The sequence below is a fragment of the Treponema maltophilum ATCC 51939 genome (genome assembly GCF_000413055.1).
GTDB classification, from domain to species: Bacteria; Spirochaetota; Spirochaetia; order Treponematales; family Treponemataceae; genus Treponema_C; species Treponema_C maltophilum.
This window is the reverse complement of record NZ_KE332518.1, coordinates 905612-1366984: the sequence shown is the minus strand read 5'-3', so window position 1 is coordinate 1366984 and position 461373 is coordinate 905612. Positions and strand designations below refer to the sequence as shown.

Sequence of the window (461373 nt, the reverse complement as noted above, 5' to 3'; positions counted from 1 at the left end):
AAAGATTGGGATGAAAAGACTCCATGATTACGGTCTTGAAGTCGTTACTACTGAAAATGCCTTAAAAGGAATGACGTATTTGTCCGAGCACCCTGAATCAAGGGCTGAAGATTTGTTAACTACTTTGAATGATAAATCCGTAGATATGATTTTATGTGCGATAGGAGGAGATGATACATACCGCCTTTTACCTTATCTTTTTGAAAATAATGAGCTTAAAAACGCTGTCAAAGATAATAAAAAAATATTTTTAGGCTATTCGGATACGACCGTAAATCATTTTATGCTGCATAAAGCGGGCTTACATACTTTTTACGGTCAGGCCTTTCTTCCCGATATTTGTGAGCTTGATAATGAGATGCTTCCGTATACGCGTAAGTATTTTGAAGAATTGATTCGTGCCGGAACGATAAGGGAAATACGGCCGAGTGAATATTGGTATGAAGAAAGAAAATCATTTGATGAATCTCAAATCGGTGTTCCCAAAGACAAACATAAAAATTCAGGTTTTGAACTTTTACAAGGCAGTGCTGCATTTAACGGGCAAATTTTAGGCGGCTGCATAGAATCCGTTTATGATATGCTTGATAATTCCCGTTATTCCGACACAGTTGATTTGTGTACAAAATATAATTTATTTCCGGCACCGGACGATTGGACGGATAAAATTCTCCTTCTTGAATCGAGTGAAGAGAAAGCTCCTCCCGAGCTGTATAAAAAAATGCTGATAAAATTGAAAGAAACAGGTATCTTTTCCGTAATAAAGGGAATTATCGTCGGCAAACCTATGGATGAAGTTTATTATAACGATTATAAAAAGATTTTAATTGAAACAGTAGAAGATTCAAATCTGCCGATCGTTTATAATGTAAACATAGGACATTCGTCTCCCAAATGTATTATTCCTTTTGGAGTAACGGCTTACGTCGATACACGAGAGCAGGTAATCAGATTTGAGAGCAGCACATAACACCCGCTTCAGCGCCGACAACAGGGACAAGTCTGGTTGCGGTTTAAAATAGGGTTAGGCGGATGCACCGCCGACGTGGTTAGGGAAAAAAAGATGAAAAGGATAAAAGTTTTTATAATATTATTATTTACTTCATTTTTACTGTATGCAAAAACACCTTTCAAAGTAGGAGACAAGTTTTCAAAAGTTGAAGAGAATTCCGTTCTCTTGCATTCAGGTCAATTGAATGCAATACCGGAATCGAATATGAAATTATTGGCTCCAAAAGAAAATCTTGAATTTGAAGATATAATTTTAGTAAAAATAAATGAAGAAAATGTTGGAATTCTTGAATTTATAAATGGCTCAGAGCTGTATATATTTGATTTTGATAAGGACGGTATTTTGGATTTAGAAATGCCTTTTCCTCTGATGCCAATCTACATAATGACAGAATCTGAAAATGTAAAAAAAGATAAGAATGATAATATTAAGGGATACCTTGATGCATTGATTCTCTTATTTAATGGAGATGAGAATCCGTTTGTGACAAAATCTATAAACAAAGTTGTAGATCAAATAAAATGGGATATAGGAGATCCGAGAGTTACAAATAGAGATATTTTGTATGGAATATGGTTGTATTATGGGGTCGCACAACAATTCTCGTCGGAATTGGATTTTATGATCCTTACAGAAATCGAAAAAATTTATAAGGAAAGGTTTAATCAGAAAGTAATTCCTAATTTACTTTTATTACATGAAATAGAAACAGTAATAAATCAAGGTAAACCGGCCGAAGCAAGAAAACTGATAAAAGAGGCTGAAAAATTATTTCCAGAATGTATTCCGATAAAAGTTTATTCTTGGCAACAGGAAGAAGACTTGAAAACAAAAGAGAAAAAATATAGTGAACTAAAAGAAAAATATCCTACTCATTGGATAGTAAAACAAATATAAAATGACAACGCCTTTAAAGCAGGCGGCGGTTCAAACCTGCCGCCGTTTAAGACACTTGTTAAGTGCATGCACCGGGACGTTTAGGAGGAAATCAAAAATGAAGCGATTTTTTTCAATATGTTTATTGGAAATCGATAGAAACGGTCAAAAAGCAATAGTGTAAGTATATCCAAGTAAATTCCCAAAGCAAAAATCATACTGTTTCGTTTGGTCTGATGATATTGCAGACTTTCAATATTCTGATCCCGTTGGAACTTTTAAATGGAATCCCAAAACGAATGAAATTAGACATATTACCGATATGGGGTATGATTGCGAATCGGCATGGTGTATTATTTCCGATGATGAAAAATACTTGTTCCAAGATTACGGCACAAGTCCGGGTGTTAGAGCCTTTGCCGTTTATGATGTAAAAACAAATAAGGGTTTGTACAGCGGTTCATATTTGAGAGATTTGGAATATGACGGAAAAACTGTCATCATTGTTGAAAAATGTGATTGGTGGAATATTAGCAAAAATAGAGTAACGGATGAATCTTTAAAAAGAAGTGAAGAATATAAAAAAACTTTAACCCCACAGGATTTGGAATCTAAAAGTATTGTCGTACGATATAAATTACACTTGGATAATTTTAAAAGAGAATATTTAGATTGTACAACAGTATATGAACAATAATTTCGTATAACATGAGGTTCGTAGCGGCAACACGGTTAAGTCGGTTTGCGGCTTAAATACAAGTTATACGGACACCCGCACCGGGACAAGCTAGGAGGTAAAAATGAAAAGAATAATTTTACTATCGATTTCAATAATTCCGTTATTCGGATGCGCGACAAAAAATAATATTCCGGCTGAGGCAGTAAATAGAACTTCATATTCGGGAACAAAAACAACAAACCGGCGTGAATACTCATTATCAGCAAACAGTTATTACTTAAACGAGGATCCTGAATTTATGGGAAAAGCCATGCATTTTGCTTATCAGGAATATTCCGGCCTTACGGCTCCCGTTATAATGTATCCGACGTACGGGTACATACGAAAAGATGCCGGCAATTCGCTGAGTTTTATAAATATAACCTCAAAGCGGATTATGAAAGCAAAAATTTTTTTTAGGGGAACAGGGAGCTCCGAAGATAAAGATTTATCGGTATCATTTGATACTTTCGATGTTATGTCAGGAAGTAACTGCACGGTTAAATTGCATGATTCTTTTCTTCAAGATAATGTGTACACAATCGACAAAATTGTTTTCTATTACAATGATTTATCTGAGCAAACGGTCCAAGCCGACAAATTATACTCTGAAAGAGCACTTGCTCCGCTGGATTTGACCGGTTCAGGCATTTTTTTTATCGATGATCCGAATACCGGTTCTTATAATTTTATTGTAAAAACTTATTCTTCCGATTCGGAAAGTACCGGAACGTATAAAATAACCGCTACCAAAGCAGACGGCAAAGAGATAAATGTAGAAGGCGGTATTCCGTATCTCATCGAGGGAGATATTTTCTTAACCGATTTGTGGAGTAAGATAGCAATCGAAGAATTATGTAATTTGAAAAAATTGGAAATTGAGTTTAGTTCTACGAATGATACTGTTTTGAGAGAAGAAGTTACCGATTCCGTTCAGTTGGATAAAATTACTATGTGGGTATCGGCATTTAATTACTACGGATATAAATAATATTATAACCGTTAATGCATACAGTTACACACCGCACATAAGCAAAATAATCATTCGTATTGCACTTTCTTTTATCACAGAGTATACTATTTAAATGTCGACGACAAAAAATCCGCAACAGTACGGCGAGCCGCAATCCGGTATCAAAACGGCGGATCTGAACTTGCCCGAAACGGAACGTCTCAAACTTATCCGGCTTGCGGGCATTATCGCTCTTGCGGGAAATCTTATACTTTGCACGCTTAAAATCGTTGCGGGGCTTGCGGCCGGAAGCCTTGCCGTTTTGGCCGACGGTTTGGATTCGACCGGCGATGTCGCGATCGCGTGCATGACCTTACTCATCAGCGTTATCATATCGCGTCCGTCGGACAAAGAACACCCGTGGGGGCACGGAAGGGCCGAAACGACCGGAACGCTGATTCTTTCGTTTATGATTTTTTTTGCCGGCGCTCAGCTGAGTATTTCCGCGGTAAAAACTCTCATTGCGATCCTCAAATACGGCATGCAAAAACCGCTGCCGGCCGTTTCAGCAATAATCGTAACCTGCATTTCGATTGCGGGAAAAATCGCTTTGGCGTATTCGCAGCGCATCATCGGCAAAAAAGCGAACAGTTCCATAATATCGGCAAACGCTCAAAACATGTTTTCCGATATCGTCATTTCGGCTTCGGTTTTATTCGGCATTGTGTGCGCCGTTATTTTCAAACTTTCCGTTTTGGATCCGCTTGTTGCCTTTTTTGTCGGCTTGTGGATTATAAAAAACGCGGTATTTTTATTCGGTGAAATTAACAACGAATTGATGGACGGCAACACGAACCAAGCTTTGTACTGTACGCTTTTCGATGCGATAAAATCGGTTGAAGGCGTTACGAATCCGCACCGCGCGCGAATCAGAAAAATCGCTTCGCGCTGGGATGTCGATTTGGATATTGAAGTGCCGCCCGACATGAGCGTGCGCGATGCCCACAAAAAGGCCGAAGCGGTGTCGGCCGCCGTGCGAAAAAGCATTCCCGACGTGTACGATATCGTCATTCATGTGGAGCCGGCGGGATTGGATCATAAAAAATACAAAGAAGGCTTCGGCTGGTGCGAAGACGACGTGCGTGAAATCCGCATGAAAAGGAGGCGCCGCACATAAAAAAATCGGGAAAATAGGCGCACGCGGAATTTTTTGCGCGCGTGCCGGCTGTTTTATGCCGATAATAAGTCTGTAGCTGTAATGCAGGTTGAAAATTTAAAAAGAAAGAAATACAATATCTATGGAGTGTCTATGAAAATGCGCATGCGGGCGGCTTTACTGCTGCCTTTGTATCTGTCGTTTTTTGCCGTTCTTTCCTCGGCGAACGCACAGAATTTTACGGTCAAAAACGGGCAAATCGATTTAACAAGGTGGAATCCTTCTTCCGATGCAACCCTCGAATTAAAAGGCGAGTGGGGCTTTTTTTGGGAAGAGCTTTTGCAAACTTCAAAACCCGCGCCCGATTTTGTAACTGTGCCCGACGTTTGGACGGCAAAAAGCAAAAACGGAAAAAACTATCCGTCTTTCGGGTATGCGACATACACGCTTAAAGTGCTTTTGCCCAAGGATGCGTCGAATCTTGCACTGCATATAAAACAGCCCATGACCGCCGTAAAAGTTTTTGCAAACGGCAAAGAACTCGGAGAAATCGGCAAAGTCGGCAAAACGAAAAAATCCTATACGCCGGCTGCAAAAACGCGGAATTTTCCCCTGCCGTACGACAGCTCCGAACTTGATATCGTTATTCAGGTTGCGAATTTCGATTACACGAGGTCCGGTTTGTACAATACGGTGCAAATCGGTAAAAATCAGGCGCTTACAGCATCCGTTTTGAATTCGGCCGTTTTCGATGCGATTTTATTCGGCTTTGCTTTCGCGCTCGGCATCTACCATTTGATTTTATTTTTATTCCGCAGAAAAGAAACCAGTTTATTTGCGTTTTCTCTTTTCGTTTTTACCGTTGCGCTGCGCATGCTCGCAACCAATTCGTTAATCGGAAGCGAAGTGTTCGGCTTTTCGTGGTACGCGAATATCAGAATTGAATACTTTACCTTTGCGGTCGTGATTGTGCCCGTTTTGTTCTATCTGCGCGTTTTGTACAAAGATGAAGTCAATAAAACCGTCTTACTTATTTGTACGGCCGAATGCGCTGTGTACGCGCTGATTACGCTCTTTACGCCTGCGTCCTTTTTTACGTCGCTGCTTTTGTACCATCAAATAGTTTCGCTTATCGAAGCGGTGTATGTGATTGGAATCATCGTTCTTTTGATAAAACGAAAAAGAAACGGGTACGCTTTTATTCTTGCGGGCTTTTTTGCCCTGATTGTTTCGAGCGTTTTGGATTTGCTTTCCGGCATGATGATCATCCGCTTTCCGACGATGCTGCCTATCGGTTTGACCGTATTTTTAATCGTGCAATCGATCGCGCTCGCGTGGAAATCGCATATTGAACAGCGGAACAGCGAACAAACGAGCGCCAAACTCGCCGATTATTCGGAAAAATTAAAACTGCTGTTCGGCGAAATAAAGAATGCCGCATCCGATTTAACCAAGGGCGATGCCGTGCTCAGTTCGTCCATGCAAAAAGCGAATGAATCGTTCGATAAAATATCGGACTATGTGGATTCGGTTTTGAACGAGATTTCGGTGCAGCAGGAAACGCTCGGCGAAAGCGAAAAAACGACCGGACAGCTGAACGAATTTTTGGACGGCTTGAATGTGCAGATTGCCGAACAAAGTTCGAAGTCGAAAAATGCGGTAAATAATTTGTCCGAATTGGTACAAAATACCAAGGTTCTGACCGAAAAATTCCAACTGATCGAAGAGAATTTTAAAAACATTTCGGATGCAAGCGAAAAGGGTAAAACGAATTTGAGCAAGATGGCGCAAATTATCGACGAAATAACGACCGGCTCGTCTTTGCTGCTTGAAACGAACGCGCTGATAACGCAGATAGCCGAACAAACGAACCTTTTGGCGATGAACGCGGCCATCGAAGCCGCTCACGCGGGCGAAGCGGGAAAAGGTTTTGCCGTCGTCGCCGAAGAGATTCGCAGTTTAGCGGAAAAATCTTCCGAAGAAGCCGATTCTACGGGCAAAATCATCAAAAAAATTACCGAAGCGATCGACGATTCCGCGTCGGCCGCCGGTGTTTTGGAAGAAAGCTTTGCGAACATAACCGAAAAGGTCAACGGTTTTAAAACCGTGCTTGCCGAAATATCGAATTTTTTCGTTCAGACAAATTCGCAAAGCGCAAGTATGGAAGGCTCGCTTAAAACCGTTTTGGCCGAAATGGATGCGCTGCAAAACGAAAACGATACGCTGATCGATACCCGTCAAAGATCGGCACGGGGCTTTAACCGCTTGACCGAAGCGACGGAAAAGGTAAACTCCGAAATCGATTCGATGATTAAAAGCATAACCGAACTTATCGATACGTTTGAGCAAACAAAAACCGCTCAGCAGGGAACGCGGGAAACGGTTTTGCGCTTAAAGAATTTAATGTCGGATAACGAAGCCATACAAAAAGAATCGGAAACACCGGCTGTATAAACTTCCTTAAAATGCGGCGTCCGAGAGAATATCAATTCTCGAAGGACGTTGCATTCGTGCGCACTATTTTTTTCTTCCCGTATTTTTGCTTTTTTCGTGTTGCCCGCTTTTGGCGTTCAATAAATCGCCGATGGCGGGCATGTTCGATTGCACCGATTTTATGAACAATTTGAGAATGTCGAAAATCCGTTCCTTTGTTTTTGAATCGGTATCGTGGAGTTTTTTTAATGCGGCGGCCGATGTTTGCACCCAGCGGTTTTTTAAATCCGTGAGTGTCAGCGCTCCGGCGGCTCCGGCCGCATCGAAGAGGGTGTTTATAAATTCTTTGCGCGCTTTTTTATCGAGCCCTTCGAGCCAGGTTTTTACGGTGTTTTCGGCAAACATACTGTCGTCGCCCCGCTTTGACAGCGTCGCAAATTCTTTACCGTGAAACTGCCACGAAAAAGCATCGTGCTGAAGTACTCCGTTTGCCGCATCGCTTTGCACGATCGTGTGCTTTTTCGGATACTCCAACAATATGCCGACTACCGACGACTGCGGAACAAAACACTGCGCCTTTGCAAAGGCCCTTGCCGTATCGCCGCGCCGGCATGTATCTTTGTTAAACCCCGGGCCGTCAAAGCAAAAGATTGTTTCTATGCGTTTGAATATTTTATCCGAGCAAAATGCCGGCGCGTACAGGGCGAGGTTGCCGCCTTTTGAGTGTCCGGCGGTATACAGTTTGCCGCGGCAGTGTGTGCAGGCTTTTTCCAAATAGTCCAAAGCCGCCTGCTGCGACGGAACCGGATCGTCTGCGGCCATATTGAAGTCTTCTTTCCAGCCGATGAGCGTATCGTCGGTTCCGCGGTAGACGACGCAGCTTTTTTTCGGCGAAAGAACCGCCGTTACAGCGGAAAATTGTTTTTCGGCCTTTAAATCGATTTCGTTTACAAAACCCTTGAGTACAATGCCCGAAAAACGCACCGAATTGCCGGCCGCTTTCAAAAGCTGCGCGGATCGGGGATTTATAAAAACGCCGAAGTTTTCCGGATCTTTTTTCGGGTAGCGCCGCGCATATTTTTGCGCCGCTTCTTTTATCGTTATGCCGGATTTGAAATTTTCGCTTATAATGCCGTCAAAATCGATGTAAGACAGCTGGCACAAAATAAGCGCGTCCGCTTCGTTAAAATCGGAAACCGCAAAGGGAATGTCGCCGCGCCATAAAATGTAGTCTTCAATATTGGCCATGATTTTACTATAACTTGAACCGCTCTTTTTGTAAATCGCCCCAGGGCTTCAGCATGAAAAGTTTGGTATAGCGTAAGACAAAAGGATAGAACCTTTTGAGTCTGAATTGCGTGGATTTTGAATGAGAAATTCTTTTTTCCCTTATAAAGAGGACAGGGCTTCGGTATGGCCAAAGGCCGTAAAAAAAACAGGTTTATGAAAAATGTGTGAAAAAAACGGAATGATAAAAAGCAGTTTCTAAAATAATGCCTGTACTTTTTATCTCGAGTTTGCACCGCAAACTCGGTAAGTGAGAGCAGCGAACGGCGGGAGGTGAAGCCGAGCGACATGAGCGAAGCGAATTGCCTGAGCGCTCTCTTTTTTTACGTGTAATATTTGTGAACAATTTGTTTTTTTTGCCGATTTTTCTTATGCCGAATTCTTATCCTCTCCCGCACTTGACTTTTTGTGCGTAAATCCGTATCTTTAGTGCGACTGGGGATGCACCGGTTTCGACGGGTGTGTTAGAGATCTCGAGCTGCAGGTGAGGACGTCTTTCCTCCGAACAGACAAAACCTATAATTGCCGATTTCGACAATTCTTACGACTACGCCTTAGCTGCGTAATCGCGGGATACGGATTGTGCCGCTCTGAACGGTCCGATATCCTGACGCTGATCAGGGCTTGCTTTGCAGGGTGTCCGGTACCTGCACGGGACTTTTACCGGAATACGGAGACGACGCTTGCGGCGCTGCTACCGTTTCCCGACAAATACCTCGCGCCGCTAAACCTGTAGATGTTCCCGGTCCTCTCATTCGGACGGGGGTTCAATTCCCCCCATCTCCAACTGTTGCATTGTACCGATTTTTTTTGCTATAATACGCCCATCTAAAGGAACCTTCGGCTTTCGGCGATTGCCGTTCTACAAGGTCCGGAGCGGGGCGGTTATGGCTGATACGTACACGGCGGCGCTTGAGCGCAGCAAAAATCTTGAAAAAGACATTCAAATCAATCCGAAAAAATACCGGGTGCTGACGGGCGACCGTCCTACCGGCAGGCTGCACATCGGGCACTATTTCGGCTCTTTGCAAAACCGGGTGCGCCTTGCGCAGTTGGGAATTCCGACCTACATTGTGATTGCCGACTATCAAGTGCTCACCGATCACGATGCTTTCGGCGAAATCGCGCAAAACACAAAGCAGCTGACAATCGATTATCTTGCGGCGGGCATTCGGCCTTCCGACGATGTGTTTATTTTCCCGCACAGCTATGTTCCCGAAGCGAACCAGCTGATGCTGCCGTTTTTAACGCTGGTCAGCAATGCGGAATTGAGCCGCAATCCGACGGTAAAAGAAGAAATCAATTCGGCGGGCTTAAAAAGCGTAAATGCCGGCATGTATACGTATCCGGTGCACCAAGCCTGCGATATTTTGTTTTGCAAGGCGACCGTCGTTCCGGTGGGAAAGGATCAGCTTCCGCATTTGGAAATGACGCGCACGATTGCACGCCGTTTTAACGAAAAATTCTGCAGCGGAAAAAGCGTTTTTCCCGAACCGGAAGCGCTTTTAAGCAAAACGCCGTCGATTTTGGGGTTGGACGGAAGTCAAAAAATGAGCAAAAGCCGCGGAAATGCGGTTATGCTTTCGGCAAGCGAAGACGAAACCGCTTCGCTCATCAAAAAAGCGAAAACCGATTCCGAGCGGCTCATTACCTATGATCCGGAAAAACGTCCCGAAGTCGCCAATTTGCTTATGCTTATATCGCTGTGCACGGGCGAAGAACCCGCCTCGATTGCGGGACGGATAGGCGAGGGCGGCGGCGGAAAATTAAAGGCCCTGCTGACCGAAGCCTTAAATGAAACGCTTCGTCCTTTGCGCGCCGAGCGAAAGCGACTTGAAGCCGATCCGGCATACATCCGCAGCGTGCTTTCGGACGGTGCGCAAAAAGCGCGTGCGATCGCCGCCGCCACATTGGAAGAAGTCCGCTCGGTTATGAACATGAAAATATAGGGCGCGGGGTGCGGAGTATGGGGGTGCCGGGTATGAACGATAAAAATAATAAAAGCGATATGAACGGTATACATACGGATTGCGCCGATACGGGTTGTGTCGCGGTTAAATGTATCGTGTCCGAGGGAGCATCATTGCCGAGCTACGAAAGTTCGGAGGCTGCCGGCGCCGACGTGCGCGCATGCCTGAAAGAGCCGCTGTGCATTCCTTCCGGTTCGTGGGCGGCCGTTCCTACGGGACTTTTTTTTGAAATTCCTTCGGGCTTCGAAATTCAAGTAAGGCCGCGTTCAGGTCTTGCGGCAAAACACGGCATCTCCCTTTTAAATGCGCCGGGCACAATCGATTCGGATTACCGCGGCGAAGTAAAAATTCTTTTGATAAATCACGGCAAAACCGACTTTACGATCCGAAACGGCGACCGGATTGCCCAGCTCGTTGTCGCGAGTGTCGTACAGGCGAAGTTTTGCGCCGCCGAAAGTCTTTCCGAAACGGTGCGCGGTTCCGGCGGGTTCGGAAGCACGGGAGTATGAGATTGCGGCCTTGGCGCATGAAAGCGGTACTGCTTCGCTATCTGTTCCGCGAATTGATTGTCTATTTTGTCGTCGCTTTTTTGTTTTTCTTTTTAATTTTTTTCGTCAATCACATACTTTTAAATGCGGCCGACATACTTGAAAAGCGCGTTCCCGTGGATAAGGTTGCCCTGTTTATTTTTTACGCGCTACCCTTTGTGATTGCGCAGTCGGCTCCTTTTGCGACCCTGGTCGGCTTTTTGATGTGTATCGGGCGCATTGTTAGCGACAAAGAGTTTTTGATCATGCGCTCGTGCGGCTGTTCGCCCTTCTTTTTTTTGCTGCCCGTTGCCGTAGGCGGCTTGTTGATTTCGATCTTTTCGTTTTTGGTCAACGATTATTTGCTGCCGCTGGGTACGATTTCATACAACAAGCTGTATCTGTCCATCGTCGTGTCGAATCCGGCCGTGGAATTGGAACCGCACTCGATAAAGCGTACGCAAAATTCAACTCTTGTTATCGGAGACGTGTCCGGCAAGCACGTATCGGATTTGCTGCTGTTCGATACGGACTCTCAGGGGCAGCAGCGCGTCGTCGTCTGTTCGGGTGCGGATATTTCGCCGCATAAAGACGAAGCGGTTATTATGCAGTTGGATATGCAAAACGCCCTTGTCGTTTTTTTTAACGGCACGCAGCGCAATTCCTACGATTACCTTCATTCGAGCCATGCGGTTTTAAATATCTTTTCGTCTTCGTTTTTGCCCAGCTTCGGTATGATAAATCCGCAGGAAATGACTTCCCACGATTTAAAGCTTAAATTAAAAGAGATGGATTCTTCGGCTTCCGGCGTAAGCGCATCGACCCGCAATTCGTACAGAATAGAATATTACCGCAAATTCGCGCTGCCGTTCGGTTCGCTGTTTTTTGCATTTTTGGCTTTTCCGCTGGCGGCGCTCTTTGCCCGGCGCAACGGGCAAACGGTCGGTCTTATTATCGGCGTCATTATAGCCGTTCTCTATTGGGCGCTTATGATTTTGGGGCAGCAATTCGGCTTCCGCAACGGATTAAACGGATTTTGGGCAATGTGGCTTCCGAATATATTGGTTGCAGCCTTTGCGCTCGTGTTTTTTGTGCGATTGGTTCGCGAATGAGGATGCGGGAATGATTTTAGTGCGGTATGTGATGAAAAGATTTATTCCCGTGTTTGCAGGCGCTTTGGCGTTTTTTTGCTTTGTTCTGCTGCTCGTCGATTTGCTTGCCAATTTGTGGCAGTATTTGCTTGAAGGCGCATCCTTGGGCCTTATCGTGCGCATTTCGCTTTTGTATATTCCGAAAGCCGTTTCGTTTTCCATCCCGCTTGCAGTGCTGTTCGGTGCGGCCTTTACGCTCAGCTCGCTGTATGCGTCGAACGAACTGACCGTCATCTTTGCTTCAGGCGTTTCGCTTTTGCGCTTTACGCTGCCGCTTTTGATTTTTTCGCTTTTGCTCAGCGCCGCGTTTTTCTTTTTTGAAGACGCCGTCGTCGTTCCCTTTTACCGGCAAAAAGGCGACTTGCAAAAAAAAGCGCTTAACCGGCCCGTTTCCTACGACAACGACCGCATTGTCGCCTTCGGCGAAGGCGGTTCGCTTGTATACCGCGCCGATTATTACGACGACGAACAAAAGCGCTTGTACAACCTTATGATTTTTGTTCGCAAGGAAGACAAAACGCTCGACCGTATTATATCGGCCGAAAGCGCGCTTTGGAACGGCGAACAATGGATTTTTTCCGGCGCGGCAACCTATGTGAACATCGACGGCGCAATCGTTTTTTCCGAAGGCAGCGATTTTACGTGCCGCGAACTTCCCGACACCTTCCGCAATATTTCGATTTCGGTTGAAGAAGTGAGCGTTGCCCAAGCGCGTGAATACATCGCCAAACTGCAGCGCACCGGACTTCCCCATGCGAAGGAAAGTTCGCTGTACCATAAAAAATTCGCCTTTCCGCTCATTACGTTTATAGCCGTGTTTTTATCGGTCGGTTTGGCGGGAAAATCGCGCAAAAACGTACTGCTTATCAGCCTCGTTTCGTGCGTGAGCGCGGCGGTTGCTTTTTACGTTACGCAGATGATTACGATGCTGTGCGCCGAATTCGGCTATATATCGCCCTTTGCCGGCGCGTGGATTCCCGTGTTTTTGTTTACGGGAATCAGCGTTGCATTGCTGCGGTTCGCGCGCACCTAGCACCGGAACCGCACATAAAAGATATTGCAAAAGGATATTGCATGAAAGAGATTTTTACCTGCACTCATAACGACGAACATTCGCGGGCCCGGTGCGGCTTTTTGGAACTTCCGCACGGAACGGTACAAACGCCCGTGTTTATGCCCGTCGGCACGAATGCATCGGTAAAAGGCGTTACCAAAGAGGATTTGGAAGAAATCGGTTTTGAAATCATATTGGCGAACACTTACCACTTGTATTTGCGGCCCGGCGCCGACATCTTGGAACAGGCCGGCGGCTTGCACGGATTTTCAGGCTGGGAAAAAAACTTTTTAACCGATTCGGGCGGCTTTCAAGTGTTTTCGCTTGCGCCCTTCCGCAAAATCACCGCCGAGGGCGTGCGTTTTCAAAGCCACATAGACGGCTCAAAGCATTTTTTAACGCCCGAAATCGTCGTCGACATTCAAGCGCGCTTTGCAAGCGATATTCAAATGCAGCTTGATGTGTGCACGGGCTACGGCATAAGCGAAAAAAAGGCGCTTGAAGCCCTGCGTATTACCGAAGATTGGGCAAAACGCGCTTTTAAACAGAGCGAACGGTGGCGCGATACGGGCTATAAGGGCAGTCTTTTTCCCATTGTGCAGGGCAATTTTTTCAAAGACTTGCGCGCTCAAAGCGCCGAATTTGTTGCCTCCCTTAATTCCGCCGGCATTGCGATAGGCGGCCTTTCGGTCGGAGAACCCTTCGACGTGTACGAAGAATTTTTAAGCTATACGGCTTCTCTTTTGCCGCGCGAAAAACCCCGCTACGTTATGGGAATCGGTACGCCCGAATACATATTGGCGGCGGTTGCAAACGGCATAGATATGTTCGACTGCGTGCTTCCGACCCGCAACGGCCGCAACGGCTCGTTTTTTACGAAAGACGGCCTCATAGCGATTAAAAAAGCCCAATATGCCGCCGACTTTTCGCCCATAGATCCGGAATGCACGTGCAAAATCTGCAAAAATTATTCGCGCGCCTATCTTCATCACTTGTATAAAAACGGCGAAATCGCTTCTTCGATGTTCGGCAGCTATCATAATCTTGCATTTTTGTATAATATGATGGTCGAAGTCCGTGCGGCAATCAACGAAAACCGCTTTGCCGATTACCGCCGCACATTTTTACAGCGTTACGGAGGAAACCGATGAACGTCCGCCGCCTTATTTTGTGCGCCCTGTGCGCCGCCTTGTGCGTGCATCTTTTTTCGGCCGAGACGAAGGCCGAAAAGGCGAAGAATCGGGAAAGCGAAGCCCCTGCGGTCGAAGTTCCCGACGAAAAAAGCCAAAGCGAAAAACGCAAAGATATTTTGCGTTACGGGCTTGATAACGAAGTGGTCGGCCTTATCGAAACGCTCATAAAAGAAAAAGACGGCGAGTTTTTGCCCTTGCTTGCCGACATGTTCGCTTCGGCAAAAAGCACGGCGCTCAAAGATAAGATAATCGACTGCTGTGCCGAATTCGAATACGGCGGATTAAAGGACGCCGCCCTTGCCGTGCTCGAAGACCCTTACGACGAAAAAAAATCGACGGTAAGCGCGTTTATCCGCTATGCCGAAAAAATCAAACTGAGCGAAGCGGCGCCCTTTTTGCGCTCGATTATCGAAAAGGACGATACCGACTTTTTTAACGGTGCGGTAAGCGCTCTCGGAAGCATCGGTTCGGAAGAAGATGCGTCCTTCCTTGCCGACCGCTTCGAAAGCGAAGATTTAACCGTCGCCCAAAAGCAAAACATCGTTAAAGCGCTCGGAAAGCTGAAAGCCGACCGCACCTTCGACGCTTTGGCCGCAATGGCCCGTAACGAAGATGAAAACGCCTTTGTGCGCATGTATGCGGCCGAAGCCATCGGCACTATCCGCAGCGACGAAGCCGCCGATATCTTAATCGATCTGTTCGATTCGACCGACCCGAACTTGCGCCAATACGTCGTTAAAGGTCTTGCGCGCAACACCTCCGAAAAAGCGCGCGCGGTTCTTTTGGCCGCGTTAAAAGACAATCACTATAAGGTGCGTTTGGAAGCCGTCGATGCCGTGCGCGATCAGCGCCTTGCAGCGGCTTGTCCCTCGCTTTTGTACCGCGCGCAAAACGATGCCGAAGCGGTTGTAAAATACGCGTGCTTTGACGCCTTGGCGTCCCTTAACGATAAGGCGGGCGTCGATTATATGATTTCGCTTTTGGAAGATTCCCGAAAGGGCGATACGCTTAAAGTGAAGGTCGCTTCGTCATTACTCAAATACGATATCGATTCGGGCGTTCGCTCCGTCATCGCGCTGGCCGAAAAGACGCTTGCCGACGACAAAAAAAAGCAACTGCGCTACGCGCTCGGCAAAGAATTCGCTTTGCACGAAAACGCAGGTTTCGAATCGATTTGCGAAGCCTATCTGAAAAGCGCCGATGTCGCAACGCGCGGTACCGGTTTGGATATATACAAAAAGAACCGCTTTGCAAACCTTACTTCTTTAGTGCGCAGCATTGCCGAAGAGGACAAGGCCGCATCCCTTAAAGCAAAGGCAAAAGCCCTCATCGCGGATTAGCTGCACGGACAAAAAACACCTTGTACAATCACCGTATTGCAAGTATACTGAATTGTAAAAAAAAGCTATTTAAATATTTCGGAGGCACAGTATGATTGATTCGAGCGAAGTTCACGGTATTGTTTTGTATGAAGACGATGAGCACAAGTTTATTTGGCTCGGTTCGGAAAGCAAATACCGCGAAGGCGCGGTACAAACGATGCAGTACCTTATTATCGACCGGGGCAGGGGCGTTCTGCTCGATCCGGGCGGCGTGCATCTTTTTTCGCGCGTCGTAACCGCGGTCAGCCGTTTTATATCGGTGGACAAAATCGATACCATCTTTTTTTCGCATCAGGATCCGGATGTGTCTTCAGGTATTGCGTTGTGGCTCGGCATTACCAAGGCAAAGGTATATATTTCCGATTTGTGGGTGCGCTTTTTGCCTCACTTCGGCATAGTCGATACCGCCCGTGTGGTCGGTATTCCCGATAAGGGAATGGATATTGCCCTTCCGTCCGGTTCGCGTATGATGTGCGTGCCTTCGCATTTTATGCATTCGCCCGGACAATTCGGCTTATTCGACGAACGCTCCGGTATTTTGTTTACGGGAGATATCGGAGCCGCGGTCTTCGACGAATCGAACGAAACGGCCTTTGTCGGCAACTTTAACGACCACATTCCGCTCATTAAGGGTTTTCACGCGCGCTATATGGCGGCAAACAAAATCGTGCGCCGCTGGGCCGAACAGGTTCGCCGCTTAAATCCGCGCATGCTTGCCCCTCAGCACGGCGCCATTTACAAGGACGAAAACGTACACAATTTTCTAAACTGGCTGAGCGAACTGCAGTGCGGCATAGACCTTATCGATACTCTTTTTTGATGAGGTATGCCATGAACGAAAATACCGAAAATCAAATTATCGAAAACTTTACCGAGATTGTAGACAAAACGGTTGTCCGCTACAATAAAAGCGTCGTATTGGATTTTGTAACGACGCATTCGTTCGACATTATAGATCAGGCGATGGTCGAGCTGCAAAAGGGCTTCGATACGATTGTCGCCGCCTTCGAACAAATACAGGCGAGCGGCAACGCGTCTTCTTCAAATACCGGCCGCGTCAACTCGATGATGGGCGATATTTTGGAGAGCAATAAAAAGCTGCAATCCGAAATAAACGAGCGCGTCAGCGAAATAGACGAAGCCTCCGTTAACGCAAAAAGCGCCGCCGCAAGTTTTGAACTGTTGAAAGAAAAAACGGCCGATGTCGCCGACATGCTTGCGGGTATTCAGGACGTTTCGGTAAAAACGGGTATTCTTGCAATCAACGCGTCGATCGAAGCGGCCCGCGCCGGCAAGGTCGGAAGCGGCTTTAGGATTATTGCGAACGAAGTGCGCTCTTTGGCGACGCAAACCGGCGATTTTACGAAAAAGATCGAAGCGAAGCTCGCCGAGTTTCGCGAAACGGTCGATGAAATCAATAAAAGCATGACGTTGTTTATCGATTTATTCTTACGCTTTCAACAATCGTTTACCGGCGTTTTGAACAACTTCAACCAAAATGCCGTAACCCTCGACGAAGCCGGCAATTCTTTAACCGAAATCGCGGCCGCGGTAAAAGAGCAGGCCATTGCAATGAAAGACGGCTTGCGTTCGCTTGAAAAGGTGAACGGCTCGCTGCACGATACGCACGCCATTCTCGACGTTATTCAAACAAGCTATTCGTTTTTGGATACGCTTTTGGAGCAAAAACAAAGTTCATAAAAGCTTTTTTATTGCCGATATTAAAAAAAGTATGAAAACCTGTGTATTTTTGTATGCCGTGCAAAAGGGCGATTTTGCCGATCAGGCTTGGTTTAACGGCTCAAGCGCCCGCGAAAAAAGCGCGTCATGGGCAAAAAAGGTCGATTCGTGTAAAGCAATCGACGTTATTGAAACGGAGATGTCCCTCTGCGCTCTTTTGCGCCGTATGGAACGCGTTTTAACCGAAAACGGTGCGGATTTTGCCGTCTACGCGCGGGCGGACTGTCCCTTTCTCAACAGCCGTCTTACTTCGGAATTGATTGCCCTGCATACAAGGTACAAGGCCGAATACACGTTTGCCGACGGCTATCCCTACGGCTTGGCGCCCGAACTTATCGATGCGGGAACCGTGCGCATATTGGCGCAGCTTGCTTCTTCCAAAGGCGAATTTTCCGACGAAGCGCTCAAGCGCGACAGTCTGTTTTCGCTTATAAAAACGGATATCAATTCGTTCGAAATCGAAACCTTTATCGCGCCCGAAGACTATCGGTATTTGCGCCTCGATTTAAGCTGTTCGTCCGTGCGCTCAAGCATGGCATGCCGCAGGCTCGGCACCCTGTGTGCCGATACGGAAGATGCCGACCTCTTGTGCGAAACGGCGCGAAAGTCGGCCGAAGTACAGCGAACGCTGCCGACCTTTTACAATGTGCACATACATTCGGACGGAAAAGCCGAAAGCATATATGAACCTTCCGTGCCGGCCGCCGCAATGGAATTGGCGAACTTTAAAAAGCTTTTGGATGAAGCCGCTTCTTTTTCGCCGGATGCGGTTGTCGGATTGTCCTTTTTGGGAGAGCCTTCGCGCCACGCCGATTTTATCCTTTTTGCCGAAGAAGTGCTCAAGCGGCCGGAGTTTTCGCTTTTAATCGAAACCGACGCGCAGTCTTTAAGTCCGCAGGCTATCGAGCGCATCCGTACGGCTGCCGGAAAAAATCCGCTGCGTGGAACGGGCTATAAGGCGGTAAACTGGATTGTCAAGCTCGACGCCTGCGATGAGGCGACGTATAAAAGCATCCGCAGTTCGGGAACGCTTGCCGCGGCCGAACAGGCGGTTCACGTTTTAAAGCCGCTTTTCCCGAACGCCGTGTATCCGCAAATGCTGCGCATGAAGTGCAATGAAGATCAGCTTGAACGTTTTTATCGAAAGTGGAAAGCGGACGGTACGGGCGAACTGATTATTCAAAAATACGATCCGATAAGCGGCTTTTTGGAAGACCGCCGTCCCGCCGATTTGTCGCCTGCGGTACGCATTCCGTGCTGGCACATAAAACGCGACCTGTGCATACTGGCCGACGGGCGGGTACCGCGCTGCAAAGCCGCCGTTTTTTGTTCGCACGATTTTTACGGGAACGCGTTTACCGACGGCCTTGAAAGCGTGTGGAACAAGGGAAATGCCGAATTGCAAAAACAGTTGAACGGCGTGTATGCGGGAGACTGCGGAAAAAGCGATGAATACTATACCTTTAATTTTTAACGAGCGCCGGATAAAAAGAACCGTTTTGGGCGGCACCGTTGCACCGAACGCGGATTTTTCGTCGTCGGCCGCGGTTATTTTGCTCAACCGCGGCGGCAACCATTATTGTGCGCAAAATATCGAAAACCTCCTGCTCTGCGCTTTTTCCGAAATCGTCGTTGTCGAAAATTCAAGCAAAAGCTACAGTTTGGAAGAATATTCGCGCCGCTGGCCGCAGGTAAAGTTCATCGTGCCGCTCGAAGACGTAACGGCGGGCGATATGATTAATATCGGCATGGCCGAAATTTCATCCGAATACGCGCTTGTGCTGTGGGACGATGTAAAAATCAAGCCGCCGATTTTAAACGAGCCTTTGGTGCGTTCCGTCGTCGAAAGCGAAAGACTGTGCACGGCGCCTATTTTGCAGTCGGCTCAGCTTCAATATCTGCCCGTCAGAATGAACCCCGAAATACGGAAAAATACGTTTTTTGCCGTTCCTTCTCCCGCCCTCGGCGGGAAAAAAACCGTCTATCCCTTCGATTTTATCGGCATATATAATAAGCAAAAATTCATGCAGTTGGGCGGCTACGATTACACGATCGCTTCTCCTTATTGGCAAAATGTCGACTTTGCCCTGCGCGGCTGGCTCTGGGGAGAAACGATAGAGCTTAACTCGTTTTTCCGCTTGATGTACGATGCCGAAACCCCGTTTGAAGACACGACGGCCGATTATTCGCAGTTGAGATTTTTTTTGAAAAACTGCGCGCCCGTTTTCCGTTCCGATTATGCATACATTCCGAAAATGCGCTACTTCGATTTTTGCAGGCGCTGTCCGCTCGGACCCCTGCGCGCTTATTCGCTTTTTGCCGACGCCCGCTCGTGGACGCGCAAAAACCGTTTCAGATTTAAAACCGATATTGTTGCGTTTACGCAAAACTGGGATTTTAAAGAATGACCGCCGTTATCGTTCAGTGCCGCCTTTCTTCGACGCGCCTTCCGTCCAAGGCGCTGCTTCCGCTCGGCTCGCGCGCCGAAGCGCTTGTCGTGTGGACGATGCGCGCAATGAAAAAGGTCAGCGCCGACTCATATTGGCTTGCCTGCGATGAAGCGTCATTCAGCGCTTTGAGTCCGCTTGCCGAACAAAACGGCTGGAATTGTTTTGTAGGCCCCGCCGAAGACGTCCTAAAGCGTTTTTGCCTTGCCGCACAAAAAGCGAAAGCCGACATTATCGTGCGTGCAACGGCGGACAATCCTTTTTTGTTTTATGAAGCGGCCCAAGCATCGGTTGAAGAATTCGTTCGGCAAAACTGCGATTATTTTACGTATACCGGACTTCCGCACGGAAGCGGGGTTGAAGTTATTTCCGCACAAGCGCTTTTGCGTGCCGATTCGCAGACACCGGCTCTCGGCGGCGATGACGCGGACGCCGCCTTTGAACGCGAACACGTCGGTCCCGCGCTGTATAAGCATCCCGAGCGCTTCCGCTGCCTTATGCAAAGCGCTCCGGCGGAATGGAATCATCCCGGCCTCCGTACGACGGTCGACACAGCGGCCGACTACCGAAAGGCGTGCCGCTTGTGCCGTCTGTTGGAGCGGGTTGCGGCCGAAAATCCCGCCGCGGTAATTCGGCCTCCGTACGGCTCGCGCGACATTGTAAACGCTTTGCAAACCGAAGCGCTGCGCCGGCCCGTACTTTTGGTACCGGCGGTAAAAGAAGGGCGCGGTACGGGGCATTTCCGCCGCTGTCTTTCTTTAGCGTCGGACACAAAGCTCGTTTGCGATATTTTGGTGCGCTCCGAGCCTTCATCTGCGGTGCGGACGCTGCTTGACGATGCGCTCAATCGTAAAACCGTCGCTCCCGAACAAATACGTTCGTCCCTGCCGGAAAAAGGCGAGTACGCCCTTGTCGTCGCCGACAGCTTTTATCTTGAAGAAAACGAAATTGCGGAACTTCGCACGCTTGCGCCCCTTGCCGCCTTGGATGAAGGTTCTCCGTATACCGACGGAATCGATTTTCTTGCCGACCTTATTCCGCCGCTCGATTCGAAGCGGCGCGTGAACGCCTTTGCGCCGTATTTGCTGCCGCTCCCCGAAAAACGTCCTCCGCGCGATTCGGTGCGGCGCATCCTCGTCTGCCTCGGCGGGGAAGATCCTGCAAACTTGAGCCTTCGCGCGGCGATCGCCTTTGCGGATGCGGCAAAGACGATCGGCGCAGGGGTGAGCGCCGTTCTTCCCGATGAGCGCGACGCGCGTGCCGCCGAACGTAAAGGCGTTGAAGTTTTGCCGCGCATAGACAATCTGCAAGCGGAAATCGGTTCGTATGACCTTGTCGTTACGCATTACGGCTTTACCGCTTTTGAGGCGGCGCTTTCGGGCTGCGCTTTGGTACTGCTTGCGACAAGTCCGCTGCATGCAAAACTTTCGAAAAAGTACGGCTGCGTGTGCCTGAGTGCACAGGCTCTTAAGGCTTCGAAGATAAAAAAACTGCTCGCACAATCTTCGCGTTTGACTCCCGAAAAACTGCGCGCGGTGCTTTCGTCCGGCCCTTCAGGCGGAGGGGAAGCCGGCGCGGCCGCCGCGGGAACCGAGGGTAGACCGGCCGAAGCTTCAGGCGATTTGGCTTCGTTTATTTTGCGCCTTGCCGGCGGAAAAAACTACGCCTGTCCGATATGCGGCACAAACAGTGCGTGCGGCACGTGTGAAAAAACGGGTACAAGCGAACGGAACCTTAAAGCCGGGCGGCTTTCCGTAAATCCCGTTATTGCGCGCGACGGGGTAAAGACGATTCGCACGTGTAAAAACTGCGGCATGTTTTATATCGCAAGTCTTTTTGCCGAAAAAAAAGAATACGGGCAATCGTATTTTTTCGATGAATATAAAGCGCAGTACGGCAAAACCTATCTTGAAGATTTCGAATCGATAAAAAAACAGGGATTGCGGCGCATGAGGTACATACGATCGCTTGTAACCGCTGCAATACCGAATGTGTTGGATATCGGCTGCGCGTACGGAGCTTTTTTATCGGCCGCATCCGACTGCGGCTTTCGGCCCTTCGGCATCGATATTTGTGAAAGCGCGGTTGCGTATGTGCGGGAGCGTTTGGGCTTTCCGGCCCTGTATGCGGCTTTTCCCGATTTTACTCCCGACTTCGGTTCGGAATTTTCAATTCACGCACGGGACGGATTCGACGCGGTAACGATGTGGTACGTCATCGAGCATTTTGCCGACCTTCATTCAGTCCTTTTAAAAGTATCCGAGCTTGTAAAAAAAGGCGGCGTTTTCGCTTTTTCGACTCCCTGCGCGTCGGGAATTTCAGCACGATTTTCAAAAAAATCGTTCTTTAAAAACAGTCCTTCCGATCATTTTACCCTGTGGCGCATACGGAATTGCCGTTCCGTATTGAAAAAATACGGATTTAAAGTGCGGAAAATCGTTTCAACCGGTCACCATCCCGAACGCTTTCCGTATATCAAACTGAAGCAAAACAACCGCTTAGCCTCGGCGCTGAGCAGACTGTTCCGCTTGGGCGATACCTTTGAAGTGTATTGTACGAAAATCCGTTAATAAGGTGGGATTAAAGGCAGATTATATGAAAAAACACATATTGATTTTGGGCGGCGCCCTTATGCAAAAACCGGCGGTGCTGGCGGCCCGCAGCTTGGGGTGCAAAATTACGATTGCGGACGCAAACCCCGGTGTTTTATGCCGACCGCTGTGCGACCGCTTCGAACATGCGGACTTAAAAGATACCGAAAAGATTATCGGCCTTGCCCGCCGCCTGAGCGCGGAAGAAGGCTTGGATGCCGTATTTACGGCGGGAACCGATTTTTCCTATGCGGTTTCGCGCGCCGCCGAAGCCTGCGGTCTTCCCGCACACAGTCCGGGCGCGGCGAAAAATGCGAGCGATAAACCGCTTATGCGTTCGTGTTTTAAAAAGGCCTGCGTTCCATCGCCGCGCTTTATTGAAATCGGCGGGCAATACGGCGTGTCGGAAGATGCGGCGGACGATAAAAGCCTGAAGGATTTTTTGCATGCCGCGGGGCTTTCGTTCCCGCTTGTGGTTAAGCCCTGCGACAATATGGGCGCGCGCGGCTGCCGTCTTGTACGTTCGCGGGAAGAATTCGCAGCGGCTTTAAAAGATGCCGTGCGCTATTCGAGAACGGGCAGGGCGATCGTCGAAGAATATATGGAAGGACCCGAATTTTCGATAGACGCTTTTGTGTTCGACGGAGAACTTACCGTTACCGGCTTTGCCGACCGTCATATATTTTTTCCGCCGTATTTTATAGAAATGGGACACACCATTCCGTCGTGTGCCGACGACAAAAGCCGCCTTGCCCTTTTTAAAACCTTTGCCGACGGCGTGCGTTCGCTCGGTTTAAGCTACGGTCAGGCAAAGGCCGACATAAAGCTGACGCCGTCCGGCCCCATGATCGGCGAAATCGCGGCGCGTCTTTCGGGCGGTTATATGTCCGGCTGGACCTATCCCTATGCGTCGGATATCGATTTGACGCGCGAAGCCGTACGCTTGGCGCTCGGCAAAAAACCTTCGGCCCTGCTCGATGCGCGCGTAAAAGTCTGCGCGTCTTCGGACGGCTCCATGCCCGTTTTCGAAGTTCCGTGCAAGCGTACCTGCGCCGAGCGCGCGTGGATTTCGATTCCCGGTACCGTAAGCGAAGTCCTGTATGCCGAAAAAGCGCGTGCAGTATCCGGCGTAAAAGATTTTTTCCCGCGCGCGGAAAAAAATACCGATGTCGTTTTTCCGACGAACAATGTCGAAAAAGCCGGAAACGTTATCGCCGTCGCGCCGGATTACAAAAGCGCTTCTTTGTACGCGGCCGAGGCGGTACAAACGGTTTTTTTGCGCCTGCAAAGCGGAAAGGGCGCAACAAAGGAATTTTTACGCATGAAGCTCGACACGCCGTTTCCGCCTTCGGCCTTTTCGCTTCCGGCTGAAATTATCGAAAAACTGAATGCGCTTCCCCAAAAAACCGATCCCGCCGCATCCTGCGCAAAGCTCGAACTCTTGGACTTTTTGCACGATTATGCCGGCGCGACCGATTGGAACGGACGTACCCTTACGGAAACGGTCGAACTTTACAACGAACTGTGTCCGCCATCGCAAACGGGCCGGCACCTGAATCTTAAAGACTTTTGGCACTGTCTTATCCGCGGCGGTCTGCAGGGAGCCGTCTTTTATTCCGATAGTAATGATGGGGAACTTTTATGTCAGTGAAAAAACCGGAAGTTAAGATCCGCTTTCTTTTATGCATTTTTTTTGCCGCGGTACATATCGCTTTTGCCTCCGCTGCGGACATTCCGCAAGGCTTGGTATCTTTTGCGCACATAGCAAAACAAACCGATTCGGTTTTATACTGGGACAGTATGAGCTCAAGCGGCGTGTTCGAAAAAAACGGGCACAGCCTCGCTTTTTCCGCGCATAACGATTTTGTGCTTTTGGATTACGCCGAAGTGTCGGCATGTCCGGCGCCGGTTAATTACAACGGCACCTTTTATGCACCGGCTGCCTTTTCCGACACGGTAAAACAAATCCTTGAAAATCTTCCGCCGGAAGTACACTTCCGCATCGGTGCCATTTTAATCGATCCGGGGCACGGAGGAATCGATCCGGGCGCGGTGGCCGACCATAAAATAAACGGCAAAAAGCAAACCCTGCGCGAAAAAGACATCGTGCTTTTTACCGCTCGGGATTTATACGAACGGCTCAAACAAACCTATCCCGATAAAAAAATCATGCTGACGCGCAATACCGACACGTTTTTAACGCTGAACCAGCGCACGGATATCGCGAATACCGTAAAGCTCGACGAACATGAAGCGATCATCTACGTGTCGATCCATGCGAACTCGGCGTTTTACGGCAAGGCGAAAGGTTTCGAGGTATGGTATTTGAGTCCCGGCTACCGGCGCACGCTGATTAAAAATACGAATAACGATAAAGACAAAGAAGTGCTGCCCATTCTCAATTCGATGATGGAAGAAGAATTTACGACCGAAAGCATCCTCATCGCAAAATATATTCAGGACGGCATGAAGGCGCAAGTCGGCTCGCTGAGCGTCGACCGCGGCATAAAAGAAGAAGAATGGTTTGTCGTACGCAATGCGAATATGCCGAGCGTTTTGGTCGAACTCGGCTTTGTAACGAACGAAGAAGAAGCCAAGCTGCTTTTCGACAAAAACTACTTGCGCAAATTGTCGCTTGGGATATATAATGGATTAACCGCATTCGTTACGCATTTTGAAAGATCAAGAGGTTTTACCGGCGCAAAATGATTGACATTACTCATGCCGTAAACAATCGAATTCAATTTTTCTCCAAACTGCAGCGCGCGCTTTTGCTTGCGCTTATCTTTTCATTCGTGCTGTCGCTTATTTTATACCTGGCATTTTATCCGGGAACGCGCAAACTTTTTTTGTTCGAGTCGCTCGATAAAAAAGGCACGTTCGCCGAAAGCCGCTTTATTCCGCGCGACCATCCGTATACACAAGCGCACTGGTTTACGGAAGATTTGCTGCTCGGACCTCAAACCGACCGCTATCGGCCCTTGTTTCCGATCGGGACAAAGCTTGTGTCCTTTTTTAAAGGAAACGACGGTACCGTTTATGTCGATTTGAGCGAAGAGGCCGCTTTACAAAAACGTACTTCGTCTCAAACGGCGGCGGCCTGTAAACTGCTTGAACAAAATCTGCGAAAAAACTATAATATGCATAAAATATCAATTTCAATAGCGGGGCATAAAGTATATGAATATACCGATTAAAATACCCGTTTTTGAAAAAAAACCGTTGACAAAAGCTGTTATAAAGTATATTTTATATATACAAGGCTACATCATACTGTAAAAAAGGAGCTTTGAATGAAGAGGTCTTTCGTTTTAGTGGCAATGGCATTCCTGTTGGTAGGAAGCCTTGCTTTTGGTGAAAAAGCAATTCTTATTGATTTTTCAAGTCTTGACGCGGATATCGTTGCCGATGAAAACGGCAAGCCGACCGTCAATAAACGGACTGTGATGGATTTTTCAAAGGTTTCGTCAATTTCCTTTGATGATACGCAAAAAGCGTTGATGCGCACTTCGCTGGCTTTAACCGACTGGGAAGTTCAGTTGAACTCTTCGGCAAGAATTGTAGCCAACATGCAGCATTCAATCGTAAAATCGGCGCCCGTCATCAGCGGTCCGTTCCAGGGAAAGAACGTTATGGGTATTCGTGTCGTATTCCCCACCGCGCCCGTAAACGCGAATGCACGCATCATGCCCGCTTTTGACATTCCCGCTTTCGAACCGATGGCCGACATCGATGAAAACGGTCAGGTTGTCGAAGGTTCGCAAAAACCGAATGCATACCGCTTCAGAAAGAACGGCGACGATCAAAGCGCTTTCGGCGTTTTGGACAACGTGGGAACGCTTAAATCCGTTTCGTTGACGACCTACGGATACAACTATCCCCATGCCGTTTACGTTCTGCTTAAAGACAACGACAATGTGGAGCGCCGCTACTATATGGGAACGCTCAACTTTGACGGCTGGAAAAACCTGATTTGGAACAATCCCGATTATGTTACCGATATCCGCAACCGCGAAATAAAGGTATATCCTTTGTATCCGCGCGGACTTCCGTATGCGAAGTTGTCGGGCATTTATATTACCCGCGATGCCGCTCATGACGGCGGTGACTTCGTTGCTTACTTTAAGCAAATCGATGTTATTTACGACAAAGCCGTTGCTCAAACCGAGCGCGACATTGCCGACGAAGATTTGTGGGGCATCGTAACCGCAAAAGAACGGATTCGCCAAACTAATGAAATGAGACGTTTCGGTTCGCAGCAGGTTAACCGCTTTATCGAAAAGAGCAACCTCGCGAAAGAAGAAGATTTTACTTCTACCGTAACGGGTACAAATCAACAGCAATAAGCGCCGTATGATTTGAAGAAAGAGTGTCCGGAAACTGTGATTTTCGGGCACTTTTTTTTTGCGGATTTGTTATGAGAATATTATGAAAGCTGCCGAAAGCCCCGTATTTTATTCAAAAGAAGAACTTAAACGTTCATACGGCGAATGTGAACCGTCTTTTACGCTCGTGCTCGAATCGCTGCAAAGCGAATTGAAAAAAATCGTTTCATGCGTTTCGACGCCCGCATTTAAATACCGCGTTAAAACTTTCAGAAGTTACTATCGAAAACTCGTCAAATTGCACCCGCCGCGCTCGCCCTTTATGCCGCTTTTAACCGATATTTTAGGTATCAGGGTTATCTGTTCCTTTCTCGAAGATATCCGCATTGTCGAAAAACAAATACTGGATAATTTTACCGTGTTTGAAGTCGAGCGCAAGGGGGCTGACCGCACGTTCAGCGAATTCGGCTACGAATCGGTTCACATGCTCGTGCACATTCCGCCTGCGATATACGATGCGTGCATAAGTGCCGAATTGCGCAAAAAATTCCGCGAGCCGCTTTTGTGCGAAATACAGATACGCACGATTTTGCAGGACGCATGGGCCGAAGTCGAACATGAGCTTGTGTATAAATCCGAGTTTTCGCCCTTTGATCTTCCGCTCAGGCGAAAACTTGCGTCCATGAACGCAATGCTCAGCCTTGCCGACATTGTGTTTCAGGAAATCAGGGATTATCAAAATAAACTGAATTCGGAAATCGACTTACGGCGTACGGCCTTTTATGAACAAGCCGATATTTTATCCGGCGGCAAACTCGATGCCGGCGGCGAAATAAACAAATCGTCGGCGCTTTTAAAAGCGATGGGCAACGCTTCTCCCTATGTGCAAGGGACGGTCGACGATATGCTTTTGGAAGCCATTCACGCGCATAACGTCGGCGATTTGAATAAGGCTATCGATATTTATACGCGCATATTGAACGCACAAGCCGCCGCGAATCCGGTTGCGCTTTCGGTTATATACAAGCACCGCGGTATGGCTTATTTTGCGCAAAATAAATATGAAGAAGCGAAGCGCGATTTTTTAACCAGCGTCGAAAAAGACGTAAACAATTACATGGCGCTGTATTATGTCGGCATTGTCTACAGCGTGCTGAACGAAGAAAAAGAAGCGCTCGTCTATTTCGACCGTTCGCTGCGCATCAATACGTACCAATCGCACGTATATTACCGAAAGGCTTTGGCGCTTTTCAGTTTAGGCCGGTTTGAAGAATCGCTTGAAAACCTGAATACGGCGTCTTCTCTGGGTTTGCGCGACGGCGAATGTGAGCATTTGCGCAGCCTGCTGAATGAAAAGCTGAGTGCGCAAGGGGGGCGGAAAGAAATGCTTCAGGAAAACGGGGATTCAGCATGAACAAAAATCGGTAAAAGAAACTATCTGCTTCCGAATAGACGCGTGAAAAAAAGAGACCGTTCAGGCAATTCACTACTTTTCATGCTGAAGCCCTGTTCAGGAAAAGCCGCCCTCTTGACATAAAATTCCCGTTTTGATATTATATGCAAGTTGCTTAAAAGCATGTCTCCTTCGTCTAGTGGTTAGGACATCGGGTTTTCATCCCGACAACAGGGGTTCAATTCCCCTAGGAGATGGCAGGCCGGTTCTTTCGAATCGGCCTTTTTTATTCGTGCCGAACCGCAAAGCATCCGTTTATGCAAGGAAGTTTCATGGAAAGCATGGAAGACGATGCGCGCCCGATTGAACTTTTAGATCCCGTTGTATGTTCCGAATGGATTTGTGCGGGCGGCCCGCTTGAAAAACTTTTTCCCGGATTTGAAGAACGTCCCGGTCAAATAGCGCTGCTCAAGCGGATTTGTGCGGCGTTTAACGAAGACAAAATTGCCGCCTTTGAAGCGGGAACCGGTGTGGGAAAGTCCTTTGCCTATTTGATTCCGGCCGCTCTGTGGGCGGTAAAAAATAAAGAGCGGGTGGTCGTTTCGACGGGTACCATCAACTTGCAGCAGCAGCTGTACGAAAAAGATATTCCCGCCGCAAAATCTTTGCTGAATATCGATTTTAACGCCGTTCTCATGAAAGGACGGCAAAACTACCTTTGTTTGCGCCGCTTATACGACAGTCTCGACGAGGTCGATTTGTTCGACGAAGAAAAAGAGGAACTGCAGACAATCTTCAAATGGGCGCTTTCTTCCGAAACGGGCAGCAATTCGGATCTGTCTTTTATGCCGTCATCTTCGTTGTGGCAGCGTGTCAATTCGGAAAGCGATGCATGCATGGGAAGCCGCTGCCGTTTTTACGAGCGCTGCTTTGTGATGAAGATGCGCAAAAGGGCGGCCGAAGCTTCGGTTTTGGTCGTAAACCATCACTTGCTTTTTGCGGACATAGAAATGCGCGCGAGCGGTACGGGAGCCGGCTTTGAAGAGACGGCCGTTTTGCCGCCGTACAAAAGGCTTATATTGGACGAAGCGCACGGCATCGAAAACGCCGCCACCGGCTTTTTTTCGGAATCGGTGAACCGCTTTTCGTTTTTAAAGCAGCTGCATAAGCTGCACCGCGTGCGCAAAAGCGCGGCCGCAGGTTTGCTGTATACGATTGAAGCGCTCTCGACATCTTCGGACGGCTTATCCGAAGCGGTCAATTCAATTCAGCTTGTGCAGGCGCATATACGCGATATGGAAGAGGCGGCTTTGCCGCTGTTTGAACATAATTCATGGTCGGTGAGGCTGTGCGAAGCGAGCGAATGCCGTTTTTCCGCTTTTATAAACGCGATGAACGTTTTGTCGGGCGATGTCGTTACACTGTGCGATGCCGTGCGCGGCATTATCGATTGTATAGACGAGGATGCGCAAGCGGATGCGGCGGTGTGGGAAACAAAACAGATTTTGCGCCGGCTCGAAGCGATGGGCTTGGTGTGTAAAAACTTCGGCGAATGGAGTGATCGGACCGATACGGTATTTTGGCTTGAAAAACATGCTTTGGAAAAAGGCGGATGGTATCCCGTTTGTTATCAAACGCCGCTGAACACCGCTTCGATGATTCATGCAAACGTTTTCGAGCCGCTTTCGACCGTTGTCTGTACATCGGCAACCCTTACCGCCGGCGGCAGTTTCGGCTATTGGCTCGGCAGAACCGGCACGGCCTTTGTCGAAAAAGAGCGCTTGCTTTGCGATTGTTTTCCTTCGCCGTTTAATTATAAAAAAAATCTTTTATTTTCGATTCCCTCCGATATGGCAGAGCCTGTAAGCCCCGGCTTTCAGCAAGCGCTTGAGCACAATCTCGTTAAGCTCATACGTGCATCTTCCGGCCGCGCCCTTGTGCTGTTCACGTCGTACGAATCGCTGCATTCGGCTTGTTCCTATGTGCGCAGCATGCTCGCGCCCGATAATATTACCGTGTATAAGCAGGGTGACGACGACCGCTTCCGTTTATTGGAACGGTTTAAACAAGATTCCTCGAGCGTGCTTTTTGCGACCGATTCGTTTTGGGAGGGTGTCGATGTTCCCGGCGAAAGCCTTTCGCACGTTATTATCGTAAAGTTGCCGTTTACCGTTCCGACCGATCCGGTGTTTCAAGCGCGGTGCGAAGATCTCGAAAAAAAGGGGATTTCATCGTTTATGCAGTTAAGTCTTCCCGAAGCGGTTATTCATTTTCGGCAAGGTTTCGGGCGACTTATCAGGCATTCGTCGGACCGCGGTGCGGTAACCGTTTTGGACAAAAGGCTTATCGAAAAACGCTACGGCGCGTTGTTTTTAAACAGTATTCCGGAAATCAAACGGCTTTTTGAACCTATAGATACCGTATGTTCCGCTATACGGCGTTTTTTGGATTCGTAGCGCAGGCATAAAAAAAGACCGGCCGCACGGTTTACAATTAACCGCGGGTCAGTCTTTTTTGTATTTTCCGGGCGCGGAAGATCCGCTTTATTTAAAGTCTTTCGGTCTGCGCTCGGTGCGTTTGCACTTGGTGCATTCCGCAACGTTTTTTACTCTTCCGTTTTCACACAGAGTTTTCATGATAACTTCACCGCCGCAGCTGCAAAAGAATTTATGGGTAGCCACTGTCGTACGGGAGTTCTTACTGGCTGCTCCTGCCATAATTGCCTCCACACTATAAGAGTAGATTAAATATACTGCTTTTTTTGATCTTAGTCAATCGGGTTAGAATTGCACTTCCTTGTGCAATTGTATAGATGTCAAACATTTGTTACAAAAATATATTAAAAAAAATGTTTCTTTCCTAATGTATCTTTAACCTACTGATTTTGCTTGTACTCTTTTAACACTTCATTTGGACTCTTAAAGCCTAGTACTTTTCTTGATATGTTGTTGTATCTTGTATTGTATTTCCTTATTGCCCTTAACAGTTCTTCCTTGCTTTTAAATTTCTTGTCTGCATAGTACTTGCTGTCAAGCCTGTGGCTTCTTTCCACTTTTCCATTCTCCCATGGCGAATATGGACGGGTTGTCACGTACTCTATCCCCTTCTCCTCCAGTTTCAGCTCAAACAGTGTTTTCTTATCACTTTCAGAATTTGTGAACTCTTTCCCATTGTCTGTCTGAACTTTCTTTATGTCAAATCCCTGCTCCCTTTCCAAGTTCTCTAGAAACTTTGCGGTCTGATAGGTGCTTTTTTCATCTGCTATCCTTAACACTCTTTTTCTTGTATATTCATCTAATGCCGTTATTTGATAATACTTCTGGTCACGTGTACCAAACTGTATGCATTCTTCCGGAACATATTTTATGTCTATCTGTACTCTTTCCCCAGGGTACTTCGCCTGTTCAACCTTTTTTTTTCTTTTATGCAGCTTTTTAGGCTTTTCTTTGGCATTGCCCTTCATTTTCCTTATTATCTTGCACATTGAATCGTATGTACGGCTATAGCCTTCCTTTCTCGCTTTGACATAAACTTCTGCCAGCCCTTCATAGCCAAATTTCCTGTACTTTTTCATAACCATCCCTACTTCTTCTTGCGTGTGCTGGTTTGGGTGGCTTTTAGGTCTTCTGCTTTTTGGCAGGAGAGACTGGACTGTGCCGTCGTATCTGTCTCTCCAACGTTTTATCTGCTGACGTGATGTCTTATACTTCACTGCTGCCTTTGAATTATTATTATGTTTTATTGCATACTCAATTGCCCGTTGACGAACACGGTATATTTCTGATATACTACTCATATGAAAGGTTTCTCCTTAATGTGGTTTGGTAGATTTACATTATATCAGAAACCTTTCTTTCTTCTAAATCGGTTAAATTTACACTCATAGACGCATCAACTGTATTTACTGACTTGAATTCATCTATTGATAGAATATTTTTTCTTCTCCTATCTTCAGTTAAACGGAGTATTCTGGCAATACTAGTAGGAGATACACAGTGTTCTCTTGCAATTAGGTCCATTGACTTAGTCTCACATAGGTTTAAAACTATAGACCTCTTAACATCATTCGATATGAAGCACCCCTTATCTACGATAGGTGTTTTAGCCATAAATGTTGACTCGCAATGCTTACAGAAAAATCTCTGCTTTTAACCATCAATATCAAAGGGGTTGTATTAACCCTATTAAAAAGTATTTTTACAGTCTGACTCCCATTTCTAATAATGTCATAATTTTCATTGACTATACCACACTTAGGGCAGCAAGCTGGCCTATATGAAAGCTTTCCCCTTAAGACTGTATATTTTATCTCCTTAATATTTTCTTTTTCGTTACCTAAAATTACTAAATTCTTATCGTTAATTCCTAAGATTTCTGTTATACTAGCATTAGAACACATATCATTTCTCCTTGTTTTTTATTTTGTGCGATTTAAATTATACACGAGATTTGATGTGTGTTCCTATTTTTTTGTAAAAATTTAGCGTTGGGAGAGGATTTTTTCTCTCACCAACGCTAAATATTATACAACCACTTTTCCTTAAAATAAATGTATGAATCTATCTATCTTATCTACTCAAATAACTAATGTATGCATATTGCTACTACAAGAGGACCTAAGACTGTAAGTAAAATATTTCCCATTGCATATCCTGGTGTATATGCTATAGCAAAAATACTTGAATCATATTCCTCCACAACTCCGTTAAGTGCTGCTGTACACGTTCCAGCACCACATAGAGCACCAATGATATCTACAGCATCCAACTTTAACACAAATCTTCCAAAGTAAACGGAAGCAATATGAGGCAAAATGGTTACCAAAATACCAATTAATAGTACCTCTAAGCCCATAGATTGCAATGCAGATATGAAGGAAGCTCCAGACATAAGTCCCACAATGGCTATAAAGAGATTTAATCCAACACTTTTACAAAACCATCGGGTTGCTTTCGGCATCAGTCCATAGTTAGAATGTCTATCTTGATAATATCCGAACAGAAGTCCTCCAATTAAAGCTCCTCCACCAGATCCAAGTGTAATCGGAATTTTGGATACAACGAAGCTGATTGCACCTATTAATAGACCAACTACAAGCCCGATGCTGATAAAAGATATATCTGTCTCAGTTCCTGTATCCTTCACATACCCAAGTTTCTTTACAGCCTTAGAAATAGCAGCTTTTGGTCCCACCAATATCAAGTGATCAAGAGCCTTTAACTCCTCCTCTTCAGGGAGAATATTGTTATCTCTCATCCTTTCTGAAATGACGATTCCATTTTCTGAAAGATTCTTTATAACATCTAGAGAGAAATTGTTAGTTAAAACTATTTCTTGCTTTACCACATCTAGCCTAAGAGCTTCTGAATCATTAGTTTCCTCCATGCCAGAAGCTTCAAAATTTAATACTGCATCAAGAAGTCCTATAATCATAACTGTATCCTTCTCAAGCAGCTGCACATCCGGTGCAAGATTCACCTGTTTACCATCTCGAAGAATCTGAATTATTGTAAGAGAATCATCGTACTGTTCTTCAATGGAACCGATTGTTTTGCCAATAAGTTCTGCACCTTTTTCTAAGCAAAATGCACGTGCTTTAATATTTCCAACCACAGTGTTTTCCGAAGAAGACTCATGGAAATTTGTTTGCTCAATTTTCTTCTGAACTGTATCTGTTAAATTTGTACCAATTAACTTCGATGCACCATTTCTCAAAAACACAACTACCCCAATCGTTCCAAAAACATAGGTAAGTGCATATGCAACTGCCATTTGACTTTCAGCCGTTTTCAGTTCTGTTCCTGAAAGCATAGCCTTCATAGTAGAATCCGCTGTTCCTAAGATTGCTGACTGTGTAAGACTACCTGCCAAAATTCCGCCAGCTTCTCCAGCTCCAATACCAAAAGTCTTAAACAAAACAATCGAAACTGCAAAAGCTACCACGGCGAAGAATATGGATAGGACAATAATTTTAAGGCCAGATCTTTTTAAACTTGCGAAGAATGAAGGTCCAACCTCATATCCGATAGTAAAAATAAATAGTGAGAAAAAGATTGTCTTCACCGTTCCGTCAATTTCGTAAGTTCCTGCCCCCTTCAATATTAGGGAAATGAGAAGTCCTACCAGCAAAGTTCCTACAGTGGCACCTACCGTAAAGGATTTTATCTTTACCTTTCCAATAAAATATCCAAGTGCAAGACATATAAAGATAGAAATGACTGGATTAGCAATCAAATAATGGGCTATATCAGAGAAACCTGTTACCGTAATACGTTGTGCTGTTTCCAACACTTCATGTGAGATTAAACCTATATTCATTTTAAATTCCTCCCCATACTATAGCTTTTTTTTCTCTTTTGTATACTTTTCGTAATATTCTTTCAAAAGGGATATAATACGGTTTGCTATTTCCTTATAATCATTGTCCTCTAGGTTTGCTTCTGAAATTCTAACTGTACCAGGAGTTGCTCCAAAACCAACTCCTTCCATCAACACAACACCATCTTCCTTTGCTAGATGTAAAAGAAAATCTATTTCCTCAAATTCATTTCTAAGCCATGTTGCGAAGTTCTTATCATAATTTGTCTCTGCAAGTTGATATATGTCAATCAGTGTATAATATTTAGCATTGGAATCACTGTTATCCTCAGGTAAGCCTAATGTAGACATTAAATTGTGGTAACGAATCGCTATAATTTCTTTACAAGCTTCAATGTATTGATCCTTTTCATTTTCAAGAACCAAATGAGTCATAGAGAAAAGAACCATCATAATCTGCTGTGGTGTAGATAGCCCGCTTGTATGATACAATCCAATAGATCTGCTGTCTGCACATATCCTTTCAACAAAGCCCATTTCCGAAGGATTAAATGTAACGATAGAATAATCGCTTTCTAGTTCTTTTTTCTTCTTCTCAGGAAGCTTCTTAATCAGTTCATCAAGAACATTATCTTCATTAATTGCTATAACTCCGAGTCTCCATCCTGTAACACCATAAAGCTTTGAATACGAATAAACCAAAATAGTGTTTCTTGGGCAAACGGAATAAACAGTGCGGAATCCATTTACAAAAGTACCGTATACATCATCTGTTATAATAATAAGATCCGGACGCTTTACAACTACCTTTCTTAACTGTTCCAAAGTCTCATCTGTAAGACTACGAGAACCCGGATTTGATGGATTCACTAAGAAAAATGCCTTGACAGAAGGGTCCAAAAGCTTTTCAAATTCAGAATCTGGAATATGCCACTGATTTTCTTCCCTTGCTTGAAGATCGACCTCTGCTAAATCAAAATTTGATAGTCTCGGAATCTGAATATAAGGAGTAAATACCGGTGTGTTGATTGCAATGCGGTCTCCATCATTAAGTAGTCCATTATGCTTTAAGGAATCAAATATATAAACAATTGCAGCCGTACCGCCTTCTACTGGAAATACCTTAGTATTTTTTCTTAAATTAGCCTTCCCATATAGAATGCTTTGAAGAAATGCATTGATGATGTGCTCCGTATTCTCCAAACAACGGCTAGGAACCGGATAATTATTTCCTATAATGCCATTTGTAAGCTCCAAAATAAGGCTTTTCTTATCTAAATATAGATGGTCTACGCTATACTCCACGATCTTTTTAAGAAATACATCCACCTCATCGTCACGATTTAAAAAAGCATTGTACCTCTCCTCAATTCCATTGGAGTCAACATATCCAGCTAAATCTCCTTTATCTAGAGTTCTTTTGCATTCTGACACGCCAAATTCCATCAGTCTTGCAAAAGCTAATCTTCCCAAGGTATTAATCCAATTAGGATTTCCTCTTCCTGCATTCAAAAATTTCAAATGTTTCTCATTCTTTTCTGATAATTTCAACATATCAAAGCTAATTTCAAATGCACCAAGTTTTTCTAATTTTCTTTCGAAGCTCTTTGTAATCATCTTTAATTCTCCTTTCCTTCTAACTGCATAAGTTTTTCTAACCACAATACAAAAAAACCATCAACATCTTTTATATTTAAATTATATCATTTAATTATATCATTCGCAAGCCATTTTGTATATTCTTGTCACATATGTATTATCTCACAACAGTTGGAATTGCTCTTCCTTGTACAATTCTACCCGATTGTTCTCTGCATTGCATACCGTTTTTTTACATTCAATTACATTTTTTGCAGTAATTGACAGGGAATTTCTCATATGATATAATATACGGCGAAAACGTAATTTTAAACTTAAGCAGGGTGGGGAATTCGAAACGCCCCCGACCGAATAGGAGTTCCGATGTCAGGACACAGTAAATGGGCGACAATTAAACACGCCAAAGGCGCTGCCGATGCAAAACGGGGGCAGTTGTTTACCAAATTCATTAAAGAAATTTCCATATCAGCACGGATGGGCGGCGGTGATCCCGCTTCCAATCCCCGGCTCCGTACCGCGATTTTAAAAGCGCGCGCGGCAAACATGCCTAAAGACAATATCGAGCGGGCTATAAAAAAGGGAACGGGCGAGTTGGGCGGTTCCGTATATGAAGAAAAAATCTACGAAGGCTACGGACCGGGCGGCATTGCCGTTTTGGTTGAAGTGCTTACCGACAACAACAACCGCGCCGCTGCGAACGTCCGCAATATTTTTTCGAAAACCGGCGGAAACCTCGGCGCAACCGGTTCCGTTTCGTATATGTTCAAACGCAAGGGCGTTATCGAATACGATGCCGAAAAGGTAAACGAAGACGAACTGATGGAAGCTGGTCTTGAAGCCGGAGCGGAAGATATCGCTTCGGACGACGGTATTATTACCGTTACGACCGATCCTGCCGACTTTGAAAAGGTTCTCGAGTTTTTGCAAAACAAAGGATACGAATCGGTTTCGGCGGGAATTTCCATGGTTCCCGATACCTATTCGACGTTGGATGTCGATACAACCCGTAAAGTTTTAAAATTGATAGATCGTTTGGAAGAAGACGACGACGTACAAAACGTGTACTCGAATATCGACATTCCGGACGGTTTTGAAGAAGAATAGAGGTTTGCCTTTTTCTTCGATGCCGGGAACCGAAAAAGGCGTTTCCGGCCGTACTCCCTTTTCAAAAGCGACGGCGTTTAAGCGCATATTGGGCATAGACCCCGGCCTTGCTTCTACCGGTTGGGCAGTCGTCGATTATGCCGATTCGCGCTACCGTTGCGCCGGATGGGGAGTTATAGAGACTGTGAAAGATAAAAAGAGGGGAGAGCGCCTTTTGCTGATTTACGATGCGCTCCAAAGTATTTTGGATACATACTCCCCCGATGAAGCCGGCATGGAAACTTTGTACTTTGCAAAAAACGTCACGAGCGCCCTCTTCGTTGCCGAAGCACGCGGCGCCGTAACGCTATGCCTTACCCGAAATGATGTTCCTCTTTTTGAATACTCGCCTAACTGCATAAAAAAATCCGTTTCCGGAACGGCAAAAGCGGACAAAAGCCTTGTTCAGCAATACGTAAAGCTTTTGCTCGGATTGTCCGAAATTCCGCAGCCCGATCATGCCGCCGACGCTCTTGCCGCCGCGATCACGCATATTCACAGTGCGCTCTGAATTATCGATCTATGCATAACGGATGTAAACATGCAAAATGAAAATGCCGAATATCTTTCCGATCAGTTGATTACGTATTTGGGAAACAAGCGTCGGCTTTTAAACTTTATAGGCGAGGCGGTCGATTCCGTCAAAAAAAAACTTAATAAAGAAAAATTGAGAATTTTTGACGTTTTTTCCGGTTCGGGAATCGTGTCGCGCTATTTAAAGCAAAGCGCCTCGTATTTAGCCGCGAACGATTTGGAACTGTACAGTTATCTTATAAACACCTGCTATCTTTCAAACAGCAGCGAGCGCGACATGGTTCAGCTGCGCGGTTTTTTTTGCGATTTAAAAGAAAAGCTTGACGAATGCGAATTTACCGGAGAATGGAAACGCGGCGTTATAAGCGAATTGTATGCGCCCGAAGATGATTCAAATATAAAAAAGGGCGAGCGGGTTTTTTATACAAAGCGCAACGCCGCTTACATAGACACCGCGCGTTCTTTTATCGATTCGTATCCCGAACGCTTGCGCGTTTTTTTTATTGCGCCGCTTTTGGCTGCGGCATCCGTTCATGCGAATACGGGCGGCGTCTTTAAGGGTTTTTACAAAAATCGCGAAACCGGCATCGGAGAATTCGGCGGTAAAAACCGCGATGCGCTGAGCCGCATTACCGGCGACATCGACCTTGAATTCCCCGTATTCAGTACATACGACTGCCAAGTCGACATATACCGGCGCGATGCGAACGAGCTTGTTCTTTCAACTGCGGAAGTCGATCTTGCCTATCTTGATCCGCCCTACAATCAACATCCGTACGGTTCCAACTATTTTATGCTGAATGTGATTGCCGAAAATAAACGGCCGCATAATCCGAGTTCGGTGTCGGGAATCCCGTCGGATTGGAACCGCTCGGCGTACAACACGGCAAAGGGGGCGCAAAAGGCGCTTGGCGAACTTATCGAAAACGTGCGCGCAAAATACGTTTTGCTGTCGTTCAATTCCGAAGGGTTTACGACAAAAGACGAACTGACGTGCATGATGGGCAGCATGGGGAAGCTGAATGTGTTTGAATCGCCTTACAATGCCTTCCGCGCGAGCAGAAATCTTAAAAACAGAAACGCGCACGTAACCGAATATCTTTTTTTGCTCGAAAAATAAACTCAATCCCGTTCGATTTTGAGCCTCTCTTGTTTTTTTGACCGAATAAGATTATAGTAATACAATGTTTAACAGCATAACCGGCATTATCACTTATAAGTTTTCGCAAACGCTTTGCATACAAAATCACGGTTTGGAGTGGGAATTAACCGTTCCGCTGACGACGCTCGATGCGCTGCCTCCTGCGGGCGAAGAGGCTAAAGTATATACGTGGCTGTACCATCGCGAAGATTCGATGAAACTGTTCGGTTTTGCGACGGTGAACGAACGCGCGGTTTTTCTCGATTTAATGAAGGTTGAAGGCGTCGGCGCAAAGGCCGCCGTGCGCATTTTGTCGTCGATAAGCGCATCGGAACTTGCGGCGGTATTGGATTCCGAAGACATGGCCCGGCTCGAAAAAATTCCCGGCGTGGGCAAAAAAACGGCGCAAAAGATGATGCTCACTTTAAAAGGTAAACTTAATCTTGAAGAAAGCTCCGCCGATACGAAAAGCCGCGTGCGTGATGCCGCATATTCGCCCTGGGCGGATGTTATTTCGGCGCTGGTCAATATGGGCTACGAAAAAGCCGAGTGCGAGCGGACGGTCGAAAAACTGCTCGAGTCTTTTTCTTCCGATGCCGATTTTGCCGCAAAAAACAAAGCCGCTCGCGAAGAGCTTTTGTTCCGCCGCGCGATTGTAGAACTTGCATAACGGAGAAATTATGGCTGAAGATATTTTGCGGGCGGCCGTCCCGATGGAAGAAGATCAGGACTTGAGTTTGCGCCCGAAATTCTTAAGCGATTTTTTAGGCCAAACGAAAATAAAAGACAATTTAAGCGTTTTTATAAAAGCGGCGCGCGAACGCTCGGAAAGCTTGGACCATTTGTTTTTAATCGGGCCGCCCGGTTTGGGGAAAACGACTCTTGCGCAAATTACCGCGCGGGAGTTGGGCGCCGACTTTAAAGTAACCAGCGCACCCGCCCTCGACAAGCCTAAAGACCTTGCGGGTATTTTATCCACGATAACCGAACGCACGGTTTTTTTTATCGACGAAATCCATCGGCTTAAACCCGCCATAGAAGAAATGCTGTACATCGCCATGGAGGATTACGAACTCGACTGGGTCATAGGGCAGGGGGCGGCCGCCCGGACGGTGCGCATTCCCATTCCGTCTTTTACCCTCGTCGGAGCGACGACAAAGGCAGGCATGGTTTCAAGTCCGCTTATAAGCCGTTTCGGAATCGTCCAGCGCTTCGGCTTTTACGAACGGAGCGAACTTGCCGCCATTATCAAACGCTCGGCCGAGATTTTACACATAGGAATCGACGAGGACGCCGCCTCCCTTATTGCCGACTGCTCGCGCGGAACGCCCCGCGTTGCAAACCGTATTTTGCGCCGTATGAGGGATTTTGCGCAGATTTTGGGAAACGGCCGCGTTACGAAGGCCGTCGCCGCAGCCGGTTTGGACAAACTCGAAATAGACGCTTTAGGCTTGGAACATTACGACCGCGCTATTTTGCGCTCGATTATAGAAAACTTCGGCGGAGGGCCGGTCGGCGCGGAAACCCTTGCGATTTCAATCGGCGAATCGGTAGACACGCTGGAAGATTATTACGAGCCGTATTTGATACAATCGGGATTGCTGCAGCGCACGCCGCGCGGGCGTACCGTTACCGACAAAGCATACGCTCATTTAGGGCTTCAAGGACACCCTTCTCATGCTGACGAAAGACTTTTATTTTGACCTTCCCGAACAGCTGATTGCCCAGCACCCGTCGGCAGTGCGCGGCGAAGACCGGCTTATGGTTTTGAACAAAGCCGACGGAAAAACGGCCGATTATATGATTGAAGATTTGCCCGATTTAATCGAAGAAGGCAGCCTTATGGTATTTAACAATTCGAAGGTGCGCCCGTCGCGTTGCTTTGCCCGAAAAATCGATTCGCTTTCGGTAAAGCCGGTTGAATTTTTATTGATCGAAAAAATAGGCGGCCGTTCCGTACAAACACATGCGGAACCGTCAAAATACCGTCTCAACGACGAACCGAAAGAACTGTGGCGCGCTATGGTAAAAAATGCAAAAAAACAGCGCACGGGGAACCGCTACCGCTTTTCCGACGGCACAATCGGCATCATCGTCGAAAGCGCCGAAGACGAAGGAACGGAATTCCGCGTTCTTGAGTTTTCGCGGCCCGAATTGGACGAAGCGTGGTTCGAACGCAACGGTCATATGCCCTTGCCGCCGTATATAAAAAGAGCCGACACGAGCGAAGACGCCGAGCGCTATCAAAATGTGTATGCGGCGGTTTCCGGTTCCATCGCGTGCCCGACCGCCGGCCTTCATTTTACCGAAAAGATTTTGCAGCGCTTAAAGGAAAAGGGCGTGCACATGTGCAGCTTGACGCTCCACGTCGGCTTGGGAACCTTTTTGCCCGTGCGTACCGAACGCATCGAAGACCACGCCATGCACGGTGAAAATTACACCGTCTCCGAACAAACCGCAGCGGCGGTCAATTCCGCAAAAAAAGAGGGAAGACCGGTGATTGCGGTCGGAACGACGTCCGTGCGCACGCTTGAATCGGCATGGAAAGACGGCCTGCTCAAAAGCGGGAGCGGCTCCACGCATATTTTTTTGTATCCGGGCTGCACCTTTAACGTTGTCGACCGCCTTATAACGAATTTTCATACGCCCGAATCGACGCTTTTAATGCTTGTAAGCGCCTTTGCCGGAAAAGAACGCATATTGAACGCTTATGCGCAGGCGGTCGAAAAACGCTACCGTTTTTTTTCCTACGGAGACGCCATGTACATCCGCTGAAAATCCTTTGTCCGAAATTACATAAGCATTTTAAGCGAATAGTGCAAGAGATTGGTATATTGATCTTTTAAAATCGGCGGGCACTGTTTTCCCTGTTTTGCCGCTTCTTCGTCGTACAAACGTTCGGCGGCTTGAAGCACGGTTTCGATGTCGTGCTCGTTTAAAGGCAGGCGTGAGCCGATGATGGAGTTTTCCAACTCGCGGCTGCGGATCGATACGGGACCGCAAAACGCCGATCGCATATCGCCTAAAATTCCTTTTGCCGTATCCGCCAAAAAGGTAAAAGACACCGAATGCGAATTTATCGTGTGTGCGGGCCCCAAACGGTGAAAGCGCGCCGCCGACCAATCCTGAACCGGTATGAGAATTTTCGAAAGCAAAAAACCTTGGGGCACGCTTTCGAATTTGGATACGGGAATTTGCAGCGTTTCGGCGGCGCTTTTAAATTCGAGCAGGGCGTCGAGCGCCAAAAGCGGCGCGTACAAAGTCATGTTATGCTTTATTCCGCAGATGTTGCCGCCGATTGTCGCCAAATTCCGGATATTGTAGGATGCGATCGAGAGAACGGCATCGTACAAAAAAGACGGAATGTACTTTTGCCCCAACTCCAAAATACGGTTTAAACTGACCGCGGAGCCGATGCCGATAAAGCGTTCTTTGCGGTCAATCGTTTGCAGTTCGGGTATGTGCTTTATAAAAAGCACCGAAGACGGAAGTTTTATTTTGGTGCCGCCGAGCGTCTGCTCACAGGAGGTACAGCCGGCAAGAACGCTCAGCGACGGAATGTTTTTAAGCTGCTGCAGCGCTTCATTCAGATTCGAAACGAAAAAAGTATCGCTTTTAACGTAGGCCATATCTGTTCCCCAATCTTTTTCTGCGTATGTCGGCTGCGGCGATAATACCCTTTACCAGCGATTCGTCTTCGGTGCAGGGGCACGAAAAAGTCCGCAAAAGTTCGGTGATCATTTTTTTATCGGGGCGCTGATTCAATTCGATGATTTCTTTTGCGGCAAAGATTCTTCCCGCATCGCAAAAGCCGCACAGTTTTATACCGTTTTTTTCGAAGGCTTGCGCGATGTCGGCGTACGAATCGCTTTGCATAAAATATTCGAGGGTTACGATGCTGCGGTCTTTTACGGCCGAAACGGGAATGAGGCAGGACGGAACCGGTTTGTCATCGAGGAGGACGGTGCTTGAACCGCAAAAGCCGTCGGTACAGCCGTCTTTTACCGAAAACAGCTTTAAACCGCGCAGCACCGACGCGAGGGTGCTGTCCGGTTCGCAGTCGACCGTCACCGATTTATGATTGATTTTCAGCGGTATGCGCACGATCTTCCTCCTTTTCCGTTTCTTTTACGGCATCGTATATCGTATTCGGGTTGATGGGAAAATCGGTCAGCCGTTTTTGCAGCGCTTGAGATACGGCGCTGCAGATTGCCGCAGGCAGCACGTCGAAGACCAGCTCGCCGATTTGTTTCGGTTCGGTTCCGCCCGGTACAAAGTTTACAAAGACGGCAGGTACCGGATTGGTTTGAAATTCTTCGGAACACGAAAAAAGGGCTTTAACGCATCGGTTGACGACGTGCTCCGCTTTGGAGTCGTATAAGATGGTTCCGCCGTCTATGCTGATCCAAACAGTGCGTACGCCGTAGGTATACGTTTTCGGGTTCAGTTCGATTTCGGCGGCTGCGGCGGCCCACGAAGCGGTGTAAAAGGGCGTACCGCCGAAAGACTCGTTGTCCCACACGTTTTTTTTGCCCGGCACAAAACTGCGTTTTACGCGTATCGGAAGGGGCTGGCGGAAACGGAGTTTTTGAATTGCGACGCAGCATTTTTTTACGAGCTGGGTCATAACGCTTATGTTGCTAACCATGGTTTCCGGCAGTTCGCTTTCTTCAGTCCGGGGGCTTGCGTCGATTGTAACCGATTTTACGGGAATCGATAAAAGTTCGGCGGCTATGTTTTTCCAAATGCTCGAAACGGTTGCCGACGGCGCGTTCGCGTAGATAACGGCGCTTCCGTCCTTTTCCATTGAAACTTCCAAACTTTGTTTTAACGAATCGATTTCGGTGCCCAAAAAACCGCTTCCTTCGTATGCGCATGCAAAACCGATGCCGCGTACCGGCACGGATGAAAATAAAGATTCGGCCTTATATGTGTTCAATTTATAGGCGGCGTGTTTGCGGTAAAAATCGCTTTTTTGCACAACGTCGTTTATAACGTTGCATGCAGGTGTCGTTTCGAATCGGAGCGGAAAATCTTTTTGCAGATCTTTTCCGGCGTTTATATTGCGTAAGCGCACGTCTACCGAATTTAAATTCGCAAGGCGGGCCAATTCCTGTATCTGCGATTCCATCGCGTAAAATCCGTGGTAATCGGCCCAGCTCAATGACGGGGAGCCGCCGCTCGTGTGCGAGCGGTAGGCAAGGGCTTCGACGCTGAGGTTTTGTATTTTGTACATATTCGTACACGAAACGGCGAGCCTGTCTACAAGCGGCGCGATGAACGGATTAAAGGCGCCCGCGTCGATTTCAATGCGCATAGATGCGGCGGTTATGACGCCTTCGCTGTCTATTGCCGTTTTATGCCGGATCTTTACCGGAAGCGGCTTTTCGATATACAAAAGCTGTTCGCTGCGCGAAAGCCGTAGTAAAACGTTTTGCTTGGAAAGGAGAGCGGCGATGGCGCATTGAACGCTTAAAGCGGTATTGTGCCAGGGCGAATTTTTATGCGAAAAGGGAACGTTCGTTTTATACAGCTGAATGTGTGACTTGTCGAGGTTCAAAGCCGACGACATGTTCCGATACAGATGACTTGTCCAGCACGTCGGCGTATACAGGCTCAGCGTTTTTCCCTGCACGCGGCAAAAAGCGCCGTCCGTTTCCGCGCAGGAGGGAAGCTGCAGGTTGAGGCAATACGTTTTATCCGCTTTTAGTTTCGCGTTTTTCCACGCGCGTTCAAAATTGCCGAATCCGTATTTCCGGGAAGCCAAAACTTCTTTTTCTTTTTCGTCGGGAATGGCGCGCGTGTATGTAATGTTCAGCTCGGACAAAAGGCGTAACAGAACGCCGTAATCGGGCCCGACAAGAATTCCGACGGGCTCTCCTTCGTACGAAATATTTTCGGAAGCAAAGACGGGAAATTCCGCTTCGAATGTGTGCACGGCGTTTTCGCCGGGAATGTCTTTTGCCGTAAACAGGCTGTAGCCTTCGGGCAAGGAGGCGTGCTCTATCGAACGTATTGTTCCGTCCGGAACCGGACTTCTTACCAAAACGGCGCTCAGAAAAAAGTCTTCCGGCCTGTCGCCGTAAAACGAATTCGAATCGTATATTTTTACCGATTTGTCAGAGTCAAACTTCATAATTGTTTTTACCGATTTCCGTAACCGTTTTTATTACCCGGTCGACCGCTTCTTCACTCATGCCGGGCCACAGGGGTAAAGTTATCGTCGATTCGTATTGTTTTTGCGCGTGGGGAAAATTGGCGGCGTTCAGTCTGTAGCGCTTTTTGAAAAAAGTAAAATAAAAATGCGGAATAAAATGTACCGAAATGTTGATTCCCTTTTGCTGCAAAAGGCGACAGAATTCGTCCCGATTGATCGACAGTTTTTGTGCCCGTATGCGCAGCAAGTACAAGTGCCACGCATTGCCTTCGCCGTCGGGCGGACATTCCAAAAAATCGCAGTTTTTAAAAGCGGCTGTATAGCGGGCTGCGATTTTTTTGCGTTCTTCAAAGAGCGTTCGGGCTTTTTTAAGCTGTTCGCGCCCTATGGCGGCTAAAATGTCGGGCATATTGCATTTAAAACCCGATTCGACGACGTCGTACAACCACGACGCGTTATTCGACGTGTAGCGGTCCCATACGTTGCGGTCGATGCCGTGCATGCGCAAAGTGCGTACCGTATCGGCTATTTTTTTATCGTTTGTGCAAAGCATTCCGCCTTCGCCGGTTGTAATCGTTTTTGTCGCATAAAACGAAAAAACGCCCGCATCGCCCAAGGTGCCCGCATAGCCTTCGGCCGTTTCCGACGGAAAAGAGTGCGCCGCATCTTCTATGATTTTTACGCCGTAGGAATCGGCAAGCTTTTTTATCTCTTTCATATTACACAAATTGCCGGCGATATGGATCGGCACGATCGCGCGGATGGAGCGGTCTTTTTTGAGCTTTTGTTCTATTTGTTCGGGATCTATGCCGTAGCCGTTTTTTTCAATATCGGCGTATACGATACCGCCGCCCAAATGCAGGGCCGAGGTCGCCGTGGATACAAAGGTGTAGGGGCTGGTAAGAATCTTCGTTCCTTCGCGAATACCGCAGGATGCCATTGCAAGCATGAGACCCGAAGTTGCGCTGTTGACCGCCAAAGCATAGGTACAGCCGACATAGTCGGCAAATTCTTTTTCAAAGGCGAGGGTTTCTTTGCCGGTCGTAAGCCAGCCGGAACGCATAACGCGCAAAACGGCCTGTTCTTCTTCCTGCCCGATTGAAGGCAAAAAAAACGGAACGGATTCGGCATTTTCAGAGTTTATCATGGTACGCATCCTTAAAAGAGGGAATCGCTTCAGTCAGAATTTCCAAAAGTTTACTGCGGCTGCGATAAACGTCTTTCGGTCCTTCTACGCATATAGGATACAGCTTTTTTAATAACTTGTCTAAGGGAAAAGAGCCTTGTGAACAGTTTAATTTAAGAATTTTCGGATGTTCCGTCGGCTCGGGATTTTCTTCTTTTGTCCACAGCGGCTCTTCGAGTCGCTCGCCGGGACGTAAACCGATATAGCGGATGGCGACATCGGTTTCCGGCTCCAAGCCCGAAAAACGGATAAACTGGCGCGCTATGTCTTCTATTTTTATCGGATCTCCCATATCCAAAAGGTAGGAAGCCGCGTTTATGCCGACACCGCCCGTTTTTAAAACAAGGGAACAGGCTTCGGGGATCGTCATAAAAAAACGCTTCATGTTCGGATCGGTTACGGTAAGCGGGCCGCCCGTTTTCAGCTGTTCGGCGAACAGGGGCAAAATGGAGCCGCGCGAGCCGAGCACGTTGCCGAAGCGGACGAACATATAGGCGCCCGGAATCTGTATGTTTCGGGCGGTTTCGAGCACCAGTTTTTCACACAGCATTTTCGATACGCCGTATACGGAAACCGGCTCTACGGCCTTGTCGGTCGATATGAGCACAAAGCGTTCGACGCCGTTTTCGGCCGCCGCATCCAAAAGGTTTTTGGTACCGAACACGTTGTTTTCCATAACGGCGACCGGATTTTCTTCCATAAGCGGCACGTGTTTATACGCCGCGCAGTGAAAAATAACGGATGCCTGTAATTTTGAAAGAATATAGCGCATGTATTCGCGGTTTTTCAAATCGCCTATAACAGGAACAACAACGGCTTTTTCGCCGATTCCTTCTTTTTGCAAAATATGCAATTCTTTGTCGATTTGGTAAATCGAATTTTCACCGTGCCCGAAAAGATACAGACGCTGTGCGCCGCCGGAAAGCAGTTGGCGCGCAAGTTCCGAGCCGATTGAGCCGCCGGCTCCCGTTATGAGGACGCGCTTGCCGCGCAGGTACGCCAAGCTTTCTTTGAGCGAAACGGTAACGGGCGTGCGTCCCAAAACGTCGAGCGGGTCTATTTCACGCGCTTGAACCAAGTGGGCGCTTCCGTCGATAATTTGCGACAAAGCCGGAAGTATTTTAATGCGGCTGAAGCCGGCTTTGGTAAGCGTTTCGTATACTTTTTTTATGCGCTCTTTTGAAGCCGACGGCATCGCAATAATAGCTTCGTCGCGGTCGGTATGCCGCAAAAACGAAATGAATTGGTCGATGGGGCCGAGTACGGGAATGTTGTCGACGGTTTTTCCGATGAGGTCCGGATCGTCGTCTATAAAGGCGGCGATTTTCCCGAAGATTTTTTTTCGGTTGATTTCCGCGGCGATCATTTGTCCGGCAAAACCTGCGCCGATGATGTAGATATATTTACCGCTGTAATTCATTCGGGTTTTCCTCCAAAACATCAAAGGCAAGATCGATCAAAAAAGTTTCTTTTGCAAAATCGAGCGATATTTTCGCCCGGCGCTTACGCTTGTCCACTTTTACGATAAAACCTTCCAAACCCTGCATCGGGCCGGATTTAACGACAATGCGGTCGTCTTTATCGAAGCTTACGACGGACGTATCGGCTACGGCGCCGAAACTTAAAAAATGCTGCAAAACCGACAAATCGTGTCCCGTTATCGGCGTAATTTCTTTATTATTTTTTAAAAACCGCGTAAAATCGCGCGTACTGCGCATAACGGCAAAAAGTTCCGGATCGATTGTTTCGGCGGCGACGAAAATATAACCGGGAAAAATCGGGCGTATTTCGTCCGTCGTTTTTCCCATGCGCCGTATACTCAATCTTCGTTTGGGAAACATAAAGTCCTGTTTGTCGGCGCGGAAGCTCAAATAATCGTTCAGCCTTTGTATGTAAGCATCTTCTTTTAAAGTCCGCACTTGCACCGCAAAATATTTCATACGCCGTTATGATACTACAAAAGTTCTCTTTCTTCAATCGCACTTTTTTTGCTAATCCCGGCCTAAAAAAAACCGACAATAAAATAAGGGGAATAATGTGAGAGCGGGAACGCGTTTTTTTATTTGCATGATTTTTTTATTGACTGCATCATCCTTTTCGTTCGCATCTTCGGTGAGCGTTTTTATGTGCCAAAAAGACGGCGGAACCGAATCGCTGCGCGCGGCAACCGTTGAAATCGAAAACGGCGTACTCGACACCTTATTCGACAGGGGATATATCGTTTCGAGCGTTGCAGCCGCAAAAACCGGCTCCGATTTTGACGAAGCGGCCTCCAAAGCGCTGCAAAACAGCGCCGAAGGATTTTTCGATTTTATGGTGCAAATTACGGTTCGGTATACCGATTCCGTTCCCGAAAATCCGTCAAAAATCGTTTTCTCCGACATACAAAGCATAGAATGGCGCATCGTGCGCATAAAAAATAACGCGTGCATAGCGGAAAAAATGCAGATGCTTGAAGATAAGTACGAAGGCGAAACCGACCTGCGCGCGGTAAAGCGTGTCGCTTCGGAACTCGGTTCATCCATTGTAAAAGCGCTGCGGACGGCACGCTGAGAGGTTCATATGATACAAAAGACGATTACGAAAATAGCCGCTTCGGTTTTGTTTTTTTTGCTTTTTGTTTCCGCTTCCAAGCCCTCGCTTGACGGCAGGGCGGTGGTCGCGCCGCAGGGAGAATTGCCGCCCGGTTTGTACGTAAAATCAGCCGCGTTTTTGCCCGGCGATACGGTGTTGATTACGAATCCCGCCGCAAAGGTAAGCATCGAGGCTTTGGTTTTTGCAAGCTTCAGCGCATCCGACGGTATTGCGGTCGTTTTGTCGCCCGAAGCGGCAAAGCTGCTCTTTATCGAACGCGGCTCGAACAGTATCGTTCAGGTTACGAAAAACGGCGGCGATATGGAGCTTTCCGTTTTATCCAAAGCCTATGACGCGCTGCCCTTGAACGAAGAACCCGCGGTGGAAGCGGTCGGCGCAATCGAAGACGCTCAGCCGGAGCTGCCGGTTGCAGTTGCCGAAGCTCAAGCTGCCGAAACGGAAGATACGGGCGTTTTTACGCCCTTTGCCGAACAAGGCAGTGAAGAAGTTGAACAGCCCCAGATTGCCGAATCGGATGAAGTTTTGCCCGAGCCGGACGAAGCTCCCGCGGAAGTTGCCGCCGCCCCCGCTGCCGAAGAAGAAAGCGCCGAGACTGAAATTCCTGCCGACATCGAAGACAAAAACGAAGAAACGGCGCTTGCCGAAGTTCAACCGGCCGAGGCGGAAGAAGCACCTGCCGAGGAAGTTCCTGCGGAAATCGCCGCGGCTGATGAAGTGCCGGCTGAAAGCGAAGAAGTTACGGAGGATATCGTAGAAGTTGCCGCTGCTCCCGCTGCCGAAGAAGAAAGCGCCGAGCCTGAAATTCCTGCCGACATCGAAGACAAAAGCGAAAAATCGGCGCTTGTCGAAGCCCAACCGGCCGAAACGGAGGATGTGCCTGCCGAGGAAGTTCCTGCGGAAATCGCCGAGGCGGAAGAAGTTTTACCCGAGCCCGACGAAGCTCCCGTGGAAATCGCCGCAGCCGATGAAGCGCCGGCTGAAAGCGAAGAAGTTACACACGAGGCCGAAGAACCCGTAAACGAGCCGAATGTTTTAATTGCCGCCGAGGACAATCCGCCCGAGAATACCGAAAGCGTATTCGACGAACCGATTGTCGAAACTGCCGTTGCGAACGATACCGACAATACGGAAACGCTGCCGGATTATTTTGCGCATGTTCAGGAAGTCCCTCAGGAAGTGTCTGCGGAGCCCGTGCCTGTGGAAACGCCGCATACAAAGGCAATCGATTCAAACGCTTTTGCGGCGCGGAACGAAAATCTTGAGCGCTACATTATTCAAAACGTGCGGGAATTCGGCAAAGGCACCTATTGCATTCAGCTTGCGACGTACAAAGACCCTGCGAACATTGCCGGTTTTATCGAAAAATATGCCGACAAATATCCGGTCCGCCTTGCTTCTTCGGAAAAAATCGGCGGCGCATACCAAGTGCTTATAGGCCCGCTCAATAAAGACGAGTATCCGGTTGTGTTAAAGCGCTTTGTTGCGTGGGGCTTTAAAGACGCCTTTTTGCGCGAAATACGCTGAAATAAGTCTGAAAAGCAAGTTTATAAATACGAAAGAACGCTTATACGTTAAGGCGCGCCCGCATGCGTCGTGGTTGAGCTTTTAGGGTAAAATCACGTTTCAAAACCGTACCTCCTGTACGGTTTTGAACTCGGGTTTTAGGCACAAGCCTAAAACTCGCACACATACAACTTGTCCGGTGTTCTGCCGGAACCAAAGCACCGCATATCTCGTCTCGGAAGAATTGTGCCGACATGGATGTCGGAGAAGCTTTAAATATGCGAGTTTATGCGGCGTATAAACTCGGAGTAAGAATTGTACAGGACGTATAATTCTTACTCGCCTCGCGGTCGTGCCTTATCCTATGACTGTACATTCTGAATAACGTCAAAACCTTGCCGTTTCAGCCTAATAACCTGTTTTATATAACGGTGTTGTCGGGGATGACGGCGTTTTTCTTTATGACAATAATGCCGTCCGACACCAAATACTGAGGCGTTTCGCCGTCCGCGACGGGGCCCCGGCAGCCGATGCTGCAGTTATCGCCGATACGCGCGTTTTTATCGATAATCGCCCGTTTTATGTGCGTATTGCAGCCGATTCCTATGTCGGGGATGCCTTTTGCGCGGTTTTCCTGCTTTTGAGAAACCGTTTCGTAAAAGTCCGCGCCCATGCACACGACGCCTTCCAAAGTCGAATTCCGCTCGATAATGCTGCGAATCCCGATAACCGAATCTATAATGGACGCTTCGGTTATAACGCAGCCTTCGCTTGCAATACAGCGGGTCATATGGGCGTAATTCGCTTTTGACGGGGGGAGGTTGCGCGGTTCGGTAAAAATGGGATTGTTTTCATCGTAAAAGTTGAACCGCGGCGTAACCGCCGCAAGGTCGAGCGTCGCATCGTAAAAACTGCGGATCGTACCGATATCTTCCCAATAGCCGTCGTAAATATATGAAAACACTTTGTACCGTTTTAAAGCTTCGGGAATCACTTCGCGGCCGAAATCGGTATAGTCGTTGTCCAATGATTTTTCGAGCACATCGGCATTGAAAATATAGATTCCCATCGAGGCAAGATAATCTTTGCCCTGTACGGCGCCCGGCGTTCTGCTTTCATCGGGAATTATCCAATCGCTTATGTCCGCGTCGGGGGCGGGTTTTTCCATAAATTCGGTTATGTTGCGGTCTTTGTTTATTTTCATAATGCCGAAGCCCGAAGCGTCGGCGCGGTTTACGGCGGTCGTCGCAATCGTTATTTCCGCCTTGTTTTCCAAATGATATTGCAGATACGCGTTCAAATCCATTTGATATAATTGATCGCCGGAAAGAATGATGTAGTGGGTGGGCTTGCGCGTTTTAAAATGGACAAAGTTTTTGCGCACCGCGTCGGCGGTTCCTTCGTACCAGCCGGAATGTTCGAGCGTTTGTTCCGCGGCAAGAATTTCGACAAAGCCTTGCGAAAAGCGGTCGAAGTTGTAGGCCGCCGTAATATGCATATGAAGCGAAGCCGAATTGAATTGGGTAAGCAAATATATTTGTTTAAAATTCGAATTGATGCAGTTTGAAATCGGAATATCGACAATCCGGTGATTGCCTCCGAAGGGAACGGCCGGCTTTGAACGTTCTTTTGTAAGCGGATACAATCTGCTTCCTTTTCCGCCGCCGAGAATAATTGATAATACTTTAGGCACTCTAAACTCCTTGCCCGCAGGGCACACTATTTGTACTGGTTTCATTATACAATCAGTTCAAAAAAAATACAAATTCTTTTTTTTTATAAACGCTCATTACAAAACCGAAATATCCGTAAGTACTGCTTTAATTCCTCTGCCGTAATTTTCGCAGTATAAAATAACACAGGCCGCAGATAAAGTATAAAACGGCGGCGGTAAAAAAAACGCCGGGTACGTTTATAAAAACCGAACACATACCTCCGGCCGTAAAACATAAGATGCTTAAAAGATAAAATAAACTCTTTTTTAAATCGCTTTTCTTTTTGTCGCCTTCCGCTTTGCCGCGAAATACGCTTCCCAAACACAGGGCCGCGTCCGTCAAATAACCGGTAAAGTGGGCGGTACGGATTAAAATTCCCTTGTAGAAAATAAACATACCGTTTTGTATTCCCAAAACAAGGCATATAAAAAGGGTACTCGGCATGGCGGCGGTATTAAAGACTCCGAGATACATAAATACGAGGGAAAAACTCATCAGAAGGATCCCGTAGCGTTTTGAAAATTCAAAGTTTTTTTCATGAAAAAGCAAACCCGAAATAAAGGCACCCGTAAAAAACGAAGCGGGCAAGGTCAATATATGCAAGGCGGAATGAATATTCAATCGCGACAATTCGACGGCCGCGCGGGTGAGGTTGCCCGTATGATGGCTTAAAGCGCTTGCATACGCTAAAACGCCCGTTCCGTTTAAAAGCCCCGAAACAAAGGTAAGTGCGGCTATCCATATTAAAATAAAAACACTGTTTGTTTTCATGCAACGATACTAATACGATATTACGATAAAAACAAGCCGTTGCTTGATAAGATATAGCGCTATATGATATGCTGTCTTTTATGGAAGTAACGTCGTATGATTTTGCCTTTTCGCGCCGTAAGGTGCTGAAACAAAAGATTTTTCTTATCGCGTGCATTTTTATACTGGTGCTGATCGGTTTGCAGCTTTTATTCCGTTTTATTATTTGTCCGGTGTCGGTATCGTCGTCTTCCATGGCGCCCGGCATCGAAAAAAACTCGGCTTTATTTATAATCCCGCTCGGCACGGGCCGTCCCGACTTTTTTAACGTAAAAAGCGTAAAACGGGGCGAAATCGTCCGCATCGCATCGGCTTTTCCGTCCGAAAAAAACTTTTTTCAAAAGTCCGCCGGTTTTATCGTGTCGATGCTGACTTTCCGCCGCATCCGTCCCTTTTACCGCAGCGAATCGGGTGCCGAAGAAGGCTTGTTCCGCCTCATCGGGCTTCCGGGCGATACGCTGTATATGGACGATTATATCGCGTATATAAAAGAGCGCGGAAGCACGCATTTTTTAACCGAATTCGAACTTTCATCTTCCGACTACAACGTTAAAACCGATATTTTGCCCGAAGCGTGGGATACTTCGATGGGCGCCCAAGGCAAAACGGACGAGCTTGTGCTTAAAGCGGGCGAATACTTTGTGCTGTGCGACAACCGCGTTTCGGCCTTCGATTCCCGCTTGGCGGGACCCGTTTCCGAACGGAGAATAACCGGCAAAGCGATTGTGTGCTATTATCCGTTCGGAAACATAAAAAGATTGTTCTGATGTATCTTTATGTGCACATTCCGTTTTGCAGATCGAAGTGTTCGTACTGCGATTTCTTTTCGCTTCCGATCGGAAGCGGCGCAGTTCCCGATTCGTATATCGATGCCCTGCTTGCCGAAGCCGCGTATAAGAAAAAACTGCACCGGATAAAAAACTGGACGACCGTGTACATAGGCGGCGGCACACCGAGTTTGCTGTCGGCTTTTCAGCTGAAAAAACTGTGTGCCGGTTTGTTTGCCCTGTGCCCGCCCGTAAGCGGAGCCGAAATAACGCTTGAAGTAAACTGCGCCGACATCGCCGAAAAAAATGCGCGCGGTTTTTCCGATTATCTTGAAAGCGCTTCGGCCGCGGGAATCAACCGTATTTCAGCCGGCATTCAAAGCCTCGACGCTTCGGTTTTGCGCTGTATAGGCCGGCGTTCTTCCGCATCGGAAACCGTGAGCGCTTTGGAAAACTTGCGCCTTTGGCGCGCAGCCGGAAAAGGCCGGCGCTGTTCATGCGATCTTATCGCGGGACTTCCGCTGCTCGGCACTCAAAAATTCAAAGAAGGGCTTTCGCAGGTACTTTTTTATGCGCCCGACCACCTGTCGTTGTATTCCCTTATGATCGAAAAAGGAACCGAACTTGAGCGCACAATTTCTTCCGGCGCTCTCGCCTGGGACGCCGATTGTGCCGACGAACAGTGGCTCGAAGGAAAAAAGTTGCTTGAAGATTCGGGCTATGTTCAGTACGAAGTGTCGAATTTTGCAAAAAAAGGGTTTGAAAGCCGCCACAACTGCGCGTACTGGCGCATGGAAGATTACGAAGGAATCGGTTCGGGTGCCGTCGGCACAGTAAAGGACTTTCGCTATGCAAACACAAAAGATATTGCGTCGTACACCGCGTTTTGGACGGACGAAAAAAAAATCTTCCGCTCCGAAATTTCCCGTTCCGAAATCCCGCAAAGCATATGCGCCTCCGAACATTTAAGCGAAAAAGACCGTATCCTCGAGTTTTTAATGATGGGCCTTCGCATGCGCGAAGGGATAAGTTCGCGCGAATTTTCCCGCAGGTTTTCGCTCCCGCTCGAAGACGTTATCGGAACGGTGTTTGCGTGCTGGGCGGGCAGGGGGCTTGCCGAAAAGTGCGGTGAAAGATACCGTTTGACCGGCGAAGGACTTCTTTTTTTAAACGATTTTCTTACCGAGCTGGCATAAACCGCCCTTACCTTATTCGTATAAACCGTTCAGCTTTCTGTACAGCGCATTGAGCCGTTCTTTTTGTTCGGCGCTCAAAGAATCCGATGTTTCGTCGATAAGTACTTCCAAACTCGAAAGGCTCGCGTCCAGGGCGCCGATAAAGTTTTTGGTAATCTTAAACCAATAGGTGCCGCGGCCGTCGGTTTGCAGGGCGGCAAAGCCCAAGTCTTTGCCGTTTTTTTTGAGCGGCAAAGTACGCAAAATAAGGGGCAGCGATTCGAAAAGCAGGGAAAGCTGCGTTTCAACGCGGATATTGTCCTTTTTGAATCGATCGTCTTTGAGCGGCGCAAGATCCAATTCTTTAACGGCTTTTAAAGCAATGCCCAGCCGCTCGCCCGACAGCAGGCTGTACGGGCCGCAGCTTACTTTTACGCGCAGTTTTCCCGCCTGCGCAAGGCGTCCCGGATTTTCGGGCGCGGCGGCGGCTTTTTGCAAAAGTTCCAATGGGGCGATAAGATATTTTTTGCCTTTGATTTTTTGAATTTCGAACGCGGTGCCGCCTATCGTAACGCTTTCGCCCGCTTGGTCGGCTTTATCGGCCCGGTCTTTCCGATCGGTTTGCGGCGTCGCAAGATGCGCGCTTGCAGTCCTCGCCGAACCGCGTTTTCCGGCCGTGCGCGAAAGCCGTTCTCTTATCGTATCGCTTAAGCGCGACAAAATCGAAACGGTCAGCGGCGATACGGACATTGCGAACATGCGCGACGTTTTAACGATTTCGCCTGCAACAATGTACAAAGGATCCGCGCGGAACATACACGAGCCGGGATGAATTTGGATGTGCTCGGCCGTTAAGCTTTTATAGTTTTCTCTTTTTTCGCGGATACACACAAACTGAATCATGCCGGATGCAATGCAGGTTAAATAGTCGTCCGGATCGCCGCCCGAGAGTATGGGCAGCCCCAAGCCGGAAACGATTTGCTCAAGCTGCTCTTTTATGTTTGCGATTTCGGCCATAACGCGTTCGTCAAGATAGCCGTTTTCGCAAAAACGGCTTTTGTTTTTTGCAGCCGAATACGCGTTGAATATTTTTACGTACGACATAAAATCACCGCGCATATCGCGGAATGCGTGATGGGCTTTACGCGCATCGCTTTCTTCTCCCGGAGGAAGCACAAAGGGCGATTGCGCCGACAAAAAAGCTGCGGCGATCAGCACTTCGTGCATAACGTCCGGATACTTCAAAACGGCTTCCACGATGATACGGCTTTGGCGCGGCATAAGCGGGAAGGCCGCCATCAGGGTGCCGATTTTGGAAAGGCTGTTGTCGCTTTCCAAGGCGCCGAGCATGTTGAGCGTTTCGATGCCGCCGATAAGGCCTTCGCGGCCGGGCGCCGAAATAAATTCAAAACGTTCAAAATCGCGGATTCCCAATTCGGCCATGCGCAAAACGACTTCGCACAAATCGGTGCGGTAAATTTCTTCCATCGTGTAAAGACTGCGGCTTTCGTAATCTTTTTTCGAGTACAGGCGGTAACATACGCCGCTTTGCGTTCGTCCGGCGCGCCCCTTGCGTTGGTTACACGACGCCTTCGATACGAGCGTTTCGTTTAAGCTTGACGTAAAGGTGCGCGGATTGTAAAAATTCAGCTTTGCCAAGCCGCTGTCGATAACGGCCGTAATGCCGGGAATCGTTAAGCTCGTTTCGGCTATATTCGTCGACACGATAACCTTTTTGCGGCCGAAAGGAGGATTCATAAAAACCCGCTCCTGTTCTTCTTTTGCAAGCCTGCCGTACAGGGGAATCAAAAAAATGCGGCGCGAAAAGGGCGCTTTGCTTAATCGGTGAATGCAGTCTTTAATGATTTTTTCACCGGGCAAAAAACACAAAACGCTCCCGTCGTACTTACTGTCCAAAATCCGGCCGATCGTTTCTTCGATTTTTGCAAGCAAAGCGTCGGTCGAACTTAACGTTGCCGTGCTTGCGGGAATCGCCGGCGGATCGTAGACAATCGTTACCGGGTAGGTGAGCGTATCGATCGTTACAACCGGACAATCGTCAAAATAAGACGAAAAGGCTTCGGCATTCATTGTCGCCGACGATATGATGACTTTAAGTTCCGGCCGCTGTTTGAGAACGCGCTTTAAAAGACCGAGCACAAAGTCGATGTTTAAACTGCGTTCGTGCGCTTCGTCCACCATGATAACCGAATAGCGCGACAGCATGGGATCGAGCTTCATTTCCTGCAGCAAAATGCCGTCGGTCATGATTTTTATGCACGTGGAAGAATCGGTTTTGTCTTCAAAGCGCATTTTGTAGCCGACGACTCCCGGATACGTGCAGTTGAGCTGCTTTGCGATAAATTCGCTTACCGAAAGAGCGGCAATGCGGCGCGGCTGCGTAACGGCGATCGCTCCTTTGTCGGCATAGCCCGCTTCGTATAAAATAACCGGAAGCTGCGTGGTTTTTCCCGAACCGGTCGGACTTTGCACGACAACCGCTCGGTGCGTTTGCAGAGCTTTGAGTATAAGCTCCTTGTGTTCATAGACGGGCAGGGTGCGGTAATCTAAGGCCATGTTATTTCTCCTATTTGCCGCATAAGAGAAAGACGCTTTGCGTAATAGGCGGCCAGTTTTTTATTTTGACGGCCGATAAAATCTTCGGTCAGCCTTTTTATAACGTAGTTCGACTTTTCGTCGGCGTGTGTCACGATAATTTCGGTTTGTATGTTTTCGATTGAAAGTGTGCTCGCTGCAGCGCTTGCGTGCGCGTCCGTGTTTGTGCTTGCGTGCGCTTGTTTTAATTCCATGCTGAAAATAACGCCCGTTCCCGTGTATTCGTACGGATGCGCGGGATCCGCAAAATTGATGGGAATGTTTTGTCCGGAAATCGTATTACCTGCACCGTACATGATGAATTTGACGGTTTTGCCGTTCGCATCGACGATGCGTTCCCACGGCTTTGTTACGTGCGAGTGGTTTGCCCAAATGATGTCGACTCCCGTATTTAAAAGTTCGTAAAAATAATCGCGCCGCGCTTTTGTTACGCCGAGTACGTATTCCGGATCGCTTACGTGAATACTGAGTATAAACGCATCGCATTCGTGTGCGCGGCGTAATTCGGTAAGGCTTTTTTTTAACGCGGCCTTTCCCTTCGGCGAATCGGGATAAAAATCGAACAAAGCGGTTTGAATGTTCGAATTGACGATTTCGGTAACGGCGGCAAAAAGAATTTTCCATCCCTGCACGTCGATCAGCGCATAGCTGAGTTCGTTCGAATTGCCGTGTTTTAAACCCGCACTGTATACGTTTTGCTTTTGCAGCTCTTTAAAACAGGCGGCCGTACCTTCGATTCCTTCTTTTCCCTGATCGTTTGTATGATTGTTCGCCAACGAAAATACGTTAAATCCGGCGTTTACGGCCGCTTCGACATATTCGGTATGCACATTAAAACAGGGATAGGTTTGATACGGGCGCTTGTCGCACACGGGCGTTTCCAAGTTGGCAAAGGCCAAATCGCGCGAACTTAAAAGCGGCACGATGTCTTCGTAGATAAGATTGTAGTCTTTCATGCGGTAATTGACCGAATGCGCCATAATATCTCCGGCAAAGGCAAGATACAACGGCTGCTGCTTTATCGGCGGTTCGAGCAGAGCCGCTGCGTTTTTTGCGCCGGGCTCGGCGGCCCCGTCCGTGCGTACGCTTTGCGCATCGGTCTGAAATGATTTGCACGAAAATGCGTCGAAAAAAGCGATGACGGTACAGAGGAGAGCCGCGCACAGGTACAAAATCTTTTTCATATGCGTTAAGTATACATTGACAGCTGTTTTTTTTCAATGTACAATATAAAGATATTTCTAAGAAGGAGAAAACATTTTCATGACAAAGAAAAAGTTTGTCTATTTTTTCGGCGCCGGAAAAGCCGAAGGCTCCGCGTCCATGAAAGACGGACTCGGCGGTAAGGGCGCTAACTTAGCTGAAATGACGAATTTGGGTATTCCCGTTCCCCCGGGATTTACCATTTCAACCGAAGTTTGCAAGTTATATTACGAAAACGGAAAAAAATACCCCGATTCGCTTGAAGGGGAAGTCGCCGAACACCTCGGCCGGCTTGAAAAACTGATGGGGAAAAAACTCGGCGATGCCGACGATCCGCTTTTGGTATCGGTGCGCTCGGGTGCGGCTCAGTCCATGCCGGGCATGATGGATACGATTTTGAACCTCGGTATGAACGATAAAGCGGTTGAAGGTTTGTCGAAAAAGACGGACAATCCCCGTTTTGCATGGGACGCGTACCGGCGCTTTATTCAAATGTTCGGCGATGTGGCCATGGGCGTTCCTGCCGAAAGTTTTGAAAACGCGCTGGACGACATAAAGGTGTCCAAGGGGGTAAAACTCGATACCGAACTCAACGCCGACGACTTAAAAAAACTTGTCAGCCGCTATAAAGAAATCTATAAAAAGAACACGGGAAAAGATTTTCCGCAAAATCCCGTCGAACAAATGTGGGGCGCGATAAACGCGGTATTCGGTTCGTGGATGAACGAACGCGCAATAAAATACCGCGCACTCAACAGCATCCGCGGTCTTGCCGGAACGGCCGTCAATATTCAGTCCATGGTTTTCGGTAACTTCGGCGACGATTCGGGTACGGGCGTATGCTTCAGCCGCGACCCGTCCACCGGCGAAAATAAATTCTACGGCGAATATTTGATGAACGCTCAGGGTGAAGACGTCGTTGCCGGCATCCGCACTCCCGAAACCATCGAAAAACTTGCCGGCGAAAATAAAGAAGTGTATGCCGAGTTGGTGCGCATCCGCGACCGCCTCGAAAAACACTACCGCGATATGCAGGATATGGAATTCACCGTTCAGCAGGGCAAACTCTTTATTTTGCAGACGCGAAGCGGAAAAAGAACCGGGCAGGCCGCGGTACGCTGCGCCGTCGATATGGTTGAAGAAAAACTTATCGATAAAAAAACGGCCGTTACGCGCGTTTCTCCCGACCAACTTGACCAGCTTTTGCATCCGAGGATCGATCCTGCCGCAATCAAAAACACCAAGCCTCTTACGAAAGGTTTGAACGCTTCTCCGGGAGCCGCTTGCGGCCAGATTGTATACACCGCCGACGAAGCCGATTCGTGGGTACAAAAAGGCCATAAGGTTATCTTGGTGCGCAAAGACACGAGCCCCGAAGATATTACCGGCATGGTCGTTTCCGAAGGTATTTTAACCGCAACCGGCGGTATGACAAGCCATGCGGCCGTTGTTGCGCGCGGCATGGGAACTCCCTGCGTATGCGGCGCTTCCGAAGTGCTGTTTTCGAACGGCGAAGTATTCATCAACGGAAAAGCCTTTGAACGCGGCGATTTTATCACGATCGACGGTTCCACCGGCTGCGTGTATGAAGGCCAGCTTCCGCTTATCGATTCGGAAATTTCGGACCGCTTGAACACGTTCTTAACGTGGTGCGACGAAATCCGTACCGCTTCCGTGCGTACGAACACGGGCGGCAAAGCCATTAAAGGCTTCAGCGTCCGCGCAAACGCCGATCAGCCTTCCGATGCGAAGCACGCGTTCGATTTCGGCGCCGAAGGCATCGGCTTGTGCCGCACCGAACACATGTTCTTCGACCGCGATAAACTGATTCATTTCCGCGCGATGATCGCATCCGATACGCAGGAGCAGCGCCGCGAAGCTTTGGCGAATATTTTGCCGCTGCAAAAAAAAGACTTTATCGGTATTTTCGAAGCGATGAACGGCCGGCCCGTAACCATACGGCTTTTGGATCCGCCGCTGCACGAATTTATTCCGCACACGCAAACCGAACGCGAAGAGCTTGCGCAGATTATGCATATCGATTTGGAAAAACTGAATGCAAAGCTGGACGCCCTGCACGAAATGAACCCGATGCTCGGCCACCGCGGCTGCCGTTTGGCGATCACCTATCCGGAAATTTACGAAATGCAGGTTGAAGCCATCGCGCTTGCCGCCGCCGATTGTATGAAGCGCAAAATCGCCGTACAGCCGGAAATTATGATTCCGATTGTCTGCGACAATGACGAATTGGAAATTATCCGCGGACAAGCCGAAGCGGTCATTCAAAAGGTATTCGATCAGGAAAAAGTAAAGTTCGACGTAAAAATCGGTTCGATGATAGAAGTGCCCAGAGCGGCGCTCCTTGCCGATAAGCTCGCCGAATACGCGGACTTTTTCAGCTTCGGTACGAACGACTTAACGCAGATGACCTTTGCGTTCAGCCGCGACGACGCCGGAAAATTTCTTACTTCGTATTTGGTAAAAGACGTCCTGATGGCCGATCCGTTTAAAACGCTCGACGAAGAAGGCGTCGGAGAACTCATAAATATTGCCCGCACCAAATCGCGGGCACGAAAGCCCGACTTAAAGCTCGGCATTTGCGGCGAGCACGGCGGAGATCCGGATACCATCGATTTTTGCTACCGCGCCGGATTAAACTATGTTTCCTGCTCACCTTACCGCGTACCCGTCGCCCGTTTAGCCGCCGCCCAAGCGGTTATCCGCAACGGCTGATAGCGCCCTTAACGGTACTGACGGTTAAGATGAGGCTGTCCGAAAACCGAAGTTTTCGGGCGGTTTTCTTAAAATAACAAGGACTGCTTTCAATCCGAAGGCAGTCCTTTTTTTTGCGGGAATCCTATAAAATCAATACAAAGGTTCCGGCCGTTATGAGTAAACCGCCGATGAGGGTTTTTGCGTTTATCTGTTCGTGCAGGACGATAAACGAAAGAAAAATAGTCAATACGACGCTGAATTTATCGATGGGGACGACTTTAGAAACGGGACCGCGCTGAATCGCAGCAAAATAAAAAAGCCACGATAAACCCGTTGCGAGGCCGGAAAGGGCTAAAAAAAGCCAATTTTGTCCCGTCAGCGTTTTTATGCCGCGGAAGGTGCCCGTTGTCAGTACAATCGTCCATGCAAGGAAAAGCGCGACCAATGTTCGAAGCGCCGTAGCGAGATTCGAGTCGACGCCCTTCATGCCGATTTTTGCCAAAATCGACATTGCCGCGGCGCACACTGCCGAAAGAAGGGCAAACAGCTTCCACATAGCCGCGCTTTTCCCGGCTTACCTGCCGCAGCAGTGTTTGTATTTTTTGCCCGAACCGCAGGGGCACGGATCGTTTCTGCCGACTTTGGGGACGGTACGCACGACCGTTACGTTTTCGCCCTGCCGTTTTGACGCAAAGGGAGAGGCTGCGGCAGCCGACCGTGCGGCTCCGGCGTCGAAGGCACCCATCGCGTTGTGTTGGGCGTTCATCGTAAGAGAGCGGCCCTTGCGCTGTACGTCTTCGCCCTGAGCGTTCGTTATTTTGACTTTAAAAACGCGCGATGCGATTTCGTTGCGGATGCTGTCGAGCATTTCGTCGAAGATGTTAAAGCCGTCGATTTTATATTCGGTTAACGGATTTTTTGAACCGTAGGAGCGGAGGTATACCGCTTCGCGCAGACTTTCAAGCGTTTCCAAATGGTCGAGCCATTTGCGATCGATTGCCTGAACGTACTGCCAGCGAATAAACATATTCAGATTTTCTTTGCCCGTCAGCGCTTCTTTTTCGTTCAAATCGTCCTCAAGCAGGCTCATAAGATATTCGGCAAGCGGATTGTGCTTTGCATCGTGTTTTTGCGCCTGCACTGCTTCGACGGCGTCCTGCGGCAGCTGCAGGGCAAAGTTTTGCTTGAGCTTTGCCGAAAGATCGGCAAAGGCCGCTTCCGCATTTTTGCGCGACGCGGCATTGTACTCATCGGCGAGGTCTTCGACCGTTTCGCGCGCGGTGGTTAAAATACGCTCTTTAAGATTGTCGTCGACGAGAATGGCGTCGCGCTGATCGTACATAAAGCGGCGCTGTTCGTTTAAAACGTCGTCGTATTCGAGTAAGTGCTTTCTTATTTCGAAGTTTCGCTCTTCAACCTTTTTTTGCGCGCGCTCTATTCCTTTTGTGAGCCACGGATGGTAAATCGGTTCTCCCGGTTCCATGCCGATACGGCTCATCATCGCCTTCATTTTTTCGCCGCCGAAAAGACGCATAAGATCGTCGTCCATCGAAATGTAAAATTTGCTGCGGCCGGGGTCTCCCTGACGTCCCGAACGTCCGCGCAGCTGGTTATCGATGCGCCGGCTTTCGTGGCGTTCCGTGCCGATAACGTACAAACCGCCGGCTTGTTTTACTTCTTCGTAATCGCCGAGCCATTTTTCTTTTTCGGTTTTATACGCCGCCGCGTATTGTTGTTCGTCGGCTTCGGTTCCGGCGCGTTTGCGCGCTCTGAATTCGGGGTTCCCTCCGAGCTTGATGTCGGTTCCGCGTCCTGCCATATTGGTCGCGATTGTAACGGCTCCCTTGGCGCCGGCTTCGGCGATAATCAGCGCTTCGCGCGCGTGATTCTTTGCGTTCAATACTTCGTGCCGTATGCCGCGCCTCGTTAAAAGCGAGCTTAAATGTTCCGACTTTTCAATCGAAACGGTGCCGACCAAAACGGGCTGGCCTTTTTTATGCGCTTCGGCGATTTCGTTGCAAATGGCTTCCCACTTGTCGTGTTCATTCAAATACACTTCATCGTTTTCGTCTATGCGGATAACGGGCTTGTTTGTCGGAATAACGACAACGTCCAAATTGTATATCTTGCTGAATTCGACCGCTTCGGTATCGGCCGTTCCGGTCATACCGGCAAGCTTTTTATACATACGGAAAAAATTCTGAAAGGTGATTGTCGCGAGCGTCCGGTTGCGTTGGGCAATGTGGATGTGCTCTTTGGCTTCGATGGCTTGGTGCAGCCCGTCGCCGTAGCGCCTGCCTTCCAAAATACGGCCGGTAAATTCATCTACGATTTGTACTTGCTTGTCTTTGACGACATAGTCCACGTCGATTTTATACAATGTGTGCGCGCGGATCGCCTGCGTAAAGTAATGAATATACTCGAAGTTTTCTTCATCGAATACCGAGCCGCGTATTAAATTATGTTTTTTTAAGATGTCTTCGATTTTAAGCATGCCCGCATCGGTAAAAGAAACGCGGCGGCTTTTTTCGTCGAGCGTATAATCGCCGATAACCTGTTCGCCCTGAACTTCATCCGGATACAAACCCGTTTCGGGATTTTTTTGCACTTCTTCAAACTGATTGACGTATTTGTCGACTTCAAAAAATTTAACCGTATCGTCTTCGCCCTGTCCCGAAATAATGAGCGGCGTGCGCGCTTCGTCGATTAAAATCGAGTCGATTTCGTCCACGATGCCGAAGGCAAAACCGCGCTGCACCTTTTGTTCGGGAACAAGCTGCATATTGTCGCGCAGGTAATCGAAACCCAGTTCGTTGTTTGTGCCGTAGGTAATATCGCAGTTATAAGCGGCTTTGCGCGCATCGTTGTCCATATTCGATATGATGGAACCGACGGTTACGCCTAAGTACGCATACACGGGGCGCATCCAGTCGGCATCGCGCTGCGCAAGGTAATCGTTTACCGTTACGACGTGGACGCCTTTTCCCGTTAAGCTGTTCAAATAAGCCGCGGCGACGCACATAAGGGTTTTTCCTTCGCCGGTTTTCATTTCGACAATGCGCCCCGAATGCAAAACGATTGAGCCCATAACCTGAACGTCATAGGCGCGCTCGCCGAGCACCCGCTTTGCCGCTTCGCGGGCGAGCGCAAAAGCTTCGGGTAAAATATCGTCGAGCGTTTCGCCGTTTGCGAGCCGCTCTTTAAAGGCTGCCGTTTGTTTTAAAAATCCGTCCGCATCCAAAGCGGCGGCCCAACTTTCTTTTTCGTTTACCTTTTGCACAATCGGCAAAAGGTTTTTTACATCGCGTTCGTGCTTTGAACCGAACAGGAATGTCATTATCGCGTCAATCATACCTTATAATGTACCGCTTATTGACATATTTGGGCAAGCACTTTATGCTGTGTTCATGTTCCGAATGCCGAATTTTTTCCGTGCCGCGAGTTTACGCTTTGTGCGCGTGTCGCTTTTTTCTCTGGTATTTTTATTCGTAAGTTCGTGCGGAAGCGGCAAACCGGTGGCCGCCTTCGAAAAAGAAGAACTGTTCGACTTGCATTACGGCAGCTTTGAAAACGAACTGAGCCTGTTCGATTTGCGCGTTCCCGGCGAAATTCGGACAAGCTTGGTTATGAACGAAGGCTTTTTTTATATCGCAAACGCCGAAGCCGCAAAGATAATGGAACTGACTTCTTACGGCGACTTAATCGGTATTTTGTACAATGCGGACAAAAATCCCGTTCCGTCATTCGTGACGCTGAGCGGCAGCAAAACGGTTTCGGCCTTGGATTCTTCGGGCGCCGTTTCGACGCAGCATGCGGTGGCCTATCCGTTCAACAGTTTAAGCGCTTTGGCCGTCGATTCGGGAAAACGCTTATACGCCGCCGACATTTTGCCGCGCGAGCGCTTTGTGTTCGACGAAAAAACAAAAACCGTACTGCGTTCAGCCGTTTTGCGTTTTGAAAACGACGGTTCGTTCATCGACTATTTGGGACAGGAAGGGCCGGGCGGCACGCCGTTCCCGTACATAAAAAACATCTATACGACAAAGCAAAACGAATTGGTCGTCGTGTGTTTGATCGAAAGCGGCTATTCGATATTTTGGTTTTCGCGCGACGGCTATTTAAAATACAAGGTTCCCGTTCAGCCTTCTTCGTTTCCGCCCTACGAAGCGGATAACGGCGAAAGCGTGTTTGCGTCTTTGGAGCAGGTGATTCCCGATTATACGCAGCCCGTGCTGTATTTGAAAATCGATTATTATCCGGCCGAAATAGACGCTTCGACGAGAGTACAGTCGGGCATGAAATTCGACAAAACGCTTTTATATCCTTTGAATTTGGAAACCGGTTTGTACGGCGAGCCTATCGCGGTGCCCGATTTTGAGCAAACGGTAACGTACGGATACACAAAAGAAGTTTTTTCGATGTCCTACGATTTTTTGGGCGTTACCGAAATGCAGTGGTTTTTCTTTATTACGACCGACGAAAGCGGATTTTCGATTTTAATGCTCAAAGAAAACGGTCAAAAAATTATCCGCCGTCATTTGGATATGGATATGGGATCCGTCGTATACCACAATTTTTCACTTTCGCCTTCGGGGATTATTTCCGCCCTTATTGCGCGGGAAGATAAAGCGTCGGTTATGTGGTGGAGAACCGACACGCTTATAGCGGCGATTATAAAATGAACGGAAACGAACACAAACCGGCTTCCGGTATCGAAAAAAACGCCGGAACGGACAACGAAAATATCGGTAAAAAAACTCCCAAAGCGGTTCCCGAAGAAGAACTCGTTTTTTATTACAACCGCGCCGAGCGGCTCGAAAGGGCGGGGGAAAATGTCCGCCGCTATTATGACGGAACGGCTCCCAAGCCGCCCAAAGGTTTATTTAAAGCTTTGGTGCATACCAAACAGTCGCGCGTTATGCTCTTTGCCGTCGTCCTTTCCGCTTTAGTCGTACTTGCCGTTACGTTTTTAACGGGAAAAACCGATTCGCAAAGCGCAAACGGCGTGCGGTTCAGTTTATCGGCTTTTTCGTTCGAAGATTCGGTGTATGTGAGCGTTAAATTCTCGCCTGAAAAAAATGCGGCTTCGGACGGCACGGTTTTTAAAAATATCGTTTTTTCCGCTTTGGATAACGATAAAAAAACGCTTATTTCCCAAAAAATCTGGCTTATTTACGGCGGAAACGAAACTTATTGCAGGACAATTTTTGCCGATTATGATATAGTATATGTGCAGGCCGACATTGAAGCGGAGGATAAAAAATTGACGCTGCTTACAAAAGTTGTGCAAAAATAAATGCTTTGGCGGCCGCTGTGTAGGGGGATATATGATACAGTTTTATTTGCTGTCGGTTGTGCTGAACGCCGCTTCGGGACTGTTGCTTGTGTTTTCCAAACAAGTGCCCGAGGACGCGGCCGAAGCGAGCGCTGCGGGTTTAAGCTTTTTTGAAACGAAGAATTTCCGGCTTGTGCTGGGACTTTTGACGGCTCTTACCGGTATCATGAAATTTTTAAGCGTCGTTCAAGGCGATATTCCCGTTATAGGCGATTTGATTCCCGCGGTTGCCGGCATAAGCGCCGGGGTGTGCCTGCTGTACGAATACTATAAAGCATCGGCTTCGGTATCTTTTTCGCTGCCGCCGTTTTTTGAAAAGCTTTTTGTAACCGGGCGCAAATATATGGGAATCTTTTGCATTTTGGCCGCAACGCTGCATTTTATTTTTCCCCGCGTACTTTTTTTATAGAACGGTTGAATCGTGAAAACGAAAAATCTCCGCGCGGCATGCATTTTTATAGCATTGCCGGCTTTTCTTTTTATTTTCGCCTCCTGTACGCGCGATAAAGACGCATATACAATCGATATGCGGAATACCGACCGCATTGTACTCGGCGAGCGCTGGGCGCTTATTACCGAAGCCTATGCTTCTTACCGCATAAAGCCTTCGTATAACGCATCGGTTGCCGCGCACGGCAGACAGGGCGACATTATTAAAGTCGGCGGAACCTATATCGACGATTCTTCCGGTGCACAAAAGAGAACCGTATGGTACCGTTTTCAGGCGGGCTGGCTTCCCGAAAATGCGGTAAACGTGTATGCGAATAAATTACAGGCGGAAGGCGCGGCAGGAAAAATCAAATGAAAGATGTTTTGGTTATCGGCTCGACGGTTGCCGATGTCGTCATTCACATAGAAGAACTCCCTCAAGAATCGCAGGCCGTACACATTTCGAGCCAAACGATTCAGCTCGGCGGCTGCGCTTACAATGTTTCGGCAGCCCTTGCGCGTGCAGGCGTTCCGTACACGCTGTGTTCTCCCGTCGGCACGGGCATATACGGCGATTTTGTACGCAAATCACTTAAAGAAAAAAATATTCCGATTTTCGCCGACATAAAAGACTTTGATAACGGCTGCTGCTATTGTCTTATCGATAAAACGGGCGAAAGGACTTTTATGTCGCGGCACGGTGCCGAATATGTGTTTTATTCTGAACGGATGAATGATGTCGACCTTGCCCGCGCGGACAGCGTTTATGTGTGCGGCCTTGAAATTGAAGAACCGTCCGGAGAAGATTTGGTACGCTGGCTTGAAAATACGTTTGAACCGGGAAGCGTCGGCCGTCATGCCGTAAAAAAGCGGCTGTATTTTGCACCGAGTCCGCGCATATGCCGCATTCCTTTGGAACGCATGGAACGCGTTTTTGCGCTCAATCCGATTTTACACCTGAATAAAGAAGAAGCCCTGTCGTTTACGGGCGAAGCCGATGCCGAGCTTGCCGCAAAAAGCCTTTTTAACGCGACGAAAAACGCCGTCGTCATTACGCTCGGGAAAGACGGCGCTTTGTGCCGCGAAAGCGAAGACCTGTGTTATACGGTTCCCGTTCCGTTATTGCAAACGCGCTCGGAAAACACGAACGGCGCGGGAGACGCTCACATGGGCGCCCTTATCGCGGCAATCAAAAAAGGAAAACCGCTGAACGAAGCCGTAAAAGACGCGAACGAAGCGGCCTGCGCCCTCGTGTGCGCGAACTGAACGTGCGGTTGTTTTACCCTCGATTGTTAAAATAAATCGCTATTTTTAATTGTCTTGTGCCGATTTTATGTTCCGCAATGAGCTTTTATCTTTGCCGCGGCTTCGTGTACCGTAAGGCTTTCGTACTGTTCGCGCGTCGCAAGATTTTTAAGCGTAAGAAGATTTTTTTGCGCCTGCGCCGTGTCGGCAAAAATACCGAAGGGAACGCATTTTTTTTCTGCCGCCGCATACTGCTGATTCATTTTTTTCGCTTCGGGGAATACTTCCGCCGATACGTTTGAAGAACGCAAAATACGCGCGATTTTTTGGTAATAGGCGATAAGGCTTTCGTCGGTACAAAAAATTTCGGCATCCAAAAAGCCCTTTTGCTTTTGCGCATCTCCCGTTTCGTCGAGGGCGGCAATTAAGCGGTCCAAGCCGATCGATGCGCCGACCCCGCTTATTTTATCCTTCATGTATAAGCCTGCCAAATTATCGTAGCGGCCGCCCGAACACACCGAACCGATGGACGGCAGGCTGTCTAAAAATGTTTCATATACCAAGCCCGTGTAATAGTCAAGCCCGCGCGTAATCGACGGATCGAGCACGATACGTTTTTCCATGCCGGCTTCTTTTATATACGTGTAAATCTCTCTCATGCGCTTTGCATCGCTTTCGGCTTCTTTACCTGCAAGGCTTTCCATAAGGGAAAGCGTGCTTTCAAAATCGGAGGAACCGGAAATATAGGCAAAAACCGCTTCGGCGTTTTCCGTGCTTCCCGTTATGCCGGCAAGCTGCGAAAAGGTTTCGTCTTTGCCGATTTTGCTTAACTTATCGACCGTACGCAAAATCGCTTCGCTTTGAGCGCTCAGCTGCCGCTTTGCCAAAAACGCGTTGAACATGCCGCGGTGACTTATGCGGATTTTTATGTTTTCCACGCCGATGCATGCAAGCGCATACTGCATGAGCGAAAGGATTTCAAAATCGGCACATGCCGAATCGGAACCGACAATGTCGAAGTCGCACTGAACGAATTCGCGGTAACGGCCGGCTTGCGGTTTTTCTCCGCGCCATACCTTTGCAATATGGTAGCGCTTAAACGGAAAATACAATTCGTCTTTATGTTCGGCAATAAAGCGGGCGAAGGGAACGGTTAAATCGAATCTGAGCGCGACGTCGCGCCCGCCGTTATCGGTAAAGCGGAAAACCTGCTTTTCGGTTTCGCCGTCGCTTTTTCGGAGCAAAATCTCGGAATATTCCAAAGCCGGCGTATCGATCGGTACAAAGCCGTATGAACGGAAGGCGGCGGTAAGCTTTTCGATTAATAAAGCGCGCTTGATTTCCGCATCCGGCAAAAAATCTCTAAAGCCTTTTAATATTTTCGGTTGTATAAGTGTAGCCATATCGGCTATAATATCCGCAAGCGGAGAAAATTGCAATTGCTTTTGGTTTTTGATATCGGAAATACAAACATCGTTGCAGCCGTTTTCGACGGCGAACGTATCGCCTATCAGTGGCGTCTTTACAGCGACACCAAGCGCACGGCAGACGAATATACGTCCGTTATGCGCTCATTTTTCCGCGATGCGAAGGTTCCCGAAAGCGAAATCGATTCGGCGGTTCTCAGTTCCGTCGTGCCTTTACTGACCGGTCCCTTTATCAGCGTTGCCGTCAATTTAATCGGTAAAAAACCGCTCATAGTTGCGCCGCCCCTTTTCGACAAACTGCCGGTAAAAATTCCCGAAAGCGCCGTACATCAAATCGGAAGCGACATTGTATGCAACGCGGTCGAAGCGTATTGCCGTTTCCGCGGCCCCTGCATCGTCGTCGATTTCGGAACGGCGCTGACTTTTACGGCGATCGATGCTCAAGGCGCCATACAGGGAGTTGCAATCGCTCCCGGATTGGGAACGGCTTTGCGCTCGCTTTTTAACAATACCGCCCAGCTTCCGTCCGTTCCGCTCGAATCTCCGCCCGATGCCTTGGGAACAAATACGATTCATTCGATTCAGGCGGGAATCGTGCTGGGCTACAAGGGCTTAACCGAATCGTTAACCGCGCGGATAAAATCGGATTTGTGCAAAAAGACCGGCTGCAATTCCGCCTCTATCAGGGTTATCGCCACAGGCGGCCTCAACAGTGTTATAAAACCCATAACCGATACCCTCGAAAGCGTCGATAAAGCGCTTACGCTTAAAGGCTTGCGCCGCATTGCCGCCGTCTGTAAGCTTGCTTAACCTAACTGCGTTCCGACGTGCTCCCGTTGCAAGCCTTCGCCCGAGCGCGCATCCTTTGTCAAAGTCATACCGATAAGTTTTTCGTAATATTCGGGCGAGATTCCGACAGAAAGTTCTTTTTCCGTGCGCAAAACGGCAATGTCGCGCGCTCCGATGACGCTTCCTTTTTTCATGTCGTGCATAAAGTGGATCGAGCGGTTCGTTCTGCCGTAATTTGCTTTTTCCGACGGCGCGAGTTCTTTTTTCCCGTTTCCGATAACCCGTTCGACAAGTTTCCGCCCGAATTCTTCGTTTGCAAGCTTTAAAGCCGATTGAAAATCGAGCTTTTCGAAGCGGCGCACGCTTTCGGTCATAAGGGCAAAACGGTCGGGCGGCAGTGCAACCGGATCGTCAAGCCCGCTTCCGCTGCGTTCAAGCGTAATGTGCTTTTCGATAAATTGCGCGCCGCACATAACCGCTATAACCGGCACGATTTTCGGATCGAGCGAATGGTCGCTTACGCCGGAGGGAATGCCGAAACGGCGTCGGTAATAGGGAATAAGCGAAAGGTTGTATTCTTCAGGCGGTGCCGGATAACTGGTAATGCAGTGCAAAAGCGACAGGGGCTCAAACCCTTCCGGTACGTTTTGTTTGAGCGGTTTCAAAAGCTCGAGGGCTTTTACGATATCCTTCATTTTCGAAACGCCGCTTGAAAGAACGACCGGGATCCGCTTTTCTGCCGGAAGCATTTGCTCAAGTTCCGTGAGCAATTTGAGCAAGGGGTAGTGATTCAATTCGGGAGAAGCGATTTTTATATAATCGGGGCGCAACGCGAACAGCTCGTGCATCGATTTTTCGCCGAAGGGCGAACACATAAACGTTTTTTTGAGCGAACGCACGTAATCGCGCATTTTTTCAAAAAAAGCGGAATCGGTTTCGAGTTCGGTAAAGCGGTCGTACAGCCGCGTTTTGCCGCCGGGAAGATTTACAAAGCCTGTGTCGGGGTGCAGAATTTCGCTTGCATAGACCCATTGGAATTTTATACAGTCGGCGCCGGCTTCGGCAGCGGCGTCGGCCAAACGTTTTGCCTTATCCAAAGAGCCGCCGTGCGAAGTTCCTATTTCCGCGATGACAATCGTATGTCTGTTGCCGCCCGTTTCACTCATGCGTTTTATAGTTGTACCTTGCGCCGAAACTGATATTGATTAAATCAAGTCCGCCGGGAACAACGGAAAAAGAAAGGTCGAAATTGTCGTTCAATTTGACGTTCGTTTCGATTTCTCCGCCGTATAAAATAAAACGGTACTGCCAATCGTCGTTTTTTCCGCCCCTATAAAAGGTAAACGAATCGTTGTAGCCGGGAAGTTTATACCAGCTTCTGCGGTATAAAAATGTGGGGCCGATTCCCGCATTTACCGAAACGCGCCCGATTTTAAATAAACGCACCCGAAAACCGATGTGCGAAAAACCGGCGAACTGCATGGCGCAGTCCGAATACAAAGCCTGAACCGCTTTTACCGATACGATGTCTTCCCATACATAATACTCGAAATTCAACGTTACGCCCGGGTGCAGTACGAAAATCCCGCGCGGATCCCATTTATACGGAATAAGCGGCGCGTTTACCGCTCCTTTCGGATGAAGGCTCAAGCCGAAGAATTTGACTCCCGCGCTGAATGTGTGTGAAAAAGCCTGCACGGAAGTGAAAAAAACTAAGCTAAAAATTAAGGCAAATAGCCGGTGCGTTTTTTGCATACGTAAATTAGTATCATAAATACCGAATAATGGCAATGCGTGCTCGTAAAGAGTTTCGGCATGATTGAGAATCGGCAAAAAAACGATGAGTATAGCAAGACCTCTGCCCGCATACGGCGCGGTTACGCTTTTAGAGTAAAATTACGTTTCAAAACCGAACCTCCTATTCGGTTTTGAACTCGAGTTTTAGGCACAAGCCTAAAACTCGCACACATACAACTTGTCCGGCGTCCTGCCGGAACTAAAGCACTGCATATCTTGTCTCGGAAGAATTGTGCCGACATGGATGTCGGAGAAGCTTTAAATATGCGAGTTTATGCGGTGTATAAACTCGGAGTAAGAATTGTACAGGACGTATAATTCTTACTCGCCTCGCGGTCAGGTTCTTGCTGATACGCAGCTTCTCTTTATTTCACATCATGCTGAACCTCTTCCCTGATCGGGGGATAGATGTAGCGTAAAGCATTCAAACTCTGCACAATTGCGACTCATAATCTTTCGTTTTTTTTGCCCCCTGCTTATACTTTTTACGCGGGCGATTGACAGGAGCTTGCGGGCGGGCTACAATAAAGCATGCGAAAGTTCGTATGCTTATATTTAAATACCGGCGGCGGCCACCGATCGTCCGCAAATGTGCTGAAACAGGTTATGGAAAGCACGCATCCCGATGTTTCCGTCGAATTGCTGAACGGGTTCGATTCAAAAAATTACCTTGCGCGCTTTTTTTTCGAAAAATGCTATCAGCTTGCCTGCAATTATTTTCCGGGTGCGTGGTACATAACCTATGAAATGGGCATGCACTTTTGGATTCAACGCTTATTGAATAAGATTCTCGCACCGCGTACCGCATGGCATTTAAAGCGGATTATAAAAAAAGCGCAGGCGACCGACGTTGTGAGCTTCCATTTTGCGATGACGCCCGCGTGTGTTACTGCTTTACGCCGGCTGGGCAATAAGATTCCGCTTACCGTAATCGTTACCGATCCTTTTACCGCGCCGAACGCATGGTTTTATGAAAAAAACGTACAGTACTTTGTATTTTCGGATGCCGTAAAAAAACAGGCGGTTGAACAATGCGGCGTTCCCGAAAAAAACGTTCGCGTGGTTCCTTTCCTATTAAACCCCAAATTCCTTGTACCGCTTTCTGTGCGGGAAGAAAGCGCCCTGCGCGAAAAGCACGGGATTCCTGTCGATAAAAAAGTCGTACTGCTGGCAGGCGGCGGGGAAGGGCTTCCGAACGCGGTTCGCATCGTACAGCATTTTGTTCGCCGCAAGGTTCCGTTTACGATTTTGGTCGTTTGCGGTAAAGACGAACCGACGCAAAAAATCCTTGAGCTTACGGCGCAGCTTTATTCGGCAATCGATTTGCGCCCGATGGGCTTTATTTCAAATATGGACGAAATGATAAAACTCTGCGATTGCGCCGTTATAAAAGCCGGGCCGGCGACGCTTATGGAAGTGCTGGTTTCAAAAAAGCCGGTTATCATATCTTCGTACATACATGGCCAGGAATTGGGAAACATGCACTTTGCCGTTCGCAGCGGGGCGGGCTGGTTTATACGCGACCCCGAAGAAATTTGCGATAAGGTGTGCTCGCTGCTGTCCGACGATGCCTATTTACGCTCGGTAAAACGGCGTGTGGGCGCTTTGCCGCTTTCTACGGACGTAAAACAGGTTGCCGATTTGCTCTATAGCCGCAGTCGTGCGTGACTGAATTGCGTATTCCGTCCTTGTGTTTTAGCCGTTTATGTGCTAGAGTGGTTTAATGAGAATAGCGATTGTTACCGAATGTTATGTTCCCGAAGTAAACGGCATTGTCTACCATATCGAAACGCTGCGAAAGGGATTGCTGGAAGCGGGACACCAAGTCTTAATTGTAAAGCCCGATTTTAAGGTCAAACGCCATTGTCTTGAAAACGACATTCTTTATACTCCGGCGGTAAAACTTAAAAACATGTATGATTATTCCGTTTCCTATCCGTACAGTCAAACGCGGTTGAAACTTTTAAAGGAATGGAATCCCGACATTATTCACATTCACACAGAATTCAGCGAAGGCATATTCGCTTTGTATGCGGGCAAAAAACTGCATATACCGATAGTGTATACGATTCATACCATGTATTACGATTATCTTCACTATTTGGGAATTTTACAGAATTTGCCGGTGGTAAAAAAGGCCGTTAATTGGGGAGTTTTAAAATATACGAATGCGTCAAAAGCCGTTATCTGCGCTTCGACAAAAATGGAAGATTTTCTAAAACAGTGTAATGTAACGGCGCCCATCTATAAAATCCCGAATGCCTGCGTCGCCGGCGATTTTGCCGAATCGACGCTTGATGAAAGGGTGATGCAAAAATTAAAAACCGATTACGGTACCGAACCCGAAGATTTAAACGTATGCTTTTGCGGCCGTATCGCCGAAGAAAAAAATCTTTCGTTTATGCTGGATTATTGGAAAAAAATTATAGAAGAAATTCCGAATGCCCGATTGTTTATAATCGGCGACGGACCTTCCAAAGCCGACTTGGAAGAAAAGGCGAAAGAAATCGGAATAGCCGAATCGGTCGTTTTTACGGGAAAAATAGCGCATGAACTGATAAAATATTATTACCATTTATGCGATGCCTATCTTATGACTTCTTTGTCGGAAAACCACTCGGTGTCCGCTCTTGAAGCCGTTGCCTGCGGGCTCCCGATTGTCCATATTTACGACAAAATAAACGAAGAACAATATGTTCAGGGTGTAACCGGATTCGTGTTCAACGAAATCGATGAACTTATTAAAATATTAAAAGATATTTATGATAAAAACCGTAAACCGAAAGGCAATCGCTTAAAAGATAAAATTGCCTCTTTTGCGGCACGGGACGATTACAAAGCCATGACCGCAAAAATTATCGATATTTATGAAAAAGCCGTAACGGATGCCGCGGCGGATGCACGATAATAAGCGGCTGTTATTTTTATACCTCGATACGGGAAATGGTCATGCGCAGCCGGCACGGGAATTGGCACGGCAGTGCGCCGGAAAAAGCGGCATTGAAATTTTTTTGCGGCACGGATTTGCGCCGTCAAATAAATTCCAGCGTTTTTTTTACGAATCGCTTTACAGCCTCAGTATGCGCTATCTTCGTCCCGCTTATTCGCTTTTTTATGAGGCGACAAAGCCGCGGGTCGTTTTGCGCGTATTGGCCTTTTTGCTTGCGCGGCGAAACCGTGCATATATGGAAGAGCTCATACGGTCTTTAGACATTACCGAAATCGTGTGTTTTCATTTTGCCGTTACGCCGATAATCGTTGCCGCGCTCAAATCGCTGCATAAAAAACTTCCGCTTACGGTAATCGTAACCGACCCCTTTACCGCGCACCCTGCGTGGTTTTTGTACGGCGAATACGATTTTGTGGACGTGCGCTATGTTGTGTTTTCCGAACAAATGAAACTACAGGCGCACAAAACATACGGGATCCGTTCATGCCGCGTTTTTCCCTTTATTACGGCACCGGACTTTTTTGCCCGCCGCGCCGTTCCGGCCGACGCCCCGGCTTACGATCGCGCCTGCACAGGCGGAGGCGGCAATGCCGCCGTCGATGCGGCCGCCGGTATTGCGGAAGCAACCGGTATTGCGGATTCGGCCGATGCGCACGCTTTTAAAGTATTGATTTCAGGCGGCGGAGAAGGACTCTCTTGTGCCGAAAAGCTGGTGCGCCTTTTTATCCGCGATTTTATGCGCGGCACAAGGGACGGAAGCGTTCGCGTCGAAAAAAGCGGCGTCCGTGCCGGGCGTGTCGAACTTTCCGTTGTCTGCGGCCGCAACCGCCCGCAAAAACGCAGACTCGACGCACTGCATGCAAAATATCTAGATTTTCCGCTCCGCATTTACGGCTTTGTAGACAATATGAGCGAATTGCTCCTTGAGGCCGACTGTCATATTTCAAAAGCGGGTGCGTCGACGGTATTTGAAGCGCAGGCGGCCGCCAAACCTCTTATTCTCACCGATTATGTGCACGGTCAAGAACTCGGGAACGTCCGCTATGTCGTGCAAACGGGGCGCGGCCGCTTTATCCGAAAAAGTTCCGACGTATTGGCGGCGGTTTACGATCTTGCGCGAACATCTCAAACGGACATTCCGGCAGCGGATCGCACAAGCGGCCGAAAGTCCCTTGCCGGCGGCATAAGGGGCAGGATCGACGATACTGTCGGCACGCGTATTGAAGCGGTCGGCGGTGGGGCGGCGGACCAAAGCCGACCGTCCCTTGCCGATTTTATTTTACATACGGCATGTAGTCGCCGTAGCCTTCTTTTTCCATATCCGCATACGGAATAAATTTAAGTGAGGCGCCGTTTATGCAGTAGCGCAAGCCGCCTTTTTGCCTCGGGCCGTCGTTGAATACGTGCCCCAAGTGGGCGCCGCCCGTTTTTGAAAGCACTTCGGTTCGTGTCAGCCCGGCGCTCGGATCTTCCCGGTAATCGACGGCAAAGGTCGTTATGGGTTTTGTAAAACTCGGCCAGCCGCATCCCGCGTCATATTTATCGCTGGAAGAAAAAAGCGGCTTTCCCGTTACAACATCGACGTAAATTCCTTTTTCAAAAAATTGATCATATTCGCTTGTATACGGAGCTTCTGTCGCCTTATGTTGTGTTACGTCATATTGAATTTGCGTGAGTTTTTTCTTTAAAGCGTCTTTACGCGGGACGGAAAAACGGCTTTCGTCGTAAAGCGGTTTTTCGGCAAGGCTTAAATCGATGTGGCAATAGCCTCCCGGATTTTTATTCAGATAATCCTGATGATATTCTTCGGCGCGCACAAAATTCTTTAACGGCAGAATTTCAACGGCAAACGGCTGTGCGTATTTTTTTTGCATAAAGTCTAAAAAAGCGTGCACGGACTTTTCGGATGCCGGATCGGTATAGTAAATGCCCGTTCGGTACTGGCGTCCCGTATCGTTTCCCTGTTTATTGACGGAAAAAGGATCGATGATTTTAAAATAACGGGCGAGCAGTTCTTCCAGATTGACTGTCGCCGGATCGTAAATAATCCGTACGGTTTCGGCGTGATCCGTTTTTGCCAATTCGTGATACGTCGTTTGGGCGGTTTTGCCGTTTGCGTAGCCGGTTTCCGTTATTTGCACGCCGGGAATACGTTTAAAATATGCTTCAACGCCCCAAAAGCAGCCTCCCGCAAAATAGATTTCTTTTACCGAATCCTTCATACTTCCTCCGGACTGTGCGGTTTGCCGTTTAGAAGCGCTTTGCGCGTGCGGTTTTACACACGAAATACATATAATAGCAACGGATAAAAAAATCAATAGCCTTTTATTTGTTTGTAATTTTTTCATATTTGTAATATAACCTATTTTTATAAAAACGGCAAGTGAGTGTTTGCGGTCTCTAGTATTTTTTTCGATTTTATGCCATACTGTCTACCGTAAGTTCATACTTTTGAGAGGTTCCATTTTGTATAAAGAGGTTGATCCCAAAGTCGATTTTTCAAAACAGGAAGAAGAAATCCTTGCATTTTGGGAAAAAAATGATGTATTTAAAAAGTCGGTAAAACAACGCGACGGCTGCGAAGAATATGTTTTTTACGACGGACCTCCTTTTGCAACCGGGCTGCCGCACTTCGGCCATTTTATTCCCGGCACGATAAAAGATATTATTCCCCGTTATCAAACGATGAAGGGCAAAAAAGTCGAGCGCCGCTTCGGCTGGGACTGTCACGGTTTGCCCGTAGAAAATCTTATCGAAAAAGAATTAAACCTGAGCGGCAAGGCTGATATAGAAAAATACGGCATTGCGAAATTCAACGAAGCGTGTCGCGCGAGCGTTTTGCGCTACGTTAAAGAGTGGAAGCAGACGGTAACCCGTTTGGGCCGTTGGGTCGATTTCGACAACGACTATAAAACGATGGAACCCGAATATATGGAATCCATTTGGTGGGTTATGAAAAGCCTGTGGGACAAAAATCTTTTGTACGAGGGCCACTACATTTTGCCGTATTGTCCGCGCTGCGCCACCGTGCTTTCGAATCACGAATTGAATTTGGGCGGTTATAAAGACGTTCACGATCCGGCCGTTACGATACGTTTTAAAGTAAACGGCATACCCGATGGTTTTGACGACAAGGATGTGTTGAACGGAAATACTTACTTTTTGGCATGGACGACGACTCCGTGGACGCTGCCTTCAAACTTGGGCCTTACCGCCGGTCCCGACATCGATTACGTAAAAGTAAAAGACGGCGACGAATGCTATATTTTAGCCGAATCGCGTTTGGGCGCCTATTATAAAAGCGAAAGCGAGTATACGATCGTATGGAAAAAAAAGGGCGCCGAACTAAAAGATATGCGCTACGAACCGCTCTTTCCGTACTTTGCCTCTTTAGCCGAACCGACCGACGGTTCCGACGGAAATCCCGCGTCGATCGGCGCATTCCGCGTGTTTACCGGCGACTTTGTAACGACCGAAGACGGAACCGGTCTTGTGCATACCGCACCCGGCTTTGGCGAAGACGACAATAAAGTCTTTAAAGGAACGGGAATTCCCGTCGTATGTCCGATAGACGGCGAGTGCAAGTTTACCGCCGAAGTTCCCGATTACGAAGGCCGCTTTGTTAAAGACTGCGATAAAGATATTCTCGAACGCTTAAAAAACGAAAAAAAACTCGTAAAACGCGAGCAGATTTTGCACGCCTATCCTCACTGCTGGCGCTGTTCAAGCCCCCTTATTTACCGCGCAATCGGCAGTTGGTTTGTAAAAGTCGAATCGATAAGACCTGCGCTTTTAAAGGCGAACAATCAAATCACGTGGCAGCCCGCCCACATAAAAACGGGAAGGTTCGGCAAGTGGCTTGAGGGGGCGCGCGATTGGGCGATCAGCCGCAACCGTTATTGGGGCAATCCGCTTCCCATTTGGAAGTGCCCCGACTGCGGAAAAACACTTTGCGTAGGCAGCCGCGAAGAACTTAAAACATTGTCGGGCGTGTACCCCGAAGATCTGCACAAACAGTTTATAGATAAAATCACGATTCCCTGTTCGTGCGGCGGCACCATGAGCCGCATTCCGGAAGTACTCGATTGCTGGTTTGAATCCGGTTCGATGCCCTATGCGCAAAACCATTATCCGTTCGAAAATAAAGAGTATTTTGAAAGCCATTTTCCCGCCGATTTTATTTCCGAAGGTTTGGATCAAACGCGCGGATGGTTTTATACGCTGACGATTTTGGCGGCCGCTTTATTCGATAAGCCCGCTTTTAAAAACTGTATCGTAAACGGCCTTATCCTCGCTTCGGACGGCAAAAAAATGTCGAAAAGTTTGCGCAATTACACGGATCCCGCCGTCGTTATCGAACGTTTCGGCGCCGATGCGGTGCGCCTCTTTTTAATGCATTCGCCGGCCGTAAAAGCCGACGATTTAAAATATTCGGACGAAGGTGTGCGCGATGTTTTGAAAGGTATTTTAATACCCCTGTGGAACTCGTACGGCTTTTTTGTTACGTATGCGAACATCGATAAGGTGCGCGTAACGGGAAAAGCCTTTGAACACAAGGCGCCGGTTAATCCGCTCGACCGCTGGATTTTGTCCGTTACGCAAAAGCTCGTAAAAGACGTTACCGAAGCGATGGATTCATACGACTTGTCGGCCGCAATCGATCCTATTGTCGGTTTTATCGACCAGCTGAACAACTGGTACATCCGCCGCAGCCGCCGCCGCTTTTGGAAAAGCGAAAACGACGACGACAAACTTGAAGCCTACGAAAGCCTGTATACCGCGCTTAAAGCGCTTACGCTTACCGCCGCTCCCTTTATTCCGTTTATTACCGAAGCAATGTGGCAAAATCTGCGCATTGCGGAAGCCGGTTCCGACGGCGCAGGCGGCGACGCGGCCGCTTGTACCGACCCGCTATCCGTCCATTTGGCCGACTATCCCGTTTACGACGAGCGATACCGCGACGACGAATTGGAATTTAAAATGGCGACCGTACAAAAAGCCGTTTCGATGGGACGGGCGCTGCGTTATCAGTACAACCTCAAAATACGCCAGCCTTTAAAAAGCGTCGAATTCGTTACGCGCAATGCCGACGAAAAAACCGTGCTTTTGTCGATGGAAGAATCGATTCGCGAAGAGCTGAACGTAAAAAAAGTGGTTTTCCACGAGCGCGAAGACGAATTGGTCGAATACAAAGCGAAGGCGAATTTCCGCACACTGGGAAAAGAACTGGGCCCGCTTATGAAAGAAGCGTCGGCTGTGATTGCCGGCCTCGACCAGCGCTCCATTCAGTCCGTTCTCGACGGTGCGGTGTTGAGCATCGAAATCGGCGGAAAACCGATAGAGCTTACTCAGGACAAAATAATCGTTGAACGCTTTGAAAAATCGACGCTGAAGGTTATCAACGAGGGAACGCTTACGGTCGCTTTGGATTCCGAAATCACCGAAGAACTGCGCCTCGAAGGCTATGCACGCGATTTGGTGCGCGGCGTTCAAAACCTGCGCAAAGAAAGGGGCTTGAACGTTACCGACCGTATAAAGCTTTCGGTCGGCGCCGACAAAGACAAAGACGGCGAACTCAAAAAAGCATTTGAAATGTTTTCCGATTATATCTCATCGGAAACTCTCGCATCCGAAGAGCGGTGGAATGACCGCATCTCCGGCGCCGCTTTAATTGAAACCGGCGAACTTACATGGAAGGCTGAAATTGAAAAAGCGTGAATTAAAATCGGCTGCCGGCTTACTGTTTTCGCTGTGCGCTTTCGTCTGTCTTTTTTTTGCGGGTTGTAAAACGCTTTCGCTGCAAAACAAACAAATCGATCTTTTTACCTTGTTTGACGACGGGGCTGACGTCTATCTTCACATTCCCGTAAACGAAGCGAATAAAAGTTTTGTACGCAACCTCGTCAATTCGTGGACCGACGATGTAAACGAAAGCGACCTCAACAACATGCTGAACCGGACGGAAGAAATCGCCGCGGCTTTTTTTATCGAATGGGGTGCGAACTTAAAAAGCACGGTAAAATTTCAGCTTGCTTCGCGCGGAAAATATCCGTCGCTTTTAATCAATGCCGGCTTAACGAAAAAAAACGGCTGGACCGATGTGAGCGAAAAAGCCGCCGATATGATACTCAACCGCAAAAGACATTCAAACAATATCGAACTTGCAAGTCCCGACAACAACCATATTTTTATCTCGAATAAAGACGTGCTTTCGATGCAAAAAAAATATTTTTTGTCTCTTATCTCGCCCGTTTCCGTACTCGATTGGCCGTCGCTCCCCGGCGAAAACACTGCGTTGCCGGTGCGTACGCTTATGGATGATGCCGAACTGGTATCGGTGTATATGCCGACCGCCGGCTCGCTTTTACCGAAGATGGTCGGTTCGCCGATCGAGCTCGGTATTAAATATGCGGCCGGAACTTTAAAGTCGTATAAAGAAGATCATGCGATTGTAACATTAAAACTGCAAATGAGCGATGAGCGTTCTTTAAAAATCGCCGAAAAACTGTTCCGTTTTGCGGTATTGGGTACGAATATTATCGTAAAGCAGGACAGGGGCACTGTTCTTATTCTTGACAATTTTGTCGTGTGGCCAGCCGCCTTGACCGGTTTGCTGCAAAAAAAACGATGAGGGGGCGGACATGAGTTCGAAAATAATTCTTAAAGCCGAAGCGCTGGACGGCTATTTGACGGAAAAAGATCAGGAATACCTTGCGCAAATGGATGTACTGTATAAACGCGCAATGGAATCGTTCAGCTTGCTTTCGGCGGGCGGGTTCAGTTCGTCCATTGCAAACGAAGAAAAAAAAGTTATAGACGTTTTTAACGAAATGGGACACTTAATGCAGAAAATCTGCGAAGAAGTTCCGGCGCTGAAAGTGTTTTCGTTTGCAACGGAACCTTCCGCCCATGCCGAAGCGTCACGCGTTATTGCAAAACTGCGCGATATCCGCACCGGGCACAACGAGTTTGTGTACTATTGCCAAAGGGCATATGAAATGCTGTTTCGCATGGCTTTTGCCGGAAATCAAACCGACAACAAAAATTATTTGGTCGTTAAAACGCCGGTAAATATTCCCGTGCAAAACTATTCCGTACATAAAATTCCCGATATCGACTTTAAAATCGAAAACACGGTTATGTGCGTTATGCTCCGCGGTGCGCTTTTGCCGTCGATGATTATATCGAAAGAGGTTGAAGAATATTCTTCGCACGGCTACGTAACACCTTTTGCGCTGTTTAAAATCAAGCGCGACGACACGAAAAGCGAAGCCGATATGGAATACATTCTCGACTTGGATAAGTCCTTTTTTAACTTGAGCGAAATGGACGGCAAAGACCTTATTTTTGCCGATCCGATGAACGCAACCGGCGGCTCCTTGGTTACGATTGTCAAATATCTTTTGGAACAGGGCGTAAAGCCGCGCTCCATATTGTTTTTTAACGTTATTGCGGCGCTCAAAGGCAGTTTGCGCGTTGTGCGCGCTTTGGATAACTGCACCTGCTACACGCTGTGGATGGATCCGGTGCTGAATGATGCCGCCTATATTATGCCCGGCTTGGGAGACGCCGGCGACCGGCTCAACGGAGTCGATGCCGAAAGTTCTCCGCGCAATATCATTCAGCTTATAGCGGATTACGGTTCGAATATTGCCGGCTTGTACCGGTCGCAGCTGCGCAAAATCGAGCAAACGGTTTTGGGCCATTGAACCGTATGTGTCGTTTTCGGCTCGTTGTTGTTTTGTGCGCGCTTATGTTGACGTCCTGCGCCGCCACGATGCGCAATTTTCGCTCGGCGCAGTTGCTTGAAAATTTGGGCAACGAGTATTACCTTTTGGCGTCCCTCTACGAAGAATCGGGAAAATACGATAAGGCGCTGGAACTGTACCGAAAAGCCCGCACTGCCGGAAGCGATAAAACCGAACGCGAATTGACGTTTAAAATAGCACGGAACGCGGCACTCGCAAAAGATTGGGATGCGGCCTTAAAAGAATACGAAAGCCTTTTAAAAACCGATTCCGGCAACCTCCTCGTACAAAAGTCCGTCGCGTGGATTTACGGTCAAAAAGGCAATTTCGATAAAGCCGAACAAGCTTATGCCGCGCTGTACGAATCCCATCCGTACGATAAAGACGTTTGTACCAATTATATTTTGGTGTTGCACGCGCTTCAAAAAACCGAAAAGGCGCGCGAAGTATTTTCATCTTATATCGAGTTGTACCCGGATGCCGCGAATAAAGCGGATTTGGAAAAACTGTTTGATACGGGCGAAAAAAATACCGAAAAAGCCGATTGACTGCAGCCGGCCGAACTTTAAGTCCCGTCGGGGCTATTCAAAGACTGCAAGCCTGTCATGCGACGGACTAAACTCTTTGCGTCGCGTCGGCTACAAATTGGCGGTATTTATCGGGATTTACTCTGAAAGCGACTATCGGCAAGCCCGTTTCGTCGAAGGCTTTTTCGAGCGCTTGATTCGCTTCGGTTATGAGGCGGCTGCCCTGCAACAGGCGCAGGCTCCGCGTCGAAATTCCTATCGCAAGTTGCCCGCGGATATTTTCCGATTTGAGCAGATCTGTCAGCTGTGTGTGCATTGCTTCGGCCAGCACCATCGCCTGATCGAGGTTGATATTTAAAAGAATCCCGGCAAAACCGTCTTTTTTATATTCAAACACAAAGTCGCGAAATTTAAAAAAATCGAGGAGAACGGCGGCGATCCGCTTCATCATAAGCGTATTGTTTTCAAGTCCCTTTATCCGCAAAAGCACGAGGGCCAAATCCTGCTCGGAAGAAGCCGCGCGCACGAGTTCCGAATCGAGGCGTGTTTCCATGTACGATTCCCACCCGACGCCCGTCGTCGGCGAAAACAAGCCGGTCGGATCGCTTATGCGGTCTTGTGCCGGCAAATCTTCGGCAGCGTCGACTGCCGCAAGATCGGCACTCGCCGTTTCCGGCAGTGTCTGCCGCGCAGGGGAGGCGGACGGCTGAGCGTATTCGGGCGGCTCAAAATCCGAAGCGATTTCAGGCTCGGCGTTTTCGGGAACGGGGATGTATGAAGCGGTTTGCGGCTGAAAAGTCGGCATGTGTACGGCAGGCACCGGTTCCCGTTCGGGATTCGAAAAAAACTCCGTTTGAGCGGCCGTTTTTTCCGCTTCGGAGCCGTCGCTTTGACCGAAAACCGAAAGATAGATAAGAACGGCAAATACCGAAAGCGTGCAGGCCAATATGACCAAAAACGAAAGGCGCGCCGGATTGTAAATGTCGGACGGATGCAGCGTGTAAACGGCCGCCGTGAGCACCGTATTTTCTTTTGACGAAGCGGAAACGGTCGTACTGAATACTTTAATAAAAGGCGACGAACTTTTTAAGGAAGGCATGCCGAGCGAATCGGGTACAATCAAATGCGACGACGACGGATAGGCAAATACGATGTCGCGGCCCGAGCGGACAAGCAGGGCGGCAAGATATTTGTCGCCGACCGTTTTGTTTTGAAAGTCGCGAAGGCGTTCCGCATTCAAATCGAAAAAAAGAACCGAATTAACGTCTTGGCTTATTCGCGTAAAATCCCGTTCCGCGCGGGCGGGACCGTTCTTTAAACTGATCGTTACGGAAACCGCGAAATACGCGGTCGTTACCGCAAACAAAGATAAGATGATTCCTGCGAATACGTATATCCCTTTTTTAGCTACACCCATGCAAATGATTATATCAAGATAGCGTCGTATTGTACAGATATTTTTTTTGAATATGGCATATTTCTTCGGCGATTTTATGCAAGTCGAGGCGTTTGTCGTAATGAAGAGCATACCATGCGGCATAGGGGAGTATGCTTTTTTGTAGGGCATCGCCGGTTGCGCGTATGCCGCCGTGCGCGTTGTGTGTTTTGTTGTGCAGTTGCAGGCTTTGCAGCTCGTTTTCGTACCGGAGCAAAAAATTCTTATAGTCTTTGAGCGTAAAGCGCCGCCTGTCCGGTGCAGAGGATGCAAGCTTTACCGCACCGGTATCGGTACCGGCAAAAGAAGAATCGCCGTGCAGGTCGCTTTGTTGTGTATGCGGCGGTACCCGTTTTATTTTTGTCGGAACTTCGCTTGCATGTATGAATTCGACGGTACCGGCATGTAAAGCGCAAAAACGGTCGAAGGCTTCTTTGTATTGTTTTAAAAGGGGAGTCGTAAACGCTTTTTGTCCGCCGGCGGCACAACATACACTTTCAAGTTCGTTTCCGTACATAAGCGCGCAAAACTTTTGCTCCGCGGGCGCGAGGCGCGAACTTTGCGTGCCGAACAGTTGATCGAAATACGAACCTTTTACGTACGTTTTGCCGTCCGTATAGCAAAAATCGGCGCCGCCCGTCACTATGCGTTTAAAGCCCGCTTTAACGGCAAAATCAAGCGCGGTAAGCATTACCGTTCCGCTTGAACAATCAAAAAACGGAAAAAGCGGTTCGGCGTTTTTTTCGGGAGCATGCAAAAGTTCGATAAGGGAACACAAGGGATGGGCGCTTTTAAAAAACAAGATGTGCGCCCCGTTTTGCAGCACTCTTTGCACGACGGCGGGACAGCAGCACAGGTCGCAGATAAAAAGCGTTTTCGCATCGATCGGCGCATAAAAGTGATCTATCGAAAGCAGCTGCGGATCTATCGTTACGACCGCGTCGGACGCAATACCCTGCGCACTGAGCGCGGCAAAAGCCGTATCCGTTGCGACGATATAATAAGAATCCCGGTGCCGTTTTAAATCGTCAAAACCGTTTTCGAGACCCGGACCCGCTCCGGCAATAAAAGCAGTTTTTTCGGTCGGAAATGCCGTGCGCGTAAAGTCGGTAAGCAGATGTGCGCTCACGCTCGCATACAAAAACAAATTGCGCATAATATTGGCGTGCCACAGTTTTCCGAAACGCGCTTGCGTGGAAACGTCGGCACCGATATCGCTCAGCGCTTTATCCGCGCTTTCTTTTATGCGCTCAAAAACGGGCGGATTTGCCTGTGCCCAGGATCGAAGCGGAAATAAGCAAAAGTTCCCGTCCGCCGGCGGAAAATATCGCTCGAGTAAAAAATCGTAGAGGCCGTCGGCCGTACATACGGCAATGCGGTCATCGAGCTTTACGCGCGGATCGCTTAAAACAAAACGCAGCGACTCTTCGTTTGCTTCGACGGCCGCAATGCGGGCATCGGGACGGCGTTTTGCCAGTTCATTTAAATGAAGCGCCGCGCCGATGCCGGCTACGAGGATAAAACCCGCTTGACTGAATACGTCAAGCGCGGCAAAAGAGGAGGCTTCTTTTTCGGGATTGTATATCGACGCTGAAGGTTTACCGTCTTTATAGCAGGGCAAAAAAGTACCTGTTTTCGACTGCACCCATGTCGCATAGCACGACGTATCCGCTTTGCTCATTTACAACAGCTTAAACAGTTCGTCGAATGTGTGCAATAGCGAATCGCGGCATTTGTGCATAAATTTTTCGTTTTTCGGGTATTTCAGCGCCGACAAATAATCGATGAGTGCGCAGTTTTCGTACCACAGATTTTCGTTCGCCCTGCGCTCCATTTGTTCGGTTAAAAATGAAAAAACCGCCTTTTTGTTTTCGCCCTTATCCCTTTGCGGTAAACAGCGCACCGCGCCTTTTTTTGCGTTTTTTCCGTTTTCGATAAGGGCTTCATCGAGTTCCGTCCACAAAATATCGCGGATTGAACCGAGCGGCGCTTTATACGGTTTATCCGACAGACGGAAGACGCGGCCGGAAAATTTTTTACCTTGAGCCGAAAACCAGCGGCGGTATATGCCGAGCGGCGAATGTGAAGATGCATATAAGCGCGATGAAAGCGGTTTTAGGCGGTTGTCGGACCGGCTGTCGTTTTGTTCAAGGACATTCGGCTGCGCATGCTGAAAGCCCCTTGAAGGCGCAAGATCCAAACCGCAAAAAAATACCGGCGATGAACTTATGGAAAGGGCAAAGTCCGCCGCGGTACCGCTTACGCTGCCGTTGCGTACGGCGCGGGCTGCTTTAATGCCGCAAAAATCGAAGAGCAGGCTTTCGATTCCGTCGCCGTAACGAAGCGGCAAAACGGGGAGGTTTTCGAGTAAAAAAGGATCGATATTGCTTTCGGCCGGTGCGGCAATCGGGATGTCGATTCCGCGATCGTGCAGTTTTTTTAAAATACGCACATGGTACCGCGCATAAAAACCGCCGTCGGTCGTTATAAGCATATCGGGATATATTTCGTTGTGAACGAGGACATTCAGCGCCGAAGATACGGCGATCACAAAAAAGGACGCGCGGTGTTTTTGTATAAAGGGAAGGGAGGGGGCAAGCGACGGTCCCGATGCGGCGACCAAAATGGGTTGATTTCCGGCTTCAATCGTACACGGACGGCACAGATAGGCGCAGAATTTTACGCTGTTTTTAAGCCATCGGCGCGAAAAAAAACTGTGCGTTGCCAGTACATCCCTGCTTTTTTGCAGCAAAAGTTTTACCGCTTCCCATGCAAGGCGGCTTTTGTTTTCAAAAACCTGCTCGGCGGGCTTCCATGCGATAAAAAAAGCGCCGAAAACCTGCCGGTCGCCCAAGGCGGAAAAAAGCGTTTCGGACAAAACGCCGCTTTCGTTTCCGCAAAAAAAAACGCCGTCCCACGAGGATTTTTCACACGCAGTTTGCATTGCGTTTGTAAAATCGGCGGAAAAATCGGGCAAAAAACATTCGTCGTATTGAATCGCGTAGAGGGGAATTGCCGGAAAGCGCGCGCGCAAAAAAGGAAGGCAATACGAAAGACAGGGACCTAAAACGACAAGACAAAAAGGATTAAAATCGCATGTAAGGGAAGATACAAACTGCTGCGCTTCGCGCCTCGGATTATATGCGGAGTGCAGATAGCGCCCGCCGGCTGTGCAGGTAAACGTAAACGCGTCGTGCGCCGGTTCAAGATGCACCATAATCTTTTGCGCTCGCCTTTTCGATCGGCACAAGGGACGCGCACCGGGGGCTGAGCAGTTTTTGTATGACGGTTTCTATGTGCGCGAAAGCAGCTTCATCGCTTTTTTCGGTACTTCCCGAATATAAAACGGTATGATCTTCGGCGGCGCCGTTTGCCCCCGGCTTTGCGGTTGCAGCCGGGAGTGCAAGACAAAGACAGGTGCAAATAAAATCGAGATCCGACGGATACAGGCTTGCGGAAAGATATTCAAAAACTTTATTCAGTCGTATAGCATATGCCGCCGCTTGTTCGGCACGTGCCGCGGTATTTTCAAAGGGTGCATTGCTTGCCGCAGCACATTTTCGGGAAAGGGCAGACAATATAGCGTACAAATCGTTTACAAAAGCAAGAATTCGCGGGATTTTTTTTTCAAAAAATTGTTCATCCGGAACGCCGGTCGCAACGAAAATAAAGGGACATTCGTTTTGCAGCGATTTTTGTATGCACAGCTTTTCGAACGTGCAGTCCCGGCGGGAAAACAATTGATACAGCCCGCTTAAAGACTCTCCTTGCAGAATGTGCCGGCCGTCGCTTGCAAGCGTTCCGTTCCAAAAGTCGCGCGTGGAAATCGATTTGCGCACCGTTTCGGCGTCAAAGCCGTGATTTAAAACTATTTGAAAATTGCCGTCTACTTCGGCAAAGATTGCAAAATGTACGGCGATCCCTTCGGCAAAACGGTGAAAGTTTGTCAACAACACATCGAGAAAAGGTGCCGCCGATTCGTTTTTTCCGCCGGCGGCATATTTGCTTGCTAAGCCGTATAAACCCATTAAGACAATCCGAGTTCGTTAAACAGTTTTTTGTATACGGGGAAATGTTCCGATTGCGCGAACTCGACGATTTTTTCTTCGGGAAGGTTTTCCAAAAGCTGATCCATATACGCTAAAACCGATTTTATTTCATCGCGCATATTTTGCGGAATGTTTGCCGGCTGTTCCGTTTTGTGCGCCGAACCGCCGTCGGTATCTATGTTTTTGCCGAATACCGTTTCGGTCGTTTTTTCTTCAGCGGGTTCGGAAACTTCGGCCGGCGCCTCTTCTTCGAGAGAAAGATCCGTTTCGCCTTCGCTTTGCCACTGCCTGCTGTTAAAAACCTGGTTGGTGGGAGAATACTGATCCGTTTCTTCTTTTTCGTCCTCCGCTTCCGGTTTTGCCGCAGGTTCCTCTGCAACTTCGGCTGCATGTTCCGCTTCCGCGGGATTTTCGGCTAAAAAGCGCACGTCCGTTTCATCGATTTCTTTAGGCGTATCGTCTTCGTCAAAAAAATCTTCGGCCGAAGAATCCACGACAAGATCTTCGACAACCGGAATTTCTATTTCGCTCGGAAGCTCTTCTTCGACGGTTTCGTTTTCGCTTAAGTCGAAATCTATATCGTCAAGCTGCGGTTCATGAAGTTCGTTTTCTTCAATATTCAACTCCGGCATAGGGGATGCTTCTTCGGTATTTTCGGCTTCAGCCTCGGCTTCGTCAATCATAAGTTCTTCGGGAAGTTCGATTTCCGGAAAAGCTTCTTCTTTTATTTCGGCAGGCGCCTCGGCTGACGGTTCCGCAGCAGACGCGTTTTCTTTTTCGTTTTCGGCTTCATCCGTAAAATCGGCGCTGGTTAAAATATTATTCAACTCGTCGCCCGAAAGCGCGATCGTATCGTCGCCGCCGTCGTCGGCAAAAAAACCGCCGCCTTCTTTTTCGTCGGCTTTAGAGGTATCGCCGGCGGACGGAGCAGGGGCGGTTTTTAATGTGGTAAAGTCTTCTTTTAATTCGTTAATGTCGTGGCGTAAAAGCGAGAGTTCGCCCATAATTTTTTCAAGGAGAGAAGAGCTCATTGTTTGAACATCCGCCGTTTTTGCCTGCTCGTGCGGTTTTTCGTCTTGTTCCGAATCGCCGGTTTCGTCGTCGGCTTTTACGGCAATGTCGTATATTTGATCCGTTTGAGATTTTTCATTCGATGCCGCGGTTGAAGGAACTCCGGTGCTCTCCGTATCGAAGGCCGATATATCGACGCTTTCCATAGCGGGCGGTTCATCGGCTACGGTTTCAGTATTGTCAGGATTTTCAAAGGCTTCGAGCGGAACGCTTTCCGTCTGCACGTTTTCGTCCGCAACCGGTACCGCGGCGGCTTCAAGGTCTATGCTTTCCGGCACGGAGGGTTCAAGCGGCTCGTCCGAATCGAACATGCTCGCATCGATTTCCTCAAATTCGCCGCCGGCAGCCGAATCGGTTTTGTCTGCAAACTTGACTTCGGCGGTTTCTTCGCTTTCTTTCGGAAAGTCGGGCATGATTTGCTCAAAATTGTCATCGAACGACAGGTCGATATCGAGAGGCTGTTCGTCGGCGCCGGTTTTGTTTTTTTCTTCTGTGTGCGGCACGTATTCTTCTATATTAAAATCGTCGATTTCAAAAGTTTCTTCCGCCGGGGCGGGAACTTCCGTCTCGGCTTCTTCAATCGGCGTAAGCTCTTCTGCCGAATTCTCGGGAGCCGCCGTAGCCGCCGATTCCAGAGCTTCGTCGATTTTCGCGTTTAAGTTGTCGTTTACGGCTTTGGGAATTGTGTCTATATCGGGCACGTCGGCAAAATCAAAATCATCGATAAAAAACGCCGAAGAATCGTTTCCGTCTTCTTTTTTCTTCGCTTCTTCTTCCGAGGGCTTTTTTACCCATACGCCGTATTGTTCGAGATCTTTTTCATCTTTATTCTGCAAAATATTATCGAAGTTTTCATGCTCTATAGACATAACTGCTCCATGCAAACAAAATATACGTATATCTTATATATCGGTAATTCAGGCGGTTTTATTAACCCGTTTTGCCGATTCTTTCGAATATTATAGCATACTTTTTATATTCAGTAAAAGGGGAAAACAACCGAAAATTGAAAATATGAACCGGTTTCATTTTATGTTTTCGATAATCGCCGCCGTTTTTGTATATGTATGTCTGTCGGTTATATTCGGGCAGGAAGGAATATGGGCGTACAATCAGCTGCAAAAACAAAAGATTGCGCTTACCGTAGGCGTCGAGCGTTTACAGGATTTGAACAGCCGACTTTTAACGGAAAGCACCGCTCTGCAAAAAGACCGCGATGTTATCGCATCCTATGCGAAAAAAATGGGCTTTATTTATCCGGGCGAACACTTGGTAAAGATAAACGGAATTCCCGAACCGCCGCCTGCCGTCTACGATCCGGGTACAAAACTTTTACGGCCCGACATCGTTTTTATTCCCGAATGGCTTGCAAAAAGCATCGCCTTTTTAGCCTTTGTTTTTTACAATCTTGTCTTTTCGATTTTAAGCGTGATCCGGTATCATGATCCTGCAAAAGTCTGATGCGGATTGTCTTTCCTCGGTTTCCGAAGCGCTGCTTGAGGGAAAAGTCGTCATTATTCCGACCGATACGGTCTACGGTTTTTCGGGCATCGTTCCTTTAAGCGAGGGCGCGATACGTCGCATTAAGGGGCGCGATGAAGGAAAGCCCTTTATACAACTCATCGCCGACCCGGAAGACATTGCCCGGTATTCGCCGACAATTGTGCCGGATAAAATCCGCTCGCATATGCCGGGCGCTTTAACCGTCATCGTTCCCACACAAAATGCTTCCGGCGGACACACGACAACCGCTTTCCGCTGCCCGGACGATGAATGGTTGCGTTCTCTTATACGCGCGTGCAAAACGCCGCTTTATTCGACAAGCGTCAACCGCAGCGGTGCGCCCGTTATCGCCGACGTAAAAATAATGGAAAAAGAATTCGGCTCGGAAGTGTTTTGCATTGTAGACGGAGGGGCGCAAAAGCAAAGCCTTCCGTCCACGATAGTCGACATTACCGGGGGCGAAATAAAAATTCTGCGTCAAGGCATCGTACACATAGAAAGCGGCGATTAGTGCCGCAAAAATATCAGCGGTGCCAGCGCACGGGAATGCGTCCCTCTTTTACCGAAAGAACTCCCGAATTGTCGTATTCGGCGACAAGGCTTATTTTAACGCCCTTCATTGCCGATTCGCTTTCGACGGTCAGTTCCCAGCGGACGGGTTTGGCTTCCGGCGCATTTACGAGGGCGACTTCGCGCGGAAGTTCGGGAAAAAACGATGCGTTCGGTTTGCCCTGCTGTACGGCGGACAAAAGGTTGCCGCTTACGCTTACGGAAACATTCATCGATGCGCCGTTTTTAAAAATCACAAAACCTCTTCCGCCGCGTAAAATGATAATTTTATCGATATAGTCTTCGCCGTACCATGTACCCGACAGTTTTTCGACGGTTACGGAAGAAGTGCCCTGTTTTTCGGTTTTTTGCGCCTCGCCTGCGTTGAATTGCTTTATAAGAGAAGTCAGCGAATTTTTGGCTTCGGTCAGAATTTTATAGTAGCCGTCATAATTATTTTGCAGCACCGTTTCTTTGCCCGTTGCACCGTCGATTAAATGCAGCTTTAAAAACCATTGACCGTCTTTTTCATATATCTGCGTATAAAAAAACAGGGAATCGGCGCTTCCGTAGCGCGTAAGCTCGGCGGACGAATATTCGGTTGAACGCATATCGTGCACGGTAAAAAGATCCGACGAGGCCAACTGCGAAAAAAACAAATCCTCTGTCATTTTAATTACGGCCGAATCGCCCGAAGACGATGAGCTTGCATAAACGTACAGTGCCCGCTTTGCCTGCGCGCTTAAAAAAGCGGCCGGAAGGCACAGCATAAAAAGCAACAGGGAATGTCTCAGTCGGGATTGTACGTTATTCAACATCCGTTCAATCCTTTACGGAAGTCCCGCTGCATATCGCGCTGAATGTCGCGTTCGCGTATATCCGAACGCTTATCGTATTGTTTTTTGCCGCGGCACAATCCCAAGTTGACTTTTACTCTTCCGTTTTTCAGATAAAAATCAAGCGGAATAAGCGTTACGCCTTTTTCTTCGACCTTGCGGTTCAGCCGTTTTATTTCGTCGCGGTGTAAAAGCAATTTTTTCGGCCGGTCCGGATCGTGATTGAATACGGAAGAAAACGCATATTCGGAAATATGCAATTGCTTCAGCCAAACTTCTCCGTTCGAGATTTCGGCAAAGGCGTCGGGAAAAGAGATGTTCCCCGCTTTTACCGATTTTACTTCCGTACCTTTCAGTTCTATGCCGCATTCGAGCGATTCGGTTACGGTGTAGTTAAAGCGGGCTTTTTTGTTTTGCGCAATCATCTTTGTGCCGGCCATACTCATACCGACAGTATACGCTATGTGCAAAAAACGCTCAAGGGGGCGGGCAAATTCGGCGGAACAACCATCGCAAGAACGCCCGCGGCAAAAATTCCCCGTTGACTCTTTTGCGCTTTTTCGCTAAGATAATCATGTTTACCGTATCTTTGCGGCAAATAACGGGCAATAGCGCAGTTGGTTAGCGTACAAGTCTGGGGGACTTGGGGTCCCCGGTTCAAATCCGGGTTGCCCGATTAAAAACGGCATTTGAATACTATTATTTTATCGTATTTTATCGATCCCGTTTCGGGAAAAAAGATTCAAAAGGTATGTAAAAATTGTAAAACGCAGGCAGAATCGCTTGCCTACCTGTCATCGTTACCCCCGCTGTTTTGTGACGAAACACAACAAAAAAAAGATATTCTTACGGGTTGCGATTGGGAGAGGCTATCGGCGTACGGGTAAAACAGTTTTTGTTTGAGCAAAACATGTTCGTCGTAGACGGATTTTATCGCTATACGGAGCGAGAACGAACCGACTTTAATAAGTGCGGCTCTCAGGCTGACAGAAAGCTTCGAGTCGTTCCTTTAAGCGATACGCTTAAAGCTCTAATACCGTACTATTCGAATGAAGGTGCTTTTAGCGTATAGATTTGACATTCCGTTCGTATTGAGGTATACTATATAAGTTCCCATTAGGGGAACCTGTTGTAAGGTGTAATTGCTATGCGAATAATTGCACGAAAAACGCTTGTTGACTATTGGATAAAACACTCGACGGCAAAGGCTCCGTTAGAAGCTTGGTTTAGAGAAGTAAAAACGGCACAATGGCAAAGTCCTGATGATATAAAGCGGCGTTATCCTTCGGCAAGTTTCTTAGCGGACAACAGGGTTTGTTTTAATATTGCAGGGAATAATTATAGGCTTATTGTAAAAATAAACTATAATTTTTCTATAGTTTATATTAGATTTATCGGAACTCATGCAGCGTATAATAAAATAAATGCGGAGGCAGTATAAATATGGCTGTACAATTAATTAAAACCAAAAAAGCGTATCACGATGCGTTGAAGATGATAGATGAATTGTTTGATGCAAAACCGCATACGAAAGAAGCGGATGATTTGGAATTGCTTAGTGCTTTGGTTGAGTTATATGAAGAGCGCACTTTCCCTATAGAATCTCCGTCTCCTCTTGAGGCGATAAGATTCAGAATGGAACAAATGAATCTTGCGCAAAAAGATTTAATTCCGTATATCGGCAATAAATCAAAAGTTTCCGAAGTCCTGTCGGGAAAACGGTCGTTAAGCCTTACTATGATTCGAAAACTTTCCGTCGGGTTGGATATTCCCGCCGATGTTCTTATTCAGCCATATGAGATCCCGGCGTGAGGCGTATGAATATTTCACCCTATAGCCGTCTTTATTGTATGCTCCGTGCCAGCCTTTTTTTTTCTACCGTGTCATTCGGATCGTAGCCTTTAGTCCAATTAAAACCCGATATATCTTTGAGCGCGTTAAAGGTAAAGCGGGCTTTTTTTTATCGTAGTGCTCGCTTACCGTGCCGTCCCATAAGACTTTTGGTAGCAGTAGGCTTTGACTATTTCTTTTATAAAACGGTTTAGGTTTTCTTGATTGACTCTATCAGTCATTCGCTCCTTCTACCAGCCCCCTCGCTTACGCTGTTGCTCGTCTACTTCCCGCGGTTCTACGGTATAGTTTAATACCAGACGTTTTTCAGGCTCATCATCAAAGTGATATAAGAATTCCAACCGGAAAGTAAACGGTTCTGCAGCATACAACTTGTCCTCAAAGATGAACTCAAAATCATAATCTCTAGGCCAACGTTTACTCCAATGCCATTCATCTTTAGCTTCCGCAAAAAAGCCGTTCAGCCAGTAGTATTCCCCGTCCGATCTCCATCCTATCTCGTTATGTCCTACATGGTAGTACACTTCTTCCGGCAATTTCATCTCAGCTTTCATCATCACCAGATAATACATATCATTGTACGCAAGATTTATCTCTCTTATGTATAACTTTTTATATTTCTTTTTTGTGTAAATAACCGGAATAAAATCTTTTTTATTCGACCTGTTGGTAAATAAAAACACAAGCTCCTGTTCGTATTCGCCCTTTGTTGCAAGCCGTTCTTCCGCGCCGAACGGAGGCATATTATCCTGCGTTATAATAAACAATCTTTTCTTCCCGCTTGCCGTTACTGCCATACTGCACACTCCTAACATAAGTACTGCATAAAAGATTCTCTTGTTCATGGTTGTTGGCTCTCCTTAATAAAGAAATCTATGTAACTTTGCGGATACATTTTTCCGCTGCCCTTAAATCCGTTTTTCTTAATGACTGCATATGCAGAATTTTTTCTTACTTTTTCATTCATAAAACTCATAATTTTTTCAATTTCATAAATTACGTAATTCTACGGCCTTTTTGTCACACCATTTTTTCATCTCTTTTAGAAATTCCTTGATATCCTCATTTGATAAATAATATTCTTTTTCAAACATTGCTGAGGAACCGCACAAGACATAAAAAATATATTTATCATTATCTTTCACCATTCTATAATTCCAATCATCCATAAAAACTATTTCCATAATTCAGTTTCCTTATAATTTCCTATTATTATTCTATCATACAATATTGTCTATTTGTAATAAACCTAGTTCTAAAAGAAATTGTACAGGTAATGGAATTTCACTAAAACTCAAGATTTAAATGCTCTTAATCTTTTCAATACATTTCGGTATGCATCTTCCGCATTTTGAAAATTTCGTATTTTCCCAAATACTGAAGTACGTTCATCTGTTGTATAAACAACAAATCCATCATTTTGTCTCAGAAAATATACCGTATCGCTTAATAAATTCTTTTCATTAAAACTAATATTATTTAAGTTTTCCTTTTCTAAAATTTCCATAAATTCATTATAATCCATAAAAATAATCCTCCTTATAATTTACCAAATCATCGAGCCCTAGATCAAAGCTGCGCTTAACGCAATACCCGCAGCTGCCATTGCACCCCCAAGTTCTGCTGCTATGCTTGCTCCGCCTGTTGCTATCGCAAGTCCTACCGTTATTATCCCTGTTATAACTAACTGTATTGGGTTGCCCAGTGCCTCAACAAATCCACTTGGAAGATAATGCAGGAATGTCTCCTAATTTTAATTACGAACGAAAATTAAGGATTTGCATAACTTGTTCAATAACAGTCCTAGTAAAATTGCTTTGGAAATTATTTTTGTCATGTATTATTTTCAAAACATTCGGATTATTTTTGATTATATTTTCAAACTTAGGGATGCAATATAATTTTAGGGAATCAATACATATTTCAGTTAATTCATCATTATTAATTTTTAATAATTCCAATAGGATATCTAATTCATCGATGATTATTTTATTACTAATTGAATATGCCAATTTTTTTTGCCATTCCAAATCCTTATTTAATATATTGTTTTTCAGCATATTCCAATCATTTTGTGAAAAATCATTAAGAATGGAACGGGCAATTAAAAAACCATCATCATACCATGCATCGATTGTTGTATTTTGTTCTAACAACTCATCTAATTCTGTATACATATAAACCTCTTTATTTTAAAATCCTGAAGGATAAGGTGCATGGCGCAGAGCATATGATATTTCTTTACTTAGTTCTGTATAATTCATTTTTCTTCATTCCTAATCAATTCATCAACGATAACTTTCATCCATTCTCCAAAACTATTATATTCACTTCGTTGTTCATACCCTTCTGAAGCAAAATCATGTATAATCTGAATCCTTTGTCCTTTGCCTACTTCAAAACAAGCAATATCATCGTTATCGTCGCGTCTCGCAAATGGTATCAATTTCCTTTTTGGGTATCTTTTTATTAAGCCATTGATTCGTATCATAACTTGTTCTGGCGACATAAAATACCAAAAATCAAAATCAACTAAATTCAATTCCAATGCTTTTATAAACAATTTCGGATACCGAAAATCATTATATATAGTGCCAATATTAAAACATTCCATAATTACCCCCAATTAATGTATAGCCATCATATCAATAGAACCAAACAAATTATCAGTTCTGAATGATGATTTTTGTTTTCCGATTCTCAATTCTACAGCATCTTTCCATGTTTTAGGAACCCCTTTTTTAGTTGTAAATTCTCGCCTGACGCGTTGCACAACACGGTTGATACGGCGGTTGAAAAAGCTTGCGAAAAGTGATAGTTTATAAGGAGTAACTGTAAACTCAGGTTGGTGTATGCAAAATCCCGATACGATAAATCGGCGTAATTTAATTGCTTTTTTCGCTTCGCTGTGTCTTTTTTTGTCCGCCGTGGAATATGTAATTCCCAAGCCCCTTCCTTTTATGCGTTTGGGACTTGCGAATATGCCGCTCGTGCTGGCTTTGTATGTATTCGGCGCAAAAGAGATTTTGCTTTTGGTGCTGCTTAAAATACTGGGGCAGGGCTTTATTACGGGAACTCTTTTTTCATATATTTTTTTGTTTTCGGCGGCCGGTTCGTTCGCTTCGGCTGCGGCGATGCTTGTGTTGCAGCGAAGCGCAAAACGGCAGGTAAGCTGTGTCGGCGTCAGTTTGGCCGGAGCGTTTGCAAATACCGCGGCGCAAATCGCGCTGTCGAACTTTTTACTTTTCGGAAAAGCCGTGCTGTACATTGCGCCGGTGCTGTTAATTTCGGGTTTTGTAACGGGATTGTGTTTGGGCCTTATAACGGGCATTTTTGCCGCGCGCTCGCGCTGGTTTGCGCTATTGCCGAAAAACGCCTCGGCCGGAAGTTTGTATCTATGAAACATGGTATAAAAGATTTTTTTAAAACGCTTAATCCGTCGACTTTGTTTTTTTGCGCCGTTTTGTGTTTGCCCGGCATTTTATTTCAGCGTTCCCTTGCGTATTTGTGGGCGGATATTGCGCTTTTTATTGCGCTGAACCTGCTTAAAAAGGGCGGAATCCGTATTCTTCCGCCGCTTATTATCTGTATTTCGGTTATCTTTTTTAATTTGTTTACACCCGAAGGTTTGGTGCTTTTTTCGCTCGGTAAGTTTAAAGTAACCTTGGGCGCCGTGCAAAACGGTTTGCATAAAAGCGGCGTGCTGTTGGCTATGGTTTTTGTATCCCAATACGCCGTAAGCCGCGACTTGAACCTTCCCGGAAAAGCCGGCGGTTTTTTAAGCCGCGTGTTTTATTATTTTGACGCGTTAAGCGAAAAGGCGCCGCAGCAACCGCTTCATGCGGATTCGGACGCGGACGGGGAACAAACGAATGCGGGACAAGCGTCGGCGGAGCGGTCGGCAGCGGCAATGAAACGGGCGAGTGTAAAGGCAAAGTCCTTTTTTTCGTTTTTTATAAAGCTTAAAACTTCCGCCTCGTCCCTCATCGACAAAACCGATGAACGCTTGCTGCAAGTGTTTTTGTCCTCGCCGGACGCAACGGAAGCTGCGGCGCCTTACGCAAAAGTTCCGGCACAAAAGAAAGGTTCTTTTATGCATTCTTTTGCCCGCGCCCTTGTCAGCGCTCTGCCTCTTTTTCCGGTATATCTTCTTTGGCTGTTCGCTCTGGCCGGCTTCTATCCGGTATAATCACCGCGGCGACAATATACGCGATAAGGCCGCTTCCGACTCCGGCAAACATAAAAAATACGGTTAACAGTCGCACGAGCGTAGGATCGATATTAAAATATTCGGCGATTCCCGCGCACACTCCGCACACCATTTTATTGTCGCTTTTGTACAGTTTCTTTGTCATAAAATCTCCTCCGGCTTATGCCGATTACATTATACGGTTTATGTGATTTATTCGATCGATATATCGACGCTGCCGACGGCACAGGATATATCGATATGATTTTTTTCTTTGGCGGCCGAACGTTGTCGGGAATTGCCCGAAACGGAATTGTCGTTTATTTTAACCGATCCCAATGCGGCATCCGTATCCCACGAATACGCTTCGTCCGCACCGTCGATTTTCAGCACAACCTGTCCTGCGGTACAGTCGATGTCTGTCCGGCCGCGTAAAGCACCTTCAACGATGATTGAACCGGCATTGCAGTCTATGTCGGTACCGAAGCAGAGAAATTGTTCCGGCTTTTTTATCTGTATAACACCGGCGTTCAGTTCCGCGGAAAATTCCTGCACCGTAAGCGAAATACGGTCGGCATAAAAAGCTGCGGCATTTATTTGAAGATCCAGCTCGTCCAAAACCGTATCGGCGGGAATGCTTATACGGACGATGGCTTTATAGTTTTTCAGCCCCTTGTATCTTTTAGCGCTCGCATGTGCTTCGTCGATTTTAAGCTTTCCGTTCGATTCGAGTCTGCTCGTTATGTTACGTTTTTTACCGCTGAAAATCTTAACCGAAAAATTCTCTCCCCGTTCCATAAAAATTCTTGCGGCTCCTACGTCGATATCCAATGACGTGATGTTGTCGCTCGGCGTGTATTCATAATTCCGTTTTATCGGATATTTTTTATTGAATTCGGCATCGTTCAGTGAGAATTCTTTGTCAAAAAATTCGTTCAAATCGTCATCATCATAATCGTCCCAATCATCGTCATCATAATCTCCGTCGGTTAACGCTTCTATTCCGTTCGCAAGATTTTTTACAATGCGCCTGCCGCCGATGCACCTTCCTCCGTTCGAATCGTAGGTATCGTGCAAAAGATTGCCGAGCTTTTTAAAGTTTGTTCCGCCTGCAAAAGAAGCGAGCACAAGAATAAGTCCCACACACATAAGTACGACCGCAATCGTTACAAGTACTTTAATCAAATTTTTCATAATGTCCTCTCTGAATTTCGGATTTGTTTTGCCGCTTTACGCGCTTCGTCTTCTAAACGGCAGGCTGCACAGACGTACAATGCCTCGTATGATAAAGGGCAGAACTTTTACCCCAAGCCATACAAAGAATATGCCGGCAAGCAGGGCGGCTCCCGTTAAAAATAAACCGGCGCCCAAACCCAATAAGCCGCCGAAGGGTACGCTGAAAAGAAGCCCGATTCCCGCCGCGGCAAGCACAATGCCCGCCACAAAAATGCCTGCGGCTGCAAGGGCTCCGGCAAAGGTCAGCGCAACGGCGGCGACAATAATGCCGAATACGGCGCCCAAGATTCCCAAAACGACCGGCCCCCATACGGGAAAGCTTATCGTTAAAAGTAAAATAAGCAGCAGCATGTTGATGCCGCTTGAATTGCGGCCGTCGTTGGTACCGCCGCTTTTTTTGCGCTTATGTATTTTTTCGCCGGGAACGCAGGTAAAATTGGAACGTATGTAAGCGCCCATTTTTTCCGGCGGCCCCAGCTCGTCGATTACATCGGCGGTTTTTTCGTCGCCGGCATCTTCAAAATAGCTGCGGTAATAATTCATCGCTTCGGTTTGTTCGTCATGCGGCAGCGCTTGCAATTCATACTGCAGCCTTTTTAGGTATTCTTCTTTTGTCATATCAGTTTTCTCCAAAAAGAACGTGTTCTATGTTTTTCCGATACAGTTTCCATTCGCGTCTGTACCCGTCGAGCCGGATCATTCCGTTGGGCGTAATTTTATAATAGCGGCGGTTTCTTCCGGCAAATTCCATATCGTAGGTTTCAAGGCAGCTGTCTTTTTGAAGCCGCCGCAAAACCGGATAGAGCGTACTTTCGGATACTTCCACAATGCTGCGGACGTCCTGCGTAATTTTATAACCGTATGTTCCTTCTTTCGAAACGACGGCTAAAACTACGGCATCCAAAAGGGCGGCTCCCGTGTTAAATGTCACTCATCTTCCTCCCGTTATAATAATATAATTTATATCATATTATATTCAGTATAATATGATTATGTCAATAGTATGTGAAAAAAATAAGCAAAAAATGAAAAATACATTTAAAATGCCGGCGGCTTTCGCTTAGTGAGCCGCGGTCTTTGTTTAGTTCGCTGCGGTCTTTGCTTGGTGTATCGCACGTTTGCCGCTGCGAAGCAGTAAGATAAGTTTTTTTGCCGCCGTATCGATAATCTTTTTGAACCGGGAAGATTTTTCAACGCTGCGGTCGGCGATCAGGGGAATCTCTTTTATGCGCATATTGCCGACGCTGTAAACCGCTTTTCCGATTTTGTCGCCTGTCTTAACGGGCGCGTAGATGAAATCGGGAAGTTCGAAGGTACGCCGTATCTGCGAAGCGGAGGCGGGGACGGTTGCCGTGCAGGGAACCGTTTCGCGGGCAAAAAGGCTTGCGGTTTTTCCGCCGATAATGCCGACGGGAATCTGTGCGCTGTCGGGTATGCTTGCCGTTTTAAAATTATTGTAGGCATAGTCGGTTAAGCTTTGCGCGTCTTTAAGGCGGTAGGCATTGCCCTGAACGGTACCTTGCCCCGGTCCGCCGAGCGTAACCGATAGAATACTCAAATTATCGCGTTCAACCGTAAGAGAAAGGTTATAACCCGATTCGGGAATAAAGCCGGTTTTTAAGCCGTCGGCGCCCGGTATAACGCCGAGTGCGGGATTTGTGTTTTTTTGCACAACGGAAGGGGACGGATTTTCACGCGGACTGTTGTGACTCTGCGGGTAGCGCAGCGTTTGTACCGAATGGAATTCTTTGAGCGCTTCGGGGTAGAGGTGTAAATACGTGCGGGCAAAGGACGCAAACTCGCGTGCCGTCGTTGCATTCAATTCGCTGTATCCGGAAGCGTCCGCAAAACGCGTGTAGCGCAAGCCGAGCTTTTTCATTTCGGTATTCATGCGCTCGACAAAAGCGCTTTGGGAGCCGGACACAAAGTCGGCTATGGCCGCCGCAGCGTCATTGCCCGAAGCGACGGCAAGGCCCAAAAGCAGCTCTCTGACGCTTACCCTTTGTCCTTCCGCCAAAAACATAAGCGAAGAACCTTCGGGCGCGTTTACGGCCCACGATTCCGCTTTTAGCGGAACGACGTCGTCCAGCGAAAATTTGTGTGCGGCCGCATCCTGAAAAACGATGTACATGGCGATCAGTTTGGTCATGGAAGCGGGCGGGATAAGAATGTCCGCATTTTTTTCATATAAAATGCTGCCCGTTTTTAAATCGGCGAGCAGGGCCGAAGCGGCGTATACGGAAGGATTTTCGGTAATTCCCGCTTCGTCTTTGTTCCAAAAAAGGGGCGTAAGCGGCAAAAAAGGATAGAGTTCTTCGGCCGTTTTTAAAAAGAGCCGCTCTTTTTCCGCATCGAGGGAATCGGGCCTCGGGTATTGCAGTTTGTATGCGGAAAAAAGGACTGCGCAAAGCAGGATAAAACAGGCGGCCGCTGCAGTGCATATCGATGCTTTAAATACGGCCCGCTTTTTTTTATTCACGGTTGTGCTCCTCCGGCCGTTCCGACAATCGGCGGTACGCGGGCGCTTTTATTGCGCAAATACATGTCGGCAAGGCATATGGCCGCCATAGCTTCTATAACCGGTATTATGCGCGGGCACAAACACACATCGTGGCGGCCTTCGATAAGCAGTTCCGCGTCTTCGAAGTTCGGCGCCCGCCCGTCGGCACCGCGCGCGCATTGTACGGTTTGTTGCTTTATAAAGATGCTCGGGACGGGTTTTACGGCCGCCCGAAATACGATTGTATTTCCGTTCGATATGCCGCCTAAAATGCCGCCGGCGTTATTCGTTTTAAAGCGTATTTCGCCGTTTTGCGTTCTCATGGCATCGTTCCACTGTGAACCGGTAAGGGCGCAGCCTGCAAAACCCGCGCCGAATTCGATTCCTTTTACCGCGCCTATCGACAAAACGGCTTTTGCAAGCTCGGCGTCCAATTTGTCGAATACGGGTTCTCCCCAGCCTGCGGGAACGCCGCTTATTATGCACTCGACAATACCGCCGCAGCTGTCGCCGCGTGCGCGAAGTTCCGCGATGCGTTCTTCCATTCTTTGAGCGGCATCCAAGTCGGCCGTTTTAAGCGCCGTTTGCTCTATAATGCGCTTGTCGGGCATACAGGCGGGGCAGGAAATGCCGGCGGCTTCCTTTGTATACGCGGTAATGTCGATGTTTCCCGCCGTTTTTAAAACCGCGCGGGCGACCGCACCGGCTGCAACACGGGCCGCCGTTTCTCTTCCCGAAGCGCGGCCTCCGCCGCGGTAATCGCGTATGCCGTATTTTTGCAGCCAGGTAAGATCCGCATGGCCCGGCCGGAACCTGTCCGCCGTTTTTTCATAATCGGCCGAATGCGCATCCGTGTTTTCGATTTCCATTGCGATCGGCGTTCCGAGCGAAAGTCCGTTAAAAACGCCGCTTAATATGCGGACTTTGTCTTCTTCGTTTCTTGCCGTAACGGCGGGATTGGGGCGCTTCTCATCTTTATGTGAGGCACTGCCGTCCCTGTCCGCACTGTCGGCCTTATGCCGTGCGCCGGGTCTCCGCCTGTTCAGTTCGGCTTGAATATCGTCTATATGTATCGGAATGCCTGCCGGACAGCCGTCGATAAGCACGCCGATTGCTTTTCCGTGGCTTTCGCCGAATGTGCCGACACGGAATATTGTTCCGAATATGTTCCCTGACATAGGGCAACTGTAGCACACTTTACCCGTTTTGTTAAGGTGCTGAAGCTTGTGTGCGGCAAGCTTGACTTTTTTGTTATAAAGTTTTATAAATACTTAAATACTTAAATTTTATTTAATTTTATATTCGGGAATAATTATGGGAAAAACAATAGCCGAAAAAATTTTTGCCGCGCACGCGGTCGATTCTCCTTTCGACAACATGTACGTGTTAAAGCTCGACCGCGTGTTTTGTCATGAAATTACGACGCCGATTGCGATTATGGATCTTGCCGAAAACGGAAAAGATTTTGTATTCGACCCTTCGAAAATAAAAGCCGTTATCGATCACGTAACGCCGGCAAAAGATTCGAAAACCGCCGAACAGGGAAAAATCCTGCGCGATTGGGCGAAGCGGAACAAAATTCGCGATTTTTTCGATGTCGGATCAAACGGCGTGTGCCATGCGATTTTTCCGGAAAAAGGATTCGTGCGCCCGGGCTACACAATAATCATGGGCGACAGCCATACCTGTACCCACGGCGCGTTCGGCGCCTTTGCCGCGGGAGTCGGGACGACCGATCTTGAAGTTGCCATTTTAAAAGGCGTATGCGCTTTTTACGAGCCGAAAACCGTCAAAATCGAACTTGACGGCGCGCTCAAAAAAAACGTATATGCCAAAGATATTATTTTATACGTTATCGGCCAGATAGGCGTGAACGGCGCAACCGATTGCATTATGGAATTCCGCGGAAGCGCCGTAGACGCGATGACGATGGAAGAGCGCATGACAATCTGCAATATGGCTGTTGAAGCCGGAGCCACGTCGGGGATTTGTATGCCCGATGCGGTAACGGTCGATTATTTATGGCCCTTCATTAAAGACGAATTCGTATCCAAAGAAGAGGCCGTAAAGGAATACGGAAAATGGGCTTCCGATCCGGACGCATCCTATGTTAAAACCTACCGCTTTGACGTTTCCGCTTTGGAGCCGATGACGACTTTCGGCTATAAGCCGGATCAGGTAAAAACGCTGCGGGAAATGGAAGGAACGAAGATAGACCAAGTGTATATCGGTTCGTGTACGAACGGGCGCATAAGCGATCTGCGCATAGCCGCGGACATATTGCGGAAAGCCCTCGATAAGGGCAAAACCGTTCACAGCGGCGTCAGGGGCATCGTATCTCCGGCAACGCCCGCAATATACCGCCAAGCGCTTGCGGAAGGAATTATAGACACGTTTATGGAAGCCGGCTTTTGTGTTACCAATCCGACATGCGGCGCTTGTTTGGGTATGAGCAACGGTGTTTTGGCCGAAGGCGAAGTGTGCGCCTCTACTACGAACCGGAATTTTAACGGACGAATGGGGAAGGGCGGCATGGTACATTTGATGAGTCCCGCTTCCGCTGCGGCCGCAGCGATCGCCGGTGCGATAACCGCCGATTTTCAATAAGGTATTTACCGAAAGGACATACGATGAAAAAAATTGAAGGCAAAGTTTTGTTTCTCGACAGATCCGATATCAATACCGACGAAATTATTCCGGCAAGATATTTGACGGAAATATCAAAGCAGGCTTTAAAGCCGTATTTACTCGAAGATTTAAAGCTCGGCGGCTTTAACCCCAAAACCGATATCGACGGAAAAAGCGTCGTTATCAGCCGCAGGAATTTCGGCTGCGGCTCTTCGCGCGAACACGCTCCGTGGGCTTTTGAAGTAAACGGAATTCGTGCGATTATTGCGGTTAATTTTGCGCGCATTTTCAGGCAAAATATGTTCAACAGGGGAATGCTTGCCGTAGAACTCGACGAAAAGGTTATTGACGAAATATTTGCCGATTTTGCCGGGCGCGACTGCGACTGTTCGATTGCCGCAGACACGGAAAACGGCGGAACGATAAGGCTCCGTTCGGGCGGAACCGGCGGTTTAACCAAAACCTATCCGTTTGTGTTAAACGGTTTCCGGCGCGCGCTTGTCGAAAGCGGCGGCTGGCTCGGTTACGCCGAACAAAACTATTAGTACGAATTCAGCCTAAAACGTCGAAGCCGCACGAACTTATTGCATCGCGTATCGTTTTTTCTATATCTGCGGTATTTTCGTCGTAATCCACAAACACCTGTGCTTTTTCAAAATTAACGACGCATCTTTTTACGCCCGCTACCGCGGAAACGGCAGCCGCCGTTTTTTGTTCATCCTCGCTGCCGGTCATTCCCGCAACATAAATCTTTTGTTCCATTTTTAACTCCCGTAAAAAATTCCGAAGTGTCCTTTACTACTCCCAGCTGCCCGCAGGCACCGGCTATACTTGTACCGCGTTTTGTACGTACGGTAACATTTAATCCCGCTTCCTGCAAACGCCGGCAAAACAATGCCACTTCACCGGCATCGGGCGTTTCGTACGGCATTCCGTCAATCGGGTTCCACGGAATCAAATTGATATGCACCGGAAGGCCGCGTGCAAACCGTATAAAATTCCGTGCGCTTTGTTCTCCCGTATTTACGCCTTTAAGCAAAACGGCTTCCAGCGTGCAGCGGTAACCGCTTTTGTCGCTGTAATGGCGGACGGCTTGGCCGAGTTTTTCGAGCGGCTGCGATTTTGCAATAGGCATAAGTTCTTCACGCAGATCGGGATCGGCCGTCGTCAGCGAAAGGGCCAAACGCACCGCAGGTCCCCTGTCGGCCAAATCGTAAATGCCGTCGATAATACCGCAGGTGGAAACGGTTACCCGCCTCAGCGACAAAGCGCGCCCGTCCTTATGTGTGAGTACGGCCAAGGCTTCGCGTATTGCCGATAAATTGTGCATCGGTTCTCCCATGCCCATAAATACGATATTTTGCAATTTTCCGTATTTCCGTTCAAGATACAAAAACTGCTCGACGATCTCCGCTGCGGTTAGGTTGCGGGCAAAACCCAGAGAGCCGGTTTTGCAAAACGTACAGCCCATGGCGCAGCCGGCTTGGCAGGAAAGACAAGCCGTTTTCCTTCCTTCATTGTCCAATAGCAGTACGGTTTCGACCGTTAAACCGTCGCCTAAATCCATTTGCAGTTTTGCCGTTCCGTCTTCGTCTTCCAAAACCTTGCGGATTGATGTCGAAAACAGTTTCGTTTTTTCGGCAAGAAGGCTGCGCACGCCCAGCGGCACATTCGTCATGCCGTCGAAAGATTGAACGCCGTCGGCAATCCATTTAAAAATCTGCCTGCTTCTGAATGCCGGCTCGGGGGCGATGAGTTCGGCGATGCGCTCCGGCAAAAGGCCGGACAATACTTCAGCCACAATGCACAACCTTTCGCATCAGGTAAGCTTTTCGAGCATTTCGCTGATCGCCTGGCTGCGGAGCCCCTGAGTTTGGAAACTTTGCAAAACTTCCACCGCCTGCGCTTTTCGATTCGTTTTCAGATAACAATCGGCAAGATCCGTATACAAGCGGTAATTTTTCGGATCGGTTTGTATGAGCCGGCTTAAGCTGATAATTGCTTCTTCATAGCGGCCTTCGCCCTTGCTTATAAGGGCAAGACCCAGCACGGCGTATAAATCGTATTCGATATTTAAAGCACGGTTATAATAATCGGCGGCCGTTTTATAATCACCCATATTGCGGTATGCATCTCCGGTTCTTGTCAGGATCACCTTGTTTTTCGGATCCAGCTGCAAAATCATATTCCAGTGTTCTATGGAACGGAACTGTTGGTTCATGCCGCGATAACAATCCGCCAAGCCGAAAAGCGCATAGAAATTTTTCGGGTCTATTTTGAGTGCGCGCTCGAAATAGTATACGCCTTTGTCGAACGTTTTTAACTTGCGGTGGCAATTGCCGATCGAAGTCAATACGCGGATATCAACGGCGTTTTCGTTTACTTCGAGCATCTTCGTCCAATAATACAGAGCGTCTTTGTATTCTTTAAAGTCGTAGTGAAGGTGCCCCAAACCGATGAGCGCATATGCGTTCTCGGCTTCCATATCGAGGACGCGCAGGTACAGCTGCTTGGATTTTTTCAAATCGCGGATTTTTCGGTATGCATCGGCAACGCGGGTTAAAACGGTTATATTTTTATCGTCGTGTATGAGATACTGTTCCCATATTTCGATTGCTTTGTGATATTGATTCATAGCCTTATAGCAGTCGGCAAGACCGAATAATGCGTAATTGTTGCCGGGGTGCACGGAAAGACATTTCGAATAGTATGCGGCGGCTTCGTTAAAACGGTTTTCTTTGCGTTCCGCATCTCCCAAGCCTACAAGGGCATAGTTATTGTTTTCGTCCAGCGCTAAGATGCTTTTAAACGCTTCCTTTGCTTCCCGGATCCTGTTTTCTTTTATGAGCGCATAGCCTTTTTTTGAAATTTCGGCTATTTTGTTTTCTTCGCCGTTTTCCTGTACCGAAGGACTCATGGCGTCGTTTGTAACATTTTCCATAATAATTAATCCTTTTGTTTTAAATAAAATGATACGGTATCCGCTATTTTTTTATACATTTGTTCCGTCTTCGCCTTGTTGTGGGCAAGAAGATAAAACCGCAGCGCCGATAAAATATCGCCTTCTTTTTGGTATACATCGCCGACCCTCGTAAGCCCGTCGGAATATCCGGTCGTTATAAAAAGACGTTTTGCGTTTTGTATATCGCCCTCGTTAAAAAGCATATTTCCCTTGCGGTTTAAAATCACTTTTTGTTCCGGAGTGAGCGACGCTATGGGCGAATCGGCGGTTTTTATAAAACCGTCGGGAGTTTTATTTTTATCGAAAACTTTTTTTAAATCAGAGGGCATAGCGGTTCCTTAACTGATTATACGCGTACAATCATATACGATAATGCAAAATTAGTCAAAACCCCTTACGAAAAATCGGCTTTATAAAAGTCGATAATCGACCTTCCGTATACGCGCCGGTCGCTTTTAAAAAATCGGCCGATTTTTTCAGGCATGTCGACTTCGGCCGGGCGGTGGATGAGTACGGTTCCGCCGGCTTTAAGCAATCCGTCTGGTTCTTCGCTTCGCTCGGAGATGCTTTCTATGAGTTTTACGTGGAATTTATACGGAAAAGGCGGGTCGCAAAAAATGATGTCGAACGATTCTTTTGCGCGCTTTATAAAAAGCTCTACGGGCATAAAGCGGCAGTCGATTTTTATGCCGAGTTCTTTTTCGCTCAAATTGACGTTTGCAAGCAGCGTTTTGATTTTCAGCTTATCTTTTTCGCAGAGTACCGCATGCTTCGCACCGCGCGAAACCGCTTCGAGCGCGATAATACCGCTTCCTGAAAACAAATCCAAAAAAGATTTTCCGTCCAGAGGTCCCAATATCGAAAAAAAAGATTCGCGCATTCTGTCCATTGCCGGCCGTATGATGCCGTCGGGGCACTTGATTGTGCGTCCCTTTAATATTCCGCCGGTTATACGCATGCTTCCTCCGTTGAATCATAATAATATAAATTATGTTTTTTGCAAAGGAGAAGGTAAATATATTCTGCCCGCATGCGGGCAGACGACTTGCTGTGCACATCGTTTTTGTGCGGATTTTCGTTTATGCCGAATTCCGGTAAACACTTGCACTTCTTTGCAATCTTTGATAAAATATATAAAAATCCCCTTGGAGCGCGCCGTCGGTACGCTTCCAAAGACCGTAAGGAGTATGCATGAGAAAGTATGAATTGATGACAATCTTTCCTCTGGAAGAAGATTTGTCGAAAAACGGCATTGAAGCCGTACGCGAAACGCTCGCGTCGTTCGGTGCGGAAATTCAAAGCGAAGAACCGTTCGGAGACCGCGATCTTACTTATGAAGTGAAAAAGCGCAATAAAGGGCGTTTTGTTTTACTGAACATTAAAGTAAATCCGGCTAAAATTCTTGAAATCGACCGCCAGTTTAAATTAAACACCAATTTGCTGAAGTTTATGTTTGTACGGGCCGACGAGTAAGAGGCGTTTATGACTGATCTTAATCACGTTACGCTGATCGGCCGTCTTACGCGCGATGCCGAATTAAAGTACACGCCGAACGGTTTTGCCATATCGAATTTTTCGATTGCGGTAAACCGCCGCCGCAAAAACGGCGAGCAGTGGGTCGAAGAAGCGAACTTTTTTGATATAACTTTATACGGAAAATCAGCGGAAAGTCTTAAGCAGTATTTGATAAAGGGAAAGCAAGTCGCCGTCGACGGTGAATTGCGCCAAGACCGCTGGGAACAGGACGGACAACCGCGCAGCAGGGTCGTAATCGCCGCAAACAACATTCAGCTTTTGGGCGGCGGAGGAAGTTCCGGCCAAAGCTCGTACAATGCCGCCGGCAACAGACCTTCTTCGTACGATAAAGGTTCGTACGCTGCCGATTATCCGGCAAAAAACGAGACGCAAAACTTCGATGCGCCGAATTCCTACGGCGGCGGCAACGATGCCGATTTTCCCGAAGATATCCCATTTTAATTGACAGAGGAGATTGTTATGTCTGATGAAGTAATAAATACGAATGAAGAAGTTATCGAACAAACCGGTTCCAAAGAAGAAGCTCTTGCCGCCGAAGAACAGCTTGGTGCCGCTACGCGCGATGACGGCAGGGAAGGCGAAGAGCGCGGCGGCAGAGGCAAGGGAAAGCAGTTTTTCCGCAAAAAAGTGTGCCGCTTTTGCGCCAATAAAAGCAAGATCGACTATAAAGACCCCGATGCGTTGCGCCGCTTTACGACGGAACGCGGAAAGATTTTGCCGCGCCGCATAACCGGCACTTGTGCAAAACATCAGCGCCGCCTTGCTTTGGAAATAAAGCGCGCACGCGCCATTTGCCTTTTGCCCTTTGTGGCCGACTGACGCATAAACCGGAAAAATTTTTAATAAAACGACGGAGCGATCCCACTCCTGGTAACGCGTCCGTATATTCTATAGGAGCTTGAAAATGAAAGTAATTTTAAATGACGATGTTAAACATCTCGGTGAAATGGGAGACGTAAAGACCGTCGCGAACGGTTATGCGCGCAACTATCTTTTCCCGCGCTCACTTGCGCTTCCCTATAACGACGTAACCGTCGCGTGGTTTGAAGGCCGCAAAGAAGAAATCGAAGCGCGCAAACAGGCAAAACGCGACGCTTCGGCGAGCATAAAAGAAAAGCTTTCCGCCCATACGATTACGATTGTGATGGCCGCGGGCCAAAACGGAAAGCTGTACGGCGCGGTTACTTCGCAAACGGTTGCCGACGCCTTGGCTAAGGACGGATTCGAAATCGAGCGCAAACGCATCGATATCCCCGGCGTAACCGTAAAGAGCGTCGGAAAATATACCGTTACCGTACGCCTGTACGAATCCGAAACTGCCGAATTTCCGCTTATCGTAGAGGCTCAAAAAGAAGCCGACACGGGCGCGGCAAAAGCCTCAGCGGGTAAAGCGAAAAAAGATCGCCGCAACGCCGAGGCAACCGAGACGGAACAAGCCGGAGCGGATGAAAGCGCTGACGAGCAAGAGCCGGCGGAACAAGCGGAAACCGAAGAAGCGGTTGAGCAGCCTGTTCCCGAAAGTACCGAAAACACCGATGAAGCTGCCGGCAGCGAAAACGCCGCCGAATAAGTGTAAAAGCCATGGCGTCTCTCAAGGACAAGGTTCCGCCTCACAATTTGGATGCGGAACAGGCGGCTTTAGGAGCATTGCTTCTTGATTGGGATGCCGTAGGAAATGCGATTCGGTTTTTACGGCCGGAACGCTTTTATTCTCTTCAAAATCAAAAAATATTCGCCGCGATACTCAAGCTTTACAACGAGGGTATACGCGGCGATCTTATTACCCTTATCGAAAAACTGCGCTCCGAAGGCGAATTGGATGCGGCCGGCGGGCCGGCGTATATAACATCGCTGACCGATACGGTTGCGACCAGCGCGAATATTGAATATTACGCGCAGATTGTTTTCGACCAGGCGGTCAGACGTGATTTGATTAAAATCTCCGCCGAAATAGTCGCGCATTCTCACGACGAAACCGTCGACAGCCGCGCCGTGCTTGAAGACGCGCAAAAAAAAATATTCGAACTTACCGATTTGAATACCGTCCATTCTTCGGTATCGGCGGGCGAATTGGTCAACGAAGCGATCGGCAGAATCGAAAAATTGTTTAACGACAAAAAAGCTTATACGGGAATCGCGTCTGGTTTGGCCGACTTGGATAAATTAACCAGCGGTTTTCAGGCTTCCGAGTTCATCATTATCGGTGCGCGCCCGTCAATCGGAAAAACGGCGCTTGCGCTTTCGATGATTCAGCATATTGCGGTTGAAAAAAAAATATCTTCGGCCTTTTTTTCGCTTGAAATGTCGAATATGCAGATTATGATGCGCCTTTTGGCACAGGAATCGCAGATTCCGTCGGAGCGCATACGTACCGGCTATTTACGGACGGAAGATTTTGCAAAGCTGCAGCAGGCTGCCGGGCGCATTTATGAAGCGCCGCTGTACATTGTCGACAGTCCGAATATGAAGCTTTTGGATTTGCGCGCTTTGGCGCGCAGGCTCAGGGCGCAAAAAAAAGTTGAAATTATTTTTATTGATTATATTACGCTTATTCAAAGCGAAAACACGCTCATCCCTCGCCACGAACAAATAGCCGAAATTTCGCGCTCATTGAAAAGCCTTGCGCGTGAACTGGGCATACCGGTCGTCGTTTTGTCGCAAGTACGCCGCGATGCCGAAAACAAACAGCCGAGCCTTGCCGACTTGCGTGAATCGGGTTCGATCGAGCAGGACGCCGACGTGGTTATGTTTATTCACCGCGAAAGAACCGATACCAAAGAATCGAAGTCGGGCGAAACCGATTATTCAAAAGGCATCGAAACCGAATTGATCCTCGCAAAGCAGCGAAACGGGCCGACCGGTTTGGTAAAAGTGTTGTTTATGCCGATGTACACCAAATTCGTTAACGGCGACTTTTCGCATTAGACCGATATTCGGCGGCCTAGTATTCGAGCCATTCGCCCGCGAGCGTTATATACCAATTTTTAATAAGCGCCTTTGTTTCGCCGTCGTACCACGATATGCTGCCGTCCTTATTCAATACGGCCAGCACCGAATCGGTTCCGGTAATTTTTTGCGGTAAAGAGGCAGTCCGCTCCAAAAGCATATCTTTGCGCGATGTTATATTGTACGCATGGATTTGCGTTTTGCCGACATTCGTAAAAAGCGTTCCGTTTTTAACCCATGTAAAGGCCGAATTATCTTCGTCGGCCCACTTAAAAACGGGACTGTATTGTTTTGTTTCGGGGAAAAAAGCGAATATGTCCGTGCGGCTTCCTTCTTCCTGCGAGGATGAAAGGGCAACACCGTAAAAACGGCCGTCCTCTGCCGAATCCTGCGAAAGCGAAAAGCTTATGTCGGCTTCCGATTGGATTGCCGCGGCGGTTTCCCGTGTCGAAGGATTTATTTGTATGAGGGCGGACTTGGGATTGCCCGCGGCGCTTTTTGCGGCATACAGCCTGTCGTTTGTATACAGCAATACGTCCTGAATGCCGGTTCCGGTATACGGCTGCGTTGTGATTCCGGTTTGCAAATCGTACAACTTGACCCGAGTATTTCCTTCAACCGCGGCCAGCTTATCGAGCCGTGCGTGCAGCGCTTGCAGCGGCTGAGCCGGCGTAAACAGTATTTTTGCCGTTCCGTTTTCTGAAACGAGTTGAACGTTTTTGCGCGTATTTTTCGACCACAACACAAGGTCTCCGTTATACGGTTCCATATTCGTTTGATTGGGATTCGCAAAAAGCGAATAAACCGTGCTTTCTTCGTATGAAGCCTTGTATGCCGTTTTCCCCGTTAGAAAATAGAAAAAGCCGTTTTGCTCGGCAATATCGTATACCGTGTCGTACACGCTTTCCGAAACCGCTTCGGCGGCCGCAATGCGCGAATCGGCTCCGGCGGCAGCCGTATACAGCTGGCCCGATTTTGTGCCGATGTACAGCGTGCTTCCCGTTTTGAATGCGAGGACGGGAGTTTCCTTAATCGGCAGCGAAAGCGTTTTTACGATGAGCGGTGTCGTTTTGAGCCGGCCGTTGTCCGTTTCAAGCATTTTTAAAACCGCGTTTTTGCCGCTTATATCAAGGTAGTATAAATTCGAGTCGGATGCGGCCGTACACAAAAGTACTTTTTTTTCGGGTATGAATACGGAACGTTTTCCCGTATCGGATTGAAAAACATAGATGCCGCCGCTTTTTACGCCGGCAAACAATACGTTGTTGTAAAATAAACAGCTTTGGCTTAAATTCTGCTCGACGGAAAATTGCGCTTTTTGCGTTCCGCTGCGTAAATCGGTGTAGGTAAGAGAGCCGAGCGGAGAATACATAATGCAGGTATTTTCGCTCGGACTTGTTGCGGCAAAGGAAATCGAAGATCGGTTTTCTTTTATTTTATTTGTAAGCACGGAGCCGCTTTGGGGATCCAGGCAGATAAGGCCGTCCATATTCGACATGCCGACGAGAAGGTATTTTCCCCTTGCCGAATAGGAAAGGGAAGACGGGGCCGCGTTCAGCCGTTTGACGAATTTTCTGCTTTGCGACGGCCAGTTCCACACCGATAATCGGTTCAGAGAAAATCCGTCCGTTTCGAAAACGGCGATGTCTTCTCCGTTCGGGTGCACGGCCATCAGTTTTATCTGATTGTCCGAAAACTGAAAATGCTCGCCGCTTCCGTTTACCGTCCACTTGATTACAAAGCCGTCGTCGCCGGCGGTATACAGCGGAAACGCCGTTTGCTCTTGAGCGGCGCCTTGCGCGAGAAAGGCGGGACAGGCTGCCGTTACGGAACCCTTGTGCGGCTGCGACGATACATGCACTTGCATAAAGGCGGCAAAGCACATAGTTTGAAACACAATCAGCGCAAAAGCGTAGCGCTTAAAAAAAACATTAAAAAATTTATTCATAGTTTTACATCCTGGAAACGCTGTATAATACGGTTTATGTCGGCAAACATGCCCAGCAAAAAAATCAATACGATAAAGCAGACGCCGGCAATTTGAATCGCATAAAGCGTTTTCGGCTTTATGCTTTTGCGCCGTACCAGTTCTATAAACGCGACGAGTATTAAGCCGCCGTCGAGTACGGGCACGGGCAAAAGATTCATTAAAAAAAGTGATATACTTATGACGGCTAAAAAGTTGCATACCGTTACGACGCCGACGGAAAAACCGGCGGAAAAGCCTTCTTTTGCCGTTTCGCCGAGCAGGACGGTAATGCCGATGGGACCGGAAACGGCTTGCTTTAAGTCGATCCCTTTAAAAAGAAGCGCAATGCTTTGCGCCGTTACCGACACCATTTTAAGCGTTTCTTTTGTGCCTTGAATAAGGGCGGGAAAAAACGGGTAGGTTTTCGTATGTACTTTAATCGCCTGCCAGCTTATGCCCGAAACGAGGTTTTCGTTGCCGGAATTTTTCCGTTCGGCCGATTTTTGCGCCGATTGTCCGTCCTGCGGAGCGAGCGACAAATGCGCGTGAAAGACACGGCCGCCGCGTTCGACCGAAATGTCCGCTTCGTGCAGATTTTTCAAAATCTCGTATAAATCAACCGTGTTGCGCACGGTCTTGCCGTCCGCTTTAATTATGCGGTCGCCGTTTTGCAAACCGGCATTAAAAGCGGGGCTGTTTTCAGCGGCGCTTTCGATGACCGGGTCAAGCCAGCTTAAAACGCCGATTTTTCCCGCTCCGGTGGATGTATCCAATTCGGGAACGAGGGTAAAAGTCATTGCCGTTCCGTTTCTGTCCGCTTCAATATGCAGCGTTTTACGGGCCGAAAGCGATACCGTTTCGACAATGTCGGAAAAATATTCGATGCGCTTGCCGTTTATCGCGGTTATGCGATCTCCCGTTTGCAAACCGGCTTCGGCGGCGCTGGAGGGGCTGTCCGGATAAAACTCGGGAGCCAAGATTATTTTATTCGGCGAGGTGTAATAATCATAGCCGATCATTGCGACAATTGACAGGGCCGCAACTGCAAGAATGACGTTTGCAAAAGGCCCTGCAAAGGCAATCGCTATGCGTTTTAAAGGATGTACGCCGTAAAACGAGTCTTTTTCGGCGGGAATGCGGTCGAGTTTGTTTTCCATTGCCGTTTGAAAATCTTTTTCTCCTTTCATGCCGCAATAGCCGCCGAAGGGAACGAGCGAAAGCCGGTAATCGGTTCCTTTAACGGTTTTATGAAGCAGCACCGGCCCCATACCGATCGAAAAACTTTCAACGTGTACGCCGAAAAATCGCGCAATAAAAAAGTGCCCGAGTTCGTGAATGAAAATGATGACGCTTAATCCTAAAAGTCCGTATAGTACTGTCATATGATTCCCGTATTTTAACCCCTGCCGGAAAAATCGGTTACAAAAGCGAGGGCCGCTTTGCGCGCTTTTGTATCAAGGGCGAATACCGCTTCAAAGTTTTCCGGTTCCTGCGACCAATCTTTATCGAGGACGGCTGTAACCGTATTTTGTATTGCGGTAAATCCGATTTTCCGCTGCAAAAAGAATTCTACGGCAACTTCATTTGCCGCATTGTATGCGATTGTGTATGCGCCGCCCGCTTTTTGCGCCTCATATGCGCAGCCGAGCAGCGGAAAGTCTTTAAAGCGCGGCGGAAAAAAATTCATGCATATGCCCTCATCGCCGACAGCGGAAGTCAAATCGAGCTTTTTAAGATCGTTTTCGATTACCTCCGGCCACGTAAGCGCGCTTAAAATCGGGCGCCTCATGTCGGGTTCGGATATTTGCGCGTATAAATCGCCGTCGACGGTTTGTATAAGCGAATGTACGAGGCTTTGCGGATGGACGGCGACCTTTACCTTTTCCGGCGGCATATCGAACAGTCTGCACGCTTCTATAACTTCAAGTCCCTTGTTGGCAAGGGTCGCGCTGTCTATGCTGATTTTTTTGCCCATATTCCACGTCGGGTGCTTTAATGCGTCTTCAAGCGTAACGGATGCGAGCTTGTCCGCGCTTAATGTGCGGAAAGGGCCGCCGGACGCCGTTAAAATAAGCGATGAAACGCGTTCTTTTCCGAAGCGTTCGATGAGGAAAAACAAAGCCGAATGCTCGGAGTCGACCGGAATTACCGAACGGCCTTTTGCACTTGCAAGTTCTTTGATAAGCGGGCCGGCCATGACGACGGTTTCTTTATTTGCAAGCGCAAGGTTTATATTGTTTTGCAAGCACCATACCGAAGGCATAAGACCCGCCGAACCGGCGATCCCGTTTACGGCGATATCGGCATTTGATTTTTCGATAACGCATCGGATTTCATCGGGCGAATCTTCGGTCACGGCAGTTGCAGCGTTTGTACACGAAAATTCCCTGCACAGTTTTTCAAGTTCCGTTTTGCGCGTATGTGCCGTAAGGCCGCACACGCTGAAAAGATCGGGGAAGCGGCGCACAATGTCGAGCGCGCTCGAACCTATCGATCCGGTACAGCCTAACACAAGAATTTTCTTTTTCATCGTATTTCCATAATTCAACCGATTATACAAAAAAGAAACATATGACGATGTAATACACGGGCGCGGCGAATAAAATCGAATCGATCGAATCCAAAAAACCGCCTCTGCCGGGAATTACAATGCCGGAATCTTTGCATTCCGCCGAACGCTTGATAAGCGATTCGACCAAATCGCCCGCAATCGCGGCAATTGAAACGCACAGCGCCGTAATAATGACTTGAACCGGTTTAAAGCCGAATACTGCAGGATAAAAAAAATAAACCGCGTACCCCGCCGCCGCCGAAAGCACAATACCGCCTATAAAACCGGCAATGCTTTTGTTCGGGCTTGCCGCGATAAGGCCGCGGCTGCCTTTTCCGAACAGCATACCGAACAGCCATGCAAAAGAATCGCATGCGAATACAAGCAAAAAAAACAAGGCGATAAATATCGGCGAATCGGGCATTACGGTCAACAGCGAAATGTACGTAAGCAAAAAGCCTATATACACGGTTATAAAAGTTGAAGAACACAAACGCAAAATCGCATCCGTAAAGGATTTTTTATTGTCCGGCGAAAAGATTTCGTAAGTGAAATTTGCCAAAAGAGAAACTATGAGTGCAAGGGAAATCCACGATGCCGAACGCCCGCCTATGCAGACAATCGAGGCGATAAAAGGTATAAATGCCGCCGATAACATAACCATAAATTGGGGTTGGCAGGGAAGTTTGTGCTTTAAAATACCGTGCAGTTCCCATGAGGCGATAAGAGCGGCGGCGACAATGGCGCAGTGCAAAACAATGTGGTGGGCGAAAGTAATGACGGCCATCGAAACGACAAGCGGCACGCCGATAAAAAATGTCAATAATCTTTGCACTGTTTTATTCATTCTTTCCTCAGTTTGCCGCGCCGAAACGCCGGTGTCGTTTTTGAAAATCCGCAATCGCGCGGTAAAATTCTTCGTCGGTATAATCGGGCCACAGCGTATCCGTAAAATCGAATTCGGCATAGGCGGCCTGCCACAGCAAAAAATTGCTTAAACGCTTTTCACCGCCGGTTCTGATTATAAGGTCGGCGTCGGGCAAAAGCGGAATGTCGAAAAAGCGGGGAAGATCGCCCGCTTCTATAGTCGGCGCGGCCGAATTTTCTCTTTGTGTACGCGACTGTTCTTCGAGCATTTTTTTTACCGCACGCGTTATTTCGTCGCGTGCGCCGTAATTTATCGCGAGCACAAGGTTCATGCCGGTAAAGCCCGCACTTTCTTTTTCGACGGTTTCTATTTCGCGCCGCACATCGGTGCTCAGAGCGCTTTTGTCGCCCAAATGAAGTACGCGCACTTGTTCTTTTTTATAAAATTCGAATTCGGCGCGTAAGTGGGCTTTTAAAAGTCCCATTAAAAAAGACACTTCTTCGGCCGTCCGTTTCCAGTTTTCGGTCGAAAAAGTGTAGAGGGTCAACCAGCGCACGCCTGCACGCGCGGCCGCTTTAATAATTTCGCGTGCGGTATTAACCCCTTCTTTGTGGCCGGCTGTCCGCGGAGAACCGCGTTTTTGCGCCCAGCGGCCGTTCCCGTCCATAATAATTCCTACATGAACGGGAACGCGGCTCTTATCAATTGTTTCGAAAACCGACGACATCAGCCTTCCATTATTTCCTTTTCTTTGGTTTCAAGAATCTTGTTGATGCCGGCAATAAATTTGTCGGTCGATTTTTGCAAAGCATCTTCGGCCGATTTCAATTCGTCCTCGGTGAGCTTCGAATCTTTTTGCTGCTTTTTCAAATCGTCGTTGCCGTCGCGGCGGATATTGCGTATCGCAACCCGGCTCGTTTCGGCCGCAGCTTTCGCCTGCTTTACCAATTCTTTGCGCCGTTCGGCCGTCAAAGGCGGAATCGCAATGCGGATGATTTTGCCGTCGTTCGACGGGTGCAGTCCCAACTCCGATTTTTGGATCGCTTTTTCGATTTCGCCGATCAGCGTTTTATCGAAGGGCTGAATAACCACCGAACGGGCTTCGGGCACTGAAACGGTCGCCACTTGATTAAGCGGCGTCGGCTGTCCGTAATAGTCGACGCGCACCTTATCGAAAAGCGCGGCCGAGGCGCGGCCGGTTCGAATCGCGTTGAATTCGTCTTTTAAGGCCGCGATGCTTTTTTCCATTCTTTGGATACTTGCTTCATTCATAAAGAATTCCTCAAAGGCGGTTTATGCGCCCAATTGAAAATTGACAACCTTTAAAAGCGTCAATTTGGTACCGGCTTCTTTTCCGACCTGTTCCATTTTTTTTGCGACGGAAACTTTGTCGTCTTTTACGAACATTTGGTCCATAAAGCAAATATCGGCCAAGTGTTTGTTCAGTTTTCCCTGAACGATACCGGCCTTTACATTATCCGGCTTGTTCAGTTCGGCCGTTTGCGCCGTAAAAATTTCTTTTTGTTCGGCAATGTATGCGGCATCGACGTCGTCGCGTTTTAAATAGCGCGGCGCAAAAGCGGCAATGTGCAGACAGCAATCGAACGCAAACTGCTTAACTTCGGGCGAGTTTGTTGCGGGATCACAGCCTAAAACCGTTATAACGCCGGTTTTTCCGTCGCTGTGGACATAGTGTGCCGCAACTGCGCCTACGGGAACGTCGACCAGCTCTATGCGCCGCACGCTCATGTTTTCGCGGATTTTCGTCGCCAAATCAAGAAGCATGTTCGACAGCGCTTCGTTTACTGCAGTATAGCCTTTTGCCAACACTTCGCCGACGATCGTTTCTCCGACCTTTAAAAAGTCGGCGTTTTTTGCGACAAAGTCGGTTTCGCAGGTAAGTTCGGCAATCGCAATTTTCGAGCCCTGTTCTTTAATAAAAATACGCCCTTCGCTCGTCGATCTTCCGGCGCGCTTTTCAACCGCGGCAAGTCCTTTTTCTTTTAAAAGTTTTGTTGCGGCGGCGGCATCGCCCTTGCATTCCACGAGGGCGTTTTTACATTCCATCATTCCGGCGCCCGTCGCATCGCGCAGGGCTTTTACATCGGCAGCTTTAATTTCCATGTAATTCTCCTAACCCTCAATTTATTCGTATAATTTATCTTCGTCTACCAACGAACTGTCGCCTTCATCTTCCGAATCCCTGTCTTCGTCTTTAGGTTCGGTCGGCGTATAATTGCTGTAATCGATAATTTCTTCATCGTCGGTGCGGGTCGATGCCGTGTCGGTAAGATCTTCGTCTTCATCCTGAAGGTTTTCAATGATTTTAAGACCGGTTTCGTTATCCGCTTCGATAACGGCATTGGCAATAACCTGCGTGAACAGCGTTATGGCGCGGATGGCGTCGTCGTTCCCGGGGATGGGGTAGTCTATGCCTTCGGGATTGCAGTTCGTGTCGACGACGGCGACGATGGGAATGCCCATGCGGCAGGCTTCGGCAACGGCAATTTGTTCTTTATGCGTGTCGATGATAAACAAAATGCCGGGCAACTCTTTCATTTCTTTAATGCCGCCGAGGTTTTTTTCAAGTTTGGCTTTTTCTTTTTGAATCGCGGCTATTTCTTTTTTTGTCAGATTTTCGAACGTACCGTCGATTTCCATTTTTTCAAGTTTTTTAAGCCGTAAAAGGGATTTTTTAATGGTGGTAAAGTTGGTCAGCATGCCGCCGAGCCAGCGGTTGTTTACATAGAACATACCGCATCTTTCCGCTTCTTTTGCGATGGCTTGCTGCGCCTGTTTTTTCGTACCGACGAACAGGACCGATTTTCCCGCCGACGTTACTTTGCGGACTGCTTCGTAGGCTTCTTTTATCGAAGCCATGGTTTTTTGCAGATCGATAATGTGGATCCCGTTTCTTTCCGCGAAGATATATTTCTTCATGCGCGGATCCCAACGCTTGACTTGGTGGCCGAAATGCACACCGGATTCAAGCAAACTCTTCATGGTTACTACTGCCACGAAATGCTCCTTCATCGGAAAAGAGATTTTCTTTTCCCCAAACTCTGTTTCTCGACACCGATAATTCGGTGCGGATATTTCATGATTGACTGCTTTCAACGGAAGCGAATCGATCAAGGCGGGTATGTTTAAAAAAAACCGAAAGTTCGGTGCTTTTTACCGGCCTTTAAAAACGGTAACCCGACTTTTTAAGTATCTCATAAAATTCAAAAATAGGCAAGCCCACGATCGAACTGTACGAACCTTCGATGCGGCATATAAAGCATTGGGCGCCGCCCTGAATTTTATAGGCGCCTGCGGCATCGCGCCATTCACCGCGCGTAAGATAGCGCCGTATTTCCTCATCGGAAAGGGGGGCAAAACTTACGCGGCTTATACACGTGCGCGAAAGAGTACGCTCCGTTTCGCGGCTGTAAACGGCGATTCCCGAATATACCGAATGCGTTTTGCCCGAAAAAGTCTTTAAAAACGAAAAAGCTTCTTTTTCGTTTTGCGGCTTTCCGAAGATTGTCCCTTCATGCATGATAAGCGTGTCCGCCGCGACGATAAAACGCGCGTCTTCGTAGCGCTTTTTGCGTGATGCGCTTAGCGCTTGAAGTGCATGCGCCGTTTTTTGCGCCTTTTGCACGGCACAATATTCCGCCGCGTTTTCAAGTGCCGTTCCTTCGGGGAGCACTTCGTCGAACGGCGGCGCGAACGCATAAAAGGGAATGCCGAGACTTTTCAGTATTTGTTTGCGCCGCGGCGACACCGACGCAAGAATGATCTTTTCCATATCGTTTTTTCCGTCGTTTTTTTTCGGCAGGCGATTATTTTAAGCGCTTTTTCAGCTGTTCTTTTATATGCTGAATCGAAAACGGATGAGCGGCATTTTGCAGCGACGGGAACTTTTTAATAAAGCGCTCGACCGATGGCTTGCGCGCCGAAAGCGAATCGATCTTTTGCAGCAAGCGTTCCGATATTTCACCCTTTTTTAACTGCGCGTGACGTTTAACCGCGGCAAACATTTCGCTTATGGACTGCGAAGCAAACCACGGTTCCTTTTCGTAGCGCTCTTTTAACGATTCGGCAAAATCCTGTAAAGCGGTAACGTATTCGGTAAAATTGACAAGCTTTTTAAGCGTTGCGGCAAGGTCGACGATAAAAAGACACAAAATACCGAAAGCCGCATATTGCCGACTGTGCGCGGGAATGCGGTCGAGAATCCGCAAAAAAAACGGATGCACGAACATAACCGCAAGCGTTCCGCCCAGAGCGAACAAAAGCAAATTACCCAAACACACGCGCCCTTTTATGTTGAATTTCCGGTCGGAATAATCCCACCATTTGGTATTGAACAGCGTTTCCAAAAGCCAGCCGGTTGCGTATTCGACCAAGCCGGTAATCACAAGGGCTGCGGGGTAGAGTATGTATACATGCGTTTTAAAAGGAGTCAATAAGCCGATAATGAACAGCGCACCGAAGCCGTACACGGGGCACCACGGGCCGTGCAAAAAGCCGCGGTTTATAAACTTTTTCGCCGAAATGCCGCAGTACACGACCTCGCACATCCAGCCGATTATGCTGTAAGTAATGAATAAAATAAAGACGTATGAAAAAGAAAGCGTAAACATACGAGTGATACAGGATTCGAACCTGCCACCTTCGCCTCCGGAGGGCGACGCTCTATCCAAATGAGCTAATCACTCAAAAAAAGTAAAAAGAATTCAGGCAGCCGAAAAAGCCGCCTGAAGTTTTTAAACGTTATTTTCTCAGCGAAAAAAGCAATTCTTTTGCTTTTTGGCGCACGGGAATTATATAGTTGTAATTCGTCGCAATGGAGGCGATCGTTTCGGCCAACGCATTTGAATTTTTTACCGTCGGAGCGAGCTTTTTAAACGCATCGAGAACGGAGTAGGCGAGGCTGTCGGTCGGATTCAAAATGGAAAAGCGCTTGTGGATCATCGAGATTTGGTCGATGACTTCGTCGTTTTCGTTAATACCGATATTGCCCAGCGCGTAAATCGCGGCGGATAAAACCATCGGCTCGCCCTCGTCTTTTATGAGCCGCATCAGCGTATTTTTGCGCTGAGTAAGCTGTTCTTTTGAAAGGCCGTCGATTTGTCCGAGCATGATGCACGCTTGGCGGCGTACTTCCGGATAATTATTCGTTAAACGGCGCCCGGTGCGCGATACGTTAAAAACCCCTTCGCCTGCCATACTCTGCAAAGCCGCTTCTATGGCGGGGGACGAGCGTCCTTCGTCGAGGGCGGTTTTTATATACTGCAACATCAAAAGTTTCGTTTCATAATCGTCCACTTGGCTCATTTCGCTTATGATTAAATCTTCGTTTGAGCCGAAATATTCTTCTTCAACGGTAACTTCTGAACGGGCATTTTCCTGCGCCGCGGCATTCAACGCAATAAGGCATAAAGCGGCTGCACACAACGCGACTTTGGATAGTTTCATTCGGATCCTCCTCATTTGTTCCCCACCTTCAATTTGTTTACCAGTATATAGGTATTCGGGAAAAAAATCAATATTTTCTTCCCTTATAGTGTCGGCAGTTTTACGAGCCAACGGTTGTCGATTTTTTCGAATTCGTAGTAAATAATATCTTTATTGTCCTGTACTTCTACCGCCTTTACTTCGGTGCGCGAAATATAGCGGATTTCGTTGACGTTCCGTCCCATGCGCGAGGGAATAAAAACGTTCGTAAAATAATCGCCGAGTGTGCGCAGCATGACGCCCTTTTTCGGCAGCTTTGTCGCGATAACCTGCAAATTAAGTTTATTGCTCCAATACGAAATCGAACCGGGCGTAAGATAACTGCGCCACAGCGTGTAATCGCGATTTTTCATGCTTTTATCCAAATCGGCGATGACGGCAAGAATATCCGTTTTGTCGCGCTGAAAATCGTCAAAGCTTATCGTCGTATCGCCCAAGGCGCTCACCGAGCGGCTGTATTCGGCGTTTTCGGCCGATTTTGCCGCGGACGCTCCACTTTGCGCGCGGGATGTTTTGCTTCCGGTTTGAAGGGATGCATTGTCGGCAGCCGGTTCGGTTGTTTTGCAGGACAGTATAAACAGCGCCGTAAAAACAAAAGCGGCGGCAGTTATCGTGTGCAGTATTTTTGCGTTTTTCATAAAGCTCATAATAACGGTATTGTTCCGAAATGTCAAATATGCTATAGTGTGCGCGTGGTAAAAGCATTGTTTCCCGGATCCTTTGATCCGCCCACGTACGGCCATTTAAACATTCTCGAACGCGCGCGAAATATTTTCGGCGAAATCGATGTCGTTATCGCCGACAATAAGTCCAAAAAATATTTGTTTTCCGAAGAAGAGCGCCTCGACCTTATGCGCGATCTTACTTCCGGCTGGGACAATGTGAGTGTCCACGTGTGCCGCACGCTCATTGTCGATTACGCGCAAAAAACGGGGGCAAAGGTGCTGATCAGGGGCATCCGCAATACGGCCGATTTTTCATACGAATTCGATCTGTCGCTTTTAAACAAGGCGCTGAACGCACAGGTCGAAACGCTGTTTTTTCCCACCGATTCGCGCTTTTTCCTTTTGAAGTCGAGCGCGATAAAAGAGCTCGCATCTTTCGGCGGCGACGTTTCGGGCATGGTTCCCCCTCGAGTTGAAAAAGCGCTCAAGCTGAAATTTTAAAGTATCGCGTTTTCAAGTATACCCGTATCGAGTTTTATATGTATGTCGTTTTTTTTACCGCTTGCATCCGGATGAAGCTGAGCAAATAATTCAGGCTTTACATCTCTTAACGGGCGAAAAGCGGCAAGTTCTTTTTTTGTAGACTTGGGACAATCCGGATCATAATCGGTATCGGCTGTACGGGCTTTTGCAGCTGCAGCGCGTATAATTCGGATTTCATTTTCGGTCAGCGGTTTTTCCCGCAATTCATCAAGTGTCATAGTTACTAAAGTACTCATTTATTTCCTCCGTTTGCGCTGGCCGCGCGGAAATAATTCGAATAGTATCATTCCCGCGTTCTGTAAAAACGACAAACAATATATCACCGGCCATACCTATTGCTTTCCAGCGCTCTTCACTGATCGTAGAGTGCTTTGCATCATATTTTATGAGCACATGAGGGTCGAAGAAAACTTGTGCCGCCATTTTAAATGTGATTCCGTTGTGTTTTTCAATGTTGGATTTTTCTTTTTCGGAATCCCATTCAAAGGTCAGCATTTTCGTGCTCCTTTAACAAGTCTACAACATACAACAAATACGGTCAAGTTTTTTATGCCCGCATATGCGCGTATATGCGGGGACAAATCTAACCGGCTGGGCATTCGTTTGTTTGTTGATTGTTTGATTTAACGGTTGACAAAAAATCGAAAAGTGTTATAATGTTTTTTCGTTATGGACTTGCCATAAGATAGTATTTCGGATATAATCTTTCATATTTTTAGAGAGGTTATATAATGGCAGTACCCAGAGCGAAAACGTCAAAAGCGCGCACAAGAAGACGCCGGGCAATTAATATGCACTTAAACGCCCCGCACCTGATCGAATGCGCCAATTGCGGAAATTTAATCATGCTGCACCGCGTATGTCCCAAATGCGGATTTTACCGCGGCAGGCAGGTAATTACGCCGGAGAGCAACGGCTGACAGGAGTTTAACAATGGAAGATGAATTGTTCAAAAAGATGCAAAAACTGATTGCCGACAAGTTGGAAATTGAAGAATCGAAAGTTACGATGGATGCTTCGTTCCGCCAGGACCTCGGCGCCGACAGTCTCGATACGTATGAATTGGTATACGCTATCGAAGAAGAACTGGGCGTAAGCGTCCCCGATGATAAGGCAAGCGAATTCGAAACGGTCCGCGACGCCTACGAATTTTTAAAAACCCAGCAAGCATAAGACGACGCGGGTTTTCCCGTGCCGCTTTTATAAGGAACGGAGCCGTCAAAAAACATTTGTTTGAGCCGGCTCCGATTTTTTTATTAAAAAGTGCGTTCTTTTTTTAAAACAAACCGAACTCTATCTTCGCGGCGGAAAGCCTTATTAACCGATTTTCAAAAGCGGATCGGCGTTAAGTTTAAAGACCTGCATCTTTTGGATACGGCGTTTTATCACCGTTCTTTTGCAAACGAAACGGCCGGCACAGCCGAGAACAACGAGCGTCTTGAATTTTTGGGGGACGCCGTTTTGGGAATGACCGCCGCTTCTTATTTATACGAAACGCTGCACGACGCGCCTGAAGGCGAATTGACCAAAATAAAATCCTTTGTCGTCTCCGAAACATCGCTTTCCGAAATTGCCCTCGGTATCGGCATAGAGCAGTGCCTGTGCTTGGGTAAGGGCGAAGAGCATTCCGGCGGCAGGAGCAAAAAGGCGATTTTGGCGGATACGACCGAAGCCGTTTTCGGCGCCTTGTACCTCGATTCGGGATTTAAAACGGCCGAAAAACTTATATTGAGCTTATTGGTACCGCAAATACGCAAGGTGCTCGAAAACCGTCACCAAAAAGATTATAAAACGCTCTTGCAGGAATTGTACCAAAAAAAATACAAGCAATGCCCGCACTACGAATTGATTAAAAAAACGGGCCCCGACCACGATCAGGTATTTTGGATAAGCGTGTTTTTGGGCCAAACCGAATACGGCCCCATGCAGGGAAAAAGCAAAAAAGAAGCAGAACAAGCCGCCGCCCGATGCGCATGGGAGTACTTAAGCGGGGAAGAACATCGATAAAATTGAATAAATATATTATTTTTGTATATTTTTGTTTATATTTATTGATATTTGTTTGATATTGTGATATACTGTATTGCATGAAAAAGATACTGCGGAAAGGGTTGCTTGCCCTTGGTTTAACCTTTATAAGTTTTTTACCGCTTTCAGCGTTTGAAACCGGCCCTCTTTTATATTTGCGTGCCGATTTCGGCGGCGGATTGAGTCTTCCGAGCATTTCTCTTTCGAGTTTAAAACAATTCAATGCAACTGCAAACAAAATGAGCGGCATGATGAGCAATTTGCTTATGGGCGGAGAACTTGAAGGCGGCTATGTGTTCGGCTCCGATACCCTTTTCGGCTTGCGCAAAAATCACCCGTTCAGCGCAGTGGGTACTTTCGCCTATGTAGGCGTAGGACAGGGCAATACATCTCAAAAAGTTTCAGCGCTTATTTCAGGTAACCCGTTTGATATATTTATGATTGTTGATTTTATGCCCGTAGTCAATTTCGGATTAAGCGCAAAGGCATATTTTTTTAAAAATCGTTTTGCTGCCGGCATGGGCATAGGCGGCCGTCTTATTGCCGATATGAGCCCCGACTATCTGGTTTATTCAACGCATCCCGCCGTTATTCCTACCGAAGTCGGCCAAATTATCGTTACCGAAGATATGATGAAAAAGATGAATCCTCTCATGTTTTCGGCAAAGGTAATGCTCGAATACAATATTCCTATTTTGGATACTACCGATATTGTAATGGGCTGGTATACGCGCTACAATATCTACCGTCCGAAATATTTGACTGCGCCAAAAAAGTTGGCGGATATGGCTGCAGATGGCGGCGGTGATATAACACAACCTTTCCCCGATTATTGGCTTAATTCGCTCGATTTCGGCGTGAATATCGGCTTTGCATTTAAATTGTAATATCGGAGAAGTCTGTTGGAGAAAACTATGCATATAAAATCTTTTAACATATGGAAATTAAGTACGGTGCTCATACTCGTGAGTTTACTTATTGTCGCATGTCCGTCGCCTCTTATCAATTCATATTACGTGCAGCAGCAAAACAGTGGGGCAGAAAACGGAAACCATAACGGCGGAAATAATGGAAACAACGAAGAGCCCGGCGGCGGAGATGTTCCCGTAACGCCTGAAGAGCCGGCGGAACCGGGGAAAATAAGCATGTTTTCGGTTATTTTATCTAATGGTAAAATAGCTGAACCTAAACACGATACGGCTGTTTATGACCAATTGGCTAAAAAACTGGATGCTTCATACGGTTTTCCGTTCGGAATGTTTGATTCGACTAAGCTTGATTTTACCACGGCAAAATTTGAAATCGATAAGATTGATAACTATGTTACCGCTATGAAGTATAACGGGAGCATCGAATGGAAAAATGAGATCATAAAAGATAAAGAAAACGGTATTTATGAGCAACAAATAGGAGGAAAGGATTTTAAGGTAAAAATTCCTGCTTTGACTACTACTGCTAAAAATATTGTTTTTTATCGGCTATCCGGAAAGCATCCATTTGGTCTATATCAAAATGAAGAATATGAGGTATACGGAGAAGACGGCAATCCGACCGGTACAAAAGAACTGCTTATGAAGCGCTTTGTATTTTATTATTTTACAGGAAAAAACACTGGACAGGACTTGCAAAATTGTCTTGTTGCCGTCGATATGTATTCAAAATTGATATTTTCATTTGCAAAGCCTATCAAATTTAAAAGCGTATTCGGCAATCAGGTACCGACAAAATGGGCATCTGTAGATACACATTCGGTCGGTCCGGGCGGCAAAAGATACCGTTTTTATCAATATGATCCTATCGGTTATGTAACCGAAGACGGCACTTTTCACCTGACTGATACGTATAAAGAAAATATGGCGAAAAATGAATACGACCCTGTTTACACCGGAAAGTCTCCGTACTTGGGCTATGCGGACGGGACTCAGGAAGAAGAACAAGAACCGCCCTTAAACGGCACATTAACCGTAAAGGCAAAATACTTAAAAAATATAAATGTAACGGATGGGTGGTTTTCTGGCGATCCGGAATTTTCATGGGATATACGGTCGCGCTTATCTACTTCAACTACTTCAGACAAAAACTGGTTTTCTCTTGCAAGTCAACTTACTAATAATAAATACGAAATACCCAAAGGAAGATTAGTTCCGTTTACGGGAAACAGTAAATCATATACATTTTCCGGTACAAAAGGTAATACGATTGAGCTTGACAGCCAAATAATTGAACTTGATGCACAGAGTTCAATGAAACCCGAAGATAATGAACCGGTAACAGAATATGAAAAACCGATTATCTACTTTAAATACGATAAGGAAAGTAAAGCATGGAAGCCGAACGGCACAAATGAAAAATTTGTAAACGGTGCTGTTTCATTTGATGCAGACTTTATGCTTACGGATGGAGAGACAAAAGAATTCGTCATCACTTTACCTGCAAGAAGTAATCAAAAAATGCAACTCTGCTACGAGCTTTCGTGGAAGGCGGAGTAAGCGTTTTTTGCTGAAGTTTTAATTCGTTACGATTACAAAAAGCCCGCACGTGCTGCGGGCTTTTTGTATAGACGGCGCGAAGCGCCGCCGTGCGTTAGCGGCTTGCATAAACCTTGCGCCGATGTCCCACTTCAACAACAATAATTACAAGTTCCTTATCCTGTATCCGACAAATTAATCTGTAATCGCCTACTCGATATCGCCAAAAACCAAGCAGGTTTCCGACCAGCATTTTTCCTGTCTCTCGCGGATTTTTTGTTTGCTCAAGTCTTTTTACGAATTTCTGTATTTGCTTTTGAATGGGATGGTCAAGTTTTAGAAATTGTTTTTCGGCTTTTTCCGAAAAAACAATTTTCATAACCCGGCCTTTTCGAAAACTTCATCTGCCGAGTAAGACTTAAAACCGTTTTTTTCGTATTCGGTCCAAGCTTCAACCGCAGTTTCATAATCCGCTTTATCTTCAAGACATTCGGCCAAAAACATTTCCGCAGCTTTGTTTATAAACCAACTGCGGGAACATCCACGTTCAGCACAGTAGGAATTAATCCGCGTAAATATCTCTGGCTGAAAACTGACGCTCATGTTTTTAACCCTCGGTTTTATCGTCTGCATAAATACCTCCCATGTGCTGTAACAATCTTAACATTTTTGTTATAAAGCGTCAATTTTAAACACTTTTGATGGAAGCCGTAGCTTGCCGCAAGTGTTCTTTCGGCAGGGCGGATTCGACGATTTTTTGAATGCGAGCGGGAAGGGCGGCCTGCTCCTCTTTGGTAAGGCCGGCGGCGGGAATGCTTTTGTGAATGGTGAGCGTCAAGTGTGCACTGCGGATGCGCTTGTGTTCTTCCCATATGTGCCATGTACCGTCAATCGTAAACGGAACAATCGCTGCGTCGGAACGGTATGCGAGCTTAAAGCTGCCCGGTTTAAACTCGGCAACGGGACCGCCGCGGCTTCTGGTACCTTCGGGGAAAATGACGAGCGGGTAGCCGCGCTTGACGTTTTCGACTGCTTGAGCCATGGCTTCCACCGACTGGCGCCTGTCTTTGCGGTCGATGAACACGCACTGCATGTATTTCATCCAATCGGACAGGATCGGCGCTTTTAAAATTTCGATTTTGGAGATGAATGCGATGCTTTTGGGAACATAGCCTAAAAGCAGGGGAATGTCCAAATAGCCTTGGTGATTGCCGACCATAACGAACGCGCCGGTTTGCGGGATGTTTTCGGCGCCTTTCACTTCGACGGTACTTCCGGTAAGCTTAATTACAAGCTTGGTCCATTCGGCAACCTGTTCTTTTACGAGAGCGTCACGCTCGGCGATTTCTCCTTCCGCATCGAGTTTTTTTACGATTTTTAAGTATTTTTTCGAGCCTATCAGGTAGGCGGCAAAGCGTATAAACGCGATTATTGAATGCAACATATAATCAGTATATACGCTTTTTGCCGAAAAGTATAGCGTCAGGCGAGATTATTATCTGAAAGCACCGCTTTGTATGATTTTAAATCAGTGTACACATCCTGCGTAATCGGGTTGCGCTTTGTTTTTGCAATGTGCGCGATTTCGTATGCAAAGACTGCAAGGTTTGAACCGATCGACAGCACGCTGATAACGAGCAGCGCCGACGGCTTGTAGCTCGACGTTATGGAAAACAGCGGCGATTTTGCATAGCTCGAAAAAGTAATGGAAAACATTGCCCACAAAGCCAGCGTTTGGGCACGGTGCTGAAGCCATGCGCCTTTTTTAAGAACAAATTCGCTGATCGTGCACGACAAAAGCAGGATAAGGCCGGCGTACATCGAGCGCGTCGAAATGCAGTTATAGCAATAGGACAGGTTCCACAAATCATAGGCGATAATCCAAAACCATAACTGGTCGGGCCAAATCATATCTTTTGACTTTGTCTTCGCAATTTTTATGCCGAATACGCCGGTCAGCGTTAAAATAAGCACAATGCCGGCAATCGCATTCAAAACGTTCCAAATGCCGCCCTGCATAAATAAACCGTCTACATTGTTTATAACGGCTTGACCGCGGTAGGCGAAATAGACTTCAAAATCGCGGTACACCGCTTCGGCAATATTAATCGACAAAATCAAACAGGGAAAAAACAACAGCCATTTTTTTGTGTCCGCGCCTTTGATGTAGCGGATCGCCATAAAGCCGATAACGCCTGCAAGCGCCGAGTACGTTTTAACGACGGGAAACCAATCGCCGTTGCCGCGCACCGCCGTTTTGGGCCATACGGTAAAGGTCAGTACGAGCGGCAGCACAATGTATACGGCTATGGAAAGCCATTTGCTGCGCCGCGTAAGGTCATTTACCAAAATAAGGCCTGCAAGAACGACCAAGCCGATTAAAATATTTTGCCACGTATAATTCGTAAAAAAGAACATAATTATCTCCTATTAAAAAGACAGCCGAACATCCGATATCGGATAGGCTTTGCACGAATGAATATAGCCGAACTTTTCGTCCGCATAGCGCAGCAGGGCACCGCGCGGCATAAAAACCTTTCCGCTTTCAAGCTTAACGCGGCACAAACTGCATTCTCCGCTTCGGCAGCACACGTTTACCCGCACGCCGGCTCTTTCGAGGCTCGTAAGCAGCGATTCGCTCGACTTTCCTTCGAATGTTTTACCGCCGACCGAAATTTTAAAGTTTTCTTTACCGCTTAAATTTTCCGGCCAAAACGGTTCGTTTTGAATGTCTTGGCGGCTTCCGAACATTTCGCGCCGGATATTTTTGGGCTTAACGTGCAGTTCTTCAAGCGCCTTGGTGCAAAAGTCGGTCATAATATGCGGGCCGCACAGGTAAAAGGTCGCATCGTCCGTTTGTTTAACAAAACTTTTTATGCATTTTGCATCGATGAACCCTTTTTTGCCCTTGTATGCTTTATCGTCGGAAATAACAAGCCGGTAGTGAAAGTTCGGGTACGTTTTGGCAAAGGCGCTCAATTCTTCGTGGTACGAAGATAACTTTTCCGTGCGGTTGCCGTAAATCAAAAAGATTTCTCTGTCTTCGCCGCTTTCGAGCACTTCGCGCGTCATACTCATAAACGGAGTAATACCGCTTCCGCCGGCTAAAAACACGGATTTTTTTGAATGGAACACCGGGTTGTAGTGGAAACGTCCGGACGGGGAAGTAACGGTAAAGCTGTCGCCCTTTTTTACTTTTTTTAAAAAGTAGGCGGACACAAAGCCCTTGGGAACGGCCGCAACCGTAATTTCGTAGTACGAGCGCTGTTTGGGCGAGGAGGAAATGCTGTAAGGTCTTGACGTGCATACGCCGTCTATTTCGATGAATACGTTGATATATTGTCCGGCTTCAAAGGGCGGAAGGTAGCCGTCTTTTGACACAAAGCGGAACACTTTGGCGTCCTGCGCCGCAGGATAGATATCCGAAACTTCCAGCTCCAGTTTGCCCGGGTGCAGTTTGGCAAGGCAGGTTTTTACCGCTTCTTTTTGAATCAAAATATCTTTGCCGCTTTTGCGCGCACATTGAATTTCTTCCAAAACCTCTGTGCCGTTTTCCATTGTGCCGATAAGAATTTCTTTAATTGAACGCATATGTTATTACCATTCCTTTAAAATCTTTTTTGCGACGTCGTGGCCGTACAGGTAGTTCGGGCCGAAACCGCACGTGTTTACCCAACCGCTTGCAAAATCGAGGTTCGGTATAAAAGTGTCGCGCGGATAAAAGAACACGGACGACTTTAAATCCTGTTCGTAGCCGTAAATGGCGCCTCCCGGATGGTTCAAATAGCGCATGTGCGTAAGCGGCGTTGCAACTTCCAATTCTTCGATATGGCTTCTGAAGCCCGGATAGCGTTTTTCGAGCCGGTCGATAATCGTATTCGCCGCATCGTATTTCGCTTTATAGTACTGTTCGGGCGAAAGTTTTTCCCACGCTTCGCCGTATTTGAGTGTACCGGCCGTAACGATGCTTGTGCCTTCGGGAGAAACTTTCGGATCGTCAACCGTATAGCAGGTGGAAACGATCGGGTCTATCGCCGTATCCAATTCATACGAATTCATAAAATCGCGGTTTGCATCCAAGCTGTCGTAGGTTAAATTGAACGAATCGGTAAAGCCGACTTCTTCGGGCGGGCAGTCCAAACCGATAAAGCAGGTGAGCGCAGAAATGCCGACCGTGTACGCTTTTAAATATTCGCGCGCTTTTTTCGGAATGTCTTTTTCGTCGAGCAGGTTCGCATAGGTTGCAGTCGGCGAAATATTGGAAATAACTTTTTCGCAGCGGTATTTTTCGCCGTTTTCGTCGATAACGCCTGCGGCCTTGCCGCCTTCCAACACGATTTTTTGTATGCCCGTGTTAAAGAATACCGAACCGCCGGCTTTTTTTATCGCTTCGGTTAAAGCCTGCGAGATAACTTGCGAGCCGCCGCGAAGATAAAAGGGCTTATCTTCGGTGTAAATATAGGTACAGCGGGCGAGAATCGTAAACGGAAAGCGTTCCGGCGGCATTCCCATAAAGCACCAGTACGCCGAAAGGCACAGCTGTAATTCTTTGCTTTTGAAGAATTCGTTCAGCACATCGTCGGTGCTTTTGACGGCATATTTTGCAAGCGTCGGATACAGTTTGGGAAAAAGCGCTTTCATAATCAGCTTTTTCGGCGCGGGCGGTTCGCCGGATTTTTTACCTTTGCGCGAACTTTCGGCGCTCTTTTTGGTAAACGCGATAATTTCTCTGTTGAATTCCCATACCGTTTCGTAGTATTTATGTATGGCTTCTTTTTCTTCGGGAAAGGCCTTTACAAGGGTTTGTTCGGCTTTTTCTCTGTCTGCCGGAAGGGCAACTCCTTTTCCGCCGGGCAAATTGATTTTGTACAACGATTCTATTTGTATCCAATCGATTTTATCGGTTATGCCGTATTCGTCGAAAAGCTTGCGCAAATCTCCGGGCTGTTCCGGCGTTCCCATTGAACTTAATTGGTGCAGGGCAACTTCGAATTCGAACCGGCCGCGGCAAAAGCTTGTTCCGCATCCGCCGGGAATATTGTGTTTTTCGAACACGGCGACTTTTTTCCCGGCACGCGCCAAGGTAAGAGCCGCCGAAAGGCCGCCGTTTCCCGCGCCTATAATGATTGCGTCATATTGTGGCATGGTTTTCCTCTAGTTTAATTTATGCATAATCGCAAACGCACAGGGAACGGCGAGTAAAGCCAAGTTGATAATCATCAAAACCGCCTGTACGCCGGTTTTTTGGCTTGCTTTGACAAAGGCCGTCATCTTTTCGTTTTTTAATTTTTCTTCAAAAATTTGTTTGCACGAAATTTGCAAAATGCCGCCGCAGGTAAGCGAGTTGGCGCGGAACACAAGCCACAATCCGGGGTTGCGCGTAATGATGCAGCCTAAAAGCGGCATACCGAGAATGGCGAAGTGCAAATACGCGATAGCGGGACTGAATTCGTCGGTTACGAAAATCCAATTCCAAATCGTGTATGCGATAATCCAGCATACGGTTCCCCAAAATGCATACTGTGCCGTCGGCGCGCTGTTGTTCGCTTCGTAAATATATGAAAAAGCAAAACTTTTACCCGAAAGGTTTACCCATGAGGGAGCCAAGGCCAAAACGGAAGCGGCAAGAACAAGGCCGGTTACAAAGTTAAAATATTTTTTATATTTTAAATCGGTAAAGGTTGCTTCGAGAATGTTGATGCTCAAAAACGCCAAGACGACATACACAAACCACAAACCGCCGATATTTGCAAAATAGTCCATAAATACCGCAACGACGATAACCGTGCGCAGTACGATAAGCGTGGACAGTTTTAATTTTTCGAAAAATACCGTTTTCAAATAAATCAAAACCAAAAAGGGAAGCACGACATTAACGGGAATATTCGCCCAAACGGGAAAATACGACGTTAAAAACGAGACAATCGTGATAATGATTGCCGAGCACAGCCATAGCGCAAAATGCGGAATTTTTACCGCTGCCATGCGATCCTGAAAACTGTTCATAGATACCTCTTGTGAATAAAATAAGTATTTTATATGGATATAGTATTATATATATAAAAAGTAATAAATACAAGAGGCTTTGTTACTTTTTATGGATTTTTTTGCGATTTTCCGCGCGGCTTCAATGACGTTAAAAATCCGAAAAGACCTTTTTTCGGTTTTGCCTCTCCGTCGTCGGAATCGTTTTCGCTTTTATCCTGCCCGATAATATTTTCGTATATTTGCTTTACGGTTTCGCTTCCGGCCGACATAATCGTATTTTTTTCGACGCCGACAAATAAACCGCTCACTTCGTTTTTGCGCTCGCTTATCGGGAAAAAGTGAAACGTATATTTTTCGCCTTTTTCGGTACGTTCCGAGCGGCTCTGCGATATTTCGGTAAAAATATCGTCATAGTGTATGTCCGGATACAAGTCGGAAAATTGGGCGCCTGCGATGTTTTTTCTTGCAGCTGCGGAATTTTTTTCCGTGCCGATTTTTTCGAATCCCTTGGATTCGAATCCCTTGGAAACGTATTTTATAAAACCGGAATCGTTGACGATGAGAAAGGGCTCCGATGAAGCGCTGCAAGCCAAACGCAGCGCACGGTCGAGAAACACGATTCTGCTTGCGCGCTTTTCGCTTATATCCAAAATGTTTTCAAAAAAACTTTGAAAGAATTTTCCCAGTTTGCCGAATTCGCCGAAGCGCTTGAGGGCCGCGCCGCTGTTTACGCGCACGAGCTTGTTTATGCGCTGCAGTGCGCTCCGTTTTTGCCGCGAATAAAAAACGATGCTCAAAAAGCAAATGCACAGGACAAGCGCGGCGCACAAAAAAACAAACAAAAGCATTTCCGCAGTTGCTTTGTTTTCGGTTATGAAGGTGCGATAGGCAAAAACACCCGCACCGATCGTTATTCCCGTTGAGGATAAAACGACAAAAATAAACAGCGGCAAGGATATAAACAGCATGATATTTTCCTCTTTTATAAAATCTTTTTAAACTCTTCGATGTCGCTCAGGCGTCCGGCTGCCATTAAAATATCCGAAGCTTCAAATATAAAATTTCCGTCGGGGAATATAATCGCTTCTTCGCTGGTCGGGTTGCCCAAATCGTCGATGTCGGTTTTTACGCGTTTTACCATGCACAAATGCAGGCCGAATTTTTCCTTCAGTTCGGTGTCTTTTAATTTTTTGCCGATAAAGGGTTCCGGCGCGTAAAGTTCGGCAAAGCTGTACTCGCTCGAAATCGGAATCGTTTCGAGAACTTCCGGCGCGAGTAAGCGTTGGGCGAGGGCTTTTCCGCCGCTTTTTTGCAGATTGATAACTTCGTTGGCTCCGACTTGCTTTAAAATCTTTTCGTGAATGTCGGAAATCGCCCTGCTTATAATATACGGAATGCCGCGCTGCTTTAATAAAACCGTTGTGATAATACTCGCTTCAATGTTGTCGCCGACCGTTACGATCCCGACGTCAACATCGTCGAGCGGCGCTTTTTCAAGCGCTTTTTGGTCGGTCGAATCGATGTGCAAAACGGTCGTAACCTTGTTTTTAAAAGACTCGACCAAAGCCGGATCGTTGTCCGCGGCAATAACATCGCCGCCTTTTTCGATTAACGATTCGGCGACCGTTTGCCCGAAAATTCCCAGTCCGAAAACCGCGAAAACTTTTTGCTTAATTCGTGCCATAATTCCTCCTGCATTATCCGGCGCTTTCAGCCGATTGCAATATCCGCTTGCGGCAAATTGATGTTTACCTTATCTTTATTGAAAACGGCGGCCGCCATTATCGTTAAAGCGCCCAGTCGTCCGAAAAACATTAAAAGAATGATTATCGCCTTTCCTGCGACGGAAAGAGAAGTCGTTATACCTGCGGTAAGACCGGTCGCCGTAATTGCCGAAACGACTTCAAACAAAAGCCGGCTCAACCGCGCCGACTTTTCGCTTATCGACAGCAAAAAAACGGCTGCGCATACGACGATGATTCCCGCAACGAAAATAACCGCCGAACTTTTGATTTTGTTTTCGGACACTTGAAAGCGGCCGAGCGTTACCTTGTCTTCGCCCCTGAAAAAGGCGCGGGCCGTCGCGTACAAAACGCTTAAGGTGCCGACTTTTATGCCGCCTGCCGTTCCTCCCGAATTCCCGCCGATGAACATAAGAACGCACATAAATAAATATGTGGGCAGTACGAAATTCGTAAACGGCACCGACGTAAAGCCGGCAGTGCGCAATGTCGCCGATTGAAAAAACGCCGACAAATACTGCTCGGCAAGTCCGTAGGATGCCATCGTGTTGGCGTGTTCAAAAAAATAAAAAAGCAGCGTACCGGCAAGAAGGAGGGCGGCGGTTAAAATCAATACGATGCGCGTGTTTAAACTGAGGCTGCGCTTGTACGGCGTTTTTTGTTTGCGGAAAACGGAAGCGATCCGCTCCGTAAAAAACAGGCGCAGGTCTTTAAGAACGGCAAAGCCGATGCCGCCGAAAATAATCAAAAAAGCGATGGTTAAAAGCACGAGCGGATTCAATCTGAAGCTTTCGAGGCTGTCGTCGTAGAGTGCAAAACCCGCGTTGCAAAAAGCCGACACGGAATGAAAAATCGAATAATAGACGTTTTTTAAACTGAAGCCGAGCGTCGGCATAAAACCGATGAACAGCAATACCGCGCCGATCCCTTCGAATAGAAAGGTGGCGGCGACTATTTCCAATACGGTTGAGCGCAAACTCGACGAATCGTCTTCGCTGAGCATATAGCTTAAAAGCATTTTGTCCTGAAGCGATATTCTTTTTCCGAAAAGAAAAACCATAAAAAACGATAAAAGCATAATGCCCAAGCCGCCGACTTGCATAAGCAAAATCAATATCGTTTTACCCCAGAGCGTAAAATCGCCCACGGTCGATTTTACAATTAAGCCGTTTACGCATGCGGCCGACGTCGCCGTAAAAAGCGCATCTATAAACGAAATGCCTTTTTCGCCGACGGTACTGATTTTTACCATAAGCAAAAGCGTTCCTCCCAAAATAAGGAACACAAAGCTGAGCAAAATATTGCGCGCGGGATTTGCCGTAAACCGTTCGAAATAATTCGACAGTTTTTTCATGCGCGTATAGGCTTTAAAAATCGTAAACAGATTTCTGAAAAATAAAATAAAAACAGCCCAATTACTCGTTATTATTTTTGAATGCGAAAACTTGCTGAACGCGAACAGAATAATCGTAATCAGCGTAAAAATAAGCGAAAAACGGTTCGACGCTATATACATTCCCTTATATTTGGTCTTCGCAAAGGGAACGATCGTTTCGACGCACAAAATAAGTATAAGCAAGGCATCGACGGCGTTTGTGCATATTTTCAGTAAAAGATTTTTATCGGGAAGCTGCTCCAAAAACAGCGAAACGATACTTAAAATGACGAGTATAAAAATAAAGCGCTGATAGTTTTTCATAATTTTGTATCCGGATTTATGTCCCTATCGGGATGGGCGGTGAAGATTTTAACTTCCCGCTCTTGAACCGCTTTTTCTATAAGCGGGCCGCATTCAAGGTTTTCGTATAATTCGTGCGCTTCTTTAATGTGCGCGCGCAGTACCGGGTGTTGCGGAGCGAACAGCACACAGCAGTCTTCATACGGCAAAATAGAAGTTTCGTATGTGCCGATTTTAATCGCCGTTTCGATTATCTCTTCTTTGTCCATGCCGATAAGCGGCCGTAAAAGTGGAAAGCTGCCGGCACTTTCGGTAACACGTAAGTTTTCGATCGTTTGGCTTGCAACCTGTCCGAGGCTTTCGCCGCTTATAAGGCAGGCCGCCCGCGTTTCTTTTGCGATCATGCTTGCGGCCTTCATCATGCACATGCGTAAAAGCATAGTCGACCAGTTTTCCGGCCCCTTTTGTTTTATGCGCATTTGAACCTCGGTAAACGAAACAATGTGCATAACAAGGCGCATGCCGTATTGCGCAAGGATCGCGGCCAAATCTTCAACTTTTTTTTTCGCTTCGTCCGATGTGTACGGATACGCGTGAAAATACACGCAGTCCACGCTCATACCGCGCCTCATCATGCGGTAGCCGGCAACCGGCGAATCTATGCCGCCGGAAAGCAAAAGCAGGGCTTTGCCGCCCGTTCCGACGGGAAGGCCGCGGTTTGCTTTGTGCGGGTTCGCATACACAAAACAGCGGTCGCGCACTTCGATATAAATGGTTGCATCCGGGTTATGAACATCGACTTTCAGTAAGTTTTCGTCGTATACGTCTGACGCGCCTTCGCGGCAAATTTCGTACGAATTGAGCGGAAACTGCTTGTCGCTTCTTCTTGCTTCCAGCTTAAAACTTGCGGCGCCGTTTTGTTTTGCTTCGAGCGCTTTTTTATATACGGCTTTTTTTATCGATTCAATATTTTTTTCGCAAATATCAGCCTTTGCCCAGCCGGCTATGCCGATTACGTGTTTAAGCGCGTATTCGATTTGTGCGGAAAAAGATTCGGGAGCTTCTATGTACATTCGGTTCGCATAGAGCGAAACCTTCGCTTCGGTTTTCGTCAAATATGATTTAACGTTTACTCGAAGCGCCTTTTCAAAAAGGCGGATGTTCGCTCCTTTTAAAGTCAGCTCGCCGAGTTTTACCAGATAAACGCACGTATTCATACGACATCCATTCTACCGTTTTTTACCTTTATCGTCTATGAATTACGTGTTTTTTCCTGTATACTTTAGCTATGCAGATGAACGTCGATAACAGTTTGCCGGTCAATCTGCCCCTGCTGTTTAAGCTTCGCGCAAAAACCTGTCCGGCCGTAATCGCTCAAGCCGCAAAGAACAAAAGGGGGATTTTCAAATATTACGATTTTAAAACGGTGTACGAAAAAATCCTTTTATTCGCTCTTGCGCTTAAGGAGCTCGGCATAACGAAGGGAACTCATACGGCGCTCATTTCCGATAACCGGCGCGAATGGCTCATTGCCGATTTTGCCCTGTTGTCGCTGGGAGCGGTGGACGTACCGCGCGGCTGCGATTCGACCGCAACCGAACTGCATTATATTATATCCTTTGCGGATTGCACTTTCGGTATTTTCGAAAACATGATTCAGCTGAATAAGCTTTTGGAGAAACCGGTACCGCCTGCGTTAAAAACGGTTATCCTGTTCGAGGACGCAACCGAAGCGGACAAAAACCGTGCGCTTTCTTACGGGCTTAGACTCTACGATTTTCGCAGTCTTATGAAGCGCGGAAAAGAAATCGGTCTTTCCCGCCGTTTTGAAATCGAAAAAACGATGGAAGAAATCGCCGGCTCCGACACCGCGACCATCATATTTACGTCGGGCACGACGAATACTCCTAAAGGCGTTGTTCTTACGCACCGCAATTATATGGCCCAGCTTGAAGTCGTTCACAATGTGCTGACGGTAAAAGAAGGCGACATGTGGCTGAGCGTGCTTCCCGTATGGCACAGCTTTGAACGGATAATGCAGTATATCGCCGTTACGTTAAAAAGCGGCATTGCGTATTCAAAGCCGGCAGCACGCATTATGCTTGCCGATATGGCGCTTATTCGGCCGCAATGGATGTGCGGCGTGCCCCGTTTGTGGGAAGCCTTGGCGCAGGGCATATACCGCTCCGTGCGCAAAGATGGCCGAATGTCTTTTGCCGTTTTTTCATTTTTTATCGAAGCCGGAAAACTCTTTGCGTGGGCAAAAGACCGTATAAGCGGCCGCGTGTGCCGGTATAAAAACTATCCGCGCTTTTTGGATTTTTTTATCGGCATTGTGCCCTATATACTTTTACTGCCCTTGTATGCGGCCGGCGAATTGCTTGTGTACCGGCGCGTGCGTAAACTCTTCGGCGCTCGCATAACGGCCGCCATTTCCGGCGGAGGGGCGCTTCCTTCCGATGTGGACGCTTTTTACCGCGCAATCGGTTTTAAACTTCTTGAAGGCTACGGCATAACCGAAGCCGGCCCCGTATTGTCCGTGCGCGACTGCATTAAACCGCGCTCAAACTGTGTCGGCATTGTATATCCTTCCGCGCAGATAAAAATCGTAAGCGAAAAAAACGGTGCCGTGCTCAGCCGCGAACCGCTCGGCTTCGGTAAAAAAGGACTTGTTTTTGCGCGCGGCGATCAAATAATGAAGGGTTATTACAAGCGCGACGATTTAACGTCTACCGTTATAGACGGCGAACTCTGGCTCAATACGGGCGATTTGGGCATCCTCAGTTTTGATAACGAAATCAAAATTATCGGGCGCGCAAAGGACGCCATCGTGCTTTTGGGCGGAGAAAACGTCGAACCGGCCGCCGTCGAAAAAGCCCTGTGCATGAGCCGGTTTATAGAAACCGCCTATGTAACCGGTCAGGATCAAAAGCATTTGAGCGCGCTGATTGTCCCCGACAGGGAAGCCCTTTATGATTTTGCGCTTCGCTGCGGCCTTTTGTACTGCGATTATGCCGACTTATTGCATCAGCCCGACGTACACGCGCTTATCCGCGCCGAAATCGACAAGACGGTAAACGCCGATACGGGATTCCGCCCCTGCGAGCTCATCCATCGATTTTGTCTTTTGCCCGACAGCTTTTCCGTCGGGCGCGAGCTTTCGGCAAAGCGGGAATTTATGCGCTATAAAATCGATAAAATATACGCCAAAGAGATACGTTCTCTTTTTTAAGCGCCTTTTTGCCGATATTTAAATGTATGAGTTTTTTGCGCCGGCCCGCCATCGTATATTTGTTTGCGTTTCTCTTTGCGCTGATTGCATTGCTCTGCATCGCTCAAACGGCCGATGCGGATTCGACTTTGTCCAAGGCTGCCGATGCGGTACAACCGCGTTCCGACATGGAGCGGTCTTCGCTTGGCGGCATTTGGGAAAATCCCGAGCGCATTATACTTTTCCGCGAGAATGATAACGGCGACAACGATAATAACGACGGTACCGGCAAAACCGGCACTGACAATACCGGCGGCTCCAAGGGCGCGTTTTCGGCGCACATCGTGCTTAAACCGTTTTACCGCTATTACTATGACGGCATCTATGAGCCGCATTCCGATACGGACGGTATGCCGCTGGCCATATTTGACGACGGTTTGTATCTGCGGTTTTGGTCCGCCGTACCGGCTGACGACGGAACCGGCGTGTTTTGGCGTCCGGAAACAAACAGAAACGAGTTTACAATCGACAGTATTCCCGTTCAAACGGAACTAAAAGCCTATTATACCGACGACTCGGATGTATACGAAATACGCTATTGGCGCACCAAAGCCGATTACGCCGACGAAAAAGCCGAATTGGAAACGGACGATAAAATCATTTCGGTAGACAAATATATCGCAATAGGAGATACGGTTTACACATGCGCCGTCGGACGAAGAATTCGCATACGCAATCCGCAAAAACTCACGTCGCTGCCGAACGGTTTCCGCATAAGCGCCGACGGCAAACTGCTTGTGTTCGGTAAACCGTATATGACGCGCTCAACTATCGAAAACCTCGAAGACGAAATTAAAACGCATAATTCCATAATATATCCGCCGCACGACGGGCGTGCGCACTTTGTCGAACCGTCCATCTATAAAAAATTGGAAAACATGAGCATTGAAGATTTGAGCTTGAACCGGCAAAAGGGCAGGGTACGGTAAAAGCGGATGATGGGAGTCGAACCCACGTCTTCAGCTTGGAAGGCTGAGATAATAGCCGTTATATGACATCCGCAAAACGCCGCATTTTCAGCGACTTACACAGGATACCGAAAACGAGAGCGCGTGTCAAGCATCGTTTTGAGGCAAGTTTTTGTGAAGCCACGAACTGAATTCCCCGTAGTCGTTTTTCATAGGGACGGAATTATCCGGCAAATTAAGGATTTTTTCCAAGCGGTCGGGCATGGGCGGTTCTCTGCCGATTGCCCGCTTAACTGTTTCGCCGAATTTTGCGGGGTGTGCCGTTTCAAGTAAAATTCCTACAGCCTTATTGTCGATTACCGCTTGAGCCCACGAAGGAAGATTCGGCGTCAAACCCGGATTTTCCGGATTGTTCGGAAAGCCCGACATAAGCTTGAGCATGCCGTCTTTTCTGATATCGTACCACGCTTTCCATCCTACGGCGCCGTGCGGGTCCATAATGTAACCCGTGCGTTCATGGCAGCTCGCTATTCCCTGCAGCGTTCCTTCGTCGTCGGTCCAATAGGTGGCAAGCAGCTTTTTTATTTCGTCCAGCGTATACATGGCGGTTATACGCTCGTGATTGCTCGGCGCGCCGACGTCCATTGCGTTTGAAAGGGTTAAAACCGAAGGTCGCGGTTCGTAACGGCCGGTTGCCATCCAATCCGGAACCGTTTTATTCGAATTCGTTGCGGCAATAAAACCGGTAATCGGTGCGCCCATTTCTTTTGCAATAAAGCCCGACGTTAAATTGCCGAAATTGCCCGACGGAACGACGGCAATAATTGCCGGATTTTCTATTTTGTTGTCGTGCATGCTTCGGCACGAAACCGACAAAGCGGCGTACATGTAGTAAAAACTTTGCGGCAAAAGCCGTGCAATGTTTATGGAATTCGCCGACGAAAGCCGGAATGCTTTGCGCAGTTTTTGATCGATAAAAGCCGTTTTTACGAGGCGCTGGCAGTCGTCGAAGGTACCTTCGACGGCAAGGGAGCGCACGTTGCCCGTAAAGGTCGAAAGCTGCTTTTCCTGCAGCCGGCTTATTTTGCCCTTCGGATATAAAATCGTTACGCTTATACCGTCTATTCCCTGAAAAGCGCTTCCGACTGCGCTTCCCGTATCGCCTGAAGTTGCGACCAAAATGTGCAGGTTTTCTTTTTCGCCGCGGTTAAAATACGCCATTAAGCGCGCCATAAAGCGCGCGCCGAAATCTTTAAAAGCGCATGTCGGCCCGTGAAAAAGCTCGAGTACATACGTAACCGGATCCACCGGCACTACCGGCGCATTAAACGGGTAACAATCGGCGATAATTGCCTGCAAATCGTTTTCGGGAATTTCGCCGGCGCAATAGAGTTTTGCAATTTCAAAAGCTATGTCGCGAAACGACGGCGAAAAACCGCGTTCGAGCAGGGAAGGACTCAATTTGGGAATTCGAACCGGAATGTATAGGCCGCCGGTAGCCGGATTCATGCCGCTTAAAACGGCTTCTTTCAGATTTGTCCGTATCGAATTATCTCTTGTATCGGTATATTCCATAACTGTTTCCCCGGCTTTTAATTAAAAATGATAATAGATATAATCGACCAGAGCCGGAGCCATCAGCGTATTGCGGATGCGGTCCATAAGCAGCCATTCGTTTTTTTCTTTGGCGGTAAAGCTTTGCGTCGTTTGCAGTATGATTTCCGAATTTGCCATATTCATAATGCGGATATCGGCGCGCAGCGTCGTTTCGTACAGTCCGTCTTCGCCCTTGGTAACCGGCGTTTCGTGCTTTACGGTACCGAATATCAAATAATTGATGCTGCCGCCGAACAAAGCCGAAGCGTGCCGGTACAGCGATTGTACATTGCCGTTGTGTACATCGTCGACAAAATCGGAATTGCCGGCGCTGCGGAAGCCTTTCCTGTACAGCGCTTTCAGTATTGCCGAAGACGAAAGACTGTTTGTCGTAATCGGTTTTCCCGCTTGCGTATAATCGAGTATCGAAAGCGACAAGGATTTATTCGTTTTATCCGTGCGGACACGGTAGGGGATTTTTACGGCGTGTTCTTCGGCGTATTGCAAAACGCGTTCGTCCTGTACGCTTGCAGCCGGGTAAAACGAAACATCGGCAATGCACGAAAATTCGGGAATCGGACAGGTAAAATGTACGGTTCCGTTTTCATCGCTTTGAATGTCTTCCGTTGCAAACAGAATTCTGTTTTCGATGCGGTTCGAAGGATACTTTACCGTAACGACAACTCCCGGCGCCTTATTGCCCTGCGCGTCGGTTACCGAAACGGAAAAGTCCGATGTAAAAGCGCTGCCGCTTTTCGTTTCCGCCGGAGCGTTTTGCACTTTTAAACGGAGATTTTCGGACAGCGCTTTATATTCTTCAAGCGGATCGGGAGCTGCGCTTTCTTCGGGGACTTCTTCGATTTGAGGCTGAACCACCGTCAGTTTTTTTGCTCCGGTGTTTTCCTGTGCCGGCTTCGCATTTTTTTCAGGTGTCTGAACTCCGACTTCTTCGGCAGGCGGTTCGGAAACCGCGGGTTTCGGCGAAGATACGCACGAAAAGAAAAGTACTGCAAAACAGCACCCCGAAAGACAAAGTATATGTTTTAAACATACGCGCATATAAAACTCCAAAATAAAATATATCTATAATTGTAACCGCGAACCGTATGAATTTCAATATCAAAATCGCTGTTTTTTGTTTTTTTACTTGATAAGAAAATATTGACAGAAGAATTATGAAGTGCTATAGTCTGCATCTTAGTTAAGACTAACTAAAATATCTTAGATGTTTTTTATAAAGAATTATAAAAGGAGTATATTCTATGAAAAAAGAACGGTTACTATTATTAGCTGTAACTTCCGTTATTATTTGTCTTAGTGCGTGCGGCAAGTCACGGCAAGAAGTAAGTAAGCAAGATTTAACAGTTCCGGAGCGCTTGATTAACAAAGAAGAAGTGCGTATAGCAATACCGACGGCTAAATTTGAAGGCGGATTTGACCCGTGCAGCGGTTGGGGAACTTTCGGCGGAGATCCGATTTTCCAATCTACATTGACGCGGGTAGATGCAAATAATAATCTTGGTTACGACATTGCTACGGAATACAAAGTTTCCGAAGACAAAAAAATATGGGAATTTACCATTCGAGATGATGTAATGTGTCATGACGGACAAAAACTCACAGCGAAAGACGTAGCTTTTACTTATAATAAAGCCAAAGAGTTAGGCTTGGCGATGGATTTTTCTTTTCTTGTGAAAGCGGAAGCAACGGATGAAACACATGTACAATTTGAGTTAAATACGCCGAATTCTTCATTTTTATACTACACATCGGTTTTAGGGATTGTTCCGGAGCATGCTTACGGAAAAGGCTATGCGGAAAATCCCATTGGAAGCGGACCGTATAAATTTATTTTTGAAGATAACGGCAGTCAATTGATTATGGAAAAAAACGAGCAATACTATAAACCTTTTGACGGATTTAAAAGAGTAGTTCTTCTTTCGATGAAAAAAGATCAAGCTTATGCCGCAGTACAAGCCGGAGAGGTCGATGTTGCCAATGTAGAGAATAATCTTGCTAAAGAAAATATTCCGGGGTACCGCTTGGAAAGGCTTGCTTCTTTTGATTTTAGAAATATCAGTATGCCCCAAGTAAAACCTCGTACTCTTGCGGACGGGAGAAAAGTAGGAAATGAGATTACGTCGGAATTAACCATTCGAAAAGCCATTGCGGTGGGTATCAGCCGCGAAGAGATTGTAAAGAATGCACTTTACGGCTATGGAGAAGTCGCCTTTGATATGTTTGATAGACTACCGTGGGGTATTAAAAAAGAATTCAAAGATTTCAAAGACGGTAATGTTGAAAAAGCAATAAAAATTCTTGAAGATGACGGGTGGGTGTTAAACGGCGATGTTCGAGAAAAAGACGGAAAGAAGGCGGAGTTTACATTGATGTATCCTACGGGAAGTCTTCACCAATTGATTGCAAATGCTTTTGCCGAAGAAGTTAAAAAATTAGGAATCCGTGTCACTCCGGAAGGATTAAGCTGGACGGACATTGCTCCCCGCATTCGAAAAGATCCCTGTGTTTTTGAAGGCGGATTTTATAATCCGGACAGAATACAGGGAGCTTATCAAAGTAAATATGCTTTTAGCAATTCATGGGATAACGTGAGCGCATATCAAAATCCCGTGGTAGATAAGCACATTGAAGCCGCTTTAACGGAAAAGGATCCGGATAAATCAATAGAAGAATGGAAAAAGGCTCTTTGGGACGGTAAAACAGGAGGAAGCATTCTTGGCGATTGCGGCTATATCACGATTTGTTATTTGGAGCATCTGTATTTTGTACGTGACGGTGTAGATATAGGCAATCAACGTGTTCATCCGCATGATCACGGAATTCCCATTACCGCAAATATTGACGAATGGACTTATAAAAAATGAAATATTCCGGGAAAATACTGATACGATTTATTTCCCTTATATTAGCTGTCTTATTATTGACTTTCGGCCTTATGGAGGTTTCTCCGATGGATCCGGTTGAAACTTATATAGGGAGCATTAAGCGTATCAGTACGGAACAAAGACAAACGGTTCGTGAACGTTGGGGCGTGGATAAACCGCTTTCTACGAAGATTTTAAATTGGACAAAAAATGCAATCAAAGGTGATTTTGGATATTCCGTTACTTTTGAAAAAGATGTTTCCGAAATTATACGGCAGGCGCTTTCAAATTCTTTGCTTTTAATTTTAACCGCTTGGATTTTGAGTTTTGTATTTGGAGTCCTTTTGGGCGTATGGGCGGCAATTCGCCAAAATCGTTTGGCAGATCGTGTAATTAAAACGATAGCATATCTTTTCAGCTCCATTCCCTCTTTTTGGTTCGGAATATTGCTTTTACTTATATTCAGTGTAAAGTTAAAATGGTTTCCGATAGGATATTCTTCTCCGATAGGAAAGGCGGAGCAGGTTCTATTTTCCGAAAAATTATACCATATGATACTCCCCGCACTAACTTTAAGCATAATGGAAATTTCTACGATTTGCCTTTATGCACGGGAAAAGTTGATTGAAGTATTGGACAGTGATTACGCTCTGTATGAATACGCTCGAGGAAAATCCGTCATAGAAGTCATCAAAGAACATGGAATCCGAAATATTCTTTTGCCTGTTGTAACATTACAATTCGGTTCGATCAATGAAATCATAGGCGGTACTCTTTTAATTGAATCGATTTTCAGCTATAACGGAATCGGACGAATTACAATTAAAGCGGGGTTAAGAGGAGACCTTCCTCTTATCCTTGCCATCACAATTGTTACGGCAACCATTGTATTTGTCGGAAATTTAATTGCCAACATGCTTTATCCTCTTATTGATCCGCGGATTAAGGAAGAGGTGGCGAATTGAAAAATTTACGTATTCGTACATTATTTATGATATGCTTTGCGGCAATATTACTGTCGGTAATATACATATGGGGATCTGTTTTACCGAAAGAACTATACGATGTCAATTTTAATATGCGGGATGCAGCTCCGTCATGGAATCACATTTTCGGCTGTGATTGGATGGGGCGTGACATGTTTTATCGTACATTAAACGGAATGACCATTTCCATACGTATAGGTCTTTTTGCCTCCGTCATTTCTTGTATTATTGCGATTATATTTGGTATTGGCGCAGCGACATTGGGAGAAAAAGTTGATCAGTTTATTTTGTGGTTGATTGATCTTTTTCAGGGAATGCCGCATATGATTTTCCTGATTTTTATTTCGATTTTATTGGGGAAAGGAGTGCGTGGTATTCTTATAGGTGTAGCGTTGATTCACTGGCCGCGATTAGCGCGGGTTGTACGCGCGGAGATTTTTTCCATAAAGAAACGACCTTATATTTTAATCAGTGAGAAACTCGGAAAAGGGAAAATGTACATTGCTACACATCACATTTTTCGACATATTATTCCGCAGTTCATCATCGAGTTGATTTTGCTGTTTCCACATGCTATTTTACATGAATCTGCAATTACTTTTTTGGGATTCGGTATACCTCCCGACCGCCCCGCAATCGGAGTTATTCTTTCGGAATCAATGAGATATCTTACGCAGGGTAGTTGGTGGCTTTCCGTGTTCCCCGGGCTTATGCTTTTGAGTATAGTGCTTTTGTTTGATACCATCGGAAATAATCTTTCAAAGCTTATTCAGGCAAAAAGTGCTCAGCTGTAGCAAGGGGGGATATATGTCCATACTTAAAGTAGAACATCTTAAAGTTCAATTTCAAATGTATATCGGAAGATTGTCTCAAATACAACAACAAACTATTCATGATGTTTCTATTGAATTGGAGAAAGGAGAAATTCATGCGGTTATCGGAGAATCGGGAGGAGGAAAATCTCTTCTTGCGCATGCCATCCTTGGGATTTTGCCGATAAATGCTGAAACGGAAGGAAAAATTTATTATAAGGGAAATCTTTTAGAGTCGAAAAACATGGTTGATTTTTGCCGCGCCCATATCGGGTTTATTCCTCAGTCAATCAGTTTTCTCGATCCGTTAAAAAAAACGAGATACTACATGCAGGAAGGTAAAAAGAAATCCGAATATGCAAAAAAATATGGATTATTCGGCTTAAATGAAGAGGATTTACAAAAATACACATTTCAGCTTTCAGGAGGGATGGCTCGCAGGGTATTGGTTTATAGCGGGATTATGAATGATAAAGAGATTATTATTGCAGATGAACCGACACCGGGACTGAATAATGCACTGGCAAAAGAGATCTTAAATGTTTTACGCGATATGGCGAATGACGGAAAATCAGTGCTTCTTATTACACATGATATCGATGTTGTTATGGATGTTGCGGATCGGATTTCCGTTTTTTACGGCGGCCGAATTTTGGAAACCGTAAGCGTTGAGCGTTTTAAATCCGGTCAATTGGAACATCCTTATACTCGTGCAATATATGAAAGTCTTCCTCAAAACGGTTTTAAAAATATAGAATTTGATGAAATCAAAAAAGAATGTGAACAGATGGGCCTTCCCTTTGAAAGGAGCGTCATATTGTGTTAGAGTTGAAAAATATTACCTTCCGCTATTTGAAAGATAAACCGATATTTGAAGATTTTAATTTAAAACTGGATACGGATAAAATTATCGGGCTTTGCGGACCGAGCGGATTTGGGAAATCTACATTGGCAAAGCTTATTGCAGGATATATTAAACCTTTAAAAGGTGAAATTCTATATAACGGGAAATCTTTTGAAAAAGGGTATCAAAAGATTCAATTGATATATCAACATCCGGAATTGGCAATTGATCCGTTATGGCATATGCATGAAGTTCTTTCCGAAGGAAATGAGATTTCTCAAAGAGTGCTTAAAAACATGGGAATAAAAGAAGAATGGAGAGAGCGTTTCCCTAAGGAATTAAGCGGAGGAGAATTACAGAGGCATTCAATTGCCAGAGCATTGGGAAAAGGTACTGAGTATATTATTTGTGATGAAATAACAACGATGTTGGATCCTATTTCTCAAGCATCTTTATGGCACGGTTTGATTAAAGAAATAAAAAAAAGAAACATCGGGTTGTTGGTTATTACACATAATTTATATTTAGCGGAAAAAATTTGCGATTCAATTATAAAATTGGATAAACCGTGTTAATAAATTTTTCCGAAATCTATAAAAAACATCCTTCCGGCAGCTTATGCCGTCCTTTATGCTGATTGACAAACAGGAAACGAAATGAAATAATAAAACTATACGCATAAGGAAACTATTCTGCATGAGAGGAACACAGGCGCGCATTCACCTTGCCAATTTGGAACACAATATCCGTCAAATTAAAAAAAATTGCAAAGCAAAGCTGTGCATTTCGGTAAAGGCGAATGCATACGGACACGGATCCGTATGCGTTGCGCGAAAGGTATTGGAGTGCGGTGTGGATTATCTTGCCGTTGCATCCGTCGACGAAGGGCGTTTGCTGCGCGAAGAGGGAATTACGGCTCCGATTTTGTTGTTCAGCCTTACCGTTCCCGAAGAAATTCCCGATATAATCCGCCTGAAGCTGACGCCCTTTGTGTTCGATGAAGAATGTATCGATTTATTGGACAATGCGGCGGGAAAATCTTTTGCCGGCGCGCAATATCCCGTTCATTTAAAAATCGATACCGGCATGGCACGCATAGGCTGCAAAAGCGAAGACGCGCCTTCTTTGGCGCGCCGCATATGCGCTTCAAAACATTTGCGTTTGGAAGGCATGTGCACGCACTTTGCCGTTTCGGATTCGCTGAAGCCGGACGATATCGCGTACACGAAAAATCAAATTGCGGTTTTTAAGCAAAGCGCCGATGCGGTTCAAAGAGCGGGCATCGATCCGGGAATCAAACACTGCGCGGCCTCCGGCGGTATTCTCATGTATCCCGAAGCGCATTTCGATATGGTGCGCGCGGGTATTATCGCCTACGGATATTTTCCGTCGGAAGAACTTAAAACGCTGCCTTCAAAGCCCGATCTTAAGCCGGTTATGGAACTCGTCGCGCCGGTCGTGAGCATTAAGGAGCTTAAGGCGGGACAGTCCGTTTCGTACGGCCGTACGTGGACCGCGAAAAAAGATACGCGCATCGCAACAATGCCCATAGGTTACGGCGACGGGCTTTTGCGGAATTTGTCGCCGGGCTTCAGCGTTGCGATACACGGCGAGCGCTATCCGATTGTCGGACGCATTTGCATGGATCAATGTATGGTCGATATAGGCGGATCTTCGCGCGTTAAGAGGTGGGATGAAGCCGTTATTTTCGGGATAAAACCGAATGAACCGACGGCGGAAGACGCCGCAAAATTGCTGCACACGATACACTATGAAATTCTTACCGGAATTTCGGCTCGGGTGCCGCGCGTCGTCTGTTAAAAAGCCCTTCGGCAAAAATCCGCCGAAAGCGCTAACCGCGACTTGAAAAAGCGCGGTACGGTTACCGGATTAAAAATCGATAAAGTATTGCGAGTACCGCTCCCAAAAGTACGAAGGTTGCAATGTAAATCCAAGCGGGCAGCGGATCGTCGCTCCTTTTACGCCGATTTTTATCTTTTGCGGTATCCGCGCCGCCGCGACCGTAACCGGTCATTGCATAGCCGCAGCGCGGGCAGCCTTTGGCAAAGTCCGAATGCTCTCCCGTTTGGCCGCATGCGGGGCAGCGCACGGAAGCAAAAAAACGCCCGCATTTGGGACAGAATTTCGCATCGAGCGGCACTTCCGTATTGCATGATTCGCAAAAGAATTTCGGACGGTGTTTTGCGTTCATAAAAAAAGCATAACGTACTTGGTAAAAAAAATCCAGAGGAAAATCAGTAAAAAATCGTTTTTTATGCCCGGAACAAGACTTGAACTTGCACACCCGTGAAGGCTCTAGTACCTGAAACTAGCGTGTCTACCAATTCCACCATCCGGGCAAATCGTTTAATAACGGTAAAATAATAGTAAAAAATACCTTTCGTGTCAAGTCATCGGTTACGTGATGTAGGGCTTCAGCATGGCTAAAGAACTTGGAAGAAATCGTGCTTAGCAAAAACTTGTGAAAGGAGGCCGTGAATGGCTTATGAGCGAAGCGAATTGCCTGAACGTCCTCCTTTCACGAGTCTATTCGGGAATAGTCCGTTTCTTTACCGGTTTTCATTTATTATGCTGAAGCCCTACTTTAAAAGACATAATTCAATGTTGTCGTTTTCAAAACCCTGTATTTGCACCGAAACGTCGGATGCAAGTCCTTTGTCGTTTATAACGCCCGAAGATTTTTGACCGAAGCGCAGTGTGTGCAGCACGGAAGAATCGTCGGGCTTAAAGTAGAGCAGGGGAGGCTTAAAAGAAACCGTACTTCCGTATATTGCGGTTTTTGTGCGCGGATGAAAAAACGTAAACGAAAAAACTTCATTGTCGCCTGAAGCGGCTTCCGGTTCGTTTTCACCGTTCCGCTCGTCAAGCGAGGCGGCTTCGGATTTTTCTTCCTGCACTGCCGGTTTTTCAAACTGTTCAACAGGCTCCGCCGATTGTTCAGGCAGCGGCTGTACGGCTTTAAAGAACGGTTCGTTGTCGATAGGTTCGGGCTCTTCAAATACAGTCTCCGCAGAACCCGGTGTCTTAATCGATTCTGCAAACTCCGCCGGAACTTCCGGCTCAGCCGTCGCGGCGAAAAACGGCAGTGCTTCGGCTGCGCAAGTGTCCTGTCCATCCGTTTCAGGTGGCGGAGCAAAACTTTCCGGCTCCGCAATTTCCGCCGGTTCAGTCGCCGCTATGAGTTCGGCCGATTGTTCCGCCGGTTCAACCTCAGGCTGTACAGGTGCAGCTTCACACTCGGCAAGTTCTTCCGCACGTGCCGAAACGGGTTCGCCATCGTTCAAAGAGGGTGCCGTCGTCGGCTCCGGATTTGCCGACTCTTCTTCCGACGGTTCCGCGAACTCTACAGGTTCGGCCGTCTGAATGCGGTCGGCAGCCGGCACTTCCGGTTCTTCAATCTCTTCGACAGGCTCGGCGGTTGCTTCGGGTTCTTGTTCCGGATGCAGCAGCGAAAGGATGTTGCGGCGCGTTTGTTCGTCTTCAATTGAACCGCGTATACAGTGAACGTCCAAACAGTCGGCTTTTTTCGTTTCTTCATCCGAGAGATCTGCGGCAAGAAGCACGAGGGGCGCGTTTTTAAAACTTGTTTTAATGTACTGTGCAAGCGTTTTCCAGTGCCGCGGATAACCGAATCCGTCGATAAAGACAACCCGGGGCTCTATTTCTTCCAGATTGTCCATCGCTTTTAAAAGCCAGCGGTAGCATACCGTATCATAGCCGGCTTTTTTAAAAAAAGCCGCGTATGAATTGAGTATCTCGTCGGATTCCGAAATCAACAGCGCTTTCATTCAGTCCCCAAATTATCGACCGTATAATCGTATATGTGCCATATGCCGTCGCGTTTGCGCACATAATAGGTGTAGCGCTTTTTTTCTTTAAAAGTCGGATACTTGAAAACCTCGATAACGCTGACCGTTCCTTCATTTTTGGTATAGGCGGTTTTTTCGATCGTAAAAGTTTCCGGAATGGCGGCTATATCGGAATCGATGTTGGCCGATGCGAGCATTCGTTTAAAATTCGAAAGCATCGTAATGCGTTCCTGCTCGGAAGATGCCGTATATTTGCGCTTATTCGCTTCGTTTTTCAGGTAGACGGACTCCACATCCATATACAAAAAGAATTGGTCCCATAAGCTTTTTTGCCGCGCGATAATCGTATACTCGATTACCTTATCCGGCGGAATTGCTTCCGGTTTTAGAATTTCGGCAGTCGCATAATCGACCGGCAGTACCGTTGAAGACGCAATTCCCGGATTGGGATTGACTTCAATGCTCAATCTGTTTGAAACGATCGCGGAATTTTTCGATTTATATAAGTCGGGGTAGAATGTCAATTCAAAATAATAGACCGACGGTTTTTCGATAACAAGATAATCTTTTAAATCGACGATAAAAGCGTATTCTTCTTCCGGTTCGATTGCCAGTTCGCGGAAATAAACGGTTTGACTGGTCGTGCGCTTGCGTATGAGGCTGTCTTTTTGTACGAGCTTTGTACTGCGTGCGTCGAAGGCCGTAAAATCAATGCTGAACGCGCGGTCGTCGGCAAGTTTAAAACGCAGCGTATTTTGTCCCTTGTTTACGATGCTGACGTGAACGTATACGGGATTGTTTTGTGCGCTGTCGGGATAGTAGATGGTTCTATCGTACAGTTTTATGGATACTTGCGCCGTTTGATCGGCGGCCGTTCGCTGCGCACACAGGCTCTGGGCAAAAAAAATAAAAACGGCTATAATGCATATAAGAATACGTTTCACAACTTGTTCTCCGTACATTTAATATCGGACATTATACATGAATTCGTTAAATCATATCATACATTCGTCAAAAAATATACAGCAAATTATGCAAAATTTTGCAAAAGGCGCCGCTTTGTTTCCGCGTGAAATTGACGGCATGCAAAAGGGTTTGTACGCTTTTTTTGTAGCCGAATATTTTTTGCGCGATTGTACGACCGCCGTGCTTGTCGTTCCCGAAGAGCAGGATGCAAAGGATTTGATTGCCGATTTGCAAACCGTTTTTGCCGACGGTCAGGGCGGACTTTCGGCTGATATCTATTATCTTCCGTGGTGGGGAACGCTGCCGTACCGGCCGGCGGCAAAGGGTGCGCGCATATTCGGCGAGCGCGCCTGCGTGCTTGCAAAATTCCTTAAAACGAATCCGGCTTTCAGCGGATTATTTCCGGAGCCGCACAAGAACGCGGCGCGCGAAGATTTTCCAAAACGGGCGGCAGTTTTTGTCGCAACACAGCGTTCTTTTTTAACGCCGGTTCCGCCGCCCGAATATACGGCGTCCTTGCTTTTTTACGTGCATGTCGGTCTTGTCTTCGATCCTGCCGCCTTGGCCGACCGTTTGGTTTCGCAGGGCTATACGCGCGTACCGCGCGTAACGGTGCGCGGCGAGTTTACCCTGCGCGGCGAAGTGCTCGACATCTTTATGCCCGGCGAAGATTATGCCCAGCGCATTGTATTCGATTTTGACCGCATAGAAAGTATACGTTCTTTTGACTGCGAAACGCAAACCTCGCTCGGAAAAACCGACGGCTTGCTTATTTATCCGATGAAAGAAACCGTATGGACCGACGAGTTAATCCTGAAACTGCAAAGTAAACTTGCAAAAAACGAAGATTCGTGCGCTTCACTTATCGAAGATTTATTGACCGCGAGAGAAGCCGAAGGCGAAGAATTTTTTTATCCGGTAGTTCACGCGGCGGACGGGCTGAACACGGCCGCTGCGCAAAAAAACTCGTACCCGTGCATGCTCGATTATGCGGGAGAAGACGCGGTCGTTATGTTTTTGGATTACGACCGGCAAGTGAACGCGCAGGACAATTTGGACAAAGAGTACGCAGGCTTGTACAAAAAAGCCCTCGCTTCGCGCTATGTGCCGCCGCCTGAAACGCAGCTTTTGCGCTTTGCCGATTCGGTGCAAAAACACGGCAAGCGGATTTTATTCCGTACAATCAAAACCGAAGATACGCAAGAGTATTCCCGCCTGCATGTCGACTGCGATCCTGCACACAGTTTTTTCGGCAATATCAATTATTTAAAAGAAAGCATCGAAGGCCTGCAAAAAGATTTTTGGCGTATTTTTATCTGCGCCGGAAGCGAAAATCAGGCATTGCGCATAGACGAACTTTTAAAAGATTTTACGCGCGTGCAGAAGATCGCACCGCAAAAGGGCACGCCGCAGACGGCATTTCCGAAGCCGTCCGCAAAATCGGAATCGGTAAAAATCGAACCGGTGCGTGTGGAACCGTTTTCGATAAGCGCGGGTTTCGCGCTCGCCGATGTAAAGCTTTTGGTAATTCAGGAAAACGAAATTTTCGGCCGGCGCAAACATACGCCCAAATCCGTAAAGCAGGCTAAAAGCGCCGTCCTTGACACCTTTATCGAGCTTAACCCCGGCGATTACGTCGTGCATGTCAATTACGGCATCGGTCTTTTTAAAGGAATCGAGCGCATAAAAGCTCTGGGGCACGAGCGCGATTACGTTAAACTCGAATACGCCGACGAAGAAACCGTTTTTATTCCCATCGAGCAGGTAAACCTTGTGCAGCGCTATATCGGAAACGAAGGGGAAGCGCCGCGCTTGGACAGACTCGGTTCCAAAAGCTGGGAAAACCGAAAAAACCGCGTAAAGCAGTCGGTCGAAGATATTGCAAATAAATTGATCGATTTGTATTCGCGGCGTAAAGCGGCGCGCGGTTTTGCCTTTCCGAAAGACAGCGAATTTATGACGGCCTTTGAAGCGGCTTTTCCGTATGTCGAAACGGACGACCAGCTTAGCGTTGCCGCCGAAATAAAAGCCGATATGGAAAAGCCCGTGCCGATGGACCGCCTCATTTGCGGCGATGTCGGTTACGGAAAAACGGAGCTTGCGATGAGGGCGGCTTTTAAAGCCGTTATGGGCGGCAAGCAGGTTGCGTTTTTGGCACCGACGACCATATTGGCCGAACAGCACTACGAAACCTGCGTCGAACGCTTTGAAAATTTTCCCGTACGCATCGCTCATATGTCGCGCTTTGTGTCGAAGGGCGAACAAACGAAGATTCTGCGTTCGCTTGAAAAAGGCGAAATCGATATTTTAATCGGAACGCACCGCATTATTCAAAAAGACGTGCGATTCAAAGATTTGGGACTTATGATTATCGACGAAGAGCAGCGTTTCGGCGTAAAGGACAAAGAGCGGCTCAAGCAGCTCCGCACAAACGTCGACGCGCTGGCAATGAGCGCAACGCCCATTCCGCGCACGCTGCATATGAGCCTTTTGAAAATCCGCGATATGAGCTTGCTTAAGACGCCGCCGCAAAACAGACGCGCGATCGAAACCGTTATCGAAGCGTACAGCGACGAGCGCGTTGCCGAAGCGATCAGGCACGAAGCCGAGCGGGGCGGGCAGGTGTTTTACCTTCACAACCGCGTCGAAAGCCTTGAAGAAATCAGAATTAAATTGCAGCAGCTTGTCCCCGAAATGTCGATAGACACCGCCCACGGGCAAATGAGCGCGAGCGAACTCGACGATATTTTCCGCCGATTCAAAATGGGCGGTTTTCACGTATTGATTGCAACGACAATTATAGAAAACGGTATCGATATTCCGAACGTCAATACAATCATTATCGACCGCGCCGACATGTACGGCGTGTCCCAGCTGTACCAGCTGCGCGGACGGGTAGGGCGCAGCGACCGAAAAGCCTATGCCTATCTTTTGTATCCTGAAAACCGCTCTTTAAGCGAAGTTGCGATGAAGCGCTTGCAGGTTATAAGCGACTTTACCGAGTTGGGAAGCGGCTTTAAAATCGCGATGAAAGATATGGAAATCCGCGGGGCCGGCAACCTTTTGGGGCGCGACCAATCCGGCGATGTGTACTCGGTCGGTTTCGATATGTATTTACGCCTTTTGGAAGAAGCCGTGCAGCGCCTGAGCGACGAAAATTACCGCGAAGAACAAGAGCCGCTTTTGGAACTCGAATACACCGGTTTTATTCCCGATACCTATATTTCCAATGCGCAGACAAAAATGGAAGTATACAAAAAGATCGCCGCCGCCGGCTCGAGCGAAGACGAAGCCGCCCGCATTTACGCCGAACTGGACGACCGTTTCGGCCCGATTCCGCCGGAAGTATCGAGCCTTTTAGCATTGGTTGAAATCAAAATCATCGCGAAAAAACTGTCCATCTCGGCCCTTAAAGAACGAAACGGTGTCGTTACCGTCGAGTTTTCGCGCGTATCCGACATTGCGGTGGAAAAAGTGCTCCGCCTTATAAAAGAAAATGCCGGCCGAATTACACTCGATGCCCGAAGGCCGAACGTTCTTGTCTTGCAAACGGGCAAAATCGGCTTACAGGAAAAAAGCCAATTCATACGCGAAAAACTCGAAACCTTATTAACATGAACACTTTTTTGCATAGAATTAATATCAAGATGTCTGTAAAAGTAGACTGTTTATGGGTTTACTTTTATTATTTTCATCGTTTTTTTTATCCGCCATTCTTTTTGGTGATTCCGTTTTTTTCGCTTTACAAAATTAACATTTGGAGTCATCATATCTATAGACAGACTTGCCGTACTTCCTTGCGGCACCGCTGTCGTCTTGCCGTTTTAAGAAAAAAAATAAATTTTTTTTCTTAAAAACTCTGTTTTTTTGCTCGTCGCGACTGATAATAATATGCAGAATTCACGGGAATTTTCATTGAATATGAGGGGAAATATTCCATGGTAAAAAAAACAAACCTGACTCTGATTATAACAGTGCTTTTATTTTGTCTCGGTTTGCCGGTCGGCTATGCGGAAGACGGCACTGTCATTGCGGAATATCGATATGGCGGCTTGGAGCTTAGAGAATCTTATGTTATTTTGACTGCACAAAAGGCTTTTTTCGGTAATTTATATACATCACGAGTGCTGCCTTCTTTAACGGAGATCAATGCGTACACAATACGGACGGAACATGCAATTCCGTTTCTTGTCAGGGGAGAAGAGAATAAACAATTTATTATTTTATGGAATGATGAAGTATGTTATTTATTCAAGAACAGCCGTATCGTGCCGTATAAGGGTGCTGAAGGCCCTGTATATGTAGGACTCGAAAAATCCGAATGTCTGTTGTATGTACTTACACCTGCAAAGGCTACAACTGCATCTTCTTTCCTGAAAGAGCCGGCTACGGCAACAAGGCCGCGTATGGATTATGCAGCGGAAAATCTGGAAAGATTCGGTTTGGATGCTCCGTGGGTCGAAAATGCGCCGGGAGCGGGAATCGGAGAAAAGGTTCGTTTTTCGGTTGCCGATGACGATGGAGAGTTCGCGATAGGCAAAACGGTCGGATTTTATATCTTTAACGGATTCATTTCATTTGAGAGGCCTGATTTATATAAAAAGAATTCGCGCGTCAAGAAAATCAAAATGACCGACGTAAAAACAAATAAAAGTCGGGTAATAGCATTACAGGATACACCGAACCCGCAGTTTATCGATATAAATGATTTTGAAGGAACTGAAGTTGAATTGGACATTGTCGAAGTGTATCCGGGTACGCAGTATGAAGATACCTGTATCGCCGGGATTGTATTAAAACGTCTGCGAAAGTAGCGGATGAATCCGGTATGAAAAAGAGAGCGCTGTATATATTTTTATTATTTTTATTTTCAGCATTTTTGTATCCGCAGGTGCCCGTTATTGATGAGAACGATATAGCCTCTCTTATCCCTAAAAACTTTTATACTTATAAAGTTTATGATATTGCGATAAAGGATATACCTGATAAAGTACGTAATAATTTTTTTGCGGGATCAATTTTTGTTGAACGTGATAAAAATAACAGAGCTCATCTTATCGAACCGTATAATACACAAGGATATATTACAAGAGAAAATATTGTAGGGTTGTTAAATGATATGTCACAAAGTGAATATGTTCTTTTTGATGAGTGCCAAGAAGTGTATTCTAACATGAATGTCCTGCTTTACAGAAAGATAAGATATAATAATAAGATTATCGGAGAAATATCACTAAGTTTTCTTCGCTTGGGAAGTATTTCGTGGCCGCAAGTGTATTGCATAGAATGCGCTTTTCTTAACGGGGAAAATCATATCTCATTTATAAAGCTGTTTTGTTATGATTTGAATTCGGAAACGGAGTCTTGTTTTCCGGAATATTTTAAGAAAGATGAGCAGACAAATATATGGGAATTTATTTCGGGAAAAGAAGAACAATTTATATCTCAATTTGAAGTCCGTTCCGGACGGCTTCCTGCTTGGCTGCTTAAGTTTTTAGATTATTATGATACGCTTTTTATCTCCATACAAAATCTATTTGATATACAGCTCCCGCTTGATAAGACAGTGTTTTATGCAACGGATAATCTGAATATACGGGAAAGTTCATCTTTAAGCGGGAAGAAACTGTATACGGCGAAGAAAGACAGTGCCATGAATATTATTGAAGTCGGCCGGAAAGAAACGATTGACGGCATAACGGCGCAGTGGGTGAGGGTACGCTTACAGGACGGCACGGAAGGCTGGTGCTTTGCAGGATATGTTGCGGCACGAAAACCGTAAAAAAGAATTTTGCTTTGATGAAGGCCTCTGTACTTTAATGTAAATATACGTTAAGCTGTAAAGATGATACGTGCATTGATTTTGGATTACGGAAACGTTATTTCTAAGGCGAATACGGGCGATTGTGCCGTGGAAATGGAAAAACTGACCGGCGTGAGCGCCGATATTTTTCGCAGCGTATATGATAAGTACCGCTTTGATTTCGACCGCGGCGTAATCGGCGGAGCCGAAATGTACCGCAGACTGCTGGACGGGGCAGGTTTTTCAAAAGTTGCCGCCGATACGGCGTTAATGCAAAAGATTGCCCGCATAGACTTGGAAAGCTGGCGGCCCGTACACGACGATGTGTGTAAATGGGCGCTCGGCGTTCAAAAAGCGGGGTATAAGCTCGGTATTTTATCCAATATGCCGTATGAGTTTTTGGATGCGTACGAAAAAGATATTCCGCCGTTTACCGCCGCCGATTACGCATGTTTTTCGTGCCGTGTAAAGCTCATAAAGCCCGAACCGGAAATCTATAAGACATGTTTAAAAGGTCTCGGCGTTACGCCTGAAGAAACGGTCTTTTTTGACGATGTGCAGCAAAATATCGATGCCGCGTTAAAGCTCGGTATGAACGCCTTTGTGTGGACGAATCTTGAGCAAGGCAAAAAAGATTGGGAAAACTGCATAAATAGGCAAAATAATAAAGCATAATTTATGATTTTCGGCTTTTGCGCCGACCGTTTCCGGATCGAGGGCGAGTCGTTGTTTGTAAATAATTAAAGCACGCCAATATTGAAATTTTGCTTATTAGTAGACAGAATACACATTATAGGAAGTAAATAGCAGGTAGTATTTTCTCTGATGGATGAATCAGGCAAGCTAATGAACAATAAAATGCGGCCGAATCAGGGGCGGTATTTTTCAATATTGCTTTGCGGTAGGTATCTAAATCTCGTCGTTTAAAAATCCAGACGGCGGTAATTTATGCTCATGAGCAGACCGATCGCCCACATTGATGTCCACAGCGATGAGCCGCCGTATGATAAAAACAGCAGCGGGATTCCGGTTATCGGCATAATGCCCATAACCATGCCGACGTTGACGACAAAATGGAAAAAAAACATAACCAGTATACCGACGGCGATATAATAGCCGAAGCCGTTTTTAGTATTTCTGATGATAAATACGGTGCGCAAAAGGATAATCAAAAAAAGCACGAATACGAATAAACTTCCGATGAAACCGGCTTCTTCGGATAAAATACTGAAAATAAAATCCGTGCTTTGCTGCGGCAAAAATCGGTAATGGCTTTGCGTTCCTTTTAAAAATCCCTGCCCGGCAATGCCGCCGGAACCTATTGCGATTCTGGACTGAATGATGTTCCAGCCGGAACCGAGCGGATCCGTGTACGGGTTTAGAAAGACAATCAAGCGCTTTATCTGATAATCTTTGAGAACCTTGCTACTCATAATGGAACCGACAAAGGCTGTTAAAAAGCTTCCCGAAAGCCATGTAATAACATAATAATATTTGTTTTTATAAAACAAATAACCGATGATTCCGATAAGGCTGACAACCGAAAGCGTTATAATAACGATAATGCGCAGGTGACTGTCGGTAAATATGTTTAAAAAGGCAATCGATTTTTGCAAAATCGATGTCTGCCACACCGGTATAACCGTAAATACGATGGCCAATACACCGGTCAGTATAATGAAACCCAAATATGCTGCCGGAATTCCTGCGGCAAACAGCATGCCGATAAATACGGGAAAATACACGCTTGCTGTTCCCATATCGGGCTGCATAAGAATAAGCAAGGCGGGAGCCGCCACGATTACAAAACTCAGTAAAAGGCGTTTAAAAGGCGGCGTGTTTTCGGAACGTTCAAGATAGCGGGCGAAAAACATAATGTAAACGATTTTTCCGAATTCGGAAGGTTGAATGCCGAAGCTGCCTATGCCGATCCAGCTGCGCGCGCCGTTGACGAATCTGCCGAAAAGCATGGTATATGCTAAAATAACGAGAAAGACTAAAAATGCCGGCATTACGAAGCGCTCAAGACGGCGGTAATCAAAAACGGCAAAAAATATCATAATGGGTAAGCCCGTACCGGCGAATATTATCTGCTTGATATATTCGTTTGATATCGAAATCTGTTCGGAGTTGACACCTGAAGAATACACGAACAGTATTCCCATCAGTATGAGCAAAAATACGCATATGAGCAAAATATAGTCGAACATTTCGAAAACACGGAATTTCATGGGTTTCCTCTTATTCCTGCCTGCCGGACGGTTTTACTAGGTATCTGAAATGCAGGGCATCCAAAGCTTCGTCGTATGTTTGATTGGCGAAGATGCCTTGGAAAAGAATGGTCGATGCATAAGGGGCCCACCATTCCCATGGGTTGACGGCTTCAACGAGTACGCACACGACAACCGTATCTTCCGGTGCCGCGCCGTACGGACCGTAGCCGACAAACCACGAGTGCCAGCTTTTATCGAAACCGTTTACTTCCGCCGTTCCCGTCTTTCCGGCAATATCGACGGCTTTGTTGCGCATTAAGACGACTTGCGCCGAACCGTTTGTAACCATAAAGCGCAAATATTCCTGCATGGTTTTCCACACGTTTTTATCGATATCGGCACGGTGCAGAACTTCGGGCTTTACGCGTTGCACGATTTCCTGCGTAACCGGGTCCCGAACTTCTTTTAACAAATGCGGTTTATAGATGGTTCCTTCGTTTACAAACATTGCCATAACGTTTGCAATATGCAGCGGCGTTACGAGCGTGTAGCCCTGCCCTATCGACATACTCATCGTATCGCCGCCGAGCCATTTTTCGTGATAGCGCCGCTCTTTCCATTGCGCGGTCGGAATAAATCCCGTTTCGGAAACCGGCAAATCGATTCCCAATTTTTTGCCTAAGCCGAATTCGGTTGCATAAAACGAAATTTTGTCGACTCCCAAATAGTCGCGCCCGGCGGTCCAAAAGTATATGTTGCATGACTGCGCAAGGGCATGTTTTAAGTCCATAAAACCGTGTCCCGGGGGCTTGACGTGGCAGTGGAATTTTCGGTCGCCGTAGTCCATAATACCCTTACACTCGATTTTTTTATCGGGCGGCAGATTGCCTTCGGCCAAAAGCGCGATTGTCATAATTGTTTTAAATGTGGATGCGGGTGGATATACGGCATTTACCGCGCGATTTATAAGCGGTTTTCGACTGTCATCCGCAAGCAGTTTAAAAGCGGCGGCATTGTTCGCATTAAATATGTTCGGATCGAAATACGGATACGAAACCATCGCAAGAATTTCGCCATTTGAAGGTTTTAAAACAACAACCGCCCCTACCCGCTCGCCGAGCGCTTGTTCGGCAAGTTTTTGGATTCGTGTGTCGACCGTTAAAATCAAATCACGTCCGCTCACCGGAGGCTTTATAACGGGCTTTTCGGCTATAAGGCGGCCTTTTGCGTCGACCGTGCGCGATTCCGTTCCGTTTTTGCCCTGCAGCAATTCGTCGTACTCTTTTTCGATTCCCGTTTTTCCGATAATGCTCGTATTCGTATAACCCTTATTGTACAGTTCTTTTAATTCTTCTTTGGTAATATCGCCGACATAGCCGACAATATGCGATACGGATCCCGTTTCAACGTAATTGCGTATGGGTTTTGAGCGCCAGCTTACGCCGGGCAAGTCGAAACTGTTTTCGGCTATATTCGATATAATCGGAAACGGCACATTCGACTGTATTTCTATCGCCGTATAGGAATTCTTTTTGTAACCGGCAACTTTCGCGTCTATGTCCGTTTTTTTTATATTCAAATAGCCGGCAAGGCGGGCAAACACGCTGTCCTGTTTTTCGGGCGGAATATTGCCGAGCGTTATGTCTATCGCGAACGAGTCGTTGTTTATAACCATGGGCACGGTTGCATTCCGGTCGAAGATTTCCCCGCGCTGGGCGGGAATCACTCTGACTTGCTGAGAAATCGTGCGCGACTGTTTTCGGTATTGCGTCCCCTCGATTACCTGCATGGAAAAAAGTTTTAAAGTATACACGGCAAAGGTTGCCGTAATTACGAGTGCAAACGCCAAGGTGACGTAATTTTTCTTTTTTGCGCTGCCCGGACGGTTTTTAAGATCGAAAGAACGATTGGTAACCTGCATTATTGCATGTTCTCCGTAGAAAAGTCTTTTGACAGGATCGTAAAAAACGATAAAACCCAAAACAAAATCGGCGCGCACAAAGCGTTAAGGGCGCATTCGTACCAAAATACCGGAGAAAAAAGCGAATAGGTTAAAACGCTCCCCGGGTAAAAAAATGAAATAAAGCGTATAATAAGTGCTTTTGCGATTGTGGCGGTAAAACCGAGTACGGCCGGAATCGCGATGCCGCCGGTTTCGACGTTGCGGTACAAAAGCCCCCCGAAAAATCCCATAACCGTGCGCACCATCGCGTTAAGTCCCAAAGGCGAGGCGCTCAAAAAATCCAGCAAAAGGCCGGAACAAAATCCGGAAACTTCGCCTGTAGCGCTTCCGTTATGAAAACCGATGTACAAAACCGCAAGCAGCAAAATATCGGGAACGACCGGCAGTGCGTACCAATTGGAGAGCACGGCCGTTTGGATGAGCAAAACGACGGCAATCAGCGCAAAAAAAGCGAAAAAGCGTTTCATTGCTCCTCCCCTTCACCTTTTTTTTCGGCCGTATTCACAATGATAACTTCTTCCAAGCGGGAAAAATCCACAATCGGAGTAACCGAAATAAGCAGCGATGTATCGTAATCGACGACGGAAACCGAATGTATGGTTCCGATGGGAATTTCGCGAAGATAATTACCGTTTTCACCCGAGGTAACGATAATGTCGCCGAATTGCAGTTGGTCCAAAACCCGCTTTTTGATGTAATTCATTTCGAGCGGAGCGTCCGGCGATCCCCCGCCGTTTATCAAACCCAGATCGCGCGTGTGCTGAATGCGCGCCGATACGCTGCACTGCAGGTCGTATATCGGCATAATCATGCTCGTATATGTTCCGACGGTAACGATTTTTCCGACAAGACCGACGCGCCCCTGCTGTACGGCAATAACCGGCATGTTTTTTTTAACGCCGTGTTTGCTTCCTTTGCCGATGGTAATGGCCGTATACAGATTGTCGGCATCCCGGCCGATGATGCGCGCGGGAAGATTGCCGTATTCGTATTGCTGCGAAAAATTGAGCAGCGTGTTTAAACGTTCGTTTTCTTTGCGGATTTCGGCGTTCGTACGCTGCATGTATTCGTAGTTTTTAAGTTTTTCGGTCAGTTCTTCGTATTCTTTTTTTAAATTGGAAAGTTCGTTTATGGCGCTGACGGTATCTTTTATGCCGTTGACGGCCGAATTCAATCCTTTTTGAGCCGTTGAAACGACGGAAAATCCCGTTTGCTTAAAATCGACGATAAAATTGCCGGTAGACAGTCCCAGTATTAAAGCGGATACGATGAATAAAACCGCAAGCAAGACAAGGGAAAATTTAAACGTATACGTAAGTTTGCGGGCGCTCATAATCGCATCTGCGGCTCTTTACGCGTTTAAGCTGTCGTAAATGCTTTGGTCGGTCGACATGTCTTTGAATATTTCGAACGAACGGCCCGCTCCTATCGCAACGCATTCAAGCGGATGGTCCACTAAAATAACGGGAACGCCGGTTTCTTTCGAAATAAGCTTGGGAAGGCCCTTTAAAAGCGAGCCGCCTCCGGTCATAACGATTCCGCGTTCAACGATATCCGCGGCAAGTTCCGGCGGCGTTTTTCCCAGCGTAAGCTTTATTTCTTCGACGATTTGATTGGTCGGCTCTTTTAAAGCTTCGCGCACTTCAACCGAATCTATTTCCAAACGGCGCGGCAAGCCGGTAATCGCGTCGGTACCCTTGATTTCCATTTTTTCGATGTTTTTATCGGGCGACGCATTGCCGATTTCTATCTTTAAACGCTCGGCCGTTTGCTGCCCGATAACCAAACTGTGAACGCTTCGCACATGTTTTATAATCGCTTCGTCGAATTCGTCGCCGCCGATTCTGATTGCGTTCGAAACGACCATGCCGTTCAGCGAAATAACGGACACTTCGGTAGTTCCCCCGCCGATGTCGCACACCATGTGTCCGGCAGGTTCGTGGATGGGAATGCCCGCTCCGATGGCCGCTGCGCGCGATTCTTCGATAATGCTCACTTCTTTTGCGCCGGCTTTCATTGCGGCTTCTATAACGGCGCGGCTTTCCACTTCGGTAATGCAAGTGGGAATGCCAATTTTCATTTTAATCGATTTGATAAGACGGTGCTTGGGAATGGTTTTGGACACAAAATAGCGTATCATTTTTTCGGTACTGTCCATATCGGCGATGACGCCGTCGGCAAGCGGGCGTATCGCGGTAATGTCGCCGGGCGTTTTCCACAGCATGCGCTTGGCTTCGGCACCGACGGCAACGATGCGCTTTGTTCCGCGCTCAACGGCAACAACGGAAGGTTCGTTTACTACGATATTCCTGCCGGGCACGTAAATCAATGTGTTGCAGGTACCCAAATCCATGCCGATATATGTCGTAAATCTGTCTAAAAAGCTCATTTTCCCTCCGTTATCTTTTTGAATCCATTTTTTCCAAAGCTCCCGAATGATTTACCTGAGCTTTTAAGGCTTTTCGCCAATACGAGCGGGCTTTTATCAAATCGCCTTCATGCTCATACACGAGTCCCAAACCGTAGTACGCATCGGCCGCATTCGGATCTTTTTTTAAAATCGCTTCAAATTCCGCTTTCGCGTCTTCAAAATTTTGTTCACTGATATAAATATCGCCTAAAAGCTGGGCGCAGGTAAGCACAAATACTTCATCGGTACTGGTATTTTTTATCCGGTACAAATAAGGTTTTGCCGCTTCGCTTTGACCGTTTTTATAATATTGGCGGGCAATGGCCAAAAGCAAAGTGTCCGATCCGTTCGACGATAACGCTTCGGTAAAGGCCGCGATGCTTTCGTTTGTCATACCCAAATCCGCGTAGCTTAAGCCCAAATATTCATATATGTCATCAGCAGTGTACCCCGAAGCGAGGGCGTCTGTCAAATACCGTACGGCCGAGTCCGCGTAATAATGATAGGCCGAAAGCACGTTTTTATGAAAATACGCTTTTCCGAGCATGTATGAAAGCTGAGGCTTGAGGCTTTTTTTGGCGTTCATAAGAGATAATCGGAGGGAATTGATTGCCGTATCGATGTATTCCTGCGCTTGCTGCGGGTCTGTTTGGGAAAGCGCCAAAAAAAACGACGCATAGCCGCGGTACGTCAATGCGCGGTTTTGAAAGGGCGTTTCTGCCAGTACGGTACCGGCAAGTTCATACACGGCCGGATAATCGTTTGCCCGCCAAAGCCGCTCCAATTCGGCGGAAACGGGTGTGCGCGAAGCGTTCTTTACAATCGAACGTACCGTAAAAAAAACAATCAGGCAGAATACGACGGAAGCGGCCGAAACGGCGGCAATACGCGGAAGTTTCGTTTTTCTTTTTACTGTTACCGTGTATCTTTCTTCCATCATTCCCCACCCGAAAAAAAAGAAGAGTATAAGCCGGGTTCTGTAATCCGTAACCATCTGTCTGCAATGCGAATTGCCCCGCATTTTGTGCGGTCTACCTGTAACTATCGATTCGGAATAATCAGTTACCGCTTGACCTTGCTCCGGATGAGGCTTGCAATGCGGTATGCGTTGCCGCATACCCGGTGGGCTCTTACCCCGCCTTTTCACCCTTACCCGCTTTGCGGGCGGTTTATTTTCTGCTGCGCTGTCTGTATGCCTGCCTGCGGACTTTCGCCCGTACGCCGGCACCCCGGCCGTTAGCCGGCATCCTTTCCGAAGGAGCCCGGACTTTCCTCAAGTATCGCTACCTGCGGTTACGCCTCTTCTTTAAAAATTACTCTTCATACCCCAATTCTTTTAACGTTTCGCGGTCGGCCGACAATTCGCCGGAATCGGAGTCTTCGTCTTCGCCGTCGTCGTCAAAGTCGTCTTCAAAATCGGCAAGACTGCCCGTATCGTCGAGGTGGAAGTATTCATCGTCTTCCGCTTCCTGATAGTACAAAATACGGCTGCAATACGGACAAAAATTAATGTCGTCGCCGCCTCTGACCTTGTTTGCGAATTGGGCCGGCAAAATCATGTGGCAGCCGTCGCATACGTTTCCTTTGACGGCAACAATGCCGGTGTTTTTGCTTTTTATAATGCGCTCGAATTTAAAAATAATTTCGGGATCGATTCCCGGAACGATTTTCGCTTCCTGCTTTGCCAATTTGTCGAGTTTTTTTTGCATGCCGGCCGTTTCTTTGTCCAGCGAGGCTTTTCCGGCGTTCAATTCGCTTTCCTGAACGGCGATGAGCTGTTCGTCCTGTTTAAGACTTTCGTTTTGCTCGGCAAGCAGTTTTTCCTGCTTTTGCAGTTCTTTGCGGATATTTTGCTCGGCTTCGGCCGCGTCGCGGATTTCTTTTTCGAGCACTTCGTATTCGCGGTGCGAGGTAATATTGTCCATGCCTTTTTCGCCTTTTTCACGGGCGGCTTCGGCTTCGGCCAATTCGGTTTTCAGCTGAACGACTTTTTTTCTCAGCTCTTCATAATTCGCATTTTTTTCGATGAATTCTTTTTTCAAACGCGCGAGCAGTTCGTCCTGCGAAAAAAGTTTTTTCGGCGCTTCTTCAATTTCGCGCTGAATCGCATATTTTTCCGCCAAAATATCCTGTAAATCTTTGAGCTTTTCGAAAATCTCCGTCATCTTGCTTGGTAACCTCTTTCTTTATATTTATATACTATTATCGGTTAAATGTCTATATAATCGCGTAAACCGCTTGAACGGCGCGGATGGCGCAGCCGGCGCAGGGCTTTCGCTTCGATTTGACGTATGCGTTCGCGCGTAACGTTAAAGTATAAGCCCACTTCTTCGAGCGTAAGCGAATATCCGTCATCCAGCCCGAAGCGCATTTTCAACACTTCCTGCTCCCGAGGCGGCAGCGTCGATAAAACGCCCTGCACTTGTTCCTGCAAAAGCGTATATGCGGTTTTTATAGCCGGATTTTCGACTTCTTTGTCTTCGATAAAATCGCGCAAAAGCGAATCTTCTTCTTCGCCGATAGGCGTTTCGAGCGAAATAGGTTCGCGCGCAACGTTTTTCACCTGTTTTACGCGTGCAACCGGCCAGCTCAGCTGGTTTGCGATTTCTTCGTCGCTGGGTTCCCTGCCTAAACGCTGCATAAGCTGGCGCGATTCGCGCACCACCTTGTTTATTTGTTCGATCATGTGAACGGGAACGCGGATCGTGCGCGCCTGATCCGATATGCTGCGCGTGATGGCTTGACGTATCCACCACGTGGCGTAGGTCGAAAACTTATAACCTTTGCGGTACTCGAATTTTTCAACCGCTTTGATAAGGCCGATGTTTCCTTCCTGTATCAAGTCGAAAAGCTGCAAGCCGCGGTTCGTATATTTTTTTGCAATCGAAACCACAAGGCGCAGGTTTGCGTTTATAAGCCGGTTTTTCGCTTCTTCCATCATTTTGCGCCCGGCGTTTATTTCCTGCGCCATAGTCATAATGTCCTGCACGTTGTTTTCGAATTCGCATTCGAGGCGGCGCAGTTTGCGGTCGATTTTTTGAATTTGCGTGTATACGTCGCGGATTTCGTCGGCGCTCATGCCCAATTCGGCTTCAAGTTTTATTCGTTCCGATTTTATCGCGATTTTTTTGCCTAAAGTGCGCAACTGACCGTATTCGCTTATGTGCAAATCTTTGGCTTTTTTTTCCTGGCGGTGCCGGTAATCCTGAATGCGGAAGGTTGCGTCCATAAAGCGCGCCGAAAAGCGTTCGATTTCTTCGGATTGAATGTCGATATTTTGCAAAACCGGCAAAATGGATTTGCGCAAGCGGACAAGCTCTTCGTCTTCAAAAATATTTTTTGTCGGATCCGCATCGTACAGTTGTTTTTTTAACGTAACGTATTGGCGCATTTCCGCCAATATGGGTTTTAGATGTTCACCGTAAGCCGCACGCAGCCGGCGTTTTTCCGCCATTTCTTCGTTGATTTCTTTGCGCGGGCGGCCGCTTTCGTGAATGTCGATTCTCGTATAGGCTTTTTGCGCGACAAAAAAGAATTCGGGAATCATCATGCCGGAGTTTTTTATAACGTTTTTTATAATATTTTCGCCGTCTTCCATTTTTTTTGAAAGCTGCACTTCCTGTTCGGCGGTTAAAAGATGTTCTTTGCCTATTTCGCGCAAATAAAGACGGATGGGATCGTCCGTTCCAGAATCTTTTTCGTTGTTGACCAAATGCTTGCGCCGACTGTCGTCAATATTGATTTCTTCGGTAATCGTTTCGTCTTCGACAAGGTCGGCGTCTTCTTCGGGCGGTTCTTCTTCTATAAGCTGAATATTGTGTTTTTCCAACAGTATTAAAATTTCTTCCATACGATCGGAAATGATTATTTCCTGCGGGAGAAATTCATTTACGTCTTCCCAGGTAATTATCTGCTTTACTTTTGCATGTTCGAGAAGTTTTGCGACAGCAGGATCCAGTTCCTGTTCTTGATCCATATTCTACCCTTTAATTATTTAATTCCAAGTCTATGTTCATCTTTTCCGTTAAAAGAGCGTTCAATTCCTGCGCCGTATCGAAACCGTCGCCGGAATTTTCGAGGCTGCGGATTTTATTGACGATGCGGTCGCGTTTGCGTTTTAAGCTGTTTTTGCGGATCAGCCGTATACTGTCGTCCACTGCTTGGCGGGAATTAAGGGTAAATTCCCCGGAAGTAACCGCCTTGGTTACCAATGCGCGTATTTCACCGCTGCAGCGCTGCAATATACTGTCCGAACTGACCGCATCCTCTCTAAAACACTCTTCCAATGTAACGAACATATCCCGTGCCGTTGCATCTTCAAAATCGTCGGCGGTAAGAGAAGCACGCATTATACTGAAATAATCGGGATTGGCAATCACAGCAAGAACGGAACGCATTTCGGCGTTAGGTTTAAAACCCTTATTTATCACCCGTACTGTATCCGCTTCCCCGACCTCCAGTCTTCCGCGCGCAGATTCGCGGTTTACGTAATCGGCTCTTACTGCTTCAGGTTTTAACTGCAATGCCTGGCATAATTGTTCAAAACACGATTCTCTGTGTATATCCGATTGTAAAGCGTCCAAATACGGAAAATAAGCCAAACATATTTTCGTTTTGCCTTCGGGCGTATGTGCCGGGTATTGACGCATCAATGCGGACAACAAAAAATCACCATCTAATATAGCATTTTCAACGTGTTCCGTCAATATGTGTGCGCCGGAATTCAACAGAATCTCGGCAGGATCTTTGCCCTCGCTTAATACGATGATTTTAACGGAAATGTTGTTTTTTCGGCACAGCAAAATCGCTTTATACGTCGCGTTTTGCCCGGCCTGATCCGAATCGAACGAAAGATAAAAGGTGTCGGCAAAAGAGGCGAGCACGTGCACTTGTTCCTGAGTAAGCGCCGTTCCGAGCGGAGCCACCGCATTTTTTATGCCGGCTTGATGATAGGCGATAACGTCCATATAGCCTTCGCATAAAATAACCGATTTTGAAGAGCGTATGTGCTGCTTTGCCAAATTGAACGCGTACAGGGTTTCGCCTTTTTTGTACTGCAGCAGTTCGCCCGAATTGATGTATTTGGGGCCCTCGCCTTCCAAAAGCCGCGCGCCGAATGCAATAACCCTGCCCCGCCTGTCCCAAATGGGAAACATAAGGCGGTTTGAAAAAAACGACATATCCGGATATTTTTTCGACAAAAGGCCCGAGCCGGCAAGGAATTCGTCGCTGTAGTTTTTCGACTTTAAAAAATTTTTAAGCCAGTACCGGTCGGCGGGAGAATAGCCGAGCTGAAAGTCTTTTATGCTTTCGTCGGAAACTCCGCGTTGTTTTAAATAGTGCAGAGCGGCCTTTCCCATATCGGACGACGTTAAAAAAAAGTGATAGGTGCCGCTCACGCGTCCGTATAAGTCTATATATTGTTCTTTCGGATTTTCCTCTTCAACAGCGGGGAAATTCCCGCTGTCGTATATAACTTCGACACCGCTTTTTTTTGCCAAAAAAAGAACCGCTTCGGTAAAGCTTGCCTTTTCCATTTCCATGTAAAAATTGATAAGGCCGCCGCCGACTCCGCAGCCGAAGCAATGATACATTTTGCGCTCCGCCGACACGTGAAACGACGGCGTTTTTTCGTTGTGAAAGGGACAGCAGCCCCACCACTCTTCTCCGCGCCGCTCCAAGCGTGTGTATTCGCCCACAAGGGCGACAATATCGGTACGCGCGTTGATTTCGTCTATCGTCTGCGATGAAATCTTGGGCATACGCTTATTGTCCGTCCGTTTGATTTGTTTGAGTGCGCGTGGAAGGAGCAGCCTTAATCGGCACGGAAGCGGCGTCTTTGTGGCTGTCGAAATTTTCGGTAAAAACGTGGCTGCCTTTTGCATTGTCGGCAACGCGGAAATAATAATACGGGGTTTTTGCAGGTGCGGCGGCGGCTTTGAGCGCAATCAAGCCCGGATTCGAGATCGGACCGGGCGGCAAGCCCGCCCACTTGTAAGTATTGTACGGATTGTCTATTTTTGTGTCTTCAATTTTTATGACTTCCGGATGTGGCCGCCCTTCGATTTCCGTCAATACATACACGATTGTCGCGCACGAATACAAACCGATGTTCTTTTTAAGCCTGTTGGAAAACACGCTTGCGATAAGCGGCGCTTCTTCGGGCAAGCGGTACTCGCGCTCGACGATGGAAGCTAAAATAACGACATTGTGCAGTTCTTCGCTCGTTTTGCCTTTCAATTCCGGTATGCTTTCGATTTTTGAAAAAAAGTTGTGTACGAAAATTCGAACGACTTTTTCCGCCTGCATGCCGAAATCCAAATTGTAGGTGTCGGGGAAAAGATAGCCTTCAAACGAAGATGCGGGAATGTTGAATTCGGCAAGAAGATTTTTGTCGCGGCATGCTTTTATAAAATCGTCCGCGCTTGTAATGCCGTTTTTTTCGAGAACGGCGGCAATTTTGCTTGCGGTAAGACCTTCTCCGAAGGATACGCTTATGTATTCCTGTTTACCCGATGCAAAAACGGCGCAAATGGCCGCAGGCGACATTGCCGAAGAAACTTTGTAAATGCCCGCTTTTAAAAACAGGCGCGTAAGTCTTCCGTATGCATAAAAGAATTCCGCCGAACGGATAATACCGCGATTTTTTAAATCCCGGGCGACGGTGCGCAGCGTTGCGCCGCTCGCGACAACGACGCGGTATTCTTCGGACGAATGTGCCTTTCCCGCGGGTAAAGATGCGTATGTAATGATAACCGCGCCGACGCATATAACTGCGGCAAGCAGTATAAGGGCGATACGCGGCAAAAGTTTACTTTTCATTAAAAAACCTTTCAGCTTCTTCAATGCTCATGGAATCGTAAATGCTCGATTCAAGATACGAAAAAAACGGCTGCAAATCGTCGGGTATATCGTCTTCGTATTTTCTCATCAATAAGGCCAGCTGTTTTATTTCCTGCAGCGAAAAGCGGTATTCGCCGTTCATAGACAAATTTCCTGTCCTTCGATCGCCAAATGAACGGTTACCTTTCCGCCGCATACATAATCGGAATACCACTGCGCCGATTTTAATATCGCGTATATTTTTTTATCGTCGTACATCGGCTCGTGATGAAACAAATACAAATGCTTTATATTCCAAAACACCGCAAAGTCGATGGCGTAACAAAAAGCCGAATGCCCCCAACCTTCTTTTTGGGCGGTTTCTTCAACCGTGTACTGAGCGTCGAGCACCAAAACATCGGTATTTTCAAAAAATGCGATATTTTCTTCGGTGCGCTCAAAATCGACTTGGCGCAGCTCCACGTCGGTTGCGTGAATAAAGCGTTTTCCGTTTTCCATAAGCAAATACGAATGTGAATCGCCCGGATGGAACATAAGTTTTGTAATAATCTGCATACCGCCTATTTTAAAAGGAACGGCATCCTTTATATCGTGCCAAAAAATATTTTTCGTAAAGGTATTCATTCTGACCGGAAAATACGGCACTTCCATTTGCGCTTCCAAAAAGCGGCGCATGTCCGGATAGTTTGAATAAATATGGAACACGGTATCGCTTTTGTACGCCGGATCGAAAAACGGCAAGCCCTGTACGTGATCCCAGTGAAAGTGCGAAAACAACAGGTGGAACACTTGATTGTTTTTCTTTGCGTACTGTTTGCCGCACATGCGGATGCCGGTTCCCGCATCGATGATTATATGATCGCCGTTTTCATTTTCGATTTCCAAGCATGCGGTATTGCCGCCGATAGTGCCGTATAAATATTCGGGAAGATTTGCGATAAAGTTTTGCCGCGCATTTTCGGATTCCAAATCGCGCGCCGAAATTCTTGAAACGACGGCAACTATTTTCGATTGTATTTGCTCGGCGGATATGGGGGTAGCGATAGAACCTCTGACGCCCCAAAAACGTATTTTCATAGTTCCGTTCCTTCCAAAATGCGGCTTACTTCCTCATATTCCAGCGGACTGTTGCTGCGGTATTCTTTCAGTGCCCCTTCGATTTCTTCGGCGCCGTGAAGTTCGCCCTTGTTTATGCCGGGACAGGACAACGATTCTTCATCCCACGCCTGCCGGTTTTGCAGTATAAAGGGCCAAAACGGATAGGTCGAACACTGCACGGGTCTTGCCCCGTATGCCGTGCATCCGTCCTTCCATAAAATGCAGTCGTAATTCGCCTTTTCCCGCAGCGAAAGAAGGCGCTTTCCGTCGGCATTGTACACAAAACGGCAGTAAAGGCGTATAAATTCCGCTTCTTTTAAATTAAACCATTTGCAAAGATTTGTCAAATCGCTTCGGGAAAGATATACAAGGCCGGGTTCGATGCGGCAGCAATGAGAACAGCGCGCACAGGAAAAGCGCAAACCCTGCGAATAAAACGTATCGTTCATGCGTTTAAGCAAACTCTATGTTTGAGCAATCTCCATAAAAAAAGGCTATTTCACCGGATTACAATGAAATAGCCCTTTGGGGAGAGAAGGATTCGAACCTTCGAAGGCGGAGCCAACAGATTTACAGTCTGCCCCCTTTGACCGCTCGGGAACCTCCCCGTTTTTCGCCGCTCAGCATAAGCCAACTCAGGGATTCGAACCCTGGACCCCGAGATTACAAATCACGTGCTCTGGACCAGCTGAGCTAAGTTGGCAAAGCCATTGACGAACGAAGAACACTGTACACTAATACGCCGAAAGCGTCAAGTACCCTATTGCTTGGCTTTGCATACTGTGTTTTGAGTGCAGGTATCGCAGTGCGTCGCGCTGCCCTTGCCGACGGCGGCATTTTTTTCGAACATTTCCATCATAGTCCGCCAGCCGAGTACGGCGCATTTGACGCGTGCGGGCATTTTGGAAACGTCTTCGAGCGAGGCGGCTTCGTCGAGCTGTTCTATGTCGGCTGCATCCGCATTGCCTTTTATCATGTTCATAAAGATGTTTGCGAGGCGGAGCGCTTCGGTTTTGTTTTTTCCGATGATAAGGTCAAGCATCATGTCTACCGACGCTTGGGAAATGGCGCAGCCACTTCCCGTAAAAGAGCCGTCGGTTATCGTACCGTCTTCTCCGATCTGCAAGCTGAGCGTAATGTTGTCCCCGCAGCTCGGGTTCACGCCGTTTAAAACGAGGGACGGATGAGCCATCGGCTTTTTGTGGGCGGGATTCAAATTGTGTTCGTTCAGAATTTCACGATACAGTTCTTTTGTTTCCATAACAGCGTTTTATCCTTAGTCTTTAAAGCCCATCCACGAACGGACGCTTTTTACTTTGCTTAAAAAAAAGTCGGCTTCGTCTTCGGTATTGTAAAAGTAGACGCTTGCCCTCGCCGTTGCAGGAACGCCGAGGTAGGCACCGAGCGGCTGGGCGCAGTGGTGCCCCGCCCTGATCGCGATATGCTCCGTATCGAGTACGGTTGCAATATCGTGCGGATGCACGCCGTCTATCGTAAAGGTTACGATACCGCAGTGCCGGTTTCCGTCGCCGTTTCCGATAATGTGTACGTGCGGAATCTCTTTCATGCCCTCTAAAAGGCGGGAGGCAAGCGCGTTGTCGTGCTTCGTTATATATTCGTAGCCGACCGATTCGATGTATGTGACGGCGGCTTCAAGTCCGACCGCTCCTCCCGCATTTACCGTACCCGCTTCGAATTTGGCCGGAAGCGGCGCCCACGTTGCATCGTCCCGCGTAACGTATTCGATCATTTCTCCGCCGCGCAAAAAAGGCGGCATGTTTTCCAAAAGCGATTTTTTCCCGTACAAAACGCCGCAGCCTGTCGGGCCGGTGAGCTTATGCGCGCTGAACGCGTAAAAGTCGGCATCGAGGGCTTGTACGTCGGTTTTGATGTGCGGCACGGCTTGCGCACCGTCGACGACGATAACCGCTCCGACTCGGTGAGCGGCCTTTGCAATCTTTTCGATATCGTTTGTAATGCCGAGCACGTTGCTCACGTGCGCGACGGCGACGAGCTTTGTGCGGCTTCCGATCTTTGATGCGATTTCTTCGCCGGAGATGATGCCGCTTTCCTTATCGCACTCCAAATAAACGAGCTTGGCGCCCTTCGCTTTTGCAACCATTTGCCACGGCAGGATGTTCGAATGGTGTTCCATAATCGAAACGGCGATTTCGTCGTCCTTGCGTATATTCGCCATGCCGTACGTATAGGCGACAAGGTTCAGCGATTCGCTCGCATTCCGCGTAAAGATGACTTCACAGTCTTCGGCCGCGTTGATAAATCGCGCAACACTGTGCCGGGCATTTTCGTACGCTTCGGTTGCCCGTACGCTTAAATCGTAAAGGCCGCGAAGCGGATTCGCGTTGTTTTCTTCGTAAAAGTGCCGTATCGCATCGATTACTTGCCGCGGTCGCTGCGTCGTTGCCGCGTTGTCAAAATAGATAAGATCCTTATTTTTTTTATTTGAAAAAAACGGAAAATCGTTTCGGTAGTCATTTATCACTGGAAAACGCCTCGTCCATATAGGTATTGATTAATTCGACCGTGCCTTCATCGGGAATAAGCGAGGCGACGCTCGAAACTTTTGCGCGGGCCATAAGTTTTTCCGCTTCGTGCTTTGCAATACCGCGCGACTGCATGTAAAAAAGCATATCTTCTCCGAGTTTGCCGATCGTCGAGCCGTGTTCGCCCGCAATATCTTCTTCGCCGCACAAAATGAGCGGAATCGATTTATTTACAACGTCGGGCGAAAGCAGGAGGACTTCTTCGTATTCGTTTCCCGTAGAACCCGTGCAGCCGTTTATAAAGTCGATAGAACCGCGGTAGGTTTTCGAAGCGCGGTCGCACAGTGTGCCCTTTGCGTTCATTTGACAGTCGGTTTTTTTGCCGATTTGCCGCACGACGTAATTCATGTCGAGCTTTTGTTCGGCGCGGCACAGGTAAGCCGTATCCGCCTTAAAAGAGCCGCCGAAAGCGGGAAGCGTTCCGGTCGCTCCGGTATAGGTTTCTTTTCCGCCGAGAATTACGTGCGTCAGTTCGACGCGGCCGCCTTCGGCGCAGGTTGTGCCGATATCGTCGACCTGTACAAAGCCGTCGCCTAAAAGCTGCACTTTTACCAAATGAATGAACGCGTTTTTTTCCGCGTCGCAGATCGTGCGAAGAATCTGCATACCGCCCGCGTTTTTCGGCGAACGGTAACGGAAAATCACCGTAACCGATGCGCCTTCTTCCGCCTTGATAATTTGAAAAGCCGATGTTGCGCTTTTACCGTTTAAATCGAAATCGATGACAAGGGGCGTCTTAATGTGCCGGCCTTTTTTTACGGTAAAAAGCGACGCTTCGGCATTTTTAAAAAAATGAGTGCCGATTTCCGTGCCGCAGCCGGTTTCGAGATTCGCGTATTGCGATGCGGAAACACGTTCGCTGTATTCAACGCCTTCCGGCAGTTCCGCCGTATGAGGGTTCCCGTCGCCGGAAAAAACCGCATCGGTTGAAAACGGCGTCGAATTTATTTTAAGCCAACTCCATGTACGGGTCGGCATATTGTTTATATTCAGCGTATGACTCATAAGCTGTCCTTTACAAAGTGCCTTTCATCTCAAGGCGGATAAGATTGTTCATTTCTACGGCGTATTCGAGCGGCAGTTCTTTGCTGACGGGGTTTGCAAAACCGCTTACAATCATATTGCGCGCTTCGTCTTCGGGAATACCGCGCGACATCAGGTAAAAAATCGCGTCGCCGGAAATACGACCGATCTTCGCTTCGTGGCCGACATCCACATCGTCGGTGTGAATTTCCATAGCCGGCACCGTGTCGCTGCGGGAATTTTCGTCGAGCATAAGCGATTCGCAGGAAACGGACGCTTTGCTGCCGCGCGCTTTTTTGTCGATATAGATCGAAGAACGGTAGGTGCTTATGCCGCCGCCTTTGGAAATCGATTTTGTCGTAATGACGCTCGACGTATGCGGCGCGCTGTGCACCATCTTGGCTCCCGTGTCGAGGTTTTGGCCGCTTCCGGCAAAGGTAACGCCCGTAAATTCGGCTCTCGCGCGCTCGCCGACCAAATCGCTTTCGGGATACAAATACGAAATATGGGAACCGAAGGAACCGGACACCCATTCGATGGAGCCGCCCTCTTCGACCCGCGCGCGCTTTGTATTCAAGTTATACATGTTTTTCGACCAGCTTTCGATCGTCGAATACCGTAAGCGCGCATTTTTTGCAACGTAGAGTTCAACGGCACCGGCGTGCAGGTTTGCCACATTGTATTTCGGCGCCGAGCATCCTTCGATAAAGTGTAAATCCGCGCCTTCTTCGACGATGATGAGCGTGTGTTCGAATTGTCCCGCGCCCTTTGCATTTAAGCGGAAGTACGATTGCAGCGGAAACGACAGATGGACGCCCTTGGGCACATAGACGAACGAACCGCCCGACCATACCGCACCGTGGAGCGCCGCAAATTTATGAGCGCGCGGCGTAATTAAACGCATAAAATGCTCTTTAACGATGTCGGCATAATCGCCCCACAGCGCGCTTTCAAAATCCGAATAGACGACGCCCTGCTTTGCAACTTCTTCGCGTATATTGTGGTACACGAGTTCGCTGTCGTATTGCGCACCGACACCCGCAAGCGAAGTGCGTTCCGCTTCGGGAATGCCGAGTTTTTCGAAGGTTTCCTTTATATCTTTGGGAACTTCTTCCCAGGAATTTTTCATCGTCGTATTCGGGCGCACATAGGTTGCAATATGTTCCATGTGCAGGCCGCTTATATCCGGTCCCCACGTCGGCACGGACATTTCATTGTAGATTTTAAGGGATTTCAAGCGGAAATCCCGCATCCATTCGGGGTCGTTTTTGTCTTTTGAAAGCTTTAAAACGATTTCCTCGGTTAAGCCCGGATCGTTGCGGTAAAAGTCATTTTCGTCGTAACGAAAATCGTACATCGACTGATCGATGTTCATCTTTGCGGCGCTTTCTCTGTCTATGACGTCGCTCATAGGCCGCCGTCCTTTTCAAAGCGCTCAAAGCCGTTTTTGTTGATTTCGCCCACGAGGGACGCGTTGCCCGTTTTAACGATTTTACCTTTGACAAGCACGTGTGTAAAATCGACGTGCAGGCTTTCGAGGATTTTCGTCGCGTGCGTAATGATGAGCAGGGTGCCGCCGTTTTGCTTGTATTCTTCAATTCCCTTTGATACCGTGCGCACCGCGTCCACGTCGAGCCCCGAATCGGTTTCGTCGAGGATTGCGAATTTCGGTTTGAGCATGAGCATTTGCAGTATTTCGCTCTTTTTGCGCTCGCCGCCTGAAAAACCGACGTTCAAATCGCGCGAAGCGTATTCTTCGTCCATGTTCAAAAGCTTCATCGCCTCCTGCAAATCTTTTTTAAACTGGAACAGTTTGACGCGCTCGCCCGTGCGCTGCTGAATCGCGCTTCGAATAAATGCTTCGAGCGAAATGCCCGGCACTTCGAGCGGGCTTTGAAAGGTTAAAAACATGCCGGCTTTTGCGCGTGCATCCGTTTTTTCTTCGGTTATATCTTTACCGTCGAAAAAAATCTTTCCGTGCGTTACGGTGTACACGGGATTCCCGATAATCGTATTGCCGAATGTCGACTTACCGGCTCCGTTAGGCCCCATGAACACGTGGGTTTCACCCTGATTGATTTTTAAAGAGACGTCGTGCAAAACCGATTTTTCATCGACATCTACCGAAATATGCTGAACATCGAGCAGCGGATAACTCATAAAAACTCCTCTAAAGCACCGGTTGTCGGTCAGAACAAAAGAATAACCGATACTAACTTGAATATACCTGTATTATTGTAAAAAAGCAAGCGCAAACGTTATTTCAGGTTTTCGTAAAAGGGGATGTATTCGTTTTTGATGATATTGTCCCACGCGTATGTACTTTGCACATGGCGGGACGCATAGGCGGCACATGTTTGTACAAAAGTCGGATTGTCCTGCATGAGGCGCGCCGATGTAAGCATAATACCGGCCAAAACCTGCGGCGTGTTTTCGTCGTACAAAAAGCCCGTTTTGCCGTCGATAATTTTGCGCAAACCTCCGCACGCGTGAGCAATGGGAAGCGTTCCGTAAATCTGCGCGATAAAGTCTTCAAGTCCGCAGGGTTCAAAAACGCTCGGGAGTATGATAAAGTCGGACACGGCGACGCACAAACGCGCCGAGCGGCGGTCGTATCCGCGAAGATACAGGTATTTGCCGGGAAAATCGTGCGCCAAACTTTCGTGTTCGCGTTCCAATTCGCGCCCGCCCTGCCCCGTTACGATAAAACGCGCGTCGCCGTTTTCCTTCAGCACAATGCGCGCGGCCTTTGCCAAAATATCCGTTCCCTTTTGGTGAACGATGCGGCCGTGATACGAAAAGAAAACGGCTTTGCGATCATCCGGCACATCGAGGAAACCGTAGCGTTTTAGAGTTAAAGCGCTTTTACACGCATCGTTTGAAAAGCCGCCGGCGCAAGATGTACCCGCAGTGTGCGTGCCGTCGGCCGAAGCGTTATCTGCAGCGAAACGTGTAAGAAAATCCGTTCGGCAGCGGTATTTGCCCGCAAAATCGCCGCTTGCAGGATCGAAAGCGTACGGCAGCATGGATGCTTCCGTTTTTTTTGGATCATATTTTGCGTATGAAATGCCGTTGGTAATTCCCGTTATGCGCGTACCGCGGCGGGCAAAAACGGCCGAAAGTCCGCCCGAGTTCGGATCGGACGGATCGGTCAGTTCCTGCGCGTACCACGGCGATACGGTGGTTAACGCCGCATACGGTTCGGCGAGTAAATACGGTTCGCAGCGCCCGTCGATAAGGCTTTGTTCAAAAAGATGTTCGGGCAAATTAAGCAAAGAAGCGGCTTTTTGCGCGCTTTCGATTTCATGACGGTAGGCGTTTCCCGCATTGTGTATGGTTAACGCAAAGCGGGTTTCTTTATACGCGTCCGCATACAAAGCGTCGTTTCGCGCGATAAAAGGCACAAGGGCGGCGGCCGCATCCTGACAGTGAATGATGTCGGGAACCGACGAGGTTTTTGCGCCGTATTCGAGAACGCCTTTTTGAAACAGCACATGCAACAGGTTTGAGTCGGCATGCCCCCGGCCGGGAATATATTCGGCCTTTATGCGCTGTTCGTCTTCGGTATATGTGTATACTCCCAGTTTTGCCGTAAACAGCGAATGGACGATAAACACAAGGCGCACGCCCTTATAATGAGCGGCCGCATAGGCTATCGTATATGTGCGTCCTTCGGAGGCGATATCGGCGCGTAAATCGGGAATAAGCGTAAAATCGTTTAATTCGTTTAGAAAAGTGCAGCCGTAAAAGGGAATAAAAACGGTTACGTCGTACTGTTCTTTTTGCAAACCTTCGGCCAAAGAAGCCGTTACGTTTTTTACGCCGCCCGCCTCCGCCACACCGGCATATTCGCGGCTCACAAGCCAAATTTTTTTTTGCATCATCGGCGCAAACTTACCTTATAAGGAACGCAAATCGGGACGCAGTTTTTGCGCTTCGCCGAGGTAGACGTGAACGGGTTTTGAGCCGGAATAAGCGGTTACGAGAACCCGTACCGTATGCGCCAAAGCGCCCTTTACGACAGGTTCAGCGGCACAAAACAAGGGAACGCCGGTGCATAAACCGCTTTTTCTGAGTACGGAAGCCGGATTCGCACAGTCCAAATCGCCGGTAAGGGTAAACTGCACGGACACGATATCGTCTTCGCACAAAGCGTTTTTTTCAAAAATCCGCCCCATCAAATCGGCAACCGCCTTTTGCATATCTTCCGCCGTGTTTTCCGTGCACACCGCTCCCCGTATACCGTACAAACGCTTATCCTGCATAAAACGATTGTACCCTTTCGTAGCGGCCCGTGTCAACGCAAAAGGCGGTGTAACTTCCTTCGCGCATAACAGGCTTTACATACTTGCTTGGCAAAACAAAAAGGAAGCCGAAGCTTCCTTTTTTCATGTGATGATTTTTACATTTTATTAAAATGTAAAAACATTTTGCGGAGTCAAAGACTCCTTGTTAGCAGGTTGATCAAAAAAATTAATCAGTGGTTATAGCATACAACAAAATCATTTTATTGTCAAATATTTTTTTTCTACGCTTTGTACCGAATTTCGGATCTCTTTTGCCGATTTTACACTTTTGTGCTATAATTATCTTCATGAATGACAAAAATCAAAGATACCGCTTGGGTCTCGATCTGGGTACCAATTCAATCGGCTGGTGTATATATTGGTTGGACGGCAATAACAAACCTGATGCACTTATCGATATGGGCGTTCGCATATTTTCCGACGGCCGTGATCCGAAAACAAAAGAACCGCTTGCCGTGGAGCGCAGAACCGCACGCGGGCTGCGGCGTATCCTATATCGAAGAAAACTGCGCAGGAAACAGATGTTTCGCTTGTTGCGGGAACAAGGCTTGATGCCGAATGATCCCTCCGAGGCGACAGCGCTTAAATCGTTAAATCCCTATGAACTCCGCGTAAGAGCGCTGGATGCGAAACTCGAAGCGTATGAACTCGGCCGTGTTCTGTTTAATTTATCCGTCCGGCGCGGATTTAAAAGCAACAGAAAAGAAGCGGTACAGGAAAAAGAAAAAGACAACCAAAACGACGTAAAATCACAAAATGAAAAATGTGAACGCCTTGCAAACGCTATAAAAGATTCCGGGTTCAGAACACTGGGTGAATTTTTGTGGAAACATAAAAATACGGAAACGCAGCAAACAGAAAACAATACGCGCGATATCGGCATGCGTTTTGCGCCCGGCCGTTCGAATTATTATCCGACTCGCCGAATGTATGTCGAAGAATTCGAGGCGATTCGCAAAGCGCAGGAACCCTATTATAGAGGCGTAAACTGGGATGCGCTTTATGAAAAATTGTTTTACCAGCGGCCTCTCCGTGCGCAGGAACGCGGCAAGTGTCGGTATATGCCCGACAAAGAGCGCACGTTTAAAGCGATGCCCTGTTCGCAAAAGATCCGCATTCTGCAAGAAGTATACAATATGGATTACATTGACGCATTAGGAAAAGCATTTCCGATCGGGAATGCCCAAACTGATATGCTAATCGCGCTGCTCGATAAAAAAGAAAAACTTACTTTTAAAGCAATGAAAAAAGAGCTGGGGATCGATGAATCCTGTACGTTTAATTTGGAGAGAGGCGGACGGGAATATTTACAGGGAAATACAACCGCCGTCAAACTGCGCAATAAAAACAGATTCGGCGACTTGTGGGATTCTCTTTCTCCGGTAGAACAAGATACGATCGTTGAAAAACTGATTACCGCAGACGAAGACGCGGAAATCATCTCCATACTCGAACAATACGATTTAACGGACGAACAAAAGAAAAACATCGCCGCGATCGTACTGCCGTCAGGAACGTCGATGCTGTGCAAAGAAGTGACGGAAATGCTTGTTCAAAAAATGGAACAAAACAAAATACCGCTGACCGTTGCCGTTCAGATGCTCGGTTATAGATACGCCGATCAATCGGTTCACGAAGAAGACGAACTTCCCTACTACGGCGCCGTTTTGACCGGTTCTACGATGGGAGCACATCCTGAGCAGGATGAATCGAAACCTGAATTGAAATACGGAAAAATAAGCAATCCGACCGTACACGTAGCGCTGAATCAAACCCGCACCGTCGTAAACGCGCTGATAAAAGCCTACGGTAAGCCGCAACAAATAGTCGTAGAGCTTTCACGCGATTTGAAAGCGAGCAGAGAAGCAAAAGCCCGAATTCAAAAAACGATCACTATGAACCAAAAACGCAATGAGCGGGACAATAAAAATATTACAGATATCACAAAGATTCCATACCCTAACAGAAACGACCGATTAAAATACCGCTTATGGGAAGAATTAGGCAGCGATTCTTTCAGCAGAAAGTGTCTGTATTGCGGAAAGCCGATCAGCGGATCCGAAATTTTTACAAAGGATATCGAAATAGAGCATATTCTTCCGTTTGGACGTACACTTTTTGACGGCGAAACAAATAAAACGATTGCGCATACAAGCTGCAATAGGGATAAAGGAAACAGCTCGCCGTTTGAAGCCTTCGGTTCGAGTCCGAACGGGTATAATTGGCATGATATTTGCGCAAGAGCAAATTCGTTAAAAAATCCTGCAAAAAGGGCGCTGTTTGCGGAAAAAGCGATGGAAAAGTTTGAAAAAGACAGCTCTTTTATACAGCGTCAGCTTACCGACAATGCATATCTTTCGCGTTCCGCGCTGCGGTATTTGCGATGCATCTGCAAAGATGTGTGGTCGGTCAACGGAGGTATGACAAAACTGCTGCGCGACAAGTGGAATATAGATTCGATTTTAAAACGGGAAATCGGCGATACCGAAATAACGCATTTCGAACTGAAAGACGAGCAAATCGGCCAATACAAAAAGAACCGCTACGACCATCGTCATCATGCCCTCGACGCTTCGGTCATCGCATTGATTGACCCCGATATGGTACAGGCGATTTCCTTATCAAATCAAAATCATTTAATAAACAGGATCAAAGTGCCGCAAATGCCCGTACTCCGCAGCGAATTGATCGAAAAAGTAAAACATATCACGGTCAGTTTCAAACCCGATCACGGCCGGCAGGGAAAGCTTTCAAAAGAAACGCTCCTCGGCAAAATAAAAAAGATTGAAAAAGTCAATATCGATTCCATACAAACGGATGACGACATAGCATCGATAAAGGACGACGTAGTCCGTACCCGGTTTGAAACAAAGTACCGCGAATTTGGCGATTTAACAAAAGCAAAAGCCGCATTAAAAACCGAGTTTCCGAAATTGGACGTCTTTAAAACATACTATGTTTCGCGTACGCCGATAGTGTCGCTTACGGAGAAAAACATAAACAGTATCGTCGATGAAAAAATAAAAGAAAAACTGAAAACATTTATTAAAGAACATGCCGATTTGTCCTTTGCGGAACAGCTGCAAAAATTCAGCGAAACGGAATGGATCGGAAAACCGAGCGCGGCAGGTAAACCCGGCAAAAAATACCGCATCGTAAAGGTACGCTGTATAAACTGGGGACAAACACCGATTAGGATTGCGAGTTCCGCAGTTCCCCGCTACCTGTGCCCTGAAGATTATTTGACGGCCGTCGTTTGGCAGATGCCGTCAAAGACGAAAAATGCGGAATCCGAATACAAAGCGACATTTCTCCGACGCGATGAATTTGATGTCAACAACAAACCTAAAAAATTGGAAAAACCGCATGATGCGGCAAAGTATATCTGTATGCTCTATAAAGACGACTACCTCGAGTTCACCGAAAACGGCATAGCATATCTTTGCAGAATAGCAGGGCTTCCGGCATCGCAAGAGAATAAAATCGATATTCGTCCGATATATGCGGCTTCAAACTGCAAAGATTGGATTATTGCAACGAATGACAATATGCTTGAACCTTGTTGGAGAGCAAAAGAACAAGAAAAGCGTATTTCCGTAAATGTGCTGTTCGGAAAGTACAAAGCGCACAGCGTAACGGTTAATCCGATCGGACGGGTTTCCAGAAAATAATAATTTTCTGCGTATCTGCCGATAATATATACGGCGTGATACACAGAGTTTTGGAAATCTATGAAGAAAACCGTTATCTTGCTCTGAGCCGAGGTTTTATAGTCATCAAGCATAAAGATGAAACGCTCGGTGAAATACCGCTTGACGATATCGGCGTATTGCTGCTTTCGGCACAGAGCGTCGTCTTGTCAAAAAATATTTTAAATGCATTGACGGAACACGGCTGTATTACAATACTGTGCGGTAAGAATTATTCACCTCAAAGCATGGTTTTACCTATCGCCTCTCATTATCTGTTTGCAAAAATTATAAAAAATCAAATAGAAGCTTCGGCGCCGCTCAAAAAACGAATCTGGCAGCAAATTGTCGTCCGTAAAATAAAAAACCAGGCACAAGTATTGCACATGGATGGAAAAGAAGAAAACGCAAAGCTTGTCGATAAAATATCGCTGCTCGTAAAATCGGGCGATCCCGACAACCGCGAAGCTTATGCCGCAAAAGTGTATTGGAAAGCTTTATTCGGCAAAGAATTTATTCGCGACAAAAATGCGGAAGGCATCAATTCTCTGCTCAATTACGGATATGCCGTAATGCGGGCGGCCATGGCGCGCGCGGTATGTTCTGCAGGTCTTTTACCCTCTCTCGGTATTCACCACGACAATAATTTAAATCAATTTTGCCTCGTCGACGATCTCTTTGAAATATATCGCCCGCTCGTGGATTTTACCGTTGCCAAATTAGAAAAAGAAGATAAAAAAATACTTACACCGGAAATAAAAAAGCGGCTTACCGATGTACTTTGGGTTAAACTCCATACAACCGAAGGAAATTCACCGGCGTTTCAAAGTATGCAATATATGGCAAATACCTATGCACGTGCGCTGGAAAGCAAAAAAACGGATATCGAACTGCCCCTATGGGACGGAGATGAAAATGCGCGACTTGATTTTGAATAAGTATGAACTTATGTGGATGATGGTACTGTTCGACCTGCCGGTCATTGAAAAAAAAGAACGAAAAGATGCTACGGAATTCAGAAAATTTTTATTGGATAACGGTTTTTCAATGGTTCAATATTCCATTTATACAAAATTATTTTCGGGAAAAGATGCTTGTGAAAAATATTACAGAATGATACACGATAACTTGCCGATAAAGGGAAAAGTTGATATTATCACGATAACGGACAGACAATATGGCAATATTATCAGTTATAATGCAGGGGAAAAACAGCAAAAAAAACAGCCGGGGCAGTTCCTTTTATTCTGATTTTCGTTTAAAAATAACACGCCCGGCACAAACCATCTCCTTGCATGGCAACGGTTTACACCGGACGTATTATACCTGATTAATTTTTCTGGTCAACCTGCAACTCATCCGTTAAACGTTGCCATGGTGTGCAATTATACCTGATTAATTTTTCTGGTCAACCTGCAACACCGTTGCTGATTTATCCGCCGCTGGTTTGATTATACCTGATTAATTTTTCTGGTCAACCTGCAACCGCTCAATATCGTACACGTTTTTCAAGAGGATTATACCTGATTAATTTTCCTGGTCAACCTGCAACAAGCGGCCGCGCGCGTTTTATGATTTTTTGATTATACCTGATTAATTTTCCTGGTCAACCTGCAACAAGCGGCCGCGCGCGTTTTATGATTTTTTGATTATACCTGATTAATTTTTCTGGTCAACCTGCAACTAAACGCCAGCCGTAACGCCCTAGTACGGTTATTATAAAGACCGAAAAAGCCATTGCCAGTAAAACCTTGTTTAATTATGAATTGCTGTACAACGGAAAAAACATTGCAGGGCTTCCGCCTGCGATTGGACAGGAAAAAGAGAAAGTCGCCGGTCGGCAGTCCGTTCACAGTATCGATGCACAAAGAGAAAAAATTGCGGTACGCAAAGAGGAAAAAACTTGACATTATAACCAATATATGGTTATAATAAAAATAGGCAGACAAATGTACAGGGTAATACAAAAAAAGAAGATACAGAAAGCAGTTTTGAAAATGCCTGAAAAGGAACAAGAATTGTTTTCCTACCTGCTTGAAGATCTGGAGGAAAGCGGCCCGATACAAAAATGCTGGCCGAATTTCAGTATGCTGGGAAAAAACAAATATCACTGCCATCTTTCTTACCATTGGGTTGCCTGTTGGGAGGAAACTATAAGAGGAATTGAATTGGAGGTATATTATGCAGGTTCTCGTGAAAACGCCCCCTATTAAAATTGAAGGCGATATACCGCAAGATTTGCTTGCGTTTGTTAAAACACGCTATCCTCACGCTACGGTTGAAGAAGATGATGATGAAACATATATTGAAATAAAAGAAACCGATTGGTATAAAAATATTGTAAAGAATCGGACACCGCAAAAAACCTTACGTTTGTTTCGTTATCGAGATAATTTAACGCAAGCAGCGTTGGGAAAAAAATTGGGAATCCCTGCACAACATGTTTCCGGAATGGAAACGGGACAGAGAACGATAAGTCCGCGTATGGCGCGGAAACTCGGCGAAATATTCGGCACAAAGTATCAGAATTTTTTATAAACAACAATTTTCGGTGTAGATATATAATGGCTATTCGATATTCAGAAGACGGCGACATAGAAGCGTACGACGAAAAAACAGGGAAAACGACAGGGCATATTTCCACAATGGGAAATATGATTGATGAAACAAAAGAAGATAGGCGGCGCAACGAAGAAGATATAAAGCGCGTAATGAAAAAATGCGGACTGACAAAATGACAATTCAAGATTTTATCAGCGAACATAATGCAGATTTTGACACATACGAAGTCCGCCACGATTGGCACGGAAACAAGGTTTATTCAGTCCGGCTGAAATCAAACGAGGGAGCTTGTATCGGTTACCCGCAATATGCACTGGAAAAAGCCGGTAAAATAAGATTATCCACGCCGGAAGAAACAATAGACATTATGAAAACAGATATACCGAGCACTGAGGATTAAAACACTCGCTTAGCACTGCGAGGATTGTCGTAGTCCGGTTTTATAACAATACTTGAGAAAATAAATAATAGCCCTGCGTAATTGCGGGGCTGTTATTTATTTTTCGGTAGTACGACCTTATTTATTATCTGTCAAGAGAACTTTCATTAAAAAAACACGCCAGCACCGTTATCGGTAACTGGCGGCAGCTGAACAGGCATATACCTGCTCGGTTAAAATGTACGACTTAAATTGTTATTTGTCAAGGTATAAAAAACAGAAACCGCCATGGTTGGCGGCTTCCATTTAGCTGAACGTAGGTTTCCCCTTGTTCAATTACAATGTACGACCTTATTTATTATCTGTCAAGCGCAAAATTTTATCATCTGATCAACCTGCAACTATACGCACGGACACGATATCGTCTTCGCATAAAGCGTTTTTTTCAAAAATCCGCCCCATCAAATCGGCAACCGCCTTTTGCATATCTTCCGCCGTGTTTTCCGTGCACACCGCTCCCCGTATACCGTACAAACGCTTATCCTGCATAAAACGATTGTACCCTTTCGAGCCTGCCCGTGTCAATAAAAGGGAATTCGTATGCCAAAATCAGAGAAATATTTGAAAGAGCATTTAGGAGAAAGCAAGAGTTAGACCTATAAAAGTGTGCTGAAATATGGTATAATATTATAAATAGGGTATAAGATGGAGGAACTCATAAAGGTGAATTTATAGGAATAACACCAACAAACAAAGTTATAGAAATACCAGGTATAAATATCGATAAAATTCTTGATGGTAAGATTGTTGAGCATAGTGGTGCCGCGAGCACGTTTGAAGCGTTTTTTGAAAATAGTTTGATTAAACCGGTATAAATGTATATTATGAGAAAACACAGATAAATCCCGGTTTGTAGAGATAGGTGAATTAGAATTTGTAACTGAAATTTTTTGTATTTTGTGAAGGGAGAATATTGATTTATGTTTTCAATATTAGGTGCGGTATTATTTGGACTTATAGCAATTCTGACGGTTCTTGTTGCTTGCGGTTTGCCTTTGGGCGAATTCACAATGGGGGGACAACATAAAATCTTACCCAAGAAATTGAGAGTTGCGGCAGTCATTTCGGTGGCTATCCAAATTTTTGCAATGATAATTATTTTGCAAGCCGGAGGTTTTATTTCCTTGTGGTTTTCTTTTAAGGTTACTAAATATATTTGTTTCTTCTTTGCCGCTTACCTATCTTTGAATACTGTTATGAACATGATTTCAAAAAGTAGAAAAGAAAAATATGTTATGACTCCGCTTTCACTTATAGCCGGAATATGTTTTTGGATAACGGCATTTCAGATGTAGTATGTAAAATGAGAATAATCTCTGATATAGAACAATTTTTGAAACAGTAAATCACAGCCCGTCATCATAAACTTCTTCACGTGTTAAATTTTCATCTTAATTTGAAAACATTACGGTCGCCATGCCTGGCTATTTTTTAACATATCATATCCCGAAATGAATCAAATTCATGTTTTTATGCTTTGCTGATAAAATAAAATCTAGAAAATTTTTTAATTCTGTTATTACGAAAGCCTTATCCAGTTTTTCCCCCTCCAGATCTCTTAAGGTCTCTTTGCTTTCTAAAGTTTTCATAAATATGTGAATACGATTATATAGTCCTAAAAGTTGATCATTATGAATATATGTCATACCCATATATGCTAAATTTTTTATTTCTTTAGTATTTTTGTAATCGTAAAATTGTATATTTTTTAATTCATCAAAAAACAAACAAAGTATATCATCATGAATATACATAATTGGATATTTGAACGATTTTTTATTATAGATAACGAACTTTCCGGTATTTTTATGTAATTCATCATTGTCTATCATTGCAAATTCGTGCGTTAAATCGGTCATTCGCTTTAGCCCTACTTACTTCGCCGCAAAGAGGGTGCCGTTCGCAAACAAAAATAGCACAATCGATACAATCAAAAAGAGCACGTACAAAAAAACAAAAGCGGCAAGGCCGCGCTTTTCGGTTGTAACAAGATAGACAATCAGCTGGACGATGCCCGCAAAAATAAAAACCGCTGTCGCGGCGGTTAAAACGCGCACGATATTCAGCAAAAGCTTTTGGCTTTCGTCGGAAAACTCCTGCACGTTGCCGGCGGTATAGAAAAAAAAGATTGCCAGAGACAAAAAAAACAAAAAAAGCACGGCGCGGTTCGTTATTTTAAAAAGAAAGGGTTTGCGGATTTGCTGCTTTTTCACCTTGCATATACCTTTATAAGCCTATATACTACTATGCGAAAGGATTTTACGCAAGGCAAAATTATGAAGAAAAAATCTATCGTATCATTTGTACTTTTTTTATTGCTCGGTGCAGCCGTTTTTTTTATCGGCTGGGTTGAATTTTTTGTTCCCGCGGGAAAATGCGGTGTTATGATATCGAAAACCGGCGGAGTATACAAAAAGGTTATCCGCTCCGGCACCTTCGATTGGCGCTGGGAAAGGCTTTTGCCGACCAATACGCATATACACATCTACAGTACCGATGCACTCAAAAACACGCATACGATTACCGGTTCGCTCCCGTCTTCCGACATATATTCGAATTTGCTCGAAGGCAAGCCCGATTTTTCGTACCGGTTTTCGGTTTCGGTTGCGCTGAACATAAAAAGCGAAGCGCTGCCCGCTTATATAAAAGGGCACGGTGCGGTTTCGCAGGATGAATTGAACGCGTATATTTTGGGCGAAACGGAAGGAATTGCACGCTCGGCGGTCCGTTTTGTCCTCGATAAAGCGCTCAACGACCCGTCGTTCGTAATCGAAGCAAGCCTTTCCGACACGGAATTGCTGAAAGGGATCGACGCGGAAAACCGTTTTCCGGACTTTACCGTAAGTTCTCTGCACATAAACGAGCTGCGCGTTCCCGACACCGGATTGTACAACGCCGCAAAAAGCGCTTACAACGTCTATCAGGTTAAATTAAAGGAAAGGCTGGAAAAAAGTGCGGGCGCACAGGCCGGTCAAGCCGCTTCCGATTATTTGGAATTGGAACGCTTTTCGCGCTTGGGGCGCATTTTGTCCGAATATCCCTTGCTGATTGATTTTTTATCCGTTTCCAAAGGAAAGAACGTTACGCTCGAATTGCCGAAAAATCCCAAAGTGAGCGCCGATTCTTCTAGCGGCGGAACGGATCAATAAGGCTTTCGTAGGTCAATTCGCTTATGGATAAGGCGTACCGCGCCGCCGTGTACGGATTTTCCGGCACGGCACTATAGTCCGTTCCGCGTTTATATACCGAAAAAGACGCTTCGCTTCCGTCTGCAAAGACCGCCGAAAGGCTTGAAACGGGAGTTTCGTCTCCCGCCGCAGCGGCACCGCCTGCCTGCACCGTGTCGATTTGCATCGTGGTGATTTGTGCCGTGCGCGCTTCAAAAAGCGTATGTACGGCACTTTCAAAAGCGCCGTCGCCTGCGACGAGCGTTCGTTGCGGCGCATCCCGTGCGTGAACGCGGGCGGCATTGTTGCGGTATTCGCGCAAAATAAGCTTTTGCACATCTTTTTCGCCTTTTCCGCCTCTGAGGCAGTCGGGAATAAGTTTTCCGTCCGCCCAAAACGATGGATTGTAATTCAAAAAAACGGAGGCATCGTCTTCGCAGGCATACACGCGTGTGCGCTTAGTGCCCGCTTTTGACTCGGACGCGATATGCAGGGTTTTGGTGCCGTTTTTCGGCACGGCTATGCGCAAAGAAGAAAAGACTTTTTCGCCGAACTGTTTATCGTTCACAGCGACACCCGACACGGGGAAGTAATCGCCCTTGTTTGCGTCCGTATGCGCAAAATCCAGCGTAAAAACGGCGTCATTGTGTATAAAAAACGCCTCGGAGCCGCCCTTGTCTGAAATAATATACATCTTTCGAACTTTTCTAAGTATATCGATGAGATCATCAACCCGCCGGCTGTCGGCGGGAAAAACCGAAGCGGCATCGGGCGCATTCCGTAAAGCCTGCCGTTCGATCCTGACGAACCAAAACCCGTCAACTTTGTACAGCGTCAGATCGTTTGTGTTTTGCCTCAGCCGTATCGTGTTTATGTCCTGCACGTATTTGGGATTCAATAAAGCGGTTTGCACTTCTTTAAGATTTTTTCCGCCCCTTTTTATCGCAGTGCCGATTATTCCCGTACATAAAAGCACAAAGGATGCGGCGTATAAGAGGGTACGTAAAAAAGTTTTATTCATTACCGCCCTTCTCCGATGCTTTCTTTTTTGAGTTTTTTTCGGTATCTATGCACGCCGAGCAATAAAAGCGCAAAACAGCTTATAAAGCACAGCGGCACGGCAGCCAGTACCGCATTTTTTTTATCGATAAAAGCGGGATTTGTGGCGTCAACGGTAAGGCTGTAATCGGTAAAGCTGCGGTTTTTTATCGACAGCAGTCCGTCTTCCCCCGACAGCCATAAAAGGCCGTTTACCAAAAAATCATAATTGGAAGAATTCGCCGTAAATGCGCTCATCCGCGATATAAAATAGCTGTCTGGGACGACAATCATTTTTCCGCCTTGAGCGGTTTGCAAAGCCGCCGCCGCAGGATATTGTCCCATTGCGGTTTTTACCGGTTTTTCGGCCGAAAAGGGGTCGGTTCTGTAGGGACTTTCCCCTTCCTGCAGCGGATACTGAACCCATGCCGAAGGCGAGGTAAACGCGAGCGCGTCGAGTTCGTCGTCAGGATATTCGGCGGAAGGCGAAAGTTCCATCGGCGAAGGCCAAAACAAATCCAAGCCCGCAAAGGCTTTGGACACGGGATGAGCCTTATCGGCGGTTTGTTTTTCGACGCGCACAAAAAACGGATAAGCGATATAGTTGATGTTTTGCGCGGAACCGTCTTTTCCCGCAGTGCTTTGTTCCGCTGCGGCAATGCGCGCACATGTTTCGTCTTCCAAAAGAGCCGTATCTATAAAGATGCCGCGCTTTTCGAGCAGCTTCAAAAAAGGATTGCCGGGCACGGGATAAGCCTTCCAATCGCTTTGAGTATTGACGGTATTCGCGCTCAGTGCGGCAAAGATGCGGCCGCCCGATTGCAAAAGAGAAGAAAGCGCTTCGCTTTGTTCGGCCGTCAAAGCGGAAGAGCCGATAAGCAGTACGGGGGTAAACGAGGGCTGTAAGCGCGTAAGAGCCCCGGTGCTCAACACTTCGACGGAAAAGCCCGCGCTTTCAAGCCAGGGGATTACATAAGGGTATTCGTCGTCGATATCGGATTCCGACGCATTTACAAGAAAAACGTTCCGCTTTCCCCTTCCGGTAAGAAAAGCGATTTTGTCGGCCATGCCGAATTCCAAATCGTCGCCCGTAAGCAAAAAAGGAATGCGCGCGATTTTTTCTTCGTATTCAAGTACAATGCCCGAATAAAGCGGTACGTTTTCGTCCGCGGCACCGAGCGGAAGATACTGCGCCCCTATGCCGGCGTTTTCGGCCGCCTGCCGGTGAGAATCTTTCGATACGGTAATGACGCGCACGCCGACATTGCGCGCATCGGCATAATCATAGAGCAAATCGCGTATTCTGCGCACCTGCGGAAAAGCGCGCTCAAGTTCCGCCGACACGTAATACGAAACGGTCAGGCGGTTTTGCAAGCGGGCAAGCACCGCCTTTGTCGTATCGGACAGACTGTACATACGGTTTTTTGTAAGGTCCAAGCGCGCGTAAAAAATTCCGCCGTTCCATAAAATCATACAACACAACAAAAACACGCCCCGGCAGCTTGTATACAGTTCTTTTTTTTGCCGTGAAGGCGTTTTTGAAAACCGGGCATATTTTATTTTTTCCGTATGGAATGCCGACAGGGACAGGCATAAAACCGCGATACAAAGATAAAATACAATATCGCGGCTGTCGATAATTCCTTTAACCGCGCTTTCAAAATGCCACGAAAAAGACACAAAGCGGCATAAGGCGCCGAGCGCGCCGTTTACGTTAAAGCGCTGTATTCCGCGGTGTATAAATGCCGACAAAGCAAATACAAGGCTCGAAATAAAAAACGACAGCGAATTCGAGCGGCATACGAGGGCGATCCATTGAGCGAACGCAATGAGCGCCGCCGAAGATGCAAGCATTCCCAAAATGCCCGTACATAAAACGGAAATGTCTATGGGGGCAAAAAACGAAGCGCCGAGCGGAACAAAGACCGACACAAGTACAAAAAACGAAAAGAAAATAAAAACGGCAAGCCATTTTGCAAGACGGATAAAAATCGGTTCAAGCGGCGCCGACAAAATAAAATTGCCGTCTTTTTCGTGCATATGCATTGTCAGCGCGGGAATGCACAAAACGGATGCGACAGGCATGCTTGAAAAAAAATTGCGCAAATCGGAGGAACCTTTGCCCGGGATAAAAAAACGGTGAATGAAAAAAAAGCCGTAATACACGCAAAACACGAAAAAAAGGCCGCTAACGTATACGGCGGGATTGACGCTTAACGAAAAAAGTTCGCGTTTTAAAAGAGATGTAAAAATCGCCCTTCTTTTGTGCCGTGTTCCGTCCATCGGTTCAAACTTTCCCTTTGCCGTTTTCCGTTATGCGCAAAAACGCATCTTCAAGCCTCGTGCTTCCGGTTTGCGCGCACAGCGCTTCTTTTGTACCGTCTGCCGCAACGGTTCCGTTATGCAGGATAATGATTTTCGAACACAGATTTTCGATTTCGCTTATAAGATGGGTTGAAAACAAAACGGTTTTCGTTTTGCTCAGTTCGGCGATTAAAGAGCGCATGTCGGCCGTTTGCCGCGGATCCAAGCCCGCCTCCGGCTCATCGAGCACGAGTACCGAAGGATTTTTTAAAAGACAGCAGGCTAAAGAAAGGCGGCGCTTTAAGCCGTTTGAAAGATCTTTTACTTTTTGGGAAAACACATCGCACAGACCGCAGCGTTCGGCCGCAAAAAAAACGGCATCTTTTTGAACGTTTGCCGGACTTTCCGCAAGAACGGCGGCAGCGTGAAAATGCAGCAATTCGTAGACCGTGAACGGAAAAGAAAAATCGGCGTGTTCGCTCATAAAACCTGTTTGCGCTTTATTTTTAATCGGATCCGTTTCGGCGTCGATACCGTTTACCGACACGCTGCCGCCGTCGGCATAGTGAATGCTGCACACGGCTTTCAGCACGGTGGTTTTTCCCGCACCGTTTAAGCCGGCAAGCGCCGTTACCGAACGCGGCGGAGCGGTAAAGCTTACGCCGTGCAGAATTTCGCGCGAACCGTAACTTTTTGAAAAATTCCGTAATTCAATCATGCGTGCATGCGAATCCTTTTAATCTTTATACTTAATCTTTATACGGTATTTCGAACACCATTCTGTCCTTTGTGAGCACCGTTTCTTTAAAAACACTTTGGGCTTCGCAAAGTAACTGTTTTAAATCGCTGTCGGTATAGCGCGGGCTGTAATGGATGAGGGCAAGTTTATCGACTTGCGCGTCTTTTGCAACCGCTGCCGCCTGAACCGACGTCATGTGTTTTTTTTCGGCGGCCTGTTCGGCGAATTCTTTTGTGAACATTCCTTCGCACACGAGTAAATCGGAACCGCGCACTTCTTTGGCGATCGACGGAAGATACTGAGTATCCGTTACATAGCTGAATTTTCTGCCCTTGCGTTCGGCGCCCAGCACTTGTTCCGGTTTTATGTCTCTTCCGTCGGGAGTGCGCACCGTTTCGCCGTGCTGTAGGGCCGACCACAAAGGCCCCATCGGAACGCCCAAATCCCGCGCCGCTTGCGGATTGAATTCGCCCGGCCGATTTAATTCTTCGAGCGTGTAGCCGACGCAGGTTTTCGTATGCTTGAGCGGAAAAGCCCGCACGTAAAATCCGTCGCCTTCGTAGCACACGCAGGGAGCTTCTATTTCTTTTACGATAATCGGGTAATTTATATACATATCCAAAACGGAACGGCTCGTTTCAATGTATTCGGCGATTTTCGGCGGTCCGTAAATATACAAAGGCTCGTCGCGTTCCACTTGAGAAGAAAGCATTAATATACCGGGAAGACCGGTTACATGGTCGGCGTGCGTATGACTCACAAAAATCGCGTGTATTTTTTTCCATTTTAAATTAAGCCGGCGGAGCGATACTTGCGTTCCTTCACCTCCGTCGAATAAAAAAAGCTGCCCTTCCCGTCTGAGCAGCACCGAAGTTAAGTGACGGTACGGCAGCGGCATCATTCCGCCGCAGCCCAATACAAAAGCTTCAAGGTTCATGTGAGTCAGTATAACTGAAAAACCGAAACGTTGACAAGCGCTTTCAAAAATGTTATGATTTTTGCATGGTGAATGCGTTGCTGCTTATAGACCCCCAGAATGATTTTTGTTCTCCGGAGGGAACATTATTCATTCCCGGATCGCCGCGCGATTGCGCACACACCGCATCTTTTATCCGCGCAAATGCCGCAAAAATCGATTCGATTCACATTACGCTTGATTGTCATCCGTATCATCATATAGCGCACCCGATCTTTTGGAAAGACCGGAACGGCAATACGCCCGAGCCCTTTACCGAAATTACCTATGCCGATTACACGATCGGGAAATTCCGTCCCGCCGATAAAGCGGCCGAAACACGCATCGAAAAATACCTGCAGGAACTTGAAGCAAAGGGGCGCTATAATTTAACTTTGTGGCCGCCCCATTGCCTCAAAGGTTCTTCCGGCATGGCGGTCGAAAAAAACGTGTGGGACGCCGTCAGCGAATGGGAACACGAACGCGTTTTTGCCGACGCGGACTATATCCTGAAGGGCTTGAATCCGTATACCGATCATTACAGCGCTTTGCAGGCGGAAGTCGGAGACTCTGAAGACCCTTCAACGCTTATGAATTTTACGCTCATCAATAAGCTTAAAAAAGCCGACCGCATTGTGATCGCGGGCGAAGCGCTTTCGCACTGCGTCGCGAATACCGTGCAGGATCTGTCGGCGTATATTCCGCCCTCTTCGTTTGTGCTTTTGCGCGACTGCACGTCTTCGGTCGCCGGCTTCGAAAAAGTTTCTGAACGCTTTATTTCGCGCATGGAAGAACGCGGCATGCAATGCGTTCTCAGCTCCGAATTCAGCTTAAGCTGACCGCACTCTTTTGCGGTACGCGCAAAACGATGAGTGTCCCCTCGCCCGCCGTGCTTTCGGCGCGTGCGGAACCGCCGAGTTCTCCCATAATGCTTTTAACGATCGATAAGCCCAAACCTGCGCCGCCGGCACTGCGCGTATGAGATTCGTCGCCGCGGTAAAAACGTTCGAAAATATGCGGCAGTTTTTCGGCTTCTATGCCGGGGCCGTCATCAACAATCGCAATATCGCAAAAGCCGCGCAAAACGGATTCTTCGGCGGAAAGCCGTATATGCACTTTTTTGCCTGCAAATTTTATGCTGTTTGAAATTACAATCGTGCAAGCCTGATATAAAAGTTCTTCGTCGGCATATACGGTTTTTATTCCGGCTTGAACGGAAAAATCCGCTTCGGGGGCGTAGGCTTTTGTATCGCCGATAAGGCGTTCGAACAGTGCGTGAACATCGACGGCCGAAGCGTGAAATTCCGCACGCGCGTTTTCCAGCTGCGAAAGCCGAAGTAAATTGGCAACAATCGATTCCATCGAGTGCACTTCGCGGATCAAAGCCGAAAGCGATTTTTCCAACTGCTCCGGATCGTCCTTTCCCCAGCGGCGTAAAAGATTCGCATGCCCGAGCATGACGGCAAGGGGCGTCTTCAATTCATGCGATACGTCGGCGGTAAAACGCCTTTCGCGCTCAAAATCGGTTTGAAGACGGGAAAGCAAATCGTTGAACGTTTTTGCAAGTTCGTCAAAGTCGTCGCCTTTTTCCGTAACCGGCAGCCGCTCGCCGAGCTTTGAAGCGCTTATGTTCTTTGCCGCTTCGGTCATGGAACGCACGTTTTTCATCGTGCGCTTGGCGATAAAAAAGGCGGCAAAATACGTGATAACAAGCAGCGGAAGGCTCAGCAGCGCAAGAATGTACGGCACATCGGAAACAATCGATTCGGCAGTGTCGGAATCCATATTGAGTGCCGTTTGAACGACATATTCGTTTCCTCTCCCGAAAGCGACCGCATAATACAAAATATTCAAATCGCCGTCGATAAAATAGTTTTTGGCCGTATAGCGTTCGGCGCGCTTTGCCGTTACGGGCAGCACCGGCAAAAAAGGATCGTTCGTCGCGATAATTTCCTGAGTGCCGTTTTTATATACGGCAAAGGTAATGTAGTACGGAAGTTCGGTATCGTATTCGCGCCCACGCCCGTGCTCGCCGGATGCCGCAATCGCCTTGGCTGCCGAAACGAGTTCGCGGTTTTGCCTCTGCCGTATGTTTGCGCGCAAAAGCAAAACGATTCCGACGGAAAACAAGGCGACGATTGCGGCAAGCAAAAGAGAAAATTTCATCGCCAGGCGCTTTACCGTCGATATGCGTATGCGGTGCCGCACGGGAAAGCCGTCAGTTTTCATCGGAGGTATCCCGCATAACGTAGCCTGCGCCGCGCACAGTTGAAATATATTCTTCTCCGGCTTTGTCGTCGATTTTCGAGCGCAGGTAGCGTACGTATACATCGACCGAATTTTCGTCGATATAATGATTTTCGCCCCATACGGCGTTTATGATTTTGTCGCGGCTGAGCACGACGTTTTTATTTTCGATGAATGTTTTAAGCAAAAGGTATTCGGTTTTCGAAAGTGCGATGCGCTCTTTATTTATTTTTACTTCCATGCTGTCCCGGTTGAGTTCTATGCCGCGCAGTTTAAGCGGTTCATCATTTGCTTCGTTTCGGCGCATAACGGCTCTCATGCGCGCAAGCAGTTCTTCAATTTCAAACGGTTTTGCAAGATAATCGTCGGCTCCCGAGTCGAGGCCGCTTACTTTGTCGAGCGTATCGCCGCGTGCGGTGAGCATAATCACGGGCACTCGCGAGGTTTTTCTGATGCGGCGGAGTACTTCAAGTCCGTTCAGTTTTGGAAGCATAATGTCGAGAAGGATTATATCCGGCGAGCCGCTTTCAAAGAGTTCCAATGCCTTTCTTCCGTCTTCGGCGTGCAAAACCTCAAAACCTTCATGCTCAAGTTCAAGCTGCAAAAAATCCGCAATGCCCGAATCGTCTTCCACAATAAGTACGCGCATACTCAGTCATCCTCAAAGCGTATATATTCGTCCGAAAATACAAAACCGTATTCAGTGCCGATTTTCATATCGGTAAATCGGGAACGATAAATCGGAATATTATTAAAACTTTTTGCATCCGGCAAATCGATTTGCAGCGGCATACCGATTCTGTTGTCTTTGTCCGCCCGAATAAATATTTTTATTTTATTTCCCGCTTTGTTAAAAAAAATGCGGGAATCCTGTGACAGCGGTTTTTCATTTATAAAAATCGAATGCTTTTGCAATGTCCGCGGATCTGCGGGAATATTGAATTTGATTTCGATTTCAATATAAGCGTTTTCTTCTTTTTCGCTTTCGATTTTCGTAACATAAAATAAGGCGTCGGTATTGCCGGTACGCGTACCGCGGTACGGGTGCGCATGCTGCATGCTTTTTGCATTTTGCGCAAAAAGGGCTGAAGAGAAAAACAAAAAAATAAAAAACGGCGCGCTGCGGTAAAAAGAGAGCGCCGGTCTGTTTTTTTTCATACGCACATCATACGATATTTTTATTGTTTTGTGTTGAATTTTTACATTAAAAATTTTTAATCTTTTTATAATGCGCCGCTCATGATGCAAACAAAGATGCGGTGTATGTTTGTATCGAATATTATACCTTTAAGGAGCAACACATGAAGAATGTTGTAAAAAAGACGGCGGCGCTGAGTACCGCCGCACTGCTGCTGGTTTGTTCGGCATTTGCCGATTCGCCCAAGTCGAATTCGAAAAAACATATGCACAGCGATAAGTTCGCCGAAAGGCCGGCACATACGGACCGCAATTACGTTCCAGCCGAGAATTCGGTTTTGGGAGATTGGATTCTCCGCGAAAACGATAAAATAGTCAAAGCGGAATTCGATCGCGACGGTACGATGGAAATCACGTGGAAGCAAGGCTTTACGTCCGAAATCGAATGGAAGGGCACATGGACCGCAACCGATTCCGAAATAACGTTTACCGTACGGAGTAAGGAAACCGAAACCTGGACGAACGGCACAAAACGGGAAACGCGCGAAGCCGTAAACGCCGTGTGGAAAATCAAATACAAACTAAGCGGCGACACTCTTACCCTCACTTCAAGCGATTTGCCGAAAGAGGTTGCGAACGGCACCGTGTATAATCGGGATTACTGAAAAGCCGTAAAACTTAATTTTAAACTCGTCGGGGATGGAGAAAAAGTAACAAACTTTTGAGCCATCCCCTTTTTTTTGTCGCTTTTGGGCGGCGAATCAATGGATTGTTTAAGTCAGCGCCGAAACAGTTTTTTTATTTTTTTATAATAAAAAAGGCGCAGCTTTTCGGCAAACGAAAACGGAGCATAGAGCTTTGAAAGCGGGAAATCGATGCTGCCGGGACGGTGTATGATTTTTCCGCCGAAACCCGTTTTAAATCGGTATAAGCCGTGCATGGGATGATTTTCGTCGTCCGTCGGCGGCATGCCGTAAAAATCGTAACTTGTGCAGAGCGCTTTTTTTGCGTCGCGGATGGCCGTCCACTGCAAAAGGTAGGCGCTCATAAAATTGCGTTTGTTGTTCGACGAAGCGCCGTATAAATACACGGCTTCTTTTCCCCAAAACAGCACGATGACGGCGGCAAGAGCCTCTCCTTCATGCTCGGCGATGTAGAGCGTACAGGTGCAGGCGGAGCGCGCACCTTCACTCTTCGCAAGGCGGAGCAAACTGCGGTAATAGTCTTTTGCGTGCAAAGCGATTCCGTCGCGCTTTGCCGTTTGTTCATATAAAGCGTAAAAAATATCGATACCGTCTTCGCCGCAGGCTTTTACCGAAACGCCTTTTTTTTCGGCCAAGCGGATATTATAGCGCCATTTCGGCTTCATGTTTGCCGAAAGTTCGTCTTCACTTAAAGTCAAATCGAGTACGGTCGTGTCCGGCGGCTGTATGTCCGCAAGCGATTTTACGAGCGGTTTTGAAATCAAGCGCACAAAGGCATCTCGTTCGTCAAGCGAGTGAAAATCGAGGGGCGGATCGAAGCGCAAACACAGGGTGTTTTTCGGCAAAAAAGGCTTTACGGCTTCGGCGGTGCGTATCCAAAAGGATTGCAGTTCATCCTGCGGAAGTTCAAGTAAAGAAGCGCCGGGTCCCAGGGGAATATAGGCGATCGAAAAAAAACGTTTAAAGCTGCGCAGTAAAACGGAAAGCTCGAAAGACGCGCTTTGAGTCTTGTCCGCCGCAGCAGCCAGTGCCGCACGCACAGACGGGGCATCCGAGCACACGGTAAGCTCAAAACGAAGCGGCTTCCAGCCGTGCAGCGCTTTAAAATCGGCCCAAAAGGCGGACTGTAAAAAGGACTGCCCGTACCGACCGTCGGCATACAACGCACCGGCGTCATACGCTGCGTCGACAGGCGCTGTACCGCATGCGGCGGAAAGTTTATCATTTGTTAAAAGGCGCGCTTGAACGGAAAGCAAGGCGGCCTCAGTGTACTTCGCCGTTTACGGTATAAACGGTTGTAATTTTTTTGCCTGCGGCAACGAGGGGTACGCCGCCTACGGTTACGCAATTATCCGCTACGTTAATCGGACAGGCAAAAAAAGTATCGGCATCGATTTCGGCAGGCTTTTCCGATGCGGGATCGCTTCCTTCAAGAACCACGGGCGTACCGGGTGCCGCGCCGGGACAGCCTAAAATCTCAACGCATTCTTTTCCGGAAGAATCGGTGTAGTCGGCAGCCAAAAGCATACCGCGGCTTTCTATACCGCGCATTTTACGCGGTTTAAGATTATCGGCGATGATAATATCGCGCCCTGTTAATTCTTCGGCGCTGAAATACGGCACAAGTCCCGAAAGGATTACGCGCTCGGTACCGCTTCCGTCGTCAAGGGTTTCTATGTAAAGCTTGTCCGCTTCGGGGTGCTTTTCGGCTTTAATTATTTTTGCCGTTTTAAGCGCGATAAAGCGGTTAAAGTGCGCGGCCGGATCTTTTACCGGTTCCGGTTGTTTCGGAGCGCTTTTTGCCTGCTTTTGCGCCGTTTCAGCGGCAGCGGAGCCTTTTGCTGCACCCGCCGCGGACTGTGAAGCCGCACCGCCTTTTCCGGCGCGTTCGGCTTGCGTACCCGAATAACGCGTGCGGTAATTTTCGGTTTGCTTGTCATCGAGCGGCGTAAAGATGATTTCGGTATGTACGACCTCGCTTATGCCCTCGGTTTTGCCCAAATCGTCCCACAAAAGCGCGTTCGGTACCGGATCTTTTCCCGCGGTATGGGTACGCCCCGTTTTCCCGAAAAAGCCGAGTACGCGTTCGGCATACTGCGGCATAACCGGATACAGCAAAATCATCAAGTCTTTTATGATATAGCACAAATCTCTTAAAAGAGAGGCGGCTTTTTCGGGGTTGTCCGTACGCGCTTTCCACGGCTCTCCGTCCTGAAACGCTTTATTTGCAACGGACGCAAGCGCAAAAACCTCACGGAAGGCATCTTTTAAATCGGCCCATTCGTATAATTCGGTAATGCGCTTTTCGGCTTCGAGCACTTGTGCCCACAGTGCCGAATCTTTTTTGCCTTCGGGAATTTTTCCGCCGTAATAACGCGCGATAAAGGTGGTTGTGCGATTTACCAAATTGGCCAAATTGCCGACCAGTTCGCTGTTTACCTTTTCCTGAAAATCCTTCCACGTAAACTGGGTATCCGATTTCTCCGGGCGGTTGTAAAAAATATAAAAGCGCCACATATCGGCGGGAATGCCCGATTCTTTTGCGTCGCTTCCGAAAACCCCTACTCCCTTCGATTTGCTGAATTTACCGCTTTCGTAATTCAAATATTCCGTGCTGCTCATGTGGAAAAGTTTTGTCCAGTTTTTTCCGCTTCCGATAAGGGTAGACGGAAAGATAACCGTATGAAAGGGAATATTGTCTTTTCCGATAAACTGAAACAAGTCCACCTTTTCTTTTGCATCTGCGGCGGCCGATTCTTCGGGCAGCCACCACGACTTCCAATCGGGAACCTTATCGGCGGGAATTGTGCCGTCGCGCGCATCCTGCGCAAGTTTATCGCACAAGGCCTTCGTTATGGAAATATAGCCGATGGGAGCGTCGAACCACACATAAAACACCTTGTCTTCAAACCCCGGCTTTGGAACGGGAATGCCCCATTTTAAATCGCGCGTGATCGCGCGCTCGTGCAAGCCGTCGCGGATCCATGCTTGGGTCATTTGAACGGCGTTTTTCGCCCACATGCCCTTTTCGCTCGCCTCTTTCATCCACGGCGTATATTCTTTTTGAATGGCCGGAAGATTTATGTACAAATGTTTGGTCGATTTTAAAACCGGAGTATGCGAACAGGTTGAACAGCGCGGTTCATTTAATTCGGTCGGTTCCAAAAGCTTTCCGCAGTGTTCGCACTGATCGCCGCGCGCATCTTCATAGCCGCAGTGCGGGCATGTTCCGCGTACGTAACGGTCGGCCAAAAAACGTTTGCAGTCGGGGCAATACAGCTGCTCGATCGTATGTTCGCTTATATAGCCGCGTTTATCCAAATCTTTAAACAGCGACTGCACGATTTCGGTTTGCTGCGGCGAAGAAGTTCTTCCGAAATAATCGAAATCGATCGCGAACCATTCGTAAATATCTTTATGGATTGCATGATAATAATCGCACAACTGCTTGGGAGTTTTCCCTTCTTCGAGCGCCTTTGTTTCGGTTGCCGTTCCGTATTCGTCGGTGCCGCACACATACAGCGTTTTATAGCCGCGGCTGCGGCAAAAACGGGCAAAAACGTCGGCGGACAAAACCTGAATCAAATTTCCCAAATGCGGAACATTGTTCACATAGGGCAAAGCCGAGGTAATGAGTCTTCTGTTCATAACGGGATTTTACCGTTTTTTGCGCTTCTTGGCAACCGGATTTTTCCGCGGCGCTTTTATCGTTACGTTCAGAATTTTTTCGGTTTCCATACCGGGAAGAAGCTGAATATCCCAATAAAAGGCGCACGTGTGCGCTTCGTACTGTTTTACAGCTTCGCCTTTTTCGTTTTGCATAAACGTAAAAAAAGGTTCCAAGTAAAAGCCGCACAGTTCGTTCGGTTCGAATATAAAGCCGATATCCGAATCGGGGTCGGTAAAACGGACCGTCGATATGGCTGCCTGCCGTATATACTGTTGATCCGTACACGGACTTTCGCACACGTCGTTTACGACAACTTCCGCTTTTAAAGCCTTTGCATCGTCTGCCGGCAATGAAAAATTATGTTCAACCGCAAAGCGCGCTTTTAAAGGAATCGTCCCTTCGTTCTTTAAAATATATTGGCAAAAAATTCCGTTTGCGCTCGCCGTGTAATTTTTTTTAAGACTGACGGGAATTTCTTTTTTGCTCCACAGCGCGTTTGCGGCCAAGCGTATTTCTTTTTTTGAGCGGTCAAAATTTATTTCTTTATATTCCTGCGATGCGAAAACCGAATGTTCGTCTTTGCCGGAAGTGAAGGCTTCAAAATCGCTTTTGTCCCATAAATGATCGATAAACATTTTTTTCGGATACGGAATTTTTACCGGCGAGCGGACGCTGTGGCGGGCGGCAAGGCAATAGTTTGAAGCGTTTTCCATAATGTCCAATTCAAGCAGAATACCGCCCTGCAAGGTAAAAAAAGCGTTGAAGGCTTCAAAACAACACAAAAAGTCCCTGCCGCCGGTCATGCCGAAGTCGAAGGCGCTTGCATTTTCGCTGAATCCCGATGCTTCGCGCACCAGTTTTTCCGCGGTAATTAAGCGCCGGTAGGTTTTGCTGCGTAAAGCCTTATCGCTTACGCCGCCGCTTCCGGTATACATGTACGGCGCAAAATTTTGCGCGGCGTACAGCTGCTCTTTTGCGGCTTTTTTGCGCACTTTATCGCCGCGGCACTGGTTTATAAGCATGCTCACGTACATCATGCGCGAGTACAAACGGTGCGCTTCGGGATACACGGTAAAAAAATCTTTTACCGTCGGCCGAATAGCTTCGGTAAAAACGCTCGTATGCGGAACAAAGGGCTCCAATGTCCACAAAGCCGCGTCGGACATGCATCCGGCGGGTATATACGTATGAAGGCGTGTTCGGTATTGTTTTAAATACCGCTGCGGACACGACAGGGCGCTCACTTCGTCGTCTTTCAGCAAGGTTAAAAGACGATCAAACCACTTCGATTCCGTCAGTTCAAAAAACTTATCGGGCGAAAACGTGCACGCCAAAATCGACGAGTCTCCCGATTCGGCGATCGTACGGGTAAACTGCAAAAAGCTTTCGGGCGTTTGGTTTACACGCGGCAAACTGCTTTGGTGCAGCGGAATGACCGTCGTCGTTTTTCCCATATCTTCTATAACGAGCGGCACAAAAGTTGAAAGCGGCCGGAACCGGCTTTTCGGGATAAGGCGGCTGTCGAGAAAAACATATTCGATGCCGCACGTATTAAAGCTCGAAATAAGAGAGGGATCCCACACGCTTTCGGTAAGATAGGCGCCGCGCGGCCGTTTTCCCGCAGCTTTGCGTATACTCGTCGTAAGCGCTTCTATCTGTGCCGAGCGGTCCGCCGGCAGTAAAAGCGGAAACAGCGGTTCATAGTAGCCGCCGCCGATCAATTCAATCTGCCTGCGGTTTACCAATTCCGAACACAGCGAAATTATCTCTTCGTGTTTTTTTTCTATCCACTCGATAATCGGGCCGCTCACAAAAAGAGACAGGCACATATCGGGGTGCGCGTACAAAAAACTGAGAATTTTTTTATATTTTTTTTGGTATAAATCTTCAATGTTATCAGGGAGCTCGGTACCGGATATACCGAAGGCCAACACAAAGCATATCTTTACGACACCCATATTCACTATGTTATATCAATATCCTCTTTTTTTAAAGCGGAATTTTCATTTTTCTTCGTATTTTTTTACTTATTTCACCGCCGAACGGAAAAAAGTCAAAAATCGCTGAGCTCATGAACGCGTAAAAACGCACAAACGCAAAGACGAAGTTTTATATCGATATCTTTTTATCGGAAAATTCCGGGATTGAACCACGATAAATTCCATCCGTAAAAACCGCATGCTATAAGCGCGAGCGTAATAACAACCATAATCGTATCGCTGAACGAACCTTCCGCATTCGTCAGGGTAAGGCGCCTGCGTATTGCGGCGATAAGCGGGTACAAAAAATAAAACGATAAAACGCTTATAAGCGCCGTAAGCAACGCGGAGCCGAGTCCGAATCCTTCGCTTATCGCGAGAATGACGGATAAAAGCGCTATGTCGAATTCTCCGATTTCGACTTTAAAACAAAGATACATAATCTGCTCAAACGCAAACGAAATGCAAAACGTAACGATCGCGGCAAAAAACGGAAAAAGCGAAGCGATCGAATAAGGCGCAAGCGCGTATTGTGTTATAAGCCACGATGCAAGGACGGAAAGGCTTGCCGTGCACACGGACTTTATGAGTGACAGCACAAGATAGCGCACGCCGTACGATGCGTACAATAATTTTTTTATGCCGATGCCGTATACGACCGGTACGCAGCACAGAAATCCGTATATAAGAACCGACCGGAGAATCATTTTTGTGCCTCCTCGCCGCCCTCGTACCTGCGATACACAAACATCAATACGGTAAGCAAAAGCGCAAGCAGTATGAGTGCGCCGGGAATTGCGGACCAAAAAAAGACCGGCGATGAGCGGAAATTGCCGAAAATCCACAGAATGCGCAAACCGGTTCGCGCCGGCAGCGATAGGCTGCCGTACGAAAAAAGTTCGCGCAGCGCAAAAAACGACAAGCCTAATGAACTTATGAGCAGCGAAAGTTTTGCGCCCTTGCGTATTTCATCCCGCAACGAAGAAGGCTGCGGCGTAAAAACCGTATCGCTTATAACCGAAGATACCGGTATGAGGTAGATAATAAAGCCGAGTGTAAAGGCCGTAAGCGGCGACCACAGCGTAAGCAGCGCATACAGCAGCACGGTAATTCCCATGGTTCCTATGAGCGAAAACAGCGTTTTGCCTTTTGTAATGCCCAAATAGTCGATAAATGCGTGCAGTAATATAACCGAAAAAACAATGACGTTCGCGCACAGAACGAGCACAAGTCCGTAAGCAAAGCGCGGCGGAACGGGAACAAAAAGGCTCAGGCACGAGGCCGTAAAAAGAAAGGATGCGTTTTTCGTCATTTTCCGGCCGCCTTCATAAAAAGCGCGATGCGCGAAGTCCAATAAAAAAGTTGCGTATCGGTTAAGCCGTACAGTTCCTTTGAAAAAACGTCCGCTAAACCGGCAATACCTGCAAACGATATATTCTTTTGTTCGTCGCACACAAATACGGCCGGAACTGGTCCGCATGAACCGGTGATGCGCACCAAACAGGCGTAGCCCGCTTTTTGACCGTTTTTGTCTGCAAGCGAAAACACGAGGCTGCTTATCTGCGCCGGCGTTTTTAAAAGCACGTTTCCGGTGACCGAAGCGGTGCTGCCGCTTTGACGCAAAACGCGCTGCACTTCCGTCGAGAGCCTTTTCGTTTTGACTTTTTCGGCCTGCACATAGACGAGTACCAGCACGGCGGAAAACGCGCAAAAACTCAGTGCAAACAAAGCGGTTTTATAGAGTGCTTTTTTATTCATTGTCCGCCTCTTTTTATGCCTTCGCGTATAAGTATTTTATTCAGTCTTATACCGTAGAGCACGTCTTCAATATATTGCATAGCCGGAGATAGAATATTCAAGATTATGACGGTAAACAGGACGCCGGCAGAAGACGTTCCGCTTCCGCAGATAAAAAACATAAGCAAACCGCCTGTCACTCCGTATACGCATTTACCCGCAGCGGTAAGCGGCGTCGTTCCGAACCAGCCCAAGATAAAAAACGCGGTGAACAGGGTGCCGCCGGTACAAAACGCAAGCAGCACATCGCCGCCGCCCAATATACCGCCGTAGGGATACAAACTGAACAATCGCACCGCCATGCCGTATACAAACAAAAACACGTAGGAAACAATCGCGTCGGCGCCCTTATACGACACCAAAACAAGCGAAGAAACAAGCGTAAGCACATTGAACCGAAACGCCGGAACGGGCGATCCCGAATCCCACAGCAAGCTTATATAGCCTTCCGGAAGCGATATACCCCACGAATGAAAAACATCGTTAAAAAAATCGGTCAGCGCGGCGTCGAAACGGACGCTTTGCAGTATTCCTTCGGAAAACAGGCGGGATCCGGCATTGGTGTAGTTAAAATATTCGTGCGGCAATAAAAACGCGGGAAATAAAGCGGGATTGAGCAAATACAGCACCGCTGCGGTAACGATAACCGTATTCGCCCAAAATTGCGCAAAGGTTCCGAAAATCATTTTTTGTAAAAAAAGTATGCACAGCACGGTAAAAAAAACAACAGCGGCGGAATAGTTTGCAGGAACGAACATGCCGATAAGCAGCGCCTGCAAAAAAGTCGCCCACGAAAAAAAATCTTTTGTCTTTTTTATAAACGCGCTGCCGATTTGCGCCAACTGCGCTGCCGCGATGCTGCAGACAATCAAAATCAGCGAATGATAGCTTCGCGTTATAAAAAGCATTGCAATATGGGGCACAAGAACCGCAACGGTTATTTTAACGATGTTATTTACGGAAGGATTCGAACTGCAAAAGGGATCCTGCGTAAGAGTATTATACGTTTGTCGCATTGTCTTTTTCCTTATAAAGCGATACGGTTTGATAGAGCGGAAGCCGCGCCGGGCACGCCGCATTGCACAAAGCACATGCATCACACAAATGCGCCGAAAGCAAAACATCCCGCGAAAGCGGCGTATGATTGACGCGATGGCTGTAAATCAAATCGGGCTGAATGTTGAGCGGGCACGAGGTTCTGCAAAAACCGCAGTGAATGCACGGAGAAACCGTTTGGTCGGGAATATCGCCGGCCGAAAGCAGCGTAACGGTTTTTACGTATTTTGTAACGGGAATGTCCAAATCGCTGACGGCCGTTCCTTTAATGAGTCCGTTTATAACGATTTTTGCCGGCGTTTTTTCGCAGCCGCCGCACTCTTCGATAAGCCGGCGGATCGGCGTTCCCAATTTGACTTTAAACATTTTGCTTTCGTGCAAAGCCTGTCCGTTTACTTCCACGACGGTATCGGTAAGCGGCATACCCAATGACAGGCATTTGAATACGCCGAATGCGGTGCGGCTGTCGATAAACAAGCTTATCGGAGAGCCTTTCCTTTGCAACACGCGTTCCGAGCCTGAAGGATAAAAGCGCGTATCCGTTTTTATAAAGCGGCAGTCAAACGGTTTAAGAAACTGTTCCCGTTTTCCTTTTTCCGGCAGCGTAAAATCCGATGCCGAATAAAAAAACACGATTGTCCGGGCGTTTATTGCCGCTGCGCACAGCCGGGCGCCTTGCAGCACTTCGTCGATAAAATGCGACGAAATAAAATCGTCTACAAAGCAACTCGGATCAAAGTCGAACAAGCGCACGCCCAAAGCAGGCTCGCGCCCGGCGCTCTGTTCCATCTGCCAGGCAAGAGAGCCGTTCGATTCATTGAAGGTATTGATGATGCCGTATTGCCGTATTTGCGAAATCAGCTTATGAGAAGACGACCTGTTGTATCCGGCAGAGTCGGCCGCAGGTTTGCCTTCAAAGTTAAAACTGCCTTTAAAATCGATTATCGCGCATTCGGCTTTTTTCCCGTTCGGCATGGTACGCTCGACAATCCCGGTTACGATTCCCGGAATGGGTGCGTGGACGGAAACCGACGTTTTGTAGCCCGTCGCGATTGTTTGCCCCTCGAACACGCTGTCGCCCGGTTTTACCGAAAAACGCGAGGCTCCTCCGCCCTGCTCCGCCGAAACGGCAACCGAGGCGGGAATGTATGCGGGATTCAGACACGCATATTCATAGCGGGGAAAATCGAACCGTTCTTTTCTTTCCGACATACTTATATAAGCCTCTTTATTCCCAAGATACCGAGCAAAAACAGTATATATATAAAAGCGCAGAGGGTAAAGACGAAAACGGAGATATCGTTTTGCGTACCGTCGGATCGCCGGTAGACCGTACGCACAAAACCGTTTTGTTTTGCTAAAAGCCTTTCCGCACCGCCTGCAGAATGCGTCGAAGCTTCTTGAGCGGCATCTTCGTTTCCGAGAGCGAGCCGTATGACATCCGCAATATACGATTCATCGAATACGGCGGCCGTTACCGCAACTTCTTTCAATTTTTGTCCGTCTTTTTCATAATTCGGATATTCAACCTTTTCGCCGAATTGCGGCCGCTTGTGCGCGTTTTCGTTTTGACCGCCGGAAGTTTTTTCGAGCTTTTTGAACGGGTAGGTTTGCATATACCAAAAGCCGTGTATAAAATCGGTTAAGTCGGGCAAACGTTCGGGAGTGTTCGTACGCAAAACACGTTCGTATGAACGGGACGAAAAATCTTTTTGCATCGTTTTGCGCACCGGCGCGGGAATGTACACGCTTTTTGCATGAGGGATCGAAACGCCTGCAAAGCCGCGCGCCGCCGAAAACGCAAAAAAACACACGCATATTGCGGGAACAAGCGCAAACCGCATGCGCAAAACGGTGCCGAAAGGCAGCCGCCGCGCCGGAATTATAAGCACGGGATTAAAACTTTTTTTGCCGCGCAGCACGGGCTCGATTTTATACAAAAGGTACACGAGTGAACAGGAAGCGAGAACGGCGGCAAAAAGGGCGAGCGTTTGCTTTACGCCGGAAAACGCGGAACAAACAATCAGCAAAAACAGAGAAGCGGCAAGCACCGCGTTCGCCGCCGTCTTTTTCAAAAATCCGCGGCGCCGCCAAAATTTCTGTCCGATAAACAAACCGAATCCCAAAAGACATACGAAAGAAGCGGCGTCATAAAAAGGAGATGCGGCCGTATAGCACACAAAGGGAAAAAATGCGCAGGCAAAAAACAAGCGGTTTTCGGCAAAAGCCAAAAAAATCAAAAAAAGAATAAACACCGCTGCCGCAACCGCATGCCGATTGCCGCCGCGTCCTGCAATTCCCCATTCCGCTTCCGAAGCGCTCAAAGCTTCGACCGCTTTTTCCGTGTCGTTTTCGGGAATGTAGTATAAAGCAAAAGCATCGCTTTTATCCGCAAAAAAAACGCTTTGCAAAATCCGGTAGGAAAAAGCGCCGTAGGTTCCGTATTGAACGGGAGCAAAGCGCGAAAGCGGCGGAAAAGGCTCGTGTTCCGAAGAAAGCACCCCCGTAATTCCCGCGCCGTCCAGCAAGCCGAGAACCGTTTCCGCAGGAACCGATTTTTGCACGTAAGCGACGCTGTACGCCTTCCATATTTTTCCCGAAGGAACGGTGCGGCACAAAAATAACAGCACACCGCACAAGAGAACACATCCGCAAGCCGTAAAAATAAGCGTTTTTTCTTTCATGAAATCCGGCGTTTTAAAGCACTGAAAAGGCGGTTCCGATAAAAAGTCCCAAAAGACAGCCGACAAAAACTTCCAAAGGTTTATGACCGTGCACTTCTTTGAGCGCTTGGAATTCGAGAATATGCCGTTGCTGCAATTCTCTGCCGATTTCATTCAGCGTACGCGCCTGAAGTCCGCTTGCGCGCCGTACGCCGACCGCATCGCGGATAACCACGAGCGCAAAACAACAGGATAACACAAAGACGTCCGAATCCATGCCCGAATTAAAGCCGATTGAAGCCGCCAGCGCGCAGACCAAAGCCGAATGGCTCGAAGGCATGCCGCCGGTGCGCCAAAAAAGCAGGGCGACAAGGTCTTTTAAGTCCGAAACTCTGCCCTTTAAAAGCTGTATAACCGTTTTTATAAATTGTGCGGAAAGCCAGCTGAATACCGCCGAAAGTAAAACCGGATTTATAAGCAAATAATATAATTGTTTCCGCATCATTAAAAACATAACGGTATATTCTACCCGCCTCAGCCGTTTTTTGTCTAGTAGGGCATATGTTCAAAAAAAATTCAGCATGAATGAAAATATCACCAAAAATTTGTTTCCGATAATTATGCAAAAAAAGCAACCGTTCAGGCAATTCGCTGCGCTCATAAGCCGTTCACGGTCGCTTTTTTATATTTTTTTCGTAAGCATGTGCTTTTGGGTGTTTTACGTATGCTGAATCTCTTTTTCTGCGCGGGAGAGATTTAGACTTGATTTGGATTTCCATAAATCGGTATACTGAAAAGACTGAAATACTTGTTGAACTATGATTTTTAAGCAATTTACCGCGGCCGCCGATGACGAAAACAGGCGGCTTGAACGCGTGCTCAGAAAATTCCTTGCCGACGTTCCGCTCGGCCTTATACATAAAAGCATGCGAAGCGGTTTTATCAAAGTAAACGGACTCAAAAAAGACGCATCGTACCGCGTGCAAAAAGGCGACGTTCTCGATATTGCCGATTTTCTTGCCGACGCTCGCAGACGCACTCACTCTTATGATGATAAAAAAGCGGAATCCCCTTCCCGCCCCTCATCCGCTTATACGCCGTTTACCGATGTGTTTGCAAACGAGCATATCCGCATTGTCAACAAAGCATACGGCGTTCCGGTCCACGGCGGATCTTCGCACGCGGTGCCTCTGGATAAACTGATACGGCGCGAATATGCCGAAAAAGCCGCATCCGATAACGAAAAGCCGCATTCTCTGTCGTTTGTTCCCGGCCCGCTTCACCGCATCGACCGCAGAACGACCGGCTTGGTCGCCTTTTCGCAAAGTTTAATCGGCGCGCAGTATTTTTCAAAAGCGCTCGCCGAAAGGCGGATCGGAAAAATCTATACGGCCCTTATTGAAGGAACGCTGCGCGAAGCGTGCATATGGGAAAACGTCATAGAAAAAAACGGCGAAAAAGCCGCACGCGCGGGAAAAACCTTTGCGACCGTGAAAGTAAAACCGCGTGAAAAAGCGGAAGACATACATACAGCCGAAAGCGGTCGCAGCGGCAAAAAAGCCGCACTGACAGAGGTGCGGCCCCTTGCGCACGGGAAAATCGGCGGCAAAAGTTTTACCCTTGTTTCGGTTGAAATAAAAACGGGAAAAACACATCAAATACGAGCCCAAGCCGCCTTTGCGGGCTTTCCGCTTTTGGGCGACAGCGCGTACGGAGCCGATTTTTTTTCGTATCCGGATAAGCACGGACAAAGTCTTTTTTTGCACGCACGCACGCTGATATTCGAAAAAGACAATCCGCTCGGCGTTCCCGAAAAAATATCGGCGCCTTTGCCGTTTTTTTTCGAACAATTGATTAAAACCTACTTGCCCGCAGTCGAACTTTCAACGTATACTTAAAGTAATGAAAGTTCTTGACGATATTTTTGCGCTTTTTACAGGAATTACGGTTTTCGCGCTTGTCGGAGCAAGCGGCACGGGAAAAAGTTTCCGGGCGAAACTTTTGGCACAAAAATACGACATCGGTGCAATAATCGACGACGGACTTCTCATTCAGGACGATAAGATTTTGGCGGGACATTCGGCAAAGCGCGAAAAAACCTTTTTAGCGGCCGTCAGAGCTGCCGTTTTCGACGATAAAGAACACCGCGACGAAATCGCGCGCGCTTTAAAAAAGCAAAATATCCGCCGCCTTTTGATTTTGGGAACATCAGAAAAAATGGTAAAAAAAATCGCCGCACGATTGCAAATTCCCCAGCCGAGCAAAATCATAAAAATCGAAGACATCGCCACTCAGGATGAAATAGACTTTGCGATCCGTTCGCGCCGCATCGAAGGAAAGCACGTGATTCCCGTTCCCGCATTGGAAATAAAGCGCAGTTATCCGCAGATTTTTTACGATTCGATCAGAATAAAACTCTTCCGTAAAGAACGGCCGTCGGGCGCGAACATGAAAGTGTATGAAAAATCGGTTGTGCGCCCCGAATTTTCAAAAAAAGGCCGCGTCAGTATTTCGGAAGCGGCGCTCACTCAAATGGTCATGCACTGCGTCAGCGAATTCGACCCCGAAATCAAAATAAAAAAACTCACGATAAAAACCGATGCCCACGGCTACAAGCTCGTCATTACCACCGACGTTCCCTTCGGCACCGAATTGGCAGGAAAAATTCACAATCTGCAAAAATACGTTATCGAAAATATCGAACGCTACACGGGAATTTTAATCGAAAGCGTAAACATCATTGTCGATAAAATATCGCGCAAAAGCTGATTGCAAAATCCCAAAAACCGGTTTTAAACGGCCGCAGTCCTTTGCGGGCTTTTTTTCTTTTTGGGCGGCCGCACGCTTATCCCGAATTCTTTTAAACAAAAGCGCACGGCGTATTCCAATTCGGAACGCTGGGGATTCATGGGCAGCACAAAGCTCCGACATTCCTTCCATGCGAATTTGTACAGTTCGGCGGCACTCGTTTTTGCCGCAGCTTCGAGTTCCCAATTCGCCAAAAGCTTTATAAAATCGCGGATAAGATAAACCAATTTATCGCCCAGCCGCGCGGCAGGATCACGATGATGCAGATCGTCCAGCGCTTTTAAGCTTTGCATGTAGGCGGCACAAAAGCCTTCTTTTTCGGCAATCAAAGCGGAAGCCGCCGGCTGCAAATACATAAAAAGCCGCAGCGGAATCGCCGACGATACAATTTCGTATGCTTGGCCGGAATTGATTATTTTTAAAAGTTCTTCGGTCAGCCGCGACGGAGAAACCGGCGACAAAAGATGGGCGGACGATGTGATTTTGCGGCGCAGCAAAAACGGAATTTTAAACCCGCTCGAAGCGGCGTATTTTACGGCGCGCAGCATCCGTACCGGGTCTTCGACAAATATTTGCTTTAAAGGAATAACCGGCACGATTTTTTTTGCCTGTATATCTTTAAAGCCGCCGACGTAATCGATAATCTGATTTTTTTCGGGATCGTAATACAACGCGTTCAGCGTAAAATCCCTGCGCTTTGAATCTTCTTCGATTGTGCCGAAGGTATTGCCGACGGTTTTCCCTTCGGCAAAAGAACGGAAAGTGGTTACTTCAAAGATTCGATGATCGAAAAATATGTGCACGATGCGAAAACGCTTTCCGATGATGTATGAATTGCGGAATATTTTTTTAATGCGGGCCGGCGTCGCATCGGTAACCAAATCGAAGTCCTTGGGCGTTTTGTGCAGCAAAAGGTCGCGCACGGCACCGCCGACAATAAGGGCTTCAAAGCCGCATTCTTTGAGGCGCCGTATTATCCACAGCGCCCCCGGATCGATATCCGTTTTTTTCAGGCAATGTTCGTTTTCGGTGTAAATGACGGCGGTTTTTACAGGCCGACCGTTTTTATCTGATGTATATCGGGAAAGCACCGTTCAATAATAGAACAAAAAAGCGTTCGAGGTCAAGTGTCAATACACAGGGCAACCGCACCGGAAAATATACATTGTAAAATATTTAACAGTAAAAAAGCCGCCTACCGGCAGCGTCCTGCCGTTCAACGCGGCTGACCGTAATAGGTATCGGACTGCGCAAAATTTCTATGAAATTTTGCTTGCCAACGGTCAGAGCGTTTCGGCGGCAGTTGCCGCTGCCTTGCGTTCGGCTGTTTCCCTGTCAATGTCGGTATTTTTCACACGCTTAATATTTCTCTGTAGCGGTTACCCCGCTCCAAAAACGAACGGAGACGATTCCGAACAGCAATTTTCATCTTTTGTCTTACGCTATGCAAATCTTTTCATGCTGAAGCTCTGTTCCGGTGCGGTTGTCTATTAATTTTTATACCAATGTTTTTGTATCCATTCCAAAATATCGTTTTGTACTTGAACGCAATTCGTTTCGTTGAGCATTTCGTGCCGGCCGCCCTCGTAATAGATTTCGGACACGTCGGTCATGCCGTTTTTGCGGTACCGATCGGCAAGGGCGCGGATCGTTTTCGTATAGCCGCCGACCGGATCGCCGGTTCCCGCAAAAAACAATACGGGAAGCTTTTTGGGAATACGCTTCATATTTTTTTCGCGGTGAATGCGGCATAAGCCCGCGGTTAAATCGTAAAAAAAGCCTGCCGTGCACAAAAAGCCGCACAAAGGATCTTTTTCGTACAGGGCAACCTGCTCATCGTCACGCGACAGCCACGCAAAGGGACTTTTTGCGTTCGGTATTTTATCAAGGTATGAAGAAAAACTTGCCCTATCCAAAAACTTCGAGCGGTACCGAGCGCCTTTAAAAAGCTTTACCAAGGAGGCCATGCGGTTTCCTGCCGCGCTGAGTAAGCGGCGAGGTCCCGCCGTTCCCGACAATATGCAGCCGTCAACTTCGTTTCCGAACTGTTCGATAAACGATTGGGCGACAAACGAACCGAACGAATGGCCGAGCAGGATAATCTTTGCATTCGGTAAATCGGATCGGCATCGTTCGACGACGCTTCGCAGATCAAGTACGACCGCTTGAAATCCGTCTTTTTCGGCCAAAAAACCCAATTCGTCGGCATTTTTTGCGGTTTGTCCGTGTCCGCGGTGGTCGTGCGCGTAAAAGGCGATGCCGTTTTCGCATAAAAAACGCGCAAAACCTTCATACCGCATCGCATGTTCGGCCATGCCGTGGCTCAGTACAACAGCCGTTTTGACCGCAGAACCGGCCTGAGGGCCGGCCGGAAGCCACATGTGCAATGCAATTTGCACGCCGTCGGAAGCGGGCGTATCGATGAAAACGGTTTTTGCGTCGTCTTTTTTCATATCTTTTCCTACCTTGCAATTTTTGCTATACTTTTGTCGTGAATTGCATTATAGCACAAAAAATGGTTTTTGGGGGAGACTGCATCGCAAAAATCGACGGGAAAACGGTCTTTATTGAAGGCGGAATTTTACCCGGCGAAAAAGCCGAAGTCGAAACGGTCGTTTCAAGAAAAGACTACGACCGGGCGCTTGTAAAAAAAATCCTTATCCCCGATGCCGCGCGGCGCAAAGCTTTTTGCGATTTTTACGGTATCTGCGGCGGATGCAATTTTCAACATGCCGATTACGCTTTACAGCTCGAACTGAAAAAGCGTATTGTAGAAGAATTGCTTGCGCGTTCGTTCGGCTCCGTACCGCACGAAGGCGATGTCGCTTTTCCGCCGCTGCCCGACATCAAAATCGTTTCCGGACCCGAAAAAGAATACCGCAGCCGTTTTCAGCTTCATAACGGCGGATTAAAAAAGCGGAACGCCGATTCGGTTGTTTTTATCGACGATTGTCCGTGCGCCGTTCCCGTGTTGCGCGATTTTTTGCGTTATAAAAATACTTTAAAAAAATCCGCCGTTTTTCCCGTTCCGGCCGAACGCGTAAGCGTATGTGCCGCAGGCGACACGGTCGTTACGGGGCGCGATGCGCAAACGGTGCGGTCGGTCGATATAGCCGGAAAGCGCATTTTTTTTGACGTAAACGGATTTTTTCAATCGAATCTTTTTGTGCTCGAACAAGCCCTTCCCCTCATTACCGACGGCTTGTGCGGCAAACGCCTGCTCGACATGTACGGCGGAACGGGCGTTCTTTCCCTCTTTGCCGCCGATAAATTCGAAGAAGTTACGATTGTCGAATCCGACGAAAAGCCGCTTGCGCTCGCAAAACGCACTTACAAAGAAAACGGTATCGCCGAAGCTCCTCTTACGCGCGCAATGCACGGAAAAGTTTGGGCAAAACGCTATGCGGGAACGGCAGGCCTCTTCGATGCGGTAATCGTCGATCCCCCGCGTACGGGAATCGAAAGCGCCGTGATCGATTATCTGTGCGCGGCAAAGCCTCCCGTCATTCGGTCGCTTTCCTGCGATCCTGCAACTCACGCGCGCGATTTGAAAAAGCTCCTTTGCGCAGGTTATACAATAAGCGATTTTTACCTGCTTGATTTTTATCCGCAAACGTCCCATATTGAAACGCTTGCCCGTTTGACTTTTACAAAAAATAAACCGGAAAGGAAATTGTGATGAATATAAAAAAACGCGGGAATTGTGCCGTTTATTTTTTACCGATGACGATTTTTACCGTAATTTTTGCCCTTTCGGTATGCCCTCCGCTGTCCGCACAAATCGACACCGTCACCGAAAGCGAATGGCAGTCCGTTTTGGGAGGCGATGCGGTATCTTCTCCCAAGCGGACAAGCTACGGATTTGTGAGCATAAGCGAAGGACGGATTTTAAGCGCGTGTACGGGAACCGGTACCGTCATTTGGCGGCGCAGTCTGCCCGATATGCCTTCACAGTGGTACTGCGTTACCGACAAAGATTTTATATACCTTGTTTCGTCGTCGGGAAAAAAGCTTGCCTTATACAGTCCCGACGGAATTATGCTGTGGCAAACCGAATTGGAAGAAAAAGCTGCCGGAGAACCGCTTGCCGGCCGCGACGGTCGGGTTTTTATTGCCGGGAAAAATTCGGTAAGCTGTTACGGTACCCGCGGAACGCGCAAATGGAGCATTCCGCTTCCCGAATCTTCCGACTTTCCGCTTACGGAAATGAACGACGGCAGTTTACTGTATATTCCCGCCGCGACAAAAAACGGGGCGAGTATGGGAATACGCTTGTCGCCCTACGGCGAAAAGCTTGAAGATATCGTGTTTACCGCAAAAATATCTTCGATTTTTCCGCATGTAAACGGCCCCGTTATCGGCTTTACGACGGGAACGGTCGGCTGTGCGGCCGTTGTCCCGCCCCCCGCCCCCAAAGCCGGTGCGGCTTCCGCTTTAAAAAACGCCGTCGATTCGGATACCGGAGCAACTACGCAAACCCTCTGGTCGATTCCGCCTTCGAAAAGCGGTTCCGTTCCGGAATTGATTGTACCGGGGAGCGACGGTTTTTGCGTGCTGTATTCGGATTCGAGCTTGTGCGAATATGACTTTAAAACACGCAAAATTTTGTGGAGCGTAAAAAACAACAAGCTCAGAGCGGGAAAAAACTTTTTTTCGTTTTTCGACGGAACTTCCTACCTTTTTGCCGCAACGTCAAGTTCGCAAAGCTACGCCGTTTCTTATGCCGCGGCGGGCACAAAAACGGAAGCCGGAAAAATTTTACGCGAAAAAATAATACGCACCGAAAGCGGCAGTCGCTTTCCGATTATTACGCCCTCGCTTCATTTGATCGTCTGCAACGATAAATGGGTTGTTACGGCCTATTCTTTGCTCAATAAAAACGAAGAGCTTCCGGCCGAAAAATACGAGTTCAGACCGCAAACGGCGCAAACATACGGCGCCTTTACGAACAGCATAAAATCGCGCGCGCAGGAAAACGGAAAAACGGTTGCGGATGCGCGGTACGAAAGCGTCGCCGATATTGCAGAAAGTTTGCGTTCGGGCGATTTCGGCATAAAAGAATACGGTTATAAAAGGCGTATAGAAAATGCCGTGGCCGACTATTCGGACGAATACCTTTCGTCAAACACCCGCTCGGCAAACGTCACCGAAAAAAACAATACGCTTTTTCTTATCGAGCATTTTGAAACGACGGATTTTAACTACGCCGTTCCGCTGTTTTTACAGCGCGAAGAAGATCCCGTTTTGATCGCGGCGACTTTGCGGGCCGCCGGCGGCATCGGTTACGATCCGGACGGAAAAATGCTTGCATCCATCGAACATGTGTATTTGTCTAAACGGACAAAACTCGGCGACGCCGCTTTGGTTGAATTGGCCGAAGCCGTATACGAAATCTGCCGCTACATGGGCCGCCCCGCTTTTATAAAACGGGGAAAAGCCGTCTTGTCGGATATGTTTTCCGGCACCAAAGGAATACTGCAGCAAAAAGTCCGCGCGGTTATGCTCCGCTTTATAGAACTTGAAAATCCCGGCAAAACAAAGTAAAAGGACTAGCGCTTTACGCTCTTTTGCATTATACTGATAAAGTTCGGAGGAATGTATGAAAAAACTTGTTTTCTTTGTTGCCGCAGTATTTTTTGCAGGCACCGCATTTTTCGCATCGGCACTGGAAGTCGACCGAGCGGAACTGCAATCGGCAGGCGCCAATTCAGTCGTATTTATCAACTATACGGGGCCCCATCAAATTATAAATACCGTAGAACAAATCCGCAGCATCGGCTCCGGATTGGGCGGCAGCATATCCGCAAATTCAGCCCGCGAAAGCAGGGCCGGACAAGCATCGCGCTATTATGTTATCCACGCGGTCGATCCTTCAACAACCGAAAAACTCGACGCGGACATATTGATTTTAGGCGAGCAGGCTATCGTGGATCACATCGACAATTTGCGCCGCATTATCGCCGCATATTTGGAAAGCGCGTACGGCTACAGCCGGAAAGATTCGCAAACGCTTGCCGTATTTGTGACCGTGTACAACGCGGTATACCGCGGTAAACTTGATGTTTTTAAACAAAAATATAAAACCGTCGTTACGAAAAACTTAACGGCCGATAAAGCCGGCCTTGCGCTCAACTATGCCGAATGGCCCGGCAAAACTCAGATCGTTATTCCGTTGTCCGATGTACGTTCAGGCGGCCTGAGCACGGTCGATACGAGCGTCATTTCGGATACGAAAGTCATCGAATCGATGAAAAAAGAGCCGGATAAAAATATCGAACAACGCAAAAGCATGGTAACGATAAAGGAAAAAGAAGCCGAAAAATCTCAGGCAAAAGCCGAGCAGTCGCAAAAACAGGCAACCGAAGCTAAAAAGGAAGCAACCGAAGCTAAAAAAGAAGCGACCGAAGCTAAAAAAGAAGCGACCGAAGCTAAAAAAGTCGTAACCGTCGAAAAGCAAAAGCTGGAAGAAGCTAAAAAAGAAGCGGAAACCGCCAAACAAAAGGCTGCGGAAAATCCTAAAGATGCCGAGGCACAAAAAAAGGCTGCCGAAACTAAAAAAGAAGCTGCAAAGCAGCAGGAAAAAGTTGCCGAAGCCGAAAAGAAAGCCGATACGGCAGAAAAGAAGGCCGGCGAAGCCGAACAGAAAGCCGATACGGCCGAAAAAAAGGCCGATACGCTTGTAAAGAAAGCCGAAGCCGAACAGATTATCGCCGATAAAAAACAGTCGGAAGCTCAAAAAGAGCGCATAGAAATCGCCAAAGATCAGCAGCAGCTTATCCGCGAAAGCGCCGGTTTGGATGCAATTATAAATGCCGCCTACGGCTTAAAGATTACCGACGAAAAAGAGCAGCTTTCCGGCTTGGTGCTTGTCGATAAAAAAACGGGCCGCACGGTAAAAGAATCGCCGGTTACGGTTATCAGAAACCGCGTTGTCTATCCTGCGGGAAAAGAATATATCGCCGTTGCGGGAAAAACAGGCGGCAATGCGGCAGTCAGGCTCGTAAAGCTCGACGAAAAAAATATGGAAATAGTCGCCCAAAGCGATGAAATCCTTGCAGCAAATTCGGTACTCGTAAAAGACGGAGCGTTTTACTACGTCGTCATTCAGGACGGGAAAAACTATGTTGCCGCAAAATACGACGGCAATTTAAAACAGGTTTTAAAATCGAACGTAGCGGTTATGCCGGCAACTCCGATCACCGTTACCGCCGACGGCGTTATGGTAACCGATACCTACGGTTTTGCCAAATTGCTGAAAGCCGACGATTTACAGGGAATTGAATAAAAACATTCCGGCCGCATGCGCGATTTTTTATGTACGCACGAAAGCCCGAATGGCTGAAGTTAAAATATACCGAAACTTCTCATTCCGAAGTTTCCCTTTTGATGAAAAAGTATTCGCTCAACACGGTGTGCCGCGAAGCGAATTGCCCCAATTTGGGCGAATGCTACAAAAAGGGAACCGCAACTTTTATGATACTGGGAAGCAGGTGTACAAGGAACTGCCCCTTTTGCAATGTCGAAAGCGGCAGCCCCCTTGCGCCGGATCCCGCCGAACCGGAACATGTCGCTCAAGCCGTTGAAAAGCTGCGGCTGAAGTATTCGGTTATTACGAGCGTTACCCGCGACGATTTGCCCGACGAAGGCGCCGCTCACTTTGCGCACACGATTCGGGCGATAAAATCGCTTTGCCCGGACGTAAAAGTCGAAGTGCTTATTCCCGATATGCATGCAAAACCCGAACTGCTCGACATCGTGCTTAGCGCAAAGCCGGACGTATTGAATCACAATATGGAAACCGTCGAGCGGCTGTACCCTACCGTACGTCCGCAGGCAAAGTACCGCCGATCGCTTGACGTGCTGCGCTACGCAAAAGAAACATATGCGGCCATTACAAAAACCGGTATTATGGTCGGCTTGGGCGAAACCGAAGACGAAGTTTTTAAGCTGATGGATGACGTATTGGATACAGGCTGCGATATTTTGACAATAGGCCAATACCTGCGCCCCACTCCGAATCACATTGCGGTCGCCGAATACGTTCACCCCGATCAATTTAAAAAATACAAAGAAACGGGAATGCAAAAAGGCTTCCGCTACGTTGCAAGCGCGCCCTTTGTGCGCAGTTCTTACAACGCCGCCGAAGCGTTTTTATGCGGCAGCCTATGACCTACATCGATCACGACAATACCGACCCCTGTTTTAACTTTGCCGCCGAAGAATATTTTATGGACGAAAAAGACATCGGCGACGACAGCCTCTTTATGTTTTGGCGCACAAAGCCTACGCTTATGGTCGGGCGTTTTCAAAATACGGTAGAAGAAATCAACCAAGCTTATGTGCGTGACCACGGCATTGCCGTGGTACGGCGCAATTCCGGCGGCGGAACGATTTACACCGACGAAAGCGCATGGCAGTTTTCGTTTATCATCAAAAATTACGCACAAAGTGAAATCTCGTTTCAGTCGTTTACGCGCCCCATAGCCGATTGTTTAAAAAAAATAGGCATACAAGCGGAATTCGGCAGCAGAAACGATTTGATGATCGGCGGCAAAAAATTTTCGGGCAACGCTCAGTACCGCAAACAGAACGCGATGATCCACCACGGTTCCGTTTTATTCGATACGGATTTATCGGCTCTCACCGAAAGCTTAAACGTATCGAAAGACAAAATAATTTCAAAGGGAATAAAATCGGTGCGAGAACACGTTACGAATGTCGCCGAGCACTTGCGTGTTCCCGTATCGGCCGAAGCATTTAAAACGCTCATGGTTGAAGGAATTTTGCGTTCGGAGGATCGGCGCTATAAACCGGGCGTAAGCGACATAAAACGCATAGAGCAAATCGCCGATTCCAAATTCCGCACATGGGAATGGAATTACGGCCGCTCGCCCGCATTCGGCATTGAGCGCAAAAAACGCTTTGCCGCGGGCGGCGTTCAAGTTAAATTGAACATCGTAAACGGCATAATCGAAGACTGTAAAATCTTCGGCGACTTTTTCGAATCGGGAAACATTGCGGCGGCCGAACAAGCGCTGTGCGGCATCCCGTACACAAGGGAAGCCGTTGCGCAAAGGGTCGATTCGCACAAACTCTACGAAAACTTCTATCTTCTCGGCCGCAGCGAACTTATCGAAAGCATTATCGAATAAAGTCAATCATAAAACCGATTTAATCAACGTCCGAATAAGCCTTTCAGCGCACCGCCGGCCGCATCTTTGAGCGCATCTTTTCCGGCCTGCTCGATGCGTTTTATAACTTCGGCTTTGCTTTCTTCCAGCTTTTTTTGCAGCATATCGACGGCTTGTTTTTGATTCATAACGCCTTTTTCAATGCCGCCGAAGTCGCCCAGCTTTTCGTTTAAAGGCCCGGTGTATTTTTCCAATTCGGCTTGAGCTTCTTTGAGCGACTTTTGCTTTATGGCTGAAAGCTCTTTGTTGATTCCCGTTTGCAGCGCGGCGATAAAAACCTTGTCCGCGTCGCTTGCAACGTCCATAAGCAAGTCCGACTGCGAAACTTCCGCTTTGATTTTAAACTGCATGTTTTTAACCGCCGCAAGCGATTCGTTGTAAATGCGCGAAATAAAATCCGGTTCGAACGAATCGGCGGTAAGACGCACTTGGTCGAAGTCGAAATCCGCATCTATATCGACACGTCCGTCGCGGTCGGCCCGTACGCCCGCCTGTATTTTTGCCCTGCCCGCAAAAGACGGAACGCCTGCAACGTCGAGCGCGGGAGCGTCAAGCGTCTGCAAAGCCGAAGACGGATTAAACGAAGCTTTATAACCGCTTCCGGTATACTGCATTTTCAATAAGGGGTAGTCGAGTTTTTCTCCGATATTTACGGTTCCTTCTGCGCTGTGCATGCGCTTGTTTTCGGAAAACGCGCTTTCGTCAAAACGGGCACTGAACGACGCGGGCTTTCCCCAACGGTCAGGATCGTTGGAAATATCGTTTATGCGGCCTTCAAAACCCGTTCCGTTTGCAAGCATTTGCTGAATTAAAAACGACGGATATATGTCGGCACGGTATTCGATCGTTCTGCCGGGAAGCCGCCCGGCCTTTTGCCGCGCTTTTTGTTTTTTTGCCGCCTTTTTTGCCTGTGCGTCTTTGTTTGCTCCCTTGTTCGAATTGAGCGCGGCATTAAGCGCTTTTTCCGCATACGGATAGTATTTTCCGAGCACGCTGTACGAAGCGGCTTTTACGGTTTGCGCGAAAATATTTTTCCCGTCGGCAACCGTAAACGAGCGGATTTTATTGATTTCGCCGTTGACAAAATCGGTATCTTTTTTTACAGCATCGGAAGCTTCTTTTGCCGCAAGCCGCACGGTTTTGCCGTCTTTTTGCAAATCCTTAACCGTCGTGTCGCTCAAAGCCGCAAGCTTTTGGCCGTCCTTTATCGCAGTATTCAGTTCTTCCAAGGCCGCTTTCAATTCGGCAAGATCTTTAATCGCCTGATAATCGCGCGCGGCGACTTTCTCCGAACTTTTTCTAAAATCGTTTACGGCGGCTTCAAGTTCCGCAGGGCGCTTTTCCCATGTCGCCACAATTTGAGCGACGGTTTCCTGCGCTTTTTGCGATGCGGCGGGCGTTTGCAGCTGCTTGAGCGCGTTGTCCAAAAAGTTTTGCGGATTCAAACTTTCAAACATCGACGAAACGATTTTTTTGCTTTGTTCGAGCGCATCTTTTTGACGCTCTTTTATAAGCAAAGCCGTTTTACCGTCGTCTTTATCGCGCGCCTTTTCTTTTTTCGCTTTCTTTACCGCGGCCGGAAGTTCACCCGACGTTTTGCGCTCGGTTCCGAACGCCATGCCGGAAACTTCAAGGTTTTGGCACACAAAACGCTTTTTTAAAAGCTGCGTTAAATTAAAATCGAGCTGGATTTTTTGCGCTTCAAAAACGTTTTTCATCGGCGAATTTTTATCGGCGGCGGCAAGAGCGCGCACGGTAACCGACGAATCCAAAATGCCGACATGAACCGAAGCGATATCGACTTTGGCGCCCGTGATTTTTTGCAAGCCCGCCGTTAAAGCGCGTTTTGCAAGCGGATCTTTAAATACAAGCACGACAAGCACAACGGCTGCAACAAAAGAAACAGCGGCGGCAAGCGGCACGAGGTTTAAGCGTCCTTTTTGCCGCCTTATTTGTTTGCTTAAAATCCGTAAGCGCTTAAAATCCTTTACATCGTATTCGGTGCGGACAATCCTCCGTTTGGCGGGATCCTTTTCGTCGGGGAAAAACTGCGATGCAACGAATTCGCGGTCGGCGGGTATATAGAGCTTTTTAAGCAGTTTTTTTTCAAGCGACTTTTCCGTATATGTTTTTTTAAAAATCGACGGAAGTTTTTTGGACGGAATCTTCTTTTGTTCTTTTTTCATAGTTATACCTCGGTAAAAAAGCCGGTAATTTTCGCGATAAAGGGCGTTTGGTAAAAAGCCTGCATGAATTTACTCCGTACAAGAGCCGGCGCAAGATGCGTTCGCCACGATTTAACCAGAATTCTTATCAAGATGTATACGGGAATATACAGTATCAGGCTGAATACAAGAGAGCCCGCAACTATCGTGTTGTTGAATTTCGTAAAAGCGACAAAGGGAATGTCGAGTAAAGCGGCATAGACCGGCTCCAAAGGCGAAAACGTCAGTACGATATAGCCTATCGCGTCGAACAGCGGATCGAAAAGTCCGGCAAGTAAACTTGCAGCCAATGTCGTAAGCAGCAAGGCGCCCTTATGCACGCGCACAAAAAGAAAAAACACAAACAGCAGGTACCACAGCGCGTTATTTTTCGGCATAAAGCCGAGCAGCATCCCGATCGCAACGGCGTGAGCGATTTCTCCCGGATGCGAATTCGTATTGAGCGCTTTAAGCAGTTTTACAATGTACGAAATCATACTTTCTCCGTTTTACAGTTTCGACAAAGCCGTTTTGTACAGCTCTTCGTATTTTTTTGCGGACTCGCTCCAGCCGAAATGCCGGCCCATAGCCCGTTTTTTCATTTTTTCGATATGACTTTTTTTATTGTACCATGCGTATACCGCCCAGCCGACGGTATTGTAAATACTTTTCGGCGTTAAATCGTCGAACATAAAGCCGGTGCCTTCGCCGGTGTGCTCGTCGTAGTTTTCGACCGTGTCGGCAAGACCGCCGGTGCGGTGCACAATCGGGAGCGTACCGTATAAAAGCGAATACATTTGATTTAATCCGCACGGCTCGTAGCGGCTCGGCATAAGGAAAAAATCGGCGCCCGCTTCCATCAAATGGCTTAAAGCGTCGTCGTAACCGATGCGGCAGCGGAAATTCGGCAATTTATCCTGCAAGGTAAGAAGTTCGCGTTCGCACCATTTTTCGCCGGAACCCAAAACCGCAAACTGCAATCTTATATCCGAACACAGGCTGTATGCGCAGCCGTAGGCAGGGCCGAACAATTCACCGATTCCCTTTTGATCGGCAAGCCGGCTTATCATGACGACAAGCGGAATATCCGGATTTACGTCAAATCCCAAAAGACGCTGCAGGGCGGCTTTGTTTTCGCATTTTTTTTCGATTGTTTTTGCCGTATAGCGCTCGGCTATTTTTTTATCGGACGCGGGATTCCATACGTCCGTATCCACACCGTTCAAAATACCGAACAAATCTTTTTGCCGACTTTTTAAAAGACCGTCCATACGGAAGCCCTGTTCGGCGGTTTGAATTTCGCGCGCATAGGTCGGCGATACGGTTGACAGTACGTCGGCGCTTGTAAGACCGGCTTTTAAAAAATTCATTTTGTCCCAATCTTCAAACCCGGACGAATAAAAATGTTCCCATGCGAGTCCCATGCACGGATACATGTGCTTGCCGTAAATTCCCTGATAACCCAAATTGTGAACGGTTAAAACGCTTGCCGTATGCGCAAATTCGCCGCGGCGTTCGTTAAAGCGCAGCAAAACCGGAGCGAGGGACGCCGACCAATCGTGCGCGTGAATGATGTCCGGAAACCACGACAGCTTTCGGCACAGCTGAAAAACCGACTGACACAATACGGCAAAGCGGAACGGATTATCGTGAAAATCGCTTTCATCGGCGCTGCCGTACACGCCGTCGCGGCCGAAAGCCTGTTCGTGATCGATAAAATATACCGGCAAAGAATCGGTCGGCGGCATACAAGCGGTGTAAACGGCGGCCCACTCTTCTTTGTAGCCGCAGGGAATTCCCAAGGGACCTTCGAGTTTTTGCAGGCTGTCTTTATTTATGCCGTAATAGCGCGGCATAACGATACGCACATCGCAGCCTTGTTTGTGCAGCGCGACGGCCAAAGCGGATACGGCGTCGGCAAGGCCGCCCGTTTTTGCAAAGGGAAACGCTTCCGCGCTTACCATTAAAATTTTCACAGATTGCCTCCCTTATCCGTCCATTGGGCACAGGCTTGTTTGAGCGGCTCTTTGCAGTTTATTATTGTTTTTTCATTCGTGCAATAGGCCGCGCGGAACCATCCGGGACACCCGAACACGCTGCCCGGTACGCAGAGTATACGAAATTTTTGCAAGTGCGCGCAAAAGGCAAGGTCGTCTCCGAAATCCTTTTTGTTATCGACGCCTTCTTTACCGCCGGGAGCCGGCACCTTGCAAAAAAGGTAAAAAGCGCCTTCGGGCTTTATATACTCCAAGCCGGCACCGGATGCGGCTTCGGTCATTAAGCGGCGTTTTTTTTCATAGGCCGAATAATCGCCTTCAATCCCCTGAGAGCGCACAATCACCCGTTGAAAAAACGCGGGGGCGTTTACAAAACCCAATATGCGGTTCGCGAACGCGCAGGCTTGAAACACTTCGCCGACATTTTCCATAGCCGGATTCAAGGCGATATAGCCGATCCGTTCGCCGGGCAAACTGAAATTCTTTGCAAAGGAACTGACGACAAGGCTTTCGTCATATAGAGGAAAAACGGATGGAACTTGTACGCCGTCGTATACGATATCGCGGTAGGGTTCGTCGCAAATAAGGCAGGGCTTTTTCCCCGTTTTTTTGCCGTAAGACCGCATTATCGATGCCAAATCGGCCACAGACTGCGCATCGTAGACTTTTCCGGACGGATTGTTCGGGGAATTGACGATGACGGCGGCAACGGCTTTGCCTTCGGTTTCGGCTTCAAAAAACGCTTGTTCAAAGGCGGCAAGGTTAAGCGACATATCGGCTTTGCACGGAACGGGAATCAGAACTCCGCCGTGGTTGTCCGCATAGTGGGCGTATTCGGGAAAAAAAGGAACGGAAACCAATACCCGTTCCTGCGGATTTAAAACGGCCTTTAAAAATACGTTCAGCGCTCCTGCCGCTCCGCAGCTCATAATAACGTTTTCGGCCCCGAGCACGGTTCCCTGCTCTTTTGCAACCCGCGCCGCTACGGCTTCCCGGCAGTCCTGCAAGCCCGCATTCGGCATGTATGCATGGCGGCCGGGCGAAACATCGGCGGCAACGCCTTTTACAGTATCCGAAAGAAGAGCCGGCGGTTCAAGGTCGGGATTTCCCAAACTGAAATCGTATACGTTTTCGGCGCCGAACCGCTTTTTCAGCAAAAGACCCGTTTCAAACATACCGCGTATACCGGTATTTGCGCGCCCCGACATTTTCGCTTTTACGGCCTCGGCTACAGCCATGCTTTCCTCCCGTAAATTTATCTACCGGAAAACAGTATACCATACAAATCGTGTTAGCGGAAGATATGCATAAAAAAAGTCCGTTTCCTCTTGCCATATGCGGGCGGATGTGATATATTGTTCACAGCATGAACAATTGACGGAGCGCCCTTTAGCCTGTTTCGGCGGCAAAGTAAAGTGCTTCGCCATTTACCTTTTCCGTTTTCGGCACGATTTTTATGCAGTGTTTTAGAAAAAGCATGTGCCGAAAAAAGAACATTGTCCTTTATGGAACAGGATTCCGAACTTCAATTCCTTTCAAACGTACATCACGCACTCAGCAAAAACAGCGAAGCAAACCAGCGCGAACTTGCCGCATACAGCAATTTATCGCTTGGAATGACCAATGCACTTTTACGCCGCTTTGCGGATAAGGGCTGGCTGTATATGAAAAAGCTTTCAAAGCGCAACATTCAATATGTGCTGACGCCGCAGGGGATGAAAGAATTGGCCGTACGTTCGAAGCGTTATTTAAAAAATACCGCGCGCCTTATGAACGAATATCAGGGCTGTATACGCGATTTTGTGCATTCCGCCGCAGAACGCGGCTGCAAAAAGCTTATTTTGGTCGGCGATAATGATTTGGAATTTTTATTCGATTACGCATGCCGTTTTTGTAAACTTGCTTTTATAAAAACCGACAGCGATTCGTTTTTTAATGCCCCTTTTTTTGTAACCGACGATGCCGTTATTGTATTTTCAGATGAAAACCTCTATGAAGCTTTTGCTCAAACGGACGGTTTTTCCGATTTTGAAGAGCATTGTACGACGGTAATCGGTATTTTGCGTTCCGCCGAATCGCTGCTCGTTTAGGAGAATGCATGCAAAAAAATAAAACGCTTCGTTTTTTTATTTTCAGCCTGTTTTTCGGACTGTTTTTTACCGCCGCGCTTCCCGTCTTTTCGCAAGCGCTGTTTAACTCCAACTTGACCGCGGCCGAAAGTCAAAAACTTGCGAACGGCGAAATCCTCATACGGAACATCGGCAAGGCAAAAAATGTCTGCCTGAATCCCGTAACGGCGCAAGCGGCATATCTTATCGAAAACGTCACGAAATTAAAACCTTCATATTTGGCAGAAGTTATTCAAGTGCTGCCCGCAAGCGGCAATGAGGATTTACTTAAAAAACTCAAACCGCTTTTGCTCGATATTGAAGGCTATGTCGGTATTCCGTATTGGTCGGAACGGAATCAGCGTTTTTACGATTTATATTCAAGCGCAGCGATTGTGCGCAGCGATGTTTCGGAAAACGGCGGCAATATGAATGTGGATTTGGTTATGGAGCCTTTCGGCAAAATAAACGTCGATATAGATTTGACTGCCGGCGGCTCCGAACTTTTTTACCGAATGAAGAATACAAGCGGCGTTTCGTACGGCAACATGACCGTCGTGCGTCCGGAAAAAATGCAGTCATTCGTTTATGCTTTTGCATACGATGATTTTATCGTTTTGTACGGTATCGGCGGCGTCAACGCTCCGAGCGTCTTTTTTTTGCGTGATCGCATAGAAACCTCGTTTATAAACCGCATAAAAACTTTCTGTAAATTCATTTTTGAGAAGATGTAGAGGAATTAACAACATGGAAAAAAAAGTTTATCTTGGGCTTACCGGAGATATTATTCATCCGGGGATTATCAACATTATCAATGAAGGTGCAAAACACGGACAACTGATAATCGGTCTATTGACCGACAATGCCATTGTTTCCCATAAAAGGCTTCCGTATCTCACTTATGAACAGCGTAAACAAGTTCTGGAGAATATAAAAGGTGTGAGTAAAGTAATTCCTCAAGAAGAATGGTCATATGTCCCCAATTTAAAAAAAATAAAACCCCATTTTATTATCCACGGTGACGATTGGAAAAACGGCTCTTTAAGTAAGATTCGGGATGAGGTTATCGAAGTGATGAAAGAATGGGGCGGCGAGGTTATTGAAGTTCCGTATACTAAAGGGATTAATTCAAGTGCCCTTGCCTCGAATATGCACAGTATAGGTACAACACCTGAAATCAGAATGAAAACCTTACGGCGGCTTATTGAAGCTAAACCGATAGTCCGCATAATGGAAGCTCATTCCGGTCTTTCGGGGCTCATCATAGAAAATCTTGAAGTACAAAAAGATGACGGTGTTCACCGCTATGACGGAATGTGGTCTTCCAGCTTGACAGACTCTACCAGTAAAGGAAAGCCCGATATAGAAGCTGTTGACCTTACAACCCGTTTACAAAGCCTGACCGATATTCTTGAATGTACTACCAAGCCTATTATTTTTGATGGGGACACTGGGGGAAAAACCGAGCACTTTGTTTTTACTGTGCGGACCCTTGAACGTAACGGCGTTTCTGCCATCATAATCGAAGATAAGGTTGGTTTAAAGAAGAACAGCCTTTTCGGCACGGAAGCAAAACAGGAATTGGCAGATGTCGAAGATTTTTGTCATAAAATTTCCGAGGGAAAAAAGGCGCAAGTTACAAAGGACTTTATGATAATAGCCCGTCTTGAATCTCTTATAGCAGGCCATTCCGTTGATGAAGCCTTGGAGCGTGCCTTTGCCTATGTAAAAGCCGGTGCCGACGGTGTTATGATTCACAGCAAAGAAAAGCACGGAAACGATATAAAAGAATTTTGCGAACGTTTTAGAAAGGAGTATGAAAAGGTGCCGATAGTTTTGGTACCCACAACATATAATCAATTTACCGAAAAGGAATTAGCTTCTTGGGGGGCAAATATAATTATCTATGCCAATCACATGCTGCGAGCTTCATATCCTGCAATGCTTAAAGCGGCTCAGACAATTTTAGAGGCCGAGCGTTCACTGGAAGTCAATGACATGTGCCTTTCGATTAAACAAATTTTGGAACTTATTCCGGGAACTAAATAAATGATAAGACCTCAGTTTTTTTATGAGTTGTTAAAAGAAAACGGAACAGGCTTTTTTACCGGTGTTCCCGATTCCCTTTTAAAAAGCTTTTGTGCTTATATTACCGATAATGTAGAAGGTAAAAATCATATTATCGCAGCAAATGAAGGTTGTGCCGTAGGACTTGCCGCAGGATATTATTTTGCAACAGGAAGGGTTCCTCTTGTTTATATGCAGAATTCCGGCTTGGGAAATACGGTCAATCCTTTGCTTTCGCTTGCGGACAAACAGGTGTATTCAGTCCCGATACTGCTTGTGATAGGTTGGCGCGGAGAACCGGGAGTACATGACGAACCTCAACATATAAAGCAAGGCAGGGTTACCTGTTCACTTCTTGATGCAATGGAAATCCCTTATTGTATTCTTTCGGATAAAGAAACCGAGGCAAAAGTTCAGCTTGAAAAGGCCTACTCTCATATAAAAGCTTCAAGTTCTCCTTATGCAATTGTTGTGCGCAAAGGAATTTTTGATTCTTATAAGTTAAAAACAAATGAGACTGTCCCTGCCGAGATGAGCCGTGAGGAAGCAATCGAAAAAATAATATTGAATGCTCCTTCAAATGCTTGTTTTGTTTCGACCACGGGAATGGCATCGCGGGAGTTATATGAACTGCGCGATAAGCACGGACAAGGTCATGCCAAGGATTTTTTAACTGTGGGCTCTATGGGACATGCTTCACAAATTGCCCTCAGCATCGCTTTAAGTAAGCCAGCACGGAAAATTTTTTGCATTGACGGTGACGGTGCCGCAATTATGCACTTAGGGGGCTTGACAACAATAGGGACTCAAAAGCCGAAAAACATGGTACACATTGTTTTAAATAACGGTGCCCACGATTCCGTCGGCGGACAGCCTACTGTAGGAAGGAAAATAAATCTATGTGCTGTTGCTCAAGCCTGCGGTTATGATAAGGTTGTATCGGTTAAAACTATTGAAGAACTTGAAACTCAGCTAGAATATTTATCTTCAGCTGAAGGATCTTTTCTTATCGAAGTGTTGGTATCAAAGGGGGCAAGAGCGGATCTAGGAAGACCTAAATCATCCCCTATAGAAAACAAAAGAGCCTTTATGGAATTTTTGGAGGAGAAAAAATGATTAAGCAAGCTGTAATTTTGGCGGGCGGTTTAGGTTCGCGCTTAGAAGATAAAACCAAAACTATGCCGAAAGGTTTTTTGGAAATAGGCGGCACTGCAATTGTTGAACAATCCGTACAAAAGCTCCTTGCTCACGGAATTGAAAAAATCGTAATCGGAACGGGACATTGCAATGAGTACTATGATAACCTCGCAAAAGAATATCCTGCAATTATCACGGTAAAGAATGAAAACTATGCAAATACCGGCAGCATGGGTACCCTTGAAGTTTGTGCTTCCTTTGTGAACGAGTCTTTTTTACTTTTAGAATCCGACCTTATTTATGATTCAGCCGGTTTATTTTCTCTTATAAACGATGAGCGTAAAAATCTAATATTGGCAAGCGGTGCTACCAAATCCGGTGATGAGGTTTATCTTGAAGCTGATGAAAAGAATTGTCTTACAGGTCTTTCCAAAAACAAGGATGCTTTAAAAAATATTTTCGGGGAACTTGTCGGTATTACAAAATTAACCAAGAGCACATTGGATAAGATGTGTGCTTATGCAAAAACACATCACAGCGATTTACCTAAGATGGAATATGAACATGCTCTTTTGGAAGCGGCGAAAACGGTACCTGTCGCAATAAAAAGAATAGAATATTTTGTTTGGCGCGAAATAGATAACGAAGACCATTTAGAGATGGCTGTAAAAAATATTTATCCTCATATTGTTGAAAACGAGAAGCTGCGTGCGGTACGCCGTGAAGTTTTACTTAATCCCGGTCCTGCAACCACTACGGATAGCGTAAAATATGCACAAGTTTCTGCCGATATTTGCCCGCGTGAAAAAGTATTCGGTGACTTAATGCAATGGCTTTGTGATGAATTAAAACTTTTTGCTCTAAGTCCGGAAACCAATCCCGATGAATATGAAACCGTGATGTTCGGCTGTTCCGGTACCGGTGCCGATGAGGTTATGGTTTCTTCATGCGTGCCTGATACGGGAAGGCTTTTGGTAATAGACAACGGTTCCTACGGTGCCCGCATGGCCAAAATTGCCCATATTTATAAAATTCCTATGGATATTTTTAAAAGCTCGACATATGAACCTTTGGATTTACAAAAATTGGAAGCGGAATTCGCAACAAAAAAATATACTCACCTTGCCTGTGTTTACCATGAAACTACTACAGGGCTTTTAAACCCATTACATATCATTTGTCCTATGGCTAAAAAATACGGAATGGTTACGATTGTGGATGCGGTAAGTGCGTATTGCGGAATGCCAATGGATCTAAAAAGCCTCGGTATCGATTTTATGGCCTCTACCAGCAATAAAAACATTCAAGGAATGGCCGGTGTCGGTTTTGTGATTTGCAATAAGGCAGAGCTTGAAAAAATAAAAGATTATCCTATGCGGAATTACTATTTAAATCTTTATGACCAATATGCCTATTTCGCAAAAACGCATCAGACACGCTTTACGCCGCCTGTACAAACCATGTATGCCTTGCGTCAGGCTGTGCTTGAAACAAAACAGGAAACGGTGCAAAGGCGGTATGAGCGTTATACTGCATGTTGGAATATCTTAGTTGCAGCCGTTAAAAAGCTCGGTCTTAAAATGTTGGTAAAAGAAGAACATCAAAGTCATTTTATTACGGCAATTTTAGAACCTGAAACTCCTAAATACAGCTTTGAAGCCTTGCATGATTTTGCTGCAGAACACAGCTTTACAATTTATCCGGGAAAACTTGGTAATATCGATACATTCCGCATTGCCAATATCGGCGATATCCAACCTGAAGAAATGCGCCGCTTCACAGTGAAACTTGAAGAATATATGAAGGGAATTGGAATTATAATTTAAAATGAAAATTACCGTAAAATCCGACGAACACTGGGATATGATTCTCGAGCCGAAAAACCGGCTTTTGGATTTAAAAATCCGCGAATTGATACGCTACCGCGATTTGGTATTTATGTTTATCAAGCGTGATTTTGTAACCGCATACAAGCAAACCATTTTGGGACCGCTGTGGTACATTGTGCAGCCCTTGGTAACGGCGGTTATGTATACCTTTGTGTTCGGCAATCTTGCAAAAATAGGAACGGACGGAGTTCCCTATTTGCTCTTTTATTTTGCCGGCACGATGTTTTGGACATATTTTACCGCCTGCTTAAACAGCGCAGCCGGCTGTTTTTCGGCGAATTCGAGTATTTTCGGCAAAGTATATTTTCCGCGCTTGACCGTCCCCATTTCCACAACCGTCGGCCACATGATAAAGCTGGGCATTCAGTTTGCAACGCTGATGATTTTTTACGTGTATTATCTTATCGTAAAAGCGCCCATTCGGCCTTCGTGGTGGATCGCGGCGCTGCCCCTGCTCGTTATTTGGGTGGGCGCTATGGGAACCGGATTCGGCATGATTATATCGGCGCTCACGACAAAGTACCGCGACCTAAACCAGCTTTTGGGCTTCGGTCTTTCGCTTGCCATGTACGCAACGCCGATTGTCTATCCGCTGTCCGAAGCGCCTCAAAAGTTTTGGTGGGTGTTTTATGCAAACCCGATGAGCGCGCCCATAGAACTGTTCCGCATATGGTTTTACGGTGCGGGAAACGTTCCCGTATCGATGATTATGATCAGCATTGCCGAAACGATCGCGTTTATGTTTTTCGGCCTCGTGTTGTTTAACCGCAACGAACGCACCTTTGTGGATGTTATTTAATGCAGTATTTATTATCCGTACCTGAAAACCTTGCGTCGTGCTGGAAAACGATTGTTCCCGATACCGAAGATCGGCAGTATCTTGCCGCCTCCGACCCTAAAGGGGAAAAAATAGGCTCGGGCGGAGCGACCGCATGGCTTTTGCAAAAAGAGCGGGAAGCTTGTAAACAAATCGATAAAAAACAAGCCGCCGATAAAAAAGCGGAAACAAAGCGCATTATCATTCACGCAGGCGGCCAAAGCAGGCGGCTTCCTTCTTATGCGGTATGGGGAAAACTGCTGACGCCGATTCCCGTTTTCCGCTGGGCAATCGGTCAAAGTATTACGCAAACGCTGTTGGATATTCAAAGCCGGTTGTACGAAAAACTTATGGCTGTAACGGCGGAACGGCAAAACACGCTTATCGCATCGGGTGATATTTTGGTGCGTACCGACGAGCTTCCCGAAACTTTACCCGATGTCGATGTCGTATGCTTCGGCATGTGGACTGAACCTGAAACGGCTTCCCGGCACGGCGTGTTCGTCGTAAAAAAAGAAAGCCCCGATGTTTTGGACTGTATGCTGCAAAAGCCTTCCCCTTCCCGGCTCGAAAAAATCGGACAAAACCGTTTTTATATGATGGATATCGGCATATGGATTTTAAGCGATAAAGCGGTAAACGTGCTCGAAAAAAAATGCACGGCCGAAGCTGCCGGTATCGATGCATCTTGCGGCTCCGGTGCGAACCGCCCTCCCCGTTTTTACGATTTATATTCGGATTTCGGCCCTGCGCTCGGAAAGTATCCGACGCTGCACGATGAAGACATTGCTCAACTGAGCACGGCCGTCGTATGCCTCGACAAGGGAGAGTTTTATCATTACGGGACGAGTGCCGAACTTATTTCGTCGACCGAAAAAATTCAAAACCACGTAACCGATCAGCGCGCGATTTGGCATAAAAAAGTAAAAGCGCATCCGAGTATTTTTACGCAAAACGCCCGGATCGATGTTGAATGGAATCATACGCACCGCAATATTTGGATAGAAAACGGCACGGTAGGGAAAAAATGGACGCTTCATGAAAACACGATTATTACCGGAGCGCCGGCAAACGATTGGACGGTTGACGTTCCTTCTTCAATTTGTATCGATTTTGTTCCCGTCCGCAGCGCTCACAACGGGGGAAATATCGAATGGTGCATCCGGCCGTACGGAATGAACGATTTTTTCCGCGGAAACTGCGGCGATGAAAAAACGCAGTGGTGTTCCGCCCCGCTTGCAAGGTGGTTTTCCCGGCGCGGCATCGACGCAAAAGATGCGGGTGTTTTTGCCGAAGCCGATATTCAAAGCGCGCCGCTTTTTCCGGTTGTAAAAAAAGAAGCGATTCCGCTTTTACTTAACTGGATGATTGCGTCAAAACCCGATGAAAAATTAAGCGTGCAAGAATGCCGAAAAGCCGCTTCCGAGTGGCTTGGGGCAAAGCGTCTGTGCGCCGATGAAATCGGCTCTTTGTGCGATATTCCCTTTTTGTACAATCAGCGGGTCGGCTACTGCCTGGAAAACATTGCCGTTTTGGCAAAACACTGGGAAAAGAGCGTGTTTTATCAAAGCGACTTGGCGGCGGCCGCGCAAATATACGCAAAGCACGGCTTAAAACTTCCGGCACCTCTTCCTTCCGATGCGGAATACATAAACCGCATGCGCGACGCTATGTTTAGAAGCCGCATCGCCGAATTGTGCGCCAAAGATGAACGGTCGGTAAAAAAAGAAAGCGATAAAGCCTTCGGCGTACTGCGCGAAGCGATCGTGCGGACGGTTAAACCGGTTATGCCGCGCTACGACTTATATTCGGATCAAATCGTCTGGGGAAGAAGTCCCGTACGCATAGATATAGCCGGCGGCTGGAGCGATACCCCGCCCTTTTGCAATATAAACGGCGGCTCGGTTTTAAATGCGGCCGTCGATTTGAACGGGCAGCAGCCCGTTCAAGTGTATGTGCGTTCCATTCCAGAAAAGGTTATACGGCTTCGTTCAATCGACAACGGAAAAAGCGAAGAAGTGCACACGTACAAAAGCCTTGCAGCCTTTAATCAGGTAGGCTCGGTATTCGCGATTCCGAAAGCCGCTCTTTGCCTGTGCGGATTTTATCCCGATTTTTGTACCCGGCATTTCGATACGCTTGAAAAACAACTTGACGCGATGGGCGGCGGTTTGGAAATAAGCCTTTTGGCCGCCATTCCCAAAGGCTCCGGGCTCGGAACAAGTTCCGTGCTTGCGGCCGCCGTTTTGGGAACGCTTTCGAATGCATGTTCACTTAATTGGAGCAGGTACGAAACGGCAAACCGCGTCCTTGTGCTCGAACAACTTTTAACCACCGGAGGCGGCTGGCAGGATCAATACGGAGCGGTATTCGGCGGCCTAAAACTGCTGGAAAGTTCAAACGGAATTCAAAATAATATCGGCGTCGGCTGGATAAACGAGCGCCTTTTTGCCGATGCGCAGACGGCTCCTTGTTGGCTTTTATATTACACGGGTATTACGAGAACGGCAAAAAGCATTTTAGCCGAAATCGTAAAGTCGATGTTTTTAAACGAACAAAAAACACTCGATATTTTGCACGATATAAAACAACACGCTTACAACAGCGCCCTCGCCTTTCAAAAAGGAAGCTATGAACAGGCCGCCCGCGCCGTTTTGCGATCATGGCGACTCAATAAAAAACTCGACAGCGGCACAAGTAACGAAGATATCGAGCACATCATACGCATGATAGACGATTATGCAGCCGGCTACAAACTGCCCGGAGCGGGCGGCGGCGGCTATATGCTCATATGCGCAAAAGATACGGATGCTTCGCGTAAAATAGTGCGTACGCTTGAAGAAAATCCGGTAAACGCACGCGCACGCTTTGTCGGCATGAGCCTCAACACAAAAGGCTTGGAAATAAGCAGGTCGTAGGAAACTTAGAGGAAAAAAAGTGAGTTTAAAGGACTGTGTTTGGGATTATAATATATCCGAAGATGAATTACAAAATATTGCTTTGGGAACCGATACAAAAAAAAAGCAATGGCTTTTTAACCGCATAGTCTATAACTCACCTGATAAAATGCGGGACTTATCGGTTTTTGCCGAAAAGGATTTACGGAACCTATTTGATAATTTTAAACTTTCCGCCCGATTCGGTTTAACTCCCGATTCATTTAGGGCATTGCGAAATACAATGTTGAATGAACGGCAGTACATAGAGAAGTTTCAATGGAAAAAGATATAATTCGGGATTATGCACAACTGTATGCTCTGCAGGATAAAGTTCTGAAAGTTATTTTTTCGGGCGAAACTCCTTTTTATTTAACCGGCGGAACGGCTTTACACCGGTTTTATTGTGCAAGGCGTTATTCCGATGACCTTGATTTATTTATGCAGGGACAGCCGTATTTTTACGATGAAACAAAAGCGGTTATCTATAATTTACAAAAAAAATTTACCGTAGAAACCCCGGTCAACACAAAGGACTTTTTACGCATAAAAATAGAAAATTTAAAAATCGATTTTGTAAACGACCGCGTTTATCGATACGGCAAATCAAACATCAGAAACGGTGTACCGGTCGACAACGTGTATAATATACTTGCAAATAAGTTGACGGCTGTTCTCGGCCGCGATGAAGAAAAAGATGTTTTTGATATTGTTTCGATTTGTTTGATGTACGATTTTAATTGGGCGGATATTTTGGAAGCGGCACATGAAAAAGAAGGTTTTGACGATTACGTGCTTATTGAACGATTAAAAAGTTTTCCGCTTGTATGGTTTAAAAATTTAAAACTCATCAAAAAAACGGAAATAACGAATAAAATGATTGATATAATGTGCAGTGATATAAAAGAAAAAAACGGAAATTCATTGCTACGGAAAAATGCAGGATAAAATATGAAAGGTATTATTTTGGCCGGCGGCGCGGGGACGCGTTTGTATCCGCTGACCAAAGCCGTATCGAAGCAGATTCTTCCCTTATACGACAAACCCATGATTTATTATCCCCTTTCGGTTCTTATGCTTGCCGGAATTCGCGAAGTACTGATTATCTCGACTCCGCGCGACACGCCGCTTTTTAAAGAGTTGTTTGCGGATGGCAGCCAGCTGGGAATGTCTTTTGAATACGCCGTGCAGGATAAACCGCGCGGTTTGGCGGACGCCTTTATTGTCGGCGAAAACTTTATCGGCAAAGATTCCGTATCGCTCATTTTAGGCGATAACGTCTTTTACGGACAGGGATTCGGCGAAACGCTGAAAAACGCCGCGGATACGATTTCAAAAAAAGGCGGCGCAAAAATATTCGGCTATTATGTAAAAGATCCGCGGGAATACGGCGTTGTCGAATTCTCATCGGACGGAACACAGCGCGTGCTTTCGATCGAAGAAAAGCCCGCACAGCCTAAAAGCAATTATGCGGTTCCGGGTTTATACTTTTACGATAACGATGTGATTGAAATTGCAAAACGGGTAAAACCCTCGGCACGCGGCGAAATCGAAATAACGTCGGTAAACAATGCCTACCTTTCCGAAAAAAAACTGTATGTCGAACTTTTAGGACGCGGTATGGCATGGCTCGATACGGGTACTTACGACGGACTTTTGGAAGCGGCAAACTTTATTTCGACCATACAAAAACGACAGGGTTTATACGTATCGTGTATTGAAGAAATCGCCTACCGAAACCGTTGGATAGACAAAGCAGTGCTTTTAAAAACGGCCGGCGAATATAAAACCGAATACGGTGCATATTTAAAATATATAGGCGAACGGATATAAAATCAGGAACGAATTTATGAGCGACATAGCTATAAAAGCCGAACATCTTTCAAAATATTACCGGCTCGGCGTTATCAATAACGGTACCTTGTTCCGCGACATTCAAACATGGATCGCGATCAAACGGGGCAAACCCGATCCGCATTCCAAAATCGGCGAGCACAAATATGACGGAACCGACGACGGTTTTTGGGCGCTGAAAGACTTAAACTTCGAAATCAAACAGGGCGACAGGGTCGGCATAATCGGCAAAAACGGTGCGGGAAAATCCACGCTGTTAAAAATCCTGAGCAGAATAACCGCCCCGACCGAAGGCTGCGTAAAAATACGTGGAAGGGTTGCCAGCCTTTTGGAAGTAGGAACCGGATTTCACGGGGAACTGACCGGCCGCGAAAACGTCTATCTTAACGGCGCCATCCTCGGCATGAAAAAAAAAGAGGTAGACCGCAAAATCGACGAGATTATAGACTTCAGCGGAATCGAAAAACATATCGATACTCCCGTAAAACGCTATTCGAGCGGCATGTACGTACGGCTCGCCTTTGCCGTTGCCGCCCACCTCGATTCCGAAATCCTCATTGCCGATGAAGTGCTCGCCGTAGGAGATGCCGAATTCCAAAAAAAGGCTCTCGGAAAGATGAACGAACTGAGTACGGGACAAGGCAGAACGGTATTGTTTGTAAGTCACAATATGGCGGCGGTAAAATCTCTTTGTAATAAGGGTATGATTCTTGAAAAAGGCAAAATTAAATTTCAAAGCGATAACATTGATGAGGCGATTGGGGAATATCAAAATTTAGCTATTACGAAAGTATCAGATGATTATATTTGGAAAAATGTAAACAAAATAGAAAATGAATTTATTACAGTAAATCATATTAAAATCATTTCACACCCATATTCTAATAATGTAGAAAAAAATCTAATTCAGGGTAATAACTATTTTTTAGAATTTAATATTTTTATAAATAAAAAAAACCCTTTATTAACTCTTTATTATATCATATATACTGAACTTGGAGTAAAAGTAATGGAATCCGCTTTTTCTGATAGTGGTAAAGAAGTTAGCGACGCATTAAATGAGGGCGATAATATTGTCATTGCTGAACTACCAACGAAAGAATTAATGCCCGGAAAGTATAGGATTGAAATTTTATCATCTATAAAAAATGTTGAATATATTATAGATTATAACACTATAGGAATGGTAATTACATTATTACCTGATGAAAAACATATGACCCTTTATGAAAATAGAAAATCAATTCTTTTTACAAATAAGAATTGGAGTATTATGCAGTAAGGAATAACTATGCGAAAAGTAATTAATTTTTTAAAAAAACTAAATAATTCCATAAATTATGTTAATAAATTAAATAATGAATTAAGTATAAATAATGACTACTATATACCCAGAATGCTTGTAGAAAATAGAATTCTTTTAAAAAAAATGACTAACCAAAAATTAAATATAGTTCTAATTGCATTTGAACCTGCAACATGGTTAATGTTTCAATCCATATATGACACTTTTCGTAAATCCGATCAAGTGAATATAACGGTTTTAGTTATCCCTTATGCACACTCTACTCTACCCGCCGGTACATATAAAGATGACGGTTTGCGGGAATACCTTGATACTCTTGGAATTCCATATATCTATGGATATAATGAAAAAGCAAACACATGGATTGATTTATTCCAATTGCATCCTGATTATGTATTTTATCAAGCCCCTTATAATGGGATGTATCCTGAAACTCTAAAAAGCGATTACGTAAGTAAGTTTGCACAAATATGTCACATACCATATGGGACAGCTTTAATAAAGGGTGAAATTGAAAATACTATCTATCCTATAGATTTTTTTAGAGACAGTACATATTGTTTTGTAGAAACAAATATTAATAAAAATATCATTTATGACTATCTTTGCAAAAAAAATATGCAATTTTTAATTGAAAAATTTATTATAACCGGTTCTACAAAAATAGAGGCTCTTAAGAACCATTATACTACTGACCCCTCATATGTAAAACCAGATTCACATAATATTTTATGGCTTCCGAGGTGGAATACAAAAGAAGGAATATGTACTTTTTTTGATTATTATAATGTGCTTATAAATTACGTTGATCAACATGATGATGTGACGTTAATCCTTAGGCCTCATCCCCTTATGTTTCAAAATTTTATAACCACAGGCGAAATGACAGAAGATGATATACAAAAACTTAAACAAAAATTTTCTACATCTAAATTTATGTTAGATACAAATAGAGATTATTATAACAGTTTTAATACAGCAGACATATTGATAACAGATCCTACATCATTAATATATGAATTTTTCCCTACAAAAAAGCCGATTATATATACTTATAAAAAGGATATTTTTAACGATCTAGGAGTAGAATTATCAAAAGGTCTATATTGGGTACACAATCAGAATGAATTAGAGGAGTGTTTAAATGTATTAATTTCCGGAAAAGATAGCCTTTTGAATAAACGTAAAGAAATACTGGCACATTATTTTTTCGATACTGAAAAAAGTTCTAAAATTATACTAGATACATTAATAAATTAAGGAGAAACCAATGATTGATAAGAATTATTGTATGAGTAGCTATTTAACATTTCGATTTATAGCTGATGAAAAAATTAACTTTTATCAAGGACTTAGTCATACTAACTTTAAACCCTATGACGGAAATAAAATACCTTGCAAAACAGCTGATGATGTGGGTAAGCATACTAGAGAGATTTTAGAAAAACAAATTATACCTGGTAAAACAGCTATATTTTTAAGCGGGGGAAATGATTCTGCGGTTTTGGCATCTTATTTGCCCAAAGGGACTATTGCATATACATTCAAATGTATTGCACCGGGAGCGATTGATGAAACAATTCAAGCAAAAAAATATGCCGATGCTTATGGACTTGACCACAGAATAATTGAAATGTATTGGAATGATTTTGAAAAATTTACACCTGAAATATTAAAATATAGACAAGTACCTGTGCACTCTATTGAAATTATGCTGCATAAAGCTATGTTGCAGGCAAAGAAAGATGGAATTAAAGCAATTGTTACCGGAGTTGCAACGGATTTGGTTTTTGGCGGTATGAATAAACTACTTGCAAAAGATTGGACATTTGAGGAGTGGATAAAAAGATATACATTTGTTCCTCCCGAAAGAATTTTAAAAACTCCGGTTTCTATGCTTCATATCTATGAAAAATACAGACTTGAAGATAACAAGATTGATTTTATAAAATTTATAAATGAAGTTTTGGGCGTAGAGACCAATACGTCATATATGCATGCTTTTAATATGGAAAATATTATACATCTAGATCCACATGCTTATTTAGTTATGGCTGAGCCGTTAGACTTAAAGCGAATTCGTAATGGGGAGCCTAAGTACCTAATTAAGGAACTGTTTAAAAAACGTTATCCTCACATACCTGTTCCGGATAAAATTCCGATGCCCAGAGCGATGGATCAATGGTTGAAAGATTGGGACGGCCCGACAAGAAAAGAATTTTTACCGAACTGTGTAAAAGATCTCACCGGTGATCAAAAGTGGATGGTTTATTGTCTTGAAAAATACTTAAATATTTTTGATGATCATAAGGATAACTAACATGATATTAGGATACACATCGGGCGTATATGACCTTTTTCATATAGGACATGTGAATCTTTTGCGTAATGCAAAAGGTTTATGCGATAAATTAATAGTTGGCGTCAGTATAGATGAATTGGTAGCCTATAAAAATAAAAAACCGGTTATTCCATTTGCAGAACGACTTGAAATTATAAAAAGTATAAGATATGTGGATTCTGCTATTCCACAAGAGAATATTGATAAATTTGAAACATGGAAAAAAATACACTTTGATGTGTTGTTTGTCGGAGATGATTGGTTTGCTCATCCAAACTGGGAAAAGATGGAAAAGAAATTTCAATCTGTTGGTGTCAGAGTTGTATATTTTCCTTATACAAAAGGTACAAGTTCTACATTAATAAATGAAACTCTTAAGAAACTACGGGGAGAATAAAGCATTTAACTATAAGATATGAATAATATAGACTTCACTATAATAGGAACGACTGGCTTTGGTGAGTCTGGCAGTTCCGCATTAACAAATATACTGGAAGAATTTGAATGTGTTTCAACTATTATTGGAGGTGCAACATTTGAATGTAAATTCTTCAGCAATAATCTATTCCAATTGGAAACAGCTTTGCGGAATCAACTTTTTGTAAATGCAGCCGTTAAAGAAATGCTATATCAAGCCAAACTAGCATCAAATGACCAATTCTATATAACGAATTTCGGAAAAGATTTCTTTTTTAATTCCACAATGGAATACATAAAGACTGTCACAGGTTCATGGCTTGGAGGAATGTATTCGGAAAGAGACGCTGATTTAATTCCTAAGGAAGAAATTAAGAATTTTAAAAGGGCAAGACTCCTTTTTGATAATTTATACAAAAATAAATATGGACTTTATGAGCAATATTATTGGAGGCCATCCTTTCAAACACTTACCGAACAATACTATGGAAAATTTGACAATGAATTTTATAAAAAAACACAAGCATATACTTCGAAAATTTTTACACCAATAGCTCAAAATAAACGTTTTATTTTGGTAGATGCTCTATTTCGACCAGAAAGCGTAATACATGAATTAAATTGGTTTTTAAATGCAAAATGTTTAATTGGGGATAGAGATCCACGAGATTTATATGTAATAAATAAAATGTATAAAGGAGAACCATATCTTCCTACATGGACAGTTGAAACGTATATTGACTGGTTTAAAACCTATAGAAGCTGTAATAGAAGAAACGCAGAGCATTTTGATACAATTCTGCAACTAAAGTTTGAAGATTTAATTTATAATTATGAAGAAAGTTTAACAAAAATTAAAAAATTTTTAAACTTAAAAGATTCGGAACATATAAAAAAAGGACAAATATTTATTCCGGAAAAATCACAAACAAATACGCAGGTTTTTAGAAAGTATCCGCAGTATGCAAAAGACATTGAAAAAATAGAAAAAGAATTAGAGGAATTTTGTTACCCTTATTCCGACATCCAAATACGAAAATTTACAACGAAAGAGTTATCAAATACAAATGAACAACCTATAGAGGATATAAGAAAACTAGCTATAGCTTTTCAAAAAACAGGAAAACTGCCGTTTTCAAATATAAAAGGGGCGTATCTTTTTACTTCATTTTATGAACTCTGCAAATACTTCAAAAATAGAAAAACGATATTTTCCGTATTAAAAGGTATTATAAAAATAATTCTATTTTTATTTTTATTGCCATTTGATTTTTGTATACAGCTTAAAGAAATTATAAAATATCAAAAAAAGAATAAAAATAGTTTGGTGGAGTTTAAATAATGCCTGCTGCCGTTAGTGTTATCATTCCTACATATAATCAAGCGGATTATATCGAACAAAGCATTAAAAGTGTATTAAGTCAAACGGAACAAAATTATGAAATCATTATAATGGATGATTGCTCCTGTGACTCTACAAAAGAAATTGTACAAAAATATGTATCCGATAAGATTAGATATTTTTGTCACGATAAAAATTTAGGTCCGGGAAAAACTTTTAATGACGGATTAGCAAAAGCACAATATGAATATGTAACCTTAATTGCCAGCGACGATATTTTATTTCCTACACATCTACAAAACATAGTACAGGCATTTACTGAAAATCCCGATTTGGAAGTATTATTTCCACAATTAAAATTTATCGATGAAAAAAATCGTTTAACCGGCAGAACTCTCTCTGTGCTAGAAACCGATAAATATAAGCTTTTGAATAAAGCCTTTTATTATGGGAATATTTTTCCGTCACCCGGTATCGCTTTTAAAAAATCGCTATTTGATAGAATTGCGGCTTTTAACCCCTCGCTTATTTTAAATCATGATTATGATCTAAATACAAGAGTGGTAATGAATGCCAATTTTTCCGTTAATCCGTTTATAACGGTAGGATACAGACGTTTCACGCAAAAAAGTAATTTGAGCGCATATAATACTGTATGGTCAGAAAAATGTCATAAGACGGAATACTGTATAATTCGGGATCTCTTCCTTGACTTACCTACAGATGAATTAAAAAAAATTTTTCCACAATTTTCACATATTTCAAGTACAAAATATACGGCATTTTTATTATTACGCGAAGCATGTTTATCAACCGATGTCGATTTATATGAATGGGGGTTTTCACGAACAGTGCAGTACCTTCTTTCGCACCCCAATTTCTTTTATGATAATCCTTTTGCATTTGAATACAAAGATTATATAAAACTATATAAAACAAATACTAAAAATATAATCGGACGTACACATAAAGAAAAATTATATAATACGTTAAAAACTATAATAAAGAAAGCTTTTAACTTATAATGCAAATAATAAATTTACCTAAAATTACGGATAATCGCGGCAGCCTCTCTTTTTTAGAAAGCCAAAAACATATTCCTTTTAAAATTCAGGCAGCTTTTTTGCTTACCGATTGTGACATATCGGATTCATATTCTTTTCATAAAAAGAATAATGCACAATTTTGTTTTATAGCGTTATCCGGCGCTTTTCGATTTAAAACCGGCAAAATCGCTAATACCGAGTCCGAATATGATATAACAGTGAATAAAGCTTCTAAAGCACTCTGTGCAAATGCGCTTACTGATTTTAGAATATTTGATTTTGCGCAAAATACCGTTATACTTATTTTGACATCTATGAAAAAAGTTAATTTTAAGAAAAATTAAATATTTTAATAATGAAAAATACCGTTGACGACTGCAAACTTATTCACGTACGCAATCATAACTTTATTGATGGTATATTAACATTATCCGATAAAACGTATGTACCTTTTGATATAAAACGAATCTATTACCTATATGATATTCCCCAAAATAGTAATCGAGGTGCACACGCACATAAGAATCTGTATCAATTGATTTTAGCTGCGGCCGGCTCTTTTACCGTTGAATTGGATGACGGTAATAAAAAAAAACAGTTTAATTTAAGTTGTTCCTCACAAGGCCTCATAATCGTTCCGGGTATTTGGCGAAATTTAACCGGTTTTTCACACGGTGCTGTCGCTTTGGTTTTTGCTTCCGAATATTATACCGAAACCGATTATATCAGAAACTACGATGAATTTTTACACTATAGAAAAATAAATACAACGCGTTAAGGATTCGATAAGAATGTTTAGAATCGAACCGTATGAAAAAACATACGAACAGCTTTGGGATGATTTTGTATTAAATAAATCAATTAACGGAACTTTTTTGCACAGCAGGAATTTTTTAAACTATCATCCTAAAGAGCGGTTTCAAGATTGTTCTCTTTTAATATTCAATAAAAAAAATAACTTGGCGGCGATTGTTCCCGCATGTAAAGATCCGAACGATACTGCTTGTTTTTTTTCGCACAAAGGATCTACTTACGGCGGCATAGTAATTGATAAAAAACATTATAGCAGCGATACGCTTTTAGAAATAACAGAAAATCTTGAAGATTATTTACGCACAGCCCACTTCCGTTCCCTGTATTTAAAAATTACGCCGGATATTCTTTGTACCGAAAGTCCCGCACTTTTAGAATACCTATTGTACTATAAAAATTACCGACAGTATTCTGAGTTGAACACTTATATTGATTTAACCGCTGCCTATGATGAAAAGATTGTTTCTAATTTTACTCAAGGGAAAAGAACGAATATAAGCAATTGTTTAAAAGCCGGATTAATATGTAAGCCGCTTGCTTCACCCGAAGAAATACAAAAACTATACAATATTATTAATGAAAACTTAAAAAAGTATAAGGTAAAACCGGTACACAGTTTTAATGAACTTATGGAATTAAAACAAAGGTACATTCCCGATAACATTGCTTTTTTCGGCGGATATATTAAAGAAGAACTGATCGCAGGAGCAATTGTATTTTATTTTCATAAAACAAAAACATTACATACGCAATATCTTTGTGCAAAGGAAGAATTTGCGAAACTGAGTCCGATGAGTTTTATGTATTATTCTATGATTGTAGAAGCAAAACGTCTTGGGTTTCAAAATATATCATGGGGCATTTCCACAGAAGATTTTGGGCACACTTTAAATCAAGGGCTGTTAAAAAATAAAGAGTCTTATGGCGGCACCTACTCGATTAATAAAACTTTTTATAAAGAATTGTAGGAGTACTCATGCGCAATATAGAAAAATACGGGAACGATTACAACACAAAAAACGATTTTGAAACCGTACAGGTGCTATACCGCAGGAAAAAAGTATTGGAATGTTTACATAATGCTGCCCCCCCCCCCCCCGACAAATATTGGAAATCGGGTGCGGTTTGGAACCGCTTTTTTTATTCTATAAAGATTTTTCAAAATATATCGTCGCCGAACCGTGTACCTTGTTTTTTGAAAATGCACAACATCTGGCAAAAGAAAACAATATAGAGTCGGTATTATGTTATAATGATTTTTTGGAAAATATCGTAGCAGAACTTTTGGATTATCAATTCGATTATATTATATGTTCAAGTTTATTGCACGAAGTTGAAAACCCGAAATTATTTTTACAAAATATATATAGTCTTTGTACAAAAAATAAAACTATTGTTCATATCAATGTACCGAATATGAATTCGTTTCACCGGCTGCTTGCAAAAGAAAGCGGCCTTATAAAAAATGAACATGATAAATCGCAGAATAATATTCTGTTACAGCAGCATACAAACTTCGATATGGATATGTTAAAATCTATAGTACAGGATATGGGTTTTAAAATTATCAATTCAGGGGATTATTTTATAAAACCTTTTACTCATTCTCAGATGAAACAACTTATGGATATCGGCTTTTTAACAAACAAAATGCTTGACGGTCTTTATGCTATGCAAAAATACATGCCGAATCTTGGCTCCGAAATATTTATTGAAGCAAAAAGAATGTAGAGAGAATCTATGCATATTCCTTTTTTATCATTACAAAAGATAAACAAATCTTTTGAACCGGCACTTTCACAAAAAATTGCCGAAGTTGTAAAAAACGGCTGGTATATTCACGGCAAAGAATGTAAAGCGTTTGAAGAAAACTTCGCTCAATTTTGCGGCGTTAAGCACTGTATTGGAGTAGGAAACGGCCTTGAAGCTTTAAAGCTTATTTTGCGTGCATATAAATTGCTTGGCGTTTTTAAGACAGGTGATGAGGTTATTGTTCCGGCAAATACCTTTATCGCAACTATTTTAGCAATAAGCGCGGAAAATTTAACGCCTGTTTTTGTAGAGCCGGATATAGATGATTATGTAATTGACGTAAAAAAAATAGAAGAAAAAATAACAAAAAAAACAAAGGCTATTATGCCGGTACATTTATACGGCAGACTTTGTAATATGGAAGCCATTATCGCCATTGCAAAGCAGCACAACTTAAAACTGATTGAAGATGCGGCGCAAGCGCACGGCGCAACGCAAAACGGAAAAAGAAGTGGAGCTTTCGGCGATGCCGCAGGTTTCAGTTTTTATCCCGGCAAAAATTTAGGCTGTTTAGGCGACGGCGGTTGCGTTACAACTGATGACGATGAACTTGCAGATATCGTACGGAAGCTGGCAAATTATGGTTCAAGTGTAAAATACGTGTACGAATATAAGGGTGAAAATTCACGACTTGATGAAATACAGGCGGCCGTACTTTCGGTAAAACTGAAAAGACTGGATGCGGACAATGATCGACGCCGTCAAATCGCCACAATGTATAATACGGGAATAAAAAACAATGCAGTGATTTTGCCGAAATTGCATCAATCGGAAGAACACGTATGGCATATTTACTGTGTTCGGGTTCAAAATAGAAATGCATTCATTGAATATCTGAATTCGTGCGGAATAGAAACGGTTATTCATTATCCGACACCGCCGCATAAACAAGCCGCATATAAAGAATTCGCCTATCTTAATTTACCGATCAGCGAAAAAATTCATGCGGAAGTTGTAAGTTTACCGATGAGCCCCTTACTCACGGATAAACACGTAATGTATATAATCGAAATTATTAGTGCTTATAAAAATATTATAAAACAGTGAAAAAAACTATGCGTTACTTTTATTTTTTATTTTTTTTATTTTTTCCGTCTTTTTTGTTCGCGTATTTGGATCCGGGAACGGGAAGTTTGCTCTTATATGCCCTTGTAGGAATCGGCACCTCATTGTGGTTTCTTTTAAGAGGTGTATTTTATCAATTATCTTCTCTGCTATTTGCGAGAAATAATATACGAACAAAAAACAAATACGGAATAGTTTTTTACTCGGAAGGGGCAAAGTATTGGCAGGTTTTTTATCCCGTTATATCACAACTGCTTTCGCAAAAAATTGCCTGTACTTATATCACGTGCGAAAAAGACGATCCTGCCTTTCAATTACAAAATACGGATTTTACGGCACTGTGTCCGGGAACAGAAATGTTTACTATCGCTTTTATGAATAAAATTGAAGCGGATATTGTCGTATCCACTACGCCCCATTTGGATGTTTATATGTGGAAACGTTCAAAAAAAGTAAAAAAGTATATACATATTTTTCATGCCCCTACGGGTGTAGATTTTTACGAAAAATACGCACTGAGTTTTTATGATGTTATTTTTTCGGTAGGTGAATTTATCGAAAACGCCCAAAAATATTTGGACAAAGCAAGGGGCCTTCCCGATAAAACATATTATAATGTCGGCTGTACTTATTATGATTATATGCATGAAAAACTGCAAACTTTGAAAAGAACAACAAAAACTAAAACAATTTTATATGCTCCGTCCTGGGGCTTAAAACGCAGTTCATTTTTTACAAACGGTATTCCTATTATGCAGCGTCTGCTTGATGCGGGATTTAGAGTTATTTTTCGTCCACATCCGCAGTTTTTTATTTCGCACAAAAAAGAATTGGAAAATTTTAAAAACCAATTTGCACATTATCAGTCTCTTACCATCGATACGGCCCCTTCTCCACTCCAAGCTATGCTTGATTCCGATATATTGATAAGTGATTTTTCAGGCATTGTTTTTGACTTTGCCTACTTATTTGAACGTCCTGTTTTTTTAACCCTGCCGCCTTCTTCCGTAAAAGGCTATGAAGCGGAAGAATTGCCTGCCGATATTCAGTGGGATATTCCTGCAACCCAACAGGTAGCTCATGAGCTATCTGAAAATGAAATAAACCATATCGAGAATTATATTTCCGATGTTTTAGAACAAGAGCGAAATTACAAAAACCGTATTGCGGAATTCAAAAAAAACATCTTTAACTTTTATACGGCAGGACATTCCGCCGCCCGGGCGATTTCAGATATACACACTTCTTTGAGGGCTTCTTTATGATAATTTTATACCCCTTTGAATTATTACTTTCAAAAGTTTTTTTACTTCCATATAGTATTACCGGCCATTACGGTTATGCGCTCATAATTATGAGTGTGATTATTACGGCTTTGACGACACCCCTGTATATGCTTGCCGAACGTTGGAAAAACCATGAAAAAGCAATTAAATTAAAAATGCAGCTGCAAGTCGATTCCATAAAAGAAAACTTTAAAGGTCAAAAACAATATTACTTGCTACAAACCACCCATCGTATTTATGGATATAAGTCCTGGTACCCGCTTCAAACATCTATGGGAATTATTTTTCAAATCCCTTTTTTCTTTGCCGCTTATAATGTTCTTTCTCATTTTACAGGGTACAATAACGTTTCTTTCGGAGCTATTAAAAATTTAAGTGAGCCGGACGGCATCCTTTTCGGTATAAATATATTGCCGCTCATAATGACGCTTTTAAATATTTTATCTTCATTTTATTATACAAAATCATTTAAAATAAAAGATAATACACAACAATTCGTTTTAGCAGGGGTGTTTTTGCTTTTACTTTACGACAGTCCTGCAGCTTTATTACTCTACTGGACCTGTAATAATTTTTTATCTTTGATAAAAAATATTGTTATGCAGAAAAAAAATAATACCGACATCTTACATAAAACAGAAATCGATAAAAACAGTAAATTGTCACTAATACATGCTTGCGCCCTTATATATATACTTGCAGCAACAGCGGTTAATTACAATGCACAACGGTATAATAAATTCATTTTACTTGCTTCCCTTTTATTCCTAGGGATTTGTTTTATTTACAGTTTTTTTATCAAAAAAAATAAGTTCAACTATAAAATAATTCCATATGGGATTATATATACGGGTTTTCTTTATTTATATATTACGAAATCCTATTTTTTATCGCGAACTTTATTAGTATTTTTGATGCATATTTTTAATGTGCGTTTTTTCTATTTATTTTTTACAGATTTTAAACAAGTTGCCGCTCAAAACCCAATTTTAAAAATCGGAAAACTCCCCTATTATACAATCATCAGTGAATGTGTATTTCTCTTTGCGTTTCTCTTACCCATACAATTGTATGTAAATAATCCGACTGAATTTCAAGTACAGCCGTTTGCAGTTCTTTTATATCTTATTCCGATTTTTCTCGGTATATTGGCAGTCTTTATTCTGTCGGCTTATCTTTTAAAATCTTCACCGTTATTTTTTAAAGCTCTTATTTTTTCTTTTATTTGTTTTTCGTTTTATACGCTGATTTTACCATTAAATGCCGGTACTTTAAGTGAATTTACCTTTCAAACGGATCGTGTAATCACGCAACCGGCAGCTTCATTGTATATAAAAGACTTTATTATATTACTTTTTTCATTTTATATCGTATATTTTTTGATTCAAAAAAAGCAAAACATGATATTTCCTCTAATCACGATTTTATCGGCTGCCGTTTTATTAAATATCTGTATAAAATGGGTACATTTTACCGCACCGGTAATACAAACCGCTGAGATAAAATCCGATCTGCCGGAAACAACACACTTATCTCACCGGCTGTCAAAAAACGGACGCAATGTTATTTTTTTTATGCCTGATATGATGAACGGAAACTATGTACAACGTACCTTCGATGAATTCCCCGAATTAAAAGAGAAATTCAGCGGCTTTACATGGTACAAAGATACTTTATCCATATCGGCTTCAACCGTACATTCTCTACCGGCTATGATGGGCGGAGTCCAATATACTCCGCTTTCAATGAATAAAACCGATAATTCATATCATACAGACCAGCAAAAAAGTTTGGAAATACTTTTTACAAATTTTCTTGAGCATGGATTTCATTGCACAAATGTAGGTTATTCTTCCATGTTTCAAAAAAATGAAAATATTTCAAAACTGGCTTCAAAAACGAATTTATCCTATTTTTTAGAATCTCCGCTCTCGTATATAGGATATTGGAATAAAGAAAAAAATATTAAAGTAGATTACTCGGCAAAATTGTTTTTACTTACTATGCTGCCTTTTTATAATGCGGCACCGTATATACTAAAAACACTTATATATGACGAAGGAACATGGAATAATCTCAGTTTAAAACTGAAAAACACAAAGGCCTTTACATTACGCAGTTATCCGTATTTGGATTTATTACCGGAAATTTGTTCGATTGCCGAAACGAAAGAAGACAAATTTATGTTTATTGCGAATGAATTAACACATAATTCTTTCGGTATAAATAAAGACGGGAATTTTTTATCGACCAAAGCCGACTTAGATGACCCCGACCTACCTTATTATTCAGCAAGAACCTTTTTAATAAAAATAAGTCAATGGCTTGAATGGTTAAAAGCAAATAATTTATATGACAATACTTTAATTGTTATTGCTTCCGATCACGGTAACTTTGCCCGCGACAACGGCTTACTTGATATGCCGTTTAAATTCGGAAGGGTTGACTATAAAACCGAATTATCGCGTGTGTACCCTACATTGTTATTTAAGGACTTTAACGCAGGTTTACAATTCACAATCAGTGATATACAAACACAAAACAGTGATGTTCCGCTCATTTTTGCAGAACATGTATTTACGCAAAATACTTCTTTTAGCGATTTAAAAAAATATACTGCTGTAAACCCGCGTGAACGAACATACTCACTTGCACTATATACGGCAAATGATTTCCTCGAAAAAATAAAAATACCTTTTTCGACCTACAGAGTAAAAGGAAGCATCTTCAACGCCGATAACTGGGACCATTTAGATGAGCAATATTAAATACGGACAAATATATGCAAAACAATAAAATTATCTCAATTATTGTCCCTATTTATAATCGCGGTACTTTTTTACCAAGATGTATAACAAGTATAATAAATCAATCATACCCTCATTTGGATATTATTCTTGTAAATGACGGTTCGAGCGATAATTCATTGGATATTTGTAACCAATATGCACAAAATGATAAACGAATTAGAGTTATAAGTATTCCCAACAGCGGAGTAAGTATAGCACGTAATACCGGCATGCAGTATGCAAAAGGTGATTTTATCCAGTTTGTAGACAGCGACGATATGATAAAACCGCATATGTGTCAAATATTAATGGAAGAACAGCAAAAAAATGATGCGGATCTTGCTATATGCGGCTTTGATAATATTGATATAAACGGAAACCACTTATTCTACGAATGCAGCGAAAAGATGATAGATACTGCAAGCGCATTTTTTTATAATTTCGGATATTTGCTTGAACGTAATTTATTGCGCTCCCCTGTCAATAAACTGTATAAAAAAGAAATTATCAATACACACAAATTACGTTTCCGTTCCGATTTTAATATAGCGGAAGATGCACTTTTTAATTTGGAATATTATCATTATATACAAAATGTTTTAGTATTACCGTATGATTTTTACAATTGTCTTGATCACAACAGTGAAAATCGGTTAACACAAAAATTCCATTCGGATTATTTTAAGGTTCAAAATATTTTTTTTACAAAACTTATTGAATTATTGAAAGAAAAAAACGTATATCGGAACGAAAATAAGGAAATCATAAAAAAACAATATGCCAATATTGTTTATATGGGCATTGAAATGTTCAAGAAATATACTCAAAAAGTTGACTATGCACTTATCAAAAAATATACAGTTACAGAGATCTTTCCCGGTGCCTATGCTGCTCTCGTAGCTCATGCCAAAAAAAACATGGCGATAGTATATGTAAAAATAAACGGTACACCGGGTAAAAAAGTCTATGGGCTGCTCAAAATGTGTTTTTGGCAATGTGTCGAAGTATATTATACGATAAAATCTTGTTGCCATTTCAAAGTAGGTAAAAATATCTTTAATACACGCAGCCGGGAGCATACTAATGGATAATAGCTTTGTAAAAGTGAAAAAGCCGGCGTCCGGGAACAGTAAGTTAAAATTTATAATTTGTACGGGCTACGGTAATTCGGGAAGCTCCGCCGGAACCGATTTTTTTAAAGAATTTTCATCAGTACAAGTTCCGTTTGATAATTTTGAGTGTACTTTTTTACATGAAACGGACGGTATTGCTGATTTGGCTTATGCACTTGAGCACGAAGGACATCGATTAAAGGCAGATTTGGCAGTAAAGCGGTTTTTGAATTTGGTACGGAATCTCAATAAAAATTACGGATATGCACATTATTTTAAAAATAATTTTTTACCCTGCATGACAGATTATATTGAAGAACTCGTTACATGTAAATGGAAAGGAGGATGGCACAGAGGAGCGGAAGTCAAAAAAGAAACGTTAAAAGATAAGGCCCGTAAAGATCTTTCCTTTATATACTTTGATGAAAAATATAGGCGTGCGCATTATGCTTTATATGAATCTGATTTATGGTATCCGCAGTACATTCCATATGAAAATCAATACTATACAAATGCAAAAGAGCGTTTCCTCCCGATAACAAAAAAATATATACAAAAACTGTTTTCTTTTTTGGAATCTTCCGAATGTGAGTATTCGGTTATTGACCAACTACTTCCCGCCAATTCAAACGACTTATATGCGAGATTTTTTGATTGGATAAAAACGATCATCATAGACAGAGATCCCCGTGATTTGTATTTTGCAAACAAGGTATTTTGGGGCGCACGTTATATACCAACTCACAACATAGATATTTTTATTCAATGGTTTAAAGAAACACGCAGAGAGCAAATAAAACAGCAATCTTCCGATGTTCTCCATATTAAATTGGAAAACCTTATATACGATTATGAAAAAACTACGCAGGAGCTTATGCGATTTACGGGTATAAGTCCTCATGCTCATACACAAAAATTCAAATTCTTCAATCCTGAAAAAAGCAAAGTGAATACCCGATTATGGCTGAAATACAAACATAATTTCTCAAACGATATAAAAAAAATTGAACAAGAATTAGCCCCGTTTTGTTTTGATTATTCAAAATACAACTTAAAAGAAACGGATACCCGCACGACAATCGATTTTATGTTTTACGAACTTCAACACGAAGCCGATACCTTGCGTATACACACACACATATCTTTAAAATTACGATTTTTATATTTAAAGCGCAAATTGATCCGCAGTGCTCTGGATGCACCTATAGTAAAAACAATGCGGTGGTTTTTGAACGAAAAAAAAACACCAACACTATGTTTACGTTTTTTTATTAAGTTCGGTGTATATACAACTCTTTTTCCTTTTTATTATCTTTATGAGATTATAAAGGCGATTATTAATTTTATTATTATGTAGATGTAATAATTAGGGGTATTCAAAGCTGATGAAAAAAAATAATATCAGATTTTCCATAATAGTGCCTGTATACAACTTGGAAAACTGTATCAAACAAAATATTCAAAGTCTTCTCAATCAAACATATGACAATATTGAAATAATTATTGTCAATGACGCTTCTACGGATAGCAGTGTAGCCCAAATACTTTCACTTGGGCAGTTTGATAAGATGACTATTATAAACAATAAAAAAAATTTAGGGTTATTGCATACGAGGTTGGTCGGAACTCAAAAAGCTTCAGGCGATTATATTCTATTTATGGACGGAGACGATAGTTTCAAAAAAGAAGCATGTGAAATATTGGCAAAAAATCTCGAAGAACACCCTTGTGATGTGTTAGAATTTGCCTATATTCGTATACCGGATAATAGCATTCAATACCCACCAAAGGTTACAAAAAGCAGATTGGAAGCAATGTTTATTCCGCCTTTTTCGGCCGGGGTCACAATATGGAATAAGGCGTATAAATCAGCAATCATAAAACAAGCTTTTTCTACCGTCACTCCTTTTTATTGTACTCCGGCGGAAGATGTATTTTTGTCAAGTATAATAGCCTCTTTTACGGATGATTATCATATTTGTAATCAAGTACTGTATAATTACAACATCGGGCAGGGCATTTCAACACGACAGAATACGGTACAAACAAATAAAACATACTTTTCTTCAATGAAAAAAGTTTGTGTAGAACTTGAAAAGTACTTTAACCAGTACAATCGGCAATATGTTCCGATTGCTGCCTATGCGGAAAAAATGCTGGTTGGAAATGCCGTACATTGGTTTATTCAACGGCATACTAAACCCGATGCTGTAGAAGATTCATATTTGCTTGTATTGGAATATTTTTCCGACGAAGCTTTGCGTCCTATTTTACAGGAATTAATACATAATGCGGAAAACTACCGAACAGGAAAAATTAATTACTCGCGTATCGGAAAAAACGTTATAAAAGCCTTTGTTCCCGGGTTTTTACTTGAAAAGTTGAAACAAAGTGTCTATAGGTGATTACATGAAAGATAAAATAACTGTCGTTATAAGTATTCGTAACAGAGATACCCTGCGTATGGAAAAACAAATTGCCTCGATACGCAGTGCTGGCGCGACTCCCGCCTTTCATATTGTCGATTACGGTTCGGATGAGTTTTATGCAAAACAATATTCCGCACTTTGTACCAAGCTTAATTTGGAATATACTCATATGTATGCCGAAGGCTTGCCGTGGAATAAGTGCAGAGCTTTAAATTACGGTGCAAAAACTGCCGATACGCCTTTTATTGTGACATCAGACGCCGATATGATCTATGAAGGCAATCCCTTTCAATACTGCATTGACAATTATAAAGATAAAACAATGTATCATATCGAAACGTATTGGTTGCCTAAAAACGGCGATAAAAAAAAATCCCGGTATGCAGGCCATGGAAACTCCGGCGGCTTTCAGTTTATTGAAAAATCGGCATTTAAAGAAATCGGCGGTTATGATGAACGTATCGTTTATTGGGGCCCTGAAGATTTGGATTTTCCCGACAGGTTAAAAAAAATCGGTTACACACAGGAATGGCTTCCGGATACTTTTAGACTCTATCATCAGTGGCATCCCGTAAGTGAAGCAAATTGTAAACGACCGCAAACTATCACAATCAATACACTAAAATATACATGGGCCAATAAACTAAATCCGGTTATAAAAAATGAGTGGGGAAATTTTCTTTCCCAAAATGACAGGCCCATCTTAAAAGAAATACGGAAAAATAAACCGGAAATAGTTCAGCTTGAAAAAAGTATTCTTGACTTTTGGAAATCGGCGGAATCGGTTTTAGATACACAACGGTACGGTTTCGTAAAACTGGAACTCGGGAAACGTGTGGATAATAATTTTTTTTCACATATAAAAACCGCCATGAAAATATTACTTAAACCGGACTCTTCATTTTCAGCCATACGATCAACGATTAATATAAATTTTGATGTTTTGTATGAAATGCTCCCTGTTCTTTCGGCAAACGGACTCCGCGATTACTATATTTCAGACGATGTTTCCTGTGTATATCTATTATGGAATTGACGCAAAACAATGAATAAAAAAAATACCCCGCCTGTATCCCCCTTCCCCGACAAACGCCTTGAGGGCGATACCCCGCTGCGTCAAGCACAGCTTGTAATGCTTCGTCTGCTTAAAATCTTCGATGCAATATGCAAAAAGCACGGTCTCTCCTATTGGCTGGACGGTGGGACTTTGTTAGGGGCGGTACGGCACCAAGGCTTTATTCCCTGGGACGACGATCTCGATGTATGCATGCCGGTTGAAGACTTTGTAAAATATAAAAATTTACCTGCAAACGAATTTCCGTATGATGTATATAACGATACCGTTTCTTTTGAATTTATAAAATTACGCGACCGCTTTTCCAAACGCATCGACGAAGGATTCGATGCCGATAAAACTTTTAACAGCATCTTCATCGATATTTTTCCGATGAAAAAATTTCATACGGGAAGAAGAATTCTTGCCCGTATTCGTATGCTGATTCCCCCCTATACGCTTCCGGAATTTTATAAGGGCATAACGTTAAAAAAACGCATTAAGCGTATCTTCGCGCATATTCTATATTATTTTATAAACTATACCGGACTTTCATATCTGATAAAAATTTTAAGTTTACTGGGACCGAAAAATTGTTGGGCATATGATTTACCTGCTTCATGGCATTTTCATTTTCCCGATAAGTGGATTTTTCCTCTTAAAAAAATGCGGTTTGAAGATTATGAAGTCCCCGTACCCTTTGATTGTCACAGCGTACTCAAATATCAATTCGGGAATTATATGGAGTTGCCGCCGGAATCGGCGCGCAACCATCACCATAATGAAGCACTGCTTCCGACAACTCCCTGCAATCATCCCGAGGCACTTAATTGGAAGGACTATCACTAAATGCATTCTTTTAAACTTCCCGTTTTTGTTGTAAGCTTAAAATCGGATTCAGTGCGCCGCAAACATATCCGAGAGCAATTGGAAAAGCTTCATTTTGAGTTTGAATTTTTCGACGCCTTTATCGGAAAAGACTATGCGGATAATCCGGCTTACTACAATGAAAAAAAAGCCTTAAAAGCCGAAGGCAGAAAACTGCGCGCCGGAGAAGTGGGCTGCGCATTAAGCCACAATGCCGTATACCGGTTAATCGTTGAAAGAAAGCTTCCTTATGCGCTTATACTGGAAGACGATGCGGTTTTGTCGGCCGATTTACCCGAAGTATTGGACGTGCTGCTGCCTTACCTGCAGGGCCCGCGTATTATACAGCTTGAACGATGCGACATATATAAAAAATCCGGCATTATTCCGCTTGTAAAAGGCTATTCGATGGTCAGTCCGCGTTTCATTAAAGAGGGGTCGATCGCACAAACGGCCGGTTATCTTATAAGTTTTGAAGCGGCTCTTGCCATTCGGCATATCAATTTTCCCGTATATTTTCCGGCGGATAATTGGTGGCACTATATGAAAACGGTATCGTTTTCGGGAATACTTCCTTCTCAAACCTTAATTCACCAAAACGAAACCTTTGACAGTTCAACCTTGGATATGCCCGTTAAACGTTCTTTTAAAAAAAACAGTATATTTACATATATAAAACACGGATTTTTAACCTATACATTTTTGGGCCGCGTAATATACAAAATACTTCATCCTCTCTATCTAAAAATAAAAAAACGTAAATAAATTTTTTGATGTGTACACAACAAGTACGCGAACAAACGGAAGGTACGGTGAAACAAAAAAGTCGATGCCGAATGACGGATAACGCACACGAACACAGCCCCCTTGTTTCGGTTATTATTCCCGTATATAAAACTCCTGTAGAATTTATATCACGCTGTATACAAAGTGTTACGGCGCAAACCTATCCTTCGCTGGAAATTATCCTGATTGACGACGGTTCTCCCGCATCGTATGCAGCGGAGTATCAAAAAATTGCGCAAAATGATAAACGTATCGGTATTATTCGTCGGCAAAACGGCGGCGTAAGTGCGGCACGCAATGACGGAATAAAAGCTGCAACCGGAGATTGGTGTTTGTTTGTCGATGCGGATGATTGGACGGAAGATAGTTTATGCACCGATGCTTTAAATGTCGTGCAAAAATTTTATATGCAAAACGGATATCATACCGATATCGTCTTGTTTCCGTATTGCAAAGAATACGGAAAGCATACCGAAAAAATCAGTTATTTTAAAAACGACTTTACCGTAAATACCGTCGAAAGTTGCAATACATTGCGTACACAGGTACTATATTTGGAAAGTACCCTCGGTTCCGTGTGGGCAAAATTATATCGGCGGGAATTTATAAAAAAAAGCGGAGTTTTGTTTGATACCGACCTTTCACTCGGCGAAGATATCGAATTCAATTTTCGTTTATTTGAACATTTAAAATCCGCCGTTTATATTCATAAGTTCAACTATCATTACCGCTATGACGATATAACGGTAAGCAACGCGTTTAATCCGCTGTTTGCCGATAAAGCCGAGCGTTTTGCACAAAAACTGTATGCCGATGCCCTCGCATCAATATCCGACAATCAATCGGTATTGATACCGCTTACAAACGCGCGAATCATTCACAGTATATTGGGTATAGCGCTACACTTCAGTTTTCATCGGGATAATCATCGCACAGAAAATAAAAAACTGCACGACTTTCGAAAAATATGCGAACGTCCCGTTTTTAAACAGGCAATCGAACAAGCGCGCTATTCCGATTTTTCATATATGCGGAAGATCGCGTTGTTTTGTTTAAAAAAACGCTTTTACCGCTGTATACGCTTTATTGCATGTGTGCGGCGCATTCAATATGCGGTAAAATCATACCGAAACATTCATTAACGGGAGTACAACCATCAAAATCGTAAAAATAGCGGGGGGGCTGGGAAACCAAATGTTTTGCGCGGCCTTTGTTGAAGCGTTAAAACATGCCGGACAAAAAGTGTTTGTCGATACGTCGCTGTACAACAAAGGCACGGTGCGCTCAGGCATAGATTTTTGCCACAACGGTTTGGAAACAGAACACCTGTTCGGCATAAAGTTTGACGAAGCGGACAAAGCCGATGTGCACCGCTTATCTACGAGCGCGGAAGGTTTACTGAACCGCATACGGCGCAAGTACTTTACAAAAAAAACGCACTACATCGATACCGTCTTCAGATATACGCCGGAAGTTTTATCGGATAAAAGCGATCGCTATCTTGAAGGTTTTTGGCAAACCGAAAAGTATTTTTTACCGATAGAAAGCGATATCCGTACCCTTTTTAGATTCCGTCAACCTCTGTCGGAAAAGTCCGCGGCTGTACAAAGTGCGCTGCAAGCGCAAGAGCCTGCTTCTTTGTCCGCGTCGATACATGTACGCCGCGGTGATTTTTTACACACAAAAACGCTGAACGTATGTACGGAAACATACTACAACAATGCAATCGAATATGCGGCAAAAAAATATGCGGTTTCGGCGTTTTACGTTTTTTCCGATGATATACAGTGGTGCCGCGAACACTTAAACTTTTTCGGCGCACGTTCCGTTTTTATCGATTGGAACATCGGTGCCGACAGCTGGCAGGATATGGTCTTGATGAGCATGTGCCGCTGCAATATCATTGCAAACAGTTCGTTCAGCTGGTGGGCGGCATGGTTGAACGCCGCTTCCGATAAAATCGTTTTAGCCCCTGCGATTTGGAACAGACGGCAGCTTGAATACGCGGATCGGTATTACGGCTACGATTATTCGGATGTAATTCCCGAAACATGGATACGTATACCGATATGAATGAATTTTTACATATACCCGACGAACGTTTAAGCGGCGGTACTGTATTGCGCCAAGCCCAGCTTGTAATGCTGCGCATATTGCGCGTATTCGATGCGATATGCAAAAAACATTCGCTTACCTATTGGCTGGATGCAGGAACGCTTTTAGGCGCTGCGCGGCACGGCGGCTTTATTCCTTGGGACGACGATATAGACGTTATGATGCCGCTTGCCGATTATGAACATTTTTGCAAAATTGCACCGCAAGAACTTCCCTTCGATATGTTTTTCCAAACCGTGCATACCGATCCGGAACACGATATTTGCTGGGCAAAAATCCGGGACCGCTTCAGCTATATGGATGATCCGGGGGGCCCGTACAATTACAGCCAAGGCATTCCGATAGATATTTTTCCCGGCTATCTGCAAACGGAGCGTCAATTCAAATACCGGAATCTGTTCGGACTTTTACCTCCGTTTAACAATGCTCCGCTTAAACCTTCAAAGCGAAACTCTTGGAAACGCAATGCATATTTTGCAGTGTGGGGCCTTATTCAATCGCTTATCCGTCCCTTCATTAAACTGAATACAATACAAAAACTGCTTCAAAAATGGGGCGTACACGGCGTTAAAGGATTTTGCTATAACCCGCTGCTTCCATGGTTCCAGTTTTTCCCGGAAGACGTTGTTTTACCCGTATCGAAAATTCAATTTGAAGGCTATGAATTTTCAGCCCCTGCGAATACCGATCTTTATTTAACGATATATTTCGGAGATTGGAGAAAGCTGCCTCCTGTGAGCAAAAGACACAGTCATAATATTCAAGGCATTCACATAACAGACGCGGGGCCGAAACCGCACAAAAGCAGTTTAAGATGGAGCGACTATCATGGAACGGAAACACGCAGCAAAAACTAAAACACCGCTCAGAGTTGCTCAAATTATCGGTAAAGCCGTTATCAGCGGCGTCGATTCGGTCGTCATGAATTATTACCGGCACATCGACCGCAGCCGCGTTCAGTTCGATTTTTTTATGGACGGCTATAATAAGACGCTTATCGACAAAGAAATTCTCGATTTGGGCGGCCGCATCATAAAACTTGAACCCTATGAAAAATCGATGCGTACGAATATGCGCCAATGCCGCGCCGCTTTTGAAAAAAACGGTTACAGGATCGTTCATTCGCATTTGAATACGCTGAGCGTTTTTCCCTTATATGCGGCATACCGCGCAAAGGTTCCGGTACGCATAGCGCACAACCACAGCACGACAAGCCGCGGCGAGTTTAAACGCAATATGATGAAACAGATGCTGCGTCCCTTTGCAAAAACGTTTGCAACGCACTACGCCGCATGCGCCGAATATCCTGCCCGCTGGCTGTTCGGCAATACGGCAGTGCGCGACGGAAAAGTGCGCTTGATAAAAAATGCCGTGGATACCGAACGTTTTTATCCAAACCTTGCCGGAGCCGAGCGCATACGAAAAGAATTCGGCTTGGAAAACCGCTTTATCGTCGGACACGTCGGGCGTTTTGTATTTCCTAAAAATCACGAATTTATCGTGCGCGTTTTTGCCGAAGCGTATCGGCTCAATAAAAACGCCGCACTGCTTTTGGTCGGAACGGGAGAACTTAAAACCGATATCCGCCGGCTTGTTAAAGAGCTGGGCATAGAGCAGGCCGTTTTTTTTGCGGGTTTGCGGCGCGATATTCCCGATTTTTTAAACGCATTCGATGTATTCTTTTTGCCGAGCCGCTACGAGGGGATGCCCGTCGTCGGCATAGAAGCCCAAGCCGTAGGCCTTCCCTGCCTCATGAGCGACGCGGTACCGGCCGATACGGCGATCACGCCGCTTGTGTCCTTTTTCCCGTTGAGCGCCGGCACGGACGAATGGGCGCAAAAACTGCTGTCTTACGAGCAGATTCCGAAAAAAACCTATCCCGAAGCAATACGGAATGCGGGATTCGACATCGTTTCGGCCGCGGAAAACCTGTGTTCGTGGTACGAAGAGTTGCAAGAGCAGGCATTGTCTTTTCACATTTAATACTACCGCAAGTAAAATACGATTTGCTTCTTTTAAAAAAATATGATAGCATATACGCATGACGGCGCAGGAATTTCCGACTTGGTTTAAATCGCATTTTACGCATACGAGTTCGTTTGCGACCGGTATAACCTTTATGCTTTTTGATTTTATCGGGGTTATGTTGTGTTTCGGCGCGGGCTTTTTTACGGTTAACGCCGTAGACCGCACGTTCATCGTATTCCGCGACTTTGTCCACTATTGGATTTACCTTCCCGCCTTTGCCGCCGCTTTTTTTGCCGCGCATTTGTATCCGGGCATTATGCTCCAGCCGGCCGAAGAAGTGCGCCGTTTTTCACTCACCTCCTTTTTTTGTTTTACCGGCATCGCGCTTTCCATTGCCGTTGAAACCGACGACCGCAATGCGCTGAGCGTTGCCCTTCTTTTAGCCGTTCCCTTTGCAACTTTTACACTTCCCCTTATGAGAGAAGCCGTACGGGCTTTTTTTGCTCCGTTCAGCTGGTGGGGGATTCCCGTTGTTCTTTACGCGCAGGATAAAAACAAACATATTATAACCGATAAACTTTTAAACAAACCCTCATTCGGTTATAAACCCGCCGCAATCATTACAGACACCGATACCGGACATTCCGAATACAGAGGTATTCCCATTTTCCCGTATTCGCAGGAAATTGAAAAACGGCTGCATGAATGCAAAATCACCACGGCAATCGTCATGGAACAGCGCGACACGTCGCTTTCCAAAAGTCCGCTCGGCTCTTTACTTTCGGATTATCGCTATATTATCACTATTCCCTACCATCAGTCGCTGAAAGGCGTATCCCTTTCGGTGCGCGACTTCGGCGGTATCTTAGGCTTTTCGGCGGCCAATCGCTTAACTCGCTCGCTGAATCTATTGCTCAAGCGCTTTTTGGATGTAGTCCTGCTGATTATATCTTCCCCGCTGACCGTTCCCGTCATGGTGCTGCTTTGCATTCTCGTAAAGCTTTCTTCAAAAGGACCCGTTTTTTACGGGCACAAACGAATCGGCAAAAACGGCAAACACATAACGACGTGGAAATTCCGCTCGATGGTTGTCGACGCGGATAAACGCTTGAAAGATTTGTTAGAAAAAAATCCCGAATTGCGACGCGAATGGAACGAACATCAAAAACTCGAACATGATCCGCGCATTACAAAAATCGGTAAATTCTTACGCAAAACGAGTTTGGACGAACTGCCCCAGCTTTTTAACATACTGATAGGCAACATGAGCTTTGTAGGTCCGCGCCCGATCGTCGAAGATGAAAAGAAAAAATACGGCGATAAATTCCGTTACATTTTTTCCGTTACGCCCGGACTTTCCGGCATGTGGCAAATTTCAGGCAGATCTTCGACCGGCTACGAAGAACGCGTTATGCTCGATACGTATTACATTCAAAACTGGTCGATTTGGCTTGATATTTGGATAATTTTGCAAACATGCGTAGTCGTCGTAACACGAAAAGGTGCCTATTAGGGTGCGAAAAAAAACATGATTGTCATTTTTTGTAAAATATACTAAAATGCGGTATTATGATTTCGTTTAGACTGCGTACGGTCGCTTGTTTTTTTATTTTTCTTTTTTTGATTTCGACTTCAATAACTTCGGAGCAGTACCGCATACGTTCGGTAGTTTATGAAATAACCGGCTTGACTCGTAAATATCCGCTTTCGCAGGCGGTGCGTATAGATACAAACAAAACTTTCGAAAACAAGGCGGAACTTGAATCTTATCTGCAGGATAAACTTGTTCAGCTGAAAAATCAGCGAGTGTTGGAAGAAGCGTATATTTTTCCGTCCTACGGTGAAGAAACCGAAACGGGCATTATTCCCGTCGATTTGCTTATCAAAACGAAAGATACATGGAATATTATAGGGTTTCCCTACCCCAAGTACAATTCGAATACCGGCTTTGTTTTTAAACTCAAGATAAAAGACTATAATTTTTTCGGTACGATGCGTACGCTGAACGGGGAATTATCCTACGAATACAAAACGGAAGAAGGCAAGGCGCCGAAACATAAAATCGGCGGCGGCGTTTCATTCGATATTCCTTTTAAGCTCGGACCGCTGCATTCAAATTGGGAAAACAGCCTCGGCATCAATTATGCGATCGGCGAAAAAGCTCCGGCATTCGATTTTACGACCGGCGTAACATTCAGCATGCCTTTGCATAAAGCAATATCGCTGAATTTCGGGGCATCTCAAGCCGTAAAATACGATCCCGATTACCGGTCTTCCAACGACGCCTTTTATCTTACCGAAGGCGTTTCAATAAAGCTCCCGATTGTTTTGGCTAAAATCGAAAACAAAGGAAATCTTACATGGACGCCCTCGTCTTCCCTATCGTGGAATTTCGACCCGACCGAAACACGCCTCGGATGGGACGGCATTACGCATTCGGATTTAAAGGGACCGGACATTACCGTCGGTCACGAATTGGCTACAGGCAGGGTCGATTGGATAGAAAACTACCGCCAAGGATATTCGGCACATTTTTCCCAGTCGCTTTCGTACGATATTTATTCCAACACGTATTCGACGTCTTTTTCGGTAAGCGGTGAATATTACCGTGCATTTAAATATGCGGGATTCGCCTCGCGGCTGTATGTATTTAAAAATTTCGGTTTAAAATCCGAAGAAGGTTCCCGCATCCGCGGCGTTCGGGATACATACATTAAAACCGATTCGGCTTTTTTACTGAATATCGATGTCCCCATAAAAATTTTGCAAACGAATTGGGTCGGCTGGGGTGCCCCTTCATGGATGCGCTGGTTCGATTTTGAAATGCAGCTTTCGCCGTTTATCGATATCGCACTGGGGAACAACGATGCGGCGAACCGGAACTACAACCCGAAAGACGGGTGGTACGCTGCGGGGCTTGAAATTATCGGCTTTCCGAATAAAATGCGCAGCATACAGGGGCGTATAAGTTTCGGCATCGATACGGTGCGTTTTGCCCAAAAACTCGGCGAGAATATAAGCTTTATCGATACCGCCGTAAAAAAATTCTTTACGACCGATTGGCGCAAGGAAGAATGGTATGAATTATCGATCGGTATCGGTTTACATTATTAAAACAGGATATGAAAATGCATTTTAAAAAATACCTATTGACTTTTTTATTTTCCGCAGCAATTTTTTTCGGCTTTGCCCAACAAAACATATCGGTTCCGTTGGATGATCCGGTATACAATATGCTTGAATACGCTTTGCTGCGTAACTATTGCGAAAGTCTTCCGAATGCCCGCCCGTATACGTTAAAAACGGTTTTGGACGCTTTAAATCAAATATTGGAAAGCCCCGATTCTTCCATGCGGGAAAAAGTTCTTGCACAGGAAACGCTTGAGCGGCTGCAGCCGGCACCTCCGACCGCTTTCGTACCCAGTGCTTCGGTTATAAAAAATGCCGGAATTCTTTTAAAAAAAGGTTTTTACAGCTACGAAGATAACGAAAAAATCCCTCTGCACATAGAAATCGGCGGATCTTCGGAAACAAGCCTGTATACCAATTTCAATGCACCGAATATTTCCGCCCTGCAATGGTTTGACGCATATATAAAAGGCGATATTTCCCGGTACTTTTCATATAATGTGAATATCGGTGCGGGTGTTATGAAGCTCGATGTTACGCAGCCGGGGGCAGCACCGCAGGTAGACTCGTATGCGCCGAATACTTTTACGCAAAGCTGGGACAGCTATCAATATTTATTAACCAGTTTGGGAAATTTCGGCGGTATGTCAAACGAGCCTGCAGCGGGAACGCGGCTCCTTCCCGAATTCGGGACACGGCTGTGGGACGGAAAAATCAATATCAATTTTTCCAGAATCAGACGCGATTGGGGAACGGGCGACGGCAATTTGATGCTGTCGAAAACGGCCCGTCCGTTTACCGCGCTTGAAATATCGATACTGCCGGTAAAATGGCTCTCACTTTCGGCTCTTACCGGATCTTTGGAATATTTTAATTTAACCGGAATAAAATCTTCAGCGGAAATATTTCAAAATAATATTTCGGCGATGCTTGCGGAACTTTGCATTAAAGATATTTTTTATGCAGGCATCACTTCATCGGCGATATGGGTAAAGCGTTTTGAATTAAGTTATTTGAACCCGGGCTTTTTTCCTATGTTTGCGCAAAGCATAGTCGGAGACTTCGACAATGTGCAAATGGGACTTTCATTGGGTTTGAAAATTCCGAAGTATGCACAGGCATACTACAACCTGTTTATAGATGAGGTAGATCCGGCAGCTACCGATATTTTTCATCAAGCCGGTGCCAGCATGTGGACGTATCAATTCGGTGCTAAAATTGCAATTCCCGATACGCCCTTTATGACCTTTATTCTTCAATATACGAAAATAGAGCCGTATATGTATACGCACCCCTTAACCGAGGTTCCCGGATATACAAAAAAAATGGATACGGCATATACGAATCACGGCGAACCGCTCGGATACAAATTAAAACCGAATTCGGCGGAAATAAAAATAGGACTCAGAACTCTTCCATTTTGGTTTTTGCATGTAAACGCACAATACACGCTTGTTCAGCACGGTGCGGACTACGGTTCAGGCATCGTGCACGGCAGTTCATATAGCGAAAGAATGGTTTACCAAGCGGGAGCGTCTTCCGCAAAGCCGGGCGATTATTACTACAAGGACTTTCTTAAAGACGGTGTATACGAATGGATACATTCTCTGGGTGTTTCTGCGGACATGGATTTGCGCTTTGTAAAAGATATTCCGCTTAAAATACGTTTAGGCTATACCCTGTCCTTTACGTACCATACGGAATTTATCGACGGCAAATTTCAACAAGCCGGAAGCAGTGAATACCGAAACCGTTTCGGAAACTACCTGAGCTTATCGCTTAAGCTGTACTAAACAATATTAATTACTAATCGGAGCCGGCCGAACTTGACGAAAGCGCCTTTTGCGCCAAAACGGTCCACGTGCGCTCGGGGCTTTCGGCGGCAACGGCGGAAAAGATTTCAGCGGCAAAAGACGAATAGCCCGCTTTTTGCGCGGTTTTTCCCAAAAGATAAAAGCCTTCCCAAAGCTTGTATTTTGCCGCCCACTCGTTTATGTCGCCGTACAGCTGAATTTTATGCAAAAGCGGGCGTACGCCGGTATATGCGTAATCCATATCGCGGGACTTTATTATGGAATCGGCGCGGCTTACGGCGGTTATGCAAAATAACAATGCCGTTTCAACGGCACGCTCATTCAAATCCAACGAATCGTAATATGTTGTAAGCCGGTACCATACGGGAAGCGTTTTGTAATTATCGCTGCGGTATAAAAAAAAGAGTTTATCCGCGCCCATCCCCCTTTTGACGGCCGATACAACCGCGCTTATAAAAGCGGAAGGATTGTTGTTTTGCCGGTACTTGTCGTCCTGCGAAGCGAGGATCAATAAAACCGATTCGTATTTTTCACTGTCGCCCGTCAGCTTATATAATTCGGCCAAATCGGCCAATATATCGAACTGAACATCGGGAATGTCAAGGTAGCGGCGGCCCTCGTAGGCTGATGCGTAAAAATGCTCGGCGAGAGCGTATTCGCCTTCGATCATGTAGAGTTTACCCAGCAAAAAATCCGCTTCCGGGTATGCCGTATTTTTAATATATGCGGTAAAGTTTTTAACGGAATAGTCGAAATCCTGAAAGCCGAAACGCACGAGCTTGGATTCTATAATGCGTACCGCCTCGGTATTATTGCGCTCGCGTAAAAGCGCCAGCGCGGTTTCCAAATTGTCGCCCGCCTTCATGAGCGCCGGCTGCGACAGCGCGGCTTCAAGAACCGCGACCGAGCGCTCTTTTTCCGTTTTCCACCGTTCTTTTGCCGTTTCGGCAAGGCGGAATGCCGTACCGAAATCTTTAGCGTCAAACGCTTCGTTTGCCTGCTCCAAAATGCGCCGTGAAGAATTGTCGAAATCCTGTTCCGACGGCATTTGGGCGGCAAGATTCCGAGCGGGCGCGAAAAGAGAAAAAAAGCATAAAATCGCGGCAAAAGCGGATTTTTTCACAAAGATTTTAATTCCTCACTAAAAGCAATATCGGCATTTTCGGTAAGAATGTTTATATCGTCGCTGCGGATTGTCCGCACGGGCTTGCCTTTTTTGAATATAACGACCGAATCGCCCGCCCCGGTAATGCCGATATCGGCGTGCTTTCCTTCTCCCGGGCCGTTTACGGCGCATCCCATAACCGCAACCGTTATATTTTTATCCATAGCCAAGAGTTTATGCTGCCAGCGCTTTACAAAACCGTGAACGTCGAAACCGTTGCGTCCGCAGCGCGGGCAGGACACTATGTTTATGCCGCCCTTGTACAAACCGCACGCGCACAATATTTCGCGGGCGGCTATAACTTCATCTTCCGCATCCGAAGAAAGACTCACTCTGATTGTCGATCCGATGTTTTCTTTTAACAAATGACTGAATGCAAGCGTGCTTTTTACAATACCGCCGATTAACGGACCGGCTTCGGTAACGCCGATATGCAGGGGAATGTCGGGGCGGCGTTTATAAAAACGTTCGTTTGCTTCAATCGTTTCGTGTATTGTCGATGCTTTCAGCGATACGACATATTGATCGAAGCCCAAATCGTCGAAGACTTCCGCTTCGCGCAAAGCGGTTAACGAAAGTCCTTCCGAGCGGGACATGGTGCCGCTTTGAACACGTTCGGCAATATCTTTCGGAAAACTTCCCGCGTTGACGCCGATCCGTATTGCCCTGCCCCCCGCCTTGCACGCGTCAACCACTTCTTTTACGCGCTCTTTTGAGCCTATATTGCCGGGATTGATGCGTATTTTCGCAACATTTCCTTTCAGGCACCTCAGAGCAAGGCGCCAATCAAAGTGAATATCGGCGACAAGGGGCATTGTGCTTTGTTCAGCGATACGGCACAGCGCGTCGGCACTTTCCATGTCGGGCACGGCAAAACGCAAGATAGAACAGCCGATAGACTGCAGCGCTTCAATTTTGTCTAAAAGCGAAAAAAGGGCTTGTTTATCGGTTAAAACCGGAACAATGCCCTCTTTCCACATAGTTTGAATGCTCACCGGAGAATCGGAACCGATGACAATCTTTTTTGTTTTACCCGTACCGCCGACAGCGACGGCACGGGGTTTTGTATCGTTCATTCGAAAATATTACAGTACGATAAAAGAGAAAACCATCGCAAAAAGCGCGACACTTTCCGCAAGACCTACAACCGTAAGGTACTGCACAAAGCCCTTTCCCGTTTCTCCCAAGGCATCGGAACCGGCAGCCCCCGCTTTTCCCTGAAATATAGCCGAAGCGCCGATTGCAATACCTGAAAACAAACCGAGTCCCAACAGGAACATACCGTCTTTTGAAGATGAAATCATAGACTGCATAAGCAAAAGACCGTAAATAGTTTGCGTAAGCGGAGCGCCGGCAAAAGCTACCAAAATGAAGGGAGCCGGTTTATTGTTTACATAACACCGTTTCCATGCGCCGATCGCCGCCTGCCCGGCTATACCGATACCAATTGCAGAACCTGTCGCTGCAAGCCCGAGAACACATGCTGCTCCGAACAATCCAATCATATTCATCTCCTGTCATCCGTCTCTTTCGACGGTAAAATCAAATAGTAACCCGCACCGGCGGTTTATTCTTTAAACGGCTTATATTTAAAGCCTGCCCATACCATTCCCAAGTGGTTCGAAAATTCAAGCGTATTTAAGCGTACACCGTGAACGATGACCGACAATACGTTCAAAATCAGGTTTAAACCGTGACCGAATACCAAAAGCAAAACGGCGGCAAAAATCAAAAAACCGCCGAGCATGGGACCGGCCATGGTGTTTACAGTCGACGAAATCGCCGCTCCGGCCAAGCCGACCGCCCACAAACGTATGTACGATACGATATCGGAAAATACGTTTACGACGCCCAACAGTACCGAAATAAGGTTTTTTAAACTTTCGAGTATCGATTCTTTTATGCTTCCGTTGTAATTTGAAAACACAAAGCTTAAGGCAAAGCCGCCTCCCACAAAAGCGGCAACGGGATACATAACCGGGTACTGCGACAGAGGAGCAAAAGGAATCGGCATATCGAAGGGGAAGCGCTGATTGTCGACAACCATATTCAATACGACGTAAAACATTCCCCACAGCATAAAAAGCGCACCCAAATCGCCTAAAAATTTAACCGATTTTTCACCTATATTGCGCACGATACTTTTTAAGTGCGCGACGCTTAAATGGAACAGCGCCAAGGCGAAACAGAAAATCTGAATATTTTGAACCACCCACCGGTTGTTTTCGGCCGATTGTGCCGCATACGCGCTTGAAAAAGGCTTAAATGCAAGCGACACCAAAACCGGAGGCAGCTTGTCGACGGGAATGCCGAACCAACTGCACGTGAGCGTACCCCATACCATGGTTGCCAAACCCAAAACAAAGAGCAAGCCCGTTTCGCTTTTCGGCGCTTTGCGCTTTATTAAGCCTGCAATAAGCATTACGACGGACATGAGTACCATTAAAGCGCCGTAACCGGCGTCGCCGAAAATCATGCCGAAAAATATTGAGAAAAAGAGCAGGAACCAGCCGGATATGTCGTATTCGCGGTAACCGGGAACGACATCCAAAAAGTCCGAAAGCGGATAGATTAAACCGACCAGCTTATTGTTTTTAAGCTTTGTGGGAACCGCATCGTCTTCGGCAGGATCGTCAATCGCAAGCGCCCAGTTTTCTTCTTTTGCGGCGGTTTGCAGCTTTGCAAGATCGGAAGAAGGAATAAAGCCCGAAAGCCACGACAAAGCGTGCTTGCCTTCTTCTTCGCGCTCCATACCCGAATACAGATTTTCGAATTCGAGCGTTTTTTCAAGGAGCGCTCCGCTGTTCTTGAGCGCATCCGCATAAACGGCAGCGGAGGCTATTTGCTCGGCTATCCGTTTTTTTTGCGCACCGAAACGCTCTATGTCATCTTCCAGTTCTTGCGTAGAAGAAGGCGGCAGCGGCACGGCATAGGCTTCAGGCGGCAGCGATGCTTTTTGTGCGGGATTTTCCGCAGTCTTTGCGGCTTCCGCGCTTTCCGTATTGCCGGCAGCGGAAGCGTTGTTCGGAGCATCGCTTTCGATAAGCAAAAAACGCGTGATGTTTTTATCGCGGTTTACAAAAATCGTTTTAACGTTTTCGTCAAGCGAGGTATATTTATCGGTCGCGATTTCGTATAAGGCAAGATCGATTCCCTTGCTTTTTAAAAACGCCAAATCGGAAGGATTGACGCCGCCCCACAGCTTAAGCCGCTCAAGTTCGGTTTTTGCCGCAAGAATTTTATCTTCAAGATCTTTATGCTCGGCGCTCATGCTTACGATAGAAGCAGCCTGCACAAGTGCTTCGTCAAGCGTTAAAGGTTTTTGCGCGGATTTTGCCGGCTTCGGTTTTACTTCGGAAACGGCCGCATGAGCAAGACGCAATTTTTCGCAATCGTTTTTGAGGTTCGTAAAATTCTCGCCCTTCCCTTCAATCGGCTCGACGTGAACGAGACCAAGCTTGCGCAGTTTTTGTAAAGCGGTTTTTCGCTCCGAATCAAGCACGACAAGCGATATTTTTTTCATGGGAACAATCATCGGTGCATCTCCTGTGCGTCTTTTTCTTTTGCGGCCGCAAGTTCCAAATTCTTTTTGGAGATTTTTCCGCGCACGACGGCGGCAACCTGCTGGTCGCCCAAATACACCGAAATAGCCTTTATATTCGCTTTGGTTTCGGGAATCTTTACTTTTTCGAACAAGTTGACGCGCTGAGTCGTTGTGCGAAGTTCGCGCATTAAAAGACGCACTTGTTCTTCCAAAACGTCGGCTTCCAAATCCAAAGAAAGCGCCTGCTCCATTTTTACGGAAGCAAGGTCTATCCACAGGGGCTGGGAATACAAATCGTAATCGCCGCGCGAAAAGTCTGCGCCTTCATAAATGGGAATAACGACGCCCGCAATATTTCCGGTGCCTTTGCGTATATTGCGCACGGTTACCGTGTCTTTTTTAAACGCTTCGCTTTCGCCGAATACGGCGATCCACGCTTTAAATTCGGCATCGAGGGCTTTGCGCCGTTCGCGCACTTCTTTTGCGCGCGCATCTATTGTACGGATTTCGGTTTGAAGCTGCTGTTTTTTTAAAGTCAAAGTCGGCAAATAACGCTGATACATTTTCAGCGCGTCTTTTTGAGACTTCAATTCGTTTTTCGTCAGCTTAATTGCAGCCATCGCTTACGCCTCGCGCCAATACTTTGCAATCAATTCGGACTTAATACCGGTTTCTTCGCTTTTAAAACATGAGGCAAGAATCTTCCATCCCATATCAAGCGCGCTTTCGAGCGGAACGTTGATGGACAAGTCCATCATTTCTTTTTCGAACATCGTGCCGTATTTTAAAAGTTTTTCGTCCCATTCCGACATCATAAATCCCATGGATTTTTTTTCGAGCGTATCCTTATAGGATGCGTACAGACGGATCATACTGTCCATGAGCGTACGGTGGTCGTCGCGGGTTTTGTTGTTGACGTTTTGCTTTAAGCGCGACAAACTTCCGAAAGGTTCAATGCGTCCGCCTTTCAGGTAATACTGGCCTTCGGTAATGTAGCCGGTGTTGTCGGGAACGGGGTGCGTAACGTCGTCGCCGGGCATTGTCGTAACCGCCAAAATCGTAACGGAACCGGCAGAATCGAAGTCGACCGCCTTTTCGTAGCGTGCGGCAAGTTGACTGTACAAGTCGCCCGGATAGCCGCGGTTCGACGGAACCTGTTCCTGCGTAATGGCGATCTCTTTCATGGAGTCGGCAAAGTTCGTCATGTCGGTTAAAAGAACAAGCACGTCCTTACCCTGCAAGGCGAACTGTTCGGCGACGGCGAGCGACATATCGGGAATTTTCAAACATTCGACGGTGGGGTCGGCAGCGGTGTGAACGAACATAACGGTGCGGCTTAAAGCGCCTCCGTTTTCAAGTTCGCTCTTAAAATACAGATAATCGTCGTACTTTAAGCCCATGCCGCCCAAAACGATAACGTCTACTTCGGCCTGCATGGCAATGCGCGCCAAAAGCTGGTTGTACGGCTCGCCGGAAATACTGAATATCGGCAGTTTTTGCGAAACAACGAGCGAATTGAATACGTCTATCATCGGAATACCCGTACGGATCATGCGGCGCGCCATAATGCGCTTGGACGGATTTACCGACGGGCCGCCGATTTCCACAAGGTTTTCGTGCAATGCAGGTCCCTTGTCGCGCGGTTCTCCGGAACCGTTAAAGATGCGGCCCAAAAGGTTTTCCGAAAAGCTCACCTGCATTTCGTGTCCCAAAAAGCGGATTTGATCTCCCGTGGAAACGCCGCGTCCGCCGGCAAAAACCTGCAGCGAAACCGTATCGCCCGCAATGCGCGTTACTTCGGCCAATGAAGTGCCGAACGCGGTTTCTATTTGCGCAAGCTCACCGTTTTTTACGCCTTCGGCACGGACAGTGATAACGCTTCCGTTTATCGATTCTATTTTGCTGTATACCTTATTCATTATTCACCGTCCTTAAGCAATGCCTGAGCTTCGGCAGTCAGCGTGCCCTTTGCCGATTCGTATAATTGTGCAATATCTTTTTCTTTTTTCGTAAATTCGGCGCTTTGCCATACCGTATAGTTCCAGTCGATAAACTGCTGGCGCAGACGGTTGAAAAACGCGCGCGCTTCGTCTTTGCCGGGAAGTTCGAAATTCGAGCCGAGCACTTTCAGCAAGCGTTCAAACACATAGGTTTGCCGTTCGACTTCCGGGGACGAATCGATTTCGTCGAAAGAGTTTTGCTGAAAATATACGGCGTCGAGGAATTCGCCTTTAAGATATTCGGTAAAGTCGGCCAAACTCGTACCTTCTTCACCGACAACCTTCATCATCGATTCGACGTCCGTTCCGCGCCGGAACAGGCGGCGTGCAAAGTCGACCCAATCTTCGCGGATAACGCTTTTGTATTTCGACCACGAATCCAAAGGATTGATCGCCGGATATTTACGCGCATCGGATCTTTCGCGCGACAGTCCGTGGAAAGCGCCGACGACTTTCAGCGTTGCCTGCGTTACCGGCTCTTCAAAGTTTCCGCCGGCGGGAGAAACCGTTCCGCCGATCGTAACCGAGCCTAAAGCACCGTCGCTCAAGCGCACGATACCCGCGCGCTCGTAAAAAGCGGCAATATAGGATTCCAAATAAGCGGGAAAAGCTTCTTCGCCCGGTATTTCTTCCAAGCGGCCGGACATTTCGCGCAAAGCCTGCGCCCAGCGGCTTGTGGAGTCGGCCAAAAGCAATACGTGCAGCCCCATTTGCCGATAATACTCGGCAAGGGTAACGCCCGTGTAAACCGAAGCTTCGCGCGCCGCAACCGGCATGGAAGAGGTATTGCAAATAATGATTGTCCGTTCCATAAGAGAGCGTCCGGTGCGCGGGTCGGTCAGTTCGGGGAATTCTTTTAAGATTTCGACAACTTCACCTGCACGCTCGCCGCAGGCGGCAACGATAACGATATCGACGTCGGCGTTGCGGCTGGTCGTGTGCTGCAAAACGGTTTTACCCGCGCCGAAGGGGCCGGGAATACAATAGGTTCCGCCCTTTGCAACGGGGAAAAAAGTATCGATAAGCCGTATTTTCGTAACCATCGTTTCTTCGGGCTTTAAGCGTTCGGCATAGCAGTCGATCGCGCGTTTTACCGGCCAATTAAAGCTCATCGTAACCGGGTGCTCTTTGCCTTTTTCGTCGGTTAAAACGGCAATTTCGTCTTTGAGCCGTTTGCGCCCGGCATTGATTATCGATTTTACCGTGTAAGTTCCGTTCATATAAAACGGCACCATAATTTTATGCACAAAAGGGCCTTCGGGAACGGAACCCAAGGGATCGCCTTTACGGACGGTTGCACCGGCTTTTACCGTCGGCGTAAAGTCCCACAGCGTTTCGTCGGGCAGGGCGTCAAGGTAGATGCCGCGTTCCAAAAAAAAGCCCGCTTTTTCGGCAAGCTGGGGAAGCGGGTTTTGCAAACCGTCGAATACCTGCCCCAAAAGGCCCGGTCCCAATTCAACCGAAAGCATGTCGCCGGTAAAGGTAACTTCGTCGCCGGTTTGGATACCCTTCGTCATTTCAAAAACCTGCATTTGAGCCTGATTGCCCCGAATGCGGATAACTTCGCTTTTAAGGCTTTTACCCGCGACTTTAACGTAGCCGACCTCGTTCAAGGCTACGATTCCGTCAAATTGAACAGTGATCATGTTGCCGTTGACGCCGATGACCTTTCCTTTTGTATCCGTCATGTTGCTTCTCCAAGTATTCTATCGTAAATGGCGCGGTATGCGTGCATGCCCGCCTCAGTATTGAATTTTCGTATGCGCAGCGCAAGTTTCAGTTTTAGCGCGTAATAAAAAAACGCGTCGGTTGAAAACTCGTCTATGGGACGAAGGGATTCGAGCGCTGCCAAACGTTCGTTATTTAAAAATTCTTCGGCTTCAAGCGGGCTTGACATTCCCGATGCGGTACGGGCGATTTGCACAATATCCGCCGAAAGGTTTTGCGTGTTTACGGAAAATTCTTTTTTCAGCTTTGCGGCGCGCACTTGCGCAAGTGCAAAGCGCAAGCCTCGTTCCCATTCGTACCATGAATCGACCAGAGCGGAACCCGTTTTCGCGCACTCTTTCGGCGGCTCAAGCGACAGATTTCGCAAAATATTCACCGAACGAGCGTCCAAACAGCGCGAACACAGGTCGATAAAGTACTCTTCCGTAACGGGCAAAGACGAAGACGCATGCACCGAAAAGGACGGAAGCTGGGAAGCGAGATAATATCGGCTCGACACTATGAGTTTCCCTCTTGAATTGAAGAAGCCGCTTCTTTAAGGATCTGCGCAGTGCGCGGATTAAGATAAGCGGCAAAAAGTTCGGCAACCGCTTCGGCGGAAAAGTCGTAATAGGCGCTTCCGTCTTTTGTGCCGATTCTGAATCCGGCAGTTAAACCCGAATCGGGCTTTATTTCGATACCGCCTGCAAAGCGGTCTTTAAGCGCGCTGCGCACGGACGTTTCCAAAACATTAAGATCTTTTTCGGGGAGCAGCACGGCGACCGATTCGGCTTCGCTTTTTGACGCCCACTGTTTTACGGTTTCGGGAATTAAAGTTTTCATTATGTCGGAAGAATAGGATTTTGCCGTTTCGGCTTTGACAAAAGCATCAAGCTGTGCGTTTATTCCGTCGCGGAACGAAATAAGCAAATTCCGTCCGGCTTGGCGCATCGCGTCCGTAGCGGCTTTTTCGAGCCGTTCCGTTTCGGCCTTTGCGTTTTTTATAACGGACGCCGCCTTATCTTCGGCTTCGGCGATTAAAGCGGCCGCTTTTTTTTCGGCTTGCGCGATAATATCGGATGCCGCCGCTTCGGCAGAAGCAACTCCGTCTTTTTTGATTTTGTCGATCAACTCTTGTAATTGGACGTCCATACAACCCCTCGTGAAATATCTTGCTATACAATACCGTTTTACCGAAAATAAATCAAGCGTTGAAAATATGGACGGTAACGCTCTCGTAGGTTTCGCCGGCCTTTACGAGAGCGGACGGAAACTCCGGGCGGTTCGGCGAATCGGGGTAACGTTCCGTTTCGAGGCAAAATCCCGCGTATTTTGTATACGGCATGCCGTTTTTTCCTGCCGGCACGTCCAAAAAATTGCCCGAATAAAACTGCACGCCCGGACAATCGGTATACACGGACATTTTACGGCCGCTTTTTTCGTCTTCGGCTTCGGCACAAAAATAAAGTCCGCTCGCGGCGCCTTTTGCATATTCTTTTCGATTTTGATCTATACAAAAACAGTGGTCGTAGCCGCCGGCTTTTTTTATATCGCAGCCGATTGTTTTTGCGCTGCGAAAATCGAAGGCGGATTTTTCGACTTCAAGCTGTTTTCCCATCGGAATTAAACGCGCGTCGACCGGCAGATATTTTGACGCGTTCAAACGCAGTTTGTGGGATAAAATATCGCCGCTTCCTTCTCCGGCCAAATTATAATACGAATGGTTTGTCAGCGAAACAACCGTATCTTCTTTGGCGGCCGCCTTATAGCGGAAAATCAATTCATTCGCCTTTGTAAGTATGTATTCGATTTCAAGCTTCAGCTTGCCCGGAAAACCCTGTTCGCCTGCGGGACTGGTGCGCGTAAAGCGTACGCCGACTTCGTTTTCGCCTTCAATCGGCTTTGCCTTCCATACCGTGCGGTTGTAGCCTTTAAATCCGCCGTGAAGGCAGGACGTACCGTCGTTCGCATCCAAAGAATATTCGGCACCGTTCAGCGAAAAACGGGCATTTGCAATTCTGTTCGCGTAGCGGCCTATGCATGCGCCGAAATAAGTTTTCGTATCGTTCAAATAACCTTCAAATGTCGAATAGCCCAACACGATATCGCTCCTGTCCCCTTTTTTGTCGGGGACCGATATGTTCGTGATAATGCAGCCGTAATCGGTAACCGAAAAAGACATTGTGCCGTTATCCGCGGTATAAAGCCTAACCTTTGTGCCGTCGGACAAGACGCCGAACCGGCATTTCGATACTTTCATGTAATGTTCCTTGTGCGTTTCTTTTCCGATATTATAGCATACCCACACGGATTAGGCAATTTTTATCGGCTGACTTTTTATTCATATAGAAAACTTATAAAGGCATTTTTGCGGCTGACAAAGAGCGGTCAGTCCTTTATACTGTACATGCTATGGAGAATTTATTTGAGCGATTCGGCTCGGTGCTGAAAGATTACATAGACGATGAAGGTTTTCAAAACGCTCACCGTGCACAAACGGCACGGGTACACCAATCGCAAGAAAATAAAGACGGGGCAAAAGGTACGGACACACACGAAGAAGCCGCGCATAAAGTTTCGGGCGGCGAAAACGGTAGAAAAAACATGCACGGTACTGTTCATACCGAAACCGAAAAGCGCTTTACCGGCAAAAAAGCGCGCGGCTTTGTGTACAAGGCAGTGCCGGCACGATTGCTTGAAGATTTTAAAACCTTGGGATTCGAAAGTCCCACGGATTTTTCATCGTGTAAAAAACGGTATAAAAATTTGCTGCAAAAGTATCATCCCGATAAATACGCTTCGTCCGCGGAGGAGCAAAAAAAGGCGGCGGACATAACGATAAAAATCCACGGCGCTTTTAAAAATATCGAACAATGGTTTAAAGAAAACGCTTAGCATGCCGTAGAAACACAGGCTGACGAGAAAAGCGTAAAAAAGCTGAAAATAAAACACATTTATAGCAAGGGCATGAGCGCTACGACATGGTTGAGCTTTTGGGGCACAATAACCTAAGCATAACGCTCAAAATGCCTCGCGCTTCACGCCCTTGCTATCATGCCGTTTTCACCGTTTTTGCAAAGATACGTTCTGAGCTGTAATCGGAGCTGTTCCGACAGGAATGGCGGAACAGTTCACAGCTACAGCACAACGCGCGGTTACAGCCGGCTGTATAGCGATGTTTCAGGCGTCAGCCTAAAACATCGCTATGAAAATTGCACACGAATGTGTAATCTTCATACATGTGCGGTTACTGCCGCTTGTCCTCGATGCTTCGACGGACAGGGACTCGGCATGGGAAACAGTCTAAAGAAGCACATGCTTATGAGAAAAGCGTGAAAAAAGTGCCCGTGAATGGCTTGTGAACGCAGTGAATTGCCTGAACGGGCGCTTTTTTTCATGCCTTATCGGAAGCTGATATTTTTTACCGATTTTCATTCATGCCGAAGCCCCGCCTTCCCGGCATATTCGTCGAGTTTACGGTGAAGCGTTTTACGGCCGATGCCGAGTATATCGGCGGTTTTTGTTTTATTGCCCTTATTGATCGCGAGGTTTTGTAGTATAAGCATTTTTTCGGCTTCGGCCATCGGAATGCCGGCCGGCACTTCGATAATATCGGCTTGGCTGCTTCCGGCAATCGACGGGGGCAAATCTTCAAGTTTTATTATCGGGCCCGAACTCATTACGACGGCGCTTTCCAAACAGTTGCGAAGCTGCCGTATATTGCCCGGCCAATCGAATTTATACAAAGCCGAGCGTGCACGCGAATCTATGCCTTCAATCGTTTTTCCGTTTTCTTTTGCGAACTCCTGCAAAAAAGCGGTAATAAGCAGGGGAATGTCGTCGCGGCGGTCGCGAAGCGGCGGCACGTGAATGTGAACGACATTGAGCCGGTAATACAAATCTTCGCGGAAACGTCCGGCTGCGATTTCGGCTTCCAAATCGCGGTTGGTTGCCGCAATAACGCGTACATCGACTTCCAGCGTTTCTTCGCCGCCGACCCGTTCAAAGCGCTTGTCCTGCAGCACGCGCAAAATCTTTATCTGAACGTTTTGATCTATTTCGCCGATTTCATCTAAAAAAATAGTACCGCCGTTTGCAAGCTCGAAGCGGCCCCGTTTAAGCGAAGTCGCGCCGGTAAAGGCGCCTTTTTCGTGACCGAACAATTCGCTTTCCAAAAGATTTTCCGACAACGCGGCGCAGTGAACTTTTATAAGCGAATTGTCGCGCCGGGGCGATAAATTATGCAGCGCGTTTGCGATAAGTTCTTTGCCGACGCCGCTTTCGCCGGTTATCAAAACCGAGGCCTTTGAGCCGGCGGCTTTGCGCACGATTTCGAATATTTTTTGCATTTCGGCGCTTTTGCCGATAATCGATTCGAAAGACTTGCGGCTGTTCAATTCTTCCTGCAGTTCTTTGTGTTTTAAAACAAGTTCCCTGCCCTGCAGCGCGCGTTTTACGATAAGTACCAGCTGATCCAAATTGAGCGGCTTCGTTAAAAAATCGTAGGCACCGTTACGCATCGCGTCGACCGCGCTGTCTATGCTTCCGTGCCCCGTGAGTACGATGACCGGCACTCCGGGATTTTCGGCCGTAACCTTTGCAAGCACGTGCTCGCCGCTCACTTCCGGCATGCGTAAATCGGTTATAACCAAATCGATATCGCCTTTTACGAGCCGCTCCAAGCCCGCCTTGCCGTCCGAAGCCAAGGCGATTTTATAGCCTTCCATTTCGAGCGCGGCGCCCAATCCTTCGCGGATGTTTTTTTCGTCATCTATAATCAATATCGTGTACTGCATGCTCAGCTCCCGAGTTCGTCGTTTTTGCCGTATTCCAAAAGCCGCTTTTCTTTTTGCGGAATCGGAAAACTCAGCGTAAAAACCGTTCCTTCGCCCGGAAAAGATTTTACGCTGATATCTCCGCCGAATTCTTTTATGATTTTATACACCATCGTCAAGCCCAATCCCGTACCCTGAGCCTTTGTCGTAAAATACGGCTCGAATATGCGGGCGACGGTTTGTTCATCCATACCCGTTCCCGTATCGGCAATGCTCAGCACAAAGCGCTCGCCCTTCACCGCCGTGTTCAGCCACAGCATGCCGCCTGTAGGCATTGCGGCAATCGAATTCTGCACCAAATTATTCAAAACCTGACGGAAGAGTTTCGGGTCGAGCATAATGTGCGGCGCCTTTTCGATATATTCGGTTTTCAGGCTGATGTGCTTTTCTTTAAGTTCCGCTTGTATAAAGTCCGTAAAAGAATCAAGCAGCGCGGAAGGATCCGCGGCTTCAAGTTGTGCGTGAACGGGACGAACCGCGAATAAAAAATCGACGATGATTTGATTAAGCCGGTCTATTTCTTCGTTTACGGTTTCAAGATATTTTTCCGCGTATTTTTCATCGGGAAGTTTTCCGCCGCTCTTTCGTGCTTTTTTTAACGATTTTTGTATAAGCTGAATATGAATGCTTATGGCGCCGAGCGGATTTTTTATTTCATGTGCGACGCTTGCCGCCAAATTGGTTAAACTTGCCAAATTTTCCATGCGGCGGATAAGCGTTTCCTGATTACGTTTTTCGGTTACATCGTCTATCTGCACGATATAACCCGAAAGTTTTTTTGCGCGCACTAAGGGCAAAATCGCTATATTCACAAAACGCGCCGCACCGCCCGGAGTTGCAAGCGTGAATTCTTCGCTGATGTACTTTTTTTGCGTATTGCCGTTCGTTTTTAAAAAATCGGCAACGGCCTCATCTTCGACCAGTTCCCACACAAGTGTGCCGGCGGGATTTTGTACCGTAAGCGGAATACAGCTGAACGCCATTTTGTTGATTAAAACGGGCTGCCAATGCGAATCGCAAATTATAAGACCAACGCTCAGCGATTCGAAAACCGCATCCAACACTTCGCTTTCTTCATTTAAGGAATCCAAAAGCTGCTGTATTTGATCTGGCGTTAATTTTGAAACCTTGCTCGTTACGCGCTTTACAAAGTCCCTCATCGTTCTCCTTCTTCCAAAAACGCATACGCCAAACTTTCCAATGCGGCAAGGGGCGTTTGATTATACACGATGATGTCTTCGTACGAACGCTTGACTTCTTTAGTTATGCGCGTTTTATACGCCTCGAAAGAAAAATCGCCTCCGGCCGAAGAACCGCACGCTTGTTTAACGGCATCCAGCACGGCGTTGAAAAAAAGCGAAAGCATAATGCGCGGCTCAAAGTTTTTCATCCGTTTAACCAGAGCATCGATGTCGGGAACATCTCCTTTTTTAAGCTCGTCGGTAAAAGTCCGCGCCGCAGTTTGAATGTCTTCGGTGCCGACGGGCAAAAACCCGTTTAAATACGATGAAACCGAATTATAGCCGTCCTCATGGAATATGCGCCGAACGACTTCCCGCTGACGATCGGGACTGCGCTCGGCAAAGGCATAGGTTCGCACGCGCGAAAGCACGGTGGGCAGTACGGCGTTTTTCCACTCGGCGGTCAAAACAAAAAAAGTATCGCCCGGCGGCTCTTCAAGGATTTTCAACAAAGCGTTGCGTACGCTGTCCTGCATACGGTCGGCGCGCTCGAATATCATAACGCGTTTGCCCTCTGTTGCGGTTAAGCGCGCCCAAGAGGCCGCACGCCGTATCTGCGATACGGGAACGGAATCGTACATAAAAGAAGATTCCAGTTTTATACACTGCGCACCAAGGGCTTCTGCGGATTTTTCCAATGCGGAAAGTTCGGGGAGCGGCCGTGCGGGATCCAGTTCCTCAAGCATTTCGTCTATCACCGAAGTGATCGCGGCGATTTTCGAAACTTTTTCGTCGCCTTCCCACAGCACTTGATTAAAGCGGCCGGTTAATTTGCGCACGCTGCGCACAAAAAGATAGCGGGCAGCCCCAACATAAGAAGCCCGGTCTCGAACGGCACGCACAAGCGTTTGTGCCGCCGCGCTTATTTCCGGGGTGCAGTCGCGGCTTCCCGCCAAAAGTACGGAAGGGTTCGTTAAACTTTTATGTTTTATGCACGAGGGGCACGAGCACTGCCACGCGCCTTTCGGGTCCCCGCTGCATGAAAGAACGCGCGCAAGCTCCAAAGCGGCGGTAAGCTTTCCCGACATCGCAGGCCCCGCCAACAGCAGCGCTTGCGGAAGGTTTCCGTTCGCAATATCGTCGGCAAGAAAATCGGCGGCGCTTTGATACAGCAGGTTTTCAAACACGGAATCGCTCTCCCGCAAAAAAAACGCAGGCGATAAGATCCTGAACCCTGCTCACCGGTTTTACCAATAAGGCTTCCAACATTCGATGGAAAAAGCTGCCTTTCACCAAAGGCCCTATGTCGAACCACGGCTGCGCATACAAAATAACCAGCACGACACTGATTAAAAGAAGACCTTCGGCAACTCCGAAAAAAAAACCGAGCGCGCGATCCAATCCTGAAAGTATGTCGCCCGAAAAAAAACTGCCGACCAGCTGCTGAACAAGACGAACTATTAAATAAATCAAAATAAATATAAGCAAAAACGCCAGAATCTGTGATACGAAAGCCGATTTTATATATCGGTTTATATACGGCGTCAGTTGTGCATAAAGCATTACCGCAACAAAGATACCGAGCACAAAGGCGGCTTTACCGAAAAATTCTTTTATAAAGCCGTTAACTGCAGCCTGTATGGCGCACACCAATATAAGCGCCATAAAAACAACATCAAGAAAATTAAAGGTCATTTTTTATTGATACTCCCGTATAACATATCGGCAATTTTTCGTGCGCTCTTTTCCGTTCCTACGGCTTTTAATGCGCATTTGCCCATCGACAGCCTGAATCGCTCATCGCGTAACTTTTCAAGCGCATCTTTTACCTCGTCCGATAAAGCGCGCTCGTCTTTCAGCGAATCGCACACCAGCGCGGCACCGCATTTTTCGAACCGTGCCGCGTTTTCCGCCTGATCGCCTCTCGTGCCGGAACCCGCAAGCGGCAAAAGCAACATGGGCTTTGCGCACACGGCGCTTTCCCACAGCGTATTGGCTCCCGAACGCGAAAACACGATGTCGCAGGCGCTCAGCACATCCGGCATATCGTTATAGATAAAATCGTAGGGCACATACCGGTTACGGCCGGCATCTCCGGTGACGGCATCAGCCGTTTTTTCGGCTTTTGCGGCCGCGTTTGTTTTGATGTCGGCATTTCCGTTTATTTTTTGTGCAAGAAAGCGCGCTTTTTTAAAATCGTCGCCCTTTCCCGTTTGATGAACGACCGTAAAACGTTCGCACAGCCAATCGAGGTTTTCAAATACCAGATTGTTTATTTGCCGCGCGCCGCTTGAACCGCCGAGCACAAGCAAAATCGGTTTATGTTTTGTATGCGCCAAACCTAAAAACAAAAGTCCTTTTTTCGCATCCGCCGCATAAAAAACGGGACGTACGGGATTTCCCGTAACAAAAAGTTTGTTCCGCATGCGTTCGGGGAAAAAACGGCGCGATTCTTCGTACGAAAGCAATATACGCGAAGCAAAGCGGCTGTTTATGCGCGTCGCAAGGCCGGGCGAAAAATCACACTCATGGGTATAGACGGGAATATGCAAAACTTTGGCCGCGGCGCAGGGCGGAACGCTCACAAAGCCGCCCTTGGAAAAAACGGCGGCGGGCTTTATTTTCGCCAAATAAAAAAGCGAAACGAAAAACCCCGCAATCACTTTGAATAAATCGAATACGTTGTTCAGCGAAAAATAGCGGCGCAGCTTTCCCGAAGGAATTCCGACAAAGGAATCGGCGGACGGAAGGCCGCGCTCATTTTTATTCGAGCACACCATTTCTTTGTCGCGGCCGGCAGAAGAACCGAACCATACGACACGCACATTCGGGGCGAGCGCTTTTAATTCGTCCGCAACCGCCAGCCCCGGATAAATATGGCCGCCGGTTCCGCCGCCTGCAAAAACGACCGTTTTCATCGGCACTTCGCTTTAAACAAATCTATAAGAACCTGCTTTTTAAACAGCTTCGCGTAATCAAAGGCCGACATTCCCATGCGGTCTTTTACGGTAATATCACCGCCGTTTTTAAAAAGCAGTTTGCAGATTTTTATATTGCAAATGCCGGTCGCAATAACCATGAGCGGCTGACCGTCCTTTGCAACGGTGTTTATGTCGGCACCCGCGTTAACCAAAAGTTCGGCAATCTCGTAATTGTTTTTCCACACGGCATCCATGAGCGCCGTGTAGCCGCGGTCTTCCGATGCGGCGTTTATATCGGCGCCGATTTTTACGAGCCACGAAACGAGGGGAAGCTTATTGCTTCGGGTTGCAATGCACAGCATCGGAGTTCCCGCCGAATCGCAGATACTTGCATCCATACCGGCTTTAACGAATAATTTTGAAATATCCAAATCGCCGCGCGCAATATAGTTCGAAAAAGAATCGGGGGTAAGCGGAACGCCCAAATTAAAAAGTTTCTTTTTTATCGAATTCTGCACTTCCTGCTTTATATATTCGGGAAAATTCTTTTTCAGCGATTTAAGCAAAGTCGGCACGTCGGCAAAGGTTTTCCCGAGTGAATCGGCAATACGATCCGGCAAGGTTCCTTTGGACGGAACCAAAAACACGGGAATCCGTTTGCCCGAAAACAAACCCGCCGCATACAAAAAGAGCGGCGACGGAGGAATATCGTCCATGCCCGTGCAAATACAGTGGGTGGTTCTATGCAGCTGCGCGTACAGTTTTTTTGTGTCGTCTTTTTCCGCTTTATGCGCATGCAAAAAATCTTCAGCGTCCGCTCCGATAATGCCGTACGGAACTTTTTTCGATTTAAAAAAGGCGACAAGAGATTCCGTTTCTCCCGCATCTTCCTTGCCCGTAAACAGTAACCAATTCATACGGCACAGTATACATTATTTTATAACGACCGACAAGCAAAGGCGGGCGGGAAAATCGATTTTTATGGATAAAAAAAGGACTTTATAAAGGGAAAGCCTTTATAAAGTCCTTTGCCTGCCGCCGGACAGAATCGAACTGTCGACACATGGATTTTCAGTCCATTGCTCTACCGACTGAGCTACAGCGGCATAACGTCGTATATAATACACTGTTGCCTTATTTGTGTCAACCGCTTTTTTACCGAGTCAAATAAAAATCCACGATAAATTGTACTTGCGCGATGGGCAGTTTGAGCCGCTTTGAAATATCGTCGACCGCCATGCCGTCTTCGTAGAACCGCATAACGCTTTTTTCCACCGTTGTTTCGTTTTTCGGACTCGAAATAACTTCCGGCTCCGCCCGCTCTATCGGCTCTGCGGATTCTGCCGGTTCTCCGAACTCTTCGGGGACGCGGTACGCTTCAAAATCGATCGAAAGCTGAACGCCGCTTTCATCGTCCGCGCGCTTTTGCATGTTTTGATATTTTTTTACCGGCGAAAGTTTTTGTAAAACCCGCTCTTCGCGCGCACGCTCTTTTTGATCTTTTTGCAAAAAGTTCAACCGCTTGTCGGCGGCATCCGTCAAAGCTTTTAAATCGCGGATGCGGCTGTCTATGAGCGTAATATTTTGGTCGGTTGTCCGATTTATTTCGATAAGCAGTTTATTCACTTCGTCTTTAATGTCGTGCAGCATAACCTCGGCCGAAAAGGTCTTTTTAAAGCGCGCAAAAAAAACGAACCACAGCGTTAAATTGATAACCGTTACAATAATCAGCAATACCGTCTGCGCCATATTTTTACCCGGAAATATCGATGTGCTGTCCGAGACGGGGATCTTTAATCACTTCAAATACCTTGCCGTCGTCTTCCGCTTCGTTTTCGCCGCGTTTTTTTTTGTCTTTTTGTTCCTGCGTGTCGGGAGCGCTTTCCTTATCGTTTTTTACGCCGGCAGGCCCTTCGTCATAGCCGGCGGCGGCTTCGACGGCTTCGCGTTTTTGCTGTAATCGCTTGGTTTGTTCTTCCTGCTGAATGGCGTTTTGCAGCGGAATTCCCTGCTGCTGAAACGCGACGGTTTTCGACACATTGCCCAGTTGAGAATAGAGGGTTTGCAGGTCAATTGGTTGAATACCCATCGGGACTCCGCTTTGCGTCGGCTTCCGACGGCGGTTCGTATTTACCGTAGCGGATAAAGCCGTTTTCGTAAAAGAAGGTTACCGCCTTCGATTCGTTGCGTACTTCTTCTTTTACATCGCGAATAAGAATTTTAACGCCGGCATATACCATGCCCGAAACGGAAACCTTTCCCACAACCTTCAGCTCGCGTAAGCGCGTCTGCAAGTCTTGAATTTCTTTTGTCATTTCTTCGGTTTCGGCGTGAATGTCGCTTTGGCGCGCGATAAGCGCGTTCAGATTTTCTTCTTTTTCGTGCGAAAGCGTCCGGCGCACCTTCTTTTGGTTTTGCAGCGTTTGAATGTTCAATTCAACTTCGTCCAATTCTTTTGCGCGCGCATCCTGGGTCGCAATCAATTCGTCGAGCCGTTTTTTCGCCTTCGGATCAAAGCCGACTTCGAGAATCGTTTCGCTTCCGCCCGTGCTGTTGCCGACGTTTTTAGCGTATATTTCTTCGGTAGCGAATATGTGCCCGCCGATAATGCTTGCGCGTTTTCCCTGCACGAGCACTTTTTTGTTCGCCGTAACGGTTGAATTGATAATACCGTCCTGCACGATGATAAATTCTTCCGCTTCGACCGTGCTGTTTTGAATGAATTTCGCCCACAACGATTTGCCGGCTTTTACAAACCCCTTGTCTTTGCCCATGATACCCTGCGATATGACAATATCGCCGTTATCGGATTCGAGCCGGCAGCTTCCGACACTGCCGCGCACTTCGATATTGCCGGAGGCATGCACGTCGAAACCGTCTTCGACATTGTGCTTGACGATAACCGTTCCCAAAAAGGTAATATTGCCGGTTTTTATATTGACGGCGTCCAGCTCCATAACCGGTTCAACGGTGATTTTGTCGTTTACCAAAAGAACCTGCCCGTTGACGGCGGCGAGTACGGTGCGGCCGTCCGTATCGAGCGTAACGTTTTTTCCGAGCGGAATGTGAATGTCTTTGCCGTTTTTGGCTTCCAAATAGCGGCCGAAAAGCGTTTTACCGCCTTTTCCGCGTTCGGCGGGAATTTTCTGAGCGAGCGTTTGCCCCTCGATAACGTTTTGAATAAGGTTCAGCTCTTTAAAATCGACTTGGCCGGATTCGCTTTCTTTAATTCTGAGTTTTGAGCGGTCTGTTTCAAAATTGTACGCAATGTAGGCGTCCCTGCCGTCGACCGGCGGAATGCCTTCGGCAACGACGTACGGCGTTCCGTACACGGGCTTGTCGACAAACGAATCGATGTATTCTTTGTTTATGCCGACGACGACACGCTGACCGTCGAGCATTTTCAGTATGCGGTCGGCCGAAATTTCGGCGCCGCCGATAGCCGGAGCCGCCGCAACAATCGACGCTTTCATTTCGTCGGCGCTTATATCCACGTAAAAAGTCGCGTCTCCCGCCTGATTGTGCGAATACAGCCCGACGGGAATATACTCTCCGCCCGAGCCTTTGGCAACCGCCTTTTTGATGACGCTTTCTTCAACCGAAAGCGTATCCGATCGTTTTATTTTTGCCATAACGCTTTCGAAATCGACGGGCGCTCCTTTGCCGACCGGCGGAATGACTTTTAGATTGATCTGCGAGCCGAAATAATGCACGTAGAAAATTCCGTCCGCGTCTTTCGGCTTGCCCGAATCTTCGAATGCACCGGCAAGCATGTCTTTGTTTGTTTTCTTTTTTGTATTTTTATGCGTCAGCGAAGAATTTTCATACGCGCGGATAAACCACGGCGTTTTCATTAATCCGGCAATGCCTTTAAAGCCCTGCTCCAAAACTTCGTATTCCAAGAACATGGGGCGGGTTTCCAGCTGAGAAGCCGCGTCTGCTAACGCTTCATCCAAGGTGTCGGCCCGCACGTCGACATAGCGCAGATTTTTTTCCTGCTCAAGCAACTGCTCCATATCGGTTCTGATGGTTTCAAGCGTAATCACGGCAACCTCGCTTTACATAATTCCCTTGCGAATATTCGTAAGCTTTGCGCGTAAGCGGGTATTCGCGCTCGCATGCAGCTGCGATATGCGCGATTCGCTTACCTGCAAAACCTGCCCTATTTCTTTAAATGTCAGATCTTCGTGGTAATACAAGACAAGCACCATTTTTTCTTTTTCGGGAAGTTCGTTTATCGCTTCGGTAATAACGCGCTTTATTTCTTCGCGTTCCACGATAACGTCGGGGTTTAAGCTCGACGGGGATTCTATGCTGTCGCCGATCGACATTTTGTCGGAGTCCTCTCCCGAATACCACACGTCGTTCAGCGAAAGCACGCTCGTGCCCGACACTTTAAGCATTGCATGATGAAAATCGTCGAGGCTCATATTCATAGCCGCTGCGATTTCCTCATCGCTGGCGGTACGCCCCAAACGCGATTCAAGTTCGACAATCGTATCTTCGATTTCGCGCGACTTTTGCCGTACGGAACGGGGCACCCAGTCCATTTGACGCAATTCGTCGAAGATGGCGCCGCGTATGCGGGTTACGGCATAGGTTTTGAATTTGACGTTTTTTTCCGGATCGAATTTATTGATCGCGTCGAGCAGACCGAATTGACCGAATCCGACCAAATCGTCGAATTCGACATTCCCGGGCATGCCGACGGCAACCTTGCCGGCAACGTATTTTACGAGCGGCATATACTGCCGTATAAAAGCGTCGCGCAGTTGGATCGATTCGGTTTTTCTGAATTCAATCCAAAGCTCCTCTTCCGTTTTTTGCTCAAAAAGCGACATCCCCATTTTCCACACCCTTTATCATCATATATACGCTTTTATGTTTCGTTATGCAAAGCCGTTCGTATGGCGGCGGCTATATTTTTCGCATCGCTTAAATCGACCGAAGCGTTCCTCTGCATCGATCGGGGCTGAAAGTCGTCGGAAGAGTTCCCGAACGAAAAATCGTCGCCTCCATCGTCGGCATAGTGTTCCTGCGGCGTAAAGCCCTCCAAATCGGGAAGCGTATCGAGCACGCTATCGCCGCCGGTATTTTCGTCAAGCGTCGCCCCTTGTGCAGCATCGGAAGCCCCTGCATCCGGACTATCCGCGCCGGCTTGGCCGTTTCCGGTCCCGGCGGAAGCGGCTGAAGGTGTAACCGGAGCGCTTTCGGCTGACGACGCGTTTTTTTGCGGCGGCGTTTTTCCCAAGTCATACGGAACAAAGTCGTCCCGAACGGTTTCGTGCGGCACGGTTTGCGCGTCGAGTCGAGAAGGAGTTTCGGTTTCAGCCGTTTTAGCAGCCTCGGTTTCGCTTGCGGCCGCCTTTTTATCTCCGTCTTCTTTATACGGATTCGTTATGCCGCTTCCGACGATAAAATCGGGGGCGGTATCGGTGTCGGGAAGTTCCGCATCGTCAAGCGTTATGTCGACGACGCTGCCGGCCGGCGAAGATTTTACCGCACCGGAGGGAGCTTCGGTTTGTTCTTCGCCGAGAAACCGCACGTATAAAAACCTGACGCCGCTGATTAAAAGGGCGGAAAAAGCGGCCGACAGCAGAGCCCGCAGCAAAATAATCAAAAAATCGACGCCGCCGATTATTCCCGCAATAAACGATACGGCAAAACCCGCCGCCGCTCCGATTACTGCGGTTTTAAGGTTAAACACTGTCCCCTCCGATACTAGATTAAGCCAAAAAAGCCGTAAGGTCAAGTCCTTGTTTTAAATAGCGCGGCTTTCCGTTACCATTTGCGTCGTATTTTTCTGAAAAAGCGCGCAAAGCCTTCTTCGGTATCCAGTTTTGTTTTTTCGATACGGCCGACAATGTGCTTTATGCACATGGAACATTTTGCGTTCGGCTGGGAAATCAAAAAAGGCTTTTGCCGCAGCACGGAAGATGAAACGGCCGGATCGTCGTAAATAAAGCCCAAATAGTCTATTTGATAATTCAAAAATTGGCCTACAATCGTTATAATGCGTTCGGCAACCCGCTTGCCCTCGGAGGCCGAATGGGCGCGGTTTACCAAAAGCTTTAAGTTCGGTCTGTTGTCGAGCATTTCGGTTGCAATGATTTTTATGATACCGTAGGCGTCGGTAATGGACGTGGGTTCCGGAGTCGTAACGACGTACACTTCATCGGCGGCCGTAAGCAAGCCCAAAACATTTTGCGCGATACCCGCACCCGTGTCGATAATGATAATGTCGGCGCTGGACAGTGTCGTAAATTCGGAAGCGAAAAAATCCATTTCCGCATTCGTAAGATTCGCTATGCGTGAAAAGCCGTTTGCACCGGGAATAAACTGAAAGCCGAATTCCGTATCGGTGATAATTTCGGCTATGCGGCGGCGATTGTTTATAACATCCAAAAGATTCGCCTTAGGTGATATACCCAGCAAAACGTTTACGTTCGCCATGCCCAAATCGCCGTCGATAAGAATAACGCGCTTGCCGTTTTGCGCATAGGCGATCGCCATATTGACGGCTATGTTCGTTTTTCCGACGCCGCCCTTCCCGCTCGTAACGGCGATAATGCGCGTTTTGTTTCCGTTAACGACTCTTTCGTTTTGATACGGCGCGCCCGTTTCCAAGCGGCGCTGCATCATTGCCCGTAATTCGGATGCTTGATCTTCCATAATTTACTTTCCTAACCTTTCGGCAAAAATTTTCCGTCTATGTGTTCCCGGTCTATTTTAAAGTCCGCCAGCTGTATAAGCATGCGCACGGCATTCGCTTTTTCAATGTCGCGCGGTACGCGCTGTCCGTCGGTAAAATACGCCAACGATTTTCCCTTTTCGTCCATAACGCTGATAATGCTTCCTATGCAGTCGGTTTCGTCCATTTTGGTTATAATGAGCGCATCGTAACCGAAAATCTCGTACTGCTGCAAAATCGTGCGCAAATCGCTGACCTTTGTCGATGCCGAAACGGCTAAAAAAACGTGCGGCCGAATTCCTTTAAAGTCGAGCACTTTGCGCATTTTCGCAAGTCCTTCATAGTCTTTCGGACTGTGTCCGGTTGTGTCTACAAAGATAATATCGACATCGTTTGAATATAAGCGCAACAGTTTTTGCATATCTTCGCTCGAATCGGCGATCGAAACGGGAACGCCCATAATGCCGCCGTATGTTTCAAGCTGATTATGGCCGCCGATGCGGAAGGCATCGGTCGTAATGATGCGCACGCGCTGCACGGAAGAGTCCACCGTCCCGCCCTTGACAATATAACTTGCGGCAAGTTTTGCAACCGATGTCGTTTTTCCCACGCCCGTAGGACCTACGAGCACGATAACCTGCGGGAAAGACGTGTAATTCGTATCGGCTATTTTAATGCTTTCGCCTATCCAATCGACCGCCGACTTTTGCACTTTTTCAAAGTCGTCCAAATCTTCCAACGAATACTCTTTGCGGATTTTTTCGATTATATTTTTTATGTACGCGCCGGTAAATTCGTTTTTGCGCATCAATTCCTGAATTTTGCTTACGGTCGGATGTTCGTCGTTTTGCACGGCCGTTTTTTCGTCAAGGTCGCGGCGCAAAGAACGTATTTCGTCCAAAACAAGTTTCATTTGCGGATTTGAAAAATCTTTGCCCGCTTCGAGAATCTTGCGCCGTTCTTCTTCAAAATTTAACGGCGCCGACGCTGCAGGCATCCGGTACGCGGAAGGCGGCACCGGCGTATACGTTACTTCAAACTGCTTTTTTTTCAAAAAGCCGAAAAAGCCTTCCGGAGCGACTTCTTCCCGGCGAATAATCTGATAATCCCTGCCGTAAATGTCGCGTATTTTTTTAACGCAATCCTCATATGAATCTCCGCGCATAACCGACGGCATTTGCGAAGCACTGTTAAACGCCAACTTTTATCTCTCCTAAATTGTCAAGTTTTATATCGTTTACGATTTCGGGAACCGACAGTACAACAAGGTTGGGCATTTCGCGCTCCGTGCTGACTTTTACCAATATGCGCGCTTCTTCGGGGCACAAAATAACGGGCATAAAACCCTTGCCCTGAACGGATGCAACCGAAGCGCTTACGGCGGCAATCCATTCGTGCTGCAGCGCCGGTTCCAAGCCGGCAATAGGGCCGTTCACCGTGTCTACGCGGCTTGCAACCAGTTTTTGCAAAAAATCCGGGGCAATCGTAAGCACATGCATCGTGCGGTTTTCGTCGGCATACTGCAGACAGATTTGCCGCGCCAAAGCCTGCCTGACTTTTTCCACGAGTATGTCCGTCTTTTTCGTTACCGGACCGAAATCGGCGAGCGTTTCGAAAATCGCAACCATGTTGCGGATGGACACTTGTTCGCGCAAAAGCCCCTGCATGACTTTTTGAATTTCTCCCATGTTAAAAAGTTTGGTAACTTCTTCGACAACGGCCGGATACTCTTTTTTAAGCGTATCGACAATAGACTGAATTTCCTGCCTGCCGAGGATTTCGGCCGCATGCGATTTTATCAGTTCGGTTAAATGCGTTGCGATTATCGTCGGCGGATCGACAACCGCATAGCCTGCCCGCTCGGCCCGTTCGCGGTCGACTTCGGAAACCCAAATTGCCGGAAGGCCGAATGCGGGATCCGTCGTCGGTTCACCCGCTATTTCTTCGGTTACCGCGCCGGTGTTCATGCACATGTACCAGCCCATACGGATGCGGCTTGAACCGACGGCCGCTCCTTTTATCTTAAAGCAGTATTCGTTCGGGCTGAGCTGCATATTGTCGATAATTCGTATGGGCGGCACCACCAAGCCCATATCCAAAGCCGATTCGCGCCGTATGCGCGTAATGCGTTCCAAAAGTTCGGCGCCCTTTTCTTTATCGACGAGCGGAATGAGGGCAAAGCCCAATTCCAGCGACAGCGGATCAAGCGGCACCACGGGGCTTATATCGGCGACGGGACCGCCCTGCGTTTGGCGGCGCTCGGTTTCCTTTGCAAGTTTTGCGGCAAAAGCGCTCGCCTGCTTTAACTGCAATTTACGGGCAATGTAAAAAAGTGCCGCTCCCATCGGAACAAGCACGTACCACGGAAAGCCGGGCAAAAACCCGATAAAAGCCATCGTAATGCTTGCAACATAGTAAATCCACGCATTTTGCGAAAACTGCCTGCTTAATTCCCGCCCCATCGACGACTTTCCGTCCGATGCCGTGCGGGCGACAATAAGGCCCGTCGCGACGGAAATAAACAAAGAAGGAATCTGCGAAAGCAATCCGTCGCCGATGGTAAATTTCGCATAGGTTTGTACGGCTTGGCCGAACGGTTCCCGGCGCAAAACCATGCCGAGAATAATACCGACAAAAAGATTTATAATCGTTATAAAGATACCGACTTTTACGTTGCCGGACACGAACTTGGTCGCACCGTCCATAGAACCGTAAAAGTCCGCTTCGCGCTGTATTTCAAGTTTTTTGACGCGCGCTTCATCTTCGGTTATGGCACCCTGATTGTATTCGGATTCGACCGCGGCCTGTTTCATCGGCATGGCGTCCAGCGTAAACCGGGCGGCAACTTCGGCGATGCGCGTCGCTCCCTTTGTAATAACGAGGGCTTGAACCGCAATCAATACGATGAATATAACCAAGCCGATGACGAGCCCCTGCGTGCCGCCCGTACCGACGACAAAGGTTCCGAACGCCGTTATAAGTCTGCCGTCGAATTGCGCGCCCTTGGTCAATATGAGCCGCGTCGAAGAAACGTTCAGCGCAAGGCCGTACACGGTCGAAATAAGCAGCATCATCGGAAACGACGAAAAATCGATGGCGCGCGGCGTATACATGACGATGAGCAGGATAAGCAGCGACAGCAAAAAGTTGGTCGCCATAAGTACGTCCAACAACATCGTCGGCAGGGGAATAATAAGCATAAAAACGATGGCGACGACGGCAACGGCTATCGCAACATCGGGAATATCTTTAAAAAAACTTCTTTTTTCCGCCATCTCCCCACCCGTTAAATCTTTTTCCCCTTCATAGCATATATTTTTCCGAGTATCGTTGCAAGAACGGTATAATACGCCTCAGGTATTATATCACCGATTTCCGCTTCCGCATAGAGGGCGCGCGCAAGCGGCCGGTTTTCGACCATGGGAACATCGTTTTCGCGCGCTACTTCTTTTATGCGCTGCGCAAGCAAATCCTGCCCCTTTGCCGTTACCATCGGTCCCTGCATAACTTCTTTGTCGTACAAAACGGCGACGGCAAAGTGGGTCGGGTTCGTTATAACCACATCGGCTTTTGCAACGTTGTCGCGAATATTGCCCTGCATAAGGCTGCGCATAAATTGACGCAATCGGCTTTTTACGAGCGGATCGCCTTCCATCGTTTTGAATTCTTCTTTGACTTCCTGCTTCGTCATTTTCATCGATTCGATAAACTGACGGCGCTGCACCAGATAGTCGGGAACGGCAATCGCCAAAAAAATAAGAGCGGCGACAATCAGAATTTTTGCCGTCATAAACGCAATGTGCGTGATGCCGCTCCACAAATTGATATTGAGCATTGCAAGCAGGTTCGGCAAATCGTTTTTTATCGTTATATACGCGGCGACGAAAATCACGACGACTTTTAAAAGCGATTTGAACACGTTGAACGCGCCTTCAACCGAAAAAAGCGTTTTGCGGAAATACTCGCCGAAATGCGGCAACACTTTTGAAAATTTGGGTTCTATCGGTTTTGTCGAAAAAATAAAGCCCCTGTTTTGAATAAGGTTCGACGCAAGGCCGGCGACCAAAGCGCTTAAAGAAATCGGCAGCACCATTTTAATAAAGTAGTAAAAAAACGTGCGCACCAAAAGGGGTGTAAGCTGCGATTCGGTACAGCGGTCAAAATAAAAACGGATTATGCCGATGCTTTGCTTAAAAAGCCACGGCGCAAGGATGATGACGGTTAAAGCGGGCAAAAGCATAACGAGGGCGCCGTTCAATTCCTGACTTTTTGCAACGCGGCCTTCTTCGCGGGCTTTTCGCAGTTTGTACTCGGTAGGCTGTTCGGTGCGCCCCTCATCTTCCGCGGCAAACCACTGCAAATCTATTCGGAACAAGTCGGTACTCATATGCTTTGCCCCGTGACGGCAAACAAGCGTTCAAGGTTCGCAAAGGCCGCGTCGAACAAGCGTATAAAAAAATCGGCCATGTACGGCAAAAGCACCGTCAATAAAAAAAAGGCGACCAAAATCGTAATGGGAAGGCCTTCCGACAAAAGGTTCATCTGCGGAGCGGCCTTCGATAAAATTCCCATGCAGACGGCGATCAAAAAAAGCGTGCCGACCATGGGCAGTGCGATAACCATGGCGTCAAAAAAAAGTTTTGAAAGACCGCGCAGCAAAAATGTTAAAAAATCGCCGCGATGCGCAACAAGGGTAAAAGCGTTTAAACTTTGAAAACTGTTCAAAATACCGGTTAAAAACAGTTTTTGAAAACCGCCCGTCTGCAAAAACAGCACAAGCGCGATAAGGTTCAAATACTGTCCCATCAGGGGGTTTTCTATTTGAGAAAGCGCGTCGTACACTTCCGAAGCGCCGAAACCCATTTGGTAGGTGAAAAATTGCCCGGCCGAACTGAACGCGGCAAACAACATGGAAATATAAAAACCGCTTATAACGCCGAGCATAATTTCGCCGATTAAAATAAACAGATACTCCAAGCCGAACGGATCGATGTTCCAACCTTGGGCATAGGCAAAGGGAAGCACCAAAAAAGCCGCGTAAAACGCCAACGCGACCCGCGCCGGACGCGGAACGGCTCCCGATGCGACGAGAGGAAGCGTTAAAAACAAAGCCATGCAGCGGCCCGCGACAAGCAAAAAAGACGGCGCGCGAGCGACGATTTCGTTCAGCATATCAGCGGGTTATATTGCCTATCATCGTAAAAATATTTATCGTATATTGCCGCATGGAAGAAAACATCCACCCGCCGAGCAGGGCGAGTACGACCAAAATCGCCGCCAATTTGGGCACAAAGGTCAGCGTCTGCTCTTGAATTGATGTCGTCGCCTGAAAAATCGCCACGATAAGTCCTACGATGAGCGCCGCTCCCAATACGGGAGATGCGAGCAATAAAATCTGAAAAACGCCGTCGCGCAGTAGGGTAACAATCGCTCCTAAAGACAAAATCCCCCTCCTTAAAAAAATTACGGTATAATCGAATTAAACAGCTGCTGAGTCAGCAAGCCCCAACCGTCAACAAGGATGAATAAAATCAATTTAAACGGCATCGAAATTTGTACCGGCGGAAGCATAATCATACCCATGGACATAAGAATGCTTGCCACAACCATGTCGATTACAATAAAGGGAATGTATAAAAGTATACCGATACGGAATGCGACGGTTAATTCGTGCAAAATAAAAGCCGGAATAAGCGCATAGGTGGGCACGTCGGCAAGCGTTTCGGGCTTTTCGAGTTTTCCCATCGACATAAAAAGCGAAATATATTCGGTATTGTTCGCCATTTGCTTATACATAAAAATGCGCAAAGGAGCTTCGGCTTCGCTGAACGCGCGCTCTATCGGAATTTGTCCGTCGGAAAGCGGTTTAAACGAATTGTTGTATATTTGCGTAAACGTCGGCCACATAACAAAGAGCGTTAAAAAAAACGCAATGCCGTTCAGCACCGAAGTCGGCGGCACTTGCTGAAGCGAAAGCGCGCGCTTTATAAAATCAAGGACGATCGAAAAGCGCAAAAAACAGGTAACAAGCAGCAAAATGCTCGGCGCGAGGGTTAAAACCGTAAGCAAAAGCAAAAGCTGCACGTAAAACGACACTTCCTGTCCCGTTTGCGCGCGCCGTATTTGCACGTCTATTGCGGGAAGCTGAACGGGAGTTACGCCGGACGGCATTTGCGCCCTTCCCTGCACGCTGCGTTCAGGGAAATTTTGACTTCCCGCCGCTTGCTGCGCACAGAGCGCCGTACAGGCAAAAAAGACGGCGGCAAACATGCAGACGCGGCAAAACTTATTCATTGCCGTCTCCTTTTTCAAACCGCCGGCGCTGCTTTTTCAGCACGTTTTCGGTTTGCTTTGCCGTCGCCGTAAAAGCCGCCAAAATGCCCGCAAAATCTTTCGGTTTTTCGGAGGGAACTTTGTCGGCTTCCAAAATCAGCCGGTCGACCAGCTCTGTGTCGGTAATTTCGCCGATAAGGTTTACCGACGATTCGCCCGTGCCGACAAGCCAGGCCTTGCCCGGCATCGTAATAACGTGAACGGCTTTGCCCGGAGCGAGCGTAAGCGAAACCGCTCTTTTTAAAAACGGATTTTCAGGCGAACGCTGCGTAAAACCTTTTTTCAAAAAGTATACGAGTACATAGATACAGACGATAACGAGGGCGAGCACGAAAATCATGCGGATAAAAAGCCACAACGTACTCGGGGCGCCGCCCGATACGGAATCGGGGGCACTTCCGGTATTGATAAGCAAATCTTTTTCGGAATTTTTCAGCGATTGTGCGCTCGACGCGGATGCACCTTCGCTCCTCGTCCCCGCGGCGCCCGCGCCTTGACGGTCCGCTGCGACATTGTTTGCAGCGACCGCACTTGCACCGTTTGAGTCTGCACTTTGCGTACCGGAACTTTGCGCGCACAACGCGGCGGCACACAATATAAAAAGCGCACACATAAAAACGCGGAACGTTTTATACGTTTTTTTTGAGATATTCGTAATCAGCCCCCCACCCGGATATTTTAGGAAACCTCTAAAAACTGCAGTTTTTAGAGGTAACTTTGAAAATGCGATGTTTTAACTCGCGATAATACAGCGAGTTAAAACTCGGCGACATCTCGGAGAAATCGCCAAAGGCGAGTTTTTCGAGATGTCCCTTAGCGCAAATCGCTCACCCTTTCAATCGGTGCAAGAATCTCGGTAACGCGCACGCCGAAGTTTTCATCGATAACGACGACTTCGCCCTTTGCGATCGGTTTATGGTTTACCAAAATATCAACCGGTTCACCCGCGAGTTTATCAAGCTCTATAATCGTACCCTCGCCCATGCCGAGGATTTCTTTTATCTGTTTTTTCGTACGGCCGAGTTCTACGGTCATTTCCATGTATACGTCCATGATAAGACCGATATTGCCCTGCTCCATCGTACTGACGGTTTGTTGCAGCGACGGATACTGAACCGACTGAACATTCGGAATATTCATGCCCGGAACACCCGACTGCCCGCTTCCCATATCGGAAGCGGGAACGCCTGAGCCCATGCCGCCCAAACCCGCAAGCTCGGAAGGAGAAAGGGTTGCCGCAGTTTGAGGGGCGGCCGAAGGGCTTAAAGCCTTTATAATGCCCGCAGCGGCTTCGCTCGAAAACGCTTCCCATATCGTGTAATCGGTACCATCAACCGAAACGGGGTACGAAAAAACGGGAAAGGTATCCTGCGGAAAGCGCACCATCGCCTTGGGCACATGCAAAGCTTCGGCCGGACGCGATGCCAAACCGGGCAGTTTTCCCGTCGAGCTTAAATGCGTAATTTGCGTACCTACCTGCTGGGCTATCGCTTCGGAAATAACCGAAAGCGCCATTTCGTCCAATTCGGGAGCGGTTTCCTTATTGACGAGCGACGTTATTTTTTTTGCCAGTTCGGGATCCATTAAAAACAAATGATCGCCGGTAAGGCCGGCGGAAAAATCGGTCATAACGGCGACAACCATTTCCGGCAGTTTTTTTAAAACATCGTCGCGGGTCAGCACTTCTACAATCGGCTTTTGAATTTTAAAATCGGCCCCGGTCATCGTTTTAAGCGAATTGGAAAAAGTCCCGACGGTTTCCGCCGCAAAATTGCCGAGGGTCGCGGTATCAAGCGATGCCGCAGGGAAAGAGCCGGCCGGAGCACTTCCTCCGCCGCCCATATCTACACCTGCCAACAGAGCATCTATTTCATCTTGAGAAATGGCGCCGTCACTCATATGCTTCTTCTCCTTCCACCGATAATTCTTCGAATTCTTCGGTTTCGCTTTGGTCTATTTTCCCGATAACCTGTACGGCCATTTTTTTGCCGATAACACCGGGCTGACAGTAAAACTTCTTTTTATTGCCCACATTAAGCGTAAGCGGATCGCCTACCCTTATATTTGATAATCGGACGATATCGCCCACTTTTAAAGTTAAAACGTCGCGGATCGGAAGGTCGATCGAACCGATTTCGGCGACCACGTCCATATCGACCGACGACAGTTTTTCTTTTAACACGCCCAAATACTGCGTGGTCGAACTTCTGCGCACGGACGAAAACCAAAACTGCGACGACAGTTTGGAAATAATCGGCTCAATCGTAATATACGGAATGCAAAAGTTCATCATGCCTTCTTCTTCGCCGATCTTCGTTTCGAGCGTTACCAAAACGACCATTTCCGAAGGCGGAACTATTTGCGCAAACTGGGGGTTCGTTTCGATTTGTCCCAAGCGCGGGCGCAAATCGATAACCTGTGTCCATGCTTCGCGCATATTCGCCAAAATACGCACGATAATGCCTTCCATAACCGATTGTTCGATATCGGTAAGGTCGCGCTGCACTTTCGAAGCTTGCCCCTGTCCGCCGAACAGACGGTCTATAATCGAAAAAGTAATCGCAGGGTCGATTTCCAATATGGCGTTTCCCTTTAAAGGATCCATATTGATGACGGCCAAAGTCGTCGGAGTCGGAATCGAGCGGATGAATTCTTCGTATGTAAGCTGATCGACGGAAGCGACGTGAACGTGTGCCATGCTGCGCAACTGGGCCGAAAGTGCCGTCGTCGTAAGACGTGCAAACGTTTCGTGCATAATCGAAACGGTGCGGATTTGTTCTTTAGAGAACTTATCCGGGCGCTTAAAGTCGTATATTTTGATTTTGCGCGTATCGTTAACCGGCTTGAATTCCTCCGTTTCGGAATCACCGGAACTGATAGCCATCAGCAGCTGATCAATCTCATCCTGCGATAAAACTTCATTCATTGCCTAACACCTTTTCATTGCTCCACCACTTCGAATTTCAAAAAACGTACATCGCGTATGGAAGACGAAGTCAATATATCGTTGATGTCGTTTTTTATTTCGAGTTTGAGCATATCCTCGTTTTGGGGGCGCAAGTCGACCGCTTTTTTGCTCGAAAAATACTTGCGCAGGTAATCCTGAATTTCGACCGTACGCGCCGTAATTTCGTTCGAAGCGACCTTATCGTCTTTTTTATACCCCAAAACGACATTGACTATAACGCTTGCGGGCACGGTATCGACGGTTTTTGCACGCACATCCGGCAAAGAACGGTACCATTCGTATTCGGGCCGCTTGGGCTGGTATTCCTGCGATACGGGAACCGCCGTCGTCGAAGGAGTATTTGAATTGATAATCGACATGGTAATAACGACAACCGTTACGATAAGAATAATGGCGCCGACGGCAATCGCCGCCCATTTTAGAATAGTCGGCAATAAGCCGCCCATCTTTCCGCCTTTTTGAGAAGATGCGCTACCGGTATTCTCGCCGTCATCAAAGTTTAAATCGTCATCAGCCATAGCAGTTAACCTCGCTTAATATAGTATCATTAAAAATGACCTTCGTCCAGAATTATTATATCGACGCGCCGATTATAAGCGCGGCCCTCGGGCGTATCTTCGGCCGCCTTAGGCTGCGTGTCGCCGTAGCCGACAACGTAAAAGCGCCTTTCGTCCGCTCCGAAATCGGCCAAATAGTGCAGCACGTTTATGGCGCGCGCAGCCGAAAGTTCCCAATTACTCGGCCACAGTGCCGGATCGGGTGCGACCGAATCGGTATGCCCTTCTATTCTGAATTTGCGGTCTTTTAACTCGCTCAAATTGAAAAACTGCGCCAAGCGCAGCAATGTGTCCCGTGTTTCGTCTATAAGCAGTTCGGCGCTGTTTTCTCTAAAAAAAGCGTCGGACGCGAGCGTTATAACAAGGCCGCGCTCATCGGCCGTAACCAAAATCTTATTGCTGTGAATTTCGGGGGCAAAAACGGTGGTCGCTTTTTTTACGGCAAGACCGAGCACTTTTCCTTTTTCCAAAGCCGGCAAAGAGGTAACCGTATTTCCCAAATCGGCAAGGCGGCCCGAAGAAAGCGACATACCGCCTGAAGTCGGATCTCCCTGCAGCGCCACGGTCAGCTGAGCAAGCTGAATTTCGTCTATTTCCGTAGGATTAAAAAGCGCGACGAAAAAACACAGCATCAGCGTAATCATATCGCCGTATGTTTCAAGCCACGCTTTAGACGCTTTAGGTGTCTGCTTTCTTTCCTTTTTTGCCATGCTCAGTCCTTCAGCACATCCGCTTCAACGGACTTTCTCGTCTGCGGATCAAGATAGGTAAGCAGCTTCATCGCCAAAATACGCGGGTTGTCTCCGGCTTGAATGGAGAGAACGCCTTCAATGACCATTTCTTTCGTTTGAATTTCCAAACCGTTTTGATATGCCAGTTTATTCGAAATAGGAGTTAAAAACATGTTTGCCAATAACGAACCGTACAGCGTCGTAACCAAGGCGATGGCCATATTCGGTCCGATCGAACTTTTATCTTCAAGTTTGCCCAACATACCGATAAGCCCGATAACCGTACCCATCATTCCGTACGAAGGCCCCAAACCGGCCCACTGCACCATCATGCCGATCCAATCCATATGGCGCCCTTCTATGCGGTTCAATTCGTTTTCCATAATCGTGCGGATAACGGCGCCGTCGGTTCCGTCTACGACGAGGCGTAAGCCCGACTTCATAAACGGATCTTCCAAGTCTTCCAACCCTTCTTCCAGCGCAAGAATGCCTTCGCGGCGGGCTTTTTCGGATAGGGCGACCATGTTCTGCACCAGCGCTTTTCCGCCGAAATCGGGGGTTTTAAAAATCTTTCCCATAATTTTGAACATGGCAAAAACCCTGTTCATCGGAAAACTCAGGAGCATTGCAAAAAATGAACCGACGATAACGAATATAAGAGAAGGCACGTCCCAAATGCCGCCCAAACCGCCGCCCGAAGAAAGCACCGAAAAAACGAGAGCTGCAAGACCCCCCGCAATGCCTAAAATACTCGCTATATCCATCAGTTCCTCCCATAAAAACTTTTGCAGAAAGCGTCAGCTTCCGAAAAAGTTTTTATCCGTGCGTGCGGATGCACGCACATATAATATGCGAGCTTTGCCGTGCAAACTCGCGATAAAAAGCGATGACGCTATTTCAGGCAGCGCTTTTTATCAGTTCCTCCCGTTATTACAATTCATTTTTAAATGCGCCGATAAGGCGGCGGTATGCAATGATTTTTTCAATCATATCCTCGGCGCTGTTGCGCACAACCAGCTTTTTGCCGGACAGCATAACCAGCGTTACATCGGGATTTTTTTCCATATACTCAATTTGATGCGGATTTATCCAATACGGGCTCCCATCCAAACGCATAACTTCTATCATACTATTGTCTACGCCAACTCCCTGACAGTCAAGTACTTAACGGCACTTTGCCGCAATTTTCGGAATAAAAAAACCGCCTTACTATTATATCGGAGTTTATTTTGATAAGATGAGCGCAAAATGCGGCGGCTTGCACAGCGCTCCGATTTTACGTACAATACCGCTTATGCGTGAAGACGAACTGAAACGGGAATTGAACGGCGAACAGCTGAAAGCGGTACAAAAAACCGAAGGCGCGCTTTTGATTATAGCCGGAGCGGGAAGCGGCAAAACGCGCGTCATTACCTACCGCATCGCGTGGATGCTCGAACGCGGAATTCCGCAAAGCCAAATTCTTGCCCTCACCTTTACAAACAAAGCCGCAAAAGAAATGGCCGAACGCATAAAAGAACAAACGGGCAAAAAACTGCAAAACTTAACCGTTTCGACCTTTCACGCATTCGGCGTGCGTATTTTGCGCGGCGACATAGACAAGCTCGGCTGGCGCGACAATTTTTCGATTTACGACGAAACCGATAAGGTGCAGCTGATTAAAGAAACGGCGCGCGAATTAAAGTTTTCCGTCGATGCTTTGGACGCGTATAAAACCGCCAATTTATTTTCAAACATAAAAACGGGGCGCGCCGATTGGAAAAGTGTAAACGATATGTACCGTCCGCTCTACGAAGAATACCAAAAAGGACTCAAGCTGTACAATGCGGTTGACTTTGACGATTTAATCGTGCTGCCGATAAAACTTTTTAAAGAACATCCCGACGTGCTCGAACGCTACCGGCAGCGGTATAAATACGTTATGGTCGATGAGTTTCAGGACACGTCCTTTCAGCAATATTGCCTTATGCGCCTGATTGCCGATAAAAACGTTGCGGTTGTCGGAGATGACGATCAGTCGATATACAGCTGGCGCGGTGCAAACTACGAAAACATACGCATGTTCGAAAAAGATTTTCCCCACGTTGAAGAAATCCGTTTGGAACAAAACTACCGCTCCACCGAAACCATTTTGGCGGCCGCAAACGGCGTTATTTCGCACAATACGAACCGCAAAGATAAAGAGTTGTGGTCGGGCAACGGCAGCGGAAAACCGATTGAAATTTACCTTCCCGAAAACGAAGCGGCCGAAGCCGATTTTATCGCCGAAAGCATACAGGGCTTGTGCGCAAACGAACGGAAAACTTACGGCGACTTCGGCGTTTTGCTGCGCGCAAACACGCAAAGCCGCGCCATAGAAGAAGCGTTTTTGGCATCGGGTATTCCGTACACGATGAGCGGCGGCACAAGCTTTTTTCAGCGCAAAGAAATTAAAGACATTATAAGCTATCTTCGCGTATGCACGAACTACAACGACGACATAAATCTTTTGCGCATTATAAATACGCCCCGGCGCGGCATCGGCAGAAAAACGATCGAAAAGCTCAACGCAATCGCCGCGGAAAAAGATTGTCCGCTGTGGGAAGCGATCGAAACGTACATCGCGCACACAAAAACGCCGGGCGCATCCGTTCCCGGTAAAAGCGGCGATTCGGCGGAGGAACGCGAAAACCTGCTTTTTGACGGCGACGACATACCTTCGTTCCAAGTGCCGGGCAAAGATTTTGCCGCAGCAAACGAAGGAAAAACGGAAAAAGAGTCGGATAAAAATTACGGCGCGCTTGAAGAATTTTACGATTTTATCGTTGCGCAACGAAGCGCTTTGTTGGGAAGCGGCAGCCTTTCAAAAAAGGTGCGCGCCTTTGTCGAAACGCTCGATTATTGGAGCTATTTGGTAAGCGAATATCCGAAAAACGAAAAAGCCGCGCGCTACAAATTTTTGAATATAGAATATCTTATCGATTCCATAGAAACGTGGGAAAACAACCCCGACACAACCGATTCGGGCTTGTATGCGTGGCTGAACCGCATTACCCTTTTGTCGCGCGACGACATGGAAGAGGATTCGCTTTTGGGCAAAGTCAACCTGATGACGATTCACGCTTCCAAAGGTTTGGAATTTCCCGTTGTGTTTATCGCCGGCTGCGAAGACGGCCTTATACCGCATGCGCGCAGCCTCGAAGACGGCGAAGGCGGGATCGAAGAAGAAAGGCGCCTGTTCTACGTCGCGATTACGCGCGCGCGGGACAAACTGTTTATTTCGTCGTGCGGAAGGCGGCGCAAAATGCAAACGGTTGTCGAATGCGCTCCCTCGCCCTTTTTGGACGAAATTCCGCAAAACCTCGTCGAATACCACGAGGCGCCGCAGGAATTAAGCGGCGAAGCGGCCGCCGCCATGTTCGCAAAAATCAAAAGTAAGTTCATTTGACAAAACAAAAAAGTTCTGATACCTTTTATTATGGTTTCTAATTGTTTTATAGATAACCTTATATTTTATTTATTCTAGGAGGAAAAATGCAAACCGCAAAAAAATTATTTGTATTTTTCATTGCAGCTGCCTGTATCACAACAGTGCTTTTCGCAAAGGGAAGCAATATGAAAGCAGGCACCTATACCGAGACGGTAAAAGGTATGAGGGACGGATTGACCGTTGAAGTAAAACTTTCAAAAACAAAAATTGAAAGCGTTACGGTAAAATCGCACAGTGAAACGCCCGGCATTTCCGATGCCGCAATAAGTTCCGTTCCCGCAGCAATCGTCAAACAGCAAAGCCTTTCGGTAGACACCGTTTCCGGCGCAACGATGACGAGCAACGGAATTTTAAATGCAGTTGAAGCGGCGATTAAAAAAGCCGGCGGAAATCCGGCCGATTTTAAAACCGCTAAAAAGACGGCTTCCGCCGCGCAGGATAAGCACTACGGCAGCACGCCGCCGGCAAAATGGGACGAAACCCATGACATTATCGTCGTAGGCGGAGGCTTCGCGGGTCTTGCGGCTGCTCACAGCGCCAAGACAAACGGTGCAAAAGACGTTGTGCTTATCGAAAAAATGCCCTTTGTCGGCGGAAACTCGCAAATCAACGGCGGCGTGTACGCCGCTTATACGAGCAAGCTTGCCGCGCAGTTCCAAAAAGACATGAACCTGCCGCCCGATACGGCCGAAAAGCACATCGCCGACACGCTTAAAGGCGGCGACTACATGGGCGATGAAGCGCTGGTAAAAAACATGGTGTACGGTTCTCCCTTTTATTTGAATATGCTTTTGGATAACGGTTTGCAAGTACGCAAAAGCTTAACGCGTCCGGGCGGGCACTACGGCTACCGCACCTACACGACGATCAACGGACAGGGCTCCGACATTGTTCAGGTTCAAAAGAAAATGGTTGAAAAAGCCGGCGTGCCGATTTTGGTAAACACCAAAATGGTAACGATTTACCGCGAAAAGCCGCTTTCGGGCAAGGTCGTCGGTATCGGCGTCGAAACGAAAGACGGCTTTAAAAGCATGAAAGCGACCAAAGGCGTTATTTTAGCGACCGGCGGTTTCAGTGCCGACGTTCCGATGCGCTCTCGCTATGTTCCCATGCTGACCAAAGAATTGCCCACGACAAACCATGTAGGCGCAACCGGTGAAGGCATTACGCAAGCTCAGGCAATCGGCGCCGAAATTATGCACATGTCTTACATTCAACTGTATCCGTTCGCAAATCCGAACGGAGGCGTTTTGGACGCATGGGCGGTTATTCCCTTTTCGGGCCCCAGTTCCGGTGTCGTATACGTTGACTACAAGGGCGAACGCTACGTAAACGAAGGCGAGCGCCGCGACGTATGTTCGAACGCCGCCAAAAACTCGGGCGGATTCCCGACCTTCTGCATCATGAATGAAGAAATCGTAAAAAAAGGCGGATTCGTTACCCCCGAACAGCTTAAAAGCGGCATGGCGGCCGACAGAATTTTCAAAGCCGATACGCTTGAAGCTTTGGCTGCGGAAATCAACAAGCGCACCTATGAAGGTAAAAAAGTTTCGATTCCCGGCACAAACCTTGCCGCAACGATCGCCAAACACAACGGCTACGTTAAAAACGGCGCCGATCCCGACTTCGGCAAAAGAATCGATAAGGGTATTATGATGACCATGGAAAGCGGTCCTTATTACGCGATTCCGCAATGGCCTTCCGTTCACCACACGATGGGCGGTTTGAACATTACCCCGAAAACCGAAGTGCGTGATATTTACGGTGAAGTAATTCCCGGCTTATTCGCCGCAGGTGAAATTACCGGCGGTATCCACGGTACAAACCGCCTCGGTTCCAACGCCGTCGCGGACTGCTGTGCAAACGGCTACATCGCCGGCCAATACGCCGCAACCGGTACCCTGCCCAATTTTATCAAAGGTAAATAAAGCTTTATAACTAAAGTTTAATATTCGGCACCGATCGGGAAACGGCAAAAAGCACTTAAGTTTTTGCACCGTTCCTTTATCGGTGCTTTTTTTATTCCTTTAAAGCGCCGGCAAGAATTCCCGAAATAAAATACTTTTGCAGCAATACGTATATGATGATGACCGGCACGGTCATAAGGGTGGCGCCCATGGCCATAAGCGGAATGTCTCCGACATATTTGCCCTGAAAGTACGCCATTCCGACCGGAAGCGTTCTTAAATTTTCTTTGCTTATCAAAACCAACGCTAATAAAAATTCGTTCCATGTCCAAATAAAAAAGAAAACCGCACATGCAATTATCGCGGGCATAATTAAAGGCGCGATGATTTTCCACAAAATAACCCAAGTATCGGCACCTTCAATTTCAGCAGATTCCAATATCGCATGCGGCAAAGCGTTCAAATTGGCAGACATAAAAAATACGCCGAAAGGAAGGGACAGGGCTATTTGCGCCAAAATAAGACCGGTACGAGTATTCAGCAAATGCAGCGAAAGCATATGATAATACAGCTGAATAATGACGACTTCCATGGGAACGGCAAGGCCGAACATAAAAAGCTTTAAAATAATTTTTTTGCTTTTAAGCGAAAAAAAGACCAACGCATAAGAAGTCATTAAAGATAATACTATCGACATAACGACTACGGGAATTACGACTATAACCGAATTTTTATAATAGGTCCCGAAATGCCCCTGCTCCCACGCTCTGTTGAAATTTCCGAACTGCCACACCTGCGGCAAACCGAAAACGTTTTGCGCGAGTTCCGCCTTTGTTTTAAAAGACACAAACCAGGTAAAGATTAAAGGCGTCAAAGCAAAGACAAGCACTAAAGTCAAAAAAAGATAGGTAATAATTTTTAAAGAAATCTTTTTATTCATAGCTCCTCTTTTTAATGACTTTATCGATAAGGAAAGAGCCCAGCGTAATAAAAATGAGCAGATATATGGCAATGGAAGCCGCGTACCCCAAACGGTCGTATTGGAACGCGTTTTTGAATACATATAAAGATATAACCGAAGTTGCGTTTCCCGGACCGCCTTTAGTCATAACATATATAAGGTCGAAGGTCTTTAAAGCCTGAATAAACAGATAGGTAAAAACGACGCTTATCTCGCCGCGTAAAGAAGGCAAAGATATATAAAAAAACTTTCTCCAAAAACCGGCTCCGTCCAAGGCTGCAGCTTCAAAAAAAGATTTCGGGATCCGCTTATAGCCTGCTAAAAAAATAACCATCGCGAAACCGTAGTTGACCCATATTCCCGTAAAGCCGACGGCATGTATTGCGGTTTTTGTACTTCCCAGCCATGCCTGTCCCGAATTGTCAAAGCCGGCTAAAACCAAAAGCCGATTTAAAATGCCGAATACGGGATTATAAATCCATTTCCATATAACACCGACAACAACCAAAGACAGAATCTGCGGCATAAAAAATGAAACTTCAAAAAGTTTACCCGCTTTCGGATTGCTTATTTCAAAAACGGTTGCCAAAATTAAGCCGAAAATTCCCGGAACAACCATCATGTAAAAAATCATAATGCCGTTGTTTTTCAGCGACAACCAAAACAACTCATCTTTTAAAAGTTCCGCATAATTTGCAAACCAAACGAAAGTCCGCTCGGAAGTTGTCGGAAAGGTAAAAAACGAAGATATAAACGTTTTTGTTACGGGTATAATAAAAAAGCAAATATATATTACAAGTGCAGGCAAAAGATACAAAAAGCCTTTCGGTTTATTGTCAAACAAACTGCGCGATACAAATCTTCGCATACATAAGTCCCCGTGCCGGGTCGAAGAAACCGTTTCAAAAGTCGGATGCTTTTTTGACAGCCCCTTCAACCGCAGTTTCCGTATATCAGTTATCAATAAAATTTATTGTAATCGTTTTGAAGTTCTTTAACAAAAGTTTCCGGCGTAATCTCGAGCGCCATAAGTTTTTGCACGGCGGAAGAACACGTATCGTAAAAGGTCGGCGTAATCCAATCGATAAAATACCCCATGCCGTTTATTTTATTTACGGTATTATAGCACTGAATAATATCGTTAAATAAGGGCGTAGCGTTTTTTACCGAACCGGCATCGAGCGGTAAAGCCGGCAGCATGGCGTTTTCCGCCCAAAGGGCAGCCGTCGTTTTTTGCGTCAAAAAATCCAAAAATTTAACCGCAGCACCGGTATGCTTCGTTTTTTTATTTATAACGAACGGGATTCCGGGCCCGCCGACCGCTTTCAGGTTTTGCGATGAGGAGCGGGGAGCCGGCAGCAGAAAAAAGCCGGTTTCAAACGGTGCATTCGTATTGATTTCGCCCTGGAGCCAGTTTCCCGTGAGCATGAGCGCGGAATTGCCCCGATAAAAAACGGTCGCCGAATCGTCGTAGCCGATTGCGGAAAAGTTCGGCGTAAAATAGCCTTTTTTTACCCATGAAACCAAAATGTCGGCTGCGGCAATGTTTTCTTTGGAATTCCAAAAATTCCCTTTTTTACCGCTCATCATACCGTCCAGCTGCACCCGGGAATTTAAAACATGCTGTAAAGCAGACCACTCATGAATTCCCGTCCAACCGTCCAAATTACCGAAATTAATCGGGATATAACCGGCAGCTTTTACATCCGCTAAAATCTTTTCAAGATCTTCCAAAGTTTTTGGAACCGAAAGGTTTAACTTCTTAAAAATATTTTTATTATAAAAAAAGCCGACTATTTCGCCCGTAACGGATACGCCGTAATATTTGCCTTTGTAGCCCATTGAACTTAAATTCGATTTTGACAATCTTTGTTCCCAACCCGTTTTAACGGCCGTATCGGTTAAATCGAGAATAAGGTCCGATTTTACGAAAGCCCCCATATCGGCTTCACCCTGATTGAGCTGCATAATATCCGGTCCCGTGCCCGATTGAACCGCCATTTGTAAAACAAGTTTTAAATCATCAAGCGTTTTTACTTCCCGCACAATTCGAATATCCGGGTTTTCTTTTTCAAACCGTCTGATAATTTCTTCCATCACGGAATTTTCTTCAGGGCGGTAAAATTGATCCCAAATAACCAACTGTGAACGTCCCGAACTTCCTTCCGCCGCTCTTTTTTCGCCGCTTCCGTTCGCAAAAAGCAGCGCGGAAACTCCGATAATTATAAATAACATTAAACAGATTTTTTTCATAACCGACCTCCGCATGCAACAACAAATAATTAAAGTTTTATAAATTGTACATAAGAATTTTCGATTTGTCAAATTTTCAATATACCCGCTTGACCGAAATGCGCGAAACTGCTATGATGCGTTCATTCTTTGCGGGCGCTTAGCTCAGCTGGTACGAGCGTTTGGTTTACACCCAAAATGTCGGCGGTTCGATCCCGTCAGCGCCCAATATAATTGTTAATCAGTTGTCTTCATGGTTATTAGAAAATCGGCGATGCAGCGCTTCGAGCAGTGGCTCGAACAATACCGGAACTTTGAAAAAAATCCCGAAAAGGATTTTTTCCGCCTCGATACAATGCGGTATTTGTGCGAACGATTCGGAAATCCGCAAAACGCGTATAAATCGATTCACGTTGCCGGCTCCAAGGGCAAGGGTTCAGTATCGGTTTTTTGCGCTTCCGTTTTGGAAGAAGCGGGTTTTAAAACGGGTTTATACCTGTCGCCCCATGTCGCCGATATCCGCGAACGCGTAAGCAGCCCTTTTTCTTTTTTGCCGGAAACGGAATACGAAAAGGCCGTGAACGCTTTTATTCCCGCAGCCGAGTTTTTTATTACAGAAGCCGGCGATGAAAAAACAAAGCCGACATGGTTTGAACTGATGACGCTTTTCGCTTTTTTTTGTTTCCGCAGCTGCGGCATGGAATGGGTTGTCTTTGAAACGGGCTTGGGCGGACGGCTCGACGCAACGAACGTTCTGCTGCCTTGTGTATGCGCGATAACGCAAATTGAATTGGAACACACCGAATATTTGGGAACAACGCTGCAAGCTATTGCGGGCGAAAAGGCGGGCATTATAAAACAGGGAATTCCCGTATGCATTGCGCCGCAAAAAAACGAAGTAAAAAACGTATTTGAACATAAAGCGCGCGAAATGCAGGCTCCGATTTTATGTATCGGCGATGCCGCGAATATAAACTATAAAAGCGGCAACCTTAGCGGCACTCCCCCGGGCTGCGGTGATGTCGGAAGCAATTTCGATTCGGCCGCGGAAATTTTGTTCAGCGCCGAAAAACTTCGGCAATTCGAAAAAGCCTACGGGCGGCGCCTGTCGTTTTCGCGGCCGCTCACAGCGCGCCTTAAACTGCAGGGAAAATTTCAAGCGGAAAACGCGGCGACAGCGGCGGCGGCCGTAAAGCTTGCTCTTCCCGATATCGATGAAAGAATAATCGAACAGGGCTTGGAAAAAGCCTTTTTACCCGCGCGCTTCGAAACGGTACGCCTTCCCGTGCAAAACGGCGCTCTGACGATCGTCATTGACGGCTGCCACACGGCAAACAGTATGAAAGGAACGCTGGAAACATTTTATGCGCATTTCGGCGCACGATGCCACTTGCTCTTTGCCTGCGCAGCCGATAAAGACGTCGAATCGATGGCGCGCATCATAAAAGATTCGCCCTGCTCTTTCAGCCGCATTGCGCTTACCGTTCCGGGAAGCGCCAAACGCTCCGATTACGAAAAAACCGTGCGCGCGTTTTCGGCATGCTTTGAAAACGCAACCGCCGCCCCTTCCGTCCTACATGCGGACAAAGACTTCGGCCGCGCAATACGGCAAGCGATCGATTGTGCCGCAAAAGAAAACAAAACGCTTCTGTGCGCCGGTTCCTTTTATTTAGCCGGTGAAGTAAAAAACGCGATACGGGAACTCAATCCGGCAATGTAAATCCTTCCAAAACAAAGCGCAGCCGCCTACCGTTTGCCGGATGATCGAATTCCAATGCGCAAGCCGTAAAGCGCAACTGAGCGCATAACTCGGAATTTTCCATATTGCGCTCGTTATTGTCTTCGTTATATAAAAAATCGCCGATGACCGGCAAACCGTAGGATGCAAGGTGGGAGCGCACTTGATGGCGGAAGCCGTTTGCGATTTTGCACATAACCTGCACGGCCGGCATTCCGTCTTCCGTTTTTACTTCCCGCACCGATACGATTTCCGTGCGGTAGATTTTACTTCCGGCTTTTTTCAAATCGGCTCTTCCGGAATCGGCAAAGACGGGCTTTACTTTTTTGCCGCCCTCGCCGTACGCACGGAAGCGGCTTTCGATGCTCAGCGGCGGCACAATACGGCTCAAAAGGTCCGGTTTTCGGCAATCGCAATACGCGCAATAATATTTTATAAAGCGGCCTTCTTCCTGTTGACGCACAAAATCGTCAAAAGCGTTTTGCGTACATGCGGCAAGGAGCAAGCCCCGTGTCGCCGTATCCAAACGGTGTACAAGTCCGCCTTCCGTTTTCTTTTTACCGTACACGAGGGCGGCTTCGGGCGCAAGGCGAACGATTTGCGAAAAAGCGGTGTCTTCGTTTTCGGCAAGCGGCGCCGACGGAAGCCCTGCGGGTTTGTCTATAACGATAAAGTCGGCTTCGCGCGCGATGAGTGAAATTGAAAGTTCCTTTACGTTCATATGCGCGGCCTTTTTAATTTTTTGAAGAAACGGATGCAAGATGCTCCGAACTGAATTCGGCATGAAGCACTTTAAGCACTTTTTTAAAACGGTCGGGTACCGGAGCGGTAAAAACGGCGGGCGTATCCCGACTGCAGGCGCTCTTAAGAGAGCCGCCGTCGGGGTTAAACGGAGCCGAATCGGAAGCACGGGGCGGAAGGCGCACTGCCAACTTATACGCATGGAGCATCAAAGCGGCGTCGGGAAAGCGTGCGTCTTTTTTGCCGTACACGCAGTCGCCCAAAACCGGACAGCCCAAATATTTCATGTGCACGCGGATTTGATGCGTGCGCCCCGTTTTAATGCGTATGCGCATAAGGGAATACGGGCCGTATATGCCGACGCAGCGGTAGCGAGTGTGGGCGAATTTTCCCGCTTCGTCATCGGGCGACACGGTAAAGCGTTTGCGGTTCGAAGAAGAGCGGCACAGATAATTTTTGATTTCGCCCTCAAGCGCAGGCGGATGTCCGCTTACGATCGCGATATATTCTTTTTTTACCCTGCGGTTTTTAAATTCGCTTTGCAAAAACACTTCGGCATCCCTGTTTTTCGCCGCAATCAACACGCCCGATGTATCTTTATCGAGGCGGTGAACGATTCCCGGCCTCAGCGAAGCGCCGCACACACAACCGCGCCCCCAATGATACAAAAGCGCATTGACCAGCGTGTGCCGGCGGTTTCCCGCCCCCGGATGCGTTACCATGCCCGAAGCCTTGTTGACGACCGTTACCGCTTCGTTTTCAAATAAAATATCCAAGGGAAGGTTTTCGGGCTCGATATTCTCCGGCACGGGATCTTCCCATTCAATGCATACTTCCTCGCCGCCTTTAAGACGCAAAGAAAGTTTCGCTTCTTTTCCGTTTACGGCGACGCGCTTTATTCCCGATTTTAAGCGCGAGCGGCTTATATTTTGCACCGAACTTGCGTACACATCCAAGCGCATGGGACAAAGACTTGTGTCCGCATTAAAACATATTGACGGCATCACAGCCCGCTTTGGCCCGGCGCTTCGGGCGCGTCAGTATCGTTTTCCGCCTCGCTATCGTTTTGCGGCGGAATGCTTTCAACGGTGATAAGGCCTTCCCGGTCGGCATCGATCCGTTCGGCATTTTTTTTGCGGTTTTCATTTACTTTTATAACGATAAAATCGGTAAGGCCTATAGCGACGCTGAGCGCGGCCGCTGCGGATATAATGCCTATCTGCTCGCTTGTATTGAGCCTCGCTTCGCTCGAAGAAAGCGGAAACGGATTCGGAATATAGGCCGCCTTAAAATCGTTCGCCGCGTAGCGGTACAGCGAATACGCGAGCGTAACCCCGAGCGTCGTAAAAGGAAGCGAGCCGAAGGTAATGATTTCGGCGCGGCGCACGTCTTTTACCCACGACGGAAGCGGTTTGTCTTTTTGATAGCCTTCAATCCGAAGCGCATCCTCGTCGGCGGCAAGCGGCACGCACAAACAAAACAGGCACAAAATCCACGGTATTTTTTTTGCGACTTTTTTCACGCCTGCGCCTCCGCTCCGGCATTGCGGAACAGGGCGGTTCCGATGCGTACAAGGGTGGAACCCTCTTCAATTGCCGTTTCAAAATCCGAAGACATTCCCATTGAAAGTTCGGTCAGCGAAAAAGAGGGAAAGCGTTTTTGCATACGCTCTTTAATTTCGCGCAGCGTAACGAATGAACGGTGCACCTCGGCCGATTCGGGAGAGGCGCTCAGCGGCGCCATCGTCATAAAACCGCCGACGTTCAGATTCGCTTCTTGGGCGTACTCCAAAGCCCGTACAATGCCGTCTTCGCTCGTAAAGCCCGATTTTGATTCTTCGCCCGTGTGCACTTCGATCAGTAGCCTAAGCGGCCTGAACGCGGGGCACAAAGACGGATTTTCCGCTTGAAGGCGTTTTGCGATTTCTTCCATAAGTTCGATTCTGTCCACCGAATGTATGCAGCTCACATAGGGCAAAATCGATTTTACCTTGTTCCGCTGCAAAACGCCTATCATGTGCAGGCGGGCATCGTCAAAGCGCAAAGCGGGATCCGAAAATTTTTCAACGGCTTCCTGAACGCGGTTTTCGCCGAACAAGCGTATGCCCGCTCCGTAAGCCGACCTGATTTCTTCTATCGAGCGAAACTTCGTCACGGCCATAAGTTTTACGGCGGAACTTAAGCGGCCGCTTTTTGAAGCCGCCCTGTCTATTTTTTCGCGGATGTGTTCGATGTTTTCCCGTATGATTTTATCCGTGTTGTTCATCGGTATGTCCTTTCGATTCGTATTCGTATGCGGCATCGGCAAGGCCGAGAATGTCGGCTACGCTTAAGTTTTCCGCCCGATCGGCAGGATGTATGCCGGCCCGTTTTAAAATCAGTTCGGCTTTTTCGGCATCTTTATACAAGGCGGTTAAGTTATTCTTTACCGTTTTTCGCCGCGAAGAAAACAAAGCGCGCTGCAGCGTAAGGAAGCGCTCGGTGCTTTTGCATGCGGGAAAATCGGCTGCGGGAGTAAAGGTCAGCACTTGTGAGGCGACGTTCGGACGCGGCCAAAAACTTCCGGCAGCCAAATCCATAAGCGGCTTTATATCGTAGGCCCACCGGCACAGCACCGAAAACGAAGAATACAGGGGCGAACCCGTTTTTGCCGTCATGCGCTGACCGACTTCTTTTTGTACGGTAAACACGCAGCGGTTAAAACGCACGCTTTCCGATACGGTATCCGCAACGATTTTTGCGGCGATATTGTACGGAAGATTCCCGCACAGGCAATCGGCTTTCACACCGGAATCGTATTCGGTCTTCCACGTTTTAAGAACGTCGCCCGCGACGATTTTCAAGCGGTTTTGCGCGATTTCGTCGGGAAAAACCGTTTCAAGAACCTGAATAAAGCCGCGGTCGATTTCGAATGCCGTTACAAAGGCGCCGCGTTTTAAAAGCTCGAACGTAAGCGCGCCCAAGCCCGGCCCGATTTCCCATACGCGCATTCCCCGCTCCAAGTTCATGCCGTCGGCGATTTTTGCGCGCGCGCTCGGATTCACCAAAAAATTCTGTCCGAATTTTTTTTGCATGGCCATGCCCCGCGCATCCATAAAGGTTTTTAAAAACGACGGGGAATCGTAATCGATCGCTTGAATCACGCATACTCCTCACAAAAGGTCAATCGGCTTAAAGCGCGCAAAAAACAGTACCGCATATTTAAGCGCGGCATACAGCACCTGTATTATACCATTAAGCGGGTATAAAAGAAAAGGCAAAATCAGGCAAAAAAATACGCCGGCACATCCCGCAATAAAAAAGACTGAAGCAAGCGGTGTTACGATAATCGACGAGATAAGACCGACCGGCGCAATATGCCCGAACAGCACTGCGGTAAGCGGCGATGTTGCAAGCCATGCTCCCGCGGTCGCGGAAGCGCTTTCGGCAAGTTTTTGCGGCAAAAACGAACACAAAAACGGGCGAACAAGCGGACTTATAAGCAAGATGCCCGCAATCGCCGCATACGAAAGCATAAAGGCGGCCGAATAAATGTCGGCATGCAAAAAGGCCGTTTGCACGATAAAGGCCGCGCATAAACAGTCAAAACTTCCCTTTGCGGACAATTCGATAAACAAAAATCGTGCTATAAGGGCGACGAATACGCACAAAAAAGCGCGCACGAGAGAGGGGCTTGCGCCCGCAAACCAAATAAACGCGCACATAAAAATAAGCGATAAAACGGATGCCGCTTTTTTGCCGACAAGGAATTTCGAAAAAGAAGCTGCCGAAATAAACAGCGACAAGTGCATGCCCGACAAAGCCAAAATATGCGCCAAGCCCGCATTTTGAAACGCTTGAGCGAGCTTTTCGTCCGTATATTCGCGCGAACCCGAAACAAGGGCAAGCAAAAGACCGCCGGCATCGCCCCACGCGTACAATACGCGTTTTAAATACAGGCGGGAAAGCGCGCGCAAACGGCAGATGTCGTTTTTCCAGCCCGCAAAAGATGTCGTTTCGGCGATAAAAACCGGCACCGACGGCGTGTCCGATTTTGAGCCGCGCGCGGCCGTTGTGGCCGATGCGGACCTTGCACCGCCTGCACTCGTCGACGGCGGCGTATCGGCGGCGGAAGATTCTTCAATGCGGCGGACGGTACACACAAGGCGGGCGCCCTGCTCCACCGGCACGTCCTTTTTCGAAAGCGAAAAAAGTTTTCCCGGATACAAAGCTTCAACAAGTTCGCAAGGAACAAGCAGCCGTACGCGCCCCCTTGCCGAACAACTCATATCGGCCGAACCCGCCCGCTCGGCGTCCAATAAAAGCGAATAAAACCGTCCCGAAGACGTTTTTGAAGGGTTCGACGCGACAAGGCCGGAAACGCTGCCGAGCTTCTCGAGCGGCATACAGCACCTGAATGCGTGCGGATCCGCAGGCTTTACGAGCCGCGCGTATAAGGCAAGCGCAAGGATTACGGCGGCAATACGCACGGGAGGAAGCGTAAAAATCGTTTTTTGTGTTACCACTTCAGTTTACTCAGCGCATCCCTTGCAGCCGAGATAACTTCGTCCGGGTAATTTTGGTATGTTGCGTACAATAAATCATCGAAAGCGATTTTATCCCTCAAAAGCTGCAAAGATTGAATTACGGCAAGCACTATCGGGGTGCCGGAGGGTTTGTTTTCTTCCTGATTTTTATTGAGCGCTTTCAGATAATTCGTTAAGTTTTCCGCCGCTTCCGCCGGAGCGAGGCGCGTAAACGCATAGATGATTTCGATAAACTGATTATCGGTCAGCAAGCCCGCCTCGTATTCTTTGCGCGAAGAAACAAACACGTCGCGCATAAGCCGAGCCGACCGTGTCCACGACACGCGGTACAACTCGCGAACGGCCTGCATTTTAAGCGCCGCATATTCTTTATCATAAAGCTCAACATCCCCTGCCTTATATATAGTCGAAGACAGTGCATTTTCGGACATTTCCGCTTTAAAGAAGTCAGAATTTTTAGGGTTTTGCAGCACCAAATCGAGGGCGGCTTTTTTTTCATGCAAGGTTCCGCCCGTAATAAGGGTGCGGACGGAATTTTCATAGACGCCTGAAAAATTGTTCAACGCTTCGGCGGCCTTTTCGGAAACCGCCGTATCGGAAGACAAATAGCACGAAAACAAAACGGAAAATGACGAACTTCGGCGGAATTGCGCCAAAGCGTCTATCGCGCGTAAAAGTTGATCGCGCGAATTGGAAGAAGGTGCCGCTTTTAAAAGATCCGCCGCATACGAATTGACAAGGGCTACGGTCGCTTCATCCGGCGAAAAAGCTTCGGCGGACGAACGCGCCGCACGCGTAAAGTTTTCCAAAACGGCGTTTTGCAAAGCGGCGTTTTTATTTACGGCGAATATTTTTTCGAGAAGCCGCGCCGCTTCCGGGCTCGACGACGCGGGAACGGCCCGAACCGCTTCGACCGCAAAAGCGATAAAATCCTCGTCGGAACTTAACAAATCGTAATTTTCATACAAAAAGTTCAAAGCGTACAGCGAAGTTTCGACAAAGTTTTTCGAAGCGCCGTTAAGATTTTTGACTATGCGCGTTTTGCCGCTTATGTTTTCTTTAACGAATTCTTTCAGGGCGCCGGGGTTTCCCTGCGAAAAGGCGGCGGAAACGGAACAAAGGAGCGCAATGCTTACGGCGCATACGGAATACGTTTTTTTTGTACAATTCATGCAGTTCTCCATATCGATTCGATTGACTAAAACAATGCCTCTTTTTCCGGCAAGTTTTTATATACGTACCCTAAAATAGTATTTTTAAACCACGCGGTCGTTTCCGCACACTGAAAATGTATGTGCGATTCTTCGGTCTTTTTATCGTACGAAACGGATTTTACAAGACCGTACATAACGACGCGTTTTTTGTCCAAAGCGAATTGCAGTTTTATCGGCATGCCGGCTTTTGCTTTGCCGCCGATGCGGATAAGAGAGCCGTCTTCGGAAAGGTCTTCGAGCATGCATTTAAAGCCGGGTTCCGATTCGAACTTTACTCTGTCTTCCGGTTTTTTGGCGCCGAGAAAAAGCTGCGCGGGAATGCGGCACTTGCAGCGTACCGACCGGCGCTTTTGCGAACGCAGCAGCGAAGAACTGTGCGCAAGGACGAGCGCATTGCGCCCGTTAAACAAGAGATTACGGAGCACGGTCGTATCGAATACGTAAAAAGCATCGTCCTGCCGATGGAAGTACACGACAATTTTTTTGTGTACCCACTTGTCGCCGGATACGGTCAACTCTCCGTTTTCAAGAGGCAGTGAAATGATAAGTTGACGGCCGTTTTGCATAACGCGCGCAAAAAAAACACCGACGCCGCGTACCAAAATCCGAAGTTCCTGCCCCTTCGATATATAGTGCGTATCCTGTATGCCGTTTTTAGCGTTCGGATCCAATTCAACCTTTGTACGGCAATCGTATAAGCGTTTTAAAAAACTTTGCACGTTTTGCGTATTCGTCGTTTTATCTTTTTCGGCCTTTTTCAAAACGGCGGCAATGCTTTTATCGAGAAGCGCAACCGATTCGAATAAGGCGGCAGGAGTTTCGGGATTTCCGGCGTCGGCAATCGGCCACAAAAAGCGCAATTCTTTAAAATCGAAGCCCGCATTAAAGCCCTTTGCAAAAAAACTTATGCAGGGCGAAATCAAAAAGATTACGCGCAAAAGAACGATGAGAATCAATATGCAGGCGACGATAATTACCGCAGTGTACATAAACGACCTTATCGTATAGTATCATACAAGTGAAGAATGTTCATCAGCTGATAGCCGAAATTTCGGAATATTTTATTATAACGGCCGTTTTGGCGCTGCCGCCTCTTTTTGTGCCGCATCAAACGGGCGCCGTATTGCGCGTACCGTCTTTAGGCGCGCTCTTATTTTATATGGCGGCTGCACTCTTTCTATTCCTTCGCGCCCGGAGTACACAAAGCGCCTTCCCCGCCTTAAACACAGTCGAACCCGACGCCGCATTCAATCAAAAAGCCGACGCGGCATTCCGCCGAAAAGCGGCATCAAAACGCGCAACGTCAGCGGTTCTTTCTTTTGCCGCCCGGCTGCTCCTATGCTTTTGCGCCCTCGCGTGTTCGGCCGCTCTGTGGAACCGTATTGCCGCCTTTGCAGGCGAAAATGCCGTACATGCGCCGCTCCCCGATGAGGCGGGCCGCAGGTTTCCGTTTTTTTCGGGAATAATCGTCCTCGCCTGCTACGAAGAAATGCTGTACCGATTTTTTTTACCTGAAAAAGCGCGACGGATTGTATCGCTTGTTTTTTCCGATCCCGATTCCGCGCACGTTTCACGCATGTTTTACGCTTTAGCCGAATTCATTCCCATTTGTCTTTTTGCACTTGCCCACCGCTACCTCGGCATATACGCTGTCGGCAATGCCCTGTGTGCGGCAGTCATACTGCGCACCGCCGTTTGCAAAAAAGTGCCGATATTCGGCCTTTGCGCCGTTCATGCCGCATACAACGCGGCAATGCTTATAGCGCTGTTCAATACGGCGCGATAACGATAAAAGCGCCCTTTTCGGCGGTCAGCACGACATCCTTTTTGTGCAACACATAGTCGTCGCACGCTCGGTTGCTTAAACTGAATGCACCGTTGTGCCAATCGACCTTCTCCAGCGGCCACACAAGGCCTTCGGACTTGAGGAGGGCGCCGCTGCAAAGACCGTGTACGGGAAACACCGACACGTATTCTTTGCACTGCTGCGAATCAAGGTGTAAAACGCGGGGCGAACCGTCCGCGCCGGAACGCAAATTGTACACGGTTTGCTCCCGGCACAGCCATAGGTCCGGATACACGGGCGTTTCGAACTGCTTTACGATTCCCAAAAGATGATCGAGCCTTCCGCCGTCGCCCCCGCACAAAATAATAAAAAGCTCTTCCCGCCGATACGGCGTGCTGTTCCCCTGCGCGCACTGCACACTTTTGTCCGGATCGCTCTGCGGATAAGCAATCGCTTCCTTTAAAGCGATGACGGTGTCGCTGTCGTCCTTGTCGCGCTTGAAGCGCAGGATTTTTTCGTCGGGATATTCATCAAGAGCGCTTGCGGGAACAAGGCTGTCCATATCGCCTACAATCAAATCGGGCTTATAGCCGAACCGATGAGCGCATGCAAGACCGGAATCGGCGGCAATCACAAACGAAGGCCGGGCGAATTGTTTTATACAGCGTTTAAAATCGGACTTTGACGGATGCAAACCACCGGTAAAAATCAAAACGGATATCATACTTTTCCGATCCTCCCGAATCGATAAAATCACGCCTTTTCTTTTGCCGAAACTTTAGAGGCAACTTTACAAAAAAACGCAATACGGTATACTGATATTCTATGATAAAAACCGTATCCGTACCACCCGTGTTTAAAAAAATGAACGCTTTTTTTGAACGAGCCGGTTTTGAAGCCTATCTTGTCGGCGGCGCCGTACGCGATATGCTCAGGGGCAAAAACGCCTCCGACTGGGACATCGCGACAAACGCGCGTCCCGAGCAAGTGCAAGCTCTTTTCCGCCGCGTCATTCCCACCGGCATAGAACACGGAACGCTCACCGTCATTTTTATGGGGCACCATATTGAAGTTACCACGTTCAGAAGCGAACACGGCTACAGCGACGGAAGAAGACCGGACGAAGTAAGTTACGAAGCTTCGATCGAACAGGACCTTTCGCGCCGCGACTTTACGATGAACGCCGTCGCAGTAAAGCTTTCGACCGGACAACTCTGCGACCCGTTCGGCGGCAAAAAAGACATACGTGCAAAAATTATTCGCACGGTGGGCAAGGCCGAGGACCGCTTTGCAGAAGACGGGCTGCGCCCGTTACGGCACACGGCGGTGTGCATATGATTTCCCGCTCAATCAACTTCTTTGATTTTGTCTGCGGCAACACCGCTTTTTATAAGTGCTGTTTTTATTGCACTGCCGACACTGCCCTTTTTTACCGTAAACACGGCCGCGTTACATTCAGTAAACGCACCGCCGGCGATTGAAATAAAAGCCGTACACTTTGAAAAATCAAAGACGGTAACCTTACCGCACTGGAAAAAAGCGTCCTCACCGATTTTCTTAAGATTTGCCGGCAAAACCACCGTTCCGCTCATTTCCCTACAGGTGAAAAAAACCTCCTTTTCCAATGTTTCAAGGCTTGCAGGTAAAATCAACTGCTTTAAGCTCGCACAGCCGAAAAACGCATCGGCAGCGATTGTTTTAAGAGCGGTACAGGAAGAAAGATTCGCCGCCGTTAACTTCTCACAGCCTGAAAAGGCGCCTTCCCCTATTTCCGTAATATCCGTCGGAAAGGTAAACGATGTTATCGCCCGCGCACTGCATAACAGTTTTTTTGCGCTTTTATCGTAAACGGTATTATCTTTAACCGTAAAGGTTGCATTTGCAGGATCTACCGTAATCGTTTTAAGCTCCGTACAACCCGAAAAGGCATCGCCCGCAATATTTGTAAGTTTTTCGGGTAAGTGTACTTCCTTTATTTTCGTACAGTCTGCAAACGCACGACCGCCGATTGAGCTAAGCTCGTTACACTTTGAAAAATCAAAGCCGTCAACCTCCCTGCACCAGCTAAAAGCACTGTTGCCGATTGTCTTAAGATTTCTAGGCAGATGTACTGTTCCCTTTATTCCGTCACATCCGTAAAATGTCTGAAAACCCAACGTTTCAACACTATCGGGTAATTTTAACTCTTGTAATTTTTTACAATACATAAAAGCCCAGTCGGCTATTTGCGTAAGGTTCGGAGGGAAGTCAACCGATGGTATCGTCCGAGTACAGCACAACGCCTGCGTTTCATCGTAAGTGTAGATAATATTCTTTTTAGACTTAAGAGACTCGTTATCGGAATGCACCGTAAGCTCTGTAAGCTCCGGACAATCGTTAAAGGCATCGCCTTTAATCGTTTTAAGGCTTGCGGGTAAGTTCATCTTCGTTATTTTCGTACAGTTTGCAAACGTAATACTGCCGATTGAACTAAGCTTGGTACACTTTGAAAAATCGAAGCCGTCAACATTGCTGCACGAGTAAAATGCACCATCGCCGATTGTCTCAAGATTTGCCGGCAAAACTACCGTGCCGTTTATTCCCGTACATCCGAAAAAAACACTGTATTCCAATGTTTCAAGGCTTGCAGGTAAACTCAAGCTCTTTAAGCCCGTACAGCCGAAAAACGCTTCGGCGCCGATTTTTGTAAGGCGGGTACACGAAGAAAAATCAACCGCTTGCAAATCCTTACGGTCTTTAAAAGCTTCCCTTGCTATTTCCGTAACGTCCGCCGGTATGACAAGGGTGCCCGAGGGCGTTTGCCCGCCTTTAAGTACGCCGCCTTCAATAAGCAAATTCGGATCGGGACCGCTCGGTACGTTCGGCTTATTTTCGAAAGGCTGCGGACAAGCCGTAATAAACAGCGCGCACAGTAGTACGAGTGCCGGCGCAATCAACATAGTCTTTTTTACGGTTTTCATTGGAACCTCCTAATAAAAGCTTTTGCCATATAATGGCGCGTAAACGGCACGGTATACTATTTTCACCGCTCACTTAACTTTCTGTATTTGACTTTCTTTAATACCTCTTTCTATAAGCATTATTTTTATTGCACTGCCGACGCTGTTATCCTTTACCTTAAACACGGCATCCGCTTTACAGAGAGAAAAGGCAAGATTGCCGATTGAGGTAAGAGCGGTACACCGTGAAAGATCAAAGCAGTCAACGTTACTGCACAAGCAAAAAACACCGATGTCAATTATCTTTAGATTTGCCGGCAAAACTACCGTTCCGGTTAATCCCGTACATCTGAAAAATGCCTGAAAGCCCAGCGTTTCAACACTATCGGGTAACTTTACCGTTTTTAAGTTCGTACAAGCTTTAAAAGCAGCCTCCGCCATTTCTTTAAGATCTTTAGGCAAGTTAACCGATTCTTCATTCGGCGCACAGCACAATATTGTTGTTTTGTCGCTAGTATAAATGATATTCTTATCTGCGATTAAAGGACCGCCGGCTTTGACCGTAAGCTCTTTAAGTTCCGTACAGTCTTCAAAGGCGTCGCCTTTAATCGTTTCAAGGCTGGCGGGTAAGTTCACCGTCCTTATTTTCGTACATTTTGCAAATGCTAAGCCCTTGATTAAGGTAAGCTGCTTACACTGTGAAAAATCGAAGCCGTCAATGTTGCTGCACGAATAAAACGCACCGGCGCCGATTGTCTTAAGGTTTGCCGGGAAAACTACCGTGCCGTTTATTCCCTTGCATTCAAAAAACGCATTGACGTCGATTTCCGTAACGTTTTCCGGTATGACGAGGGTACCTGAGGGCGTCCCGTTATAGCCTTTAAGCACACCGTTTTCGATCTTCAAATTCGGGTCGGGACCGCTCGGTACGTTCGGCTTATTTTCGAAAGGCTGCGGACAAGCCGTAATAAACAGCGCGCACAGCAGTACGAGTGCCGGTGCAGTCAACATAGTCTTTTTTACGGTTTTCATTGGAACCTCCTAATAATAACTTTGAAAGAAGTATTACCTTAATAAAACAGTATACACTGAGTACGGATACAAAACAAGTTTACGGACGGTTTTGTTTGTGATTTAAGACAGCGCATCAGGCGTTTTCGAGCATTCCGAACCGATAAATTCGCGCTTTTTTATTTTTTCTTTTATAAAAACTTTACAAAAAAGCGCAATACGGTATACTGATATTCTATGATAAAAACCGTATCCGTACCGCCCGTGTTAAAAAAAATGAACGCTTTTTTTGAACGAGCCGGTTTTGAAGCCTATCTTGTCGGCGGTGCCGTACGCGATATGCTCAGGGGTAAAAACGCCTCCGATTGGGACATCGCGACAAATGCGCGGCCGGAACAAGTGCAAGCTCTTTTCCGCCGCGTCATTCCCACCGGCATAGAACACGGAACGCTCACCGTCATTTTTATGGGGCACCATATTGAAGTTACCACTTTCAGAAGCGAACACGGCTACAGCGACGGAAGAAGACCGGACGAAGTAAGTTACGAAACTTCGATCGAACAGGACCTTTCGCGCCGCGACTTTACGATGAACGCCGTCGCCGTAAAGCTTTCGACCGGCAAACTCTGCGACCCGTTCGGCGGCAAAAAAGACATACGTTCAAAAATTATCCGCACGGTGGGTAAAGCCCAAGACCGTTTTGCAGAAGACGGGCTGCGCCCGGTACGAGCAATCCGCTTTGCTTCAACCCTGCACTTTACGATAGAAAGCGAAACTTTGGCGGCGATTCCCTCTTCGCTGGATAAAATACGCTGCGTCAGCATAGAACGCTTCCGCGACGAGTTTATAAAAATCATTACCGGCGAAAAGCCTTCGTACGGGCTTAAACTGCTCGAACAAACGGGAGTACTGAATCTTTTTATACCGGAACTGTGCGCGTGCCGAAATGTTACGCAAGATGACGGCAGGGGCTTTCACCGCTTCGACGTGCTCGACCACTTGTTTTATGCGTGCGATCACGCGCAATACCGAAGCGGCATCGAAAGCGACCGTTCAGCCGGCGCCGAACACACTGCTGAAGATTGCAGCAGCAAGGATTGCGGCGGTCACTCGTGTACCGAAAATCCGTCCGAAAGCCGCCTGCTGATCATCCGCCTTGCAGCTCTTTTTCACGATATCGGAAAACCGCGGGTGCGCGCCGCAGAAATACACGGGAACGCTGAGCGCATTACCTTTTATTCTCACGAAAAAGAAAGCGCGCGCATGTGCACGGCGATTTTGGAACGCTTGCGCTTTCCCGCAAAGACCGTGCGCTACGTAAGCCATTTGGTTGAACAGCACATGTTCCACTACGAAAGCTCGTGGACCGATGCCGCCGTGCGCCGCTTTATGGCGCGCGTTTCGCCGCCTGCAGGATTGGGAACGCTCGAGCAAACCATTGCCGATCTGTTCGATTTGCGCATTGCCGATGTAAGCGGCATGACAAACTCAAGCGCGCTTTTGCATTCGGGTCCGTGGAGCGCCAATTTAATCGAATTCCGCGACCGCATACAAAAAGAATTGAACAATAAAAATGCGGTCGGTCTTAAAGACTTGGCAGTAAGCGGCACGGATCTTATAACTGCGGGCATTCCCGCCGGCAAAACGCTCGGACTTTTACTGCAGGAACTGCTGCAAACCGTTTTGGACGATCCCGCATGCAACACAAAAGAAAAGCTGCTGGAAATCGCAAAAAGCATTGCAAAACGGAAGATGAATAAGGATTGATGTATGCGGATAGGCTTTATGCCGTAACCGGCCGTGCGCGTTCGGTTGTTTTTTCCGAACTACCGATTTTCCTCGCGCTTTTTGTCTAAATAGCCGCAGTCTTCAAGATAGCGGCGGCGCGTGATGACGAGGGAAATCAATTCCTGATACATATTGTAGTCGACTTCGAGCGCAATGGGAAAAATAAAGTATTCGGTTTCGTCGCAATAACGCTCGATGAACGCGGGGTTGCTTACAAAGCCCAAGCTTATCATATTGCTTATGCGGTCGGCGCATTTAAGGATTTTTGCCTTTTCGCTTCCGTGTTCGATAATGCCGCGCAAATAATCGGCTTTTTGCTGACCTTCCTTTTTGGTTACTTCCATAACAAGATCGTACACTTGACGCGATTCGGAATCGATTTCCAAAATAAGCTTCGGATCAAAACCGGGCACGTCTTCGACCAAATCGTGAATAACCGACGCTTTGAGCAGCACGCTGTCTATGTAGCCGTAGTCGATTAAAATACCCATCGTATCGATTTGATGGCGGAACATGTTGCCGCCGGCATAGCGTGATTTTCCGATAAGGGCGGTTGCAAGCTGCAAATACGGGGCAAGATAAATGCTTTTCAGCTGGAGCATCGCCTGCGTATTCATTCTGTCCGGTTTTTCGGTTTGCATGAGTGCCGTCCTTACAAACTTTGTATGTATTCGGTCAGTTTTTCCGTTCTGCGAACGGCAAGCCGGCGCTTTTCTTTTTCCGCTTCGACGACTTCGGCGGGCGCATGAGCGGCAAATTTCCCGGTAAGTTTCGCGTCGAGTCGCGCGATCGCTTCGCGTTCCGAAGCAAGTTCCTTTTCGAACCGAGCTTTCAGCTGCGCCTTATCGACCGCGCCCTGTACCAAAATAAAAGCTTCATAGCCCTCGCCTACCGTACCGACCGCACCCGAAGGCTTTTCGCTCACAAACTCGATGTTTTTTATGCCGGCTAAAAGCTTGATTAAATCGGTTTTTTCAAGGCACACTTGTGCGGGAGAATCCGGCAGTATAAGCAGGGCTAGATCGAGCTTTACATCGGGCGCAATGCCGCACTCGATTCTGAGAGAGCGCACCGAACGGATAAGGTTTTGCAGCACGCCGAAACGCTCGGCCGTGCGTTCGTTTTCGCGCGAAGGAACATGCACCGGATACGGCGCTTTAATAAGCAGTCCGTCGTAGTGTACGGCGGACGGAATGATTTTCGCCTTTGCCGCATCGAGCGCTTTTCGCGCTTGTACGATGGGCGCAAGCGGAAGTTTCGAATAGATTTCTTCGGTTACAAAGGGCAAATACGGATGCAGCAAGCGAAGACTTTCTTCGAGCACGTTCAGCAAAACGGATACGGCGCGATCTTTTTCCGCGTCATCGGTATTGCGGAAGGACAGCTTGGTACCTTCAACATACCAATCGCAAAAGTCGTTCCAAAAATATTCATATACGGCTTGAGAACCTTCGTTGTAACGGTAATTTTCAAGCGCGGAACGCGAAGAGGCAATCGCCGCATTCAAGCGCCCGTAAATCCACCTATCCAATTCGGTTAAATCATCGTCGTTTACCGGCACAAGGGTGCGGCCTTCCAAATTGCCCAAAATATAGCGGCTTGCGTTCCATATTTTGTTCGCAAAGCGGCTGCCCATTTTGAACGATTCTTTATCGACCAAAACGTCCTGTCCCTGAGCACACATAAATGCGAGGGTGAATTTAAGGGCGTCGGAGCCGTATTCATCTATGATTTCGATCGGGTCGATTCCGTTGCCGAGCGACTTACTCATCTTGCGCCCCTGCTTGTCGCGTACCAAACCGTGAATGTAAATGTCTTTAAAAGGCGCCTTTCCCGTAAACTCGAGGCCGGCCATAACCATGCGGCTGACCCAAAAGAAAATAATATCGTAGGCGGTAACGAGGGCGCTGGTCGGATAAAAGGTTTTAAAATCGTCGGTAAAGCCCTGCTCTTCTTTTTCCGGCCATCCCAAAGTGGAAAACGGCCACAGCCAGCTCGAAAACCACGTGTCAAGCACATCGGGGTCTTGACGCAGTTTTCCTTCAACGGCTTTTGCACCGCACTTCGGGCAGGATTCGGGATCCGTTTCCGACACAATCATTTCGCCGCAGCAGTCACAGTACCACACGGGAATGCGGTGCCCCCACCACAATTGGCGGCTTATACACCAATCGCGGATATTTTCCATCCAATGGGTGTAGGTGTTTTCCCACTTTTTCGGATAAAACACGATGTCGCCGTCTTTCCACGCTTTTAAAGCTTTTTCGGCCAAGGGCTTCATTTTTACAAACCACTGATCGCTCACGTAGGGTTCGACGACGGTATGGCAGCGGTAACAGTGACCGACCGAATGGCTTATTTTTTCTTCGTCTTTGAAAAGCCCCGCCTCTTTTAAATCGGCTATGACGGCGGCTCTGGCATTTTTTACGTTCATGCCGCGGTATTTTACCGGACAGTTGTCGTTTAAGGTTCCGTCCGCATTCAATATGTTTATAACTTCAAGATTGTGCCGTTTGCCCAACTCCCAGTCGTTCGGATCGTGTGCCGGCGTAATTTTAACGACGCCCGTACCGAATTCCTTGTCTACATAAGCATCGGCAACAACGGGAATAAGGCGGTCGGTAAGCGGCAGTTTTACCTTTGCGCCGACCATGTTCTTATAGCGTTCGTCGTCGGGATGAACGGCAATCGCCGTATCGCCCAAAAGAGTTTCGGGACGGGTTGTCGCGATTTCGATACGCGCGGGCATCCCGCTTTTCGGATTGTCGACCTCATAATAAATATGATACATGGCGCCGGCAGTATCTTCGTGTTCGACTTCGTCGTCGGCAAGGGCGGTCGTACACGTGGGGCACCAGTTTACCAAATAATTGCCGCGGTAAATCAAGCCGCGCTCGTAAAGACTCACGAACACATGGCGCACCGCTTTGGAAAGGCCTTCGTCCATCGTAAAGCGCTCGCGGCTCCAATCGACCGAAGCGCCGAGTTTTTTCAACTGATGCGTAATAATTGCATGGTGTTCGTTTTTTACCTGCCACGTACGTTCAAGAAATTTTTCGCGCCCCAATTTGTGGCGGTCGGAACCTTCCTTTTTGAGCCGGCGTTCCACCACGTTTTGCGTCGCAATTCCCGCATGGTCGGTTCCCGGAACCCACAGCGTCGGCCGGCCGTTCATGCGCTGATAGCGGACAATAATATCCTGCAAAATATTGTTGAGCGCATGCCCCATGTGCAAAATGCCGGTTACGTTCGGCGGCGGAATAACGACGGTAAAAGGCTTTTGCGCGCCATTGTTCACGCCGCTTCCGGCCTTCAGTTCGGGCTTAAAACAGCCTTCGGTTTCCCACCGATTGTATAATCGTTCTTCAAAATCTTTGGGATTATAGGCTTTTTCAAGCTCGATACCTTTCATCGCTCACTCCTCACCGATTCTTTTTCGCGTTTATCGTATTATTGTATCGATTTTTGCCCTGCTGTGCAACATGATTTTCTCTAAGCGGAAAGCGAATCGGCATGGATAGAGAACTGAAAAAAATCTGCTTTTGAGAATGGCGTAAAAAGCAACCGCTCAGGCAATTCGTTTCACTCATAAGCCATTCACGGTCGCTTTTTACGCGCACTTATCTGAAGCAGTTAGCTTTTTACCAACTATCGTTTATGTCGAAGCCTTGTTCGCTTAAAAGAAATGAAGAGTTTTTGAGCCGAATCTCTTGCGTCAATCAGCACAGTTTCGGTTTAAGAGGTTATGTTTTTATCCGTATCGTCCCGATGATCTTCGGCGGTTTTGCCCCAAGGTGCGGGGGAAGCTTCGATATCGGGATACAATGCGGTGTTTTCATTTTCCGCAATCTGTACAATGTTTGAAAGCGTTTCGCCGAGGGCGCCGGCAATTTTTTCGAGCGTCACAACGGTCGGACTGATAAGATCGTTTTCGAGGCGGTACACATAACCCTTATTCAGTCCCGTTTTCGCACATAATTCGTTTTTTGATATACCGTTTTTTATACGGACGGAGCGCAGGGTTTTGCCGATATTCATGCATATATTGTATCTTCAGCAAAAAAGCAGCATAATTATGCATATTTGCACACCGTCGATTTCAGCGACACGGAGAAAAAACATCGTATAGTTGTATGATTTTACGCGAGCTGCAAGTAGATTTGGTCTGCCAAGCCGAAGCCTGCATGCTTGGTCATCGTAACGGCGAGTTCGTCGTAGAGCATGTCTTCGTACATTTTTTGCGCGTAGCTCGGCTCTTCGCCGTATACGGAAGCGCCGGTTAAGGTTCCCCGCATCGAAGAAAGCATGATTTTTATTATATACGATTCAAGTTCAAGCGATTTTTCGTACAAAACGCTTGTTTTATCGATTTTTTTTTCGGTTTTTGCGCCCGATACGGGTACATCGTTTGCTGCGGCTCCGGACGGCAATGCGGTTTTATCGCTTAAAGCGCGGAACGTTTTTTCAAAGCCTGAAGTATAATCGCCGTTCAGTTTGCCCGCCGGCAAAAGATTTTTTGCCGCGTAGGCGCCCAAGCCGTTTGCAAATCCCGTTTTTTCAATTCCCGTCATTGTCCGTTCCTTATTAGTCCGCAGCGCTTACCGCTTCAGTCCTTGTTAGCGCTTTAAGCCGACCGCCGTCGCAAGCATCGAATCGCTTGTTTGAATGGCCTTTGAATTGAACTCGTACGCGCGCTGCGCGACAATCATTTGTACCAATTCGTTTACAACCGACACGTTCGACATTTCCAAAAACTTGTGTCTGACCGCGCCGAAGCCGTCGAATCCGGGGCGGCCGGGAATCGCCTCGCCCGAGGCGTTTGTAACGATGAACAAGTTGTCGCCTTCGGCTTGCAGTCCCACCTGATTCGGAAAGCGGTACAGTTCAATTTGTCCTATATCGATCGGATCGTCATTGCCCGAAACTTTAACGCTTACGCGCCCGGTTTTGGTAACGGTGAGCGTGTCGATGATGAAGTTTTCCGGCATGATGATTTCGGGCATAACGCGAAGTCCGTCGTTCGTTACAAGTTGTCCCGAAGAATCGACTTTAAAAGAACCGTCGCGCGTATACGCGTAGGTTCCGTCGTATTGCTGAACGCGGAAAAATCCTTCGCCGGTAATCGCAACGTCGGTACTGTTTTCGGTGTTTTGCAACGAACCTTGCTGGAACATCCGCTGGGTTGCGCCCAAGCGCACGCCGTTGCCCATTTGAACGCCGACCGGCGTTACCGTGTCTTCCGTTGCGGGCGTTCCGGCAAGCTTTAAATTTTGGTACACCAAATCTTCAAATTCGGCACGTTTTTTTTTGAAACCGGTCGTATTGACGTTCGCAAGGTTATTCGAAATCGTATCGATTTGCAACTGCTGTCCGTTCATGCCGGTTGCGGCTGTCCATAAACTCCGTACCATAATTCAATTCCTTAATTCAATTCATTTTATCCGCGCAAATTATCCGCGCAAAGAAGCCGTTTTGCCCCACAGCACGCTCATCATCGTGTCGCCCGCCTGCACCGTTTTTTGGTTCGCTTCGTACGCGCGGTTCACTTCTATCATTTGTACCATTTCGTTTACGATATTGACGTTTGAAGTTTCGATAAATCCCTGCAAAAACGCGGGGCGCTCTTCACCTTCGGCAATGTGGGCGGGGCCGGAAATATCGGTTTGCGCATACAAACTTGCGCCCTGTTTTTTCAAATAGCGTTCGTTGTCGAAGCGGACGGTTTTAAAGCGGTCTATTTCGTTCATGCCGTCGGCATCGTATATGACACCGTCTTTGTCGACGAAGAATTCGGTATCGGCAACATAGATGACGCCTTTTTCGCCCAAAACCGGATAACCGTCCTTTGTTTCGAGCAAGCCTTCTTTGCCGATCATAAAATTGCCGTTACGCGTATAGCGTTCACCGGCGGGAGTTTGTACGGTAAAAAAGCCGGGAGCGGAAAGGGCCATGTCGGTTTTGCTTGCGGTTTCTTTATACGAACCCTGCGAAAAATCGGTAAAGGATTCGTTCGTTTCCACACCGAGTCCGAGCCGGCCGATAATGGGCGCCGCATCGGCGGAACCGAAGGGAGTTTTATACACGCCGTCGTCGCTCATGCGTCGTATAAGCAATTCGGGAAAATTGCGGCTTACCGCCGTATCTTTTTTAAAACCGGTCGTATCGACGTTCGCCAAATTGTTGGAAATCACATTTAAGCGGTTTTGCTGCGCCGTCATACCGCTGGCGCCCGTATACCATCCTCTAATCATACTGCCTCACAGTATAATTATCGGAGGCTTTAATTTTTCACTTAAATTTATTTTGTAAAAAGCAGCGACGCGGATTGGCTTATGAGAATGCTTATCGTTTCGGTGATTTCACGCGCGCTTGCCCGTATGGTGCCCAGCACAAAACCCAAATAGACGGAAATAAGGCCGCCTGCAAACAATTCCAGCGCAACCGTAAAATGCGGATTTTCGCGAAGATTTTCGGGAACGCTTTGATTTGACGAAATATATTCGATCAGGATTTTTTTTATTCGATCGGTAAATCCTATGGAAGCGGTGTTTAAATTGATGCGGCGGTAAAAATCAAGATTGTCCGCAAGCAGTTTTTCGACGCGGAGCAAAAGCGGCATCGGCTCTTTCAAAAAATCAGTAAAACTGAAATCCGCAAAAAAGCCTTCGACATCGCCGAGGATCTCGTTTGCGATTTCCATAAGCACATCCATCGGATTCGAATAATGGGCATAAAAGGTACCCCGGTTCAAATCGGCTTCGCGCACGATGTCGGAAATGGAAATTTTATCGATCGGTTTTTCCTGCATTAAATTTACATACGCATCACGTATAAGACGGCGCGAACGGGCGGCGCTGCGGTATTCGGCTTTTTTTACAGTTCCGGACATTTTTGCTCCTTTTTGTACAACTATAGCGTATTTTATTATACCGCATGGGCCCGAAAAAAATCAACACTTGCCTGATTTTGATTTTCAGATTGATTTTAAAATTATGTGGTATTTTGTACGCGCCGCATACGAAATAAAAAAAGGACGGCCGCCTGCGAGCGCCGAAAATCGGCACCGCATGCTCCGTCCTTTCCGTTAAACCGGCGCGGATTTTTTATGCGCGAACCGCAGAAAAAGCGGCGGGCTTCTTTTTTTCTTCGTCGGAAGGTTTCCAGTTGCGGCGCACCAGAGCGATAAAGGCGCTGGCGATCATAATCGTCGAATATACGCCGGAAATCATACCGACAATGAGCGCGAGCGCGAATTCTTTCATGCTGCCCGACGTAAAAATATACAGGGCAAAAACCGCCAACAGCGTCGTAACGGTCGTTATAACCGTGCGTCCTAAAATCTCGGTTTGCGAAAGATCCAACAGCTCGGTGAATTTCGTTACCTTAACCGTTTTCATATTTTCGCGCACGCGGTCCAATACGACGATCGTATCGTTTATCGAATAACCGATAATCGTCAAAATGGCGGCGATCATCGTGGAGTTCATTTCGAGCCCCGTCCACGCGATAAAGGCGACCATAATAAGCGCATCGTGAGTGATTGCCAAAACGGCGCCGAGCGCAAAGTCCCAGCGGAAGCGGATTGTCGAATACAGCCAGATAAGCAACAAGGTTGCAGCAACCAAAACGATCGACTGCAGTATAAGCGACGAAGAAAACTGCGAGCCGATAAAATCGGTTTTTATAACCGCAACCATATCTTCACCGAAAGCGCTGCTCAAGCGTGATGCTATGGTTTGCTGAATTTTTTTGCTCGCCTCCGGATCGCTTCCGTCGTCGCCTGCGCGGATTTGAAACGAATTGCTTTTCGAATCGCCAACCATTTTTACCGAAACGTCGTTCATTGAAGAAAGCGCATTGCGCACGTCTTCGGCACTGTAATCGCGGGTCGTTGCTCCGATATAGTGCAGTCTGAAAGGAGACGTTCCCAACACACTGGAAGATTCCGAGTTCGAAAATAAATCGACGGCCGTTTGATCGGAAGCCGAACGCACAACCGCGTTGACACCGGTTATCTCGTTAAGCGCGGAAGCGACTTCCGCGACGGTGCGGTAGCGCACATAGGGTATTTCGTACGAAGCGTTTTCGGCACCCACGCCGCTGACTACGACGGTCATACCTATGCCGGTAATCTGTACCGAAACGTTTGCGGGCCCGGAATAGGTCAGTTCCAAAGCGGTCGGCGCAATGCGGATATCTTCAATTAAACCGGCTTTAAATTCGATACCGAGATTTAAGCCTTTTGTGATTAAAGCAAAAATTCCCGATAAAATAAGCAAAACGCTGAGAATGACGCAGGGAACAAAACCCTTACTGAAATGTATGACTTTTTTACTCATTTTTTAAGCCCCCAACCGATGCTGATTTTTTCCCGATGCAGGGTTTGCGTTCCGAAATCGAATATGAGACGGGATACAAACAGCGCGGTAAATACCGACGAGAATACGCCGATGGCAAGACTGACGGCAAAACCTTGGATGGGCCCCGTACCCAGCTGCGATAAAAACAGCGCCGCAATAAAGGTCGTTATGTTCGAGTCCATAACCGCCCAAAACGCGTGATCGAAGCCGGCGTTCACCGAAGCTTCGCGGCTTTTGCCCAAGCGCAGTTCGTCGCGTATGCGTTCGAAAATAATAACGTTCGCGTCTACGGCCATTCCGATTGTCAAAATCATACCGGCAATACTGGGCAGCGTTATCGTAAGTCCGAATGCGGACAAAATACTGAACATCATAAAAAGGTTTAATATTTGAGCGACAACGGCGTTTACGCCGGCACCCTTATACCACAAAAGCATAAATACGAGCACCAAGGCCAACCCGAGCGCGACCGCTTTTACGCCCTGCTTTATGGTTTGTTCTCCCAAAGAAGCGCCGACGACTTGCTGACTTTCAACCGTCAGCGGCACGTTCAGCCATGCGGTTTGCAAAACCTTTTGCAAATTGTTTGCTTCTTCCAAACCGAATCCCGAAATGGCGACGTTGCCGCCCGGAATCGCTTCGTTTATAACCGCATAGGATTTTACCTTGTCGTCGGATACGATGGCTAAAGATTCGCCGACATGCGTGGCCGTAAAATCGCCGAAAATAACGGCGCCTTCGGTATCGAGCGTAAGATGTACTTCGGGTTTTCCGAGCCGGCCGGAACCGACGGTAGCGGCTTTAATATGCTTTCCGTCGAGCACCGCTTCTTTTTTTACGACCAAATAACCTTTGCGCTCGTCCAAACCGTAATTGTCTTTTTCGTACAAGCCGAGCACTTCGGTATCGGAAGGAATAACCGAAGGATCCAAAAGCCGGCCGGAAGCCGTAAAGGTATCGGCAATATGCGTACGGTAATATTCGGTAAAGGCGGCCGTTGCCGCGGAATCGACAAGCCGGATGTTCAAAATACCCTTTCCGAGGATAATCGTATTGATACGGTCGGCTTCGGCCGCGCCGGGAAGTTCAATATAAATGCGGTCTTCACCCTGCTTGCGGATAACCGGTTCGGAAAGGCCGAACTTATCGATACGGCCTCGCAGAGTTTCAATCGCCTGATTCATCGCCTGTTCTCTGAATTCGGCTTCGTTATCTACCGAAACGGAACCTTTTTGCGCGGCGACTGCGGCGTCCAAATCGGCCTTTACGATAATGCTCATACCGCCGGACAAGTCCAAGCCGAGCTTTACCGCGCGGTTGTAGCGGTTTTTTGCCTTCAATATCTGCCGGCGGTAGTGAGCTTCGAAAACCGATCGCACTTCGCTTTCGGCCTTTACCGCATCATCGCCTTTATCGGCAAATATCAAAAGCGCGTCGCGCACGGTCATCGGAGAAGACGGCTTTGTGCCGCTTTTTTTATACAGTTTTTTTGCCTGCTTTTTAAGCCACGCATATTCGCTTCCCAGCACGGCGCTGCGGTCCGCACGCTGTATATCTTTCAGAGTGTTTACTTCCTTCGCCGCCATAACACTCGAATAATCTTTTATTTTTTCCAGCGAACTTAATGCCAGCGCCTGAACCTCTTTCGGGGTACCCATGTACCATGCCAAAGACGGCCACAAAAAAACAAAACACAGGGCAATAACCGCAAGGATGAGTAAAAAGCGGCTTCTTTTGTTCATCATTTACTTGAACTCCGCACTTTCATTAATTTTTTGCCGAATCGGTTTTCGTTTCGCCGTCGTCGCTCTTTTTAAAGCGGCTGAAAAACGAAGACTTTTCGGCGGGCTTTTCTTCTTCTTTCGCCGGTTTATCGACGATAACGGATGCGACGGCCGAACGCGTAAATTCGATTTTCGCATCGTCGTCCACTTTTACGATAACCGTTTGGTCTTTTACGGAACTGATAACGCCGTGAATGCCGCCGATCGTAACGACCTTGTCGCCTTTTTTCAAAGCGTCAATCATTTTTTGCGTTTCTTTTTGCTTTTTATTTTGCGGCCTGATTATAAAAACGTAGAAAATAACAAAAATCAAAGCGATGGGTAAAACCATGCCTAAAATACCGCCCTGCTGAGCGGCAGCCTGCAATACCGGCACAATGTACATACGAATGTCCTTCCTTAACAGTTTAAAAATACTTGTGGTACAGAGTAACACAAAACATTACAGGCAGTCAAGCACGGCAGAGCGCCGCCAATGCTTCGTACCGGTTCGGATTTTCAATTTTAAGCTGAAAGAGGTCTATATATTGACTGCAAAACGGAAACAGTTTTACATTTGTAAACGAAAAGGCGGCAATTTCCCTAAAAACGGGATTTACATGCACACCGTTCGTCTTACTCAAATATTCGTCGGCGGGAAGCTCCGAATGTTCCTCTATATGGTGAAAGAATTCGTGAGTTAAAACGGCAGCCGCAACCGTATTTTCATCTTTCAGACGGCATCGCGCCTGCACATCTTTAAGCACATACGCGGGAAACTGAGAATTCCAATGAATTTCTTTTGCGCCCGGATCGTAATACGCTTTATCGCCGTACTTGCGTCTTTCTTCTTCGCTATAGGGAATAATTAACACGCCGAATTCGCGCGCATTTTCTTCGGTTTTATACGGATCAAAGGAATATTTTAAAGCCAAGCCGGCGCCGTACGCGTCCGCTTGCGCATACAGGGTTTTCAACCGAGTTTGCGGAACCCTTTTAAAAACGGGAGAAGAAAAACGCAAAAGAAAATCAAACTTTTTCATATCGATTTTATCCGCGCTTACAGCCATTTTTTCCCCGGAACGGCGCCCTGTTCAAACAGTTTACCTTGCAGTTCTTGAATATCGATATCGGCAAAATCGATATCTTTTCCGACGCACAAGGCGGCAGCCGTTCCCGCCGCTTGACCGAGCGCCATCGCGGTCGCCGAAATCCGTACCGAAGCCAAAGCTTCATGTGAAGCGGACACGCAGCGACCCGTAGCCAAAAGATTTTTGATTTTTACCGGTACCATAACGCCATACGGAACATCGTAGCAGCAATCTTTTTCTTTGCGCACCCAATTCAATTCTTTGCCGGCAGGATCGTGAATATCGATCGGGAAGGCGCATACGGCGACGCTGTCGGAATGACACGCATTATGAACGACATCGTCGGAGGTAAGCGTTTTTATTCCTTCAATTCGCCTACTTTCGCGCACCCCGGCTACAGAAGCTATTCGGTTCAAAAAGCAGTGTTCGAATCCGGGGATGTATTTTTTGAAAAAAGAAAAAAGTTCGGTTACCTGTTTATGCGCGGCACATTCGGCGGCGGACAAATCCGCCGCATTTACTCCGGACAGCCCGATGATACGCGTCATATTCACCAACACTTCGTTTTTCCGTATTCCCTGAAAAAACAATACGCGGTCCCGCGGCAAGGTTAAATCGCCGTTGTCGCGGGCTTTGCTGACCGAATCGAAAAAACCGGAAACTGCAAGATATTTTTTTAAATCGCATTGTTGGTTTAATATAAACTGTTCGGGGTTTTTGTTTATATAATCGATAACCCTATCCGTATCCACATCGCCGAGGGTAAACATGAGGGTCATCGGCTGCGACAAACCGTCGCGCGGCCGCCCCGAATTGCATTCGACTTTGCTTGCTGCGGCCAAATCGGCATCGCCCGTAGCGTCGATAAACACCTTTCCCGTAAATACGGAGCGGCCGCTTTTATTGACTGCGCTTATGCTTTTTATTCTTCCGTTTTCGGTTTCAACAGAATCGATAAAGGTATGCAGCAAAAGGCTTATATTTTGCCGTTCTTCCAGCATTTCAAAATAAACGAGGCGGAGCATTTCCGTATCGACGGGCGTAATGGTAGAAACTACGCCGATAGGATCGGGAAGATGGCCGAGCGTCGCGTTTTTTTCCGTAAGCCGGTCGATAATTTCCTGCGCGATGCCCTTAACCACTTGTTTGTCGCCGGCATGAAAGGTCATAAGCGGCGACACCATTGCCGCCGTATTCATACCGCCCGGATATGCGTTTTTATCTATGAGTAAAACGTTCATACCGTTGCGTGCGGCGGATAAAGATGCCGTTATGCCGCTCGGTCCCGCTCCCGCTACGATAACGTCGTATACTTTTTTCATACTTTACCTCCCTATTGTTTTACCGTAAATGAAGCTTCAAATATTCTCGGCCACGGAAGCTCCGCGGTAAATTCCGGAACGCTTTTGCCGAATACATCGTGCAAAAGGCACCGGTTGCCGAACAGTACGGCAAGCATACCGTGAGCATCCGCAGGATTTTCTAAGCACCACGGATCATCCCGTTTTTCGGCAAGCAGCGCGCCGAGTTCTTGACGAATCAAACCTTGATACAATAAATCATCGAGCAAGCGTTCCGCCGTAAACCGCCGGTTTTCCGGAGAGTTCCGCCCCTTCGACGCGATAATCTGCGCAAGAATCGTCCCCAAAGAATTGCTTGCGGTATTCCATGCAGCGTATCCGCACAACGATAAAAGTTCCGTTTTTAACGCCGCTGTTTTTAAAAAAGACACATCGCCGCCGTTTGCATATGCAAGATCCAAAAGATAACAGCTTTTTCCGTCCTTTATCGCTGCGGCTATTTTTTCGGCCATACGACCGTATTCCCCGGCCGAATAAGCGTCCGTTTTTTGTACATCCGAACACCAATCACCCTGAACGTTTTTCGGCGGCAGAATAAACAAACGGCATTTTGCGTTTTTGCGTATATGAATGCCGCAGGCATGTACATGACTGTATAAGTTTTCAATAAACGGTCTGTCCTCGTATTTTGCGGTAAAGGAAATATTATCGGACAGCCATTCTATCGCAAGCGTTGCCGGAGCAAAATTCGAAACGGCCGTACTTACCAGTTCGGTTGCGGCTTCGTCGGTTCCGTTATGCAAAAACACTTTTCCGTTTAATTTTTTTTCACGAATTTCGGCTTCCATTCGTTTTTGTTCGTCGATTTGCAAACCCGATGACGAGCAGTCTTCCTGCAAAATCAAAAGTTTTTCGAATATATTGCGCGAAACGAACTCGATACACCGCATATTTACGCGATGATTTTTTTTGCGGGCGGCCAAAAAAGCGTCCAGCACTTCCGCTGGAATTTCCGTAACGATACGGTCGATTTGCGTTTTCAGTTTCGCATCGGAAGGTTCCGATCTTTTATACTCGTAGACGAGCTTTGAATATTCCGCAATTTTTTCCCACCACCGCTTGCTTTCCGCATCGAGCGTACTGACGGTCGTGCGCATTAGTATCGTAAAAGCAAAGATGCGCAGACGCGGGTTCTTTTTCTTTAAAGCCTCGATAAACGCAAAATCGTTTTCGATATCGCTTTGCGTTTTTGCATTTGAGCGCGACGCTATAAGGCCGCCGAATATAAGCTGCTCTACCGACAAAATCAATATATCGGATTGTTCCGCTTCTTTTTGCAGCCACAAACGTACCGCCTTGTGCCGTGACGGAGTTTTGAAAAAATCCATTATATTTTTCGGCGGAACACTTATCCGCACTCCGCGCAGTAAAGCGATTTTTTGAGGAAAATCATAATTACACGGCCTCGAATCGAGCGGCAGCAGGGCGATTTTCATGCGGTCTCCGGCATTTTATCGATTTCGTTGCGGAAAGCGCCGAGAGCCTTTGCGATGGTGTCGGCGGTTTTTCCGGTTACTACGGCTCCGATCATAATTCCCGCAACCTTACAGCGCGAAAGCACACCGACTTCGTTCGGTTTTATGTACCGCTGCGTCGGAACGACGACGGGCAAAGATGTCCCGCTGCAAATAGCGGCATAAGTTAAGATTTCTTTTGCCGTTAAGGGCTGACCGTAGGTTTCCGGTTTTATAACCGAGGCTTCCAATACGTCGGCGCCGATTTTTTCAAGTGCCCGTACTTCTTCCGCCGTATAATTCGAATCCAAAGCGATCATTTTTATTACAGACGTATTTTGCAAAAGTTCGGCCGGAACGTGCCGCGCGTACAGCGACCAAAAATCGAAGCCGGCTTCGGCGGCAAGAGGAAAATCCCGCAGAGCGGAAGCGGTATCGGCGCCCAAAACGATGCCGCAGGGGCCTTGTGCCGATTGAAGAATTTCGTTCAGTTTATCCTGTTCTTCGGCAAAGCTTTTAAAAAGCGTTTTGCTTGCCCTGTGTTCCACATTTATATGCACTTTAACCACATCCGCACCGTTTTCCCACGCGACACGGGCAAGAGCCGGATCGTTTACGGGCAGGCTCATAATAAGCGTCATTTTTTTGCCGCGCAGCAAATCGATATAGTTTTTTTTCATAATTTTCTCCTCATTTACTTTCGCCGCCGTATAAGAGCGACGACGGGTTCGTCTTTATCCAACCCGTTCAGTTCCGTCTTTATAAGGTTTTTCAGTTGATTAAAATCAAGGATGCTCGAATAATCCCCGATTTTGCTTTTGTATAAAATAAAAACTTCCGGTAAAATCATCCCCGCGTCCGTGTACACAACCTTTTCGTCTATAAATTGCGCAATCGCCTCATACGCTTCGAACGCCCGGCTTTGCATAGCCGAACCTTCATTCACTTGCAGTTTTATAACGCCGTATGCATCGAGCACGCGGTACTGGCTGACGTAATTTTTCAGCAAGCCGAAAAATTGCGCCGTTTTTTTGCGGTATTCGAATACGGTAAGAAAATCGGTTTGTGCGGCAATACGGAGTTCTACGGGATCCGCTTTAAACGATGCGGCCGCATTTGTGCGCAAATTGTCCGCGCCGCTTTTTGTCAATTCAACGGACGCCTTATTCATGTGCAGCGAACCGACGGCGACAGCGCGCAATATATTTTTTGTACGGTCAAATTCGATTTGTACATCGACGGTTGCCGCATCCGCCCCCATAGCTTCAAGGCGGTTTGCAGCCTCCTTTCGGATGGAAAGTATATCGTTTTCATCAGGATCTATAACGGTACGTTCCACACTGTCCCGAAGCATTGCTATTGCGGCTCCGATAGCCGAAATAACTTCCGCTTTATCGGTAATCGCGTATTTTACCCCGAGTTTTTTACTGAGCCACGGGACAACAACCGTACAGCCGCCTCCCCCGCCGACAAGCGAAATCAAATCGGGATCAAGACCGTATTCTTCCAGCAAATCTTTTACTACGGGAATAATTTTCGAAACCGCTTTATCGAGGATTCCTTCGGCTAAGGTTTTCCCGTCCGTGCCGAAGGCTTTTGCCAATTGTTCAAAAGCGTTTTTTACCGCTCTTTCATTGGAATACGCATAATCGCCTTTTTTTACCGAGCCTGCCGCAATAGCCGCATCGGTAAGCGTTACGGCAAAAACTTTTCCGTTTTCATTAACCGCTGTAAGATAGTCATCGGGATCCGAATGCACGGGACGGCGGAATTCCGGACGGACGGAGGCGATTTCAGCTTCATCGCAAAATGCAAGGTAGCTCAAACCGGCAATATGCGCGCTTCTCGGTCCTACTTCGACAACCGTATTTTTTTGCATACGCACCATTGAACCGCCGCCTATTCCGACTGTCCGCGAATCGAGCGTTTTTAAATAAGTGATATGGCCGCCTATTTCAGCGGATTTAATCATGGCTTTTCCGTCTTTAATCGCCGAAATATCCGTACTGGTACCGCCGACTTCCAAAAATATGCCGTCGGAAACTTTGGCAAACATCAATGCGGCGGCGATTCCCGCAGCGGGACCGGAAAGCAGGGTCAAAATCGGACGGCGGCGCATTTGCGGCAAGTCCATAACGCCGCCGTCGCTGCGCATAATCATAAGCGGAACGCTTATGCCGCTTTTTTTTATACTTTCGTCGGTTATATCGGCGGTGGAAGTCATTTTCGGCAAAATGCTCGCATTTATAACGGCCGTGCGGGTTCTGACTTTTAAACCGTACAGCTGAGAGATTTCACAAGCGGAGGCTGCCGGAAGTTTATTTTCAAGGGCGCAGGCGCTTACCGCCTTTTCGCAAACATCGTTATCCACACCGAAAGCTTCGCTTGCGACAATAACGCGGCAGCCGCTTTTTTTTAGATATAAAACCGCATCGGCCGTTTTTTCTTCGGTAAATTCTTTGGTACTTGAATTCAAAAAAACATGATCGGTTTGCAGGAATTTTCCCGGACTGAGCTCCAAACTTTTTATGCGGGTATCGTATTTTGCCTTTAAAGCTTCCAAGCCCTTTCCCATACCGACGATACCGACTTTTGCAACGTCGCCTTCAAGCAGCGCGTTTGTCGCCTGAGTCGTACTGTGCGCGACAAAGCACACTTCCCGCGGTTCCGCCTTTGTTTGCGCCATTATTTCCCGAAAGACGGTAATTATTCCCCGAGACACGGATTCGGATCCGGCATGAGTGGTCGGCGTTACCGCATGAGCGACAAGGCGGTTTCCCGGCTGTTCAACAGCCACCGCGTGCGTAAAAGTTCCGCCCACATCAATACCGATACGCAAACTCCGATTATCCATTTCAATTCCCTTACTTACAATTTTTTGTAAACATTTTTTTCAAAAAAAACGGTACCATGCCGAAGACCGGCTGCATTTTTACGCAATCGGTCTTCGCCGCTTTTTTGATTTATTACATTATTTTAAAAATACATTATTCCCGCTATTATCAAGCCGATAACGGCGGCAACCCATACATACGGAAGCGTTTTACGCAAAATATCGTTTACATCGGTTCCCGTAGTGGCCGCGGTCCATACGTTATGCGTATTGGTCGGATCGCATATTCCCTGCAACTGCCCGGTAGACATAAGAGCCGCCATCAATGCAAAGGCGGAAAGTTTTCCCGTAGAAAGCATGATGGCGCCGATACCGAGTCCCAGCCCCCACACATTTAAAGGTCCGCGGTACAAAGCCAAAGGCGCTAAAATCGAGAAAAAAAGTATAAACGTAAGCGCCGTACCGGGTAAAATACCGGCAAGCTGCGGTCCTATGTGCTGGGTTACGCGCGGATCGAAAACGACTTTCAAAAGCATACCGATGCCGATCAGCAGGAAAATGGCTCCGGCCGAATCTCCGATTCCCTGAATAATCGATTTTGTCAAATCATTTAAAGAGTTTTTGTTTATCGTCGTAATCATGCAGTATAAAATGGCGACGACAAAACCGGTAATAATATCGAGCTTTAAGCCCAAAACCATTATCAACGGAACAATGGGGGTAAACAGTGCAAAAACATTAACTTTTTTTGCGGAAGCTTCAGGCACACCGTTTGCCGAAGGCCAACCGATCTTTTTTTTGCGGAAGATTTTCCCGCCGAATTTGGTTTCGATGACGACGAATAAAATACCGAAGGCAAGGAAGATGCCGCCCAAGGGCCATGCGAATTTACGGATCTCTTCCACGCTCAATCCGAAAGCGCTTGTATACAGACCCCAGTTTGCAAGATTGAAAATACCGCCGGTACTGAGCGCAAACAGCAAAATGCACCCGGCCGTCAGCGAACTTATTCCCACCGACGTCATAATGGGCAAAACGATACTTCCGATCATGATGACGGACCCCAAGCCGCCCAGCGTCGTAAACAGCACACTTAAAACGACCATAAAAGAAATACCCAAAACAATCGGCCGGTCGCCTGCAAGCTCGGAAACTTTTCGGACAATCGTTTCGGCAATGCCCGTATGCTTTACATACTGCGCCAAAATCGCTCCGAAAATAAGCATCATCATTGCCGAGGCTAAACGCACCGGTCCGTCAACAAACATCAACGTTAAAATTCCGGGATTATCGCCGTCTTTTAAAAACGGGATGCCGGAAACCAGCGCGATAAAAAAAGCCATCAGCGGAAGAGCAAACAATGCGGATAATTTCTTTGTGTACATAAGCGTACACATCACGACAAAAATGAGCACAATCAATGCGGTTACCATACAATCCTCCTAAAATGTTTTATACGGACACCTTAAAGCCTGAAATAGATCGACTGAAACCATTCCTTTTCCGCAGCGGCGGCCATTCCCAAAGCGAAAACCGATTCGGGTTCGGGAAAAAAATACAAGCGCTCTTTAAAGGAACTTACGGCATTCTCTGCCTCTATTTTGAACTTTTCAGTGCAGTATCCTATAAAAATTTTCGATATGTCCAAAAATTGAAAAAGCATATCCGCCGCCGTAAAAAAAGTCGATACAAGCGGCATAAGCCCCGTGCGGTTTTTTTCGCCCCGGCACACATTCCCGTTTAAAATGAGGGCGGATTTTTCTTCGCACGATTCATATATGCATAAATAATTGCACATACGGGCGGCTTGGCCGATCAAGCCTTCCCTTATGGCCGCGCCGTTAACCCGATGATCTATGTACGTAAATATCATAAAACGGCGTTCGATAATTTCTTTGAGGGGAACGTGTTGCCAGCCGAATTTTCCGCATTGAACGACAATTTGCCGTTCGAACTCGATTTCGCCGGATAAACCTATGCCGATTCCGAGAACCTTCGGAAAAGATACCAATACGCGTTCAATTAATGCATTCAGTTGATGTATTACGGGAGTATCGCGCTCGATTTTTTGCGTGAGTTTATATACGCAATTATTTTCACAGTCGGTTATCACCAAATCGGCCGCTTCGCCGTTCAAATCTATTCCGATAAAATGACCGTATTCTTTGTTTAAGCGATAAATTACCGAACGCCTTCCGCCTATCGAATCCCGCATACCGACGCATACCAACAATCCGAGCTTCAGCAAACCGTTTACGGCGGAAGATACGGTGGAATTGCTTAAGCCGGTATATCGGACCAATTCGGCCTTTGTTGCATATTTTCTTGAAAAAAGACAAACCAAAATATTGGTAAGGTTTTTTATTTTCATTTGGTCCAACATGCAGCCTCTTTTAAGAACTTTTTACGAAACTCGTAAAAAGTTCTTAATTTGAGTATAGCACCGGATTTTTATTCCGTCAACATTTTAAAATTACCGGATTCTCAAAACATGCGGAGGTATCACAAAAAATAAGGAGGCTGTCAAAAATCGAAGTTTTTTGACAGCCTCCCCTTAAATTGCCCCTTATTCCAGCTCGACAATAAAGCGCGCTTTTATATCTTCACCGTACCACATCGGAAAGTTGGTACCCCACAGATTGTTGTACAGGTTAAAGTGCACACCTCCTGCCGGATTTTCGAAAAGGTCGTCGAATTGAAGCATTTTCGCTTTTCCCAAAGCGGCCAAAGCCGTATCGAGCGGCGTTATTTTGCACTGCATATCGGCGCCGCAATATTCGGCGAATTCGACGGCATGATACGAGCGGTTTCCGCCTTTGACGACGTCCGAAGGATTTATGAGCGTGCCCATTTTCGAAAAGCGCCATCGGGCGGGTGTCGCCGCAGCGGGAGAAAAGCTTACCCACATCGATTCGGGCAAACGGTTCGCTTCTTTATCGAAAAGCTCGTACGAAACTTCAAGCTGCGAGGATTTTTTTTGCACCGTATAACGCACGATGATTTTTTGCGGAGCGCCGCGCGGGCAATCGGCTCCGGCGTGCAGCAAAACTGAAAGTTCGTCGTATCCGTCGGCTTTTTCGAGGCTTGCCGATGCAAGAAGCGGCGTATACACGCCGTGTTTTGCAAAGGGTTTTGCATACTGCATACCGGGCTTTCCGAAGTCGGCGGACACCCAACATGCGTTTATATCCATGTTCCGGTTATAGGTGAAAAAGTAGCGCACATAGTCTTCGTGCGAGTACGTACGGTATGAATAAAGCCCCAAGCCGCCTTCTCCGGCAAATTCTTTTCCGTCCTTATTTTGTAACGACAGCAAAGCGCCTGCAGAACCCAAAACCGCTTTAAAAGAACCGAGGGCAAAGGTTTGTCCCGCAAATATGCTTTTTCCTTTTTTTATGCGTTTGTCGGGAACCAACGAAGCGAGGGCTTTAACCGCTTCTTTTTTTAATGTGGGAGAAAGATTTTTTATCGCATCGTCGATATACGCGCGCTGCTCTTTATGCGAAGATTCGAACAGCGAATACGAAAAACGATTGCGCTTTGCAGGATCGTCCGGATACAGTTCTTCCAATTCCCTTTTTGCGTGGTTCGCGATGATTTTAAACTCGGGCGGAACGTCTTCGGCGTTTACCTTGTCGCGTTTGCGCGCGGCGTGAAAATCGTCGATAGACCAATTCGAATAATCGCCCAAATATTTTTTTAAGTCCATGCCCCACGTGTGTTCGGGAATCATGATGAGCGAATCGAGAAAATCCCTGTAAGCGGGCGAATCGACAAGGGCTTTGTTTTTTACGAGCCAGTTTTTGCGCAAACGCAAAAGCGCTTTATACATCGCAACTTTTTTCGGATCCGTTCCGACGCCGTGAATCCACGTATCGCCGATTTCTTCGGTTACAACGGGAAGCGACTGTTCGATTTTTTTCAGATTCGGAACGAAAGCGTCCAAACTCGACGCGCATATGTCGGCACCGGGAAAACGCTTTTGCAGTTCGGCAAAGGCGCGGCATACAAAATCGGGACCCGGGGCTCCGTGGTTGTCCGCGCTGTTTATAACGACGAGCGCTTCATCCAGCTGCGGGTGAATAAAGGTTTCGCCGTAGCTTTTATCGTACTGCACGATTATTTCGCTCGAATCGGGCGCGCGCCAACGGAAAATGCGCGGAACTTCGGGTAAATGAGAACCGTCGTTTACGCCGATATGCAAATATTTTACGCCGCGTTTTGCCAAAAACGGCACCATTCCAAGCGTATGGCCGGGAACGTCGGTCATTTTTGCGGCAATCGTTTTTTTATTGAATTCTTTGTCCAAAAAAGCCGAATACGACAAACCGTATTCCCACAGGTCGGCGTCCATAAGTTCGGTGTGCGTTGTAAAAGGAAGCGCGTGCCAAACGATGTCGCCGGCTTCGACGGCTTCTTTTAAAGCCGCACGCTTTTGGGCGTCGGCTTTTTTCCAATACGTGTAAATAAGCCAAGAGCCGGTTGTCCACACCAGCCGCTCTTTACCTCCCCGTTCGCGCAATTCTTTTGCGGTTTGCATGGCTTTGGGAATAAAATCGTTAATGTAACTATCCGTAATTACGGAAGCCAAATCCGTAAAACCGATATCGAGATGTGTTTTAAACACGACGTGAATACGTTTAAGTTGCTTACTCATAGCATTAGATATTAGAGATAGCGCTTTCTTTGTCAAGAGGTCGACGGATATACAGCATGAATTGGAGTAAACAAAAAACTACTTGTTCCGACACATGCATGAAAAAAGGTCGCTCAGGCAATGCGCTGCGCTTATAAGCCGTTCACGACCTTTTTTCATGTTTTTTGCGTAAGCGATTTTTGAACCCTTTTATTCATGCAGAATCTTCTGTGTCCGATTACGTAATTTTAAACACGCAAACACATCACGTTTTCCTGCCGGAACTAATCCCCCATATCTTATTCTGCAGCAGGATTGTGCCGGCTCAGGACTATTTTTGTACGGTTGCCAAGAAGGGCGAATAGCCGTACAATGAGCGCGGCTTATGGATTATAAACTTATCAGGTCTTCGTATCGCTTATCGGAAACTCATATATGCACCCTTATCGACGGATACGGCATAGACGTGTTTTGGTTTCGGGCGATGGTAAAAGAAGGCAATTGGCTCATACGGCGGCACGCTCATTCCACCTACGAATTCCACTTTTGCCGTAAAGGCGAATGCCGGGTCGAAACCGACACCGCGTCTTTTTTAATAAAAGAAGGTCAGTTTTATTTAAGCGGACCGGGCGTATATCACGCGCAGTTTTCGAACAATCAGGATGAGTTTATCGAGTTCAGCCTTAATTGCAATATCCGTAAAACCGCGGCGCCGAAAACGCAGGCGGGAAAAGAAGCCGAAAAAATAATTTCGCTTTTTAACGAACTGCCCTGCCTTCCCGTCGCCGATCACTGCAACATTCTTTCGCTTTTTGAAGAATCGCTTGAAGAAGCCGAACGGCAGCAAAGCGGATACATATGGAAACTGCAAAGCAAGGTTGCCGAAATTCTGATTGCCGCAGCGCGTTCGATGGAACGCGACCATAAAGGCGTCAGCGTAAAAAACGTGTCGCTGAACGAGCCGAATTACCGCATGGCAAGAATTGAAGAATTCATCGAAGCGAATATTTCGCAAAATATACGGCCTTCCGATATCGCCGCTCACTTGAATTTAAGCGAAAAGCAGGTTTCGCGAATCGTATACGCGTATAAAGGTTTTTCAACCAAAAAATTCATTACGCGTACCAAGCTGCACCGCGCAAAGGAACTGTTGGTATCGAGCGACCTTTCGATAAAAGAGATCGCCGAGCGTTTGGGCTTTTCGGACGAATACTATTTCAGCGCCGTTTTTAAAATCCACGAAGGCGTTCCGCCGGGCGTTTTCAGAACAAGCATGAAGATACGCTGAACGGTATGCCGCGATGTCCGAAACACACAAAAGAACAAATCGGACATTTTTCTGCGGATAAAACGACGAACGGATATTCTTTTATTAGACAAAGAATTAAGTACCACTCAAAACAGGCATCCGTATATATATTCAAAATAACAGACATAAAAACATGTCGATTTTTGATAAAAAATGTCCGAAATTCCGATTTTCAAACAATCGAAAACGATTAATAATAGGGCAGACGGAAAAGGAGCTGCCGTGAAAATAACGGACTTGACTTTGCCGGGACGGTTTTGGAAATTCAGATATTTATATCTGATGTTTTTGCCGGCATTCGTTTATTTTATAATGTTTTCATATTACCCGTTCTTTAAGGGTATTTTGATGAGTTTTCAGGAAAACAAACTTATGGGAGCGCGGCCTTTTGCCGGCTTGGAAAACTATACGTATGTTTTAAAAGATCCCGATTATATTCAAGCCATTATCAATTCGCTGATAATAGGCCTTGCCGACATGGTGCTGTACTTCGGTCTTTCGCTTGTTTTGGCGCTGTGCATAAACGAGGTCGGTTTGCGCCCCGTGCAAAAAGGACTGCGCACGATCACCTATTTGCCCTACCTGTTTTCGTGGTCGGTTATCGGCGGCATTTGGGCGCTTGCGTTCAACAATCAGGGTATTGTAAACATTGTGCGCGGCTGGTTCGGAGCGGAGCCGCTGTTTTTTCTTGCCGAAGCCAAATACGCGCGCATGCTGGTTATCAGTATGGGCGTGTGGCGTTCAATCGGCTATTTTGCGATGCTGTATTCGGTTTCGATCTTTGCGATAGATCCTTCTTTATATGAAGCGGCGCGAATCGACGGTGCCGGCCGCTTTATGCAAATTACGCGGATCATTATTCCGTCTTTGGCCGGAACGATGAAAGTCATTTTAGTCATTTTGAGTATAAGCGTCCTTACCCACTTCGATGAAATCTACGTTATGCAAAATCCGGGAAACAGACGCAGCATTCAAACCCTGCTGATTTACGTATACGAAGTCGGCATCACAAACTTCAAATTGGGCACGGCGACTGCCGGAGCGACGCTGGTTATGGCGGGAACTTTAGTGCTCGCGTTTATTACGAGAAACGTAATAAAATACGACGCGTGAGGTGAAAAACGGATATGAATACGATACAGCCGAACAAAGTCGATAAACTGCATCCGATTGCCCATAAGCTTATATTGGTTTTACTGAGCGCCGTTGCGATTACAATGATTTTCCCGATGATAAACGTGTTGTCGGTATCTTTGTCGGAAGCGACAAAGTCCAACTATCCCGGTTTGATTTTGTGGCCGCAGGGATTTACCTTTGAAGGCTACGATTTTATTTGGAACAGAATAAACCTGTGGCGCCCCTTTGTGATTACCGTATACGTTTCGGTAGCCGGAACTATTTTGCATATTTTTCTTTCGTCAATGGCGGGTTACGTGCTTATCCATGAAGATCTTCCGTTCCGCAAGTTGTTCACGTCGTTCATCCTGCTTACGATGGCCGTCCCCGGAGAGCTTACGCTTGTTTCGCTGTACGAAATAAACAAACAGTTGCACTTAACCAATACGCTTTCGGCCATCATTATAAACGGGGCGGCTTCCGGTTTAAGCATATTGCTTATGCGCAATTATTTTTCGAGTGTTCCCAAATCCCTTTTGGAAGCATCGAAGCTTGACGGTGCTTCCGAGCTGAAAACCTTTATAAACGTATACTTGCCGCTTTCGGGTTCGGGGATCATCACCATCGGTACCTTGGAATTTATCCGCCGGTGGAACAACATTACGATTACCGTTTCGCTGCTTTCCAAACGCAGTTTATGGACAATGCCGGTTTATTTGCGCGAAATTCTGTTCGAGCAAAGCAATACGGCCGGTTCGGAATTTATTTTTGCAAACGCTCAAATGGCTGCCGTCGTGTTGACCGCGGTGCCGCTTGTCATACTGTACTTTTTTACGCAGGACTTTTTCAACAGCGGCGTTACGCTGGGAGCCGTAAAGGAATAAGAAGACCGATTAACCGTTTGCGTTGCAAACGTAATTATAAATTGTCTGTTCGTGAACGCGTGCGGGCGTTTTGCGGACACGGTTAAAAACTTGTAAAAGTTTTTAAAAGGAGAAAAGGCATGCTCAAAAAAATGTTTATCGTTACGGCTGTTTTAGCCGCTGCGGTACCGACGCTCTTTATCGGCTGTTCCGGCAAGGGCGGCGCTTCGGGTGCGGGAAAAGAAGTAAAAATTTTTTCCAGCGTAACCGGCGGAAAAGACGAGGCGGAAAATGTAGCTTTTGCCGAAGCAATCGGCAAGGCGACCGGCTATAAGATCGATCTTGAAAAAGTTACGGCAAACGCCGAAACGGTGCTTATGCAAAAATTAAGCGCGGAAGAAAGTTACGATCTTATTTATTTTAACCAATTCCTTATGTATAAGTTTGCCAAAGACGGCATTCTGCAGGATTTAACGGACAGAATCAACAAGTCCAGCATCTTAAAGGAAAACTATCCCGCCGGCGAATTGGAAAAAATCAAGTTCAACGGAAAATACTATGCAGGCTTCAACAAGCTGGAAGGCTATCCGCTGCCGAACGTCAATAAAGCCATTACGGATAAAGCCGGTGTCGACATCGGCAATTTGACCACGCTGGACGATTTTTACAATATGCTGAAAACCGTAAAAAATTATATGGAAACCAAAGAAGGCAAAAAGCCCTACTATCCCTTCTTCGTCTACATGAACGACATTTGGGACTTGCAGCCGTGGTTTTCCGCCGTCGGAGCGCGCAGAGGCGTCTTTGTCGACAACACGGGCAAAAAATATTCGCCCTATGTGCAGGATTCCGCCCGCCCCGTTTGGGAATGGCTTGCAAAACTTTATAAAGAAGGCTTGCTCGATCCCGCATCCTTTACGGGAAAAACCGGCGATATGCGCAGCAAAATGTGGCAGTCGCAGGACATCGTTTTGGACTCCGACTGGTCGGCATGGACGGGACTGTATAACAACAACGCCAAAGCCGCCGGCACCTATCCTGAAAAAGTAAATGTCGTCGCCATCCTCGGTGCAAAGAGTCCCGACGGAAAATACCTTTTGGAACAGGGCGGCGCTTCTTTGTGGGGAATTCCGACTAACGCGAAAAACCCTGACGGCGCATTCAAAGTGCTCGAATATTTTGCGACAAAAGAAGGCGGTTTATTGCTTTCCGCGGGAATCGAAGGCATTGACTACACGATGGAAAACGGTAAACTCGTGTTCACCGAAACGGGCATTAAGCACGCAAAAGACCACGGAGCGCCCTTCCCCATTTCAACCAAATTCGACTTTTCGTTATTGGGCGAAATGAACCCCGGCGTTGCCGAAGCGCTTGCCTATGCCAAACGCGATGACGTTGACATCGCCGCCATGGGATTTGCAAACGGCGAATTGGACGCACGCCAATATTACAACATTATGTCCAAATGGATGAGTGATTGTATTATGGGCAAAATCGATGCCGCTTCCGCGATGAAAGGCGCGGCAGACGAATTGCGCAGCAAAGGAATTATCGACTGAAGCCGATAACGATAAAAACTGCCGGCACCCGTTGTAAAAACGGTGCCGGTATTTTTTTAGAATAAGGACATGTTATGACCGAACTTCATTTTGAACTTACCTTTCGGCAAAATCAAGAGCGAACCTACGTAAAACATCCGTTTACGGTGCCCGCCGGAACCGACCGCATGGAAATCGACTACGATTATCCGCGTTTCGGCAAAGAACAAAATCAAAACGGCGTTAAGATAGAAGAAGAAAATATAATCGATTTGGGCTTGTACAGCCCCGACGGAGAACTCAAGGGCTGGTCGGGTTCCGATAAAAAATCGATTTTCATCTGCGCAACGGAAGCAACCGCAGGCTACATCCCCTGCCCCATTTGCGAAGGACAGTGGGCTGCCGCCCTCGGCTTATACAAAATAAAATCGGAAGTTACGGTAAAACTGCACATACGGTTTTATCCCAAGCAAAAACGCCTGTACAAAGGCGACATTCACATGCACACAATCAACAGCGACGGCGCATATATGACGGCCGAAGTTATCGACTTTTGTAAAAAAGCCGGCCTCGACTTTATCGCGCTTACCGATCACAACAACACCGTGCAGAACACCGAAATCGGCCATGCCGAAAACATCACCGTCATTCCCGGTATGGAATATACAAACTATCGCGGACACGCGAATTTTTATTTTAACGAATACAAAATCCAAACCTTCGATTCGGCGCTTTTGTCGAATACGTTTGATGAAATGAAAAAAATCTTTCTTGAAGCAAAAGCGCGCGGCGCGTTGATTTCGCTGAATCACGTGGACTGCCCCTTTTGCGGATGGAAATTCGGCTATAAAGATTTTCCGTACGACATGGTTGAAGTGTGGAACGGCCCGATGAAAGAATCGGAAATGCGGGCGATAGCGCGCTGGCACCAATGGCTGTGCGAAGGCAAAAAAATTCCCGCAGTCGGCGGCTCGGACACGCACCGGAACGAATTGGCGCGAACCTACGGCACTCCGACAACCTTTGTGTACGCGGACGGCAATTCGGTCGATGAACTGAGAACGGCGCTCTCGAAGGGGAATTCCTTCATCAGTATAGCGCCGAACGGGCCGAGATTGAACATGGACATAAACGGCAAAATCTTCGGCGAAACCGCTTTGTGGAAAGCCGGCCTTACCGGGAAATTTTCGGTCGAAGGCTGCAATGCCGGCGACGTCGTTAAACTGATAAACGGGAAAAATCAAATTGTCGAACAAATCATTCCGTTCAGAGGCGTCTACACGCAGGAATTCGCCGTAGAAAAAGCGTCTTTTTACCGGATCGAACTGTACCGCAATTTAATCGGAATCGACATGCTCGTCAGTTTAAGCAATCCGATTTACGTGGAATAAGGCGCGCGCTACTCAATCAACGCCCCGCTTTCATCTTGAAAAAAAGGCCGGCTCGGAGTATAGTAAGGTATATGCAGAACATGTCTTCGGCCGACCGCGAGCTTCTTATCGATGTGCTGAATACGGCCTCTTCGTGGATCTATAAAAAACCGCTTGCACCTTTAAAACTTTCCGATATACGCGTTTCTTCAAAAACCGTGCATGCCGCATCCCCGTCCGCGGCAAAGACCGCATGCACTGCGGAAGCCGCGTGCACGGCGTTCCAAACGGCGGCTTTCGCGGACGGCACCGCGGGAACAATTCCGGTTGCCGCGGAACAAACGATGGACGCCATAGCGCAAAAGGTTGCCCGCTGTTCGCGCTGCGTCTTGGCAAAAACACGGAAAAATACCGTTCCCGGTTTCGGCAGCCTTCATCCGCTGGTTATGGTTATAGGCGAAGGACCGGGCGCCGACGAAGACGAAACGGGGCTTCCCTTTGTGGGAGCGGCGGGCAAATTGCTCGACAAAATGCTCGAAGCGATTTGTCTTTCACGCCATACGAACTGTTTTATCGGGAATATCGTCAAATGCCGACCGCCGCACAACCGGGATCCGGCTCCGGAAGAACGCGAAGCATGCGCATCGTTTTTGCACGCGCAGATTCACGCTTTAAAGCCTAAAATGATTTTGGCGGTCGGGCGCATTGCCGCGCAAAGTCTTTTGGAAACTTCGGAAGGAATCGGAAAACTGCACGGCCGCTTTTTTACGTACAAAGATATTCCGCTTATGGCAACCTATCATCCGAGCGCCCTTTTGCGCGACGCCTCTTTAAAAAAGCCGGCGTGGGAAGACTTAAAACTGTTCAGAGCACGCCTTTCCGAATTGGCAAGCGGCTATACCGGCTTTGCGGGAAGCGGGCGGCATGACTGATCGGTTATGGGCGGAAGTTTTTTTAAACATTCCCCTGCACGCTTCGTTTTTTTACAACTGGACGGCGCAAGATTCCGATTATAAAACAAAACGGAATTCCGCCAAAAATTCCGGGCATAAAACCGAACGAAAATCCGAACAACAAACCGCCGCTGTCCTTCCCCAAGTCGGCACGCGCGCCCACGTTACCTTCGGCAAAAGGAAGATGACGGCCTTTATCGTCAAAATTCATACCGAACTTCCCCCTTCGCTCGATTTTCCCGCCGAAAAGATAAAACCGCTCGGACGCGTTATAGACGAGGTGCCGCTTTTTACGCGGGAACAAGTCGACCTTGCTTTATGGATGGAAGACTATTATCTGTGCTCGCGCGGGGAAGCGTTGAGCGCCATGCTGCCCTTGGGTAAAAAAGAAGCGCGGAATCCCGATTTTTCATTCGACACCGACGCCGAAGAATTCGTGCCGAAAACGCTTTCGCAGGAACAAAGCGATGCGGTCAACGCGATTCTTGCCGACAAAGAACGCCTCATGCATTATCTGTACGGAACGACCGGTTCGGGCAAAACGGAAGTGTTTTTGCGCATAGCCGAGCAAAAACTTGCCGAAGGAAGGGGCGTTATTTATCTGGTGCCTGAAATAGGCTTGACGAAGCAAGTCGTACAGGCCGTAACGGCGCGCTTCGGCGAAACGGCGGCGGTGCTGCATTCGGCGCTTACCGGGAGCCAAAAACTTGCCCAATGGCGCAGAATCATCGAAAAAAAAGCCCGCGTCGTTATAGGTGCGCGCAGCGCCGTATTTGCTCCCGTTCCCGATTTGGGCTTGATTATCATCGACGAAGAACATGACGGCTCATACAAATCGGGAAACTCGCCGCGCTATTCGGCGCGTCAGGTTGCGATCAAGCGCTGCATGAACCTGCATATTCCTCTCGTTATGGGAAGCGCCACACCTTCGCTCGAAGCCTGGCACATGATGAAGCAAAACAAAATCGGCGAGTACCGTTTGAGCAGGCGGCTGGCCGGCGGCAAAGAACCGACAATAGAACTTATCGATTTGGCAAGCGGTGAAAAAAGAGCGCAAACGAACGGCTGTCTTTCGCGGTATTTGGAAGAGCGCATAGGCAATACGCTCAATGACAAAAGGCAGGTTATTTTATTTTTAAACCGGCGCGGCTTTACCCATTTTTTCAGGTGCAAATCGTGCGGCTTCGACTTAAAATGCAAAAACTGTTCGGTGTCGCTCACCTATCACAAACGCGAAAAAATCCTGCGCTGCCATTATTGCGGCTGGTCGGTAAAGCCGCCTTCTTCGTGCCCGTCGTGCGGTTCGCTCGATATAGAATATTCGGGTTTCGGTACCGAATTTATCGAAGAAGAAGTGCGCGCCAAATTTCCTTCAGCCCGCATTGTGCGCGCGGACAGCGACAGCTTAACCGGCCGCGGCGATCTTGAAGAAAAACTTTCGCTGTTTAAAGAAAAAAAAGCCGATATTTTGCTCGGAACGCAAATGGTCGCGAAGGGCTTGAATTTTCCCGGTGTGCGGCTTGTCGGCGTGGTTATGGCGGACACGGGATTGCATTTGCCCGACTTCAGAGCGGCCGAGCGCACCTTTGCGCTTATCGTGCAGGTTGCAGGAAGAGCGGGACGTTTTTTTCCCGACGGCGAAGTTATCGTGCAAACCTACGATCCTGAAAGGGACGCGGTTGCCTTGGCATGCGGCAGCCGCGTAGAGGAATTTTACGAAAAGGAGCTGAACGCGCGCCGTGAGCTGAATTTTCCGCCTTTCAGCCGCCTTGTCAGGCTCGTGTTCAGATCGGCAAACGAAACGAAAACGCGCGATGCGGCGGAAACGGCTGCCCGCAGTATAGCCGATTCTTCGGATCCGCACATGATGGAGATTTTGGGACCGACCGAATGCCCGCTTGCGAAAATCGCCGCCAATTTCCGCTGCCATATTTTACTGCGCGGTAAAAAACTTTCGTATATGCAGCAGCTTGTGCGCACGTTTTTAGCCTCATACAAAACTCCTTCGGGCGTGTATATTGAAGTTGACGTAGACCCGATAAGCCTGTTATAATGGGAGCATGACACAGAGCCTCGAAGATTATTTGGAAACCATCGGGAACCTCGCGCAGGGCGGCAATATGCCGCGCGTCAAAGATATAGCCGCAACGCTGAAGCTGTCGAAACCCTCGGTTCATGTCGCCCTCCATTTACTCGAAGATAAGGGCATGATCGAACACGAGCCCTACGGCGATATTATTATAACCGAATTGGGCAGACAAAAGTATTTGGAAATAAAGCACAAACACGATACGATAAGCAGCTTTTTGCAAACGAATTTAGGTATATCGCCGGAAAACGCGAACAAAGACGCGTGCTTAATGGAACATTTTTTAAGCGACGAAACGCTCGAAAAAATAGAATCCTGCGTAAAAAACGCCAAAACGACTTGCGCTCTTTGTCCTGAAAACGCCTCATCCCAAAGTGCCGCCGCGCTGACGGCCGAATCGTTAAGCACCGCAAAATTACGACCGAAAACGGAAAAACGCGCCTGACCGGATCCTGTATTTTGCGGCCTTAGGCGCCGCTTGCCCCCACAACGGCGCGGCCGTAGGCGACGCCTCGTCTACGGATGAACCCTGATTCCTTCAAAGCAGACATTCCACAAAAAAAGTCCTTGGGCGGGAGCCGTCAAACCCGCATTTTTCCGGTCTTTCGACATAAGTATGCGACGGAACTCTTGTGCGCCGCCGCCGCTTTTTTCAAGTTCGATAAACGTGCCGGCAAGAGAACGCACCATTTTCCATAAAAAAGCGTTTGCGCAAATTTCGAACACGAGTTTTTCGCCCTGCATAAAAAAAACGGCGCGTTCTATAAAACGGTTTTTAGAAAGACTTTTGTCGCCGGCGGCGCTGAAAGCCGAACAATCGGTTTCGCCGTGTAGACAGAATGCCATCTCGTTAAGCTTGGCGATATCGGGATAGCGGTACAGCGGCCACACGTAGTTCATTTCGCATGCGGCAGGCGTTTTTCCGCAGTAAAAAAAATAGCGATAGGTACGGTTCACCGCATTGAAGCGGGCGTTAAAATCCGGCGATTTTTCTTCGGCTTTATGCACGCGTATATCCGAAGGAAGGCGGCTATTTAAAGCGGGAATATAATTTTCAAGCGGAATGGAATCGATCGGAGAAATAAAATTTGCGGCTTGGGCTGCCGCGTGAACGCCCGAATCGGTGCGCCCGGAGGCGTACAAGACGACCGGCTGCTTATGAATATGGGCCAAAACTTTTTCAACTTCTTCCTGAACGGTGCGCGCGCGCTTTTGCATAACCGTGCGCGCGCGCCTGTGCGTTCCGTTCGATGCGGCTGCGGCATCGATCCTGCATTCCTGGCGCTGCCACCCGCAAAAAAAAGTTCCGTCGTAGGAAAGCGTAAGCAAAATATTGCGCATGATGCTCGATACCCGGTTTATTCGTCGTCGAAATCGATCATGTTGGCTTCTTTCAATTCGGCGGTCAGCTTGTCGTATAAACTGCGTGAATGTTCCAAAAGCGGGCCCGGTTTGTTTTTAGAGGATTTCCCCAAGCCGAATATGCGGGCAATGGCGCGCTTGAGTTCGTCAAGTTTTTGCAGTCGCTCGTGCTGATTTTGCTTTTGCCCGTATTTATATTCCAAAAGTGCGCACAGATAAATAACGCCGTCGTAGCCGTAGTTTTTATCGATATCGGGACCGAAATGACCGATCGCGGTGATATTTTCTATGCGGTGAATTTCGTAATCCAAAGATTCCTGATACAAAAAAAGCGCTTTGCGGTAAAAACGCTGCTGAACGTAATCGAAGCCGCGGTCGGGACACAGCGAATTCAAATCGCCGCACAGCCACGCAAGACGCAGACATATTTGCGCTTTTTTTATCGTCGGCGAATATTGTGCGGGAAGATGTTCGTAGCACAGCAACGCAAGATAATAGGCCGCCGCGCCGTCGAAAACCGTACGCGGCCGTTTTAAATCATAAAAGGGAAAAACCGCTTCCACGGATTTTTTGCGCGCGTCTTCGGTATCTATAATTTCTTCTATAATTTGCTCGTCGGCAAAGTGTTCAAAATCGTTCCACAATAAGGCGGCATGGCACACGGGACAGGCGGCAACCGAATAAATAAGCGGATAAATCCGGCCGAACTTTACCGAAGGCTCGAAGATTCGCCTTAACTCGTCGGTAAGCTCTCCGGCGATCATGCGACCGCCGCCGGTCAGCATTTCTTCCCGCGCAAACTGTTTTTTACAAAAGGGGCACAAAACTTTCTGTTTTGAATAAAACGATACGGCTAAGTTCTTCGAGTCGTCATTTTTTTTATACAGATTCATTCTTCCCCCCTTCCAATATAACCTGCGCAACGGCATAGCGTTTTTCATGCGCCAACGAAAGATGTACGCGCTGCGCTCCGTTTTTTTTCAGCAATTGCTCGGCAGAACCGTATAAACGCAAAAACGGCTTTCCGGTTTTGTCTTTGCATACGCATACGTCGCTCAACTGAAAACCCGCAAGACCGGTTCCCAGCGCTTTTCCGAATGCTTCTTTTGCGGCAAAGCGCGCGGCCAAACTTTCCGCTCCCTGCCGCACCGGAAGCGAACAAACGTAGGCGGCTTCATCCGCATGAAAAAAACGCCGAATAAAGCGCTCCTGTCGCATCCACGGAACAAAGCGTTCCGTATCTACAATGTCGATGCCGCAGCCCGTTATCATAAGTCCTCTCGGAAATTGCCCGAAGAAAAATCCGAAGATGTTTCCGCAAGTTCCGCTTCCAATACGGGAGGGTCGACGGCAACAACCGAGAATTCGTCGGGAATATTTACCCGCAGCTGGACGGAATGGATGCCCGCGGTATGCGCATCGGAAAAGTCGGCTTGAACGGCCGATTCGCCCGGTGTGAAAGAAGATAAAGCATTTTTTGTGCCGGACAGGGTCAGCGTTACCTTATCCAATTCTTTTGCAAGCTCAAGACCGGCGTTCAGATTCAGTGCTTGGGCGCTCACGGAAAAACTGCGAGTTAAAGCCTGCGCTTTAATTTCGACTCGCACCGTAACGTCTTGAACATCCGCCACCTGTACGCGCCTTAAATCGGTTTCGATTTTTACCGTAGCGGTAAAAGATTCCGTTTTGTTTTGTAAATCGATGCCGACCGTACTCACCGATTCGACCGCATCGACGACCGATTGGGCACCGACTATTTTAACGTTTTCAGGATCGACGGTTTGCGAAACGATTTCATAACCTTCAGGCAGACTGCCTAAAAAAAACGCTTTGACAGGCACCGATTTCGCTGCATTTTGTTCGAAATGCAGTGAAATCGTATTCGGCTTAACCTGCACGTCGAGCGGATCCATGAGCGTAAAATAATCCTTGAGCCCCAACTTAACCGATAAGGAACTTACTCCGCTTGCGGTTACCGAAGAAGTGTCGATGTAAGCGGTTATGTCGCCCTTTTGAACGGCTGCGGTTTGTTCCGGCTTTGCCCTCACCGTAACGCGCACATATTGGGGCGGATCATCGGCCAGGGCGAAGCTGCCGCCCTCGCGCACTTGGAGCGGAATCGAAAATGATTTTGAATCGAGCGTAGTGATTTGATACGAAAAATACAGCAAAACGGCGGCCGCAACGGCAAGCAGTTTAATCGGCAGATTGTCGGTTAAGCGGACAAAAAAATCCGGCATTTTCATAAATCTTCCTCCGGAGTAATGGAGTCGGCCGTAATGTCCAAAAGGTTTTCGAGCGTTTCGTTTAATTGTTCCATCGTCAAATCATAGTGCAGGCGCGAATCGTATGCCAAGCTGATCGCTCCGGTTTCTTCGGATACGACAAGGATAACCGCGTCGGTTTCTTCGGACAAACCTAAAGCCGCACGATGTCGCGTGCCGAAGGTTTTGCGTATGTCGTATTGTTCGGAAAGCGGCAAAAAGCATCCGGAAGCGACGATTTTTCCGTTTTGAATAACCGAAGCCCCGTCGTGCAGCGGCGTATCGTGACCGAAAATCGTTACCAACAAGCTCGACGTAAGATCGGCGTTCAAATACGTTCCCGTGTCCATAATATCTTTCAGCGACGTTTTGCGCGTAAAGACGGCGAGCATGCCCCGCTTTTGTTTGGAAAGCATTTCCGCCGCAATGAGCACCGAATCGATATACGTGTGCTTTGTTCCGTTACGGAATTTAAACCACTGCGTTTGCCCGAGCTTAAAAACGATTTTGCGCAGTTCCGGCTGGAACACAATCGCAAAGCCGATGAGAACGCCGGGCGCAAACAAATTCAAAATCCACAATAAAGTGGATAAATTCAAAAAAAGCGCAAGCACGTAGGCGGCTAAAATCGTAAAAGCAAATTTGATAATCTGCAGACTTTGCGTTTTTACGATAATGCCGTACATTTTATATAAAATAAACGCAAGGACGCCTATGTCCAAAACGGGACGGATGTAATCGTATATTTCGAGAATTTTCCCCATGCCGCTCATAGTTTTTCCTTTTTATTCCGCGCCTTTATTCCGCATTTTCCGTTTTATTCCGTGCCGACGGAAACCGAACCGAAAGCGTCCAAAACGGCAAGCATGTCGGCCGTTTGCGCCGTATCGTGCACGCGCAAAAAAGTATAACCTTTTTGCACGGCGATAAGGTTTGCCGCGACGGTACCGGAAAGCCGCTCGGGCGTATCCTTTCCCGTAAGAGAACCGATAAAACTTTTGCGCGACAAGCCTGCAAGCAGCTGCGGCGCTCCGAAACCGGTTTGTTTTTGTATCAGTTCCGCAATCGCCGCGCCGTTTTGAACGAGCGTTATATTCGAACGCACATCTTTTGCAAAACCGATTCCCGGGTCGGCGATGATTTTATCGGCGCTTATTCCCTGCGACACGGCATATTGTATCCGATGTGCAAGGTACAAAGCAACCTCGGCGACGATATCAGTATAACGGGTATTGTTTTGCATGATAAGGGGGGTACCCCTTTTATGCATTAAAATAACCGGAATTTTTTCTTTTGCGGCAAAGGCGGCAAGGTTTTCATCGTCTTCCAAAGCCGATATATCGTTTAAAATATCGGCCCCGGCGCTGCGGGCGGCCTGCATAACCGGCAAAAGGCGGGTATCGACGGATAAAGCGCCGGTACAGTGGCGGCGGATTTCTTCTATAACCGGAACGATGCGCTTTATCTGTTCATCGGCGCTCACGTAAACCGAACCGGGGCGGCTCGACTCTCCGCCGATGTCGACGATGTCGGCGCCGTTTGCGAAATGTTCCAACGCGCATTCGGCCGCAGCGGATGAAGAGGATACGCGGGAACCGGCCCAAAAGGAATCGGACGTACAGTTTACGATCGAAACGATGTACGCGCTTCGACTCGTTTTAAGCACCCGATCCGAAAGTTGCAAAGGCGCGGGATGCGGCAAATTTACAGGCTGCCCGTTCATACGATGTCCGTTCATACGGCGTCCCAGAGTTTTAAAGCTTTGCGCGCCAAAGAAGTGCCGTCCAAGTGCGCATCGCGCAAAATCTGGCTCCGGTTCCCCTGCGCCAAAAAGCGGTCGGGAAAGCCGCTTACCCCCGTTTTTTTACCGTCGACGTAGCGGTCAAGCAGGGATTCCAAATAGGTTCCGATGCCGCCTATGCGTATGCCGTCTTCGACAAAGAGAACCCGTTCGTACTGCGCGGCGATCGATAAAAAATATTCTTTATCGAGCGGCTTTAAAAAGCGCAGGTTGTAAATATCGGCGGATTTTCCTTCTTTTTGCAGTTCGCGCGCAGCTTCAAGCGTTTCGGGGAAAATACCGCCCGTGCAGACAAGCAAAATATCGGCCGCGCCGCCGACAACTCCGTCGGAAGCATTGCCAGCAGAGGCGGCGCTTGTCGTTGTACCGCCGGCTGCAGAATCTCTTTCGGCGGGCTTTTTAAGCAAAACGCCGCGTCCGCTCCGTACGCTTTGCGCAAACTCGGCCTGTTCGCCGGGGCACGGCGCTTTCGGATAGCGTATAACAACCGGCGCGTTTTGTTCGAGTGCCCAGTCAAAACACAGTTCCAATTCCTTTTGAGAAGCCGGCGCCAAAAGCGATACGTTCGGAACCGGGCGCAAAAGCGAAATGTCGAAGATTCCCTGATGCGTTTCGCCGTCGCCGGGCACGGGCCCCGAACGGTCGAGCATGCATACAACCGGAAGATTTTGCAAAGCGATATCGTGAATAAGTTGATCGACGGCGCGCTGGATAAAGGTCGAATAAATCGCCGCGACGGGCTTTAAGCCCGAACGCGCCAAACCGCCTGCAAAGGTTACCGCATGCTGTTCGGCTATGCCGACGTCGAAAAAACGATCGGGAAACCGGCGGCGGAATTCGGTAAGACCGGTGCCGTCGGTCATAGCCGCCGTAACCGCAACGACTCTCTCATCCTCTTGTGCCCGCCGTACAATCGCCGAAGCGAATACGTCGGTAAACGTTACCGGCCGCTTCGAAGAAGATGCGGGTGCAACCCCGTGATAGGAAACCGGATCGTTTTCGGCCGGCGCGTATCCCCTTCCCTTTTGCGTTACCAAATGAACGACAACGGGCCGGCGCAGTTTTTTAATGCGCTTAAAAACCGTAATCATCTGTTCCAAATTGTGACCGTTAAGCGGTCCCACGTATTCAAAACCCAAATCGGAAAAAAAATTGCTCGGGAAAACAAGACCCTTTACCGCGCGCTTTAAGCGGAATATAAGGTTCATAAAATGCTTGCCGATAAACGGAATCTTTTCGGCTATGCGGTCAAAGTTGTAACGGAATGTTTGATAGTGCGCGGTCATCGTAAGACGGCTCAAATAGCGGGACAAAGCTCCGGTATTGCCGTTTATCGACATTTGGTTATCGTTTAAAATAATGACCAAATCTTTTGAAAGTTGCCCCGCGTGCGACAATGCTTCGAGCGCCATGCCGCCGGTAAGCGCACCGTCGCCGATAACGGCAATCACTTTTCCGTCTTCATTATGCAGCCGCCTGCCGACCAGCAAGCCCAAAGCCGAAGAAATCGAAGTTGAAGCGTGCCCCGCATCGAACCAATCGTGAACGCTTTCTTCATGCTTTGTAAAACCGGCAAGACCGTCTTTTTGCCGCAGCGTTTCAAAGCGGTCGTTACGGCCGGTAAGGATTTTATGAGCGTAACACTGATGGCTCACATCCCAAATCAAAGCGTCGCGCGGACTGTCGAACACCTTGTGCAAGGCGACCGTCAATTCCACCACGCCCAAGTTGCTCGCAAGGTGTCCGCCCGTTTGAGCGACTACCCGTATAATGCGCTGCCGTATTTCATCGGATAATCGTTTTAAATCCTTTATGCCGAACTGTTTTAAATCTTGGGGTCCGTTTATCTTTTCCAGCAGCGTAAGCCAGCTCCTTAAAAAAAAGACCGCCAGCCGATACAATATCGGGCTTGCAGCCTTTTCATTGCACAATCAATAGTATACACAAAAAGAAATCCAGGACATAAAGTTACCTCTAAAAACTGCGGTTTTTAGAGGTTCCCTTTATTTGTTTTTGTGACGATTTCTTCTGAGTTTTTTCTTTCTCTTATGCGTAGCTATTTTTTGACGCTTTCTTTTTTTTCCGCAGGGCACAACAGCACTCCTTATGTAAATTCAAAAACTGTACTCATTATGACCGAATTTCGGTTCTCAGTCAAGTACATCAAAGCCGCCTTTTAAAAATTCATCGATTTTTTTTATGCCGCCTGCACTGTCGTCAGCCAGTAAAAGGACGGCGTCCGAAAAAGATTTAAAAAAAGTTTGCTGACGTTTTGCGTATGCGCGGCTGTCCTTTTTTACGCGCTCTTTTACCGCTTGAATGTCGGGATTGAGTTCGAGCGATTCGGTAAAAAACTCGCGGTAGCCTATAGCCTGCATTGCAGGATCGGTCGGCTTGCTCCCGCAGGCAATCAACGTTTTTACTTCGTCGGCAAGGCCGGCGGCGAACATGGTTTCCGCGCGCAGGTCGATACGCTCGTAAAGTTCCGCGCGGCTTTTTTGCAAAGACAAAATCAAAAAGCGGAAGCCTTCGCGCGCTTTCGGCGTAAGCGCAAAATCGCTTAAGGGCTTTCCGGAAGCGGCACGCACTTCCAAAGCGCGCTTTATGCGGTATTCGTCGTGTACGTGTATTTTTTTTGCGCTGACAGGATCCGAAAGCGCAAGCTCGTTCCACAGTTTTTGCGCGCCTTCTTTTTGCATACGGCGCTCGATTTGTTCACGCACGGCCGAATCGGCGCGCGGAGTCGGCGGAAGTCCGTATATAAAATTCCGTATGTAAAATCCCGTGCCGCCGACGATAAGCGGCAGTTTGCCGCGCTCGTATATGCGCTCACAGCAAGCGAGCGCTTCTCGTACAAAATCGCCGGCCCCGAATTGAGCAAAGGGAGAACAAATATCGATAAGGTGATGAGGAAGACGTTTGCATAAATCGGCGGAGGGTTTTGCCGTTCCGATGTTAAAGCCGCGGTACACTTGCATGGAATCGGCGCTGATAACTTCGGCTGTGCCGGCAAAGGGCGATTGGGCATCGCAGGCGAAAAGCGCTTCGGCAAAAGCCGTTTTTCCGCAAGCGGTCGGTGCGCAGATAACGATGACGGGTTTAAGCTTCGATTCGGTATTCAACCTGTTTGTCGAAAAGCTGGCGGGCGGCAAGCGACACGACCTTTCCGTCGTTTTCTTCAATGCTTGCATCTTTTACCATTGAAAGCTGGTAGGCGCGGCGGCTTGCGGCGCAAGTGATTTCGTAAATATTGCCTTCAAAACTAACCAATTCCTGTAAGGGGAAAACCATATGCAAAACTCCGTGATAAAAATAGCAAGTTTCGCCGAAATGGTCAATAAGGACAAGACTTTTTTTTCAAAATCGTATATGATTCAAAATCATATATAACGGGTAAAGTATGATTCAATTTGACCAAAACGTGTTTTATTTGGAAACCGATACGACAAGCTATTGGTTTTGCATTACCGAGTACGGACATTTGGAAACGATTCATTACGGCAAAAAGCTGCAAAAAAGCGATGTCGAAGGTGTACGCGTAAAAAGAACGGCGCAAGTCGGTTCGTCCGTGTGCTATGACGAAAAAGATCCGCTGTACGTTTTGGATAATATTCCGCTGCAATGGTCGGGAAACGGACGCGGCGATTACCGCTATTGCCCTGCCGAAATACGCATGCCCGACGGAAGTTTTACGCACGACTTTATCTATAAAAATCACCGCATTGAAAAAGGAGCTTGCGCGGCCGAAAGTCTTCCGTGCGCACTCGACGGCAAAGGCGACGCCGAAACGCTTATTATCGAAACCGAAGATAAAAACGGCGTGCGTCTTGATTTATACTATACCGTTTTTCCGTCGTTCGACCTTATCGCACGGCGCGCCGTTATCACAAACAATAACGAAAAACCGCTCGAACTGCGCCGCCTTATGAGCATGATGATCGACCTTCCCGACCGCGGTTACGACATGCTTACGCTCGACGGGAGCTGGATTAAAGAAGCAAACCTTAACCGTAAAGAAATCGCCTACGGCATGTGGGTAAACGAATCGTCGACGGGAGCGAGCTCAAACCGGCACAATCCGGGCTTTCTTATGGCCTCGCACACAGCCGACGATGATTCGGGCGATGTGTATGCGTTCAACCTTGTATACAGCGGCAACCACTTCGGCTTTATTCAAAAAAGTCATCTCGATTTAATACGCATAGGAATCGGCATAAATCCGCATTGTTTTTCGTGGGATTTACACAAGGGCGAACGTTTCGAAACGCCCCAAGCCGTTCTTTCATATTCGGAAAAAGGCTTTAACGGGCTGCGAAAAAATATGCACGGTTTTATAAATGAATGCATCGTACGCGGCACATGGAAAGGAAAAGAGCGCCCCGTACTCATAAACAATTGGGAAGCCGATTTTTTTAAATTCAGCCGCCGCTCGCTTTTAAAATCGGCCTGCATTGCTTCAAAGCTGGGCATAGAACTTTTTGTACTCGACGACGGCTGGTTCGGCGACCGAAACAACGACAGCGCGGGTTTGGGCGATTACCGTGTCAACACGAAAAAACTTCCCGGCGGCATAAAACGCCTTGCCGAAAGCATACGCAAAACGGGGCTCGACTTCGGCTTGTGGTTTGAGCCGGAAATGGTAAACGAAGACAGCGATTTGTACCGCGCGCACCCCGACTGGGCGGTGCAAGACCCCGAACGGGACGCGGTGCGCGGACGCCATCAGCTTGTATTGGATTTGTGCCGCAAAGAAGTGCGCGATTACATCGTAGAAAACGTCGGCACCGTGCTGGACGAAGCGCACGTTTCATATGTCAAATGGGATATGAACCGTCATATGTCCGCCGCCTTTTCTCCGACACTTAAAAATCAGGGCGAATTCTTTCACCGCTATATTCTGGGATTGTACGAAATTCTTGCCCGTATTTTCGGTCCGCGGCCGCAGATTTTATTTGAAAGCTGTTCATCCGGCGGCAACCGCTTTGACTTAGGTCTACTGTGCTTTTCGCCGCAAATATGGACGTCCGACAATACCGACCCCGTAGAGCGCCGGCGCATGCAAAGCGCTTTAAGCATGCTGTATCCGCTTTCGGCGATGGGCGCCCACGTTTCGGCATCTCCGCACCAGCAAACGCTCCGGCAAACGTCTTTAAGCACGCGCTTTAATACCGCATGCTTCGGTGTATTGGGCTACGAGCTCGATTTAAAGTTTTTAACGTATGTCGAAAAAAAAGAAATAAAAGAGCAGATCGCCTTTTACAAAAAATACCGGCACATCTTTCAATTCGGCACCTTTTCACTCGTAAAAACGCACAAGGACAATCAAGCTTTTTGGCAGTGCAGCGACGGGAGCACCGCCATCACCGGCTTTTTTCAGAATACGGCAAAAAGCGCCGACAGCGCGGCCTGCCTTACAGTAAAAGGGATGGATCCCGCTTCGTTTTACAAAACCGAAACAAAACCGCAGCGGCTTTTTATAAAACGTTTCGGCGGCTTGGTTAAACACTTGCTGCCCTTTTCCCTCGATCCGGACGGCTTTATTTTAAAAACCGCAAACAAATATTACGCGCTTGCCGACTGCGTCGAAACATATACCGCATCGGGAGCGCTGTTGGATTACGGCATCCTTTTGAACAATCAGTTTATGGGTACATATTACAACAACCGTACCCAGCTTTTGGGAGACTTCGGCTCCTATGTATTCGTAACGACAAAAATCGCCTCATAAGGCAAAATAGTTATAGGAGTTGTGATAAAAAGCAGCGTCTAAAATAGCGCCGCCGCTTTCTATACCGAGTTTGCGTTGCAAACTCTTTTATTTATCGCGCTTTCTCAACTGTCGTTTGCGAAAGCGCTGCTAAAAACTTTTTCGACAGCCCAAGCTGTCTGCAAAAGTTTTTATAGGGGTTTTTATGACAAAACGTAACAGGTGGACTTTCGGGCTGGGAACGATCGGGCGCGATATGGTGTATACCCTTATCAGCATGTATTTGATTTTTTACATGACCGATGTTATTTACGTTCCGACGGCAATTTTGTGGCGGATTACGGCGATTGTACTTGCAGCCCGTATCTTCGATGCGTGCAACGATCCGTTTATGGGATTGATAGTCGACAATACGAAAACCAAATTCGGCAAATTTAAACCGTGGATCGCGTTCGGCGCGTTTACGTCCGGCATTTTAACGATTTTGCTTTTTACCGATTTTAAAATTCAGGGCGGCGCTTACGCGGCCGTTTTCGCCGTCATTTATCTTTTATGGGGAATGGCGTTTACGACAAACGATATAAGCTATTGGTCTATGCTTCCCGCATTGAGCGTCGATCAAAAAGAGCGCGAAAAAATCGGAGCGTTTGCGCGTATTTGCGCTAATATCGGGCTTTTTTCCGTTGTCGCAGGACTCGTGCCCGTTACGAAAATACTCGGAAATAAGGTCGGAAGCCTCGCGAAAGGCTATACCGTTTTTGCGATCATTGTCGTTTTAATTATGTGGATCGGGCAAACGATTACGTTAATCGGCGTAAAAGAACCGAAAATCACCAAGCAGCAAAAACATACGTCTTTAAAAGAATTGGTAAGCGTTATTTTCAAAAACGATCAGCTGCTTTTAACGGCGATTTCAATGACGATTTTTATGATCGGCTATATGACAACCACCAGCTTCGGCCTGTATTTTTTCAAATACGCGTACGGCGACGAAAACATGTACTCGGTATTTGCAATCATTTTGGGACTTTCGCAAATTACGGCGCTCATCATCTTTCCCCTTGTAAGCAAATATCTGGTCAGGCAAAAAATCTTTACGCTCGCAACAGTTATGGTTTTGGCCGGCTACGTCATCTTCTTTTTTGCGCCGTCGAATACGATGCTTTTTATCGGTATTTCAGGCATTTTGATTTTTATCGGCCAAGCTTTCATCCAGCTTATGATGCTCATGTTCCTTGCCGACTGTGTCGATTACGGACACTGGAAACTCGGCAAACGCAACGACAGCATTTCGTTTTCGCTGCAGCCCTTTATAAACAAACTGTCGGGAGCCGTCAGTAACGGCATTGTGAGCGCGGTCGTTATTATTTCCGGCATTAAAGAGGCGACTTCCGCGGCCGACGTGAGCGCGGGCGGTCTTTTAATGATGAAGATTGCCATGCTCGTTTTCCCGCCGCTGTGCATCGTCGCAAGTTACATTTTGTACCGCGTCCGCTACAAAATAGACGAAAACATGTACCAAAGAGTGCTTACCGAACTGGAACAGCGCGGGGAACTCACGCGGGATTCAAAAGATGCGTAGGGAAAAATCGGGCAGCTATGACAACCGTCTTTGAACGGGAAATCGAACGAGGCACCGGCGTGAGGTACGCGGAGAAAATTGTGAAACATGTAAACATTATCGTTTTTGACGATTTCATGGCGCTCGACGCATTCGGACCGGCGGAAGTGTTTGCAGAATCGGATGCAGAGTATGATATCCGATATTATTCGGCTGCGGGCGGTCCGGTAACTTGTTCGATACAAAACACCATCGAAACGGAAAAGACGGATGCAATTCAACAAAAGGATATTCTTCTTATTCCCGGAGGTAAAGGAACCAGACAATTGGTCGACAATGAAAATTTTATAAAAAAATTGAAAACCTTGGCGGAGGAAAGCAAATACGTTTTGTGCGTGTGTACCGGTTCGGGTTTACTTTCAAAAACCGGATTATTGGACGGCAGAAAAGCGACAAGTAATAAAAAAGCGTGGGAATGGGTGACCGCACAAAATACAAATGTGCATTGGATAAAAAAAGCGCGTTGGGTTGTCGATGGGAAATATTATACCTCATCGGGAATAACGGCAGGAATTGATATGTGTTTGGGATTCATCAGCGATACGATACATCGCGAGGCTGCAAAAAAAATCGGCTGTGCGCTTGAATACGTATGGAATGAAAATAAAAATATCGATCCGTTTTATTAAGATTGCTTCGCCCTATATAACCTTATGACAATTCATTTCGGGACAAATCGCCGAAGCTCTTCTACCTTACCAGGCGGTCGAGTTCCGAATTGAGTTTTAATAATTCCGCATCGGAAGGATTGAGCGCGATTACCTGTTTCAGATAATATTGCGCTTTGCGGTAATCCTTTTGGCGGTAATAATAGGCGTATAAATCGTAGAGGGCGTTTTCGTTGCGGGGATTTGCGGTAAGGCTTGAGCGCAGGTCCGAAAGGATTTGAGGATCGGTCGAAGCAAGCCTGCTTTTTTCGTAATATAAAACGCTTTTCATTTTTCCGGCGGATTGCGTTAAAAGAGCGTTTATTAAGGCGGAAGCTTCGTTTTTTTTGCCTTCGGCGATAAGCAAACGGATATACCATTGCCGCAGATTTTCGTCGGCGGTATCGGGATTGTACACCGCGTCCAGTAAGGTTCTCGCCTGCTCGGCTTTATTGAGCGCAAGACAAATTTGAACGTATAAAAGCGTATTTTCAAGGCTGAGCCTCTCCAGCTGCGAAAGCGAACTCATCGCGTCGTAAGCGCTTTGCCAGTCCCGCCGTTTTGCGCCGTCTTTTGCAAGCACCGCAAGGGCGCGCGTATTGTGCGCGTCTTTTTCCAGCACGGCCGACGCCAGCTCGAAAGCGCTTCGGGACGCAACCGGCTGACCGGACAAAACGGCGAATTCGGCCGCCAAAAGCAAAACGTCCGGATCGTCTTTATAGCGCTCAAGGGCTTCCTGAACCGAAGCGGTCGCAGCCGTAAGGTTTTTATTCCATACGGCTTGCAAGCGCGCGCGCAAAAGCAAATAATCCTTTGAGGTTTTATCGGTTCGGGAGTAAAGGTCGAGCAAAGTTGAAACGCTTAAATATTCTTCGAGCCGGAAAAGCACTTGCGCGCGGAACAACAAAAACTCGCCGTCATCCGGCCGGCGTTGGAGAACTTGGGCCGCCAAACCTTCGGCTTCTTTGTAGCGCCCCGAAGCAAAGGCCGCGCGGGCATTGAGCTTGAGCATATCCAAAGCTTGCGGCGATAAAGTCAAATAGCGCGCCGAAAGCTCATAGGCCTTTTCGGCGTTTCCCGCATACAAAAGCGATTCCACATAAACGGGAGCGATATACTGATTGTTCGGCTCGATTGCGGCCGCGCGCTCGGAAAATGCAAGAGCTTTTTCGTACCGGTTTGTTTTGAGCGCGGCCGTTGCGGCAAGATATAAATTCAACACGGAATCGGAATTGAGCGCCAAAGCTTTTTCCGCAGAGGATAAGGCTTGCGCATAAAAGCCGTTTACCGTGCCGGCGGTAAACATCGCCAAACAGGGAATAGTCAGCATAAACACATCGTTTTCGGCGGACGAAAAAGCGAAAATTCCCTTCGAAACCGAATCGAGCGCTTCGGTATATAAGTTGTCGGGTAAATCCGATGGTGCGGTCCACGTGATCCGTTCCTGCGGCCACGCGTATTTCATAATGCACGAACATATTGCAAAAAGAACTTTTTCCTGTTCGGAATAATTTCCGCCCGGTTTATACAGGGAGGAAACGGCCGAACGGATCGAAGCGGGACTGCCGTCAAAAATCGACAAAAGAATTTTCTCGTCAACACCGCTGAAATACGGTGAAAACAGTTTTCCGTATGCGGACGATTTCGGGGCCGAAACGACCGACGGAAGCGCTTTTACCTCGAGAGCGGAAAGATCGTCGGAGACCGCGCGGTCGGGCGTCTTACACGATGCGGTCAGTACGAGCAAAAGCACACATGCGGAAAATCCTTTTATTCGATTCATCTTATCGAAGATCCTCTTCGTCGTCATCTTCGGAATCTTCAAATATAACCGGCGTTTTTTGTTTTTTGGTATAGACGAACAAAATAACCAAACTTAAACCGAATATAACAAAGATAAGGGGCCACCACGCACGCGCGAATTCGGCAAAAGAGATTTTTATAATATTCAGCGAAAAACATAAAAATACAAAGCCCAATCCCGCAAGCATAACGCCCGGCACGACATATGAAATCTGAAATTTACGAAAGCGCACATACCCTGCCGGAAAAAGCGCCAAGCCCGAAAGCACAACCGTTACCGGCCACACCTGCTTTATCGTGTACGGAATGATGCGCGCGTCCGCGATTAAAAACAAAAGGCTGCAGCAAGACAAAAACAAGCCGCTGAACGTAAACAGCGCAGGCTTGGTTCCGGTAAGCGCAAAATACAGCAATACGGAACCGCTTAAAGAAAACAGCGCAAAGCGGAACACATACATACCGAGGGATACCCGCGAAAACAGATAAACCAGCAGCAAAATTCCGCCGAAAATAAAGAGGAGACCCGCGGCAAGCAGTATATTGTACTTATCGTTTTTCATAGGTACAGCATACAGCAAGAAGGCAGTCTTGCCAATAACCCCCCGCGCATGTTAGAATAAAAAGATGTTCAAAACGGTGCAAAAAAAGCTGTATTCCAAGACCGGTGCGTTTTTGCTGGGCGCAGTTCTGGCAATTGCCGGCATTGCCGCCGCATGCGCGATACCGGCCGCAAAAAATAACGAACAAGAAGGCGGTTCAAAAACGCTCGGACGCACACAAAACGAATTGTTCGTCATATTGGAAAAAACGCCCGAAGCGACCGAGCGCCGTTTTTCAATCATCAATCAAATAACGGCGAATTACCGCAAAGAAAAAAAAGACGATGAACTTATACTTTTTTTAACCGATTACGTAAAAAAATACCCGAACGACAAATACAATGCGTATTGGCTGCTTTTAACCGCATATATTTATCAGGAAAAAGGCGCCGAACCCATTGCCGAAATGTATTTTGAGCGGATCATAAAAAACTACAACGATTTGAGCATTCAGGGGAAATCGATTCATATTCTCTGCCTGCAAAACCTCGTGCAAATCAGTACGTCGCCCGAAAACCGCATCGACTATTTTAACCAGCTTATAACGCATTTTCCCGATGAAATAAACAAAACCGAGCTGTACGCGCGTCTTGCGCTTGAATACGAAAAAATGGGCGAATGGAATCAGGCATTACAGTCTTATTCGTTGTTTTTGGCGCAGGAAGACGCATCGAAAATTCAAATTCCGAACCTTCCCGATGCGTACGGCCGAGCCCGCAGATTGGTAAATTTTAACAATTCTCCGAAAGATTGGACATTCGAAAGTCTGGACGCATTGGAAAGTGCCGTAAAAAACGCCATCGACACGTCCCGCTTTACCGTTTTGGACAAGTACCGTGCAAAAGTGAACTTTTTTGCCATGTCGTGGAAACAGGATGCCGGCGATCCGAACTCGCAGGTAACTTTTTCGATGCAGAACTTCGGTTCGGGTAACCGCATTCGCTACAATCCCCGGCCGGACGATTCGTCCAACCCGAACGAAGCATATCTCCGCACGTGGGGCTGGCGTTCGTACATAAAAGTGTGGTACTTTTATTTCAGAAAGGTGAATTTTCCGCTTAATCCCGAAATTCACGGCCGCTGGGAATGGGCGGGCATTTACTACGGGGAAAAACTGTGAAAAAAACGCTTTTTGCCGCCGCGCTCCGCCTGTTTGCCGCCGCCGCTTTATTTTTTCCCTGCGGTGCGCAGAGTATCGGAGCGGCTGCAGTCGCTTCCGTGCAGGACGTTTCGGTACAGGATGTTCCGACACAAACCGAAATTCCGGCACTCCCGACGCCTCCCGCAGTCGGTGCGGAAAAACGACCGGTCTACGTTCCTCTCGACATTCCGTACAGCGACCATAAACTCATTGCCAAGTACCGCAAAGATTTTTTATCCGATTACAGCCGAAAATGGCTTGCCGCCGTCATGCAAAACGCGGCCACCTACCGTCCGTATATACGCAAAAAGCTTGCCGAATACGGCCTTCCCCAATGCCTCGAGTTTTTGCCGGTTATCGAATCGGGCTACAACACGCACGCGCGCTCAAAATCGGGAGCCGTGGGCTTGTGGCAGTTTATGGAAAACAGCATACACGGCCTTTTGGAAAAAAACGATTGGCTGGACGAACGCAAAGATCCGTGGTTCAGCACGGATGCGGCGCTCAGAAAACTCAAAGCGAATTACGATTTTTTTTCGAACTGGGAACTCGCGTTGGGCGCATACAACATGGGTTTGGGCGCCATGAACCGGGCGGTACAAAAAGCCGGCAAAAAAGACTTTTGGTATTTGGCCGACAAGGGACTTTTGCGCGGCGAAACCAAAGCCTATGTTCCCAAATTTTTGGCGATTGCGGATCTTATCACAAACGCCGAATACTACGGTCTTGAGCTTCCGTCCTACAACAGTGATGCCGCTTTGGCGTTCAGCGAATGCCTTTTGCCGCGCCAAATAAATCTTGAAATCCTTGCCGAAGACACGGGCATCGAGTACGAAATCTATAAGTTTTTAAACCCGTCTTTAAAGTACCCGATAACGCCGCCGGTTGACGCGTATCGGCTGCGTATTCCGCATAATTGCGACGAATTGGTGTTGAACGCTCTTACAAACCAGCAAACGCTCGCCTTTACACATACGTATACGGTAAAACAGGGCGACACCTTGTGGGCTTTGTCGCGCAAATTCGGCGTAAGCGTGGAAATGCTTTGCAAGATAAACAAGCGCAGCCAAAACGCAATTTTAAGTATAGGTACGGTTCTGTTTGTGCCGATATTGAAATAAGACCGCCGCATGCAAAAAAATCGGCGTTTTTTTTAATCGAATGAGGTAATTCCGAACTATGTCGAACGGACAAAAAATTCCGCACTTCTTTTCCGTTTTCTTTCACGTACGCACGGCGCGTTTTTTTACGCTTACACCGGCGATTATCGCGGCGCTTATATTGTGCATGTCCATACTGAATACTGCATCTCTTTTCGCACAAAATACCGGAAAAACAAGCCTGACCGCCGAAAGTTTTATAGATTGGAAAACCGGCGTCTTTTCTTCGTCCGTTGCGCTCGATATGAACGCGGCAGGCTTCCCCCTGCCGGCAGGACGCACAGCGGGAATAAACCGCATCCGGCAGCAGCTGCCCCTTCTGGTAAAATCGCCGCTTTTAACCGTAACGCTCGATTCTTCGTCTTTACTCGGAAACGCCGTTACCGCGCGCACGCTCGCTTTGGAAGACATCACCGATATTATAGACAGCGGTACGCTCAGTCCCGGAATATACGGCAGAGAAGACGAAACGCTTAAAACGGAACATCGCATTTCACTGTACCGCATCGCGGAACTGATGGTCGTGCACAAGGTTCCCTACACGCCGACCATTCCGATAGAACAAGTGTCGTCGCGCCCGTATACGGGCATCATTATAGACGCGCGCGGCAGCCTTCCCGTTCACGGCGAATTTACGCGCGAAAACGCCAACGCCTGCCTGTTCCCGAAAATCTGGGACAGCGGCATGGATTTGCTGTATGAACGCAACATGGCCGAGCCGCAAGTCGTACGGACAAAGGGCTTGGTAAGTTACGGCTCCGTTCCCGATGCGGCCGCGTATGAAAATCGCATAGGAAAAGATCCGCTGTATATAGCCGCAAAAGAAGTATTCGGCGTATACCGGACCGACCCTGTCATATCGCGAACCGATGCGTTAAAAATTCTTTCCGTGCCCGAAAACCGCGAACTGCTCCGGCTGGGAAAGGTCGTCATAGTGCTCAACGACAACGCGCTTGCGTATCGGGTTGCTTCTCCGGTGAAAGATAAAAATTATTATTTCGATTACAATAAGGTTGAAGAATTCATCGTCGACAATAGAATTCCCGACGTCGAAATAAGCGATACGCCGCCGGGCATGCTTATTTCCGTGCGGAATTTAAAATTCAAAGCCGACTCGGCCCTGCTGCTGCAGGAAGAAAAAGCGCGCCTCGATTTGTTGGCCGAATCGCTTAAAAAAGCCACGGCCGGAAACGAAAATACGATTTTGGTGGAAGGTCATACGGCAAGCGTCGGAAAAGCACAGGGCGAAAAGATTCTTTCGGTTCAAAGGGCGCAAGCCATCATTGCCGAAATGGTTAAGCGCGGCGTAGACGAAAAGCTGTTTACCTACCGCGGATACGGCGGCACCCGCCCTATCGGCGACAACGCCACCGAAGAAGGACGGGCTCAAAACCGCCGCGTTGAAATTACGGTTATCCCGAAGGCAACCTACATTCAACGTATCAACTGATTAAGTCGATTAAACCGATTACAGTCCGCGATCCTTTATAAGGGACTTTACCTTGTTTACGGTTGCCTGCTGGTCGGCATTCAGCTTCGCGTTGGCAGCCGTTTTGTCGATAACGGCGAGCACTTGACGATCAAGCAAATCGCGCTCAATCGTATAAAATACGTATACGCGGTATTGATCGACGTATTTGCTTTTTACTTTTTGGTCGTACCGGCGCACAAGCACCCACCAATCGTTTATTTTGCGCACGCCCGAATATTCGATATTGGACGAAGCTTTTACAACGTTTTCAAAATACGTGCCGTACGTTCCGTCGGTTCCGCCGCTTGAAGCGCCGCTGAACAATGCGTCGACACGGGCCGATACGTTCCGGGCTATAGTTTGCGGCATGTTAAAGCTGTTTACCCACGCCTGCCCCGCATCGAGGTTGGAAGCGGTGGTTTCCGCAACAAAGCAGTACACGTCTTTATAGTCGTTCAATTTTTCCAAACCGGTAATTCCCGTTTGGATGTAAGTTTGCACCCATACGGGCAATTCGTTTATCCCCAAAGCAGAGCCTTTATGTTCGAGTACTTCCGATTTAACCGTTCCTTCCAGTTCTTTGGCGGCGGGTTCGGTTTTTGCGGTTTTGCACCCGGCAAACAAAAGCGCCGCGGCAAAAACGCCGCACATAATTTTACGCATTAGATACCTCCGTAAATGATAATAAAAGTATAGCATAAATAAAACGCCGATTCAATGGAGGGGGTTAAAACAGAGCCAACTGCGCGCCAGTTTGTTTATCTTCAAAAGCCGTCACATACGAAAATATTTTATCGGTATTCAGCCGCGGTATAAGTTCATGCCGTTTTTAGCCGATAAAATTCCTTTTACTTGAACAAAGTGCATTTGTTATTACTGAAAATCCGCCAAGAGACTTTTTAACGCGCTCTATAATCTTTAGCGGTTTAACTGCGACTGCTAAAATAATACTGCTGTGTTTTACACCGATTTTGCATAATCACACTCTGCATAAAATATATGCAATATATTTACGATTTTTCCTTTATCGTTAATCGAATATAAGGCAACATAATTTTTATAAAAGAGGAATCTGCGGTATCCTTTCTTCTGCAATCTTGTATCATTACAAAGAGGATACATATATGGCAAATCCTTTAAATTATTTTTACATTTTTCAAAATCTGCAAGCAAACTGACAGCCGCTTTTGAATTGGAAAGTTTTTCTGCGATATACCTGATGATTTCATCAAGGTTTGCCTTTGCCGTATCGGCGATTCTTACTTTATAGGCCATACTTAGACTTCAGTTCTGCAAGCACATCATCGGCATCGGTAACACGGCCTGCTTTTACATCAAGTTCCCCTGCATCAAGATTATCATACAGACGATTAAAAAAAGCATTTTTTTCAAAAGTTTCCATACTCATAATTACCATATCGCCGTAACCGTTTTTTGTTATAAAAACAGGCTCATCGCTTTCATGGCACAAGGCGGAAATATTTGTAGTATTCTTTAAATCACGTATCGGAACTATTTGCGGCATAAGGCCCTCCGTGTCATAATTGTACCACGATAAAGTCGTATTGTCTACGAAAAATTATAATGTACGGGGCAATAAGCGGTATGGGCGAAAATAAACTATCGCCAGTGAACAGTTCGAGCCTGTACGTTTACCCTTCCCTATATTTTTTCAGCGCCTTTTTTAAGCACTTGATCGCCCAATCGTAATGGCTCGATGTTGCCGAAACGCAGTAACTGCCGAGCGTCGTCGTGCCCGTCCAATCGAAAGCGCCTTTGGAAAAAAGTTCTTCGTCGGAAAACGTTTCGATAAGCGCCATAACCTCTTTGTGCGTCTTTTTCAGCATGCTCTCGGCGGCGGCATACGGCGTTTCCCGGTGCTTTTTCCAAAATCCGACGTTCATTGCAGGATAGGTTTTCCAATTATAGGGCTCAGGCAAAAAGGCGGCGGGTTTTCCTTTTGTATTTGACCGTATCCAATTCAGCAAAAGACAGTGCCATTCGTACAAGTGAACCAAAACGTCGCGCACGTTTTTATCGCGTTCATTAGGAAAGATATCGGCACTTTTTTCTTTGTCGGTCATTCCGTCGATTAAAGTTCGCAGTTTTGCAAATTGTTCGTTTGAAGCTTGAATTAAATCGGCCTTTGTCGCAGGTCTGGGCATAATTTCCTCCCATAAAAACTTTTGCAGGAAGCTTCTGCTTCCGAAAAATTTTTCGGCTCGTAAGATAATGTTATTATAACATAATCGGTGCCGAGCGACAAAACAAAAGCGTACAGCCTTGATTATTTACCCTTGCCGTCCTATAATCGACAAATAGAGGAAGTCCGGTATGAATGAAATATCCCAAAATCACGATGAAAAAGAACCGTTGAATACGCAAGTGCAGGCGGATGAAGGTCAAACGGGCAAAGATAAAGAGAATCTTGAGGGCGCGCGCGTGCCGAGCAAAGGGAAAAAACCGAAAAAAAAACGCTCGTTTTTTTTGACGCTCATCGCGGTTTTATTCGGTATTATTCTCGTTTTTATAGGCGCGATCGGTCTTTTTGCCGCCTATTCGGCTTTGGACGGCGCCGATCCGAGCGAACATATTCCCGAAGGATATTACGCATATATAAATCTGCCGTCGGCAAGCGCCTTTATAAACCAAACACTTTCGACGCTTACGCTCGATTCGGTTTTGGCGGGCGCCGGCATGGGAGATGTTCAGGGACTTTTGCGTTCATTCCGCGCATCGCCGATTCCCGCGAACAAATGGTTTAAGTTTGCCGCAAACGTGCGCATCGATGCGGCCGCTTATTCAAGCGGCGATTATACCGTTTTGATAAAGCTCGGTTTCAGATCCTGCGTTTTGCGCCTGTTGCCCGCGGTATTAAAAATATATCCGGATTTACTCAATTCGGTGAACGGTCTTAAAGCGGAATCGGATGACGGCATCGATTATTGGGTATATACGGCAAAAGGTTCGCCTTCAGTTTTTATCGGGCGCTGTAAAGACATACTGATTTGTTCAACTTCGCCTTCGCTTTTTTTCGCGTCGATGCAAAAAAACCGTCCCGAAAATTTTAAAACGATCAAAAAATTTATAAAAAATGCACGAAGCGGTTCGTTGAGTGTTTTATCCGACATAAATCATTTTAAAGACGGATTTGCGGACGGATCTTCCGTCGCGGCAAACGTTGCGCGCCGTATCAATTTCCCCGAATATTCGGCCGTAAACATCGCGCTGCAGTACGACGACATCACCGTTTCCGGAAGCGGCGTATGGGAAAGTTCCGACGAAGGCTTAAAAACGATTTTAACCAAACGCTCGTTTGTTCCCGGCATATTGTCGCGCCTTCCCAAGTCGGCCGGCTATATAACGCTGATCAATATGGGCGAGCCGGAATTCCTTTTGAAAAACGGTTCGCAGCTGCTTACGCCCGCGATGCTGAAAGCTTACAAGGCCGCCGAGGACGGCAGCCGTTTTGCATTCAACAAGGGCCTTAACGAATTGCTTTTTTCGTGGATGGGAAGCGAAATGGGCGTTTTCGGTACCGAACAATCGGCTTCTCCGGTTATCTTCGTTTCGTTAAAAAACGAAAAAAAATGCAAAGAGGTGTTTCAGGATATTTTCGCGTCGGCTTTTATAAATCAGGATGTATCGGCGGTTGTAAACGGCATGCGGGTGCCGCGCATAGAATTTCCTTCGCTGCTTAAAAGCCTTTTACGTTCTTTCGATATCGAACTTCCGACGCCCTTTTATATTATAAAAGACGGCTATTTATACCTTTCGCAAAGCGCCGAAGTTCTTGCCGCGGCGATACAGGAAGCCTCGAAGGGCGATCTTCTTGTCCGCACGGAAAACTGGAAAACCGTTATGCGCTCCGTTTCCGCAGAATCTTCGTTATTTGTGTATTACACTTTCGAGCAAAGCATTCCTTCTTTTTTGAAAAGCAACGCCATGCTCAAAGCGGTTTTAAAAGATTACGGCAAGGGCGTATTTTCCATCAAACTCGATTCAAAACAAACGCTCGGCTTTGACTTGTACCTGCAAAAAACGAAATCGCATTCGCTGTCGGAACTTGCGTCTTTTCCGTATCAAAGCCCCGTTAAAGTCGGGCAAACGGTGTACGCGGGGAAAAACGCTTCGAACGTTCCGTTTTTATACTGGGCGTCGGATTCTTCCGTGTATGCGTTCAATTTGGCCGACCGCAGCATACAAAGCCTGAAACTCGACGACAGCGCATATGTAAACGTACAAACGGAACGCGGTTTTGTACGGGCGGTGTGGGCGGTTTCGGCGCGCGGTTCCGTTTATAAAACCGATTATGCACTCAACGCCGCATCGGGTTTTCCCGTTCTGACGGGCGAAAAATGTGCGGCCGAACCGCAGTTTTTAAAAGACGGAATCGTCGTGCCGTCGGCGAACAAAGAAGTTTTGCTGTTTGTATCGGGAGACGGCACAGTCTCGTATTCGGACGAAATGAACGCAAAGCTTAAAAATCCGCCCGCCGTGTACCGCAACGTTATCGCCGCCGTTCCGCGCTCGTTCGACAGTTCCATCTATCTTTTTACGCCGGAAGGGAAAACCGCGCCGGCCTACCCTGCCGAACTCGATTCGATTTGCGCCGTGCGCCCGGTTCTCTACGAAAACGACAAAAAAGAGCTGTGGTATGCCGTTGCAACCGAAGACGGAATTTTTTCATTAAAGCCGTGTTTTGCCTCCGAATCTTCCGGCGCGGAAGGATTTTCGGTGAATCTGTATGCGTCATGCAAAGTACAGCCGGTATATTCGCCCGCCTTAAAAACGTTCTTTGTCATAAGCGACCGCTCATATTTATATAAAATCGACACGCAGGCACAAATAGTCGGCCAAGTCGCCTTAAAGCAAAAGGATGCCGACGATTACGTGCTTACACTCATCGATGCCGACGGCAACGGACGGGATGACGTTCTCGTTTCCGGCGGCGGCAATGCGCTGTACGCATACACCGACGATTTGCAGGCCCTCGACGGATTCCCCGTTGCGGGAACTGGAACGCCGCGCCTTATCGACGTTGACGGCGACGGTTTTGCCGAACTTATAAGCTGCGGAATCGACAATAAAATTCATGCATACGACAGAGGTTCAAAATGAAACGAAAGCATGCCTTTTCAGCCGCGTTCAACGCGCTCATTTTTATCTGTGCAGTGCCGCTTATCGGCGTTTTTGCCTCATGCGCGAGCAGCCCGGCCGACACGCTGTATTCGGATTCGGCAACCGAAAACAATTTACATGCCGCAGGTGAAATCGAAAAGAGTCTCGTTCTGCAGCACGCGCAAAACCTTTCGCAAAACGGCTCGAGCGCAAGTTCCGGCTCGAGCGCAGCCAAAACATCCGCGCTTGACGCTATCAAAAAAAATCTGGACACTCTGCTCGCCTCGCCTTCTTCCGATCAGGAATACATGGCGTACGTATACGCTTTATACGCCGACTATTATCTTTTAAAGAACGATAAAACCGCATCCCGCCGGGCACTTAAAACCGCCGATAATTACAATTCGCGCGACGAATACGCACAGCTTGTGCATTCCCGGCTTTTAACGACTCCGAATGAACGGTGCGATTATTTGAGCAAGCTCGTATCCCAAAATCCCGAAGCGTACAGACTAAAAGCGGAACTCGGCTTTGTGTACACGCAGCTTTCCGATTACACGTCGGCGCTCACTTCTTTCGATGCGGCGCTTCCCTTTTTGAACGAAGAATACACAAAGCTTTACGGCGAAAAAAGGAATCAAAGTCAAAAACTGTACGGAGTTGAAAGCGGTCTCGGTACTTCGTCGTCGGCGATTTTGCAAAAAGAAAAAATTCTCCTTTCGGATATGGCCGTGCTGGCGCAGGAACATACGACCGTTTTCGATGCCTTAACGGGAACGGCAAAATGGACGCTCCAAAGGCTCAACGAAAAACTGCTGGAAAACGGCTGGTATGCAAGCGGCTCGGCGGTCAATACGCAAACGGCAGCGCGAAAAGACGCGGCACTTTTTTTATGGCATATAATCGCCGGCACAAACACATCCGTTTTGTACCGCTACAGCGCCAAATACGCCGCGCGCGGGAAAAGTCCTATTTCGGACGTTCCGCTCGACACGCTTTATTTCGATGCCGTCGTGGGCACGGTTGAAGAAGACATCATTCCGCTTGCCGACGGCAAAAAATTCGAACCGGATAAACCGGTCAGCGGCGTTGATTTTTATAAATGGCTTAAAAAGGCCGATGCTTTGCGTTAGCGGCTCTTATCAAAACGAAACCGTTTCCACGCTGAAAGTCTGCGCAGTTTCATCGACGTGCAATATGTAGTATTTGCGGTAATGTCCGAACGCTTTGAGCGCAAACTCTTCAAAACGTCCGTAGTCGTAATATGCGCCGCGGTGATAATGCCCCGAACAATACATTTTTACGTTATTTTGTGCGCACAAAGAAATCAATTCCGCCCGCTCGCGCGGATTTGAAAGGCTGAAATATTGAATCGCATTGCCGTAAAGCGGATAATGCGTAAAAATAAATTTAGGTTTTGAAGAACTTTGTACTTTCGCTTTCAAATCGTAAAACTGGGGCCTGCCCAGCGTACCGTTTGCGGTATCGACAAAATACCATTCAAAAGCCTGCGTTTCAAAATAATAAGCGCTTTTATGCGGAAAGCATGCTTTTTCCCACAACTTCCACCCGGAATTGTATAAATCGTGATTGCCCACAACATTGTATACTTCCAACTTTTTACCGCCGCCGATATCTATCTTTCTAAGACGATTTTGAAAAGCTTCATACGCGTCAAATTCAGCTGCCCGGCCGTGATCGGCTATGTCGCCGAGCGCAATACAAAACAGTATTTGCGGATGAACAGGCGCCGGATGGTTATCCCGATATTCTTCCAGCGATTTGAAAAAAGCATCTTGATGCACCGAATAGCGATCGTTTCCGAAGTGGACATCGGTAATTAAAAGACAATCATATTGTTGTGGAAGTATTCCGCTTTTAAATGACAATTCGCTGTCGGTCAGTTTAACCAATTCCTTTGAGCGCCGATCGACGGGATCCGCGCGCCAAAATATCTCCTGCAAGCCGAATTTACAGCCGGTACACAGCAAAAAAACGGCGCAGATAAAAATCAATTTATTTTTCATAGTTTTATTCCCACAACCGATTTAATAAGAAAGTTTTCGGGATAGGCGGTAAGTGTAAAAAAATCGGAATACCGCAAACAGGCTTCCAAGCCTATATACAAACCCTCCGGAATCAATGTTCCTTTAGAGCGGTAATACACATCAAATTGTATGGACGGCGTAACAAAAACGGGATAGCGGAAGTTTTCGTATGTGCTCATGCCTCCGCCCACATACCATTCTTTTTTTATAACAGCGGTACAATGCAACGCGCCGGTTTTTGAATATTGACCGGTTACAATCGTCTTGCCGCCGGGAACCGCAGTACATATCCACTGATACATATAACCGGCTTGTGCAAAAAAGATGAATCTGTCCGGCATTGTCAGCGTGTATTCAAATGCCCCTACGATGTCGTGAATCGTGCCGACATTGTACAAGCCGCTCATGTGATATGTTGCCGCAAGCCCTATTTTGTGATGCAAAACATTCAGCGGAAGATACATTGCCTTTAGAAGAAGGTCGGCATTTGCGGATGTAAGCTGAACTCCGGCGGAAGCTTCGGCAAAAGAACGCGAATATGTATACAGAAAATCGGCATAAAAAATATTCGGTTCGATGCCTTTTTTCGTATTGAATATAAAGGCTGCGCTGATATCATGAGGACCGTTTTCATTTCCGCTAAAGTCGAAGGCGGCTGAGCGCACCGTCCGCATGCAAAACAATAAAACGAATACGAAAAATACCGCATGTTTTTTTATTGTTATTTTCATATTAGTCTATTATAACAAAAATCCACAAAAAATTCGAGTTTTTCTTTCTTTTTTATCTTTCTTTTTGTCCCTTTACGCTGTACGCAAAATATGCTAAACTACATTTATTATTATGAATTTTGACGAATTACAGTTGGACGAAGGGCTTGCAAAAGGTATTGCAAAAGCCGGATATACGGTGTGCACGCCCGTACAGGAGCAAGTGCTCACAAAGGCGCTCGAAGGCGCCGACCTTTACGTGCAGTCGCAAACGGGAACGGGCAAAACCGCAGCCTATTTGATTACGATTATTCAGCAAATGATGTGCTCGCCGAAAATGAAGGGTAAAAAAGCCCTCGTTATGGTGCCGACAAGGGAATTGGCGGTTCAGGTTGAAGAAGAAGCGTGCACGCTCGCGGGCGAAACGGGATTAAAATCCGCAAGCTTTTACGGCGGAGTCGGCTATACAAAGCAAACTTCCCTTTTGAAAAAAGGCGTCGACATCATTATCGGAACGCCGGGCCGCCTCATCGATTTACAGGAATCCGCCATATTGGATTTAAGCGGCGTCGGTTTTTTGGTCGTTGATGAAGCCGACCGCATGTTCGACATGGGTTTTTACCCGGACTTGCGCAAACTGATAAAAGTGCTGCCCAAAACCGAATGCCGCCAAACCATGCTGTTCAGCGCAACGCTGAATACCTATGTTAAAAATCTTGCATGGGAATATACGGATAACGCGCAGGAAATAACGATCGAAAGCGAAAACATCACCGTCGATGAAATCAATCAAATGCTTTTGCACGTATCAAGCGGCGATAAAATGAAGCTGCTTTTGGGAATTCTGAAAAACGAAAAACCGGCGAGCGTCATTATTTTTTGCAATACGAAACGCAGCTGCGAAGTCATTGCAAAGCGTTTGCGCTTAAACGGCATAGAAGCCGAATTCATTATCGGCGATTTGCCGCAGGCAAAACGGCTGCAGGTATTGGATTCATTTAAAAGCGGATCGCTGACCTGTCTTGTCGCAACGGACGTTGCCGCGCGCGGCATAGACGTCGACGATCTTGCGATGGTCGTAAACTTCGATTTACCGAACGAATCCGAAAATTACGTTCACCGCATAGGCCGCACCGCCCGCGCAGGCAAAAGCGGCAAAGCGTACACCTTTTGCAGCGAACAGGACGTATACAATCTTCCGGCCATCGAGCGATATTTGGGAAATTCCATTCCCTCATCGGTTGCTTTTGCCGATATGTTCGCCGAAGATAAAAGCGACGGCGTATATATAAAACTCGACTCCTATTACGACGAAAACAAATACGACGATTCGGGATTCAAACAAAACCGCGGAAAAAGAGGTGCAAAAAGCTTAACCCGCTCGTCGTTCGGCCGCTACGGCGAAAAGAAAAGCGACGGCAAAAGCAAAAAGCCCCGCACAAAAGATAACCGGCGCACAAACAAAAATTCGTTCGCAACCGGAGCGGCCGGAAGCGAAGCCGAACGAAGACACGCGGCCGATATGTCTTCGCTTTCTTTTGAAGAGCGCATGAAGCTGTACCGCGAAAAATACGGTTCCAAGCAGGCTCAAAGCGGCGCGGAAGGCTCATACGGCGCTTCGGACAAAACGGCGGACAAAAAACGAAGCGGTTCAAAGAGACATAAAAACCGCAGCACAAAAGATTACCGGAACTCTCCCGCATCGCACCAAGCATCTTCGGCATGGCAAGCAGGCGGCGGAAGGCAAGCGGACACCTCCCGCGCAAAAGCGCAAAACGCGAAGTCCGCCGCCCCTGCGCAAAAAAAGAGCGAAAAGAAAGGCTTTTTCTCCGCCTTAAAAAGCCTGTTTACCAAGCGGTAAGGATCGGCGGATAAAATCGTACTTCCTCTTATAATTGACAGCGTGCGGCGTTTATTTATATACTGTAATAATGTTAAGTGTAAGCAATATCAGTTTGAAATTCGGCGAAAAGCCGCTGTTTAAAGACGTCAATTTAAAATTCACGCCGGGCAATTGTTACGGCATAATCGGTGCAAACGGCGCCGGAAAATCGACATTCCTTAAAATTCTTTCGGGCGAACTCGAACACGATTCGGGCGACGTTATCATCGGAACGGGCGAGCGCATGGCGGTGCTCAAGCAGGAGCACTTTGCCTTTGACGAATACTCGGTAAAAGATACGGTTATGATGGGCTTCCCGAAACTGTACGAATGTGCGAAAGCGCGCGAAGCGATATATGAAAAAGCCGACTTTACCGAAGAGGACGGTCTTCGGGCAAGCGAGCTCGAAGGCGAGTTTTCCGAAATGGGCGGATGGGAAGCGGAAAATCAAATCGAACAAATGCTTTCCGGTTTGGGAGTTGAAGAAGAATACCACAACCGCATGATGAACGAGCTCGACGAAAGCCAAAAAGTGCGCGTACTTCTTGCGCAGGCTTTGTTCGGCGAGCCGGATATTTTGCTTTTGGACGAACCGACCAACGGCTTGGATTTGGAATCGATAAACTGGCTCGAAGAATTTTTAATCGATTTTCCGAACACGGTTATCGTCGTCAGCCACGACCGCCACTTTTTGAACGCGGTGTGCACGTATATTTGCGACATCGACTACGGAAAAATCAGTCAATTTACGGGCAACTACGATTTTTGGTATCAAATGAGTCAAATCATGCAGCGGCAGGCAAAAGATCAGGCGAAAAAGCGCGAGGAAAAAATGAAAGATTTGCGCGAATTCATCCTGCGCTTTGCATCGAACGCGGCAAAAAGCAAACAGGCCACAAGCCGCAAAAAAATCTACGACAAACTTGCGCTGGAAGAATTGCAGGTTACGAGCCGCAAATTTCCGTACGTCAATTTTAAGCCGTTGCGCGACATCGGCAACAATGTGTTGCGCGTCGAAAAGCTGAACTATACCCACGAAGGTATTACGCTGCTTAAAGATTTCAGCCTTGTCGTCAACAAAACCGATAAAATCGCCTTTGTCGGTTTGGAGCACAAGGCAAAGTCTGCTCTGTTCGATATTATTACCGGAAATCTGAAAGCCGATTCGGGCGACGTATATTGGGGGCAAACCTGTACGTATTCGTATTTGTCGATAGACAATTCGTCTTATTTCGATAACGATTTGAATATTACCGATTGGCTCCGTCAGTATTCGCCCGAACAGGACGACGCGTACGTGCGCGGTTTTTTGGGCCGCATGCTTTTCAGCGGCGACGAATCGCTTAAGCCGGTACGCGTATTGTCCGGAGGCGAAAAGGTGCGCTGTATGCTGTCTAAAATGATGCTTTCCGGCGCAAACGTGCTTATTTTGGACGAGCCGACCAATCACTTGGATTTGGAAGCGATTACGAGTTTGAACGAAGCGCTGACGGCCTTTAGCGGCGTTGTGCTGTTCAACAGCCACGACCACGAATTTATCAGTTCGATTGCAAACCGCATAATCGAAATTACACCCGGCGGCGTCATCGACCGCATGATGAACTTTGACGATTACCTTGCCGATGAGCAGATAAAGGAATTGCGCAGCGAATACTACAAAGACAGCGGCAAAAAGGTAAAGTTCAATATATAATCGCTGAGGCACCGTCGGCAATCTGCCAATAACCGTTTTTATCGGCGCCGATACGTTTGAGTATGTTTTGTTCTTGCAGCTTTTTCATATTTTTGATGATATTCAAGCGTGCAATACCGACCGCTTCGGCAAGTTCTGCTTGCGTAATGTACGGATTTTTCTCTATTTCCCGTATGATTTTCTTTTGATTTAGAGTAATCTTTACAGAAATCTTTTGAGTAATCTTTGCCTGATTATCAACAATTGTGTCTATTGTATGCAAGATAACCGAAAGCATAAATTCAATAAAATCCGTACTGTCCGAACGCGCATCGCTTAAAGCAAGCGCTTGATAATATTCATTTTGTCTTTCTTTTATTAAAGTTTCAATCGGAAGCCATGCAAACACAGTCTTCCACTCTTTAAGAATTACCGTTTGCCATAATCGCCCCATTCTGCCGTTGCCGTCTTCGAAGGGGTGGATGAATTCGAATTCATAGTGAAATACGCAGCTTTTAATTAGGGGGTGGACGTCGCTCACTTTCAGCCATTCAAATAAATCGGCCATTAAGACGGGAACTCTGTCGGCAGGAGGAGCTATATGAACTACATCGTGCCCGTCAAAAATACCGACTCCGCCCTTTCTGTATTTTCCGCTGCGCTTTACCAAATCGTCCATCATAAGACTGTGCGCTTTTAACAAATCTTTTTCTTCGTACGGATTCAAATTTAAAAGCAAATCGTATGCCTGTATTGCATTTTTTACTTCCCGTATCTCATTCGGAGGGCCGAACACTTTTTTTCCGTCAACAATCGCCGTTATTTGCTCAATGCTCAGAGAATTATTTTCAATCGCCAACGACGAATGAATTGTTTTAATGCGATTCTCTTTCCTAAGCTGCACGCTATGCAAATGTTCTTCCAAATTACGGATTTCTCCGATTTTTTCGGATATTTGAGAAATAAGATTTATAGCTTTCGATGTAATTTTAAACGGCGGTTCATTCATCGGCGCCGGCCTTACACAATTTTAAGCGCAAACAAAACGATAAGGCCGAGCGCAATGCGGTACAGCCCGAACGCTTTAAAATCGTGCTTTTTAATATAGCTCATTAAAAACTTTACTGCGGCAAGCGAAACGGCAAAAGATACGGCGCAGCCTGTCAGCAAAAGGATCGCTTCGTGTGCGCTGAGGGAGCCGCCGTATTTTAAGAGTTTTAACAAACTTGAACCGAGCATAACGGGAACGGCCAAAAAAAACGTAAAGCTTGCGGCGGCTTGCCGCGATACGCCGATAAGCAGGGCGCCGATAATGGTCGCGCCCGAACGGGAAGTGCCGGGAATTATCGACAGCACTTGAAAAAGCCCTATGATAAAGGCGGTTTTATAATCGATTGCCGAAAGCTGTTCGATTCGGGCGGAACGCTTTTCGTTTATCCGTTCCACGACGATGAATAAAATACCGTAAAAGATAAGAGCGCAGGAAATGACGGCGGGTGTTTGTAAATGCGCTTCGATAAAGTCGCCGAATAAAAAGACGGCAGCCGCGCCGGGTATGCAGGCGATAAGCGTTTTAAACCATAAAACGAAAATGTCTTTTTGTACGACGGTTTTTTCTTTGATATTTTCTTTACCGAAGCGGAACGGAAACATATCTTCCCAAAAGAGCACTATAACGGCGCACACGGCGGCAAGCTGTATAACGATAAAAAACAGCGATTTGAATTCGGCGCTCGCTTTAAGCGGCAAAAAAGCGTCTACCAAAAGCATGTGTCCCGAACTGCTCACCGGCAGCCATTCGGTTACGCCTTCGACAAGGGCAATAACAAGAATTTTTACGATTTCAAAAAAAGACGGCATTTGCATAACGAATTCGATTTTACCACAAATCGGGTAAAAAAACAATTCGGCACCGATTAATATTCGGTACCAATGACTTGCGAGTTTTTCAAAGAAAAACTCGGCTATGAAATTGTACAAGGATGTGCAATACGATAGCCGCCACGGAGGGCGGAAAAGTTGTATGACTTGCGAGTTTTTCGAAGAAAAACTCGGGTATGAAATTGCACAAGGATGTGCAATTTCATACCGACTTGCGTTTCGGCATAAATTCGCCTATACTGCTTGTAAATGGGGGACGGTATGTTTTTTACTCCGAAATCGAAAAAAAGAACCGAAACGCAAAACGGACTTCCGTGGTGGAAAACGCGGACGGTGTATCAGATTTATCCGCGCAGCTTTTGCGATTCGAACGGCGACGGCATAGGCGACCTTAAAGGCATTATTTCAAAACTCGATTATCTTGCCGACTTGGGCATAGGAATCATTTGGCTTTCGCCGGTGTATTGTTCCCCGAACGACGACAACGGGTACGATATCAGCGATTACCGCAATATCCACCCGGACTTCGGAACGCTTTCGGACATGAAGCGCTTAATTTCCGAAGCGAAAAAACGCGACATAAAAATCGTCATGGACTTGGTTATAAATCATACGTCCGACGAACACGAATGGTTTAAACAAAGCCGCAGCGGCGTCGACGATCCGTACCGCGACTATTACATTTGGCAAAGCGGCAAAGACGGCAAAATGCCGAACAACTGGACAAGCTTTTTCAGCGGACCGGTGTGGGAAAAAGACGAAACGACCGGCCAATACTACCTGCACCTTTTTTCGAAAAAACAGCCCGATTTGAACTGGAAAAATCCCAAAGTAATGCGGGAAATTCAAAGTATTTTAAAATACTGGCTCGACATGGGCATTGCGGGCTTCCGCTGCGACGTTATAAACGTCATTTACAAAACGAGTTTAAAAAACGGCAAAAAGCGGCTCATTCTCACCGGACGGGAACACTATCTCTCGCAGCAAGGCTGCCACAGTATTTTACGCGAACTGCGGCGCACCGTTTTTTCGAACTACGACTGCTTTACCGTCGGCGAAACCGTGCTCGTAACGCCTGCGATGGCGAACGATTTGTGCGGCGAAAGCCGCGGCGAATTGGACATGGTCTTTTCGTTTGCCCACATGGATGCCGACAGTATAAACAACAAGTGGCTTAAAATTCCGTTCAAACCCGAAAGGCTTTTTTCCGTCCTTGCAAAATGGCAAAACGAAGTCGGCTGGAACGCAAACTATTTTGAAAACCACGACCAGCCGCGCACGGTAAGCCGCTACGGCTCTTTTACCGGAAGTCTTGACGAATTGAATAAACCGGGCGCAAAAGACGCACTCGAGCGCTTTGCCAAATTGACCGCCTGTATGCTTTTTACGCTGAAAGGAACGCCGTACGTATACGAAGGTCAGGAATTGGGCATGACAAACGGCGGCTTTACGCGCATCGAAGATTTCCGCGATCTTGAAACATTCAACATTTACCGCCTTATGCGCAAAATGCATTTTCCCGAAAAGACGGCATGGAAGCTGATTTTAAAAACATCGCGCGACAACGCGCGCACGCCCATGCAGTGGTCGGCGGAAAAAGAAGCGGGTTTTACAACGGGAAAACCGTGGATCGGCGTAAACGAAAACTATCGGTATATAAACGCGCAGGAACAAAGGGCGCGGCCCGATTCCGTATTCGCCTTTTACAAAACGCTCATCGCGCTCCGTGAACAAAGTCCCGCCCTTTTGAACGGCGCGTTCAAACGCATAAAAAGCCCCAAAAACGTGTTCGCGTATACGCGCACGCTTTCGGAGCAAAACTGCCTGGTGCTGCTGAATTTTAACGCAAAAGACGTGCGCTTAAACAAGGAGTTACAAACCTTTCTTGCCTCGCGCGCGGTAAAGATCCTGTGCGCCAACACGGAACACGATCCCGCATCCGGCATTTTGCAAGCGCACCAAGCGTGCATTATGGAATACCGGTAGAGATTTGCTTTGGGAGGGGCAGTCATGGAAACGCAGGTTTTCAGCGTAACGCAGATTACCGAAATTCTTAAAGAGCTTATCGAAACCTCGTTTTCGGCGCTGACCGTTGAAGGCGAGATTTCGAACTATCGGCCTTCCAGCACGGGACACATCTATTTTACGCTCAAAGACGAAACATCGGCCATTCAGGCGGTACTGTTTAAAGGGAAAGCGCGAACGCTGCCCTTTGTTCCCCGCGACGGAATGAAAGTGCGCGTAAGCGGTTCGCTTTCGGTATATGCGCTTCGCGGAAGCTATCAAATCGTTGTTGAGCGCATGGAAGAAGCCGGTGCGGGCGATATCCTTAAATTGATCGAAGAGCGCAAACAAAAACTTGCAGCCGAGGGTTTGTTCGACAGCGCAAAAAAGCGCCCCCTGCCCTTTTTCCCCGCATGCGTCGGCGTTGTAACAAGCCCGACCGGAGCCGCCCTGCGCGACATTTTGCAAATTACAAAACGGCGTAATCCCAAAGTGTCGGTTACCGTGCTGCCCTGCGCCGTGCAGGGAGCCGATGCGGCCGAACAAATCGCTTCTCAAATAAAGCGCGCAAATATGTTTTCTCTGGCGGACGTTCTGATTGTCGGACGCGGAGGCGGTTCGCTCGAAGACCTTTTGCCCTTTTCCGAAGAAGCCGTCGTACGCGCCGTTGCCGCATCTTCAATTCCGACCGTATCGGCTGTCGGGCACGAAATCGACTGGGCTTTAAGCGATTTTGCCGCGGACGTGCGCGCCCCCACTCCTTCTGCGGCGGCCGAACTGACGGTTCCCGTACTCGACGACATTATTCATAATATCGCGGCAACAAAAAGCGCCTTATGCGACGCGGTAAAAAGCCGTGTACAAAATATGCGCCTTTTGGTAAAATCGTTTTCCGCGGAAAACCTCGAGCTTCGTTTCAGAACCGTCGAACAGCCGCTTTTGCAGCGTTTTGACGACGCAAAGGAAGCTTTGCTCGCATCCGTGCAAACCCGCGTCGATGAGGCGAAGCGACGCATCGATCTTGCGCGGCGCGATTTGGAAGCGGCAAATCCGCACAGTATTTTGGCGCGCGGGTACTCGGTCGTTACCGACGCCGCGACGGGACAAGTGATCCGCGACGCAAATCAAACAAAAGAAGGACAAAACCTTGTTGTGCGTCCCGCAAAGGGAAGTGTAAACGTCGTCGTTGCGACAAAAGAAAAGGCGGCGCTCGCCTCGTTGTAAAAGCGCGCCTAATCGGGAGAAAATATGAAAAATTTCGAACAAAGACTTGAACGGCTTGAACAGCTCGGAACGGAAATAAAAAAAACGGACATCAAACTCGAAGATGCGTTGAAACTTTTTGAAGAAGGCATCACGCTTGCAAAGGGCATGGAAAAAGAATTGGATAAAATCGAGGGAAAAATTCAGCAGCTTATAAACCGTCCGACGGAAATCGACGAAAAGCCGGAACTCGATTTATTCAGTTCGCTGAACGACGAATAAAACACGGGAGCGCATACGATGAGTGAAAACGACATAGAATTCCGTCCCGTTAAAACGCTTGTGCCGGAGGTTGCGCGTAAAATAGCCGCCGGAGAGGTTATCGACCGCCCCTGCGCGGTTTTGCGCGAATTTTTGGACAATGCGGTGGATTCGGGCGCTTCGCGCATTACCGCCGAAATAGAATCGGGCGGCACAAGCCTTATCCGCGTTGCCGATAACGGCTGCGGCATGACAAAAGAAGACGTCGAACTGTGCGCCCTTCCCCATGCAACCAGCAAAATCGTTTCCGACGGCGACCTTGAACACTTGACGACGCTCGGCTTCCGCGGCGAAGCGCTTGCATCGATTGCGGCCGTCAGCCGTTTGGAAATTACGGCGTGCAGAAATGGCCAAGCGTGGCACCTCGAAACCGGGCCGGACAACAAGCAGTTTATAGGCCCCGCTTCCCTTCCCGCAGGAACCGTCGCCGTGTGCCGCGGTTTGTTTGAAAACTTTCCCGCACGGCACCGTTTTTTAAAACGGGCACAAGCGGAAACCGCTTTATGCAAACAGGTATTCATCGACAAAAGTCTCCCCTTTCCCGATAGAGCATTCCGCCTCATTTGCGATTCCAAAATCCGCTTCGACTTTCCCGCGGGGCAAACGCCCGTGCAGCGTTTTTGCAGCGCGCTTGAAATGAACGAAAACCTTCCGCTGTTTTACGAAATACGCTCGCACGACGGTAAAAATGCCGCCGAACATTCCGCAGACGCCGAAAATCGGGCCGCAAAAAATGTGCCGCAGGGAGCCGGTGCGGCCGCCGTTTCCCCCGCCTCGCCCGCGTGGTCCTTTTCGATTATTTTGGGCGAAAGCGGCATGTACCGCAGCGACCGCAAACTCATGTACGTATTCGTAAACGGAAGACGCGTTCAGGAATACGCCCTTTTGCAGGCAATCGATTACGGCGCCGAAGGATATTTTCCGAACGGAACTCATCCGATCGCCTGTTTGTTTTTAAACATCGATTCGTCCCTTGTGGACTTCAACATTCACCCGGCAAAAAAAGAGGTGCGCTTTAAAGATATCGGCCCCGTCCATCACGGCATAAGTTCCGCCGTGCGCAATTTTTACCGCGATCTAAGCATCCATGAGCTTTCGCGCGAAAACGTAAGCGAAGCGGCCGTAAAAATGTCCTCCGACCCGATGCGGTTCTCCAAATCATCCGGTGCGACCCGCGCCGAACCGCGGAACTCTGCTTTGTACGGCGATTTTTTTAATGACGGCTTTTTCGGATCCGGGAAAGCCTGCGAACGGGAACACGCTTCCGATTATGCCGATTATACGGGATCCGCAAACGGTGCGCGTAGCCTTGCCGAAGCCGCCTTTTTTAACGCAGACCGCCACACGCAAATCGGCAACAAAGCCGGTGAAAACGCGGCGTACGATACGGCCGAAGTCACGGACTCAGCCGAAAGCGCCGGCACAAGTGCAGCGAACAACCTGCGCTTTATCGGCTCGGCATTGGGCGTTTTTTTAATAGCCGAAAAAGACGGCGATTTATACCTTGTCGATCAACATGCCGGACATGAGCGCCTTCTTTTCGAACGGTTTTTGGAAACGGCCGGAGAAAAACAGGCGCTTCTCGTTCCCCTCGTTATAGAAACGGCAAGCGAAGACGACGACCGCTACCTTGAGTCGCTTGTTCCTTCATTGCATAAAGCGGGCTTTACGATGAAAAATTGCGGATCGGGGCGCTGGGAAGTAGAATCGGTGCCGATAAAATGGCACGGAACGGAACGCGATCTGCAAAAAGATTTGCTGGACAAGCGCATCGCCCCGGACGAAATAATCCGCTCGATCGCGGCGACCAGCTCGTGCAGGGCGGCCGTGAAAGACGGACACGTTTTGGATCCGCTTACCGCACAACGGCTTTTATTCGACATATTCAATTTAAAAGATCCGCACTGCCCTCACGGCCGCCCGATTTGGACAAAGATTACAAAAGAAGAATTGTTCCGTGCCGTGCGCCGCACCGAATAATGCATAAAAGATGTACTTCCGTGTACATCTTTTATAGCGAATTTTGGCAAACCAAAATATCGCTTCTACGTCTTTTTTGCCGCCGGCCGCGGCGTCCTAAAAGGGTGCCGCATTTTAAGAACCGGCTTTTGCAACAGCTTAACGGATCGATGCGAGCAGTGAAGAAACTTCCGCTTTGCGGAACGAAGCATCCTTTGCCTGCACGGTAACCAAATACTTTTCGGCCGCGGCGTTGTCCTGAAGCGCGATACACACCTTCGCCAGTTCCACGTAGGCTTCAAGGTTGTTTTGATTGCGCTGCAAAATCTCGGTGTACAGCGTTTTTGCCGCATCGTACTGCTTTGCCGAAGCATAAGCGCCGGCCAAATTCATTTTTGCCGTTTCGTTCCTCGGTTCAAGCTTCAGAGCGGCTAAAAAATACGTTACCGCATTGTCGTAATCTTTTTTTGCCAAATACGCGCCGGCCAAGTTGTTGACGGCTTCAAAACTGCTTTTATCAAGACTTACGGCCTTTGTCAAATGCGCCAAAGCGCCTTCTATATCGCCGCCGTCGAGGTACAATTTGCCCAAGTTGATATTCGCCTTAACATGATTCGGATCGATTTTAAGCGACGCGGCATAAGACTTAACCGCTTCGTCAAAATGCCCCAAAGCTTCGTGGATCAAACCGAGGTTGTACCGGTACACGGCATTTTGCGCGTCGGAGGATACCGCCTTTTGGGCATAGCCGAGCGCATCGTCGTATTTTTTTTGTCCGAACAGGGCAGTCGACAAATTGTAATTCGTAACCGGATCCTTGTCGGCATAACTCAGCGCACGGCGGAAGTATTTTTCGGCTTCGGCATAATTTTGCTGCGTTCCGTACAAAGAGCCCAATTCGCGCAAAGCGTGTATGTTCGACGAATCTATTCCCAGCACTTTGTTGTATGAAGCGATTGCCCCGCTGCCGTCGTTTTTTTGCACTTGAAAGCGTGCAAGCTGCAGCCATGCGGTATCGTACTGGGCGTTGACCGAAACGGCTTTGCGTAAAGCCCCCATCGCATCGTCGATTCTGCCTAAACGGTTGTACGCCAAGGCGGCATTGAACCATGCCTGATAAAACGAGGGATCGAATTTTGCCGAAGATTCGAACGAAGAACGCGCTTCGCTGTATTTTTTCATCGTATACTGAACTTTACCCAATTCATAAAAATATAAAGGATTCGAAGCGTCCTTTTGAACCGCGAGCGTAAATTCTTTCAGGGCTTCCTGATAATTTTTCGCATCGGCAGCGGCCTTTCCCAATACGTAGTGCGACAGTGCATTGTCGGGGGTCAGCGCTAAACTTTTTTTCGCATAATTGACGGCTTCGTTTTTCAAAAGCGTTTGTTTGTTTTTATCCGGTTCGTTTTGCGCCGCCGAAGATAAAACTCCCGCAATTTCGGCAAGTTTTCCGCCGGAAAATTCCTTTTGATCCTGCGGAAGAAGGGAATCGGCGGTTTTAAAATGCTTTAAGCCGTCATCATAGCGGCCGGAAAGTATGCCCGCTTTTCCCGATGCGACTTCGTCGTTTATGCGCGCAATAAGCTTTTGTAGTTCCGCGTTTTTCTTCGCCAATTCCTGCTCGTATGCTTTGCGTTTTGCTTCTTCCTGCGCGGCCTGTTCCTGAGCGCGTTTTTGCGCTGCAAGCCGTTCTTCTTCGGCACGCTTTTGTTCTTCCTGTTTTTTCATCGCTTCGGTCAGAGCCGCCGCGCTCTTTGCGTTTTCGCGCGCCGCCCGTGCGTTTTCCTGAGCCAAACGGTCGACGGCTTTTTCGATTTGACTCGTATCGAGGCTCAAATTATTTACGGAACCGTCTTTCGGTTTTTGCCCGGCCTTGAGCGCAAGGATTTGGTCGCTTAAAGCGAGCGCCTCGGCATCGTCGGCATTTTGAATAAGCAATTGATCGAGCAGATTCATCGCGCGGTCGTATTCGCCGCGTTCGATATAGCGCTTTACGAGCGTAAGCGTATTTTCCCGCTCGGCGGAACTTAAAACATTCAGTCCGTCTTTTTGCCGACAGCCGCGCACGGCGGAAGCGACGATGAACGTAACCGAAAAAAGCGCAATGACGGCCGCCGCAATTACAATAACGGCGAGAACGCGCTTTTTATCTTTTTTAGGAGGTTTGTTTGCGCCCCCGATCCCGCCGGCGCCGGATTGAGTACCCGAACCGTCGGAACCGCCGGGCGGCCCGAAAAACGAGCTTCCGCCCAAAAAAGCGGCGCTTGATGCACGCGCACCCGCGGATTCGGTATCGGCACTGCCGGAACGAGTCGTTCCGCTGCCGGCAAACATACCGCTTCCGATACCGGCGTATTTTTCTCCGGAGCCGGAACTTACAGTCCCGCCGGCGGTTTTACGCGCAGAGGTCCGCACGGACGATGAAGACTTTTTTGCGCTCACGGAGCTTTCGCTTGAGTCCGTTTTTGATGGGGCTCTTTTGCGCGTCGGTTTTTCTTCGAGCGTATCCCAAGAAGAACCGGCCGGCTCTTTTTCCCATTTGCGGTTCCAATCTTCCTTATTGTAATTCAGCTTCTTCGTACTCATAATCCAATACTCCTTCGGTGCCGGCCGAAACATTCGTCGACGAGCCGGCTTGCAATGCTGCGGAAACTTCTTCAAGAAGTTTTTTTCTGCGCTCCGCTTCGGCGGCGGCCTTTTCCGCTTCCAAGCGGGCTTTTTCGGCGGCTATGCGATCGCGTTCCGCCTGCAAGCGTTCTTCTTCTTTTTTAATGCGTTCGGCTTCTTCGGCCCGGCGCGCAGCTTCGCGCTCCCGAAAAGCCAATTCATCGTTCAGCACGCCGATCATGCGCCGAATCTCGGATCCTTGAACGGAATCGGGCGCCAGCGCAAGGTAGTTGCCGTAATCGTCTATCGCTTCGCGGAATTTTCCCAAATACACAAGCGTATTTGCCCGATTCAGATAGGACGGCGCCCACGAAGAGTCGGCTGCAAGCGACAGCGAAAAATACTCCTGCGCTTTGGCATAATCGGCAAGCAAAAACGAAGCATTGCCCGCATTATAATATAAACTCTTTTTATCGGTACCGGCAGCTTCAATGCCCTGTAAAAAAACGTCCAAAGCTTTGCGTATGTTTCCGGTTTGCATGTACGCGGTCCCCAAATAGTTATAGACGGAAGGGGCGGCTTTTTTTTCCAACAGCGCTTTTTGCAAAAGCGGGATGGCCTTTTCGGGCTGATTGGTGCGGAACATTCTTTCGCCTTCGGCAAACGCGCCCTGTTCAAACGATGCACTTTGCTGCGCATGCACACACGGAACGAAGAAATTCAGTAAAAGCAGTATACAAAAACCGCATAAAACTGGTATAGTATGGGTATGGTGTTTTGTGTCCATAACGGTTATACTCCAAGTTCGTTTTATATTACCATAACGGAAATACTCTTTCAATAACAGTATCGGAGGCTTAATGGCTGCATTTCAGATAATTATTATTTGTATTCTCGGTGCCGGCGCGGTTCTTTTAGCTTTTTTTGTCGGTAAATCGTTGCTCGTTCCCAAACGGATAAGCAGTATTCAGCGGCTGCTCAAACAGGGAAAGACCGCTGCGGCAATAAAAGTGGCGAAGGCCATTATCGCAAGCGACAGCCGCGATTACAAAGCGCATTATTATTTGGGCAAAGCATACCTTGCCGACAATAAGCCCGAACTTGCCCTTATGGAATTCAGAACCGTAAATCAAAACGCGGTATTCGATACGATGGACATACCCGAAAAAGAATTCCGTAAATTGAGTTCCGAACTGTACGCGCGCTTTAATCAGGATGACGAAGCGCTGCAGGAATATTTATTGCTTACCAAGCTCGAACCGAACAATGCCGAAAACTATTACAATGCGGGCGTTTTGTTCGAAAAGAAAAATAAAACCGATCAGGCGCTCGGCTATTACAATTTGGCGATTAAAGCGAACAGGCGCTTCGGCAAAGCCCATGCGGCTCTCGGCATGATTCTATACCGTGCAAAGCAATACGGCGAAGCCAAAAAAGAAATAGATACCGCTCTTTCTTTAAATCCGGATATGTTCTCGTTTTACTACTACTTGGGAAAAATCTTAAAGGATTCCAAAGACTATGCGGGTGCGGTTGCCGCATTCGAAAAGGCGCTGCGCGATCCGGAATTCCGCCAGAGATCGCTTATAGAGCGCGGCTCGTGCTATATGGCGGTAAACAACGTTGAAAAGGCCGTCGAAGAATTCGACCGGGCCGTAAAAACGTCAAAAGACGACGCCTCCAGAGAAACCCTGTACGCCCGTTATTTTTTGGCAGGCTGTTACGAAATTCAGCGTAAAATAGATTTAGCCATCGAACAATGGCAAAAAATCGCGGAAAAAAACAAAAACTTCCGCGATGTAAACGCCAAGCTGGTTGAATACCGCGACCTTGAAAATAACGACAGCATGAAGGAATATTTAACGGCATCCGCTCAGGTTTTCGGTGAACTGTGCAAATCGGTTGCAATTAAGGGATTCAACTGTTCGCCCCAAAGCGTAAGCATGACAAAGTCGGGCTGTAAAATCGTCGCCGTCGATACGCAAAACGAAAACTGGCGCAACGTACGGCAGCAGCTTGTCGTACTCGTTTTTTACCGCGACACCAATCCGGTGGAAGACACCGAACTGCGCTCGCTCGTCGAAGAAATCAAAAAGCAAAATTATACTAAAGGCGTTGTATGTTCCAGTTCGGGCTTTACCCGTTCGGCGATGACTTTTGCGGAAACGCGGCCGGTCGAACTGGTCGGTAAAGACAAATTGCAGCAGCTTTTAAGCAAAGCGGACGTTTAACGGAAAGTCGATCAATGAAGATTCTGTGCGTTTCCGACCAAATCGATCCGCTTGTATACTCCTCGGCGGCAAAAGATCATTTTAAAGATATAGACTTGGTGCTGTGCGCCGGCGATTTGCCGATGGAATATGTGGACTATATCGTATCGGTGCTGAATAAGCCGACGTATTTTGTGTTCGGCAATCACAATTTGGAAGAATTTCCCTACTACCACGGAAAACGCGACACGTCTTTTATTGCGCCGGCTGCCGGCGATTTAACCCATGCGCACGGCGCCGTGTACGCGGGTTTTAAAGTGTTACGCGAAAACAAACTGCTTATAGCCGGAACGTCCGGTTCGATTCGCTACAATAACGGCGAATGTCAATACACCGACCGGCAAATGTTTTTTTCGCTTTTAAAAATGATTCCCCGCCTTTTGTATAACAAACTGCGCTACGGCCGCTATGTTGATATTTTTTTAACGCATTCCCCGCCTTTGGGAATTCACGACAAAGAAGACCGCTGTCATCGGGGCTTTGCGTGCTTTTTATGGTTTTTGCGCAAATTCAAACCGGCTTACATGGTTCACGGACACATTCACTTATACGATCTGCAGGAAAAACGCGTTACGCAGTGGAATGCAACCACCGTCATCAACGCATACAGTCATTATGTCATTGAATTCGGAGGGGAATGATGAATTTTTCCGAAAATTCGATTCAAACCGAAAGCGATTTCAATAAGGCGCGAAACAAAGCGCTGTTTAACGATTTGCAGCATCTTTTGGATCTGAAAGAAAGTGAGCTTTTATCGTTCAGCGATGTAAAAAAATGGCTGAAACCGAAAAACGAAATATACTTGGGCATGCAAGTGGTACCCGTAAACCTCATCGCCGGAAGCGAAGGCCGTTACAAAGACTTCGACAATCATTTTTTTCCGCGCAGCGCGCACTTAAAAAACCGCTGGCGGCGCATAGACGAAGCGCACTTGCAGGACGTTATTTTGCCGCCGATACAGCTGTATGAAATAGGCGGTTTGTATTTTGTGAGGGACGGCAATCACCGCGTGTCGGTCGCCCGCGCAAAGGGCATAGAAAACATCGACGCCGAAGTAATCAGTTTGCAAAGCGAAATAAAATTAAAGCCGGGCATGACGCGCAAACAAATACTGCAACGCGTGCTCGATTATGAAAAACGCGTTTTTTACGCCGAAACCGCATTCGGCGACATAACCGACGATTGGAAGCTCGACCTTTCCGTCGTAGGCGAATACGACGTTATTTACAACCATATCATAACGCATAAAGAATTCATGCAAAAAAATCAAAGCGAACCGGTCGGTATGGCGGACGCCGTTATGTCGTGGTACAATACGGTATATTTGCCGGTTATCGGCATGCTTAAAAAACGGCACATTATGCGTAAATTCCGCAAATATACGACGGCGGATATGTATGTGTGGCTCATAAAATACTGGGATGAATTGAAGAAAAAATTCGGCGAAAACGTAAGCCTCGATACGGCGGCGGAAGAATTGAGCAGCACCTACGGGGGCTTTTCGTTAAAGCGTTTATTCAACAGAATAAAATATAGGCTTGACCTTAAAAAATAACAATGATACTATTTAGTGGAGATATTTATGGTAATCGATGATTCGTTGGCTTTTATACCGCTTCTTTTAACGCTTGCCGTAAATGCGGCGCTTTTGGTATTATTTGTTGTTTTAAAGATAAAACGCATACGCATAAGCATCTTCCAGTTTTTGGCCGCCATTGTTATGCTTTTGGGGTGCTTTTTTGCTGTAAGAACTTCAAGCTTGTTTTTGGCGGCGATCGCCGCGCTGACGCAGGGACTTTTGCTTATTTTATACTGCCTCGTCTTTTTTTATAAACACACGGCGGAGCAGGACCAAAGGGCGGAATTGCCGGCTCGTTCGGCGCGAAGATTCGTTCCTGCAAGAAGCGGTGCAAAAGAAGAAGAAATTCCCCTCGACAGCCGCATCATACAAGCCGGCAAAGACATCACGGAAGTGTCAACCGACACGATTTCGGAACATTCGGAAATTCCGTATCTGTTGGATCGAATAAACGACATTGTCGTACAAAATACAAAGGCGGACGGCGGCGCTATTTTGCTTGTGGATGAATTCGAAGACTTGGTTTCCGTCAAATCGCTTATCGGAGATTTTCCGCCGCCGTATAAGCTGCCCGAAGACATTGCGCCGAAAGAGCTTGCCGTAAAAACGCACTTTAAAAATGCCGATTTTCCCTTTGAAGACAATATTTTCGGTTCGGTTGTAAAAACGGGCAACAGCGAATTGATTCTTTCGCCGCAAACCGATTCGCGCATAGCGCAAAATACGCAGGAAGATTTTTTACAGGCTTCGTCGTATATTTTCGTACCTATAAAAGTGCGCGACACCGTCATCGGCATTATCGCCCTTGCGCGCAAAAAAACGAGCGAAAAGTTCGGACAGGAAGAACTTTTAACCGCGCAGATTCTTTCGGATTTTGCGGGAATTGCCGTACGAAACGTATACGCATTTCAGGAAAAAAGCGAATATGCCGAACTTACCCGCGAAGCGCTCATCGCCGGCAATTTACAGCAAACGTTGTATTTAAAGAAGATTCCGCCTTTGCCGGCACTTTCGGTCGGCAGTTTTTTAAATACCGTCGAAGGCGTATGCAGCGATTACTTCGACATCATTTCCGCGCGCAGCGACCGCATATCGTTTATACTTGCCGACGTAACCGGAAAATCGATGGTTTCGCTGACGATTATGATTATGATTCGAGCGATAATGCGCGTAATCGTGAACACGCCGCAAAGCGCGTCGACGATTTTAAGCTGGACAAACAGAGGTATTGCGCTCGAAAGCGCTATAGACCACTATGCCAGCCTCGCGCTCATAAACTACGACGCCGCAAAAAAAGAAATACAGTTTTCGACCGCCGGCGCAAGCCCCGTACTGTATTTTGCGGCAAAAGAAAAAACGTGGAAAAAAGTGTCATCGGAATCGGAGCCGCTCGGCGTTGAAAAAACGACAAAATATGCCGATCATGCACTGAAACTGCAAAGCGGCGATATAATTGCACTGTATACCGACGGTCTTGTGGAATCGGTAGACGAAAACGGGATTCAATATTCGGAAAACAGACTCAAAGAAGTTATCGGGGCAAACGCTTCGCGCGACGGTAAACAGATCGCCGATGCGGTAAATTCCGATTTAACCGGCTTTATGGGAAATGCGGCTTTTCACGATGATCAAAGCCTTGTTGTGTTAAAGATACAGTAACCAGAGGAGTAGACATGGAACTGAAAATAAGAAAAAGTGCTGAAATTTACATCGTCGATGTAAACGGTGAAATGGATTTGTACAATTCATACAAATTAAAAGAACTGATAATGAAAATGCTTGAAAAAAAAGTTCGAACTTTCATTATCAACCTTGAACAGGTCGATTATATCGATTCGTCCGGAATAGGCGCATTGATTTATATTTGTTCAACGATTAAAAAGATGAATCTGAAACTTTCGATCACTAATGTTCACGGTTCCGTAAAAAAAGTTATCGAATTGACAAAACTGATGGGATATTTCCCCATCGCAAGCACCGTAGAAGAAGCACTCGGTCTTTTAAGCGGTAAATAACTGAGGAGAAATGATATGCCGAAAACAACCAACGAAGTGAAAGAATTACGCTGCGACGACAATGACGTTTTGTTCGATCGCACCGATATGTTGTACAAAGAATTCCCTTCCGACTTCAGACAAATACGTTATTTTACGCTTTTGATCGTGCAGTCCGCGCCGATGGAAATAAAAGAAATCAACCTGCTCGAACAGCAGATAAGCGAAGTGATTAAAAACGCCGTAAAGCACGGAAACAAATGCGATATTAAAAAGAAAGTGAAAGTGTGGTATTCGTTCAGTCCTACCCACGCCCACTTGATTGTCGAAGATGAGGGAAAAGGCTTTAAAGATTTGGAAAAATGGAACGAATTTAACCGCAAGCGCCTTGAATATCTTCATACGCAGGATTTCGAAAAACTCGCCGATTACGTTTCGTTCAGAACCAAAGACAGCGACGATCAGGACGGCGGAAACGCTCTTTTTGCCGCTTTGGAATATTGGAACGGCGGCTTTGTGTATACGAGCAAGCGCAACTGCGTAGCCATGCTTAAAAAATTCCCCAAAAAGCGGCACGGAGTAAACTTGGACGAATAGGCGTCAGCGGATATCGAAATAAAACCGCCGCAAATACGTGGAGCGTCTTTTGGCTTCGTCCCAAAAGACGCTTTCCGGGAAAAAGGTAACAATTTTTTCGTATGCCTCAAGCGCCGCTTTTATGTTGCGTTTTTCAGAGTCGGATTCGTACAGACGCGCGCGCAAAATCAGCACTTTATCGGAATCTTCGCCCGCCGAAGCTTCATATTCTTGAAGCGACGTTAAACTGTCATTATAGCGTTTTTCTTCAAAAGCCTTTTGCGCGGCCGCATAGAGTTGCTCCGCCTCGGCGGATTTTTTTTGTGCCGCATCCGAGGCCGTCTTTCCCCCTGCTGCAGATACTCCCGTCGCAGCCGCCGGCAGAGACGCTGCAGGAACGGTTCTTTCACCCTCACCCGCACTTGAAGCGTTCGAAAGCTCTGCGGCGGCCGGTGAAGACGCAGCAGCTTGCGCGGAAGCGCTTTGGCCGAAAGCGATTTCAGCCGCCCGAACGTGTTCGTTCGTTCCTACGGCCTTTTCATCAAGCACTTCGACGGCGACGTAATCGTCTATGTATGTATTTTCGAGCGCATCCTGCCGGTAAAAATGCAAAACCGTTTTTCCCGGATTTTTCGCCTGAACCGAAAACAGGGTGTCGTCGCCCGAAAACGTACGGTTTACAAAGCGCACGACGGGCGGAGACGTCGCTTCGGTTTCACCTAAAAATATCCATTTTCTTCCCGAATACGGAATATCGATAAACTGATTTATCTTCGCGTTTACGCTGCGGCGGGGAACTATCGCGGGCACGGCGGTCTCGGAACTTGAGCCGGCACCGTCTTCCGACGCAAGTTCGACTTCCGGCTCCGACGACAAACCGAAGCCGCTTTCCGCAGAAAGATCCGCACTTTCAGCTCTTTTTGTACCCGCAGCAGTCACCGGCGTCTGTGCCGAACTTCGTGCGGCAGCAGGTCGGTTTATTATTGCGGATTGTGCACTCGGCGTATTTTCCGCTTGTATGCGCGCGGTACCTGCGTTTGCACTCGTCTGTGCCGGCGTTACCCGCGCAGGCGTACTGTCGGAGCGCACTGCAGGCGTACTTGCAGTACCCGCACTCGGCACATTTTTTTCCCTCGCCGGCGGTTGTGCGGCAGGCGGCGTACTTGCAGCGTTTGCATTTGCCGTGCGGCTTATTATTGTAGGCGAAGACGGGGTTTGTGCAGTCTCAATCGTACTCTCCCGTGCGGGTACATTTGCTACAGAGGCACTTGCAGCTGATGAAGTCGGCGGTACAACCCTTACTTGAGGTTCCGACGCAGTCGGTGTTTGTGTTGCGGTCGAGGTACTTGCAGTACCCGCACTCGGCATATTTTTTTCCCTCGCCGGCGGTTGTGCGGCAGGCGGCGTACTTGCAGTACCGGCGCTTGTCTGTGCCGGCGTATTTGAAGCACGTACGATTTTGACGGCGGGTTCGATCTTTTCCGCAGATTTCGTGCTCTTTTTCCCCCGGTTTTCGGATTCGATTCGTTCAGCAGGTTTTACTGCGGACGCAGGCGCAGGTTCGGACACGATCAAGCGATCGGAACCGCTTTCGGCGTTCGGGTTTTCAATTTGCGGTTCCGCACGAACAATCCGGTCAAGCGGCTGCGGTTCGCCGGCTTTATCCGCGCTTTCCGCCCCGGCAGACGATACGGAGCCGGCGCTCTCGGGCGGCATTTCGGAAAGGCTTTCCGGCACCGGGACTTCTTTTTCGGCGGTAGTTTCCGCAGCCGCATTTTCCCCTTCGCGAGCCGCAGAAAGCGGCGTGTCGGAAGGGACGGCAGGGGAAGTTTTACAGGCCGGAAGCAAAAATAAGACGGCGCAAAACACAAGTGTAAGCTTTTTTACGTTTTGTGCAATTTTTACAAATTTCACTATTTTCACGGCGCGCTCTCCAAAATTCGTTTTACCAAAATATCGTTCGAGTTTTCAAGCTGTTCAAGCTGTTTCCCTTCGGGAGGAGTAAACCACGCTTCGCCCTGCTCTTTTGTCCACGAAGGAGCAACTTCGTTTGTATATACGTACGAATCGATCGTTCCCGGCTCGGAAGGCAAAAAAGGCTCTTCGTCTATCGAATATTGAACAGGCGGCGCGGAAAACGGCTTTTTTGCGGTAAAGCGGCTCAGCAAAACAATCGTACACCCAAGGATAAAAACCGATAAGCCTATAAGATACAAAGTTTTTGCATTTTTTATGCTTTCCACGGCAGACTTCCTCGCTTTTGCTTATTGCTCACTCGGCTGATCCGGCGCGGTGCCGGTACTTTCGGTTTGAGCGGCGCCGGGATCGTCTTGTTCCGCGGTATCCTGCCGGGCACTATCCGGGGCTCCCGCTTTTTTGCGGCGCTTCGGAGGATGTGGCGGAATATACACGCCCTGTTCGGGTTCCACGTCTTCTTCTTCAAAGGGTTCCGGTGCGGGAAGAATAATGTTGCCCTCGCCGTCGTTTTCGAGTCTTATCGTAATAAGCTTACTCACGCCGGATTCTTCCATCGTAACGCCCAAAAGAGTTCCCGCCCCGGCAACCGTGCGCTTGTTGTGCGTGATAACGATATATTGACTGACGTTACCGAATTCGCGCAGCGTTTGCACAAACCGCAAAACGTTCGCTTCATCGAGCGCGGCATCGATTTCGTCGAGAAGACAAAAGGGCGAGGGGCGTACCATGTAGGTTGCAAACAAAAGCGAAACGGCCGTCATGGTCTTTTCGCCGCCTGAAAGCAGGGCGATATTTTCCAGTTTTTTTCCGGGCGGCTGGGCGAAGATATCGATTCCCGACGATAAAACGTTTTGCGGATCGACAAGACGGAGTTCGGCCCTGCCCCCGCCGAAAAGACGGCGGAACATATTGTGAAAATTCTTTTTGATTTTATTGTAGGTTGCCAAAAAAAGCTCGGTGGATTCCGCCCTGATTTCTTCGGTGATGCGCTTTAAATCGTCCTTCGCCTTTTGCAAGTCGGCAAGCTGGGCGCTTAAAAAATCGAAGCGTTCTTTCGTTTCGGCGAATTCTTCGGGCGCCATAAAGTTGACGCTGCCCAAATCGCGCAAAGCTTGGCGTGCGCCTGCGAGCTTTTCGCGGATCTCGGCGGGCGGCATCGTAACCGAAAGCATTCGATCTTCAAATTCCATCAAATCGCGCGAATGCGTATCGCGGAAGTTATCCTGAATATTGCGGATTTCGGTTTCCGCCGTCGCCAAATCGAGGTGTGCTTTTTCGAGTTGCTGCTGGAATTTCGCAATGTCGGAAGTGAGCTGTTTGAGCGCTTCTCTTTTTCCGGCAACATCGCTGTTTTTCGATACAATCGTTTTTTCAAGCTCTTCAAGGCGCTTGGTCAGTTCAACGCCGTCGCGCCTGATTCCGGCGATTTCTTCCTGCATATCGGAAATACGCGCATCGGTGTCTTCAAAGCGCTTGGTTTCGTTAAACAAATCGTTTTCCAATTCGCGCAGCGCCGCTTCCTGCCCCGCAAGTTCCCGGCGCAAAAGGCGCAACTGGTCTTCGCCCGACTGAATTTGAGTTTTCATCTGTGCCTGATTTATGCGCAGGTTTTCGAGCGTTACGCGGTACTCTTCCATTTTAAGAGCAAGGTCGGAATTTTGCGATTTTAACGAAGCGATTTTTTCGCGTTTGGAATCGGTTTCGGCCGTATTTTGCTGAATACGTGCGTCGATTGCGCGCTTTTGCGTAATAATTCCTTCAGGCGATAAAAACTCTTCGATAAAATTCGGCGTAACGGATATATACGCTTTTACCGCCTGCTCCAAAGACGCCAAAAGTTTTTCGATTTCGCCGAACGCGCCGACAGCCGATTGCACAAAACGCCCCGTATCGTTTTGTGTGCCGGAAGATGCAAAATCGGAAAACAATTTGCGCCGGCCGGCTGCAAGCACTTTCAGCTGCGACACGATGGTATCGATTTTATCGCGCGCGTTTTTTGCGCTTTGCACCGAATAGCCGGCTTCTTTTAATTTCGCATCGAGTTGGGTAACGATGTTTTCGGTAATCGCTTCAAGCTGCCGTTGCAGCGCAAGCCTTTTTTCGCCCAAGCCTTCGATTTCTTTTTCCAAATCGGCGGCGCGCCGGTCGTTTTCGGTAATGCGGCTGCCGGCAAGCGAAATATTTTCTTCAAACGATACGATATTTTTTGCAATCTCTTCGAGCCGCTTATTTAAAGTATGAACGATTCCTTCCTGCTCGTCGGTATCTTCGGTAAGAATTTCGATTTTTTCGTCGAGCGCTTTCTTTTTTATTTCAAGCTGGTCGATTTTTTCTTTTGTTTCGCGCTTGCTTTGTTCAAGCAAACGGTTTTGTTCGTTTTTGGCGCGCTCTTCAATCGCAAGACCGTATATTTTTTGCTGCATTTCGACAAGCCGGCCTTCCATCGTATTGACTTCGTCCATGTGCTCGGAAAGCTCGGCGTTTACCGCATCCATTTGCGCCTGCACGCGGCTGCGGTTTTCCGTCGCTTTTTGAATATCGCTTTCGCAGTTGTGTCTGGTTTGAATAAAACCTTTGAGGCGCAAAAGCTGAATGTCCAATTCGAAGTTGAAAATATCGTCTTTAAGCTTGCGCCAGCTGATTGTTTTATCGGATTGAATTTTAAGCGAATCGTACGAACGCTTTACTTCGTTCAAAATGGATTCCACTTGGCGCATATTTTCTTCGGTGCGTTCAAGTTTGCGTTCGGCTTCGGCGCGTTTGACTTTAAAACGGGTAATACCCGCAGCTTCTTCAAAAAGGTAGCGCCGGTCTTCGGGTTTGCTCGACAAAATCTGATCGATTTTTCCCTGCTCCATAACCGAATAGGCGGCTTTTCCGACGCCGGTGTCCCAAAACAGTTCGCGCACTTCGCGCAGTTTGCACTGCTGATTGTTTATCCAATATTCGCCTTCGCCGGAACGGTACAGGCGGCGCTTAATCGTAATTTCGCTCGTGTCGATGGGCAATAGCCCCGTGTCGTTTGAAATGGTGAGGGTAACTTCGGCTACGTTTAAAGCTTTTCTGCTTTCGGTTCCGTTAAAGATAACGTCTTCCATTTTTTCGGCGCGCATGGTTTTTGCCGCCTGTTCGCCGAGCACCCATTTTACCGCATCGACGACATTGCTTTTACCGCATCCGTTCGGTCCCAACAGGGCGGTTATTCCTTCCGAAAATTCTATGCGCGTACGATCCGCAAACGATTTAAAACCGAATAATTCAAGTCTTTTAAGAAACACAAGAACCCCTCTCGTTTTATTTTACCTTGAATGAACAATGTAGTCAATTCATGAATGTAAATCCGAAAAAGCGCTGAAAATAAAATACTAACGGGAACACGAGTGCTTTGCCATGGTTGAGCTTGTATCAAAACGGAACGCTCTGTTCCATTTTCACCCCGAGTTTGCGAAGCAAACTCGTACGACAGTCGGCGTTTGCGGCATCCTTGCCGCAACATTCAAATTGTTCCGACACGAGGTCGGCAAAAGCGGTAAATAAGCGAGTTTGCCGAAAGGCAAATCTCGGAGTGGTATATGTTTCAAGCGGGTTCTTAAAAATTAAGGTTTAAGGATATATAAACAGTTTAAAACTATCTTTATCTTTCTCTAATTTACTTAACGGAGAATATCCCGAATCCGGGACAAACTGTATTAAAAAAACAGGGGTGATAGAAAACAGCTTAGTGTTTTTTGTCGTATTTGCCTCGATTTCAAGCGGCGACATGTTTCCGTTATCATCGAAATATCCCATATTACGATCTTTTTCAGTAATAACAAGTTTTTTATCAGACAAATTTATAATTTGTAAATCCCAAGAAGGTTTATCCTTTATAACCGTTTCAGTTACAAAGCGTTCATAATATAAAGTCCTGAAATCTTTTAAGAAGTGAATTTCCGGCTGAGAGTATATATGTTTAGTTATCTTTTCATTTTGCTGCAAGGTATAAATTTCACTGCCATATCCCGGCAGCGAAAAAGACACTTTTTGCGATGATTCATTCGTAAAAGTGTAATTTTTTTTAAGGTATGAGGGATTCATAATACACGATGTAAAAGCAAGAAAAGCAAAAAAAAACAGATAAATCTTTTTCATATTTATTATTCTATATCAACATTAATAAATTTGCAAGAAATTTTCCTAACCAACGACGGCAGGCTATCTTATGAGCCTCTTTATTCAATCATTGACCTTTCGGTGCAAGGAGGCTATACTTTTTACATGAAAGAAATATACCGTGCGCACGGCACGGTCAACAAGGGTTTTATCGGGCAGATAGCCTACACTGTCTGCCTCGATTCCGTATATACGGAAATGGATGTGCATTTGCACTTTGAAAAAAACAGAGTGCAAGAGCAAACTCCGGAATTAAAAGAAGAAATCAAAACGCAGATAAAACAAAAATACGGCACGGACATTACCGAAGATGAATTGAATAGAATTCTAAAAGAGATGAAAACGGAAATTCAGTTGACGGTATTTATGAATGACCGTTTTGTCGGTTCCATTCATAAGCAGCTGACCGACCGTCACATGTACATTTCACCCTCCGCGGCGACCGAAGGTGCCATTGCGCAAAAGTCGATCGAGGGCGTTATAAAAGTTCTTGTCATTTTTTTTAACGTGCTGTACGATGATACTCCGTATTCGGTTTCCGTTTCGGTAAAGTAGGATACTATGTATAAAAGATTCGAACTTCACAATCATTCAACCGAGTCCGACGGATCGATTCCGACAAACGAATTGGTCGATTATATGGCGCAAAACACCGTGGATGTTTTTGCAATCACCGATCACAATACGATTTCCGGCCACAAAAAAATCGAAGCGTATTTGAAAGAAAAAAAATATCCGCTCGAATGCATATACGGTATGGAATATACGACATATTACGGGCACATCCTGTGTTTTAATTTGTACGATTATATTTCGTGGGAAAATATCGATAAAAATCATGCCGAACGCTTATTTGCCGAATTAAAAAAAGCCGGCGCGCTCGTCGGCATCGCTCATCCGTTTTCGCTCGGCGCCCCCCTTGCGCAAGGCTGCCGTTGGGAAATGGATATTCACGATTACGCGTGCCTCGATTTTATCGAAATCGTGAACAACCCCGAGCCCATGCACGGAACGAACGATCAGGGAATCGCGTGGTGGGAACGTTTGTGCTTAAAGGGAATGAAAATCGCAATGAGCGCCGGTATGGACTTGCATACTAAAGCCGACTTTGCAGGCCGCTTTGCCGTTTATATCGACGTACAAAACGGGGAATCCGGCGCCGACGCTTTAAAGCGTGCGATACAAACGCAGCAAACGCACGTAACGAAGGGCCCCGTTTTGGAAACATCAGTGTCCGGCAATACGCTTCACAGCCTGATAACCGACTGCGTAAAGCCGGGCTTTGCGCTCGAATCGGTTCCGTTTTGGACGCTCGAACATACGACAATTTCGGGCACAAGGGTGCAAAAGCTGGAGCGCGGCGTACATGAGGCCGTACTTTCCCTCTCCGAACTTTCAAACGCGCCGGTTATCATCACAAAGCTGTATGCGGGCGAAAAAAAAATTGACAACCTGACCGCCGTCGCCCCCGTTATTTACCGTAAAAGTAAGGATTCAGTATGAACGAAAATCGGTAAAAAGACTGCTTGCCGGCGATAGTAGGCGTAAACATGCGTCTTTTTGCAGACTCACCCTTCCCGCCGATTTCCTTTTTCCGCAATATTTCTGTCTATGATTACCGCTGCAAGGATAACGCTTCCTTTAATGACAAGCTGGTAATACGGAGAAATGCCGAGCGTATTCATTCCCGTGTTGATAATGCCTATAATAATCGCTCCCGCAAGGGTTCCTCCGATGGTACCGACGCCGCCTGAAAGACTGGTGCCGCCGACAATGGCAGCCGTAATCGCATCCAATTCATACCCGTCACCGGCATTCGGCTGTCCCGAACCGAGTCTGCTTGCAAGCAATATACCCGCCAAGGACGCCATTAATGCGCTTAACGAATATACCGACAATTTTACCTTTGTAATATTAACTCCGCTTAATCGTGCCGCTTCCTCATTCCCGCCGACGGCATATATATGCTTTGCCCATATCGTTTTCTTCATAAAAAAAAGAAAGCTTATAAAAACAATAAATAATACGACCACCGGCATAGGAATAAAACCCGCAAGGGTTCCATTCCCCAAAAACAAGAAATTTTCACTGTCGTTAAAAATCGGAATACCGTCTACCAACAGCAACGCCAAGCCGCGCATAATAATCTATGATGCTATAGGATTATCTTTTCCCGATGTCGTGGTAAAAGACAGTATTGTCGGCGGTGAAGTGTTTAAAACACGCGGCATACGGGAAAATCCTTCAATCAATTATGAAGAGGAATTCAGACTCATTACTCATTTGAATAAAGAACTTAGGCAGTTTGTTATTCAAGACGGAGTTATCGGTATTGTCAATGACGGCCCCATGGCGGCATTTACCGCTGCTGCGGAAACCGCTTATGAAGATATCGATTCCGTAAATAAAGGTGTTTTAGCTTATACGCTCGGTACGGAATTAGGAACGGGGTATTTGGATGCACAAGGCAAAATTCCCAATATTCCGCTTGAAGTGTACAATTTTATTATCGACCTCGGCTCTTGGCCCGAAAAGATATTTCCCAGCGATGATGTACGCAGTATAAATAATTTTAATACGGAACTTGCAGGTACCTTACAAAAGTATACCAGCCAAAGCGGTGCATTCAGGCTTGCCGTAAAATATTTTCCAAAAGAAAACCCTACCCTATATAACAGTTTATTCGAAAAAAACTTTTTGATTGAACAATCTTCCGATTCGAAAGACGCCGAAGGACTGTATCTCACAGTTAAACCTAAAGATATGCGCAAACCTTTTTTGGAATATCTCATGTCGCTTGCCGCACAGGGAACGGAAACAAACGCGCAAAGAATCTTTAGCGAAATAGGAGAATACCTTGCCGTCGCCTTTGCCGAAACAAAGCGGATTTTAGAGCCGACTGCCGATACGGCAATTTTATTCGGTCGTTTGGTAAAACAAAAAAAATGTTTTGAGCTTTTACATTCAGGAAGCAAAGATTTAGTCGGGGAAAATGCTTTTATGCCGGCAAATGAAGAAATGGCTTTGACACCGCTTATGAAACAATTAAAAGATAACAAGTATTATACAGTAGCACAGTTTGCTCAAGCAATCGGTGCTATTCACTATGCGAGTTACCGTAAAAACATCCTTGCTTGATCGCTGTATCTATCCCATTTATAATTACCCTGCCCGTGTTATTTTAGTTGTTACTTTTGCCCGTCTTAATGCAAAAGATATCATCGTAACCGGTATTTTATTATAAATCCTATTTTTACCGAATGCGGTACAAAGCCCCGTCCGAAGTTATGATTTTTTCCGCGGCAAGGGCGGCGGCGGCTTTTTCCAAAAGTTCAGGCTCTATATTTTCTTTGCACGCGATGTCATACAAGGCACAGCCCGATGCCGAGTTTACCAGCTGCCGGATAATCGCCCCGCGCGCTTGGCGTAAAGAACCTTCAAAGCGCGACTGTTTTGTATAATGGCGGCTTTTGCGCGAAGGATTTTCCACCTTTTTTTTAAGCGCCGCCCCGTAATCCATAAGCGCATAGTACCAGAGCCTCGGATTTTCGCGGTATAAGGTTTTTTCTATAAGCGGAAGTAAATCTTTATCTGCAACGCCCTTTGTATTTTCATGCGGAAAGAAAAAAAAGATATACACCGAACGTATATTCGTTTCTATAAATACTTCCGGCTTATTAAAGGCGAAAGTGCATACCGCCCGTGCCGTATAGGGCCCGATACCCGGAAGAGCGTCCAATTCCTCCGCAGTGTCCGGAAAGGTGCCGCCCTTTGCAATGCGTTCGCTTATAAGACGGCAGGCTTGCTGCAAAAACCGCGCGCGGCGGTTATAGCCCAACCCGCTCCACAAAGCAAGCACTTCCGACAAAGAAGCCGAAGCAAGACTTTGTACGTCCGGGAAACGCTTGAGCCACGCTTCGTATTTGGGAAGAACGCGCTCGGTTTGCGTTTGCTGCAGCATAATCTCGGACACGAGAATCCCGTAGGGATTAACCGTATGCCGCCACGGAAAATCGCGGGCCGATCCGGCGTAAAAATCCAAAACGCTTCGCCGAAACTCCCGCACCGCCGCATCGTCGATTTTTACGCAGCCGGCTTCGCCTCGGTCGGGGTAAAAATCTTTTTTCACATCTTCAAGCATCGGACGAAACGATAAGTCCTTTTTTTATCAATTCCTGAAGTATAATATCGGTAATTTCTTCCGGATTGTATTTTGACGTATCGATCAACAAATCGGCACAGGAATAATCGCCGTTATCGATATTGTACAAACGTTTATAGCGCCCGGAATCTTCGGCGTCGCGCAGTGCGGTAAAATCCTTTATGGCTTGCAGATCCCCGCCCTCGCGCTTAAAGATCCGCCGAGCGCGCACGTTTTCGTCGGCATCGAGGTACACCTTTAAATCGGCTTCTTTAAGCATCCACACGGCAAGGCGCGAAGCGAGCACGCAGGATTCTTTGCGCGCAAGTTCCACTTGCCGGCTGTCGATCGCTTGATCGAAGCGGTCGTCCGTTTTCGCCTTTTCTATAATTTCGGGCAAGCTCAGCCCCGTTTCGCATGAAAGATTTCGGAACGTAAAGTTTATGACGGCAATGTCGAGTTTTTCGGCAAGCAGCTTGCTTACGGTCGTGTTGCCGCAGCCGCTTTTTCCCGATATCGCGATGCGCAGTTCTTTGCCCTCAGGAATCTTCCACTTCATGCCTTAAAAATAGCAAAAAAAAAACTTTTGTGCAATCGCCGCACTTGCAGGTAGCCATGAATGAGTACATACAATTCCGGTGCGGTTGCCCCTCAACCTATGCGCGCAACCGAATCGCGCAAAATCAAGCGCACGGGAAAACGAATATTGTTTTCTTCTACGGGCTGCTTTTTCATCAGCTTTACAAGCATGTCGACCGCAGCGCAGCCGCGCTGGAACACATCCTGATAAACCGTTGTAAGAGAAGGGTTTACGACCTGCGCATAAATATTGTCGTCGAACCCCGCTATGGAAAGATCTTCGGGAATGTGCAGGCCTTTTTTTTGAAAATACGCCAACGCTTCGGCGGCATAATAATCGGCCGAAAAAAATAAAGCCGTAAAAGGCTTTTCGTCCGCGCATAAAAAATTGTATACGGCTGTCCGTTCGGCGCAGTCCTTCGAAAGCGGAACAAAATGCTTTTCGGGATTTTTTATGCCGCTGTCCGCCAAAGCCTGCATAAAACCTTCCAAGCGGTCGCGATCGCCGCCAACCGGATCTTTGCGGTCGGCTAAAAATGCTATCGCCGTGTGCCCCATTTCGCGCAAGTACCAGGTCATCTGATACGTTCCCTGCCGGTCATCCAAGCCGATATTGTGATAGACCAATCCGTCGTCGTCAAAATAACAATCGATAAACACAAGCGGCACGTCGTTTTTTTTCCGGACAACGGAACAGATTTCGGTCGGCACCCAAAAAAGCAGTAAACCGTCCAGCTTCCAATTTTGAATAAGCTTAAAAATTTCCTGCGGTTCACGCGCCGCATAGAGCATCATGTAATAACCGCTTTCCCGGATTTTCCGTTCCAGCGCGCCGATCATCGCTCCGGTAAACGGATCTTCAAAAACGGTTTCGTCGCTTCGCGGATCCATGTAAACGATTACACCGATTATGTGCGAAACACTGTGGGCAAGCAGTGCGGCGCCCATATTCGGCGTATATTTTTCGGCTTCAATAGCGGATTGAACTTTTTTGAGTTTTGCGGCGGAAACCTTTGCCGTCCTCCCGTGTAACACATTGGAAACGGTAGTCGCACTGACGCCGGTTTTCGCCGCAATTTCTTTTATTGTCGCCACGTTTTTATTTTAAATAGCCGAGCCACTTTCGCTGCGCGTTAATCATATGGTCAACCATAGGTTTAACGACGGACGCCATATTGACGACCGGGTTTGCAAGCAAAGCCTGAACGACAAGATTTTTATCCTTTTTCAACACGGCTTCGGCCGTCAAATCATACACGCCGCAGTAGTTTCTGAGCAGTGCCGCATAACCTTTGGGCAGCTTTTTAATCGGAATTCCGTTAACGCCGTTTTTATCGATAACGGCGGGAACTTCGACCGTAATCCACGAAGGAAGCTCTTCGATGAGTCCGTTGTTTTGAATATTGACCGCCGATTCTTCATAGCCGGAATTCTCAATCATACCGTCGATTATCGGAATAACGCGCTCGTGCGTTTCAAGCTTTATTTGAGCGGGTTTTTCGCGCAGTTCGACCTTATAGAAATCGTAAAAGTCGAGAATTCCGCGGTGGTCGACAAGATCCCACGCCCAGCCGATGTATTCGCCGAAGTGGCTGTCAACGGTTATCGGAAGCAGACGATAGGTTTCCAAAATGAATTTATGCAGGCGGCGGTCGGCCCATTCGTACGCGCTTTTTCCTTTCGACTGTTCGCGGTAAAAGCGTTCGGTTTCTTCGAATTTTCCCGTTTTGCGGTACATGTCCCACACATCGCTGTAACCGGCTTCATAATGGAAAAATTTATCGGCTTTTTTAAGCACGTCGGGATACAGGTTTTTACCCGTTTTTTTATTTTTAATTTCGAGCATGCAGCTGAAATGGTTCAAGCCGGCCGCTTTAAAATAAATATCATCGAGCTTCATATCGAGCATCGGCGGGAGCCATTTGCTCAGCCAGCCGATTTCGTGGCACATGCCGACAAAATGTGCTTGCGGGAACGCCCTGTTTACCGCCGTACAGATTGCGGTCATCGGGTTTGAATAGTTGAAAATCCATGCGTCGGGGCAAATCTCAACGGCATCCTTTACGATTTCCAAAATCGGCGGAATAATGCGCAGCGAATGGAACACGCCGCCGGGGCCGCCGTTTTCGCCGTATACTTGATGTATGCCGAACTGTTGCGGCACCTTCCAGTCCTGATCCCACAGTTCAAAACGGTTGCCGACTTCAATCGATGAAATAATAAAATCGGCGCCTTTAAAAGCGGTTCTTCTGTCGAGCTCGGCTTTTACTTTAAAATCGAGCTTATTCTTTTGTATAAAAGCGTGGGCCGTTTCATACACCGTTTTCAGCGTATGGGCGTTTATATCGTGCAGCACGACTTCGGTTCCTTTTAATACCTTGCTGCAAAAAATGTCGCCGAGCGTACCGTACCCGAACTGGGCACTGCCGGCACCGACCAAAACAATCTTCATATAAAAACCTCCATAAAGATGCCTATATTATTTTATTGAACCTTCCACCATTCCCCTGATAATATAGCGTTGCGCAAAAAGATACAATACGATAATCGGAATCATCGCAAGCAGGGTCGACGTTAAAATTAAATCCCACTGTTTTAAGTAAGCGCCGGCAAAAGTCGTTACCGCAATCGGAATTGTCTGCACTTCTCCGTTGGAACCCAAAACCAAAAGCGGAAGCAGGTAATCGTTCCAAATCCAAATACCGTTTAAAATAAGCACCGTAACGATGATGGGTTGCAAAAGCGGAAAAACGATTTTGAAAAAAGTCGCACCGCGCGAACAGCCGTCTATCGTTGCCGATTCTTCCAGTTCGTACGGAATATTTTTTATGAATCCGTGGAAAATAAAAATCGAGAGCGGGCAACCGAATCCCAAATAGGCAAAAGCGATGCCGTGAACGGTTCCCAAAAGCCGGATATGCAAAAAATCGCCCATAACTCGCAGCCAACGCACCAAAGGATACATAAGCACTTGAAAGGGAATAACCATTGCCGCCACAAAAAGCATAAAAATAACGGTCGACCACTTGGTTCTGTTGCGTACGAGCACCCACGCGCACATTGACGAAAAAATCACTATAACCGCAAGCGATACGGCCGTAATAACGACGCTGTCGACAAAGGCGCCCGGATAATCGACGGTGGCATTGCCGAAAATACGACCGATGTTTGTAAACAACTGTTTCCAGTGTTCCGGCCGGCTTAACGCGTTGTTTATAATTTCTTTTGATGTTTTTGCCGAATTGAGTACAACCATTGCAAACGGCACCATAAAAAGCACAAAAAGCAGAAGCGCAAAGATTTCGGCTAAAATCCGTCGCGTATATTTTTCTCCGCCGCCTATCACAGTTCCACCTCCTTGCGCTTATTCATATTCACCTGTATCAAAGACACGATTACCAAAGCCAAAAATAAAATCACCGCTTTCGCCTGCGCTTCGGCCATGCGGTTTGCCGCCGCCGTATCGAAAATATTCATTGCCAAAAGCTGGCTGGCTTTAATCGGCGAACCGAGAAAGCGGGTGGCGGGGCCTCCGTTTGTAAGCGTAAAGTTCATATCGAATTGTTTAAATGACGAAGTGAGCGTTAAAAAAAGCGAAATCGTAAACGCATGCGCCATCATCGGAATGAGTATGCGGAAGATTCGCGTAAAATAACTCGCGCCGTCGACACTCGCCGCTTCCAAAAGCGAAGAAGGAATTCCCTGAATCGCCGCAACGAAAATGAGCATAATGTATCCGGCGTACTGCCAGGTATTTACAAACGACATAACCCAAATCACCGTGTTCGGGCGGCTCAAAAGCGACGACTGCAAAAAACCTAAAGAAAGCTTGTTTCCGATCAAAACGAGCGCGTTATTTAAAATAAACTGCCAAATATAACCTAAAACGATTCCGCCTATAAGATAGGGAACAAAAAATCCGGCCCGATAAAAATTGCGGAATCTGACCTTCGAAGTTACCAAAAGCGATAAAATAAAACCGACAACATTAACCGAAACAATGTTTATAAGCGTAAAGCCTATCGTTATCAAAAACGAATATAAAAAATCGGGAGCGGTAAAAAGATATTTAAAGTTTGCCAAGCCGACAAACTTCACGCTGTCTCGCACGCCGTTCCAATCGGTCAGCGAATAATACAATCCGAATCCGAACGGAATGACGATTATCATCGTAAAAGCAAACAGACAGGGAGCAATAAACAAAATATTTACCGTACGGCTCTGTTTCATCAGTATTTCCTTAACTTAAAAATAAAATCGGCGGCGGCCATTGCTGTCCGAAAATCGAAGTTTTCGGACAGCTTTTTTAATTACATGTATCGTAATATAATACACGGGGCCGAAAAAACGATTTTCCGGCTCACCGTTTTTTTTACATATTCGGCAAACCCGCAACGGCCTTTTTCATATCGGCTTTAAATTGATCGATAGCGTCGGGGTTTTGTGCAAACAGATCGAAGATGGGACCGAACACGTTCCGTCCCGCACCGTCAGGCAACATACCGAAAAATACGCCGTAGTTGCCGCCTCGGGCATTCGCTTCCATAAGCGCGCGGCTCAACTGGCCTTCCGGCTGCAGTTTTACGGATTTAAAGGCGGGAATCATGCCCGCTTTTTTTACCAAAAATTCGTGTCCCTGGGGAGTTTCGGCCATGGAAGCCAAAAAGGCTTTTGCCGCTTCGGCGTTGGGGCTCTTCGCATTAACGCACCACCAGCTCGGAGCAAACAGGTACAAACCTTTTTCTTCGGTATCGAGGAAAGCGTGCGGCGCATAACCGATTTTAAACGTAACGCCCAGCTGCTTCAGGTTCGGATCCACCCAGTTGCCCTGATGCAAAAATGCCGCTTTGCCGCGCGCAAAGGCCGCCACCTGATTGTCGTAGCTGCCGTTTTGCAAAATGTTTTTGTCGGCGTATTTAAACAAAAGCTGCAAGTATTTTGCGTATTGATCGAAGCGTTTTTCGTCCAGCTTGCCCTTCAGCGCCATATTGATAATCGACTTATCTTCAAAACCGAGACCGCCGCCCCAATAGCACGCCAAATTGTGCTGAGCCGCGACCCACCACATGCCGCCGGCAACGGAGGCCGCCATCGATACGACCGAATCAAGACCCAGTTCGGCTTTTTTCGAATCGATAAGCTTGAACGCATCTTCATACGCTTTGCGGGTTGTCAGCTTTGCAGGATCGACGCCGGCTTTTTTCAAAATATTGGCATTATAAGCCAAGCCGTAGCCTTCGATTGCAACCGGAAAACCGTACACCTTTCCGTTTTGCTTAAACGCAAGGTCGGTATCCTTTACCCAGCTTTGATCGCTTAAGTCGGCAATATAGTCTTTCCAAATATCGTAGCCGCCCTGCCCTTCGATTTGAATAATGTCGGGCATGTTTCCGGACTGAGCTTTTGCCTTCAGCGTTCCGCCGTAATCGCCGCCGCCTCCGAGCGTTTCAACGCTTACCGGAATTCCCGTCGCAGCGGTATAGTCCGCCGCATAGGCGTCAATCGCATCTTTTATTTCAACCTTCAGCTGAAACATTTTAATCGATGCTCCTTTTTTTGCGTCCTGCTTGCCGGCCGCAAAACACAATGACGCGGCAAAAACGAAAATGAAAAGTACGGTGAGTAGTTTTTTCATCACAACCTCCTGGTTTAAAACTTTTGCAGGTGTTACGTAACACCTATTTCTAAAAGAATAAACCCGTTTTTCGTCTTTGTCAAGAAAAAAATTTTGAGTATATAAAATCATGTATATAAAATTAAAGGCTCTTTATGTTTTTTTTAAATATACAGATACAAAAATCAATGATATAATTCAATATATTATGAGCGAATTATTACGGATGACCGGTATTTCAAAATCATTCGGGCAGGTAAAAGCGCTTGATAATGCGCAACTGAGCTTAAAATCGGGCGAAGTACTCGCGCTGATGGGTGAAAACGGGGCGGGAAAATCCACTTTAATGAATATTCTCAGCGGCGCAATCACCAATTATACCGGCGATATTTTTATCGACGGCAAAAAAACCGTTATCGCAAGCCCCACGGCGGCGCAAAAACTCGGTATTGCAAAGATTCATCAGGAGTTGCAGCTCGTGCGGGAAACGAGCGTCGCCGAAAACATTTTTATGGGCAGAGAAAAGTGCAATCGATTCGGCTTTGTGCGCAAAGCCGAAATGGAACAGGAAGCGCAAAAATATCTTGACATGCTGGAACTTCCCATAAAGGCGAACCGAAAAATCAAAAGCTTGCGGATCGGCGAACAGCAAATGGTCGAAATCGCAAAAGCGCTGTCGCTCAACGCGCGCATTTTGATTATGGACGAACCGACGTCGGCGATTTCAAAAACGGAAACGGAACACCTTTTTGCGGTAATAAAAAAGCTCGTTAAAGAAAACGTCGGCATCATTTATATTACGCACCGTATGGAAGAAGTTTTTGCCGTAGCCGACGAATTGACGATAATGCGCGACGGTATGTATATTGCGACGCTTCCGGCAGCAGAAACATCGCGGCAAAAAATAATTTCGCTTATGGTCGGGCGGGAAGTTTCCGAAGCGTATCCGTCGAAAAATACAGCAATCGGGGAAAAAATTCTCGAAGTTTCAAACCTTAATCTTCGGTTTCCGCACAAACAAGGCGGGCAAAGCCGCAGTCTTTCGAATATCGATTTTACGCTGCACAAAGGAGAAATTTTAGGCTTTGCGGGCTTGCTCGGCTCCGGCCGCACGGAACTTTTGGAATGTCTTTTCGGCTTACATCATGCAAACAGGAGCGGCGATATTATTATCGACGGCAAAAAAACGGAAATCCGTTCGCCCGGCGAAGCCATAAAAGCGGGAATCGCCTTTGCAACCGAAGACAGAAAAGGACAGGGCTTGGTGCTTTTACGCTCGATCGGCGAAAATATGTCTTTGGCAAAGCTTAAACAATTGAGCAGATTCAGTTTTATGAATTCGATGCGGGAGCAAACGGAATGGCTGGAGCAAATGGACACGATGCGCATAAAAGCGAGCGGGCATAAAACACTGTGCGGCACCTTATCCGGCGGGAATCAGCAAAAGGTGGTGCTGGGCCGCTGCCTTATGCTCAAGCCGAAAATACTTTTGCTCGACGAACCGACGCGCGGTATAGACGTCGGCGCAAAATACGAAATTTACGTGCTTATAAATAAATTGGCCGCACAAGGCATCGGCATTATTCTGGTATCGAGCGATTTGCCGGAAATTATGGGAATTTCGGACAGAATCATTACGCTGTGCGAAGGCGCCGTAACGGGAGAATTCGGGCGCGGTTCGGCAACGCAGGAGCAATTGCTGTATGCGGCGACCTTGCATTCAAAAAAGGAATAACGGGAGTAATTATGAATACATCGATTTTGCAAAATAACGGTTTGCAGCATACCGGCGAAAAAAAATCTGTTTTGGAACTTTTAAAACAATTCCAAAGCTACATAGCGCTTATAGCGATTTTTATTATCGCCTCTTTAATTTGCGTAAAAAACGGGCGCAACCTGTTCCTCGACGTGCGCAACCTCATGAACGTACTGCGCGCCGTCAGCGAAAACGGCATTATCGCGATCGGCATGACGATAATTATTTTGCTCGGCGACATCGATTTGTCCGTAGGTTCGGTTGTCGGCTTGATTTCGACCGGAAGCGCCGCCCTCATGGTCAACAACGGACTGGGGTTTCTTCCCGCTATCGGCGTTTCACTGCTTATCGGCGCTCTGTTCGGTTTATTCAACGGAACGGTCGTTACGCGCATGAAAATTCAAGCGTTCATCGTTACCCTTGCAACGATGAATATCGCGCGCGGCTTGGCACGCTTTTGGTCGAACGGTATCGGCATTCCCCTTTCGTACGGATACGGAGAAGGCCTTGCCCCGCCCCAGTTTGAATGGCTGCAAATGCGTATAGGCGGCGTCGTCCCCGTGCCCGCAATTATCTTTTTGGTTTTGATTTTCGTTTTTTCGATCGTTATGAATAAAATGCGCTTCGGCCGCCAAGTGTACGCCATCGGCGGGAATCCGACCGCGGCACACTTATCGGGCATTCACGTGCAGCGCATAAAAACAATCGCCTTTGTCATAAGCGCGATGCTTGCTTCGGTTGCCGGCATGATCCACAGCGCGCAAATAAGTCAGGGCGGTCCGAACGAAGGTATCGGGTACGAATTGAACGCGATTGCCGCGGTTGCGATCGGCGGGACGAGCATGTCCGGCGGTAAAGGAACGATTTTCGGCACTATGATAGGCGCGCTGATTTTGGGAATGCTCGACAACATGCTCGGCTTAAAAGGCGTCAATTCGAACCTGCAGCTGGTTGTAAAAGGCTTATTGATTATTATTGCGGTGTTTGCGCAGGCGACAAAAAAAGAAAACTGACGAAAATAAGGAAAGCCGATTGCCCAAATTAAAAAAAACTTTCAAAACGTTTCAAACTCAGCTGTTTTTAAATATGGGCATGCTGGTTGTAAGCGTTTTATTGTTTACGATTGCGGCCGGCAATTTTTTTTATTCGAAGGTTATGAACGAGCAAACGCAGGTACACACTATCCGGCTTTTAACCCAAATTCAAACGATTTTGGACAATTACATTTATTCGATAGAGCAAATCATAACCTATCTTTCCGAAGATGAAACGGTTATTTCGTTTTTACGTTTGCACGATTTTTACGATCAAGGCAGAATCGATTACGAAACCGAAGCCCGCGCGCATATGTACACGTACGTTAAAAACAATCCCGATTTAATCGGCGGAATTTTGATTGCCGGAGAAAACGGCATGTATATTTCAAATGAAATATACCGCATTTCGCGCAACAATCTCGCTGAAGATTTTTGGTACAAACAGGCAATCGAAGGCGGCGGAAAAGATATTTTGCAGCCGAAACCGATCGGACGCAATATCCGCCATTACCGCGATTACAGCAGCAGCGACACGGTAGCGGTAACAAGGGCCGTAAAAGACCCCGCAACGGGCAAAATACTCGGCGCCATATGCATCGATATGCGCTTAAAAGCCGTCGAACAATTTATAAACGGCATTACGCTCGGCAAAGCCGGCTACGTATTCGTCATAGACGAACATAATTCCATTGTATACGCGCCGATAAACGAAACGGTGTACCGCATCGACGTATCGTCGATAAAGGGAAATGCCGGCATACAAACCGTAAACGGCAGCACGTATCAAATTCTTTTTACAAAATCGGCACTCACTTCGTGGAAAACCGTCGGCGTATTTAAAAACGAAAGCTTGCCGCTCCCGCTTATAACGCTGTATAAATACATAGCGGTTATAACCCTTATTTCCGTTTCGATGGCGGTTATCGTTTCGTTGGGTTTTTCGTATTCGTTTACGAACCCCATAAGTAAACTGCGCAAACTTATGAATTCGGCGGAACGGGGCGAACTTAACGTGCGCTTTAACGTGGAAGAATATTACGGAGAAATAGTCCAGCTCGGAACCGGCTTTAATTCGATGATGAATAAAATCGAAAATCTGTTACAACTCGTATACACCGAGCAGCAGCAAAAACGCAAGGCCGAAATTCAAAGTTTGCAGGCGCAGATAAAACCGCATTTTTTATATAATACGCTCGATACGATCCGCTGGATGGCCGAAGATCACGACGCTTCCGATATTTCCAAACTGGTAACGGCGCTCACCACCTTGTTCAGAATCAGCTTAAGCAAGGGTAAAGACATTATCAGCCTTGAACAGGAATTGGAACACGTGCGCTCGTATTTATATATTCAAAAAGAACGCTACGAAGACAAATTGAATTATACGATCGCTTGCGATCCGGCTTTGTACCGCTGCGAAATAACGAAACTGGTGCTGCAGCCGTTGGTCGAAAACGCGATTTATCACGGCATAAAGCAAAAAAAAGAAGGCGGCCGGATTCGCATCGAAGTAAAAAAAGAAAATAAAAAAAACGGCGCGCTGTACATCACGGTTTCGGATACGGGAGCCGGCATGAGCGAAAAAGAACGCCTGCGCATCAATAAAGCGCTGGCCGATTACAGTGCCCGGGAATATACGGAAGGTTACGGACTTTTTAACGTAAACAACCGCATCCGTTTAACGTACGGAAACGGTTACGGCCTGCATTACGAAAGAAACGATGAAGGCGGTATTACCGTAATCCTGTCGATTCCTTTTATAACGCATTCCGAGCCTAAGGACACAAAATGCTGAAAATGCTGATTGCCGAAGACGAGCCGAAAATTTTGGCCGGCCTTCAAAAACAAATTGAAAATATGCAGCTCGATGTTGCAATAACGGACACCGCGCAGGACGGCGAAGACGCTTTGGAAAAAGCAAAACGCTGCAAACCGGATATTTTGCTTGTGGACATTTGCATGCCGTTTTTAAACGGACTTGAACTTATCGAAAAGCTGCACGAAACCGGCGGAAATTTTAAAGTCATCGTTATTTCGGGCTACGGAGAATTCGAATATGCAAAACGTTCGGTCGAGCTTTCCGTATATGCCTATATTTTAAAACCGGTCGACCTTGCTGAATTAAAATTAAAACTCGAACAGCTTATCGGCGAAATCAAAAAAGAAAAAAACAAAAACAAATATTTTGACTTTGCGGTTGCACAAACGGCAAAGCATAAAGATACGCTTATTCAAACCTTTTTGCACGATGCCGCCGTCGGCAAATATTCGCCCGACGAAATAAAAGAGCTTTGCGCGTTTTTCGGCATAAATATAAATTTGACGTATAATCTCGTACTGATAAAAGTTCCCGCCGAAATCTACGAAATGCACCGGACAAACGAAATACTGCTTCCGCCGCAAATCGAACGCGTTTTAAAACAATTGCTGAACGAGCATACGGACAGCTATTTATTTCCCGACGACAGGGGCAACCTTTTGCTGTTGTACCGGCAAAATCCCGCGTATCGGCATTTGAGCAGCCGTATAAAAGACGCCGTAAAAGAAGAATTGGGCATAAACGTTCATACCGAATCGGTCGAATCGACCTCGCCGGAAAAACTGAACGAATCCTATGATGAACTTATCGGCTTATTGTTCGACGATAAAAAATTTTCTCCGCTCGTTTCGCAGGCGTTAAATTATATCGCCAAAGGCTATACGCGGCACGATTTCGGTTTGGAAGAAACCGCCGAAAAAATCGGTATTACGCCCGCCTATTTAAGCCGGTTGTTAAAAAACGAACTCGGGATTTCGTTTTCTCATTACGTATCGCAACTGCGCATACAATACGCGCTCGAACTGATGAATAAGGGACTGCTGATTAAAGATGTCGCCGCCCGCTGCGGATTCGGCTCGCCGTTTTATTTCAGCACGGCATTTAAAAAGATATTGAATGTGCCGCCGAACGAATACCGTATAAAAAGAACGGAAGGGAAAATACCGGATGAAACATAATTACACCGTTTTGTTGTTCGTCTTTATGCTGTGCGTGTTCGCCTTTTCGGTCGTTTTTCCGCTTGCAGGAAAGCGCTTAAAAAAAAGCGGCGGCACCGAAAAAAAAGAATACCTTATCGGCATAAGCCAAGCCAATTTGCTGGAGCAATGGCGCATAACGATGAATCGCGAAATAGAAGAAGAAGCCGCAAAACACTCCGACCTGCGCTGTATCTTTACCGACGCGGCAATGAACACCGACCGCCAGTTGGAAGACATACACATGCTTATGGGATACGCGATCGATTTACTCATCGTATCGCCAAACGACAGCGACGTTCTTCGTCCCTATATAAGCGATATCCATAAAAAAATACCGGTAATAGTTTTGGACAGAGACATTGTCGGCGAAGATTACAGTTTATATATAGGCCCCGACAATTACCGCATCGGCAAAACGGCGGGCGAATACGTTATCGGCCTGCTCGGTGAAAAAGGCGGCAACATAATCGAAGTTTGCGGCCGCCCGGATTCTCCTTCGGCAAAAGAGCGCTCGCAGGGATTTTACGACGCTTTAAACGGTACGGACAACTGCCGCATAGTGTGCCGGCTTATCGCAAACTGGATGCAGGATCAAGCCGAAGACAGGATGAAAGAATATTTGAGCGTTACCGATACGAATATCGACGTCGTATTCGCCCAAAACGATGCAATGGCTTACGGCGCGTATTCGGCAATGCAAAAAATGAGAACGGCACCGGCTCTATGCGTCGGAGTTGACGGTTTGGACGGCCCGAAGGGCGGCAAAAAGATGGTGGAAGAAGGAATATTGAGCGCGACGCTTATTTGCCCGACCGGAGGCCGTCAAGCAATCGAATACGCGCTGCGCATGCTGCGCGGCGAAAAAAAATTCCCGCACAGCATTATACTCAGCCCCTCGCTCATCGTAAATAAATCATAAAATTGAATGTATTGTTCGTATTATTGAAAATCCGTTTCGACCGAACGCTGATACAATACTCGTAGGAGGAAACCATGAAAAAAACGGTAAAAACTTTTTTTGCGGTTATGCTTACGCTTGCCGCAACAAGTTTATTATTTGCAAAAGGCTCTTCGGACTCGGCAGCAGCCGGCGGCGGCAAAAAATTCGTCATCGGTATGGCCCAGTGTAACCTCGGAGAACCCTGGCGTGTCGCCATGAACGCTCAAATAGCGGCCGCCGCAAAAAACTATCCGATGTTCGAAGTCATCTTTTCGGATGCGGCGCAGGACAATTCCAAGCAAATCGCCGACATTGAAAACTTCATTCAAATGCACGTAGACTTGCTTATTACCTCGCCGAACGAAGCAAAACCGCTGACAAACGTCATTAAACGCGCTTACGAAGCGGGCATTCCCGTTATCCTGCTCGACCGCAAAATCGAAGGCGATACCTACACGCAGTTTATCGGCGCGGACAACACGCTTATCGGACGCGAATGCGGCAAATACGTAGCGCAAACCCTTTTGCCCAACGGCGGAAACATCTGCGAAATCAAAGGTTTGGAAGGAACTTCCGGCGGCATCGAACGCGACAAAGGTTTCCGCGAAGGAATTAAAGCCAATCCCAAATGCAAAATCATCGCCGCAAACAATGCCGATTGGCTACGCGAAAAAGCGATCACCATTGCCGAAGAAATGCTGCAAGCACACGACAAAATTGATTTGTTCTATTGTCTGAACGACCCGATGGCCGAAGGCGCATACATTGCCGCCAAAAATGCGGGCAGAGAAAAGAACATACTTTTTGTCGGCGTCGACGGACTTCCCACTCCCGACGGCGGTATAAAGAGCGTTATGGACGGAAGACTCAGCCTGTCCATGGTCTATCCCACCGGCGGTAAAGAAGCGATCGAAAACGCCTACGCCCTGCTTGTCGAAGGCAAAAAACTCGATAAAATCGTTACGCTCGGTACGCAAACCATCACACCCGAAAACGCCGCGCAATTGTACAAAGAAATGGGCGGAAAATAAACGCGCTCATTGCATCACATCGTAAGTTAATTTAAGGGGGGGGGCTGAAACAAAAAGTCTGCGGCCCCCTGCTCTTCAGAGTATTTTACTGGACACGCGCGGGCTTTTTTCATATAATCGCAGACTGAAAAGCTTTATGGAAAACGCGCGCTTTATATTCGGGCCGGTGCCCTCGCGCCGCTTGGGGCGTTCGCTCGGCGTAAGTCCCATTCCCGAAAAAACCTGCAATTATACTTGCACTTACTGTCAACTCGGCCGAACGCTGCACATGACCGACGAACGGCACATGTTTTATCCCGTTGAAGATATTATCGCCGAGCTGAAAAAACGCTTGGCCGAAGATACCGAATTCGACGTCATAAGCGTTGTCGGCGAAGGAGAACCGACCCTGTACAAGGGCTTGGGCGATTTACTCGACGGTATAAAAAAACTGACAAAGGCACCCGTCGCCGTCATTACAAACGGTGCCCTCCTTTCCGATCCGCAGGTGCGCTCCGAGCTGTCGAAAGCCGACATCGTCCTTCCTTCAATGGACGCGTTCGACGAAGATTCGTGGAAAAAAATAGACCGCCCGCACGGCAAGCTCGACTTTAACGCCGTTATGAAAGGGCTGCAAACCTTTTCGCACGAATACACGGGACAGCTGTGGCTTGAAATCATGCTCATAGACGGAATCAACACATCCGATACGGCACTTAACGCGCTGAAAAAGCTTGCCGGCACGGTTCGGCACGACAGGCTGTATATCAATACGCCCGTGCGGCCCCCGGCGGAATCTTTTGTATCCGCACCGGCCGATGCCGTTGTCGAAAAAGCCGTCAAACTGACCGGCGGCATCGCAATCAATCATCTGACGTCGGGAAGTTTTTCAAGCGATATAAAGGATACGTATGAAGCCGTCATAAGCATTATAAAACGGCACCCGATGAACCGCTTTGAAATCGAAAGTTTCGTTGCATCGCGGAAAGACGGTTCGCCCTGCACCGGTTTGTTCGCCCGCCTCGAAAAAGACGCGCATGTACAAACAATCGATTACAAAGGAATAAAAACATATCGATATAAAAATCGCTAATATCGAAACCCGCCGTTCACTATATTGCAGAATTTATATTTATTGAACTATATTATTGAATTGAGGAGGAAATCATGCAGCCGAAATTAAAACGCGTAGCGGCGATTCACGATTTGTCGGGTTTCGGGCGTGCTTCTTTAACGGTTATCATTCCGACCCTTTCCGTTATGGGCATTCAAGTGTGTCCCGTTCCGACGGCGGTGCTGTCGACCCATTCGGGAGGATTCACCGATTATGCGTTTCACGATTTAACCGATATTATGAGCGGCTACACCGCGCACTGGAAAAAACTCGGTTTAAGTTTTGACTGCATTTATTCGGGCTTTTTGGGATCGCCGCGACAAGCTTCGATCGTGTCGTCCTTTATCGACGACTTTAAAACGGAGCGCACGCTGACGGTCGTCGATCCGGTGATGGGCGACAACGGCAGTTTGTATAATTCCGTTTCGAAAGATATGATTCCCGAAATGCGAAAGCTCATTGCAAAAGCCGACATTATCGTGCCGAATTTTACCGAAGCCGCCCTGCTTTTGAACGGCGAACAAAACAAGCCGCTTTCAAAGTCGCAGATGAAAACGCGGCTGCAAAAACTTTCCGATATGGGACCCGGCACCGTCGTTATCACAAGCGTTCCCGATAAAGAAAATCCCGACAGCGTAAACACAATCGCCTACGAAAGAGAAAGCGGTTCTTTTTGGAAAATATCGGCACAGCGGCTTCCGGGCATGTATCCGGGCACGGGCGATACGTTCGCGTCCGTTATGATCGGAAGTCTTTTGCACGATGAAAGTTTGCCTGTTTCCATAGATAAGGCGGCGCAGTTTATTTCGCAGTGCATTCAATCGAGCCGCGGCTACGATTATCCGCACAAATACGGAATCCTCTTGGAAGGACAACTGCACACACTCTTAAGTCCGTGGCACATTTCGAACTTTGAAGAATTGTAATTCGATAAGTATGCATGAAAGAGCGACCGTTCAGGCAATTCGCTGTGCGCATAAGCCGTTCACGGCCGCTCTTTCACGCCCCTCTCATAAACATTTATTTTTTACAAGAGCTGTATTCATGCCGATTTCCTCCGCTTCTCTTTTTCCGGAAAGGGCTGAATTTGTTCATCTTGAGTACGGATTAACTTTATGATAAAATGGCGGTCGTATGAAAAGCGTATTCGATAAAGATTTTTCCTCAATGATTTTGTCCGCATCCGGCTGGCGTACGGTATTCGCCGCGTCGGGGGATGAAGAAGACGCGAGTCCCGAATTGACCGAAGAAAAAGCGGCACTCGCCGTTTTAGCCGCCAAAGCCTTTGCGCAATACATTCAAAACATAAAAGGAAAGGAAGCTCAAATCGTTGTCGGCACCGACACTCGGCCGACCGGGCCGGCGATTGCCGATTGTATGATCCGCGCTTTTTCGGCGATGAATGTAAAGGTGCGTTTTGTCGGCATCAGCGCCGCGCCCGAAATAATGTCCTATGCAAAAAGCGCCGACGCCTTTGCCTATATTTCGGCAAGCCACAACCCGATCGGGCACAACGGCATCAAATTCGGGCTTTCCGACGGAGGCGTTATTCCGGCCGAAGAGTCGGCAAAACTTATCGCTTCCTTCAAAAAATTGTGCGGTGCGGATACCCCAGAAGAAGATGCAAGGGCTTTGCTGCGTTCATGCCCCGAAGATGTTTTGAAAGCCGTTTACGCACAAAACGCGCAAATAAAAAAAGACGCCGTCGCGGTCTACGAATCTTTTACGCGCCGGGTCGTCAGTGCCGAAACCGACAAAGCAAAGCAAAACGCTTTTTTCAACAACATAAAAAACACCGTAAAACAATCGCCCCTAGCCGTCGTATGCGACATGAACGGCAGCGCGCGCTGTCTTTCGATCGATGCATCCTTTTTGCGCGAAAACGGTATCGGCTTTTATGCGATAAACGATCAGGCGGAAAAAATCGTGCACGCGATTATTCCCGAACCGGAAAATCTCGTCTATTGCGCGCGTGAAATGGAACGTCTGCACAAAGAATGCAAAAACGAAGTGCAACTCGGCTACATGCCCGACTGCGACGGCGACCGCGGCAACATCGTGTATTGGGATCAAAAAACACAAAAAGCCCGCGTACTTGCAGCGCAGGAAGTTTTTGCCCTTTCGGTGCTTTCCGAACTCGCATTCCGCCGCTTTACAAAGGGTGAAGAAAAAACGGCCGTCGCCGTAAACGGACCTACGTCCATGCGCATAAACGACATTGCGCAAGCTTTCGGCGCCGACGTGTTTCGCTCCGAAGTCGGCGAAGCGAATGCCGTAAACCTTGCCCGCTCTTTGCGCGAAAAAGGATACGTCGTTCCCATTTTGGGTGAAGGTTCGAACGGCGGCAACATAACCCATCCGGCGGCGGTCCGCGATCCTTTAAACACGCTGTTCGCACTGATTAAATTGCTGACCATCCGCGACGCAAACGGTAAAAAAGGCTTGTTTCATCTGTGGTGCGCGCTTTCCGGCCGGGAAAGTGCATACCGCGGCGATTTTACGCTTGCCGACATCATACAAACCCTTCCCGCCTACGCGACAACCGGCGTATCGGATAAACGCGCGCTTTTGCACATAACGCAAACGGATCACGCACGGCTTAAGCGGAATTTTCAAAAACTGTTTTGCGCGCAATGGCGCGAAAAAGAAAAGGATTTACGGGAACGTTACGGCATTATGTCTTGGGAAGCGGCCGCAACGGTCGGCATTAACGAAATCCTCAATCCTTCGGACTTCGGCATATCGGGAAAAGGCGGTTTAAAAATCGTCTTTAAAAACGGAGCCGGCGAAAACCTTGCCTACATGTGGATGCGCGGCAGCGGCACCGAACCGGTGTTCCGCATTATGTGCGACGTAAAAGGCGGCGACAAAAAGCTTGAAGCCGAACTTATCGATTGGGAAACGGCTATGCTTGTACAAGCGGACGCTATGTGATACAATTAAACGATAGGCAAACCTCTAAAAACTGCAGTTTTTAGAGCCAACTTTGAAAACTCGACAGGCGGTTTTATATGGGCGCAAGAGGCGAACTTTTTACGACGCAAATCGTATTGGAAAACAGGTCGTATTTTTTTAACGTAAAAGAAAACCGCACGGGCGATATTTTTTTACAGATTGTCGAAAGCAAAAATAAAAACGGCGAATCCTTCGACCGCCACCAAATCGCGGTGTTTGCCGAAGATATGCAAAAATATCTGAAAGGTTTTGAAGAAGCCCTCGCCTTCATCCAAAAACAGGAAAAAGAAAAAAGCAAGCTCGCACTGCAAAAAAAGCAGGCAAAAAAAGCCGTGTACCGCACAAAGGGCCAAAGCGCGTCCAAGGATTCCGCAGCCGAAAAAAAAGACTCCCCGGCGCGCACTGTTCCGAAACGCACCGGCAGAGTCCACATCGTTTCCAAACGGAAAACGCAAACGGAAGATTAAAACAACAGCAATCCTATGCGGTATGCCGCAAAGGCCAAAATCAAGGCAAAAAAGATATAGTACAGCGCGATGGTGATTGTCCATCTTTTGGAATGGGTTTCCTGCGCCGTTGCGGCTAAAGTCATTAAGCAGGGCATGTTAAAAAAGAACGCAAAAAGAAAAGCCAGCGCTTCCGGCTTTGATATAGCCGACAGCATGTCGGAACTCAAAGCGACGGTATCTACGGCGCTGCGCACTTCGACGGCTTGCCATATCGCCGACGAACTGAACAAAGACGCCAAAACGCCGAGCGCCGATTCCTTTCCCATCGCCGAGGCTACAAAGGCCATAAAAAGCTGCCACGGCAATCCAAAAAAGCGCGTAACCGGCTCGATAAACGTTCCTATTTTATAAATAACGCTGTTGGAAATGTTCCCGCTCGGCGTAAAAGAAAGCAGCCAAAACCCTACGGAAATCAATATGATAATGCTCAGCGCGCGCACGAACACATCGCCCATTTTGTCACAGACCGACAAAAACAGATTTTTCCAATGCGGCTTGTGGTACGGCGGAAGTTCCATAATCATGCCGGCCGCCGTCTTTCCTTTATACAAGGATTTTTTAAACAGATTGTACGTGATTATCAAATGCAAAAAAGCGACGGCAAACAAACTAAGCACGATAAAGATCGCTTGCGCGCCGAAAAAAGTGCCGCTTATAAAGCCGACGACGCCCCATGTTGCGGCACAGGGAACAACCCACGAAAGCGCGATCGTCATTATGCGCTGCTGCCACGAATCGATAATTCTCGATCCGGTTACGCCGCCGATATTGCAGCCGAAGCTGACCAAAAACGGCATGACGGCTTTGCCCTGCAGCCCGATTTTCGACATCGTGTTATCGAACACATACGATACGCGCGCCATGTAGCCGATGTCTTCCATAAAGCCGAACACCAAACTGATGCCGAACACAAAACTTGCCATTTGAAAGGCGAAGGTAACCGCCGTCATAACGGCGCCGCACAGCAGCGATATAAGCACTTGCGATACGCCGAGCGCCAAAAGTCCCTTTGCGATAAGGGCCGAAAGTTTCGGGATTACAACCGCAAAGAGGCCCATAAACGGAAAACCTATCAGCATGGAAAGAATAAGGCCGAGCATAATAATACCGACTGCAAGCGGCTTTCCCCAGCGTTTGCTCGTCGCCAGCTTGTCGAAAGCGCTCCTTTTAAAGACCGTTTTTTCTTGACGGACGCAGGAAGCTATAAGCGAATCGATCCACTCGAATTTGCAGCTTCCGGTATCGAGGCTGCCGTTTGCAATATGCGCCGTAATTTCCTTTATTTTTTTTAAAACATCGCGCGGAACGCCGTCTTCGACAATTCCGACGGCTTTTATATCTTTTTCGATAAGTTTTACCGCAAGCCACATGCGCGAAAAAGCGCCTATGCCCTTTGCAGGAAGAAGCGCGGTTAAATCTTTATACGGTTTTCCGAGAACGCTTTCGTACGATTTTTCAAGCGAAGCCGTTTTTAAAGCGCTTTTTCCGTCGAATCCGTCCAAAAAGGCGAATAAATCCTTATATTGCGCTTTATCCGCCGCAACGATCGGAACAACCGGTACGCCGAGTTCTTTTTCGAATCCCTTTATATCGACCGTTTTCCCCTGCTTTGCGGCAATGTCCATCATGTTCATAAGCAAAACGACGGGAACGTTTATTCCGGCAAAATCGGCAAGCATAAACAAACTGCGGTTAAGCTGCGAAGCGTCCGCGATAAGGGCGACGACATCGGCTTTGCCCGACGTGATGTATTCGCGCGTTATCACTTCTTCATCGGAATTGGCGGACAGTCCGTAGCTTCCGGGTAAATCGACAAGGGTGTAGCGCACGCCGTTCCGCACAAAATAACCTTCTTTTTTTTCGACGGTTTTGCCGGGCCAGTTTCCCACGTGCTGCTTTGCGCCCGTTAAACCGTTAAACAGCGTGGACTTTCCCGAATTCGGCTGCCCCAATAAAGCGATAGTAAGATTTTTCATTTGCCCAATACCTCCGCTGCAACTTTTTCGGCTTCTTTTCTGTTTAAGGCGATCAGCGTATCGCGCCCGTACAAAAGGATCGGCTGATTTTTATTGTTTTGAACGATTGTAACTTCGCTGCCGACCGTTACTCCGATAGAGGTAATTCTGCTTTGAAAGTGATTGTCGCCGCCGATGCCGGTAACGCGCGCATGCGTATCCGCACCCAGTTCGCTTAAACTGCTCATAATGATTTTCCCCCGCACATTTTCGTATAGTTAGATTCTTTTAACTTAAGGTATACTCCTTATGTGGGGAAAAATCAAGCGGCAAAAAAAAAGCCCGCAGCGTTCATACGATGCGGGCTTTTTGAGTACGCGCGTTTTTTACGAAAACGTTAAACCGTCTTTGCCTTTGCCGACGTGAACGGTGCAGCCTTCGGGATAATCGCCTGCAAGGATTTTTTTCGCAAGCGGATTTTCCAAATAGGTTTGAATGGCCCGTTTTACCGGCCTCGCTCCGAACAAAGGATCGTAACCCGTATCGGCAAGCCAGCGGACGGCATCATCGGAAACGTCCAGAATTTGGCGGCGTTCGGCAAAGCGTTTTGCAAGGCGTTCCAATTGATTGCGCACAATCGCTTCCATGCAGCTTTTGTCGAGGCGGCTGAACGTAATAATTTCGTCTATGCGGTTTAAAAATTCCGGCCGGAACTGCGCTTTTAAAAGCGCGTCGATTTGACCGGACGCTTGGCGCAGTTTTTCGTTTGTGTCCGCCTGCAAAATCAAATCGCTTCCCAAATTGCTGGTCATAATGATAATCGTGTTTTTAAAGTCCACGACGCGTCCCTGCCCGTCCGTTAAGCGTCCGTCGTCGAGCACTTGCAAAAGTACGTTGAATACGTCGCTGTGCGCTTTTTCTATTTCGTCGAACAGTACGACGCTGTACGGACGCCGGCGCACCGCTTCGGTAAGCTGTCCGCCCTCGTCGTAACCGACATAACCGGGAGGCGCTCCGATAAGGCGGCTTACGCTGAATTTTTCCATGTACTCGCTCATGTCTATGCGGGTAAGCGCTTTTTCGTCGTTAAACAAAAAGTCGGCAAGCGTTTTTGCAAGCTCGGTTTTGCCGACGCCCGTCGGGCCGATAAACAAAAAGCTTCCCAAGGGGCGGTTTTCGTCGCTTAAGCCGGCCCTGTTGCGCCTGATTGCATCGGCGACGGCTTTTACCGCTTCGTCCTGTCCGATGACGCGCTTATGCAATACGTTTTCCAATTCCAAATACTTTTGCTTTTCGCCGGCAAGCATTTTGCTGACCGGAATTCCCGTCCACGTTGAAACGATGCGCGCAATGTCTTCTTCCGATACTTCCTGACGCAATAAGCTTTCGTCGCTTGTTTTGCCGGAAGCCGCATCGCGCTCGCTGCTGACGGCTTGTTCAAGTTTGCGCTCGATTTCGGGTATGCGCCCGTATTTGATTTCGGCGGCTTTGTTCAAATTGCCTTCGCGCGTGTAGCGGATTTCGTCGGTATGCAACTGCTCCAGCTCTTCTTTGAGTTTGCGCGAAGCGTCTATACGCTCTTTTTCGTTTTGCCACTGAAGCTTCATCGCATCTCGCTTTGCGGTATGTTCGGCCAATTCTTTATTCAGTTTATCCAGCCGCACTTTGGACGCTTCGTCTTTTTCTTTGCTGAGCGCTTGTTTTTCGATTGTCAGCTGCAAAATTTTGCGCTCTTCCTGATCGAGTTCGGTCGGCTGACTTTCGATTTCCATCTTCAGCTTACTCGCCGCTTCGTCAACCAAGTCGATGGCCTTATCCGGCAAAAAACGGTTTGTAATGTAACGGTTCGAAAGTACCGCCGCGGCAACGAGGGCGTCGTCGCGGATACGCACACCGTGGTGCACTTCGTACTTTTCCTGCAAGCCGCGCAAAATGGCGATGGTATCTTCGACCGAAGGCTCGGCGCAATACACTTGCTGAAAGCGCCGCTCCAGCGCCGCATCTTTTTCGATGTATTTGCGGTATTCGTCAAGCGTGGTCGCTCCGATGGCGCGAAGTTCTCCGCGCGCAAGGGCGGGCTTTAACAAATTGGAAGCATCCATCGACCCTTCGCTCGCACCGGCACCGACCAAGGTGTGCAATTCGTCGATAAACAAAATAATTTGCCCTTCGCTTTTTTGCACTTCGTTGATAACCGCTTTTAAGCGCTCTTCGAACTCGCCGCGGAATTTCGCGCCGGCAACCAAAGAGCCCAAATCCAAGGCTAAAAGCCGCTTGTTTTTTAAACTGTCCGGTACGTCTGAAGCAACAATGCGGCGGGCAAGCCCTTCGACTATTGCGGTTTTGCCGACGCCCGGCTCACCGATAAGCACGGGATTGTTTTTGGTGCGGCGGCACAGCACTTGCATAACGCGCCTGATTTCTTCGTCGCGCCCGATAACCGGATCGATTTTTTCCTGTCGCGCAAGGGCGGTAAGGTCGCGGCAATATTTGTCCAGCGCCTGCATAGTCGCTTCGGGATCCTGATTTGTTACGCGCTGGTTGCCGCGCACGGCTTTAAGCGCTTCCAAAACGGAAGAGCGATTTATGCCGTTTTGCTTTAAAAGCGAAGCGCATTCGCCGTCCGAAGACACGATTGCCAATAAAATATGTTCGGCCGAAAGATATTCGTCTTTTAATGCGGAAGCCTCCCGCTCCGCCTTCGCAAGTATTTTTGAAAATTCGGCCGACAAGCCCATTTGCACGTTGCCGTGCACTACCGGATAACGGTCGAGCAATGCTTGAACTTGCCCCGCAAGCTGCGCGGGATCCGCTCCGATGCGCTCGACAATAGGAGCAACAATGCCGCCTTCCTGAGTAAGCAGCGCGTACAGTACGTGTTCCGTACCGATTTCACTGTGATCTTTTTGCTGCGCAAGAGCGCTCGCGCTTTGCAGCGCATCCTGCACTTTCACTGTCATTTTATCGTAATTCATACAATAAATTTACGATTAAAAAAACGAAACGTCAAATAAAATCGAGCGGAATAATTCCCTTCACTACTTTGTCTCCGACAGGTACACTCACAATCGAACACGCTATTTTGAAAAACTCACGTATATTTTCTTCAGTAATAATATCTTGTGACCGTCCAAACAAGTACGAATTGTTCCGTAAAAGCAAAGACATGTCGGATATTTTCAGCGCATTTGTCGGAAAGTGCGTGTTTAAGATGACCGCCCGCCCGTCTTCGTGTGAGAGTTTTTCAATAATGCTTAAAACGCGCATTTGATTACGCAAATCCAAATTCGATTCGGGCTCGTCCAATATCAGCACTTCGGGATTTTTTACGAGCGCGCGAGCAATCAATACCATCTGCAGTTGACCGCCGCTCAACTGATTGCACGATTTTTCTTTCAGATCAATGATGCCAAAGCGTTCCAGTACCGCATCGACATATTCATAATCGCGTTTTGACGGCACTCGACCGAAAGCAATCGATGCGTTTCGTCCGAGTACAACCATCTCTTTTACCTGATAGCCGAAAACACTCTTCTTTGCCTGCGGTACATACGCGACTGAATTCCAAAAACTTTTGTCGTCCATATCGGCACGATCGATTTTTTTGCGGCCGACAAAAATCTTTCCCGTTTGCAGTCTGAGAAAACCCATAATGCATTTTATGAGTGTCGTCTTTCCGATGCCGTTTGCTCCCATAACGGCAAGAATTTGAGAAGCGTCCACGCGAAATGACACATTACGGAATAAGGGCGGAGCATCGGAGTACGCAAACGAAGCGTTTTCCACTTCAATCATACCACGATCCTCCGCTTTTATTTAAAAGGGTTGCAAAGATCGGCGCGCCTATAAGTGCCGTTAAAATCGACAGCGGAATTTCGGTTGCCGTAACGCTTCGGGCAAATGTATCGATGACGATTAAAAAAACCGCGCCCAGCAAAACGGACGTCAAACAACTGTATTTGTGATCGGTGCCGACGAGCATGCGCGAAAGATGCGGAACGGCCAAACCGACAAAGCCGATGACGCCGCAGTGCGAAACGGTAACGGCCGCAATGAGCGTCGAGGCTGCAATAATAATCGCGCGGGTTCTGTTTATGTTGACGCCGAGCGAAAGCGCTTCTTCGCGGGAAAGAGAAAGTACGTTCAGCCGCCAGCGGAAAAGCCACAGCACAAAGATTGCGGCGAGCAAAGGCGGAACGGCTTTTGCGATATCCGCATATGAAGTGCCTGCTAAACTTCCCATAAGCCAATACGTGATCGTCGGCAGCTTCGATTCCGGGTCGGCAACGAATTTTATAAGAGAGGTCAGCGCTTCAAAGGCCGCCCCGACGATAATCCCCGAAAGCACTAAAGTCAGTGTGCTGCGTCCGCCTTTGCGTTTACTGAGCCGGTACGTCAGCGCCATGCCGACAAGGCCGAACAAAAGAGAACTTGTTTCAACTATTGCAAAATTGGAAAAGAGCAATATGCCCAAGGCGGCGCCGAAACCCGCGCTGTACGAAACGCCGAGGACGTGAGCGCTTACGAGCGGATTGCCGAACATAGCCTGTAAGCTCAAACCCGCAACTGAAAGTCCGCTTCCGACCGCCGCCGCCATTATAATGCGCGGCAGCCGTACCGACCAGATGACCGTATCGAGCGCGGAGTTTTCCCCGTAGTGAACGGCGGAACGGAACACGTCGAGCGGGTTCATCGTATATCTTCCGATACACAATGCCGAAACGCTCACGGCACATAAAAGTACAGCTAAAAGAAGATTTATGCCGTTTTTTCCTTTAAACATTCTTACTGTTTTCCCCCGAAATTCGCACCTTTAGCGGCTTCGGTGTTCGCAGTCAAAATGCCTTCGATCTGTTCGTCGGTTAAATCGTATTGATAAAAACGCTTATAATACTCTTTGATTTCTTTTTGCATATCGTAATTGAAGATACCGGGCTGCATGTGATTCGCCATCCACATGGACATGAGCGGTGCGTCTCCGGACGGCGGGAACCAGCGGTACACGCCCAGAGGTTCTTTGAACACCTTTTTATTTTTAACCGCGGCAACGTTGCTCCAATTTTGTCCGCGTATTTTATTTTCGTAGAGGTCTTCCGGCATGGTTTCCGTAAATGTCGTAATGAGGATGATATCGGGATTCCATTTATAGATCTGTTCCATATTAACGATGGCGTGTCCCTGAATTTCACGAGCGGCGTTTATACCGCCGGTGTTTTCTATCCACGTACCGCCGTAAAATTTATTGCCGCTCACCGATATCTCTTCGGAACTGTGATTGAATATGTACAAAACCTTCGGCTTATCGCTGTCGGGAATCCCTTCGATTTTCGATAAAATATCTTTTTGCAGCGAGCGGCCGTATTCCAAAACCGCGTCGACTTTTTTGCTTTTGCCGAACATCTCGCCCATGATGGCAAGCCAGCTGTCCATCGTTACGATGACGTCTCCGTCGCCCTGCGTTTTCACGCCGACAGCCGGAATACCGGCAGACTTTAACAATTCATACTGATTCGTGTATTCCGCCCAATACATGACGACATCGGGCTTAAGTTTCATGAGCTCTTCGATATTGATATCGACGCCGTTGATAAAATTCGACGGCACGTTCAAAAGCGCGGGGTACATGGCGCCCATGACGGAATTTTTGATTGCGCTTGTAGCGCCCGGATGCATACCCACAAGCTTTTCGATCGGTTCACCGGTCAGCGCGTATATACTCGGAAGCGGAAGCGCGGTCAGTACGATTCGATCGGGCTTGCCGTTAAGCGTTGCCTCCATATTGTTTTGATCGATGACGGTTATCTTTTCCGCCGCGGCCGCGGTTTTCTTTTGTGCGCACGATGCAAATAAAAGCGATGCAATGCATATCACGATGACAAATTTTTTCATAAAACTCTCCTGAATGTTAGTTAATACTAACCAAAGAAAATATCATATTCTCACGGAAGAGTCAACAGAAAACAAACGTTTTCAAATGAAGTCAAGCATGTCGTATTCGCCGTATTCGCAAAAGCAATTTTCGATTCGGGCGGATTCGATCAGTTCAAGCTTTTTGCCGCCTTTTTGAAAAAACTTGATTTCGCCGATTCCCGAACCGCAGCTCCACAAGCGATTATGATATTTAAAGCTTTCCGGCGATTCGTAATGCATAAAGAGCGTATCGTTTTTTTTGCAAAAAACGTCTATGTCGAATAAATGCTTCGAAGTTTCGGCGCAAACAAGCCAATGCAAATCTTCGGCGCTTTCGCGGAAAGTGAATTTGACGCGGCTTTTTCCGCTTAAAAAATTCAAACCGAAATCGTAGCGTATGCCTTCGTAATAAAAGACGGCCGTATACTGCGGCACATTATGCGCACCCTTTGTTTTCGAGCACCCGCAGCCGACGGCAAAGCATGTATCCTTTAAGGGACGGCCGCTTATATCGCTTACGGCGTTTGAAGACGCAACGTACATAAGCGGACTGGTAAAATCGCGCCCCCAGAATTTGTCCGCGTAGCCGAACGATTTTTCGCTCGTTACAATATATTCTTCGTCGTTATATACGACCTTTCCCTTATACGCGGTTTTTATTCCCTGCGCGTGCCAGTTTACGCCGCCGAATGCGGAAGGAAATTCTTTTTGCATGCTTAAATCCCACGACATGCTGCCCGCGTCGCTCATATATTCGGGATGCAAAAGCACATCCTGTTCGCTCATAAAAACGGAACCGGTCAGGCGATCCTCGCTAACGGTTAAAGAATTAAGGCGCAAATTCAATCGGCGCCGGTCGAATTGAAGGTCGGAAGCCGGATAAAATTCATGTATTTGTTTTGCGTTTTTCCCCCACGCGCCGGCTTTAACCATAATGTACGACGGATAATATTTTTTTATCTTTTGTTCGTACAGCTGACCGAACACGGGCTCTTGGGGAGAACGCGAAGGATTGATAATAAAAAATTCAATGAAAAAACTTTTTCTGTCGCCCGTTTTAAGATTCAACCCGCTGAAAACGTGGCGCCAACACATAAAGCCGTGCTTTTTATGCAAAGTACCGAGCATTTTGCAATTTTTCCGTACGAAAGTTCTTTTCATCAAAATCCTCTTTAACCGATTATACGGACAACGGAATAATTATTCCAGTGGATTTATCGTATTTTCCGCATATAAGCGCATTTTTTGCACATTCCGCACGGCGGGCCAACGAAGAAGCGGCTTTTTGAAGGTCGGAAGAACCGGCACAAAGCAGTATGCTCAGCTTTTCTTCGCGCTCTTCGTCGCGGATGCCGTACAGCGAGCGCATAAAACCGGTAAAACCGCGGGCGGACGGAGAACGCGGCTGTACTTCTTTGCTGTACGAGCCGGTAATCGCGCGCTCCAAAATATCGCCGCTTATACGCGCCGAAGACGATTCATCCAAACATTGAACGAAGGCATCCAAAGAACGCGCCGGATCGGGGTCGCGGTACGTAACGAAGGAGAATACCTTTTCCAATACGTCCGCGGAAGCAAAGGCGCCGTAGGCTCCGCCGACGGTGCGGATTTTTTCCCACAGCACATTGTTCGAAAACCAGTGCGCAAACAGGCTTTCGTATACGGCTTCTTTTGTACCGTATGCCGACGATGCAAACGAAGAAGCGGCAAAGCCCGTTTCGCACGGAAGCGTATACACGCAAAGGTTCTTTGAACTTTCGTCGATATTTTCTATGCGCCCGAACGGCAAAAATGCTTCGGCGTCCAAGCGCGAACAAAAGGTCGGCGAAGGAACTTTCGGCGACGCGTATGCTTTTAAGCGTACCGAAAGCGCTTTTTCGGCTCCGGGCAAACCTTCTTTATCGGCGGTAATATTCACGCAAATGCCGCTGCCGCGGAGTTTTTCGTGGATTGTGCGCAAAAGATGTGCCGTTTCCGCGCTTTCCATCGCGGCAATGTGTTTTGCCGTATACAACTGACTTAATCCGCTCCACAATTCTTCAACCGATTTTGAGCGGCTGAAATAGCGGGCGCAGCGCGAAAGCGCATACATATGCCCCGCCGGAACGATTGAAGATACGAAATCGTTGCGGTATTCGAGCGCGAGGTCTTTAATGCGTTTTTCATCGGAAAAATCGGGCGATTCAAAACAATCGAACAGTAAATCGACGCCTTCTTTTGCATATTCGGCAAGCATTTTAACGCGTAAAAAAAGCCAATCGCGCCCGAGCAGGGAATCCCGCCCGGATTCGGGCAGTTTTGCCGCGCGCGGCGTCATTGCCGACGTAAAAACCGAAGCGCCGAAGCCGCCGGTAATGAGCGCGCTTTTTGCCGCCGCTTCCGCCCAATCCATGCCTTTAAAACCGACGTTCGTAAGAACCTGCGCGTAAAAAGGCAAAAACGGATACAAATCCGGCTCCAGTTCGTCAACCGGCACGGCGGCGATAACATACACGATGCCGTTTACCGCTTCGTTGTGCACAAAGGCGGGAATGTCCGCAATGGCCGTGCGCTCGGTGTGGATGCAGTCTATTTTTTTTTCGAGGTCGCGCGGCTTTAAATGGGGAATGAGCGAACGCAGCTTTTCGTCATCTTTGCTTTGATACGCGTGCAACGCTTTTTGTTTTTTTTCGATTTCGTCCCGGCTCAAAGTACACGAAGAACTTTGCTTTTCATACGCTTTTTCGCGCTTTTTGTCGTACTCTTTGTCGGGTATAACAGTAAGCAAAAGCCGGTGCGGATTATCCAAAAAAAATTTTTTTACCAGCGATTGCAGATAGGCTTTTCCGTCGGCGAGCGCAATACGGCTTTTAAGGCGCTCGAAAGCGGCCCGTGTTTTAAGCGACGAAAACGGATCGGTTCCGTTAAGCCAGCCGCGGAACGCGCGCCGCATAAGAACGAGCGACCAGGGACCCGAAGAACGCTGCACTTCGCGCTGCGAAAAATCGACCGACATTAAAGCGGCGTGCAAATCGTCGTCGGAAACGCCGTTTTGCGCAAGACCGGACAACACATCGTTAATGCAACGTTCGATTTTTTCCTCGTCGCCTTTTTTAACTCCCCTCATGCCGCACGAAAACAACAGGCGCGCAAGGTCGCATTCCAAGCCCGTGTTCGGCGCGATATCTTCGCCCAAGCCGGACTGCATTAAAGCCTTTGTAAGCGGAGAAGCGTCGTGTCCGGTAAGAATTTCGGAAAGCAAAACGGCTTGCATGTAAGAATCGGGAGAAGCGCTGTTTCCCAAAACCCAGTTAAGAAGCACGGTTTCGCCCTTTTCGCCGCTTCCCGCAGGAGCGCTTGCGCGAACCGTTTGCGGTTTGTCGAACGAACAATCGTAAATGCTTTGCTCCAAAGCGTGCAAAGCGCCGACGCCGACCGAGCCGTCCTGCGCACTGAGGTCTTTTAAAAAATGCGTTTCGATAAATTCAAGCTGCGTTTCCGTAGGAATGTTCCCGTACAAAAAGAGGCGGCAGTGCGCGGGGCCGTAATGTTCGGCATGAAAAGCTTTCAGCTTTTCGAGCGTCAGCGAGGGAATATCGACCGGATCGCCTCCCGAATCGAAGGCATACGGCGTTCCCGGAAAAGTATAGCGGATAACGTAATCGGACACGATGTCGTCGAAGCTCGAATAAGCGCCTTTCATCTCGTTATAGACGACGCCCTGCACCGAAACCTTTCCCACATCGCCGACTTCAAAACGGTGCGCTTCCTGAGCGAAGGTTTCTTCCGAAAGCAGGGGATTGAAAACCGCATCGCCGTATACGGCCATCAAATTAAAATAATCGGCCTTAACCATCGAAGACGCCGGATACAGCGTTTTATCGGGGAAGGTCATCGCATTTAAAAAGGTTTTTACGCTTTGATTGTTTAACTGCAAAAAGGGGTCTTTTAAAGGATAGCGCTTCGAACCGCAGAGAACCGAATGCTCCAGCACATGGGCCGCCCCGTCGGAAGCCGCATTCAGCGTTTTAAAACCGAAGGCAAAGAGGTTTTCTTCATCGTCGTTAAAAAGATGAAACACTTCCATGCCCGTTTTTTTATGCCGGTACCAAAGCCCCTCCGATTTATATTCGGCGCATTCTTCGCGCTTTACAAGTTGCCATGCGTCACACGAAGACATCGTCGTCCCTGCCTTTTATAGCCAATTTTCCCTGCTCCCATGCGCGGCGCAGCGTGCCGAAAAAAGCGTCGGTAACTTCGTCCGCATCCCTTTTACGGATCGGCTTTTTAAGCTGCTCTTCTTCCAAAACGGAATCGCCCCTGTCCTTCGATACGTTCGTTAAAATTTTTTCGCGGAATTCTTCCGGTTTGCCCGCAATCAAAAGCGCAAGATCCCCGTCGCTCATGGAGCGAAGCGTTTCCTGAATAAACCGATCGTCGGCGCGGATAATATCGTCGAGCGTAAACAGCCTTTTGCGCACATCGGCGCCGAGTTCCGCATCGTTTTCATCGAGCACGGACAATATGGATTTTTCGGATTCGGGATCCATTTTCTTTAAGATTTCGGCCAAAACACCGCGACCGTCCAAGGCGGTACCCGTTTCGGTGCTCAGCGTTTGCGATTTTTCACGCATGGCACGGTCGACCCGCCGCACAACTTCGGACGATATTGAAGAAAGTTTAGCCATACGGCCGATGATATCTTTTTGGCGTTCACGGTCGAGCGATTTTATAAAAGCTGCGGCAAGTGCGGGCTTTAAACGCGAAAGCACCAAAGCCTGTACCGGCGCCGACTCGTCCTTTAAAAGTTGAGAAAGACGCTCCGCGCTTATTTCCTGCAAATAGTCGAACGGAGTGCCGTCAGGATAACTTACCGTTTTTTCGAGCATTGCCTGCGCTTTATCGGCGCCGAAGGCTTTTTCCAAAATCGTGCGCGCCGTCTGTACGCCGCCGGATTGGCGCGAACGTTCCAAAAGGGATTGGAATTCGGCAAAAATAACGGACGCTTCATCCGGATCAACGCTCCGTATAGAAGCGAGTTCGGGAATGATTTTTTCGGTTTGCTCTGCGGTTAAATGCGGCAATATTTTGGCGGCTTCGTTTACGCCGATAAGCAGCAAAAACTTTGCGACCCTGCGGTACACCGAATCGGCGCCGCTTGAGCCGCTGCCGGCTAAAGAAGCTGCACCGCTCTGCGCATTTTGCCGCGCTTGATTTTGCGCTTGATTTTGCGTTTGTTTTTCAGCGCCGCCGGCCGGCTTTGCCGATTTTAAAAGACCGTCGCGCTTCATAAGTTCATCCATATGCGTGCGTACTTTGCCGACGGTATCGTCTTTCGCACCCTGCGCGGTTTTAGTATACGCTTGAATGCGCTTATCGTTAAGATTCATACTTCGATATGATAACAGTTTGCGGAATAACAGGCAAGGGTTGGAAGGATAACTGCATTTTCCTTTTTGCTAAAATGTAACGCCTGAATACAATATTACATTGGCAAAAGGAGTACACTCTCCGGTTCTGACAACTGCAACGCATTTTTCCGTTGCCTTTTTCAGTTCTTCATGCGAGACAAACACAACTTTTAGATCGTCATTAAAACGTTTTAAAATTTCGGAAAGCATAGCGGGAGAAACGGTTTTAATTTCCTCTGCAAGGACTATCTTTTCTACGCATAGTTCAGACAGTACGGCATCCAAAGTTTGAAGAAAGGTCGGAATATTTTTTGTCAAAGCAAGATCGATACGCTCAACAGTACCCCGTATCGGTAACCCGCAGTCGGCAATCGTGATACCGTCCGTATGCCCCATTTTAGATATTGCTGATGAAATATTTGAATTAAGCAACATGTTTTTTTTCATATTTCAGGTTCCCTTTGCCAATCGTTTATTTTTAATAAAATCGAGATATACCGCAATAAGGATGACAATTCCTTTTACGATATATTGCCAAAAACTATTCATACCCAAAAGATTTAAACCGTTGTTAATAAAACCGATAATAAAAGATCCGAGCACTGTTCCCGCAATCGCTCCTTGTCCGCCAGCCATAGATGTTCCACCGAGAACCACTGCGGCAATGGCATCCATCTCCGCTCCCGTAGCCAAACTCGGCTGCATCGATGAATTACGACTTGTCAAAACAAGACCGGAAAGAGAAGCTAAAACACCTGAAAGTGTATAAATGCCGATTTTTATTTTTGTTATATTTATCCCTGCAAATTGAGCAGCCTTTGTATTCCCGCCGATTGCATAGAGATGCCTTCCGAATTTAGTATAATTTAGAAGAACAACCACAATGCTTACAACAATTATCATATATATGACAGGATATGGAATCGGCCCCAACGAAGCCCCGCCAAAGGCAAGAAAACTCTTATTTGTAATACGATATGTTCCGGCAGCAGTAATAACGTAAACCATTCCGCGCAAAATTATTTGTGTTGAATACGTTACAATAAATGGCTGCAAATCGGTTTGAGAAACGATTAGGCCGTTTACAAAACCGGCAGCTGCTCCGACGCAAAGTCCGGCCAAGACACACAACGCAAAAGGAATTCCCGAAAGCGACATGTATGCAGCCGTCATACCGGAGATTGCCATAACAGCGCCGATTGAGAGATCGATCCCTCCGGCAATCAAAATAAGCGTCATACCGCAAGCAACGAATACGTTTGTTGTAACTTGGCGCATAACATTGAGTAAATTACCCGTTGTTAAAAACACTTTCTTTTGGTCGGCAATAGTTATGACAATAAACAATATAGCGATAAATACTAATTGCCCCGCATAATGTAAAAACCAGTGCCATAAAGATTTATTTTGTTTCATGACATACTCCTCAAATATCCACATCAACAGCATATTTCATTATTTCTTCTTGAGTAATTTGATCATGTGCAAGTAGTTTTGAAATTCTTCCATCCCGCATAACAATCACTCGATCACTCATGTTGATTACTTCCGGAAGATCTGAAGAAATCATGATTATCGAGATTCCCCGCATTGCCAAAGCGTTCATTAACGCATAAATCTCGGCTTTGGCACCGACATCAATTCCTCTTGTAGGCTCGTCCATAATTAAAATAGAGGGATTTGTAACAAGCCAACTTGAAATAACTACTTTTTGCTGATTGCCTCCCGACAGATTCTGTATAAATGCATCGGGAGATGGCGTTTTTATTTTCATCTCTTGAATAAATTTTTCGGTAATATGGTACTCTTTGGTAAAATTAACCTTAATCCCGTGAATAAATTGATTCAGTGCTTTAATTGTTAAATTGAATTTGACTGACATCAGGGGGAAGAGACTTTCCTCGCGCCTGCTTTCAGGAATAAAACCGATTCCGCTTGCATAGGCATCGGCAGGTTTATTAAACCGACATTCAGTACCGTATATTTTAATTTTTCCAGATTTTATTTTATCAAATCCGAGAATCCCCAGCACGGTTTCAGTCCTCCCTGCACCGACCAGCCCCGCAAAACCGAGAATTTCTCCTTTATGCAATGTAAAATTAATATTTTCTACTTTCGTTGTAGTAAGATTTTCAACTTCCAGAGCAACTTGCCCTTCGATATGATGAGTTCGTGAATAATAGTTTGCAATTTCCCTGCCGACCATCAATTTTACAAGTTCGTCATTGGACGTTTCCGAAACGCTCAAAGTCTGTATGCTTTGTCCGTCACGAAGAACCAATACTCTATCAGCAATCTGCCAAAGTTCTGAAAGTCTATGTGATATATAGATTATACCGATACCGCGAGATTTTAAATCCTCAATGCATTTAAAAAGTGCAGCAACTTCTTTGTCCGAAATAGAAGACGTCGGTTCATCCATCACTATAATTTGCGAATTAAAAGAAACGGCTTTTACTATTTCGACCATTTGCTGCTGCGCAATCGGCAGTGTTGAAACTTTAGCATCGGGATTTATCGATAATCCCAGTTCATTTATAAATTGGGCGGCGTTGTGGTACAACTTCGGAAAATCTATCAGTCCTGTTTTGCCGACCGGTTCTCTGTTTAAGAATATATTTTCCGCTACCGTTAAGTGAGGAACAAGACAAAGTTCTTGGTGTATGATACCGATTCCGGCATTACGCGCGTCGAGAACATTTTCAATAGCAGTTTTTTGACCGTTTAAATATATTTCTCCTTCGTTTTTTTTATGAATTCCGCCAAGTATATTGATAAGCGTGGATTTACCGGCACCGTTTTCTCCGATAACAGCAAGGACTTCCCCTGCGCATAATTCCAAATTTACCCCTCTAAGAACATACACACCGGGAAATTTCTTGTGAATATTTTTCATTTCAAGCAGAAATTTATCCATCGCTCCTCCTCGCAGATAAAAAGAAACACAGGGCTGCTTCAAAAGCAGATTGCTTTTTCGGCAACCCTTATTCTTCTTAATGTCAACGATAAAACAGTATCAAAAATTCATGACCAATTTTTGAGGTCCATTTTTTTAATATTATCGGGGTCGATCAGCCACATATTAACAAGCGTTTCCCGCTCATAAGGGGCACCGTTAATAATCGCATTGACAGCATCAACGGCAGACTTAGCCAAGTCAATAGGAGAATATACCCCTGATCCTGTCATTTCACCGACTGCAATAGCCTGCTTTGCGGCAGGAGAACCGTCAAATCCGAATACCATAATATTTTTTTTACCCATTTGTCTGCAAGTACTTGCACAAGACAAGGCGGTGTTATCGTTAAGGCACACAAAGGCACTGATATCCGGATTAGCCATCAACATATCTTCGGTATAAGAAGAAATAGCGGAAAGATCGGTAGCATCTTTATTGATAATCGTAACATCGCTTCGTCCTGCATCTTTAAGCGCAGCGGCAAGTCCATCGAATCTGACGGCGATTACGGAAAGCTGAGGATAATTCAATGCACCGATTTTAGCATTTCGAGCCAATTTGGTTGAAAGATACTTTCCAATCGCATAGCCGCCGGAATAACAGTCTGCAGTGATAAAACATGATACAAATTTTTGATCGTCTTCAACAACTTTGGAATCCGCATTGACAATTTTTACTCCTGCATTATAGGCGGTTTTTAAAGCTTGACCGAGAGCAGTATAATCGGCAGGCAAAACGACTAAAGAATCAACACCCAAAGAAACAAGATCTTCAATTTGTCCGACTTGATTTGTAACATCTTTATTTGCGTCGGTTACCGTCACTTTAAAGCCCTTTGATTTAGCGTATTCAACAAACGTGTTTTTAAACTGAACAGCCCATGTTTCCGTTTGGTTGTGCATGGCAAGTCCGACAAAGGGCTTACCAGATCCGCTTTCCTCTTTTGTCCCGCCTGCAAATGCCAATCCTATGCACGTACAAGCAACCGTGAATAAAACCAAAAGTTTTTTCATTGAATCCTCCTTAAAAACTTTATTTTGTATCCAATCGGTTAAAAACCGATTTATGCTATTCAATTAAGAATTTACATATTTCATCTAATGCAACGAATGTTTCTTCATATGTGCGTAGGATAAATGCATGGGGCATTCCTTTATAAATATGAAATGAGACATCAACACCGCTGTCTTGCAAAGCTTTTGCATAATACAAACCGTCATCGCAAAATGCGTCACACTCCGCCAAGATAAAAAGAGTTTTTGGCAAACCGGATAAATCATTGCTGAAAAGAGGTGATATCATGGGATTGTGCACATCGGTACCATCGGGAAGATACATTTGCAAAAAAGACGGCGACGTTTTTCCACCATCGGAAGAACCGACCGGCGCATACACTTCGGCGGAACGCTTCGAAATATCATTCGACAAATCCGTAACGGGATAAATTAAAACCTCTTTACAAAAAGCAACTTCTTTATCGTGTTTTGCCATTTGCGAAAGAACCGCCGCAAAATTTCCTCCGCTGCTATCGCCGCCTACCGCAACCTTGGCAGCGTCGATTCCGATTTTTTCGGCATTTTGTATAAGCCACTTTGCTGTGTCATAACAATCTTCAAGACCTTTCGGAAATTTAAACTCGGGGGCAAGACGATAATCTATGCTAAAACATATACAACCGGAATGTGCTGCTATATATGCGGGAACAAAATTATGTGTTTCGACTGAGCATGTTATAAAACCGCCGCCATGTATAAAAATAAATGCAGGGCGTACGCCCTTTGTATTTACCGGCCGATATACTTTTACCGGAATTGCAAACCCGTCCCGTGCAGGGATACTGATAAATTCCGTAATAATATGCGTATCAACCGAGAAGGGCTCGGTTATACGGCGATAAAAATCGGCTTCCGCTTTTACAATTTCTTTTCTCTTTTGAGGGTCAAACCCGCTGAAAAAATCCGGTTTTAAATCAACTTTTTCAGCCAATTTACCGAATTCGCATTTACAAATAGGTTCGTAGTCTTTAATGCGCTTCATATTCAATATCCTCCTTTTGGGGAGTTAAGCACTGTACTTTCACGGACAATCAGTTGATAATCAAGCTTTTTCATACAAAGCGGTTTACCGTTAACAATAAAATCGATCAACATTTGTGCTGCAGCGGCACCCATTTCATACGCAGGCTGTTTTACTGTTGTCAATGACGGGCTGAGGAAACGGGAAAAGTAAATATCATCAAACCCCGTAATTTTAATATTTTCGGGAACTGAAATCTGTTTATCTTTTAATGCGCTCATTGCACCGACAGCGATAAGATCGTTTCCGCATACAATAGCATCGGGAATATGTTGTGCAAAGATTTTTTCAACACCTTCGATACCGGTCTCTACATTATATTGAGCACGATAAACCGACTCTTCATTTAAATTTAATCCGGCATGAATTAAAGCCGATTTAAAACCGTTATATCGCTCATTATCATATTTCCCTTTTGCAGAAACATACGCAATATTTTTACAACCGCAAGCAATAAGATGCTTAGTAACGTCGAAAAAAGCTTTTTTCGCATCTATAACTATTTCTCCCACTTTTTCTCGACCGGTTTTACCTTTGCGATCTACAACGACTATCGGAAAATTGTATTTTGTAAGTATTTCGGATGATTTTCCAAACATTGAACGAGTTACGATTACGCCGTCAACCATCTTGGATTGCATCAATTGCAAAGCATCTTCTTCCCGTTGTATATCATTATCCGTATTACAAAAAGTAACGGAAAAATGATGTGCCCATGCAATATCTTCTACCCCTCTGGCAATTTCAGGGAAAAACGGATTACTGATATCAGGAAGAATAAAACCGAGTGTCTTAGTCCTTTTGCTTTTGAGGCCTTTTGCGACGGCATTGGGAACATAGTTGTTTTCTTTTATGAGTCGATTGACTTTATCGCGCGTAGCACGGCTTATATTACGGTCGTTTCCGTTTTTAATTTTGGAAACGGTAGCGATTGAAACTTCAGCCAGCTGAGCAATATCTTTAATGGTAGTCAAAAAAACACCTCGTCAAGGTAAACGTTTTACTTAGGTAAACGTTTACCTTGACATAAGTGTACAACGACTTTTTTAAGCTGTCAACATTTTTTTAATTTGCTGTATGAGTAGGGTTAAAGTTGTTTTTTTCAGGTCCCATATAGAATAGAATTAAAAAAAGAGTCCGAAAACTTCGGTTTCCGGACTCCCCTTAAATATTTTCGTTTTTTTAAGAAACGGTGTTACAAATTATTTTGCGACGACGCGGATCATTTCGCACAGTTTGTTCGAATAACCCCATTCGTTATCGTACCACGAAACGACTTTTACAAAGGTCGGGTCGAGGGCGATACCGGCTTTTGCATCGAATACGGAGGTGCGTGCTTCACCGCGGAAATCGGTGGAAACGACGGCCTCGTCGGTGTAACCGAGAATGCCTTTAAGCTCGCCTTCGGAAGCTTTTTTCATGGCTTTGCAAATGTCTTCGTAAGAAGCTTCTTTGTTCAATTCGACGGTCAAGTCTACGACGGAAACGTCCGACGTGGGAACGCGCATGGACATACCGGTGAGTTTTCCGTTCAATTCGGGAAGAACTTTACCGACCGCTTTTGCGGCTCCGGTTGAAGACGGGATGATGTTTTCAAGAATACCGCGGCCGCCTCTCCAGTCTTTTTTGGAAGGACCGTCGACGGTTTTTTGCGTAGCGGTGGCGGCGTGAACGGTCGTCATAAGACCGCGCTTAATGCCGAACGCGTCGTGCAGTACTTTTGCCAAGGGGGCAAGACAGTTGGTCGTGCAGGAAGCGTTGGAAATAATGTCCTGACCTTTGTAGGTTTTGTGGTTTACGCCGTATACGAACATCGGGGTGGCGTCTTTCGAAGGAGCCGACAGCACGACCTTTTTTGCACCGGCTGTAATATGTGCGCGGGCAAGTTCGTCGGTAAGGAAAAATCCGGTCGATTCGACAACGACATCGGCACCGACTTCGTTCCATTTAAGGTTTGCGGGTTCTTTTTCCGCGGTAAGGCGGATTTTGTTTCCGTTTACAATCATCGTATTTCCGTCGACTTTTACATCGCCTTTAAACTGACCGTGTACGGAATCGTATTTAAGCATATACGCAAGATAATCGGGATCGAGCAGGTCGTTAATACCGACAATCTGAATATCTTTTGCAAAATTCTGTACGGCGGCGCGGAAGACCATGCGTCCGATGCGGCCGAAACCGTTAATTCCTACTTTAATCATAAGAGGCTCTCCTATCTCTATAAAATTCTATCTTTATGATAGAGAAATTCGCAATAAAAGTCAAGATTATAAAAAAATTAAACCGAAAAGTGCGCCCAACACGATGTATAAAATCGCCGGCAATTTTGTTTTAAAAAGCAAAAAGCTGAATACAAGCCACGCGACAATACGCGGAAGCTCGAATGCGTCGGCTAAAACGCCGCTCAATTTTGCTTTATTCAGCAGCACAACCGAAATCTTAAAGACGTTCCATGCGGCAATGCAGACAAGACCGGCAGCCATAGGACGCAGCACGGTAAACAAACTTTTAACCGCAAGCGTATCCTGCATACGGCTGAAAAACCGTGCAATGATTAAAATGACGATAATTGAAGGCGCGACGGTTCCCAGCGTCGTGATAATGCCGCCCCGCACGCCGAACATTTCGGTTCCCAAATAGGTTGCCATATTTATGCCGATAGGTCCGGGAGTCGATTCGGAAACGGCAAGCATGTTGTAAAAAAGTTCGGCGCCGATAATGCCGGAATCCACCAATTCCTGATACATAAGCGTTATCGCAACCTGACCGCCGCCGATCGTAAATAACCCGATAAAAAAGAAGCGCCAAAACAAAGCCCACAAGGTCATTTTGCCCCTCCTTCCGTACCGCCGCGTTTATCGTTCGGTGCCGATTTCTTTTGCTGCGCGGTTTTGATTTTGTGCACCGCTTTAATTTGACGCGCCGAATACGCGTAGACGCAAAAACCGAGCGCAAAGGCTGTAAGAATTATCCATGCCGTGTGTACGCGAAAAAACGTAACGGCGCAAAATGCCGCAACCGTAATGAGGGCATGCCACACTTTATGGATGGCGCTGCGCAAAAAAGTCCATACAACCTTGGTTAAAAGGGCGGCAACGGCAATGTTGATACCCGCAAACGCTTTTTTTACGGGAGAGAGGGCGGCGTAATTGGCAAAAAACAAAGCCAAAACGGTTATGACGATAACCGAAGGCGTTATCATGCCGAGCGTTGCGACAATGCCGCCGACAACGCCCTGTTTTTTATAACCGACGAAGGTTGCGACGTTTACCGCAATAATGCCGGGCGTACACTGCCCTATCGCAAAATAATCCAAAAGCTCGTCGCGGCTGGTCCATGCCCGTTTAATCGACAATTCTTCGGTTAAAAGCGGCAGCATCGCAAGACCGCCGCCGAAGGTAAATAAGCCGATTTTAAAAAATACGGCAAACAATTTTAAAAGAAGGGCTGCCGAAAGCTTTTCGCGCCCGTCCGCATAAGAGTCGCTCATGGCTTCAGTATAGCGTAAATAATAAAAACGGAAAAGCACTCCGTAGGATCTCTATACTTCACCCGGGAATCAATTTTCATACCCTCTGTTTAAAAAGTTAATAATGTGCCATACACGATAGCATTTTATATAAATTTATATAAAAACGGCGCCGGTACAACGATTTTTTCATTCATCATATCGACGCCGCCAATACTATTTTTTCGTTTTACGAGCATTGCCTACCGTGTTCTAATTTATTGAACATCCGTGGCTGCCTGCTGCCTTTCCTTTTTCCGCTGAGCAATGATATCCGCGTTCGCTTTTTTAAAATACATATATGCCACAATAGCTGATACGATGGCAAAAATAGAAGCGATAATTCCCGCCTTTGGCGCCCAGACAAATGTCGAGGCAAGCAGAATAGCGGAGGGAACAACGGCCAGAATGCACATGAGCGGGCCGGCCGGCATTCTGTATGTCGGATTATAATTTTTCTTTTTGCGAACAATAAACCATGTCAGAAATCCCAACGCATTGCGCAACAGTGAAATCAATGTAAAATAGCCGAGCAGATCACTGATCGAAGAAAAGAACACCAGAATACAGGCCACGCCGACTTCCCAGAGCATCGCAACATACGGCGTATTCCATACCGGATGAACTTTTCCCCAACTTCTCCACCAATATCCTTCATTTGCTGCCTTGTAGGTAATGCGCGGCTGCCACATAATCAGACCACATAAAGAACCGGTGACGACAAATACAGCAAGAACAGACGCGATTATCGCAGCAGAAGAACCGATGCCGGGAATCTGTTCAAAAGCTGTTGCAATAGGCGCATCCGAAGAAGCCAACACTGAAACATCCACCAATCCTACGGCCGATGCCGTCAAGGCAGTATATAATGCCGTGCAGACAAGTACCGTTGAAATTAAAGCGATCGGCAGATTTTTCTTGGGATTTTCCACCTCGCCGCCCAGAATGGACGATGCATACATGCCATCATACGACCATGTTGTCGCTGAAATTCCGGCTAATAGCGCCATGATACCGGATGCGCCGGCACCTGCGACGCTGGCTGAAAAATTTCCTCCCTTTACAAAGAACAGACCTATGATGATCAAAAGGAAGAACGGTACAATTTTGACGGCGGTCAAAGCGGACAACACCTTTGCCCCTGCCTTCGCATGTACAATATGCAGCCATCCGAACCCAGCAATTAACAAAACAGCAATGATCTTAACCGTTAATGTCGACCAATGAGTAAAATAAGAGAGGTAACTTCCGATAGAAATCGCCATGATAGCTTCTCCGATCGGATCGGATGAAAAAAAGCATGACCAGGAATAGAAGAAGCTCATGAAATTCCAGCCCGCTTCACGGAAATAAACGACCATTCCGCCATCTTCCGGATACGCGGATGAAAGTTCCGTATATAAAAGATTCTGGGGAATCATCAACAAGCCGCCGATCAGAAAAGAAAGGATCGCAAGCACGGCACTCCCGGCCGCACCCGCGACCTCGCCTACCGACGTAAATATTCCTGAGCCGACCGTTGAACCAACCCCCATCGCGATCATGGCCACCAACGAGATCTTTCGTGTTAGATGAATTTCCTTTTCAGGATTTTTCTTATTTTCAGACATATTATCCCCTTGTATTTGCCCGTGTCAGTTTCCTGCTGTCATACCGCCATCAACCAACAAGTTTGCACCGTTGATATAGCTTGCTTTTTCCGAACATAAAAACAAAACCACATTGGCAATTTCTTCCGGAGATGCAATTCTGCCCATTGGACCGACGGTCACATTATCCCAGCCGTCATTGCC

420 protein-coding genes, 9 tRNA genes, 2 other RNA genes, 3 pseudogenes and 1 CRISPR repeat array (2 of these 435 only partly in view) are annotated in these 461373 nt (G+C 46.9%); of the genes and pseudogenes, 185 read left to right on the top strand and 249 right to left on the bottom strand.

The window, feature by feature from the left end; all coding sequences use genetic code 11:
• From HMPREF9194_RS06200 to HMPREF9194_RS06175, 6 genes are all read left to right on the top strand, one after another.
• Positions 1-970: the 3' portion of a S66 family peptidase gene (locus tag HMPREF9194_RS06200; protein ID WP_016525526.1), read on the top strand. Its footprint begins 71 nt before the window's first position; only the last 970 of its 1041 coding nucleotides appear in the window; its start codon lies beyond the left edge, outside the window; its stop codon occupies positions 968-970.
• A 93-nt stretch (positions 971-1063) separates the two neighbouring features.
• Entirely contained in the window at positions 1064-1909 is an 846-nt protein-coding gene (locus HMPREF9194_RS06195) for a hypothetical protein (RefSeq protein ID WP_016525525.1), read from the top strand.
• A 301-nt stretch (positions 1910-2210) separates the two neighbouring features.
• Complete coding sequence (locus HMPREF9194_RS06190; protein WP_016525524.1) at positions 2211-2585, top strand: hypothetical protein; 375 nt, start codon at positions 2211-2213, stop codon at positions 2583-2585.
• Between the two features lie 103 nt (positions 2586-2688).
• Entirely contained in the window at positions 2689-3597 is a 909-nt protein-coding gene (locus HMPREF9194_RS06185) for a hypothetical protein (RefSeq protein WP_156828000.1), read from the top strand.
• A 94-nt stretch (positions 3598-3691) separates the two neighbouring features.
• Positions 3692-4735: a cation diffusion facilitator family transporter gene (locus HMPREF9194_RS06180; RefSeq protein WP_016525522.1), complete on the top strand. Its 1044-nt coding sequence runs from the start codon at positions 3692-3694 to the stop codon at positions 4733-4735.
• Between the two features lie 132 nt (positions 4736-4867).
• Positions 4868-7168 carry a methyl-accepting chemotaxis protein gene (locus HMPREF9194_RS06175; RefSeq protein ID WP_016525521.1) on the top strand — a complete coding sequence of 767 codons (2301 nt, stop codon included), beginning with the start codon at positions 4868-4870 and terminating at the stop codon, positions 7166-7168.
• Positions 7169-7231: 63 nt separating this feature from the next.
• Here the strand turns inward: HMPREF9194_RS06175 and HMPREF9194_RS06170 are convergent, their stop codons facing one another.
• Entirely contained in the window at positions 7232-8395 is a 1164-nt protein-coding gene (locus HMPREF9194_RS06170) for an Mbeg1-like protein (protein ID WP_016525520.1), read from the bottom strand.
• A 476-nt stretch (positions 8396-8871) separates the two neighbouring features.
• Here HMPREF9194_RS06170 and ssrA point away from each other — a divergent pair.
• From ssrA to HMPREF9194_RS06080, 19 genes are all read left to right on the top strand, one after another.
• Positions 8872-9223: a transfer-messenger RNA gene (gene ssrA, locus HMPREF9194_RS12090) on the top strand.
• 98 nt (positions 9224-9321) lie between these two features.
• Positions 9322-10383: a tryptophan--tRNA ligase gene (trpS, locus tag HMPREF9194_RS06165; protein ID WP_016525519.1), complete on the top strand. Its 1062-nt coding sequence runs from the start codon at positions 9322-9324 to the stop codon at positions 10381-10383.
• Between the two features lie 59 nt (positions 10384-10442).
• Positions 10443-10913, top strand: a complete 471-nt coding sequence (gene dut, locus HMPREF9194_RS06160) for a dUTP diphosphatase (protein WP_084663157.1) — start codon at positions 10443-10445, stop codon at positions 10911-10913.
• Positions 10910-12043, top strand: a complete 1134-nt coding sequence (locus HMPREF9194_RS06155; RefSeq protein ID WP_016525517.1) for an LptF/LptG family permease — start codon at positions 10910-10912, stop codon at positions 12041-12043. The genes dut and HMPREF9194_RS06155 overlap by 4 nt, the downstream gene beginning before the upstream one ends.
• 10 nt (positions 12044-12053) lie before the next feature.
• Positions 12054-13115 (top strand): LptF/LptG family permease, encoded by a 1062-nt coding sequence (locus tag HMPREF9194_RS06150; protein ID WP_016525516.1) that lies wholly within the window; start codon positions 12054-12056, stop codon positions 13113-13115.
• 41 nt (positions 13116-13156) lie between these two features.
• On the top strand, positions 13157-14287 hold the full coding sequence (tgt, locus tag HMPREF9194_RS06145; protein WP_016525515.1) for a tRNA guanosine(34) transglycosylase Tgt: 1131 nt from the start codon (positions 13157-13159) through the stop codon (positions 14285-14287).
• Positions 14284-15669 carry a HEAT repeat domain-containing protein gene (locus HMPREF9194_RS06140; protein ID WP_016525514.1) on the top strand — a complete coding sequence of 462 codons (1386 nt, stop codon included), beginning with the start codon at positions 14284-14286 and terminating at the stop codon, positions 15667-15669. The genes tgt and HMPREF9194_RS06140 overlap by 4 nt, the downstream gene beginning before the upstream one ends.
• 91 nt (positions 15670-15760) lie before the next feature.
• On the top strand, positions 15761-16531 hold the full coding sequence (locus tag HMPREF9194_RS06135; RefSeq protein ID WP_016525513.1) for an oxygen-binding di-iron domain-containing protein: 771 nt from the start codon (positions 15761-15763) through the stop codon (positions 16529-16531).
• Between the two features lie 11 nt (positions 16532-16542).
• Complete coding sequence (locus HMPREF9194_RS06130) at positions 16543-17412, top strand: methyl-accepting chemotaxis protein (protein WP_016525512.1); 870 nt, start codon at positions 16543-16545, stop codon at positions 17410-17412.
• Between the two features lie 31 nt (positions 17413-17443).
• Entirely contained in the window at positions 17444-18925 is a 1482-nt protein-coding gene (locus HMPREF9194_RS06125) for a spiro-SPASM protein (protein WP_016525511.1), read from the top strand.
• Entirely contained in the window at positions 18900-19859 is a 960-nt protein-coding gene (locus HMPREF9194_RS06120; protein ID WP_051127854.1) for a glycosyltransferase family protein, read from the top strand. Before HMPREF9194_RS06125 ends, HMPREF9194_RS06120 begins: the two co-directional genes overlap by 26 nt.
• Positions 19856-22468, top strand: coding sequence for a cytidylyltransferase domain-containing protein (locus tag HMPREF9194_RS06115; RefSeq protein ID WP_016525509.1), 2613 nt, complete (start codon positions 19856-19858; stop codon positions 22466-22468). The genes HMPREF9194_RS06120 and HMPREF9194_RS06115 overlap by 4 nt, the downstream gene beginning before the upstream one ends.
• Before the next feature lie 25 nt (positions 22469-22493).
• Positions 22494-24140, top strand: coding sequence for an ATP-grasp domain-containing protein (locus HMPREF9194_RS06110; protein ID WP_016525508.1), 1647 nt, complete (start codon positions 22494-22496; stop codon positions 24138-24140).
• Positions 24131-25198 (top strand): N-acetylmuramoyl-L-alanine amidase family protein, encoded by a 1068-nt coding sequence (locus tag HMPREF9194_RS06105; RefSeq protein WP_016525507.1) that lies wholly within the window; start codon positions 24131-24133, stop codon positions 25196-25198. Before HMPREF9194_RS06110 ends, HMPREF9194_RS06105 begins: the two co-directional genes overlap by 10 nt.
• Positions 25195-25686, top strand: coding sequence for a GerMN domain-containing protein (locus HMPREF9194_RS06100; protein WP_016525506.1), 492 nt, complete (start codon positions 25195-25197; stop codon positions 25684-25686). Before HMPREF9194_RS06105 ends, HMPREF9194_RS06100 begins: the two co-directional genes overlap by 4 nt.
• 96 nt (positions 25687-25782) lie before the next feature.
• The gene (locus tag HMPREF9194_RS06095; protein WP_016525505.1) at positions 25783-26835 is read left to right on the top strand and encodes a flagellar filament outer layer protein FlaA; all 1053 of its coding nucleotides are present in this window, start codon (positions 25783-25785) and stop codon (positions 26833-26835) included.
• An 82-nt stretch (positions 26836-26917) separates the two neighbouring features.
• Positions 26918-28228 carry a RelA/SpoT domain-containing protein gene (locus HMPREF9194_RS06090; RefSeq protein ID WP_016525504.1) on the top strand — a complete coding sequence of 437 codons (1311 nt, stop codon included), beginning with the start codon at positions 26918-26920 and terminating at the stop codon, positions 28226-28228.
• Positions 28229-28392: 164 nt separating this feature from the next.
• Positions 28393-28464 (top strand) — tRNA-Glu (locus tag HMPREF9194_RS06085).
• Positions 28465-28539: 75 nt separating this feature from the next.
• Positions 28540-30663 carry an ATP-dependent DNA helicase gene (locus HMPREF9194_RS06080; protein ID WP_016525503.1) on the top strand — a complete coding sequence of 708 codons (2124 nt, stop codon included), beginning with the start codon at positions 28540-28542 and terminating at the stop codon, positions 30661-30663.
• Between the two features lie 419 nt (positions 30664-31082).
• Here the strand turns inward: HMPREF9194_RS06080 and HMPREF9194_RS06075 are convergent, their stop codons facing one another.
• The 4 genes from HMPREF9194_RS06075 to HMPREF9194_RS06060 form a co-directional block, all read right to left on the bottom strand.
• On the bottom strand, positions 31083-32003 hold the full coding sequence (locus HMPREF9194_RS06075; protein WP_016525501.1) for an IS481 family transposase: 921 nt from the start codon (positions 32001-32003) through the stop codon (positions 31083-31085).
• Positions 32004-32294: 291 nt separating this feature from the next.
• The gene (locus HMPREF9194_RS12450) at positions 32295-32606 is read right to left on the bottom strand and encodes a transposase (RefSeq protein WP_016525500.1); all 312 of its coding nucleotides are present in this window, start codon (positions 32604-32606) and stop codon (positions 32295-32297) included.
• A 185-nt stretch (positions 32607-32791) separates the two neighbouring features.
• Positions 32792-34525, bottom strand: coding sequence for an aspartate-alanine antiporter (gene aspT / locus HMPREF9194_RS06065; RefSeq protein ID WP_016525499.1), 1734 nt, complete (start codon positions 34523-34525; stop codon positions 32792-32794).
• Positions 34526-34543: 18 nt separating this feature from the next.
• Entirely contained in the window at positions 34544-36142 is a 1599-nt protein-coding gene (locus tag HMPREF9194_RS06060) for a bifunctional aspartate transaminase/aspartate 4-decarboxylase (protein ID WP_016525498.1), read from the bottom strand.
• 345 nt (positions 36143-36487) lie between these two features.
• Here HMPREF9194_RS06060 and HMPREF9194_RS06055 point away from each other — a divergent pair, with 345 nt between their 5' ends.
• The 6 genes from HMPREF9194_RS06055 to queA all read left to right on the top strand — a co-directional run bounded on the left by HMPREF9194_RS06055 (position 36488) and on the right by queA (position 41717).
• On the top strand, positions 36488-37228 hold the full coding sequence (locus tag HMPREF9194_RS06055) for a YebC/PmpR family DNA-binding transcriptional regulator (protein WP_016525497.1): 741 nt from the start codon (positions 36488-36490) through the stop codon (positions 37226-37228).
• Positions 37229-37247: 19 nt separating this feature from the next.
• Positions 37248-37778 (top strand): crossover junction endodeoxyribonuclease RuvC, encoded by a 531-nt coding sequence (gene ruvC / locus HMPREF9194_RS06050; protein ID WP_016525496.1) that lies wholly within the window; start codon positions 37248-37250, stop codon positions 37776-37778.
• Positions 37779-37808: 30 nt separating this feature from the next.
• Positions 37809-38921, top strand: a complete 1113-nt coding sequence (locus tag HMPREF9194_RS06045; protein ID WP_016525495.1) for a DNA adenine methylase — start codon at positions 37809-37811, stop codon at positions 38919-38921.
• Positions 38922-38985: 64 nt separating this feature from the next.
• On the top strand, positions 38986-39612 hold the full coding sequence (gene ruvA / locus HMPREF9194_RS06040; RefSeq protein WP_016525494.1) for a Holliday junction branch migration protein RuvA: 627 nt from the start codon (positions 38986-38988) through the stop codon (positions 39610-39612).
• Positions 39613-39622: 10 nt separating this feature from the next.
• The gene (ruvB, locus tag HMPREF9194_RS06035; protein ID WP_016525493.1) at positions 39623-40645 is read left to right on the top strand and encodes a Holliday junction branch migration DNA helicase RuvB; all 1023 of its coding nucleotides are present in this window, start codon (positions 39623-39625) and stop codon (positions 40643-40645) included.
• Positions 40620-41717, top strand: a complete 1098-nt coding sequence (queA, locus tag HMPREF9194_RS06030) for a tRNA preQ1(34) S-adenosylmethionine ribosyltransferase-isomerase QueA (protein WP_016525492.1) — start codon at positions 40620-40622, stop codon at positions 41715-41717. Before ruvB ends, queA begins: the two co-directional genes overlap by 26 nt.
• 17 nt (positions 41718-41734) lie before the next feature.
• On the opposite strand, the gene HMPREF9194_RS06025 is transcribed toward queA, so the two are convergent.
• From HMPREF9194_RS06025 to loaP, 6 genes are read right to left on the bottom strand one after another with little or no spacing between them, the layout of a single operon-like run.
• On the bottom strand, positions 41735-42571 hold the full coding sequence (locus HMPREF9194_RS06025; protein ID WP_016525491.1) for an FAD binding domain-containing protein: 837 nt from the start codon (positions 42569-42571) through the stop codon (positions 41735-41737).
• Positions 42558-43046, bottom strand: a complete 489-nt coding sequence (locus HMPREF9194_RS06020) for a (2Fe-2S)-binding protein (protein ID WP_016525490.1) — start codon at positions 43044-43046, stop codon at positions 42558-42560. Before HMPREF9194_RS06020 ends, HMPREF9194_RS06025 begins: the two co-directional genes overlap by 14 nt.
• Entirely contained in the window at positions 43018-45078 is a 2061-nt protein-coding gene (locus HMPREF9194_RS06015; protein WP_016525489.1) for a xanthine dehydrogenase family protein molybdopterin-binding subunit, read from the bottom strand. The genes HMPREF9194_RS06020 and HMPREF9194_RS06015 overlap by 29 nt, the downstream gene beginning before the upstream one ends.
• The gene (locus HMPREF9194_RS06010) at positions 45068-46246 is read right to left on the bottom strand and encodes a DegT/DnrJ/EryC1/StrS family aminotransferase (protein WP_016525488.1); all 1179 of its coding nucleotides are present in this window, start codon (positions 46244-46246) and stop codon (positions 45068-45070) included. The genes HMPREF9194_RS06015 and HMPREF9194_RS06010 overlap by 11 nt, the downstream gene beginning before the upstream one ends.
• The gene (locus HMPREF9194_RS06005) at positions 46233-47705 is read right to left on the bottom strand and encodes a polysaccharide biosynthesis protein (protein ID WP_016525487.1); all 1473 of its coding nucleotides are present in this window, start codon (positions 47703-47705) and stop codon (positions 46233-46235) included. The genes HMPREF9194_RS06010 and HMPREF9194_RS06005 overlap by 14 nt, the downstream gene beginning before the upstream one ends.
• Positions 47689-48225, bottom strand: a complete 537-nt coding sequence (loaP, locus tag HMPREF9194_RS06000; RefSeq protein ID WP_016525486.1) for an antiterminator LoaP — start codon at positions 48223-48225, stop codon at positions 47689-47691. Before loaP ends, HMPREF9194_RS06005 begins: the two co-directional genes overlap by 17 nt.
• A gap of 97 nt (positions 48226-48322) precedes the next feature.
• On the opposite strand from loaP, the gene HMPREF9194_RS05995 reads away from it, so the two are divergent.
• Positions 48323-48838 (top strand): hypothetical protein, encoded by a 516-nt coding sequence (locus HMPREF9194_RS05995; RefSeq protein ID WP_040846222.1) that lies wholly within the window; start codon positions 48323-48325, stop codon positions 48836-48838.
• Positions 48839-48847: 9 nt separating this feature from the next.
• On the top strand, positions 48848-50404 hold the full coding sequence (locus HMPREF9194_RS05990) for an SPOR domain-containing protein (RefSeq protein WP_016525484.1): 1557 nt from the start codon (positions 48848-48850) through the stop codon (positions 50402-50404).
• A gap of 400 nt (positions 50405-50804) precedes the next feature.
• Here HMPREF9194_RS05990 and HMPREF9194_RS05985 read toward each other — a convergent pair whose 3' ends face one another.
• Together HMPREF9194_RS05985 and HMPREF9194_RS05980 are read right to left on the bottom strand one after the other, a co-directional pair.
• Positions 50805-52076: a glucose-1-phosphate adenylyltransferase gene (locus HMPREF9194_RS05985; RefSeq protein WP_016525483.1), complete on the bottom strand. Its 1272-nt coding sequence runs from the start codon at positions 52074-52076 to the stop codon at positions 50805-50807.
• Between the two features lie 127 nt (positions 52077-52203).
• Complete coding sequence (locus tag HMPREF9194_RS05980) at positions 52204-52869, bottom strand: YoaK family protein (protein WP_016525482.1); 666 nt, start codon at positions 52867-52869, stop codon at positions 52204-52206.
• Positions 52870-52949: 80 nt separating this feature from the next.
• On the opposite strand from HMPREF9194_RS05980, the gene lepB reads away from it, so the two are divergent.
• Both lepB and hemW read left to right on the top strand, forming a co-directional pair.
• Complete coding sequence (gene lepB, locus HMPREF9194_RS05975) at positions 52950-53675, top strand: signal peptidase I (protein ID WP_169558726.1); 726 nt, start codon at positions 52950-52952, stop codon at positions 53673-53675.
• Entirely contained in the window at positions 53675-54871 is a 1197-nt protein-coding gene (gene hemW, locus HMPREF9194_RS05970; RefSeq protein WP_016525480.1) for a radical SAM family heme chaperone HemW, read from the top strand. The genes lepB and hemW overlap by 1 nt, the downstream gene beginning before the upstream one ends.
• Positions 54872-54883: 12 nt before the next feature.
• Here the strand turns inward: hemW and HMPREF9194_RS05965 are convergent, their stop codons facing one another.
• Complete coding sequence (locus HMPREF9194_RS05965) at positions 54884-57427, bottom strand: helicase-related protein (RefSeq protein ID WP_016525479.1); 2544 nt, start codon at positions 57425-57427, stop codon at positions 54884-54886.
• The gene (locus HMPREF9194_RS05960) at positions 57418-58650 is read right to left on the bottom strand and encodes a CapA family protein (RefSeq protein WP_016525478.1); all 1233 of its coding nucleotides are present in this window, start codon (positions 58648-58650) and stop codon (positions 57418-57420) included. Before HMPREF9194_RS05960 ends, HMPREF9194_RS05965 begins: the two co-directional genes overlap by 10 nt.
• Positions 58651-58729: 79 nt before the next feature.
• On the opposite strand from HMPREF9194_RS05960, the gene ppdK reads away from it, so the two are divergent.
• Positions 58730-61402, top strand: a complete 2673-nt coding sequence (gene ppdK / locus HMPREF9194_RS05955) for a pyruvate, phosphate dikinase (RefSeq protein ID WP_016525477.1) — start codon at positions 58730-58732, stop codon at positions 61400-61402.
• 124 nt (positions 61403-61526) lie between these two features.
• Here the strand turns inward: ppdK and HMPREF9194_RS05950 are convergent, their stop codons facing one another.
• Together HMPREF9194_RS05950 and secA are read right to left on the bottom strand one after the other, a co-directional pair.
• A complete protein-coding gene (locus HMPREF9194_RS05950) occupies positions 61527-61940 on the bottom strand; it encodes an EamA family transporter (RefSeq protein ID WP_016525476.1) in 414 nt (137 codons plus the stop codon).
• A gap of 18 nt (positions 61941-61958) precedes the next feature.
• Positions 61959-64736, bottom strand: coding sequence for a preprotein translocase subunit SecA (gene secA, locus HMPREF9194_RS05945; protein ID WP_016525475.1), 2778 nt, complete (start codon positions 64734-64736; stop codon positions 61959-61961).
• A 55-nt stretch (positions 64737-64791) separates the two neighbouring features.
• Here secA and HMPREF9194_RS05940 point away from each other — a divergent pair, with 55 nt between their 5' ends.
• Genes HMPREF9194_RS05940 through HMPREF9194_RS05920 form a run of 5 tightly spaced genes read left to right on the top strand, consistent with a single transcriptional unit; the run spans position 64792 to position 68414 of the window.
• Complete coding sequence (locus HMPREF9194_RS05940) at positions 64792-66066, top strand: LIC_12708 family protein (RefSeq protein WP_245540728.1); 1275 nt, start codon at positions 64792-64794, stop codon at positions 66064-66066.
• Complete coding sequence (locus HMPREF9194_RS05935) at positions 66063-66680, top strand: hypothetical protein (RefSeq protein ID WP_016525473.1); 618 nt, start codon at positions 66063-66065, stop codon at positions 66678-66680. The genes HMPREF9194_RS05940 and HMPREF9194_RS05935 overlap by 4 nt, the downstream gene beginning before the upstream one ends.
• 31 nt (positions 66681-66711) lie before the next feature.
• Positions 66712-67128, top strand: a complete 417-nt coding sequence (locus tag HMPREF9194_RS05930; protein WP_016525472.1) for a hypothetical protein — start codon at positions 66712-66714, stop codon at positions 67126-67128.
• A gap of 12 nt (positions 67129-67140) precedes the next feature.
• Positions 67141-67524 carry a hypothetical protein gene (locus HMPREF9194_RS05925; RefSeq protein ID WP_016525471.1) on the top strand — a complete coding sequence of 128 codons (384 nt, stop codon included), beginning with the start codon at positions 67141-67143 and terminating at the stop codon, positions 67522-67524.
• Positions 67521-68414, top strand: a complete 894-nt coding sequence (locus HMPREF9194_RS05920) for a PfkB family carbohydrate kinase (RefSeq protein WP_016525470.1) — start codon at positions 67521-67523, stop codon at positions 68412-68414. The genes HMPREF9194_RS05925 and HMPREF9194_RS05920 overlap by 4 nt, the downstream gene beginning before the upstream one ends.
• 65 nt (positions 68415-68479) lie before the next feature.
• On the opposite strand, the gene hisS is transcribed toward HMPREF9194_RS05920, so the two are convergent.
• A complete protein-coding gene (gene hisS / locus HMPREF9194_RS05915) occupies positions 68480-69796 on the bottom strand; it encodes a histidine--tRNA ligase (protein ID WP_016525469.1) in 1317 nt (438 codons plus the stop codon).
• Positions 69797-69832: 36 nt separating this feature from the next.
• On the opposite strand from hisS, the gene HMPREF9194_RS05910 reads away from it, so the two are divergent.
• Positions 69833-70630, top strand: a complete 798-nt coding sequence (locus HMPREF9194_RS05910) for a type III pantothenate kinase (protein ID WP_016525468.1) — start codon at positions 69833-69835, stop codon at positions 70628-70630.
• On the opposite strand, the gene HMPREF9194_RS05905 is transcribed toward HMPREF9194_RS05910, so the two are convergent.
• Both HMPREF9194_RS05905 and HMPREF9194_RS05900 read right to left on the bottom strand, forming a co-directional pair.
• On the bottom strand, positions 70627-71775 hold the full coding sequence (locus tag HMPREF9194_RS05905; protein WP_016525467.1) for an N-acetylneuraminate synthase family protein: 1149 nt from the start codon (positions 71773-71775) through the stop codon (positions 70627-70629). The genes HMPREF9194_RS05910 and HMPREF9194_RS05905 overlap by 4 nt on opposite strands.
• Positions 71768-72307, bottom strand: a complete 540-nt coding sequence (locus tag HMPREF9194_RS05900; protein ID WP_245540727.1) for a hypothetical protein — start codon at positions 72305-72307, stop codon at positions 71768-71770. The genes HMPREF9194_RS05905 and HMPREF9194_RS05900 overlap by 8 nt, the downstream gene beginning before the upstream one ends.
• A 630-nt stretch (positions 72308-72937) precedes the next feature.
• Here HMPREF9194_RS05900 and HMPREF9194_RS05895 point away from each other — a divergent pair.
• The 3 genes from HMPREF9194_RS05895 to HMPREF9194_RS05885 are packed head-to-tail and all read left to right on the top strand — an operon-like array spanning position 72938 to position 76692.
• Positions 72938-74074, top strand: coding sequence for an MGDG synthase family glycosyltransferase (locus HMPREF9194_RS05895; protein ID WP_016525465.1), 1137 nt, complete (start codon positions 72938-72940; stop codon positions 74072-74074).
• 55 nt (positions 74075-74129) lie between these two features.
• Entirely contained in the window at positions 74130-75314 is a 1185-nt protein-coding gene (locus tag HMPREF9194_RS05890) for a glycosyltransferase (protein WP_016525464.1), read from the top strand.
• Positions 75304-76692, top strand: a complete 1389-nt coding sequence (locus tag HMPREF9194_RS05885) for a glycosyltransferase (RefSeq protein WP_016525463.1) — start codon at positions 75304-75306, stop codon at positions 76690-76692. The genes HMPREF9194_RS05890 and HMPREF9194_RS05885 overlap by 11 nt, the downstream gene beginning before the upstream one ends.
• On the opposite strand, the gene msrB is transcribed toward HMPREF9194_RS05885, so the two are convergent.
• Entirely contained in the window at positions 76631-77704 is a 1074-nt protein-coding gene (gene msrB / locus HMPREF9194_RS05880; RefSeq protein WP_040846219.1) for a peptide-methionine (R)-S-oxide reductase MsrB, read from the bottom strand. The two genes, HMPREF9194_RS05885 and msrB, sit on opposite strands and share 62 nt — an antisense overlap.
• A gap of 118 nt (positions 77705-77822) precedes the next feature.
• Here msrB and ileS point away from each other — a divergent pair, with 118 nt between their 5' ends.
• Genes ileS through HMPREF9194_RS05860 form a run of 4 tightly spaced genes read left to right on the top strand, consistent with a single transcriptional unit; the run spans position 77823 to position 83652 of the window.
• Positions 77823-81074, top strand: coding sequence for an isoleucine--tRNA ligase (ileS, locus tag HMPREF9194_RS05875; protein WP_016525461.1), 3252 nt, complete (start codon positions 77823-77825; stop codon positions 81072-81074).
• A complete protein-coding gene (locus HMPREF9194_RS05870; RefSeq protein ID WP_016525460.1) occupies positions 81061-81987 on the top strand; it encodes a hypothetical protein in 927 nt (308 codons plus the stop codon). Before ileS ends, HMPREF9194_RS05870 begins: the two co-directional genes overlap by 14 nt.
• A gap of 10 nt (positions 81988-81997) precedes the next feature.
• The gene (locus tag HMPREF9194_RS05865) at positions 81998-83065 is read left to right on the top strand and encodes a uracil phosphoribosyltransferase (protein ID WP_016525459.1); all 1068 of its coding nucleotides are present in this window, start codon (positions 81998-82000) and stop codon (positions 83063-83065) included.
• A gap of 5 nt (positions 83066-83070) precedes the next feature.
• On the top strand, positions 83071-83652 hold the full coding sequence (locus tag HMPREF9194_RS05860) for a tetratricopeptide repeat protein (RefSeq protein WP_016525458.1): 582 nt from the start codon (positions 83071-83073) through the stop codon (positions 83650-83652).
• A gap of 67 nt (positions 83653-83719) precedes the next feature.
• Here HMPREF9194_RS05860 and HMPREF9194_RS05855 read toward each other — a convergent pair whose 3' ends face one another.
• From HMPREF9194_RS05855 to HMPREF9194_RS12290, 5 genes are read right to left on the bottom strand one after another with little or no spacing between them, the layout of a single operon-like run.
• Positions 83720-85048 carry a diguanylate cyclase domain-containing protein gene (locus tag HMPREF9194_RS05855; RefSeq protein WP_016525457.1) on the bottom strand — a complete coding sequence of 443 codons (1329 nt, stop codon included), beginning with the start codon at positions 85046-85048 and terminating at the stop codon, positions 83720-83722.
• A 13-nt stretch (positions 85049-85061) separates the two neighbouring features.
• Positions 85062-86747, bottom strand: a complete 1686-nt coding sequence (locus tag HMPREF9194_RS05850) for a motility associated factor glycosyltransferase family protein (RefSeq protein WP_016525456.1) — start codon at positions 86745-86747, stop codon at positions 85062-85064.
• Positions 86748-88283: a 6-hydroxymethylpterin diphosphokinase MptE-like protein gene (locus HMPREF9194_RS05845; protein ID WP_016525455.1), complete on the bottom strand. Its 1536-nt coding sequence runs from the start codon at positions 88281-88283 to the stop codon at positions 86748-86750.
• Positions 88270-89094 (bottom strand): hypothetical protein, encoded by an 825-nt coding sequence (locus HMPREF9194_RS05840; RefSeq protein ID WP_016525454.1) that lies wholly within the window; start codon positions 89092-89094, stop codon positions 88270-88272. The genes HMPREF9194_RS05845 and HMPREF9194_RS05840 overlap by 14 nt, the downstream gene beginning before the upstream one ends.
• Positions 89094-91055 carry a hypothetical protein gene (locus HMPREF9194_RS12290; RefSeq protein WP_016525453.1) on the bottom strand — a complete coding sequence of 654 codons (1962 nt, stop codon included), beginning with the start codon at positions 91053-91055 and terminating at the stop codon, positions 89094-89096. The genes HMPREF9194_RS05840 and HMPREF9194_RS12290 overlap by 1 nt, the downstream gene beginning before the upstream one ends.
• A gap of 145 nt (positions 91056-91200) precedes the next feature.
• Between HMPREF9194_RS12290 and HMPREF9194_RS12405 the strand changes: the two genes are divergently transcribed.
• Both HMPREF9194_RS12405 and HMPREF9194_RS05825 read left to right on the top strand, forming a co-directional pair.
• Complete coding sequence (locus HMPREF9194_RS12405) at positions 91201-91647, top strand: FtsB family cell division protein (protein WP_051127852.1); 447 nt, start codon at positions 91201-91203, stop codon at positions 91645-91647.
• Entirely contained in the window at positions 91628-92200 is a 573-nt protein-coding gene (locus tag HMPREF9194_RS05825; RefSeq protein WP_016525451.1) for an L-threonylcarbamoyladenylate synthase, read from the top strand. The genes HMPREF9194_RS12405 and HMPREF9194_RS05825 overlap by 20 nt, the downstream gene beginning before the upstream one ends.
• Before the next feature lie 13 nt (positions 92201-92213).
• On the opposite strand, the gene HMPREF9194_RS05820 is transcribed toward HMPREF9194_RS05825, so the two are convergent.
• Entirely contained in the window at positions 92214-93056 is an 843-nt protein-coding gene (locus HMPREF9194_RS05820; protein WP_016525450.1) for a TP0183 family DNA metabolism protein, read from the bottom strand.
• Positions 93050-93520 (bottom strand): SsrA-binding protein SmpB, encoded by a 471-nt coding sequence (gene smpB, locus HMPREF9194_RS05815; protein ID WP_016525449.1) that lies wholly within the window; start codon positions 93518-93520, stop codon positions 93050-93052. Before smpB ends, HMPREF9194_RS05820 begins: the two co-directional genes overlap by 7 nt.
• A gap of 156 nt (positions 93521-93676) precedes the next feature.
• Between smpB and HMPREF9194_RS05810 the strand changes: the two genes are divergently transcribed.
• The 3 genes from HMPREF9194_RS05810 to HMPREF9194_RS05795 all read left to right on the top strand — a co-directional run bounded on the left by HMPREF9194_RS05810 (position 93677) and on the right by HMPREF9194_RS05795 (position 94886).
• Positions 93677-93750: transfer RNA gene (locus HMPREF9194_RS05810), tRNA-Pro, on the top strand.
• 471 nt (positions 93751-94221) lie between these two features.
• Positions 94222-94515 (top strand): type II toxin-antitoxin system HigB family toxin, encoded by a 294-nt coding sequence (locus HMPREF9194_RS05800; RefSeq protein ID WP_040846212.1) that lies wholly within the window; start codon positions 94222-94224, stop codon positions 94513-94515.
• Between the two features lie 2 nt (positions 94516-94517).
• A complete protein-coding gene (locus HMPREF9194_RS05795) occupies positions 94518-94886 on the top strand; it encodes a helix-turn-helix domain-containing protein (protein ID WP_016525448.1) in 369 nt (122 codons plus the stop codon).
• 269 nt (positions 94887-95155) lie between these two features.
• Here the strand turns inward: HMPREF9194_RS05795 and HMPREF9194_RS05790 are convergent, their stop codons facing one another.
• The 7 genes from HMPREF9194_RS05790 to HMPREF9194_RS12400 all read right to left on the bottom strand — a co-directional run bounded on the left by HMPREF9194_RS05790 (position 95156) and on the right by HMPREF9194_RS12400 (position 97872).
• Positions 95156-95722, bottom strand: a complete 567-nt coding sequence (locus HMPREF9194_RS05790) for a hypothetical protein (protein ID WP_016525447.1) — start codon at positions 95720-95722, stop codon at positions 95156-95158.
• 44 nt (positions 95723-95766) lie between these two features.
• Positions 95767-95892: a hypothetical protein gene (locus HMPREF9194_RS12540; protein WP_281166974.1), complete on the bottom strand. Its 126-nt coding sequence runs from the start codon at positions 95890-95892 to the stop codon at positions 95767-95769.
• 22 nt (positions 95893-95914) lie between these two features.
• Entirely contained in the window at positions 95915-96109 is a 195-nt protein-coding gene (locus tag HMPREF9194_RS05785) for a hypothetical protein (protein WP_016525446.1), read from the bottom strand.
• A 110-nt stretch (positions 96110-96219) separates the two neighbouring features.
• Positions 96220-96450, bottom strand: a complete 231-nt coding sequence (locus HMPREF9194_RS12285; RefSeq protein WP_016525445.1) for a hypothetical protein — start codon at positions 96448-96450, stop codon at positions 96220-96222.
• Between the two features lie 232 nt (positions 96451-96682).
• A complete protein-coding gene (locus HMPREF9194_RS05780) occupies positions 96683-97102 on the bottom strand; it encodes a hypothetical protein (protein ID WP_016525444.1) in 420 nt (139 codons plus the stop codon).
• Between the two features lie 83 nt (positions 97103-97185).
• A complete protein-coding gene (locus HMPREF9194_RS05775; RefSeq protein WP_016525443.1) occupies positions 97186-97539 on the bottom strand; it encodes a hypothetical protein in 354 nt (117 codons plus the stop codon).
• Between the two features lie 12 nt (positions 97540-97551).
• Positions 97552-97872 carry a hypothetical protein gene (locus tag HMPREF9194_RS12400; RefSeq protein ID WP_169558714.1) on the bottom strand — a complete coding sequence of 107 codons (321 nt, stop codon included), beginning with the start codon at positions 97870-97872 and terminating at the stop codon, positions 97552-97554.
• On the opposite strand from HMPREF9194_RS12400, the gene HMPREF9194_RS05770 reads away from it, so the two are divergent.
• Both HMPREF9194_RS05770 and HMPREF9194_RS11880 read left to right on the top strand, forming a co-directional pair.
• Positions 97853-98326: a Gx transporter family protein gene (locus HMPREF9194_RS05770; protein ID WP_245540726.1), complete on the top strand. Its 474-nt coding sequence runs from the start codon at positions 97853-97855 to the stop codon at positions 98324-98326. The two genes, HMPREF9194_RS12400 and HMPREF9194_RS05770, sit on opposite strands and share 20 nt — an antisense overlap.
• Positions 98323-99114 carry an energy-coupling factor transporter transmembrane component T family protein gene (locus HMPREF9194_RS11880; protein ID WP_016525441.1) on the top strand — a complete coding sequence of 264 codons (792 nt, stop codon included), beginning with the start codon at positions 98323-98325 and terminating at the stop codon, positions 99112-99114. Before HMPREF9194_RS05770 ends, HMPREF9194_RS11880 begins: the two co-directional genes overlap by 4 nt.
• Here HMPREF9194_RS11880 and HMPREF9194_RS12080 read toward each other — a convergent pair.
• The 6 genes from HMPREF9194_RS12080 to aroC all read right to left on the bottom strand — a co-directional run bounded on the left by HMPREF9194_RS12080 (position 99044) and on the right by aroC (position 104028).
• Positions 99044-99280: a PspC domain-containing protein gene (locus HMPREF9194_RS12080; protein ID WP_016525440.1), complete on the bottom strand. Its 237-nt coding sequence runs from the start codon at positions 99278-99280 to the stop codon at positions 99044-99046. The genes HMPREF9194_RS11880 and HMPREF9194_RS12080 overlap by 71 nt on opposite strands.
• A gap of 47 nt (positions 99281-99327) precedes the next feature.
• The gene (locus tag HMPREF9194_RS05755) at positions 99328-100308 is read right to left on the bottom strand and encodes a hypothetical protein (RefSeq protein ID WP_016525439.1); all 981 of its coding nucleotides are present in this window, start codon (positions 100306-100308) and stop codon (positions 99328-99330) included.
• Positions 100309-100344: 36 nt separating this feature from the next.
• Positions 100345-100968, bottom strand: a complete 624-nt coding sequence (locus HMPREF9194_RS05750) for a DUF1700 domain-containing protein (RefSeq protein WP_016525438.1) — start codon at positions 100966-100968, stop codon at positions 100345-100347.
• A gap of 1 nt (position 100969) precedes the next feature.
• Entirely contained in the window at positions 100970-101281 is a 312-nt protein-coding gene (locus tag HMPREF9194_RS05745) for a PadR family transcriptional regulator (protein ID WP_016525437.1), read from the bottom strand.
• A 150-nt stretch (positions 101282-101431) separates the two neighbouring features.
• Positions 101432-102829 carry a D-alanyl-D-alanine carboxypeptidase family protein gene (locus HMPREF9194_RS05740; RefSeq protein WP_016525436.1) on the bottom strand — a complete coding sequence of 466 codons (1398 nt, stop codon included), beginning with the start codon at positions 102827-102829 and terminating at the stop codon, positions 101432-101434.
• Positions 102826-104028, bottom strand: a complete 1203-nt coding sequence (gene aroC / locus HMPREF9194_RS05735) for a chorismate synthase (RefSeq protein WP_016525435.1) — start codon at positions 104026-104028, stop codon at positions 102826-102828. Before aroC ends, HMPREF9194_RS05740 begins: the two co-directional genes overlap by 4 nt.
• A 136-nt stretch (positions 104029-104164) precedes the next feature.
• Here aroC and HMPREF9194_RS05730 point away from each other — a divergent pair, with 136 nt between their 5' ends.
• Both HMPREF9194_RS05730 and HMPREF9194_RS05725 read left to right on the top strand, forming a co-directional pair.
• Positions 104165-105457, top strand: coding sequence for a 3-isopropylmalate dehydratase large subunit (locus tag HMPREF9194_RS05730; RefSeq protein WP_016525434.1), 1293 nt, complete (start codon positions 104165-104167; stop codon positions 105455-105457).
• A gap of 23 nt (positions 105458-105480) precedes the next feature.
• Positions 105481-106023 (top strand): 3-isopropylmalate dehydratase small subunit, encoded by a 543-nt coding sequence (locus tag HMPREF9194_RS05725; protein ID WP_016525433.1) that lies wholly within the window; start codon positions 105481-105483, stop codon positions 106021-106023.
• Positions 106024-106030: 7 nt separating this feature from the next.
• Here the strand turns inward: HMPREF9194_RS05725 and HMPREF9194_RS05720 are convergent, their stop codons facing one another.
• The 5 genes from HMPREF9194_RS05720 to rsmD form a co-directional block, all read right to left on the bottom strand.
• A complete protein-coding gene (locus HMPREF9194_RS05720; protein WP_016525432.1) occupies positions 106031-106240 on the bottom strand; it encodes a cation transporter in 210 nt (69 codons plus the stop codon).
• Positions 106194-107279 (bottom strand): dual-specificity RNA methyltransferase RlmN, encoded by a 1086-nt coding sequence (gene rlmN / locus HMPREF9194_RS05715; RefSeq protein ID WP_016525431.1) that lies wholly within the window; start codon positions 107277-107279, stop codon positions 106194-106196. The genes HMPREF9194_RS05720 and rlmN overlap by 47 nt, the downstream gene beginning before the upstream one ends.
• A gap of 18 nt (positions 107280-107297) precedes the next feature.
• A complete protein-coding gene (locus tag HMPREF9194_RS05710) occupies positions 107298-108419 on the bottom strand; it encodes a tetratricopeptide repeat protein (protein ID WP_016525430.1) in 1122 nt (373 codons plus the stop codon).
• Positions 108420-108424: 5 nt separating this feature from the next.
• Complete coding sequence (locus HMPREF9194_RS05705; protein WP_016525429.1) at positions 108425-108769, bottom strand: hypothetical protein; 345 nt, start codon at positions 108767-108769, stop codon at positions 108425-108427.
• A gap of 65 nt (positions 108770-108834) precedes the next feature.
• Positions 108835-109398, bottom strand: coding sequence for a 16S rRNA (guanine(966)-N(2))-methyltransferase RsmD (rsmD, locus tag HMPREF9194_RS05700; RefSeq protein WP_016525428.1), 564 nt, complete (start codon positions 109396-109398; stop codon positions 108835-108837).
• A gap of 233 nt (positions 109399-109631) precedes the next feature.
• Here rsmD and rpsF point away from each other — a divergent pair, with 233 nt between their 5' ends.
• The 5 genes from rpsF to dnaB all read left to right on the top strand — a co-directional run bounded on the left by rpsF (position 109632) and on the right by dnaB (position 112901).
• Positions 109632-109913: a 30S ribosomal protein S6 gene (gene rpsF, locus HMPREF9194_RS05695; protein WP_016525427.1), complete on the top strand. Its 282-nt coding sequence runs from the start codon at positions 109632-109634 to the stop codon at positions 109911-109913.
• A gap of 9 nt (positions 109914-109922) precedes the next feature.
• Positions 109923-110417 (top strand): single-stranded DNA-binding protein, encoded by a 495-nt coding sequence (gene ssb / locus HMPREF9194_RS05690; RefSeq protein WP_016525426.1) that lies wholly within the window; start codon positions 109923-109925, stop codon positions 110415-110417.
• Between the two features lie 18 nt (positions 110418-110435).
• Positions 110436-110795 carry a 30S ribosomal protein S18 gene (gene rpsR, locus HMPREF9194_RS05685; RefSeq protein ID WP_016525425.1) on the top strand — a complete coding sequence of 120 codons (360 nt, stop codon included), beginning with the start codon at positions 110436-110438 and terminating at the stop codon, positions 110793-110795.
• A gap of 85 nt (positions 110796-110880) precedes the next feature.
• Entirely contained in the window at positions 110881-111546 is a 666-nt protein-coding gene (rplI, locus tag HMPREF9194_RS05680; RefSeq protein ID WP_016525424.1) for a 50S ribosomal protein L9, read from the top strand.
• Positions 111547-111557: 11 nt separating this feature from the next.
• On the top strand, positions 111558-112901 hold the full coding sequence (gene dnaB, locus HMPREF9194_RS05675) for a replicative DNA helicase (RefSeq protein ID WP_016525423.1): 1344 nt from the start codon (positions 111558-111560) through the stop codon (positions 112899-112901).
• 16 nt (positions 112902-112917) lie between these two features.
• On the opposite strand, the gene HMPREF9194_RS05670 is transcribed toward dnaB, so the two are convergent.
• The 13 genes from HMPREF9194_RS05670 to HMPREF9194_RS05610 all read right to left on the bottom strand — a co-directional run bounded on the left by HMPREF9194_RS05670 (position 112918) and on the right by HMPREF9194_RS05610 (position 124453).
• Entirely contained in the window at positions 112918-114870 is a 1953-nt protein-coding gene (locus HMPREF9194_RS05670; protein ID WP_016525422.1) for a WD40 repeat domain-containing protein, read from the bottom strand.
• Complete coding sequence (gene rseP / locus HMPREF9194_RS05665; protein ID WP_016525421.1) at positions 114867-116273, bottom strand: RIP metalloprotease RseP; 1407 nt, start codon at positions 116271-116273, stop codon at positions 114867-114869. The genes HMPREF9194_RS05670 and rseP overlap by 4 nt, the downstream gene beginning before the upstream one ends.
• A 14-nt stretch (positions 116274-116287) precedes the next feature.
• Positions 116288-117421, bottom strand: coding sequence for a 1-deoxy-D-xylulose-5-phosphate reductoisomerase (locus tag HMPREF9194_RS05660; protein WP_016525420.1), 1134 nt, complete (start codon positions 117419-117421; stop codon positions 116288-116290).
• 22 nt (positions 117422-117443) lie between these two features.
• Positions 117444-118289, bottom strand: a complete 846-nt coding sequence (locus HMPREF9194_RS05655; RefSeq protein WP_016525419.1) for a phosphatidate cytidylyltransferase — start codon at positions 118287-118289, stop codon at positions 117444-117446.
• Between the two features lie 7 nt (positions 118290-118296).
• On the bottom strand, positions 118297-119037 hold the full coding sequence (gene uppS, locus HMPREF9194_RS05650; protein ID WP_016525418.1) for a polyprenyl diphosphate synthase: 741 nt from the start codon (positions 119035-119037) through the stop codon (positions 118297-118299).
• The gene (gene frr / locus HMPREF9194_RS05645; protein ID WP_016525417.1) at positions 119037-119582 is read right to left on the bottom strand and encodes a ribosome recycling factor; all 546 of its coding nucleotides are present in this window, start codon (positions 119580-119582) and stop codon (positions 119037-119039) included. The genes uppS and frr overlap by 1 nt, the downstream gene beginning before the upstream one ends.
• A gap of 21 nt (positions 119583-119603) precedes the next feature.
• Positions 119604-120434, bottom strand: a complete 831-nt coding sequence (gene tsf / locus HMPREF9194_RS05640; protein ID WP_016525416.1) for a translation elongation factor Ts — start codon at positions 120432-120434, stop codon at positions 119604-119606.
• Positions 120435-120455: 21 nt separating this feature from the next.
• The gene (rpsB, locus tag HMPREF9194_RS05635; RefSeq protein ID WP_016525415.1) at positions 120456-121328 is read right to left on the bottom strand and encodes a 30S ribosomal protein S2; all 873 of its coding nucleotides are present in this window, start codon (positions 121326-121328) and stop codon (positions 120456-120458) included.
• A 166-nt stretch (positions 121329-121494) separates the two neighbouring features.
• The gene (locus HMPREF9194_RS05630; protein ID WP_016525414.1) at positions 121495-122103 is read right to left on the bottom strand and encodes a Maf family protein; all 609 of its coding nucleotides are present in this window, start codon (positions 122101-122103) and stop codon (positions 121495-121497) included.
• Positions 122104-122137: 34 nt separating this feature from the next.
• Positions 122138-122941, bottom strand: coding sequence for a putative ABC transporter permease (locus tag HMPREF9194_RS05625; RefSeq protein ID WP_051127850.1), 804 nt, complete (start codon positions 122939-122941; stop codon positions 122138-122140).
• 1 nt (position 122942) lies between these two features.
• Positions 122943-123016: transfer RNA gene (locus tag HMPREF9194_RS05620), tRNA-Arg, on the bottom strand.
• Positions 123017-123071: 55 nt separating this feature from the next.
• The gene (locus HMPREF9194_RS05615; protein WP_016525413.1) at positions 123072-123776 is read right to left on the bottom strand and encodes a HEAT repeat domain-containing protein; all 705 of its coding nucleotides are present in this window, start codon (positions 123774-123776) and stop codon (positions 123072-123074) included.
• Positions 123777-123859: 83 nt separating this feature from the next.
• Complete coding sequence (locus HMPREF9194_RS05610; RefSeq protein ID WP_040846679.1) at positions 123860-124453, bottom strand: hypothetical protein; 594 nt, start codon at positions 124451-124453, stop codon at positions 123860-123862.
• Positions 124454-124507: 54 nt separating this feature from the next.
• Between HMPREF9194_RS05610 and coaD the strand changes: the two genes are divergently transcribed.
• Positions 124508-124981 carry a pantetheine-phosphate adenylyltransferase gene (gene coaD, locus HMPREF9194_RS05605; protein ID WP_040846677.1) on the top strand — a complete coding sequence of 158 codons (474 nt, stop codon included), beginning with the start codon at positions 124508-124510 and terminating at the stop codon, positions 124979-124981.
• On the opposite strand, the gene HMPREF9194_RS05600 is transcribed toward coaD, so the two are convergent.
• Entirely contained in the window at positions 124978-125259 is a 282-nt protein-coding gene (locus tag HMPREF9194_RS05600; protein WP_016525410.1) for a hypothetical protein, read from the bottom strand. The genes coaD and HMPREF9194_RS05600 overlap by 4 nt on opposite strands.
• Positions 125231-125518 (bottom strand): BrnT family toxin, encoded by a 288-nt coding sequence (locus tag HMPREF9194_RS05595; RefSeq protein WP_016525409.1) that lies wholly within the window; start codon positions 125516-125518, stop codon positions 125231-125233. Before HMPREF9194_RS05595 ends, HMPREF9194_RS05600 begins: the two co-directional genes overlap by 29 nt.
• Positions 125519-125754: 236 nt before the next feature.
• Between HMPREF9194_RS05595 and rpmF the strand changes: the two genes are divergently transcribed.
• The 5 genes from rpmF (at position 125755) to HMPREF9194_RS11875 (ending at position 129540) form a co-directional block, all read left to right on the top strand.
• Positions 125755-125943: a 50S ribosomal protein L32 gene (gene rpmF / locus HMPREF9194_RS05590; RefSeq protein WP_016525408.1), complete on the top strand. Its 189-nt coding sequence runs from the start codon at positions 125755-125757 to the stop codon at positions 125941-125943.
• A gap of 13 nt (positions 125944-125956) precedes the next feature.
• Positions 125957-126196: an acyl carrier protein gene (gene acpP, locus HMPREF9194_RS05585; protein WP_016525407.1), complete on the top strand. Its 240-nt coding sequence runs from the start codon at positions 125957-125959 to the stop codon at positions 126194-126196.
• A 90-nt stretch (positions 126197-126286) separates the two neighbouring features.
• Positions 126287-127030, top strand: a complete 744-nt coding sequence (rnc, locus tag HMPREF9194_RS05580) for a ribonuclease III (protein WP_016525406.1) — start codon at positions 126287-126289, stop codon at positions 127028-127030.
• An 80-nt stretch (positions 127031-127110) separates the two neighbouring features.
• Positions 127111-127938 carry a hypothetical protein gene (locus HMPREF9194_RS05575; protein WP_016525405.1) on the top strand — a complete coding sequence of 276 codons (828 nt, stop codon included), beginning with the start codon at positions 127111-127113 and terminating at the stop codon, positions 127936-127938.
• Between the two features lie 27 nt (positions 127939-127965).
• Positions 127966-129540 (top strand): hypothetical protein, encoded by a 1575-nt coding sequence (locus tag HMPREF9194_RS11875; protein WP_016525404.1) that lies wholly within the window; start codon positions 127966-127968, stop codon positions 129538-129540.
• Between the two features lie 94 nt (positions 129541-129634).
• Here the strand turns inward: HMPREF9194_RS11875 and HMPREF9194_RS05565 are convergent, their stop codons facing one another.
• From HMPREF9194_RS05565 to thiI, 11 genes are all read right to left on the bottom strand, one after another.
• Positions 129635-129898, bottom strand: a complete 264-nt coding sequence (locus HMPREF9194_RS05565) for a type II toxin-antitoxin system RelE family toxin (protein ID WP_016525403.1) — start codon at positions 129896-129898, stop codon at positions 129635-129637.
• A complete protein-coding gene (locus HMPREF9194_RS05560) occupies positions 129895-130152 on the bottom strand; it encodes a DUF6290 family protein (RefSeq protein WP_016525402.1) in 258 nt (85 codons plus the stop codon). Before HMPREF9194_RS05560 ends, HMPREF9194_RS05565 begins: the two co-directional genes overlap by 4 nt.
• A gap of 55 nt (positions 130153-130207) precedes the next feature.
• Positions 130208-130963 carry a lysophospholipid acyltransferase family protein gene (locus tag HMPREF9194_RS05555; RefSeq protein WP_016525401.1) on the bottom strand — a complete coding sequence of 252 codons (756 nt, stop codon included), beginning with the start codon at positions 130961-130963 and terminating at the stop codon, positions 130208-130210.
• Between the two features lie 38 nt (positions 130964-131001).
• A complete protein-coding gene (locus HMPREF9194_RS05550) occupies positions 131002-131937 on the bottom strand; it encodes a DUF5692 family protein (protein WP_016525400.1) in 936 nt (311 codons plus the stop codon).
• A gap of 12 nt (positions 131938-131949) precedes the next feature.
• Positions 131950-133110: a flavin reductase family protein gene (locus HMPREF9194_RS05545; RefSeq protein WP_016525399.1), complete on the bottom strand. Its 1161-nt coding sequence runs from the start codon at positions 133108-133110 to the stop codon at positions 131950-131952.
• A gap of 6 nt (positions 133111-133116) precedes the next feature.
• Entirely contained in the window at positions 133117-134664 is a 1548-nt protein-coding gene (locus HMPREF9194_RS05540) for a phytoene desaturase family protein (RefSeq protein WP_016525398.1), read from the bottom strand.
• Between the two features lie 9 nt (positions 134665-134673).
• Complete coding sequence (locus tag HMPREF9194_RS05535; protein ID WP_016525397.1) at positions 134674-135525, bottom strand: DUF5692 family protein; 852 nt, start codon at positions 135523-135525, stop codon at positions 134674-134676.
• A gap of 89 nt (positions 135526-135614) precedes the next feature.
• On the bottom strand, positions 135615-136475 hold the full coding sequence (locus HMPREF9194_RS05530; RefSeq protein ID WP_016525396.1) for a hypothetical protein: 861 nt from the start codon (positions 136473-136475) through the stop codon (positions 135615-135617).
• A 14-nt stretch (positions 136476-136489) separates the two neighbouring features.
• Complete coding sequence (locus tag HMPREF9194_RS05525; protein ID WP_016525395.1) at positions 136490-137191, bottom strand: potassium channel family protein; 702 nt, start codon at positions 137189-137191, stop codon at positions 136490-136492.
• A 26-nt stretch (positions 137192-137217) separates the two neighbouring features.
• Entirely contained in the window at positions 137218-138948 is a 1731-nt protein-coding gene (locus tag HMPREF9194_RS05520) for a potassium transporter TrkG (protein WP_016525394.1), read from the bottom strand.
• Complete coding sequence (gene thiI, locus HMPREF9194_RS05515) at positions 138945-140144, bottom strand: tRNA uracil 4-sulfurtransferase ThiI (protein ID WP_016525393.1); 1200 nt, start codon at positions 140142-140144, stop codon at positions 138945-138947. Before thiI ends, HMPREF9194_RS05520 begins: the two co-directional genes overlap by 4 nt.
• 71 nt (positions 140145-140215) lie before the next feature.
• Between thiI and HMPREF9194_RS05510 the strand changes: the two genes are divergently transcribed.
• Positions 140216-142159 (top strand): AMP-dependent synthetase/ligase, encoded by a 1944-nt coding sequence (locus tag HMPREF9194_RS05510; protein WP_016525392.1) that lies wholly within the window; start codon positions 140216-140218, stop codon positions 142157-142159.
• A gap of 26 nt (positions 142160-142185) precedes the next feature.
• Positions 142186-143127 (top strand): hypothetical protein, encoded by a 942-nt coding sequence (locus tag HMPREF9194_RS05505; RefSeq protein WP_016525391.1) that lies wholly within the window; start codon positions 142186-142188, stop codon positions 143125-143127.
• A 1-nt stretch (position 143128) separates the two neighbouring features.
• Here HMPREF9194_RS05505 and HMPREF9194_RS05500 read toward each other — a convergent pair.
• From HMPREF9194_RS05500 to HMPREF9194_RS05490, 3 genes are all read right to left on the bottom strand, one after another.
• A tRNA-Gly gene (locus HMPREF9194_RS05500) sits at positions 143129-143200 on the bottom strand.
• Between the two features lie 53 nt (positions 143201-143253).
• The gene (gene thrC / locus HMPREF9194_RS05495; protein WP_016525390.1) at positions 143254-144681 is read right to left on the bottom strand and encodes a threonine synthase; all 1428 of its coding nucleotides are present in this window, start codon (positions 144679-144681) and stop codon (positions 143254-143256) included.
• A 21-nt stretch (positions 144682-144702) separates the two neighbouring features.
• On the bottom strand, positions 144703-145761 hold the full coding sequence (locus tag HMPREF9194_RS05490; RefSeq protein ID WP_016525389.1) for a hypothetical protein: 1059 nt from the start codon (positions 145759-145761) through the stop codon (positions 144703-144705).
• Positions 145762-145964: 203 nt separating this feature from the next.
• Here HMPREF9194_RS05490 and HMPREF9194_RS05485 point away from each other — a divergent pair, with 203 nt between their 5' ends.
• From HMPREF9194_RS05485 to alr, 6 genes are all read left to right on the top strand, one after another.
• Positions 145965-147587 carry an ABC transporter substrate-binding protein gene (locus HMPREF9194_RS05485; RefSeq protein WP_016525388.1) on the top strand — a complete coding sequence of 541 codons (1623 nt, stop codon included), beginning with the start codon at positions 145965-145967 and terminating at the stop codon, positions 147585-147587.
• 86 nt (positions 147588-147673) lie between these two features.
• Complete coding sequence (locus HMPREF9194_RS05480; protein WP_016525387.1) at positions 147674-148552, top strand: ABC transporter permease; 879 nt, start codon at positions 147674-147676, stop codon at positions 148550-148552.
• Positions 148549-149367 (top strand): ABC transporter permease, encoded by an 819-nt coding sequence (locus tag HMPREF9194_RS05475; protein ID WP_051127847.1) that lies wholly within the window; start codon positions 148549-148551, stop codon positions 149365-149367. Before HMPREF9194_RS05480 ends, HMPREF9194_RS05475 begins: the two co-directional genes overlap by 4 nt.
• 13 nt (positions 149368-149380) lie before the next feature.
• Complete coding sequence (locus tag HMPREF9194_RS05470; RefSeq protein WP_016525385.1) at positions 149381-150211, top strand: ATP-binding cassette domain-containing protein; 831 nt, start codon at positions 149381-149383, stop codon at positions 150209-150211.
• Positions 150205-150804, top strand: coding sequence for an ABC transporter ATP-binding protein (locus HMPREF9194_RS05465; RefSeq protein ID WP_016525384.1), 600 nt, complete (start codon positions 150205-150207; stop codon positions 150802-150804). Before HMPREF9194_RS05470 ends, HMPREF9194_RS05465 begins: the two co-directional genes overlap by 7 nt.
• A gap of 121 nt (positions 150805-150925) precedes the next feature.
• Positions 150926-152050, top strand: a complete 1125-nt coding sequence (gene alr, locus HMPREF9194_RS05460; RefSeq protein ID WP_016525383.1) for an alanine racemase — start codon at positions 150926-150928, stop codon at positions 152048-152050.
• Positions 152051-152111: 61 nt separating this feature from the next.
• Here the strand turns inward: alr and HMPREF9194_RS05455 are convergent, their stop codons facing one another.
• The 4 genes from HMPREF9194_RS05455 to HMPREF9194_RS05440 all read right to left on the bottom strand — a co-directional run bounded on the left by HMPREF9194_RS05455 (position 152112) and on the right by HMPREF9194_RS05440 (position 155003).
• Positions 152112-152441 (bottom strand): zinc ribbon domain-containing protein, encoded by a 330-nt coding sequence (locus tag HMPREF9194_RS05455; RefSeq protein WP_016525382.1) that lies wholly within the window; start codon positions 152439-152441, stop codon positions 152112-152114.
• A 64-nt stretch (positions 152442-152505) separates the two neighbouring features.
• Positions 152506-152589, bottom strand: a tRNA-Leu gene (locus tag HMPREF9194_RS05450).
• Between the two features lie 240 nt (positions 152590-152829).
• Positions 152830-154038, bottom strand: a complete 1209-nt coding sequence (locus tag HMPREF9194_RS11870; RefSeq protein WP_016525380.1) for a hypothetical protein — start codon at positions 154036-154038, stop codon at positions 152830-152832.
• Positions 154035-155003, bottom strand: coding sequence for a hypothetical protein (locus HMPREF9194_RS05440; protein WP_016525379.1), 969 nt, complete (start codon positions 155001-155003; stop codon positions 154035-154037). The genes HMPREF9194_RS11870 and HMPREF9194_RS05440 overlap by 4 nt, the downstream gene beginning before the upstream one ends.
• Positions 155004-155040: 37 nt before the next feature.
• On the opposite strand from HMPREF9194_RS05440, the gene mfd reads away from it, so the two are divergent.
• From mfd to HMPREF9194_RS05420, 4 genes are all read left to right on the top strand, one after another.
• Positions 155041-158643 (top strand): transcription-repair coupling factor, encoded by a 3603-nt coding sequence (gene mfd / locus HMPREF9194_RS05435; protein ID WP_016525378.1) that lies wholly within the window; start codon positions 155041-155043, stop codon positions 158641-158643.
• 320 nt (positions 158644-158963) lie between these two features.
• A complete protein-coding gene (locus HMPREF9194_RS05430) occupies positions 158964-159839 on the top strand; it encodes an NADase-type glycan-binding domain-containing protein (protein WP_016525377.1) in 876 nt (291 codons plus the stop codon).
• A gap of 14 nt (positions 159840-159853) precedes the next feature.
• On the top strand, positions 159854-160807 hold the full coding sequence (locus HMPREF9194_RS05425) for an SH3 domain-containing protein (protein WP_016525376.1): 954 nt from the start codon (positions 159854-159856) through the stop codon (positions 160805-160807).
• Between the two features lie 63 nt (positions 160808-160870).
• The gene (locus tag HMPREF9194_RS05420) at positions 160871-161503 is read left to right on the top strand and encodes an HAD family hydrolase (RefSeq protein ID WP_016525375.1); all 633 of its coding nucleotides are present in this window, start codon (positions 160871-160873) and stop codon (positions 161501-161503) included.
• Positions 161504-161751: 248 nt separating this feature from the next.
• Here the strand turns inward: HMPREF9194_RS05420 and rodA are convergent, their stop codons facing one another.
• The 23 genes from rodA to aroH all read right to left on the bottom strand — a co-directional run bounded on the left by rodA (position 161752) and on the right by aroH (position 183207).
• Positions 161752-163059, bottom strand: a complete 1308-nt coding sequence (rodA, locus tag HMPREF9194_RS05415; RefSeq protein WP_016525374.1) for a rod shape-determining protein RodA — start codon at positions 163057-163059, stop codon at positions 161752-161754.
• Between the two features lie 10 nt (positions 163060-163069).
• Positions 163070-164962 (bottom strand): penicillin-binding protein 2, encoded by a 1893-nt coding sequence (gene mrdA / locus HMPREF9194_RS05410; RefSeq protein WP_016525373.1) that lies wholly within the window; start codon positions 164960-164962, stop codon positions 163070-163072.
• Positions 164962-165471: a rod shape-determining protein MreD gene (gene mreD / locus HMPREF9194_RS05405; RefSeq protein ID WP_016525372.1), complete on the bottom strand. Its 510-nt coding sequence runs from the start codon at positions 165469-165471 to the stop codon at positions 164962-164964. The genes mrdA and mreD overlap by 1 nt, the downstream gene beginning before the upstream one ends.
• Entirely contained in the window at positions 165468-166337 is an 870-nt protein-coding gene (mreC, locus tag HMPREF9194_RS05400; protein WP_016525371.1) for a rod shape-determining protein MreC, read from the bottom strand. The genes mreD and mreC overlap by 4 nt, the downstream gene beginning before the upstream one ends.
• An 18-nt stretch (positions 166338-166355) precedes the next feature.
• Positions 166356-167393 carry a rod shape-determining protein gene (locus HMPREF9194_RS05395; protein ID WP_016525370.1) on the bottom strand — a complete coding sequence of 346 codons (1038 nt, stop codon included), beginning with the start codon at positions 167391-167393 and terminating at the stop codon, positions 166356-166358.
• A gap of 10 nt (positions 167394-167403) precedes the next feature.
• Positions 167404-168354, bottom strand: coding sequence for a tetratricopeptide repeat protein (locus HMPREF9194_RS05390; protein ID WP_084663083.1), 951 nt, complete (start codon positions 168352-168354; stop codon positions 167404-167406).
• A gap of 10 nt (positions 168355-168364) precedes the next feature.
• Positions 168365-168723: RNase P RNA component class A (gene rnpB, locus HMPREF9194_RS12010), an RNA gene on the bottom strand.
• 4 nt (positions 168724-168727) lie between these two features.
• On the bottom strand, positions 168728-169579 hold the full coding sequence (locus tag HMPREF9194_RS05385; protein ID WP_016525368.1) for a zinc ribbon domain-containing protein: 852 nt from the start codon (positions 169577-169579) through the stop codon (positions 168728-168730).
• Positions 169580-169623: 44 nt separating this feature from the next.
• On the bottom strand, positions 169624-171390 hold the full coding sequence (gene rpoD / locus HMPREF9194_RS05380) for an RNA polymerase sigma factor RpoD (RefSeq protein ID WP_016525367.1): 1767 nt from the start codon (positions 171388-171390) through the stop codon (positions 169624-169626).
• 10 nt (positions 171391-171400) lie between these two features.
• Positions 171401-173176, bottom strand: a complete 1776-nt coding sequence (gene dnaG, locus HMPREF9194_RS05375) for a DNA primase (protein WP_016525366.1) — start codon at positions 173174-173176, stop codon at positions 171401-171403.
• Between the two features lie 4 nt (positions 173177-173180).
• Complete coding sequence (gene mltG, locus HMPREF9194_RS05370; RefSeq protein ID WP_016525365.1) at positions 173181-174236, bottom strand: endolytic transglycosylase MltG; 1056 nt, start codon at positions 174234-174236, stop codon at positions 173181-173183.
• Entirely contained in the window at positions 174226-174399 is a 174-nt protein-coding gene (locus tag HMPREF9194_RS12395) for a hypothetical protein (RefSeq protein WP_016525364.1), read from the bottom strand. Before HMPREF9194_RS12395 ends, mltG begins: the two co-directional genes overlap by 11 nt.
• Positions 174396-175334 (bottom strand): MBL fold metallo-hydrolase, encoded by a 939-nt coding sequence (locus HMPREF9194_RS05365; RefSeq protein WP_016525363.1) that lies wholly within the window; start codon positions 175332-175334, stop codon positions 174396-174398. The genes HMPREF9194_RS12395 and HMPREF9194_RS05365 overlap by 4 nt, the downstream gene beginning before the upstream one ends.
• Complete coding sequence (locus HMPREF9194_RS05360; RefSeq protein WP_016525362.1) at positions 175331-175804, bottom strand: YkgJ family cysteine cluster protein; 474 nt, start codon at positions 175802-175804, stop codon at positions 175331-175333. The genes HMPREF9194_RS05365 and HMPREF9194_RS05360 overlap by 4 nt, the downstream gene beginning before the upstream one ends.
• Positions 175805-175881: 77 nt before the next feature.
• Positions 175882-175963: transfer RNA gene (locus HMPREF9194_RS05355), tRNA-Tyr, on the bottom strand.
• A 20-nt stretch (positions 175964-175983) separates the two neighbouring features.
• Positions 175984-176058 (bottom strand) — tRNA-Thr (locus tag HMPREF9194_RS05350).
• 57 nt (positions 176059-176115) lie between these two features.
• Positions 176116-176616 carry a Fe-S cluster assembly sulfur transfer protein SufU gene (gene sufU / locus HMPREF9194_RS05345; protein ID WP_016525361.1) on the bottom strand — a complete coding sequence of 167 codons (501 nt, stop codon included), beginning with the start codon at positions 176614-176616 and terminating at the stop codon, positions 176116-176118.
• 15 nt (positions 176617-176631) lie between these two features.
• Positions 176632-177858: an aminotransferase class V-fold PLP-dependent enzyme gene (locus tag HMPREF9194_RS05340; RefSeq protein WP_016525360.1), complete on the bottom strand. Its 1227-nt coding sequence runs from the start codon at positions 177856-177858 to the stop codon at positions 176632-176634.
• Positions 177848-178924: a SufB/SufD family protein gene (locus HMPREF9194_RS05335; RefSeq protein WP_016525359.1), complete on the bottom strand. Its 1077-nt coding sequence runs from the start codon at positions 178922-178924 to the stop codon at positions 177848-177850. The genes HMPREF9194_RS05340 and HMPREF9194_RS05335 overlap by 11 nt, the downstream gene beginning before the upstream one ends.
• A 10-nt stretch (positions 178925-178934) precedes the next feature.
• Positions 178935-180353 carry a Fe-S cluster assembly protein SufB gene (gene sufB / locus HMPREF9194_RS05330; RefSeq protein WP_016525358.1) on the bottom strand — a complete coding sequence of 473 codons (1419 nt, stop codon included), beginning with the start codon at positions 180351-180353 and terminating at the stop codon, positions 178935-178937.
• Positions 180350-181102 carry a Fe-S cluster assembly ATPase SufC gene (gene sufC / locus HMPREF9194_RS05325; RefSeq protein WP_016525357.1) on the bottom strand — a complete coding sequence of 251 codons (753 nt, stop codon included), beginning with the start codon at positions 181100-181102 and terminating at the stop codon, positions 180350-180352. Before sufC ends, sufB begins: the two co-directional genes overlap by 4 nt.
• Before the next feature lie 98 nt (positions 181103-181200).
• Positions 181201-182826: a glycogen synthase gene (locus tag HMPREF9194_RS05320; protein WP_016525356.1), complete on the bottom strand. Its 1626-nt coding sequence runs from the start codon at positions 182824-182826 to the stop codon at positions 181201-181203.
• A gap of 15 nt (positions 182827-182841) precedes the next feature.
• On the bottom strand, positions 182842-183207 hold the full coding sequence (gene aroH, locus HMPREF9194_RS05315; protein WP_016525355.1) for a chorismate mutase: 366 nt from the start codon (positions 183205-183207) through the stop codon (positions 182842-182844).
• 329 nt (positions 183208-183536) lie between these two features.
• Between aroH and cas9 the strand changes: the two genes are divergently transcribed.
• The 7 genes from cas9 to HMPREF9194_RS05285 all read left to right on the top strand — a co-directional run bounded on the left by cas9 (position 183537) and on the right by HMPREF9194_RS05285 (position 189900).
• Positions 183537-186920 (top strand): type II CRISPR RNA-guided endonuclease Cas9, encoded by a 3384-nt coding sequence (gene cas9 / locus HMPREF9194_RS05310; protein WP_016525354.1) that lies wholly within the window; start codon positions 183537-183539, stop codon positions 186918-186920.
• Positions 186921-186955: 35 nt separating this feature from the next.
• Positions 186956-187876 carry a type II CRISPR-associated endonuclease Cas1 gene (gene cas1 / locus HMPREF9194_RS05305; RefSeq protein ID WP_016525353.1) on the top strand — a complete coding sequence of 307 codons (921 nt, stop codon included), beginning with the start codon at positions 186956-186958 and terminating at the stop codon, positions 187874-187876.
• Positions 187854-188189 carry a CRISPR-associated endonuclease Cas2 gene (cas2, locus tag HMPREF9194_RS05300; RefSeq protein ID WP_016525352.1) on the top strand — a complete coding sequence of 112 codons (336 nt, stop codon included), beginning with the start codon at positions 187854-187856 and terminating at the stop codon, positions 188187-188189. The genes cas1 and cas2 overlap by 23 nt, the downstream gene beginning before the upstream one ends.
• Positions 188190-188257: 68 nt before the next feature.
• Positions 188258-188622: direct repeats of the CRISPR family, unit length 36 nt; unit sequence ATTATACCTGATTAATTTTTCTGGTCAACCTGCAAC.
• A 238-nt stretch (positions 188623-188860) separates the two neighbouring features.
• Positions 188861-189151: a hypothetical protein gene (locus HMPREF9194_RS05295; RefSeq protein WP_245540724.1), complete on the top strand. Its 291-nt coding sequence runs from the start codon at positions 188861-188863 to the stop codon at positions 189149-189151.
• Positions 189120-189476: a helix-turn-helix transcriptional regulator gene (locus HMPREF9194_RS05290; protein WP_016525350.1), complete on the top strand. Its 357-nt coding sequence runs from the start codon at positions 189120-189122 to the stop codon at positions 189474-189476. The genes HMPREF9194_RS05295 and HMPREF9194_RS05290 overlap by 32 nt, the downstream gene beginning before the upstream one ends.
• A 26-nt stretch (positions 189477-189502) precedes the next feature.
• Positions 189503-189676: a hypothetical protein gene (locus tag HMPREF9194_RS12390; protein WP_016525349.1), complete on the top strand. Its 174-nt coding sequence runs from the start codon at positions 189503-189505 to the stop codon at positions 189674-189676.
• Positions 189673-189900, top strand: coding sequence for a hypothetical protein (locus HMPREF9194_RS05285; RefSeq protein WP_016525348.1), 228 nt, complete (start codon positions 189673-189675; stop codon positions 189898-189900). The genes HMPREF9194_RS12390 and HMPREF9194_RS05285 overlap by 4 nt, the downstream gene beginning before the upstream one ends.
• Positions 189901-190269: 369 nt before the next feature.
• Here the strand turns inward: HMPREF9194_RS05285 and HMPREF9194_RS05280 are convergent, their stop codons facing one another.
• Positions 190270-190428, bottom strand: coding sequence for a chorismate mutase (locus HMPREF9194_RS05280; protein ID WP_016525347.1), 159 nt, complete (start codon positions 190426-190428; stop codon positions 190270-190272).
• A gap of 173 nt (positions 190429-190601) precedes the next feature.
• On the opposite strand from HMPREF9194_RS05280, the pseudogene HMPREF9194_RS12610 reads away from it, so the two are divergent.
• A pseudogene (locus HMPREF9194_RS12610) lies at positions 190602-190754 on the top strand (hypothetical protein); the annotation flags it as partial.
• 105 nt (positions 190755-190859) lie between these two features.
• Positions 190860-191234, top strand: coding sequence for a hypothetical protein (locus HMPREF9194_RS05275; RefSeq protein ID WP_016525346.1), 375 nt, complete (start codon positions 190860-190862; stop codon positions 191232-191234).
• A gap of 144 nt (positions 191235-191378) precedes the next feature.
• Here HMPREF9194_RS05275 and HMPREF9194_RS05270 read toward each other — a convergent pair whose 3' ends face one another.
• A complete protein-coding gene (locus tag HMPREF9194_RS05270) occupies positions 191379-191798 on the bottom strand; it encodes a hypothetical protein (RefSeq protein ID WP_016525345.1) in 420 nt (139 codons plus the stop codon).
• Between the two features lie 15 nt (positions 191799-191813).
• Complete coding sequence (locus tag HMPREF9194_RS05265; RefSeq protein ID WP_016525344.1) at positions 191814-192152, bottom strand: hypothetical protein; 339 nt, start codon at positions 192150-192152, stop codon at positions 191814-191816.
• Between the two features lie 63 nt (positions 192153-192215).
• Here HMPREF9194_RS05265 and HMPREF9194_RS05260 point away from each other — a divergent pair, with 63 nt between their 5' ends.
• A complete protein-coding gene (locus HMPREF9194_RS05260; protein ID WP_016525343.1) occupies positions 192216-193088 on the top strand; it encodes a hypothetical protein in 873 nt (290 codons plus the stop codon).
• Here HMPREF9194_RS05260 and HMPREF9194_RS05255 read toward each other — a convergent pair.
• The 4 genes from HMPREF9194_RS05255 to HMPREF9194_RS05240 are packed head-to-tail and all read right to left on the bottom strand — an operon-like array spanning position 193066 to position 198124.
• Positions 193066-194127 carry a hypothetical protein gene (locus HMPREF9194_RS05255; protein WP_016525342.1) on the bottom strand — a complete coding sequence of 354 codons (1062 nt, stop codon included), beginning with the start codon at positions 194125-194127 and terminating at the stop codon, positions 193066-193068. The genes HMPREF9194_RS05260 and HMPREF9194_RS05255 overlap by 23 nt on opposite strands.
• Positions 194127-196427 (bottom strand): Gldg family protein, encoded by a 2301-nt coding sequence (locus tag HMPREF9194_RS05250; protein ID WP_016525341.1) that lies wholly within the window; start codon positions 196425-196427, stop codon positions 194127-194129. The genes HMPREF9194_RS05255 and HMPREF9194_RS05250 overlap by 1 nt, the downstream gene beginning before the upstream one ends.
• Before the next feature lie 4 nt (positions 196428-196431).
• Positions 196432-197166 (bottom strand): ABC transporter ATP-binding protein, encoded by a 735-nt coding sequence (locus HMPREF9194_RS05245; protein WP_016525340.1) that lies wholly within the window; start codon positions 197164-197166, stop codon positions 196432-196434.
• A gap of 31 nt (positions 197167-197197) precedes the next feature.
• Positions 197198-198124: a ribonuclease Z gene (locus tag HMPREF9194_RS05240; protein WP_016525339.1), complete on the bottom strand. Its 927-nt coding sequence runs from the start codon at positions 198122-198124 to the stop codon at positions 197198-197200.
• A gap of 65 nt (positions 198125-198189) precedes the next feature.
• Here HMPREF9194_RS05240 and HMPREF9194_RS05235 point away from each other — a divergent pair, with 65 nt between their 5' ends.
• On the top strand, positions 198190-198981 hold the full coding sequence (locus tag HMPREF9194_RS05235; protein ID WP_016525338.1) for a cysteine hydrolase family protein: 792 nt from the start codon (positions 198190-198192) through the stop codon (positions 198979-198981).
• On the opposite strand, the gene HMPREF9194_RS05230 is transcribed toward HMPREF9194_RS05235, so the two are convergent.
• From HMPREF9194_RS05230 to HMPREF9194_RS05220, 3 genes are read right to left on the bottom strand one after another with little or no spacing between them, the layout of a single operon-like run.
• Positions 198968-200371 (bottom strand): HAMP domain-containing sensor histidine kinase, encoded by a 1404-nt coding sequence (locus HMPREF9194_RS05230; RefSeq protein ID WP_016525337.1) that lies wholly within the window; start codon positions 200369-200371, stop codon positions 198968-198970. The two genes, HMPREF9194_RS05235 and HMPREF9194_RS05230, sit on opposite strands and share 14 nt — an antisense overlap.
• The gene (locus tag HMPREF9194_RS05225; RefSeq protein ID WP_016525336.1) at positions 200361-201038 is read right to left on the bottom strand and encodes a response regulator transcription factor; all 678 of its coding nucleotides are present in this window, start codon (positions 201036-201038) and stop codon (positions 200361-200363) included. The genes HMPREF9194_RS05230 and HMPREF9194_RS05225 overlap by 11 nt, the downstream gene beginning before the upstream one ends.
• A 2-nt stretch (positions 201039-201040) precedes the next feature.
• A complete protein-coding gene (locus tag HMPREF9194_RS05220) occupies positions 201041-201547 on the bottom strand; it encodes a hypothetical protein (protein ID WP_016525335.1) in 507 nt (168 codons plus the stop codon).
• A gap of 143 nt (positions 201548-201690) precedes the next feature.
• Between HMPREF9194_RS05220 and HMPREF9194_RS05215 the strand changes: the two genes are divergently transcribed.
• The gene (locus tag HMPREF9194_RS05215; RefSeq protein WP_016525334.1) at positions 201691-202191 is read left to right on the top strand and encodes a hypothetical protein; all 501 of its coding nucleotides are present in this window, start codon (positions 201691-201693) and stop codon (positions 202189-202191) included.
• Positions 202192-202304: 113 nt separating this feature from the next.
• Here the strand turns inward: HMPREF9194_RS05215 and HMPREF9194_RS05210 are convergent, their stop codons facing one another.
• From HMPREF9194_RS05210 to HMPREF9194_RS05165, 10 genes are all read right to left on the bottom strand, one after another.
• Complete coding sequence (locus HMPREF9194_RS05210) at positions 202305-203486, bottom strand: lipid II:glycine glycyltransferase FemX (RefSeq protein ID WP_016525333.1); 1182 nt, start codon at positions 203484-203486, stop codon at positions 202305-202307.
• A gap of 7 nt (positions 203487-203493) precedes the next feature.
• Positions 203494-205878 carry a methionine--tRNA ligase gene (gene metG / locus HMPREF9194_RS05205; protein ID WP_016525332.1) on the bottom strand — a complete coding sequence of 795 codons (2385 nt, stop codon included), beginning with the start codon at positions 205876-205878 and terminating at the stop codon, positions 203494-203496.
• A gap of 9 nt (positions 205879-205887) precedes the next feature.
• Positions 205888-207858: an alpha-amylase/4-alpha-glucanotransferase domain-containing protein gene (locus tag HMPREF9194_RS05200; protein WP_016525331.1), complete on the bottom strand. Its 1971-nt coding sequence runs from the start codon at positions 207856-207858 to the stop codon at positions 205888-205890.
• Positions 207859-208025: 167 nt separating this feature from the next.
• The gene (locus HMPREF9194_RS05195) at positions 208026-208586 is read right to left on the bottom strand and encodes a hypothetical protein (protein ID WP_016525330.1); all 561 of its coding nucleotides are present in this window, start codon (positions 208584-208586) and stop codon (positions 208026-208028) included.
• Positions 208583-209191, bottom strand: coding sequence for a hypothetical protein (locus HMPREF9194_RS05190; RefSeq protein WP_016525329.1), 609 nt, complete (start codon positions 209189-209191; stop codon positions 208583-208585). Before HMPREF9194_RS05190 ends, HMPREF9194_RS05195 begins: the two co-directional genes overlap by 4 nt.
• Positions 209188-209637, bottom strand: coding sequence for a hypothetical protein (locus HMPREF9194_RS05185; protein ID WP_016525328.1), 450 nt, complete (start codon positions 209635-209637; stop codon positions 209188-209190). Before HMPREF9194_RS05185 ends, HMPREF9194_RS05190 begins: the two co-directional genes overlap by 4 nt.
• Positions 209634-210692: an RnfABCDGE type electron transport complex subunit D gene (locus HMPREF9194_RS11865; RefSeq protein ID WP_016525327.1), complete on the bottom strand. Its 1059-nt coding sequence runs from the start codon at positions 210690-210692 to the stop codon at positions 209634-209636. The genes HMPREF9194_RS05185 and HMPREF9194_RS11865 overlap by 4 nt, the downstream gene beginning before the upstream one ends.
• On the bottom strand, positions 210676-211944 hold the full coding sequence (locus HMPREF9194_RS05175; RefSeq protein WP_016525326.1) for a 4Fe-4S dicluster domain-containing protein: 1269 nt from the start codon (positions 211942-211944) through the stop codon (positions 210676-210678). The genes HMPREF9194_RS11865 and HMPREF9194_RS05175 overlap by 17 nt, the downstream gene beginning before the upstream one ends.
• A gap of 2 nt (positions 211945-211946) precedes the next feature.
• Positions 211947-213416 carry a hypothetical protein gene (locus HMPREF9194_RS05170; RefSeq protein ID WP_040846197.1) on the bottom strand — a complete coding sequence of 490 codons (1470 nt, stop codon included), beginning with the start codon at positions 213414-213416 and terminating at the stop codon, positions 211947-211949.
• 13 nt (positions 213417-213429) lie between these two features.
• Positions 213430-213900 carry a divergent PAP2 family protein gene (locus HMPREF9194_RS05165; protein WP_016525324.1) on the bottom strand — a complete coding sequence of 157 codons (471 nt, stop codon included), beginning with the start codon at positions 213898-213900 and terminating at the stop codon, positions 213430-213432.
• Positions 213901-214213: 313 nt separating this feature from the next.
• Between HMPREF9194_RS05165 and HMPREF9194_RS05160 the strand changes: the two genes are divergently transcribed.
• Both HMPREF9194_RS05160 and HMPREF9194_RS05155 read left to right on the top strand, forming a co-directional pair.
• Positions 214214-215293 carry an RluA family pseudouridine synthase gene (locus HMPREF9194_RS05160; RefSeq protein WP_016525323.1) on the top strand — a complete coding sequence of 360 codons (1080 nt, stop codon included), beginning with the start codon at positions 214214-214216 and terminating at the stop codon, positions 215291-215293.
• A 4-nt stretch (positions 215294-215297) separates the two neighbouring features.
• The gene (locus HMPREF9194_RS05155) at positions 215298-216164 is read left to right on the top strand and encodes a hypothetical protein (protein ID WP_016525322.1); all 867 of its coding nucleotides are present in this window, start codon (positions 215298-215300) and stop codon (positions 216162-216164) included.
• 23 nt (positions 216165-216187) lie between these two features.
• Here the strand turns inward: HMPREF9194_RS05155 and pcnB are convergent, their stop codons facing one another.
• A complete protein-coding gene (pcnB, locus tag HMPREF9194_RS05150) occupies positions 216188-217294 on the bottom strand; it encodes a polynucleotide adenylyltransferase PcnB (protein WP_016525321.1) in 1107 nt (368 codons plus the stop codon).
• A 399-nt stretch (positions 217295-217693) separates the two neighbouring features.
• Positions 217694-218656, bottom strand: coding sequence for an alpha/beta hydrolase (locus tag HMPREF9194_RS05140; protein WP_016525320.1), 963 nt, complete (start codon positions 218654-218656; stop codon positions 217694-217696).
• A gap of 38 nt (positions 218657-218694) precedes the next feature.
• On the opposite strand from HMPREF9194_RS05140, the gene HMPREF9194_RS05135 reads away from it, so the two are divergent.
• From HMPREF9194_RS05135 to lplA, 5 genes are read left to right on the top strand one after another with little or no spacing between them, the layout of a single operon-like run.
• Positions 218695-219882, top strand: a complete 1188-nt coding sequence (locus tag HMPREF9194_RS05135) for a class I SAM-dependent RNA methyltransferase (protein ID WP_156827995.1) — start codon at positions 218695-218697, stop codon at positions 219880-219882.
• Complete coding sequence (locus HMPREF9194_RS05130) at positions 219882-221747, top strand: outer membrane protein assembly factor BamB family protein (RefSeq protein WP_016525318.1); 1866 nt, start codon at positions 219882-219884, stop codon at positions 221745-221747. The genes HMPREF9194_RS05135 and HMPREF9194_RS05130 overlap by 1 nt, the downstream gene beginning before the upstream one ends.
• A 55-nt stretch (positions 221748-221802) precedes the next feature.
• Complete coding sequence (locus HMPREF9194_RS05125) at positions 221803-223488, top strand: P83/100 family protein (protein WP_016525317.1); 1686 nt, start codon at positions 221803-221805, stop codon at positions 223486-223488.
• 29 nt (positions 223489-223517) lie between these two features.
• Positions 223518-224372 (top strand): lipoyl synthase, encoded by an 855-nt coding sequence (gene lipA, locus HMPREF9194_RS05120; RefSeq protein ID WP_016525316.1) that lies wholly within the window; start codon positions 223518-223520, stop codon positions 224370-224372.
• Complete coding sequence (gene lplA / locus HMPREF9194_RS05115; protein ID WP_016525315.1) at positions 224369-225355, top strand: lipoate--protein ligase; 987 nt, start codon at positions 224369-224371, stop codon at positions 225353-225355. Before lipA ends, lplA begins: the two co-directional genes overlap by 4 nt.
• A 23-nt stretch (positions 225356-225378) precedes the next feature.
• On the opposite strand, the gene HMPREF9194_RS05110 is transcribed toward lplA, so the two are convergent.
• From HMPREF9194_RS05110 to HMPREF9194_RS05095, 4 genes are read right to left on the bottom strand one after another with little or no spacing between them, the layout of a single operon-like run.
• Positions 225379-227580, bottom strand: a complete 2202-nt coding sequence (locus HMPREF9194_RS05110) for a TIGR03545 family protein (RefSeq protein ID WP_016525314.1) — start codon at positions 227578-227580, stop codon at positions 225379-225381.
• Between the two features lie 2 nt (positions 227581-227582).
• Entirely contained in the window at positions 227583-228095 is a 513-nt protein-coding gene (locus tag HMPREF9194_RS05105) for a TIGR03546 family protein (protein WP_016525313.1), read from the bottom strand.
• A 12-nt stretch (positions 228096-228107) separates the two neighbouring features.
• A complete protein-coding gene (gene glgA, locus HMPREF9194_RS05100; protein WP_016525312.1) occupies positions 228108-229574 on the bottom strand; it encodes a glycogen synthase GlgA in 1467 nt (488 codons plus the stop codon).
• Positions 229571-230833: a pyridoxal phosphate-dependent aminotransferase gene (locus HMPREF9194_RS05095; protein WP_016525311.1), complete on the bottom strand. Its 1263-nt coding sequence runs from the start codon at positions 230831-230833 to the stop codon at positions 229571-229573. Before HMPREF9194_RS05095 ends, glgA begins: the two co-directional genes overlap by 4 nt.
• Positions 230834-231100: 267 nt before the next feature.
• On the opposite strand from HMPREF9194_RS05095, the gene HMPREF9194_RS11860 reads away from it, so the two are divergent.
• The 36 genes and pseudogenes from HMPREF9194_RS11860 (at position 231101) to HMPREF9194_RS04915 (ending at position 271873) form a co-directional block, all read left to right on the top strand.
• On the top strand, positions 231101-231685 hold the full coding sequence (locus tag HMPREF9194_RS11860; RefSeq protein WP_016525310.1) for a helix-turn-helix domain-containing protein: 585 nt from the start codon (positions 231101-231103) through the stop codon (positions 231683-231685).
• Between the two features lie 8 nt (positions 231686-231693).
• On the top strand, positions 231694-232437 hold the full coding sequence (locus HMPREF9194_RS05085) for a DUF6675 family protein (RefSeq protein WP_016525309.1): 744 nt from the start codon (positions 231694-231696) through the stop codon (positions 232435-232437).
• Positions 232438-232450: 13 nt separating this feature from the next.
• Positions 232451-233752: a phosphoenolpyruvate mutase gene (aepX, locus tag HMPREF9194_RS05080; protein ID WP_016525308.1), complete on the top strand. Its 1302-nt coding sequence runs from the start codon at positions 232451-232453 to the stop codon at positions 233750-233752.
• Positions 233753-234886: a phosphonopyruvate decarboxylase gene (gene aepY, locus HMPREF9194_RS05075; RefSeq protein WP_016525307.1), complete on the top strand. Its 1134-nt coding sequence runs from the start codon at positions 233753-233755 to the stop codon at positions 234884-234886. It begins immediately after the preceding gene.
• The gene (locus HMPREF9194_RS05070; protein WP_016525306.1) at positions 234883-236733 is read left to right on the top strand and encodes a 2-aminoethylphosphonate aminotransferase; all 1851 of its coding nucleotides are present in this window, start codon (positions 234883-234885) and stop codon (positions 236731-236733) included. Before aepY ends, HMPREF9194_RS05070 begins: the two co-directional genes overlap by 4 nt.
• 1 nt (position 236734) lies before the next feature.
• On the top strand, positions 236735-237595 hold the full coding sequence (locus tag HMPREF9194_RS05065; RefSeq protein WP_016525305.1) for an ABC transporter permease: 861 nt from the start codon (positions 236735-236737) through the stop codon (positions 237593-237595).
• Complete coding sequence (locus HMPREF9194_RS05060) at positions 237595-240531, top strand: bifunctional fucokinase/fucose-1-phosphate guanylyltransferase (RefSeq protein WP_016525304.1); 2937 nt, start codon at positions 237595-237597, stop codon at positions 240529-240531. Before HMPREF9194_RS05065 ends, HMPREF9194_RS05060 begins: the two co-directional genes overlap by 1 nt.
• A 19-nt stretch (positions 240532-240550) precedes the next feature.
• Positions 240551-240844, top strand: coding sequence for a hypothetical protein (locus HMPREF9194_RS05055; protein WP_016525303.1), 294 nt, complete (start codon positions 240551-240553; stop codon positions 240842-240844).
• Positions 240829-241497: a nucleotidyl transferase AbiEii/AbiGii toxin family protein gene (locus tag HMPREF9194_RS05050; protein WP_016525302.1), complete on the top strand. Its 669-nt coding sequence runs from the start codon at positions 240829-240831 to the stop codon at positions 241495-241497. The genes HMPREF9194_RS05055 and HMPREF9194_RS05050 overlap by 16 nt, the downstream gene beginning before the upstream one ends.
• Before the next feature lie 3 nt (positions 241498-241500).
• Positions 241501-242382: a glucose-1-phosphate thymidylyltransferase RfbA gene (gene rfbA / locus HMPREF9194_RS05045; RefSeq protein ID WP_016525301.1), complete on the top strand. Its 882-nt coding sequence runs from the start codon at positions 241501-241503 to the stop codon at positions 242380-242382.
• Positions 242383-242398: 16 nt separating this feature from the next.
• The gene (locus tag HMPREF9194_RS05040) at positions 242399-243685 is read left to right on the top strand and encodes an ABC transporter ATP-binding protein (protein ID WP_016525300.1); all 1287 of its coding nucleotides are present in this window, start codon (positions 242399-242401) and stop codon (positions 243683-243685) included.
• Positions 243686-243694: 9 nt separating this feature from the next.
• Positions 243695-244969 carry a CDP-glycerol glycerophosphotransferase family protein gene (locus tag HMPREF9194_RS05035; RefSeq protein ID WP_016525299.1) on the top strand — a complete coding sequence of 425 codons (1275 nt, stop codon included), beginning with the start codon at positions 243695-243697 and terminating at the stop codon, positions 244967-244969.
• Between the two features lie 10 nt (positions 244970-244979).
• Entirely contained in the window at positions 244980-246029 is a 1050-nt protein-coding gene (locus tag HMPREF9194_RS05030; protein WP_016525298.1) for an asparagine synthase-related protein, read from the top strand.
• A 1-nt stretch (position 246030) separates the two neighbouring features.
• Entirely contained in the window at positions 246031-246447 is a 417-nt protein-coding gene (locus tag HMPREF9194_RS05025; protein ID WP_016525297.1) for an FAD synthase family protein, read from the top strand.
• An 18-nt stretch (positions 246448-246465) separates the two neighbouring features.
• The gene (locus HMPREF9194_RS05020) at positions 246466-247809 is read left to right on the top strand and encodes a sulfotransferase family protein (protein ID WP_016525296.1); all 1344 of its coding nucleotides are present in this window, start codon (positions 246466-246468) and stop codon (positions 247807-247809) included.
• Positions 247809-248834 carry a glycosyltransferase gene (locus HMPREF9194_RS05015; protein WP_016525295.1) on the top strand — a complete coding sequence of 342 codons (1026 nt, stop codon included), beginning with the start codon at positions 247809-247811 and terminating at the stop codon, positions 248832-248834. Before HMPREF9194_RS05020 ends, HMPREF9194_RS05015 begins: the two co-directional genes overlap by 1 nt.
• Complete coding sequence (locus HMPREF9194_RS05010; protein ID WP_016525294.1) at positions 248834-249199, top strand: WxcM-like domain-containing protein; 366 nt, start codon at positions 248834-248836, stop codon at positions 249197-249199. Before HMPREF9194_RS05015 ends, HMPREF9194_RS05010 begins: the two co-directional genes overlap by 1 nt.
• A gap of 11 nt (positions 249200-249210) precedes the next feature.
• Entirely contained in the window at positions 249211-249633 is a 423-nt protein-coding gene (locus HMPREF9194_RS05005; RefSeq protein WP_016525293.1) for a sugar 3,4-ketoisomerase, read from the top strand.
• A 13-nt stretch (positions 249634-249646) separates the two neighbouring features.
• Positions 249647-250636, top strand: coding sequence for a GNAT family N-acetyltransferase (locus HMPREF9194_RS05000; protein ID WP_016525292.1), 990 nt, complete (start codon positions 249647-249649; stop codon positions 250634-250636).
• A 133-nt stretch (positions 250637-250769) separates the two neighbouring features.
• Positions 250770-251399, top strand: a pseudogene (locus HMPREF9194_RS04995) (class I SAM-dependent methyltransferase); the annotation flags it as partial.
• 9 nt (positions 251400-251408) lie between these two features.
• Positions 251409-252527: a DegT/DnrJ/EryC1/StrS family aminotransferase gene (locus HMPREF9194_RS04990; RefSeq protein ID WP_016525289.1), complete on the top strand. Its 1119-nt coding sequence runs from the start codon at positions 251409-251411 to the stop codon at positions 252525-252527.
• A complete protein-coding gene (locus HMPREF9194_RS04985) occupies positions 252524-253810 on the top strand; it encodes a CDP-glycerol glycerophosphotransferase family protein (RefSeq protein ID WP_051127842.1) in 1287 nt (428 codons plus the stop codon). Before HMPREF9194_RS04990 ends, HMPREF9194_RS04985 begins: the two co-directional genes overlap by 4 nt.
• Positions 253807-256599, top strand: coding sequence for a YidC/Oxa1 family membrane protein insertase (locus HMPREF9194_RS04980; protein WP_016525287.1), 2793 nt, complete (start codon positions 253807-253809; stop codon positions 256597-256599). The genes HMPREF9194_RS04985 and HMPREF9194_RS04980 overlap by 4 nt, the downstream gene beginning before the upstream one ends.
• A 14-nt stretch (positions 256600-256613) precedes the next feature.
• Entirely contained in the window at positions 256614-257711 is a 1098-nt protein-coding gene (locus tag HMPREF9194_RS11855; protein ID WP_016525286.1) for a glycosyltransferase family 2 protein, read from the top strand.
• A complete protein-coding gene (locus HMPREF9194_RS04970) occupies positions 257704-259089 on the top strand; it encodes a hypothetical protein (RefSeq protein ID WP_016525285.1) in 1386 nt (461 codons plus the stop codon). The genes HMPREF9194_RS11855 and HMPREF9194_RS04970 overlap by 8 nt, the downstream gene beginning before the upstream one ends.
• A 28-nt stretch (positions 259090-259117) precedes the next feature.
• A complete protein-coding gene (locus HMPREF9194_RS04965) occupies positions 259118-260137 on the top strand; it encodes a glycosyltransferase (protein ID WP_016525284.1) in 1020 nt (339 codons plus the stop codon).
• 4 nt (positions 260138-260141) lie between these two features.
• Positions 260142-261197, top strand: coding sequence for a glycosyltransferase family 2 protein (locus tag HMPREF9194_RS04960; protein WP_016525283.1), 1056 nt, complete (start codon positions 260142-260144; stop codon positions 261195-261197).
• A 9-nt stretch (positions 261198-261206) separates the two neighbouring features.
• Positions 261207-262064: a LicD family protein gene (locus HMPREF9194_RS04955; protein ID WP_016525282.1), complete on the top strand. Its 858-nt coding sequence runs from the start codon at positions 261207-261209 to the stop codon at positions 262062-262064.
• Entirely contained in the window at positions 262065-262847 is a 783-nt protein-coding gene (locus tag HMPREF9194_RS11850; protein ID WP_016525281.1) for a glycosyltransferase family 25 protein, read from the top strand. It abuts the gene before it with no gap.
• A 71-nt stretch (positions 262848-262918) separates the two neighbouring features.
• A complete protein-coding gene (locus HMPREF9194_RS11845) occupies positions 262919-264010 on the top strand; it encodes a glycosyltransferase (RefSeq protein ID WP_051127838.1) in 1092 nt (363 codons plus the stop codon).
• Between the two features lie 52 nt (positions 264011-264062).
• A complete protein-coding gene (locus HMPREF9194_RS04940) occupies positions 264063-264941 on the top strand; it encodes an alpha-1,2-fucosyltransferase (protein WP_016525279.1) in 879 nt (292 codons plus the stop codon).
• Positions 264938-265840, top strand: a complete 903-nt coding sequence (locus tag HMPREF9194_RS04935) for a LicD family protein (protein WP_169558723.1) — start codon at positions 264938-264940, stop codon at positions 265838-265840. The genes HMPREF9194_RS04940 and HMPREF9194_RS04935 overlap by 4 nt, the downstream gene beginning before the upstream one ends.
• Entirely contained in the window at positions 265812-266966 is a 1155-nt protein-coding gene (locus HMPREF9194_RS04930) for a glycosyltransferase family 1 protein (protein WP_016525277.1), read from the top strand. Before HMPREF9194_RS04935 ends, HMPREF9194_RS04930 begins: the two co-directional genes overlap by 29 nt.
• Before the next feature lie 58 nt (positions 266967-267024).
• Entirely contained in the window at positions 267025-268464 is a 1440-nt protein-coding gene (gene wbaP, locus HMPREF9194_RS04925; protein WP_016525276.1) for an undecaprenyl-phosphate galactose phosphotransferase WbaP, read from the top strand.
• Between the two features lie 56 nt (positions 268465-268520).
• Positions 268521-270065, top strand: coding sequence for a hypothetical protein (locus HMPREF9194_RS04920; RefSeq protein ID WP_016525275.1), 1545 nt, complete (start codon positions 268521-268523; stop codon positions 270063-270065).
• A gap of 14 nt (positions 270066-270079) precedes the next feature.
• Positions 270080-271873 carry a thioredoxin domain-containing protein gene (locus HMPREF9194_RS04915; protein WP_016525274.1) on the top strand — a complete coding sequence of 598 codons (1794 nt, stop codon included), beginning with the start codon at positions 270080-270082 and terminating at the stop codon, positions 271871-271873.
• A gap of 13 nt (positions 271874-271886) precedes the next feature.
• On the opposite strand, the gene HMPREF9194_RS04910 is transcribed toward HMPREF9194_RS04915, so the two are convergent.
• The 10 genes from HMPREF9194_RS04910 to HMPREF9194_RS04865 all read right to left on the bottom strand — a co-directional run bounded on the left by HMPREF9194_RS04910 (position 271887) and on the right by HMPREF9194_RS04865 (position 282570).
• Entirely contained in the window at positions 271887-273017 is a 1131-nt protein-coding gene (locus HMPREF9194_RS04910) for a hypothetical protein (protein ID WP_016525273.1), read from the bottom strand.
• A complete protein-coding gene (gene ispG / locus HMPREF9194_RS04905) occupies positions 273014-274135 on the bottom strand; it encodes a (E)-4-hydroxy-3-methylbut-2-enyl-diphosphate synthase (RefSeq protein ID WP_016525272.1) in 1122 nt (373 codons plus the stop codon). The genes HMPREF9194_RS04910 and ispG overlap by 4 nt, the downstream gene beginning before the upstream one ends.
• 9 nt (positions 274136-274144) lie before the next feature.
• Positions 274145-274564, bottom strand: a complete 420-nt coding sequence (locus HMPREF9194_RS04900; protein ID WP_016525271.1) for a hypothetical protein — start codon at positions 274562-274564, stop codon at positions 274145-274147.
• A gap of 62 nt (positions 274565-274626) precedes the next feature.
• Entirely contained in the window at positions 274627-276594 is a 1968-nt protein-coding gene (locus HMPREF9194_RS04895; protein WP_016525270.1) for a V-type ATP synthase subunit I, read from the bottom strand.
• Positions 276591-277223, bottom strand: coding sequence for a V-type ATP synthase subunit D (locus tag HMPREF9194_RS04890; protein WP_016525269.1), 633 nt, complete (start codon positions 277221-277223; stop codon positions 276591-276593). The genes HMPREF9194_RS04895 and HMPREF9194_RS04890 overlap by 4 nt, the downstream gene beginning before the upstream one ends.
• A 3-nt stretch (positions 277224-277226) precedes the next feature.
• On the bottom strand, positions 277227-278522 hold the full coding sequence (locus HMPREF9194_RS04885; RefSeq protein WP_016525268.1) for a V-type ATP synthase subunit B: 1296 nt from the start codon (positions 278520-278522) through the stop codon (positions 277227-277229).
• A complete protein-coding gene (locus HMPREF9194_RS04880; protein WP_016525267.1) occupies positions 278522-280291 on the bottom strand; it encodes a V-type ATP synthase subunit A in 1770 nt (589 codons plus the stop codon). Before HMPREF9194_RS04880 ends, HMPREF9194_RS04885 begins: the two co-directional genes overlap by 1 nt.
• The gene (locus HMPREF9194_RS04875) at positions 280288-280830 is read right to left on the bottom strand and encodes a hypothetical protein (protein ID WP_016525266.1); all 543 of its coding nucleotides are present in this window, start codon (positions 280828-280830) and stop codon (positions 280288-280290) included. Before HMPREF9194_RS04875 ends, HMPREF9194_RS04880 begins: the two co-directional genes overlap by 4 nt.
• Positions 280830-281462, bottom strand: a complete 633-nt coding sequence (locus HMPREF9194_RS04870; protein ID WP_016525265.1) for a V-type ATP synthase subunit E — start codon at positions 281460-281462, stop codon at positions 280830-280832. The genes HMPREF9194_RS04875 and HMPREF9194_RS04870 overlap by 1 nt, the downstream gene beginning before the upstream one ends.
• 52 nt (positions 281463-281514) lie before the next feature.
• Complete coding sequence (locus tag HMPREF9194_RS04865) at positions 281515-282570, bottom strand: aldose epimerase family protein (RefSeq protein ID WP_016525264.1); 1056 nt, start codon at positions 282568-282570, stop codon at positions 281515-281517.
• A 152-nt stretch (positions 282571-282722) separates the two neighbouring features.
• Between HMPREF9194_RS04865 and HMPREF9194_RS11840 the strand changes: the two genes are divergently transcribed.
• Positions 282723-283205, top strand: a complete 483-nt coding sequence (locus tag HMPREF9194_RS11840; RefSeq protein WP_016525263.1) for a J domain-containing protein — start codon at positions 282723-282725, stop codon at positions 283203-283205.
• Positions 283206-283741: 536 nt separating this feature from the next.
• Here the strand turns inward: HMPREF9194_RS11840 and HMPREF9194_RS04855 are convergent.
• The 26 genes from HMPREF9194_RS04855 to HMPREF9194_RS04730 form a co-directional block, all read right to left on the bottom strand.
• Entirely contained in the window at positions 283742-285106 is a 1365-nt protein-coding gene (locus HMPREF9194_RS04855) for a sigma-54-dependent transcriptional regulator (RefSeq protein WP_016525262.1), read from the bottom strand.
• Positions 285107-285108: 2 nt separating this feature from the next.
• Entirely contained in the window at positions 285109-286305 is a 1197-nt protein-coding gene (locus tag HMPREF9194_RS04850) for a two-component system sensor histidine kinase NtrB (protein WP_016525261.1), read from the bottom strand.
• A complete protein-coding gene (locus tag HMPREF9194_RS04845) occupies positions 286302-287513 on the bottom strand; it encodes a hypothetical protein (protein ID WP_016525260.1) in 1212 nt (403 codons plus the stop codon). The genes HMPREF9194_RS04850 and HMPREF9194_RS04845 overlap by 4 nt, the downstream gene beginning before the upstream one ends.
• Positions 287506-288021 (bottom strand): CvpA family protein, encoded by a 516-nt coding sequence (locus HMPREF9194_RS04840; RefSeq protein WP_016525259.1) that lies wholly within the window; start codon positions 288019-288021, stop codon positions 287506-287508. Before HMPREF9194_RS04840 ends, HMPREF9194_RS04845 begins: the two co-directional genes overlap by 8 nt.
• The gene (locus tag HMPREF9194_RS04835) at positions 288018-289244 is read right to left on the bottom strand and encodes a UDP-N-acetylglucosamine--N-acetylmuramyl-(pentapeptide) pyrophosphoryl-undecaprenol N-acetylglucosamine transferase (protein ID WP_016525258.1); all 1227 of its coding nucleotides are present in this window, start codon (positions 289242-289244) and stop codon (positions 288018-288020) included. The genes HMPREF9194_RS04840 and HMPREF9194_RS04835 overlap by 4 nt, the downstream gene beginning before the upstream one ends.
• A complete protein-coding gene (locus HMPREF9194_RS04830) occupies positions 289241-290164 on the bottom strand; it encodes an ankyrin repeat domain-containing protein (protein ID WP_016525257.1) in 924 nt (307 codons plus the stop codon). The genes HMPREF9194_RS04835 and HMPREF9194_RS04830 overlap by 4 nt, the downstream gene beginning before the upstream one ends.
• Before the next feature lie 116 nt (positions 290165-290280).
• Positions 290281-290353 (bottom strand) — tRNA-Phe (locus HMPREF9194_RS04825).
• A gap of 49 nt (positions 290354-290402) precedes the next feature.
• Positions 290403-290996, bottom strand: a complete 594-nt coding sequence (locus tag HMPREF9194_RS04820; RefSeq protein ID WP_016525256.1) for a hypothetical protein — start codon at positions 290994-290996, stop codon at positions 290403-290405.
• A 4-nt stretch (positions 290997-291000) separates the two neighbouring features.
• Positions 291001-291336, bottom strand: a complete 336-nt coding sequence (locus HMPREF9194_RS04815; RefSeq protein WP_016525255.1) for a hypothetical protein — start codon at positions 291334-291336, stop codon at positions 291001-291003.
• Positions 291317-293293, bottom strand: coding sequence for a FapA family protein (locus HMPREF9194_RS04810; protein ID WP_016525254.1), 1977 nt, complete (start codon positions 293291-293293; stop codon positions 291317-291319). The genes HMPREF9194_RS04815 and HMPREF9194_RS04810 overlap by 20 nt, the downstream gene beginning before the upstream one ends.
• 12 nt (positions 293294-293305) lie before the next feature.
• The gene (gene whiG / locus HMPREF9194_RS04805) at positions 293306-294094 is read right to left on the bottom strand and encodes an RNA polymerase sigma factor WhiG (protein WP_016525253.1); all 789 of its coding nucleotides are present in this window, start codon (positions 294092-294094) and stop codon (positions 293306-293308) included.
• Positions 294095-294126: 32 nt separating this feature from the next.
• Positions 294127-294954, bottom strand: coding sequence for a hypothetical protein (locus tag HMPREF9194_RS04800; RefSeq protein ID WP_016525252.1), 828 nt, complete (start codon positions 294952-294954; stop codon positions 294127-294129).
• A gap of 74 nt (positions 294955-295028) precedes the next feature.
• Complete coding sequence (locus HMPREF9194_RS04795) at positions 295029-295919, bottom strand: MinD/ParA family protein (RefSeq protein ID WP_016525251.1); 891 nt, start codon at positions 295917-295919, stop codon at positions 295029-295031.
• Between the two features lie 11 nt (positions 295920-295930).
• Complete coding sequence (locus HMPREF9194_RS04790; RefSeq protein WP_016525250.1) at positions 295931-297139, bottom strand: hypothetical protein; 1209 nt, start codon at positions 297137-297139, stop codon at positions 295931-295933.
• Positions 297129-299213 (bottom strand): flagellar biosynthesis protein FlhA, encoded by a 2085-nt coding sequence (flhA, locus tag HMPREF9194_RS04785; protein WP_016525249.1) that lies wholly within the window; start codon positions 299211-299213, stop codon positions 297129-297131. The genes HMPREF9194_RS04790 and flhA overlap by 11 nt, the downstream gene beginning before the upstream one ends.
• 11 nt (positions 299214-299224) lie before the next feature.
• Positions 299225-300325, bottom strand: a complete 1101-nt coding sequence (gene flhB / locus HMPREF9194_RS04780; RefSeq protein WP_016525248.1) for a flagellar biosynthesis protein FlhB — start codon at positions 300323-300325, stop codon at positions 299225-299227.
• A complete protein-coding gene (gene fliR / locus HMPREF9194_RS04775; protein ID WP_016525247.1) occupies positions 300322-301110 on the bottom strand; it encodes a flagellar biosynthetic protein FliR in 789 nt (262 codons plus the stop codon). Before fliR ends, flhB begins: the two co-directional genes overlap by 4 nt.
• A 1-nt stretch (position 301111) precedes the next feature.
• Positions 301112-301384: a flagellar biosynthesis protein FliQ gene (gene fliQ / locus HMPREF9194_RS04770; RefSeq protein ID WP_211209570.1), complete on the bottom strand. Its 273-nt coding sequence runs from the start codon at positions 301382-301384 to the stop codon at positions 301112-301114.
• Between the two features lie 17 nt (positions 301385-301401).
• A complete protein-coding gene (fliP, locus tag HMPREF9194_RS04765) occupies positions 301402-302232 on the bottom strand; it encodes a flagellar type III secretion system pore protein FliP (protein ID WP_016525245.1) in 831 nt (276 codons plus the stop codon).
• A complete protein-coding gene (locus HMPREF9194_RS04760; RefSeq protein ID WP_016525244.1) occupies positions 302225-302884 on the bottom strand; it encodes a FliO/MopB family protein in 660 nt (219 codons plus the stop codon). The genes fliP and HMPREF9194_RS04760 overlap by 8 nt, the downstream gene beginning before the upstream one ends.
• A 200-nt stretch (positions 302885-303084) precedes the next feature.
• Complete coding sequence (gene fliN, locus HMPREF9194_RS04755) at positions 303085-304170, bottom strand: flagellar motor switch protein FliN (RefSeq protein ID WP_016525243.1); 1086 nt, start codon at positions 304168-304170, stop codon at positions 303085-303087.
• Complete coding sequence (gene fliM, locus HMPREF9194_RS04750) at positions 304163-305197, bottom strand: flagellar motor switch protein FliM (RefSeq protein ID WP_016525242.1); 1035 nt, start codon at positions 305195-305197, stop codon at positions 304163-304165. Before fliM ends, fliN begins: the two co-directional genes overlap by 8 nt.
• Before the next feature lie 14 nt (positions 305198-305211).
• The gene (locus HMPREF9194_RS04745; protein WP_016525241.1) at positions 305212-305757 is read right to left on the bottom strand and encodes a flagellar basal body-associated FliL family protein; all 546 of its coding nucleotides are present in this window, start codon (positions 305755-305757) and stop codon (positions 305212-305214) included.
• Positions 305758-305786: 29 nt separating this feature from the next.
• Positions 305787-306506, bottom strand: a complete 720-nt coding sequence (gene motB, locus HMPREF9194_RS04740) for a flagellar motor protein MotB (protein WP_016525240.1) — start codon at positions 306504-306506, stop codon at positions 305787-305789.
• A 2-nt stretch (positions 306507-306508) separates the two neighbouring features.
• Positions 306509-307291 (bottom strand): motility protein A, encoded by a 783-nt coding sequence (locus HMPREF9194_RS04735; RefSeq protein ID WP_016525239.1) that lies wholly within the window; start codon positions 307289-307291, stop codon positions 306509-306511.
• A gap of 166 nt (positions 307292-307457) precedes the next feature.
• The gene (locus HMPREF9194_RS04730; RefSeq protein ID WP_016525238.1) at positions 307458-307655 is read right to left on the bottom strand and encodes a flagellar FlbD family protein; all 198 of its coding nucleotides are present in this window, start codon (positions 307653-307655) and stop codon (positions 307458-307460) included.
• Between the two features lie 166 nt (positions 307656-307821).
• On the opposite strand from HMPREF9194_RS04730, the gene HMPREF9194_RS04725 reads away from it, so the two are divergent.
• Both HMPREF9194_RS04725 and HMPREF9194_RS04720 read left to right on the top strand, forming a co-directional pair.
• Positions 307822-309954, top strand: coding sequence for an ATP-dependent helicase (locus tag HMPREF9194_RS04725; protein ID WP_040846635.1), 2133 nt, complete (start codon positions 307822-307824; stop codon positions 309952-309954).
• Positions 309955-310121: 167 nt separating this feature from the next.
• Entirely contained in the window at positions 310122-311924 is a 1803-nt protein-coding gene (locus tag HMPREF9194_RS04720; RefSeq protein WP_040846634.1) for a flavocytochrome c, read from the top strand.
• A 91-nt stretch (positions 311925-312015) separates the two neighbouring features.
• Here HMPREF9194_RS04720 and HMPREF9194_RS04715 read toward each other — a convergent pair whose 3' ends face one another.
• From HMPREF9194_RS04715 to HMPREF9194_RS04705, 3 genes are all read right to left on the bottom strand, one after another.
• Positions 312016-312843: a carbohydrate ABC transporter permease gene (locus HMPREF9194_RS04715; RefSeq protein ID WP_016525235.1), complete on the bottom strand. Its 828-nt coding sequence runs from the start codon at positions 312841-312843 to the stop codon at positions 312016-312018.
• The gene (locus HMPREF9194_RS04710; RefSeq protein ID WP_016525234.1) at positions 312836-313732 is read right to left on the bottom strand and encodes a carbohydrate ABC transporter permease; all 897 of its coding nucleotides are present in this window, start codon (positions 313730-313732) and stop codon (positions 312836-312838) included. The genes HMPREF9194_RS04715 and HMPREF9194_RS04710 overlap by 8 nt, the downstream gene beginning before the upstream one ends.
• A gap of 92 nt (positions 313733-313824) precedes the next feature.
• Complete coding sequence (locus HMPREF9194_RS04705) at positions 313825-315117, bottom strand: extracellular solute-binding protein (protein WP_016525233.1); 1293 nt, start codon at positions 315115-315117, stop codon at positions 313825-313827.
• Between the two features lie 133 nt (positions 315118-315250).
• Here HMPREF9194_RS04705 and HMPREF9194_RS04700 point away from each other — a divergent pair.
• Positions 315251-315324: transfer RNA gene (locus tag HMPREF9194_RS04700), tRNA-Val, on the top strand.
• A gap of 25 nt (positions 315325-315349) precedes the next feature.
• Positions 315350-316816 (top strand): bifunctional folylpolyglutamate synthase/dihydrofolate synthase, encoded by a 1467-nt coding sequence (locus tag HMPREF9194_RS04695; protein ID WP_016525232.1) that lies wholly within the window; start codon positions 315350-315352, stop codon positions 316814-316816.
• On the opposite strand, the gene HMPREF9194_RS04690 is transcribed toward HMPREF9194_RS04695, so the two are convergent.
• The 8 genes from HMPREF9194_RS04690 to HMPREF9194_RS04655 are packed head-to-tail and all read right to left on the bottom strand — an operon-like array spanning position 316800 to position 324303.
• Positions 316800-317555, bottom strand: a complete 756-nt coding sequence (locus HMPREF9194_RS04690) for a pseudouridine synthase (protein WP_016525231.1) — start codon at positions 317553-317555, stop codon at positions 316800-316802. The two genes, HMPREF9194_RS04695 and HMPREF9194_RS04690, sit on opposite strands and share 17 nt — an antisense overlap.
• Before the next feature lie 13 nt (positions 317556-317568).
• Complete coding sequence (locus HMPREF9194_RS04685) at positions 317569-318579, bottom strand: RluA family pseudouridine synthase (protein ID WP_016525230.1); 1011 nt, start codon at positions 318577-318579, stop codon at positions 317569-317571.
• The gene (locus HMPREF9194_RS11835; protein ID WP_016525229.1) at positions 318579-319097 is read right to left on the bottom strand and encodes a hypothetical protein; all 519 of its coding nucleotides are present in this window, start codon (positions 319095-319097) and stop codon (positions 318579-318581) included. The genes HMPREF9194_RS04685 and HMPREF9194_RS11835 overlap by 1 nt, the downstream gene beginning before the upstream one ends.
• Positions 319094-319840, bottom strand: coding sequence for a YggS family pyridoxal phosphate-dependent enzyme (locus tag HMPREF9194_RS04675; RefSeq protein ID WP_016525228.1), 747 nt, complete (start codon positions 319838-319840; stop codon positions 319094-319096). The genes HMPREF9194_RS11835 and HMPREF9194_RS04675 overlap by 4 nt, the downstream gene beginning before the upstream one ends.
• Entirely contained in the window at positions 319824-320717 is an 894-nt protein-coding gene (gene rsmA, locus HMPREF9194_RS04670; RefSeq protein WP_016525227.1) for a 16S rRNA (adenine(1518)-N(6)/adenine(1519)-N(6))-dimethyltransferase RsmA, read from the bottom strand. The genes HMPREF9194_RS04675 and rsmA overlap by 17 nt, the downstream gene beginning before the upstream one ends.
• Before the next feature lie 9 nt (positions 320718-320726).
• Positions 320727-322079 carry a ComEC/Rec2 family competence protein gene (locus tag HMPREF9194_RS11830; RefSeq protein WP_016525226.1) on the bottom strand — a complete coding sequence of 451 codons (1353 nt, stop codon included), beginning with the start codon at positions 322077-322079 and terminating at the stop codon, positions 320727-320729.
• Positions 322073-323272 carry a hypothetical protein gene (locus HMPREF9194_RS04660; RefSeq protein ID WP_016525225.1) on the bottom strand — a complete coding sequence of 400 codons (1200 nt, stop codon included), beginning with the start codon at positions 323270-323272 and terminating at the stop codon, positions 322073-322075. The genes HMPREF9194_RS11830 and HMPREF9194_RS04660 overlap by 7 nt, the downstream gene beginning before the upstream one ends.
• A gap of 26 nt (positions 323273-323298) precedes the next feature.
• Positions 323299-324303, bottom strand: a complete 1005-nt coding sequence (locus tag HMPREF9194_RS04655) for a PilZ domain-containing protein (protein WP_016525224.1) — start codon at positions 324301-324303, stop codon at positions 323299-323301.
• Positions 324304-324332: 29 nt separating this feature from the next.
• On the opposite strand from HMPREF9194_RS04655, the gene HMPREF9194_RS11825 reads away from it, so the two are divergent.
• On the top strand, positions 324333-325100 hold the full coding sequence (locus HMPREF9194_RS11825) for a CPBP family glutamic-type intramembrane protease (RefSeq protein ID WP_016525223.1): 768 nt from the start codon (positions 324333-324335) through the stop codon (positions 325098-325100).
• Here the strand turns inward: HMPREF9194_RS11825 and HMPREF9194_RS04645 are convergent.
• Positions 325084-325824: a thiamine pyrophosphokinase gene (locus HMPREF9194_RS04645; protein ID WP_016525222.1), complete on the bottom strand. Its 741-nt coding sequence runs from the start codon at positions 325822-325824 to the stop codon at positions 325084-325086. The two genes, HMPREF9194_RS11825 and HMPREF9194_RS04645, sit on opposite strands and share 17 nt — an antisense overlap.
• A gap of 101 nt (positions 325825-325925) precedes the next feature.
• Here HMPREF9194_RS04645 and HMPREF9194_RS04640 point away from each other — a divergent pair.
• Positions 325926-326417: pseudogene (locus HMPREF9194_RS04640) on the top strand (CCA tRNA nucleotidyltransferase); the annotation flags it as partial.
• A 29-nt stretch (positions 326418-326446) separates the two neighbouring features.
• On the opposite strand, the gene HMPREF9194_RS04635 reads toward HMPREF9194_RS04640, so the two are convergent.
• Positions 326447-328060: a leucine-rich repeat domain-containing protein gene (locus tag HMPREF9194_RS04635; protein ID WP_016525220.1), complete on the bottom strand. Its 1614-nt coding sequence runs from the start codon at positions 328058-328060 to the stop codon at positions 326447-326449.
• A gap of 69 nt (positions 328061-328129) precedes the next feature.
• On the bottom strand, positions 328130-329071 hold the full coding sequence (locus HMPREF9194_RS04630; protein WP_016525219.1) for a leucine-rich repeat domain-containing protein: 942 nt from the start codon (positions 329069-329071) through the stop codon (positions 328130-328132).
• Positions 329072-329287: 216 nt separating this feature from the next.
• Here HMPREF9194_RS04630 and HMPREF9194_RS04625 point away from each other — a divergent pair, with 216 nt between their 5' ends.
• Positions 329288-330817 (top strand): CCA tRNA nucleotidyltransferase, encoded by a 1530-nt coding sequence (locus HMPREF9194_RS04625; RefSeq protein ID WP_016525218.1) that lies wholly within the window; start codon positions 329288-329290, stop codon positions 330815-330817.
• Between the two features lie 59 nt (positions 330818-330876).
• On the opposite strand, the gene HMPREF9194_RS04620 is transcribed toward HMPREF9194_RS04625, so the two are convergent.
• The 18 genes from HMPREF9194_RS04620 to HMPREF9194_RS04535 form a co-directional block, all read right to left on the bottom strand.
• Positions 330877-331479 (bottom strand): hypothetical protein, encoded by a 603-nt coding sequence (locus HMPREF9194_RS04620; RefSeq protein ID WP_016525217.1) that lies wholly within the window; start codon positions 331477-331479, stop codon positions 330877-330879.
• 11 nt (positions 331480-331490) lie between these two features.
• Entirely contained in the window at positions 331491-334250 is a 2760-nt protein-coding gene (locus HMPREF9194_RS04615; protein WP_016525216.1) for a valine--tRNA ligase, read from the bottom strand.
• A 323-nt stretch (positions 334251-334573) separates the two neighbouring features.
• Positions 334574-334876, bottom strand: a complete 303-nt coding sequence (locus HMPREF9194_RS11820) for a helix-turn-helix domain-containing protein (protein WP_016525215.1) — start codon at positions 334874-334876, stop codon at positions 334574-334576.
• Positions 334877-334977: 101 nt separating this feature from the next.
• Entirely contained in the window at positions 334978-335409 is a 432-nt protein-coding gene (locus HMPREF9194_RS12605; RefSeq protein WP_016525214.1) for a rod-binding protein, read from the bottom strand.
• A gap of 45 nt (positions 335410-335454) precedes the next feature.
• Complete coding sequence (gene flgG, locus HMPREF9194_RS04600; RefSeq protein ID WP_016525213.1) at positions 335455-336249, bottom strand: flagellar basal-body rod protein FlgG; 795 nt, start codon at positions 336247-336249, stop codon at positions 335455-335457.
• A gap of 39 nt (positions 336250-336288) precedes the next feature.
• Entirely contained in the window at positions 336289-337089 is an 801-nt protein-coding gene (gene flgF / locus HMPREF9194_RS04595) for a flagellar basal-body rod protein FlgF (RefSeq protein WP_016525212.1), read from the bottom strand.
• Between the two features lie 47 nt (positions 337090-337136).
• Positions 337137-337727, bottom strand: a complete 591-nt coding sequence (locus HMPREF9194_RS04590; RefSeq protein WP_016525211.1) for a TetR/AcrR family transcriptional regulator — start codon at positions 337725-337727, stop codon at positions 337137-337139.
• 214 nt (positions 337728-337941) lie between these two features.
• Positions 337942-339177 carry a protein translocase subunit SecF gene (secF, locus tag HMPREF9194_RS04585; RefSeq protein ID WP_016525210.1) on the bottom strand — a complete coding sequence of 412 codons (1236 nt, stop codon included), beginning with the start codon at positions 339175-339177 and terminating at the stop codon, positions 337942-337944.
• Entirely contained in the window at positions 339174-340940 is a 1767-nt protein-coding gene (gene secD, locus HMPREF9194_RS04580; RefSeq protein ID WP_040846618.1) for a protein translocase subunit SecD, read from the bottom strand. Before secD ends, secF begins: the two co-directional genes overlap by 4 nt.
• Positions 340941-340965: 25 nt before the next feature.
• Complete coding sequence (gene yajC / locus HMPREF9194_RS04575) at positions 340966-341367, bottom strand: preprotein translocase subunit YajC (RefSeq protein WP_016525208.1); 402 nt, start codon at positions 341365-341367, stop codon at positions 340966-340968.
• Between the two features lie 67 nt (positions 341368-341434).
• Positions 341435-342031 carry a hypothetical protein gene (locus HMPREF9194_RS04570; RefSeq protein WP_040846186.1) on the bottom strand — a complete coding sequence of 199 codons (597 nt, stop codon included), beginning with the start codon at positions 342029-342031 and terminating at the stop codon, positions 341435-341437.
• Positions 342022-343374 (bottom strand): FAD-dependent oxidoreductase, encoded by a 1353-nt coding sequence (locus HMPREF9194_RS04565; protein WP_016525206.1) that lies wholly within the window; start codon positions 343372-343374, stop codon positions 342022-342024. The genes HMPREF9194_RS04570 and HMPREF9194_RS04565 overlap by 10 nt, the downstream gene beginning before the upstream one ends.
• Positions 343375-343385: 11 nt before the next feature.
• Positions 343386-344849, bottom strand: coding sequence for a DUF4127 family protein (locus HMPREF9194_RS04560; protein ID WP_016525205.1), 1464 nt, complete (start codon positions 344847-344849; stop codon positions 343386-343388).
• Positions 344846-345547, bottom strand: coding sequence for a hypothetical protein (locus tag HMPREF9194_RS04555; protein WP_016525204.1), 702 nt, complete (start codon positions 345545-345547; stop codon positions 344846-344848). The genes HMPREF9194_RS04560 and HMPREF9194_RS04555 overlap by 4 nt, the downstream gene beginning before the upstream one ends.
• A 14-nt stretch (positions 345548-345561) precedes the next feature.
• Entirely contained in the window at positions 345562-347721 is a 2160-nt protein-coding gene (locus HMPREF9194_RS04550) for a hydantoinase/oxoprolinase family protein (RefSeq protein WP_016525203.1), read from the bottom strand.
• Positions 347722-347843: 122 nt separating this feature from the next.
• Positions 347844-349133, bottom strand: coding sequence for a hypothetical protein (locus tag HMPREF9194_RS04545; protein ID WP_016525202.1), 1290 nt, complete (start codon positions 349131-349133; stop codon positions 347844-347846).
• A 32-nt stretch (positions 349134-349165) separates the two neighbouring features.
• Complete coding sequence (locus HMPREF9194_RS04540; protein WP_016525201.1) at positions 349166-350083, bottom strand: ROK family transcriptional regulator; 918 nt, start codon at positions 350081-350083, stop codon at positions 349166-349168.
• Between the two features lie 183 nt (positions 350084-350266).
• A complete protein-coding gene (locus HMPREF9194_RS04535) occupies positions 350267-352357 on the bottom strand; it encodes a DUF5054 domain-containing protein (protein WP_016525200.1) in 2091 nt (696 codons plus the stop codon).
• A 364-nt stretch (positions 352358-352721) separates the two neighbouring features.
• On the opposite strand from HMPREF9194_RS04535, the gene HMPREF9194_RS04530 reads away from it, so the two are divergent.
• From HMPREF9194_RS04530 to HMPREF9194_RS04490, 8 genes are all read left to right on the top strand, one after another.
• Positions 352722-353624, top strand: a complete 903-nt coding sequence (locus tag HMPREF9194_RS04530; RefSeq protein WP_016525199.1) for an AraC family transcriptional regulator — start codon at positions 352722-352724, stop codon at positions 353622-353624.
• 243 nt (positions 353625-353867) lie between these two features.
• A complete protein-coding gene (locus tag HMPREF9194_RS04520; protein WP_051127828.1) occupies positions 353868-354758 on the top strand; it encodes a carbohydrate ABC transporter permease in 891 nt (296 codons plus the stop codon).
• Positions 354759-354772: 14 nt separating this feature from the next.
• Positions 354773-355645 carry a carbohydrate ABC transporter permease gene (locus tag HMPREF9194_RS04515; RefSeq protein ID WP_016525197.1) on the top strand — a complete coding sequence of 291 codons (873 nt, stop codon included), beginning with the start codon at positions 354773-354775 and terminating at the stop codon, positions 355643-355645.
• A gap of 119 nt (positions 355646-355764) precedes the next feature.
• Entirely contained in the window at positions 355765-357183 is a 1419-nt protein-coding gene (locus HMPREF9194_RS04510) for an extracellular solute-binding protein (RefSeq protein ID WP_016525196.1), read from the top strand.
• Between the two features lie 74 nt (positions 357184-357257).
• A complete protein-coding gene (locus HMPREF9194_RS04505) occupies positions 357258-358553 on the top strand; it encodes a CehA/McbA family metallohydrolase (RefSeq protein WP_016525195.1) in 1296 nt (431 codons plus the stop codon).
• A gap of 71 nt (positions 358554-358624) precedes the next feature.
• Positions 358625-359464, top strand: coding sequence for a uracil-DNA glycosylase (locus HMPREF9194_RS04500; protein ID WP_016525194.1), 840 nt, complete (start codon positions 358625-358627; stop codon positions 359462-359464).
• A complete protein-coding gene (priA, locus tag HMPREF9194_RS04495; RefSeq protein WP_016525193.1) occupies positions 359457-361538 on the top strand; it encodes a replication restart helicase PriA in 2082 nt (693 codons plus the stop codon). The genes HMPREF9194_RS04500 and priA overlap by 8 nt, the downstream gene beginning before the upstream one ends.
• A gap of 7 nt (positions 361539-361545) precedes the next feature.
• A complete protein-coding gene (locus HMPREF9194_RS04490) occupies positions 361546-362019 on the top strand; it encodes a metal-dependent transcriptional regulator (RefSeq protein WP_016525192.1) in 474 nt (157 codons plus the stop codon).
• A gap of 71 nt (positions 362020-362090) precedes the next feature.
• On the opposite strand, the gene truA is transcribed toward HMPREF9194_RS04490, so the two are convergent.
• From truA to HMPREF9194_RS04445, 9 genes are all read right to left on the bottom strand, one after another.
• Positions 362091-362915, bottom strand: coding sequence for a tRNA pseudouridine(38-40) synthase TruA (gene truA / locus HMPREF9194_RS04485; RefSeq protein WP_016525191.1), 825 nt, complete (start codon positions 362913-362915; stop codon positions 362091-362093).
• Positions 362916-362932: 17 nt separating this feature from the next.
• Positions 362933-363829, bottom strand: coding sequence for a DUF2225 domain-containing protein (locus HMPREF9194_RS04480; RefSeq protein ID WP_016525190.1), 897 nt, complete (start codon positions 363827-363829; stop codon positions 362933-362935).
• On the bottom strand, positions 363816-364208 hold the full coding sequence (locus tag HMPREF9194_RS04475; protein ID WP_016525189.1) for a holo-ACP synthase: 393 nt from the start codon (positions 364206-364208) through the stop codon (positions 363816-363818). The genes HMPREF9194_RS04480 and HMPREF9194_RS04475 overlap by 14 nt, the downstream gene beginning before the upstream one ends.
• Positions 364205-365182, bottom strand: a complete 978-nt coding sequence (locus tag HMPREF9194_RS04470; protein ID WP_016525188.1) for a CdaR family protein — start codon at positions 365180-365182, stop codon at positions 364205-364207. Before HMPREF9194_RS04470 ends, HMPREF9194_RS04475 begins: the two co-directional genes overlap by 4 nt.
• Entirely contained in the window at positions 365179-365973 is a 795-nt protein-coding gene (cdaA, locus tag HMPREF9194_RS04465) for a diadenylate cyclase CdaA (protein ID WP_016525187.1), read from the bottom strand. Before cdaA ends, HMPREF9194_RS04470 begins: the two co-directional genes overlap by 4 nt.
• Positions 365974-366017: 44 nt before the next feature.
• Complete coding sequence (gene folP / locus HMPREF9194_RS04460) at positions 366018-366938, bottom strand: dihydropteroate synthase (protein WP_016525186.1); 921 nt, start codon at positions 366936-366938, stop codon at positions 366018-366020.
• Complete coding sequence (gene dxs / locus HMPREF9194_RS04455) at positions 366935-368932, bottom strand: 1-deoxy-D-xylulose-5-phosphate synthase (RefSeq protein WP_245540722.1); 1998 nt, start codon at positions 368930-368932, stop codon at positions 366935-366937. The genes folP and dxs overlap by 4 nt, the downstream gene beginning before the upstream one ends.
• A gap of 219 nt (positions 368933-369151) precedes the next feature.
• On the bottom strand, positions 369152-370123 hold the full coding sequence (gene miaA / locus HMPREF9194_RS04450) for a tRNA (adenosine(37)-N6)-dimethylallyltransferase MiaA (protein ID WP_040846183.1): 972 nt from the start codon (positions 370121-370123) through the stop codon (positions 369152-369154).
• Positions 370101-370292: a DNA-directed RNA polymerase subunit omega gene (locus HMPREF9194_RS04445; protein WP_016525183.1), complete on the bottom strand. Its 192-nt coding sequence runs from the start codon at positions 370290-370292 to the stop codon at positions 370101-370103. Before HMPREF9194_RS04445 ends, miaA begins: the two co-directional genes overlap by 23 nt.
• 109 nt (positions 370293-370401) lie before the next feature.
• On the opposite strand from HMPREF9194_RS04445, the gene HMPREF9194_RS04440 reads away from it, so the two are divergent.
• The 3 genes from HMPREF9194_RS04440 to HMPREF9194_RS04430 all read left to right on the top strand — a co-directional run bounded on the left by HMPREF9194_RS04440 (position 370402) and on the right by HMPREF9194_RS04430 (position 374958).
• On the top strand, positions 370402-372729 hold the full coding sequence (locus HMPREF9194_RS04440) for an alpha-galactosidase (RefSeq protein ID WP_016525182.1): 2328 nt from the start codon (positions 370402-370404) through the stop codon (positions 372727-372729).
• A gap of 184 nt (positions 372730-372913) precedes the next feature.
• A complete protein-coding gene (locus HMPREF9194_RS04435; RefSeq protein WP_016525181.1) occupies positions 372914-374290 on the top strand; it encodes a glycoside-pentoside-hexuronide (GPH):cation symporter in 1377 nt (458 codons plus the stop codon).
• A gap of 80 nt (positions 374291-374370) precedes the next feature.
• Positions 374371-374958 (top strand): DJ-1/PfpI family protein, encoded by a 588-nt coding sequence (locus tag HMPREF9194_RS04430; RefSeq protein WP_245540721.1) that lies wholly within the window; start codon positions 374371-374373, stop codon positions 374956-374958.
• A 61-nt stretch (positions 374959-375019) separates the two neighbouring features.
• Here the strand turns inward: HMPREF9194_RS04430 and HMPREF9194_RS04425 are convergent, their stop codons facing one another.
• Positions 375020-376759, bottom strand: a complete 1740-nt coding sequence (locus HMPREF9194_RS04425; protein ID WP_016525179.1) for a tetratricopeptide repeat protein — start codon at positions 376757-376759, stop codon at positions 375020-375022.
• A 1-nt stretch (position 376760) separates the two neighbouring features.
• Positions 376761-377339 carry a LiaI-LiaF-like domain-containing protein gene (locus HMPREF9194_RS04420; RefSeq protein ID WP_016525178.1) on the bottom strand — a complete coding sequence of 193 codons (579 nt, stop codon included), beginning with the start codon at positions 377337-377339 and terminating at the stop codon, positions 376761-376763.
• A gap of 64 nt (positions 377340-377403) precedes the next feature.
• Between HMPREF9194_RS04420 and HMPREF9194_RS04415 the strand changes: the two genes are divergently transcribed.
• The 3 genes from HMPREF9194_RS04415 to HMPREF9194_RS04405 are packed head-to-tail and all read left to right on the top strand — an operon-like array spanning position 377404 to position 381129.
• On the top strand, positions 377404-378498 hold the full coding sequence (locus tag HMPREF9194_RS04415; RefSeq protein WP_016525177.1) for a tetratricopeptide repeat protein: 1095 nt from the start codon (positions 377404-377406) through the stop codon (positions 378496-378498).
• On the top strand, positions 378495-379640 hold the full coding sequence (locus tag HMPREF9194_RS04410; RefSeq protein WP_051127826.1) for a lytic transglycosylase domain-containing protein: 1146 nt from the start codon (positions 378495-378497) through the stop codon (positions 379638-379640). The genes HMPREF9194_RS04415 and HMPREF9194_RS04410 overlap by 4 nt, the downstream gene beginning before the upstream one ends.
• 58 nt (positions 379641-379698) lie before the next feature.
• A complete protein-coding gene (locus HMPREF9194_RS04405; RefSeq protein WP_016525175.1) occupies positions 379699-381129 on the top strand; it encodes an OmpA family protein in 1431 nt (476 codons plus the stop codon).
• A gap of 18 nt (positions 381130-381147) precedes the next feature.
• On the opposite strand, the gene HMPREF9194_RS04400 is transcribed toward HMPREF9194_RS04405, so the two are convergent.
• From HMPREF9194_RS04400 to HMPREF9194_RS04385, 4 genes are all read right to left on the bottom strand, one after another.
• Positions 381148-381813 (bottom strand): hypothetical protein, encoded by a 666-nt coding sequence (locus HMPREF9194_RS04400; RefSeq protein ID WP_016525174.1) that lies wholly within the window; start codon positions 381811-381813, stop codon positions 381148-381150.
• A 297-nt stretch (positions 381814-382110) separates the two neighbouring features.
• Positions 382111-382425 (bottom strand): type II toxin-antitoxin system RelE/ParE family toxin, encoded by a 315-nt coding sequence (locus HMPREF9194_RS04395; RefSeq protein WP_016525173.1) that lies wholly within the window; start codon positions 382423-382425, stop codon positions 382111-382113.
• The gene (locus tag HMPREF9194_RS04390) at positions 382415-382675 is read right to left on the bottom strand and encodes a type II toxin-antitoxin system Phd/YefM family antitoxin (RefSeq protein ID WP_016525172.1); all 261 of its coding nucleotides are present in this window, start codon (positions 382673-382675) and stop codon (positions 382415-382417) included. The genes HMPREF9194_RS04395 and HMPREF9194_RS04390 overlap by 11 nt, the downstream gene beginning before the upstream one ends.
• A 127-nt stretch (positions 382676-382802) precedes the next feature.
• A complete protein-coding gene (locus HMPREF9194_RS04385) occupies positions 382803-383315 on the bottom strand; it encodes a ClbS/DfsB family four-helix bundle protein (protein ID WP_016525171.1) in 513 nt (170 codons plus the stop codon).
• 169 nt (positions 383316-383484) lie between these two features.
• Between HMPREF9194_RS04385 and HMPREF9194_RS04380 the strand changes: the two genes are divergently transcribed.
• On the top strand, positions 383485-386271 hold the full coding sequence (locus tag HMPREF9194_RS04380; protein WP_016525170.1) for an FG-GAP repeat domain-containing protein: 2787 nt from the start codon (positions 383485-383487) through the stop codon (positions 386269-386271).
• On the top strand, positions 386268-387404 hold the full coding sequence (locus tag HMPREF9194_RS04375; protein ID WP_016525169.1) for a hypothetical protein: 1137 nt from the start codon (positions 386268-386270) through the stop codon (positions 387402-387404). Before HMPREF9194_RS04380 ends, HMPREF9194_RS04375 begins: the two co-directional genes overlap by 4 nt.
• A gap of 9 nt (positions 387405-387413) precedes the next feature.
• On the opposite strand, the gene HMPREF9194_RS04370 is transcribed toward HMPREF9194_RS04375, so the two are convergent.
• Positions 387414-388298, bottom strand: coding sequence for a metallophosphoesterase family protein (locus tag HMPREF9194_RS04370; protein WP_016525168.1), 885 nt, complete (start codon positions 388296-388298; stop codon positions 387414-387416).
• The gene (locus tag HMPREF9194_RS04365; protein WP_016525167.1) at positions 388295-389050 is read right to left on the bottom strand and encodes a hypothetical protein; all 756 of its coding nucleotides are present in this window, start codon (positions 389048-389050) and stop codon (positions 388295-388297) included. The genes HMPREF9194_RS04370 and HMPREF9194_RS04365 overlap by 4 nt, the downstream gene beginning before the upstream one ends.
• A 112-nt stretch (positions 389051-389162) precedes the next feature.
• On the opposite strand from HMPREF9194_RS04365, the gene HMPREF9194_RS04360 reads away from it, so the two are divergent.
• Positions 389163-390890 (top strand): DEAD/DEAH box helicase, encoded by a 1728-nt coding sequence (locus HMPREF9194_RS04360; RefSeq protein WP_016525166.1) that lies wholly within the window; start codon positions 389163-389165, stop codon positions 390888-390890.
• A 70-nt stretch (positions 390891-390960) separates the two neighbouring features.
• The gene (locus HMPREF9194_RS04355) at positions 390961-392604 is read left to right on the top strand and encodes an ABC-F family ATP-binding cassette domain-containing protein (protein ID WP_016525165.1); all 1644 of its coding nucleotides are present in this window, start codon (positions 390961-390963) and stop codon (positions 392602-392604) included.
• On the opposite strand, the gene HMPREF9194_RS04350 is transcribed toward HMPREF9194_RS04355, so the two are convergent.
• Complete coding sequence (locus tag HMPREF9194_RS04350) at positions 392594-393592, bottom strand: Fic family protein (protein WP_016525164.1); 999 nt, start codon at positions 393590-393592, stop codon at positions 392594-392596. The two genes, HMPREF9194_RS04355 and HMPREF9194_RS04350, sit on opposite strands and share 11 nt — an antisense overlap.
• An 11-nt stretch (positions 393593-393603) precedes the next feature.
• Positions 393604-394563 (bottom strand): undecaprenyl-diphosphate phosphatase, encoded by a 960-nt coding sequence (locus HMPREF9194_RS04345; protein ID WP_245540720.1) that lies wholly within the window; start codon positions 394561-394563, stop codon positions 393604-393606.
• Between the two features lie 162 nt (positions 394564-394725).
• Between HMPREF9194_RS04345 and HMPREF9194_RS04340 the strand changes: the two genes are divergently transcribed.
• Genes HMPREF9194_RS04340 through mutL form a run of 4 tightly spaced genes read left to right on the top strand, consistent with a single transcriptional unit; the run spans position 394726 to position 399972 of the window.
• A complete protein-coding gene (locus tag HMPREF9194_RS04340) occupies positions 394726-396450 on the top strand; it encodes a glycoside hydrolase family 13 protein (RefSeq protein ID WP_016525162.1) in 1725 nt (574 codons plus the stop codon).
• Positions 396451-396474: 24 nt separating this feature from the next.
• The gene (xseA, locus tag HMPREF9194_RS04335; RefSeq protein ID WP_016525161.1) at positions 396475-397692 is read left to right on the top strand and encodes an exodeoxyribonuclease VII large subunit; all 1218 of its coding nucleotides are present in this window, start codon (positions 396475-396477) and stop codon (positions 397690-397692) included.
• A 24-nt stretch (positions 397693-397716) separates the two neighbouring features.
• Positions 397717-397953, top strand: a complete 237-nt coding sequence (xseB, locus tag HMPREF9194_RS04330; RefSeq protein ID WP_016525160.1) for an exodeoxyribonuclease VII small subunit — start codon at positions 397717-397719, stop codon at positions 397951-397953.
• A gap of 18 nt (positions 397954-397971) precedes the next feature.
• On the top strand, positions 397972-399972 hold the full coding sequence (gene mutL / locus HMPREF9194_RS04325; protein ID WP_016525159.1) for a DNA mismatch repair endonuclease MutL: 2001 nt from the start codon (positions 397972-397974) through the stop codon (positions 399970-399972).
• 138 nt (positions 399973-400110) lie between these two features.
• Here mutL and HMPREF9194_RS04320 read toward each other — a convergent pair whose 3' ends face one another.
• Positions 400111-402540, bottom strand: a complete 2430-nt coding sequence (locus HMPREF9194_RS04320; RefSeq protein WP_016525158.1) for a tetratricopeptide repeat protein — start codon at positions 402538-402540, stop codon at positions 400111-400113.
• Complete coding sequence (locus HMPREF9194_RS04310; RefSeq protein WP_169558722.1) at positions 402512-403264, bottom strand: tetratricopeptide repeat protein; 753 nt, start codon at positions 403262-403264, stop codon at positions 402512-402514. Before HMPREF9194_RS04310 ends, HMPREF9194_RS04320 begins: the two co-directional genes overlap by 29 nt.
• 157 nt (positions 403265-403421) lie before the next feature.
• Here HMPREF9194_RS04310 and HMPREF9194_RS04305 point away from each other — a divergent pair, with 157 nt between their 5' ends.
• The 6 genes from HMPREF9194_RS04305 to HMPREF9194_RS04280 are packed head-to-tail and all read left to right on the top strand — an operon-like array spanning position 403422 to position 409001.
• Positions 403422-404792 (top strand): tetratricopeptide repeat protein, encoded by a 1371-nt coding sequence (locus HMPREF9194_RS04305; protein ID WP_016525156.1) that lies wholly within the window; start codon positions 403422-403424, stop codon positions 404790-404792.
• A gap of 14 nt (positions 404793-404806) precedes the next feature.
• Positions 404807-405472, top strand: a complete 666-nt coding sequence (locus HMPREF9194_RS04300) for a metallophosphoesterase (RefSeq protein WP_016525155.1) — start codon at positions 404807-404809, stop codon at positions 405470-405472.
• Positions 405472-406386: a hypothetical protein gene (locus HMPREF9194_RS04295; protein ID WP_016525154.1), complete on the top strand. Its 915-nt coding sequence runs from the start codon at positions 405472-405474 to the stop codon at positions 406384-406386. Before HMPREF9194_RS04300 ends, HMPREF9194_RS04295 begins: the two co-directional genes overlap by 1 nt.
• 27 nt (positions 406387-406413) lie before the next feature.
• On the top strand, positions 406414-408069 hold the full coding sequence (locus HMPREF9194_RS04290) for a GAF domain-containing SpoIIE family protein phosphatase (RefSeq protein WP_016525153.1): 1656 nt from the start codon (positions 406414-406416) through the stop codon (positions 408067-408069).
• Between the two features lie 14 nt (positions 408070-408083).
• Positions 408084-408425, top strand: coding sequence for an anti-sigma factor antagonist (locus HMPREF9194_RS04285; RefSeq protein WP_016525152.1), 342 nt, complete (start codon positions 408084-408086; stop codon positions 408423-408425).
• Positions 408426-408440: 15 nt separating this feature from the next.
• Complete coding sequence (locus HMPREF9194_RS04280; protein WP_016525151.1) at positions 408441-409001, top strand: ATP-binding protein; 561 nt, start codon at positions 408441-408443, stop codon at positions 408999-409001.
• A gap of 3 nt (positions 409002-409004) precedes the next feature.
• On the opposite strand, the gene HMPREF9194_RS04275 is transcribed toward HMPREF9194_RS04280, so the two are convergent.
• The 4 genes from HMPREF9194_RS04275 to HMPREF9194_RS04260 all read right to left on the bottom strand — a co-directional run bounded on the left by HMPREF9194_RS04275 (position 409005) and on the right by HMPREF9194_RS04260 (position 415088).
• Complete coding sequence (locus tag HMPREF9194_RS04275; protein ID WP_016525150.1) at positions 409005-410903, bottom strand: hypothetical protein; 1899 nt, start codon at positions 410901-410903, stop codon at positions 409005-409007.
• Entirely contained in the window at positions 410900-411223 is a 324-nt protein-coding gene (locus tag HMPREF9194_RS04270) for a hypothetical protein (protein WP_016525149.1), read from the bottom strand. The genes HMPREF9194_RS04275 and HMPREF9194_RS04270 overlap by 4 nt, the downstream gene beginning before the upstream one ends.
• Positions 411224-411244: 21 nt before the next feature.
• Positions 411245-414235: a chromosome segregation SMC family protein gene (locus HMPREF9194_RS04265; protein WP_016525148.1), complete on the bottom strand. Its 2991-nt coding sequence runs from the start codon at positions 414233-414235 to the stop codon at positions 411245-411247.
• Positions 414236-414560: 325 nt separating this feature from the next.
• Positions 414561-415088 carry a hypothetical protein gene (locus tag HMPREF9194_RS04260; protein ID WP_016525147.1) on the bottom strand — a complete coding sequence of 176 codons (528 nt, stop codon included), beginning with the start codon at positions 415086-415088 and terminating at the stop codon, positions 414561-414563.
• A gap of 126 nt (positions 415089-415214) precedes the next feature.
• Between HMPREF9194_RS04260 and HMPREF9194_RS04255 the strand changes: the two genes are divergently transcribed.
• Together HMPREF9194_RS04255 and HMPREF9194_RS04250 are read left to right on the top strand one after the other, a co-directional pair.
• On the top strand, positions 415215-415664 hold the full coding sequence (locus HMPREF9194_RS04255) for a DUF6669 family protein (RefSeq protein WP_016525146.1): 450 nt from the start codon (positions 415215-415217) through the stop codon (positions 415662-415664).
• 6 nt (positions 415665-415670) lie between these two features.
• Positions 415671-416612, top strand: coding sequence for a CehA/McbA family metallohydrolase (locus tag HMPREF9194_RS04250; RefSeq protein WP_016525145.1), 942 nt, complete (start codon positions 415671-415673; stop codon positions 416610-416612).
• Between the two features lie 65 nt (positions 416613-416677).
• Here HMPREF9194_RS04250 and HMPREF9194_RS04245 read toward each other — a convergent pair whose 3' ends face one another.
• Positions 416678-417250 carry an ABC transporter permease gene (locus HMPREF9194_RS04245; RefSeq protein ID WP_016525144.1) on the bottom strand — a complete coding sequence of 191 codons (573 nt, stop codon included), beginning with the start codon at positions 417248-417250 and terminating at the stop codon, positions 416678-416680.
• Positions 417251-417290: 40 nt separating this feature from the next.
• Here HMPREF9194_RS04245 and HMPREF9194_RS04240 point away from each other — a divergent pair, with 40 nt between their 5' ends.
• A complete protein-coding gene (locus HMPREF9194_RS04240; RefSeq protein ID WP_016525143.1) occupies positions 417291-418247 on the top strand; it encodes a hypothetical protein in 957 nt (318 codons plus the stop codon).
• Between the two features lie 115 nt (positions 418248-418362).
• Here HMPREF9194_RS04240 and HMPREF9194_RS04235 read toward each other — a convergent pair whose 3' ends face one another.
• The 7 genes from HMPREF9194_RS04235 to HMPREF9194_RS04205 all read right to left on the bottom strand — a co-directional run bounded on the left by HMPREF9194_RS04235 (position 418363) and on the right by HMPREF9194_RS04205 (position 425464).
• A complete protein-coding gene (locus tag HMPREF9194_RS04235) occupies positions 418363-419250 on the bottom strand; it encodes an HhH-GPD family protein (protein ID WP_016525142.1) in 888 nt (295 codons plus the stop codon).
• The gene (cmk, locus tag HMPREF9194_RS04230) at positions 419243-419809 is read right to left on the bottom strand and encodes a (d)CMP kinase (protein WP_016525141.1); all 567 of its coding nucleotides are present in this window, start codon (positions 419807-419809) and stop codon (positions 419243-419245) included. Before cmk ends, HMPREF9194_RS04235 begins: the two co-directional genes overlap by 8 nt.
• A 92-nt stretch (positions 419810-419901) precedes the next feature.
• The gene (locus HMPREF9194_RS04225; protein WP_016525140.1) at positions 419902-420924 is read right to left on the bottom strand and encodes a LacI family DNA-binding transcriptional regulator; all 1023 of its coding nucleotides are present in this window, start codon (positions 420922-420924) and stop codon (positions 419902-419904) included.
• Positions 420925-420928: 4 nt separating this feature from the next.
• Entirely contained in the window at positions 420929-422281 is a 1353-nt protein-coding gene (locus HMPREF9194_RS04220) for a family 4 glycosyl hydrolase (protein ID WP_016525139.1), read from the bottom strand.
• A gap of 27 nt (positions 422282-422308) precedes the next feature.
• Entirely contained in the window at positions 422309-423175 is an 867-nt protein-coding gene (locus HMPREF9194_RS04215) for a carbohydrate ABC transporter permease (RefSeq protein WP_016525138.1), read from the bottom strand.
• Positions 423172-424059, bottom strand: a complete 888-nt coding sequence (locus tag HMPREF9194_RS04210) for a carbohydrate ABC transporter permease (RefSeq protein ID WP_016525137.1) — start codon at positions 424057-424059, stop codon at positions 423172-423174. The genes HMPREF9194_RS04215 and HMPREF9194_RS04210 overlap by 4 nt, the downstream gene beginning before the upstream one ends.
• A gap of 142 nt (positions 424060-424201) precedes the next feature.
• The gene (locus HMPREF9194_RS04205; protein WP_016525136.1) at positions 424202-425464 is read right to left on the bottom strand and encodes an ABC transporter substrate-binding protein; all 1263 of its coding nucleotides are present in this window, start codon (positions 425462-425464) and stop codon (positions 424202-424204) included.
• 187 nt (positions 425465-425651) lie between these two features.
• On the opposite strand from HMPREF9194_RS04205, the gene HMPREF9194_RS04200 reads away from it, so the two are divergent.
• The 10 genes from HMPREF9194_RS04200 to HMPREF9194_RS04155 all read left to right on the top strand — a co-directional run bounded on the left by HMPREF9194_RS04200 (position 425652) and on the right by HMPREF9194_RS04155 (position 437740).
• Entirely contained in the window at positions 425652-427178 is a 1527-nt protein-coding gene (locus tag HMPREF9194_RS04200; protein ID WP_211209553.1) for a sugar ABC transporter ATP-binding protein, read from the top strand.
• A gap of 11 nt (positions 427179-427189) precedes the next feature.
• Positions 427190-428212 carry an ABC transporter permease gene (locus HMPREF9194_RS04195; protein ID WP_016525134.1) on the top strand — a complete coding sequence of 341 codons (1023 nt, stop codon included), beginning with the start codon at positions 427190-427192 and terminating at the stop codon, positions 428210-428212.
• A gap of 19 nt (positions 428213-428231) precedes the next feature.
• Positions 428232-430031 carry a sensor histidine kinase gene (locus HMPREF9194_RS04190; protein WP_016525133.1) on the top strand — a complete coding sequence of 600 codons (1800 nt, stop codon included), beginning with the start codon at positions 428232-428234 and terminating at the stop codon, positions 430029-430031.
• Positions 430025-431233, top strand: a complete 1209-nt coding sequence (locus HMPREF9194_RS04185) for a response regulator transcription factor (RefSeq protein WP_016525132.1) — start codon at positions 430025-430027, stop codon at positions 431231-431233. Before HMPREF9194_RS04190 ends, HMPREF9194_RS04185 begins: the two co-directional genes overlap by 7 nt.
• Positions 431223-432173 (top strand): substrate-binding domain-containing protein, encoded by a 951-nt coding sequence (locus tag HMPREF9194_RS04180; protein WP_016525131.1) that lies wholly within the window; start codon positions 431223-431225, stop codon positions 432171-432173. Before HMPREF9194_RS04185 ends, HMPREF9194_RS04180 begins: the two co-directional genes overlap by 11 nt.
• A 74-nt stretch (positions 432174-432247) precedes the next feature.
• Complete coding sequence (locus HMPREF9194_RS04175; protein ID WP_016525130.1) at positions 432248-433225, top strand: substrate-binding domain-containing protein; 978 nt, start codon at positions 432248-432250, stop codon at positions 433223-433225.
• 136 nt (positions 433226-433361) lie between these two features.
• Positions 433362-434297, top strand: a complete 936-nt coding sequence (locus HMPREF9194_RS04170; RefSeq protein WP_016525129.1) for a radical SAM protein — start codon at positions 433362-433364, stop codon at positions 434295-434297.
• 74 nt (positions 434298-434371) lie between these two features.
• Positions 434372-435244: a pyridoxamine kinase gene (locus tag HMPREF9194_RS04165; RefSeq protein WP_016525128.1), complete on the top strand. Its 873-nt coding sequence runs from the start codon at positions 434372-434374 to the stop codon at positions 435242-435244.
• A gap of 208 nt (positions 435245-435452) precedes the next feature.
• Positions 435453-437252, top strand: coding sequence for a hypothetical protein (locus HMPREF9194_RS04160; RefSeq protein WP_016525127.1), 1800 nt, complete (start codon positions 435453-435455; stop codon positions 437250-437252).
• A gap of 77 nt (positions 437253-437329) precedes the next feature.
• Positions 437330-437740 carry a DUF3276 family protein gene (locus HMPREF9194_RS04155; protein ID WP_016525126.1) on the top strand — a complete coding sequence of 137 codons (411 nt, stop codon included), beginning with the start codon at positions 437330-437332 and terminating at the stop codon, positions 437738-437740.
• Here the strand turns inward: HMPREF9194_RS04155 and feoB are convergent.
• The 20 genes from feoB to HMPREF9194_RS04055 all read right to left on the bottom strand — a co-directional run.
• Complete coding sequence (gene feoB / locus HMPREF9194_RS04150) at positions 437737-439758, bottom strand: ferrous iron transport protein B (protein WP_016525125.1); 2022 nt, start codon at positions 439756-439758, stop codon at positions 437737-437739. The two genes, HMPREF9194_RS04155 and feoB, sit on opposite strands and share 4 nt — an antisense overlap.
• Entirely contained in the window at positions 439755-439985 is a 231-nt protein-coding gene (locus HMPREF9194_RS04145) for a FeoA family protein (RefSeq protein WP_016525124.1), read from the bottom strand. The genes feoB and HMPREF9194_RS04145 overlap by 4 nt, the downstream gene beginning before the upstream one ends.
• Positions 439986-440123: 138 nt before the next feature.
• A complete protein-coding gene (gene clpB / locus HMPREF9194_RS04140; RefSeq protein WP_016525123.1) occupies positions 440124-442712 on the bottom strand; it encodes an ATP-dependent chaperone ClpB in 2589 nt (862 codons plus the stop codon).
• Positions 442713-442743: 31 nt separating this feature from the next.
• A complete protein-coding gene (locus HMPREF9194_RS04135; protein WP_016525122.1) occupies positions 442744-443532 on the bottom strand; it encodes an ABC transporter ATP-binding protein in 789 nt (262 codons plus the stop codon).
• Positions 443525-444520, bottom strand: a complete 996-nt coding sequence (locus HMPREF9194_RS04130; protein ID WP_016525121.1) for a FecCD family ABC transporter permease — start codon at positions 444518-444520, stop codon at positions 443525-443527. Before HMPREF9194_RS04130 ends, HMPREF9194_RS04135 begins: the two co-directional genes overlap by 8 nt.
• 2 nt (positions 444521-444522) lie before the next feature.
• Positions 444523-445626 (bottom strand): ABC transporter substrate-binding protein, encoded by a 1104-nt coding sequence (locus HMPREF9194_RS04125; protein ID WP_016525120.1) that lies wholly within the window; start codon positions 445624-445626, stop codon positions 444523-444525.
• 81 nt (positions 445627-445707) lie between these two features.
• Positions 445708-446808: a hypothetical protein gene (locus tag HMPREF9194_RS04120; protein ID WP_016525119.1), complete on the bottom strand. Its 1101-nt coding sequence runs from the start codon at positions 446806-446808 to the stop codon at positions 445708-445710.
• 19 nt (positions 446809-446827) lie between these two features.
• Positions 446828-449806 carry an insulinase family protein gene (locus tag HMPREF9194_RS04115; protein WP_016525118.1) on the bottom strand — a complete coding sequence of 993 codons (2979 nt, stop codon included), beginning with the start codon at positions 449804-449806 and terminating at the stop codon, positions 446828-446830.
• On the bottom strand, positions 449793-451016 hold the full coding sequence (locus HMPREF9194_RS04110) for a flagellar motor switch protein FliG (RefSeq protein ID WP_016525117.1): 1224 nt from the start codon (positions 451014-451016) through the stop codon (positions 449793-449795). The genes HMPREF9194_RS04115 and HMPREF9194_RS04110 overlap by 14 nt, the downstream gene beginning before the upstream one ends.
• Before the next feature lie 69 nt (positions 451017-451085).
• A complete protein-coding gene (gene rbsD, locus HMPREF9194_RS04105) occupies positions 451086-451484 on the bottom strand; it encodes a D-ribose pyranase (protein WP_016525116.1) in 399 nt (132 codons plus the stop codon).
• A 3-nt stretch (positions 451485-451487) separates the two neighbouring features.
• Positions 451488-452453 carry an ABC transporter permease gene (locus tag HMPREF9194_RS04100; protein WP_016525115.1) on the bottom strand — a complete coding sequence of 322 codons (966 nt, stop codon included), beginning with the start codon at positions 452451-452453 and terminating at the stop codon, positions 451488-451490.
• Between the two features lie 10 nt (positions 452454-452463).
• Entirely contained in the window at positions 452464-453954 is a 1491-nt protein-coding gene (locus HMPREF9194_RS04095; protein WP_016525114.1) for a sugar ABC transporter ATP-binding protein, read from the bottom strand.
• A gap of 107 nt (positions 453955-454061) precedes the next feature.
• A complete protein-coding gene (locus tag HMPREF9194_RS11805; protein WP_016525113.1) occupies positions 454062-455009 on the bottom strand; it encodes a sugar ABC transporter substrate-binding protein in 948 nt (315 codons plus the stop codon).
• Between the two features lie 55 nt (positions 455010-455064).
• The gene (locus tag HMPREF9194_RS04085) at positions 455065-456033 is read right to left on the bottom strand and encodes an alpha/beta hydrolase (RefSeq protein ID WP_016525112.1); all 969 of its coding nucleotides are present in this window, start codon (positions 456031-456033) and stop codon (positions 455065-455067) included.
• Between the two features lie 2 nt (positions 456034-456035).
• A complete protein-coding gene (locus HMPREF9194_RS04080; protein ID WP_016525111.1) occupies positions 456036-457046 on the bottom strand; it encodes a LacI family DNA-binding transcriptional regulator in 1011 nt (336 codons plus the stop codon).
• Positions 457047-457274: 228 nt separating this feature from the next.
• Positions 457275-458273 carry a type I glyceraldehyde-3-phosphate dehydrogenase gene (gene gap / locus HMPREF9194_RS04075; protein WP_016525110.1) on the bottom strand — a complete coding sequence of 333 codons (999 nt, stop codon included), beginning with the start codon at positions 458271-458273 and terminating at the stop codon, positions 457275-457277.
• A gap of 66 nt (positions 458274-458339) precedes the next feature.
• Positions 458340-458900, bottom strand: a complete 561-nt coding sequence (locus HMPREF9194_RS04070) for a chromate transporter (RefSeq protein WP_016525109.1) — start codon at positions 458898-458900, stop codon at positions 458340-458342.
• Positions 458897-459562: a chromate transporter gene (locus HMPREF9194_RS04065; protein ID WP_016525108.1), complete on the bottom strand. Its 666-nt coding sequence runs from the start codon at positions 459560-459562 to the stop codon at positions 458897-458899. The genes HMPREF9194_RS04070 and HMPREF9194_RS04065 overlap by 4 nt, the downstream gene beginning before the upstream one ends.
• A gap of 236 nt (positions 459563-459798) precedes the next feature.
• Positions 459799-461190, bottom strand: a complete 1392-nt coding sequence (locus tag HMPREF9194_RS04060; RefSeq protein WP_016525107.1) for an amino acid permease — start codon at positions 461188-461190, stop codon at positions 459799-459801.
• A gap of 24 nt (positions 461191-461214) precedes the next feature.
• Positions 461215-461373 carry the final stretch of an SDR family NAD(P)-dependent oxidoreductase gene (locus tag HMPREF9194_RS04055; RefSeq protein ID WP_016525106.1) on the bottom strand. It continues 648 nt past the right edge of the window, so 159 of the gene's 807 nt are visible here — the last part of the coding sequence; its start codon lies off the right edge, out of view; it ends in the stop codon at positions 461215-461217.

What these genes read in the sequence shown, in the direction of transcription:
- HMPREF9194_RS11845 (WP_051127838.1), top strand. Translation starts at nt 262,919, where the DNA reads ATGACGGATAACGCACACGAACACAGCCCCCTTGTTTCGGTTATTATT.
- HMPREF9194_RS06045 (WP_016525495.1), top strand. Translation starts at nt 37,809, where the DNA reads ATGCAAAATGAAAATGCCGAATATCTTTCCGATCAGTTGATTACGTAT.
- HMPREF9194_RS04415 (WP_016525177.1), top strand. Translation starts at nt 377,404, where the DNA reads ATGTTCAAAACGGTGCAAAAAAAGCTGTATTCCAAGACCGGTGCGTTT.
- HMPREF9194_RS05780 (WP_016525444.1), bottom strand. Translation starts at nt 97,102, where the DNA reads ATGTATACAGAATTAGATGAGTTGTTAGAACAAAATACAACAATCGAT.
- HMPREF9194_RS05365 (WP_016525363.1), bottom strand. Translation starts at nt 175,334, where the DNA reads ATGAAAATACGTTTTTGGGGCGTCAGAGGTTCTATCGCTACCCCCATA.
- queA (WP_016525492.1), top strand. Translation starts at nt 40,620, where the DNA reads ATGCTGACGAAAGACTTTTATTTTGACCTTCCCGAACAGCTGATTGCC.
- HMPREF9194_RS04255 (WP_016525146.1), top strand. Translation starts at nt 415,215, where the DNA reads ATGAAAGAAATATACCGTGCGCACGGCACGGTCAACAAGGGTTTTATC.
- fliM (WP_016525242.1), bottom strand. Translation starts at nt 305,197, where the DNA reads ATGAATGAAGTTTTATCGCAGGATGAGATTGATCAGCTGCTGATGGCT.
- HMPREF9194_RS05010 (WP_016525294.1), top strand. Translation starts at nt 248,834, where the DNA reads ATGCAAATAATAAATTTACCTAAAATTACGGATAATCGCGGCAGCCTC.
- HMPREF9194_RS05385 (WP_016525368.1), bottom strand. Translation starts at nt 169,579, where the DNA reads ATGACGGAGATTTTCGAAAAGCTCAAAGATTTACAGGATATTTTGGCG.
- HMPREF9194_RS04855 (WP_016525262.1), bottom strand. Translation starts at nt 285,106, where the DNA reads ATGCAGTACACGATATTGATTATAGATGACGAAAAAAACATCCGCGAA.
- HMPREF9194_RS05245 (WP_016525340.1), bottom strand. Translation starts at nt 197,166, where the DNA reads ATGATTGAATTACGGAATTTTTCAAAAAGTTACGGTTCGCGCGAAATT.
- flhB (WP_016525248.1), bottom strand. Translation starts at nt 300,325, where the DNA reads ATGAGTACCGACTTGTTCCGAATAGATTTGCAGTGGTTTGCCGCGGAA.
- HMPREF9194_RS04535 (WP_016525200.1), bottom strand. Translation starts at nt 352,357, where the DNA reads ATGAGTAAGCAACTTAAACGTATTCACGTCGTGTTTAAAACACATCTC.
- HMPREF9194_RS04200 (WP_211209553.1), top strand. Translation starts at nt 425,652, where the DNA reads ATGAGCGAATTATTACGGATGACCGGTATTTCAAAATCATTCGGGCAG.
- HMPREF9194_RS06075 (WP_016525501.1), bottom strand. Translation starts at nt 32,003, where the DNA reads ATGAGTAGTATATCAGAAATATACCGTGTTCGTCAACGGGCAATTGAG.
- HMPREF9194_RS04630 (WP_016525219.1), bottom strand. Translation starts at nt 329,071, where the DNA reads ATGAAAACCGTAAAAAAGACTATGTTGACTGCACCGGCACTCGTACTG.
- HMPREF9194_RS04060 (WP_016525107.1), bottom strand. Translation starts at nt 461,190, where the DNA reads ATGTCTGAAAATAAGAAAAATCCTGAAAAGGAAATTCATCTAACACGA.
- HMPREF9194_RS04220 (WP_016525139.1), bottom strand. Translation starts at nt 422,281, where the DNA reads ATGAAGATTGTTTTGGTCGGTGCCGGCAGTGCCCAGTTCGGGTACGGT.
- HMPREF9194_RS05825 (WP_016525451.1), top strand. Translation starts at nt 91,628, where the DNA reads ATGATCCTGCAAAAGTCTGATGCGGATTGTCTTTCCTCGGTTTCCGAA.
- dnaG (WP_016525366.1), bottom strand. Translation starts at nt 173,176, where the DNA reads ATGCCCAAGATTTCATCGCAGACGATAGACGAAATCAACGCGCGTACC.
- HMPREF9194_RS04550 (WP_016525203.1), bottom strand. Translation starts at nt 347,721, where the DNA reads ATGGATAATCGGAGTTTGCGTATCGGTATTGATGTGGGCGGAACTTTT.
- HMPREF9194_RS04170 (WP_016525129.1), top strand. Translation starts at nt 433,362, where the DNA reads ATGGAAAACGCGCGCTTTATATTCGGGCCGGTGCCCTCGCGCCGCTTG.
- HMPREF9194_RS04165 (WP_016525128.1), top strand. Translation starts at nt 434,372, where the DNA reads ATGCAGCCGAAATTAAAACGCGTAGCGGCGATTCACGATTTGTCGGGT.
- metG (WP_016525332.1), bottom strand. Translation starts at nt 205,878, where the DNA reads ATGAACAGAAGACTCATTACCTCGGCTTTGCCCTATGTGAACAATGTT.
- HMPREF9194_RS05005 (WP_016525293.1), top strand. Translation starts at nt 249,211, where the DNA reads ATGAAAAATACCGTTGACGACTGCAAACTTATTCACGTACGCAATCAT.
- HMPREF9194_RS04510 (WP_016525196.1), top strand. Translation starts at nt 355,765, where the DNA reads ATGCTCAAAAAAATGTTTATCGTTACGGCTGTTTTAGCCGCTGCGGTA.
- clpB (WP_016525123.1), bottom strand. Translation starts at nt 442,712, where the DNA reads ATGAATTACGATAAAATGACAGTGAAAGTGCAGGATGCGCTGCAAAGC.
- rpmF (WP_016525408.1), top strand. Translation starts at nt 125,755, where the DNA reads ATGGCAGTACCCAGAGCGAAAACGTCAAAAGCGCGCACAAGAAGACGC.
- HMPREF9194_RS04175 (WP_016525130.1), top strand. Translation starts at nt 432,248, where the DNA reads ATGAAAAAAACGGTAAAAACTTTTTTTGCGGTTATGCTTACGCTTGCC.
- aspT (WP_016525499.1), bottom strand. Translation starts at nt 34,525, where the DNA reads ATGAATATAGGTTTAATCTCACATGAAGTGTTGGAAACAGCACAACGT.
- HMPREF9194_RS05565 (WP_016525403.1), bottom strand. Translation starts at nt 129,898, where the DNA reads ATGAAAATTGTTTTTTCGGAAAAAGCCGAAAAACAATTTCTAAAACTT.
- HMPREF9194_RS04120 (WP_016525119.1), bottom strand. Translation starts at nt 446,808, where the DNA reads ATGAAAAGAACTTTCGTACGGAAAAATTGCAAAATGCTCGGTACTTTG.
- HMPREF9194_RS05175 (WP_016525326.1), bottom strand. Translation starts at nt 211,944, where the DNA reads ATGTCGGAAAGAAAAGAACGGTTCGATTTTCCCCGCTATGAATATGCG.
- HMPREF9194_RS05225 (WP_016525336.1), bottom strand. Translation starts at nt 201,038, where the DNA reads ATGCGCGTACTTATTGTGGAAGACGATTCGGGCATTGCGGATTTTTTG.
- HMPREF9194_RS04835 (WP_016525258.1), bottom strand. Translation starts at nt 289,244, where the DNA reads ATGAAAACGGTCGTTTTTGCAGGCGGCGGAACCGGCGGCCATATTTAT.
- feoB (WP_016525125.1), bottom strand. Translation starts at nt 439,758, where the DNA reads ATGAAAAATCTTACTATCGCTTTATTGGGGCAGCCGAATTCGGGAAAG.
- HMPREF9194_RS05360 (WP_016525362.1), bottom strand. Translation starts at nt 175,804, where the DNA reads ATGAACGATACGTTTTATTCGCAGGGTTTGCGCTTTTCCTGTGCGCGC.
- HMPREF9194_RS04820 (WP_016525256.1), bottom strand. Translation starts at nt 290,996, where the DNA reads ATGGCGCAGACGGTATTGCTGATTATTGTAACGGTTATCAATTTAACG.
- folP (WP_016525186.1), bottom strand. Translation starts at nt 366,938, where the DNA reads ATGAACGGACATCGTATGAACGGGCAGCCTGTAAATTTGCCGCATCCC.
- HMPREF9194_RS05235 (WP_016525338.1), top strand. Translation starts at nt 198,190, where the DNA reads ATGGTGAATGCGTTGCTGCTTATAGACCCCCAGAATGATTTTTGTTCT.
- rpsR (WP_016525425.1), top strand. Translation starts at nt 110,436, where the DNA reads ATGTCTGATGAAGTAATAAATACGAATGAAGAAGTTATCGAACAAACC.
- HMPREF9194_RS04900 (WP_016525271.1), bottom strand. Translation starts at nt 274,564, where the DNA reads ATGATTGGATTGTTCGGAGCAGCATGTGTTCTCGGGCTTGCAGCGACA.
- HMPREF9194_RS05195 (WP_016525330.1), bottom strand. Translation starts at nt 208,586, where the DNA reads ATGATTCTCCGGTCGGTTCTTATATACGGATTTCTGTGCTGCGTACCG.
- HMPREF9194_RS05125 (WP_016525317.1), top strand. Translation starts at nt 221,803, where the DNA reads ATGAAAAAACTTGTTTTCTTTGTTGCCGCAGTATTTTTTGCAGGCACC.
- HMPREF9194_RS05275 (WP_016525346.1), top strand. Translation starts at nt 190,860, where the DNA reads ATGTTTTCAATATTAGGTGCGGTATTATTTGGACTTATAGCAATTCTG.
- HMPREF9194_RS06090 (WP_016525504.1), top strand. Translation starts at nt 26,918, where the DNA reads ATGAAAGCTGCCGAAAGCCCCGTATTTTATTCAAAAGAAGAACTTAAA.
- HMPREF9194_RS04340 (WP_016525162.1), top strand. Translation starts at nt 394,726, where the DNA reads ATGTTTTTTACTCCGAAATCGAAAAAAAGAACCGAAACGCAAAACGGA.
- HMPREF9194_RS04390 (WP_016525172.1), bottom strand. Translation starts at nt 382,675, where the DNA reads ATGCCGCAAATAGTTCCGATACGTGATTTAAAGAATACTACAAATATT.
- HMPREF9194_RS05655 (WP_016525419.1), bottom strand. Translation starts at nt 118,289, where the DNA reads ATGAATAAAACAGTGCAAAGATTATTGACATTTTTTATCGGCGTGCCG.
- HMPREF9194_RS05025 (WP_016525297.1), top strand. Translation starts at nt 246,031, where the DNA reads ATGATATTAGGATACACATCGGGCGTATATGACCTTTTTCATATAGGA.
- HMPREF9194_RS04205 (WP_016525136.1), bottom strand. Translation starts at nt 425,464, where the DNA reads ATGAAAAAACTACTCACCGTACTTTTCATTTTCGTTTTTGCCGCGTCA.
- secD (WP_040846618.1), bottom strand. Translation starts at nt 340,940, where the DNA reads ATGAACAAAAGAAGCCGCTTTTTACTCATCCTTGCGGTTATTGCCCTG.
- HMPREF9194_RS05950 (WP_016525476.1), bottom strand. Translation starts at nt 61,940, where the DNA reads ATGTGGAAGCTGTTTGCCCTTCTTTCGGCAGTGTGCGCCGCGGCAATG.
- gap (WP_016525110.1), bottom strand. Translation starts at nt 458,273, where the DNA reads ATGATTAAAGTAGGAATTAACGGTTTCGGCCGCATCGGACGCATGGTC.
- xseA (WP_016525161.1), top strand. Translation starts at nt 396,475, where the DNA reads ATGGAAACGCAGGTTTTCAGCGTAACGCAGATTACCGAAATTCTTAAA.
- HMPREF9194_RS04115 (WP_016525118.1), bottom strand. Translation starts at nt 449,806, where the DNA reads ATGTCTTCGTGTGACGCATGGCAACTTGTAAAGCGCGAAGAATGCGCC.
- HMPREF9194_RS05545 (WP_016525399.1), bottom strand. Translation starts at nt 133,110, where the DNA reads ATGCGTTCAATTAAAGAAATTCTTATCGGCACAATGGAAAACGGCACA.
- HMPREF9194_RS04715 (WP_016525235.1), bottom strand. Translation starts at nt 312,843, where the DNA reads ATGAATAAAAAGATTTCTTTAAAAATTATTACCTATCTTTTTTTGACT.
- HMPREF9194_RS05040 (WP_016525300.1), top strand. Translation starts at nt 242,399, where the DNA reads ATGAGCGACATAGCTATAAAAGCCGAACATCTTTCAAAATATTACCGG.
- HMPREF9194_RS05035 (WP_016525299.1), top strand. Translation starts at nt 243,695, where the DNA reads ATGCGAAAAGTAATTAATTTTTTAAAAAAACTAAATAATTCCATAAAT.
- HMPREF9194_RS05920 (WP_016525470.1), top strand. Translation starts at nt 67,521, where the DNA reads ATGAAAGATGTTTTGGTTATCGGCTCGACGGTTGCCGATGTCGTCATT.
- HMPREF9194_RS05775 (WP_016525443.1), bottom strand. Translation starts at nt 97,539, where the DNA reads ATGGAATGTTTTAATATTGGCACTATATATAATGATTTTCGGTATCCG.
- HMPREF9194_RS05220 (WP_016525335.1), bottom strand. Translation starts at nt 201,547, where the DNA reads ATGAAAAAAAACAGACCGGCGCTCTCTTTTTACCGCAGCGCGCCGTTT.
- HMPREF9194_RS04625 (WP_016525218.1), top strand. Translation starts at nt 329,288, where the DNA reads ATGATAAAAACCGTATCCGTACCGCCCGTGTTAAAAAAAATGAACGCT.
- HMPREF9194_RS04960 (WP_016525283.1), top strand. Translation starts at nt 260,142, where the DNA reads ATGAAAGATAAAATAACTGTCGTTATAAGTATTCGTAACAGAGATACC.
- rpoD (WP_016525367.1), bottom strand. Translation starts at nt 171,390, where the DNA reads ATGGATCAAGAACAGGAACTGGATCCTGCTGTCGCAAAACTTCTCGAA.
- HMPREF9194_RS05930 (WP_016525472.1), top strand. Translation starts at nt 66,712, where the DNA reads ATGATACAGTTTTATTTGCTGTCGGTTGTGCTGAACGCCGCTTCGGGA.
- HMPREF9194_RS04440 (WP_016525182.1), top strand. Translation starts at nt 370,402, where the DNA reads ATGATTCAATTTGACCAAAACGTGTTTTATTTGGAAACCGATACGACA.
- HMPREF9194_RS04370 (WP_016525168.1), bottom strand. Translation starts at nt 388,298, where the DNA reads ATGAAAAATAAATTGATTTTTATCTGCGCCGTTTTTTTGCTGTGTACC.
- HMPREF9194_RS04930 (WP_016525277.1), top strand. Translation starts at nt 265,812, where the DNA reads ATGGAACGGAAACACGCAGCAAAAACTAAAACACCGCTCAGAGTTGCT.
- HMPREF9194_RS04290 (WP_016525153.1), top strand. Translation starts at nt 406,414, where the DNA reads ATGGTAATCGATGATTCGTTGGCTTTTATACCGCTTCTTTTAACGCTT.
- HMPREF9194_RS04745 (WP_016525241.1), bottom strand. Translation starts at nt 305,757, where the DNA reads ATGGCTGATGACGATTTAAACTTTGATGACGGCGAGAATACCGGTAGC.
- HMPREF9194_RS12540 (WP_281166974.1), bottom strand. Translation starts at nt 95,892, where the DNA reads ATGAATGAAAAAGTAAGAAAAAATTCTGCATATGCAGTCATTAAGAAA.
- tsf (WP_016525416.1), bottom strand. Translation starts at nt 120,434, where the DNA reads ATGGAAATTAAAGCTGCCGATGTAAAAGCCCTGCGCGATGCGACGGGC.
- HMPREF9194_RS05015 (WP_016525295.1), top strand. Translation starts at nt 247,809, where the DNA reads ATGCCTGCTGCCGTTAGTGTTATCATTCCTACATATAATCAAGCGGAT.
- truA (WP_016525191.1), bottom strand. Translation starts at nt 362,915, where the DNA reads ATGCGCAATATTTTGCTTACGCTTTCCTACGACGGAACTTTTTTTTGC.
- HMPREF9194_RS04690 (WP_016525231.1), bottom strand. Translation starts at nt 317,555, where the DNA reads ATGAACGTAAAGGAACTTTCAATTTCACTCATCGCGCGCGAAGCCGAC.
- HMPREF9194_RS04470 (WP_016525188.1), bottom strand. Translation starts at nt 365,182, where the DNA reads ATGAAAATGCCGGATTTTTTTGTCCGCTTAACCGACAATCTGCCGATT.
- HMPREF9194_RS06080 (WP_016525503.1), top strand. Translation starts at nt 28,540, where the DNA reads ATGGAAAGCATGGAAGACGATGCGCGCCCGATTGAACTTTTAGATCCC.
- flhA (WP_016525249.1), bottom strand. Translation starts at nt 299,213, where the DNA reads ATGGCGGAAAAAAGAAGTTTTTTTAAAGATATTCCCGATGTTGCGATA.
- HMPREF9194_RS05535 (WP_016525397.1), bottom strand. Translation starts at nt 135,525, where the DNA reads ATGAACAGTTTTCAGGATCGCATGGCAGCGGTAAAAATTCCGCATTTT.
- rbsD (WP_016525116.1), bottom strand. Translation starts at nt 451,484, where the DNA reads ATGAAAAAAAACATGTTGCTTAATTCAAATATTTCATCAGCAATATCT.
- HMPREF9194_RS04065 (WP_016525108.1), bottom strand. Translation starts at nt 459,562, where the DNA reads ATGAGCGACTCTTATGCGGACGGGCGCGAAAAGCTTTCGGCAGCCCTT.
- frr (WP_016525417.1), bottom strand. Translation starts at nt 119,582, where the DNA reads ATGAATGAAGCAAGTATCCAAAGAATGGAAAAAAGCATCGCGGCCTTA.
- HMPREF9194_RS06005 (WP_016525487.1), bottom strand. Translation starts at nt 47,705, where the DNA reads ATGAATTACAGCGGTAAATATATCTACATCATCGGCGCAGGTTTTGCC.
- HMPREF9194_RS05430 (WP_016525377.1), top strand. Translation starts at nt 158,964, where the DNA reads ATGGTAAAAAAAACAAACCTGACTCTGATTATAACAGTGCTTTTATTT.
- sufU (WP_016525361.1), bottom strand. Translation starts at nt 176,616, where the DNA reads ATGGAAACAAAAGAACTGTATCGTGAAATTCTGAACGAACACAATTTG.
- ppdK (WP_016525477.1), top strand. Translation starts at nt 58,730, where the DNA reads ATGACAAAGAAAAAGTTTGTCTATTTTTTCGGCGCCGGAAAAGCCGAA.
- HMPREF9194_RS04095 (WP_016525114.1), bottom strand. Translation starts at nt 453,954, where the DNA reads ATGGATAAATTTCTGCTTGAAATGAAAAATATTCACAAGAAATTTCCC.
- HMPREF9194_RS05390 (WP_084663083.1), bottom strand. Translation starts at nt 168,354, where the DNA reads ATGATGGAAGAAAGATACACGGTAACAGTAAAAAGAAAAACGAAACTT.
- HMPREF9194_RS04545 (WP_016525202.1), bottom strand. Translation starts at nt 349,133, where the DNA reads ATGGTAACCGCATTGATTGTGCTCATTTTTGTCGTGATGTGTACGCTT.
- HMPREF9194_RS04660 (WP_016525225.1), bottom strand. Translation starts at nt 323,272, where the DNA reads ATGAATTGTACAAAAAAAACGTATTCCGTATGCGCCGTAAGCATTGCG.
- HMPREF9194_RS06185 (WP_156828000.1), top strand. Translation starts at nt 2,689, where the DNA reads ATGAAAAGAATAATTTTACTATCGATTTCAATAATTCCGTTATTCGGA.
- HMPREF9194_RS05485 (WP_016525388.1), top strand. Translation starts at nt 145,965, where the DNA reads ATGAAAAAAGAACGGTTACTATTATTAGCTGTAACTTCCGTTATTATT.
- HMPREF9194_RS04915 (WP_016525274.1), top strand. Translation starts at nt 270,080, where the DNA reads ATGCATTTTAAAAAATACCTATTGACTTTTTTATTTTCCGCAGCAATT.
- HMPREF9194_RS05560 (WP_016525402.1), bottom strand. Translation starts at nt 130,152, where the DNA reads ATGCAGACGATAAAACCGAGGGTTAAAAACATGAGCGTCAGTTTTCAG.
- HMPREF9194_RS04185 (WP_016525132.1), top strand. Translation starts at nt 430,025, where the DNA reads ATGCTGAAAATGCTGATTGCCGAAGACGAGCCGAAAATTTTGGCCGGC.
- smpB (WP_016525449.1), bottom strand. Translation starts at nt 93,520, where the DNA reads ATGAGTATGGCCGGCACAAAGATGATTGCGCAAAACAAAAAAGCCCGC.
- HMPREF9194_RS05965 (WP_016525479.1), bottom strand. Translation starts at nt 57,427, where the DNA reads ATGGCCTTAGATTACCGCACCCTGCCCGTCTATGAACACAAGGAGCTT.
- acpP (WP_016525407.1), top strand. Translation starts at nt 125,957, where the DNA reads ATGGAAGATGAATTGTTCAAAAAGATGCAAAAACTGATTGCCGACAAG.
- HMPREF9194_RS05130 (WP_016525318.1), top strand. Translation starts at nt 219,882, where the DNA reads ATGAATATAAAAAAACGCGGGAATTGTGCCGTTTATTTTTTACCGATG.
- HMPREF9194_RS04815 (WP_016525255.1), bottom strand. Translation starts at nt 291,336, where the DNA reads ATGGGTATTCAACCAATTGACCTGCAAACCCTCTATTCTCAACTGGGC.
- HMPREF9194_RS04350 (WP_016525164.1), bottom strand. Translation starts at nt 393,592, where the DNA reads ATGAATGAACCGCCGTTTAAAATTACATCGAAAGCTATAAATCTTATT.
- HMPREF9194_RS04300 (WP_016525155.1), top strand. Translation starts at nt 404,807, where the DNA reads ATGAAGATTCTGTGCGTTTCCGACCAAATCGATCCGCTTGTATACTCC.
- HMPREF9194_RS12405 (WP_051127852.1), top strand. Translation starts at nt 91,201, where the DNA reads ATGAACCGGTTTCATTTTATGTTTTCGATAATCGCCGCCGTTTTTGTA.
- HMPREF9194_RS04260 (WP_016525147.1), bottom strand. Translation starts at nt 415,088, where the DNA reads ATGAAAAAGATTTATCTGTTTTTTTTTGCTTTTCTTGCTTTTACATCG.
- msrB (WP_040846219.1), bottom strand. Translation starts at nt 77,704, where the DNA reads ATGAAAAAATTACAAACAAATAAAAGGCTATTGATTTTTTTATCCGTT.
- HMPREF9194_RS04685 (WP_016525230.1), bottom strand. Translation starts at nt 318,579, where the DNA reads ATGCCGTCAATATGTTTTAATGCGGACACAAGTCTTTGTCCCATGCGC.
- HMPREF9194_RS05840 (WP_016525454.1), bottom strand. Translation starts at nt 89,094, where the DNA reads ATGGGTTTATACGGCTTAGCAAGCAAATATGCCGCCGGCGGAAAAAAC.
- HMPREF9194_RS04695 (WP_016525232.1), top strand. Translation starts at nt 315,350, where the DNA reads ATGGTTATTAGAAAATCGGCGATGCAGCGCTTCGAGCAGTGGCTCGAA.
- HMPREF9194_RS04245 (WP_016525144.1), bottom strand. Translation starts at nt 417,250, where the DNA reads ATGCGCGGCTTGGCGTTGCTGTTGGTAGACGGTATTCCGATTTTTAAC.
- HMPREF9194_RS04320 (WP_016525158.1), bottom strand. Translation starts at nt 402,540, where the DNA reads ATGAGTACGAAGAAGCTGAATTACAATAAGGAAGATTGGAACCGCAAA.
- HMPREF9194_RS05230 (WP_016525337.1), bottom strand. Translation starts at nt 200,371, where the DNA reads ATGAAAACTGACGGCTTTCCCGTGCGGCACCGCATACGCATATCGACG.
- HMPREF9194_RS11840 (WP_016525263.1), top strand. Translation starts at nt 282,723, where the DNA reads ATGGAGAATTTATTTGAGCGATTCGGCTCGGTGCTGAAAGATTACATA.
- HMPREF9194_RS04840 (WP_016525259.1), bottom strand. Translation starts at nt 288,021, where the DNA reads ATGACCTTTAATTTTCTTGATGTTGTTTTTATGGCGCTTATATTGGTG.
- mrdA (WP_016525373.1), bottom strand. Translation starts at nt 164,962, where the DNA reads ATGCAGGTTACCAATCGTTCTTTCGATCTTAAAAACCGTCCGGGCAGC.
- HMPREF9194_RS05065 (WP_016525305.1), top strand. Translation starts at nt 236,735, where the DNA reads ATGAAAATTACCGTAAAATCCGACGAACACTGGGATATGATTCTCGAG.
- trpS (WP_016525519.1), top strand. Translation starts at nt 9,322, where the DNA reads ATGGCTGATACGTACACGGCGGCGCTTGAGCGCAGCAAAAATCTTGAA.
- secF (WP_016525210.1), bottom strand. Translation starts at nt 339,177, where the DNA reads ATGAGTAAAAAAGTCATACATTTCAGTAAGGGTTTTGTTCCCTGCGTC.
- HMPREF9194_RS04305 (WP_016525156.1), top strand. Translation starts at nt 403,422, where the DNA reads ATGGCTGCATTTCAGATAATTATTATTTGTATTCTCGGTGCCGGCGCG.
- HMPREF9194_RS05260 (WP_016525343.1), top strand. Translation starts at nt 192,216, where the DNA reads ATGAAGAAAAAATCTATCGTATCATTTGTACTTTTTTTATTGCTCGGT.
- HMPREF9194_RS05030 (WP_016525298.1), top strand. Translation starts at nt 244,980, where the DNA reads ATGATTGATAAGAATTATTGTATGAGTAGCTATTTAACATTTCGATTT.
- HMPREF9194_RS05160 (WP_016525323.1), top strand. Translation starts at nt 214,214, where the DNA reads ATGATTTTTAAGCAATTTACCGCGGCCGCCGATGACGAAAACAGGCGG.
- HMPREF9194_RS12080 (WP_016525440.1), bottom strand. Translation starts at nt 99,280, where the DNA reads ATGACAAAGAAACTGTACAAAAGCGACAATAAAATGGTGTGCGGAGTG.
- HMPREF9194_RS04435 (WP_016525181.1), top strand. Translation starts at nt 372,914, where the DNA reads ATGACAAAACGTAACAGGTGGACTTTCGGGCTGGGAACGATCGGGCGC.
- HMPREF9194_RS11875 (WP_016525404.1), top strand. Translation starts at nt 127,966, where the DNA reads ATGCATATAAAATCTTTTAACATATGGAAATTAAGTACGGTGCTCATA.
- HMPREF9194_RS05280 (WP_016525347.1), bottom strand. Translation starts at nt 190,428, where the DNA reads ATGCAGGATAAGCGTTTGTACGGTATACGGGGAGCGGTGTGCACGGAA.
- HMPREF9194_RS05520 (WP_016525394.1), bottom strand. Translation starts at nt 138,948, where the DNA reads ATGAAAAACTATCAGCGCTTTATTTTTATACTCGTCATTTTAAGTATC.
- HMPREF9194_RS06095 (WP_016525505.1), top strand. Translation starts at nt 25,783, where the DNA reads ATGAAGAGGTCTTTCGTTTTAGTGGCAATGGCATTCCTGTTGGTAGGA.
- rsmD (WP_016525428.1), bottom strand. Translation starts at nt 109,398, where the DNA reads ATGCGTATAACCGGCGGAATATTAAAGGGACGCACAATCAAGTGCCCC.
- aepY (WP_016525307.1), top strand. Translation starts at nt 233,753, where the DNA reads ATGATAAGACCTCAGTTTTTTTATGAGTTGTTAAAAGAAAACGGAACA.
- HMPREF9194_RS04360 (WP_016525166.1), top strand. Translation starts at nt 389,163, where the DNA reads ATGAATTTTGACGAATTACAGTTGGACGAAGGGCTTGCAAAAGGTATT.
- ispG (WP_016525272.1), bottom strand. Translation starts at nt 274,135, where the DNA reads ATGAACGATACAAAACCCCGTGCCGTCGCTGTCGGCGGTACGGGTAAA.
- HMPREF9194_RS06015 (WP_016525489.1), bottom strand. Translation starts at nt 45,078, where the DNA reads ATGAAGTTTGACTCTGACAAATCGGTAAAAATATACGATTCGAATTCG.
- HMPREF9194_RS04590 (WP_016525211.1), bottom strand. Translation starts at nt 337,727, where the DNA reads ATGTCCGGAACTGTAAAAAAAGCCGAATACCGCAGCGCCGCCCGTTCG.
- HMPREF9194_RS04085 (WP_016525112.1), bottom strand. Translation starts at nt 456,033, where the DNA reads ATGAAGCGCATTAAAGACTACGAACCTATTTGTAAATGCGAATTCGGT.
- mfd (WP_016525378.1), top strand. Translation starts at nt 155,041, where the DNA reads ATGAATTCGTTAAATCATATCATACATTCGTCAAAAAATATACAGCAA.
- HMPREF9194_RS05850 (WP_016525456.1), bottom strand. Translation starts at nt 86,747, where the DNA reads ATGAGCAAAGCGGATACGTCGTGCTATGCGACATGGGTGCAGTCGAAA.
- HMPREF9194_RS04285 (WP_016525152.1), top strand. Translation starts at nt 408,084, where the DNA reads ATGGAACTGAAAATAAGAAAAAGTGCTGAAATTTACATCGTCGATGTA.
- mreD (WP_016525372.1), bottom strand. Translation starts at nt 165,471, where the DNA reads ATGAAACGCTTTTTCGCTTTTTTTGCGCTGATTGCCGTCGTTTTGCTC.
- HMPREF9194_RS05285 (WP_016525348.1), top strand. Translation starts at nt 189,673, where the DNA reads ATGACAATTCAAGATTTTATCAGCGAACATAATGCAGATTTTGACACA.
- HMPREF9194_RS05165 (WP_016525324.1), bottom strand. Translation starts at nt 213,900, where the DNA reads ATGATGCGGAAACAATTATATTATTTGCTTATAAATCCGGTTTTACTT.
- HMPREF9194_RS05940 (WP_245540728.1), top strand. Translation starts at nt 64,792, where the DNA reads ATGTTCCGAATGCCGAATTTTTTCCGTGCCGCGAGTTTACGCTTTGTG.
- HMPREF9194_RS04710 (WP_016525234.1), bottom strand. Translation starts at nt 313,732, where the DNA reads ATGCGAAGATTTGTATCGCGCAGTTTGTTTGACAATAAACCGAAAGGC.
- HMPREF9194_RS05510 (WP_016525392.1), top strand. Translation starts at nt 140,216, where the DNA reads ATGCAGATGAACGTCGATAACAGTTTGCCGGTCAATCTGCCCCTGCTG.
- HMPREF9194_RS04570 (WP_040846186.1), bottom strand. Translation starts at nt 342,031, where the DNA reads ATGGCTGTAAGCGCGGATAAAATCGATATGAAAAAGTTTGATTTTCTT.
- HMPREF9194_RS05060 (WP_016525304.1), top strand. Translation starts at nt 237,595, where the DNA reads ATGCAGTATTTATTATCCGTACCTGAAAACCTTGCGTCGTGCTGGAAA.
- HMPREF9194_RS12450 (WP_016525500.1), bottom strand. Translation starts at nt 32,606, where the DNA reads ATGTGTTCTAATGCTAGTATAACAGAAATCTTAGGAATTAACGATAAG.
- HMPREF9194_RS05575 (WP_016525405.1), top strand. Translation starts at nt 127,111, where the DNA reads ATGAAAAAGATACTGCGGAAAGGGTTGCTTGCCCTTGGTTTAACCTTT.
- HMPREF9194_RS05750 (WP_016525438.1), bottom strand. Translation starts at nt 100,968, where the DNA reads ATGACAAAAGAAGAATACCTAAAAAGGCTGCAGTATGAATTGCAAGCG.
- HMPREF9194_RS06190 (WP_016525524.1), top strand. Translation starts at nt 2,211, where the DNA reads ATGGGGTATGATTGCGAATCGGCATGGTGTATTATTTCCGATGATGAA.
- lepB (WP_169558726.1), top strand. Translation starts at nt 52,950, where the DNA reads ATGGAAGTAACGTCGTATGATTTTGCCTTTTCGCGCCGTAAGGTGCTG.
- HMPREF9194_RS05335 (WP_016525359.1), bottom strand. Translation starts at nt 178,924, where the DNA reads ATGAGTCATACGCTGAATATAAACAATATGCCGACCCGTACATGGAGT.
- HMPREF9194_RS04420 (WP_016525178.1), bottom strand. Translation starts at nt 377,339, where the DNA reads ATGAAAAACGATAAGTACAATATACTGCTTGCCGCGGGTCTCCTCTTT.
- HMPREF9194_RS05960 (WP_016525478.1), bottom strand. Translation starts at nt 58,650, where the DNA reads ATGAAAAAGATTTTGTACCTGTGCGCGGCTCTCCTCTGTACCGTCATC.
- HMPREF9194_RS05470 (WP_016525385.1), top strand. Translation starts at nt 149,381, where the DNA reads ATGTCCATACTTAAAGTAGAACATCTTAAAGTTCAATTTCAAATGTAT.
- HMPREF9194_RS05540 (WP_016525398.1), bottom strand. Translation starts at nt 134,664, where the DNA reads ATGCCACAATATGACGCAATCATTATAGGCGCGGGAAACGGCGGCCTT.
- HMPREF9194_RS04210 (WP_016525137.1), bottom strand. Translation starts at nt 424,059, where the DNA reads ATGAAACAGAGCCGTACGGTAAATATTTTGTTTATTGCTCCCTGTCTG.
- HMPREF9194_RS04795 (WP_016525251.1), bottom strand. Translation starts at nt 295,919, where the DNA reads ATGGAAGATCAAGCATCCGAATTACGGGCAATGATGCAGCGCCGCTTG.
- flgG (WP_016525213.1), bottom strand. Translation starts at nt 336,249, where the DNA reads ATGGTACGGAGTTTATGGACAGCCGCAACCGGCATGAACGGACAGCAG.
- HMPREF9194_RS04110 (WP_016525117.1), bottom strand. Translation starts at nt 451,016, where the DNA reads ATGAATCTTAACGATAAGCGCATTCAAGCGTATACTAAAACCGCGCAG.
- HMPREF9194_RS05890 (WP_016525464.1), top strand. Translation starts at nt 74,130, where the DNA reads ATGAGAATAGCGATTGTTACCGAATGTTATGTTCCCGAAGTAAACGGC.
- HMPREF9194_RS04920 (WP_016525275.1), top strand. Translation starts at nt 268,521, where the DNA reads ATGATTTCGTTTAGACTGCGTACGGTCGCTTGTTTTTTTATTTTTCTT.
- HMPREF9194_RS05595 (WP_016525409.1), bottom strand. Translation starts at nt 125,518, where the DNA reads ATGCTGACCTTTGAATGGGATTCCGAAAAAGAAAAATCCAACATTGAA.
- HMPREF9194_RS05110 (WP_016525314.1), bottom strand. Translation starts at nt 227,580, where the DNA reads ATGAAAAAAGAACAAAAGAAGATTCCGTCCAAAAAACTTCCGTCGATT.
- HMPREF9194_RS06110 (WP_016525508.1), top strand. Translation starts at nt 22,494, where the DNA reads ATGAAAAAACACATATTGATTTTGGGCGGCGCCCTTATGCAAAAACCG.
- HMPREF9194_RS04385 (WP_016525171.1), bottom strand. Translation starts at nt 383,315, where the DNA reads ATGCCCAGACCTGCGACAAAGGCCGATTTAATTCAAGCTTCAAACGAA.
- HMPREF9194_RS05710 (WP_016525430.1), bottom strand. Translation starts at nt 108,419, where the DNA reads ATGGAAAATGTTACAAACGACGCCATGAGTCCTTCGGTACAGGAAAAC.
- HMPREF9194_RS12605 (WP_016525214.1), bottom strand. Translation starts at nt 335,409, where the DNA reads ATGACGGGAATTGAAAAAACGGGATTTGCAAACGGCTTGGGCGCCTAC.
- HMPREF9194_RS04400 (WP_016525174.1), bottom strand. Translation starts at nt 381,813, where the DNA reads ATGCGTAAAATTATGTGCGGCGTTTTTGCCGCGGCGCTTTTGTTTGCC.
- HMPREF9194_RS05905 (WP_016525467.1), bottom strand. Translation starts at nt 71,775, where the DNA reads ATGAGTGAAACGGGCGGCAACAGACATACGATTGTCATCGCGGAAATA.
- aroH (WP_016525355.1), bottom strand. Translation starts at nt 183,207, where the DNA reads ATGCAGGATAAGCGTTTGTACGGTATACGGGGAGCGGTGTGCACGGAA.
- HMPREF9194_RS04965 (WP_016525284.1), top strand. Translation starts at nt 259,118, where the DNA reads ATGAAAAAAAATAATATCAGATTTTCCATAATAGTGCCTGTATACAAC.
- HMPREF9194_RS04725 (WP_040846635.1), top strand. Translation starts at nt 307,822, where the DNA reads ATGCGTGAAGACGAACTGAAACGGGAATTGAACGGCGAACAGCTGAAA.
- HMPREF9194_RS06025 (WP_016525491.1), bottom strand. Translation starts at nt 42,571, where the DNA reads ATGGCCTACGTTAAAAGCGATACTTTTTTCGTTTCGAATCTGAATGAA.
- uppS (WP_016525418.1), bottom strand. Translation starts at nt 119,037, where the DNA reads ATGTCGTCGGTTTTCGAAACAATTGATAAGAGCCGCGTTCCCGTTCAT.
- fliP (WP_016525245.1), bottom strand. Translation starts at nt 302,232, where the DNA reads ATGAATAAGTTTTGCCGCGTCTGCATGTTTGCCGCCGTCTTTTTTGCC.
- HMPREF9194_RS05140 (WP_016525320.1), bottom strand. Translation starts at nt 218,656, where the DNA reads ATGAAAAAAGACGACGCAAAAACCGTTTTCATCGATACGCCCGCTTCC.
- HMPREF9194_RS05455 (WP_016525382.1), bottom strand. Translation starts at nt 152,441, where the DNA reads ATGAACGCAAAACACCGTCCGAAATTCTTTTGCGAATCATGCAATACG.
- HMPREF9194_RS05860 (WP_016525458.1), top strand. Translation starts at nt 83,071, where the DNA reads ATGTGTCGTTTTCGGCTCGTTGTTGTTTTGTGCGCGCTTATGTTGACG.
- HMPREF9194_RS11855 (WP_016525286.1), top strand. Translation starts at nt 256,614, where the DNA reads ATGCAAAACAATAAAATTATCTCAATTATTGTCCCTATTTATAATCGC.
- HMPREF9194_RS05795 (WP_016525448.1), top strand. Translation starts at nt 94,518, where the DNA reads ATGGCTGTACAATTAATTAAAACCAAAAAAGCGTATCACGATGCGTTG.
- HMPREF9194_RS04515 (WP_016525197.1), top strand. Translation starts at nt 354,773, where the DNA reads ATGAATACGATACAGCCGAACAAAGTCGATAAACTGCATCCGATTGCC.
- HMPREF9194_RS06060 (WP_016525498.1), bottom strand. Translation starts at nt 36,142, where the DNA reads ATGATTACAAAGAGCTTCGAAAGAAAATTAGAAAAACTTGGTGCATTT.
- HMPREF9194_RS04655 (WP_016525224.1), bottom strand. Translation starts at nt 324,303, where the DNA reads ATGTACACTGCGGTAATTATCGTCGCCTGCATATTGATTCTCATCGTT.
- HMPREF9194_RS04195 (WP_016525134.1), top strand. Translation starts at nt 427,190, where the DNA reads ATGAATACATCGATTTTGCAAAATAACGGTTTGCAGCATACCGGCGAA.
- HMPREF9194_RS04555 (WP_016525204.1), bottom strand. Translation starts at nt 345,547, where the DNA reads ATGAAAAAAAACTATATCGATTTGCTGCGCGGCAAAAAAATGACGCTT.
- HMPREF9194_RS04940 (WP_016525279.1), top strand. Translation starts at nt 264,063, where the DNA reads ATGTTTTGCGCGGCCTTTGTTGAAGCGTTAAAACATGCCGGACAAAAA.
- HMPREF9194_RS04100 (WP_016525115.1), bottom strand. Translation starts at nt 452,453, where the DNA reads ATGAAACAAAATAAATCTTTATGGCACTGGTTTTTACATTATGCGGGG.
- HMPREF9194_RS06125 (WP_016525511.1), top strand. Translation starts at nt 17,444, where the DNA reads ATGAAAACCTGTGTATTTTTGTATGCCGTGCAAAAGGGCGATTTTGCC.
- HMPREF9194_RS06105 (WP_016525507.1), top strand. Translation starts at nt 24,131, where the DNA reads ATGTCAGTGAAAAAACCGGAAGTTAAGATCCGCTTTCTTTTATGCATT.
- HMPREF9194_RS05420 (WP_016525375.1), top strand. Translation starts at nt 160,871, where the DNA reads ATGATACGTGCATTGATTTTGGATTACGGAAACGTTATTTCTAAGGCG.
- HMPREF9194_RS04895 (WP_016525270.1), bottom strand. Translation starts at nt 276,594, where the DNA reads ATGATTGTTCCCATGAAAAAAATATCGCTTGTCGTGCTTGATTCGGAG.
- HMPREF9194_RS04760 (WP_016525244.1), bottom strand. Translation starts at nt 302,884, where the DNA reads ATGTGTGCGCTTTTTATATTGTGTGCCGCCGCGTTGTGCGCGCAAAGT.
- HMPREF9194_RS04365 (WP_016525167.1), bottom strand. Translation starts at nt 389,050, where the DNA reads ATGAAAATAACAATAAAAAAACATGCGGTATTTTTCGTATTCGTTTTA.
- HMPREF9194_RS04980 (WP_016525287.1), top strand. Translation starts at nt 253,807, where the DNA reads ATGATAATTTTATACCCCTTTGAATTATTACTTTCAAAAGTTTTTTTA.
- HMPREF9194_RS05845 (WP_016525455.1), bottom strand. Translation starts at nt 88,283, where the DNA reads ATGGTGCATCTTGAACCGGCGCACGACGCGTTTACGTTTACCTGCACA.
- HMPREF9194_RS05490 (WP_016525389.1), bottom strand. Translation starts at nt 145,761, where the DNA reads ATGCGCGTATGTTTAAAACATATACTTTGTCTTTCGGGGTGCTGTTTT.
- HMPREF9194_RS05095 (WP_016525311.1), bottom strand. Translation starts at nt 230,833, where the DNA reads ATGGCTGTAGCCGAGGCCGTAAAAGCGAAAATGTCGGGGCGCGCAAAT.
- HMPREF9194_RS06135 (WP_016525513.1), top strand. Translation starts at nt 15,761, where the DNA reads ATGATTGATTCGAGCGAAGTTCACGGTATTGTTTTGTATGAAGACGAT.
- aepX (WP_016525308.1), top strand. Translation starts at nt 232,451, where the DNA reads ATGGAAAAAAAAGTTTATCTTGGGCTTACCGGAGATATTATTCATCCG.
- HMPREF9194_RS04425 (WP_016525179.1), bottom strand. Translation starts at nt 376,759, where the DNA reads ATGAATCGAATAAAAGGATTTTCCGCATGTGTGCTTTTGCTCGTACTG.
- loaP (WP_016525486.1), bottom strand. Translation starts at nt 48,225, where the DNA reads ATGAAATATTTTGCGGTGCAAGTGCGGACTTTAAAAGAAGATGCTTAC.
- HMPREF9194_RS04530 (WP_016525199.1), top strand. Translation starts at nt 352,722, where the DNA reads ATGGATTATAAACTTATCAGGTCTTCGTATCGCTTATCGGAAACTCAT.
- HMPREF9194_RS04375 (WP_016525169.1), top strand. Translation starts at nt 386,268, where the DNA reads ATGAAACGAAAGCATGCCTTTTCAGCCGCGTTCAACGCGCTCATTTTT.
- HMPREF9194_RS06140 (WP_016525514.1), top strand. Translation starts at nt 14,284, where the DNA reads ATGAACGTCCGCCGCCTTATTTTGTGCGCCCTGTGCGCCGCCTTGTGC.
- HMPREF9194_RS05320 (WP_016525356.1), bottom strand. Translation starts at nt 182,826, where the DNA reads ATGATGCAAAAAAAAATTTGGCTTGTGAGCCGCGAATATGCCGGTGTG.
- cas2 (WP_016525352.1), top strand. Translation starts at nt 187,854, where the DNA reads ATGCGCGACTTGATTTTGAATAAGTATGAACTTATGTGGATGATGGTA.
- HMPREF9194_RS05600 (WP_016525410.1), bottom strand. Translation starts at nt 125,259, where the DNA reads ATGAGTACTTTAGTAACTATGACACTTGATGAATTGCGGGAAAAACCG.
- HMPREF9194_RS04445 (WP_016525183.1), bottom strand. Translation starts at nt 370,292, where the DNA reads ATGGTTTTCCCCTTACAGGAATTGGTTAGTTTTGAAGGCAATATTTAC.
- motB (WP_016525240.1), bottom strand. Translation starts at nt 306,506, where the DNA reads ATGGCAAAAAAGGAAAGAAAGCAGACACCTAAAGCGTCTAAAGCGTGG.
- HMPREF9194_RS05630 (WP_016525414.1), bottom strand. Translation starts at nt 122,103, where the DNA reads ATGGAAAAGATCATTCTTGCGTCGGTGTCGCCGCGGCGCAAACAAATA.
- HMPREF9194_RS06180 (WP_016525522.1), top strand. Translation starts at nt 3,692, where the DNA reads ATGTCGACGACAAAAAATCCGCAACAGTACGGCGAGCCGCAATCCGGT.
- sufB (WP_016525358.1), bottom strand. Translation starts at nt 180,353, where the DNA reads ATGAGCGACGTCATAGACAGAGAAAGCGCCGCAAAGATGAACATCGAT.
- HMPREF9194_RS04730 (WP_016525238.1), bottom strand. Translation starts at nt 307,655, where the DNA reads ATGATAGAAGTTATGCGTTTGGATGGGAGCCCGTATTGGATAAATCCG.
- dut (WP_084663157.1), top strand. Translation starts at nt 10,443, where the DNA reads ATGAACGGTATACATACGGATTGCGCCGATACGGGTTGTGTCGCGGTT.
- rplI (WP_016525424.1), top strand. Translation starts at nt 110,881, where the DNA reads ATGAAAGTAATTTTAAATGACGATGTTAAACATCTCGGTGAAATGGGA.
- HMPREF9194_RS04635 (WP_016525220.1), bottom strand. Translation starts at nt 328,060, where the DNA reads ATGAAAACCGTAAAAAAGACTATGTTGATTGCGCCGGCACTCGTACTA.
- aroC (WP_016525435.1), bottom strand. Translation starts at nt 104,028, where the DNA reads ATGTCAGGGAACATATTCGGAACAATATTCCGTGTCGGCACATTCGGC.
- HMPREF9194_RS06010 (WP_016525488.1), bottom strand. Translation starts at nt 46,246, where the DNA reads ATGATAAACTCTGAAAATGCCGAATCCGTTCCGTTTTTTTTGCCTTCA.
- secA (WP_016525475.1), bottom strand. Translation starts at nt 64,736, where the DNA reads ATGATTGACGCGATAATGACATTCCTGTTCGGTTCAAAGCACGAACGC.
- HMPREF9194_RS05670 (WP_016525422.1), bottom strand. Translation starts at nt 114,870, where the DNA reads ATGAATAAATTTTTTAATGTTTTTTTTAAGCGCTACGCTTTTGCGCTG.
- HMPREF9194_RS05290 (WP_016525350.1), top strand. Translation starts at nt 189,120, where the DNA reads ATGCAGGTTCTCGTGAAAACGCCCCCTATTAAAATTGAAGGCGATATA.
- HMPREF9194_RS04645 (WP_016525222.1), bottom strand. Translation starts at nt 325,824, where the DNA reads ATGATATCCGTTTTGATTTTTACCGGTGGTTTGCATCCGTCAAAGTCC.
- HMPREF9194_RS05530 (WP_016525396.1), bottom strand. Translation starts at nt 136,475, where the DNA reads ATGCTGTTTATATCCTTGCCGCTGTTTATTTTTGTCGTTTTATCCTCA.
- mreC (WP_016525371.1), bottom strand. Translation starts at nt 166,337, where the DNA reads ATGAGCGCCCGCAAACTTACGTATACGTTTAAATTTTCCCTTGTCTTG.
- HMPREF9194_RS04475 (WP_016525189.1), bottom strand. Translation starts at nt 364,208, where the DNA reads ATGATAACGGGCTGCGGCATCGACATTGTAGATACGGAACGCTTTGTT.
- HMPREF9194_RS04615 (WP_016525216.1), bottom strand. Translation starts at nt 334,250, where the DNA reads ATGAAAGGTATCGAGCTTGAAAAAGCCTATAATCCCAAAGATTTTGAA.
- HMPREF9194_RS04280 (WP_016525151.1), top strand. Translation starts at nt 408,441, where the DNA reads ATGCCGAAAACAACCAACGAAGTGAAAGAATTACGCTGCGACGACAAT.
- HMPREF9194_RS05865 (WP_016525459.1), top strand. Translation starts at nt 81,998, where the DNA reads ATGAGTTCGAAAATAATTCTTAAAGCCGAAGCGCTGGACGGCTATTTG.
- priA (WP_016525193.1), top strand. Translation starts at nt 359,457, where the DNA reads ATGACTGATCGGTTATGGGCGGAAGTTTTTTTAAACATTCCCCTGCAC.
- HMPREF9194_RS04250 (WP_016525145.1), top strand. Translation starts at nt 415,671, where the DNA reads ATGTATAAAAGATTCGAACTTCACAATCATTCAACCGAGTCCGACGGA.
- thrC (WP_016525390.1), bottom strand. Translation starts at nt 144,681, where the DNA reads ATGGAATATACCGATACAAGAGATAATTCGATACGGACAAATCTGAAA.
- HMPREF9194_RS11865 (WP_016525327.1), bottom strand. Translation starts at nt 210,692, where the DNA reads ATGCGACAAACGTATAATACTCTTACGCAGGATCCCTTTTGCAGTTCG.
- HMPREF9194_RS04675 (WP_016525228.1), bottom strand. Translation starts at nt 319,840, where the DNA reads ATGAACAACACGGATAAAATCATACGGGAAAACATCGAACACATCCGC.
- HMPREF9194_RS05625 (WP_051127850.1), bottom strand. Translation starts at nt 122,941, where the DNA reads ATGTTTACGCTTTCTTTTTCATACGTCTTTATTTTATTCATTACTTAC.
- alr (WP_016525383.1), top strand. Translation starts at nt 150,926, where the DNA reads ATGAGAGGAACACAGGCGCGCATTCACCTTGCCAATTTGGAACACAAT.
- rodA (WP_016525374.1), bottom strand. Translation starts at nt 163,059, where the DNA reads ATGAAATTCCGTGTTTTCGAAATGTTCGACTATATTTTGCTCATATGC.
- HMPREF9194_RS04720 (WP_040846634.1), top strand. Translation starts at nt 310,122, where the DNA reads ATGAAAGCAGGCACCTATACCGAGACGGTAAAAGGTATGAGGGACGGA.
- HMPREF9194_RS05190 (WP_016525329.1), bottom strand. Translation starts at nt 209,191, where the DNA reads ATGACGAAAAACGCATCCTTTCTTTTTACGGCCTCGTGCCTGAGCCTT.
- HMPREF9194_RS05730 (WP_016525434.1), top strand. Translation starts at nt 104,165, where the DNA reads ATGGGAAAAACAATAGCCGAAAAAATTTTTGCCGCGCACGCGGTCGAT.
- HMPREF9194_RS04935 (WP_169558723.1), top strand. Translation starts at nt 264,938, where the DNA reads ATGAATGAATTTTTACATATACCCGACGAACGTTTAAGCGGCGGTACT.
- yajC (WP_016525208.1), bottom strand. Translation starts at nt 341,367, where the DNA reads ATGTACATTGTGCCGGTATTGCAGGCTGCCGCTCAGCAGGGCGGTATT.
- HMPREF9194_RS04125 (WP_016525120.1), bottom strand. Translation starts at nt 445,626, where the DNA reads ATGAAAAAATTTGTCATCGTGATATGCATTGCATCGCTTTTATTTGCA.
- HMPREF9194_RS05855 (WP_016525457.1), bottom strand. Translation starts at nt 85,048, where the DNA reads ATGGGTGTAGCTAAAAAAGGGATATACGTATTCGCAGGAATCATCTTA.
- HMPREF9194_RS05550 (WP_016525400.1), bottom strand. Translation starts at nt 131,937, where the DNA reads ATGTTCTTTTTTACGAATTATACGTGGCAAAATATTTTAATCGGCTTG.
- HMPREF9194_RS06115 (WP_016525509.1), top strand. Translation starts at nt 19,856, where the DNA reads ATGACCGCCGTTATCGTTCAGTGCCGCCTTTCTTCGACGCGCCTTCCG.
- wbaP (WP_016525276.1), top strand. Translation starts at nt 267,025, where the DNA reads ATGACGGCGCAGGAATTTCCGACTTGGTTTAAATCGCATTTTACGCAT.
- HMPREF9194_RS04145 (WP_016525124.1), bottom strand. Translation starts at nt 439,985, where the DNA reads ATGAGCAGTTTAAGCGAACTGGGTGCGGATACGCATGCGCGCGTTACC.
- ssb (WP_016525426.1), top strand. Translation starts at nt 109,923, where the DNA reads ATGACTGATCTTAATCACGTTACGCTGATCGGCCGTCTTACGCGCGAT.
- HMPREF9194_RS04505 (WP_016525195.1), top strand. Translation starts at nt 357,258, where the DNA reads ATGACCGAACTTCATTTTGAACTTACCTTTCGGCAAAATCAAGAGCGA.
- HMPREF9194_RS05615 (WP_016525413.1), bottom strand. Translation starts at nt 123,776, where the DNA reads ATGAAACTATCCAAAGTCGCGTTGTGTGCAGCCGCTTTATGCCTTATT.
- HMPREF9194_RS04135 (WP_016525122.1), bottom strand. Translation starts at nt 443,532, where the DNA reads ATGATTGAAGTGGAAAACGCTTCGTTTGCGTACTCCGATGCTCCGCCC.
- flgF (WP_016525212.1), bottom strand. Translation starts at nt 337,089, where the DNA reads ATGATTAGAGGATGGTATACGGGCGCCAGCGGTATGACGGCGCAGCAA.
- HMPREF9194_RS04705 (WP_016525233.1), bottom strand. Translation starts at nt 315,117, where the DNA reads ATGAAAAAAATCTGTTTAATGTTATTTATAATTATCGGAGTTTCCGCG.
- mltG (WP_016525365.1), bottom strand. Translation starts at nt 174,236, where the DNA reads ATGAAAAGTAAACTTTTGCCGCGTATCGCCCTTATACTGCTTGCCGCA.
- HMPREF9194_RS05255 (WP_016525342.1), bottom strand. Translation starts at nt 194,127, where the DNA reads ATGAATAAAACTTTTTTACGTACCCTCTTATACGCCGCATCCTTTGTG.
- HMPREF9194_RS05105 (WP_016525313.1), bottom strand. Translation starts at nt 228,095, where the DNA reads ATGATTTCGTACATTGTAAAACTGCTTAAAGCGCTCAATACGAATTCG.
- tgt (WP_016525515.1), top strand. Translation starts at nt 13,157, where the DNA reads ATGAAAGAGATTTTTACCTGCACTCATAACGACGAACATTCGCGGGCC.
- HMPREF9194_RS04540 (WP_016525201.1), bottom strand. Translation starts at nt 350,083, where the DNA reads ATGTTGGACCAAATGAAAATAAAAAACCTTACCAATATTTTGGTTTGT.
- hemW (WP_016525480.1), top strand. Translation starts at nt 53,675, where the DNA reads ATGTATCTTTATGTGCACATTCCGTTTTGCAGATCGAAGTGTTCGTAC.
- HMPREF9194_RS04830 (WP_016525257.1), bottom strand. Translation starts at nt 290,164, where the DNA reads ATGAATTGGTTACTGTTTACGGGCAAGGAAGATGCGGGAGAAACGGAA.
- HMPREF9194_RS05155 (WP_016525322.1), top strand. Translation starts at nt 215,298, where the DNA reads ATGAAAGTTCTTGACGATATTTTTGCGCTTTTTACAGGAATTACGGTT.
- HMPREF9194_RS05725 (WP_016525433.1), top strand. Translation starts at nt 105,481, where the DNA reads ATGAAAAAAATTGAAGGCAAAGTTTTGTTTCTCGACAGATCCGATATC.
- ruvC (WP_016525496.1), top strand. Translation starts at nt 37,248, where the DNA reads ATGCCGGGAACCGAAAAAGGCGTTTCCGGCCGTACTCCCTTTTCAAAA.
- HMPREF9194_RS04395 (WP_016525173.1), bottom strand. Translation starts at nt 382,425, where the DNA reads ATGGCCTATAAAGTAAGAATCGCCGATACGGCAAAGGCAAACCTTGAT.
- HMPREF9194_RS06195 (WP_016525525.1), top strand. Translation starts at nt 1,064, where the DNA reads ATGAAAAGGATAAAAGTTTTTATAATATTATTATTTACTTCATTTTTA.
- HMPREF9194_RS04405 (WP_016525175.1), top strand. Translation starts at nt 379,699, where the DNA reads ATGTCGAACGGACAAAAAATTCCGCACTTCTTTTCCGTTTTCTTTCAC.
- HMPREF9194_RS11880 (WP_016525441.1), top strand. Translation starts at nt 98,323, where the DNA reads ATGAAACATGGTATAAAAGATTTTTTTAAAACGCTTAATCCGTCGACT.
- cdaA (WP_016525187.1), bottom strand. Translation starts at nt 365,973, where the DNA reads ATGAGCGGCATGGGGAAAATTCTCGAAATATACGATTACATCCGTCCC.
- HMPREF9194_RS05610 (WP_040846679.1), bottom strand. Translation starts at nt 124,453, where the DNA reads ATGAAAAACGCAAAAATACTGCACACGATAACTGCCGCCGCTTTTGTT.
- HMPREF9194_RS04480 (WP_016525190.1), bottom strand. Translation starts at nt 363,829, where the DNA reads ATGAATCTGTATAAAAAAAATGACGACTCGAAGAACTTAGCCGTATCG.
- HMPREF9194_RS05270 (WP_016525345.1), bottom strand. Translation starts at nt 191,798, where the DNA reads ATGACCGATTTAACGCACGAATTTGCAATGATAGACAATGATGAATTA.
- HMPREF9194_RS05935 (WP_016525473.1), top strand. Translation starts at nt 66,063, where the DNA reads ATGAACGGAAACGAACACAAACCGGCTTCCGGTATCGAAAAAAACGCC.
- HMPREF9194_RS04990 (WP_016525289.1), top strand. Translation starts at nt 251,409, where the DNA reads ATGCATATTCCTTTTTTATCATTACAAAAGATAAACAAATCTTTTGAA.
- HMPREF9194_RS05990 (WP_016525484.1), top strand. Translation starts at nt 48,848, where the DNA reads ATGATACAAAAGACGATTACGAAAATAGCCGCTTCGGTTTTGTTTTTT.
- HMPREF9194_RS04180 (WP_016525131.1), top strand. Translation starts at nt 431,223, where the DNA reads ATGAAACATAATTACACCGTTTTGTTGTTCGTCTTTATGCTGTGCGTG.
- HMPREF9194_RS05425 (WP_016525376.1), top strand. Translation starts at nt 159,854, where the DNA reads ATGAAAAAGAGAGCGCTGTATATATTTTTATTATTTTTATTTTCAGCA.
- HMPREF9194_RS05240 (WP_016525339.1), bottom strand. Translation starts at nt 198,124, where the DNA reads ATGAACCTTGAAGCTTTTGTATTGGGCTGCGGCGGAATGATGCCGCTG.
- HMPREF9194_RS04235 (WP_016525142.1), bottom strand. Translation starts at nt 419,250, where the DNA reads ATGCTTGAAGATGTGAAAAAAGATTTTTACCCCGACCGAGGCGAAGCC.
- HMPREF9194_RS11805 (WP_016525113.1), bottom strand. Translation starts at nt 455,009, where the DNA reads ATGAAAAAACTTTTGGTTTTATTCACGGTTGCTTGTACGTGCATAGGA.
- HMPREF9194_RS12290 (WP_016525453.1), bottom strand. Translation starts at nt 91,055, where the DNA reads ATGTCTATAGAGCATGAAAACTTCGATAATATTTTGCAGAATAAAGAT.
- HMPREF9194_RS06055 (WP_016525497.1), top strand. Translation starts at nt 36,488, where the DNA reads ATGTCAGGACACAGTAAATGGGCGACAATTAAACACGCCAAAGGCGCT.
- HMPREF9194_RS05790 (WP_016525447.1), bottom strand. Translation starts at nt 95,722, where the DNA reads ATGGCAGTAACGGCAAGCGGGAAGAAAAGATTGTTTATTATAACGCAG.
- HMPREF9194_RS12390 (WP_016525349.1), top strand. Translation starts at nt 189,503, where the DNA reads ATGGCTATTCGATATTCAGAAGACGGCGACATAGAAGCGTACGACGAA.
- HMPREF9194_RS04560 (WP_016525205.1), bottom strand. Translation starts at nt 344,849, where the DNA reads ATGAAAATCGCCCTGCTGCCGCTCGATTCGAGGCCGTGTAATTATGAT.
- sufC (WP_016525357.1), bottom strand. Translation starts at nt 181,102, where the DNA reads ATGAGTTATCCGCTGCTCGATGTTCAGCATATTTCGGTAGATGTCGAT.
- HMPREF9194_RS12395 (WP_016525364.1), bottom strand. Translation starts at nt 174,399, where the DNA reads ATGAACGGCGAATACCGCTTTTCGCTGCAGGAAATAAAACAGCTGGCC.
- HMPREF9194_RS05185 (WP_016525328.1), bottom strand. Translation starts at nt 209,637, where the DNA reads ATGAATAAAAAAGCACTCTATAAAACCGCTTTGTTTGCACTGAGTTTT.
- HMPREF9194_RS05705 (WP_016525429.1), bottom strand. Translation starts at nt 108,769, where the DNA reads ATGCCCTCTGATTTAAAAAAAGTTTTCGATAAAAATAAAACTCCCGAC.
- HMPREF9194_RS04155 (WP_016525126.1), top strand. Translation starts at nt 437,330, where the DNA reads ATGGGCGCAAGAGGCGAACTTTTTACGACGCAAATCGTATTGGAAAAC.
- HMPREF9194_RS06150 (WP_016525516.1), top strand. Translation starts at nt 12,054, where the DNA reads ATGATTTTAGTGCGGTATGTGATGAAAAGATTTATTCCCGTGTTTGCA.
- ruvA (WP_016525494.1), top strand. Translation starts at nt 38,986, where the DNA reads ATGTTTAACAGCATAACCGGCATTATCACTTATAAGTTTTCGCAAACG.
- HMPREF9194_RS05885 (WP_016525463.1), top strand. Translation starts at nt 75,304, where the DNA reads ATGCACGATAATAAGCGGCTGTTATTTTTATACCTCGATACGGGAAAT.
- cas9 (WP_016525354.1), top strand. Translation starts at nt 183,537, where the DNA reads ATGAATGACAAAAATCAAAGATACCGCTTGGGTCTCGATCTGGGTACC.
- mutL (WP_016525159.1), top strand. Translation starts at nt 397,972, where the DNA reads ATGAGTGAAAACGACATAGAATTCCGTCCCGTTAAAACGCTTGTGCCG.
- HMPREF9194_RS06175 (WP_016525521.1), top strand. Translation starts at nt 4,868, where the DNA reads ATGAAAATGCGCATGCGGGCGGCTTTACTGCTGCCTTTGTATCTGTCG.
- thiI (WP_016525393.1), bottom strand. Translation starts at nt 140,144, where the DNA reads ATGAATACGTGCGTTTATCTGGTAAAACTCGGCGAGCTGACTTTAAAA.
- HMPREF9194_RS06100 (WP_016525506.1), top strand. Translation starts at nt 25,195, where the DNA reads ATGATTGACATTACTCATGCCGTAAACAATCGAATTCAATTTTTCTCC.
- HMPREF9194_RS04070 (WP_016525109.1), bottom strand. Translation starts at nt 458,900, where the DNA reads ATGACCTTGTGGGCTTTGTTTTGGCGCTTCTTTTTTATCGGGTTATTT.
- HMPREF9194_RS12285 (WP_016525445.1), bottom strand. Translation starts at nt 96,450, where the DNA reads ATGGATTATAATGAATTTATGGAAATTTTAGAAAAGGAAAACTTAAAT.
- HMPREF9194_RS05525 (WP_016525395.1), bottom strand. Translation starts at nt 137,191, where the DNA reads ATGGCACGAATTAAGCAAAAAGTTTTCGCGGTTTTCGGACTGGGAATT.
- HMPREF9194_RS04500 (WP_016525194.1), top strand. Translation starts at nt 358,625, where the DNA reads ATGCAGAACATGTCTTCGGCCGACCGCGAGCTTCTTATCGATGTGCTG.
- HMPREF9194_RS05200 (WP_016525331.1), bottom strand. Translation starts at nt 207,858, where the DNA reads ATGGGTGTCGTAAAGATATGCTTTGTGTTGGCCTTCGGTATATCCGGT.
- HMPREF9194_RS06170 (WP_016525520.1), bottom strand. Translation starts at nt 8,395, where the DNA reads ATGGCCAATATTGAAGACTACATTTTATGGCGCGGCGACATTCCCTTT.
- HMPREF9194_RS04490 (WP_016525192.1), top strand. Translation starts at nt 361,546, where the DNA reads ATGACACAGAGCCTCGAAGATTATTTGGAAACCATCGGGAACCTCGCG.
- HMPREF9194_RS04620 (WP_016525217.1), bottom strand. Translation starts at nt 331,479, where the DNA reads ATGCAAACCGAAAAACCGGACAGAATGAATACGCAGGCGATGCTCCAG.
- HMPREF9194_RS05170 (WP_040846197.1), bottom strand. Translation starts at nt 213,416, where the DNA reads ATGAAAGAAAAAACGCTTATTTTTACGGCTTGCGGATGTGTTCTCTTG.
- HMPREF9194_RS05070 (WP_016525306.1), top strand. Translation starts at nt 234,883, where the DNA reads ATGATTAAGCAAGCTGTAATTTTGGCGGGCGGTTTAGGTTCGCGCTTA.
- dnaB (WP_016525423.1), top strand. Translation starts at nt 111,558, where the DNA reads ATGGCGTCTCTCAAGGACAAGGTTCCGCCTCACAATTTGGATGCGGAA.
- HMPREF9194_RS04565 (WP_016525206.1), bottom strand. Translation starts at nt 343,374, where the DNA reads ATGAAAAAAGTATACGACGTTATCGTAGCGGGAGCGGGACCGAGCGGC.
- HMPREF9194_RS04955 (WP_016525282.1), top strand. Translation starts at nt 261,207, where the DNA reads ATGAATAAAAAAAATACCCCGCCTGTATCCCCCTTCCCCGACAAACGC.
- HMPREF9194_RS05505 (WP_016525391.1), top strand. Translation starts at nt 142,186, where the DNA reads ATGAGTTTTTTGCGCCGGCCCGCCATCGTATATTTGTTTGCGTTTCTC.
- HMPREF9194_RS05215 (WP_016525334.1), top strand. Translation starts at nt 201,691, where the DNA reads ATGAAGAATGTTGTAAAAAAGACGGCGGCGCTGAGTACCGCCGCACTG.
- HMPREF9194_RS04355 (WP_016525165.1), top strand. Translation starts at nt 390,961, where the DNA reads ATGTTAAGTGTAAGCAATATCAGTTTGAAATTCGGCGAAAAGCCGCTG.
- fliN (WP_016525243.1), bottom strand. Translation starts at nt 304,170, where the DNA reads ATGAGTGACGGCGCCATTTCTCAAGATGAAATAGATGCTCTGTTGGCA.
- rfbA (WP_016525301.1), top strand. Translation starts at nt 241,501, where the DNA reads ATGAAAGGTATTATTTTGGCCGGCGGCGCGGGGACGCGTTTGTATCCG.
- HMPREF9194_RS11850 (WP_016525281.1), top strand. Translation starts at nt 262,065, where the DNA reads ATGCATTCTTTTAAACTTCCCGTTTTTGTTGTAAGCTTAAAATCGGAT.
- lplA (WP_016525315.1), top strand. Translation starts at nt 224,369, where the DNA reads ATGACCTACATCGATCACGACAATACCGACCCCTGTTTTAACTTTGCC.
- HMPREF9194_RS05755 (WP_016525439.1), bottom strand. Translation starts at nt 100,308, where the DNA reads ATGAAAAATTTGATTAAAGTACTTGTAACGATTGCGGTCGTACTTATG.
- HMPREF9194_RS11820 (WP_016525215.1), bottom strand. Translation starts at nt 334,876, where the DNA reads ATGAATATCGGCAAAACCCTGCGCTCCGTCCGTATAAAAAACGGTATA.
- HMPREF9194_RS04850 (WP_016525261.1), bottom strand. Translation starts at nt 286,305, where the DNA reads ATGAGGGACTTTGTAAAGCGCGTAACGAGCAAGGTTTCAAAATTAACG.
- HMPREF9194_RS11870 (WP_016525380.1), bottom strand. Translation starts at nt 154,038, where the DNA reads ATGAAAGCGCTGTTGATTTCGGAATCCGACGAGATACTCAATTCATAC.
- HMPREF9194_RS04870 (WP_016525265.1), bottom strand. Translation starts at nt 281,462, where the DNA reads ATGGACGTCCAATTACAAGAGTTGATCGACAAAATCAAAAAAGACGGA.
- HMPREF9194_RS04295 (WP_016525154.1), top strand. Translation starts at nt 405,472, where the DNA reads ATGAATTTTTCCGAAAATTCGATTCAAACCGAAAGCGATTTCAATAAG.
- HMPREF9194_RS05000 (WP_016525292.1), top strand. Translation starts at nt 249,647, where the DNA reads ATGTTTAGAATCGAACCGTATGAAAAAACATACGAACAGCTTTGGGAT.
- HMPREF9194_RS04885 (WP_016525268.1), bottom strand. Translation starts at nt 278,522, where the DNA reads ATGAATAAGGTATACAGCAAAATAGAATCGATAAACGGAAGCGTTATC.
- HMPREF9194_RS05720 (WP_016525432.1), bottom strand. Translation starts at nt 106,240, where the DNA reads ATGGAACAAAAGATTTATGTTGCGGGAATGACCGGCAGCGAGGATGAA.
- HMPREF9194_RS04970 (WP_016525285.1), top strand. Translation starts at nt 257,704, where the DNA reads ATGGATAATAGCTTTGTAAAAGTGAAAAAGCCGGCGTCCGGGAACAGT.
- HMPREF9194_RS06130 (WP_016525512.1), top strand. Translation starts at nt 16,543, where the DNA reads ATGAACGAAAATACCGAAAATCAAATTATCGAAAACTTTACCGAGATT.
- rpsF (WP_016525427.1), top strand. Translation starts at nt 109,632, where the DNA reads ATGAGAAAGTATGAATTGATGACAATCTTTCCTCTGGAAGAAGATTTG.
- HMPREF9194_RS04735 (WP_016525239.1), bottom strand. Translation starts at nt 307,291, where the DNA reads ATGGATATAGCGAGTATTTTAGGCATTGCGGGGGGTCTTGCAGCTCTC.
- HMPREF9194_RS04890 (WP_016525269.1), bottom strand. Translation starts at nt 277,223, where the DNA reads ATGGCTGCAATTAAGCTGACGAAAAACGAATTGAAGTCTCAAAAAGAC.
- HMPREF9194_RS04160 (WP_016525127.1), top strand. Translation starts at nt 435,453, where the DNA reads ATGAAAAGCGTATTCGATAAAGATTTTTCCTCAATGATTTTGTCCGCA.
- HMPREF9194_RS05395 (WP_016525370.1), bottom strand. Translation starts at nt 167,393, where the DNA reads ATGAGCTTTTTAGACAGATTTACGACATATATCGGCATGGATTTGGGT.
- HMPREF9194_RS05085 (WP_016525309.1), top strand. Translation starts at nt 231,694, where the DNA reads ATGCAAAAAAATAAAACGCTTCGTTTTTTTATTTTCAGCCTGTTTTTC.
- rseP (WP_016525421.1), bottom strand. Translation starts at nt 116,273, where the DNA reads ATGACAGTACTATACGGACTTTTAGGATTAAGCGTCATCATTTTCATT.
- HMPREF9194_RS04380 (WP_016525170.1), top strand. Translation starts at nt 383,485, where the DNA reads ATGAATGAAATATCCCAAAATCACGATGAAAAAGAACCGTTGAATACG.
- HMPREF9194_RS05250 (WP_016525341.1), bottom strand. Translation starts at nt 196,427, where the DNA reads ATGGACGGAACACGGCACAAAAGAAGGGCGATTTTTACATCTCTTTTA.
- HMPREF9194_RS05785 (WP_016525446.1), bottom strand. Translation starts at nt 96,109, where the DNA reads ATGGAAATAGTTTTTATGGATGATTGGAATTATAGAATGGTGAAAGAT.
- HMPREF9194_RS06120 (WP_051127854.1), top strand. Translation starts at nt 18,900, where the DNA reads ATGAATACTATACCTTTAATTTTTAACGAGCGCCGGATAAAAAGAACC.
- HMPREF9194_RS05050 (WP_016525302.1), top strand. Translation starts at nt 240,829, where the DNA reads ATGGAAAAAGATATAATTCGGGATTATGCACAACTGTATGCTCTGCAG.
- HMPREF9194_RS05555 (WP_016525401.1), bottom strand. Translation starts at nt 130,963, where the DNA reads ATGTTGCATTCAATAATCGCGTTTATACGCTTTGCCGCCTACCTGATA.
- cmk (WP_016525141.1), bottom strand. Translation starts at nt 419,809, where the DNA reads ATGAAGTGGAAGATTCCTGAGGGCAAAGAACTGCGCATCGCGATATCG.
- HMPREF9194_RS05820 (WP_016525450.1), bottom strand. Translation starts at nt 93,056, where the DNA reads ATGTTGAATAACGTACAATCCCGACTGAGACATTCCCTGTTGCTTTTT.
- HMPREF9194_RS04865 (WP_016525264.1), bottom strand. Translation starts at nt 282,570, where the DNA reads ATGAAAGTATCGAAATGCCGGTTCGGCGTCTTGTCCGACGGCACAAAG.
- HMPREF9194_RS05895 (WP_016525465.1), top strand. Translation starts at nt 72,938, where the DNA reads ATGCGAAAGTTCGTATGCTTATATTTAAATACCGGCGGCGGCCACCGA.
- HMPREF9194_RS05660 (WP_016525420.1), bottom strand. Translation starts at nt 117,421, where the DNA reads ATGAAAAAGAAAATTCTTGTGTTAGGCTGTACCGGATCGATAGGTTCG.
- HMPREF9194_RS05480 (WP_016525387.1), top strand. Translation starts at nt 147,674, where the DNA reads ATGGATCCGGTTGAAACTTATATAGGGAGCATTAAGCGTATCAGTACG.
- HMPREF9194_RS05295 (WP_245540724.1), top strand. Translation starts at nt 188,861, where the DNA reads ATGGTTATAATAAAAATAGGCAGACAAATGTACAGGGTAATACAAAAA.
- HMPREF9194_RS05800 (WP_040846212.1), top strand. Translation starts at nt 94,222, where the DNA reads ATGCGAATAATTGCACGAAAAACGCTTGTTGACTATTGGATAAAACAC.
- lipA (WP_016525316.1), top strand. Translation starts at nt 223,518, where the DNA reads ATGTACGCACGAAAGCCCGAATGGCTGAAGTTAAAATATACCGAAACT.
- HMPREF9194_RS05980 (WP_016525482.1), bottom strand. Translation starts at nt 52,869, where the DNA reads ATGAAAACAAACAGTGTTTTTATTTTAATATGGATAGCCGCACTTACC.
- HMPREF9194_RS04880 (WP_016525267.1), bottom strand. Translation starts at nt 280,291, where the DNA reads ATGACGGATACAAAAGGAAAGGTCATCGGCGTCAACGGCAACATGATC.
- ruvB (WP_016525493.1), top strand. Translation starts at nt 39,623, where the DNA reads ATGGCTGAAGATATTTTGCGGGCGGCCGTCCCGATGGAAGAAGATCAG.
- fliR (WP_016525247.1), bottom strand. Translation starts at nt 301,110, where the DNA reads ATGCTGAACGAAATCGTCGCTCGCGCGCCGTCTTTTTTGCTTGTCGCG.
- whiG (WP_016525253.1), bottom strand. Translation starts at nt 294,094, where the DNA reads ATGGGGATGTCGCTTTTTGAGCAAAAAACGGAAGAGGAGCTTTGGATT.
- xseB (WP_016525160.1), top strand. Translation starts at nt 397,717, where the DNA reads ATGAAAAATTTCGAACAAAGACTTGAACGGCTTGAACAGCTCGGAACG.
- HMPREF9194_RS11860 (WP_016525310.1), top strand. Translation starts at nt 231,101, where the DNA reads ATGGAACAGGATTCCGAACTTCAATTCCTTTCAAACGTACATCACGCA.
- HMPREF9194_RS06155 (WP_016525517.1), top strand. Translation starts at nt 10,910, where the DNA reads ATGAGATTGCGGCCTTGGCGCATGAAAGCGGTACTGCTTCGCTATCTG.
- HMPREF9194_RS04130 (WP_016525121.1), bottom strand. Translation starts at nt 444,520, where the DNA reads ATGTTTAAAGGAAAAAACGGCATAAATCTTCTTTTAGCTGTACTTTTA.
- HMPREF9194_RS05020 (WP_016525296.1), top strand. Translation starts at nt 246,466, where the DNA reads ATGAATAATATAGACTTCACTATAATAGGAACGACTGGCTTTGGTGAG.
- hisS (WP_016525469.1), bottom strand. Translation starts at nt 69,796, where the DNA reads ATGGCTACACTTATACAACCGAAAATATTAAAAGGCTTTAGAGATTTT.